At 73.7% G+C, this 456,058-nt stretch carries 411 protein-coding genes, 3 tRNA genes, 3 rRNA genes, 2 pseudogenes and 3 riboswitches (1 of these 422 running past the window's edge); of the genes and pseudogenes, 162 read left to right on the top strand and 257 right to left on the bottom strand.

The features are described 5' to 3' along the window. On the bottom strand, positions 1 to 211 hold the 5' end (the start) of the coding sequence (locus tag FGI33_RS03725) for a cation:dicarboxylate symporter family transporter (protein WP_119433741.1). The gene continues 1,175 nt to the left of window position 1, outside the view; 211 of the gene's 1,386 nt are visible here — the first part of the coding sequence; its start codon is at positions 209 to 211; the stop codon falls past the left edge of the window. Between the two features lie 141 nt (positions 212 to 352). Between FGI33_RS03725 and FGI33_RS03720 the strand changes: the two genes are divergently transcribed. From FGI33_RS03720 to FGI33_RS03700, 5 genes are all read left to right on the top strand, one after another. Next, complete coding sequence (locus FGI33_RS03720) at positions 353 to 2,104, top strand: sensor histidine kinase (RefSeq protein WP_237582292.1); 1,752 nt, start codon at positions 353 to 355, stop codon at positions 2,102 to 2,104. After that, on the top strand, positions 2,101 to 2,802 hold the full coding sequence (locus FGI33_RS03715) for a response regulator (RefSeq protein WP_237582291.1): 702 nt from the start codon (positions 2,101 to 2,103) through the stop codon (positions 2,800 to 2,802). The genes FGI33_RS03720 and FGI33_RS03715 overlap by 4 nt, the downstream gene beginning before the upstream one ends. A gap of 92 nt (positions 2,803 to 2,894) precedes the next feature. Then, positions 2,895 to 3,941, top strand: coding sequence for a M4 family metallopeptidase (locus tag FGI33_RS03710; protein ID WP_237582290.1), 1,047 nt, complete (start codon positions 2,895 to 2,897; stop codon positions 3,939 to 3,941). Between the two features lie 39 nt (positions 3,942 to 3,980). Beyond that, on the top strand, positions 3,981 to 4,214 hold the full coding sequence (locus FGI33_RS03705) for a hypothetical protein (RefSeq protein ID WP_174239723.1): 234 nt from the start codon (positions 3,981 to 3,983) through the stop codon (positions 4,212 to 4,214). Beyond that, positions 4,211 to 5,071, top strand: a complete 861-nt coding sequence (locus tag FGI33_RS03700; RefSeq protein ID WP_119434991.1) for a DUF3097 domain-containing protein — start codon at positions 4,211 to 4,213, stop codon at positions 5,069 to 5,071. Before FGI33_RS03705 ends, FGI33_RS03700 begins: the two co-directional genes overlap by 4 nt. Positions 5,072 to 5,095: 24 nt before the next feature. Here the strand turns inward: FGI33_RS03700 and FGI33_RS03695 are convergent, their stop codons facing one another. Next, positions 5,096 to 6,169: a LacI family DNA-binding transcriptional regulator gene (locus tag FGI33_RS03695; protein ID WP_119434990.1), complete on the bottom strand. Its 1,074-nt coding sequence runs from the start codon at positions 6,167 to 6,169 to the stop codon at positions 5,096 to 5,098. Positions 6,170 to 6,281: 112 nt separating this feature from the next. Between FGI33_RS03695 and FGI33_RS03690 the strand changes: the two genes are divergently transcribed. From FGI33_RS03690 to FGI33_RS03670, 5 genes are read left to right on the top strand one after another with little or no spacing between them, the layout of a single operon-like run. Further along, the gene (locus FGI33_RS03690; RefSeq protein WP_237582289.1) at positions 6,282 to 7,490 is read left to right on the top strand and encodes an extracellular solute-binding protein; all 1,209 of its coding nucleotides are present in this window, start codon (positions 6,282 to 6,284) and stop codon (positions 7,488 to 7,490) included. Further along, positions 7,487 to 8,440: an ABC transporter permease gene (locus tag FGI33_RS03685; RefSeq protein WP_237582288.1), complete on the top strand. Its 954-nt coding sequence runs from the start codon at positions 7,487 to 7,489 to the stop codon at positions 8,438 to 8,440. Before FGI33_RS03690 ends, FGI33_RS03685 begins: the two co-directional genes overlap by 4 nt. Beyond that, positions 8,440 to 9,255 carry an ABC transporter permease gene (locus tag FGI33_RS03680; RefSeq protein WP_119435321.1) on the top strand — a complete coding sequence of 272 codons (816 nt, stop codon included), beginning with the start codon at positions 8,440 to 8,442 and terminating at the stop codon, positions 9,253 to 9,255. Before FGI33_RS03685 ends, FGI33_RS03680 begins: the two co-directional genes overlap by 1 nt. A 7-nt stretch (positions 9,256 to 9,262) precedes the next feature. Next, positions 9,263 to 10,432 carry an ABC transporter ATP-binding protein gene (locus FGI33_RS03675; RefSeq protein WP_119435320.1) on the top strand — a complete coding sequence of 390 codons (1,170 nt, stop codon included), beginning with the start codon at positions 9,263 to 9,265 and terminating at the stop codon, positions 10,430 to 10,432. Beyond that, complete coding sequence (locus FGI33_RS03670) at positions 10,429 to 12,021, top strand: inositol monophosphatase family protein (protein ID WP_237582286.1); 1,593 nt, start codon at positions 10,429 to 10,431, stop codon at positions 12,019 to 12,021. Before FGI33_RS03675 ends, FGI33_RS03670 begins: the two co-directional genes overlap by 4 nt. Here FGI33_RS03670 and FGI33_RS03665 read toward each other — a convergent pair. Beyond that, a complete protein-coding gene (locus tag FGI33_RS03665; protein WP_237582285.1) occupies positions 12,018 to 12,971 on the bottom strand; it encodes an NUDIX domain-containing protein in 954 nt (317 codons plus the stop codon). The two genes, FGI33_RS03670 and FGI33_RS03665, sit on opposite strands and share 4 nt — an antisense overlap. A gap of 40 nt (positions 12,972 to 13,011) precedes the next feature. On the opposite strand from FGI33_RS03665, the gene FGI33_RS03660 reads away from it, so the two are divergent. Then, a complete protein-coding gene (locus FGI33_RS03660) occupies positions 13,012 to 13,491 on the top strand; it encodes a hypothetical protein (protein WP_119402999.1) in 480 nt (159 codons plus the stop codon). 40 nt (positions 13,492 to 13,531) lie between these two features. On the opposite strand, the gene FGI33_RS03655 is transcribed toward FGI33_RS03660, so the two are convergent. Next, positions 13,532 to 14,539 carry an NADP-dependent oxidoreductase gene (locus FGI33_RS03655; protein WP_237582284.1) on the bottom strand — a complete coding sequence of 336 codons (1,008 nt, stop codon included), beginning with the start codon at positions 14,537 to 14,539 and terminating at the stop codon, positions 13,532 to 13,534. 137 nt (positions 14,540 to 14,676) lie between these two features. Between FGI33_RS03655 and FGI33_RS03650 the strand changes: the two genes are divergently transcribed. Next, a complete protein-coding gene (locus FGI33_RS03650; protein WP_237582283.1) occupies positions 14,677 to 15,405 on the top strand; it encodes a Pr6Pr family membrane protein in 729 nt (242 codons plus the stop codon). 16 nt (positions 15,406 to 15,421) lie between these two features. On the opposite strand, the gene FGI33_RS03645 is transcribed toward FGI33_RS03650, so the two are convergent. After that, positions 15,422 to 16,933, bottom strand: a complete 1,512-nt coding sequence (locus tag FGI33_RS03645) for a flavin monoamine oxidase family protein (RefSeq protein WP_237582282.1) — start codon at positions 16,931 to 16,933, stop codon at positions 15,422 to 15,424. A gap of 43 nt (positions 16,934 to 16,976) precedes the next feature. Between FGI33_RS03645 and FGI33_RS03640 the strand changes: the two genes are divergently transcribed. Beyond that, positions 16,977 to 17,396, top strand: coding sequence for an RNA-binding S4 domain-containing protein (locus FGI33_RS03640; RefSeq protein ID WP_204586044.1), 420 nt, complete (start codon positions 16,977 to 16,979; stop codon positions 17,394 to 17,396). A gap of 21 nt (positions 17,397 to 17,417) precedes the next feature. Here the strand turns inward: FGI33_RS03640 and FGI33_RS03635 are convergent, their stop codons facing one another. Continuing rightward, complete coding sequence (locus tag FGI33_RS03635; protein ID WP_237582281.1) at positions 17,418 to 18,395, bottom strand: 3-methyladenine DNA glycosylase; 978 nt, start codon at positions 18,393 to 18,395, stop codon at positions 17,418 to 17,420. 92 nt (positions 18,396 to 18,487) lie between these two features. Here FGI33_RS03635 and FGI33_RS03630 point away from each other — a divergent pair, with 92 nt between their 5' ends. Both FGI33_RS03630 and FGI33_RS03625 read left to right on the top strand, forming a co-directional pair. Beyond that, positions 18,488 to 18,922, top strand: coding sequence for a hypothetical protein (locus FGI33_RS03630; RefSeq protein ID WP_119403303.1), 435 nt, complete (start codon positions 18,488 to 18,490; stop codon positions 18,920 to 18,922). A gap of 70 nt (positions 18,923 to 18,992) precedes the next feature. Next, positions 18,993 to 19,250, top strand: coding sequence for a hypothetical protein (locus FGI33_RS03625; RefSeq protein ID WP_237582280.1), 258 nt, complete (start codon positions 18,993 to 18,995; stop codon positions 19,248 to 19,250). Positions 19,251 to 19,327: 77 nt separating this feature from the next. Here the strand turns inward: FGI33_RS03625 and FGI33_RS03620 are convergent, their stop codons facing one another. From FGI33_RS03620 to FGI33_RS03610, 3 genes are all read right to left on the bottom strand, one after another. After that, positions 19,328 to 20,311: a J domain-containing protein gene (locus tag FGI33_RS03620; RefSeq protein WP_237582279.1), complete on the bottom strand. Its 984-nt coding sequence runs from the start codon at positions 20,309 to 20,311 to the stop codon at positions 19,328 to 19,330. After that, on the bottom strand, positions 20,308 to 21,972 hold the full coding sequence (locus FGI33_RS03615) for a stealth family protein (protein WP_119435332.1): 1,665 nt from the start codon (positions 21,970 to 21,972) through the stop codon (positions 20,308 to 20,310). The genes FGI33_RS03620 and FGI33_RS03615 overlap by 4 nt, the downstream gene beginning before the upstream one ends. A 131-nt stretch (positions 21,973 to 22,103) precedes the next feature. Next, a complete protein-coding gene (locus tag FGI33_RS03610; protein ID WP_237582278.1) occupies positions 22,104 to 22,826 on the bottom strand; it encodes a hypothetical protein in 723 nt (240 codons plus the stop codon). Positions 22,827 to 23,002: 176 nt separating this feature from the next. On the opposite strand from FGI33_RS03610, the gene FGI33_RS03605 reads away from it, so the two are divergent. Both FGI33_RS03605 and FGI33_RS03600 read left to right on the top strand, forming a co-directional pair. Then, complete coding sequence (locus tag FGI33_RS03605; protein ID WP_237582277.1) at positions 23,003 to 23,914, top strand: FAD binding domain-containing protein; 912 nt, start codon at positions 23,003 to 23,005, stop codon at positions 23,912 to 23,914. After that, positions 23,911 to 26,772 carry a molybdopterin-dependent oxidoreductase gene (locus FGI33_RS03600; RefSeq protein ID WP_119435057.1) on the top strand — a complete coding sequence of 954 codons (2,862 nt, stop codon included), beginning with the start codon at positions 23,911 to 23,913 and terminating at the stop codon, positions 26,770 to 26,772. The genes FGI33_RS03605 and FGI33_RS03600 overlap by 4 nt, the downstream gene beginning before the upstream one ends. A gap of 22 nt (positions 26,773 to 26,794) precedes the next feature. Here the strand turns inward: FGI33_RS03600 and FGI33_RS03595 are convergent, their stop codons facing one another. Then, a complete protein-coding gene (locus FGI33_RS03595; protein WP_237582276.1) occupies positions 26,795 to 28,078 on the bottom strand; it encodes an APC family permease in 1,284 nt (427 codons plus the stop codon). Continuing rightward, on the bottom strand, positions 28,075 to 29,181 hold the full coding sequence (locus FGI33_RS03590; protein ID WP_237582275.1) for an XdhC family protein: 1,107 nt from the start codon (positions 29,179 to 29,181) through the stop codon (positions 28,075 to 28,077). The genes FGI33_RS03595 and FGI33_RS03590 overlap by 4 nt, the downstream gene beginning before the upstream one ends. A gap of 189 nt (positions 29,182 to 29,370) precedes the next feature. On the opposite strand from FGI33_RS03590, the gene FGI33_RS03585 reads away from it, so the two are divergent. The 4 genes from FGI33_RS03585 (at position 29,371) to FGI33_RS03570 (ending at position 33,017) form a co-directional block, all read left to right on the top strand. After that, complete coding sequence (locus FGI33_RS03585; protein ID WP_119435570.1) at positions 29,371 to 30,003, top strand: hypothetical protein; 633 nt, start codon at positions 29,371 to 29,373, stop codon at positions 30,001 to 30,003. A gap of 101 nt (positions 30,004 to 30,104) precedes the next feature. Further along, positions 30,105 to 30,683 carry a hypothetical protein gene (locus FGI33_RS03580; protein ID WP_119435569.1) on the top strand — a complete coding sequence of 193 codons (579 nt, stop codon included), beginning with the start codon at positions 30,105 to 30,107 and terminating at the stop codon, positions 30,681 to 30,683. Between the two features lie 97 nt (positions 30,684 to 30,780). After that, positions 30,781 to 31,338 carry a hypothetical protein gene (locus FGI33_RS03575; RefSeq protein ID WP_237582274.1) on the top strand — a complete coding sequence of 186 codons (558 nt, stop codon included), beginning with the start codon at positions 30,781 to 30,783 and terminating at the stop codon, positions 31,336 to 31,338. Between the two features lie 224 nt (positions 31,339 to 31,562). Further along, positions 31,563 to 33,017 carry an amidohydrolase family protein gene (locus tag FGI33_RS03570; RefSeq protein WP_119435474.1) on the top strand — a complete coding sequence of 485 codons (1,455 nt, stop codon included), beginning with the start codon at positions 31,563 to 31,565 and terminating at the stop codon, positions 33,015 to 33,017. An 18-nt stretch (positions 33,018 to 33,035) separates the two neighbouring features. Here FGI33_RS03570 and FGI33_RS03565 read toward each other — a convergent pair whose 3' ends face one another. The 5 genes from FGI33_RS03565 to FGI33_RS03545 form a co-directional block, all read right to left on the bottom strand. Further along, the gene (locus tag FGI33_RS03565; RefSeq protein ID WP_119435475.1) at positions 33,036 to 33,725 is read right to left on the bottom strand and encodes a response regulator transcription factor; all 690 of its coding nucleotides are present in this window, start codon (positions 33,723 to 33,725) and stop codon (positions 33,036 to 33,038) included. Next, positions 33,722 to 35,206, bottom strand: a complete 1,485-nt coding sequence (locus FGI33_RS03560) for a sensor histidine kinase (protein ID WP_237582273.1) — start codon at positions 35,204 to 35,206, stop codon at positions 33,722 to 33,724. Before FGI33_RS03560 ends, FGI33_RS03565 begins: the two co-directional genes overlap by 4 nt. Before the next feature lie 100 nt (positions 35,207 to 35,306). Continuing rightward, on the bottom strand, positions 35,307 to 36,902 hold the full coding sequence (locus FGI33_RS03555) for an AAA family ATPase (RefSeq protein ID WP_237582272.1): 1,596 nt from the start codon (positions 36,900 to 36,902) through the stop codon (positions 35,307 to 35,309). A gap of 84 nt (positions 36,903 to 36,986) precedes the next feature. Continuing rightward, the gene (locus FGI33_RS03550) at positions 36,987 to 37,847 is read right to left on the bottom strand and encodes a phosphatase PAP2 family protein (RefSeq protein ID WP_237582271.1); all 861 of its coding nucleotides are present in this window, start codon (positions 37,845 to 37,847) and stop codon (positions 36,987 to 36,989) included. Then, complete coding sequence (locus tag FGI33_RS03545; RefSeq protein WP_119457458.1) at positions 37,844 to 38,212, bottom strand: hypothetical protein; 369 nt, start codon at positions 38,210 to 38,212, stop codon at positions 37,844 to 37,846. The genes FGI33_RS03550 and FGI33_RS03545 overlap by 4 nt, the downstream gene beginning before the upstream one ends. Positions 38,213 to 38,292: 80 nt before the next feature. On the opposite strand from FGI33_RS03545, the gene FGI33_RS03540 reads away from it, so the two are divergent. Beyond that, positions 38,293 to 38,931: a nucleotidyltransferase family protein gene (locus FGI33_RS03540; protein WP_237582270.1), complete on the top strand. Its 639-nt coding sequence runs from the start codon at positions 38,293 to 38,295 to the stop codon at positions 38,929 to 38,931. Between the two features lie 18 nt (positions 38,932 to 38,949). On the opposite strand, the gene FGI33_RS03535 is transcribed toward FGI33_RS03540, so the two are convergent. Together FGI33_RS03535 and FGI33_RS03530 are read right to left on the bottom strand one after the other, a co-directional pair. Then, positions 38,950 to 39,483, bottom strand: coding sequence for an iron-sulfur cluster assembly scaffold protein (locus FGI33_RS03535; RefSeq protein ID WP_237582269.1), 534 nt, complete (start codon positions 39,481 to 39,483; stop codon positions 38,950 to 38,952). Continuing rightward, positions 39,480 to 41,291, bottom strand: coding sequence for a gamma-glutamyltransferase family protein (locus tag FGI33_RS03530; RefSeq protein ID WP_420022555.1), 1,812 nt, complete (start codon positions 41,289 to 41,291; stop codon positions 39,480 to 39,482). Before FGI33_RS03530 ends, FGI33_RS03535 begins: the two co-directional genes overlap by 4 nt. A gap of 104 nt (positions 41,292 to 41,395) precedes the next feature. On the opposite strand from FGI33_RS03530, the gene FGI33_RS03525 reads away from it, so the two are divergent. The 5 genes from FGI33_RS03525 to FGI33_RS03505 all read left to right on the top strand — a co-directional run bounded on the left by FGI33_RS03525 (position 41,396) and on the right by FGI33_RS03505 (position 46,038). After that, a complete protein-coding gene (locus tag FGI33_RS03525; RefSeq protein ID WP_119435094.1) occupies positions 41,396 to 42,835 on the top strand; it encodes an MFS transporter in 1,440 nt (479 codons plus the stop codon). A gap of 95 nt (positions 42,836 to 42,930) precedes the next feature. Next, positions 42,931 to 43,959 carry an LLM class flavin-dependent oxidoreductase gene (locus tag FGI33_RS03520; protein ID WP_119435095.1) on the top strand — a complete coding sequence of 343 codons (1,029 nt, stop codon included), beginning with the start codon at positions 42,931 to 42,933 and terminating at the stop codon, positions 43,957 to 43,959. Positions 43,960 to 44,072: 113 nt separating this feature from the next. Further along, positions 44,073 to 44,888: an SGNH/GDSL hydrolase family protein gene (locus FGI33_RS03515; protein WP_119435096.1), complete on the top strand. Its 816-nt coding sequence runs from the start codon at positions 44,073 to 44,075 to the stop codon at positions 44,886 to 44,888. Next, entirely contained in the window at positions 44,885 to 45,586 is a 702-nt protein-coding gene (locus FGI33_RS03510; protein WP_237582268.1) for an NAD(P)H-hydrate epimerase, read from the top strand. The genes FGI33_RS03515 and FGI33_RS03510 overlap by 4 nt, the downstream gene beginning before the upstream one ends. Positions 45,587 to 45,741: 155 nt before the next feature. Further along, positions 45,742 to 46,038: a hypothetical protein gene (locus FGI33_RS03505; protein ID WP_119435597.1), complete on the top strand. Its 297-nt coding sequence runs from the start codon at positions 45,742 to 45,744 to the stop codon at positions 46,036 to 46,038. Between the two features lie 91 nt (positions 46,039 to 46,129). On the opposite strand, the gene FGI33_RS03500 is transcribed toward FGI33_RS03505, so the two are convergent. The 4 genes from FGI33_RS03500 to FGI33_RS03485 form a co-directional block, all read right to left on the bottom strand. Next, entirely contained in the window at positions 46,130 to 47,158 is a 1,029-nt protein-coding gene (locus FGI33_RS03500) for an NADPH:quinone reductase (RefSeq protein WP_237582267.1), read from the bottom strand. A gap of 41 nt (positions 47,159 to 47,199) precedes the next feature. Beyond that, positions 47,200 to 48,765 carry an amidohydrolase gene (locus tag FGI33_RS03495; RefSeq protein WP_237582266.1) on the bottom strand — a complete coding sequence of 522 codons (1,566 nt, stop codon included), beginning with the start codon at positions 48,763 to 48,765 and terminating at the stop codon, positions 47,200 to 47,202. Next, the gene (locus FGI33_RS03490) at positions 48,762 to 49,430 is read right to left on the bottom strand and encodes an FMN-binding negative transcriptional regulator (RefSeq protein ID WP_119403101.1); all 669 of its coding nucleotides are present in this window, start codon (positions 49,428 to 49,430) and stop codon (positions 48,762 to 48,764) included. Before FGI33_RS03490 ends, FGI33_RS03495 begins: the two co-directional genes overlap by 4 nt. A gap of 130 nt (positions 49,431 to 49,560) precedes the next feature. Further along, positions 49,561 to 51,276, bottom strand: a complete 1,716-nt coding sequence (locus tag FGI33_RS03485; protein ID WP_119435208.1) for an AMP-binding protein — start codon at positions 51,274 to 51,276, stop codon at positions 49,561 to 49,563. A 124-nt stretch (positions 51,277 to 51,400) separates the two neighbouring features. Here FGI33_RS03485 and FGI33_RS03480 point away from each other — a divergent pair, with 124 nt between their 5' ends. Beyond that, positions 51,401 to 52,237, top strand: a complete 837-nt coding sequence (locus tag FGI33_RS03480; protein ID WP_086520299.1) for an alpha/beta fold hydrolase — start codon at positions 51,401 to 51,403, stop codon at positions 52,235 to 52,237. 62 nt (positions 52,238 to 52,299) lie between these two features. On the opposite strand, the gene FGI33_RS03475 is transcribed toward FGI33_RS03480, so the two are convergent. Continuing rightward, entirely contained in the window at positions 52,300 to 52,647 is a 348-nt protein-coding gene (locus tag FGI33_RS03475; protein WP_119402753.1) for a LysR family transcriptional regulator, read from the bottom strand. Between the two features lie 116 nt (positions 52,648 to 52,763). On the opposite strand from FGI33_RS03475, the gene FGI33_RS03470 reads away from it, so the two are divergent. The 9 genes from FGI33_RS03470 (at position 52,764) to FGI33_RS03430 (ending at position 62,818) form a co-directional block, all read left to right on the top strand. Further along, on the top strand, positions 52,764 to 53,381 hold the full coding sequence (locus FGI33_RS03470; protein WP_237582265.1) for a (deoxy)nucleoside triphosphate pyrophosphohydrolase: 618 nt from the start codon (positions 52,764 to 52,766) through the stop codon (positions 53,379 to 53,381). Between the two features lie 145 nt (positions 53,382 to 53,526). Beyond that, positions 53,527 to 54,633, top strand: coding sequence for a 2-keto-3-deoxygluconate permease (locus tag FGI33_RS03465; RefSeq protein ID WP_119435457.1), 1,107 nt, complete (start codon positions 53,527 to 53,529; stop codon positions 54,631 to 54,633). Further along, on the top strand, positions 54,630 to 56,027 hold the full coding sequence (locus tag FGI33_RS03460; RefSeq protein WP_237582264.1) for a four-carbon acid sugar kinase family protein: 1,398 nt from the start codon (positions 54,630 to 54,632) through the stop codon (positions 56,025 to 56,027). Before FGI33_RS03465 ends, FGI33_RS03460 begins: the two co-directional genes overlap by 4 nt. Further along, positions 56,024 to 57,064 (top strand): 4-hydroxythreonine-4-phosphate dehydrogenase PdxA, encoded by a 1,041-nt coding sequence (gene pdxA, locus FGI33_RS03455; protein WP_119435029.1) that lies wholly within the window; start codon positions 56,024 to 56,026, stop codon positions 57,062 to 57,064. Before FGI33_RS03460 ends, pdxA begins: the two co-directional genes overlap by 4 nt. A gap of 21 nt (positions 57,065 to 57,085) precedes the next feature. Continuing rightward, positions 57,086 to 57,994 carry a GntR family transcriptional regulator gene (locus tag FGI33_RS03450; RefSeq protein WP_182623326.1) on the top strand — a complete coding sequence of 303 codons (909 nt, stop codon included), beginning with the start codon at positions 57,086 to 57,088 and terminating at the stop codon, positions 57,992 to 57,994. A 104-nt stretch (positions 57,995 to 58,098) separates the two neighbouring features. Next, positions 58,099 to 58,758 carry a VOC family protein gene (locus tag FGI33_RS03445; RefSeq protein ID WP_119435031.1) on the top strand — a complete coding sequence of 220 codons (660 nt, stop codon included), beginning with the start codon at positions 58,099 to 58,101 and terminating at the stop codon, positions 58,756 to 58,758. 156 nt (positions 58,759 to 58,914) lie between these two features. After that, positions 58,915 to 59,817, top strand: a complete 903-nt coding sequence (locus FGI33_RS03440; protein WP_119435032.1) for a dienelactone hydrolase family protein — start codon at positions 58,915 to 58,917, stop codon at positions 59,815 to 59,817. A 245-nt stretch (positions 59,818 to 60,062) separates the two neighbouring features. Further along, positions 60,063 to 61,490: a threonine/serine exporter family protein gene (locus FGI33_RS03435; RefSeq protein ID WP_237582263.1), complete on the top strand. Its 1,428-nt coding sequence runs from the start codon at positions 60,063 to 60,065 to the stop codon at positions 61,488 to 61,490. A gap of 92 nt (positions 61,491 to 61,582) precedes the next feature. Beyond that, positions 61,583 to 62,818 carry an amidohydrolase gene (locus tag FGI33_RS03430; RefSeq protein WP_119434495.1) on the top strand — a complete coding sequence of 412 codons (1,236 nt, stop codon included), beginning with the start codon at positions 61,583 to 61,585 and terminating at the stop codon, positions 62,816 to 62,818. A gap of 13 nt (positions 62,819 to 62,831) precedes the next feature. Here FGI33_RS03430 and FGI33_RS03425 read toward each other — a convergent pair whose 3' ends face one another. Next, positions 62,832 to 63,305 (bottom strand): DoxX family protein, encoded by a 474-nt coding sequence (locus FGI33_RS03425; protein ID WP_119434494.1) that lies wholly within the window; start codon positions 63,303 to 63,305, stop codon positions 62,832 to 62,834. 98 nt (positions 63,306 to 63,403) lie between these two features. Between FGI33_RS03425 and FGI33_RS03420 the strand changes: the two genes are divergently transcribed. Further along, the gene (locus FGI33_RS03420; RefSeq protein ID WP_119434493.1) at positions 63,404 to 63,952 is read left to right on the top strand and encodes a DinB family protein; all 549 of its coding nucleotides are present in this window, start codon (positions 63,404 to 63,406) and stop codon (positions 63,950 to 63,952) included. Positions 63,953 to 63,958: 6 nt separating this feature from the next. Here FGI33_RS03420 and FGI33_RS03415 read toward each other — a convergent pair whose 3' ends face one another. The 4 genes from FGI33_RS03415 to FGI33_RS03400 all read right to left on the bottom strand — a co-directional run bounded on the left by FGI33_RS03415 (position 63,959) and on the right by FGI33_RS03400 (position 69,003). Then, entirely contained in the window at positions 63,959 to 65,092 is a 1,134-nt protein-coding gene (locus FGI33_RS03415) for a hypothetical protein (RefSeq protein WP_119434492.1), read from the bottom strand. Then, entirely contained in the window at positions 65,089 to 66,249 is a 1,161-nt protein-coding gene (locus FGI33_RS03410) for a hypothetical protein (RefSeq protein WP_119434491.1), read from the bottom strand. Before FGI33_RS03410 ends, FGI33_RS03415 begins: the two co-directional genes overlap by 4 nt. A gap of 142 nt (positions 66,250 to 66,391) precedes the next feature. Continuing rightward, a complete protein-coding gene (locus tag FGI33_RS03405) occupies positions 66,392 to 67,636 on the bottom strand; it encodes an acyl-CoA dehydrogenase family protein (RefSeq protein WP_237582262.1) in 1,245 nt (414 codons plus the stop codon). Beyond that, a complete protein-coding gene (locus FGI33_RS03400; RefSeq protein ID WP_237582261.1) occupies positions 67,633 to 69,003 on the bottom strand; it encodes an LLM class flavin-dependent oxidoreductase in 1,371 nt (456 codons plus the stop codon). The genes FGI33_RS03405 and FGI33_RS03400 overlap by 4 nt, the downstream gene beginning before the upstream one ends. A gap of 209 nt (positions 69,004 to 69,212) precedes the next feature. Here FGI33_RS03400 and FGI33_RS03395 point away from each other — a divergent pair, with 209 nt between their 5' ends. Then, positions 69,213 to 70,673: an MFS transporter gene (locus FGI33_RS03395; protein ID WP_237582260.1), complete on the top strand. Its 1,461-nt coding sequence runs from the start codon at positions 69,213 to 69,215 to the stop codon at positions 70,671 to 70,673. Between the two features lie 83 nt (positions 70,674 to 70,756). On the opposite strand, the gene FGI33_RS03390 is transcribed toward FGI33_RS03395, so the two are convergent. The 8 genes from FGI33_RS03390 to FGI33_RS03355 are packed head-to-tail and all read right to left on the bottom strand — an operon-like array spanning position 70,757 to position 78,914. Beyond that, the gene (locus FGI33_RS03390) at positions 70,757 to 71,425 is read right to left on the bottom strand and encodes a VOC family protein (protein WP_237582259.1); all 669 of its coding nucleotides are present in this window, start codon (positions 71,423 to 71,425) and stop codon (positions 70,757 to 70,759) included. Continuing rightward, positions 71,422 to 72,054, bottom strand: coding sequence for an alkylhydroperoxidase domain protein (locus FGI33_RS03385; RefSeq protein ID WP_119435638.1), 633 nt, complete (start codon positions 72,052 to 72,054; stop codon positions 71,422 to 71,424). Before FGI33_RS03385 ends, FGI33_RS03390 begins: the two co-directional genes overlap by 4 nt. Continuing rightward, positions 72,051 to 72,707 (bottom strand): CMD domain protein, encoded by a 657-nt coding sequence (locus FGI33_RS03380; RefSeq protein WP_237582258.1) that lies wholly within the window; start codon positions 72,705 to 72,707, stop codon positions 72,051 to 72,053. The genes FGI33_RS03385 and FGI33_RS03380 overlap by 4 nt, the downstream gene beginning before the upstream one ends. Beyond that, a complete protein-coding gene (locus FGI33_RS03375) occupies positions 72,704 to 73,771 on the bottom strand; it encodes a putative FMN-dependent luciferase-like monooxygenase (RefSeq protein ID WP_237582257.1) in 1,068 nt (355 codons plus the stop codon). Before FGI33_RS03375 ends, FGI33_RS03380 begins: the two co-directional genes overlap by 4 nt. Beyond that, positions 73,768 to 75,441 carry a dipeptide ABC transporter ATP-binding protein gene (locus FGI33_RS03370; protein ID WP_237582256.1) on the bottom strand — a complete coding sequence of 558 codons (1,674 nt, stop codon included), beginning with the start codon at positions 75,439 to 75,441 and terminating at the stop codon, positions 73,768 to 73,770. Before FGI33_RS03370 ends, FGI33_RS03375 begins: the two co-directional genes overlap by 4 nt. Next, positions 75,438 to 76,286 (bottom strand): ABC transporter permease, encoded by an 849-nt coding sequence (locus tag FGI33_RS03365; RefSeq protein ID WP_012038645.1) that lies wholly within the window; start codon positions 76,284 to 76,286, stop codon positions 75,438 to 75,440. The genes FGI33_RS03370 and FGI33_RS03365 overlap by 4 nt, the downstream gene beginning before the upstream one ends. After that, on the bottom strand, positions 76,283 to 77,218 hold the full coding sequence (locus tag FGI33_RS03360) for an ABC transporter permease (protein ID WP_086520275.1): 936 nt from the start codon (positions 77,216 to 77,218) through the stop codon (positions 76,283 to 76,285). Before FGI33_RS03360 ends, FGI33_RS03365 begins: the two co-directional genes overlap by 4 nt. Before the next feature lie 43 nt (positions 77,219 to 77,261). Next, positions 77,262 to 78,914, bottom strand: a complete 1,653-nt coding sequence (locus tag FGI33_RS03355) for a TIGR04028 family ABC transporter substrate-binding protein (protein WP_119434586.1) — start codon at positions 78,912 to 78,914, stop codon at positions 77,262 to 77,264. Positions 78,915 to 79,128: 214 nt separating this feature from the next. Here FGI33_RS03355 and FGI33_RS03350 point away from each other — a divergent pair, with 214 nt between their 5' ends. Further along, entirely contained in the window at positions 79,129 to 79,620 is a 492-nt protein-coding gene (locus FGI33_RS03350) for a GNAT family N-acetyltransferase (protein WP_119434587.1), read from the top strand. Positions 79,621 to 79,660: 40 nt separating this feature from the next. Here FGI33_RS03350 and FGI33_RS03345 read toward each other — a convergent pair whose 3' ends face one another. After that, positions 79,661 to 80,974 (bottom strand): DUF2510 domain-containing protein, encoded by a 1,314-nt coding sequence (locus tag FGI33_RS03345; protein ID WP_237582255.1) that lies wholly within the window; start codon positions 80,972 to 80,974, stop codon positions 79,661 to 79,663. 129 nt (positions 80,975 to 81,103) lie between these two features. Further along, positions 81,104 to 81,535, bottom strand: coding sequence for a very short patch repair endonuclease (locus FGI33_RS03340; protein WP_237582253.1), 432 nt, complete (start codon positions 81,533 to 81,535; stop codon positions 81,104 to 81,106). Between the two features lie 107 nt (positions 81,536 to 81,642). On the opposite strand from FGI33_RS03340, the gene FGI33_RS03335 reads away from it, so the two are divergent. Then, entirely contained in the window at positions 81,643 to 82,620 is a 978-nt protein-coding gene (locus tag FGI33_RS03335; RefSeq protein ID WP_147359343.1) for a GIY-YIG nuclease family protein, read from the top strand. A 25-nt stretch (positions 82,621 to 82,645) separates the two neighbouring features. On the opposite strand, the gene FGI33_RS03330 is transcribed toward FGI33_RS03335, so the two are convergent. From FGI33_RS03330 to FGI33_RS03320, 3 genes are all read right to left on the bottom strand, one after another. After that, a complete protein-coding gene (locus tag FGI33_RS03330) occupies positions 82,646 to 83,554 on the bottom strand; it encodes an SRA domain-containing endonuclease (RefSeq protein WP_119434364.1) in 909 nt (302 codons plus the stop codon). Positions 83,555 to 83,797: 243 nt separating this feature from the next. Then, positions 83,798 to 83,871, bottom strand: a tRNA-Pro gene (locus FGI33_RS03325). Positions 83,872 to 83,943: 72 nt separating this feature from the next. Then, complete coding sequence (locus tag FGI33_RS03320; protein WP_119434365.1) at positions 83,944 to 84,480, bottom strand: hypothetical protein; 537 nt, start codon at positions 84,478 to 84,480, stop codon at positions 83,944 to 83,946. Positions 84,481 to 84,742: 262 nt separating this feature from the next. Here FGI33_RS03320 and FGI33_RS03315 point away from each other — a divergent pair, with 262 nt between their 5' ends. After that, positions 84,743 to 86,074, top strand: coding sequence for an acyl-CoA dehydrogenase family protein (locus FGI33_RS03315; RefSeq protein WP_220453063.1), 1,332 nt, complete (start codon positions 84,743 to 84,745; stop codon positions 86,072 to 86,074). Positions 86,075 to 86,156: 82 nt separating this feature from the next. On the opposite strand, the gene der is transcribed toward FGI33_RS03315, so the two are convergent. From der to tyrS, 20 genes are all read right to left on the bottom strand, one after another. Further along, the gene (der, locus tag FGI33_RS03310; RefSeq protein WP_119402574.1) at positions 86,157 to 87,665 is read right to left on the bottom strand and encodes a ribosome biogenesis GTPase Der; all 1,509 of its coding nucleotides are present in this window, start codon (positions 87,663 to 87,665) and stop codon (positions 86,157 to 86,159) included. Positions 87,666 to 87,704: 39 nt separating this feature from the next. Further along, positions 87,705 to 88,433, bottom strand: coding sequence for a (d)CMP kinase (cmk, locus tag FGI33_RS03305; protein ID WP_182623283.1), 729 nt, complete (start codon positions 88,431 to 88,433; stop codon positions 87,705 to 87,707). Next, positions 88,430 to 89,548 carry a prephenate dehydrogenase gene (locus FGI33_RS03300; RefSeq protein ID WP_119434366.1) on the bottom strand — a complete coding sequence of 373 codons (1,119 nt, stop codon included), beginning with the start codon at positions 89,546 to 89,548 and terminating at the stop codon, positions 88,430 to 88,432. The genes cmk and FGI33_RS03300 overlap by 4 nt, the downstream gene beginning before the upstream one ends. Next, positions 89,545 to 90,399 carry a pseudouridine synthase gene (locus FGI33_RS03295; protein WP_119435038.1) on the bottom strand — a complete coding sequence of 285 codons (855 nt, stop codon included), beginning with the start codon at positions 90,397 to 90,399 and terminating at the stop codon, positions 89,545 to 89,547. The genes FGI33_RS03300 and FGI33_RS03295 overlap by 4 nt, the downstream gene beginning before the upstream one ends. Further along, positions 90,383 to 91,000 (bottom strand): SMC-Scp complex subunit ScpB, encoded by a 618-nt coding sequence (scpB, locus tag FGI33_RS03290; protein ID WP_119435039.1) that lies wholly within the window; start codon positions 90,998 to 91,000, stop codon positions 90,383 to 90,385. Before scpB ends, FGI33_RS03295 begins: the two co-directional genes overlap by 17 nt. Continuing rightward, positions 90,990 to 91,862 carry a segregation and condensation protein A gene (locus FGI33_RS03285; RefSeq protein WP_119402703.1) on the bottom strand — a complete coding sequence of 291 codons (873 nt, stop codon included), beginning with the start codon at positions 91,860 to 91,862 and terminating at the stop codon, positions 90,990 to 90,992. The genes scpB and FGI33_RS03285 overlap by 11 nt, the downstream gene beginning before the upstream one ends. Continuing rightward, a complete protein-coding gene (locus FGI33_RS03280; protein WP_119435040.1) occupies positions 91,846 to 92,730 on the bottom strand; it encodes a ParA family protein in 885 nt (294 codons plus the stop codon). Before FGI33_RS03280 ends, FGI33_RS03285 begins: the two co-directional genes overlap by 17 nt. A 71-nt stretch (positions 92,731 to 92,801) precedes the next feature. Then, a complete protein-coding gene (locus FGI33_RS03275) occupies positions 92,802 to 93,788 on the bottom strand; it encodes a site-specific tyrosine recombinase XerD (protein ID WP_119435041.1) in 987 nt (328 codons plus the stop codon). Then, entirely contained in the window at positions 93,785 to 94,468 is a 684-nt protein-coding gene (locus FGI33_RS03270) for an NUDIX domain-containing protein (RefSeq protein WP_237582252.1), read from the bottom strand. The genes FGI33_RS03275 and FGI33_RS03270 overlap by 4 nt, the downstream gene beginning before the upstream one ends. After that, the gene (locus FGI33_RS03265; protein WP_182623359.1) at positions 94,465 to 96,159 is read right to left on the bottom strand and encodes a CTP synthase; all 1,695 of its coding nucleotides are present in this window, start codon (positions 96,157 to 96,159) and stop codon (positions 94,465 to 94,467) included. Before FGI33_RS03265 ends, FGI33_RS03270 begins: the two co-directional genes overlap by 4 nt. Positions 96,160 to 96,280: 121 nt before the next feature. Then, positions 96,281 to 97,996 carry a DNA repair protein RecN gene (recN, locus tag FGI33_RS03260; RefSeq protein WP_237582251.1) on the bottom strand — a complete coding sequence of 572 codons (1,716 nt, stop codon included), beginning with the start codon at positions 97,994 to 97,996 and terminating at the stop codon, positions 96,281 to 96,283. Next, on the bottom strand, positions 97,989 to 98,906 hold the full coding sequence (locus FGI33_RS03255) for an NAD kinase (RefSeq protein WP_390613197.1): 918 nt from the start codon (positions 98,904 to 98,906) through the stop codon (positions 97,989 to 97,991). The genes recN and FGI33_RS03255 overlap by 8 nt, the downstream gene beginning before the upstream one ends. 5 nt (positions 98,907 to 98,911) lie before the next feature. After that, a complete protein-coding gene (locus FGI33_RS03250; protein WP_237582250.1) occupies positions 98,912 to 99,796 on the bottom strand; it encodes a TlyA family RNA methyltransferase in 885 nt (294 codons plus the stop codon). Then, the gene (locus FGI33_RS03245; protein WP_182478399.1) at positions 99,789 to 99,962 is read right to left on the bottom strand and encodes a hypothetical protein; all 174 of its coding nucleotides are present in this window, start codon (positions 99,960 to 99,962) and stop codon (positions 99,789 to 99,791) included. Before FGI33_RS03245 ends, FGI33_RS03250 begins: the two co-directional genes overlap by 8 nt. A 9-nt stretch (positions 99,963 to 99,971) precedes the next feature. After that, complete coding sequence (locus FGI33_RS03240) at positions 99,972 to 101,012, bottom strand: HAD-IIA family hydrolase (RefSeq protein ID WP_119435128.1); 1,041 nt, start codon at positions 101,010 to 101,012, stop codon at positions 99,972 to 99,974. Then, positions 101,002 to 102,186 carry a tetratricopeptide repeat protein gene (locus FGI33_RS03235; protein WP_237582249.1) on the bottom strand — a complete coding sequence of 395 codons (1,185 nt, stop codon included), beginning with the start codon at positions 102,184 to 102,186 and terminating at the stop codon, positions 101,002 to 101,004. Before FGI33_RS03235 ends, FGI33_RS03240 begins: the two co-directional genes overlap by 11 nt. Before the next feature lie 1,209 nt (positions 102,187 to 103,395). Further along, positions 103,396 to 103,512, bottom strand: a 5S ribosomal RNA gene (gene rrf, locus FGI33_RS03230). Positions 103,513 to 103,630: 118 nt separating this feature from the next. After that, a 23S ribosomal RNA gene (locus FGI33_RS03225) occupies positions 103,631 to 106,750 on the bottom strand. 428 nt (positions 106,751 to 107,178) lie between these two features. Further along, positions 107,179 to 108,699: ribosomal RNA gene (locus FGI33_RS03220) — 16S ribosomal RNA — on the bottom strand. Together the 16S, 23S and 5S rRNA genes form the textbook arrangement of a ribosomal RNA operon. Before the next feature lie 556 nt (positions 108,700 to 109,255). Next, complete coding sequence (gene tyrS / locus FGI33_RS03215) at positions 109,256 to 110,584, bottom strand: tyrosine--tRNA ligase (protein WP_119435567.1); 1,329 nt, start codon at positions 110,582 to 110,584, stop codon at positions 109,256 to 109,258. A gap of 197 nt (positions 110,585 to 110,781) precedes the next feature. On the opposite strand from tyrS, the gene FGI33_RS03210 reads away from it, so the two are divergent. Together FGI33_RS03210 and FGI33_RS03205 are read left to right on the top strand one after the other, a co-directional pair. Beyond that, positions 110,782 to 111,459 carry a DNA-binding protein gene (locus FGI33_RS03210; protein ID WP_237582248.1) on the top strand — a complete coding sequence of 226 codons (678 nt, stop codon included), beginning with the start codon at positions 110,782 to 110,784 and terminating at the stop codon, positions 111,457 to 111,459. Continuing rightward, on the top strand, positions 111,456 to 112,055 hold the full coding sequence (locus FGI33_RS03205; RefSeq protein WP_237582247.1) for a hypothetical protein: 600 nt from the start codon (positions 111,456 to 111,458) through the stop codon (positions 112,053 to 112,055). The genes FGI33_RS03210 and FGI33_RS03205 overlap by 4 nt, the downstream gene beginning before the upstream one ends. An 18-nt stretch (positions 112,056 to 112,073) precedes the next feature. On the opposite strand, the gene FGI33_RS03200 is transcribed toward FGI33_RS03205, so the two are convergent. The 19 genes from FGI33_RS03200 to infC all read right to left on the bottom strand — a co-directional run bounded on the left by FGI33_RS03200 (position 112,074) and on the right by infC (position 130,595). Further along, complete coding sequence (locus tag FGI33_RS03200; RefSeq protein WP_237582246.1) at positions 112,074 to 112,688, bottom strand: DNA-3-methyladenine glycosylase; 615 nt, start codon at positions 112,686 to 112,688, stop codon at positions 112,074 to 112,076. A gap of 7 nt (positions 112,689 to 112,695) precedes the next feature. Further along, entirely contained in the window at positions 112,696 to 112,833 is a 138-nt protein-coding gene (locus tag FGI33_RS03195; protein ID WP_182478530.1) for a hypothetical protein, read from the bottom strand. Continuing rightward, positions 112,830 to 114,323, bottom strand: coding sequence for an argininosuccinate lyase (argH, locus tag FGI33_RS03190; RefSeq protein WP_237582245.1), 1,494 nt, complete (start codon positions 114,321 to 114,323; stop codon positions 112,830 to 112,832). Before argH ends, FGI33_RS03195 begins: the two co-directional genes overlap by 4 nt. Before the next feature lie 4 nt (positions 114,324 to 114,327). Next, positions 114,328 to 115,566 (bottom strand): argininosuccinate synthase, encoded by a 1,239-nt coding sequence (locus tag FGI33_RS03185; RefSeq protein WP_119402665.1) that lies wholly within the window; start codon positions 115,564 to 115,566, stop codon positions 114,328 to 114,330. 48 nt (positions 115,567 to 115,614) lie between these two features. Continuing rightward, positions 115,615 to 116,538 (bottom strand): ornithine carbamoyltransferase, encoded by a 924-nt coding sequence (gene argF, locus FGI33_RS03180; RefSeq protein WP_119435167.1) that lies wholly within the window; start codon positions 116,536 to 116,538, stop codon positions 115,615 to 115,617. Between the two features lie 139 nt (positions 116,539 to 116,677). Further along, positions 116,678 to 117,895, bottom strand: a complete 1,218-nt coding sequence (locus tag FGI33_RS03175) for an acetylornithine transaminase (protein WP_119435012.1) — start codon at positions 117,893 to 117,895, stop codon at positions 116,678 to 116,680. After that, positions 117,892 to 118,803, bottom strand: coding sequence for an acetylglutamate kinase (argB, locus tag FGI33_RS03170; protein WP_182478701.1), 912 nt, complete (start codon positions 118,801 to 118,803; stop codon positions 117,892 to 117,894). The genes FGI33_RS03175 and argB overlap by 4 nt, the downstream gene beginning before the upstream one ends. A 23-nt stretch (positions 118,804 to 118,826) precedes the next feature. Further along, complete coding sequence (argJ, locus tag FGI33_RS03165; protein WP_119435010.1) at positions 118,827 to 119,981, bottom strand: bifunctional glutamate N-acetyltransferase/amino-acid acetyltransferase ArgJ; 1,155 nt, start codon at positions 119,979 to 119,981, stop codon at positions 118,827 to 118,829. After that, the gene (gene argC, locus FGI33_RS03160) at positions 119,978 to 121,027 is read right to left on the bottom strand and encodes an N-acetyl-gamma-glutamyl-phosphate reductase (protein ID WP_119435009.1); all 1,050 of its coding nucleotides are present in this window, start codon (positions 121,025 to 121,027) and stop codon (positions 119,978 to 119,980) included. Before argC ends, argJ begins: the two co-directional genes overlap by 4 nt. 130 nt (positions 121,028 to 121,157) lie before the next feature. Next, on the bottom strand, positions 121,158 to 123,701 hold the full coding sequence (gene pheT, locus FGI33_RS03155) for a phenylalanine--tRNA ligase subunit beta (protein ID WP_237582244.1): 2,544 nt from the start codon (positions 123,699 to 123,701) through the stop codon (positions 121,158 to 121,160). Between the two features lie 2 nt (positions 123,702 to 123,703). Continuing rightward, positions 123,704 to 124,741, bottom strand: coding sequence for a phenylalanine--tRNA ligase subunit alpha (gene pheS, locus FGI33_RS03150; RefSeq protein WP_119435370.1), 1,038 nt, complete (start codon positions 124,739 to 124,741; stop codon positions 123,704 to 123,706). A gap of 153 nt (positions 124,742 to 124,894) precedes the next feature. Further along, complete coding sequence (locus FGI33_RS03145) at positions 124,895 to 125,719, bottom strand: amino acid ABC transporter permease (protein WP_119434298.1); 825 nt, start codon at positions 125,717 to 125,719, stop codon at positions 124,895 to 124,897. Next, the gene (locus FGI33_RS03140; RefSeq protein WP_119434297.1) at positions 125,716 to 126,363 is read right to left on the bottom strand and encodes an amino acid ABC transporter permease; all 648 of its coding nucleotides are present in this window, start codon (positions 126,361 to 126,363) and stop codon (positions 125,716 to 125,718) included. The genes FGI33_RS03145 and FGI33_RS03140 overlap by 4 nt, the downstream gene beginning before the upstream one ends. Before the next feature lie 119 nt (positions 126,364 to 126,482). Continuing rightward, positions 126,483 to 127,406, bottom strand: coding sequence for a glutamate ABC transporter substrate-binding protein (locus tag FGI33_RS03135; RefSeq protein ID WP_119434296.1), 924 nt, complete (start codon positions 127,404 to 127,406; stop codon positions 126,483 to 126,485). 163 nt (positions 127,407 to 127,569) lie between these two features. After that, the gene (locus tag FGI33_RS03130; RefSeq protein ID WP_012038694.1) at positions 127,570 to 128,358 is read right to left on the bottom strand and encodes an amino acid ABC transporter ATP-binding protein; all 789 of its coding nucleotides are present in this window, start codon (positions 128,356 to 128,358) and stop codon (positions 127,570 to 127,572) included. Positions 128,359 to 128,511: 153 nt separating this feature from the next. Then, positions 128,512 to 129,312 (bottom strand): TrmH family RNA methyltransferase, encoded by an 801-nt coding sequence (locus tag FGI33_RS03125; protein ID WP_119401815.1) that lies wholly within the window; start codon positions 129,310 to 129,312, stop codon positions 128,512 to 128,514. 63 nt (positions 129,313 to 129,375) lie between these two features. Beyond that, positions 129,376 to 129,768 (bottom strand): 50S ribosomal protein L20, encoded by a 393-nt coding sequence (gene rplT / locus FGI33_RS03120; RefSeq protein WP_012038696.1) that lies wholly within the window; start codon positions 129,766 to 129,768, stop codon positions 129,376 to 129,378. Between the two features lie 46 nt (positions 129,769 to 129,814). Beyond that, positions 129,815 to 130,009, bottom strand: a complete 195-nt coding sequence (gene rpmI, locus FGI33_RS03115) for a 50S ribosomal protein L35 (RefSeq protein ID WP_012038697.1) — start codon at positions 130,007 to 130,009, stop codon at positions 129,815 to 129,817. Continuing rightward, a complete protein-coding gene (gene infC, locus FGI33_RS03110; RefSeq protein WP_015490649.1) occupies positions 130,002 to 130,595 on the bottom strand; it encodes a translation initiation factor IF-3 in 594 nt (197 codons plus the stop codon). Before infC ends, rpmI begins: the two co-directional genes overlap by 8 nt. A gap of 377 nt (positions 130,596 to 130,972) precedes the next feature. On the opposite strand from infC, the gene FGI33_RS03105 reads away from it, so the two are divergent. Next, a complete protein-coding gene (locus FGI33_RS03105; protein ID WP_119434295.1) occupies positions 130,973 to 131,440 on the top strand; it encodes a DUF1844 domain-containing protein in 468 nt (155 codons plus the stop codon). A 59-nt stretch (positions 131,441 to 131,499) separates the two neighbouring features. On the opposite strand, the gene FGI33_RS03100 is transcribed toward FGI33_RS03105, so the two are convergent. From FGI33_RS03100 to FGI33_RS03080, 5 genes are all read right to left on the bottom strand, one after another. Continuing rightward, the gene (locus FGI33_RS03100) at positions 131,500 to 132,267 is read right to left on the bottom strand and encodes an SseB family protein (RefSeq protein ID WP_119434294.1); all 768 of its coding nucleotides are present in this window, start codon (positions 132,265 to 132,267) and stop codon (positions 131,500 to 131,502) included. Further along, on the bottom strand, positions 132,264 to 133,013 hold the full coding sequence (gene priA, locus FGI33_RS03095; RefSeq protein ID WP_119401812.1) for a bifunctional 1-(5-phosphoribosyl)-5-((5-phosphoribosylamino)methylideneamino)imidazole-4-carboxamide isomerase/phosphoribosylanthranilate isomerase PriA: 750 nt from the start codon (positions 133,011 to 133,013) through the stop codon (positions 132,264 to 132,266). The genes FGI33_RS03100 and priA overlap by 4 nt, the downstream gene beginning before the upstream one ends. A 64-nt stretch (positions 133,014 to 133,077) precedes the next feature. Beyond that, positions 133,078 to 133,719 (bottom strand): imidazole glycerol phosphate synthase subunit HisH, encoded by a 642-nt coding sequence (gene hisH / locus FGI33_RS03090; protein WP_119434293.1) that lies wholly within the window; start codon positions 133,717 to 133,719, stop codon positions 133,078 to 133,080. Then, on the bottom strand, positions 133,716 to 134,324 hold the full coding sequence (hisB, locus tag FGI33_RS03085) for an imidazoleglycerol-phosphate dehydratase HisB (RefSeq protein ID WP_086514564.1): 609 nt from the start codon (positions 134,322 to 134,324) through the stop codon (positions 133,716 to 133,718). The genes hisH and hisB overlap by 4 nt, the downstream gene beginning before the upstream one ends. 109 nt (positions 134,325 to 134,433) lie before the next feature. Then, a complete protein-coding gene (locus FGI33_RS03080) occupies positions 134,434 to 134,820 on the bottom strand; it encodes a LysM peptidoglycan-binding domain-containing protein (RefSeq protein ID WP_237582243.1) in 387 nt (128 codons plus the stop codon). A gap of 361 nt (positions 134,821 to 135,181) precedes the next feature. On the opposite strand from FGI33_RS03080, the gene lexA reads away from it, so the two are divergent. Next, positions 135,182 to 135,862 (top strand): transcriptional repressor LexA, encoded by a 681-nt coding sequence (gene lexA / locus FGI33_RS03075; RefSeq protein WP_086521970.1) that lies wholly within the window; start codon positions 135,182 to 135,184, stop codon positions 135,860 to 135,862. Between the two features lie 85 nt (positions 135,863 to 135,947). Here the strand turns inward: lexA and hflX are convergent, their stop codons facing one another. Beyond that, positions 135,948 to 137,513 (bottom strand): GTPase HflX, encoded by a 1,566-nt coding sequence (gene hflX / locus FGI33_RS03070; protein ID WP_119434784.1) that lies wholly within the window; start codon positions 137,511 to 137,513, stop codon positions 135,948 to 135,950. 40 nt (positions 137,514 to 137,553) lie between these two features. Here hflX and FGI33_RS03065 point away from each other — a divergent pair, with 40 nt between their 5' ends. Next, positions 137,554 to 138,171, top strand: coding sequence for a class I SAM-dependent methyltransferase (locus tag FGI33_RS03065; protein ID WP_119434785.1), 618 nt, complete (start codon positions 137,554 to 137,556; stop codon positions 138,169 to 138,171). A 47-nt stretch (positions 138,172 to 138,218) separates the two neighbouring features. Here the strand turns inward: FGI33_RS03065 and dapF are convergent, their stop codons facing one another. From dapF to dapA, 15 genes are all read right to left on the bottom strand, one after another. After that, the gene (dapF, locus tag FGI33_RS03060) at positions 138,219 to 139,097 is read right to left on the bottom strand and encodes a diaminopimelate epimerase (RefSeq protein ID WP_119434786.1); all 879 of its coding nucleotides are present in this window, start codon (positions 139,095 to 139,097) and stop codon (positions 138,219 to 138,221) included. Between the two features lie 9 nt (positions 139,098 to 139,106). After that, on the bottom strand, positions 139,107 to 140,030 hold the full coding sequence (gene miaA, locus FGI33_RS03055) for a tRNA (adenosine(37)-N6)-dimethylallyltransferase MiaA (protein WP_119434787.1): 924 nt from the start codon (positions 140,028 to 140,030) through the stop codon (positions 139,107 to 139,109). Then, positions 140,027 to 141,607, bottom strand: coding sequence for a tRNA (N6-isopentenyl adenosine(37)-C2)-methylthiotransferase MiaB (gene miaB / locus FGI33_RS03050; RefSeq protein ID WP_237582242.1), 1,581 nt, complete (start codon positions 141,605 to 141,607; stop codon positions 140,027 to 140,029). Before miaB ends, miaA begins: the two co-directional genes overlap by 4 nt. A gap of 50 nt (positions 141,608 to 141,657) precedes the next feature. Further along, positions 141,658 to 142,710 (bottom strand): regulatory protein RecX, encoded by a 1,053-nt coding sequence (locus FGI33_RS03045; RefSeq protein ID WP_237582241.1) that lies wholly within the window; start codon positions 142,708 to 142,710, stop codon positions 141,658 to 141,660. Between the two features lie 120 nt (positions 142,711 to 142,830). After that, the gene (recA, locus tag FGI33_RS03040) at positions 142,831 to 143,919 is read right to left on the bottom strand and encodes a recombinase RecA (protein WP_119434616.1); all 1,089 of its coding nucleotides are present in this window, start codon (positions 143,917 to 143,919) and stop codon (positions 142,831 to 142,833) included. Between the two features lie 267 nt (positions 143,920 to 144,186). Beyond that, a complete protein-coding gene (locus tag FGI33_RS03035; RefSeq protein ID WP_182623297.1) occupies positions 144,187 to 144,411 on the bottom strand; it encodes a DUF3046 domain-containing protein in 225 nt (74 codons plus the stop codon). 83 nt (positions 144,412 to 144,494) lie between these two features. Beyond that, on the bottom strand, positions 144,495 to 144,803 hold the full coding sequence (locus FGI33_RS03030; RefSeq protein ID WP_012298599.1) for a helix-turn-helix domain-containing protein: 309 nt from the start codon (positions 144,801 to 144,803) through the stop codon (positions 144,495 to 144,497). 139 nt (positions 144,804 to 144,942) lie between these two features. Continuing rightward, entirely contained in the window at positions 144,943 to 145,464 is a 522-nt protein-coding gene (locus FGI33_RS03025) for a CinA family protein (RefSeq protein ID WP_119434618.1), read from the bottom strand. After that, positions 145,461 to 146,090 carry a CDP-diacylglycerol--glycerol-3-phosphate 3-phosphatidyltransferase gene (gene pgsA, locus FGI33_RS03020; RefSeq protein WP_182623298.1) on the bottom strand — a complete coding sequence of 210 codons (630 nt, stop codon included), beginning with the start codon at positions 146,088 to 146,090 and terminating at the stop codon, positions 145,461 to 145,463. The genes FGI33_RS03025 and pgsA overlap by 4 nt, the downstream gene beginning before the upstream one ends. A gap of 2 nt (positions 146,091 to 146,092) precedes the next feature. Then, positions 146,093 to 148,948: an FtsK/SpoIIIE family DNA translocase gene (locus FGI33_RS03015; protein WP_237582240.1), complete on the bottom strand. Its 2,856-nt coding sequence runs from the start codon at positions 148,946 to 148,948 to the stop codon at positions 146,093 to 146,095. 77 nt (positions 148,949 to 149,025) lie between these two features. After that, positions 149,026 to 150,258, bottom strand: a complete 1,233-nt coding sequence (locus tag FGI33_RS03010) for an ABC transporter permease (RefSeq protein WP_119434214.1) — start codon at positions 150,256 to 150,258, stop codon at positions 149,026 to 149,028. Then, complete coding sequence (locus FGI33_RS03005; protein ID WP_119401338.1) at positions 150,255 to 150,962, bottom strand: ABC transporter ATP-binding protein; 708 nt, start codon at positions 150,960 to 150,962, stop codon at positions 150,255 to 150,257. Before FGI33_RS03005 ends, FGI33_RS03010 begins: the two co-directional genes overlap by 4 nt. Further along, positions 150,959 to 151,984 carry a permuted SH3 domain-containing protein gene (locus tag FGI33_RS03000; protein ID WP_119434215.1) on the bottom strand — a complete coding sequence of 342 codons (1,026 nt, stop codon included), beginning with the start codon at positions 151,982 to 151,984 and terminating at the stop codon, positions 150,959 to 150,961. Before FGI33_RS03000 ends, FGI33_RS03005 begins: the two co-directional genes overlap by 4 nt. Before the next feature lie 213 nt (positions 151,985 to 152,197). After that, the gene (locus tag FGI33_RS02995; RefSeq protein WP_119434216.1) at positions 152,198 to 153,874 is read right to left on the bottom strand and encodes a ribonuclease J; all 1,677 of its coding nucleotides are present in this window, start codon (positions 153,872 to 153,874) and stop codon (positions 152,198 to 152,200) included. A 58-nt stretch (positions 153,875 to 153,932) separates the two neighbouring features. Further along, on the bottom strand, positions 153,933 to 154,916 hold the full coding sequence (gene dapA, locus FGI33_RS02990; RefSeq protein ID WP_119401335.1) for a 4-hydroxy-tetrahydrodipicolinate synthase: 984 nt from the start codon (positions 154,914 to 154,916) through the stop codon (positions 153,933 to 153,935). Between the two features lie 132 nt (positions 154,917 to 155,048). Here dapA and FGI33_RS02985 point away from each other — a divergent pair, with 132 nt between their 5' ends. Further along, positions 155,049 to 156,299, top strand: a complete 1,251-nt coding sequence (locus tag FGI33_RS02985; protein WP_119434217.1) for a hypothetical protein — start codon at positions 155,049 to 155,051, stop codon at positions 156,297 to 156,299. 21 nt (positions 156,300 to 156,320) lie between these two features. On the opposite strand, the gene thyX is transcribed toward FGI33_RS02985, so the two are convergent. Then, positions 156,321 to 157,112, bottom strand: coding sequence for an FAD-dependent thymidylate synthase (thyX, locus tag FGI33_RS02980; RefSeq protein WP_119434218.1), 792 nt, complete (start codon positions 157,110 to 157,112; stop codon positions 156,321 to 156,323). Positions 157,113 to 157,208: 96 nt separating this feature from the next. Between thyX and FGI33_RS02975 the strand changes: the two genes are divergently transcribed. After that, complete coding sequence (locus FGI33_RS02975) at positions 157,209 to 158,129, top strand: TIGR01777 family oxidoreductase (protein ID WP_119434219.1); 921 nt, start codon at positions 157,209 to 157,211, stop codon at positions 158,127 to 158,129. Between the two features lie 29 nt (positions 158,130 to 158,158). Here FGI33_RS02975 and FGI33_RS02970 read toward each other — a convergent pair whose 3' ends face one another. From FGI33_RS02970 to FGI33_RS02940, 7 genes are all read right to left on the bottom strand, one after another. Next, positions 158,159 to 158,608, bottom strand: a complete 450-nt coding sequence (locus FGI33_RS02970) for a hypothetical protein (protein WP_119434220.1) — start codon at positions 158,606 to 158,608, stop codon at positions 158,159 to 158,161. Then, entirely contained in the window at positions 158,608 to 159,441 is an 834-nt protein-coding gene (gene dapB, locus FGI33_RS02965; RefSeq protein ID WP_237582238.1) for a 4-hydroxy-tetrahydrodipicolinate reductase, read from the bottom strand. The genes FGI33_RS02970 and dapB overlap by 1 nt, the downstream gene beginning before the upstream one ends. A gap of 58 nt (positions 159,442 to 159,499) precedes the next feature. Further along, positions 159,500 to 160,102 carry a histidine phosphatase family protein gene (locus tag FGI33_RS02960; RefSeq protein WP_119434029.1) on the bottom strand — a complete coding sequence of 201 codons (603 nt, stop codon included), beginning with the start codon at positions 160,100 to 160,102 and terminating at the stop codon, positions 159,500 to 159,502. An 8-nt stretch (positions 160,103 to 160,110) separates the two neighbouring features. Next, positions 160,111 to 161,463 (bottom strand): M16 family metallopeptidase, encoded by a 1,353-nt coding sequence (locus FGI33_RS02955; RefSeq protein ID WP_119434034.1) that lies wholly within the window; start codon positions 161,461 to 161,463, stop codon positions 160,111 to 160,113. A gap of 62 nt (positions 161,464 to 161,525) precedes the next feature. Beyond that, a complete protein-coding gene (locus tag FGI33_RS02950; protein WP_237582236.1) occupies positions 161,526 to 162,410 on the bottom strand; it encodes a hypothetical protein in 885 nt (294 codons plus the stop codon). Further along, positions 162,401 to 163,009: a hypothetical protein gene (locus tag FGI33_RS02945; protein ID WP_237582235.1), complete on the bottom strand. Its 609-nt coding sequence runs from the start codon at positions 163,007 to 163,009 to the stop codon at positions 162,401 to 162,403. Before FGI33_RS02945 ends, FGI33_RS02950 begins: the two co-directional genes overlap by 10 nt. A 124-nt stretch (positions 163,010 to 163,133) precedes the next feature. Beyond that, positions 163,134 to 164,270, bottom strand: coding sequence for an aldo/keto reductase (locus tag FGI33_RS02940; RefSeq protein WP_119434028.1), 1,137 nt, complete (start codon positions 164,268 to 164,270; stop codon positions 163,134 to 163,136). A 434-nt stretch (positions 164,271 to 164,704) separates the two neighbouring features. On the opposite strand from FGI33_RS02940, the gene FGI33_RS02935 reads away from it, so the two are divergent. Continuing rightward, positions 164,705 to 165,235, top strand: a complete 531-nt coding sequence (locus FGI33_RS02935; protein WP_119434027.1) for a YbhB/YbcL family Raf kinase inhibitor-like protein — start codon at positions 164,705 to 164,707, stop codon at positions 165,233 to 165,235. A gap of 22 nt (positions 165,236 to 165,257) precedes the next feature. Then, on the top strand, positions 165,258 to 165,626 hold the full coding sequence (locus FGI33_RS02930) for a hypothetical protein (protein WP_119434026.1): 369 nt from the start codon (positions 165,258 to 165,260) through the stop codon (positions 165,624 to 165,626). 73 nt (positions 165,627 to 165,699) lie between these two features. Here FGI33_RS02930 and FGI33_RS02925 read toward each other — a convergent pair whose 3' ends face one another. Next, positions 165,700 to 167,973 carry a polyribonucleotide nucleotidyltransferase gene (locus FGI33_RS02925; RefSeq protein ID WP_119434025.1) on the bottom strand — a complete coding sequence of 758 codons (2,274 nt, stop codon included), beginning with the start codon at positions 167,971 to 167,973 and terminating at the stop codon, positions 165,700 to 165,702. A 474-nt stretch (positions 167,974 to 168,447) separates the two neighbouring features. Beyond that, positions 168,448 to 168,717, bottom strand: a complete 270-nt coding sequence (rpsO, locus tag FGI33_RS02920; RefSeq protein ID WP_012038735.1) for a 30S ribosomal protein S15 — start codon at positions 168,715 to 168,717, stop codon at positions 168,448 to 168,450. 206 nt (positions 168,718 to 168,923) lie between these two features. On the opposite strand from rpsO, the gene FGI33_RS02915 reads away from it, so the two are divergent. Together FGI33_RS02915 and FGI33_RS02910 are read left to right on the top strand one after the other, a co-directional pair. After that, entirely contained in the window at positions 168,924 to 170,276 is a 1,353-nt protein-coding gene (locus FGI33_RS02915; RefSeq protein WP_237582234.1) for an MFS transporter, read from the top strand. After that, positions 170,273 to 171,034, top strand: a complete 762-nt coding sequence (locus tag FGI33_RS02910) for an HNH endonuclease family protein (RefSeq protein ID WP_237582233.1) — start codon at positions 170,273 to 170,275, stop codon at positions 171,032 to 171,034. The genes FGI33_RS02915 and FGI33_RS02910 overlap by 4 nt, the downstream gene beginning before the upstream one ends. 242 nt (positions 171,035 to 171,276) lie before the next feature. On the opposite strand, the gene FGI33_RS02905 is transcribed toward FGI33_RS02910, so the two are convergent. From FGI33_RS02905 to FGI33_RS02895, 3 genes are all read right to left on the bottom strand, one after another. After that, entirely contained in the window at positions 171,277 to 172,869 is a 1,593-nt protein-coding gene (locus FGI33_RS02905; RefSeq protein WP_237582232.1) for a DASS family sodium-coupled anion symporter, read from the bottom strand. A gap of 91 nt (positions 172,870 to 172,960) precedes the next feature. Then, a complete protein-coding gene (locus FGI33_RS02900) occupies positions 172,961 to 175,237 on the bottom strand; it encodes a HelD family protein (RefSeq protein ID WP_182478402.1) in 2,277 nt (758 codons plus the stop codon). A gap of 105 nt (positions 175,238 to 175,342) precedes the next feature. Next, entirely contained in the window at positions 175,343 to 175,831 is a 489-nt protein-coding gene (locus FGI33_RS02895) for a VanZ family protein (protein ID WP_119456464.1), read from the bottom strand. Positions 175,832 to 176,072: 241 nt separating this feature from the next. On the opposite strand from FGI33_RS02895, the gene FGI33_RS02890 reads away from it, so the two are divergent. Then, positions 176,073 to 177,320, top strand: coding sequence for a cobalamin-independent methionine synthase II family protein (locus FGI33_RS02890; RefSeq protein WP_119434788.1), 1,248 nt, complete (start codon positions 176,073 to 176,075; stop codon positions 177,318 to 177,320). 82 nt (positions 177,321 to 177,402) lie between these two features. On the opposite strand, the gene FGI33_RS02885 is transcribed toward FGI33_RS02890, so the two are convergent. Continuing rightward, positions 177,403 to 177,930: an adenine phosphoribosyltransferase gene (locus FGI33_RS02885; RefSeq protein WP_119434789.1), complete on the bottom strand. Its 528-nt coding sequence runs from the start codon at positions 177,928 to 177,930 to the stop codon at positions 177,403 to 177,405. A gap of 107 nt (positions 177,931 to 178,037) precedes the next feature. On the opposite strand from FGI33_RS02885, the gene FGI33_RS02880 reads away from it, so the two are divergent. Then, positions 178,038 to 178,769 (top strand): M50 family metallopeptidase, encoded by a 732-nt coding sequence (locus FGI33_RS02880; RefSeq protein ID WP_119434790.1) that lies wholly within the window; start codon positions 178,038 to 178,040, stop codon positions 178,767 to 178,769. Positions 178,770 to 178,848: 79 nt separating this feature from the next. On the opposite strand, the gene FGI33_RS02875 is transcribed toward FGI33_RS02880, so the two are convergent. The 5 genes from FGI33_RS02875 to FGI33_RS02855 all read right to left on the bottom strand — a co-directional run bounded on the left by FGI33_RS02875 (position 178,849) and on the right by FGI33_RS02855 (position 182,419). After that, positions 178,849 to 179,682 (bottom strand): aldo/keto reductase, encoded by an 834-nt coding sequence (locus FGI33_RS02875; RefSeq protein WP_119434791.1) that lies wholly within the window; start codon positions 179,680 to 179,682, stop codon positions 178,849 to 178,851. A 22-nt stretch (positions 179,683 to 179,704) separates the two neighbouring features. Continuing rightward, positions 179,705 to 180,307, bottom strand: a complete 603-nt coding sequence (locus tag FGI33_RS02870; RefSeq protein WP_119434792.1) for a signal peptidase II — start codon at positions 180,305 to 180,307, stop codon at positions 179,705 to 179,707. A gap of 9 nt (positions 180,308 to 180,316) precedes the next feature. Next, positions 180,317 to 180,844, bottom strand: a complete 528-nt coding sequence (locus FGI33_RS02865) for a hypothetical protein (RefSeq protein WP_237582231.1) — start codon at positions 180,842 to 180,844, stop codon at positions 180,317 to 180,319. 47 nt (positions 180,845 to 180,891) lie between these two features. Next, positions 180,892 to 181,458 (bottom strand): type 1 glutamine amidotransferase domain-containing protein, encoded by a 567-nt coding sequence (locus FGI33_RS02860; protein WP_119434938.1) that lies wholly within the window; start codon positions 181,456 to 181,458, stop codon positions 180,892 to 180,894. A gap of 82 nt (positions 181,459 to 181,540) precedes the next feature. After that, positions 181,541 to 182,419, bottom strand: a complete 879-nt coding sequence (locus FGI33_RS02855) for an SMP-30/gluconolactonase/LRE family protein (protein WP_119434937.1) — start codon at positions 182,417 to 182,419, stop codon at positions 181,541 to 181,543. 244 nt (positions 182,420 to 182,663) lie between these two features. On the opposite strand from FGI33_RS02855, the gene FGI33_RS02850 reads away from it, so the two are divergent. From FGI33_RS02850 to FGI33_RS02830, 5 genes are all read left to right on the top strand, one after another. After that, positions 182,664 to 183,224, top strand: coding sequence for a Dps family protein (locus FGI33_RS02850; protein ID WP_119434939.1), 561 nt, complete (start codon positions 182,664 to 182,666; stop codon positions 183,222 to 183,224). A gap of 121 nt (positions 183,225 to 183,345) precedes the next feature. Next, entirely contained in the window at positions 183,346 to 184,143 is a 798-nt protein-coding gene (locus FGI33_RS02845) for an SDR family NAD(P)-dependent oxidoreductase (RefSeq protein ID WP_119401877.1), read from the top strand. After that, positions 184,143 to 184,352: a hypervirulence associated TUDOR domain-containing protein gene (locus FGI33_RS02840; RefSeq protein ID WP_086526048.1), complete on the top strand. Its 210-nt coding sequence runs from the start codon at positions 184,143 to 184,145 to the stop codon at positions 184,350 to 184,352. Before FGI33_RS02845 ends, FGI33_RS02840 begins: the two co-directional genes overlap by 1 nt. 78 nt (positions 184,353 to 184,430) lie before the next feature. After that, entirely contained in the window at positions 184,431 to 185,672 is a 1,242-nt protein-coding gene (locus tag FGI33_RS02835) for a sensor histidine kinase (RefSeq protein WP_237582230.1), read from the top strand. Further along, positions 185,669 to 186,328 (top strand): response regulator, encoded by a 660-nt coding sequence (locus FGI33_RS02830; RefSeq protein WP_119435264.1) that lies wholly within the window; start codon positions 185,669 to 185,671, stop codon positions 186,326 to 186,328. The genes FGI33_RS02835 and FGI33_RS02830 overlap by 4 nt, the downstream gene beginning before the upstream one ends. A 40-nt stretch (positions 186,329 to 186,368) precedes the next feature. On the opposite strand, the gene FGI33_RS02825 is transcribed toward FGI33_RS02830, so the two are convergent. The 5 genes from FGI33_RS02825 to FGI33_RS02805 all read right to left on the bottom strand — a co-directional run bounded on the left by FGI33_RS02825 (position 186,369) and on the right by FGI33_RS02805 (position 191,670). Beyond that, entirely contained in the window at positions 186,369 to 187,748 is a 1,380-nt protein-coding gene (locus FGI33_RS02825) for a D-alanyl-D-alanine carboxypeptidase/D-alanyl-D-alanine-endopeptidase (RefSeq protein WP_119435265.1), read from the bottom strand. A 104-nt stretch (positions 187,749 to 187,852) separates the two neighbouring features. Beyond that, positions 187,853 to 188,464, bottom strand: a complete 612-nt coding sequence (locus FGI33_RS02820) for a recombinase family protein (RefSeq protein WP_119435266.1) — start codon at positions 188,462 to 188,464, stop codon at positions 187,853 to 187,855. Positions 188,465 to 188,565: 101 nt separating this feature from the next. Further along, complete coding sequence (locus tag FGI33_RS02815; RefSeq protein ID WP_119403276.1) at positions 188,566 to 188,844, bottom strand: DUF3072 domain-containing protein; 279 nt, start codon at positions 188,842 to 188,844, stop codon at positions 188,566 to 188,568. Positions 188,845 to 188,932: 88 nt separating this feature from the next. Beyond that, positions 188,933 to 190,138: a PrsW family intramembrane metalloprotease gene (locus FGI33_RS02810; RefSeq protein WP_204585928.1), complete on the bottom strand. Its 1,206-nt coding sequence runs from the start codon at positions 190,136 to 190,138 to the stop codon at positions 188,933 to 188,935. Between the two features lie 104 nt (positions 190,139 to 190,242). Continuing rightward, positions 190,243 to 191,670, bottom strand: a complete 1,428-nt coding sequence (locus FGI33_RS02805) for an FAD-binding oxidoreductase (RefSeq protein WP_237582229.1) — start codon at positions 191,668 to 191,670, stop codon at positions 190,243 to 190,245. Positions 191,671 to 191,728: 58 nt separating this feature from the next. Between FGI33_RS02805 and FGI33_RS02800 the strand changes: the two genes are divergently transcribed. Then, positions 191,729 to 192,679, top strand: coding sequence for a DNA-3-methyladenine glycosylase family protein (locus FGI33_RS02800; RefSeq protein WP_237582228.1), 951 nt, complete (start codon positions 191,729 to 191,731; stop codon positions 192,677 to 192,679). Between the two features lie 3 nt (positions 192,680 to 192,682). Here FGI33_RS02800 and ku read toward each other — a convergent pair whose 3' ends face one another. Then, positions 192,683 to 193,732: a non-homologous end joining protein Ku gene (gene ku / locus FGI33_RS02795; RefSeq protein WP_119435418.1), complete on the bottom strand. Its 1,050-nt coding sequence runs from the start codon at positions 193,730 to 193,732 to the stop codon at positions 192,683 to 192,685. A 36-nt stretch (positions 193,733 to 193,768) separates the two neighbouring features. Here ku and FGI33_RS02790 point away from each other — a divergent pair, with 36 nt between their 5' ends. The 4 genes from FGI33_RS02790 (at position 193,769) to FGI33_RS02775 (ending at position 198,512) form a co-directional block, all read left to right on the top strand. Continuing rightward, a complete protein-coding gene (locus FGI33_RS02790; RefSeq protein ID WP_237582227.1) occupies positions 193,769 to 196,288 on the top strand; it encodes an ATP-dependent DNA ligase in 2,520 nt (839 codons plus the stop codon). Between the two features lie 100 nt (positions 196,289 to 196,388). Then, positions 196,389 to 197,267, top strand: coding sequence for a fumarylacetoacetate hydrolase family protein (locus tag FGI33_RS02785; RefSeq protein ID WP_119433983.1), 879 nt, complete (start codon positions 196,389 to 196,391; stop codon positions 197,265 to 197,267). Between the two features lie 29 nt (positions 197,268 to 197,296). After that, entirely contained in the window at positions 197,297 to 197,434 is a 138-nt protein-coding gene (locus FGI33_RS02780) for a hypothetical protein (RefSeq protein ID WP_182623266.1), read from the top strand. A 43-nt stretch (positions 197,435 to 197,477) separates the two neighbouring features. Continuing rightward, positions 197,478 to 198,512 (top strand): hypothetical protein, encoded by a 1,035-nt coding sequence (locus FGI33_RS02775; RefSeq protein WP_119433984.1) that lies wholly within the window; start codon positions 197,478 to 197,480, stop codon positions 198,510 to 198,512. A gap of 73 nt (positions 198,513 to 198,585) precedes the next feature. On the opposite strand, the gene FGI33_RS02770 is transcribed toward FGI33_RS02775, so the two are convergent. Continuing rightward, on the bottom strand, positions 198,586 to 200,103 hold the full coding sequence (locus tag FGI33_RS02770; RefSeq protein ID WP_119433985.1) for an aspartate ammonia-lyase: 1,518 nt from the start codon (positions 200,101 to 200,103) through the stop codon (positions 198,586 to 198,588). Positions 200,104 to 200,208: 105 nt separating this feature from the next. Here FGI33_RS02770 and FGI33_RS02765 point away from each other — a divergent pair, with 105 nt between their 5' ends. Together FGI33_RS02765 and FGI33_RS02760 are read left to right on the top strand one after the other, a co-directional pair. Continuing rightward, on the top strand, positions 200,209 to 201,060 hold the full coding sequence (locus tag FGI33_RS02765; RefSeq protein ID WP_119433986.1) for a DUF429 domain-containing protein: 852 nt from the start codon (positions 200,209 to 200,211) through the stop codon (positions 201,058 to 201,060). Positions 201,061 to 201,107: 47 nt separating this feature from the next. Continuing rightward, positions 201,108 to 202,577 carry a hypothetical protein gene (locus FGI33_RS02760; RefSeq protein WP_119433987.1) on the top strand — a complete coding sequence of 490 codons (1,470 nt, stop codon included), beginning with the start codon at positions 201,108 to 201,110 and terminating at the stop codon, positions 202,575 to 202,577. Positions 202,578 to 202,637: 60 nt separating this feature from the next. Here the strand turns inward: FGI33_RS02760 and FGI33_RS02755 are convergent, their stop codons facing one another. Continuing rightward, entirely contained in the window at positions 202,638 to 203,384 is a 747-nt protein-coding gene (locus FGI33_RS02755; RefSeq protein ID WP_119433988.1) for a polyprenol monophosphomannose synthase, read from the bottom strand. A 230-nt stretch (positions 203,385 to 203,614) separates the two neighbouring features. On the opposite strand from FGI33_RS02755, the gene FGI33_RS02750 reads away from it, so the two are divergent. Then, positions 203,615 to 204,121 (top strand): GtrA family protein, encoded by a 507-nt coding sequence (locus FGI33_RS02750; RefSeq protein WP_119433989.1) that lies wholly within the window; start codon positions 203,615 to 203,617, stop codon positions 204,119 to 204,121. A gap of 27 nt (positions 204,122 to 204,148) precedes the next feature. Here the strand turns inward: FGI33_RS02750 and FGI33_RS02745 are convergent, their stop codons facing one another. From FGI33_RS02745 to FGI33_RS02720, 6 genes are all read right to left on the bottom strand, one after another. After that, a complete protein-coding gene (locus tag FGI33_RS02745; protein WP_119433990.1) occupies positions 204,149 to 205,426 on the bottom strand; it encodes an Nramp family divalent metal transporter in 1,278 nt (425 codons plus the stop codon). 97 nt (positions 205,427 to 205,523) lie between these two features. Then, on the bottom strand, positions 205,524 to 206,999 hold the full coding sequence (locus FGI33_RS02740; protein WP_119433991.1) for an NCS2 family permease: 1,476 nt from the start codon (positions 206,997 to 206,999) through the stop codon (positions 205,524 to 205,526). A gap of 126 nt (positions 207,000 to 207,125) precedes the next feature. Continuing rightward, a complete protein-coding gene (locus FGI33_RS02735; RefSeq protein WP_119401773.1) occupies positions 207,126 to 207,377 on the bottom strand; it encodes a hypothetical protein in 252 nt (83 codons plus the stop codon). After that, positions 207,374 to 208,555, bottom strand: a complete 1,182-nt coding sequence (locus tag FGI33_RS02730) for an inorganic phosphate transporter (protein ID WP_119433992.1) — start codon at positions 208,553 to 208,555, stop codon at positions 207,374 to 207,376. Before FGI33_RS02730 ends, FGI33_RS02735 begins: the two co-directional genes overlap by 4 nt. A 118-nt stretch (positions 208,556 to 208,673) precedes the next feature. Further along, positions 208,674 to 210,308, bottom strand: coding sequence for a carboxylesterase/lipase family protein (locus tag FGI33_RS02725; protein WP_237582226.1), 1,635 nt, complete (start codon positions 210,306 to 210,308; stop codon positions 208,674 to 208,676). Positions 210,309 to 210,331: 23 nt separating this feature from the next. Then, positions 210,332 to 211,915: a CYTH and CHAD domain-containing protein gene (locus FGI33_RS02720; protein WP_237582224.1), complete on the bottom strand. Its 1,584-nt coding sequence runs from the start codon at positions 211,913 to 211,915 to the stop codon at positions 210,332 to 210,334. A gap of 90 nt (positions 211,916 to 212,005) precedes the next feature. Between FGI33_RS02720 and FGI33_RS02715 the strand changes: the two genes are divergently transcribed. Next, a complete protein-coding gene (locus FGI33_RS02715; RefSeq protein WP_119435381.1) occupies positions 212,006 to 213,193 on the top strand; it encodes a YihY/virulence factor BrkB family protein in 1,188 nt (395 codons plus the stop codon). Here FGI33_RS02715 and FGI33_RS02710 read toward each other — a convergent pair. From FGI33_RS02710 to FGI33_RS02690, 5 genes are all read right to left on the bottom strand, one after another. Beyond that, positions 213,138 to 214,157, bottom strand: coding sequence for an NADP-dependent oxidoreductase (locus FGI33_RS02710; RefSeq protein ID WP_119435382.1), 1,020 nt, complete (start codon positions 214,155 to 214,157; stop codon positions 213,138 to 213,140). The two genes, FGI33_RS02715 and FGI33_RS02710, sit on opposite strands and share 56 nt — an antisense overlap. A gap of 177 nt (positions 214,158 to 214,334) precedes the next feature. Continuing rightward, entirely contained in the window at positions 214,335 to 215,285 is a 951-nt protein-coding gene (locus FGI33_RS02705; protein WP_237582222.1) for an NmrA family NAD(P)-binding protein, read from the bottom strand. Then, entirely contained in the window at positions 215,282 to 215,914 is a 633-nt protein-coding gene (locus FGI33_RS02700) for a MarR family winged helix-turn-helix transcriptional regulator (protein WP_237582221.1), read from the bottom strand. The genes FGI33_RS02705 and FGI33_RS02700 overlap by 4 nt, the downstream gene beginning before the upstream one ends. A gap of 72 nt (positions 215,915 to 215,986) precedes the next feature. Further along, complete coding sequence (locus FGI33_RS02695; protein WP_237582220.1) at positions 215,987 to 217,375, bottom strand: CoA transferase; 1,389 nt, start codon at positions 217,373 to 217,375, stop codon at positions 215,987 to 215,989. Positions 217,376 to 217,407: 32 nt separating this feature from the next. Continuing rightward, entirely contained in the window at positions 217,408 to 218,100 is a 693-nt protein-coding gene (locus FGI33_RS02690; protein ID WP_237582219.1) for an SDR family oxidoreductase, read from the bottom strand. Between the two features lie 128 nt (positions 218,101 to 218,228). Between FGI33_RS02690 and FGI33_RS02685 the strand changes: the two genes are divergently transcribed. After that, positions 218,229 to 218,579, top strand: coding sequence for a hypothetical protein (locus tag FGI33_RS02685; protein WP_119402940.1), 351 nt, complete (start codon positions 218,229 to 218,231; stop codon positions 218,577 to 218,579). Between the two features lie 122 nt (positions 218,580 to 218,701). After that, positions 218,702 to 219,160, top strand: coding sequence for an Hsp20/alpha crystallin family protein (locus FGI33_RS02680; protein WP_119434776.1), 459 nt, complete (start codon positions 218,702 to 218,704; stop codon positions 219,158 to 219,160). Between the two features lie 87 nt (positions 219,161 to 219,247). On the opposite strand, the gene FGI33_RS02675 is transcribed toward FGI33_RS02680, so the two are convergent. Genes FGI33_RS02675 through FGI33_RS02660 form a run of 4 tightly spaced genes read right to left on the bottom strand, consistent with a single transcriptional unit; the run spans position 219,248 to position 225,186 of the window. Then, complete coding sequence (locus FGI33_RS02675; RefSeq protein ID WP_119434775.1) at positions 219,248 to 219,700, bottom strand: hypothetical protein; 453 nt, start codon at positions 219,698 to 219,700, stop codon at positions 219,248 to 219,250. A 19-nt stretch (positions 219,701 to 219,719) separates the two neighbouring features. Then, the gene (locus tag FGI33_RS02670; protein ID WP_119434774.1) at positions 219,720 to 222,212 is read right to left on the bottom strand and encodes a GNAT family N-acetyltransferase; all 2,493 of its coding nucleotides are present in this window, start codon (positions 222,210 to 222,212) and stop codon (positions 219,720 to 219,722) included. Next, the gene (locus FGI33_RS02665) at positions 222,209 to 223,579 is read right to left on the bottom strand and encodes a lysine N(6)-hydroxylase/L-ornithine N(5)-oxygenase family protein (RefSeq protein WP_237582218.1); all 1,371 of its coding nucleotides are present in this window, start codon (positions 223,577 to 223,579) and stop codon (positions 222,209 to 222,211) included. The genes FGI33_RS02670 and FGI33_RS02665 overlap by 4 nt, the downstream gene beginning before the upstream one ends. Continuing rightward, positions 223,576 to 225,186, bottom strand: coding sequence for a pyridoxal phosphate-dependent decarboxylase family protein (locus FGI33_RS02660; RefSeq protein ID WP_237582217.1), 1,611 nt, complete (start codon positions 225,184 to 225,186; stop codon positions 223,576 to 223,578). The genes FGI33_RS02665 and FGI33_RS02660 overlap by 4 nt, the downstream gene beginning before the upstream one ends. Before the next feature lie 210 nt (positions 225,187 to 225,396). Between FGI33_RS02660 and FGI33_RS02655 the strand changes: the two genes are divergently transcribed. The 7 genes from FGI33_RS02655 (at position 225,397) to FGI33_RS02625 (ending at position 229,345) form a co-directional block, all read left to right on the top strand. Continuing rightward, the gene (locus FGI33_RS02655; protein ID WP_237582216.1) at positions 225,397 to 225,708 is read left to right on the top strand and encodes a hypothetical protein; all 312 of its coding nucleotides are present in this window, start codon (positions 225,397 to 225,399) and stop codon (positions 225,706 to 225,708) included. A gap of 1 nt (position 225,709) precedes the next feature. Continuing rightward, positions 225,710 to 225,862 (top strand): hypothetical protein, encoded by a 153-nt coding sequence (locus FGI33_RS02650; protein WP_182478750.1) that lies wholly within the window; start codon positions 225,710 to 225,712, stop codon positions 225,860 to 225,862. A 101-nt stretch (positions 225,863 to 225,963) separates the two neighbouring features. Beyond that, positions 225,964 to 226,248, top strand: coding sequence for a hypothetical protein (locus tag FGI33_RS02645; protein WP_119435535.1), 285 nt, complete (start codon positions 225,964 to 225,966; stop codon positions 226,246 to 226,248). Further along, on the top strand, positions 226,245 to 226,541 hold the full coding sequence (locus FGI33_RS02640; protein ID WP_119435536.1) for a hypothetical protein: 297 nt from the start codon (positions 226,245 to 226,247) through the stop codon (positions 226,539 to 226,541). The genes FGI33_RS02645 and FGI33_RS02640 overlap by 4 nt, the downstream gene beginning before the upstream one ends. 44 nt (positions 226,542 to 226,585) lie before the next feature. Further along, positions 226,586 to 227,482: a glucose 1-dehydrogenase gene (locus FGI33_RS02635; protein WP_053774879.1), complete on the top strand. Its 897-nt coding sequence runs from the start codon at positions 226,586 to 226,588 to the stop codon at positions 227,480 to 227,482. A gap of 142 nt (positions 227,483 to 227,624) precedes the next feature. Continuing rightward, entirely contained in the window at positions 227,625 to 228,356 is a 732-nt protein-coding gene (locus FGI33_RS02630; protein ID WP_237582215.1) for a hypothetical protein, read from the top strand. A gap of 107 nt (positions 228,357 to 228,463) precedes the next feature. Next, positions 228,464 to 229,345, top strand: coding sequence for a Rieske (2Fe-2S) protein (locus FGI33_RS02625; RefSeq protein WP_119435685.1), 882 nt, complete (start codon positions 228,464 to 228,466; stop codon positions 229,343 to 229,345). On the opposite strand, the gene FGI33_RS02620 is transcribed toward FGI33_RS02625, so the two are convergent. From FGI33_RS02620 to FGI33_RS02610, 3 genes are read right to left on the bottom strand one after another with little or no spacing between them, the layout of a single operon-like run. Next, positions 229,342 to 230,547 (bottom strand): MFS transporter, encoded by a 1,206-nt coding sequence (locus FGI33_RS02620; RefSeq protein WP_237582214.1) that lies wholly within the window; start codon positions 230,545 to 230,547, stop codon positions 229,342 to 229,344. The two genes, FGI33_RS02625 and FGI33_RS02620, sit on opposite strands and share 4 nt — an antisense overlap. 49 nt (positions 230,548 to 230,596) lie before the next feature. Further along, positions 230,597 to 232,057, bottom strand: a complete 1,461-nt coding sequence (locus tag FGI33_RS02615) for an SPFH domain-containing protein (RefSeq protein WP_119434399.1) — start codon at positions 232,055 to 232,057, stop codon at positions 230,597 to 230,599. A 31-nt stretch (positions 232,058 to 232,088) separates the two neighbouring features. Then, a complete protein-coding gene (locus FGI33_RS02610) occupies positions 232,089 to 232,577 on the bottom strand; it encodes an NfeD family protein (RefSeq protein ID WP_119434400.1) in 489 nt (162 codons plus the stop codon). Positions 232,578 to 232,759: 182 nt separating this feature from the next. Between FGI33_RS02610 and FGI33_RS02605 the strand changes: the two genes are divergently transcribed. The 11 genes from FGI33_RS02605 to thiD all read left to right on the top strand — a co-directional run bounded on the left by FGI33_RS02605 (position 232,760) and on the right by thiD (position 248,393). Continuing rightward, positions 232,760 to 233,020: a zinc ribbon domain-containing protein gene (locus tag FGI33_RS02605; protein WP_119434401.1), complete on the top strand. Its 261-nt coding sequence runs from the start codon at positions 232,760 to 232,762 to the stop codon at positions 233,018 to 233,020. A 120-nt stretch (positions 233,021 to 233,140) separates the two neighbouring features. Further along, complete coding sequence (locus FGI33_RS02600; protein ID WP_119434402.1) at positions 233,141 to 234,496, top strand: ABC transporter substrate-binding protein; 1,356 nt, start codon at positions 233,141 to 233,143, stop codon at positions 234,494 to 234,496. Then, positions 234,493 to 235,518, top strand: coding sequence for a carbohydrate ABC transporter permease (locus FGI33_RS02595; RefSeq protein WP_119434403.1), 1,026 nt, complete (start codon positions 234,493 to 234,495; stop codon positions 235,516 to 235,518). Before FGI33_RS02600 ends, FGI33_RS02595 begins: the two co-directional genes overlap by 4 nt. Next, positions 235,515 to 236,483 (top strand): carbohydrate ABC transporter permease, encoded by a 969-nt coding sequence (locus tag FGI33_RS02590; RefSeq protein ID WP_119434404.1) that lies wholly within the window; start codon positions 235,515 to 235,517, stop codon positions 236,481 to 236,483. The genes FGI33_RS02595 and FGI33_RS02590 overlap by 4 nt, the downstream gene beginning before the upstream one ends. 136 nt (positions 236,484 to 236,619) lie before the next feature. Continuing rightward, positions 236,620 to 239,673 carry a glycoside hydrolase family 2 TIM barrel-domain containing protein gene (locus tag FGI33_RS02585; protein ID WP_237582213.1) on the top strand — a complete coding sequence of 1,018 codons (3,054 nt, stop codon included), beginning with the start codon at positions 236,620 to 236,622 and terminating at the stop codon, positions 239,671 to 239,673. A gap of 133 nt (positions 239,674 to 239,806) precedes the next feature. Beyond that, positions 239,807 to 241,093, top strand: a complete 1,287-nt coding sequence (locus FGI33_RS02580; RefSeq protein WP_119434478.1) for a D-arabinono-1,4-lactone oxidase — start codon at positions 239,807 to 239,809, stop codon at positions 241,091 to 241,093. Positions 241,094 to 241,206: 113 nt separating this feature from the next. Continuing rightward, the gene (locus tag FGI33_RS02575) at positions 241,207 to 241,476 is read left to right on the top strand and encodes a mycoredoxin (RefSeq protein ID WP_012038801.1); all 270 of its coding nucleotides are present in this window, start codon (positions 241,207 to 241,209) and stop codon (positions 241,474 to 241,476) included. A gap of 3 nt (positions 241,477 to 241,479) precedes the next feature. Further along, a complete protein-coding gene (locus FGI33_RS02570) occupies positions 241,480 to 242,949 on the top strand; it encodes a maltokinase N-terminal cap-like domain-containing protein (protein ID WP_119434477.1) in 1,470 nt (489 codons plus the stop codon). Positions 242,950 to 242,999: 50 nt separating this feature from the next. Then, positions 243,000 to 245,165: a S9 family peptidase gene (locus tag FGI33_RS02565; protein ID WP_119434476.1), complete on the top strand. Its 2,166-nt coding sequence runs from the start codon at positions 243,000 to 243,002 to the stop codon at positions 245,163 to 245,165. A gap of 63 nt (positions 245,166 to 245,228) precedes the next feature. Continuing rightward, positions 245,229 to 245,320: riboswitch (TPP riboswitch) on the top strand. Beyond that, positions 245,311 to 246,144: a hydroxyethylthiazole kinase gene (gene thiM / locus FGI33_RS02560; protein ID WP_182623292.1), complete on the top strand. Its 834-nt coding sequence runs from the start codon at positions 245,311 to 245,313 to the stop codon at positions 246,142 to 246,144. (Overlaps the previous riboswitch by 10 nt.) Further along, complete coding sequence (gene thiD / locus FGI33_RS02555; RefSeq protein WP_237582212.1) at positions 246,141 to 248,393, top strand: bifunctional hydroxymethylpyrimidine kinase/phosphomethylpyrimidine kinase; 2,253 nt, start codon at positions 246,141 to 246,143, stop codon at positions 248,391 to 248,393. Before thiM ends, thiD begins: the two co-directional genes overlap by 4 nt. 24 nt (positions 248,394 to 248,417) lie before the next feature. On the opposite strand, the gene FGI33_RS02550 is transcribed toward thiD, so the two are convergent. Next, the gene (locus tag FGI33_RS02550; protein ID WP_119435462.1) at positions 248,418 to 248,762 is read right to left on the bottom strand and encodes a hypothetical protein; all 345 of its coding nucleotides are present in this window, start codon (positions 248,760 to 248,762) and stop codon (positions 248,418 to 248,420) included. Between the two features lie 239 nt (positions 248,763 to 249,001). Between FGI33_RS02550 and FGI33_RS02545 the strand changes: the two genes are divergently transcribed. From FGI33_RS02545 to FGI33_RS02535, 3 genes are all read left to right on the top strand, one after another. Then, a complete protein-coding gene (locus FGI33_RS02545; RefSeq protein WP_119435463.1) occupies positions 249,002 to 249,892 on the top strand; it encodes a cupin domain-containing protein in 891 nt (296 codons plus the stop codon). Between the two features lie 115 nt (positions 249,893 to 250,007). Continuing rightward, positions 250,008 to 251,387 (top strand): MFS transporter, encoded by a 1,380-nt coding sequence (locus FGI33_RS02540; protein WP_237582210.1) that lies wholly within the window; start codon positions 250,008 to 250,010, stop codon positions 251,385 to 251,387. Between the two features lie 40 nt (positions 251,388 to 251,427). Beyond that, positions 251,428 to 251,604, top strand: coding sequence for a hypothetical protein (locus FGI33_RS02535; RefSeq protein ID WP_182623337.1), 177 nt, complete (start codon positions 251,428 to 251,430; stop codon positions 251,602 to 251,604). A gap of 71 nt (positions 251,605 to 251,675) precedes the next feature. Here FGI33_RS02535 and FGI33_RS02530 read toward each other — a convergent pair whose 3' ends face one another. Continuing rightward, a complete protein-coding gene (locus FGI33_RS02530; RefSeq protein WP_119435150.1) occupies positions 251,676 to 253,811 on the bottom strand; it encodes a DEAD/DEAH box helicase in 2,136 nt (711 codons plus the stop codon). Between the two features lie 274 nt (positions 253,812 to 254,085). Here FGI33_RS02530 and FGI33_RS02525 point away from each other — a divergent pair, with 274 nt between their 5' ends. Further along, positions 254,086 to 255,234 (top strand): glutathione S-transferase family protein, encoded by a 1,149-nt coding sequence (locus tag FGI33_RS02525; protein ID WP_237582209.1) that lies wholly within the window; start codon positions 254,086 to 254,088, stop codon positions 255,232 to 255,234. Further along, entirely contained in the window at positions 255,234 to 256,025 is a 792-nt protein-coding gene (locus FGI33_RS02520) for an alpha/beta hydrolase (RefSeq protein ID WP_237582208.1), read from the top strand. Before FGI33_RS02525 ends, FGI33_RS02520 begins: the two co-directional genes overlap by 1 nt. Here FGI33_RS02520 and FGI33_RS02515 read toward each other — a convergent pair. Then, on the bottom strand, positions 255,988 to 256,362 hold the full coding sequence (locus FGI33_RS02515; protein WP_119435716.1) for a DUF6804 family protein: 375 nt from the start codon (positions 256,360 to 256,362) through the stop codon (positions 255,988 to 255,990). The genes FGI33_RS02520 and FGI33_RS02515 overlap by 38 nt on opposite strands. A 97-nt stretch (positions 256,363 to 256,459) precedes the next feature. On the opposite strand from FGI33_RS02515, the gene FGI33_RS02510 reads away from it, so the two are divergent. The 6 genes from FGI33_RS02510 (at position 256,460) to FGI33_RS02485 (ending at position 261,174) form a co-directional block, all read left to right on the top strand. Then, positions 256,460 to 257,731: a sensor histidine kinase gene (locus FGI33_RS02510; protein ID WP_237582207.1), complete on the top strand. Its 1,272-nt coding sequence runs from the start codon at positions 256,460 to 256,462 to the stop codon at positions 257,729 to 257,731. Next, a complete protein-coding gene (locus FGI33_RS02505) occupies positions 257,724 to 258,371 on the top strand; it encodes a response regulator (protein WP_119435588.1) in 648 nt (215 codons plus the stop codon). The genes FGI33_RS02510 and FGI33_RS02505 overlap by 8 nt, the downstream gene beginning before the upstream one ends. Continuing rightward, on the top strand, positions 258,368 to 259,306 hold the full coding sequence (locus FGI33_RS02500) for a hypothetical protein (protein WP_237582206.1): 939 nt from the start codon (positions 258,368 to 258,370) through the stop codon (positions 259,304 to 259,306). The genes FGI33_RS02505 and FGI33_RS02500 overlap by 4 nt, the downstream gene beginning before the upstream one ends. Before the next feature lie 120 nt (positions 259,307 to 259,426). Then, the gene (locus tag FGI33_RS02495; protein WP_119434679.1) at positions 259,427 to 259,939 is read left to right on the top strand and encodes a tetratricopeptide repeat protein; all 513 of its coding nucleotides are present in this window, start codon (positions 259,427 to 259,429) and stop codon (positions 259,937 to 259,939) included. Beyond that, positions 259,936 to 260,076, top strand: a complete 141-nt coding sequence (locus FGI33_RS02490; protein WP_182623304.1) for a hypothetical protein — start codon at positions 259,936 to 259,938, stop codon at positions 260,074 to 260,076. The genes FGI33_RS02495 and FGI33_RS02490 overlap by 4 nt, the downstream gene beginning before the upstream one ends. A gap of 57 nt (positions 260,077 to 260,133) precedes the next feature. Then, positions 260,134 to 261,174 carry a zinc-dependent alcohol dehydrogenase family protein gene (locus tag FGI33_RS02485; protein ID WP_119434678.1) on the top strand — a complete coding sequence of 347 codons (1,041 nt, stop codon included), beginning with the start codon at positions 260,134 to 260,136 and terminating at the stop codon, positions 261,172 to 261,174. Positions 261,175 to 261,189: 15 nt separating this feature from the next. Here the strand turns inward: FGI33_RS02485 and FGI33_RS02480 are convergent, their stop codons facing one another. Together FGI33_RS02480 and FGI33_RS02475 are read right to left on the bottom strand one after the other, a co-directional pair. Continuing rightward, positions 261,190 to 261,507, bottom strand: coding sequence for a putative quinol monooxygenase (locus FGI33_RS02480; RefSeq protein WP_119434677.1), 318 nt, complete (start codon positions 261,505 to 261,507; stop codon positions 261,190 to 261,192). A 62-nt stretch (positions 261,508 to 261,569) separates the two neighbouring features. Next, on the bottom strand, positions 261,570 to 263,324 hold the full coding sequence (locus FGI33_RS02475) for a pyruvate dehydrogenase (protein ID WP_119434676.1): 1,755 nt from the start codon (positions 263,322 to 263,324) through the stop codon (positions 261,570 to 261,572). A gap of 107 nt (positions 263,325 to 263,431) precedes the next feature. Here FGI33_RS02475 and FGI33_RS02470 point away from each other — a divergent pair, with 107 nt between their 5' ends. Further along, entirely contained in the window at positions 263,432 to 264,163 is a 732-nt protein-coding gene (locus tag FGI33_RS02470; protein WP_119434675.1) for a DUF1684 domain-containing protein, read from the top strand. Here FGI33_RS02470 and nagA read toward each other — a convergent pair. Both nagA and FGI33_RS02460 read right to left on the bottom strand, forming a co-directional pair. After that, positions 264,145 to 265,326 carry an N-acetylglucosamine-6-phosphate deacetylase gene (gene nagA / locus FGI33_RS02465; protein WP_237582205.1) on the bottom strand — a complete coding sequence of 394 codons (1,182 nt, stop codon included), beginning with the start codon at positions 265,324 to 265,326 and terminating at the stop codon, positions 264,145 to 264,147. The two genes, FGI33_RS02470 and nagA, sit on opposite strands and share 19 nt — an antisense overlap. Before the next feature lie 56 nt (positions 265,327 to 265,382). After that, the gene (locus FGI33_RS02460; RefSeq protein WP_119435222.1) at positions 265,383 to 266,345 is read right to left on the bottom strand and encodes an NADP-dependent oxidoreductase; all 963 of its coding nucleotides are present in this window, start codon (positions 266,343 to 266,345) and stop codon (positions 265,383 to 265,385) included. Between the two features lie 143 nt (positions 266,346 to 266,488). Here FGI33_RS02460 and FGI33_RS02455 point away from each other — a divergent pair, with 143 nt between their 5' ends. After that, positions 266,489 to 267,409 (top strand): LysR family transcriptional regulator, encoded by a 921-nt coding sequence (locus FGI33_RS02455; protein ID WP_119435221.1) that lies wholly within the window; start codon positions 266,489 to 266,491, stop codon positions 267,407 to 267,409. Here FGI33_RS02455 and FGI33_RS02450 read toward each other — a convergent pair. Beyond that, complete coding sequence (locus tag FGI33_RS02450; RefSeq protein ID WP_237582204.1) at positions 267,406 to 269,553, bottom strand: S9 family peptidase; 2,148 nt, start codon at positions 269,551 to 269,553, stop codon at positions 267,406 to 267,408. The two genes, FGI33_RS02455 and FGI33_RS02450, sit on opposite strands and share 4 nt — an antisense overlap. A gap of 138 nt (positions 269,554 to 269,691) precedes the next feature. Here FGI33_RS02450 and FGI33_RS02445 point away from each other — a divergent pair, with 138 nt between their 5' ends. Continuing rightward, complete coding sequence (locus tag FGI33_RS02445) at positions 269,692 to 270,588, top strand: TetR/AcrR family transcriptional regulator (protein WP_237582203.1); 897 nt, start codon at positions 269,692 to 269,694, stop codon at positions 270,586 to 270,588. Here FGI33_RS02445 and FGI33_RS02440 read toward each other — a convergent pair. The 4 genes from FGI33_RS02440 to FGI33_RS02425 all read right to left on the bottom strand — a co-directional run bounded on the left by FGI33_RS02440 (position 270,585) and on the right by FGI33_RS02425 (position 274,060). Continuing rightward, positions 270,585 to 271,184, bottom strand: coding sequence for a GDSL-type esterase/lipase family protein (locus FGI33_RS02440; RefSeq protein WP_237582202.1), 600 nt, complete (start codon positions 271,182 to 271,184; stop codon positions 270,585 to 270,587). The genes FGI33_RS02445 and FGI33_RS02440 overlap by 4 nt on opposite strands. Positions 271,185 to 271,252: 68 nt before the next feature. Beyond that, positions 271,253 to 271,702 (bottom strand): hypothetical protein, encoded by a 450-nt coding sequence (locus FGI33_RS02435; protein ID WP_119435318.1) that lies wholly within the window; start codon positions 271,700 to 271,702, stop codon positions 271,253 to 271,255. Beyond that, the gene (locus tag FGI33_RS02430; protein ID WP_119435319.1) at positions 271,699 to 273,225 is read right to left on the bottom strand and encodes an SDR family oxidoreductase; all 1,527 of its coding nucleotides are present in this window, start codon (positions 273,223 to 273,225) and stop codon (positions 271,699 to 271,701) included. The genes FGI33_RS02435 and FGI33_RS02430 overlap by 4 nt, the downstream gene beginning before the upstream one ends. A gap of 73 nt (positions 273,226 to 273,298) precedes the next feature. Next, complete coding sequence (locus FGI33_RS02425; RefSeq protein WP_237582201.1) at positions 273,299 to 274,060, bottom strand: SRPBCC family protein; 762 nt, start codon at positions 274,058 to 274,060, stop codon at positions 273,299 to 273,301. A gap of 174 nt (positions 274,061 to 274,234) precedes the next feature. Here FGI33_RS02425 and FGI33_RS02420 point away from each other — a divergent pair, with 174 nt between their 5' ends. Continuing rightward, positions 274,235 to 275,173 carry an ROK family protein gene (locus FGI33_RS02420; protein ID WP_119435558.1) on the top strand — a complete coding sequence of 313 codons (939 nt, stop codon included), beginning with the start codon at positions 274,235 to 274,237 and terminating at the stop codon, positions 275,171 to 275,173. An 18-nt stretch (positions 275,174 to 275,191) separates the two neighbouring features. On the opposite strand, the gene FGI33_RS02415 is transcribed toward FGI33_RS02420, so the two are convergent. Beyond that, the gene (locus tag FGI33_RS02415; RefSeq protein ID WP_237582200.1) at positions 275,192 to 276,454 is read right to left on the bottom strand and encodes an MFS transporter; all 1,263 of its coding nucleotides are present in this window, start codon (positions 276,452 to 276,454) and stop codon (positions 275,192 to 275,194) included. Positions 276,455 to 276,491: 37 nt separating this feature from the next. Between FGI33_RS02415 and FGI33_RS02410 the strand changes: the two genes are divergently transcribed. After that, a complete protein-coding gene (locus FGI33_RS02410) occupies positions 276,492 to 277,193 on the top strand; it encodes a maleylpyruvate isomerase family mycothiol-dependent enzyme (protein WP_119433919.1) in 702 nt (233 codons plus the stop codon). On the opposite strand, the gene FGI33_RS02405 is transcribed toward FGI33_RS02410, so the two are convergent. The 4 genes from FGI33_RS02405 to truB are packed head-to-tail and all read right to left on the bottom strand — an operon-like array spanning position 277,190 to position 279,948. Then, complete coding sequence (locus FGI33_RS02405) at positions 277,190 to 278,122, bottom strand: bifunctional riboflavin kinase/FAD synthetase (protein WP_119433920.1); 933 nt, start codon at positions 278,120 to 278,122, stop codon at positions 277,190 to 277,192. The genes FGI33_RS02410 and FGI33_RS02405 overlap by 4 nt on opposite strands. 2 nt (positions 278,123 to 278,124) lie before the next feature. Then, a complete protein-coding gene (locus tag FGI33_RS02400) occupies positions 278,125 to 278,586 on the bottom strand; it encodes a hypothetical protein (RefSeq protein WP_012038832.1) in 462 nt (153 codons plus the stop codon). Positions 278,587 to 278,623: 37 nt separating this feature from the next. Further along, the gene (locus FGI33_RS02395; protein WP_119433921.1) at positions 278,624 to 278,992 is read right to left on the bottom strand and encodes a hypothetical protein; all 369 of its coding nucleotides are present in this window, start codon (positions 278,990 to 278,992) and stop codon (positions 278,624 to 278,626) included. Further along, a complete protein-coding gene (gene truB / locus FGI33_RS02390) occupies positions 278,989 to 279,948 on the bottom strand; it encodes a tRNA pseudouridine(55) synthase TruB (protein ID WP_119433922.1) in 960 nt (319 codons plus the stop codon). The genes FGI33_RS02395 and truB overlap by 4 nt, the downstream gene beginning before the upstream one ends. A gap of 86 nt (positions 279,949 to 280,034) precedes the next feature. Here truB and FGI33_RS02385 point away from each other — a divergent pair, with 86 nt between their 5' ends. Beyond that, the gene (locus FGI33_RS02385; protein ID WP_119433923.1) at positions 280,035 to 281,030 is read left to right on the top strand and encodes a ketopantoate reductase family protein; all 996 of its coding nucleotides are present in this window, start codon (positions 280,035 to 280,037) and stop codon (positions 281,028 to 281,030) included. A 21-nt stretch (positions 281,031 to 281,051) separates the two neighbouring features. Here FGI33_RS02385 and FGI33_RS02380 read toward each other — a convergent pair whose 3' ends face one another. Next, the gene (locus FGI33_RS02380) at positions 281,052 to 281,618 is read right to left on the bottom strand and encodes a nucleoside/nucleotide kinase family protein (protein ID WP_119433924.1); all 567 of its coding nucleotides are present in this window, start codon (positions 281,616 to 281,618) and stop codon (positions 281,052 to 281,054) included. Between the two features lie 38 nt (positions 281,619 to 281,656). Between FGI33_RS02380 and FGI33_RS02375 the strand changes: the two genes are divergently transcribed. Then, entirely contained in the window at positions 281,657 to 282,535 is an 879-nt protein-coding gene (locus tag FGI33_RS02375) for an HhH-GPD family protein (protein WP_119433925.1), read from the top strand. Positions 282,536 to 282,578: 43 nt separating this feature from the next. Here the strand turns inward: FGI33_RS02375 and rbfA are convergent, their stop codons facing one another. The 10 genes from rbfA to FGI33_RS02325 all read right to left on the bottom strand — a co-directional run bounded on the left by rbfA (position 282,579) and on the right by FGI33_RS02325 (position 297,088). Next, entirely contained in the window at positions 282,579 to 283,094 is a 516-nt protein-coding gene (gene rbfA / locus FGI33_RS02370) for a 30S ribosome-binding factor RbfA (protein WP_119433926.1), read from the bottom strand. A 277-nt stretch (positions 283,095 to 283,371) separates the two neighbouring features. Beyond that, entirely contained in the window at positions 283,372 to 286,203 is a 2,832-nt protein-coding gene (gene infB, locus FGI33_RS02365) for a translation initiation factor IF-2 (RefSeq protein ID WP_237582199.1), read from the bottom strand. A gap of 96 nt (positions 286,204 to 286,299) precedes the next feature. Further along, complete coding sequence (locus FGI33_RS02360) at positions 286,300 to 286,593, bottom strand: YlxR family protein (protein WP_119435101.1); 294 nt, start codon at positions 286,591 to 286,593, stop codon at positions 286,300 to 286,302. Positions 286,594 to 286,643: 50 nt separating this feature from the next. Further along, positions 286,644 to 287,651, bottom strand: a complete 1,008-nt coding sequence (gene nusA, locus FGI33_RS02355; RefSeq protein WP_045528674.1) for a transcription termination factor NusA — start codon at positions 287,649 to 287,651, stop codon at positions 286,644 to 286,646. Between the two features lie 85 nt (positions 287,652 to 287,736). Beyond that, positions 287,737 to 289,509, bottom strand: coding sequence for a proline--tRNA ligase (locus FGI33_RS02350; RefSeq protein WP_119435100.1), 1,773 nt, complete (start codon positions 289,507 to 289,509; stop codon positions 287,737 to 287,739). 66 nt (positions 289,510 to 289,575) lie between these two features. Further along, positions 289,576 to 290,580, bottom strand: coding sequence for an NAD-dependent epimerase/dehydratase family protein (locus FGI33_RS02345; protein WP_237582198.1), 1,005 nt, complete (start codon positions 290,578 to 290,580; stop codon positions 289,576 to 289,578). Beyond that, complete coding sequence (locus tag FGI33_RS02340) at positions 290,577 to 293,285, bottom strand: alpha/beta fold hydrolase (protein ID WP_237582197.1); 2,709 nt, start codon at positions 293,283 to 293,285, stop codon at positions 290,577 to 290,579. Before FGI33_RS02340 ends, FGI33_RS02345 begins: the two co-directional genes overlap by 4 nt. Before the next feature lie 7 nt (positions 293,286 to 293,292). Next, positions 293,293 to 294,324, bottom strand: coding sequence for a 3-oxoacyl-ACP synthase III (locus FGI33_RS02335; RefSeq protein WP_119434690.1), 1,032 nt, complete (start codon positions 294,322 to 294,324; stop codon positions 293,293 to 293,295). Between the two features lie 107 nt (positions 294,325 to 294,431). Further along, positions 294,432 to 295,577: a flavodoxin-dependent (E)-4-hydroxy-3-methylbut-2-enyl-diphosphate synthase gene (ispG, locus tag FGI33_RS02330; RefSeq protein WP_172405931.1), complete on the bottom strand. Its 1,146-nt coding sequence runs from the start codon at positions 295,575 to 295,577 to the stop codon at positions 294,432 to 294,434. Positions 295,578 to 295,666: 89 nt separating this feature from the next. Continuing rightward, positions 295,667 to 297,088, bottom strand: coding sequence for a M50 family metallopeptidase (locus FGI33_RS02325; protein WP_182478718.1), 1,422 nt, complete (start codon positions 297,086 to 297,088; stop codon positions 295,667 to 295,669). Between the two features lie 134 nt (positions 297,089 to 297,222). On the opposite strand from FGI33_RS02325, the gene FGI33_RS02320 reads away from it, so the two are divergent. Both FGI33_RS02320 and FGI33_RS02315 read left to right on the top strand, forming a co-directional pair. Further along, a complete protein-coding gene (locus tag FGI33_RS02320) occupies positions 297,223 to 298,491 on the top strand; it encodes a serine/threonine-protein kinase (RefSeq protein WP_237582196.1) in 1,269 nt (422 codons plus the stop codon). After that, positions 298,488 to 299,123: an ABC transporter C-terminal domain-containing protein gene (locus FGI33_RS02315; protein WP_237582195.1), complete on the top strand. Its 636-nt coding sequence runs from the start codon at positions 298,488 to 298,490 to the stop codon at positions 299,121 to 299,123. The genes FGI33_RS02320 and FGI33_RS02315 overlap by 4 nt, the downstream gene beginning before the upstream one ends. A 211-nt stretch (positions 299,124 to 299,334) precedes the next feature. Here the strand turns inward: FGI33_RS02315 and FGI33_RS02310 are convergent, their stop codons facing one another. The 3 genes from FGI33_RS02310 to FGI33_RS02300 form a co-directional block, all read right to left on the bottom strand. Continuing rightward, entirely contained in the window at positions 299,335 to 300,417 is a 1,083-nt protein-coding gene (locus FGI33_RS02310; RefSeq protein ID WP_119434809.1) for a 1-deoxy-D-xylulose-5-phosphate reductoisomerase, read from the bottom strand. 8 nt (positions 300,418 to 300,425) lie between these two features. Further along, positions 300,426 to 301,430, bottom strand: coding sequence for an FKBP-type peptidyl-prolyl cis-trans isomerase (locus FGI33_RS02305; protein WP_237582194.1), 1,005 nt, complete (start codon positions 301,428 to 301,430; stop codon positions 300,426 to 300,428). A gap of 133 nt (positions 301,431 to 301,563) precedes the next feature. Continuing rightward, positions 301,564 to 302,049 (bottom strand): OsmC family protein, encoded by a 486-nt coding sequence (locus FGI33_RS02300; RefSeq protein ID WP_119434808.1) that lies wholly within the window; start codon positions 302,047 to 302,049, stop codon positions 301,564 to 301,566. Positions 302,050 to 302,120: 71 nt separating this feature from the next. On the opposite strand from FGI33_RS02300, the gene gabT reads away from it, so the two are divergent. Together gabT and FGI33_RS02290 are read left to right on the top strand one after the other, a co-directional pair. Beyond that, positions 302,121 to 303,536 carry a 4-aminobutyrate--2-oxoglutarate transaminase gene (gene gabT, locus FGI33_RS02295; RefSeq protein WP_119402276.1) on the top strand — a complete coding sequence of 472 codons (1,416 nt, stop codon included), beginning with the start codon at positions 302,121 to 302,123 and terminating at the stop codon, positions 303,534 to 303,536. Next, entirely contained in the window at positions 303,536 to 304,546 is a 1,011-nt protein-coding gene (locus FGI33_RS02290) for an asparaginase (RefSeq protein ID WP_119434807.1), read from the top strand. The genes gabT and FGI33_RS02290 overlap by 1 nt, the downstream gene beginning before the upstream one ends. Here the strand turns inward: FGI33_RS02290 and FGI33_RS02285 are convergent. From FGI33_RS02285 to FGI33_RS02240, 10 genes are all read right to left on the bottom strand, one after another. Further along, the gene (locus FGI33_RS02285) at positions 304,536 to 307,925 is read right to left on the bottom strand and encodes an FtsK/SpoIIIE domain-containing protein (RefSeq protein WP_237582193.1); all 3,390 of its coding nucleotides are present in this window, start codon (positions 307,923 to 307,925) and stop codon (positions 304,536 to 304,538) included. The two genes, FGI33_RS02290 and FGI33_RS02285, sit on opposite strands and share 11 nt — an antisense overlap. A gap of 90 nt (positions 307,926 to 308,015) precedes the next feature. After that, a complete protein-coding gene (locus FGI33_RS02280; protein ID WP_237582192.1) occupies positions 308,016 to 310,532 on the bottom strand; it encodes a transglutaminase-like domain-containing protein in 2,517 nt (838 codons plus the stop codon). Then, positions 310,529 to 312,043, bottom strand: a complete 1,515-nt coding sequence (locus FGI33_RS02275; RefSeq protein WP_237582191.1) for a DUF58 domain-containing protein — start codon at positions 312,041 to 312,043, stop codon at positions 310,529 to 310,531. Before FGI33_RS02275 ends, FGI33_RS02280 begins: the two co-directional genes overlap by 4 nt. Beyond that, the gene (locus FGI33_RS02270; RefSeq protein ID WP_237582190.1) at positions 312,040 to 313,083 is read right to left on the bottom strand and encodes an AAA family ATPase; all 1,044 of its coding nucleotides are present in this window, start codon (positions 313,081 to 313,083) and stop codon (positions 312,040 to 312,042) included. The genes FGI33_RS02275 and FGI33_RS02270 overlap by 4 nt, the downstream gene beginning before the upstream one ends. A 59-nt stretch (positions 313,084 to 313,142) precedes the next feature. After that, positions 313,143 to 319,166 (bottom strand): Ig-like domain-containing protein, encoded by a 6,024-nt coding sequence (locus tag FGI33_RS02265; RefSeq protein WP_237582189.1) that lies wholly within the window; start codon positions 319,164 to 319,166, stop codon positions 313,143 to 313,145. Further along, a complete protein-coding gene (locus FGI33_RS02260; protein ID WP_237582188.1) occupies positions 319,145 to 320,701 on the bottom strand; it encodes a serine/threonine-protein kinase in 1,557 nt (518 codons plus the stop codon). Before FGI33_RS02260 ends, FGI33_RS02265 begins: the two co-directional genes overlap by 22 nt. Positions 320,702 to 320,911: 210 nt before the next feature. Continuing rightward, entirely contained in the window at positions 320,912 to 322,219 is a 1,308-nt protein-coding gene (locus tag FGI33_RS02255; RefSeq protein ID WP_119433915.1) for a citrate synthase, read from the bottom strand. Between the two features lie 161 nt (positions 322,220 to 322,380). Continuing rightward, positions 322,381 to 323,505 (bottom strand): succinyldiaminopimelate transaminase, encoded by a 1,125-nt coding sequence (dapC, locus tag FGI33_RS02250; protein ID WP_119433916.1) that lies wholly within the window; start codon positions 323,503 to 323,505, stop codon positions 322,381 to 322,383. Between the two features lie 5 nt (positions 323,506 to 323,510). Beyond that, entirely contained in the window at positions 323,511 to 323,831 is a 321-nt protein-coding gene (gene fdxA / locus FGI33_RS02245) for a ferredoxin (RefSeq protein ID WP_086514133.1), read from the bottom strand. Positions 323,832 to 323,871: 40 nt separating this feature from the next. Next, positions 323,872 to 325,230 (bottom strand): PIG-L family deacetylase, encoded by a 1,359-nt coding sequence (locus tag FGI33_RS02240; protein ID WP_237582187.1) that lies wholly within the window; start codon positions 325,228 to 325,230, stop codon positions 323,872 to 323,874. A gap of 178 nt (positions 325,231 to 325,408) precedes the next feature. Here FGI33_RS02240 and efeU point away from each other — a divergent pair, with 178 nt between their 5' ends. The 3 genes from efeU to efeB all read left to right on the top strand — a co-directional run bounded on the left by efeU (position 325,409) and on the right by efeB (position 328,937). Beyond that, on the top strand, positions 325,409 to 326,317 hold the full coding sequence (gene efeU, locus FGI33_RS02235; protein WP_237582185.1) for an iron uptake transporter permease EfeU: 909 nt from the start codon (positions 325,409 to 325,411) through the stop codon (positions 326,315 to 326,317). Positions 326,318 to 326,394: 77 nt separating this feature from the next. After that, positions 326,395 to 327,606 (top strand): iron uptake system protein EfeO, encoded by a 1,212-nt coding sequence (gene efeO / locus FGI33_RS02230; RefSeq protein ID WP_119435661.1) that lies wholly within the window; start codon positions 326,395 to 326,397, stop codon positions 327,604 to 327,606. Further along, positions 327,606 to 328,937, top strand: coding sequence for an iron uptake transporter deferrochelatase/peroxidase subunit (gene efeB / locus FGI33_RS02225; protein WP_237582183.1), 1,332 nt, complete (start codon positions 327,606 to 327,608; stop codon positions 328,935 to 328,937). Before efeO ends, efeB begins: the two co-directional genes overlap by 1 nt. A 22-nt stretch (positions 328,938 to 328,959) precedes the next feature. Here the strand turns inward: efeB and FGI33_RS02220 are convergent, their stop codons facing one another. From FGI33_RS02220 to FGI33_RS02205, 4 genes are all read right to left on the bottom strand, one after another. Beyond that, positions 328,960 to 329,481, bottom strand: coding sequence for a hypothetical protein (locus FGI33_RS02220; RefSeq protein ID WP_119434725.1), 522 nt, complete (start codon positions 329,479 to 329,481; stop codon positions 328,960 to 328,962). 5 nt (positions 329,482 to 329,486) lie between these two features. After that, positions 329,487 to 331,394 carry a translational GTPase TypA gene (typA, locus tag FGI33_RS02215; protein ID WP_119402402.1) on the bottom strand — a complete coding sequence of 636 codons (1,908 nt, stop codon included), beginning with the start codon at positions 331,392 to 331,394 and terminating at the stop codon, positions 329,487 to 329,489. Positions 331,395 to 331,508: 114 nt separating this feature from the next. After that, positions 331,509 to 333,362, bottom strand: coding sequence for an ABC transporter family substrate-binding protein (locus FGI33_RS02210; protein WP_119434726.1), 1,854 nt, complete (start codon positions 333,360 to 333,362; stop codon positions 331,509 to 331,511). A 98-nt stretch (positions 333,363 to 333,460) separates the two neighbouring features. After that, positions 333,461 to 335,152, bottom strand: a complete 1,692-nt coding sequence (locus tag FGI33_RS02205) for an ABC transporter ATP-binding protein (protein WP_119403028.1) — start codon at positions 335,150 to 335,152, stop codon at positions 333,461 to 333,463. 71 nt (positions 335,153 to 335,223) lie between these two features. Between FGI33_RS02205 and FGI33_RS02200 the strand changes: the two genes are divergently transcribed. Beyond that, entirely contained in the window at positions 335,224 to 335,829 is a 606-nt protein-coding gene (locus FGI33_RS02200) for a PH domain-containing protein (protein ID WP_119435470.1), read from the top strand. 53 nt (positions 335,830 to 335,882) lie between these two features. Here the strand turns inward: FGI33_RS02200 and FGI33_RS02195 are convergent, their stop codons facing one another. The 3 genes and pseudogenes from FGI33_RS02195 to FGI33_RS02185 all read right to left on the bottom strand — a co-directional run bounded on the left by FGI33_RS02195 (position 335,883) and on the right by FGI33_RS02185 (position 340,615). Then, on the bottom strand, positions 335,883 to 337,076 hold the full coding sequence (locus FGI33_RS02195) for an ABC transporter permease (RefSeq protein WP_119433805.1): 1,194 nt from the start codon (positions 337,074 to 337,076) through the stop codon (positions 335,883 to 335,885). Positions 337,077 to 337,079: 3 nt separating this feature from the next. Beyond that, positions 337,080 to 338,595, bottom strand: a pseudogene (locus FGI33_RS02190) (ABC transporter permease). A 178-nt stretch (positions 338,596 to 338,773) separates the two neighbouring features. Beyond that, positions 338,774 to 340,615, bottom strand: a complete 1,842-nt coding sequence (locus tag FGI33_RS02185; RefSeq protein WP_119433807.1) for an ABC transporter family substrate-binding protein — start codon at positions 340,613 to 340,615, stop codon at positions 338,774 to 338,776. Positions 340,616 to 340,904: 289 nt separating this feature from the next. Here FGI33_RS02185 and FGI33_RS02180 point away from each other — a divergent pair, with 289 nt between their 5' ends. The 3 genes from FGI33_RS02180 (at position 340,905) to FGI33_RS02170 (ending at position 343,855) form a co-directional block, all read left to right on the top strand. Next, the gene (locus FGI33_RS02180) at positions 340,905 to 341,720 is read left to right on the top strand and encodes a CPBP family intramembrane glutamic endopeptidase (protein WP_119433808.1); all 816 of its coding nucleotides are present in this window, start codon (positions 340,905 to 340,907) and stop codon (positions 341,718 to 341,720) included. Positions 341,721 to 341,828: 108 nt separating this feature from the next. Beyond that, positions 341,829 to 342,236 (top strand): DUF485 domain-containing protein, encoded by a 408-nt coding sequence (locus FGI33_RS02175; RefSeq protein WP_119433809.1) that lies wholly within the window; start codon positions 341,829 to 341,831, stop codon positions 342,234 to 342,236. A gap of 20 nt (positions 342,237 to 342,256) precedes the next feature. Continuing rightward, positions 342,257 to 343,855, top strand: a complete 1,599-nt coding sequence (locus FGI33_RS02170; protein ID WP_119433818.1) for a solute symporter family protein — start codon at positions 342,257 to 342,259, stop codon at positions 343,853 to 343,855. A 111-nt stretch (positions 343,856 to 343,966) separates the two neighbouring features. On the opposite strand, the gene gcvP is transcribed toward FGI33_RS02170, so the two are convergent. The 4 genes from gcvP to FGI33_RS02150 form a co-directional block, all read right to left on the bottom strand. Next, a complete protein-coding gene (gcvP, locus tag FGI33_RS02165; protein WP_119433810.1) occupies positions 343,967 to 346,942 on the bottom strand; it encodes an aminomethyl-transferring glycine dehydrogenase in 2,976 nt (991 codons plus the stop codon). After that, entirely contained in the window at positions 346,939 to 347,310 is a 372-nt protein-coding gene (gcvH, locus tag FGI33_RS02160) for a glycine cleavage system protein GcvH (protein ID WP_119433811.1), read from the bottom strand. Before gcvH ends, gcvP begins: the two co-directional genes overlap by 4 nt. Beyond that, complete coding sequence (gene gcvT, locus FGI33_RS02155; protein WP_119433812.1) at positions 347,307 to 348,527, bottom strand: glycine cleavage system aminomethyltransferase GcvT; 1,221 nt, start codon at positions 348,525 to 348,527, stop codon at positions 347,307 to 347,309. Before gcvT ends, gcvH begins: the two co-directional genes overlap by 4 nt. Positions 348,528 to 348,570: 43 nt before the next feature. Beyond that, positions 348,571 to 348,664: riboswitch (glycine riboswitch) on the bottom strand. A gap of 1 nt (position 348,665) precedes the next feature. Continuing rightward, positions 348,666 to 348,752: riboswitch (glycine riboswitch) on the bottom strand. Between the two features lie 144 nt (positions 348,753 to 348,896). Further along, a complete protein-coding gene (locus FGI33_RS02150) occupies positions 348,897 to 349,352 on the bottom strand; it encodes an SseB family protein (RefSeq protein ID WP_104237184.1) in 456 nt (151 codons plus the stop codon). Positions 349,353 to 349,478: 126 nt separating this feature from the next. On the opposite strand from FGI33_RS02150, the gene FGI33_RS02145 reads away from it, so the two are divergent. Further along, a complete protein-coding gene (locus FGI33_RS02145; RefSeq protein WP_086521928.1) occupies positions 349,479 to 349,850 on the top strand; it encodes a BlaI/MecI/CopY family transcriptional regulator in 372 nt (123 codons plus the stop codon). A gap of 17 nt (positions 349,851 to 349,867) precedes the next feature. On the opposite strand, the gene FGI33_RS02140 is transcribed toward FGI33_RS02145, so the two are convergent. Continuing rightward, positions 349,868 to 350,638, bottom strand: a complete 771-nt coding sequence (locus FGI33_RS02140) for a copper resistance CopC family protein (protein WP_119433813.1) — start codon at positions 350,636 to 350,638, stop codon at positions 349,868 to 349,870. 156 nt (positions 350,639 to 350,794) lie between these two features. On the opposite strand from FGI33_RS02140, the gene phoA reads away from it, so the two are divergent. From phoA to FGI33_RS02120, 4 genes are all read left to right on the top strand, one after another. Then, the gene (gene phoA, locus FGI33_RS02135; protein ID WP_119433814.1) at positions 350,795 to 352,486 is read left to right on the top strand and encodes an alkaline phosphatase; all 1,692 of its coding nucleotides are present in this window, start codon (positions 350,795 to 350,797) and stop codon (positions 352,484 to 352,486) included. 120 nt (positions 352,487 to 352,606) lie between these two features. Further along, complete coding sequence (locus FGI33_RS02130; protein ID WP_182623254.1) at positions 352,607 to 353,914, top strand: aminotransferase class V-fold PLP-dependent enzyme; 1,308 nt, start codon at positions 352,607 to 352,609, stop codon at positions 353,912 to 353,914. Further along, positions 353,911 to 354,354, top strand: a complete 444-nt coding sequence (sufU, locus tag FGI33_RS02125) for a Fe-S cluster assembly sulfur transfer protein SufU (protein ID WP_119433815.1) — start codon at positions 353,911 to 353,913, stop codon at positions 354,352 to 354,354. Before FGI33_RS02130 ends, sufU begins: the two co-directional genes overlap by 4 nt. Before the next feature lie 79 nt (positions 354,355 to 354,433). Next, positions 354,434 to 354,832 (top strand): ChaB family protein, encoded by a 399-nt coding sequence (locus tag FGI33_RS02120; RefSeq protein ID WP_119433816.1) that lies wholly within the window; start codon positions 354,434 to 354,436, stop codon positions 354,830 to 354,832. 41 nt (positions 354,833 to 354,873) lie between these two features. On the opposite strand, the gene FGI33_RS02115 is transcribed toward FGI33_RS02120, so the two are convergent. After that, positions 354,874 to 357,723 carry a glycoside hydrolase family 43 protein gene (locus FGI33_RS02115; protein ID WP_119433817.1) on the bottom strand — a complete coding sequence of 950 codons (2,850 nt, stop codon included), beginning with the start codon at positions 357,721 to 357,723 and terminating at the stop codon, positions 354,874 to 354,876. Positions 357,724 to 357,881: 158 nt separating this feature from the next. Further along, positions 357,882 to 358,436, bottom strand: coding sequence for a GNAT family N-acetyltransferase (locus FGI33_RS02110; RefSeq protein WP_237582182.1), 555 nt, complete (start codon positions 358,434 to 358,436; stop codon positions 357,882 to 357,884). A gap of 48 nt (positions 358,437 to 358,484) precedes the next feature. Here FGI33_RS02110 and FGI33_RS02105 point away from each other — a divergent pair, with 48 nt between their 5' ends. Next, positions 358,485 to 359,588 carry a zinc-ribbon domain-containing protein gene (locus FGI33_RS02105; RefSeq protein WP_237582181.1) on the top strand — a complete coding sequence of 368 codons (1,104 nt, stop codon included), beginning with the start codon at positions 358,485 to 358,487 and terminating at the stop codon, positions 359,586 to 359,588. Positions 359,589 to 359,606: 18 nt separating this feature from the next. Here the strand turns inward: FGI33_RS02105 and FGI33_RS02100 are convergent, their stop codons facing one another. Then, positions 359,607 to 360,170 carry a GIY-YIG nuclease family protein gene (locus FGI33_RS02100; protein WP_237582180.1) on the bottom strand — a complete coding sequence of 188 codons (564 nt, stop codon included), beginning with the start codon at positions 360,168 to 360,170 and terminating at the stop codon, positions 359,607 to 359,609. A 60-nt stretch (positions 360,171 to 360,230) separates the two neighbouring features. Further along, entirely contained in the window at positions 360,231 to 360,635 is a 405-nt protein-coding gene (locus FGI33_RS02095; RefSeq protein WP_119403261.1) for a hypothetical protein, read from the bottom strand. A 214-nt stretch (positions 360,636 to 360,849) separates the two neighbouring features. On the opposite strand from FGI33_RS02095, the gene FGI33_RS02090 reads away from it, so the two are divergent. From FGI33_RS02090 to FGI33_RS02080, 3 genes are all read left to right on the top strand, one after another. After that, positions 360,850 to 361,272, top strand: a complete 423-nt coding sequence (locus FGI33_RS02090) for a MarR family transcriptional regulator (protein ID WP_119434100.1) — start codon at positions 360,850 to 360,852, stop codon at positions 361,270 to 361,272. A gap of 72 nt (positions 361,273 to 361,344) precedes the next feature. Further along, positions 361,345 to 362,811 carry an APC family permease gene (locus FGI33_RS02085; RefSeq protein WP_119434101.1) on the top strand — a complete coding sequence of 489 codons (1,467 nt, stop codon included), beginning with the start codon at positions 361,345 to 361,347 and terminating at the stop codon, positions 362,809 to 362,811. Positions 362,812 to 362,813: 2 nt separating this feature from the next. Next, positions 362,814 to 363,266, top strand: a complete 453-nt coding sequence (locus FGI33_RS02080; protein ID WP_119434102.1) for a universal stress protein — start codon at positions 362,814 to 362,816, stop codon at positions 363,264 to 363,266. 33 nt (positions 363,267 to 363,299) lie between these two features. On the opposite strand, the gene FGI33_RS02075 is transcribed toward FGI33_RS02080, so the two are convergent. Next, a complete protein-coding gene (locus FGI33_RS02075) occupies positions 363,300 to 363,737 on the bottom strand; it encodes a DUF2510 domain-containing protein (protein WP_119434103.1) in 438 nt (145 codons plus the stop codon). A 213-nt stretch (positions 363,738 to 363,950) separates the two neighbouring features. On the opposite strand from FGI33_RS02075, the gene FGI33_RS02070 reads away from it, so the two are divergent. The 5 genes from FGI33_RS02070 to FGI33_RS02050 all read left to right on the top strand — a co-directional run bounded on the left by FGI33_RS02070 (position 363,951) and on the right by FGI33_RS02050 (position 368,608). Then, the gene (locus FGI33_RS02070; RefSeq protein ID WP_119434104.1) at positions 363,951 to 365,360 is read left to right on the top strand and encodes an amino acid permease; all 1,410 of its coding nucleotides are present in this window, start codon (positions 363,951 to 363,953) and stop codon (positions 365,358 to 365,360) included. A gap of 50 nt (positions 365,361 to 365,410) precedes the next feature. Beyond that, positions 365,411 to 366,103 carry a histidine phosphatase family protein gene (locus tag FGI33_RS02065; protein WP_119434105.1) on the top strand — a complete coding sequence of 231 codons (693 nt, stop codon included), beginning with the start codon at positions 365,411 to 365,413 and terminating at the stop codon, positions 366,101 to 366,103. Positions 366,104 to 366,126: 23 nt separating this feature from the next. After that, on the top strand, positions 366,127 to 366,684 hold the full coding sequence (locus FGI33_RS02060; RefSeq protein ID WP_119434106.1) for a DUF3090 domain-containing protein: 558 nt from the start codon (positions 366,127 to 366,129) through the stop codon (positions 366,682 to 366,684). Then, positions 366,684 to 367,451, top strand: a complete 768-nt coding sequence (locus FGI33_RS02055) for an SCO1664 family protein (protein WP_119434107.1) — start codon at positions 366,684 to 366,686, stop codon at positions 367,449 to 367,451. Before FGI33_RS02060 ends, FGI33_RS02055 begins: the two co-directional genes overlap by 1 nt. A 266-nt stretch (positions 367,452 to 367,717) precedes the next feature. Continuing rightward, positions 367,718 to 368,608, top strand: a complete 891-nt coding sequence (locus FGI33_RS02050) for a hypothetical protein (protein WP_147359320.1) — start codon at positions 367,718 to 367,720, stop codon at positions 368,606 to 368,608. A 43-nt stretch (positions 368,609 to 368,651) separates the two neighbouring features. On the opposite strand, the gene FGI33_RS02045 is transcribed toward FGI33_RS02050, so the two are convergent. Together FGI33_RS02045 and ychF are read right to left on the bottom strand one after the other, a co-directional pair. Further along, entirely contained in the window at positions 368,652 to 370,640 is a 1,989-nt protein-coding gene (locus FGI33_RS02045; protein WP_147359321.1) for a hypothetical protein, read from the bottom strand. A 118-nt stretch (positions 370,641 to 370,758) separates the two neighbouring features. Beyond that, positions 370,759 to 371,832: a redox-regulated ATPase YchF gene (ychF, locus tag FGI33_RS02040; protein WP_119434109.1), complete on the bottom strand. Its 1,074-nt coding sequence runs from the start codon at positions 371,830 to 371,832 to the stop codon at positions 370,759 to 370,761. A gap of 98 nt (positions 371,833 to 371,930) precedes the next feature. Between ychF and FGI33_RS02035 the strand changes: the two genes are divergently transcribed. From FGI33_RS02035 to fbaA, 3 genes are all read left to right on the top strand, one after another. After that, positions 371,931 to 372,560, top strand: coding sequence for a 3'-5' exonuclease (locus tag FGI33_RS02035; RefSeq protein ID WP_237582179.1), 630 nt, complete (start codon positions 371,931 to 371,933; stop codon positions 372,558 to 372,560). A 66-nt stretch (positions 372,561 to 372,626) separates the two neighbouring features. After that, positions 372,627 to 374,006, top strand: coding sequence for a DNA recombination protein RmuC (locus tag FGI33_RS02030; RefSeq protein WP_237582178.1), 1,380 nt, complete (start codon positions 372,627 to 372,629; stop codon positions 374,004 to 374,006). Positions 374,007 to 374,111: 105 nt separating this feature from the next. Next, positions 374,112 to 375,137 carry a class II fructose-bisphosphate aldolase gene (gene fbaA / locus FGI33_RS02025; RefSeq protein ID WP_119433952.1) on the top strand — a complete coding sequence of 342 codons (1,026 nt, stop codon included), beginning with the start codon at positions 374,112 to 374,114 and terminating at the stop codon, positions 375,135 to 375,137. 88 nt (positions 375,138 to 375,225) lie between these two features. On the opposite strand, the gene FGI33_RS02020 is transcribed toward fbaA, so the two are convergent. Then, entirely contained in the window at positions 375,226 to 376,074 is an 849-nt protein-coding gene (locus FGI33_RS02020; protein ID WP_119433953.1) for a DUF6264 family protein, read from the bottom strand. Beyond that, positions 376,071 to 377,105, bottom strand: a complete 1,035-nt coding sequence (locus FGI33_RS02015; RefSeq protein WP_119433954.1) for a 4-hydroxy-3-methylbut-2-enyl diphosphate reductase — start codon at positions 377,103 to 377,105, stop codon at positions 376,071 to 376,073. The genes FGI33_RS02020 and FGI33_RS02015 overlap by 4 nt, the downstream gene beginning before the upstream one ends. A gap of 102 nt (positions 377,106 to 377,207) precedes the next feature. Here FGI33_RS02015 and xseA point away from each other — a divergent pair, with 102 nt between their 5' ends. From xseA to FGI33_RS01990, 5 genes are all read left to right on the top strand, one after another. Next, positions 377,208 to 378,524: an exodeoxyribonuclease VII large subunit gene (gene xseA, locus FGI33_RS02010; RefSeq protein WP_119433955.1), complete on the top strand. Its 1,317-nt coding sequence runs from the start codon at positions 377,208 to 377,210 to the stop codon at positions 378,522 to 378,524. Between the two features lie 10 nt (positions 378,525 to 378,534). Further along, the gene (locus FGI33_RS02005; RefSeq protein WP_015490867.1) at positions 378,535 to 378,780 is read left to right on the top strand and encodes an exodeoxyribonuclease VII small subunit; all 246 of its coding nucleotides are present in this window, start codon (positions 378,535 to 378,537) and stop codon (positions 378,778 to 378,780) included. Between the two features lie 2 nt (positions 378,781 to 378,782). Beyond that, positions 378,783 to 379,496 carry a DUF4245 domain-containing protein gene (locus FGI33_RS02000; RefSeq protein WP_119433956.1) on the top strand — a complete coding sequence of 238 codons (714 nt, stop codon included), beginning with the start codon at positions 378,783 to 378,785 and terminating at the stop codon, positions 379,494 to 379,496. After that, a complete protein-coding gene (locus tag FGI33_RS01995) occupies positions 379,493 to 380,140 on the top strand; it encodes a carbonic anhydrase (RefSeq protein ID WP_119401919.1) in 648 nt (215 codons plus the stop codon). The genes FGI33_RS02000 and FGI33_RS01995 overlap by 4 nt, the downstream gene beginning before the upstream one ends. An 83-nt stretch (positions 380,141 to 380,223) precedes the next feature. Next, entirely contained in the window at positions 380,224 to 381,651 is a 1,428-nt protein-coding gene (locus FGI33_RS01990; protein ID WP_119433957.1) for a class II fumarate hydratase, read from the top strand. A 90-nt stretch (positions 381,652 to 381,741) separates the two neighbouring features. Here the strand turns inward: FGI33_RS01990 and FGI33_RS01985 are convergent. Then, a pseudogene (locus FGI33_RS01985) lies at positions 381,742 to 383,076 on the bottom strand (PhoH family protein); the annotation flags it as partial. A gap of 223 nt (positions 383,077 to 383,299) precedes the next feature. Further along, positions 383,300 to 384,085 carry an isoprenyl transferase gene (locus FGI33_RS01980; protein ID WP_119433963.1) on the bottom strand — a complete coding sequence of 262 codons (786 nt, stop codon included), beginning with the start codon at positions 384,083 to 384,085 and terminating at the stop codon, positions 383,300 to 383,302. 82 nt (positions 384,086 to 384,167) lie between these two features. Here FGI33_RS01980 and trhA point away from each other — a divergent pair, with 82 nt between their 5' ends. Beyond that, positions 384,168 to 384,920, top strand: a complete 753-nt coding sequence (trhA, locus tag FGI33_RS01975; protein ID WP_119433958.1) for a PAQR family membrane homeostasis protein TrhA — start codon at positions 384,168 to 384,170, stop codon at positions 384,918 to 384,920. Positions 384,921 to 384,943: 23 nt separating this feature from the next. Here the strand turns inward: trhA and FGI33_RS01970 are convergent, their stop codons facing one another. The 5 genes from FGI33_RS01970 to mca form a co-directional block, all read right to left on the bottom strand. Beyond that, complete coding sequence (locus FGI33_RS01970) at positions 384,944 to 386,323, bottom strand: extracellular solute-binding protein (RefSeq protein ID WP_119433959.1); 1,380 nt, start codon at positions 386,321 to 386,323, stop codon at positions 384,944 to 384,946. Between the two features lie 78 nt (positions 386,324 to 386,401). Next, complete coding sequence (locus tag FGI33_RS01965) at positions 386,402 to 387,313, bottom strand: carbohydrate ABC transporter permease (protein ID WP_119433960.1); 912 nt, start codon at positions 387,311 to 387,313, stop codon at positions 386,402 to 386,404. Then, the gene (locus FGI33_RS01960; protein WP_420022554.1) at positions 387,310 to 388,293 is read right to left on the bottom strand and encodes a carbohydrate ABC transporter permease; all 984 of its coding nucleotides are present in this window, start codon (positions 388,291 to 388,293) and stop codon (positions 387,310 to 387,312) included. The genes FGI33_RS01965 and FGI33_RS01960 overlap by 4 nt, the downstream gene beginning before the upstream one ends. 175 nt (positions 388,294 to 388,468) lie before the next feature. Beyond that, positions 388,469 to 388,819, bottom strand: a complete 351-nt coding sequence (locus FGI33_RS01955) for a hypothetical protein (protein ID WP_119434574.1) — start codon at positions 388,817 to 388,819, stop codon at positions 388,469 to 388,471. Further along, positions 388,816 to 389,697, bottom strand: a complete 882-nt coding sequence (gene mca, locus FGI33_RS01950; protein WP_182623295.1) for a mycothiol conjugate amidase Mca — start codon at positions 389,695 to 389,697, stop codon at positions 388,816 to 388,818. Before mca ends, FGI33_RS01955 begins: the two co-directional genes overlap by 4 nt. 66 nt (positions 389,698 to 389,763) lie before the next feature. On the opposite strand from mca, the gene FGI33_RS01945 reads away from it, so the two are divergent. Further along, complete coding sequence (locus tag FGI33_RS01945) at positions 389,764 to 390,246, top strand: DUF4307 domain-containing protein (protein WP_119402809.1); 483 nt, start codon at positions 389,764 to 389,766, stop codon at positions 390,244 to 390,246. Between the two features lie 60 nt (positions 390,247 to 390,306). Further along, entirely contained in the window at positions 390,307 to 390,795 is a 489-nt protein-coding gene (gene greA / locus FGI33_RS01940) for a transcription elongation factor GreA (RefSeq protein WP_012299701.1), read from the top strand. A gap of 97 nt (positions 390,796 to 390,892) precedes the next feature. On the opposite strand, the gene ilvA is transcribed toward greA, so the two are convergent. After that, the gene (gene ilvA, locus FGI33_RS01935; protein ID WP_119434573.1) at positions 390,893 to 392,269 is read right to left on the bottom strand and encodes a threonine ammonia-lyase; all 1,377 of its coding nucleotides are present in this window, start codon (positions 392,267 to 392,269) and stop codon (positions 390,893 to 390,895) included. Further along, a complete protein-coding gene (locus FGI33_RS01930) occupies positions 392,266 to 393,501 on the bottom strand; it encodes an AI-2E family transporter (RefSeq protein ID WP_119434572.1) in 1,236 nt (411 codons plus the stop codon). Before FGI33_RS01930 ends, ilvA begins: the two co-directional genes overlap by 4 nt. Positions 393,502 to 393,587: 86 nt before the next feature. Here FGI33_RS01930 and FGI33_RS01925 point away from each other — a divergent pair, with 86 nt between their 5' ends. Beyond that, positions 393,588 to 394,859, top strand: a complete 1,272-nt coding sequence (locus FGI33_RS01925) for a winged helix-turn-helix domain-containing protein (RefSeq protein ID WP_237582177.1) — start codon at positions 393,588 to 393,590, stop codon at positions 394,857 to 394,859. A 10-nt stretch (positions 394,860 to 394,869) separates the two neighbouring features. Here the strand turns inward: FGI33_RS01925 and FGI33_RS01920 are convergent, their stop codons facing one another. Then, positions 394,870 to 395,436, bottom strand: a complete 567-nt coding sequence (locus FGI33_RS01920; RefSeq protein WP_043588635.1) for a LemA family protein — start codon at positions 395,434 to 395,436, stop codon at positions 394,870 to 394,872. Positions 395,437 to 395,544: 108 nt separating this feature from the next. Continuing rightward, positions 395,545 to 396,963, bottom strand: coding sequence for a glycoside hydrolase family 1 protein (locus tag FGI33_RS01915; protein ID WP_237582176.1), 1,419 nt, complete (start codon positions 396,961 to 396,963; stop codon positions 395,545 to 395,547). Positions 396,964 to 397,176: 213 nt separating this feature from the next. On the opposite strand from FGI33_RS01915, the gene FGI33_RS01910 reads away from it, so the two are divergent. Next, positions 397,177 to 399,480, top strand: a complete 2,304-nt coding sequence (locus FGI33_RS01910) for a hypothetical protein (RefSeq protein WP_237582175.1) — start codon at positions 397,177 to 397,179, stop codon at positions 399,478 to 399,480. A 132-nt stretch (positions 399,481 to 399,612) separates the two neighbouring features. Further along, positions 399,613 to 401,055, top strand: coding sequence for an amino acid permease (locus FGI33_RS01905; RefSeq protein ID WP_119434639.1), 1,443 nt, complete (start codon positions 399,613 to 399,615; stop codon positions 401,053 to 401,055). Between the two features lie 100 nt (positions 401,056 to 401,155). On the opposite strand, the gene FGI33_RS01900 is transcribed toward FGI33_RS01905, so the two are convergent. The 15 genes from FGI33_RS01900 to FGI33_RS01830 form a co-directional block, all read right to left on the bottom strand. Continuing rightward, positions 401,156 to 402,097, bottom strand: a complete 942-nt coding sequence (locus tag FGI33_RS01900; RefSeq protein ID WP_119434638.1) for a ferritin-like domain-containing protein — start codon at positions 402,095 to 402,097, stop codon at positions 401,156 to 401,158. Positions 402,098 to 402,281: 184 nt separating this feature from the next. After that, complete coding sequence (gene opgC / locus FGI33_RS01895) at positions 402,282 to 404,894, bottom strand: OpgC domain-containing protein (RefSeq protein WP_237582174.1); 2,613 nt, start codon at positions 404,892 to 404,894, stop codon at positions 402,282 to 402,284. Between the two features lie 14 nt (positions 404,895 to 404,908). Beyond that, positions 404,909 to 405,358: an ATP-binding protein gene (locus tag FGI33_RS01890; protein WP_237582173.1), complete on the bottom strand. Its 450-nt coding sequence runs from the start codon at positions 405,356 to 405,358 to the stop codon at positions 404,909 to 404,911. Then, the gene (locus FGI33_RS01885; protein ID WP_119402232.1) at positions 405,348 to 405,686 is read right to left on the bottom strand and encodes an STAS domain-containing protein; all 339 of its coding nucleotides are present in this window, start codon (positions 405,684 to 405,686) and stop codon (positions 405,348 to 405,350) included. The genes FGI33_RS01890 and FGI33_RS01885 overlap by 11 nt, the downstream gene beginning before the upstream one ends. After that, positions 405,683 to 407,674 (bottom strand): glycosyltransferase family 2 protein, encoded by a 1,992-nt coding sequence (locus FGI33_RS01880; RefSeq protein ID WP_119434629.1) that lies wholly within the window; start codon positions 407,672 to 407,674, stop codon positions 405,683 to 405,685. Before FGI33_RS01880 ends, FGI33_RS01885 begins: the two co-directional genes overlap by 4 nt. Further along, on the bottom strand, positions 407,671 to 408,867 hold the full coding sequence (locus tag FGI33_RS01875) for a PP2C family protein-serine/threonine phosphatase (RefSeq protein WP_119434630.1): 1,197 nt from the start codon (positions 408,865 to 408,867) through the stop codon (positions 407,671 to 407,673). Before FGI33_RS01875 ends, FGI33_RS01880 begins: the two co-directional genes overlap by 4 nt. Before the next feature lie 176 nt (positions 408,868 to 409,043). Next, positions 409,044 to 409,118, bottom strand: a tRNA-Leu gene (locus FGI33_RS01870). A gap of 114 nt (positions 409,119 to 409,232) precedes the next feature. Next, entirely contained in the window at positions 409,233 to 410,720 is a 1,488-nt protein-coding gene (locus tag FGI33_RS01865) for an NAD(P)/FAD-dependent oxidoreductase (protein ID WP_119402228.1), read from the bottom strand. Positions 410,721 to 410,757: 37 nt separating this feature from the next. Continuing rightward, positions 410,758 to 412,041: a S8 family peptidase gene (locus FGI33_RS01860; protein WP_237582172.1), complete on the bottom strand. Its 1,284-nt coding sequence runs from the start codon at positions 412,039 to 412,041 to the stop codon at positions 410,758 to 410,760. Then, entirely contained in the window at positions 412,038 to 412,553 is a 516-nt protein-coding gene (locus FGI33_RS01855; protein ID WP_237582171.1) for a DUF501 domain-containing protein, read from the bottom strand. Before FGI33_RS01855 ends, FGI33_RS01860 begins: the two co-directional genes overlap by 4 nt. Continuing rightward, positions 412,550 to 413,107 (bottom strand): FtsB family cell division protein, encoded by a 558-nt coding sequence (locus FGI33_RS01850; protein ID WP_119434644.1) that lies wholly within the window; start codon positions 413,105 to 413,107, stop codon positions 412,550 to 412,552. The genes FGI33_RS01855 and FGI33_RS01850 overlap by 4 nt, the downstream gene beginning before the upstream one ends. A gap of 82 nt (positions 413,108 to 413,189) precedes the next feature. Continuing rightward, positions 413,190 to 414,470 (bottom strand): phosphopyruvate hydratase, encoded by a 1,281-nt coding sequence (gene eno, locus FGI33_RS01845; protein WP_119434645.1) that lies wholly within the window; start codon positions 414,468 to 414,470, stop codon positions 413,190 to 413,192. A 115-nt stretch (positions 414,471 to 414,585) separates the two neighbouring features. Further along, positions 414,586 to 415,893 carry a histidine--tRNA ligase gene (gene hisS, locus FGI33_RS01840; protein WP_119434646.1) on the bottom strand — a complete coding sequence of 436 codons (1,308 nt, stop codon included), beginning with the start codon at positions 415,891 to 415,893 and terminating at the stop codon, positions 414,586 to 414,588. 12 nt (positions 415,894 to 415,905) lie between these two features. Further along, complete coding sequence (locus FGI33_RS01835) at positions 415,906 to 416,532, bottom strand: TetR/AcrR family transcriptional regulator (RefSeq protein ID WP_119434647.1); 627 nt, start codon at positions 416,530 to 416,532, stop codon at positions 415,906 to 415,908. Positions 416,533 to 416,687: 155 nt separating this feature from the next. Then, positions 416,688 to 417,473, bottom strand: a complete 786-nt coding sequence (locus FGI33_RS01830; protein ID WP_119434648.1) for a nucleoside triphosphate pyrophosphohydrolase — start codon at positions 417,471 to 417,473, stop codon at positions 416,688 to 416,690. Positions 417,474 to 417,579: 106 nt separating this feature from the next. On the opposite strand from FGI33_RS01830, the gene FGI33_RS01825 reads away from it, so the two are divergent. Continuing rightward, the gene (locus FGI33_RS01825; RefSeq protein ID WP_204585796.1) at positions 417,580 to 418,815 is read left to right on the top strand and encodes a Na+/H+ antiporter NhaA; all 1,236 of its coding nucleotides are present in this window, start codon (positions 417,580 to 417,582) and stop codon (positions 418,813 to 418,815) included. Between the two features lie 22 nt (positions 418,816 to 418,837). Here the strand turns inward: FGI33_RS01825 and mfd are convergent, their stop codons facing one another. The 4 genes from mfd to FGI33_RS01805 all read right to left on the bottom strand — a co-directional run bounded on the left by mfd (position 418,838) and on the right by FGI33_RS01805 (position 426,177). Beyond that, the gene (mfd, locus tag FGI33_RS01820; protein WP_119434521.1) at positions 418,838 to 422,470 is read right to left on the bottom strand and encodes a transcription-repair coupling factor; all 3,633 of its coding nucleotides are present in this window, start codon (positions 422,468 to 422,470) and stop codon (positions 418,838 to 418,840) included. Between the two features lie 88 nt (positions 422,471 to 422,558). Further along, positions 422,559 to 423,146 carry an aminoacyl-tRNA hydrolase gene (pth, locus tag FGI33_RS01815; RefSeq protein WP_119434520.1) on the bottom strand — a complete coding sequence of 196 codons (588 nt, stop codon included), beginning with the start codon at positions 423,144 to 423,146 and terminating at the stop codon, positions 422,559 to 422,561. 141 nt (positions 423,147 to 423,287) lie between these two features. Beyond that, positions 423,288 to 423,932, bottom strand: a complete 645-nt coding sequence (locus FGI33_RS01810; protein ID WP_119402234.1) for a 50S ribosomal protein L25/general stress protein Ctc — start codon at positions 423,930 to 423,932, stop codon at positions 423,288 to 423,290. A gap of 169 nt (positions 423,933 to 424,101) precedes the next feature. Next, entirely contained in the window at positions 424,102 to 426,177 is a 2,076-nt protein-coding gene (locus tag FGI33_RS01805) for a gluconokinase, GntK/IdnK-type (protein ID WP_237582170.1), read from the bottom strand. 83 nt (positions 426,178 to 426,260) lie between these two features. Between FGI33_RS01805 and gndA the strand changes: the two genes are divergently transcribed. Further along, on the top strand, positions 426,261 to 427,715 hold the full coding sequence (gndA, locus tag FGI33_RS01800) for an NADP-dependent phosphogluconate dehydrogenase (protein ID WP_119434444.1): 1,455 nt from the start codon (positions 426,261 to 426,263) through the stop codon (positions 427,713 to 427,715). Between the two features lie 69 nt (positions 427,716 to 427,784). Continuing rightward, entirely contained in the window at positions 427,785 to 428,159 is a 375-nt protein-coding gene (locus tag FGI33_RS01795; RefSeq protein ID WP_119434443.1) for a hypothetical protein, read from the top strand. Positions 428,160 to 428,204: 45 nt separating this feature from the next. Here the strand turns inward: FGI33_RS01795 and FGI33_RS01790 are convergent, their stop codons facing one another. The 4 genes from FGI33_RS01790 to FGI33_RS01775 all read right to left on the bottom strand — a co-directional run bounded on the left by FGI33_RS01790 (position 428,205) and on the right by FGI33_RS01775 (position 431,333). Next, positions 428,205 to 429,182, bottom strand: coding sequence for a ribose-phosphate diphosphokinase (locus FGI33_RS01790; RefSeq protein ID WP_119402267.1), 978 nt, complete (start codon positions 429,180 to 429,182; stop codon positions 428,205 to 428,207). 14 nt (positions 429,183 to 429,196) lie between these two features. Continuing rightward, a complete protein-coding gene (gene glmU, locus FGI33_RS01785; RefSeq protein ID WP_119434442.1) occupies positions 429,197 to 430,741 on the bottom strand; it encodes a bifunctional UDP-N-acetylglucosamine diphosphorylase/glucosamine-1-phosphate N-acetyltransferase GlmU in 1,545 nt (514 codons plus the stop codon). A 48-nt stretch (positions 430,742 to 430,789) separates the two neighbouring features. Beyond that, a tRNA-Gln gene (locus FGI33_RS01780) sits at positions 430,790 to 430,864 on the bottom strand. Positions 430,865 to 430,940: 76 nt separating this feature from the next. After that, positions 430,941 to 431,333 (bottom strand): hypothetical protein, encoded by a 393-nt coding sequence (locus FGI33_RS01775; protein ID WP_147359350.1) that lies wholly within the window; start codon positions 431,331 to 431,333, stop codon positions 430,941 to 430,943. Between the two features lie 52 nt (positions 431,334 to 431,385). On the opposite strand from FGI33_RS01775, the gene FGI33_RS01770 reads away from it, so the two are divergent. Then, entirely contained in the window at positions 431,386 to 431,889 is a 504-nt protein-coding gene (locus tag FGI33_RS01770) for a MarR family winged helix-turn-helix transcriptional regulator (protein ID WP_119402264.1), read from the top strand. 28 nt (positions 431,890 to 431,917) lie between these two features. Here the strand turns inward: FGI33_RS01770 and FGI33_RS01765 are convergent, their stop codons facing one another. Genes FGI33_RS01765 through FGI33_RS01755 form a run of 3 tightly spaced genes read right to left on the bottom strand, consistent with a single transcriptional unit; the run spans position 431,918 to position 434,110 of the window. Next, positions 431,918 to 432,274 (bottom strand): TraR/DksA family transcriptional regulator, encoded by a 357-nt coding sequence (locus FGI33_RS01765; protein ID WP_119434440.1) that lies wholly within the window; start codon positions 432,272 to 432,274, stop codon positions 431,918 to 431,920. A gap of 7 nt (positions 432,275 to 432,281) precedes the next feature. Next, positions 432,282 to 433,289: an LLM class flavin-dependent oxidoreductase gene (locus tag FGI33_RS01760; protein WP_119403242.1), complete on the bottom strand. Its 1,008-nt coding sequence runs from the start codon at positions 433,287 to 433,289 to the stop codon at positions 432,282 to 432,284. A 2-nt stretch (positions 433,290 to 433,291) separates the two neighbouring features. Further along, the gene (locus FGI33_RS01755; RefSeq protein WP_237582169.1) at positions 433,292 to 434,110 is read right to left on the bottom strand and encodes a LysE/ArgO family amino acid transporter; all 819 of its coding nucleotides are present in this window, start codon (positions 434,108 to 434,110) and stop codon (positions 433,292 to 433,294) included. A gap of 51 nt (positions 434,111 to 434,161) precedes the next feature. Between FGI33_RS01755 and FGI33_RS01750 the strand changes: the two genes are divergently transcribed. Next, the gene (locus FGI33_RS01750) at positions 434,162 to 435,058 is read left to right on the top strand and encodes a LysR family transcriptional regulator ArgP (protein ID WP_237582168.1); all 897 of its coding nucleotides are present in this window, start codon (positions 434,162 to 434,164) and stop codon (positions 435,056 to 435,058) included. 33 nt (positions 435,059 to 435,091) lie between these two features. On the opposite strand, the gene FGI33_RS01745 is transcribed toward FGI33_RS01750, so the two are convergent. The 3 genes from FGI33_RS01745 to FGI33_RS01735 are packed head-to-tail and all read right to left on the bottom strand — an operon-like array spanning position 435,092 to position 437,719. Beyond that, positions 435,092 to 435,751: a methionine ABC transporter permease gene (locus tag FGI33_RS01745; protein ID WP_119435130.1), complete on the bottom strand. Its 660-nt coding sequence runs from the start codon at positions 435,749 to 435,751 to the stop codon at positions 435,092 to 435,094. A gap of 1 nt (position 435,752) precedes the next feature. Further along, the gene (locus tag FGI33_RS01740) at positions 435,753 to 436,790 is read right to left on the bottom strand and encodes a methionine ABC transporter ATP-binding protein (protein WP_119435131.1); all 1,038 of its coding nucleotides are present in this window, start codon (positions 436,788 to 436,790) and stop codon (positions 435,753 to 435,755) included. Next, positions 436,787 to 437,719, bottom strand: a complete 933-nt coding sequence (locus FGI33_RS01735; RefSeq protein ID WP_119435132.1) for a MetQ/NlpA family ABC transporter substrate-binding protein — start codon at positions 437,717 to 437,719, stop codon at positions 436,787 to 436,789. Before FGI33_RS01735 ends, FGI33_RS01740 begins: the two co-directional genes overlap by 4 nt. A gap of 344 nt (positions 437,720 to 438,063) precedes the next feature. On the opposite strand from FGI33_RS01735, the gene FGI33_RS01730 reads away from it, so the two are divergent. Next, the gene (locus FGI33_RS01730) at positions 438,064 to 438,948 is read left to right on the top strand and encodes a hypothetical protein (protein WP_237582167.1); all 885 of its coding nucleotides are present in this window, start codon (positions 438,064 to 438,066) and stop codon (positions 438,946 to 438,948) included. A gap of 61 nt (positions 438,949 to 439,009) precedes the next feature. Beyond that, positions 439,010 to 439,864, top strand: a complete 855-nt coding sequence (locus tag FGI33_RS01725; protein ID WP_237582166.1) for a hypothetical protein — start codon at positions 439,010 to 439,012, stop codon at positions 439,862 to 439,864. 12 nt (positions 439,865 to 439,876) lie between these two features. Here FGI33_RS01725 and FGI33_RS01720 read toward each other — a convergent pair whose 3' ends face one another. Then, positions 439,877 to 441,694, bottom strand: coding sequence for an ABC-F family ATP-binding cassette domain-containing protein (locus FGI33_RS01720; protein ID WP_119402553.1), 1,818 nt, complete (start codon positions 441,692 to 441,694; stop codon positions 439,877 to 439,879). A gap of 148 nt (positions 441,695 to 441,842) precedes the next feature. Here FGI33_RS01720 and FGI33_RS01715 point away from each other — a divergent pair, with 148 nt between their 5' ends. Continuing rightward, on the top strand, positions 441,843 to 443,126 hold the full coding sequence (locus tag FGI33_RS01715) for an MFS transporter (protein ID WP_237582165.1): 1,284 nt from the start codon (positions 441,843 to 441,845) through the stop codon (positions 443,124 to 443,126). 143 nt (positions 443,127 to 443,269) lie between these two features. Then, the gene (locus FGI33_RS01710; protein ID WP_182478516.1) at positions 443,270 to 443,440 is read left to right on the top strand and encodes a hypothetical protein; all 171 of its coding nucleotides are present in this window, start codon (positions 443,270 to 443,272) and stop codon (positions 443,438 to 443,440) included. 25 nt (positions 443,441 to 443,465) lie between these two features. Here the strand turns inward: FGI33_RS01710 and FGI33_RS01705 are convergent, their stop codons facing one another. From FGI33_RS01705 to FGI33_RS01690, 4 genes are read right to left on the bottom strand one after another with little or no spacing between them, the layout of a single operon-like run. Next, positions 443,466 to 443,897, bottom strand: a complete 432-nt coding sequence (locus tag FGI33_RS01705) for a molybdenum cofactor biosynthesis protein MoaE (protein WP_053775041.1) — start codon at positions 443,895 to 443,897, stop codon at positions 443,466 to 443,468. Next, complete coding sequence (locus FGI33_RS01700) at positions 443,894 to 444,448, bottom strand: MogA/MoaB family molybdenum cofactor biosynthesis protein (RefSeq protein ID WP_119435608.1); 555 nt, start codon at positions 444,446 to 444,448, stop codon at positions 443,894 to 443,896. The genes FGI33_RS01705 and FGI33_RS01700 overlap by 4 nt, the downstream gene beginning before the upstream one ends. Then, positions 444,445 to 444,942, bottom strand: a complete 498-nt coding sequence (gene moaC, locus FGI33_RS01695; protein WP_119435609.1) for a cyclic pyranopterin monophosphate synthase MoaC — start codon at positions 444,940 to 444,942, stop codon at positions 444,445 to 444,447. The genes FGI33_RS01700 and moaC overlap by 4 nt, the downstream gene beginning before the upstream one ends. After that, positions 444,935 to 446,227, bottom strand: coding sequence for a molybdopterin molybdotransferase MoeA (locus FGI33_RS01690; protein ID WP_237582164.1), 1,293 nt, complete (start codon positions 446,225 to 446,227; stop codon positions 444,935 to 444,937). Before FGI33_RS01690 ends, moaC begins: the two co-directional genes overlap by 8 nt. A gap of 133 nt (positions 446,228 to 446,360) precedes the next feature. Between FGI33_RS01690 and FGI33_RS01685 the strand changes: the two genes are divergently transcribed. Further along, positions 446,361 to 446,585 (top strand): hypothetical protein, encoded by a 225-nt coding sequence (locus tag FGI33_RS01685; protein WP_237582163.1) that lies wholly within the window; start codon positions 446,361 to 446,363, stop codon positions 446,583 to 446,585. Positions 446,586 to 446,679: 94 nt separating this feature from the next. Then, entirely contained in the window at positions 446,680 to 447,453 is a 774-nt protein-coding gene (locus tag FGI33_RS01680) for an isocitrate lyase/PEP mutase family protein (RefSeq protein WP_119434627.1), read from the top strand. On the opposite strand, the gene FGI33_RS01675 is transcribed toward FGI33_RS01680, so the two are convergent. Continuing rightward, positions 447,408 to 448,064: a hypothetical protein gene (locus FGI33_RS01675; RefSeq protein WP_119434626.1), complete on the bottom strand. Its 657-nt coding sequence runs from the start codon at positions 448,062 to 448,064 to the stop codon at positions 447,408 to 447,410. The genes FGI33_RS01680 and FGI33_RS01675 overlap by 46 nt on opposite strands. 106 nt (positions 448,065 to 448,170) lie before the next feature. Here FGI33_RS01675 and FGI33_RS01670 point away from each other — a divergent pair, with 106 nt between their 5' ends. The 3 genes from FGI33_RS01670 (at position 448,171) to FGI33_RS01660 (ending at position 450,737) form a co-directional block, all read left to right on the top strand. Beyond that, the gene (locus FGI33_RS01670; RefSeq protein ID WP_119434625.1) at positions 448,171 to 449,073 is read left to right on the top strand and encodes an MTAP family purine nucleoside phosphorylase; all 903 of its coding nucleotides are present in this window, start codon (positions 448,171 to 448,173) and stop codon (positions 449,071 to 449,073) included. Further along, positions 449,070 to 450,134, top strand: coding sequence for an NAD-dependent epimerase/dehydratase family protein (locus FGI33_RS01665; protein ID WP_119434624.1), 1,065 nt, complete (start codon positions 449,070 to 449,072; stop codon positions 450,132 to 450,134). Before FGI33_RS01670 ends, FGI33_RS01665 begins: the two co-directional genes overlap by 4 nt. Positions 450,135 to 450,281: 147 nt before the next feature. Then, the gene (locus FGI33_RS01660) at positions 450,282 to 450,737 is read left to right on the top strand and encodes a hypothetical protein (RefSeq protein ID WP_119434623.1); all 456 of its coding nucleotides are present in this window, start codon (positions 450,282 to 450,284) and stop codon (positions 450,735 to 450,737) included. Between the two features lie 85 nt (positions 450,738 to 450,822). Here the strand turns inward: FGI33_RS01660 and FGI33_RS01655 are convergent, their stop codons facing one another. The 3 genes from FGI33_RS01655 to FGI33_RS01645 form a co-directional block, all read right to left on the bottom strand. Then, a complete protein-coding gene (locus tag FGI33_RS01655; RefSeq protein ID WP_119434622.1) occupies positions 450,823 to 451,611 on the bottom strand; it encodes an SDR family oxidoreductase in 789 nt (262 codons plus the stop codon). Between the two features lie 79 nt (positions 451,612 to 451,690). After that, on the bottom strand, positions 451,691 to 452,719 hold the full coding sequence (locus FGI33_RS01650; protein ID WP_237582162.1) for a CPBP family glutamic-type intramembrane protease: 1,029 nt from the start codon (positions 452,717 to 452,719) through the stop codon (positions 451,691 to 451,693). Between the two features lie 109 nt (positions 452,720 to 452,828). Beyond that, complete coding sequence (locus FGI33_RS01645; protein WP_119435770.1) at positions 452,829 to 453,293, bottom strand: Dabb family protein; 465 nt, start codon at positions 453,291 to 453,293, stop codon at positions 452,829 to 452,831. A 200-nt stretch (positions 453,294 to 453,493) separates the two neighbouring features. On the opposite strand from FGI33_RS01645, the gene FGI33_RS01640 reads away from it, so the two are divergent. Together FGI33_RS01640 and FGI33_RS01635 are read left to right on the top strand one after the other, a co-directional pair. Continuing rightward, a complete protein-coding gene (locus tag FGI33_RS01640) occupies positions 453,494 to 454,585 on the top strand; it encodes a hypothetical protein (RefSeq protein ID WP_237582161.1) in 1,092 nt (363 codons plus the stop codon). Beyond that, the gene (locus FGI33_RS01635; protein ID WP_237582160.1) at positions 454,582 to 455,730 is read left to right on the top strand and encodes a hypothetical protein; all 1,149 of its coding nucleotides are present in this window, start codon (positions 454,582 to 454,584) and stop codon (positions 455,728 to 455,730) included. Before FGI33_RS01640 ends, FGI33_RS01635 begins: the two co-directional genes overlap by 4 nt. The last annotated feature ends 328 nt before the right edge of the window (positions 455,731 to 456,058 follow it).

Below are 456,058 nucleotides of genomic sequence, written 5' to 3'. Positions count from 1 at the left end.
AGCCGACGCCGAGCACGATGGTGCAGAAGATGATGGGCGCGATCATCATCTTGATGAGCGCCACGAACGCGTCGCCGACGGGCTTGAGCGCGACGCCCGTCTCGGGGGCGACGAGGCCGACCGTGACGCCGAGGATCACCGCGACGATGACGGCGATGTAGAGGTAGTGCTGGCGGTCCAGGCGGCGGAGCGCGGCGATGGGGTGGGTCATGGGACGTCCTTGTCTCGTGAGCGGCGCCGGCGCACGGGTACACCAGGCGGTCCCCGCCAGGATGACCCACGCGCGGGGGCGCCCCGGCGTTGTGTTCATAATGTTCCTGCCGGGTGCCGGCCGCGGATGCGAGGGGGCAGCATGGCCGGAGGCGCGCTCGCCGACCCGTCCCGCCGCCCGCCGTCGGGACGCCGGGTGGGCCTCCCCCGCGGGATCGCGGCACGCCTCCTGGTCGTGCAGCTCGCGGTCCTGCTGCTGGTCGCGGTCGTCGCGACCGCCGCGCTCTGGGCCGACTCGCGGCAGCGCGCCGAGCAGGCCGCGGCGGACCGGAGCCTCGCCGTCGCGACGACCGTGGCCGACTCCCCGCGGGTGGCGGAGGGCCTCGCGTCCGCGGATCCCACGGGCGCCCTCCTCGACTACTCCCTCGACGTGACGCGCGACACCGGTGTCGACTTCGTCACGATCATGGACCGCGACACGGTGCGCGTGACGCACCCGGACCCCGACGAGATCGGCCGCAGGTACCTCGGCACGACGGGCCCCGCGCTGGCCGGGCGGTCGCTGACCGAGACCTTCACGGGGACGCTCGGGCCGAGCGTCCGCGCTGTCGTGCCCGTGCGCGACGCGGACGGCGGCATCGTCGGGCTGGTCGCCGCCGGCGTCACCGTCGACCGCGTGACCGAGGTGCTCGGCGCGCGCCTCCCGGGGCTCGTCGGCACGGTCGGGGCGCTCGCGCTCCTTCTCGCGGCCGGCGCCGTGCTCCTCAGCCGGTCGCTCGAGCGGACGACGTGGGGGCTCGGGCCCGAGGAGATGGCGCGCATGCTCGCCTACTACGAGTCGGTGCTGCACTCGGTCGGCGAGGGGATCGTGCTCGTCGACCGCGACCGGCGGCTCGTGCTCCACAACGACCAGGCGGCCGAGCTGCTCGACCTGGACCTGGATCCCGCCGCCGGTCCCGTCGAGGTGCGCGCGCTCGGCCTGCCGTCCGCGATCGAGCGGCTGCTCCTCGAGGGGACCACGGCCGACGAGGTCGTCCACCTGCCGAGCGGGCGCGTGCTCGTCGTGACGCAGCGACCGGCGCTGCCGACCGGCCGCACGGGGAGCGCCGCGCGGCTGGGGACGGTGACGACGCTGCGCGACCGCACCGAGATCCAGCGCCTGTCGGGTGAGCTCGCGACGCTGCGGACCCTCTCGGACGCCATGCGGGCGCAGACGCACGAGTTCGCGAACCGCCTGCACACGATCGTCTCGCTCATCGAGCTGGAGCGGCCGCGCGAGGCGCTCGCCCTCGCGGCCTCCGAGCTCGAGACCGACCGGCGCGCGTCGGAGGGCGGGCTCGCGGAAGAAGCGGATCCCGTCGTGCGGGCGCTCGTGCGCGGCAAGACGGCGCAGGCGGCCGAGCGCGGCGTGGAGCTGTCCGTGCGCGTGGCCGAGGGCACGGGCGATCCGGGCGTGCCCGCGACGGAGCTCGTGACGATCGTCGGGAACCTCGTCGACAACGCCATCGACGCGGCGGCCGACCCGTCCGTCGCGACGGCGCGCGGGGACGACCGCGGACGGGTGGAGCTGTCGCTGTCGCGGACGGAGTCGGGCGGGCTCGTCGTCGAGGTCGCGGACGACGGGCCGGGCGTGGATCCCGCGGTGCGGCCGCGCGTGCTGGAGTTCGGCGTCACGACCAAGGCGGGCGACGCCGGGCCGCGCGGCGTGGGCCTCGCGCTCGTGGCGCGCTCGGCCGCGCGGCTCGGCGGACGCGTCGAGGTGGGCGACGCGGACGCGCGGCTGGGCGGGGCGCGCGTGCGCGTCGTGCTGCCCGCGGATCCCGCCGCCCCGGGAGCCGACGCGGCCGATCTCCGTGACGAGGCCGGCGCCCGCGACGACGGGGTGCGCGCGTGATCCGCGTGCTGGTCGTGGACGACGACGCGCTGACCGCCGAGGCCCACGCCCTCTACGTGGGCCGGCTCGACGGCTTCGAGGTCGCGGGTGTCGCGCACACGGGCGGCGAGGCGCTGCGGCTGGTCGCCGAGGCGGGGCCCGACGGGATCGACCTGGTGCTGCTCGACATGACGCTGCCCGACATGCACGGCCTCGAGGTCTGCCGCCGACTGCGGGCCGCCGGACGCGCGACCGACGTCGTGGCCGTGACCGCGGTGCGGGACCAGGCCGTCGTCCGCAGCTCGGTGACCGCGGGCATCGTGCAGTACCTCATCAAGCCGTTCACGTTCGCGGCGTTCGCCGAGAAGATGGCGGCGTACGTCGGCTACCGCGACGGCCTCGGCGCGGGCGGCGGGAGCACCACGCAGCTGCAGGTCGACCGGGCGCTCGCCGCGCTCCGCTCCCCCGCGTCCGACGCCCGCCTCCCCAAGGGCATGTCGACGGAGACGCTCGACCTGGTGCGCGGCATCGCGCGGCGCGACGGGACCGCGGCCGCCGCCGACGGCGTGTCCGCGGCGGAGGTGTCGGGCGCGCTCGACGTGTCGCGCGTGACCGCGCGCCGATACCTCGAGTACCTCGCGGACGTCGGCCAGGTGGAGCGGGTGCCGCGCTACGGGACGCCCGGCCGGCCCGAGCTCGGGTACCGCTGGACGACCTGACGCACCGTACGCGACGGGACGCGGTCGCGCGACCCCGCGCCGGATCCGCCGCGACCCGTGACGATGTCGCCGCCCCGTGCGAGTCTCGGGTCATGAGACGCACCATCCTCCCGCCGTACCTGCTGACCCGCCTCGCCGAGGCCGACCCCGACCGCATGGCCGCCGCCCGCCAGGCCGCCCGCCGCGCCCTGCGCGACCAGGGGCCGCTCATCCACGACCGGCGCGGGCCGGGCGCCGCGCCGGACGCGTCGGCGCTCGCCGAGCGGGACCCGTCGGGGATCCACCGCACCATCTCGGACGCGGGGAACCGCGAGGAGCTCCCGGGCCGCACGGTGCGCGTCGAGGGCGCGCCCGACACCGGCGACGCCCAGGTCGACGAGGCCTACGCGGGGCTCGGCGCCACCTACTCCCTCTTCTCCGAGGTCTACGGCCGGGAGTCGCTCGACGACCGCGGCCTGCCGCTGCTCGCGACAGTCCACTACGGCGAGGAGTACGACAACGCGTTCTGGGACGGCACGCGCATGGTCTTCGGCGACGGCGACGGCGAGGTGTTCGCGCCGTTCACGCGCTCGCTCACGGTCATCGGCCACGAGCTGGCCCACGGCGTCACCGAGCTCACGCTCGGCCTCGTCTACCAGGGGCAGTCGGGCGCGCTCAACGAGTCCATCTCGGACGTGTTCGGCGTGCTCGTGGAGCAGCACGCGCTCGGGCAGACCGCCGACGAGGCGACCTGGCTCGTCGGCGCCGAGCTGTTCCTCGACCGGTCGACGGGCCTCGCGCTCCGCTCGATGCGCGCGCCCGGCACCGCCTACGACGACGACGTGCTCGGGAAGGACCCGCAGCCCGGGCACATGGACGACTACGTGGAGACCCAGGAGGACAACGGCGGCGTCCACATCAACTCCGGGATCCCGAACCGCGCGTTCTTCCTCGCGGCCACCGCGATCGGCGGCGAGGCCTGGGAGGGCGCGGGCCGCGTCTGGTACGACGTGATCGAGGCCGGTGCCGTGCGCGCCGACGCCGACTTCCCCGCCTTCGCCCGGGCCACCGTCGAGGCCGCGTCCGCGCGGTACGGTGAGGGCGCGTCCGAGGTCGCCGCGGTCCAGGCGGCGTGGGAGGGCGTCGGGATCGAGGTCTAAGTGGAGATCGCCGTGTCGCGCACGGGCGGGATGGCGGGCATGACCCGCACCTGGTCGGTGCGCGTGGACGACGCCGCGTCCGAGTGGGGCGAGCTCGTCGACGCCTGCCCCTGGGACGAGCCCGCCGTGCCCACGCCGGGCGCCGACCGCTTCGTCTACCTCGTGCGCGCGGGGGACCGCGAGGCGCGCCTCGGCGAGGCCGCGGTCGACGGCCCGTGGCGTCGGCTCGTCGACCGGGTGCGCGACGCGTCCCGTGAGAGCCTCGGAGGATGACGCCGCCTCCCTTCGACGAGGACCGCTACGGACAGGACGTGCTCGCCGCCGGCTGGCGCGGGCCCGCGAGGAAGGCCCCGCGGCCGCAGGACGCGACGCGCGACCTCGTGGTCGAGGAGCTGTCGACCGGGTTCTGCGGCGCGATCGTCCGCGTCGAGTCCGGCATGGTCGTGCTCGAGGACTTCCGGCGCAAGCAGCGCACGTTCCCGCTCGGCGGGTCGTTCCTCCTCGAGGGCGAGCCCGTCGCCCTCCGCGTGCCCCGGGCCGCGCCAGCCGGCCCGGCGCGGACGGCCTCCGGGTCGCTCGCCGTCGCCGATCGGCAGGCCCGCGTCGCCCTCCCCAGCCGGATCTTCGTGGAGGGCCGGCACGACGCCGAGCTCGTGGAGAAGGTGTGGGGCGAGGACCTCCGGATCGAGGGCGTCGTGGTCGAGTACCTCGAGGGCGTCGACCACCTCGACGAGGAGCTCAACCGCTTCCGCCCCGGGAAGGGGCGGCGCGTGGGCGTGCTCGTCGACCACCTCGTGACGGGATCGAAGGAGAGCCGGATCGCCGAGGCCGTCGCCCGTGGGCCGCACCGCGCGCACGCCCTCGTGGTCGGCCACCCCTACGTCGACGTCTGGCAGTCGGTGAAGCCCGCGCGCCTGGGTCTGCGCGAGTGGCCCGTGATCCCCCGGAACGTCGAGTGGAAGCACGGGATCTGCGCCGCGCTCGGCTGGCCCCACGACGAGCAGGCGGACATCGCGCGGGCGTGGCAGCGGATCCTCGGGCAGGTGCGCTCGTACCAGGACCTGGAGCCGGCGCTCCTCGGCCGCGTGGAGCAGCTCATCGACTTCGTGACGGATCCCGCGGGACGCTAGCGCGCAGGACCGCGGCGCGGCGCATCAGGCGGGCGCCGCCGCCGTGTCGCCGATGCGGACGTGCACCGGCAGCACGACGTCCGCCGGCGTCCGGCCCGCGAGCAGCTCGCCGACCATGCGCCCGGCGCGCACCCCGCGGTCGTGCAGCGGCTGCTCCACGGTGGTGAGCCGACGCTCGAGCCACGGCAGGTGCGCGCCGTCGAAGCCCGTGACCGTGAGGTCCTCCGGCACGCGCAGCCCGCGCTGGGCGGCGGCGCGGATGGCGCTCGCGGCGAGCATGTCGTTCTGGGCGAGGATCGCCGTGGGCCGCGACGGCAGGTCGAGCAGCACGCCCGCGGCGCGCTCCCCCGCCTCCAGGTCGCGCCCGCCCGCCTCCACGCGCACGGCGTCGGGGAAGACGCTCCACGCGGCGCGGAGGCGCTCCCGGATCGTGCGGTTGACGATCTCCTCGAGGTCGCGGCCGACGGGCAGCACGGGTCCGGGCGGGCCGTCCTCCTCGATCCGCGTGGTGCGCATCAGCACGGCGACGCGACGGTGGCCGAGCGCGCGCACGTGGCGGGCGAGCTCACCCATGCCGCGCGCGTCGTCGATGTCGACGACGGCGACGCCCTCCCCGTGCGGGCCCTCGACGCCGACCATGGGGATCCGGCGCGCGCGGAGGCCGGGCAGGAGCGCGTCCACCTCCTCGCCGCGCGTGAGGAACACCACGGCGTCGACGGGCATGCCGTCGAGCAGGGGCGCGGATCCGGCGCGCGGCTCCCGCCGGCCCGGCAGCAGCAGCTGGCCCACGTCCAGCTCGTCGAGCGCCTCGCTGAGGCCCGCCATGGTCGCGAGCGCGACCGGGTTCTGGAACGCCCGGCGGATGCTGCCCGCGACGACGACGCCCACGATGCCGGAGCGGCCGCTCTTCAGGGAGCGCGCCGTGGGGTCCGGCCCCGCGTAGCCGATGCTGGCCGCGGCGCGCAGGATCCGGGCGCGGGTGGCGGGCGTGATCGAGCCGGTGTTGCGGTACGCGAGCGAGGCGGTGGAGGTGGAGACGCCCGCGAGCGCGGCCACGTCGGCGAGGGTCACGGAGGTGCGCGGCGGGTTCCTCCTCATGCGCCTCACCCTATTCAGGCCGCGGCGGCCATCGGGCGCGTTCGTCGCCGGGGGGCCCGATCGCCACGTCCCGTTCACCGTCGGGCCACCGCCGCCCCGCACCATCGAAACGATGCGATCCGCATCGCTCCCCCAGCAGAAGGACACCCGACCCGTGATCCCCCGCCGTCATCTCCTCGCCCTCGCCGCCGCCGCGTCCGCCGCGGTCGCGCTCGCCGGCTGCGCTCCCACCACGAGCACCCAGGCCCAGGCCCAGAACCACGCCGTCACCGACGCCTCGGGCACCGCCCGCGTCTTCATCTCCGGCGACACCAACGTCCAGGCCCTCTGGGACGACGGGATCATCCCCGCGTTCGAGAAGGCCAACCCCGGCGCGTCCGTCACCACGACGCTCGACCTCCACGGCGAGCACGACGCGCAGACCATGGCCACGCTCACGAGCTCGGTACAGGGTGGATCCGACCCCGGCTACGACCTCATCGACGCGGGCTTCACCGCCGCGGCCGGCTCCGGCGGGCTCCTCGCCCCCGTCTCGGCCGACACCATCCCGAATCTCGCGACCGTGCCCGACTCGACGGTCAAGTCCGGCGGCGGCTTCGGGATCCCCTACCGCGCCTCCTCCGTGCTGCTCGCCTACGACTCCACGAAGGTGACCGATCCGCCGAGGACGCTGTCCGACCTGCTCTCCTGGATCCAGGCCAACCCCGGCGAGTTCGCCTACAACTCCCCCTCCACGGGCGGGTCCGGCGCGGCCTTCGTCACCACCGTCCTCGACACCCACGTCGACGACGCGACGCGCGAGAAGATGACGACCGGCTACGACCAGTCGCTCGAGGTCTCGTGGGACGCGGGCTTCGACGAGCTCAAGGGGCTCAACTCCGCCATGTACCAGGGCGGCGTCTACCCCAACGGCAACAACCAGGTGCTCGACCTGCTCGGCACGGGCGCCATCGAGATGGCCCCGGTCTGGAGCGACCAGGTCATCACCGCCCAGAAGTCGGGCACGCTGCCCGCGACCGTCAAGTACGCGCAGATCTCCGACCCGGCCTTCACCGGCAGCGCGTCCTTCCTCGGCATCCCGAAGACGGCCGAGCACGCGGACGTCGCGCAGGAGCTGGCCGACTACGTCCTCTCCTCCGAGGGCCAGGCCATCATCGCGAGCACCATCGCGGGCTACCCCGTGATCTCGCTCGACCAGGTGCCCGACGACCTCAGGTCGCAGTTCGCCTCGGCCGACCCGTCGACCCTCCGCCCCGGCTACTACAGCAAGATGGCGTCGGACATGTCGAACCTGTGGGACCAGAAGGTCCCCGGCCAGTGACGGCCGTCCGGACGGCGGCCCCCGCCGCCCGGGCCGCCCGAGCGCGGCGGGTCTCCCCGGAGACCCGCCGCGCCGGCGTCGGCCTGGCGCTCGCCCTCCCGCCCGCGCTCCTGCTCGCGGTGTTCGTCGGGATCCCCGTCGTCCTCGCCATCGGCTTCAGCCTCGGCAACACGGGCGGGCTCAACAGCACCATCGCCACGATCGGCCTCGGCACGCGCACCGCCACGAGCTGGTGGGGCACGCCCGACGCCTACGTCGACGTGTTCACCGACCCGCGGTTCCTCCGCGACCTCGGCGTCACCGTGCTCGTGACCGTGGTGTCCACCGCGATCGTCATCGCCCTGTCGCTCGCGATCGCGCTCAACCTGCGCCTCCGCGGCGGCCGGCTCGCGTCGCTCTTCGCCGGGCTCGCGATCGTGCCCCTGTTCATCCCCGTCGTCATCGCGTCGTGGGCGATCCTCACCTTCTACTCGGGCGACGGCTTCGTGCGCACGGTCTTCGCGCTCGTCGGCCTCGAGGGACCGACGTGGGGCTACACGACCGTCGCGGTGGTCATCGGATCCGTCTGGACGAGCCTCCCGTTCGCCACGCTCATGGCGACCTCCGGCGTGCAGGGCATCCCCGACGCCATGATCGAGGCCGCGCGCGACGCGGGCGCATCGACCTGGGCCATCGTCACGCGCGTGCTCGTGCCGCTCGCCGCGATCCCGCTCGTCATCGCGACGACCTTCACGGCGATCGGCGTGCTCGGCTCGTTCACCGTGCCGTACTTCACGGGACCGAACGCGCCCAGCATGCTCGGCGTCGACATCTCGAAGTACTTCACGGGCTTCAACCACCCGCAGCAGTCGATCGTGATGGCGGTCGTGGTCTTCGTGCTCGCCTCCGGCATCGCGTTCCTCTACGTGCGGGCCAACTTCCGCTCGGCGAAGAAGGAGGGCCGGGTCTGATGCGCGCGCTCCTCTCCGCCCGCGGCTGGATCCAGGCGGCCCTGTTCGCGGTCGTCGCGGTCTTCATCCTCGGCCCGCTGCTCTGGCTCGCGGCGCACGCGTTCGCGACGAGCTGGGACTACCCGAGCCTCGTCCCCGCCGGGCTCACGCTCGACTGGTGGCGCGTGGTGTTCGAGGACGCCGAGCTCGCCGCGGCCGTCCGCAACTCGCTGTACTTCGCGCCCATCACGGTGCTCGTCTCGGCGCTCGTCTGCCTGCCGGCCGCGTACGCGTTCTCCCGGTTCGAGTTCCCGGGCCGGCGGATCCTGCTGGTGGGCCTGTTCGCCACCAACGCGTTCCCCAAGATGGGGCTGTTCGTGTCGATGGCGTCGCTGTTCTACGGGCTCCACCTCATGAACACGATCACGGGCATCGTCATCGTGCAGCTCATCGGCACGGTCGTGTTCATGACCTGGATCCCGGCCGCCGCGTTCAGCGCCGTGCCCCGCTCCCTCGAGGAGGCCGCGCGCGACGCCGGCGCCGGGCGGGTGCGGACGTTCCTGCACGTCACCCTGCCGCTCGCGCTGCCGGGCATCCTCGTGGCCGTCCTCATGTCGTTCCTCGCCGCCTTCGACGAGGCGCAGGGCACGTACCTCGTGGGCGCGCCCGTCTACATGACGATGCCGACCGAGATGTACTCGCTCGTCCTCAACCACCCGAAGCAGGTCGCCGCCGTGTTCGCGATCCTCCTCTCCGTCCCCTCCGTCGCCCTCCTCCTGCTCGCCCGCCGCCACATCATGGGCGGGCGTCTGGCCGAGGGCTTCCAGATCCGTTAGGCCGGCCATGACCGCATCCGCACCCTCCCCCACGACCGTCGCTCCCTCGCGCGCCGACGACGACGGCACCGCGACGGCCGCGCCGTCCGGCCTCGTCGTCGCCGGCCTCTCCAAGGACCTCGGCGGCCGCACCATCGTCGACGACCTCCACCTCGACGTCGCGCGCGGCGAGCTCGTCGCGCTCCTCGGCCCGTCGGGCTGCGGCAAGACGACGACGCTCCGCATGATCGCGGGGTTCCTCGAGCCCGACCGCGGATCCGTGGTCATCGGCGGCCGCGACGTCACGGCCGCGGGACCCGACAAGCGGCCGAGCGCGATGGTGTTCCAGAACTACGCGCTCTGGCCGCACCTCACCGTCTACAAGAACGTGGCCTTCCCGCTCACGCTGCGGAAGCTGCCCAAGGACGAGGTGGCCCGCCGGGTCATGGCCGCGCTCGAGACCGTGAACCTCGCGCACCACGCGCACTCGCGGCCCGCGCACATCTCCGGCGGCGAGCAGCAGCGCGCCGCGCTCGCCCGCGCGATCGTGCAGGAGCCCGACCTGCTGCTCCTCGACGAGCCGCTGTCGAACCTCGACGCGAAGCTGCGCGTGAAGGTGCGGGAGGAGATCCGCGACATCCAGCAGCGCCTGGGGATCACGACCGTGATGGTCACGCACGACCAGGACGAGGCGCTCGCCATCTCCGACCGGGTCGCCGTGATGCACCAGGGCCGCATCGAGCAGGTGTCCGCCCCGACCGAGCTGTACGCCCGGCCGCGGACCCTCGTGGTCGCGTCGTTCATCGGCAGCATGAACCTGCTCCCCGCGCCGCGCCTGCAGGGCACGACGCCCGAGACGCTCACGGCCGGGGCGCCCGCGGCCTTCGTCCCGACCTCGGCCGACGCCGACGTCTGGGCGGTCCGCCCGGAGGACGTCGACTACGCGCCGCGCGGGTCCCGGCCCGCGTCCGACGCCACGTCCGTGGTCGTCCGACGGGTGCTGCCGCACGGCCACTTCCAGGAGCTCGTGCTCGACGCGGGCGGCGTGGAGGTGCGGGCCCTCGTCACCGGATCCGCGCCCGCGGTCGGCGAGGCCGGCACCGTGACGCTCCGCGGGGTGCGGCAGTACCGGGACGGGATCCTCGTGCCGGACGGCGCCGCCGCCCCCGCCGCCGCCTCGTCGGACTCCGCGCGATGACCGCCGCGACCGCGCACCGCGGCGACTCCTCCCGGCACCGCGAGAACACGCTCGCGGCCATCCGCTCGGCGGCCGAGGCCGGCGCGCGGACGGTCGAGGTCGACGTCCACGTCACGCGCGACGGCCAGGTCGTCCTCCTCCACGACGACACGCTCGCGCGCCTCTGGGGCGTGGACGCGCGGGTCGCGGACCTCGACCTCGCCGACGTGCGGGCGCTCGGCGGCGGCGACCTCCGGATCCCGCTCCTCGCCGACGCGCTCGAGCTCCTCTCGGGCACGGACGTCGAGCTCGTGATCGACATGGCGTCCGGGGCTCCCGCCGCGGCCGCCCACGCGGTCGTCGCCACCGCGCCGCGCACGCCGCGCGTCGCCTGGTGCGGGCACCTCGACGGCATGCGCGCGATCCGCGAGCTCGACCCGGACGCCGTGATCTGGCTGCCGTGGGCCGCCCCCCAGCCGCCGACCGCCGACGACCTCGCGGAGCTCCGGCCCGCGGTGGTCAACATGCCGCACCTCCTCGTCGGCCGCGCGCTCGTCGACGCCGTGCACGCGCGGGGCGCCGGCGTCACGTGCTGGACCGTGGACGAGCGCCCGCAGATGGAGTGGTTGGCGTCCATCGGAGTGGACGCGATCACCACGAACGACCTGCCGACGCTGCTCGACGTGCTCGCGCGCCGCGCCGAGGACCCCGTCGAGGCCGACGCGCGCGCGGCCGCCCCCGCCGCCGAGCGCGCCCGGGCGCGTGCCGCGGCGCGCGACCTCGCCGCGCGCGCCGTGCACCACGTGCGCTCGCACGCGGTCGGCGCGGTCACGACGAAGGCGAACCCCGCGGACCACGTGACGGAGATCGACCGGGCCGTCGAGCGCGACGTGCGCGCGGTCGTCGGCGCGCAGTTCCCGCACCACGTGCTCGTCGGCGAGGAGTACGGCGGCGAGGCCGTGCCGGGCCGCCCGTGCTGGTACCTCGATCCGGTCGACGGCACCGCGAACCTCGCGAACGGCGTGCCGTGGACGAGCTTCTCGCTCGCCCTCGTGGTCGACGGCGCGCCCGTGGTGGGCGTCGTGGCGGATCCCTGGCGCGGCACGGTCGTCGAGGCCGCCGCCGGCGAGGGCGCCTGGTCCGCCGGCGCGCGCCTCGACCTGACCGCCGAGCCGGGCGGCGTGCACGCGCCGGACGCGGATCCGCTCCGCGGCCGGATGGTGAGCACCGAGCTCGCGGGGCACGCGCCCTGGCCGGGCATGCTGCCGCTGCTCGACGCGCTCGCCGCGCGCTGGTGCACCACGCGGATCATGGGATCCGGCACCCTCACGGTCGCGGGCATCGCGCTCGGCCACGGCGCGGGCGCGGTCATCGGATCGTTCGGGCCGGTCGACCACCTCGCGGCGACGCTGATCGTGCGGGAGGCCGGCGGCGTGGTGCTCGACGCGGACGGCGAGGACACGCTGTTCCCGGCGTCGGGCGGCGTGCTCGCGGCCCGCGACCGGGCGACCGCCCTCGCCCTGCACGCGCTCTGGCGCGCGGGGATCGGCGAGGCGGCGTCTTCCGCGCTGCCGTCGCGTCGGGCCGCCGAGCCGGCTCCGGCCGCCTAGCCCGCGTCGCGGTCCGCGCGCGCGTCGAGCAGCGCGCGGACCCGACCGGGCCCGATGACCCGGGCGCCGAGCGCCTCGACCCGCGCCACGAGCCCGCGGTCCGCCGTGACGACGACGACCTCGCGGCCGCCGTCCCGGGCCGCGCCGACGACGCGCACGATCTCGCCGTCGCCGTCCGCCGCGGCCTCGACCACGGCGACGCCGGGCGCCCGGAGCGTCGGCGAGGCGGGATCGACGGGCGTCGCGGGCAGCGACGCGTCCCGCGCGTGCCCCTCCACGACGGCCACGACGTCCGGCCACCTGATGTCGCCCGGCAGGCCGAGGTCGGCGGCGGGGAGGCCGTCGCGCGCCAGGGCGTCGAGCTCGGCGAGGAGGCGGGAGGTGGATCCGGCGCGGTCGCGCCACCAGCCGTCCGGCCGGGAGCCGAGCAGGTTGGCCGTGTCGACGACCAGCGTGACCTCGCGCTCGAGCTCGGCGCGCAGCATGGGCCAGGCCCGGCCGAACCCCGGGTGCAGCTCGCGGCCGTCGACCTCCTCGACCGGCACCCAGCGCAGCTCGATGCTCTCGGCGTCCGCGACGCGCGGTTCGAACGGGCGGACGGTGCGCGCGGTGACGGTCGTGTAGCTCCAGAAGCCGAGGTCGAGCACGGTCGCGAGCACGGGCCGGATCCCCGCGGGCGGCACCCCCGCCTCCTCGGCCGCCTCGCGCGCCGCGCCGTCGACCGCGGACTCGCCCGCGTGCCGCGCGCCGCCGGGAAGGCCCCACGTGCCGCCGTGATGGCTCCACGCGACGCGGTGCTGGAGGAGGACGCCGCGATCCGGGTCGTGCACGAGCAGGCCCGCCGCGCCGAACGCGCCCCAGAAGCGCTGGCCGTCGGGGCCCTCGACCCACGCGTCCCCGCTGTCGCGATGCGCCCCGCGCGGGGGCTCGGGCGGGCGATCGGCGGTCATGGACTCACCATCTCACGGGCACCTTCGATAGCGTCGGGGCATGTCGTGCATCAGGTTCACCACCGCCGCGCAGCTCGAGGCCCTGCACCGGACCGCGCCCGCCGTCCTCACCGCGGAGCAGGCCGCCGCGCTGCATCCCGCGCCCGAGGTCACGCCCAGCAAGATCCGCCGGCTGCGGCTGCTCGCCGAGCACCGCGACCCCAAGGTGCGGGAGAGCGTGGCGAGCAGCCTGCACGCGCCCGAGGACGTGCAGCGCGCGCTCGCGCGCGACGCCGACGAGGGCGTGCGCGCCTGCCTCGCCCGGAACCCCCATGCACCCGCGGCCGTGCTCACGATGCTGGTGGGCGACACCTCGGAGCGCGTGCGCTCCTGGCTCGCCGTCAACGACGCGACGCCGCGCGCCGCCGTCGCGATGCTCGAGTGCGACGAGTCTCCCGCAGTGCGCGACCTGCTGCGCTGGCGCGAGGCGCACATCGAGGCGCCGGCCGAGCCGGAGCCCGCCGAGGTCGTCGCGCGCTGACCGCGTCGCGCCCCACCCGGCGGGCGTCACCCGGCCGGCGTCAGGCGCGGCCCTCCGCCACGTCGCGCGCCTTCGCCGTGCTGCGCCGGTCGCCCGGGTAGTGCACGGGGCGCATGCCGAGGACGATCTTGCCGCGCGCGTGCCGGCGCTCCAGATCGTCGAACGCGTCCTGCACCTCGGCCAGCGGGTAGAAGCCGGAGACGAGCACGTCGACCTCGCGCTTCGCGGCGAGGTCCGCGACGGTCGCGAGCGTGCGGGAGCGGTGCACGTCGTCCTCCTCCACGGGAGGGAGCACGGCTTCGAGCTCGAGCGCGCGGCGGTCGTCGCTCGAGCTGAAGCGCTTGCCCGCAACGCCCAGCTCCTCGGCCACGGGCTCGCCGCCGCCGAAGTTGTCGACGAAGCCCTGCACGCCGTTCGGGGCGGCCGCGCGGATCCGGTCGGCCAGGCCGTCGCCGTAGACCACCGGGGTGACCCCGATCTGGCGCAGGTAGTCGAAGTTGCGCTCGCCGCACGTGCCGATGACCCGGGCGCCGCGCCGCATGGCGAGCTGCGCCTCGATGCTGCCCACGCCGCCTGCCGCCGCGGTGACGACGAGCGTGTCGCCCTCGCCGACCGTGACCGCGTGCAGCACGTCGTGCGCGACGAGCCCCGCGAGGAAGAGGCCGCCCGCGACCTCCCACGGGAGCTGAGCGGGCTTCAGGACGACGTTGCCCGCGGGCACGACCACGTGCGTCGCGTGCGCGGCCATGACCGTGTGGCCGAGGACGTCCTGGCCCTTCTTGAAGCGGGTGACGCCCTCGCCGACCGCGGCGATGCATCCGGCGAAGTCGCTGCCCTGGCCGTTGGGGAAGGCGGTGGGCACCTCGTCGGGGAACCTGCCCTGCCGGATGTACGCCTCGATGTGGTTGATGCCCGCCGCGAAGACCTCGACGAGCACCTCGCCGGGGCCGGGCGACGGACGCGGGATGTCGACGACCTCGAGGACGTCGACGCCGCCGAAGGACCCGAACTGCACCTGCTGGCTGGTGGATCGCGATGAAGGGCTCATGCGCGTCATCCTGCCGCTCCCGACCGCGACGCGCGAGGGCACGGAGGCGTTCGTGAGACCTCGTTCGTAGACTGGACGCGACGGGGATGCCGGGAGTCGGCCGCGATCGGAGTGCTGTGCAGAGGATCCTCGGTGCCGTGCGCCTGGTCGCCGCGCTCGTCGTGGTCGTGGCGCTCGTCGCGGACTTCGACTACGTGCAGGGCTTCACGACCTTCGCGGCCGAGAACTGGTTCAGCTACTTCACGACGCAGAGCGGCATGGCCGGCGTGGTCGTGCTCGCGGCGTCCGGGCTGCACGCGCTGCGCGGGGGCGTCGAGCCGCCGCTCATGGCGGCCGTGCGCGCGGTGGTGCTCAGCTACGTCGTCGTCTCCGGCGTGGTCTTCGGCCTCATCGTGCTGGAGTCGAGCGCGCAGGCCTACTACGTCGAGGTGCCGTGGTCGAGCCGGCTGCTGCACTTCGTGATCCCCGCCTACGCGCTCCTCGACTGGACCCTCGCGCCCGGCCGCCCGCGCGTCACGTGGAAGGCCGTCGGCTGGGCGATGCTCTTCCCGGTCGGGTGGTGCGCGTTCACGGAGGTCCGCGGACCGCGCGTCGGCTGGTACCCGTACTTCTTCCTGGATCCCGCGCAGGTCGGCGTGCCGTTCGAGATCGCCGCGTGGCTGGCGCTGGTGGCGGGCGTGCTCGCGGGCGTGTCCGCGCTCGTCGTCGCGCTCAGCCGCGTGCGGCCGGCCGACCGCGCCGTGCACGGCGGGAGGCGCCGGGAGGGCGGGGAGTCGGGATCGGCGACGGTCCCGGCCGGGGACGCGCGCCCGTCCAGAGAGGCGTCGCCGTCCACGGCGCGCGAGACGGCGGCCGCCGAGCGCTGACGCACGGGGCTCCCGGCTAGGGCGTCGGCGTGATGCTCGGCGTCGAGGTGGCGCCGGGCTCGTCCGTGGCGGTCGGCTCCGGCGTCGCCAGGAGCGCCGGATCCGCGAACGGCGCGAGGCTGCGGAGCGCGGCCGACCGCAGCGCGTCGTCGTCCATCTCGGCCACCCGGTCCGCCGCGGCCGCGCCCACCTCGGCCATGAGCACGGGCTCGCCGGAGATCGGCATGAGGTTGTACCAGCGGGTGGAGCGGCCGTCCTCGTCGGTGGAGGTCCAGACCGTCGCCGTCGTCGACCAGAAGGGCTCGGCGAAGCGCAGCCAGATCCGGTCCGCGCGGCCGGGCCCGAGCGCGCGGATGGCGACGTCGTGCGAGGACGGCAGCGCCGGGTCGAACGCGATGGCGCCCTCCTGCAGCACGCCGAGCGGCACGGTGACCACCACGCGGTCGACCGAGAGCGACTCGCCGGATCCGAGCCGGATCCCCACCCGGCCGTTGCCGTACGCGACGCGGGTGACCGTGGACTCGCGCAGCACGTCGATGTCCTGGTCGGCCAGCAGGTGCTGCACGAGCCCCGCGAAGCCGCCCGTGACGGCGACGTTGCCGACGGGCGCCGGCTCGTCGAGGCCGCGCGCCCCCGAGAGCTCGTCGGGCGGCGCGCCGTGGGCGATCGCGACGTCGGTCGCGAGGAGCGCGGCGAGGCGGGCGGCGGGCGAGGAGGCGCCGCCCTCCGTGGAGAGCGCGTCGGCGCCGGTCTCGCGCAGGGCCGCGGCGAGGCTCACGGCGCCCGGCTGCGCGAGCGCCCAGGCGCGCGCGGCGGCGACGGCGTCGTATCCCGCGCTCGACGGATCCAGCACGGCGCCGTCCGGCCCCCGCTCCTCGCCGATGAGCGCGAGCCCGTAGCGCGCGATGCCGGCGGCCTCGATCGCGTCGCGCAGCAGGTGGTCGTCGTCGGCGGCGATCCAGAGGGCGCCGAGCTCCGCGGGGTGCGGCCAGCCCGTACCGCCGGCCGCGCGGATCCGGCCGCCGAGGTCCGCGCGCGCCTCGACGAGCACGACGTCGTGCCCGGCGTCGCGGAGGGCGCGGGCCGCCGCGGTGCCCGCTATGCCGGCGCCGACGACCGCGACGCGCTCGGATCCTGCGCCCGCGCGATCCACCTCGCCGGCCGCGCGGAGCCCCGACGCGTACGCGCCCGCGACCGTGCCGGGGCGTTCGGCGCTCGTGGCCTCGCCGGCGAAGAACACGCGGTCCTCGATCGGGAGCGCGAGCGCCTCGCGGTCGGCGGTGGTGGCGCCGGGTCGGAGGAAGCTGCCGGATCCGCGCGCGAACGGGTCGCCCGCCCAGTCGGAGCGCGCGAAGGCGACGGGCTCCGGGAGGCCGGCCGCGCCCACGGTGGGGGTGGGGGTCGGCGTGATCGAGGGCGTGGCCGTGGGGGTGGCTGGCGTCGGCGTCGTCCGCGTGCACGCCGCGAGCCCGAGGAGCGACAGCCCCGACACGGACGCGGTGAGGAGGGTGCGGCGGGAGATCGACATGCTCGGGCCAGCGTACCGGGGAGCCGTCGCCTAGGGTCGGAGCATGCCGACCGACGCCGCCCCGCCTCCCGCCGGCGCCGCGCAGGCCGCCGTCCGGGTCGACAGCTGGCTCTGGGCGGTGCGCGTCTACAAGACCCGGTCGCAGGCCACGGCCGCCTGCCGTGCCGGCCACGTCAAGGTCGGCGACGAGCGCGCGAAGGCGTCGCAGTCGGTGCGGCCCGGCGACGAGGTGCGCGTGCGCGTCGCGGGCGCCGAGCGGATCCTCGTGGTGCGCCGCACGCTCGTGAAGCGCGTGGGCCCGACGGTCGCCGCGGAGGCGATGACGGACCTCACTCCCCCGCCACCGCCGCGCGACGCCGCGCCCGCGACGGTCGTGCGGGACCGCGGCGCCGGGCGCCCGACGAAGCGCGACCGGCGCGAGATCGAGCGGCTGCGCGACCCGGACGGCGTCCGCGGGCGCTGACCGCCCCGAGCGGCGGGCCGGCTAGAGCCCGGCGGCGGCCGCGCGGCGGGCGTGCGCGAGCTCGGCGAGGATCCGCGCCCGCAGCGCGTTCGACCGCTCCGCGAACCCGCGCTGCTCGGCTGCGTAGCGCGCCTTGCCCGCGGGCTCCTCGATCCGCACGGCCTCCAGGCCGAGGCCGGACACGTCGTACGGGCTCGCGCGCATGTCGAGCGAGCGGATGTCGCGCGCCAGCGCGAACGCGTCGAGCAGCGTCTCGCCGGGCACGAGCGGGCCGAGCTTGGTCGCCCACTTGTAGACGTCCATGCCGGCGTGGAGGCAGCCGGGCTGCTCGAGGTCCGGCTGGGTCTCGCGCGTGGGGGCGAGCGCGTTGCGCGGCACGGCCTCCGGCGTGAAGAAGCGGAACGCGTCGATGTGCGTGCACGCCAGCTTGTGCGTCTCGACGACCTCGTCGGTCGCGGCGGATCCGAGGCGCAGCGGCAGCCGCTCGTGCCGCTGCTCGCCGGGTCCCACCTTGTAGACCATCGCCCACTCGTGCAGGCCGAAGCAGGAGAAGCGGCCGGGGCGCTCGGCCGTGCGGCCGAGGATGCGCTCGATGAAGGAGGCGGTGGATCCGCGCGCCTCGAGGTACGCGGACGCGTCGACCCGCACGCCGCCCGCCGCCCGATCCTCGTCCGCGACGTACCAGCGCCAGGCCGCGCGCTCGTCGCCCGCCGCGTCCGCGAGCACGACGCCCGCGCCCGGGTGCCACCGGCGGAGGAGCGAGGGCTTGTGCGGGTAGTAGGTGAAGAGGAAGTCGTCGACCTCGTGGGTGCGGCCGGCGAGGCGGCGCGCGCGGAAGCCCGCGGAGAAGGCGTCGGCGCGGTCGGCGTGGCGCGCGGCGCGGTCGCGCCAGGCGGCGGGATCGAGGACGGCGGGACCCAGGACCGCGCACGGGGCGCCCGCGTCCGCCACCGCCGGGACCCTCGTCGCGGCGGCGGCGAGGTCGGCGGCGGAGGTCATCCGACGAGGCTACCCGCGGGACCGGCCCGGGATCCGCCCGGGGGCGCGGAACGGGGGCTCGCCGTGGGACCCTGCCCGGATAGCATGAGCGCATGGATGACGACTCGCTTCTCACGCCTCCCGGCGTCGCCGGCTACACGATCACCGAGATCGTCGAGAGCGAGTCGGGCGGAGAGCCCCTCTTCATCTCGGCGATCCACCTCGACGGCGAGCACGTCGCCAACTGGATCTCCACCGACCTCGACGAGGACGACGGCATCGTCGCCGACCTCGACCACGCGTTCGGCGGCCCGGCCACCGACCGCATGTTCCGCCAGGCCGCGGCGATCTTCCCGGACGCCGTGCTGTCCGAGATCCTCCCCGAGCTCGTGAGCTTCCTCTGGGTCGTGGCCGACGTCGCCGGCGTCGCCGACGACCAGGACCTCGACTTCGAGGCAGCCATCCGCATCGTCGCCGCCGAGGGCGACCTCGACGCCCAGGACCGCGACCTGCTGGGCCGCCTCGACAGCCTGAAGCGCATCGACTGACCCTCGTCCGCCGCACGCCCGGAACCCCGCCCGCCCTGACGCGCGCGGGGCTCCGGCGTACGGTCGAGGCATGAGCGACTCCGACATCGATCCCCTGTCCACCGTCCAGGGCGCCCCCGGCGTCACGCAGTCCATGCCCGGCGAGGGCGACTCCGACGCGAGCGTCGGCGGCACCGTCCCGGACGGCGAGGGCATCCAGCACGTCGACGACGACGAGGCGCCCGGCGACGGCGGCCTCTCCAGCGGCGGCGACTCGCTCGGCACCGACGAGGACGCGGCCGACACCGGCGCGGGCTCGGCCGACGCGCCGACCGACCTGCCCGCCTGATCCGCCGCAGCGCCCGAGGGCCCGCCGCGATCCGTCGCGGCGGGCCCTCGTGCGTGCGACGGCCCGGTCAGCGCGGGTCAGCCCGCGGCGGGCCCGAGCAGCGTCAGCCGCTCGCGGAGGAGCGCCCGAACGGCGTAGGGATCCGCGACGCTGAGCCGGCCCTCCTCCGAGACGCCGTCGCGCAGCACGAGCGGCAGGACGGATCGGCGGACGACGAGCGCACCGCGGTTGCGTCCGCGCTCCACGCGCTCGACCGGTTGCGCGAGCGCGTCGTCCGGCACGACGACCACCGCGGCCGCGAAGCGCACGCCCGCCGACGCCGCGAGCGACCGGGCGGCGCCGACCAGCCAGGTGACGGGCGCGTCGCCCGGAGCGAGGGCGCCGTCGGGATCCGCCGCGACGGGCTGCAGCTCGCCGCGCACCAGCTGGACGTCCGTGCCCCAGTCCTCGGAGCTGAGCGCGAAGAGCCCGGCGGGCGCGAGCACGACGTGGTCGACCTTGCCGGCGCCGTCGAGGGGCCGCACGTCGTGGAAGATCGTGGCGCCCATGCCGAGCGACGCCGCGGCGCGCGCGGTGGCCTCCTCCGCGAGGGCCTTCGCGAGCAGCCAGCGGACGTCGCGCGGGGCACGCCGTACGAGCTCGGGCGACCAGGGGTCCACGCCGAGCTCGGCGCCCGGCGCCCGGCCCTGCCACGCGGCGACGCGGTCGAGGTAGTGGGCGCGGGCGAGCGCGCCCGCGATGCCGTGGACGGCCGCGCCGAGGCGGGTGCCGGATCCGGGCGCGGGCGCGTACCCGGCGTCGTCCGGCCCGAGCGGGTCGTCGTCGTCCGCGGCCGCCGAACGGCCCTGCCCGCGGTCGTACGCGGCCCGGTCGGCCGGATCCCCGACGAGCTCCCACGCGCGCTGGACGGCGTGGAACAGGTGCGCCTCGCCGCCCGTGTCCGGATGGGTCGCGCGGACGAGCCGGCGGTACGCGGCGCGGAGGGTCGCGGTGTCGGCCGCGGGATCCACGCCGAGCACCTCGTACGGCGTGCGGTCGGCGGGGCTCCCCGCGCGGCTCACTCGGCGGGAGGCACGGACGCGGCGGGGGCGGCCGCGTCGGCGACCTCCGCTTCCCACGGCGCCGGGATGCCGTAGTAGCGCTCGAGGAAGTCCTGCACGCGCTCCTGGCGCTCGTCGGCGGGCACCTCCGGGAAGGACCCGTCGTTGAGGCAGAAGAAGTCCTGCGAGCGGCGCTTCAGGAGGCCGGGCAGCAGGTCGAGCCCGGCGCGCGACGTGGTGTCGACGTAGGTGACCTTGGCGCTCTCCTGCTGCACGGCCCGCGCGGTCATCTGCGCGTAGTAGTGGTACAGCGAGTTGGTGACCGAGATGTCGGTGCTCGAGCGGAAGCGGCTGAGCTGCGTGCGGTGGAAGTCCTCCGCGAACTCCTGCTCGAGCTCCAGCAGGACGCTCTTGCGCAGCGGCGTGGCCGCGTGCTCGAGGTGGCGAGTGATGAGGCGGCCGAAGCGGTCCATGAGGAGGCGCCGGTTGACGCGCGCCGAGTTCTCGAACCCGCTGCGGTCGGAGTCGTTGTCGCCGAGGCCGATGCGCGTGGACGCCTCGATGAACTTCGTGATCCCGCCGGGCGAGAAGAACATGCCGGGCTGCACGGGGCGGCCGAAGAACATGTCGTCGTTCGAGTAGAGGAAGTGCTCGCTGAGGCCCGGGATGTGCTGCAGCTGCGACTCGACGGCCTGCGAGTTGTGCGTGGGCAGGGCGGCGGGATCCGTGAAGAACTCCTCGCTGCGCACGAACGTGACGGAGGGGTGGTCGGCCAGCCACGACGGCTTCGGGGAGTCGGTGACGATGAAGATCCGGCGCACCCACGGCGCGAAGAGGTACACGGAGCGGAGCGCGTACTTGAGCTCGTCGATCTGGCGGAAGCGGGCCTCGGAGTCGTCGCCCTCGCCGACCACGACGTCCTTCATGCGCTCGGCGCGGCGCTTCTGGAACTCGGGGTCGTTGCCGTCGACCCAGGAGAAGACCATGTCGATGTCGAACGTGATGTCGGACGCCTGCGCGTCGAACATGCCCCGGAGCGTCTTCCACTCGTGGCCGTACATCTCGACCGTGGCGGGCACGACCTCGGCGGCGGGCAGGATCTCGCGCGTGAGCGAGTTCTCGACCGGCCAGACGATGGTCTCGCCCTCGAAGCGGAAGAACTGCAGCTCGACCGCGGTGGAGGCGCCGTACGCCAGGAGGCCCACCGGCTCGATGCGCGGACGGTAGAGGCGGAAGATCCCGGCGTCGGGGTTGTCGGTGAGGCGGCCGTCGGCGACGAGCAGCGGCGGGCGGCGGCGGCCGTCGACGGTCTTCGCGTAGAGGGGCTCGTCGGCGCACGCGGCGACGAGGGCGCGCACCACGGTGTCGCGGTTCGCCACGTCGATGGCGATGACCGGGCGCTCGTCGTTGCCGCGGATCAACCAGAAGTCGATGCCGGTCGCGAGCAGGGCGTCGCGGATGAAGAGGAGGTCGGTCACGAGCGCCTGGTGCGGCGTGAGCGTGCGGTTGACGAGGGTCGCGAGGCCCTTGCGGACGAGGACGTCCGGGCGGTGGTGCGTGGTGGGCCACGTGGCGGGCGCGGGGGCGACCGCGTCGTCCTGGCGGGAGAACTCCTCCTCGCTGGTGGCGGGATCGACCGTCGGCTCGAGCGCTACGTTGAACTGCCGTGCGCTGCCCGCCATGGATCATCCCCTTGGTGCTTCTCGTGTGCCTGGTGCGTGCGCTCGACCCGACGGGTGGCGACGGATCATCATACCGAGCGCGGGTGCGGGCCCCCGGGCGGGGGCGCTCCGCGGACGGCGGCCTCCGCCCGTCAGCCCTCGACGTCGGCGGCCGGGAGGGCGTCGACCTCCCAGACCACGGGGGCCTCGAGGAACGGGTGGGTCGCGGGGTCCGGCGCCTGGAGGATCGTGCGCGGGACGTCGTGCCAGCGCAGCTCCGCGAGCTCCTGGCCGACGGGCACCGCGTAGACGACGCACTGCATCCGCTCCTCGACGTCGTGGCCGTCCTCGAGGCGCAGGTCGGGGACCTCGTAGGGGCACTCGGCGTCGTCGGAGATGCCGCCGAGCTGGCGCTGGATGATGTCGGCCTCGGTGCCGTCGGCGAGGAACGGCCGGAGGACCGGGCCGTTCTGCGGGCCGGCCTGGCCCTCGAGCCACCGGGTCTGGACGAAGGCGAAGTAGGGGGTGCGGTCGGCGAACTGCGCGCCGTCCTCGTAGCCGGACCAGTAGGTGGGCTGTCCCTCGGCGACGCCCAGCAGGGTCGTGGCGACCACGTCGTCCGTGGCGCCGGTCTCGTCGACGCTCGGCAGGGCGACCACCTCGCCGAGGGCGACGCGCTGGTCCGGGGTGACCGTGGGCGCGGCGGCGGGGTCGATCGTGACGGCCTCGAACGGCGGGGCGGGCGGGCCGTCGGGGCCGGCGGAGCAGCCCGCGAGGAGGAGCGACGCGGCGAGCGCGGATCCGGTCGCGAGCGCGGCGCGACCGCGGGATCGACGGCGGGGACGTGCGGCGTGGGCGGTGGTGCGGATGGTCATGGTCTCCCCGGGGTCTCCGTCCGAGCGTGGCAGCCGGGTCGTGACCGCGGCAAGTCGGGGGCGCGCCGGCGGGGGCGCGGCCCGGCGGATGCGAGGATCGCTGTCACACGCCCACGCACGACCGCGCTCCCCGAGGGGATCCGCGGCCGTCGACCGGGACGCCCGGGAGGAGACCCATGGACCAGCCGACCGTCCGCTCCGTCGTGCCCGCCCGGACGCGCGACGACCTCGCCGCCCTCGGGCCGACCGTGGCGGCGCTCGCGGGTGGATCCGGCATCTTCGCCGAGCCGCACCCGCACCTCACCGGGCTCGTCGACCTGCAGGCGCTCGGCTGGCCGTCGCTCGTGGCCACGGACGACGGTCTGGAGATCGCCGCGACGTGCACCATCGCCGAGGTCGCGGGGATCGCGCCGCGGGACGGCTGGGCGGCGCACCCCCTCTTCCTCCAGGCCTGCACGGCGCTGTTCGGGTCGACGAAGATCTGGCGGGTCGCGACGGCGGGCGGGAACGTCTGCTCGGCGCTGCCCGCGGGGCCGATGACCGCGCTCGCGGCCGCGCTCGACGCCGAGGCGCTGATCTGGCGGGCGGCGACGGCGGGTGAGCCCGCCCACGACGAGCGGATGCCCGTGGCGGAGCTCGTGACCGGCGACCGCACGACCGCGCTCCGGCCCGGCGACGTGCTGCGGTCGATCCACGTGCCGGCGTCGTCGCTGCGCGCCCGGACGGCGTTCCGCAAGATCGCGCTGTCGCCCATCGGGCGCTCCGGGTCCGTGGTGATCGGCCGGCTCGACGAGGGCGGCGCGTTCGCGCTCACCGTGACCGGCGCCACGCTCCGGCCCGAGCTGCTGCGCTACCCGGCGCTCCCCGCGGCCGAGGCGCTCGCGGACGACGTGCGGGCGATCGGATCCTGGTTCACCGACGCGCACGGGGCCGCCGACTGGCGCCGGGCCGTGAGCGCGCTGCTCGCGGAGGAGATCCGCGCGGAGCTGGCGGGCGACGCGGCGGGCTCCGGCGACGGACCGCCCTCCGGCGAGCGCGGCACCCCGCCGGGCGCCGCCGCCACGACGACGGCAGGAGCACGCCCGTGAGCATGACCGTGGACGGCCGCGAGATCCCGGGCGACCCCGCCCCCGGCCAGAGCCTGCGTACGTGGCTGCGCGCGCACGAGGTGTTCAGCGTGAAGAAGGGCTGCGACTCGGGCGACTGCGGCGCGTGCTCCGTGCTCCTCGACGGCGAGGCCGTGCACTCGTGCATCCTGCCGGCGTTCCGGGCGGAGGGCCGGGAGGTCACGACGGCGGCGGGGCTCGGGACCCCGGGCGACCTGCATCCAGTCCAGGAGCGGTTCGTCGAGGCGGCCGGCTTCCAGTGCGGGTTCTGCACGCCCGGCATGGTCGTCACGGCGGCGTCGCTCGGCGCGGACGACCTCGACGACCTGCCGCGCCTGATGAAGAGCAGCCTGTGCCGGTGCACCGGGTACCGGGCCATCGACGAGGCGATCCGCGGCGAGCACGGCGGACCGGATCACGCGCACGCCGAGGGCTGCGGCGGGGCGCGACCCGAGGGGCTCGGGCCGGTGCGGGCGACGGGATCCGCGACGGCCGAGGACGGCACTCGCGCCGCCGAGCGCGCCCAGACGGGCCGCGTCGGCACGTCGCTGCGCGCGCCCGCGAGCGAGCGCGTCGTCAGCGGCCTCGAGCCGTACACGCTCGACGTGGCGGTCCCCGGCCTCCTGCACGCGAGCCTGGTGCGGAGCCCGCACCCGCACGCGCGCATCCGCTCCATCGACACGTCGGCGGCCCTCGCGCTGCCGGGCGTGCACGCCGTGCTCACCCACCACGACTCCCCCGCCACCCTCTACTCGTCCGCCCGGCACGAGGACCGCTTCGACGACCCCGACGACAGCCGCGTCTTCGACGACGTGGTGCGGTTCCGCGGGCAGCGCGTGGCCGCGGTGATCGCCGACGACGTGGGGATCGCGGAGGCCGCCGTGCGGCTGGTTCGGGTCGACTACGAGGTGCTGCCCGCCGTCTTCGACCCGGAGGAGGCGCGGCGGCCGGGCGCGCCCCTGGTGCACGGCGACAAGGATCCCGCCGTCTCCCGCCTCGCCGACCCGCAGCGCAACGTCGTCGCGGAGATGCACGGCGAGCACGGCGACGTGGCGGCCGGGCTCGCGCGCGCCGACGCGGTCGTCTCGGGCACGTGGTCGACGCACCGCGTGGCGCACACGCACCTCGAGACGCACGCGACCGTCGGCTGGATGGAGGAGGGCCGCCTCGTCCTCCGCACCAGCTCGCAGGTGCCGTTCCTCGTGCAGCGCGAGATCTGCCGGCTGTTCGAGCTGGAGCCGGAGCGCGTGCGCGTCTTCACGGCGCGGGTCGGCGGCGGGTTCGGCGGCAAGCAGGAGATCCTCACCGAGGACGTCGTCACCCTCGCCGTGCTCGCCACCGGCCGCCCGGTGCAGCTGGAGTTCACCCGGTCCGACGAGTTCACGCTCTCGCCCGCGCGGCACCCGATGCGGGTGGGCGTCACGGCCGGCGCGACGGCCGACGGCGTGCTCACGGCGCTCGCCGTCGACGTGCTCAGCGACACGGGCGCGTACGGCAACCACGGGCCCGGCGTCATGTTCCACGGCTGCAACGAGTCCATCGCGCTCTACCGCTCGCCCGCCAAGCGCGTGGACGCGCAGAGCGTCTACACGAACAACCTGCCGTCGGGCGCGTTCCGCGGCTACGGCCTCGGGCAGGTGATCTTCGCGATCGAGTCCGCGCTCGACGAGCTGGCCCGGGAGCTCGGCATCTCGGGCTTCGAGATCCGGCGGCGGAACGCGGTCGTGCCCGGCGACCCGCTGATCATCACGCACGCCGAGGGACCGGACCTCGGCTTCGGCGGCAGCTACGGGCTCGACCAGTGCCTCGACCTCGCGGAGGCGGCGCTCCGCGACGGCGGCGGGGATCCGGTGCCGGACGGCGACCGCTGGCTCGTCGGCGAGGGCATGGCCGCCGCGATGATCGCGACCATGCCGCCGCGCGGGCACTTCGCCGACGTGACCGTCGCGATGGCGGCCGACGGCGTCGTCACGGTCTCGGTCGGCACGGCCGAGTTCGGCAACGGCACGACCACGGTGCACGCGCAGCTCGCCGCGACGGCGTTGGGGACGACGCCCGACCGGATCCGCATCCGCCAGTCCGACACCGACGTCACGCGCTACGACACGGGCGCGTTCGGCTCCGCGGGCACGGTCGTCGCGGGCAAGGCCGTGCACGGGGCCGCGACCGCGCTCGCCGGCCTGCTTCGGGAGGCGGCCGCCGCGCGCACGGGGATCGCCGCCGACGCGTTCGCGCTCACGCCGGACGCGCTCGTCGCGGACGAGGTCGAGGTGCCGATCGCCGAGCTCGTCGGCCCCGACGGGCTCTCCGCGGCGGCGCACGAGGACGGCGCGCTCCGCTCCCTCGCCTTCAACGTGCACGCGTTCCGCGTGGCGGTGGATCCGGCGACGGGCGAGATCCGCATCCTGCGCTCCGTGCAGGCCGTCGACGCGGGCACCGTGCTCAACCCGGCGCAGCTGCGCGGCCAGGTCGAGGGCGGCACCGCGCAGGCGCTCGGCACGGCCATGTTCGAGGAGGTCGTGCACGACGGCGAGGGGCGGATCCTCACGGACGTGCTGCGTAACTACCACATCCCCCAGCTCGCCGACCTGCCCGTGACCGAGGTGCTGTTCGCCGACACGCACGACGACAACGGGCCGCACGGTGCGAAGTCGATGAGCGAGGCGCCCTACAACCCGGTCGCGCCCGCGCTCGCCAACGCGGTGCGGGACGCCATCGGGATCCGGCCGCACGACCTGCCGATGTCGCGCGACCGCGTGTGGCGGCTCCTGCACGGCGGCGGTCCGCAGCCGCGCTTCGACAGCCCGACGACGCTCGGGGAGCGCGGGACGCGGGAGTAGCGGGGGCGGCGCCGCTCTGCGATCAGGCGGCGGCGCGGCGGCGACGGGCCAGCACGACCGCGCGCCCGACCACGCCGACCAGCAGCACGCCGGCTCCCACCGCGATGGACGCCCCGGGCAGCGTCGCCACGAGCACCAGGCAGCCGACGACGCCGAGGACCTGCAGCCACCGCGGGTAGCGCCGGTCCGCGCGCTCCTGCGTGAAGGCCGCGGCGTTGGCGACCACGTAGTACAGCAGCACGCCGAAGGACGAGAAGCCCACGACGCCGCGGAGGTCCACCGTGAGCACGAGCGCGACGACGACCACGGCCACCGCGATCTCGGCCCGCTGCGGCACCCGGTACCGCGGGTGCACGACGGCGAGCGACCGCGGCAGGTCGCCCTCGCGCGACATCGCGAGCGACGTGCGCCCGATGCCGGCGAGCAGCGCCAGGAGCGCGCCGAGGCACGCGGCCGCCGCACCGATCCCGACGACCGGGACGGCCCACGCCCAGCCCGCGTCGCGCACGACGTCGGCGAGCGGCGCGGTTGATCCGGCGAGCCGCGCCTCCCCGAGCACCCCGAGCAGCGTCACGGCGACGAGCGCGTAGACGACGAGCGCGCCGCCGAGCGCGAGGAGGATCGCGCGCGGGATGGTGCGGGCCGGATCCCGCACCTCCTCCCCCATGGTCGCGATGCGCGCGTACCCCGCGAAGGCGAAGAACAGGAGCCCGGCCGACTGGAGGACGCCGTACGGGGTGATGTCGACCACGCCCGCGACCGGCCCCGCGCCGGCGGTCGGCCCGCCCGCGACGAGGCCGGCGACCAGCACGAGGGCGATGACCGCGAGGACCACCGTGATGATCACGCGGGCGAGCCTCGCGGTGCGGGTCACGCCGAGGCAGCCGACCGTCGCGAGCGCGACGACGGCGAGCGCCGCCACCGGCCGCTGCCACGCCGCGGGCACGGCGTACGCGGCGAAGGTCAGGGCCATGGCCGCGCAGCTCGCGGTCTTGCCGATGACGAACGACCAGCCCGCGAGGAAGCCCGGCCACTCCCCCAGCCGTTCGCGGCCGTAGAGGTACGAGCCGCCGGACGACGGGTAGCGGGCGGCGAGCTGCGCCGACGCGGTGGCGTTGCAGAAGGCGACGACCGCCGCGATCGCGAGGCCGACGAGGAGGCCGCCGCCTGCCGCGCGGGCGGCGGCGGGCATGACCGCGAAGATCCCGGCGCCGATCATCGCGCCGAGGCCGAGCACGGTGGCGTCGAGGAGGCCGAGGCGCCGGGCGAGGCCGGGCTGCGCGGCGGCCGCGGGGACGGGGGTCATGCGGTCTCCCGGTGGATGGGGCCGGAGGTCGTCGTCAGCGGCGCGCCCGCGGACCCGGCGCGCGCGGCGAGCACCTCGGCGAGGATCGACACGGCCGTCTCCTGGGGCGTCGACGCGCCGATGTCGAGGCCGATGGGCGAGCGGAGGCGCGCGAGCTCGGCCTCCGTCACGCCCTCCTCCACGAGCAGCGCGCGGCGGCGCACGTCGGTGGCGCGGGATCCCATCGCCCCGACGAACGCGACCGGCAGTCGGAGCGCGGCGACCAGCAGCGGCACGTCGAAGCGGTCGTCGTGGGTGAGCACGCAGATCACGGTGCGGGCGTCGACCGCGGTGCGCGCGAGGTACTCGTCCGGCCACTGCGCGACCACCTCGTGCGCGGACGGGAAGCGGGCGCGGGTCGCGAAGGCCGGCCGGGCGTCGCAGACGGTCACCCGGTAGCCGAGCAGCGCGGCCGCGTCGGCGAGCGCGCCGGAGAAGTCGACGGCGCCGAACACGATCAGGCGGGGCGGCGGCGCGGCGACGAGGTGGAGGACGCGTAGTGGTCCGTCTGCGTAGTCGACCTCCGTGGTGCCCGAGCGTCCGGCGGCGAGGCGGGCGGCGAGCTCGGCGCGGATCCGCCGGGCGGCGTCGATGCCCACGGCCGCGTCGACCGCGGGGTCGGCCGCGCTCGTGATCCACGTGCCGACGGCCGGTCCCTCCAGCACGAGCGCGAGCGACGCGGCGCGGCCGGCGCGGGCGTCCTCGAGCGCGGCGCGCACGGCGTCGGACACGGGCGACCGCGCGTCGCCGGCGGGCGCGACCTCCACGACGACCACGCCGATCCGCCCGCCGCACGTGAGCCCGACCTGGAACGCGTCGTCGTCGCTGACGCCGAAGGACGTGAGCGCGGGCACCCCGTCGTCGAGCACGCCGGTCGCGACCTCGACGACCGCGCCCTCGACGCATCCGCCGGAGATGGATCCGATGACCCGGCCCCGGTCGTCGACCGCCATCGCGGTGCCCGCCGCGCGGGGCGCGCTGCCGAGCACGGCGGTGACGCACGCGACGGCGAGACGGCGGCCGTCGGCGAGGGCATCGAGCACCTCGGCGGCGATCTCGAGCACGGCACCTCCGGATGGGGAGCGCCGGCGAGCGGGCGCGGGACGGGCGGGCGGGTCGGGCGGCGACCGCTCGGATCGGGAGGGCACCGCCCGCCTCAAGCCTCGCACGGCCCCTGCGTAGGGTGGGACGCGGATGCCGGGGGGATCCTCCCGCGGCGACGCGCGCGCATCCGCCGCGCCCGAGGAGGCCGCATGACCCCGACCGCACCCGACCGCGGGCAGCCCCTGTTCCGGCGGGTCCGGCGGGCGTGGCACGACGCCCCGTCCGTCGCGCCGGCGCTCGCGTTCGCGGTCCTGGTCTTCGCCTGGCTGTGGGCGCTCGACCTCGACCGGCCGCCGGAGGGCACCGGCACGGTGATCCTGCGCGCCGTGGTCGCCCTCGTCGCCGGGGCCGCGATGGCGGGCGCACGACGGCTCACCCGTTCGCACCACCCCGGGTCGCCCAGCGACGTCGAGGTGTCGGAGGCCGCCGAGGACGGCGGGCTCCCGGCGGGAGCGGATCCGACCGCGTGGCAGGACGCGCTCGACCGGCGGCGTCGGCGGATCCGCCAGGAGGCGTGGGGCGTGCCGGTCGCGCTCGTGCTGGTCGTCGGCCTCGCCTTCCTCGCTCCGCACGCGAGCGAGGCCCTGCCCGTGGCGTACGTCGCCTTCCTCGCCCTGTTCGTCCCCTACGCCGCGTCGCAGATCGTGTCGCGACAGCGGCGTCGCGACAGCGTGGACGCCCTCCTCATCCCGCTGCAGGAGCGGGCGCGCGCGGAGGAGGAGCGCCGGGCCGGCTGGGCGCCGCCCTCCCCGCACGACCGCATTCCCCCGGCTGCTGGATAAGCTCGGCCCGCTGCCGCGCGCACCCGCCACCGACCGGCCGCCCGACCCATCCGAGGAGCGAGCATGACGACGACGACCCGCCGCACTTGGGGCACCCCCGCATGAAGGCCCTGTCCGACCGCTTCCAGCGGGCTCCCCTCGGGATCGTCTTCCTCGTCCTCTTCCTCATCGTCGTCGTCGTCCGCCTCCTGCTCGAGGCCGTCATGCTCGACGACGGGCTGTCGCTCGGCCGCACGATCGCGACCGTCATCGGCTCGCTGCTGTTCAGCGGTGTGCTGACGCTCGTCGTCGCCCGCCAGCGACGTCGCAGCGGCGGAGCCGACACGATGGCGGAAGTGACCACGTCCCTGAAGAGCCGGCGACTCCCGCTCGACGCCGACCCCGCCACGTGGATCCCCGCCCTCGAGTGGCGGCGCCGTCAGTTCCGGCGTTCGCTGTGGCTCATGCCCGTGCTCGTGGTCGTGCTGGTCGCGATGGGCATCGCGACCATCGTCTTCGTCCCCGAGTCGCCCGCCGGCTGGATCGTCCTGGGCGTCTTCCTCGTCCTCGGCGTCGTCAGCGTGCTGCAGGCCCGCCGCGCGATCCCCCGCATCGACGACCTGCTCCGGCAGCTGCACGAGCGCGACGGCGCACGCGGACCCGTCGACGCGGAGGCTCCCGCGCGCCCCGGCAGCGCCTGATCCGCGCCCGACCGTGACCGGCACCGCTCCCCCGCCGCACGGCCGGCTGCGGCGCGCCCGACGCCGGCTCGCGGACGCCCCAGCGATCGTGCCGGCGATGGGCATCGCCCTCGCCTACGCCGCGATCACGATCTACTCGCGCGTCGCGCTCGGAAACGAGGTTGACGCCGACCGGATCCTGGCGACGCTCACGGTCGGCGCGTTCGCGGGCGTCGTCCTCACGTTCGTCCTCTCCCGCCGGCGCCGCGGGGCCCCGTCCCGCATGCGCTGGGTCGCCGTCTCCGAGGCGATCGACGACGGCCGCCTCCCCGCGGACGCCGACGCCGACTCGTGGCGGTGGCTGCTGCTCCGTCGACGCGAGCTCCACGACCAGCTCGGCGGACCCTGGGCCGTGCTCGTCGCGGCGGTGCTCCTCGTCGGCACCGTCGCCGTGGGCGTGCTCGGCGGGCCGCCCTTCGCGTGGACGCTGCCCGCGGTGATGGCCGTGGCCGCCGCGGTCATGGCCGTCGTCCGGCGCCGGCGCGTCGCGCAGATCGACGCGCTCCTCCAGCCGCTGCTCGACCAGGATCGCGCCCCCGACGCTCCGACCGACGCGGGCGCGGGCGACGCCGGCCCGGGCCCGACCGCCGGACCGGGACGACGACCCCCGACCTGAGCGCGCCGGCGTCACCGCGCCGAGAAGGGTCACCGCTTCCTGAGCGCCGCCGCCGCGCGCGGCGTGTCGGAGCGGCGGGACCGCTCCGGGCCCGACCATCGACCGGGCGCCCGATCCCGCACGACGCGCAGCTCCCTGTCGCCGCGGGGTCACGTCCTCCGCGCGAGCGACGTCGGGCCCCGCCACCCAGCACCGCCGCGCATCAGCCGAGCGAACGGATCCGCATGACCGACCACCGGACCACCAGCACCCCCGCACCGCCCGCCACCGCCTCCCGCCGCGCCGTCCACCGCGGCCACGTCCTCCACATCACCGGATCCCCGCTCGTGCAGGACGCCCGCCGCCACCTCGTCTCGGTGCCCGACGGCGCGCTCGCGGTCGACGACGCCGGACGCATCGCCTGGGTCGGCCCGTTCCGCGAGCTCCCCGCCGCGTTCGCCGACGCCCCCGCGCACGGCGACGCGTCCGACTTCCTGATCCCCGGCTTCGTCGACGCGCACGTGCACTTCCCGCAGACTTACACGACGAGCGCGCACGGCGGCGGCCAGCTCCTCGAGTGGCTCGACTCGTGCGTGTTCCCGTCCGAGGCGCGGCTCGAGGACGAGGGCTTCGCGCGCATGATCGCGGCGGACTTCACGCGCCGCCGGATCATGGCGGGCACGACGAGCGCGCTCGTGTTCGGATCCGCGTTCCCGCACGCGCAGGACGCCCTGTTCGAGGCCTCCCGCGACGCGGGCCTCCGCCTCGTGAGCGGCCGCGGCATCCAGACGGTCGGCTCCGGCCCCGCCGCGCCGCTCCTCACCTCGGAGGAGGACGCGATCGCGCTGTCCTGCGCGGAGATCGACCGCTGGCACGCCGTCGACACGGGCGACGCGACCACCGCGACGCTCCAGGTCGCGATCGTCCCCCGGTTCAGCCTGTCGGTCACGCCGACGACGCTCCGCGGCCTCGGCGAGCTGTACGACGTGGCTCGCGGCAAGGGCGTCCACTTCCACTCGCACCTCAACGAGAACGACCGACCGGGCACGGGCGAGATCGCCGCGGTCCGGCAGGTGTTCGGCACGGACACCTACCTCGACACCTACGACGGGCTCTTCCTCCCCGGGTCGGAGCGGGGCGGATCCAGCCTCCTCGGCCGCCGCAGCGTCTTCGCCCACGCGGTGCACTGCCAGGACTCCGAGCTCGCGCGCCTCGCCGAGACCGGCAGCAGCATCGCGCACTGCCCGACGTCGCAGCAGTTCCTCGGCTCCGGCACGATGCCGTGGCGGCGCACGGTCGCGTCGGGCGTGAACGTGGCGATCGGATCCGACGTGGGCGCCGGCGACGAGTGGCTCGTCTCCCGTGTGCTCAACGACGCCTTCAAGGTGCACCTGTCGGAGCCTGGAGACGCGGGCGAGGAGATCGACGCGGCCGAGCTCCTGTTCACCGGCACGCTCGCCGGCGCCCGCGCGCTCGACATGGAGGACCGCTACGGCAACCTCGACGTCGGCAAGGACGCCGACTTCCTCACGATCACGCCGGACCTCTGGGAGCCGCTCGCCCTCACGCTCGCCCACGGGATCCGTGCGGACGACGCCGACCGCGCCACCGACCAGATCCTGTTCACCCTCCTGATGGGGCTGCGTGAGCCGGCGATCTCGGGCGTGCACGTGCAGGGGCGGCGGGTGTCGGCGGGCTGACGCCGTCCGCGACCCCGGTCACGAGCTCAGCAGCCGGTTCTCGTACGCGTGCACGACGATCTGCGCGCGGCTGCGGAGGTCGAGCTTCGCGAGGATGCTGCTGACGTGGGTCTTCACGGTCGTCTCGCTGATGGAGGCGGCCGCGGCGATCTCGGCGTTGCGCAGCCCCTTCGCGGCGAGCAGGAAGACCTCGCGCTCGCGTGGCGACAGGGCGGCGAGCGCGCGCTCGGGCTGCATCGCCGCGGAGGCGCGCGCGTGCGACGCCACGAGGTCCGTGAGCGGCATCGGGGCGGCGTCGCCCGCGTGCACCGCGCGGATCGTCTCGAGCAGCGTCTCGGGCGTCGCGTCCTTGGTGATGAAGGCGCTGGCGCCGTGCCGCATCGACTGGAACAGGGCCTCCTGCTGCTGGAACGTGGTGAGGATCACGACCCGCGGCCGCGAGTCCGGCGCGCCCTCGACCGCGTCCGGGTCGTCGCGGGTGATCCGGTGCGTCGCCTCGATCCCGCTCATCACCGGCATGCGGATGTCCATGAGCACGATGTCGGGCCGCGTGGACGTCACGAGGTCGACGGCCTCGCGCCCGTCGGTCGCGGAGCCGACGAGCTCGAGGTCGGGCTGCGACTCGATGAGCATGCGGATCCCGTAGATGAAGAGGCGCTGGTCGTCGACGATGACGAGGCGGATCCGGCGCGGCGGCTGGTCGGTCATGCCGCGTCCTCCGCCCGGTCGTCGCGCGGGCCGTCGTCGGCCGCGGCGTCCCCGTCCTCGCGCGCAGGGTCCGCCGCGGCCGCGGCCGCGGCCGCCTCCGCGTCCCGCTCGTCCGCGGCCCGCGCCTCCGCCGGACGCCGCCCGTCGCCCGGGTGCTCGCCGTACGTCGGCAGGAACGCCGTCACCAGGTAGCCGTCGGTCGCGTCGCCCTCCTCGGGATCCGTGCGCTCCGCCGTGAGCCACCCGCCCGCGAGCCGCGCCCGCTCCTGCATGCTGCCGACGCCGAAGCCGCCGCGCGATCGGGCCGGCGGCAGCGTGGAGGCCGGCTCCGGCTCGGGCTCGGATCCGCGGCTCCGCACCGTCAGCGCGAGGCCCGGCCCCTCCCAGACGAACGAGACGTCGACGGTCGGGGCCCCCCGCGTGTGCTTGAGCGCGTTCGTCAGGCTCTCCTGCACGATCCGGTAGACGCTGAGCTGCTGCGACGGCGTGAGCCCGCCGGGCCGCCCGGTCGTGCGGAGGTCGACGCGCATCCCGGTGGCCGCCATGCCCCGCACGAGCGCGGGCAGGTCGGCGAGGTTCGGCTGCGGCCGGTGCGCGTCGTCGGTCAGCTCCTCGATGAGGCCGCGCAGGTCGAGCAGCGCCGACCGGGCCGTCCCCGCGATCTCCCGCAACGCCTCCTCCGTGGTCTCCGGCCGGGTCTCGCGCAGGAACCGTGATCCGTCGGCCACGGCGACCACGACGGCGAGCGAGTGCGCCAGCACGTCGTGCACCTCCTGCGCGATGCCGCTGCGCTCCTGCGCGATCCGCAGCTCCACGCCCGCGACCTCGAGGTCCGCCTCGGCGCGCACGAGACGGGCACGGTCCGCCCGGGCGCGACGGGCCCGGTCCGCCATGGCGCGACGCGCCCGGTCCGTCGTGCCGCGACCGCCCAGCTGCAGCGAGACTCCCAGAGCCCAGGCACCGAGGTAGAAGACCGCGGCGACGCCCGCCAGCAGGAGCGCGAGGCCCACCGACACGGCGTCGCGCTCCGTCGCGGACGGCAGGCTCTGCCATGCGGTCTGGTATCCGGACGCCGACATCGCGAAGCCCAGGCACACCGCCTGGAACGCGCCGACCGCGAGGGCGGCGGCGCGCACGGTCGGGCCCGCGGTGCGCCCGATCGCGAACGCGACGACGAGCGCCGCCCCGGCGACCGGCCACGCGGACGGGTCCGGCGGCGCCACGAGGCCCAGCAGCGGTCCCAGGCCGGAGGCCCCGAGCATCTGCAGGGTGGGGAGGACGAGCACGATGACGAGCGCGGACCGCGGCGCCGACCGCGCCGTCGCGATCGCGACGCCGTACGCCGCCACCGTCACGGTGTACGCGAAGCCGTGCTCCTGCAGTGCGCCGCCGAGCCCGACCCAGAGGCAGAGGAGGACGTACGCCACGCCGGCGGCGGGCTCCAGCAGCGGCCGGAGGCGGGAGCGGTGTCGGGGGCGCATGCCCTCACGCTAGGGGTGGGTGCGCCCGGGATCCGAGGCCCGGCGCCCGTCTTCATCCGAAGGGACGAGGCAGGCGGTGCCCCCTCCCGTCCAGCGCCGCCTATCCCCGCTCGTCGCCCTCGTGCGCGGCGCGGTCCTCCGCGTCCCCCTCCACATGCTGCGCGAAGCCGTGCGGCCCGCCGTCGGGCTCCATGCCGAAGGAGGAGAAGGTCACCGAGCCCATCTCCCCCGCGGGCTCGTACGACCCGTCGAAGACCGCCCGGCGCGCGGTGACCACGTGGTAGCCCGCGCCGCCCTCCTCGTCCGGGTCGTAGGCGGGTCCGTCGTCCGGCCCGCCGCTGCCGAGGAGGCGCCGGGTGAGCGCCGTGCCCGCGGCGAGCAGCCCGTCGAGCGCCGCGGCCAGGTCGTCGTCGCCCGGTCGGCGGCCGTCGAGCGCCGCGCGGAGGACGGTGCGCCGCATGAGCTCCTTCGCGAAGGACCCGGTGGTCCCGTCCGCGGCGAGCGCGGCCGCGTCGAGCGCGTCGTCGGAGAGCGGCAGGCCGTCCGCGTACCTGCGGAACAGGCGCCTGCGCGCCTCCGTGCCGGGCAGCGGGATCTCCACGGCGAGATCCACCCGCCCCGGTCGCGTCGCGAGGGCGCGCTCCAGGGTCTCGACGCGGTTCGTGGTCATGACGAAGGCCACGTCCGCGTCGCTGTCGAGGCCGTCGAGCGCGTCCAGCACCTCGAACAGGAGCGGCTGCGGCGACGCGTTCCGCTGCATGGCGACGAGGTCGATGTCCTCCAGCACGACGATCGACGGCGCGAAGGTCCGCGCGATCTCCGCGGCCTGCGTGATGAACTGGATGCTCGACCCGGTGAGGACGACAGCCGTCACCCCAGGCGTGCGGGAGAGCAGGTGCCGCACCGTCAGCGTCTTGCCCGTTCCGGGGGGACCGTAGAGCAGCACTCCCCGCTTGAGGTGCTGTCCCGCGGCCCGGAGCGCGTCGCGGTGGTCGCCGATCCCGACCACGTGCTGCACGACCTCCTCGAGGACGCCCTCCTCCAGCACCACCGCGTCCTCCGGGACGTCCGGCCGGGCGACGAAGGACGCGCCCGCGGAGGCGCCGAACTGCGTGGCCTGGAAGGAGAGCACCTGCCCGCGGAGCACGCTGCGCTCGATCATCAGCGCGCGCAGGCGCTCGAGGAACGCGGTGACCGCGGCGGCGTCCGCCCCCATCACCTCGAGCTGCGCCTCCTCGCGCCCGAACTGCGGGGCGGCGCCGCGCTGCACGACGACCAGGGGCGAGCCCGCGTGCCGGAGCAGGCGGATGCCGAACTGCACGACCCGTCGTCGCTCGTCGGGACCCGTCGCGCGGTCGGCGTAGGAGACGGGTCCCGGTGCGTAGCGCATGTGCGGATTCGCGATCAGCTCCGACAGGGACGAGTGGAAGCGCTGCTCGCCGCCGGTGGATCCGATCAGGCTGCCGGGACCGGTCGCGGCCAGCTCGTCGAGCGCGATGTCCGCGTCGACGAGGCGGTGGGCCGGCACCTGCTCGACGACGATGGGCAGCGCGGCGGCGTCCTCGCCGAGGTGGGCGGAGAGGGCATCGCCCAGCGGCGTGCGCTCGCTGACGCCCTCGGCCGCGAGCGCGCTGACGCGGTCCAGGTAGGCGGCGACGGATCGCATCATCCGTCGGTCGAGCTCGTCCAACGGCATGGGGCACCTCGTCTCCGGCCGCCCGGTGCGACCAGTCCGAACGTACTGGGCCGGGTCAGCCGCGGGCGGGAGCGCCTGGCCCGCTCAGCGCCCCCGGGCCTCCGATGCCCTCCCCTCCGCGTGCCGCCCCTCCAGCAGCCGCAGCCGCACGCGGTGCGCGACGACGATGAGCGCGAGCCACACGAGCGCCAGCAGCCAGCCGGCGAGGACGTCGGTGAGCCAGTGGTGGCCGAGGTAGACGCGGCTGAGGCTCACGGACGCGGCGAACGCGACGGCGACGACGTAGGTGAGCACGCGCGTCGCCCGCCGCATCTGGCGCAGGACGAGCAGGTACGCGACGATCCCGGCGACCACGCTGGCGTTGAGCGTGTGGCCGGACGGGAACGACGGCGACGTCTCGTAGGGCGGCACGGCGTCGGCGCGCGGCGGGCGGTCGCGGCCGACGAGCTCCTTGCCGACCTCGGTCATGAGCAGGGATCCGGCGCCCGCGGTGAGCCCGAGCACGACCGGCACCCACTGGCGTCGGCGGATCGCGAGGACGACGATCACCGCGACGCCCACGATCGGCACGGCGTAGACGCCCGCGGCCTCGGTGAAGACGGTGACGGCGGTGTGGAGCCAGGGCGAGCGGACGTCCATGGCGAGGTGCAGCGCGGGCTCGTCGAGGAGGGCGACGCTGTCGTCGTCGATGACGGCGACGTAGAGGCCGGCGAAGAGGCTCGACGCGGCCGTGATGACGAGGAGGCCGAGGACCAGGAAGGCGGCGAAGGCGCCCGAGGGGCCGACGCGGGTCACGACGCCGGTCGCCGCGCGGGCGACGCGACCCGGCGGGCGGGTGCGCGGGCGGCGGGGCGGCAGGCGGTCGCCGGTGGAGGCGAGGCCGGTGGGCGCGGCGGATGCGGGACCCGCGTCGCGACGCGCGGATCCGGAGGCGGGCCGGGTCACCCGTGGACGAGGGCGGACGACGGGACGCGCTCGCGCTGGCGGACGGCGGCCGTGATGAGGCCGACGACGCCCGCGACGAGGCCCACGACGAAGGTGGCGACGCCGCCGAGGATGCCCATCAGGACGATGCCGAACGTGCTGACGCCCTCGTCGAGGTAGCCCGTTCCCGTCTGCGCCGACCAGGTGGCGAGGATCGCGAGGCCCAGGGCGAGGACGAGCGCGACGACCGTGCAGCCGACGACGTACCAGCCCCATCCGGCGCCGCGGGCCTTGGCGACGGCGAGGACGACGCCGACGAGGATCGCGAGCACGGGCACGCCGAGCGACAGGGTGAGGGCGAGCGCGGAGGCGGTGTCGGGATCCATGGATCGAGCGTAGGCCGCGCGGCTGGGCGGGGCGAGGGGGCCGGGGCGGAAGGTGGCGGGCGCGCTCCTAGCATGGTCGGATGGCGGGATCGCGGGACGCGGATGACGACGGGCGATCGGCCCGGCGGATCGCGGGCGTCGTCCTCGCCGCCGGCGCCGGCACCCGCTTCGGCGGCCCCAAGGCGCTCGCGACGCATCCCGACGGCACGCCCTGGCTCGCGACCGCGATCCGCGCTCTCGCCGACGCCGGCTGCTCCCCCGTGCTCGTCGCGCTCGGCGCGTCCGCCGACGAGGCGGAGGCGCTGCTCGGCACGCTTCCCGAGGCCGACCGTGCGCTCGTCGTGCGCGCCGACGACTGGGCCGACGGCATGTCCGCCTCCCTGCGCGCGGCGCTCCGCGCGGCCGCGGCGCTGGATCCGCCGCCGGTCGCCCTCGCCGTCGTGCCGGTCGACGTGCCCGACCTCGACGCCGCGACCGTCCGGCACGTGCTCGACGCGGCCGCCGTGGATGGGACCACGCTCCGCCAGGCCGTCTTCCACGGCCGCCCCGGCCACCCCGCCCTGCTCGGCCGCGACCACTGGCGGCCGCTCGCCGCCGAGGTGCGCGGGGACGCGGGCGCCCGCGCCTACCTGGCCGCGCGCGGCGCGTTCCTCGTCGAGACCGCCGACCTGAGCACGGGCGAGGACGTCGACCGGCGACCTCGACGCGGCGACGCCTGATCCGCCGCCGGACGAGCCTCAGCGCCCCAGCGCCTCCTCCAGCGCGTGCCAGGCGAGCAGCGCGCACGTGCCCCGCAGCGGGTAGCGGCCGGAGTCGGCGAGGGCGAACGCGTCGCCGAGGCGGTCCTCCGTGCCGGGCCGGAGCTCGTGGGAGCGGATCAGAGCGCGCAGCTCGACGACGAGCGCCGACGCCTCGGCGGCCGTCCGCCCCTCGACGAGCTCGGCGAGCATCGACGCGGACGCCTGCGAGACCGTGCAGCCGCGGCCGTGCCAGCGGACGGCGATCTGCTCGGCGGGATCCACGGCGGCACCCGCGGCGACGGCAGGGTGCGCCGGATCCACCGCGAGCACCCGGAGGTCGACCACGTCGCCGCACGTCGCGTTCCGCTGCTCGGAGGATCCGAGCACGACGCCGACCGCGGGCGTCGCGGCGTCGGGCTCCGCGACGAACCGGCCGGGCGCCGACGCGGCCCGCACCGCCGCGTCGCTCCCGACGCGACGGCGGGCGTGGTCGGCGATGAGCGCCGACGCGATCTGCCGGTCGAGCGTCATCGACCGACCGCGTACCCCTGCGCCCCGCGGGGGTTGGCCGCCGCTCCCAGCAGGCCCGTGGCCGGATCCCGCGTCACGGCCGAGAGCCGCCCCAGCGTCCAGTCGCCGACGACCTCCACCTCGTGCCCGCGGGCCTCGAGGTCGGCGATCACGTCGTCGCCCACCCGGCCCTCGACCACGAGGCCGCCGGGCGTCCAGGTGCGCGGCCAGAAGGATCCGGGGACGCTCGTCGTGTGGAACGTCGGCGCGTCCACGGCCTGCTGCGGGTCGAAGCCGCCCACGATCGTGCGCAGCAGGTAGGGCAGCTGCCACTGGTCCTGCTGGTCGCCCCCGGGTGAGCCGAGCGCCTCGACGGGCTCGCCGTCGCGCGTGATCAGCGTGGGCGTCAGCGTCGTGCGCGGCCGGCGCCCGGGCACGAGCGACGACGGGCCGCCGGGCTCGAGCCACGTCATCTGCAGGCGGGTGCCGAGGCAGAAGCCGAGCGACGGGATGAACGGCGACGACTGGAGCCAGCCGCCGGAGGGCGTCGCGGAGATCATGTTGCCCCACCGGTCGACGACGTCGAGGTGGCAGGTGTCGCCGCGGGTCTCGCCCGTGCGGGAGACGGTCGGCTCGCCCGTGCCGCCGGCGGACGCGGGCGCGTCGCCCTCGACCACGAGCGGCGGCAGGAACGGCTCCACGCCGTCGACGCGCCCGGGCCGCAGCTCGTGCGACGCCTCGTCGGTGATGAGCGCGCGCCGCTCGGCCGCGTACTCCGCGCTGAGCAGCACGTCGAGGGGCGCGCCGCCCGGCACCGCGTCGCCGTAGTAGGCCTCGCGGTCGGCGAGCGCGAGCTTCTGCGCCTCGATGATGCGGTGGATCCCGGCAGCGGTCGCCGGGTCGATCTCCTCGTCCGTGAACCCGTCGAGGATCGCGAGCGCTTGCAGCAGCGCCGGCCCCTGGCCCCAGGCGTCGGTCTTCCAGATGCGCAGGCCGCGGAACTCGATCGACACCGCGTCCTCCCACGAGGCGCGGGACCCGGCGAGGTCCTCGGCGGTGAGGAGGCCCGCGTGGTCGGCGCCCGTGGAGTGCCGGTGCGGATCCTGCACGCTCGCGACCATCTCCTCCGCGACGAAGCCCTCGGCCCAGACGGTGCGCGCGGCCTCGATGCGGTCCTCGCGCGTCGCGTCCGGTCCGGCTGAGGTCGACGCCTCGTCGAGGATCCGCTCCATGGCGGCCGCCCACGCCGGGTTGCTCACGAGCGCGTCGGCGTCGGGCACGCGGCCGTCCGGCATCCAGAACGCGGCGGACGCGGGCCAGTGGTCGCGGAACAGCTCCGCGACGCCGCCGATGGTGCGGGCCACGCGCTCGAGCATCGGATGCCCGTCCCGCGCGTACCCGATGGCGAACGCCCACACGTCGGCGAGCTCCCACGTGCCGTGGTCGCGCAGCAGCAGGAGCCACGCGTCGACGGCGGCGGGCACGGCCGCGGCGAGCGCGCCGGCGCCGGGCACGCGGTCGAGGCCCTCCGCCCGGAAGCGCTCGGGCGTCGCGGCGGCGGGTGCGGATCCCTGCCCCATGAGCAGCTTCGGCGCTGCCTCGCCCGCGACGTGCACGACGGCGGTCATGTCGCCGCCGGGCCCGTTGAGGTGCGGCTCGACGACGTGCAGCACGAAGGCGCTCGCGACCGCGGCGTCGAACGCGTTGCCGCCGCGCTCGAGCACCGCCTGGCCGGTGCCGGAGGCGAGCCAGTGCGTGGAGGCGCTCATGCCGAACGTGCCGCGGAGCGTGGGTCGGGTGGTGAATGCGTCGGGCGCGCGGAACGTCACAGAGGGGTCCTTCCGATGGGATGCCCCCAGTCGACCACACCCGTTCCGTCTCCGCGGGAATGCCACCGGCCCTGCGTCCGTTCACCGTTCGACCCGGGAGGCCCATGACTGACACCACTGGCGTCGGATTCCGATCCGAGCGCGGACCCATCCTCATCGCCCTGATGATGACGACGGGCCTCGTGGCCATCGACTCGACCATCCTCGCGACCGCCGTGCCGTCCATCGTGGACGACCTCGGCGGCTTCGCCTCGTTCCCGTGGCTGTTCTCCATCTACCTGCTCGCGCAGGCGGTGTCGGTGCCGCTCTACGCGAAGCTCGCCGACACCGTGGGCCGGAAGCCGATCATCCTCATCGGCATCGGCCTGTTCCTCGTCGGATCCGTGCTGTGCGGGTTCGCGTGGAGCATGCCGGCGCTCATCGCGGCCCGCGCGATCCAGGGCCTCGGCGCCGGGGCCGTGCAGCCCATGGCGATCACGATCGCGGGCGACATCTACACGGTCGCCGAGCGCGCCAAGACGCAGGGCTACCTCGCGAGCGTGTGGGCGGTCTCCAGCGTGGTCGGCCCGACCCTCGGCGGCGTGTTCTCCGAGTTCACGAGCTGGCGCTGGATCTTCTTCGTCAACGTGCCGCTGTGCCTCCTCGCCGGCTGGATGATCGTCCGCCGCTTCCACGAGTCCATCGAGCGCACGAAGCACCGCGTCGACTACGCGGGCGCCGCGCTCCTCACGGTCGGCCTCAGCCTCCTGATCCTCGCCGTGCTCGAGGGCGGCCAGGCGTGGGCGTGGGACTCCCTGCCGAGCATCGGCGCGTTCGCCGTCGGCGCCGTGCTGATCCTCGCGTTCCTGATGGTGGAGCGTCGCGCCGCCGAGCCCGTGCTCCCGCTCTGGGTGTTCTCCCGGCGCCTGCTGCTCACGACCACGCTGGTCTCGCTCGGCGTCGGCGCGATCCTCATCGGCCTCACCTCCTACGTGCCCACCTACCTCGAGGGCTCGCTCCGCGTCACGCCGCTCGTCTCCGGCCTCGCGCTCGCGGCGCTCACGATCGGCTGGCCCATCTCGGCGTCGCTCTCGGGCCGCCTGTACCTCCGGATCGGGTTCCGTCGCACGGTGCTCATCGGCATGGCGCTCACGATCGCGGGCACCGGATCCATCGCGCTGCTCGCCGGCACGCCGACGCTCGCCGGGATCGCCGCCGGCTGCTTCGTGGTGGGCCTGGGGCTCGGCCTCGTGGCGACCCCCAGCCTCATCGGCGCGCAGTCGAGCGTCGGCTGGGGCGAGCGCGGCGTCGTCACGGGCGCGAACCTCTTCGCCCGGTCGATCGGCAGCGCGGTGGGCGTCGCCGTGTTCGGGGCGATCGCCAACGCGATCTTCTCCGCCTCGGCCGGTGGCCAGCGCGATCCGGACGCCGTGATCGCCGCGTCCGGCGCCGTCTTCCTCGCGGTCGGCGTGTGCGCGCTCGCGACGGTCGTCGCGGGCCTGCTGATGCCGGAGTCGCGCGTCGAGGACACCGAGATCGCCCGCGCGGAGCCCGTCGTCGACTGACCCCCGCGCCGCCCGCCCGATTCGCGGGAATGCCGGCCCCGCCCCTACAGTTGACCCAGATGCATACGTTCGCATGGATAGGGAAGCAGGGCAGCATGGCGCAGGAGATCGAGCTCGGACTGGACACGTTCGGCGACGTCACGGTCGGACCGGACGGCCGGGAGCTGCCCTACGCCGAGGTGATCCGCAACGTCGTCGCCGAGGGCGTGCTGGCCGACCAGGTCGGCATCGACTTCATCGGCCTCGGCGAGCACCACCGCGACGACTACGCGATCTCCTCCCCCGAGGTCGCGCTCGCCGCCATCGCCGCGAAGACGGAGCGCATCCGCCTCGGATCCGCCGTCACCGTCCTCAGCTCCGACGACCCGGTGCGCGTCTTCCAGCGCTTCGCGACGCTCGACGCCGTCTCGGACGGCCGCGCGGAGGTCATCCTCGGCCGCGGTTCGTTCACGGAGTCGTTCCCGCTGTTCGGCTACGAGCTGAGCGACTACGAGCGCCTCTTCGAGGAGAAGCTCGGCCTCTTCGCCGAGCTCGTCAAGGAGACGCCCGTCACCTGGAGCGGCTCGACGCGCGCCGGCCTCACCGACCACGACGTGTTCCCGAAGACCGCGAAGGGCCTCACGACGTGGGTCGGCGTCGGCGGCAGCCCCGAGTCCGTCGTCCGCGCCGCGCGCCACGGGTTCCCCCTCATGCTCGCGATCATCGGCGGCGAGCCGCACCGCTTCGCGCCCTACGCCGACCTGTTCGCGCGCGCCCTCGACCAGCTCGAGCAGCCGCGCCTGCCCGTCGGGATCCACTCGCCCGGCTACGTCGGCGAGACCGACGCCGAGGCCCGCGAGGCTTTCTTCCCGGACTACCAGGTGATGCACGCCCGCATCGGCAAGGACCGCGGCTGGCCGCCGCTCGCGCGCGCCTCCTACGAGCAGGAGATCGAGCACGGCTCGCTGTACGTGGGATCCCCCGAGACCGTCGCCCGCAAGATCGCCGCGACGCTGAAGGCCGTGGGCGCCGACCGCTTCGACCTCAAGTACAGCGCGGGCCCGTTCTCGCACGAGCGGATGATGGGCGGGATCGAGCGCTACGGCACGATCGTCGCGCCCATGGTGCGCGACATCCTCGCCTGATCCGCCTTCTCGGGCGCCCCCGATGCCCTCCGCGGTGGAGGGGGCGCCCGCGCGCGGGATATCCTGCGATCGTCCCCATTCCGGGGGCGTCGCGACGGATGGGACGGACTGCGATGACCGGCGCACCGCCCTCCGACGACGACCCGGGTCGCGCCGATCCCGCGGACCCGCATGACGCGCCCGCGGCGCAGCACGCGCCGGGCTCCCGGGCCCTGTCCGCCGGACCGCTCGCGTCGCTCCGCTCGGCCACCATCGGGCGGCTCCAGTACCGCGTGCTCTACCGCGAGATGCGGCGCGCCACCTTCCCGCGCGACTCCCCCACGGGCTCGCTGCCGGGTCCGGATCCGTACGGCCTGGCCGTCGTGGGCGAGGGCACCGCGGTCGGCTACCAGACCGTGTCGCACGACCTCGGCGTCGCCGGTCAGGTCGCGCACAAGCTGGCGGTCCGCACCGGCCGCGGCGTCTTCTGGTCCGTGCAGTCCTTCCCCGACTTCACCGTGCGCTCCTGGCGCGCGGGCCTCGACGCGTTCCCCGCCTGGGCGAGCACCGACGTGGCCGTCCTCGCGCTCGGCATCGGCGACGCCATCCGGTACACGCCGACGCCGCTGTGGGAGTCGCTGCTCGACGCGTGCATCACGGGCATGCAGGATCGCATGCCCGAGGGCGCGCTCGTGCTCGTCACCGAGGTGCCGCCGCTGGAGATCTCGCCCGTCACGCCGTCGCTCATCGCGGGTCCCGTCGGGCGGCACGCCGACGCGCTGAACCGCAGCACCAGGAAGGTCGTCGCGCGCCACGACCGGGCCGACAGCGTGCCGTTCCCGGCCTGGCGGATCCCGGAGTTCACGGCGCCGAACCCCGAGGACACCCTCTACGGCCGCGTGTACCGGGCGTGGGCGGAGCTGCTGGTGGAGCGGATCGCGCGGCCGTGAGCGCGCCCGGACCCGGACCCGCCTCGCTCGCCGACGGCTACGCGGCCGCCGACATCCGCGCCGCCGAGGCCCCGCTGCTCGCGGCCGGGGCGCAGCTCATGCGGGTCGCGGCCGCGGGGCTCGCCCGCGAGTGCCGGACCCTCGCGCCCGTCGGTCCCGTGCTCGTGCTGGTCGGCGCCGGGAACAACGGCGGCGACGCGCTGCTGGCGGCGGCCGAGCTCGCCCGCGAGGGGCGCGAGGTCGGCGTGATCCGCACGGCGTCCCGGATCCACGAGGACGGTGCAGCTCGGGCCATCGCGGCCGGCGTGCCCATCACGTCGGCGGACGAGCTGGACGACGCGACCCTCGCGGACATCGCGCGCTCGTCGGCGCTCGTCGTGGACGGGATCCTCGGCATCGGCGCGACGGACGACCCGGCTCTCCGCGGCGAGGGCCGCAGGGTCGTCGCCGCGCTGCTGCCCGTCGTGACCGCGGAGGGCGGCCCCGCCGTGATCGCGTGCGACATCCCGAGCGGCGTCGGCTGCGACGACGGCCGGGTGCCGGATCCGACCGTGCTGCCCGCCGACGTCACGGTCACGTTCGGCGCGGGCAAGCCCGGGCTGATGCGCGGGGACGGCCGCGCGCTCGCGGGCCGCGTCGAGCTGGTCGACGTGGGACTCGACCTCTCCGGCGTCATCCCGCGCGTCCGCGCCTCCTGACGACGCGCCCGGGCCGACGCCTGTCCCCGATATCGCCGACTTCACCCGACGCTCCCGTCGCGGGAGGGTGGGGGCAGGCCATCCGGCCCGTCGAAGGGGGACGACACCATGCACGAGCACGCCATCACGCACCGCACCCGAGGCGGAGGGCCGGCATGACCGGCCCGCTCGCCCTCGCCATCGCCAACGCCGCCGTCATGGCGGCCGTCGCCCTCGCGGGGGCGCGCACCCCGCGGTGGATCCGCGGATCGTCGTGGCTGCTGCTCGCCGTCTCGCTCGCGGTGCTCGCGCTGCACCTCCTCGGCGACGCGTGGGACATCCCGACGAACCTGCTGGCGATCACGTTCCTGGTCTCGACCTGCCTCAACGCGAGCGCCCTCGCGCCGCTCGTGATGCAGCGGCTCCTCGCACGCCCGACGCGGACGCGGCGACGCGTGGCGGGCACCGACTAGCGCGCGGACCGGCCGCCGACCGGCGCCGGGCAGACGGATGGCCGCATCGCCCGAGGGCGGTGCGGCCATCCGTCGTCCGGGACCCTCGGGATCAGGCCGGGGTCACGTCGATCAGCACCTTGCCGGTCACGCCGTCCTCGACCGCCTGGTGGGCGTCGGCCGTGCGCTCGAGCGGGAACCGCGTGACGGGGAGGCCCGCCTCCTCGCCGACCGGCAGCGCGCCGTCGATGAGGGCGAGGTGGATGTCGGCGCGGGCGGCGTCGAGCGCCTCCTGGCCCACCGTGTAGAGCAGCAGGAACTGGTAGCGCAGGTTCTTCACGAAGCTGTCGACGACGGGCAGGGTGACGGTGTCGCCGCCGTTGTTCGCGTACACGGCGACCGACGCCCGGTTCTTGGCGACCGCCTGGTTGAGCTCCGCGTTCTGCGCCGGGGCGACCTCGACGATCAGGTCCACGCCGTCGGGCGCGATGGCCTGGATCTCCGCGGCCGCGTCGCCCGCCTTGTAGTCGACGACGTGCTGCGCGCCGGCGGCCGTCGCGAGGGCGGCCTTCTCGGGCGAGCTGACCGTGGTGATCACGGTCGCGCCGGCCCAGCGCGCGAGCTGGATGGCCGCGTGGCCGACCGCGCCCGCGCCGCCGGCGACGAGCACGTGCTTGCCGGCGAGGGCGCCGGGCGCGAGGCGCGACGGGCCGTCCTCGGAGACGGTGAGCGCGCGGTGCGCGGTGACCGCGGGGACGCCGAGGCTCGCGCCGAGGTCGAAGGACAGCCCGTCGGGCAGGGGCGCGACGCGGTCGACGGGGAGGACCGTCTTCTCCTGCGCGGTGCCGGTGGGGCGGCCGTGGGCGGCCAGCATGATCCAGACGCGGTCGCCGACGGCGAGGTCGGTGACGTCGGGGCCGACGGCGTCGATGATCCCCGCGCCGTCCTGGTTCGGGACGACCTCGGGGAACGGCAGCTCCTGTCCGGGCGCTCCTCCGTCGCGGGACTTCCAGTCGGTGGGGTTCACGCCCGAGACGACGACGCGGACGCGCACCTCGCCGGGACCGGGGGATGCCTCGTCGCGGTCGACGGGCTGCAGGACGTCGGGGGCACCCGTGCGGGTGTAGGTGATCGCTCTCATGCTGGGCCCAACGCCCGGCGACCGCGAGGTGTTCCTGTCGGTCAGCCGCCGAGCGTGTCGTGCGTGAGGCGGCCGCCGAGGAGCGTGGCGGACACCCGCATCGCGCGGAGGTCGTCGGCGGAGGTGGCGCCCGCGAGCGGATCCGCCTCCACGACCGCGAGGTCGGCCCGCTCCCCCGGCGCCACGCGAGTGCGGACGGACGCCTCGAGCGCGGCCGCCCGGTCGATGGCCTGCTCGGGGTGCCAGGGCTCCCGGCCGTCGCGCGACCGGCCGACGGCGGCGCTCATGGTGGCCCACGGATCCAGCGGCGCGACGGGCGCGTCGGAGCCGAGGGCGAGGCGCGTGCCCGCGGCGCGGAGGTCGGCGAGCGCGAAGGCGCGCGCGGTGCGCCCGGCCCAGTAGACGTCGGCGACGTCGCGGTCGTCCATGGCGTGCTCGGGCTGCACGCTCGCGACCACGCCGAGCGCGGCGAACCGCGCGACGTCCTCGTGCGTCAGCAGCTGGGCGTGCTCGATGGATCCGGCGAGCCCGTCGGCGTCGCGGTGCGCGCCGCCGAGCAGGTCGTCGAGGTGCGCGAACGCGTCGAGCGCGAAACGGTTCGCGTGGTCGCCGATCGCGTGGATCGCGGGCCGCAGCCCCTGGCGCGCGGCGCGCTCCATGAGGCCGCGCAGCTCCTCCGGCGGGACCGAGAGCTGGCCGCACGCGCCGCCGTGCGCGTCGCCGCCCTGGCCGTCGAGGTCGGGGTACGGGTCGAAGCAGTAGGCGGTGCGGGTGTTGAGGGATCCGTCGGTGACGACCTTCGCGGGTCCGACGCGGACGAGGCCGCCCGTGCCGTCGAGCACGTCGCCGGTCCGCAGGCCCTCGTCGCGCGCGCGGTCGAGGTGCTGCGGCCAGACGCCGAACTCGACCCGGAGCGCGTCGTGGCCGAGGGCGGCGAGGCGGCGCCAGCGGTCGGGGTTCCAGTCGATCTCGAGGTCGACGACGCCGACCACGCCGCGGCGGGCGGCCTCCCGGGCGACCTGCACGGCCTGCGCGTCGAGGGTCGACGCGTCGCCCTCCTCCACGCGGTACATGAAGTCGAAGCAGTCGTCCTCGCGCAGGAGGCCCGTGGGGTGGTCCCCGTAGCCGTGCGGCGCGAGCGCGGCCGAGCTCGCCCAGCAGCAGTGCAGGTCGCCCGAGACGAGGAGCACGGGGGTGTCGCCGGCGACGGCGTCGAGGAGGTCCTTGGTCGGGAGGTCGGGCCAGAGGCCGTCGCGGAAGCCGTAGCCGACGAGCGGCTCCGGGGCGCCGGAGCGCGTGACGGCGCCTGGTCCGCCGGACGCCGCGCGGGCCGCGAGCGCGTCGCGCACGAGGCCGACGGCCTCCGCCGCGGACGACGCCCGGGAGAGGTCGAGGCGGCGCGAGACCTTGGTCCACTGCGTGAAGTGCACGTGGTTGTCCCAGAGGCCGGGGATGACGAAGCGGCCGTCGAGCGCGCGGGTCTCGACGCCCTCTGCGTCCGCGGATCCCGCCGGCCCGACGGACGCGATGACGCCGTCGCGCACGAGCACGTCGACGGGCGCGTCGGATCCGGGCAGGCGTCCGCCCGCGAGGAGCAGGCCGCTCACGCGTCGGTCCCGGCGGATCCGCCCTCGGCCCGGGCTCCGGCACGCCGCATCTCCGCCGCGAGCGCCGGATTCGGGTACTCCGCACCGTGCTCGAGCTCGTGGAGCACGCGCTCGACGACGTGCGCGGGCTTGTTCTGGCTGAGCTTGGCCTTGGCGACGAAGCGCGTGGCGACGAGCCGGAGGCCGACGGTGCCGGCGCTGATCCGGGCGGCGTACGCGGCGTCGGCGGCCGTGCCCTCCATGCGACGGGGCTCCGGCATGCGGTCCTCGAAGCGGTCCACCAGCTGGCCGAGCACCCGGAGGTTCTCCTCGGGCGACAGGATCTCGACGCGGCAGGTCAGGTGCGCGCTGATGTGGTTCCAGGTGGGCACGGCGGGGTCGGCGTCGTACCAGCCGGGCGACACGTAGCCGTGCGGGCCCTGGACGATGACGAGCACCTCGCCGTCGGCGCCGTCGCGCTGGCCGAGCTCGTGGATCCGCTCGTCGGGGCGGCCCACGTGGGTGAGGAGCGTGAGGTCGTCGCGGTCGGGGTCCAGCAGCACCGGGTAGTGCGAGGCGACGAGCCCCGCCCCCGTGCCGCTGACGATCGTGGCCCACGGGTTCTCGCCCACGAGGCGGCGGATCTCGGCGACGTCCTCGAGCGCGAACGACGGGTTCTCCCTCACCGGGCGGCCCGCCGCGGCTCGAGGGCGGACGGGGACGCGAGGGGCATGACGGGATGCTACCGGCCGCCGGGCGCCGCTCCCGTCACCGGCGCCGGCGCCGGCCGGGCCGACCCGCGTCGCCGAAGCGCGGTCAGCGCGCCCGCAGCCCCGGGAACTGGTCGTCGCGCCACTCGCCCTCGAGGCGCTCGCCGGCGTCGGCCGCGGCCACCTCGCGCTGCCGCAGCTCGACCCGCCGGATCTTGCCCGACGCGGTCTTCGGCAGCTCGCCGAACTCCACGCGGCGCACGCGCATGAACGCGGGGCTCTTCTCGCGCGCGTGCTTGAGCACGGCGAGCGCGGTCTCCTCGTCGGGCTCCCACCCGGCGGCGAGGTGCACGTACGCCTTCGCGACGTTGAGGCGCACGTCGTCGGGCGCGCCCACGACCGCGGCCTCCGCGACCGCCGGGTGCTCGATGAGCACGCTCTCGACCTCGAACGGCGAGACCTTGTAGTCGGAGGACTTGAAGATGTCGTCGGTGCGGCCGATGAACGTGATGGTCCCGTCGGCGTCGCGGCGCGCGACGTCCCCCGTGTGGAAGAACCCGTCCCGCAGCGACTCGGCCGTGCGGGCCTCGTCGCCGAGGTACCCGGCCATGAGGTTCACGGGCCGGGTGGTGAGGTCGAGGCAGATCTCGCCCTCGTCGGCGGGGGCGCCCGTCACGGGATCCACGAGGACGAGGTCGACGCCCGGGAGCGCCGTGCCCATGGAGCCCGGCACGACGGGATCGCCGGGCGCGTTCGCGACGATGGCCGTGGTCTCCGTCTGGCCGTAGCCGTCGCGGATCGTGAGGCCCCACCACTCCTCGATGCGCGCGATGACCTCGGGGTTGAGCGGCTCGCCGGCGGACATGATCTCCCGCAGCCTCCCCGGCCGCTCGCGGATCCCGGCCTGGATGAGCATGCGCCAGACGGTCGGCGGCGCGCAGAACGTCGTGACCTCGGCGCGGTCGAGCTGCTCCACGAGCGCGTGCGCGTCGAAGCGCGCGTAGTCGTGCACGAAGACGGTGGCCTCCGCGATCCACGGCGCGAAGAAGCAGCTCCACGCGTGCTTGCCCCAGCCGGGCGAGCTGATGGCGAGGTGCACGTCGCCGGGCTGGAGCCCCAGCCAGTAGGCGGTCGTGAGGTGGCCGACCGGGTACGAGACGTGCGTGTGCACGACCATCTTCGGCTTGCTCGTGGTGCCGGACGTGAAGTAGACGAGCGCGGGATCCGTGGAGGCGACCTCGACGCCGACCTCGTCCGCGGGTGCGTCGTCCGCGTCGCGGTAGTCGGCCCAGCCCGCGGGCACGGACGTCCCGCTCGCGGCGCCGATCGCGATGCGCGCGTACTCCCCCGGCACGTCGTCGAAGACGGCCGTGTGCGCCAGGTCGGCGATGACGTGGCGCACGCCCGCGCGCTCCACGCGGTCCGTGAGGTCCGCGGATCCGAGCACGGTGGAGGTGGGCAGGATCACGGCGCCCGCCTTCATGATCGCGAGCATCGTCTCCCACAGCTCGACCCGGTTGCCGAGCATGAGCATCACGTGGTCGCCCTTCCGCACGCCGAGCCCCACGAGCCAGGTCGCGACGCGGTCGGAGCGCGTGGCCATCTCGTCGAAGGTGAGGCTGCGCTCGGATCCGTCGCCCGCCACGACGCGCAGCGCCACCCGGTCGTTCCCCCGCGCGATGCCGTCGAACCAGTCGACGGCCCAGTTGAAGGAGTCCCCGACGTCGGGCCAGCGGAAGCGCTCGACCGCGGATGTCCGGTCGGTGCGCATCTCCTGCAAGAGGTCACGGGCGGCGCGGTAGGAGGAGTTGGCTTCGGGCATGGGTCCATCCTGCTGCCCGCGGCACGCTGCCGGGTGCAGGGGATCCGGAGACCGCACCGATCGGCGCCGGGCTCCGAAGGCAATTGGTAGTGCACGAACTCATCAGTGAGGGAAGGACCGCAGCATGACCGAGATCACCGCCCACCACGGGCTCCTGAAGGACACGAACCTGCACGTCGACGACACCGGGGGCACGGGCCGCCCCGTCGTCCTCATCCACGGCTGGCCGCTCTCCGGGGAGTCCTGGAGCAAGCAGGTGCCCGCGTTCGAGGCCGCCGGCTACCGCGTCATCACGTACGACCGCCGCGGCTTCGGCCGCAGCGACAAGCCGCTCACGGGCTACGACTACGACACCTTCGCGTCGGACCTCGACGCGGTGCTCTCCGAGCTCGACCTCGTCGACGTCACGCTCGTCGGGTTCTCGATGGGCGGCGGCGAGATCGCCCGCTACATCGGCACCCGCGGCGAGGCGCGCCTGCACAGCGTCGTCTTCGCCTCCGCGGTGCCGCCGTACCTGGAGAAGACCGACGACAACCCGGACGGCCCGCTCACGAAGGACGCGGCCGCCGAGATGACCGCCGGCCTCACCAAGGACGAGGACTCCTTCTACGACGAGTTCACGACCGGCTTCTACTCCGCGAACGGCGTCCTCAAGGTCACCGAGGCGGAGCGCCAGGAGGCGATCGCGCTCGCGCACCAGTCGAAGAAGCACGCGGCGCTCGCGTCGATGGCCGCGTTCGCGACCACGGACTTCCGCGACGACCTCACCAAGGTCACGGTGCCGACGCTCGTCATCCACGGCGACAGCGACGCGACCGTGCCGTTCGAGGGATCCGGCGCGCGCACGCACCAGGCCATCGCCGGTTCGGAGCTGCACGTCGTGAAGGACGCCCCGCACGGCGTCACGGTCAGCCACCCCGAGGAGTGGAACCAGGCCGTGCTGGAGTTCCTCAAGAAGTAGCTCGCACCACCACCTGCGCAGGGGCGCTGATCCGATCCTCGGTCAGCGCCCCTGCGTGCGTCTCAGCGCCCCTGCGTGCGCTTGTAGGGCTTCGGCTGGCCCTTGACCACGGGCGCGCGGCCCTGGCCCTTGGAGGCCTTCGCCTTCCCGCCGGCCGGCGGCCTCGGCGCCTCGGGCGGGGTGGACGGCTTCGCCAGCTCCTCGACGGCCTCCTCGTAGGCGAGGCGGCCGGTCTTCGTGAGGCGCGTCTCGGTGCTCTGCGGGTCGAACACGGCCTTGCCGTAGTGCTCCTCGATCGCGCGGATGGAGGAGGCGAGCTTCGCGCGCGAGATGCCGAGCCGATCCGCCGCCTTCGGCAGGTGCAGCACCTCGGCCGCGACCACGAAGTGACGCTGGTGGCTGATCTTCACGGGTGGTGCCTCTCGTCGCGGCGGATGCCGGATGTCCCACGGTACAGGCCGGCTCGGGCGCGCCTGGGCGGGCCGGTAGCGTCGAGGCGGCGGACGGCGCCGACGGGAGGCACGGCATGGCGGGACTCGAGGTCGTGGCGGCGGTGCTGATCCGCGACGGGCGGGCCCTCGCCTGCCGCCGCGCGGCGCACAAGCCGGGCGCGGGCACGTGGGAGTTCCCGGGCGGCAAGGTCGAGCGGGGCGAGACCCCGGAGGCGGCGCTCGCGCGGGAGATCCACGAGGAGCTCGGCGTCGACGTGACCGTGGGCGCGCTGGTCGACCGCTCCGAGGTGCCCGTGGGCGATCGCGTGATCGACCTCGCCTGCTATCGCGCGGATCCCGTCGGCCCGCTCCCCACGTCGAGCACCGACCACGACGAGCTCCGCTGGGTGCCGCTCGCGGACCTCGGCGACCTCTCCTGGTCGGCGCCGGACCTGCCGGCGGTGCGTCGCCTGGTGCTCGCGGCCCGGCACCCGGACGCGGACTGGATCACCGACGTCGACGCGCCCGCCCCGGCGGCGGATCCCGAGCGCGACCGGCATGCCGCCCGGCTCGCGGAGGCGGCGGGGATGGCCGATGCGGCCGACGCGCTCCGGGTCGGCGTGCGGGAGGCCCACGCGGCGGGCCTCGACGAGCACCGCATCGCGGCCGCCGCGCGGCTCCCGCTCGCCGACGTGCGGGCGCTGCTGCGCTGACGTCCCCCGCCCCAACGTCCTCGTCCCGACGCGGCGGGCGTTGACGCGCGCCCGATGCGCGACCTAATGTAGGTACACCGTGTACGTACTCAGAGCCGAGGGTGCGCGCGGGCAGAGTCGCCCATCCGATCAGAGGAGATCCGCCATGGCATCCGACCCCTTACCCACGAGCCGCGTCCCGCTCTTCGACGGCATGAACCGCATCCCCGGCGGGCTCATGCTCATTCCGCTCATCCTCGGATCCGTCGTCGGCACCTTCGCCCCCGGCTTCCTCGACCTCGGGAACTTCACCACCGCGCTGTTCAAGGACAGCGCTCTCCCTCTCATCGGCATCCTGATCTTCGCCACCGGCATGCAGATCACCCTCCGCACGTCGGGCCCCGTGCTCGCGACCTCCGGCGTGCTGCTGCTGACGAAGTCGATCATCCCGGCGACGTGCGTCGTGGTGCTCGGCAACCTGGTCGGGCTCGACGGCCTGCTGGGGGTCTCGATCCTCGCGCTGCTCGTGAGCATGGACAACAGCAACGGCGGCATCTGGCTCGCGTTCACCGGCCGCTACGGCCGCGAGCGCGACCGCGGCGCGTACATCGCGAGCGCCGTCAACGACGGCCCGTTCTTCTCGCTGCTCTTCCTCGGCGCCGCCGGCCTCGCCGACATCCCCTACACGCTGCTGCTCGCGGCCGTCATCCCGCTCCTGCTCGGTGTCATCGTCGGGAACATGGACGCCAAGTGGACCGAGGTCATGCGGCCTATCCCCAACATGGTGATCCCGTTCTTCGCCTTCGCGCTCGGCACGGGGATCGACCTCGGCAACGTCGTCTCGGGCGGCCTGTCGGGCATCGTGGTCGGGGTGATCGCGACCGTCTTCACCGGCACTGTGGCCTACCTCGGCTACCGCTTCCTGCTGCGCCGCGGCAAGGAGTCGGGCCTCGGCATCGCCTCGGCCACGACGGCCGGCAACGCCATCGCGACCCCCGCCATCGTCGGCGCGGCCGACCCGTCCTTCGCGCCGTACGTCGAGGTCGCGACCGCCCAGGTCGCGTCCGCCGTGCTCGTCTCGGCCGTTCTCGCGCCTATCCTCGCCGCCTGGGTGCTCAAGCGCGAGGGCGGCATGCAGGCCATCGCCGACGACCGCGTCCGGGACGAGGAGCAGGCCGCGGCGGAGGCTGCGGCGACCGCGGCCGTCACGGACGCCTCGGGACCGGGGTCCGACGGACGGCACGGCTCCGGCCCGGGCGCGGGTGCCGCATGACGCCGGCCTCCCCCGCCCTCGCGGATCCCGCCGCTCCCGCCCGCGTTCCCGTCGGATCGGTGGTGCTCGTCGCCGACGACCTGACGGGCGGCGCGGACTCGGCGGTGCAGTTCGCCCGCGCCGGCTGGGCCGCGCGGCTCGCCCTCGGGGCGACCGTGGCACGGCACGGCGACGACGGGTCCGTCGTCGCGATCGTGACCGACGCCCGCGCCGCGACCCCCGACGAGGCCCGCGGCTCCACGCGAGCCGCCGTCGCCCGCGCCGTGGCGGACGGCGACGACCGCCTGTTCCTCAAGATCGACTCGACCATGCGCGGCACCGTCCAGGAGCAGGTCGAGGGCGCCCTCGCGGCCTGGTCGGCGCGCGAGCCGGACGCCGTGGCGGTCGTCTGCCCGGCGTACCCCGCGATGGGCCGCACCGTCGAGGGCGGGCTCCTGCTCGTCGACGGCGCGGGCGTCGAGACGACGTCGGTCGGCCGCGACCCCGTCACCCCCGTCACCACCAGCGCCCTCGCCGACCTCCTCCCGGGCAGCGCGCACGTCGACGCGGCGGCGGACGCAGCGGACCTCGCCGTCCGCATCGCGACCGCATCCGCGGGCGGCGTGCGCGTGGTCACCATCGATGCCGTGACCACCGCGGACCTGCGCTTCGTCGCCGAGGCGCTCGCCCTGCTCGGCTCGCGCGCGGTGCCCGTGGGATCCGCGGGGCTGGCGGCGGAGATGGCCCGCGTGTGGGGACCCGGGCTCGTGCCCGCGTCCGCGATCACGACCGGGCGCCACGCTCCCGCGGCCGCCGATCCCGACGCGGAGCCCGACCGACCCCGGCACGTCGTGGTCGTCGTCAGCTCCCTGCACGACGTGTCGCGGGCGCAGCACGCCGACCTCGTCCACGCCGCGGACACCGGTTCGCTCGGCGAGGACGTGCGCACGATCGCCCCGTCGCTCGACGACCTCGTCGGCCGGGGCGCGGACGAGATCCTCGCGGACGCGCAGGGCGACGGCCCCGCGCCGGCCGTGACCATCGTGCTCGCGCCGGAGCGCGCGGCCGTCCCCAGCTCGGACGCCCCCGGGTCGCCGACCACCGCGGAGCGCGTCGCGACGGGTCTCGCGCTCCTCGCCGAGGGCGTCATCGCCCGCCGCGAGGCGAGCGCGCTCGTGCTGATGGGCGGCGAGGGCGCGCGCGCCGTCCTGTCCCGGCAGGGCGCCGACGCGATCCGCGTCCGCGACGCCATCCGCGAGGGCATCCCCGTCGGCGTCATCGAGGGCGGGCGCCTGCACGGCCTGCCCGTCGTCACCAAGGCCGGCGGCTTCGGCTCGCCCTCCGCGCTCACGGACATCGTCCCCGAGCTCCTCGACCAGACCGCATCCACCCCCACGCAAGGAGAAGCACCATGACCCTCCCCCGCCTCGCCCTCACCCTCGGCGACGTCGCCGGCATCGGCCCCGAGATCACCGCCAAGACCCTGCTCGGCCACGACGACCTGCGCGAGAGGGCGATCCCCGTCGTCATCGGCGACGAGGCCGCCATGCGCCGCGGCGTCGAGGCCGTCGGCGGCGACCCGGAGAAGGTGCGCGTCATCGCGTCCGTCGCCGACGCGCGCAACGAGCCCGGCACCATCGAGCTGATCCAGACGGGCCCGTCGCTCGCCGACGTCCCGGTGGGCGAGCTCAGCGCGGCCGCGGGCGACGGCTCCTACCGGTTCGTCGTCGAGGCCTGCCGCCTGGCTCGCGCGGGCGAGGTCGACGGCATCGTCACCGCGCCGCTCAACAAGGCCGCCATGCACGCGGGCGGCCACAAGTGGCCCGGCCACACCGAGCTCCTCGCCCACGAGTTCGGCGTGGAGAACTTCTCGCTCGTGCTCTCGGCCGGCGAGCTGTTCTTCTTCCACCTGACGACCCACGTGTCGATGCGGCAGGCGATCGAGGACATCACGCCTCAGCGCACGGGCGACGTGCTCGACCTCGCCGGCGCCTTCGCCGCGTCGATGGGCACGCCGGACGAGCTCATCGGGCTCGCCGGACTCAACCCGCACGCGGGAGAGAACCGGCTCTTCGGCGACGAGGACGCCGACATCCTCGCGCCCGCCGTCGCGGCCGCGAAGGAGCGCGGCCTCAACGTCGTGGGTCCCGTGCCCGGCGACGCGCTGATCCCCGCCGCCGTCCGCGGGAAGTACAAGCTCGTGGTCGTCTGCTACCACGACCAGGGGCACGCGCCCTTCAAGGCCGTGTACGGCGACGACGGCGTGAACATCACCGTGGGCCTGCCCGTGGTGCGGGTGTCCGTCGATCACGGCACCGCGTTCGACATCGCCGGCCAGGGCATCGCCCGCGAGGCGAGCCTTGTACTGTCGGTGGAGCGCGCCGCGTCCCTCGCGCCCGGCTGGGAGCACGTCTGGCGCACTGCGCAGAAGATCGACGCCCCCGCCGCCTGACCCGTGACACCCGAGGAGACCGTGCCGAACCGGATCGACGACCTGGACCCCGGTGCGGTCTCCCCGGCGCACGCGGGGCCGCTGCACGCGCAGCTGACCGGCCTGCTGCGGTCGCCCATCGTCGACGGCGCCTGGCCGCCCGGATCCCAGCTCCCGACCGAGGCCGAGCTGCAGGAGCGCTTCGGGGTGTCCCGCTCGGTCGTCCGCCAGGCCCTCCACGCCCTGACAGCCGAGGGCCTCGTGCAGCGGGGACGCGGGCGCGGCAGCATCGTCGCGCCGCGCGGCGAGCTGCACCGCCTCGTGCAGCGCGTTTCCGGGCTCTCGACGCAGGTGCCGTCCGTCACCACGCGCGTGCTCGAGCTGGCCCCCGGACGCGACGCGGACGCGGAGCGCGCGCTCGGCGGATCCGAGGTCCACCTCCTCCGTCGCCTCCGGTCCGCGGGAGGCGAGGCGGTCGCGCTCATCCACACCTGGCTCCCCCGCGGCATCGCCGAGCGGCTGACCGCGGACGACCTCACCGACGCCTCGCTGCACGCCCTCCTCCGCTCCCGCCTCGGGATCCACGTCGCCGCCGGACGCCGGCAGGTGCGAGCGGTCGGCGCGTCCCCCGAGGTGGCCGCCGCCCTGCGCGTCGCCGAGGGCGCCCCCGTCCTGGTGCTCGAGGGCACGAGCACGGATGCGTCCGGCGATCCGATCGAGGTGTTCCGCACGTGGCACCGCGCCGACCGCTTCGTCTTCGACATCGACGTCCTGACGGGCGACGGCGAGCCGGGCATCCCCTCCACGCGGTCCGTCGCCTCCGCCGACGAGGGCGCCGAGTCGGCGGTGGCGTCGGCGTCGGCCACCTCCGCCCCGGCGGACCCCGACCTCGCCGCCCGGGCGCTGGCCCTGTCCAAGGAGCTGGCGGACCTGGCACGCCGCCTGCGCTGACGCCGGGTCGATCCGGACCGTCTGCGGCAGCACGGAAGCAGGATGAGACGGGCTGCCCGACGCTCGCTTGACCTCAAGGGGACTCGAGCTGTTCTGATCGGCGCATGATCATCCACGCCGTGACCCTGCCCGCCCGCGACACCGCCGAGGTCGCCGACGCCTACCGGGCGCTCGGCTTCCCGGTGCGCGCGACCGAGGAGGCGGTCGAGGTGGAGATCGGCCCGACGCGGCTCCGCTTCGCGCACGACCCCGGGTACCGCGGCGCGCACCACCTCGCGTTCACGATCCCGACGGGCGCCTTCGCGGACGCGCGGGCGTGGCTGGGCGAGCGGGCGGAGGTCATCGCGCCCGACGGCCGCGACGAGTTCGAGGGCCCCGGCACGTGGGACTCGCGCTCGATCTACTTCCGCGGGCCCGACGCCCAGGTGCTGGAGCTCATCGAGCGCCGTGCCCTCGCGCCCGATGGTCAGGCGACCGGGCCCTTCGACGCCTCCCGCGTCGTCGCCGTGAGCGAGGTGGGCGTCGTCGTCGACGACGTGCCGGCCGCGGTCGCGCTGCTCGGACGTGCCGGCCTCCGGCCCTACGGCGGCTTCGCGACGGACGGGTTCGCCGCGGTCGGCGACGTCGACGGGCTCGTGATCCTCGTGGCCCGCGACCGCGCGTGGGTCCCCGAGGGCGTCCAGGTCGCCGCGGACGTGCCGGTGGTCGTCGACGCGGGCCTCGGTCGGGAGGTCGCGCTGGGTCCCGGGAAGCGCCTCATCTGAGCGGATGCCCCTCGGGGGTCGGCGCGCGTCGATCATCCCCAGGGTCGCACGGCTGGGGACGCCCACGGGGCGGGATGCGCGGCAGACCGTAGCGTCCTCCCGCACCGGGGGCACGCGCCCCCGGATCCCCGTCCCCTGACCAGAGAGAGATGGCCCATGTCTGTCATGCCGTTCACGCTCCGCTCGCGTCCCGCGGCGGTCGCCGCGCTCGCCCTCGTCGCCACCCTCGCGATCCCCACCCCGGCCCAGGCGGCCACGCCCGTCCACCACCCGGCGCCGGCCCGCACCGCCGCCCACCACCACGCGCCCTTCGCGGTGCGCACCACGGTCGTCGCGAAGCCGGCCGTCTCGGGCTTCGGCGGCGGCGTGATCTACGCACCGCAGGACACCGGCAAGGCCGTCCTCGGCAGCGTCGTCATCACCCCGGGCTTCACGGACACGAACGCGGACGAGAAGGAGATGGCCGAGCTCGTCGCCTCGCAGGGCTTCGTCGCGTTCGCGATCGACACGCTCGACACGGGCGACCTCCCCGACCAGCGCGCCACCGAGATGCTCGCCGCGGCGGACTACCTCACGGGGAAGAGCGCGGTGCGGTCCGAGGTCTCCGCCGACGACGTCGCCCTCCTCGGCTACTCGATGGGCGGCGGCGGCACGATGCAGGCGGCGCAGTCCCGCCCGTCCATCAAGGCCGCGATCGGGCTCATGCCGTTCGACTTCCCGCCGGCGAGCGACCCGAACGCGCAGTACCCCTCGTACCCCGCGATGAAGACCCCGACCCTGGTCATCACGGGCCAGAAGGACGACGTCGCCGACCCGGCGGACTTCGGCAAGCCGGCCTACGACTCCATCCCGGCCGGCACGCCGAAGCAGTACCTGGAGCTGAAGGGCCTGGGTCACGCCGCGGGCGAGCACGTGCCGGTCGCCACGATCCGCGTCGCGGTGACGGCGTTCCTCGAGCGCTACCTCGAGGGCAACAGCGCCTACGCGAAGTTCATCTGCCCGGCGCCGAAGGTCGGCGGCCCCATCAGCGCGTCGACCAGCTCCTGCGGCAGGAGCTGATCCCGTCCCCGCACCCTCCGCGCGGCGTCCGACCCCCCGGTCGGGCGCCGCGCGCGTGTTCCCTCGGCGGCACCTAGGGTGGGAGCGATCCACCATCCGCCCCCGCCGACGCGGGCCGGCCACCGAACGGAGCGCTGATCGCGCTGAGCACCACCCCGCCGCCCGCCGACCCGCGGCGCCCCCGCCGGGATCCCGGAGCCGCGCGCCCGCCGCGCCAGCGCCGCCGGCGCGTCAACCCGCAGGAGATGCGCGACGTCCGCGCCCGGCTCCGCGGCACCATCTACGAGGGCACCGAGCCCGCGCACGGCCGCCTCGGCGACCTCTACTCGCCGCGCCAGATCGTCGACTTCTGCCTCGACCTCGGCGAGGTGATGCTCGCCTCCGGCGCCGACGTGCGCGCGGTCGAGATCGCCATCGTCGCCGTCAGCACGAAGTGGAACCTCGCGCCGCTGGAGCTCGACATCACGGGCACGGCCATCACGATCCAGTACGCGCCGCTCGAGGGCCCGCCGCTCGTGAAGCTGCGCGTCGTCACGGCCGAGGGCAGCGACCTGCACCGGCTCTCGCTCGTCTACCAGATCGTCGACGAGCTGCTGCACGACGACCGGGACATGACGAGCGCCGTCGATGGCCTCGTCGAGGTGCTGAAGTCGCCGCCGCGCTGGCCGGCGTGGATCACCGACGCGGCCATGGGCCTGTTCGGCGTCTCCGTCTCGCTGCAGGCCGGCGGCACGGTCGCGGGCGCCGTCGGCGCCTTCCTGCTCATGATCGGCGCGATGGTGCTCGGGCGGCAGCTGGCCCGGCGCGGCATCCCGCCGTTCTTCGTCGTGGCCGTGCAGTCCGCGATCGTCGCCGCCGTCGGCACGCTCGCGATCTGGTCGGGCGTGATGCCCGCCGGGAGCGCCGCCGCGATGGTCGCGGCCGTGGTGGTGCTGATCCTCCCCCACGTCACGATCGTCACGTGGGCGCAGGACGCCATCTCGGGCTTCCGGGCCATGGCGCTGTCGCGGGCGATGATCATCGTGCTCGTCGTCGCGGGCATCGCCGTCGGGATCCCGGGCGGGCTCGCGCTCACGGCCGGCGTCGACATCGAGGTGGATCCCACCGACATCACGCTGCGGGCCCTGCCGCTCTGGATGCTGCTCATCACCACGTTCTTCGCGGCCGGGGCCACCGGGATCACGCAGGGCGCCAACGCGCGCGTGATGCCGGTCGCCATCGGGGTGGCGCTCGTGGGGACGGTGTCGCTGTTCGTCCTCAAGGCGGTCGGGGTGCCGCTGCTCGCCGCGACGTTCCTCGTCGCGACGCTGCTCGGCGCGCTCGGCACCGTGGTCGCGGCGCGCCTGCGGGTGTCAGCCACGGCGATCGCGGTGCCGGCGTTCTGCGGATCCCTGCTGCCCTCGCTCGCGGTCGCGTCGGCGCTGCTCAACTCGATGGCGGGCACGGACGGCGCGACGGGCGCGTTCGTCGGCGCGATGGCGACGACGCTGGCTATCGGCGCGGGCCTCGTGCTCGGCAGCCTGCTCGCGACGCCGCAGGCGCGCCGCCACCTGCGCCGCCGGGCGAAGCGCGTGGTCGTGCAGTCGGTGCGGCTGGACACGACGCCCATCGGGATCATCCGCGACCCGGCGCTCCTCGAGCCGCCGGCCGGCGGCAGCCCGGACCGCGCCTGACCGCACCCGCGACGGGGGCGGCCGAGGGCCGGGCATAGCCTGGATCCACCTGTCCCCACGAGGGACGCCACCCACTCGCGAGGAGGATCCCCATGGACGTGCACCCCGGAGTCAGCCTGCTGGACGACGACGTGCGGGACGCGCACGAGCTGTTCCGCTCGCTGCACGCGCACCCCGAGCTCTCGATGCAGGAGCACGCGACCGCCGCGGCGATCGAGGCGTACCTGGAGGCGATCGGCGCCGAGACGAGCCGCTGCGGCGGCACCGGCGTGGTCGGGATCCTCCGCAACGGCGACGGCCCGGTCGTCGCGTTCCGCGCCGACACCGACGGCCTCCCGATCCTCGAGGAGACCGGCCTCGCGCACGCCAGCCGCGACACGGGGATCGACCCGTCGGGCAAGGAGGTGCCCACGATGCACGGCTGCGGCCACGACTTCCACGTCGCCGCCGCCCTCACCACCGCGCAGGCGCTCGCCGCGAACCGCGACGCGTGGGCCGGCACGATCGTCTTCGTCTTCCAGCCCGGCGAGGAGACCGGCGAGGGCGCCCGCGCGATGCTCGCCGACGGGCTCTGGGACCGCGCGCCGCGCCCCGAGGTGATCCTCGGCCAGCACGTCTTCCCGCTCCCCGTCGGCATGGTCGCCACGCGCGAGGGCGCGTTCATGAGCATGAGCGACTCGTGGAAGGTGACCGTCAAGGGCCGCGGCGCGCACGGCTCGCAGCCGCAGAACTCCATCGACCCGATCGTCGCCGCCAGCGCCATCGTCCTGCGCCTGCAGACCGTTGTCGCGCGCGAGCTGGATCCGCAGGCCGCCGCCGTCGTCACCGTCGGCACGTTCCAGGCGGGCACGAAGGAGAACATCATCCCCGAGCACGCGGTGCTCGGCCTCAGCATCCGGACCTTCGACACGGCCGTGCGCGAGCGCGTGCTGGCGTCGGTGCGGCGGATCATCCTGGCCGAGGCCGCCGCGAGCGGGGCGCCGGAGCCCGAGATCGAGGAGATCGTCTCGTTCCCGCTGAACCGCAACGACCCGGAGGCGACGCGCGGGATCGTGGCGGCGCTCACCGCGCAGCTCGGCGAGGACATGGTCAAGGAGTCGCCGCCCATCATGGGCAGCGAGGACTTCGGGATCCTCGGCGAGGCCATCGGCGTGCCGACCGTCTACTGGGCGTTCGGCGGCGTCGAGGCGTCCGCGTTCGGCGGCGAGACCCCGCCTCCCGGGAACCACACGCCGCAGTTCGCGCCCACGATGGAGGGCACGATCGAGACGGGCGTCAAGGCCGCGACGGCCGCCCTGCTCTCGCGCGTCGGCGTGGCGCGGGCCTAGGCCGGGATCCTCGCTAGCGGCGGGCGCGGCGGTTCCGCCAGGCGGACCACGCGCCCGTCGCCCAGAGGGCCCAGATCACGAGGAGAGGCTGGAAGACGAGGCGGATCGCGCGGGCCGCGTCGGTCTCCAGGCCGAACGCGGGCGTGCGGGTGACGAGCTGCGAGATGTTGCCGGGGAAGATCGCGACGAAGAAGGCCGCGACCACGAGGCCGACCCACACGCGCCAGCGCCCGAGGAGCACGAGCGACAAGCCGAGCACGATCTCCACGACGCCCGACGCGAGCACCACGAAGTCGGGATCCATCGGCAGCCACGCCGGCACCTGCGCCTGGAACGACTCCCGCGCGACGGTGAGGTGACCGGTGCCGGCGAGGATCAGCACGAGGCCGAGCAGGATCCGGCCGAGCGTGCGCGGGATCGAGCGGCGGCCGCCGTCCGGGGCGAGGCGCGGGTCGGCGGTCGGGCGGGACGCGGGGCTCGTGGTCATGCGCCCAGTCTGACGCGGGCCGATGGGCGTCCGGCCCACGCGGATCCCCGTGGTACCTGCTCTTCCCCAGGTGCCGGAACCGGTCCTAGGCTCCCGCCATGACCGACCTCCCCGACATGGCGACCGGCCAGGACACCGACGTCCTCGGCCCCGACGACCGCCCCCGCCCGCCGCGCGCCGACGAGCGCGCCTGCCTCACCGGCTTCCTCGCGCTGAACCGCGCCACCGTGATCCGCAAGGCCCGCGGCCTCTCCGACGCCGACGCCGCCCGCCGCGTGCTGCCGAGCCTCACGTCCATCGCGGGCGCCATCCGGCACCTCGCCGACGTCGAGCGCTCCTGGACCGTCGAGCTGATGGAGGCCGGCGACTACGACCGGCGCTTCGGCGGCGACGACGACCCGGACGGCGAGTGGCGCGTCACGGCGACCGACTCCCTCGCCGAGATCGTGGCCGACTACGAGCGGGCGTGCGCCGAGAGCGACGCCGTGATCGCTCGGCACGACCTCGACGACATCGCCGCCGCGGGCCCGCCCGACGAGATGCCGTCGCTGCGCTGGATCCTCGTGCACCTCATCGAGGAGACCGCGCGCCACGCGGGCCACGTCGACGTCGTGCGGGAGCTGGTCGACGGCGTCACGGGCGAGTGATCAGCGTCACCGGAGGACGAGCACGGCGATCCACATCGCGGCGAACAGCAGGAGCGGTACGCCCACGGCGATGACGCCGCCGAGCGTGGGCGTCATCCGCAGCCGGCGCACCGGCCGCGGCCGGGTGGCGCGGCCCGGATCCGGGAGGCCCACCGCCTCGAGCACCGCGTCGAGGGCGGTCGGCTCCTCGGGCCGCTCGATCGGGTCGGCCCGCCAGCGCTCCCACCGATCGACCTTCGCCACGAGCGCGGTCGTCGCCTCGATCACGTCGCGCCAGCGCTCGGGGTCGCGCGTCACGACGTCGTCGAACGAGGTGAGCAGCAGCCGGTCGCCGACGACCTCGACGTCGAGGCCGCGCACCCGGTCGATGAGCAGGGCGAGGATGTCGGGCGTGAAGAGGTAGAGGGCGTCGCGCTCGCTGCCGGCCGGGCAGTAGAGAGCGAAGTGGCGGTCGAAGTCGCCCTCGAGGGAGAGCCGCTGCTCGCGATCCGGGCGCGACATCATCGTCAGCGCGCGCCGGACGAGGCCGCGCCGCGCGATGACGCGGATGTGCGGCATCTCGTGCGCGAGCCGGACCATCGCGTACCCGCCGAAGCGCGGCGCTCCCTGGCGTCGACCGGCCGTGACGATCTCGTGGTTCCCGAACTCGACGCTGGGCGCCGCGGTCGGGCGCATTACGCGCGTGAGGTCGAAGTAGCGGCGCGCGGATCCGAACCGCCCGTCCGACATCGGCCCCGGCAGGTACGTCATGCCGTTCGCCTCCGCGAAGCGGACGAGCCGGTAGTGGGCGCGGTAGCCGCCGCGGCGCTCGCGCGAGCGGATCGCCCAGCTGCCGAAGACGACCAGCAGGATGGCGAAGATCGACGCGATCAGCGCCTGGAAGAGGACCTGCTCCCCCGCGTCCGGCGCGCCCTCCTGCAGCGTCTCCGCGATGATCCCGCCGAACGCCGCGAGCGCGATGACGCAGTCCCACGTGAGGAACAGCATGAGGAAGGTGCGCGCCTTCACCCCGATCCCCTCCGCCTCCGGGTGCGCGCGACGGAACTCCCGGCGGAACGCACGGAGGTCGCGGCGGCGCATCCGGTCGGTGAGCGGATCCGTGTCGAGCCGGGCCCGGGTGAGCGCGCGGGAGCGGCTCACGGCAGCGTCGTGATCAGGAAGCCGAGGCCGAAGAAGACCGCGGCGAGCGCGATCAGCAGGAGGAGACCCACGGTCGGCCGCATCCGGAGCCGGCGACCGGCGGCCGCGACCCCGCGCGACCGACGGGCACGACGGCGCATCCGTCCCGGCTCGGGCACGGCGAGCGCCTCGTCGGACGCCGTGAGCACGGAACGCTCCTCGCCCTCGAGCGACAGCAGCCGGTCGTCGCGCCAGCGCTCCCAGCGGTCGACCTTCGCCATGAGGGCGGCGGTCGCGTCGATCACGTCGCGCCAGCGGTCGGGATCCAGGGTCACGATGTCGGCGGGCGACCGGAGCAGCAGGCGACCGCCGCGGATCTCCACGTCGAAGCCGCGCACCCGGTCGACCAGCACGGCCATCACGTCGGGGGTGAAGAGGTAGAGGGCGTCGCGCTCGTAGCCGTCGGGGCAGTAGAGCGCGGCGTACCGGTCGAAGTCGCCCTCGAGCTCGAGGCGCTGCGAGCGGGCCACGTCGACGGTCGGCGTGAGCGCGCGGCGCAGGCGCGTGCGCTTCGAGATCACCTGGATGTGCGGCAGCTCGCGGCGCAGGCCGATCATCGCGTAGCCGCCGTACTGCGTGATGCCCGACGCCTTCGAGCCCTGGCTCAGCTCGTGGTTGCCGAACTCGACGGGGCGCGCGGTGCGGGGCCGCATGACGCGGGTCACGAACATGCGGCGCGCGGCGGATCCCAGGTGCCCGTCGGAGACCGGCCCGGGCGTGTAGCCGAGGCCGTTGACCCGCCCGAAGCGCGCGAGGCGGTAGTGGGCGCGGATCGTGCTGCGGCGCCGTCGGGTGCGGATGAGGCGCCAGGCGAAGAAGACGCCCGCGCCGAACATCGGGATCGCGAACACGGTCATGCCGAGGGCGTCGCCGCGGGTCTCGGGGTCGTCGGCGAAGATCGCGCCGAGGCCGCCGCCGAGCAGGAGGACCCCGCCGAGCGGGATGGCGAGCACGGCGAGGATGCCCATCGCGATGCGGCCGAGCACGAAGAGCGGCGAGACGAGCACGGGGAACCGTGCCGTGAACTCGCGGCGGAACCGACGGAGGTCGTCGCGGTCGATGCGCCCGGTCAGCGGCGTCGTATCCAGCTGCGGCCTGCTGGGCGCGTGCGTCGTCATGGATCCCCTCGTCCTCGCGGCGTCCCGGCCGCCCGTCCACCGTACCGAGGGCGTGGACGGCGACCGGTCGCGCGGCCGCCCCCAGGTCGGGCGGCACGGATCCCACGGGACCAGCGCGGGGCCCCGTCAGCGCGGGGCCCGGTCAGCGCGGGAAGGGCGTCGCGCCCACCTTCTCGTAGGCGGCCCACGCGTCGACCGGACCACGACCCGCGACCGCGTGCTCGCCGATCGCCCGGGCCTTGTAGATCGCCGGGTTGTGGCTCGCGACGACGCGGGCGTTGCGCCAGTGCCGGTCGAGGGCGCGCTCGCGGAACGTGGCGGACGCTCCCCCGACCTCGAACAGCAGCGTCGCGCCGGCGGGCACCTGGTCGACCGCGTGCACCTGCGCCTGGTAGACCGCGTTCTCGGCCGCGTCGAGCGTGGGCCGGTCGAGGGCCTCGCCTGCCGGGGCGGTCGCGACGGCGTCGTCGAGGCGTGACGCGGCCGCGAGGGTCGTGGCGCGCACGGCGAAGGCGGCCGTGGAGATCCGGCCGACGACGTCGAGCACCTGCGGGTCGTCCCGCGGGAGCGCGGCGTTCGCGTGGATGTAGGTGCGCGTGCGGCTCCGCACGTACGCGACCGCGTCGCGCTCCACCTCCTGCGCGATCCCCGCCAGCACGGCCACGAGGTACAGCTGGTAGAAGGCCTGGATGTGGCTGAGCGGCGCCTCGCGGTAGGCGGTGACGGTCGCCGGATCCACCTCCACGGCCTCGAAGGTCGTCGTGCCGCTCGCGGTGAGGGTCTGCCCGAAGGCGTCCCAGTCGTCGACCGCGGTGACGCCCGGCGCGTCGGTGGGGATCGCGAGGGTCACGCGCTCGACGCCGTCGGCGGCCTCGCGACCCGCGGCGAGGTAGATCCAGTCGGAGTAGAGCGTGCCGGTCGAGTAGTACTTGGTGCCGTCGAGGATCCAGCGGCCGTCGCGCTCCTGGAGCGTCGTGGAGATGTCGGCGAGCGTGTTGCCGGTCTGCTCGCTCGTGGCGTTGCCCACGAGGGCGCCCGACGCGATGCGGCGGATCCACTCCTCGCGCGCGGGCCCGGGTGACCGGCGCAGCACGAGCTCGACGTAGCCGAAGTGGCCGCGCAGCAGGTGCCCGACGTTCGCGTCGGCGGCCGACAGCTCGACCACGAGCTCGGTGAGCTGGGCGATCGTCGCGCCGCGACCGCCGTCGGCCACGGGCAGGCGGAGCGCGCCGAAGCGGGCCTCCTTGAGGAGCGCGACGGCGTCGAAGGCGAGCTGCCGGTCGCGCTCGCGGGCGACGGCGCCCTCCCGGATCCGGTCGAACAGCGGCAGGAGCTCGGCGCGCAGGTCGGCGGTCGAGGTCCACGCCGCGGCCGCCGCGCGCGTCACGAGAACGCGCCCCGGTACGCCGCCGCCGGGTGCGACTCCGGCAGCCGGTCGCGCCCGGTGAGCTTGTGCCGCAGCGTGCCCGGCTCGTACTCGCGCTGCTGCAGGCCGCGCTCCTGGAGCACGGGCGTGACGTGGTCGACGAAGTCCTCGTAGCTGCCGGGCAGGGTCCAGTTGATGACGTTGATCCCGTCGACGCCCGCCTCCTGCCAGCCCGCGAGCACGTCGGCGATCTGCTCGGGCGTGCCCACGACGCGGCCGCGCAGCTTCGCGGAGAGCCGGGCGAGGTCGGCGATGGTCGGCTCGCGGTCGGGCGACGCCTCGCGCAGCCAGTTGAGGTGGCTCTGCCCGGCCTGCGTCTCGACCTGGCTGAGCGGGGTCGCCGGATCCAGCTGCTCGCCCGTCTTCGGGTCGAACCCGAGGTTGGAGTGCAGGAGGAACCCGTCGGCGGAGAGGTACTCGTCGATCTCGGCCTCGTTGCGCTTCGCCTCCTCCTCCGTGCTGCCCGTGATGAAGGAGAGCCCGAGCCAGAACGAGAGGTCGTCCGCACGGCGGCCGGCGTCCACGGCGAGCGCCCGGGTGTCCTCGATGAGGGCGCGGGTCTTCTCGGGCGTCGACGACAGGATGAACTGCGCCTCCGCGTTGCGGGCGGCGAAGCGCCGGCCCACGGGCGACGATCCGGCCTGGAAGAGCACGGGCGTGCGCTGCGGCGACGGCGACGACAGGTGCGGGCCGGCGACCTTGTAGCGCGGGCCCTCGTGGTCGATGCGGTGGATCCTCGACGCGTCCGAGAACACCCCGCGCTCCTTGTCGCGCTGGAGCGCGTCGTCGTCCCACGAGCCCTCCCACAGCTTGTAGACGACGTCGAGGTACTCGTCGGCCCAGGCGTAGCGGGCGTCGTGGTCCTCGAGGCCGTCGTGGCCGAAGTTGCGGGCGGCGCCGTCGAGCGCGCTCGTCACGACGTTCCAGGCGATGCGGCCCTTCGTGATGTGGTCGAGCGTGGAGACCTTCCGCGCGAAGTCGAAGGGGTGCGCCTGGAGGACGGAGCTCGTGAACGCGAAGCCGAGATGCTCGGTGCTCACGGCGAGCGCGGAGATCAGCACGGACGGGTCGTTGCTCGGGAACTGGAGGCCCTCGCGCGCGTTCACGTCGTAGGCGCCTTCGCCCGGGCCGTAGAGGCCGACGACGTCGGCGAAGAACATGGCGTCGAAGCGGCCGCGCTCGAGGGTCTTCGCGAGATCCACCCAGAGCTGCACGTCGTCGAACTCGTGCTGCCGGGCGGACGGGTGCCGCCACAGGCCGTGCTGGATGTGGCTGGCGGTGTTCATCACGAACGCCGCGAAGCGGAGCGGGGGCCGGGCGTCGGGCATGGGGATCCTCTCGTCGGATCTCCACCCTCCCACTCGCTTCCCCACGCGCCGGAATCCGCGGCGGCCCGTGTGACGCGGGGTTACCGGCCCGCGTTACGCGGCGTGACCGCGGCCCTTCCCCGACCGGGGGATCACGGGGCACGGTGGGCGGCACCCGAGCGGATCCCCGCTCGCTCCCCCTGCACCGCAGCCGCACCGCTGGAGACCCCATGACCACCGCACCGCCCGCCGCATCCGCCGCGCCGCCCGCATCGCCCGCCGCGCCCGAGGCCCCCGCCGACGTGTCGCGCCGCCGACGCCGCGTGCTCACGGCGTCGTTCATCGGCACCACCGTCGAGTACTACGACTTCTACCTCTACGCCACGGCGTCCGCGCTCGTGTTCGGCAGCCAGTTCTTCCCGAACCAGACGCCCGCGGTCGGGCTGCTCTCGTCGTTCGCGGCGTACGGGGTCGGCTTCCTCGCGCGGCCCATCGGCGGGATCGTCGCCGGGCACCTGGGCGACCGGATCGGCCGCAAGCGCATGCTCGTCTACTCGCTCGTGCTGATGGGCATCGCGTCGACGCTCATCGGCGTCCTGCCGACGTACGCGACCATCGGCCTCGCGAGCGTCGTCGGCCTCGTGTTCCTGCGCCTCGTGCAGGGCATCGCGGCGGGCGCCGAGTGGGGCGGATCCGCGCTGCTCTCCGTCGAGCACGCCCCCGCCCACCGGCGCGGCCTCTTCGGCGCCTTCACGCAGATGGGATCCGCGGGCGGCATGCTCCTCGCCACCGGCGTCTTCACGGCGACGCGCTTCACGCTCGGCGAGGAGACGTTCCTCGCCTGGGGCTGGCGGCTGCCGTTCCTGCTGAGCGCCGTGCTCGTGGCGGTCGGCCTCGTCATCCGCCTCCGCGTGGAGGATGCCGCCGAGTTCCGCGACATCAAGGCGGCCGGGGAGGTGGAGCGCTTCCCGCTCGGCGTCGTGCTGCGGAGGCACCCGCGCGCCGTGCTCATCACCGCGGGCCTCCGCCTCGTGCAGCCCGCGCTCTACTCGATCCTCACCGTCTACACGCTCTCCTACCTCGCCGAGAAGCGCGGCGACTCGGGCAGCGCGCTCACGGCGGTGCTCATCGTGTCGGCGCTGAGCGTGCTCACCACTCCCCTCTGGGGCTGGATCTCCGACCGGGTCGGCCGCCGCCGCCTCACCATCGCGAGCGCCGCCGGCATCGGGATCCTCATCTGGCCGTTCTTCGCGTTCCTCGACTCCGGCCCGCTGCTGCTCCTGCCGCTCGTCTTCGCGCTCGGCATGAACGTCTTCCACGACTCGATCTACGGGCCGCAGGCCGCGTGGTTCGCCGAGCAGTTCCCGACGGGCGTCCGCTACAGCGGCGTCTCGCTCGGCTACCAGGTCGGCAGCATCTTCTCCGTCGGCCTCACCCCGCTGCTCGCGGTGCTGTTCCTGCAGTGGGGGAACGGATCGCCGTGGATCCTCTGCGCGTACATCGGGCTCTACGCGGTGCTGACGATCGCGGCGGCGCTCGCCGCGAAGGACCCGGCGCGCGAGGCGATCGCGGCCCGGCGGGCACAGGCGGCGTCGTCGTCGGACGCGGACGGTTCCGTGCACCCGGCGGTGGCCGTCGCAGGATCGGCTCCGGCGGGCGGCAGGGAGCGCGAGCGCGCGACGACCCGCTAGGGCTGAACGACACGAGGCGGTGGCCGGGAGCGATCCCGGCCACCGCCTCGTGTCGTGACGTCTCGCATCACGACGTGCGCCGGTCAGAGGTCGACCGGCGTCCCGTCCGCCGCGCGCACCCGCAGCGCGTAGCCGTCGCGCGGGCCTGCGGCGAGGTCCGCGAGCGATCCGGCCGGCAGGTCGAGGGCGGCGCGCGCGGCCTCCGTGGGCGCGGGATCCACCGCGGTCTGCGTGAACGCGAGCAGCTCGACGGCCGGGCCAATCGTCGTGCCCGGGTTCGGCGTGGATCCCCAGTCGATGAGGAACGGCACGTCCGGCCGGGCGCCGCGCGGGTGTGTGAGCCGCCACTCGAGGAGCGCGCCCGCGGGCGTGCGGCGGGACAGGTCGGCGACCGGGCCCGGATCCTCGCCGGCGTCGCGCCCCCGAGACGCGACGTCGGCGATGCCGGCCGGGTGGACCGCGTACGTGACGACGCGCGGCGCGGTCAGCTCCGCGATGCCGAAGCGCGTCGGCACGGCGCGGTCGACGCGCGCCGGATCCGGCCCGATGAGCTCGAGGTACCGCGGGCCGCGCACGCCGTCGACCGTGAACGCGACGAGCGCGTTGGCCGTGCCGGTGGGGTGGACGCCGCCGGGCTCCGCCTCGACGCCCGTGCGATCGGCGAACCACGCGACGAGCGCCGCGAGATCCGGCCCCGCGATGACGACGTGGTCGAGGAGCGTCGGGACGGCGGACCCGCCGACCCCGGTCACGCGCCCGCTCCGCGCCGGGAGGCGGGCACCTCGGGTTCGCCGAGGGACAGCATCAGCCGGTTCGCCCAGTTGAAGAACGCGGCGCCGTTGATCACGTCGACCACAGCCGCGTCGTCGAGGCCGGCCGCGCGGAGACGGACGACGTCGGCGGATCCGAACGCGAGCGCCGTCGCCGCGAGCGCCACCGATGCGGCGACCACGGCGTCCCACCGCTCGTCGCCGAGCAGCGCGCCCGTGCCCTGGTCGAGGAAGCGCTGCACGTCGTCGCCGCGGCCGGAGAATCGCGTGGCGGCGGCCGCGTGCACGGACGCGCAGAAGACGCAGCCGTTGGCGCGGGAGGTCGCGGCCGCGGCGAGCTCGCGCTCGGCCCGGCCGATCCCGCCGTCCGGGTTGTGGAAGATGTCGAGGTCGGTGAGCGTGCGGGCCTCGAGCGCGGCGGGATCCCGGGCCAGCAGCCGGAAGTACGGCATGCGCGCGCGGGCGGGCTCCACGAGGGCGGCGCGCTGCACGTCGTCGAGGTCGGCCTCGTCGACGGGCGCGAGCCACGGCACCCAGCCGAGGCCCTCCTGCGTGAAGGCGTCGGGCCGCGCGAGGTCGACGGGGTCGGTGACGGGATCGGCGGCGGTCATCGGGCGGCTCCTGCCGGGTCGGGGGTGGATGCGGTGCGGGCGGGATCCGCGGGCGCGGCGGCGGGCTCCGCGGCCAGGACGGCCAGCCCCCACGCAACGCGCAGCTGGAACGCGAGGAACGCGATCAGCTGCGAGAGGCTCACGATCTCATCGGGCGTCCACCCGGCGGCGCCGAGCGCGCGCAGGGCGTCCGGGCTCGACTCGCGCGGCCGGATCACCAGTAGGTGCGCGTGGGCGAGGGCGGCGGCGAGGCGGGGGCCGACGGCGTCGCGCGTGGCGGCGTCAGGGGTCCACGGATCCGTCGCGACGCTCTCGGCGGCGAGGCCCGGCTCGCGGTACGCGCCGGTCGGTCCCGCGGTGGCGCCGTCGCGCGCGGCCCGGTCGACGACCGGCGCGAGCGACGCGTCGGCGTCGCCGAGGAGGTCGGCGTAGAAGGCGGCGGCGCGGTCGGATCCGTGCAGCCGCGCCACGAAGGCCGCGACCGCGTAGCGCTCGGCGTACGTGAACGCGCCGGGTTCCGCGGGCTCGAGCAGCGCCTCGAAGCTGCGCTGCGCGTTCGCGCGGGCGTCGGGCCGGAGGTCGCGGATCCGGCTCAGGGGGTGGTCGGGGGCGAGGCCGGCCAGGAGGTCGACGACGTCGGCGGGGTGGGTCATGCAGCTCCTCCAGCGAGGGTCGGGGTGGATGCGGGCAGGTGGGCGGCGCGCAGCGACTCGGCGGCGCCGGTCGCGAGCCCGAGGCGGGGCGCGACCTCCGCGCCCAGCAGCTCGAGGCTCCGCAGCGTGAGCGCGTGCGTGGCGGGGATCGAGTGAACCTGGAACGAGACGTCGGTCGCCTGGTCGAGGGTGCGGTCGGCCGCGAGGCCGTCGGCGACCTCGTCGACCGTGCCCAGGTGCGTGTCGGTCACGCGGAGCACGGCGTCGAGGTCGAGCGCGTCGGCCCGCTCGCCGATGACGCTGCGGGCGAAGCGGCGGAGGGCGGGCTCGGCGAGCTCGCGCGCGGCGGCGCGGTCGGCGGGATCCACGACGAGCGCCGTCCGGGACGCGAGGATCCGCTGGGGCGCGCCGGCGGGCAGCGCCTCCCGGTACGCCTCGATGATCGGCAGCTGCAGCTCGTGCAGCGGCGCGTCGGGCGCGGTGTCGGGGCGCGGCTGGGTGCGGGAGAGCAGGAGGCCGTCGCCGCGGGATCCGATGCGCGCGCCGCCCGAGACGGAGAACGTGCCCTGCCAGATGCGCGCCGCGAGGCCGTCGGCCGGCGGGTAGATGCGCGACCCCGTGCCGCGCACCCCGCGTCCCTCGATTGCGTCGAGCAGCACCTGCAGGTGGTCCTGGAACAGCGCGTGGCGGTCGCCGGAGTCGCGCCCGAACGCCGGGAACGAGGCGGGCGTGCCGCCGGACGCGAGACCGAGCTGCACGCGGCCGCCGCTGAGGAGGTCGAGGACGGAGGCGTCCTCGGCGGCGCGCAGCGGATCCTCGAGCGGGAGCGTGAGCACGGCCGTGCCGAGCCCGATGCGGGTGGTGCGGGCCGCGGCCGCCGCGAGGAACACGAACGGCGACGGGAGCCCGCCGCCCTCCTCGCCGAAGTGGTGCTGCGCGAGCCACACCGAGGCGAAGCCGTGACGCTCGGCGTGCTGGATCTGCTCCAGCGCCGCCTCGTAGCGCTCGGCGGGCGTGCCCGCGTCGAGCACGCGGCCGAAGAAGCCGAGCCGGGCGCCGGTCACGCGCGGGCCCCCTCGTCGGTGCGCGCGGCGGGGGCGGCGCCGGCCCCGCGGATCCCGCGACCGGGGATCGCCCGGATCAGCTCCTGCGTGTACTCGTGCTGCGGGTCGTGGAACACGTCGTCCACCCGTCCTCCCTCGACCTGTCGGCCGCGCCGGAGCACGGAGACCGTGTCGGCGATCTGCCGCACGACCGCGAGGTCGTGCGAGATGAACACGTACGTGAGCCCGAGCTCGGACTGCAGCCGCGCGAGCAGCCGCAGCACCTGCGCCTGCACCGTCACGTCGAGCGCCGAGACGGCCTCGTCGAACACCACCAGCTCGGGCCGGAGGATGAGCGCGCGGGCGATCGCGACGCGCTGCCGCTGCCCGCCGGAGAGCTCCCGCGGGCGCCGGTCGGCGGTCTCGGGCGGCAGGTCGACGAGCCGCAGGTGCTCGGCGACCGCATCCCGGCGCGCGGCCGTGTCGCCCGCGCCCGCGCCGTCGCGGAAGTTGAGGAGCGGCTCGCGCACGATCTCCGCGACCGTCTGCCGCGGATCCAGCGACCCGAACGGGTTCTGGTGCACGAGCTGCGCCGTGCGCCGGAACCCACGCAGCCCCCGACCGCGGAGGCCGGCCACGTCGACGCCGCCGACGCGGACCTCGCCCGCCGTCGGCCGGTCGAAGCCCGCGATGACGCGCCCGGTCGTGGTCTTGCCGGAGCCCGACTCCCCCACGATCGCGTGCGTCGTGCCGCGCGGAACCCGGAAGGAGACGTCGTCGACGGCCACCAGCGGGGATGCGCCGCGGCGGCGGAACTCCCGGCGGAGGCCGGTGACCTCGACGAGCGGCGGCGCGGCGGGATCCACGACCGCGGGCGCGCGCTCCACCACCTGCCGGAACGACGGCGCGTCCGCGAGGAGCGCCCGCGTGTAGGCCGAGGCCGGCGACGCGAGCACGCGCGCGGCCGGTCCCGTCTCCTGCACGCGGCCGCGCTGCATCACGACGACCTCGTCGGCGCGCTCGGCGGCCACCGCCAGGTCGTGCGTGATCATCAGCAGGCCCGCGCCGGTCTCCTCCCGGAGCCGGTCGAGCAGGTCGAGCACGCGGCGCTGCACGGTCACGTCGAGGGCGCTCGTGGGCTCGTCGGCGATGATCAGCTCGGGCTCGAGCGCGATCGCCGCGGCGATGAGCACGCGCTGGCGCATGCCGCCGGACAGCTCGTGCGGGTACTGCCGGGCGCGCGTCTCCGGGTCGTCGATGCCGACGCGCGCGAGGAGGTCGAGCACGCGGGCGCGGTTCCGGCGTCGGTCGCGGGATCCGTGGATCCGCAGCCCCTCGGCGACGCTCGCGCCGATGGTGGCCACGGGGTCGAGCGAGCTCCCCGGATCCTGCGGCACGAGCCCGATGCGGCGGCCGCGGATGCCGCGCAGCCGCGACTCCCCGATGCCGACCAGCTCGGTGCCGCCGAGCGCGATGCCGCCGCCCGCGATGGTGCCGTTGCGGGCGAGGAGCCCGACCACGGCCTGCGCGACGGAGGACTTGCCGGATCCGGACTCGCCGACGAGCGCCGTGACGCGTCCCGCCGCGACCTCGAAGGAGACGCCGTCGACCGCGCGGCGGCTACCCGCCGCCGTCCGGTAGTCCACCTGCAGGTCGCGCACGGCGAGGAGCGGATGCGTGGGATCGGTCATGCGAGCTGCCCTCCGCGGATCGACTGGCTGATGCGGTTGGTCGCGAGCACGACGGCCACGACCACGGCGCCCGGGAGCACCGTGAGCCACCACGCGGTGGCAACGTAGTCGCGGCCCTCCGCGACGAGCAGGCCCCACTCGGGCGTGGGCGGCGGGGCGCCGTAGCCGAGGAAGCCGAGCGTGGAGATCTGCAGGATCGCGGATCCGAACTGCAGCGCGGCGAGCGCGATCACGGGCGTCAGCGAGTTCGGCAGCACGTGCCGGCGCAGCACCTGCACGAGGGTGCCGCCGGATCCGTACGCCGCCTCGACGTACTCGCTGATCCGCACGCGCACCACCTCCGCCCGCGACAGCCGGGCGAACACGGCGATGGACGTGACGCCCACCGCGATCGCGGCGTTCGTGGTGCCGAAGCCCAGCAGGATCACGATGCTCAAGCTGAGCAGCAGGCCCGGGATCGCGAGCAGCACGTCGACGAGCCGCATGAGCACGTCGTCGACGATGCCGCCGACCGTGCCCGCGACCACGCCGAGCAGCGTGCCGACGACGAGCCCGACGAGCACCGCGACGACCGCGCCGACGACGGACTGCGACGCCCCGAACACGACGCGCGTGTAGAGGTCACGGCCGGTGGAGTCGGTGCCGAACCAGTGCGCGGCGCTCGGCGCCTGCAGCGACGGCGCGACGGACGCGGTCGGGCTGCCGGACGCGAAGAGCCCGGGGACGAGCGCCCACAGCAGCATCACGAGCACGACGAGCACGGGGATCACGAGGCCGCCGGCGAGGCGCGCCCGGCTGCGGGGACGCGCGCGGGGCGCGTCGATGGTGGCGAGCGTGGCGCTCATCGCGCACCTCCTCTGCGCAGGCGCGCGTCGAGAACGGGGTAGAGCAGGTCGACCGCGAGGTTGATCACGACGTAGGCGACCGTGGAGAGCACGACGACCGCGAGCAGCACCGGGCTGTCGCGGCTCGCGACGGCCTGCACGGTGAGCTGGCCGACGCCCGCGCGGCCGAACACGGCCTCGGTGACGACCGCCCCGCCGACGAGCTCGCCGAACAGGAGCCCGGCCATCGTCAGCGTGGGCAGCAGCGCGTTCCGGCCGACGCCGTGCAGCAGCAGCCACGGGGTGCCGGCGCCGCGCGCCCGCACCACCTCGACGAACGGCATGGCCGAGACGTCGTCGATGCTGCGGATGAGCACCTGCGCGAGCGGCGCCGCGATCGGCACGGCGATGGTGAGCACGGGCAGGATCAGCGCCTCGCCGGGGCTCGCGCCGATGATCGGCACCAGCCCGAGCCGGAACGACAGCACCTGGATGAGGATGATCCCCACCCAGAACACGGGCAGCGAGACGAGCAGCGGCGGCAGGTCGCGGAAGACCCGGCGGATCCACCGGGCACCGCCGTACGTCGCGAGGAACGCGATCGGCACGGCCAGCACCACGGCGACCAGGAGGCCGAGCACCGCGAGCACGAGCGTCGACGGGATCGCCGTGGCGAGCAGCGTCGACACGGCCGCGCCGCTCTGCACCGAGTACCCGAGCTGCCCCTGCGCGAACGCGGCGGCGGACTCGCCGAGCCGCACGATGAGCGGGCGGTCGGCGCCGTACGACTCGCGGATCGCCGCGAGCTGCTCCGGCGAGAGGCCGAGCTCCGGGCTGCCGTAGCGGGCGAGCACCGCGTCGCCGGGGAGCGCCGCGAGCAGCACGTAGGCCACGACGTAGGCGAGGACGAGCACGACGACGGCCTGGCCGGCGCGGCGGAGGACGTAGCTCATCGCGGTCCCCCGACCGGCGCCGTGGGGAGAACGGCGCGCCGCATCAGCGGTCGAGCCAGACGCCCGCGAACACGGGGCGGCCGACCGACTCGGTGGCGAAGCCCTGCACGTCGCCGCGGAGTCCGTAGACCTGCGGCTCCTCGAACAGCGGCAGCACGTAGGCCTGGTCGGCGATGCGCTGCTGCGCCGCCTCCGACGCGGCCTGCCGGCCCTCCGTGGTGGGCTCCGAGGCGATGCGGGTGAGGAGCGCGTCCAGCTCCGGGTCGGCGATGCTGCCGTCCGCCGGGTTCCGGTTGAGCAGCACATTGCGGTTGCTAGAGGAGTACTGCGACTTGAGGACGTCGTAGTCCGAGCGGCCGACCATCGAGTGGTACGCCTCGAGCGCGTCCGGGTCCTGCGAGGCCTTCGTCTGCGCGGCCTGGTCGCCCGAGAACAGCTCCACCTTCACGCCGATCTCCGCGAGCTGCGACTGGATCAGCGTCACGACCTCCTTGGAGCGCGGCTGCGGGAGCGCCTCGTTCACGACGAGCTCCAGCTCGCGGCCGTCCTTCTCGCGGACGCCGTCGGATCCGGGGATCCAGCCGGCCTCGTCGAGGAGCGCGGCCGCCTTGTCGGCGTCGTGCGCGTAGTACGAGGAGGTGTCGACGTAGCCGAGAGCGCTCTTGGCGAGCACGCCGGTCGCGAGCGGGTAGCTGTCGCTGAAGAGGGTGTCGAGGATCGCCTGCCGGTCGACGCCCGCGATGATCGCCTGCCGCACGCGCACGTCCGCGAGCTGGGGCGTGCGGAAGCGGAGGTTGATGCCGTTGTCGACGCCGTTGGTCGCCGCGGCGACGAGCTGGAGGTCGCCCGTGCGGAACTGCGCCTCGTCGGGCGCCTCGATCTGCCGCGCGACGTCGGCCTGCCCGGCGACGACCGTCCCGACCCGCACGCTGTCCTCGGCGGCGACGATGAGGTCCACCCCGTCGACGAGCGGCCGGCCCTGGTGCTCGGCCGCGGGCGGCGCCCAGTCGTAGTCCTCGCGGGCGGCGAGCTGGATCTGCGTGCCCACCGACTCCCCGGACACCGTGAACGGCCCGCTCCCGATGACCGTCTCCGCCTGCCCGGGCCCGAACCCGTCGTCGGCCTTGGCGAGCGTGGAGTCGGAGACGAGCCCCGAGTTGATGGTCGAGGTGGCCTGCGCGAAGCCCGGCGAGGGCGCCGTGAAGTGGAACCTGACGGTGTCCGCGTCGACGACCTCGCCGCGGTCGTAGTTGTTGATCGCCTCGCTGACGGTGAGCGCGCGGTCGACGTCGCCCTTCCCGTAGAGGTCGAAGTTCGCGACGACGTTCTCCGCCGTGAGCGGCGTGCCGTCGGAGTAGGTGACGTCGGTGCGGATGTCGAACGTGTACTCGGTCGCGTCGGCGTTGACCTCGGGCAGCGCCGTCGCGATCCACGGCTCGAGCTCGAGCGTCTCCGGGTCCTGCCAGAGCAGCCGGTCGGTGATGTTGTTGACGACCGCGCCGTTCGGGTAGAAGCCCGCGGCCGGCGGGTAGAGCGTCGTCCAGGTCTGCGGCTCGAGGTAGGTGAGCGTGCCGCCGGCCTTCGGTTCGCCGCTCGCCGCTCGATCCCCTCCGCCGCCCGCGGAGCACCCGGCCATCAGACCGGTCGCCGCGACGAGGGCGGTGAGGGCGATGACGGGGCGGGGAGGACGAGGCATGGTTCTGCTCCTGCGTGTGCTGTGTGCGGATGGGGTGAGACGACTCCAACATGCATGCAGGCTCTTCGCAGGCCCGCGGAACACGCGGCGTAACGAGGTGCAACGCGGCGTCATACGAGGAATGCCACACGCGTGGTCGCCGTTGCGGCGCCGGCGTGACGCCTCGCCGCCGTCGACTCCGCTGCCGGTCGCCGGCTCCCCCTAGGGTCTCAGGATGACCGCGCACCCCACCGTCCGTCCCGCCGTGCCCGACGACGCCGACGGGATCGCCGAGGTCCACATCCGCACCTGGCGGGAGACGTACGCGCACCTGCTGCCGGCCTCGTACCTCGACGGCCTCGACGTCGCGACGCGCGCGGAGCAGTGGCTCGGCACGCTGACCTCCGCATCCACGGCGCCGCCGTACGTCGCGCTCGACGGCGACCGCATCGTCGGCTTCGCGCTCGCGGGACCCGCGCGCGACGAGGATCCGCCCCGCCCCTTACAGCTCTACGCGATCAACGTGGTCGCCTCCGCCCACGGCACCGGCGCGGGCCAGGCCCTGTTCGACGCGGCCGTCGGCGACTCCCCCGCCTACCTCTGGGCCGCCGACGACAACCCGCGCGCGGAGGCGTTCTACCGCCGGAACGGGTTCGCGCGGGATGGCGGCGTGGAGTCGCAGACGTTCCAGGGAGCCGAGATGGTCACGGTGCGGATGGTGCGGTGAGGGTGGGCGGGCGGCCGTCGTGGGGCCGCCCGGGAGTCGGTCACATCGTGTTCCAGTGGAAGTCGCCGCTCGCGTCGGCTCCCTTGCCACCGCAGCGGTAGCTCCGGCCGTTCTCGGCCTGGGCGACCTGGCCGACCTGCGACGGAGAGCAGTATGTCCCGGGGCCGATCAGCCCGGTCTGCTGCGCCGGCTCGGGAGCCGGAGCGGCCGGAGCAGGTGCGGGAGCAGGAGCGACCGGCGCCGGAGCGGGAGCCGCCGGCTGCTGGACGGGCGCGGGCGCGACCGTCGGCGCGACAGTGGGCTCGGGCGTCGGAGTCGGGGCGGGCGCCAGCAGCGTGAGCGTCACGGTGGATCCGGCATCGGTGCGTGATCCCGCGACCGGGCTCTGCGACTTGACCGTCATGCCGTCCGTGACGCTCGTCGCCTCACCCGACTCGAGGACGTACTGGACGACGTAGCCGGCCTCGCGGAGGAGCGCGCGGGCGTCCGTCGCGGACTTCGCGTTGACGTCCTCGACGACGTGGACCACGGGGGTCGGCGTGGCGGTGGGCGTCGGGCTCGCGGACGGGGTCGGGCTCGCGCTGGCGGAGATCGCCTCCGCCTGGCGCGGAGCGGGTGCGGATGCCGCGACCGGCACCGTGGCCCCGATGACGATGAGCACGGCCGCGCCCAGGGCGGCGACGCCGTTCCGTGAACGGGTCGTCAGGACGGGGATCCAGCTGCGACGGCCCGTGGCGTACGGGTAGAGAGCAGTGGCGATCCCGACGAGGCCGAGCGAGACGAACATGCCGCCGAAGCCGCCGAGGGCAGTGATGATCAGCACGGCCAGCGCCACGACGGACCCGATGACCCAGGTCGCCGCAGGGTGGCGGCTCGGGCGCGTGTCGGTGATCACGGAGGCAGGAGCCGCAGGAGCGACCGGCGCCGCGACGGCATGCTGTCGCGGCGGCACCGGCATCGCGACGGTCGCCGCCGCCGCGCGGGCGCTCTTGTCCCGCGCCGCCGCCTCGCGCTCCGCGGCCTTCGCCTGCATGGCCGCCTCGCGCTGCGCGAGCTTCGCGACGCGCTGCTGCTCGGCCTCTGCGGCACGCACTGCCTTCGCCTGCGCGGCTTCGGCGGCCCGCATCGCCTTGTCGTGCGCTGCCTCGGCGGCCTGCGCGTGACGTACGGCGTCGACCTGCTGCGACGCGACGACGGCGGCAGTCGCGGCCGAGCTCGGAGCGGGCGCCTGCACTGCGGCGGGCTGCACCATCGGCGCGACGTGCTGCGTCCACGCGGATCCGTCCCAGTAGCGGAGCTGCCCGGATCCGTCGGGGAACCAGCCGGCAGGGGCGGCGGAGGGGACGTCGGGCATGGAGCTCCTCGGGTGCGTGCCGCGGCGAAGGGGTAGGCGGCAGATGGTGCCGTCGAGTGATGACGCCTGAGGCTATGAGCGCGCTCCCCCGGCCGTAAGCCCTCGCATGGGGGTAAAAGGGGCGCGGGACTACTGGGATCCGCTGCCCCGACCGGCGTCGTACGGACCCCTCGCCGTGGACGCCGACGATCGCGCCCGCTCGACCGAAGCGATGATCCGTTCCGCCACCTCACCCGCCGGCTCGTGTTCCCAGAACCGCAGCACGGTCCACCCGAGGCGACGGAGGAGGGCAGACACCTCAGCGTCGCGCTCCACGTTCCGCGCGAGCTTCGGGATCCAGTAGTCGGCGTTCGCCTTCGGCATGTGCAGGTGCTCGCGGCAACTGTGCCAGAAGCACCCGTCGATGAAGACGGCGATCCGCTGCCGGGTGAAGGCGATGTCGGCACGGCTCCGCGACTCCTGCACCACGCGGTGGTCGACCCGGTAGCGCAGGCCACGGGCGTGGAGGATCTTTCGTACAGAGAGCTCAGGCCGCGTATCACGTCGCCTGTTGGATCGCATGATGCTGCGTGCTGCGTCAGACGAGGCCCAGGACATGACGGGATGGAAGCACGGACCTCCGACTCCTCGGCCCTGATGTCGCGATCGAGATTCCCTAGCCTGAGACCATGCCCGCACCGCGACACCCGCTGTCCTTCACGCGATACGACATGAGCGAGGGAGGATCTGCCGCCGCGCTCTTCGCCGACTCGACGAAGGTGTGCGGGATCTACGTCCTCGAATTCGAGGACGAGATGCGGTACGTGGGCCAGACACGTGACATCGTCGCGCGGTATGCCACCCATCGTCGCCGTCACGGGGACATCGTGGCCCTGAGCTTCGCTCCGTGTTCAGTCGCCGACCTCGACGAGAACGAGCGGAAGGAGATCCGAAGGCAAGAAGCGGCGCATGGTCTCCGCAATCTCAGTCTCACTGGCCGGCCCGCCGGAGAAGGAGACCTCGAAGTCACTGTCGACGAGGGGGAAAGCGTCCTCCTACCCTGGGACCGTGATCGACGCTTCCGCCTCCGCGACGAGGGCGAGATGACGATGCAGCGGAGATTCTGGGACCTGGCAGCGAGATCCGATTACGACGAGATGGCGGATGCCCTCGCGGCATACGTCGACGAGTGCATCCCGGACCCCTTCGGCACCCAGCGCGTCCTCTGGACGATCGTCGCGTCTCCGACGACTTCTCGAACCGCTGATGGTCGCAGGCTCTTCACCCTTTCCTGCGGTGGTCGCGAGACCCTCTTCGCCTGGGAGCAACTGACGGGGAGGGGCCGCCGACTCGATATCTGCTTGAACGTCGACGGAGATCAGGTGCGAGCGTCGAGTCCTTCCGCCGCTGTGCCTCAGCTCGGCGAGCTCGTCTTGATGAGACTGGAGACGGTGGCCTACGGGAACGAGATCGTCCACCGGAGCGTCACGCGTTCCTGGCCACAGCTGGCGCGCGTCCTAGCCCGCTCGCATGTCGCGGAGGGCGCCTACAGGCTCAACACGATGCTGATGCGTCGCCGCTCCTCGCCCTACCGCCGGCATCACAACCAGGCCTTCGCCGACGACATCCTCCGTCGAGCGGAGCTGCGCAGCCGCCCGACCTCGTGAGCATCCGGTGAGCGCGGGCTCGAGATCACACCAGCCGCTCGATGAACTTCCCACCGACCTCGGGCCAGATCGACCCGACGCCGTAGTCGTTCAGCAGCTCCTCGAGGTCCCGGGGAGGTTGCGAGGGGAGCAGCACGGCCTTCCTCGCGTGCGAGACGAAACGGGCGTAGTCGAGGATCTGTCCCAGCGCAGTACGGATGTCGTGCCGGGTCGCCGACGCTTTCGCCTCGATAAGCAGCTCCCGCGAAGGATCGTAGACGTCCGTGTACAGAGTCGCGCCGCCTGGACTCGGAATCCGATGGCGCTCCGCCAGCACGTGTCGGGTCGCGAGCAACCAACGGGCGTACCGGTGGACCAGCTGCGCTTCCGTTCGGAGATGCGTCTGGGACTCACGGTTCCTCTCCACCATGTACGCCGACACGTGACTCACCTCGAGCGGAAGTCGTTCGGTGAGGAGCGACGGTGAAGCGAGGTGCGCCAGTCGCGCCGCCTCAGTCACGCCGACGGGGCGGAGCCGGAAGATGAAGACGGATCGCATGAAGCCGTCGGCTCCAGGGGCATCGTCGACGAGGAAGGGATCGTCCTCCGGGAGTTCGAATTCACCGACGTACTTGACCTCAGGACTCTCGCCCTGCTTCTCGAACAGTCGGAGGGCCCTGCCCTCGTCGTGATGATCCCGCACGGCCCTGTTGCCGCTGGTCATCACCTGAGCGCCTCTTGGCCCTTCGCCCGTGTAGTGGAACGTTCCGTCCGGGTGCCAGCCGTCGAAAACGTCATATCCGCTCGAGCGCCCTCCGGGACCGGTGAACAAGAGGACGTTGCGCGTCTTCGCGCTGGGTTCCATCCCACCTTGTCGCCCGCCGCCGTACTCCGCGTGGATCTGACGTCGCCTCCGAACGTCCCCGACCGGTATGGCCCATTCCTGCTGATCCACGTGCTCTCGCTCTCGTCACGAAAGCCTGGCACTCGATAGGTATTCAAGGATGCACCCCGACCGGGTCACAGGAGGTCGGCCAGAAGAGTCCCGGACACGAGGATCGGCCTGCCTCATACGGGCGGTCCCTCGGACGCGGCGGGTGACTCACGCCTTCCACGGAGACGCCCTGGGAAGGACACGATCAGCCCGGATATGACGAATGCCCCGGCCGGACCCAAAGGTCCTTCCGAGGCATGTCCGTCGGGCTGACAGGATTTGAACCTGCGACCCCTTGACCCCCAGTCAAGTGCGCTACCAAGCTGCGCCACAGCCCGCTACCCATCGCTGGGCAACTCGTAGAGCCTACCGCATCAGCGGCACTGCTCCGGCACGTCGGGCAGCCCAGATCAGGCCGGAGTGCCGCCCGTCGAGTGCGCCGCGGACGAACCCGGCGCCGAGCCGTCAGCCCGCCCCGGCTTCGGGAACGCGTCCCGCATGTGGTCGCTCCGCAGGATGTCGGCCACCCCGATGAGCAGCAGCGAGAACACGATCTGCTCGACGACCATCCAGAGCGGGTAGAGGCCCGGGATCGCGGCGATCACCAGGGTCACGATGGGGAAGATCTGGCTGAACAGGCGCAGGCGCGAGTACGCCCACCAGTAGCCGGCCGAGGCGCGCCAGGCGAAGTAGTAGAGCGTGATGGTCATCGCGAGCACCACGAACGAGCGGAACCAGACGGCGGGGGCGATCGCGATGCCGTCGGCGGCGAGGGTCAGGGCGATGGCCACGGCGGTCGCGCCGACGGCGGTCTCGGCGATGAGGATCCACCGGATCCAGCGGAACGCTCGCGCCGTCCACGGGTGGTCGCGCATGTCCTCGGCGATGACGTGGCCCGCCTGGCGCCCGGCGGCGATCCGATCGAGACGGCTGAGCAGCTGGTCCACCGGTGCGATCCTCCGTGTCTCGTGAGCGGGCGTCGGATGCGCCCGGATCAGGGTACGACGTGACGCCGCGAGCCGCCCGCGAACCCGCGAGGGGACGCCAGACGGACAGGCTCCGCTCCCCCGCATGACACCCCGTGACGCCCCGCGTCGTCACACCCCGCAACCCCGCGTCACAACCGTCGCGACCGAATCAGACCCGCCCCTACCGTGGCCCCACCGCGAGGCGCGGCACCGGTCGCGCCCCTTCACGAGAGGACAGGACATGACCCTGATCGACCGCGAGCCCCGACCCGCATCCGGCTCCCCCACGCCCGCCCACGGCACCGCGAACACGACCGCGAACGCCGACCGCCCGCGCCCCGCGCCCCTCGGCGACGCGCCCGTCGACCGCTGGAAGGGCGCCCCGCGTCCCACGACGCCCGCCTCATGGATCGCCCGCGCCCGCGAGGTCGCCGACATCCTCGCCGTCGACCAGGTCGAGCGCGACCGCGCCGGCGCCAGCCCGCACCAGGAGGTGGCGCTCCTCAAGCACGCCGGCCTCGTCACGCTGCTCGGCCCGGCCGAGCACGGCGGCGGCGGGCAGACGTGGGACACCGCGTACAAGGTGATCCGCGCGGTCGCCCGCGGCGACGGGTCCATCGGCCAGCTCCTCGGCTACCACTACCTCTGGGCGTGGGCGGCGCGGCTCGTCGGCACGGACAGGCAAATCGCGGCCGTCGAGGAGCTCGCCACCACCGGGAACCTCCTCTTCGGCGGCGCCGTGAACCCGCGCGACTCCGACCTCGTCATCCGCGAGGACGGCGACGACCTGATCTTCTCCGGCCGGAAGTCCTTCTCGACGGGTGGGGTCGTCTCCGACCTCACGGTGCTCGAGGGCGTGATCGAGGGCACCGACACCCACGTGTTCGCGATCGTGCCGACGGACCAGCCGGGCATCGTCTTCGGCCACGACTGGGACAGCCTCGGGCAGCGGCTCACGGAGTCGGGCTCGGTGGAGATCCGCGACGTGCGGGTGCCGTGGACGGATGCCGCCGGCTTCGTCGACAAGGTGTTCCAGCCGCTCGTCTACGGCACGCTCAACGTGCCCGCGATCCAGCTGGTGTTCGCGAACTTCTACCAGGGGATCGCCGAGGGCGCGCTCGAGACGGCCGCCGCGTACACGCGCAGCACCACGCGCGCCTGGCCGTACGGCGGCGACGACAAGGAACGCGCGACCGACGAGTGGTACGTGCTCGAGGGCTACGGGCAGCTGCAGTCGAAGCTCTGGGCGTCGGAGGCGCTGCTGGATCGCGTGGGCGCCGAGATCAGCGCCGTGCTGCACGCGCCGCGCGAGAGGCTCACGGAGCGGAAGCGCGGCGAGATCGCCGTGCGGGTGGCGGCGGCCAAGGCGCGCATCGTCGAGGACGGGCTCGAGGTCGGCACGCGCGTGTTCGAGCTGACGGGTGCGCGCGCCACGGCCTCGACGGTCGGGCTCGACGTCTTCTGGCGGAACCTCCGCACGCACAGCCTCCACGACCCGATCGCCTACAAGCGCCGCGAGGTCGGCCGGCACGTGCTCCTCGGCGAGATCCCGGAGCCGACCTGGTACACGTGATCCGCGCCCGCGAGACGACGGACGGCGCCGTCCCCGAGAAGGGATCGACGCCGTCCGTCGTGCTGCGAGCAGGAAGGGAGCGCTAGCGCTTCCGCTTCTCCCGCACGCGCATGTTGACGATGATCGGGCTGCCCTCGAAGCCGTAGATCTCGCGCAGGCGACGCTGGATGTACCGGCGGTACTGCGGGTCGAGGTACCCGGTCGTGAAGAGCACGAATGTCGGCGGCCGGCTCGAGGCCTGCGTGCCGAACAGGATGCGCGGCTGCTTGCCGCCGCGCACGGGGTGCGGGTGCGCCGCGGTGAGCTCCGCGAGGAAGGCGTTGAACTTGCCCGTCGCGATGCGGGTGTCCCACGACTCGAGCGCCGTCTCGAGCGCCGGCACGAGCTTCTCCATGTGGCGGCCGGTGCGCGCCGAGATGTTGACGCGCGGCGCCCACGACACGTGCGCGAGGTCGGTCTCGATCTCGCGCTCGAGGTAGCGGCGGCGCTCGTCGTCGAGGAGGTCCCACTTGTTGAACGCCAGCACGAGCGCGCGGCCCGACTCGAGCACCAGCTCGATGATGCGGATGTCCTGCTCGCTGATGACCTCGGAGACGTCGATCATGACGACCGCCACCTCCGCCTTCTCCAGCGCCGCGCTCGTGCGGAGCGACGCGTAGAAGTCGGCGCCCTGGGCGAGGTGCATGCGGCGGCGGATGCCGGCGGTGTCGACGAAGCGCCACACCTTGCCGGCGATCTCGACCTGCTCGTCGACCGGGTCGCGCGTGGTGCCGGCGAGCTCGTTGACGACCACGCGCTCCTCGCCCGCGGCCTTGTTGAGCAGGCTCGACTTGCCGACGTTCGGGCGGCCGAGGATGGCGACGCGGCGGGGTCCGCCGACCTCCTCCTTGGCGACCTTGGAGACGAGCGGCAGGGTCTTCAGCACGAGGTCGAGCAGGTCGGCCACGCCGCGGCCGTGCAGCGCGGAGACGGGGTGCGGCTCGCCGAGGCCGAGCGACCACAACGAGGCGGCGTTCGGCTCCTGGCGCGCGTCGTCGACCTTGTTGGCCGCGAGGATCACCGTCTTCTTGGTCTTGCGGAGCAGGCGGACGACGTGCTCGTCCGTGCTCGTGGCGCCCACGTTGGCGTCGACGACGAAGAGCACGGCGTCGGCGAGGTCCATCGCGATCTCGGCCTGCATGGCCACGGACGCGTTGATGCCCTTCGCGTCGGGCTCCCAGCCGCCGGTGTCGACGAGCGTGAACCAGCGGCCCGCGTACTCGGCCTTGTAGGAGACGCGGTCGCGCGTGACGCCGGGGGTGTCCTCGACGACGGCCTCGCGGCGGCCGAGGATGCGGTTGATGAGCGCCGACTTGCCGACGTTCGGGCGGCCGACGACCGCGAGCACGGGCAGCGCCGGCAGGTACGTGACCTGGTCGGGGTCGTCGGTGGCGGACTCGAGGACCTCGAGGTCCTCGTCGTCCAGCTCGTAGTCCTCGAGCCCGGCGCGGAGCGTCTGCGCGCGCTGGGCGGCGAGCTCCTCGTCGATGCTCGACAGGCGCTCGGACAGCGCGCTGTCGAGCTCGGGGAAGTCGTCGTCGTGATCAGCCATGTTGTCCTCTGGCGTGTCGGCCCGTCGCCGGGCCGCGCCTCAATCTGTCCGTGCGTGAACGAGATCGACCACCGCCTGGACGGTCTGGTCGAAGTCGATGTCCGTGGAGTCGATGGTGGTCACACCATCTGCGGCGTTCATGAAATCGACGACCTGCGAGTCGGCCCGATCCCGGGAGGCGAGTGATTCGCCAACCGCGGCTGCCGACTGGGTCGACGTCTCCGCGGAACGCCTGCTCATCCTAGCTTCCGGGGAGGCCGTCAGCAGAATGCGGACCTGGGCGTCGGGCGCGACGACCGTCGTGATGTCGCGGCCCTCGACCACGATGCCGGGCTTGTCGCTCGACGCCATGAGCGAGCGGAAGAGCTCCACCATGTAGTGCCGCACCTCGGGGACGCGGGCCACGCGGCTCACGACGGCGGAGACGCGGGGCTCGCGGATCGCCTCCGTGACGTCGGTGCCGCGGACGCTCACGCGCGTCTCCTCGGGGTCGATCGCGATGTCGTAGTCGAAGCCCTCGATGAGGCTCGTGACAGTGGCGGGATCCTCGGTGTCGACGCCGCTCTCCAGCGCGAACCAGCTGAGCGCTCGGTAGGCGGCGCCCGTGTCCTGGTAGTCGAAGCCGAGAGCGCGCGCGGCGGCGCGGCTCACGCTCGACTTGCCGCTGCCGGCGGGGCCGTCGACGGCGACGACCGTGCGATTGAGGGTGGCGTCCACGAGGAGGGCGTCCTCCAGCGGGTCGGGTGCGTTCACAGCGTCTCCGGTCATCCGGCGATCCTCCAGTCACGTTCTTCCAGCCGCGCGACCAGGCGGTCGCGGGCCTCGGGCAGCACGGCGATCTCGACGAGACCCACCTGCGCGCCCTGCGAGTGCTCGAGGCGCAGGTCCTCGATGTTGACGTCGGCGGCGCCCACGTCGTCGATCAGCGCGGCCAGCTGGCCGGGGCGGTCGTCGATCATCACGGTCACGGCGGCGAAGCGGCGGTCCTGCCCGTGCTTGCCGGGGATGCGCGCGACGCCCGCGTTGCCCGCGTGGATCCGCTCGGCCACCCGGAGCCTGGCCCCCTGCGCGTCGACGTCGTCGAGCGCGTCGATCACGTCGTCGAGGTCGGTGCGGAGCGCCTTCAGGATCGGCACGACGCGCGAGGCGTTGGCGCCGAGGATCTGCACCCACAGCGCCGCGTCGCTCGACGCGATGCGCGTGGTGTCGCGGAGCCCCTGCCCGGAGAGGCCGAGGGCGCTCGCGTCACCGTCGGCCAGCCGCGACGCCAGGAGGCTCGCGACGACCTGCGGCACGTGCGAGACGAGCGCCACCGAGGCGTCGTGCTCCTCGGCCGTCATCTCGATGGGCACGGCGCCGAGGTCGAGGATCAGCTGCTCGACGGGCGCGCCCGCGGCGTACGTGATGCCGTCGTGGCCCGCGATGACCCAGGGCCGGCCGAGGAAGAGGTCGCCCGTCGCGGAGACGGGGCCGCCGCGCTCGCGCCCGGCGAGCGGGTGGGAGCCGAGGTAGCGGGACAGGTCGGCGCCCATCGCCGCGAGCTCGGCGAGCGGCGCGGCCTTCACGCTCGCGACGTCCGTGACGAGGGCCTCGGGATGCGCGGCCAGCTCGGCGGCGACCACGCGCGCCGTCACGTCGGGCGGCACGCAGACGACGACCAGCGACGGCCGGTCCGGCACCGCGCCGATGTCGGCGATGCGGCCGGCGCCCATGTCCGCGGCGAGGCGGAGCGTCGTCGGCGACGCGTCGGCCAGCACCACGTCGACGCCGCGCGCGCGGAGCCCGAGCGCGATGCTCGTGCCGAGGAGGCCCGTGCCGACGATGCGGACGGTCCCCTGCACGCGCGTGTCGGCGGCGGCGGCCGCGCCCGCGGCCTCGCTCACTCGCCGTCCTCGCGGTCCACGTCCCCCTGCGCCTCGGCGGCGGCGCCGGCACCCTGCGGGGTCGCGGGTCCGGCCTGCGCGCGGGCCTCGCGCGAGATCGTGAGGAGCTGGCCGAGCTCGTCGGAGGTGAGGTCGCGCACGCGGCCGACCCCGAGAGATCCGAGGTGCAGCGGCCCGAACTGGCGGCGCACGAGCTCCTCCACCGGGTGGCCGACCTCGTCGAGCATGCGGCGCACGATGCGGTTGCGGCCCGAGTGCAGCGTGATCTCCACGAGCGTCTGGTCGCCGCCGCCCGAGAGGATGCGCGCGCGATCCGCCTGGATGGGCCCGTCCTCGAGGTCCACGCCCTGCGTGAGGCGCTGGATCGTCTGCGGCGTGACGCGGCCCGTGACCTTCGCGATGTACGTCTTCAGCACGCCGAAGGACGGGTGCGCGAGCACGTGCGCGAGGTCGCCGTCGTTGGTGAGGATCAGCAGGCCGCTCGTCTCCGCGTCGAGGCGGCCGACGTTGAACAGGCGCTCCTCGAACTCCTCCGTGAACTCGCGGAGGTCGGGCCGGCCGCGCTCGTCGCGCAGCGAGGAGTAGATGCCGACCGGCTTGTTGAGCATGAGGTAGCGCTTGGAGGTGTCGAGCTGCACGGCCCGGTCGTCGACCGCGACCTCGTCGACGTCGGGGTCGATCCGGCGGCCGGGCTCGGTGACGACCTCGCCGTTCACGGTGACGCGGCCCGCGGCGATCATGTCCTCGCAGACGCGGCGGCTGGCGACGCCGGCGGCGGCCATCACCTTCTGCAGGCGGATGCCCTGCACCGGCTCATCCGGGTTCCAGGCATGGTCAGAGGAGGGGGTCATGGAAGCCTTCCGCCCCGTCGGGGAGCAACGGGGAGATCGGGGGGAGCTCGTCGAGCGAGTTGATGCCGAGCTGCGTGAGCAGGTGGTCTGTCGTACCGTAATGGATCGCGCCGGTCTCGCCGTCGGTGAAGGCCTCGGTCACGAGGCCCCGCGCGAGCAGCGTGCGCACCACCGAGTCGACGTTCACGGCGCGGATCGCGGCGACCTGGCTGCGGCTGATCGGCTGCTTGTACGCGATGACGGCGAGCGTCTCGAGGGCCGCCTGCGAGAGGCGCGTGGGGTTCTGCGTGAGCACGTGGTCGCGGATCACGGTGTCGTACTCGGGCCGCACGTACACGCGCCAGCCGCCGCCGACCTCGCGCAGCTCGAAGCCGCGGCGCACTCCCCCGGTCCTCCCGTCGAAGTCGTCGACGAGCCGCTGGATCGCGCGGCGCACCTCGCGCACGGGTGTCGAGGTCGCCGTCGCGAGGGTCGTCACGCTCTGCGGCTCGTCGGCGACCATGAGCAGCGCCTCGAGCGCGCGGTCGAGGTCGAGCGGGGCATCGGCGTCGGCGGGCTCCGCGGCAGTGCCGTCGGCGGGATCCCCGGGCTCAGCCGTCATAGCCGGCCCCCAGACTCGCGAGCGCGTCGTCGGTCCAGCTCTCGGCGGTCCACGTGAGCGTGAGCTCGCCGAGCGCCTCCGGCTGGTCGAACTCGATGGCGGCGACGCGGTACAGCTCGAGCACGGCGAGGAAGCGCGCGATCACGACGCCCGTGACCCCCGCGTCCGCGACGAGCTCCCGGAACGTGACCGGCGCGCCGCCCCGCAGCCGCGCGACGACGACGGCCGCCTGCTCGCGGATGCTCACGAGGGGCGCGTGCAGGTGGTCGAGCCCCACGGTAGGGATCTCGCGCGGCGCGAGCGCGAGGAGGGCGATGGCCGCGAGGTCGGCGGGCGACGTGGTCCACACGAGCTCGGGCACCTGCGCGCGGAACCGCTCTTCGAGCGGCACGTCGCGGAAGGCGCGGCCGGACTCCGCGGCCAGCCGCTCCTGGAACCAGCTGGCCGCCTGCTTGAACGCGCGGTACTGCAGCAGCCGGGCGAAGAGCAGGTCGCGCGCCTCGAGCAGCGCCACGTCCTCGGCGTCCACGAGCTCGCCCTGCGGCAGGAGCCCCACGAGCTTGAGGTCGAGCAGCGTCGCCGCGACCACGAGGAACGAGCTCGCCTCGTCGAGGTCCTCGGGACCGTCGAGCCCGCGGATGTGCGCGATGAACTCGTTGGTCACGAGGCTGAGGCTCACCTCGGTGATGTCCATCTCGTGGCTGCCGATGAGCGAGAGCAGCAGGTCGAACGGGCCCTCGAAGTTGCCGATGCTGACGCGGAAGGCGCGCTCCGGATCCGCCCGGACCGCGGCGGCGTCCGCGTCGACGTCGGCGGCGAGCTCGCGCTCGGCCAGGGGTGCGCCCCTACGCGACGGCGCCACGCGCGATGAGCTCCCGCGCCACCTTGCGGTACGCGAGCGCGGCCGGGTGCTCGGGCGCGAACTGGATGATGGGCTTGCCCGCCACCGACGCGTCCGGGAACTTCACGGTGCGGCCGATCACGGTCTCGAGCACGCTGTCGTCGAACGCCTCGACCACGCGCTGGAGCACCTCGCGGGAGTGCAGCGTGCGGGAGTCGTACATGGTCGCGAGGATCCCGTCGAGCGCGAGCCCCGGGTTCAGCCGGTCCTTGACCTTGTCGATCGTCTCCACGAGGAGCGCGACGCCGCGGAGCGCGAAGAACTCGCACTCGAGCGGGATGAGCACGCCGTGGCTCGCGGTGAGCGCGTTGACGGTGAGGAGGCCGAGCGACGGCTGGCAGTCGATGAGGATCACGTCGTAGTCGGCGCTCACCTTGCGCAGCACGCTCGCGAGGATCTGCTCGCGCGCCACCTCGTTGACGAGGTGCACCTCCGCGGCCGACAGGTCGATGTTCGCCGGGATGACGTCGAGGCCCTCGAAGCCCGTGGTCTGGATGGCCTCGCGCGGGTCCTTCACGGTGCCGAGCAGCAGGTCGTAGATGGTGACGGCGTCGTGCGTCTGCACGCCGAGGCCCGCGGAGAGCGCGCCCTGCGGGTCGAAGTCGACGGCCAGCACGCGGCGGCCGTAGCTCGCGAGCGAGGCGCCCAGGTTGATGGCGGTGGTCGTCTTGCCGACGCCGCCCTTCTGGTTGCAGAGGGAGATGATCTTGGCCGGTCCGTGGCCCGCGAGCGGCTCGGGATCGGCGAACTCGCGCAGCTCCCGACCGGTGGGTCCGAGCACGGGGACGTCCATTCCCGGGAGCTCGGTCACATCTGGGTTGCGCGTCACGTGGATCTCTCTCTGCCGCTCGTCCGACGCGGGTTCCCGCCGGATCCTGCGAGTCTACCGGGGAGGGTCGCTCACGCCCGGCGGGCACGCGGGTGCGCGGTCGTGTAGACGTCGCGCAGGGTGTCGACGGTCACGCGCGTGTAGATCTGCGTGGTCGCCACCGACGAGTGGCCGAGCAGCTCCTGCACCACGCGCACGTCGGCGCCGCCCGCGATGAGGTGCGTCGCGAACGAGTGCCGGAACGTGTGCGGCGAGATCTCCTCCGAGACGCCGGCGCGCTCGGCGGTCGCCTTGATCACGAGCCACGCGTTCTGCCGCGAGAGCGCGTGGCCGCGGAGCCCCAGGAAGAGCGCGGGCGTCGCGGTGCCGCGCGCGGCGAGGATCGGGCGGACGCGCACGAGGTACGCGTCGACGGCGCGCCGGGCGAAGGATCCCACGGGCACGATCCGCTGCTTGCCGCCCTTGCCGAGCACCCGCACGAGCTCGTCGGCGGCGCCGTCGGGGCCGAGCACGTCGTCGACCGTGAGCGCCGTGATCTCGCTGACGCGCGCGCCCGTCGCGTACAGCAGCTCGAGCAGGGCCTTGTCGCGCACGCGGAGCGGCTCGTCGCCGTCGGTCGCGTCGAGGATCCGACCCATCGTCTCGATGGACACGGCCTTCGGCAGGCGGCTCGGCAGCTTGGGCGGCTTCGCGTCGGCGGACACGTCGACCTCGACGACGCCCTCCTCCAGGAGGAACCGGTGGAAGCTCCGCACGCTCGAGAGCATGCGCGCGAGCGACGACGCCGTGAGGCCGCCGCCGTCGGGGGCGCGGACGCGCTGCGCGAAGCCCGTGACGTGCGCCGGGGTCGCGCCGGCCGGATCCACGACGCCCTCGGCCGCGAGGTGCGCCGTGTAGCGCGCGAGGTCGCGGCGGTAGGCCTGGATCGTGTTGCGGGACAGGCCGCGCTCCACCTCGACGTGCCGGAGCCAGCGGTCGACGGCGCGCCGCAGCGCGACCGGGACCTCCGGGGCGGCGTCGGGCGCCGCTCCCCCGGGTCCGTCGGCCGCGTCGGTCACGAGGCCGACGCGCCCCCGCCGTCGCCGTCGCCGTCGCGCAGCTTCGGGTGGCGCGGCCACGGGGCGTCGGCGGGTCCGAGCGTCGACCAGCCGCGCGCGCGGGCGACGTGCGCCTGCAGCACCGCGATCACGGTCGACGGGTTCTGGATCCGCCGCTCGAGCACCGCGGTGACGACCTCGTCGAGGTCGACCCAGCGCACCTCGATGTCGGCCTCCTCGTCCGTGCGCGCGAACGCCTCCGCCGTGGGGGTCAGCCCGCGGGCGAGGTAGACGCGGATCGCCTCGTCACTGCCGCCGGGCGTCGTGTAGTACTCCGCCAGCACGCTCCACTCGGCGGCGACCAGGTCGGCCTCCTCCGCGAGCTCGCGCTGCACGGCCGTGAGCGGCGGCTCGTCGGTGATGTCGAGGAGCCCGGCCGGGATCTCCCACTCGCGCATGCGCACCGGGTGCCGGTACTGCTTGATGAGGAGCACGCGGTCCCGGTCGTCGATCGCGAGCACCGCGACGGCGCCCGTGTGGTCGACGAACTCGCGCGTGATCTCGCCGTCGCCGTACGCGAAGGTCTCGCGCCGGATGTCCCAGATCTTGCCCTGGAAGACCCGCTCGCTCGACGTCACCTCGTACGCGACGGCGTCGTCGTGCAGGCCGTCCGCCGGGGATCCCGCGACGGCGTCGGTCACGCCACCGCCTCGGCGTCGTCCTCGACGAACAGCGTGCTGGCCGCCTGGCGGTCGAGCGCGGCGCGGATCAGGCCGGCGAACAGCGGGTGCGCGCGGTTCGGGCGCGACCGGAGCTCCGGGTGCGCCTGCGTGCCGATGTAGAACGGGTGCACCTCGCGCGGCAGCTCCACGTACTCGACGAGCGTGCCGTCGGGCGAGGTGCCCGAGAACACGAGGCCGGCGTCCTGGATCCGGTCGCGGTACTGGTTGTTGACCTCGTAGCGGTGGCGGTGGCGCTCGTGCGAGACGGGCGCGCCGTACAGCTCGGCCGCGAGCGAGCCGGGCGCGAGCGCCGCCTCGTAGAGGCCGAGGCGCATGGTGCCGCCCAGGTCGCCGCCCGCGATGATGTCGACCTGCTCGGCCATGGTCGCGATGACGGGGAACGCGCTCTCCGGGTCGAACTCGCTGGAGGAGGCGCCCGGGAGGTCCGCCTCGTTGCGCGCGTACTCGATGACCATGCACTGGAGGCCGAGGCACAGGCCGAGCACGGGGATCATGTTGTCGCGCGCGAACTTCAGCGCGCCGAGCTTGCCCTCGATGCCGCGGATGCCGAAGCCGCCCGGCACGCACAGCGCGTCGAGGTCGCCCAGCCTCTTCGCGGCGCCCTCGGGCGTCTCGCACTCGTCGGACGCGACCCAGCGCAGCTTCACGCGCGCCGAGTGGGCGAACCCGCCGGCCCGCAGCGCCTCGGTGACCGAGAGGTACGCGTCGGGCAGGTCGATGTACTTGCCGACGAGGCCGACCGTGACCTCGTGCTTCGGGTCGTGCACGGCGTCGAGCAGGTCGCTCCAGCCGGACCAGTCCACGGCGTCCGCGGCCGGCAGCCCGAGGTGGTCGATGATGTAGCTGTCGAGGCCCTGCCCGTGCAGCATCTCGGGGATGTCGTAGATGCTCGGCACGTCGACCGCGTTCACGACGGCCTGCTCGTCCACGTCGCACATGAGCGCGATCTTCTTCTTGTTCGAGTCGGAGACGGGCCGGTCGCTGCGCAGCACGAGCGCGTCCGGCTGGATCCCGATGGAGCGCAGCGCCGCCACGGAGTGCTGCGTCGGCTTGGTCTTCTGCTCGCCGGACGCGCCCATGTACGGCACGAGCGAGACGTGCACGAAGAAGACGTTGTTGCGCCCGAGCTCGTGACGCACCTGGCGCGCCGCCTCGATGAAGGGCTGGCTCTCGATGTCGCCGACCGTGCCGCCGATCTCGGTGATGATCACGTCGGGCTGCGGCTCGTCGGAGGACTGCAGGCGCATGCGGCGCTTGATCTCGTCGGTGATGTGCGGGATGACCTGGACGGTGTCGCCGAGGTACTCGCCGCGGCGCTCCTTCGCGATGACCTCCGAGTAGATCTGGCCGGTGGTCACGTTGGCCGCCTGGTCAAGCTCGATGTCGAGGAAGCGCTCGTAGTGCCCGATGTCGAGGTCGGTCTCCGCGCCGTCGTCGGTCACGAAGACCTCGCCGTGCTGGAAGGGGTTCATGGTGCCCGGATCCACGTTGAGGTAGGGATCGAGCTTCTGCATGACGACGCGCACGCCGCGCGCCGTGAGGAGGTTGCCCAGGCTGGCTGCCGTGAGGCCCTTGCCGAGCGAAGAGACGACGCCGCCGGTCACGAAGATGTGCCTGGTCGTCTTCGCCGCGCCTGTCGTGCTGGTGATGCTGTCCGTCGAGCTCGGGTCCGTGTCCGCTGAATTGATGTCCGCCACGGGCTTCCATCCTACGCGGGAATCGGGACGCCGCGACAGCCACGGCGCGCCGCGTCGGCCGCGGGCGGTCCGCTCAGCGCAGGGAGGCGGCCGTCTCCACGAGCTCGCGCGCGTGCGCCAGTCCGCTCTCGCTGTCCGGCAGGCCGGAGAGCAGGCGCGCCATCTCCTGGATCCGCGCGTCGCCCTCGAGCTGCGTGACGCTGGAGGCCGTGACCTGCCCGTCGCCGCCCTTGACGACGCGCAGGTGGTTGGTCGAGAAGGCAGCCACCTGCGCGAGGTGCGTGACGACGATGACCTGGGCGCGCTCGGCGAGCCGCGCCAGCCGCCGACCGATCTCGATCGCCGCCGCGCCGCCGACGCCCGCGTCGACCTCGTCGAACACGAACGTGGGCACGGGGTCGTCGCCGGCCACCACGACCTCGATGGCGAGCATGACGCGCGACAGCTCGCCGCCGGACGCGCCGCGGCCGAGCGGTCGGGCCTCGGCTCCCGCGTGCGGGCGCAGCAGGATCTCGACGCGGTCGGCACCGGAGAGCGCGGGCTCCTCGCGGGGGGACACGCGCACGTCGAGCGACGCGTCGGCCATGGCGAGGGCGCCGAGCTCCGTCGTGACGGCCGCGGCGAGCCGCGCGCCGGCCTCCTCGCGGACGGCCGTGACGCGCGCGGCCAGCTCGCCGACGAGCCGCTCGTCGCGCTCCACCTCGACGCGCAGCAGGTCGATGCGGTCGGTGTCGCCGTCGAGCTCGAGGAGACGCGCGCTGCCGGTGTCGAGGAACGCGAGCGCGTCCTCCACCGTGGGGCCGTGCGCGCGCGTGAGGGCGGCGAGCTCGGCGCGGCGGTCCTGCAGCGTCTCCAGCTCCCGGGCGCCGTCGGCGTCGAGCCCCGCGAGGTAGCCGGAGAGCTGCACGGCGATCTCCGCCACGAGGATCCGCGCGCTGTCGAGCGACTCGATGATCTCGGCGAGGCCCGGGTCGTGCGCGGCGACGCGGTCGAGGCGGCGGTGCGCGGTGTCGAGAACGGACGCGGCGTCGGCCATCTCGCCGGACGCGTCCTCCGACGACATGAGCTCGTGGGCGGCGGACGCGGCGGCGCGCAGGTCCTCCAGGTTCGTGAGGCGGTCGATGCGCTCGCGCAGCTCCTCGTCCTCGCCGGGCTGGGGCGCGACGGCCTCGATCGCGTCGATCGCCGTGCGCAGCTCCTCGGCCTCGCGCGTGCGGGCGTCCTGCTCGGTGACGAGGCGGTCGAGCTCGGCGTGCGCGGCCTGCCAGCGGCGGAACACCTCCTGGTACTCGCCGAGCACGGGCGCGAGCGCGGATCCGGCGAACCGGTCGAGCGCCTGCCGCTGGGCGGTGGACGACCGCAGCCGCATCTGGTCGGACTGGCCGTGCACCACGACGAGCTGCTCGCCGATCTCCGTCAGCAGCGCCGCGGGGGCGCCGCGGCCTCCGACGGACGCGCGGCTGCGCCCCTCGGACGAGAGCTGACGCGTGACGATGAGCTCGCCGCGCGTGCCGTCGCCGAACGGGTCGACGTCTCCCCCGGCGTCGCGCACGCGCTCCGGGACGGGCCCGTCGGCCGCGATGATCCAGCGCCCCTCGACGACGGCGCGCTCGCTCCCCTGCCGCACGGCCCCCGAGTCGGCGCGCGCGCCGAGCAGCAGGCCGAGCGCGGTGACGACCATGGTCTTGCCCGCGCCGGTCTCGCCGGTGACGGCCGTGAAGCCGGGCCCGAGCGGCAGCGTGGCCTGGCCGATCACCCCGAGGTCGCGGATGGTGATCTCCTCAATCACGGTCGACCGGCCCCCTCCAGCCGGTGACCGGCAGCTCGAACTTGTTCACGAGGCGGTCGGTGAACGGCGACTGCTTGAGGCGCGCGAGGCGCACGGGGATGGCGGAGCGCCGGGTCTCCACGCGCGCGCCGGGCGGCATGTCGCGCGTGCGGCGGCCGTCGCACCAGAGCACGCCGGATCCGGAGGTGCGGCTGAGCACCTCGACGGCGACCGTGGACTCCGGCCCCACGACGAGCGAGCGGGCGAACAGCGTGTGCGGGCTGAGCGGCACCACGAGCATGGCCTCGAGGCTCGGCCACACGATGGGGCCGCCGGCCGAGAACGCGTACGCGGTGGATCCCGTGGGCGTCGACACGACCATGCCGTCGCAGCCGTATGACGCGAGCGGCCGCCCGTCGATCTCGACGACGACCTCGAGCATCCGCTCGCGGCTGGCCTTCTCGACGGTCGCCTCGTTGAGCGCCCAGGTGCGGTAGACGATGTCGGCGCCGACCTTGAGCGTGACGTCGAGCGTCATGCGCTCCTCGACCGTGTAGTCGCGGTCGAGCACGCGACGCACGGTGGCCGTGAGGTCCTCGCGCTCGCTCTCGGCGAGGAAGCCGACGTGCCCGAGGTTGACGCCCAGCAGCGGCACCGAGGTGCCGCGCACGAGCTCCGCCGAGCGGAGGATGGTGCCGTCGCCGCCGAGGACGATGACGATCTCGAGGTCCGCCGTCTGCACGTCCTCGCCCAGCACGGCCACGCCGTCCATCTCGGGCGCGTAGGGCAGGATGTCGGCCTTCTCGTCGGCCGTGAGCACGAGGTGCACGTCGGCCTCGGCCAGCTGCGCGCACACGCTGAGCGCCGCGTCGATGGAGTCGCGCCGTCCCGTGTGGGACACGACCAGGATGTGCCTCGCGGGTCCAGCCACTTCGCTCACGCTCCTGTGATCTCGTTCGACGTCGATCTCCATTGTGTCGGATTGCTCCCCGCACGACCGCTGAACCAGGCGAGGTACTCGTGGTTCCCGGCCCCGCCGACGATCGGGGAGGAGACGAGGCCGGCCGTGCCGAGCCCGAGATCCCACGCGGCCCACAGCACGCGCATGACGGCGTCGTCGCGGAGACCGGGGTCGTGGACGATGCCCTCGCGGATCCCCGTGCGGCCCACCTCGAACTGCGGCTTGATCAGCAGCACGACGTCGGCGCCGTCCGCGGCGGTGCGCGCGATGGCGGGCAGCACGAGCCCGAGCGAGATGAAGGAGAGGTCGCCGACCACGAGCGCCGGACGCTCCCCCGCGAGATCCGCGGGCGTCACGCCGGCGAGCGACTCCGGCGTCAGGTCGCGCACGTTGAACCCCTCGACCACGTCGACGCGCGGATCATCGCGGATGAGCGGATCCAGCTGCCCGTGCCCCACGTCGAGCGCGACGACGCGCCGGGCGCCCCGCTCGAGCAGCACCTGCGTGAACCCGCCGGTGGACGCGCCGACGTCGAGGGCCAGCCGCCCGGCGACCTCGACCCCGGGGAAGGCGTCCAGCGCGCCGATGAGCTTGTGGGCGCCGCGGCTGACGTAGGCGTCGGTCCCCGCGACCTCGACGATCGATCCGGGCATCACCCGGAAGGACGCCTTCACGACGCCGCGCCCGTCGACCGTGACGAGGCCGTCCGCGATGAGCCGGGCCGCGTGCGTGCGCGAGCGCGCGAGGCCGAGCGCGGGCAGCGCGGCGTCGAGCCGCTGGTCGCCGCCGACAGCCTCGCCGGGAGCGGGTTCGGTGCCCCGCTCGGTGGTGGACGCGGATCCGTCGCCGGCGTCAGCCACGCGTCGCGGCCCCGTCCCCGCCCTCGAGCCGCGCGCGCAGCTCGTCGTGCAGCAGCGCGAAGGCGGCCGCGCGGTCGCCGAGCGGCTGCTCCTCGATGAGCTGCAGCCGGGGGACCAGCTCCTCGGCGACGTCGCGGTCGTCGCGGTCGTCCGGCTCGTCGCTCACGCCGTCACGCTACGCCCGGCCCGCGCCGGCGGCACCGGCCGCGACGTAGAGGGACTCCTGCACGTCGAGCCCGTAGATCGGCCGGCCCGAGTTCCAGATGACGGCGCAGGCGGCACGGAGCGTGTCGATGGTGGACCCGCCGTCCTTCACGACCTCGACGCGGTCGCCCGCGATGCGCACGGACGACTTGCCGACCGTCGCCACGCGACCCTCCTGCGAGAACCGCGTCTCGGGGTAGGGCTCGTGCAGCTGCCCGAGGTGCTCGAGGATGAAGGTCGGCCGCTGGTCCTCCTCGGCGGCGAGGAGCTGCTTCGCCCGGTCGATGCCGGTGAGCACGTGGACGGACGCCATCCCGGCGCGCGTGGCGCCGAGGATGTCGGTGTCGAGGCGGTCGCCGAGGAACACGGGCCGCTGGGCGCCGAAGCGCTCGCGCGCCACGTCGAAGATCGGCGTCTCCGGCTTGCCCGCGACGACGGGCAGGCGCCCGACCGCCGTGTGCACCGCGGAGACGAGCGTGCCGTTGCCGGGCGCGATGCCGCGTGCGACGGGGATGGTCCAGTCGGTGTTGGTCGCGACCCACACCACGTCCGGGTCGGCCAGCGCGAACGCCGCCTCGGCGAGCTGGCTCCAGCCCACCTCGGGCGCGAAGCCCTGCACGACGGCCGCCGGGTGGTCGTCGGTGGAGCGCGTGACGACGTATCCGGCCTTCTCGAGCTCGTGCACGAGGCCGTCGCCGCCGACCACCAGCACGGTGGATCCCGCGGGCACCCGGTCCGCGAGGAGACGCAGGGCCGCCTGCGGCGACGTGACGACGTCCTCGGGCGCGACCGCCAGCCCGAGCGAGCTCAGGTGCTCGGCCACCGACGCGTCCGTGCGCGAGGCGTTGTTGGTGATGTAGCCCAGCCGGATCCCGTCGCCGGCCGCGCGGTTCAGCGCGTCGACCGCGTGCGGGATGCTGTCGGGCCCGGCGTACACGACGCCGTCGAGGTCCGCGAGGATCACGTCCACGCCGTCGAGGGGCGCGGTGCCCTTGGCTGCCCTAGCGAACATCGCGGTCGTCCTCCTCGGCGGCGTCGGCACGGGCGTCGGCGGGCGCTGCGTCGGCGCCTGCCGCGTCATCGGCGCGGTCACGCGCATCGGCGTCGAGCTCGTCGTCGACGTCGATCGCGATGTCCACGCTGTCCCCGTCCTCGCTCGGCGGGGCGGGCATGTCGGTGGGCTCGGCGGATCCGTCATCGTCGGAGTCGTCCGTGTCGCCGTCGGCGTCGGCGTCGGCGTCAGCGTCAGCGTCAGCGTCAGCGTCAGCGTCAGCGTCAGCGTCAGCGTCAGCGTCAGCGTCAGCGTCAGCGTCAGCGTCAGCGTCAGCGTCAGCCGCGTGCTCGTCGGAGTCGCCCGCGTCCTCGACCTCCACGACCACGTCGGAGTCGTCGGCCTGATCGGCGACGGCATCGGCCCCGGCCTCCGCGCGGTCCTCCGCGGTCAGGTCGTCGGTCTCCTGCGTGCCGTGGCGCTCGTCGTGCGGGTGCTCGACCTCGAGCTCCTCCTCCACCACCTCGACCATGTCGTCCCAGCCCTCGTCCGGATCCGCGAACGCCGCCTCGGCCGTGTCGGCCCGCTGACGCCAGGCATCGGCCTCGTCGGACCGTCCCAGCTCCTCGAGCACCTCGGCGTAGGCGTGGAACAGGTCGGCGCTGTAGGAGTAGGCCACGTCGCGGTTCAGCTGCGCGATCGACAGCTCGTCGAGAGCGGCCTCCGTCTGGCCGAGGTCGAGCCGCGCACCGGACATGGCGATCGCGAGCGCGACCTGCTCCGCCGCCGGCAGCGTCTCCTTCGGCACGGAGCGCCCGAGCTCGAGCGCCTTGTCCGGGCGCCCCTGCCCGCGCTCGCTGTCGACCATGAGGGCCAGCTGGTCGTTCTTGCCGGAGATGCGCCGGTAGGTGCGCAGCTCACGGAGGGCGAGCGCGTAGTCGCCGACCGCGTACGCCGTGATGGCCAGGGACTCCCGGACCACCGCTATGCGACCGGCTCGACGCGCCGCCGAGGTGGCGTGCCGGTGCGCGAGCTCCGGATCCTCCTCGATGAGCCGGGCCGCCATCACCAGGTGCTGCGCGACGCCCTCGGCGTTGTCCTTGCTCAGGGTCTTCAGCTCGTTGCGGGCGATCCGGTCGAGGTCGCCGGGCTTCACGTCCTCGGGGATCTCCGGGTCCTCGTGACGCGGACGCACGGAACGCAGCTCGCGCGATCGCAGCTGCTCCTCCGTCAGAGTCTCCTCGTAGCGGGGCGCGTCCCGGTCGTTGCGCGCCGGTCGCCCGTCGCGCGTCCACAGCTTGTCGCCGTCGCGCGGCGGACGGGCGCCGCTCCGGCCGGCGTCACGTCCGCCGGCGTCGCGTCCGCCGTCCTTCGACCAGGGCTTCCGCTCGCCGTCCCGCGGCGCCCGCGACGCGGGAGCCCCGTCACGCGACCACGGCTTGCGCTCGCCGTCGCGCTGCGGGCGGGCACCCGCGCCACCGTCCTTGGACCACGGTGTGCGCTCCCCGTCCCGAGCAGGACGCGGGGCACCTCCCCCGCCATCACGCGACCACGGCTTGCGCTCACCGTCACGCTGAGGACGAGCCGCGCCACTGCCGCCGTCCTTCGACCAGGGCTTCCGCTCACCATCGCGCTGGGGACGAGGGGCCCCGCTGCCGCCGTCCTTCGACCAGGGCTTGCGCTCACCGTCACGCTGCGGACGAGCCGCGCCGCCGCCTCCGTCCTTCGACCACGGCTTGCGCTCGCCGTCACGAGCAGGACGAGCGGACCCGGCGCCACCGTCGCGGGACCAGGGCTTGCGCTCACCATCGCGCTGGGGGCGGGATGCCGCGCCGCCGTCCGTGGACCAGGGCTTCCGGTCCCCATCTCGAGCGGGGCGATCACCACCCGACGCGCGACCTCCATCTCGGGGACCACGGGGCGCACCGGACGAGCCGCGCTCGTACGGCGGCTTGGCACCATCGCGTCCGCGCGGAGAGTGGGACGATCCGCGGTCCTGGCCCTCGGGCCGGCTGTCTCGATCGGATGAGTCGCTCACTGTGCTCCTGTCGGCCGCGAGGGCCAGATGATGTCTGTGGTGTTGTGGGTGGTGCCGAAGTCAGGTCCCAGGCTAACCGGTGCCACGAGCCGCGGGCACGGATTGGATCCGTGCCCGCGGGTCCCGTGGCTGATGCCTGGTGCCTGGTGCCCCGTGCCCGGTCTCCCCGACCGGGTGGCCCGTGCCGGGTGACGCGTGCCGAGGGCAGGGTCTCCCATGCCCACGCGATCGCCCATCTATGGTCGGCGTTCGAGATCCGCCCGGGCAGACCTGATGGCGTGATGGCTTCTCGCTCGTTCCGGGCGTTAACGCAGAAAGGCCCGCCGCACGATGTGCGACGGGCCTCCCCGATCATTCTCAAGTTAAGTCCGGCGGTGTCCTACTCTCCCACAGGGTCCCCCCTGCAGTACCATCGGCGCTGAGAGTCTTAGCTTCCGGGTTCGGAATGTAACCGGGCGTTTCCCTCTCGCTATGGCCGCCGAAACATCCCATACACACCCCACAAGGGGCATGAAATCTGTGATGAATCGACCAGTCAAGCTGGTTATTCAATTGATACCCGACCGTATATCGGGAACCACATAGTGGACGCAAGCAAAATGTTTTCAAGATATCGGCTTATTAGTACAGGTCAGCTCCACGAGTCTTTAGTCCTCGCTTCCACATCCTGCCTATCAACCCGGTAGTCTAGCCGGGAGCCTTCACCCTAAAAGGGATGGAAATCTCATCTCGAAGCCGGCTTCCCGCTTAGATGCTTTCAGCGGTTATCCGTTCCGAACGTAGCTAATCAGCGGTGCTCCTGGCGGAACAACTGACACACCAGAGGTTCGTCCATCCCGGTCCTCTCGTACTAGGGATAGATCTTCTCAAATTTCCTACGCGCGCAGCGGATAGGGACCGAACTGTCTCACGACGTTCTAAACCCAGCTCGCGTACCGCTTTAATGGGCGAACAGCCCAACCCTTGGGACCTACTCCAGCCCCAGGATGCGACGAGCCGACATCGAGGTGCCAAACCATGCCGTCGATATGGACTCTTGGGCAAGATCAGCCTGTTATCCCCGAGGTACCTTTTATCCGTTGAGCGACAGCGCTTCCACAAGCCACTGCCGGATCACTAGTCCCGACTTTCGTCCCTGCTCGACTTGTCAGTCTCACAGTCAAGCTCCCTTGTGCACTTACACTCGACACCTGATTACCAACCAGGTTGAGGGAACCTTTGGGCGCCTCCGTTACTCTTTAGGAGGCAACCGCCCCAGTTAAACTACCCACCAGGCACTGTCCCTGAACCGGATTACGGTTCGAAGTTAGATATCCAGAGTGACCAGAGTGGTATTTCAACAATGACTCCACCCGAACTAGCGTCCGAGCTTCACAGTCTCCCACCTATCCTACACAAGCCACACCGAACACCAATACCAAGCTGTAGTAAAGGTCACGGGGTCTTTCCGTCCTGCTGCGCGTAACGAGCATCTTTACTCGTAGTGCAATTTCGCCGAGTTCGCGGTTGAGACAGCTGGGAAGTCGTTACGCCATTCGTGCAGGTCGGAACTTACCCGACAAGGAATTTCGCTACCTTAGGATGGTTATAGTTACCACCGCCGTTTACTGGGGCTTAAATTCTCAGCTTCGCCCTTGCGGACTAACCGTTCCTCTTAACCTTCCAGCACCGGGCAGGCGTCAGTCCGTATACATCGTCTTGCGACTTAGCACGGACCTGTGTTTTTAGTAAACAGTCGCTTCCCACTGGTCTCTGCGGCCTTCAAACGCTTCAGGAGTAAATCCCTACACGCCTCAGGCCCCCCTTCTCCCGAAGTTACGGGGGCATTTTGCCGAGTTCCTTAACCACGATTCTCTCGATCTCCTTAGTATTCTCTACCTGACCACCTGAGTCGGTTTGGGGTACGGGCGATTGGAACCTCGCGTCGATGCTTTTCTCGGCAGCATAGGATCACTGATTTCGTCCGTGAGGACTACCCATCGGGTCTCAGGCTACATAGAAGACGGATTTGCCTATCTTCTGCCCTACATCCTTAGACCGGGACAACCATCGCCCGGCTCAGCTACCTTCCTGCGTCACACCTGTTAATACGCTAAACGCCCCAGCGTAGGGTCGTGTGCTAGGCCAAGACCGTCACCCCGAAGGGATCGAATCAAGGATTCAGACACTTAGCATTACTGGATTGTCTTGGGCGGTTCTTCATCGGTACGGGAATATCAACCCGTTGTCCATCGACTACGCCTGTCGGCCTCGCCTTAGGTCCCGACTTACCCAGGGCGGATTAGCCTGGCCCTGGAACCCTTGGTCTTTCGGAGGACGGGTTTCTCACCCGTCTTTCGCTACTCATGCCTGCATTCTCACTCGTGTGGCCTCCACGGCTGGTTCACACCGCCGCTTCGCTGGCCACACGACGCTCTCCTACCCATCCATACGGCTGGACCACGAAGGCCTGCCTATAATATAAATGCCACAACTTCGGTGGCGTGCTTGAGCCCCGTTACATTGTCGGCGCGGAATCACTTGACCAGTGAGCTATTACGCACTCTTTCAAGGGTGGCTGCTTCTAAGCCAACCTCCTGGTTGTCTATGCAACTCCACATCCTTTCCCACTTAGCACGCGCTTAGGGACCTTAGATGGTGGTCTGGGTTGTTTCCCTCTCGACGATGAAGCTTATCCCCCACCGTCTCACTGCTGCGCTCTCACTTACCGGCATTCGGAGTTTGGCTGAAGTCAGTAACCTTTTGGGGCCCATCGTCCATCCAGTAGCTCTACCTCCGGCAAGAAACACGCAACGCTGCACCTAAATGCATTTCGGAGAGAACCAGCTATCACGAAGTTTGATTGGCCTTTCACCCCTATCCACAGCTCATCCCCTCCATTTTCAACTGAAGTGGGTTCGGTCCTCCACGACGTCTTACCGTCGCTTCAACCTGGCCATGGATAGATCACTTCGCTTCGGGTCTAGAACATGCGACTCATACGCCCTATTAAGACTCGCTTTCGCTACGGCTGCCCCTCACGGGTTAACCTCGCCACATATCACTAACTCGCAGGCTCATTCTTCAAAAGGCACGCTGTCACACCAACAAGGGTGCTCCAACGGTTTGTAAGCAAACGGTTTCAGGTACTATTTCACTCCCCTCCCGGGGTACTTTTCACCTTTCCCTCACGGTACTTGTCCGCTATCGGTCATCTGGGAGTATTTAGGCTTATCAGGTGGTCCTGACAGATTCACACGGGATTTCTCGGGCCCCGTGCTACTTGGGATACTCTCCGGACAGGCGACGACATTTCGACTACGGGGTTCGCACCCTCTATGACTGGCCTTTCAAGACCATTCGTCTATATCGCGCTCATTGCCCTCACAGCTCGGTAGAACTGTACGGAAAGTCCCACAACCCCGACCATGCAACTCCTACCGGATATCACACATGATCGGTTTGGCCTCTTCCGGTTTCGCTCGCCACTACTAACGGAATCGCTTTTGCTTTCTCTTCCTGTGGGTACTGAGATGTTTCACTTCCCCACGTTCCCTCTACCCGCCCTATATATTCAGGCGGGAGTCACCAGGTCACCCAAAGGGCCTGGCGGGGTTTCCCCATTCGGAGATCCTCGGATCAAAGCTCTATTATCAGCTCCCCGAGGCTTATCGCAGATTTATACGTCCTTCTTCGGCTCCAGATGCCAAGGCATCCACCGTTTGCTCTTAGAATCTTGAAATCACATGAGATTGAATCGTTTCGCCTCCCCCTAGAGGAGACAGAATTGACCAATGATCTATAAATAGATCTTTGTGATCCACCGGAAAACCGGTGAATCTAAGATGCTCGCGTCCACTGTGTAGTTCTCAATATACGGGCGGTACCCCACCACCATCCACAACAGGACGACGGAAAGGGTCCGACAAGAAACCAGACACACCCAAAAGGTGCGGCCCGGTCCCTCAGGACCCAACAGCGTGCAACATGCCCTCGACACACCGAACCACGTTCCCACCCCACAGGGAGGCGTACTAGCAGCCCGACACATCAGCCGGCATCAATGTCAATGTTCCACCCATGAGCGCCACCGCCAGGACATACGCCTGACGCGTGACTTGGCACCCTTGATCTCCCTGTATACAGAGGAGAGGTGCACATGCTCCTTAGAAAGGAGGTGATCCAGCCGCACCTTCCGGTACGGCTACCTTGTTACGACTTAGTCCTAATCACCGATCCCACCTTCGACAGCTCCTCCCTTGCGGTTAGGCCACTGGCTTCGGGTGTTACCGACTTTCATGACTTGACGGGCGGTGTGTACAAGGCCCGGGAACGTATTCACCGCAGCGTTGCTGATCTGCGATTACTAGCGACTCCGACTTCATGAGGTCGAGTTGCAGACCTCAATCCGAACTGAGACCGGCTTTTTGGGATTCGCTCCACCTTACGGTATCGCAGCCCTTTGTACCGGCCATTGTAGCATGCGTGAAGCCCAAGACATAAGGGGCATGATGATTTGACGTCATCCCCACCTTCCTCCGAGTTGACCCCGGCAGTCTCCTATGAGTTCCCACCATTACGTGCTGGCAACATAGAACGAGGGTTGCGCTCGTTGCGGGACTTAACCCAACATCTCACGACACGAGCTGACGACAACCATGCACCACCTGTATACCGACCTTGCGGGGCACACATCTCTGCATGTTTCCGGTATATGTCAAGCCTTGGTAAGGTTCTTCGCGTTGCATCGAATTAATCCGCATGCTCCGCCGCTTGTGCGGGCCCCCGTCAATTCCTTTGAGTTTTAGCCTTGCGGCCGTACTCCCCAGGCGGGGAACTTAATGCGTTAGCTGCGACACGGAGACCGTGGAATGGTCCCCACATCTAGTTCCCAACGTTTACGGCATGGACTACCAGGGTATCTAATCCTGTTCGCTCCCCATGCTTTCGCTCCTCAGCGTCAGTTACGGCCCAGAGATCTGCCTTCGCCATCGGTGTTCCTCCTGATATCTGCGCATTCCACCGCTACACCAGGAATTCCAATCTCCCCTACCGCACTCTAGTCTGCCCGTACCCACTGCAGACCCGAGGTTGAGCCTCGGGATTTCACAGCAGACGCGACAAACCGCCTACGAGCTCTTTACGCCCAATAATTCCGGACAACGCTTGCACCCTACGTATTACCGCGGCTGCTGGCACGTAGTTAGCCGGTGCTTTTTCTGCAGGTACCGTCACTTTCGCTTCTTCCCTACTAAAAGAGGTTTACAACCCGAAGGCCGTCATCCCTCACGCGGCGTTGCTGCATCAGGCTTGCGCCCATTGTGCAATATTCCCCACTGCTGCCTCCCGTAGGAGTCTGGGCCGTGTCTCAGTCCCAGTGTGGCCGGTCACCCTCTCAGGCCGGCTACCCGTCGTAGGCTTGGTGAGCCATTACCTCACCAACAACCTGATAGGCCGCGAGTCCATCCCCAACCGAAATTCTTTCCACGACCAGACCATGCGGCCAGTCGTCATATCCGGTATTAGCTACCATTTCTAGCAGTTATCCCAGAGTCGGGGGCAGGTTACTCACGTGTTACTCACCCGTTCGCCACTGATCCGCCAGAGCAAGCTCTGACATCACCGTTCGACTTGCATGTGTTAAGCACGCCGCCAGCGTTCGTCCTGAGCCAGGATCAAACTCTCCATAAATGCTTAAACGCACGACCACCCGAAAGCAGCCGGCACATCTAAAGCCGGACGTGAACGGGAATCGAACACGAACCAGCAAGTTTGAAACCGACAGAACAAATCATTACTGACTTGCTTGTTTGTTTAAATGTATTCCAAAGGAATCCGAAACGAGCATCCGAAGGACACCCGCAACGGGTATTTGGCATTTGACATTGTGCACGCTGTTGAGTTCTCAAGGAACGGACGCTCCCGACACCGACCATCACAGCCAGCCATCGGAGCTCACACTCCACCGCTCCCCGTGGGAGTGATCCAGACCAGAAGGCCCAGCACTCACGTCGGAAGCAGAATCAGACCCTAGCTCAGTTGATGGTAAACACGCAACCCGTAAGCCGCGGCAACTTCTGTTTCACCAGGATCATCACCCGCCAGAACAGCTCCGGAAGCTTTTCGCTTCCCGCCCGTTCCGGCGACAAGAGGAGACATTACGCGGACCACCCCACCCCCGCAAAACAACCCGCATCCCGGGCGTGTCGCGACAGTCTCCGAAGAGAAGGCCGGATCAGCGGGTGATTCAGGCGACGGTGACGCCTGCGAGCGTCTTCTTGCCACGACGGATCACGGCGAAACGGCCGTGCAGGAGGTCGTCCACGACGGCGGACGCATCGCCCACGGCGACGTTGTTGACATACACCCCGCCCTGGGTGATGGCGCGCCTGGCCTCGCCCGCGCTCGAGACCAGACCGGTGTCGATCAGGGCCTGGATCACGGTGGTGCCGACGGGGATGTCGGCCGACGGCAGCTCCCCGAGCGCGGCCCGGAGGGTCGGCTCGTCGAGCGCGCTCAGCTCGCCCTGCCCGAACAGCGCCTGCGCCGCGGCGATCGCGGACTCGGTCGCGTGCTCCCCATGGACCAGGGTCGTCACCTCCCACGCGAGCGCGCGCTGCGCCTCGCGCCGGAACGGCTCGGACTCCACGGCGCGCGCGAGCTCCTCGATGCGCGTCCGGTCCAGGAACGTGAAGATGCGCAGGCGGTGGATCACGTCGGCGTCGTCGGTGTTGAGCCAGAACTGGTAGAAGGCGTAGGGGCTCGTGAGCTCGGGGTCGAGCCACACCGCGTTGCCCTCGCTCTTGCCGAACTTGGTGCCGTCCGAGTTGGTGATGAGGGGCGTGCCGATGGCGTGCGCGGTCGCCCGCTCGCTGCGGCGGATCAGGTCGGTGCCGCTGGTGAGGTTGCCCCACTGGTCGCTGCCGCCGGTCTGCAGCACGCACCCGTACGTGCGGTGCAGCTCCCGGAAGTCGAGGCCCTGCAGGATCTGGTAGCTGAACTCGGTGTAGCTGATGCCCTCGTCGGAGTTCAGGCGCGCGCTCACCGCGTCCTTCTTGAGCATGGTGCCCACCCGGAAGTGCTTGCCCACCTCCCGCAGGAAGTCGATGGCGCTCATGGGCGCCGTCCAGTCCAGGTTGTTGACGATGCGCACGGCGTTGTCGCCGTCGGGGCTGAGGAACGCGGACACCTGCGCCTGCAGGCGCCCCACCCACTCCGCCACGACCTCCGGGGTGTTGAGGGTGCGCTCGGCCGTGGGCCGGGGATCGCCGATGAGGCCGGTCGAGCCGCCTACGAGCCCGAGCGGACGGTGCCCCGCCAGCTGGAGCCGCCGCATGAGCAGCAGCTGCACGAGGTTGCCGAGGTGCAGGCTCGGCGCGGTGGGGTCGAATCCGCAGTAGTAGGTGATGGGCGGTCCGGACAGCAGCTCCTTCAGGGTGTCCTGGTCCGTGGACACGTGCACGTACCCGCGCCAGACGATCTCCTCCCACACGTCCGGGAAGGACGGGTCGTTCTGCTGGGAGGAGAGGAGGTCGAGATCGGCGTTCGTCACCCGATCACGGTACCAGCGGGGCATCCCCGGGACGGCGGGGCACGGCGGGGGCGACGACACCGGATGACGCGGCCGACGACGACCCGCTGTCGGTGGTCGCGGCGATGCTCGGGAGAGCGGGGCAGGGCGGGTCGGGATCAACCCTCAGGCTTGATCTCGGAAGATCAGGTGCATAGCCTTGATGTGCCTGCATCAATCGCTGGGCCTTGAGGGGGATCCGCATGTTCGTCATCACCGCCGACCAGAAGGCGAGCCGGAGCGACGTCGACCGCGCGGGGACGGGGCGGGACGACCTCGCGGCACGCTACGAGGGGCGCCTGGTGCTCCCGGTCGACCGCACGTCCGGCGACGAGGTGCAGGCGCTCGTCGCCGACGCCGCCACCGCGCTCGACATGGTCCTCGTGCTCACGCGCGCCGGGCACTGGAGCGTCGGGCTCGGCATCGGGGCGGTCCGGACCCCGCTCCCCCGCGCGACCCGCGAGGCCACGGGCCCGGCGTTCATCGCCGCCCGCGACGCCGTCACCGCGGCCAAGCGCAGCGCGACGCGGTTCGCCCTCGCGACGGATCCGCCGACCGCGCGCCCCGGGGACGATCCCGCCCCGCGGATGCCGGGCGCCGCGGAGGTCGAGGCGCTCCTCACGCTGCTGCTGCTCGCCCGTGACCGCCGCACCCCGCAGGGCTGGGACGTCGTCGACCGCATGGCCGGCGGCCGGACGCAGCGCGAGGTGGCCGCCGAGCTCGGGATCACCCCGCAGGCGGTGAGCACGCGCCTGCGCACGAGCGGGTGGCGCGCCGAGCGCGCCGCGATCCCCGGGCTCGAGGCGCTGCTGGCGCACCTCGACGCGGGAGCGGCGGCAGCCGCGGGACCGCGCACCACGCGCGGCGGGCGCAGCTCGTGATCCCCGTCGGCACCACCGCGGAGGTCGCGGCCTGGGTCGCGCTGTGCGTGCTCCTCACCGCGGCCCTCGTGCTCGCGCTGCTCGCCGTGCGCTCGCCCCGCACGGGCACGGTCGCCGGGGCCGCGGGGACCCTCGCCGCCGCGGTGGCGGTCGGGCTCGCGCTCGACGGCGTCGCGTCGCCGCTCGTCGTCGGCTACCTCGGGCTCGTCGCCGTCGTGCTCGCCGTCGTCGGAGGCGGATCCGCGTCGACGGTCGTGCTGGCCCTCGCGACCCGCGGCTCGGTGCCGCCGGGAGCGTACGGCGGGATCCTGGTCGCGCCGCGCGGGCACGAGGACGACCCGTCCGCCCTGCGCCGCCCCACCCGCGAGGTGCTGCGCGGCGGCGCCACCATCGGGATGCTCGAGCGACTGGCGGTCGTGGCCGTGATCCTCGCCGGCTACCCCGAGGCGCTCGCCGTCGTGATCGCCATCAAGGGCGTCGGCCGGTTCTCCGAGCTCGGCGAGGCGGCCGAGGCGCGGGAGCGCTTCATCATCGGGACGCTCGTGAGCTGGCTGTGGGCCGCCACGTGCGCCGCGGTCGTGCTCGTCGTCCGCTAGCGGGCGGCACCGGACAGCTCAGCGGCGGACGCGCGGGACGTGCGCGCGGTACGGCGAGACGGTCGGATCCCCGGGCACCCAGAACCGCCACGGGAACAGCTCGCCGGATCCCCCGGGTCCGGACACCCCGACGCGCGGGCCGGACGCCGGCAGCGCGAGCCGCGCGTCCGGCAGGGCGAGCGCGTACGGCGCCGCGTCGAGCGGCGCGCCGTCGTCCGAGAGCGGGATGCCGAGCGCCACCGCGAGGCGGGCGGGCCCGCGCGCCAGGTCGCGGTCGCGGACGGCCGCGCCCCGACGGCTCCGCGCGAGGTCGATCCCCTCGACGATCTCGCCGGCTCGCAGCAGCACGCCGGCGCTCGTCCCCTCGGGACCGCAGACGACGTTCGCGCACGTGTGCATGCCGTACGTGAAGTACGCGTAGAGACGGCCGGGCGGCCCGAACATGGTGGCGTTGCGGGCGCGGCGACCGCGGAACGCGTGCGATCCGGGATCCTCGCCCACCCCGCGGTAGGCCTCCACCTCGGTGAGGCGCACGGAGACGCGGCCCTCCTCCGAGTCGCGCGACAGGATCGCGCCGAGGAGCGCGGGCGCCACCTCGACCGCGTCGCGCGCGAAGAAGGCCGCGTCGATCACGCGGGGGTCAGATCAGCTCGCCGTTGAGGCTCGCGACGACCACCACGAACACCAGCACGGCGACGGCCACGCCGATGACGAGGGGCAGGAGCCAGCGGTTCCGGGGCTCGGGGCGCTCGGGACGCCGGCCGTTCGAGAGCGTCACGCCGACGCCTCCCCCGACGCCGATGCCGCTGCCGCCGCGCGGCGCTCGGCCGCCGCATCGGCCCGCGCGCGCAGCTCGGCCACGCGGCGCACCAGCTCGGCGCGCTGCTCGTCGACCCGGACGCGGGCGGTGCCGCCCACGCCGTCACGGCTGGCGACGGAGCCCTCGATGCTGAGCACCTCGCGGACCTCCGGCACCAGGTGCGGCGAGACGGCGCGCAGGTCGTCGTCGCTCAGATCCTCGAGGCCGACGCCCCGGGACTCGGCGGCCTTCACGAGCTCGCCCGTGATCTCGTGCGCGTCGCGGAAGGCCACGCGGTGCTTGACGAGCCACTCGGCCACGTCGGTCGCGAGCGAGAAGCCCTGCGGCGCGAGCTCCGCCATGCGCCCGGTGTCGAAGCGGAGGGTCGCGATCATCCCGGTGAACGCCGGCAGCAGCACCTCGAGGGTCTGCACCGAGTCGAACACGGGCTCCTTGTCCTCCTGCAGGTCGCGGTTGTACGCGAGCGGGAGGCCCTTGAGGGTCGCGAGCAGGCCGGACAGGTTGCCGATGAGGCGACCCGACTTGCCGCGCGCGAGCTCGGCGATGTCGGGGTTCTTCTTCTGCGGCATGATCGACGACCCGGTCGAGTACGAGTCGCTCAGCGTGACGAACCCGAACTCGCGCGTGTTCCAGAGGATGATCTCCTCGCTCAGCCGCGACAGGTCGATGCCCACCTGCGCGAGCACGAACGCGAACTCGGCCACGACGTCGCGGGCGGCCGTGCCGTCGATGGAGTTCTCGGAGCTGCGCGCGAAGCCGAGGTCGCGGGCGACCGCGCCGGCGTCGAGGCCGAGGGTCGATCCCGCGAGGGCGCCGGATCCGTACGGCGAGACGTCGGCGCGCGCGTCCCAGTCGGCGAGCCGCTCGAGGTCGCGGACCAGCGGCCAGCAGTGCGCGAGCAGGTGGTGCGCGAGGAGCACGGGCTGCGCGTGCTGCAGGTGCGTGCGGCCCGGCATGATCGCGCCGCCCGACGCCTCGGCCTGCGCGGCCAGCGCGTCCACGAGCTGCACGAGCATCGCGTGGATGACCGCCGCGTGGTCGCGCATGTACATGCGGACGAGCGTGGCGATCTGGTCGTTGCGGCTGCGGCCCGCCCGGAGCTTGCCGCCGAGCTCGGCGCCCGCGATGTCCATGAGGCCGCGCTCGAGGGCGCCGTGCACGTCCTCGTCGGCCTCGGACGCCACGAGCGCGCCCGAGCGCACGCGGTCCTCCAGGGTGTCGAGCGCCTGCAGCATGGCCTGCCGCTCGGCGTCCGACAGGTAGCCCGCGGACGCGAGGGCACGGGCGTGCGCCCGGGATCCCGCGATGTCGTAGGGCGCCAGCTGCCAATCGAAGTGCGTCGAGCGGCTGAGCGCCACGAGCTCCGGCGACGGGCCGCCGGCGAAGCGGCCGCCCCAGAGGGCGCCCGCCTCGCCTGCGCGGGAGGACGGATCCGTGCTCTCGGTCATGCGGCTACTCCGCGGCGGGCGCGGGGTCGGCCGCCAGCGCGGCCTGCTCGACCGCGAGGTCGCGGCGCGCCGAGATCTTGCTCGGCAGCGACCACAGCTCGATGAAGCCCTTGGACAGCGACTGGTCGAACGTGTCGCCCGTGTCGTAGGTGGCGAGGTCGAAGTCGTACAGGCTCGACTCGCTGCGGCGGCCGGTGACGACCGCGCGGCCGCCGCGGAGCGTCATGCGGATGTCGCCGGACACGTGGCGCTGCGAGTCCTCGATGAAGGCGTCGAGCGAGCGCTTGAGGCCGGAGAACCAGAGCCCGTCGTAGACGAGGTTCGCCCAGTCCTTCTCGACGCCGCGCTTGTAGCGGCCGAGGTCGCGCTCGATCGTGAGGCTCTCGAGCTCCTCGTGCGCCTCGATGAGCGTCATGGCGGCGGGGGCCTCGTACACCTCGCGGCTCTTGATGCCGACGAGGCGGTCCTCGACGACGTCGATGCGGCCGATGCCGTGCGCGCCCGCCGCGGCGTTCAGCTCCTGGACGATGCGCAGCGGCGAGTAGCGCACGCCGTCGATCGCGACGGGCACGCCCGCCTCGAACGTGATGGTGACCTCGGTGGGGTCGCGCAGCACGTCGGGGTCCTGCGTGTACTCGTAGAGGTCCTCGATGGGGCCGTTCCACGGGTCCTCGAGGAAGCCGGTCTCGACCGCGCGGCCCCAGACGTTCTTGTCGATCGAGTACGGGCTCTTCTTGCTCTGCTCGATGGGGAGGTCGTGCTCGTTCGCGTAGACGATGGCCTTGTCGCGCGTGAGCGCGAGGTCGCGGACGGGCGCGATGGAGGTGAGGTCGGGCGCGAGCGCGGCGACGGCGGCCTCGAAGCGGACCTGGTCGTTGCCCTTGCCGGTGCAGCCGTGCGCGACGCTGTTCGCGCCGAGCTCGTGGGCGACGCGCGCGAGGTGCTTGGCGATCAGCGGGCGGCTGAGGCCCGAGACCAGCGGGTAGCGCTTCTGGTAGAGCGCGTTGGCCTTGAGCGCGGGGACGATGTAGTCGTCCGCGAACTCGTCCTTGGCATCCACCACGACGGCCTCGACCGCGCCGCAGTCGAGCGCGCGCTGCCGGATGACCTCCATGTCCTCGCCGCCCTGGCCGACGTCGACGGCGAGGGCCACGACCTCCTTGCCGGTCGCGTCCTTGAGCCAGCCGATGCCGACCGAGGTGTCGAGTCCGCCGGAATATGCCAGTACCACGCGTTCGGCCATGCCGTTCTCCGTTTCGTTGCTGAGGTGTCTCGGGGTGTGGGGGCTGCGTCAGGACTGGCGCAGGAGCCAGACGAGCAGCGCCTTCTGGGCGTGCAGGCGGTTCTCCGCCTCGTCCCAGACCACCGACTGCGGGCCGTCGATGACCTCGGCGGCCACCTCGTACTCGCGGTCGGCGGGAAGGCAGTGCAGGAAGATCGCGTCGTCGACCGCGTGCGCCATGAGCTCGGTCGTGACCTGGTAGGCGCCGAGCTCGGCCAGGCGCTGGGCCTTCTCCTCCTCGCGGCCCATCGACACCCAGGTGTCGGTGATGACGACGTCGGCGCCGGTGACGGCCTCGACGGGATCGGCGAGGATCCGGACCGAGCCGCCCGTGGTCGCGGCGATGCGCTCGGCGTCGGCCGCGACGTCCGCGGCGGGCACGTAGCCGGCGGGGGCGGCGATGCGCACGTGCATGCCGGCGGTGACGCCGCCGAGGAGGTAGGAGTGCGCCATGTTGCTCGCGCCGTCGCCCAGGAAGACGAGGGTCTGGCCGGCGAGGTCGCCGCGGTGCTCGCGGATGGTGAGCAGGTCGGCGAGGATCTGGCACGGGTGGAAGTCGTCCGACAGGGCGTTGACGACGGGGATTGTTGTGCCCGCGGCCATCTCCTCGAGGCCAGCCTGGCCGTAGGTGCGCCAGACGATGGCCGCGACCTGGCGCTCGAGGACGCGCGCGGTGTCGCTCGCGGTCTCCTTGCCGCCGAGCTGGCTGTTGGCGGTGCTGATGATGAGCGGGACGCCGCCGAGGTCCGCGATGCCGACGGCGAAGGAGACGCGCGTGCGGGTCGAGGACTTGTCGAAGATCACGGCGACCGTCTGCGGGCCGGCGAGCGGGCGCTCGGACCAGCGCTCGCGCTTGAGCTGCACCGCCAGGTCGAGCACCTCGGCCTGCTCGGCCGGGCTCAGGTCGTCGTCGCGCAGGAAGTGGCGGGTCATCGCATCGCTCGCTCTCGGGGGACTCGGGGTCAGACAAGCCTAGGGGACGTGCGGGGGCGGATCCGTCGGGCGGCGGCCCCGCGCGGGGGCGCCGCCCGACGCCGGGGACGGGAGCGCGATCGGCCCCCGCTCCCCCGGCTCAGCGCAGGTGCGCCAGGGCGCGCCCGAACCGCTCGCGGAAGTCGCGCACCTCCGCGTCGCCGACTATGAGCGGCGGCGCGATGCGGAGGCTGCGGGCGTTGGGCGCGTTGATGATGAGGCCCTCGCCGAGCGCGGCGGCCGCGATGCGCCCGGCGTCCTCGTGGTGGAGGCCCACGCCGATGAGGAGGCCGCGGCCGCGCACCTCGGCGACGAGCGGGGAGTCGAGGCCCGTGATGGCGGCGCGGATCTCCTCGCCGCGGCGGGCCGCGTTCTCCACGAGCCCGGCCTCCTCGATCTCGGCGAGGACCGCGTTCCCCGCGGCGGTGGCGAGCGGGTTGCCGCCGAAGGTGGACCCGTGCTGGCCCTTCTGCAGGAGGTCGGCCGCGGCGTCGAACGCCACGAGCGCGCCGATCGGCACGCCGCCCGCGATGCCCTTCGCGATCGTGACCGCGTCGGGCCGCACGCCCTCGTGCTCGTACGCGAACCAGCGGCCGGTGCGCCCGACGCCGGTCTGGATCTCGTCGAGGATGAGCAGCGCCCCGTGCTCGCGCGTGAGCTCGCGCGCGCGGCGGAGGAAGCCCGCGGGCAGGTCGACCACGCCGGCCTCGCCCTGGATCGGCTCCAGGATGAGCGCCTGGACGGTGTCGTCGATCGCCGCCTCGAGCGCCTCGAGGGTCGGCGCGATGTGCTCGACGCCGCCGGGGAGCGGGAGGAAGGGCGCCTGGAGCGCGGGCTGCCCGGTGAGCGCGAGAGCGCCCATCGTGCGGCCGTGGAAGGAGCCCTGGAGGGTGATGACGCGCGTGCGATGCGCGGATCCGTTGCGGCGCGCGAGCTTGAACGCGGCCTCGTTCGCCTCGGCGCCCGAGTTGCCGAAGTACACGCGGCCGGTGTCGCCCGCGCCGGTGATGCGGCGGAGGCGCTCGGCGAGCGCGATCTGCGGCGGCGTGGCGAAGTAGTTGGACACGTGCGCGAGCGTGGACACCTGCTCGGTGACCGCGCGGATGAGCGCCGGGTGCGCGTGCCCGAGAGAGTTGACGGCGATGCCGGCGAGGAAGTCGAGGTACTCGCGGCCCGTCGAGTCCCACACGCGGCAGCCCTCGCCGCGCACCAGCATGGCGAGCGGGGGCGGCGACGAGCGCATCATCGCGGCCTGGAAGCGGTCGGACCACTCGCTCTCGGTCTGGGTGGTGCGGCGCTCTGGCTGGGTCGTGGTCATGCGGGCACGACCTCCGTTCCGATTCCGTTCGTGGTGAAGATCTCGAGGAGCATCGAGTGCGGGATGCGGCCGTCGATGATGGCGGCTTTGGGCACTCCCCCGTCGACGGCCTCGAGGCACGCCGCCATCTTGGGGATCATGCCCGACTCGAGCGAGGGCAGGAGCGCGCGGAGCTCGTCGGCGCGGATGTCGGAGACGAGGGATCCGCGGTCGGGCCAGTCGCGGTAGAGGCCCGCGACGTCGGTGAGGATGACGAGCTTCTCGGCGCCGAGGGCCACGGCGAGCGCGGCGGCCGCGGCGTCCGCGTTGACGTTGAGCGAGACGGCGGGGTCGGACTCGTCGGGCGCGATGGAGGACACGACCGGGATGCGGCCGGCGTCGAGCTGCGCGAGCACGGCCGTGGGATCCACCGCCACGACGTCGCCCACGAGGCCGAGGTCGACCTCGACGCCGTCGACGACCGCGCCGCGGCGGCGGCCCGTGAAGAGCCCGGCGTCCTCGCCCGAGACGGCGGCGGCGAGCGGGCCGTGGGCGTTGATGCCGCGCACGACGTCGCGGCTGACCTGCCCGGTGAGCACCATGCGGACGACCTCGAGCACCTCGGGCGTGGTGACGCGGTATCCCCCGCGGAACTCGCTCTCGATGCCGAGGCGCGTGAGCATCGCGCTGATCTGCGGACCGCCGCCGTGCACGACGACGGGTCGGAGCCCGGCGTAGCGGAGGTACACGACGTCCTCGGCGAAGGTGCGCGTGAGCTCCTCGTCGACCATGGCGTTGCCGCCGAACTTCACGACCACGATGCGGTCGTGGAAGCGCTGCAGCCACGACAGCGACTCGATGAGCGTCGCGGCCTTCGACTCGGCCTGCGCCTGGTCGCGGTCGGCGGCGTCCTGCGTGATGGCGGTCACGTCCGTCCCGTCTGCGCCGCCCATCAGCTGGCGTACGCGCTGTTCTCGTGCACGTAGTCGTGCGTGAGGTCGTTGGTGAGGATGGTCGCCGTCGCGTCGCCCGCGTGCAGGTCGATGAGGACGTGCACGGCGCGCGGGTGCAGGTCGACCAGGTCGCGGCTCTCGTGCGGCTCGCCCGCGCGGCACACCTCGACGCCGTTGATGGCGACGTCGATGCCGTAGGGGTCGAACGCCGCGCCGGTCGTGCCGACGGCCGCGAGCACGCGGCCCCAGTTGGGGTCGTTGCCGAAGACGGCGGCCTTGAAGAGGTTGCTGCGGGCGACCGCGCGGCCCACCTCGACGGCGTCGTCGTCGGACGCCGCGTGCACGACCTCGATGGCGATGTCGTGCGACGCGCCCTCGGCGTCGGCCTGCAGCTGCTCGGCGAGGTCGGCGCACACCGCCGTGAGCGCGGCCTGGAACGCGTCCGCGTCGGGCACCACGCCCGAGGCCCCGGAGGCCAGGAGCGTGACCTGGTCGTTGGTCGACATGCAGCCGTCCGAGTCGAGACGGTCGAACGTCACGCGCGTGGCCTCGCGGAGCGCGGCGTCGAGCGCCGCGGCGTCGAGGTCGGCGTCGGTGGTGATCACGACGAGCATGGTGGCGAGGCCCGGCGCGAGCATGCCCGCGCCCTTGGCCATGCCGCCGACGGTCCAGCCGGCGTCGGACGCGCGGACCGACTGCTTGGGCTTCGTGTCGGTGGTCATGATGGCGCGGGCCGCGTCGTCGCCGCCCGTCTCGGAGAGCGCGACGGAGACGCGTGCGACCCCGTCCTCCAGCTTCTCGAGCGGGAGCTGCTCGCCGATGAGGCCCGTGCTGCAGACGAGCACGTCGCCGCTCGAGACGTCGAGCGCGCGGCCGACCGCCTCGGCGGTGGCGTGCGTGACCTGGAAGCCGCGGGACCCGGTGTAGCAGTTGGCCCCGCCGGAGTTGAGGACCACGGCGCTGACCCGGCCGTCGCCGATGACCTGGCGCGACCAGAGGATGGGGTTCGCCTGGCAGCGGTTGCTCGTGAAGACCGCGGCGGCCGCCTGCGACGGGCCGGTGTTGCGGACGAGGGCGACGTCGAGCGCGCCCGTGGACTTGAGGCCGGCGGCGACCCCTCCGGCGACGAAGCCGCGTGCGGCGGTGACGCTCACGGGGCCACCCCGTTCACCGGGAGGCCGAGATGCTCGGGGAGGCCGAGCGCGATGTTGGCCGACTGGATCGCCGCGCCCGCCGTGCCCTTGACCAGGTTGTCGATGGCCGTGACCGTGACGACGCGGCCCGCGGCCTCGTCGACCGCGAGGCCCACGAGCGCGGTGTTGGACCCCGTGACGTCGGACACGTTCGGGAACGACCCCTCCGGCAGCAGGTGCACGAACGGCTCGTCGGCGTAGGCGAGCTCCCATGCGGCGCGCACGTCGTGGGCGGAGAAGCCGGGGGCGAGGCGCGCGGTGGCCGTGGCGAGGATCCCCCGGGCCATCGGCACGAGCACGGGCGTGAACGAGACGCTGACGTGCCCGCCGCCGGCCGTCTCGAGGTTCTGCCGGATCTCCGGCGTGTGGCGGTGGGTGCCCCCGACCGCGTAGGCGCTCGCGGATCCGAGGATCTCGCTGGCCAGCAGGTTCGTGCGGAGCGAGCGGCCCGCGCCGGACGGACCGACCGCGAGCACGGCGACGATGTCCTCCGGCTCGATGACGCCCGCGCGGATGCCGGGCTGGAGCCCGAGCGTGATGGCGGTGACGTTGCAGCCGGGCACCGCGATGCGCTTCACGCCCGACAGGCGCGTGCGCTGGGTGCCGCCCTCCTCCGCGTGCAGCAGCTCGGGCAGGCCGTACGGCCAGGCGCCCGCGAAGTCGTCCCCGTAGAACGCGTCCCACGCGGCCTCGTCGACGAGCCGGTGGTCGGCGCCGCAGTCGACCACGAGGGTCTGGTCGTCGAGCTCGGCCGTGATGGCGCCCGACTTGCCGTGCGGCAGCGCGAGGAAGACCACGTCGTGGCCGGCCAGCCGCTCGGCCGTCGTCTCGACGAAGGTCCGGTCGGCGTACGAGGTGAGGTGCGGGTGCACCTGACGCAGACGCTCGCCCGCGTTCTGGAAGGCGGTGAGCGTCTGGACCTCGAGGCGCGGGTGGTCGGCGAGCAGGCGGAGGAGCTCTCCGCCCGCGTAGCCGCTGGCACCCGCCACGGCGACTGAGAATGACATGGATCAAATCTAGTGCCGGTGCGGGAGGGGTCCCGCCGGGCCGCGGGCCGGGACGACGGCGCGGGCGGGCGCCTCCCGAGGGGAGGAGCCCGCCCGCGCGGAGGCCGGTGCGGGGCGCTCGGCCCCGCGCCTACTCCCGGAGCGCCGCGCCGAAGCGCTCGGCCGCGAGCCGCACGGATCCGTCGCGGGCCTCGCTCGCCTCGGCCGCGGTGAGGGTGCGGTCGGGCGCGCGGAAGCGGAGCGCGAACGTGAGCGAGCGGGTGCCGTCCTGGACGCCGGGACCGCGGTAGTCGTCCACGAGCCGGGCGGACTCGAGCAGGTCGCCCGCGCCCTCGACCACCGTGCGGAGCAGCTCCCCCGCCGGGACCTCGAGCGGCACGACCAGGCTGAGGTCCTGCGTCGCGACCGGCATCGAGGTGAGCGTGCGCACCTCGACCGCGCCGCCCGCGAGCCCCACGAGCCGGTCGAGGTCGACCTCGGCGAGCGCCACGCGCTCGGGCAGGTCGAGCTCGGCGGCGAGCGCGGGCAGCAGCTCTCCGGCGAAGCCCACGATGACGGGGCCGTCGGCGGTCACCGCCTCGACGGCGGCCGTGCGGCCCGGGTGCAGGGCGATGTGGGCGCCCTGCTCGAAGCGGATCTCCACGCCGACCGCGTGCGCGAGCTGCCGCACGGCGTCGAGCGCGTCGACGAGGCCGGCGCGCTGCGCGGGGGTGCCCGGCTGCTTCGGCACGGCGTCGCCGAGGATCAGCACGCCGACGTGGCGCGGCTGCGGCGGGATGCCGGCGTCGAGCGCCCGCAGCGTGTCCGCGTCCGGGCGCGCGGCGCCCGGCGGCATCTCGGGCGAGCCGTACGCGACCCCCGCCGACGGCAGGAAGACGGTGCCGGTCTCGAAGAGCGCGAGGTCGGTGGATCCGCGCGACAGGTTGCGACGCGCGATGTCGACGAGCCCCGGCAGCAGCGAGCGGCGGAGGTACGGGAACGCGACGTCGAGCGGGTTCGCGAGGCGCACGGCGGGCGCGTCCTCGCGGTCGGCCGCGCCGAAGCGCGCGTTCTGCGCCTCCGAGGAGAACGGCGACCCCATGACCTCGGTGAGCCCGCCCGCGGCGAGCGCGATCGAGGCCTGGCGGCGGAGGCGCTGCGCGGCCGTGAGCCCGCGGCCCGGGGGCGCGACGGGCAGCACGGCGGGGATCCGGTCGTAGCCGACGATGCGCGCCACCTCCTCCACGAGGTCCGCGCGGTCGCGCAGGTCGGGACGCCAGGTCGGCGGGGTGACGACGATGACGCCGTCGCGCTCGTCGAGCGCGCAGCCCACGTCGACGAGCGCGTGGCGCACCTCGTCCTCGGTGTAGTCGACGCCGACGAGCGACGCCGGGTAGCCGAGGGGCAGCTCGATGGCCGCGCGCGGCGCGGTCGTGTCGAGGAGGGACCCGAGGCCCTCCGCGTGGCCGCCGGCGAGCTCCTCGAGGAGCTGCACGGCGCGCGCCGCCGCGGCCGGGGCGACCCGGGGATCCACCCCGCGTTCGAATCGCTTGGACGCCTCGCTCGGCAGCTTGTGCCGGCGGGCCGTGCGCGCGATCGACACGGGGTCGAAGCCGGCCGCCTCGATCAGCACGCGGCTGGTGCCCGCGCCGATCTCGGTGGCCGCGCCGCCCATGACGCCCGCGAGCCCGACCGGGCCGGAGTCGTCGGCGATGACGAGGTCCTCGACGTGGAGCGCGCGCTCGCGCCCGTCGAGCGTGACGAGCGTCTCGCCCTCGGCAGCGCGGCGGACGACGATGCCGCCCCGCAGCCGGTCGAGGTCGTAGCCGTGCAGGGGCTGGCCGAGCTCGAGCATCACGTAGTTGGTGATGTCGACCACGAGCGAGATGGAGCGGACGCCCGCGAGCGTGAGGCGCGACACCATCCACGGCGGCGTGGGCCGGGACACGTCGAGGCCGGAGACCACGCGCGTGACGAACACGTCCGCGCCGGCGCGGCCGCGGATCGGGGCGGCGTCGTCGACGCGCACCTCCACCCCCTGGACGGGCGCGTCGGCCGCGAGCAGCGCGAGCGCGTCCGCGGGGTCGGTGAAGGAGGCGCCCGTCGCGTGCGCGTACTCGCGGGCGATGCCGCGGATCGAGAACGCGTAGCCGCGGTCGGGCGTGACGTTGACCTCCACCGCGCGGTCGTCGAGGTGCAGGAGCGCGAGCGCGTCCGTGCCGACCTCGGGGTCGAGCCCGAGCGAGGAGAGGACGAGGATCCCGTCGTGCTCCTCCCCCAGGCCGAGCTCCCGCGACGACGCGATCATGCCGTCGGACACGTGCCCGTACGTCTTCCGCGCGGAGATGGGGAACGGGCCGGGGAGCACCGCGCCGGGCAGGCTCACCACGACCTTGTCGCCGACGGCGAAGTTGTGCGCGCCGCAGACGATGCCGCGGACGTCCCCGCCGCCGTCGGCCGCCGTGGCGCCCTCGGGCGCGACGCGGACGGAGCACCAGTTGATGGTCTTGCCGTTGGTCTGCGGCTCGGGGCTCGCCTCGAGCACCTGCCCGACGACGACGGGGCCGGAGATCGAGAACGCGTGCACGTCCTCCTCCTCGAGGCCCACCTTCACGAGGGAGGCGTGGACGTCCTCGGGGGTGACCCCCGCGGGGAGCTCGACGTGCTCGCCGAGCCAGCTGATCGGGATCCTCACGACTACACCACCATCCCGAACTGCGCGCCGAATCGGATGTCGCCCTCGACGATGTCGCGCATGTCGGAGAGGTCGTTGCGGAACATGAGGGTGCGCTCGGTGCCCATGCCGAACGCGAAGCCCTGGTACTCGTCGGGGTCGATGCCCGCGGAGCGCAGCACGTTCGGGTTCACCATGCCGCAGCCGCCCCACTCGATCCAGCGGGGTCCGCCCGCTGCGGCCGGGTGCCAGACGTCCATCTCGGCGCTCGGCTCGGTGAAGGGGAAGTAGTTCGGGCGCAGGCGGATGCGCGCGTCCTCGCCGAACATCGAGCGCGCGAAGTGCTCGAGCGTGCCGCGGAGGTGCGCCATGGTGAGGCCGCGGTCGATGGCGATGCCCTCGATCTGGCGGAACGCGGGCGTGTGCGTCGCGTCGAGCTCGTCGCTGCGGAAGGTGCGGCCCTGCGCGATCGTGTAGACGGGCAGCTCGTCGGCGAGCAGCGTGCGGATCTGCACGGGCGAGGTGTGCGTGCGGAGCACCAGGTGCGCGTCGGTCGGATCCACGTAGAAGGAGTCCTGCATGGCGCGCGCCGGGTGGTCGGGCGGGAAGTTGAGCGCGTCGAAGTTGAACCACTCGCTCTCGAGCTCGGGGCCCTCGTTCACCTGCCACCCCATCCCGACGAAGATGTCGGCGATGCGCTCCTCGAGCATGGTGAGCGGGTGGCGCGCGCCCGCACGCCGGCGGCTCGGCAGCGCGGTGACGTCGACGGCCTCGGCCACGAGGCGCGCGGCGGCCTCCTGCTCCTGGATCTCCGCCTCGCGCGCCTGGAACGCCTGCGTGACGCGGGCGCGCGACTGGCCGACGAGCTTGCCGGCGTCCTTGCGCTGTTCGGGCGGCAGCGAGCGGAGCGATCCGTTCAGCCGGGCGAGCGGCGACGCCTCGCCGATGTGGGCGGAGCGGGCCTCGGCGAGCGACGCGGAGTCGGTGGTCGCGGCGAGCGCGGCCATCGCGTGCTCCACGGCGGCGCCGACGGTCTCCTCGGAGATCTGGGGTTCGGACATGAGGCCCGAGTCTACCGATCGGGGGTGCCGCTCCCGGCCCGCGCGGGGCCCGCGCGCGACGCCGATCCGGGTCGCGGCCCACGCGCGAGGGGCCCGCCGCGACGTGCGCGACGGGCCCGGGGTCGGACGCCGCGACCGGCGCCGGCGCTGCGGCTACGCCCCCTGGGACGTCCCGGCCGCGACGGTCTTCGCCACGCGCGGCCCGCGCTTCCGCGCGAGGCGCCGGGCGATGGTCGACACCGTCAGGTTGAGCACGAGGTACATGCCCACCATCACGACGAAGATCGGCAGCGAGTTGTCGCGGCTCGTGGCCTCGAGGATCAGCTCGCCCTGCTTGGTGAGGCCGACGAGGCTGACGATGGTGCCGAGCGCGGTGTCCTTGATGAGCACCACGAGCTGGGCGACGATGATCGGCAGCATCGTGCGGAACGCCTGCGGGAACTCCACGAGCAGGCGGTTCTGCAGCGGCCGGAGCCCGATCGCCAGTCCCGCCTCGCGCTGGCCGCGCGGCAGGCCGAGGATCCCGGAGCGCAGGGCCTCGCCGATGATCGCGCCGTTGTAGAGCGCGAGCGCCGTGACGACCGACCAGTACGGCCCGATGGGGAAGATCAGGTAGATGAACAGCATCATCAGCAGCACGGGCATGCCGCGGAAGAACTCGAGCACGACGGTGACGGCGTAGCGGATCACGCGGTGCTCGCTCATCCGGAGGAGCGCGAGCACCATGCCGAGCAGGATCGCGAGCACGGCGGCGACCGCGGCCGACTGCAGCACGACCCACAGGCCGTTGAGCAGCAGGCCCCAGACGAGCGGGTCGTTGAGCACGAGCCAGATGTCGGGGCTGAACTGCCCGGCCTGCTGCAGCTTCACGGCGGCGAAGGCGAGCACCGCCACGACGATGACGCCCGTGACGACGGAGAGGATGCGGGAGCGACGGCGGGCCTTCGGGCCGGGCACGTCGTAGAGGACCTGGCTCATCGGGAGACCGCCACTCGCTTCTCGAGGTGGTCCGCCAGCTGGCCGAGCGGGACCGTGATGATGAGGTAGAAGAACGCGACGCCCACGAACACCCAGACGACGGCGTTCCCGTTGGCGTTCGCGACGTCCCGACCCACGTTGAAGAGCTCGTAGATGAAGTACGCGCCCGCGATCGACGTGTTCTTGGTGAGCGCGATGACGACGTTGATCAGCGGCGGCACGACCGTGCGGAGCGCCTGCGGCAGGATCACGTGCCCGAGCGTCTGCGAGAACGTGAGCCCGATGCTGCGCGCGGCCTCGGCCTGGCCGACGGGCACGCTGTTGATGCCGGAGCGGATCGCCTCGGCGAAGAACGGCGCCGTGTAGAGCGTGAGCGCGAGCACCGCGGCCGTCATGAACGGGAGGGCGCCGGAGATCGAGGTGATCACGACGCTGAAGAACGTGAAGACGAGCAGCAGCGGCGTGTTCCGCAGGAGCTCGACGTAGACGGTGGAGGTGGCCCGCAGGCTCGCGACCGGGGAGATCCGCATCGCGGCGATCAGGATGCCCAGCGGGAGGGCGAACAGCACCGTGGTGAGGAGGAGGCGCAGCGTGCCGCCGAACCCCCGCAGGAACACGTCGAGATTGTCGAGGATCACATCCACGGCGCACCTCCTATCGTCTGCACCCGGCGCGGCCGGGCGATGGTCGGATCCGGGCTCGTCGCGCCCGGACAGGGGACGGGTCCCGCGCGCGCCTCGGCGCACGCGGGACCCGGGTGGGACTAGTAGCGGTCGATCGCCGGGGGCTCCGGCGTGTCGATGACCGTGCCGGCCGTCGCCTCGAACAGGCGCGCCCAGGTGCCGTCGTCGTAGGCCTCCTGCAGCGTGTCGTTGATGAACGTGCGGAACGCCTCGTCGTCCTTGGCGATGCCGATGCCGTAGGGCTCCTCGGTGAAGGTCTCGCCGTCGCCGGCGAGCTTGAACTCGCCCTCGTTCTGCGCGATGAAGCCGGAGAGGATCACGTTGTCGGTCGTGACCGCGGAGACCTGGCCGTTGCGCAGCGGGTCGAGGCACTTGCTGTAGACGTCGGTGGGCACGACGATCGCGCCGTACGTGTCGGCGATGTTCGCGGCGGGGGTGGATCCGGCGACGGAGCAGACCTGCTTGCCGCGGACGTCCTCGGGCGTGTTGATCGTGGTGTCGTCCGCGAGGACCATGAGCGCCTGGCCGGCGACGTAGTACGGGCCCGCGAAGTCCACGACCTCCTTGCGCTTGTCGTTGATCGTGTAGGTCGCGACGACCGCGTCGACCGAGCCGTTCTGGATGAAGGGCTCGCGGTTGGCGGACACCGTCTCCGTGAACGTGATGCCGTCGAAGGGGATGCCCATCTTGCTGGCGACGAGCGCGGCGATCGCGACGTCGAAGCCCGCGGGCTTGCCGTCGAGGCCCGCGAGGCCGAACAGCGGCTGGTCGAACTTCGTGCCGACCTTCATCTCGCCGGCCGCGGCCAGGCGCGCCATCGTGGTGCCCTCGTCGAAGGTCGGGTCCTCGGCGAGCTCGAGCTTGTAGGGGCCGTCGCCGTTCTCGGGGGCGTTCGTGCCGGCATCGATCCCGCTGTTCGACGCGCTGCCCGCGGCGCCGCAGCCCGTGAGGGCGACGACGACGATCGCGGCGGCCGCGGCGATGGTCAGTTTCCTGTTCTTCATGGTTCCCGTTTCTCTGCTGGTGAGGTGGATGACGGAGGCGATGGGGATCGCTCGTGGTGCGTGGTGCGTGGTGCGTGTCGTGCCGGTGGTGCGGCGCCCGGACGCGCCTGCCTCGGCGGCGTCCGGATGCGGCGGGCGGGAGGGCGCGTGCCCTCCGCGCGCGTCAGTGGGCGAGGATCTTCGAGAGGAAGTCCTTCGCGCGGGGGCTCTGCGGGTCGTCGAAGAACGCCTGCGGGGTGGTGTCCTCCTCGATGGCGCCGTCGGCCATGAAGATCACGCGGTCCGCGGCCTTGCGGGCGAAGCCCATCTCGTGGGTGACGACCATCATCGTCATTCCGTCCTTCGCGAGGCCGACCATGACGTCGAGGACCTCGGTGATCATCTCGGGGTCGAGCGCCGAGGTCGGCTCGTCGAGGAGGATCAGCTTCGGGTCCATCGCCAGCGCGCGCGCGATCGCGACGCGCTGCTGCTGGCCGCCGGAGAGCTGGGCCGGCATCTTCTGCGCCTGGTTGGCGACGCCGACGCGGTCGAGGAGCTCCATCGCCCGCTTCTCCGCCTCGGCCTTGCCCTGCTTGCGCACCTTGATCGGCCCGAGGGTCACGTTCTCGAGCACGGTCTTGTGCGCGAAGAGGTTGAAGGACTGGAACACCATGCCGACGTCGGCGCGGAGGCGCGCGAGCTCGGCGCCCTCGGACGGGAGGTCCTGGCCGTCGATCGTGATGGTGCCGTCGTCGATGGTCTCGAGCCGGTTGATCGCGCGGCACAGCGTCGACTTGCCGGACCCGCTCGGGCCGATGACGACGACGACCTCGCCGCGGTTCACCGTGGTCGAGATGTCCTTGAGGACGTGCAGGTCCCCGAAGTGCTTGTTGACGTGGGATACGACGACCAGGGGCTCGCCGACCGCTGCTGCGGCGGGCGAGGCGGGGTCCGCCGTCGGGCTCTGCTCCATGCGAACACCATATCCATGACGGTGTTTCGTCCGCGTTTCCGCGGGGCATCGTCACCCCATCGTGACGCGGGGGCCGCGTTTCGGCCGGTCAGGGCGGGTGCGGGTCCGGCCGCGACCGCCGAGCGGGCGTCAGGTGTCGGTGGGTCCGCCGGGTCAGGCGCGCTGCGCGAACGCCGACTCGTAGAGGCAGACGGACGCGGCCGTCGCGAGGTTCATCGACTCGGCCTGGCCGTAGATCGGCACGACGACGGCACGGTCGGCGAGGGCGAGGTGCTCGTCCTGGAGGCCGCGGGCCTCGTTGCCGAACAGCCACGCGGTGGGCGCGGCGAGGCCGCCCGACGTGCGCTCCGCGAGGAGGTCGTCGCCCTTCACGTCCGCGGCGAGCACCTGCAGCCCGGCCGCCTTCACGCGCTCGAGCACGGCATCGAGCTCGGGCATGATCGCGACCGGCAGGTGGAAGAGCGAGCCCGTCGTCGCGCGCACGACCTTGGGGTTGTACAGGTCGACGGAGCGGCCCGTGAGGATCACCGCGTCGGCGCCCGCGGCGTCGGCCGCTCGGATGATGGTGCCCGCGTTGCCGGGGTCGCGCACCTCCTCGAGGATCGCGATGAGGCGGGGCTCGTCGCCGAGGATCTGCTTGAGCGAGGTCGGGAACTGCCGGCACACGCCGACGACGCCCTGCGGGGTGACGGTGTCGGCCATGGACGCGATCACGTCCTCGGTGACGAACTCCACCTCGACGTCCGACTCGCGGACGGCGCGCGCCAGGTCGGGGTAGCGGTCGAGGGCCGTCGGCGTCGCGAACAGCTCCAGCACGAGGTCGGGCCGGAAGGCGAGCGCCTCGGAGACGGCCTGCGGTCCCTCGAGGAGGAAGAGGCCCGTGTCGGCGCGCGCGTCCCGCTTCGCGAGCTTGGCGACGCCACGGACACGCGGGGAGCGGGGGTTGTCGAGCATGGCCCCAACACTAACGGCGCGCCCCCGGTCGGGGACGCGCCGTCGGCGGTGGGGCGGGATGCGCTACGCGTTCGCCGCGACCTTGGGGGCCGAGGTGTTCGCGGGCAGGGCGGCCTTGGCCGTCTGCACGAGCGACGCGAAGGTGGCGGGCTCGTGGACCGCGAGCTCCGCGAGGATGCGGCGGTCGACCTGCACGCCGGCGAGCGAGAGGCCCTGGATCAGGCGGTTGTACGTGAGACCGTTCGCACGGGCCGCGGCGTTGATGCGCTGGATCCAGAGGCGGCGGAACTCGCCCTTCTTGGCGCGGCGGTCGCGGTACGCGTAGACGAGGGAGTGGGTGACCTGCTCCTTGGCCTTGCGGTACAGGCGCGAGCGCTGCCCGCGGTAGCCGGCGGCGCGCTCGAGGATGACCCGACGCTTCTTGTGGGCGTTGACGGCCCTCTTGACTCTTGCCATTTCAGTGATTCCTATTCGAGTTCAGGTGTCGCGGACGACGAGGGGCCTAGCGGCCGAGGAGCTTCTTGGCGACCTTCATGTCGGCCTTGGCCAGCGGCTGGTCCTGGTTGAGTCGCGCCTTGCGCCCGGAGGACTTGACCTCGAGGTTGTGCCGCATGCCCGCCTGCTGCTTCATGATCTTGCCGGTGCCGGTGACCTTGAAACGCTTCTTGGCACCCGAGTGGGTCTTCTGCTTAGGCATTGTTCTCTTCTCTCGCTTCTCGAGCGCTCGCCTTGGTGGCGTCGCGCTTCGCGTTGGCCTCGGCCTTGGCCTCGGACTTGTTCTTGTGCGGTCCGATGACCATGACCATGTTGCGGCCGTCGATCGTGGGGGTGGACTCGACGCTGCCGAACTCGGCGACGTCCTCCGCGAACATCTTGAGCAGTCGCACGCCCTGGTCCGGACGCGACTGCTCGCGCCCGCGGAACAGGATCATGGCCTTGACCTTGTCGCCGTCCTGCAGGAAGCCCTCGGCGCGCTTGCGCTTGGTCTCGTAGTCGTGCTTGTCGATCTTCAGGCGGAAGCGCACCTCCTTGAGGATGGTGTTCGCCTGGTTGCGACGCGCTTCCTTGGCCTTCTGCGCGGCCTCGTACTTGAACTTGCCGTAGTCCATGATCTTCGCCACGGGGGGCTTGGAATTGGGCGCGACCTCGACGAGGTCGAGGTCGGCTTCCTGCGCGAGCCGGAGTGCGACGTCGATGGATACGACGCCGACCTGCTCGCCTGCTGGGCCAACGAGGCGAACCTCGGGAACTCGGATTCGATCGTTGGTACGGGGATCGCTGATGGACTGCTCCTATTCGTGTCTTCGGGTGGCCCGGCGGCTCTCGGGGAGCCGCTCGGATTCGAGACGAGGAGGGTTCTTCACCAGGGTGCGACGGATCCGTCGTACTCGGCAACACGCCCTTTCCCCGCGTGTGCGGGGCTCCCGTCGTGCGGTCCCGGTGAGGGGCCCTTCGGACGGGGGAGCGAAATCGACCCGGTAACCTATGGAGGCGGTCAAGCGCGGGTGGGAGATCAATCCTCTTTCGAACCGGGGCTGTGACAGCCCCGGAGCCGTCGATCAGCATAGCAGACGCCGACCCCGCCCCGGAAGGGCGGGCCACGACGGGCTCCCGCCGCCTCCGCCGCCATCCGGCACCGCCACCCAGCCCGAGGACAGACATGACCGACCAGACCCAGCCCGACCCCGCGTCCGCAGGACCGGCCGACTCCCACGTGCACCGCTTCGAGGAGCCCGCCGCGACCGGCGCCGGCGCCGGCGCCGGCGCCGCGGGTGTCGCCGACGACGACACGGCGGACTTCGTCGCCGACCAGTACGCGCGCGACATCGCGGAGGTCTCCGCCGTCGAGGTCATCACGACGACGGCCGTCCACCTCATGAGCGCCGCCGCCGTGAAGTGCGGGCTCGCCGACGACCCCGCCACGCAGACCGACCTCGCCGAGGCGCGGAAGCTCATCATCTCGCTCGCGGGCCTCGTCACCGCCGCGTCGCCGGAGCTCGGCGACCAGCACGCGCGCAGCCTGCGCGACGGACTCCGGTCCCTGCAGCTCGCCTTCCGAGAGGCCTCGCCCTACCCCGACGCCGTCGGCAAGGGACCGGGCGAGAAGTACACCGGGCCGGTCTCCTAGAGCACCGGCCTCGCACGTCGCGCCCGGCGCCGCCTCGGCGGTGGAGCGCGGCTCGTGCCTCAGCGGGCCGAGGTGATCCGGAGACCCATGCTGTCGACCCGGTCCGCGAGCACCGCGCTCCGGGACCACTCCCCCTGCAGCCGAGCGAGCAACGCGTCGAGCGCCGGGCGGTCGAGGCCGTCGACGAGCTCCAGCTCGATCGTCAGCTCCGGGCCCTCGAGGCGCGCGCGCGGATCGCCCGGCGCGGTGCTCAGCGCCACGACCGCCGGCTCCTCGACGACGCTCGCCTCCAGCGCCGCGACGACCTCGGGATCCTCGGGGCTCGGGATCCACGGCAGCGACCGCGCGACCGCCCAGACGGCGGGCCGGCGCAGCACGAACTCGGTGTCCGACATCGGGTCGACGACCACGAGGTCGGTCTCCTCGCTCGCGGCGGCCAGCGCCACGCGGACGGCGTCGGCGGGCACCGGCCGGGCCTTCGCGTTCCACCTGCCCATCGCGGCGACGGACGTGAAGACCGGCATCACGGTGCGCCCGTCGGGTCCGGCCACCGTGATGATCGACAGCTCGGCGCTCTTGTCGGCCTTCAGCCCGTGGGCTCCCTCGCCCTCCTCGCCGAGGCGCGCCACGAGCGGGATCAGCAGGCGCGCGTCGCGGAGCGCGTCCACCACCACGGCTGGGCCGACCTCACCGCGACCGTGGCGTGCGAGCGCGTCGGCGAGGGCGGGCGGCGCGGAGCCGTCGTCGTCCGGGAAGGGCGTGGGCTCGAACGACCGGCCGGCCCAGGGCGTCCCGGCCGAGTCGGCGTGCGGAGCGGATCCGGTCATCGATCCCCGGCGACGTCGAGCGCCTCGCCGAGCGTGAAGGCGCCGGCGTACAGGGCCTTGCCGACGATGGCCCCCTCGAGGCCGAGCGGGACGAGCTCGCGGAGCGCCTGGATGTCGTCGAGGCTCGACACCCCGCCGGAGGCGACGACCGGGCGCTCGGTGCGCTCGAGGACGTCGCGGAGGAGCTGGAGGTTCGGGCCCTGGAGCGTGCCGTCCTTGGTGACGTCGGTGACGACGTAGCGCGCGCATCCGGCGTCCTCGAGCCGCTCGAGCACCTCCCAGATGTCGCCGCCGTCCTGGGTCCAGCCGCGCGCAGAGAGCGTGCGCCCCCGGACGTCGAGCCCGACCGCCACGGCCTCGCCGTGCTGCGCGATGACGCTGGCGGCCCACTCGGGGTTCTCCAGCGCAGCCGTGCCCAGGTTGATGCGCGTCGCGCCGCTCTCCAGCGCCACGTCGAGCGACCGGTCGTCGCGGATGCCGCCGGACAGCTCGATCTGCACGCCGTCGATGGCGCGGATCACGCGGGAGATGACCGACAGGTTGTCGCCCCGGCCGAACGCGGCGTCGAGGTCGACGAGGTGCAGCCACTCGGCGCCCTGCTCGGCCCAGTCCCGGGCCGCGTCGACGGGATCGCCGTAGCCGGTCTCGGTGCCGGCCGCGCCCTGCGTGAGGCGGACGGCCTGGCCGCCCGCCACGTCGACGGCGGGCAGGAGGGTCAGGCGGGGGGTGCTGGTGAACTCGCTCATGGGGCCTTCCATCGTTCGGGCGTTCGGGCGGGGCCGTCGGCGACGGCGGATGCGGATGCGGGCGTCAGGCGGCGCGGAGGGTGCCGAGCCAGTTCGCGAGCAGCCGGATCCCGGCCGCCCCCGACTTCTCGGGGTGGAACTGCGTGGCGGTGAGGGGGCCGTTCTCGACCGCGGCGACGAAGCGCTCGCCGTGCGTCGCCCACGTCACGCGGGGCGCCGGCAGCGGCGGGAGCGGGTCGATGCCCCACGTGCGCGCGGCGTAGGAGTGCACGAAGTAGAAGCGCTCGTCCTCGAGGCCCGCGAACAGCGCGGACCCCTCGGGCACCTCGACGGTGTTCCAGCCCATGTGCGGCAGCACGTCCGACTCGATGCGGTCGACCGTGCCCGGCCACTCCCCCAGGCCCGCGACGTCGACGTCGCGCTCGACGCCGCGGTCGAACATGACCTGCATGCCCACGCAGATGCCGAGCACCGGGCGGCCGCCGGCGAGGCGGCGGTCGACGACGCGGTCGCCGCCGGCCGCCCGCAACGCGGTCATGACGGCCGAGAACGCGCCGACGCCGGGGACGAGGAGCCCGTCGGCCTCGTGCGCCCGCTTCGGGTCGCCCGTCAGCTCGACGTCCGCGCCGGCCAGCTCGAGCGCCTTGACCGCGGAGTGGACGTTGCCGCTCCCGTAGTCGAGGACGACGACGGAGGGCCGCGTCACAGCGCGCCCTTGGTGGACGGGATGCCGGAGACGCGCGGGTCGAGCTCCTTGGCGAGGCGGAACGCGCGCGCGAAGGACTTGAACTCCGCCTCGGCGATGTGGTGCGGGTCGCGCCCGCCGAGCACGGTGACGTGCACGGTCAGGCCGGCGTGGAAGGTGATGGCCTCGAAGACGTGGCGGACCATGGATCCGGTGAAGTGACCGCCGATGAGGTGCATCTCGAAGCCGGCGGGCTCGCCCGAGTGCACGAGGAACGGACGGCCGGAGATGTCGACGACCGACTGCACCAGGGCCTCGTCGAGCGGGACGAGCGCGTCGCCGAAGCGGGCGATGCCGGACTTGTCGCCGAGCGCCTCGCGGATGGCCTGCCCGAGCACGATCCCCACGTCCTCCACGGTGTGGTGCACGTCGATGTGCGTGTCGCCCGTGGCGGTGACCTTCAGGTCGGTGAGCGAGTGCTTCGCGAACGCGGTGAGCATGTGATCGTAGAACGGGACCGAGGTGCTGATCTCGGAGGCACCGGTGCCGTCGAGGTCGAGCTGGAGGTCGATGCGGGACTCGCTGGTCTGCCGCGTGACGTGCGCGGTGCGCGCGAGGGTGCTCATGGGTCCCATGCTACCGATCGCATCCCGTCGTACCGCCGCGCTCCCGGCCGCCACCGGGAGCGACGACGGACCCCGTGCGCGCTCGCCGCGCAGACGCGGCGGCGCGGGTTCAGTGGGCGTACTGGGCGGGGACGGCGAGCTGCTGGCCGGCCGCGACATCCGACGAGGGGAGGCGGTTGAGGTCGACGACCGACGCGATGACGTCGCGCGGGTCGGCCGACGGCGCGATCTCCTCGGCGAGGTCCCAGAGGGACTCGCCGCTCGACACGGTGACGTACTCGAACGCGGTGCCCGACGCGTCCTTCGACGCGACGGCCGCGCCGCCGTTGAGGGCGACGAGCCCGGCGCCGAGCGCGAGCGGGGTCGCGACGAGCGCGGTGAGGACGACGCGGCCCCGGCGCGTGATGCGCAGGCGCGTGCGGGGCGCGACGGCGGCCTCCGCGACGGGTGCGACGGCGGAGGCGGTGGTTCCGGGGGTGGTGGCTGCGGTGTTCATGGTGACCTCTCGTGCGAGACGGTGGGGCGTCGGCGCGACGCGCTCGGCGGTGCAGTGCGGTACGGCATGCGATGCGGGTCGGGCAGCTCGCACCCGGCTCTCGGCCGGGAGAGCCGGGTGCGAAGCTGTGTTCCGAACATACATTCGAAACCAGCCCTCCGCAAGCCCTCATCGCCTCGATCCGGCCCCCAGGCGCGCGACACGCTCGAACAGGTGTTTGTACGAGGTGCCCCGGCTGGATACAGTTTCGAGTGCCTGGTGTCCATTCCACCGGGCACCACCGACATCGCCCCCGCGAGGGCGTCGGCCCGCCGGGTCGACCGCCCCGCGGCGGCGTCGGCGACGAGAGGCGGGCCGTGGCATGACGGACGAGCGAGCGGCGGGAGGCGGCGCGACGAGGCGCCGCAAGAGCCTCAGCGACAAGCAGATCTCGATCCTGGAGTTCATCCAGCGCACCATCGCCGGCCAGGGCTACCCGCCGAGCATGCGCGAGATCGGCGACGCCGTGGGCCTCGCGTCGCTCTCGAGCGTCACCCACCAGCTCAACCAGCTCGAGCTCTCCGGCTACCTCCGTCGCGACCCGAACCGGCCGCGCGCCCTCGAGGTGCTCATCGACCTGCCGGGCACCGGCGCCGCGGAGAGCGGAGAGCCGTCGACGCCCGTGGGCGACGCCGCCATGGTGCCCATGGTCGGCCGCATCGCCGCCGGCATCCCCATCACCGCGGAGCAGATGGTCGAGGAGGTCTTCCCCCTCCCCCGCCAGCTCGTCGGCAAGGGCGACCTCTTCATGCTCCGCGTCGTCGGCGACTCCATGATCGACGCGGCGATCTGCGACGGCGACTGGGTGGTCGTCCGCCAGCAGAAGACCGCGGAGAACGGCGACATCGTCGCCGCCATGCTCGACGACGAGGCGACGGTCAAGGTGTTCCGCCAGCGCGACGGCCACACGTGGCTGCTCCCCCGCAACAGCGCCTTCGAGCCGATCCTCGGCGACTTCGCCGAGGTCGTCGGCAAGGTCGTGGCGGTCATGCGCTCGGTCTGATCCCCGCGCACGACGCACGAGAGCGGCCGGTCCCCCAGTGGGCCGGCCGCTCTCGTGCGCGCGGTGCGCGGTGGTGCGGCGCGGATCAGACCGCGGGGACCACCGAGTACGCCTGGACCTGCGCCTGCTGCTCGGCCGTCACGAGCGCGCGCACGCGCGTGCCCTCCTCGACGTACGCGGTCTCGAGGACCTTCGCCCCGTCGTGGAGCATCGCGACGATCTCGCCGTGCTCGAAGGGCACCAGGAGGTCGACCTCGATGGTCGGCTGCGGGAGCAGCTCCGCGATGCGGCGACGCAGCTCCTCGACGCCCTCGCCCGTGCGGGCCGACACGAAGACGCCCTGCGGGGCGAGGCCGCGCAGGACCACGCGGTCGCCGTCCGAGGCGAGGTCGCTCTTGTTGAACACGACGATCTCCGGGATGGACGAGGCGTCCACCTCCGCGATGACCTCGTGCACGGTCGCGAGCTGCGCCGCGGGATCCGGGTGCGAGGCGTCGACGACGTGCACGAGCACGTCGGAGTCGGCGAGCTCCTCCAGCGTCGAGCGGAACGCCTCGACCAGCTGGTGCGGCAGGTTCCGCACGAAGCCGACGGTGTCGGCCAGCGTGTAGAGCTGGCCCTGATCCGTCTCCGTCTTTCGCACGGTCGCGTCGAGCGTCGCGAACAGCGCGTTCTCGACGAGCACGCCCGCCTTCGTCACCCGATTGAGCAGCGACGACTTCCCGGCGTTGGTGTAGCCGACGATCGCGACCGAGGGCACCGAGTGCCGGTCGCGGTTGGCGCGCTTGGTGTCGCGGGCGGGCTTCATCGCGGCGATCTGCTTGCGGAGGCGCGCCATGCGCGTGTTGATGCGCCGGCGGTCGAGCTCGATCTTCGTCTCACCGGGTCCGCGCGATCCCATGCCCGCGCCCGCGCCGCCGACCTGGCCACCCGCCTGGCGCGACATCGAGTCGCCCCATCCGCGGAGGCGCGGGAGGAGGTACTGCAGCTGGGCGAGCTCGACCTGCGCCTTGCCCTCGCGGCTCTTGGCGTGCTGGCTGAAGATGTCGAGGATCACGGCGGTGCGGTCGATGACCTTCACCTTCACCACGTCCTCGAGCGCGCGCCGCTGGCTCGGGGCGAGCTCGGTGTCGGCGATGACGGTGTCTGCGCCGACCGCCGCGACCAGCGCGCGCAGCTCCTCGGCCTTGCCGCGGCCGAAGTAGGTGCTCGGATCCGGCGTGGGGCGGCGCTGCAGCAGGCCGTCGAGGACGACCGCGCCCGCGGTCTCCGCGAGGGCCGCGAGCTCGCGCATGCTGTTCTCGGCGTCGTCGACGGACCCCTGCGAGTACACGCCGATGAGCACGACGTTCTCGAGTCGCAGCTGCCGGTACTCGACCTCGGTGACGTCCTCGAGCTCGGTGGAGAGGCCGGGGACGCGGCGCAGCGCCTGCCGGTCGGCGCGCTCGCTCTGGTCGCCGTCCGAGCCCTGCTCGGTGTCGGGGGCCGCGGACAGCGCCTGCGCGCCGGACCCGCGGAAGAGGGCGTAGCCGGCGGACCGGTCATCCGCCCGGGCGAGGACGCGCGCGACGACGTCGTCCCGGTCGGTGTTCTCGGTGGACGTCGTCGTCGTGTCCGCGGGCTCGTGGTCGTGCTCGTCGTGCGTGATCATGTGCTCCCATCGTAGCGTCGGCGTCCGGTATCGTCCCGGTATGGCCGACGCGCACTACTTCTCCTCGTCGCCGGCCGGACCCCTGCGCACCCGCACGATCACGGTCGAGCTGGGCGGACGGACGGTCGACGTCGAGACCGCCGGCGGTGTCTTCAGCCCCGAGCACGTCGACCAGGGCACCCTGGTGCTGCTGCGCAACGTCCCCGCGCCCCCTGCCGAGGGGCATCTGCTGGACGTGGGCTGCGGCTGGGGTCCCGTGGCGCTCGATCTCGCGATGCGATCGCCGTCGGCCACCGTGTGGGCGGTCGACGTGAACGAGCGGGCGCTCGAGCTGACGCGGGCGAACGCCCGGTCCCTCGGTCTCGAGAACCTCAACGCCGTGCTGCCCGAGGATGTTCCCGCCGGCCTCCCCTTCGCCACCGTGTGGTCGAACCCGCCGATCCGCGTCGGCAAGGAGGCGCTGCACGGGATCCTGCTCGACTGGATGCCCCGCCTCGCGCCGGACGCGGACGCCTGGCTCGTCGTGCAGCGCAACCTCGGATCCGACTCGCTGCAGCGCTGGCTGGTCGACTCCCTGCCCGCGGGCCTCGAGACGACGCGCGCGGCGTCCGACAAGGGCTTCCGGGTCCTCCGCGTGCACCGCGGCGCGGACTCCTAGGCCATCCTCCGCCGCCGGTCGCCGCGTCCCGGGGTGGGACGAGCGGATCAGGCCAGCGCCACGACCCCGTCGAACACCAGCTCAGCGGGACCCGAGAGGCCGACGTGCTCGCCGTCCTCGGTCGGGAACATCCGCACGCCGAGCACGCCGCCCGGGACCTGCACGCGCCACTGGTGCGGTGCGGCAGCACCCGCCCAGTGCCGCGTCGCGAGGGCCGCGGCCGCGGCGCCCGTGCCGCAGCTCAGCGTCTCGCCGCTGCCGCGCTCGTGGACGCGCATGGTGATGTGGCCCACGCCGTCCACGACGAGCGGATCCGCGGGCACCACGAGCTCGACGTTCGCGCCGTCGGCGGGCTCCGGATCCAGCTGCGGGACGAAGGCGAGGTCCGCCTCAGCGAGCTCGTCCTCGCTCGACAGCGCGACCACCACGTGCGGGTTGCCCACGTCGATGCCGAGGCCCGGACGCGCGACCTGCAGGTCCTTGGCGCGCACGAGCGGCTCGCCGCCCGCCAGCGCCCAGCGGCCGAGGTCGACCTGGAAGCCGGATCCGCTGCGCTGCACGTCCCGGACGCCGGCGCGGGTGCCGATCGGGATCGTGCGGCCAGGGGGCAGCTCGATGAGCCCGTTCTCGATGAGGAAGAGGGTGAAGACGCGGATGCCGTTCCCGCACATCTCGGCGGGGCTGCCGTCGACGTTGCGGTAGTCCATGAACCACTCGGCGTCCGGGTCTTCGTCGAGGGCCGCGCGGCCCTCGGGGATGCGGCTGGAGAGCACCGCGCGGATCGTGCCGTCGGCGCCGATGCCGAAGTGGCGGTCGCAGAGCGCCTGCACCTGGGTGTCGGTCAGGTCGATCTCGCCCGCGGGATCCGCGAACAGCACGAAGTCGTTGCCCGTGCCCTGGCCCTTGGTGAACTGCAGGTCTGCCATCCCGCCAGCCTACGGGCGCGTCGCCGGAAGAGCGTCGAGCGCGTGCTCGAGCAGGCGGTCGTCGCGGGCGTCGAGCCGGACGGCGTCCGCGTAGCGGCCGAACCACGAGACCTGGCGTCGCGCGTACCGTCGGGTGAGCGCGCGGGTCTCCTCCACCGCCTGCTCCTCGGTCAGCTCCCCCGCGAGCTGCCTGGCCGCCTGCGCGTAGCCGATGGCACGGGAGGCGGTGACGCCGTCGGCGAGCCCGGCGGGCAACAGCCCCGCGACCTCGTCCACGAGCCCGTCCTCCCACATGCCGGACACGCGGGCGTCGAGCCGCGGCACGAGCTCCTCGCGCGGCAGCGTGAGCGCCAGGATCCGCGCGGGATGCCACGGCTGCGGCTCGGCGGACGCGCGCTCCGGCTGCGGGCCCGCCATCTCGACGACCTCCAGCGCCCGCACGAGGCGCCTCCCGTTCTGCGCGCCGATCCGCTCGGCCGCGACCGGATCGAGGTCGCGGAGGCGCCGGTGCAGCATGCCCGGGCCGGTCGCCGCGAGCTCCTGCTCGAGGCGCTGCCGGATCTCGGGATCGGTCCCGGGGAAGTCGTAGTCGAAGAGCACCGACGAGACGTAGAGGCCGGATCCGCCGACGAGGACCGGGACCGCCCCGCGCTCGAGGATCCCGCTGATCACCCCGCGCGCCTCCTCCTGGTAGGCGGCGACGGTCGCCTCCGCGGTCACGTCGAGGACGTCGAGCATGTGGTGCGGCACGCCGCGCCGCTCGGCCTCGGGCAGCTTCGCCGTGCCGATGTCCATGCCCCGGTAGAGCTGCATGGCGTCCGCGTTGACGATCTCCGCCGCGCGGCCCTCGGACCGCAGCCGGTCCGCGATGTCGAGGGACAGGGCGGACTTGCCGGTGCCGGTGGCGCCGACGACCGCGACGATCGGGGTCACGCGCGGTGTCGCGGGTGCGCGGATCCGTCGCCGGCCGCCGTGGGCACGCGGAGCGAGGGCAGCCCGAGCGAGACGCGCGGCGCCCCGCCGGCGCTTGATCCCGCGCCCGCCTGCGGCGTCGGCACGCCGCAGGAGTCGGCCTGCGCGCGCTCCCACGCGTCGCCGGCGCGGGTGCGGCGGATGCGCAGCGGAGCGCCGTCCGCCGAGTCCGCGATGAGGTGGAACGGCGCCGCGCGGGTGATCTCGACCTCGACCGCGTCGCCGGGGCGCGGCTCGCCGCTTCCCTCCGGGACGTCGAGGTGGACGAGGCGGCCGTCCTGCGCACGCCCGGTGACCCGGCGGGTGTCGCCGTCCTTCCGGCCCTCGTGCGCGCTCACCAGCACCTCGACCGTGCGGCCGACCACGCGCTGGTTCTCTTCGTGGCTGATGCGCTCCTGCAGCGCGGTGAGGCGCCCGTACCGCTCCTTCACGACGTCGGCGGGCACCTGCTCCTCCATCGTCGCGGCGGGAGTCCCCGGGCGGATGGAGTACTGGAACGTGAACGCGGACGAGAAGCGGGCCGCCTCGACGACGCGGAGGGTCTCTCGGAAGTCCTCCTCCGTCTCGCCGGGGAACCCGACGATGATGTCGGTCGTGATGGCCGCGTCGGGGATGCGCGTGCGCACCCGGTCGAGGATCCCGAGGAAGCGCTCGGACCGGTAGGAGCGGCGCATGGCCTTGAGGATCCGGTCGGATCCCGACTGCAGCGGCATGTGCAGCTGCGGCATGACCGCCGGCGTCTCGGCCATCGCGTCGATGACGTCGTCCGTGAAGGCGGCCGGGTGGGGGCTCGTGAAGCGGATGCGCTCCAGCCCCTCGATGGCGCCGGCGGCCCGCAGCAGCTTCCCGAACGCCTGCCGGTCGCCGAACTCGACGCCGTAGGAGTTGACGTTCTGGCCGAGCAGCGTGACCTCGACCGCGCCGTCGTCGACGAGGGCCTGGATCTCGGCGAGGATGTCCCCCGGCCGTCGGTCCTTCTCCTTGCCGCGGAGGGCCGGCACGATGCAGAACGTGCAGGTGTTGTTGCAGCCGACGGAGATGGACACCCATCCGCTCGCGATCTCGTCGCGCTTGGTGGGCAGCGTGGACGGGAAGGTCTCGAGGCTCTCGAGGATCTCGAGCTGCGCCTCGCCGTTGTGCCGTGCGCGCTCGAGCAGCGTCGGCAGCGCGCCCATGTTGTGCGTGCCGAAGACGACGTCGACCCATGGCGCCCTCTCGAGGACGGTCGCGCGGTCCTTCTGCGCGAGGCACCCGCCGACGGCGATCTGCATGCCCTCGTGCCGGCGCTTGACCCCGGCGAGGTGCCCGAGGTTGCCGTAGAGCTTGTTGTCCGCGTTCTCGCGGACCGCGCACGTGTTGATGACGACGATGTCCGCCTCGGCGCCCTCGGCCGAGACGTACCCGGCGGCCTCGAGCGAGCCAGTGAGCCGCTCCGAGTCGTGGACGTTCATCTGGCAGCCGTAGGTGCGGACCTCGTACGTCCGGGGCCGGTCGGCTGCGGGCGGGGCGACGCGGACGTGCTCGGCGACGGTGCTCATGATGAATCGATCCTACGTGCGGGGACGCCTCGCGCCACCCGGCCGTCCGCTCAGCGGAAGCGCACGCGGGACGAGCCGCGCCGGGTGGCGAGCGCCGCCTTGGCCGCGTCGCGCACGAGGCCGCCCCCGTAGCCGCGACGCATGAGGAAGGACGTGAGACGGCGCTCGGCCGTCTCGTCGTCGTAGGACGAGAGCTGCCCCACCCGCTTCATGGCGACCTCGGTGGCGCGTGCGAGCTCGTCGTCCGGCTGCTCGGCCATGGCCTCCTCGATGACGAGCGGGTCGAGCTTGCGGCGGCGCATCTCCATCTCGACCGACCGACGGCCGAGCCCCTTGCGATCCAGGTGCGTGTGCAGGATCTGCTCCGCCAGCGCGGCCTCGTCGATGTACTGCAGGGACACGTAGCGGGCGAGCGTCTCCTCCGCGATGTCCGGGTCGATCTCCGCGCCGTCGAGCACCTCGCGGGCCTCGGCGAGGGAGAGCCCGCGACCGCGCAGCCGGTTGGCGAGGACGTTGTCCGCCCGCCGCCGCTGGCGCTCGGGCGTGCGCTCGGCGGCGCGCTCCTCCTCGGCCTCCGCCTCGCGGCGCTCGTCCTCGACGCGGTCCTCCTCGAGGCGGATCATGTCCTGCCGGTACGCCTCGTCCTGCTCCGCCTTGGCGCGCGCGAGCTCGGCACGCTCCTGCTCGGCGCGCCATGCGGCCGGGGTCGAGTCGTCCGCGGTGTCGGCCTCGGCCGGTGCCGTCTCCGGGAACGCGCCGACCACGTCGCCGGACGCTCGCGCCGCTGCCTGGGCCTCGGCCTCCGCGAGGACGCGCCGCGCCTCCGCGATGCGCTCCTGCGCGGCGAGGGCACGGCCCGCCTCCGACTCGTCCACCGCCGCGCCGATCGTGACGATGCCGTCCACCTCCGTGACCGACCGGCCTCGCGCGGGGTGCGTCGGCTCGACCCGGCGCGCGGGCGGCTCCTCGACGGGCGCCGGGGGCTCGACGAGCGGACGAGCCGCTGCACGACGCGAACGCCGGTCGGCGAGGGAGGCGACGGGGGCGATCTCGTCGGGCCCGGGGCCCGTGCCCTGCTCGCCCTCGGAGGGGAATCTGACCATGGTGCTTCCGTCCTCAGGAGGCCCGTCGGCGGATCACGCGCTGCGTGGCCCGCCGACGGGTCCGGTGTCGTGCGGGGGCGGGGTGCGTCGTGGGACGCACCCCGCCGAGTGGGCGCCGGGTCAGGCGCTCTTGCGTGCGGACGCCTTGGGCGCCGCCGCGGCGACGGGAGCCGGGGCGGCCTCGGCCGCAGCGGCCGCGTCGGCGTTCGGGTCCTTCACCAGGCCGAGCTTGACCTTGATCTTCTGCTCGATCTCGGCGGCGATCTCCGGGTTGTTCAGGAGGTGCTTGCGCGAGTTCTCCTTGCCCTGGCCGAGCTGGTCGCCGTCGTAGGTGTACCAGGCGCCCGACTTGCGGACGATCTCGTGCTCGACGCCGAAGTCGATGAGGCTGCCCTCGCGGGAGATGCCGGTGCCGTAGAGGATGTCGAACTCCGCCTGCTTGAAGGGCGGCGCCATCTTGTTCTTGACGACCTTGACGCGCGTGCGGTTGCCGACCGCGTCGGTGCCGTCCTTCAGCGTCTCGATGCGGCGGATGTCGAGGCGGACCGACGCGTAGAACTTCAGCGCCTTGCCACCCGCGGTGGTCTCCGGGCTGCCGAAGAACACGCCGATCTTCTCGCGCAGCTGGTTGATGAAGATCATGGTGGTCTGCGTCTGGTTGAGCCCGCCGGTGAGCTTGCGGAGCGCCTGCGACATGAGGCGCGCCTGGAGTCCCACGTGGGAGTCGCCCATCTCGCCCTCGATCTCCGCGCGCGGCACGAGGGCGGCGACGGAGTCGATGACGACGAGGTCGATGGATCCGGAGCGCACGAGCATGTCGGCGATCTCGAGGGCCTGCTCGCCCGTGTCGGGCTGGGAGACGAGGAGCGCGTCGATGTCGACGCCGAGCTTCTTCGCGTACTCCGGGTCGAGCGCGTGCTCCGCGTCGATGAAGGCCGCGATGCCGCCGGCGCGCTGCGCGTTGGCGATGGCGTGCAGCGTCAGCGTGGTCTTTCCCGAGGACTCCGGGCCGTAGATCTCGACGATGCGGCCACGCGGGAGCCCGCCGATGCCGAGGGCCACGTCCAGCGCGACGGACCCGGTGGGGATGACGGCGACGGGCGCGCGCTCGTCGCTGCCCAGTCGCATGACCGAGCCCTTGCCGAACTGCCGGTCGATCTGCGCGAGCGCGGTCTCGAGGGACTTCTCGCGGTCTGCCGATGATGCCATGGGGTGCTCCTCGTGTCGAAGGTGGGTTGCCTGCAGGCTGTCGCTCCGCTCCCGCTGGCCGCGGGGTCCGGTGCCGACAAGGCGACGGGTGATCTCCGCGAGGTGCACGTTATGCGGCGCCGCCGACATCGCTGCCGGAGGGGCCGGACCTGTGCAGTCCGCGCTTCGAATCGCTCCTGTGGGGAGACTACGCGCGTTCGAAGGGATATTCGAACGACGCGCCGCGTGTCGTCAGCGGATCCGGAGCGCGTCGGGGGACGGAGGGCGTCAGACGCGCGGCTCGGGGACCCCGGCGCCGTTCCAGCGCGAGCGCGGCACGTCCTGGGCGCGGCAGAGGGCGAGCCAGACGTCGCGGGCGGGCGTGCCGTCCTTGAGCGCCTGCGCGGACGTGCGCCCGCCGAGCTCGCCGAGCACGAGGTCCGCGACGAGCACCGGCCCGTAGCCGGCGCCGAACTCGTCGGAGACGGCCCGCTGGAACTCGCTCAATCGCATGCCGACCACGCTACCCGCTGCCGCCTGGACGACGACGCCCCGCCCGTCGCGAGGACGGGCGGGGCGGGAGGTCGTGGGGAGGGTCAGCGCGCGACGAGGTCGCTGTCGAATCCGGCGACGAGGTCGTCCGGGATGGTGTCGGGGATGGGGTTGAGGCCCTCGATGACGGCGAGGCGGTCGCCGACCTCGCGCATGATGACGGAGATGGGGGTGTCGAGCGCGTCGGCGACGGACGCGAGGATCTCGCTCGACGCCTCCTTCTGGCCCCGCTCGACCTCGCTGAGGTAGCCGAGCGCGACGCTGGCCTTGCTGGCGACCTGGCGGAGCGTGCGCCCCTTCTGCAGGCGGAAGTCCCGAAGGACGTCGCCGATCTCCTGACGGACTAGAACCACGGGAGCCTCCTCGTTGCGCCTGGTGCCTGATCGAACCGGAGGTCCGGGGCTGATGGGTGAGCATCTGGCCGAGGACTCAGGCTAAGCAGGGGCACTGGGCGTTGCTTGTGAACGTGATTACGACAACGCGGGAGCCGCATCAGATGTTCCCGGCGGGCTCGAGCGCCTCGACGAGGGCCGCGAGCGCCGCGTGGACGACGCCCGCGCGGACCGCCTGGCGGTCCCCGTCGAGGTGCAGCGCGATGGCGCGCGAGTCGCCGTCGATGGACAGGCCGACGAAGGCCGTGCCGGGTCGCTGCCCGTCCTGCGGGTCCGGACCCGCGGCTCCCGTCGTGGAGACGCCGACGTCCGCGGGGCGCCCGTCGATCGCGCACGCCTGGCGCACGCCGCGCGCCATCTGCCGGGCGACGTCGGGGTGGACGGCGCCGTGGACCGCCAGGATCGAGGACTCGACCCCGAGGATCGTGCGCTTGAGGGCCGTGTCGTAGGAGACGATGCCGCCGAGGAGCGCCCGCGAGGCGCCGGGCACGCCGACGAGGGCCGCGGTGAGCAGGCCGCCCGTCAGGGACTCCGCGACGGCGATGCGTCGGCCGCTCACCACGAGGGCGGCGATGACGCGCTCGGCGAGCCGCTCGTCGGTGACCTCGTGGTCGGGGCTCACGAGGCGCGCCCCGCCCGCAGCGCCTGGCGCATGTAGTCGAGGCCGGAGAGCACGGTGAGGACGAACGCGATCGACATGAGGACCGTGTTCACGACGTGCATGCCGTCGCCCACCACGTCCCACAGCGGGAGCAGCGCCACGCTGATGGCGACCGCCTGCGCCACGGTCTTCAGCTTGCCCCCGCGGGAGGCCGCGACGACGCGGTCGCGGAGCACGGCGAACCGGTAGGCCGTGATGCCGAGCTCGCGCACGAGGATCACGATCGTCACCCACCACGGCAGCTCGCCGAGCACCGACAGCATGACGAGCGCGGCGCCGGTGAGCACCTTGTCGGCGATGGGGTCGAGGAGCTTGCCGAGGTCGGTCACGAGGTTGCGACTGCGGGCGATGTGCCCGTCGACCCCGTCGGTCGCGATCGCGAGGACGAAGAGCGCCGCGGCCGCGTAGCGGAGCGGGCCGTCGGCGCCGTCGTCCGCCACGAGCAGGACGACGAAGACGGGGGCGAGCAGGATCCGCACGATCGTCAGGACGTTGGCGACGTTCCAGGGGCTCGCCGGGGAGTCGCCCGCGCGCCAGACGCGCGCCGCCCCGGTGCCAGTCGCGCCCGATGCGCTCCGCTCGGCCACGGTCAGTCCCTCCCCGTGAGGCCCCAGGCGTCGTCGTCGCCCTCGGCCTCCACCTGCTCGTACGCGTCCAGGTCCTTGTGCAGCGGATCCGACGGGTAGCGGTTCCCGTCGTCCGGCTCGGCGGCGGCCGGAGCGGCAGCAGCAGGCGCGGCGGCCGCGGGCGCCGCGGCCGGCGTCTCCCCGCGCAGCGTCGCGAGCACGCCGGGGAGCTGCTCGGCGGAGACGAGCACGTCGCGGGCCTTGGACCCTTCGGAGGGGCCCACGATCTCGCGCGCCTCGAGCAGGTCCATGAGCCGGCCGGCCTTGGCGAAGCCGACGCGCAGCTTCCGCTGGAGCATCGACGTGGATCCGAACTGCGTGCTGACGACGAGCTCCGCGGCCGCGAGCAGCACCTCGAGGTCGTCGCCGATGTCCGCGTCGATCTCCTTCTTCTCGGCGGCCACCGCGACGTCCTGCCGGTAGTCGGGACGCGCCTGGCGCGTCACGTGCTCGACGACCTTCGCGATCTCGGCCTCCTGCACCCACGCGCCCTGCACGCGGACGGCCTTGTTCGCGCCCATGGGGAGGAAGAGGCCGTCGCCCTGGCCGATGAGCTTGTCGGCGCCGGGCTGGTCGAGGATCACGCGGGAGTCGGTCATGCTCGACACCGCGAACGCGAGGCGCGACGGCACGTTGGCCTTGATGAGGCCGGTGACGACGTCGACCGACGGACGCTGCGTCGCGAGGACCAGGTGGATGCCGGCGGCGCGCGCCAGCTGCGTGATGCGGACGATCGAGTCCTCGACGTCGCGCGGCGCGACCATCATGAGGTCGGCGAGCTCGTCGACTACGACGAGGAGGTAGGGGTACGGGCGGAGCGTCCGCTCGCTGCCCTCGGGGAGCACGATGGACCCGCTCGTGACGGCCTTGTTGAAGTCGTCGATGTGGCGGAAGCCGAAGCTGGCGAGGTCGTCGTACCTCATGTCCATCTCCTTCACCACCCACTGCAGCGCCTCGGCCGCCTTCTTCGGGTTGGTGATGATCGGCGTGATGAGGTGCGGGACGCCCGCGTAGATGGTGAGCTCGACGCGCTTCGGGTCGATGAGCACCATGCGGACGTCGCTCGGCTTCGCGCGCATGAGGAGCGACGTGATCATGGAGTTGACGAAGCTCGACTTGCCGGAGCCCGTGGATCCCGCGACCAGGAGGTGGGGCATCTTCGCGAGGTTGGCGATGACGTAGCCGCCCTCGACGTCCTTGCCCACGCCGATGGTCATCGGGTGGGCGCTGTTGGTCGCGGCCGACGAGCGGAGCACGTCGCCGAGGGAGACGATCTCGCGGTCGGTGTTCGGGATCTCCACGCCGATGGCGCTGCGGCCGGGGATGGGCGAGAGGATGCGGACCTCGTTGGAGGCGACCGCGTAGCTGATGTTCTTCGCGAGCGCCGTGACGCGCTCCACCTTGACGCCGGGCGCGAGCTCCAGCTCGTAGCGCGTGACCGTCGGGCCGCGCGAGAAGCCGGTGACCGTGGCGTCGACCTGGAAGTTGGTGAGCACCTCGGTGAGCGCGCGCACCACCTCGTCGTTGACGGACGAGCGCGACTTGGCGGGCGTGCCGGGCGAGAGGGTGCTCGCCGCCGGCAGGCGGTACGGCGCCTGCGGGGCGTCCGACTCCCCGGAGACGACCGCCGCGTCGGAGCCGTCGTCCTCGAAGCCGGGGAGGACCGCGGGCTCGTCGTCGTCGCGGATGCCGGTGGGGTGCACGGGGACCGAGGGCAGGATCGCGGTGGCCGTGGCGTCGACGGGCGGGTCGAGGTCGATGCGGCGGGTCGCGGCCTCGTCGCCCGCGAAGGCGCCGGGCTCGGGGCGGGTCGCGTCGGGATCCACCGTGCGGTCGATGACGGTCGTGGGCGCCTCGGCGGCGGCGCGGCCGGTCGTGTCGTCGCGGTCGTCCCGGGCGTCGGAGCCGGCGTGCGGCGCGAGGACCGGGCTGTCGAACGCGGGGGCGTCCTCGCGCTGGCTGCGGTTGCGGCGCCACCACGGGAGGCTGTCGGTGTCGACCGGGCCGTCGTCGTCCAGCCCCTCGAGCTCCACCTGCTCGGTGGCCTGCGCCTTCCGGGCGGCGCGCTCGGCGGCACGCTGCTCCTCGTCGACGGGCGGCGCGCCGAAGAGGTAGGAGTACAGCTCGCGCAGGCGCATGCCGACGCGGTTCGGCGGCGTGCGGGTGATGATGAAGAGGGAGAGCAGGAGCAGGATCCCCGCCACGATCCCCGCGCCGACGGGCGTGATGAGGAGCGCGAGCGGGGCCGCGAGCACCCAGCCGAGGACGCCGCCGGCGCGGGCCAGCGCGAGCATGCCGTCGCGCGGATCCGGCGCGCCGTTGAACAGGTGGCAGAGCGCGGCGATGGAGACGAGGAACAGCGTCACGCCCACGCCGATGCGGCCGTTGTCGCTGACCGACGAGGGGTGGCGGAAGAGCCAGAGCGCGAGCAGCACCATGACGATGGGCAGCGCGAACGCCACCCGGCCGAAGAGGCCGCCGAACGTGTACGCGTCGAAGGCCATGGCCACGTCGTTGAGCGGGTTGAACCACTCGACGACGACGCCGGCGATCGCGAGCACCACGAGGAGGAAGGGGATGCCGTCGCGACGCTCCTCCTTCGCGAGCTTCTCCGGGCCGAGCGCGCGGAACAATGCGCCGGTGGCGTGGGCGAGGCCCATCCACGCGGCGACGAGCGGCCCCCGGCGCTCCGCCTGGACGGGGTAGGCGACGGTCTGCTGCTTCGTCTCGGCGGCACGCCCCTTGCGCGGGGGCGTGGCGCGCGGCGCGCCCGAGGAGGTCTTCCCGGCGCGGCTGGTCGACCTGGTGCTCGTAGCCATGCGACCCACGTTATCCCGCGCCGCCGTCGCGGGCGGTCCGCCGGGCCGGGCGGGACGCTCCCCGCCCGGCCCCGGCATCAGTACCGGATCGCGTCGATGACCGACACGCGCACCGCGACGAGGGCCGGCAGCAGGCCCGCGATCGCCCCGACGGCGAGCGAGGCGCCGAGCCCGAGGAGCGCCGCCGAGAGCGGGAACGGCGGGAACTCGGTGACGCCCGAGGCGACGAACGAGAGGATCCACGGGTTCTTGACGATCGCCACCGCGGCCATGACGCCGACGACGCCCGCGGCGACCGTGGCCACGATGCTCTCCATCATCACGGCGAAGAACACCCGGCCCGCGCTCGCGCCGAAGCTGCGCCGCACGCCGATCTCGCGGATCCGCTGCTTCACCGTCACGAGCGAGATGTTCACGAGGCCGAGCGCGCCGAGCAGGAGCACGAGGCCGGCCACTCCCCCGACGAGGATCTTGAGCGACAGCAGCGGGTCGTAGTCGTACGTGCCGTAGTCGTTCCGGCTCACGTTGGCCTGCACGCCGTCGGGAGCGGACGCCGCGACGTCCGACTGGATGACCGCGGTGAGCCCGTCCGACTCCGCCTCGGGCACCCACAGCTCCATCTGCGGCTGCATGGCGGTGAGCGCCTCCTGGCCGAGGACGCGCTCGGCGGTGGAGGACAGGACGAACATCGACGGCCCCTCCTCCGCGTACTGGTCCGGGACGGCGCCGACGATCACGGCCGTGCTGTCGCCCTGATCCCCCTGCAGCACGACCGTGGGGTGCGTCGCGACCTCGGGCGAGCCGATGCTCGCGAGGAACGCGCGGTTCACGACGAGGGCGGGGGCGAGGAGGTCGGCGTCGCGGTCGGCGAACCAGCGCCCCTCGGTCACGTCGACGCGGCGCATCTGGCCGTAGTCGGGATCCACCACGGTCGCGTAGACCTGCACGGTGCCGCCGGGGAGCTCCACGCGCAGCGGCGCGGATCCGATGACGGTCGACCACGTGATGCCGTACCGGTCGGCGATGTCGGCGAGGAGCGCGCGCTGGTCCTCGTACGGCATGCCGGTGCCGGTCTCGGAGTACATCGAGACGGACAGCGACGCGGGACGCCCCGACTGCCGCTCCATCTGCTCGGTCTGGGACTGCTGCACGACCGCGCCGAGGCCGACGACGGAGGTGATGGCGGCGACGGCGACCGCGACGCCGATGAGGGAGAGGAGGACGCGCGTGCGATGGATCCGCAGCTCCGCCCAGGCCTCGACGACCGCGCCGACGAGGCCGGTGCCCGTGCGGGCGAGCCAGCCGCTCACGCGAGCACCTCCCGGGTGAGGGCCTCGGCCGGCGCGAGCACGCCCGCCTCCAGACGGTGGTGCCGGTCGGCGCGCGCGGCGACCGTCGGGTCGTGCGTGATGGTGACGAGCGCCGCGCCGGACGCGTGCGCGACCTCGGCGAGGAGGGTCATGACGGTCGCGCCGGTCTCGATGTCGAGGGCGCCGGTCGGCTCGTCGGCGAGGATCAGCCTCGGCGAGCGCACGAGCGCCCGGGCGATCGCGACGCGCTGCTGCTCGCCGCCGGACATGGTCTCCGGCATGGAGTCGACCCGGTGGCCGAGGCCGACCCGCTCGAGCATGTCGGCCGCGATCGACGCTCGGCGCCAGAACGTCCGGCCGGTCGAGTAGAGCAGCGGCGTCATCACGTTCTCGCGGGCCGTGCGGCCCTGCAGGAGGTTGAACTGCTGGAAGATGAAGCCGATGTCGCCGCCGCGGGCCCGGTCCCGCCGGGATCCCGAGACGCGCGCCATGGGCACGTCGTCGAGGTGGACCTCGCCCGTGGTCGGGGTGTCGAGCAGGCCGAGGATGTTGAGCAGCGTCGACTTGCCGGATCCGGAGCGGCCCACGATCGAGACGTGGTCGCCCACGGACACGTCGAGGTCGACGCCGTGCAGGATCGTCAGCGGCTCGTCGTCCGGCCGCGGCACCGTGCGCGTCACCTGCTCGAGGCGGATGAGGCTCATCCGCCGTACCCGCCCTGCATCAGCATCGCGTCGTCCTCGGGGGCGGGCGCCCCGGGCACGAACTCGAGCACCATGTCGCCCTCGGCGAGGCCCGACGTGATCTGCACGACCTTCCCGTCGCTGATCCCGAGGCCGACCGCGCGCTCCTCCGGCTCGCCGCCGTCGGAGGCGATCCACACGTTGCCCGTGTCGGCGAGGCCCTCGACGGCGGTGGTCGGGAGCGTCAGGACGTCGGGCGCCTCGCCCGCGGGGATCGTGATGTCGGCCGCGAGACCCGGGAAGACGCGCGTCCCGGCGGGGACGGCGCAGGAGACGGTGGCGCCGGTGGAGGCCGACTCGGTGCCGCCGGTGGATCCGGCGCCGGTGCCGCCCGTCGCGCCCGCGCCCTCGCCGGAGGACGCCGCCTGCTGCCCGATGCGCAGGTCGGAGCACTCGAAGGGCGCGGGGCCCGAGGTGATGGCGACCGTGGCGGCCGTCGGCTGCGTGACGAGCCGGTACTGCTCCTCGGCGGTCAGCGCGGCCGTCGCGCGGAAGGTGGGCGGCGCGATGCGGCCGACCGCGTCGCCCACGGCGACCTCCTGGCCGACCAGCACGCCGAGCTCCGCGAGCGACCCCGCGGCGGAGGCGATGACCGTCTCGGTGACGACCTTGGGCTTCGGCTGCGTGACCGTCCCGTCCGCCGCGACCACCGGATCCACCGGCGTCTCCTGGCGGATGACGAGGATCGGGTCGCCCGCCTGGAGCGTGGCGCCCTGCCCCGCGACGATCTTCGAGACCTTCCCCTGCAGCGTCGCCTTGACGGCCACGTCGGGATCCGGCTGGATGCTGCCCTTCACCGTCACGTCGTTGACCACGGTCGCGATGGACGCGGGCACCTGCGACACGACGACCGAGCCGGTCGGCACCTCCGCGGTCTCCTCCGTCGTGGTGCCGAAGAACGCCATGCGCACGAGCGCCACGGCGATCGCGGCGAGCACGACGAGCCTCGTGATCGGGAGGATCCATCTCCGCCAGACGCCCATGGCCGCTCCTTCCCCGGCGGTCCCCAGCGGCCCGTCCGGTCGCCTCCGACGCTAGGGGCGGCGGCGCGCGCGGCGCTTCGTCCACGGGGATGACATGCCCACCCCCGTCCGGGGGTCTCGCGGACGAGCGCGGACGGCACGCGCGACGGAGGGGGCGGGGTCTCCCCCGCCCCCTCCGGACGCGCTGCGCGCCGGCACCCGCCGGCCGACGGCCTAGGCCTCGATGACCACCGGGATGATCATCGGGCGGCGGCGGTGCGACGAGTTGACCCATCGGCCGACCGTGCGGCGCACGACCTGGGAGTACGCGTGCGTGTCGCGCGTGCCGTTGGCCGCGGCCTCCGCGAGCGCCTTGACGACGAGCGGCTTGACGCTGTCGAACACCTTGCTGTCCTCGGCGAAGCCGCGCGCCTCGATCTCCGGGCCGACGATGACCTTGCCGGTCTGCGGCTCGACGACCGCGAAGATCGTGACGAAGCCCTCCTCGGAGAGGATGCGGCGGTCCTTGAGGTCGGCGTCGGTGATCTCGCCCACGGTCGACCCGTCGACGTACACGTAGCCGACGTCGAGCTGGCCCGTGACGCGCACGTGCCCGTCCTTCATGTCGAGGACGGTGCCGTCCTCCGCGAGGAACGTGTTGCGCTCCGGCACGCCGGTCTGGATCGCCAGCTGCTGGTTCGCGACCAGGTGGCGGTACTCGCCGTGCACCGGCAGGACGTTGCGCGGCTTGAGGATGTTGTAGCAGTAGAGCAGCTCGCCCGCGGCCGCGTGGCCCGAGACGTGGACCTTCGCGTTGGCCTTGTGCACCACGTTCGCGCCGAGCTTCGTGAGCCCGTTGATCACGCGGTAGACGGCGTTCTCGTTGCCCGGGATGAGGCTCGACGCGAGGATGACGGTGTCGTCCTGCCCGATCTCGATCTGGTGCTCGAGGTTGGCCATCCGGCTGAGCACCGCCATCGGCTCGCCCTGCGAGCCCGTGCTCATGTAGACGATCTCGTGGTCCGGCAGGTTGACGGCCTTCTTGGAGTCGATGAGGACCCCGTCCGGCACCTTGAGGTAGCCGAGGTCGGCCGCGATGGTCATGTTGCGGATCATGGAGCGGCCGATGAACGCGACGCGGCGGCCGTTCGCGTGCGCCGCGTCGAGCACCTGCTGCACGCGGTGCACGTGGCTGGAGAAGCTCGCGACGATGACGCGGCGCGGCGCCTTCGAGATGACGGCCTCGAGCACCGGGCCGATCGAGCGCTCGGTGGGCGTGAAGCCGGGCACGTCGGCGTTGGTGGAGTCCGACATGAAGAGGTCGATGCCGGCCTCGCCGAGGCGCGCGAAGGCGCGGAGGTCGGTGATCCGGTCGTCGAGCGGCAGCTGGTCCATCTTGAAGTCGCCGGTGTGCAGCACGCGGCCGGCCTCGGTCGTGATGGCGACGGCCAGCGCGTCCGGGATGGAGTGGTTGACGGCGACGAACTCGAGCTCGAACGGCCCGAGGCGCTCGCGGTCGCCCTCCTTCACCTGGAACGTGTACGGCGTGATCCGGTGCTCCTTGAGCTTCGCCTCGATGAGGGCGAGCGTGAGGCCGGAGCCGATCAGCGGGATGTCCCGCTTGAGCTTGAGGAGGTACGGCACCGCGCCGATGTGGTCCTCGTGGCCGTGCGTGAGCACGACGCCGACGACGTCGTCCAGGCGGTCCGCGATGGAGGAGAAGTCGGGGAGGATCAGGTCGACGCCCGGCTGGTGCTCCTCGGGGAAGAGCACGCCGCAGTCGACGACGAGGATCTTGCCGTCGATCTCGAACGTGGTCATGTTGCGGCCGATCTCGCCGAGGCCGCCGATGGGCGTGATGCGCAGCGTGCCGGGCTTGAGCTCGGGCGGGTCGTAGACGCCGTGGGGCATGGGACTCCTCTGATGACGGTGCGGCCGATGCGGCCGGCGGGGATGCTCGGGGCGCGCGTCAGCGCGTGGTGCCGGCGACCTGGGGCAGCGCTCCGCCTGCGGCGGCGTTGCGGTCGGGGCGGAAGTTGCGGAAGTCGACGCCGGGGACGTCGCGGACGAGGTCGATCTCGTCCTCGATCTGGGCGGCCTCCCACTCCTCCGGCCCCACGAGGGGCAGGCGGACGCGGGGGCTGCCGATGCGGCCGAGGCCGTGGAGGATGTACTTCGCCGCGACCGTGCCGGGCACGTGGGTCATGACCGCGCGGACGAGCGGCTCGAGCTGCTGGTGCGCGTGCGTCGCGGCGGCCAGGTCGCCCGCGTTCACGGCGTCGACCATGGTGCGGTACGGGGTCGCGGTGATGTTGGCGGTGACGCCGATGAGGCCGGTGCCGCCGATCGCGAGGGTCGGCAGCGCGTTCGCGTCGTCGCCCGCGAAGTACATGAGGCCGGTCTGGTTGAGCACGCGGCTGGCCTGCGCGAGGTCGCCCTTGGCGTCCTTCACGGCGAGGATGTTCGGGTGCTTCGCGGCGCGGAGGATCGTCTCGTACTGGATGGGGATGCCCGTGCGGCCGGGGATGTCGTAGAGGATGACCGGGAGGTCGGTCGCGTCCGCGATCATGCGGAAGTGCGTGAGGACGCCGGCCTGCGTGGGCTTGTTGTAGTACGGCGTGACGATCATGTTGCCGTCGGCGCCGGCCTTCTCGCTCTGGCGGGCGAGCTGCATGGCGTGCGCGGTCTCGTTGGATCCGCCGCCCGTGATGATCTTCGCCCGGCCGGCGCTCACGGAGCGGCCGACCTCGACGAGCTTGATCTTCTCCGGGTCGGTCAGCGTGCTGGTCTCGCCCGTGGTGCCCGTGACGACGATGCCGTCCGCGCCGGCGACGATGACGTCGTCCATGTGCTTCTCGACGCCCGCCCAGTCGACCTCGCCATCGGCGGTGAACGGGGTGACGAGCGCCACCAGGACCTGGCCGAACGGGTTCTCTGTGGACACGCGCTCCATCGTAACGGGCGGACCGCCGCCGGGCGGGGGGATCGCGCGTCCGGACGCCCCCGTACGGGGGGATGCGCGACGGCGGGATCGCGAGCAGCCTTCGCACGGGACGACGACGTCCCGGAAGAGGCAGGTCCCGCCATGATCCCCTCGGCACGGAGCCGGCCCTCGCCGCTCCTGGCCCTCACCCTGGCGCTCGCCGTCGGGGCATCCCTCGCCGGCGCCGCGCCGGCCACGGCGGCGTCAGGTGCGCCGCTCCCCTTCGCCCCAGCCGTCGCCGGAGCGCAGCTGCCCGCTCCCGACGTGGTCGCGGGCGGCGAGGTGACCGACGTCCCCGCGATCGAGGTCCACGTCTCCCTGGACGTGGGCGGGCTCGACCTGCGGTCGCCCCGCTTCGAGTACCTGCTCGACGGCGCGGGGTCCTGGCGGACGGCGTACGCGGGTCCGCTCGACTCGGCGGTGATCCGCGTCGCCGCTCCCGCCGGCCCGCACGCGATCGCCTTCCGCGCCGCGGGCGTCGTCGACGGCACGCCCGTCGTCGGCGCGGCCTCGGCGCCCGTCGCCGTGCGCTCGCTCGGCCACCCCACCCCGTACTCCCCCGTCGTCACGGTCGACGGCCCGCGCATCACCGTCTCGTGGGACGTGCGCGCCGCGCTCGCCGGCTGGCCGGAGGAGCGTTCGGTGGCCTGGGCGTTCGACTCCGGGGTCGAGACCGTCGCGGACGCCGTCGGCTCGACGACGATCGAGCCCGGCTACGACCGGACCGTGCAGCTGAGCTTCCGCTTCGGCGGGAACGTCGACATCGCCCGCTACGTGCTCCTCGGGATCACCACGGCGAGCGCTCCCGGATCCGTCGCCCTGACCTCCGCGCCCATCCCGGCCATCCTCGGCCACGCCGCCATCGGCACGACGCTGACGGTCCGGACCGGCGTCTGGCGCCCCGCGCCGGTGACGCTCACCTACCGCTGGGAGCGCGACGGCGTGCCGATCCCCGGGGAGACCGGCCCCGCGTACCGGGTGGGCCCGGAGGACGCGGGCACGCGGATCACCGTGGTCGTGCGCGGTTCCGCCGCCGGCCGGATCTCGGTCGAGCGCACGTCCGCCGCGACGCCCCGCGTCGGACCCTGGGCGCTGACCCCGGGCTCGCCGGTCGTCGGCGGCATCGCCGCGGTCGGCCGCGAGCTGACGGCGAGGCCGGGCTCCTGGCGTCCCGCGCCGGTGACCCTCTCCTACCGCTGGCTGCGCGACGGCGCGACGATCCCCGGTGCCATCGGCGACCGCTACACGGTCGCGGTCGGCGACCGGGGGCACGTGATCGCGGTCGCCGTCACGGGGGCGAAGCCGCTCTACCCGGATGCGGTGCGCGTGAGCGCCGGCCGGCGGATCGGCTGAGCGGCGGCGCCGCCCCGCGGGCTACGGGGCGACGCGGCCGTTCTTCTGGAAGGCCGCGTGCGTCAGGGGCATGAGCCGCTCGAACTCGGTCTCCATCTTCTCGGCGCACATCTCGATCTCCCGCTGCGGGAAGCTCGGGAACGTCGAGTCCTCGTGCTTCGTGCGCAGCGACAGGAAGTTCATGAGCGCACGCGCGTTGAGCGTGACGTACATGGACGAGTAGATGTTGAGCGGGAGCACGATGCGGGCGACCTCGCGGGCCACGCCCTGCTCGAGCATCCGCTGGTAGGACGCGTACGCCTCGGCGGACGTGCGTCGGGTCTCCTCCTGCACGAGCGCGGTCTGCTCAGGGCTGCCCGCGTGGAACTCGTAGGCGCCGGGCTTGCCGACCTGCACGAGGTTGCGCTCGGGGCCGGGGACGTAGAACACCGCGTCGAGCTCCTTGTAGCGGCCCGACTCCTCGTTGTAGGAGGCCATGCGGTGGCGCATGAACTCGCGGAACACGAAGATCGGCGCCTGCACGTAGAAGGTCATCGAGTTGTGCTCGAATGGCGAGCCGTGGCGGTCGCGCATGAGGTAGTTGATGAGGCCGCGGTCGCGCTTGACCCGCTTCTCCTCCGCCTCCGTGTCGACGTCGCCCTCGAGCGCGCGGTCCTGGTCGTCGGGCTCGTCGAGCGCGCGCTCGAGCGTCTTCTCGCCGGCGGTGGAGACGCGGGCGGCGAAGATCACGTCGGAGTCGTGGGCGCTCGAGCGGACGAGCTCCACGGTCATGTCGGAGCGGAAGGCGATGTCGTCGTGGGGCACGACCGTCACTGTACGCGACGCCCGTCGGGTGGCCGCGCCGGCCTCCTCCCGGCCGGCGCGCGGGGCCGCGTCCTAGGCTGAGCGGCACCGACGAAGGGCTCGACCATGTCCGACAGCACCGCATCCCCCGCTCCGCTCACCGTCCTCATCTCGGGCGCCGGGGGCACGATCGGCACCGAGCTGCAGGCGCAGCTGCACGCCGCCGGCCATCACGTGCGGACGCTCGTGCGCCACGCGCCGTCGTCGCCCGACGAGCACGAGTGGCAGCCCGCCGAGGGCCGGCTGGATCCCGCGGTGCTCGACGGCGTCGACGCCGTCGTCAACCTCTCGGGCGCCTCCATCAGCCGCCTGCCCTGGACGAAGCCGTACCAGGAGGAGATCCGCTCGTCGCGCGTGCAGGCGACCCGCACGATCGTCGGCGCCATCGCGGCGGCGGCGGACCCGCCCCGGGCGCTGCTGAACGGATCCGCCGTGGGCTTCTACGGCGACCGCCCGGCCGAGCGCCTCACCGAGGACTCGCCGCGCGGGACGGGGTTCCTCGCCGAGGTCGTGGAGGCGTGGGAGGCCGAGGCGTTCCAGGCGTCGTCCGACGTGCGCGTCGTGACCCTGCGCACCGGCCTGGTGCTCGCGCAGGCGGGCGCCCTCGCGCCGCTGCGGCTCCTCACGAACCTCGGGCTCGCCGGGAAGCTCGGCACCGGAGGCCAGGTCTGGCCGTGGATCTCCCTCCGCGACGAGGCCGCCGCCATCGTGCACCTGCTGACGTCGTCCGTCTCAGGACCTGTGAACCTGACCGGCCCCGAGCCCGTCATGGCCGACCGGCTCATGCGCCACCTCGCGAAGCGCATGCACCGGCCGTACCTGGTGCCGGCGCCCGAGTTCCTCATCCGCCTCGCGCTGCAGGAGGCCGGGCAGGAGCTGCTGCTCTCCAGCCAGCCGGCGCGGCCCGAGAAGCTGCTCGCCGACGGGTTCGCGTTCCGCGACCCCACGGTCGAGCTCGCCATCGACCGGCTGCTCGCGAAGGGCTGAGCGGCCAGCTGCCGGGCGAGAAGGGTCGCTCAGGCGGCAGGCTCGGCGCCCTGCAGCGCGATCGCGCGGCGGATCGCCCCGCGCGCACGACGCCGGTCCCCGCTCGCGTCGTACGCGAGGCCGAGGCGGAACCACGCGCGCCAGCTCGCGGGATCCTGCTCCACCTCAGCCTGGTAGCCGGGGAAGGACGCATCCGCGGCCTCGCGCACCGGGCGTCCGCTCGCGCGCGTCGGCAGGTCGTCGACGGGGAGCCCGCCCTCCTCGTCGAGGATCCGCGCGAGGCGTGCGCTGCGCACGCCGAACCACAGTTCGCGCACCAGCGCCCACGCACCGACGAGCGACAGGATCAGGAGCCCGACGCTCACCGCGATGCCGACGGGCTCGCCCGAGAGCACGAAGAGCACAGCTCGTTGGCCCAGGAGGACGAGGTAGAGCAGCATGAGCGCGCTCATCAGGCCGACGCCGATGCGCGTGCCCATCAGGCGCTCGTGACGGTGGCGGCCTGGCCGCTCGGCCCGCCGTCGTCCACCGGGCCGGAGGCCGCGCCGGCGGCGGCGGCCTGCGTCGCGCGCTCGCGCGAGCCGTCGAGGTCGATGAGGCGGTCGAGCCCGACCACCACGCCGCGCGCGGTGCGGGCGGCGCGGAGGGCGAGGAGGATCCCGGCCTCGTAGGCGCTCGGCGCGAGCGTGTCGTGGCTGATGGTGAGCACCTCGCCGTTGCCGCCGAACACGACGTCCTGCTTCGCGACGACGCCCTGCATCCGCAGGCTGTGCACGGGGATGCTCGCGACCTGCTGGCCGCGCGCCCGCTGGTCCGTGTGCGGCGCCTGCACCGGACCGCGGGTGCCGCGCGCCTGCGACATGAGCTCCGCCGTGCGGACGGCCGTGCCGGAGGGCGAGTCGATCTTCGACGCTCCGTGCGCCTCCACGATCTCGATGGAGTCGTAGAACCGGGCCGCCATCTGCGCGAACGAGGTCGCGAGCACGCTGCCGACGGAGAAGTTGGGGATGATGACGACGCCGACGGCGAGGTCGCCCGTGATCCGGCGCTCGAGCTCGGTGATGCGCTCGCCCGTCCAGCCGCTCGTGCCCACGAGCACGTTCATGCCGTGCGCGACCGCGTACTCGACGACGCCCTGGCTGACCGCCGGGAGCGTCACGTCGACCGCGATGTCCGCGCCGAGCATGTCCGACAGCTCGCCCTTCGAGTCGAGGCTCGCGACGAGCTCGAACTCGGCGCTCGCCTCGACGATCTGCGAGATCAGCTGGCCCATGCGTCCCGTTGCGCCGACGACGGCGACCGTGGTTGTCATCCCGCCAGCGTACCGGCGCGCTCCCCCGTCGACGCTGGGCGGCGGGATCGACGGACCGCTAGTAGGGCTGCTGCTCCGGGAGGCCCGTGCGCAGCTCGACCGGGAGGTGGCCGAGGTCGTTGTGCACCACGAGGACGGGCGGCTTCGCCGAGCGCACGCGGATGATGGTGAGGCCGCAGTTCGCCTGGTTGATGCCCATCCAGCGCCACTCGGGCGCGTCGAACACGTGCCGAACGAACCAGGCGATGACGAAGTTGTGGGTGATGAGGAGGTCGTGCCGGTCGCCGCGCGCGGGCGCGAGGAACTCGCTGACCGCGTCGGCCATCTGGGCGCTGCCCGCGTCGATCTCCTCCTCGGTGACGCCGCCGAAGAACGACTCGAAGGCGTGCGGCATGTCCGGCACGGGACCCGACGGGATGCAGTCGAACAGCAGCGACGACGGCTCGGGCTCGATCGCCGGCATGCGCTCGGCCATGATGGCCGCCGTCTCCTCGGCGCGGGCGAGCGGCGAGTGGCGCACGGACGTGAACGGCACGCCGCTCAGCCGGTCGGCGATGCAGTGGGCCTGGCGCTTGCCGCGTCCGGACAGCGGTCCGTCCGGCAGGCCGTGCTCGGCGTCCTGCTGCTCGCCGTGGCGCACGAGGTAGATGTAGTGGGACACGGTTCCTCCTAGAGGAGCGAGGGGGTCGCGAGCAGCGGGGCGAACGCGTCGGCGCCGACGGTGCCCACCGCGGCGATCGACAGCGGTCGGGAGATGAGGTCGGCCGCGAGGGCGCGGACGTCCTCGGCGGTGACGCGGGAGAGGCGGGAGAGCGTCTCGTCGAGGTCGACGTATTCGCCGGTCGTGATCTCCGACCGCCCGAGCCGCGACATGCGGGTGTCCGAGTCCTCGAGCGCGAGGGCGGACTGGCCGGAGAGCTGGCCGAACGCGCGCGACAGCTCCTCCTCCGTGACGTGCTCCTCGGCGAGCTTCCGGAACTCCTCGACCATGAGGCGCGACACTTGCTCGGTCTTCGCGGCCGTGCATCCGGCGTAGAGGCCGAAGACGCCCGCGTCCGAGTAGGAGGCGCCGAAGGAGTAGACGGAGTAGGCGAGGCCGCGCTTCTCGCGCACCTCCTGGAACAGGCGCGAGGACATGCCGCCGCCGAGCACCGAGTTGAGCATCGCGAGGGCGGGCCGGCGGTCGTCGGACGCCGCGAGGCCGGGCACGCCGAGCAGGATGTTCGTCTGCTCGATGGGGCGGTCGACGACGACGAGGTCGCTGCCGCGGGTGATGACGGGAGTGGCGCCGGTCCGACGCGCGACCGGGGCCGCCCGGACGGAGAGGTCCCAGCCGGCGCGCTCGAGCCCGGCGGTGACCCGCGCGACGAGGGCGTCGTGATCCACGGCGCCCGCGGCCGTGATGACGAGGTCCTGCGGGCGGTAGTTGCGGCGGTAGTGCGCGACGACGGCGTCCCGCTCCGCGGCCTCGATGTCCGCGGGGCTGCCGCCGATGGGCCGGCCGAGCGGGTGATCGCCCAGCACGGCCTCGAAGAAGCGCTCGCTCACGACGTCGCCCGGGTCGTCGTCCGCCATGGCGAGCTCCTCGAGGATGACCCCGCGCTCGGTCTCGAACTCCTCGGCGTCGATGAGGCTGGAGGTGACCATGTCGGCCAAGACGTCGACCGCCATGCCGAGGTCGCGGTCCTGCACCTTGGCGTAGTAGCAGGTGTACTCCTTGGCGGTGACGGCGTTGTGCTCGCCGCCGACCGCGTCGAAGGAGACGGCGATGTCGAGGGCCGTGCGCGAGGGCGTGCCCTTGAAGAGCAGGTGCTCGAGGAAGTGCGTGGAGCCGAGGTCGCCGGGCTGCTCGTCGCGGGAGCCGACCGCGACCCACATGCCGATGGTGGCGCTGCGGCTGCCGGGCACGTCCTCGCTGAGGATCCGCACGCCGGAGGGGAGGACCGAGCGCCGGACGCGGGCGCCCGCCGACTGCACGGTGAGCTCGGGGAGGTCGAGGGGGAGTTCTACGGCGCGGGACATCAGCGTCACCCTACGCCACGGGTCCTGCGGCGAGCCGGGGGCGGACGGCGGCGCCAGGGAGGTCACGGGCACCCGGGTCCGGCGTGCCGCTCCCCGCACGCACCGGCGACCAGCACCGTCGAGCCCTGCAAGACGTGGATCGTCACGGGCCCGATCTGCACCGGGAGCGTGCCCGGGATCTGCTGCCACCCGCCCCCGTCGAACCGGTACGACGGCGAATAGGAGATCGTCAACGTCACCTGCCGATCGCCGATGCTGGAGTACACGTGGCTCGTGTCCGTCGCCGTGAAGTCCTGCTGCCCCAGCTCGCGCCACGACGCGCCTGGACCCACGACCGTCGTCGACGTGCCGTCGCCGTGATCCCAGACGAACGACACCGGCACGAACCGCACCTGCGCCGGACGCCCCAGCAGCTGCCCATCCACCACCTGCGGTGCCGCGTCCGTGAAGAGGTTCACCGGCGCACCCACGATCGCCCACCCGTTCGGCTGCGACCGGATCGACGCATCCCGCGGCACGAACTGCGCCACATCCGCCAAGGTCACCGCGGGAGCTGCGGGCACGGCCGGTGCTGGATCCGCGGGCTTCGTCGGCGCCTTCGCGGGCGGCAGGAACGCATGCTGCCCATCCAGGCACGTCCCCTTACCGGGCACGCACGGCGCATCGACGTCCGCGGCGAGACGATCGAGACGCGGCACCACCGGCATCGACGGACGATCGGAGGACGGCGCTTGTTCACCAGATCCCTGGATGCTGTGCTTCTGGCTGTCCGTCGCGCCGACCCGCACCTCGACGGATCCGCCCGAGATCGCACCTGACGTGCAGTCGCCTCTCTTGCCCACGTCGAACTGACAATCGTCTCCGGCCGCCTGCGCCCCTTGAGAGGAGAGACCTAAGATGACAGACGAGAGCAGGACAGCCGCCAGTGCGATTCGACCTACCCGCATGCGTGCACGTCTTCATTTCGCACGATGTCGCTGAGGCGCCAATTGCCGTCGCCGCCCTTGACCGCCTTCGCCTGCAATGACAGGCGTGGATCGCGCTCTGGCGTGACATCCGCCCCCTGCGCGTCGCGAATACGGGTACCGCTCACGTCGAGGCAGAACTGCGCCGTCATGTACTGCGCGCCTTCTTTGTCCATGCCTCGATCGGTGACGCTGAAGCCCGAGATCGTGTCCAGCCCGTCTACTTTCTCTCCGGAATCGCGAGACGCCTTCACGGATCGCCTCTCGCTCTCGAGGACACTCCCGGTGAGCAGTGGAGTGAGATCGGAATCAGTGACGAAGTTCGCATCCAACGCGTCGTACCGATTCACCACGTCGCGGAACGCCGCATCGTCCTGCTGCTCCTGCGTCAGCGACGGGGCCGGAGCCGGCGTGGGCGCCGGGGCCGATGCCGCGGTGCACCCGGCGAGGAGCAGGCTCGTGGCGAGGACGGCCGCCGATGCCGCCGCTCCCCCGGGTGGTCGCAGCCGGATGCGTGGTCGCAGCGGAATGCGCGGTCGCTCGTGCAAGGTCGTCTCCCCCGGGCCGTTCGGATCACCCACGCGGAAGGCGGCGCGCAGGCGCCGGACGTCGCGGGTCCCGGAAAGGTAGCGGCGGGGACGCGGGCGCCACCGACGGACTCCACATGACGGGAGAGGGATCACGGGCACGGAGCCCGGGGGACGACTACTCGGACGCGCGGTCGAGCCGGGCCACGTCGTGACGCGAGAGCTGCACGTGGGCCGCCTGCACGAGGTCGTGCACCTGCTCCGGGCGGCTCGCGCTCGCGACCGGAGCGACGACGCCGGGCTTGGCCAGGAGCCAGGCCAGCGCGATCGTCGCCACGCTCGTCGCGTGCTGGTCGGCGATCTCGTCCAGGGCGGAGAGGACGCGGAGCCCGCGTCGGGTCAGGTACTTCGCCGCCCGTGCCCCGCGGGCGCCCTCGCGCACCGAGTCGCGCGTGCGGTACTTGCCCGTGAGGAAGCCGTTCGCGAGCGCGAAGTAGGGCATCACCGCGAGCTGCTGCCCGCGCACGACGTCGAGGTACGCCGACTCGTAGGGCGCGCGGTTGACGAGGTTGTAGTGCGTCTGCAGGGCGACGAACCGCGGCGCGTCGTACAGGCCGCCCATGATCCGCGCGTGCAGCAGCCGCTCGGCGGCGTAGTTCGACGCCGCCAGGTGCCGGACCTTGCCCGACGCGATGAGGCGACCCGCGGCGGCGAGGCTCTCCTCGAGCGGCACGTCGAGGTCGTCCCAGTGGAAGTAGAGGAGGTCGATGAAGTCGGTGCCGAGCCGCGACAGGCTGGCGTCGACGGCGCGCTCGATGCGGGATCCGCCGAGGCCGGGGAAGTCCTCGCTCTTGCCGATCTTGGTGGCGACGACCATGGAGTCGCGGTTGCGGCGCTCGCGCATCCACGAGCCGATCATGTGCTCGCTGCGGCCGCTCGCGTAGGAGTCGGCGGTGTCGATGAAGTTGCCGCCCGCCTCCTGGTAGCGGTCGAGGATCGCGGACGTGTCCTCCGGGCCGGCCGTCCAGCCGAAGACGTTGCCGCCGAGCGCGAGCGGGAAGACGCGGAGGTCGGTGTCGCCGATGGCCCGGCGACGGGCGGGCTGCGGGATGCTGCTGCCGGTTCGCAGGCCGGGCTCGGCAGCGGCCTCGAGGACGAGGGCGCCGGCCGCCTGGACGGTGGCCTCGACGATCGTCGCCGGCTGCGCCGCGGTGTCGGTCCGACGCGTGCGACGCGGGACGAACGATCCGCCCCGACGACGGCGGGGCTCCGATGCGGGTGCGACGTCCGAGGCGGTGGGAGGGGTCGTCGTCACGTCCTCAGCGTACCGCCCAGCAGGCGAAAGGTTTGCGTACCAAGGGATCCGCCGCGCCGTCGTTCGTCCCCGGGACATCGGCCGTGCGGCGACCATGGATCGGCGTGAGGCCGAGGCAGCGGCGGAGACGGCGGCGACGCCGGAAGGGGTGCCGTGGATCCCCCGACCCCGGCACCCCTCGGCGGTCTGCATCCCCCGATGCGTCCCCCGGAAGCGGGCGATCCCGTGGACCTGCCCGCACCGCCCACGCTAACCAGGCCCCGGCGTCGGCACCCAGCCCCTCTTCGGGGGCCCCGCGCGCGGCATCCGCGGCCGGATCGGTGACAGGAGCGTCGGCGGGAGCGACGACAGGAGCGAAGGTGCGGCCGCTTCCCGGCCGCATCCCGGCCCGTCGTGCGAGGCTGGGGAGGTCAGCACCACCGAGAGGAATACCCGTGCCCAACGACCCGCTGCACCGCCTGCCGGATGCCGCCCCCTTCCACCTCACCAGCCCCGACTTCGCCGACGGGGCACCGCTGCCCCAGTCGGCGCGCGGTGCCGCGCAGGGTGGCGAGGACCGCTCCCCCGCCCTCACGTGGACGGGCGCGCCCGCCGCGACCCGCAGCTACGTGCTCACCGCGTACGACCCCGACGCCCCCACGGGCAGCGGCTTCTGGCACTGGGCGGTGCGCGGGATCCCCGCCTCCACCACGGCGCTCCCCGCCGGCGCGGGCGACCCGGATGCGGGCCTCCTTCCGGAGGGCGCCGTCACCCTCCACAACGAGGCGCGCGAGACGCGGTTCGCCGGGGCGACGCCGCCCGCGGGCCACGGCACGCACCGGTACTTCTTCATCGTCACCGCGCTCGACGTCGACTCGCTGGACATCCCGGAGGGCGCCACGCCGGCGATCCTCGGCTTCCTGATGCTCCCGCACGTGATCGGGCGCGCCCAGCTCGTGGGCACCGCGATCACCGTCGCGGACTGAGCGACCGGATCGAGGCGACGACGTGACCCACGAGGGCGACCGGACGACGTCGGGCGCGGGCGATGACGCCCCCGCCCCACGTCGGCGGCTCACGCTGCTCCTCACGGTCGTCGCGGCCGTCCTCGTGATCGCCGGGGTCGTCGCGGCGATCGCGCTGTCGCAGGGCGGAGCCGAGCCGGTGACGCCCGTGCAGACGAGCGGCGAGCCCGGGCCGACTACACCGGACGTCACGCCGTCGTCGTCGACCCCCGGGCCGACGCCGACGCCGACGGACGAGCCGGCGCCGACGCCCGCGCCGAGCCCGTCCGCGGATCCGACCCCGACGCCGTCGCTGTCGGCACCGCCGGCGCAGGACGTGCCGTACCCGACGGATCCGGACGACGGCAAGTAGTAGCCCGCATACGACGGATGCCCGCCCCACCGAGGTGGGACGGGCATCCGTGTCGTGCGGGTGCGGAGAGGGACTAACCCTCCGCGGGCGCCTCGGAGCCGTGGCTGGCGGCGTCGCGGCCCTCCTGATCGGCGGCCTCCTCCAGCACGGGAGCGAGCGACAGCTTGCCGCGGTCGTCGATCTTGGTGATCTCCACCAGGATCTTCTGGCCGACCCCGAGCACGTCCTCGACGTTCTCGACCCGCTTGCCGCCGGCGAGCTTGCGGACCTCGCTGATGTGAAGCAGGCCGTCCTTGCCGGGGAGCAGCGAGACGAACGCGCCGAACGTCGCGATCTTGACGACGGTGCCGAGGAAGGACTCGCCGACCTCGGGGTTCGTCGGGTTCGCGATGGCGTTGACCTGCGCACGCGCGGCCTCCGCCGACGGGCCGTCGACGGCACCGATGTAGACGGTGCCGTCCTCCTCGATGGAGATGTCGGCGCCGGTCTCGTCCTGGATGGCGTTGATCGTCTTGCCCTTCGGGCCGATCAGCTCGCCGATCTTGTCGACGGGGATGTTGACCGAGATCACGCGGGGCGCGGTCGGGGCCATCTCGTCGGGGGCGTCGATGGCCTGGTTCAGCACGCCGAGGATGGCCGTGCGGGCCTCCTTCGCCTGCTTGAGCGCGCCGTCGAGGACCGAGGTCGGGATGCCGTCGAGCTTCGTGTCCAGCTGGATGGCCGTGACGAACTCCGACGTGCCGGCGACCTTGAAGTCCATGTCGCCGAGCGCGTCCTCCGCACCGAGGATGTCGGTGAGGGCCGCGTAGCGGACCTGGCCGTCGACGGTGTCGGAGACGAGGCCCATGGCGATGCCGGCGACGGGCGCGCGCAGCGGCACACCCGCGTTCAGCAGCGACAGGGTCGAGGCGCAGACGGAGCCCATCGAGGTGGAGCCGTTGGACCCGAGGGCCTCGGACACCTGGCGGATCGCGTAGGGGAAGTCCTCGCGGCTCGGCAGCACCGGCACGAGGGCGCGCTCGGCGAGGAAGCCGTGCCCGATCTCGCGACGCTTCGGCGACCCGACGCGACCGGTCTCACCGGTGGAGTAGGGCGGGAAGTTGTAGTGGTGCAGGTAGCGCTTCTTCGTGACGGGGCTCAGCGAGTCGATCTGCTGCTCCATCTTGAGCATGTTCAGCGTGGTGACGCCCAGGATCTGGGTCTCGCCGCGCTGGAAGATGGCCGACCCGTGGACGCGCGGGATGACCTGCACCTCGGCGTCGAGCGGGCGGATGTCCGCGAGGCCGCGGCCGTCCATGCGGATGCCGTCGCGGAGGATGCGGCCGCGGACGACCGTCTTCGTGACGGACTTGTACGCCGCGGAGAACTCGGTGAGCGCCGATGCGGGCAGCTCGCCGGCCTCGACCTTGGCGGCCACGGCCTCCTTGGTGCGGGTCTTGAGCGCGTCGTCGGCGTCCTGGCGCTCGATCTTGTCGGCGGTCTGGTAGACGGTGCCGAGCTCGTCGAGGGCGAGCGCGCTGACGGCGTCGTATGTCTCCTGCGCGTACGGCAGGAAGACGGGGTAGTCGACCGTGGGCTTCGCGGCCTGCTGCGCGAGCGAGGCCTGCGCGGCGACGAGCTGCTGGATGAACGGCTTCGCGGCCTCGAGGCCCTGCGCGACGATGGCCTCGTCGGGCTTCGTGGCGCCGCCCTGGATGAGGTCCCAGGCACCCTCGGTGGCCTCGGCCTCGACCATCATGATCGCGACGTCCTCGTTGCCCTCGGAGTCGGTGACGACGCGGCCGGCGACGGTGATGTCGAAGACGGCCTCCTTGAGCTGCGAGTGCTTGGGGAAGACGACCCACTGGTCGCCGATGAGCGCGAGGCGCACACCCGCGATGGGGCCGGAGAACGGGATGCCCGAGAGCATGCTCGAGGCGCTCGCCGCGTTGATGGCGAGGCTGTCGTAGAACTCGTCCGGCGCGATGCTGAGGACGGTGATGACGACCTGGACCTCGTTGCGGAGGCCGGTGATGAACGACGGGCGCAGCGGCCGGTCGATGAGGCGGCAGACGAGGATCGCCTCGGTGGAGGGGCGGCCCTCGCGGCGGAAGAACGAGCCGGGGATCTTGCCCGCGGCGTAGCTGCGCTCCTCGACGTCGATGGTCAGGGGGAAGAAGTCGAAGTTGTCCTTCGGGTGCTTGCCCACCGAGGTGGCGGACAGCAGCATGGTGTCCTCGTCGAGGTACGCGGCGACCGCGCCCTGCGCCTGCTGCGCGAGGCGGCCGGCCTCGAACCGGACCGTGCGCGTTCCGTACTTGCCGTTGTCGAGGACTGCCTCGGCGAACTTGATCTCTGGACCTTCCATTGAGGTCTCTCTCCTTCGTGTTGCGCCTCTCGGCGACGCCCGTCGGGCGCTCGTCCTGCATCCCGTGTGGATGCGGACCTCCTGCGACAGAGGAGGAGCGGGCGAGGCGACACGTCGGCGCCCGCCTGATGCGGATCCCGGGTGCACGTGCGCGGCTGGTTCCGCTCCTCGGCCGGTGGCCGACGGCGGCGGGCGCATGTCTGGCCATCAGTGGGAATGCTCCGAGCGACTCGGAATACCACCACCAACGACCAGCTCCTGCCGGCCAGCTCCATCTGTCGTGATCGCATCGTGACGCTGGGCGTCCGCTGGATCACTTCGGCCATGGTAGCACCCGGCCCCTCGCGGGCCCCGGAGGGCGGGCCTGGCCGGGTGTCGGGCGGACGGCGCGCGCCTTAACGGAGACGAGCCGCCACCCCGGAGGGCGACGGCTCGTCGGTTCGTCGTGATGCGATCAGCGACGCGTGGTGCGTGTCAGCGGCGGATGCCCAGGCGCGCGATCAGGGCGCGGTAGCGCTCGATGTCGACGTTGGACAGGTAGCCGAGGAGACGACGACGCTGGCCGACCAGGAGGAGCAGGCCACGACGCGTGTGGTGGTCGTGCTTGTGCTCCTTGAGGTGCTCGGTGAGGCCCGTGATCCGCTTGGTGAGGAGCGCGATCTGCACCTCGGGGGATCCGGTGTCACCGGGGTGGGTCGCGTACTCGTCGATGATCGCCTTCTTGACGTCTGCTTCCAGAGCCATGTGATGATCCCCTCTCGTGTTCGTTGCGCGGCGCCCGTCACAGGATGTGCGAGCTCTCTTGATCCGCGGCCGTCCAGACGGCAACCGCACGAGCATACCAGAGGGGCAGGGGCCGACCGGCGGGCGGGCGAGCGCCTCGCGCGGGGGCGGCGTCGGTGATCTCGGCTAGCGTGGAAAACCACCCTACAGAGACGACGCAGCGACACGTGAGCACCCCGCCCGAGACCTCCCCCATCCCGATCCCCGACGAGCGGCAGGTGCGCGGCAGCCACTTCGTCGACCTGTCCCCGCTGAAGGAGAGCCCGGCGTTCGCGCGGCTCTGGGCCGGCAACGCGATCGCCGGCATCGGCAGCCAGATGACCGTGGTGGCGATCGGGCTGCACGTGTACAAGCTGACGGGATCCACCGGATCGGTCGCGCTCGTGGGCGTGCTGTCGCTCCTGCCGATGATCGTCGCGGGCCTCTACGGCGGGATGCTCGCCGACGCGTTCGACCGGCGGAAGGTCGCGCTCATCGCGTCCTGCGTCGCGTGGGGATCGACGATCCTCCTGGCGGCGCTCGCGTGGACGCACGCGGAGACCGTGTGGTCGCTCTACGCGCTGAGCATCCTCAACGCGGTCGCGGCGACGGTGATCGGGACGAGCCGGCAGGCGATCCTCCCCCGCATCCTGCCGCCGCACCTGCTGCCCGCGGCCAGCGCGCTCGGCGGGATCAGCCTCGGCGTCATGGTCACGGTCGGGCCGGCGCTCGCGGGCGTGCTCGTCGCGTCCGTCGGGTTCCAGTGGACCTACACGGTCGACGCGGTGCTCTTCCTCGCGGCGTTCACGGGCGTGCTCGCGCTCCCGCGGATCGCGCCCGAGGGCGAGGTGCAGCGGCCGGGGCTGGCGTCCATCAGGTACGGGCTCGGGTTCCTGCGGACGGCCCCGAACATCCGCATGTCCTTCATCGTCGACATCATCGCCATGACCTTCGGGCAGCCGCGCGTGCTGTTCCCCGCGGTCGGCGCGGTCGTGCTCGGCGGCGGGCCCGTGACCGTCGGGATCCTCACGGCGGCCGGCGCCGTCGGCAGCCTGGTGAGCAGCGTGCTGAGCGGATCCGTCGGCCGGGTCACGCGCCACGGCCGGGCGATCCGCCTCGCCATCGTCGCGTACGGCCTCTCGACGGCGGGCTTCGGCCTCGTGCTGCTCCTCGCGTCGGAGCCGGGCGTGCTGCACGGCATCGGGTCGCGGATCGAGGACGCCAGCATCCCCGGGATCGTCGCCGCCTCCGTGCTGCTCGCCCTCACGGGCGCGGCCGACAACATCTCCTCGATCTTCCGCAACACGATGCTGCAGACCGCGGTGCCCGACAACATGCGCGGGCGGCTGCAGGGCATCTTCATCGTCGTGGTCACCGGGGGGCCGCGGCTCGGCGACGCGTACATCGGCATCGTGACGCTGTTCGCCGCACTGTGGGTGCCGTCGCTCGTGGGCGGGCTGCTCATCGCCGTGGTGGTGTGGATCCTCATCCGGTCGCTGCCGTCGTTCGAGCGCTACGACTCGCGGAACCCGACCCCGTGACGCGCCGGCGACGTCGTCGGACGCCCGTGCTCGTGACGCTGGCGGCGCTCGTGCTCGTGATCGTGGCGGGCCTCGTGCAGTGGCGCGGGGATCCCGGGGCCGGCTCGGGCGCGACCGGCGGCGGCACGTCGGGGCTCGGCGCGGAGCCGGGCTCGAGCGGATCCGCGCGCCTCGCCCTCGACGGGCTCGAGGTGCGGACGGAGGAGCGCGTGCCGGGCTACGACCGCGAGTCCTTCGCCTGGCGCACCGACGTCGACCGCAACGGCTGCGACACCCGAAACGACGTGCTGCGGCGCGACCTCGTCGACGTGGGGATCCGCGGCGGCACGGACGGCTGCGTCGTGCAGGCGGGCGTGCTGGAGGACCCGTACTCGGGAGCGCGCGTGTCCTTCGACCGGTCGCGGGATCCCGAGGCGGTGCAGATCGACCACGTCGTGTCGCTGTCCGACGCGTGGTCGGCGGGCGCGTGGCGCTGGGACGCGGACTACCGCGCCGCGTTCGCGAACGACCCGCTGGAGCTGGTCGCCGCGTCGGCGGCGGAGAACGGCGCGAAGTCGGACGCGACGGCCGACGCGTGGCTGCCCGAGGATCCCGCCGACGCGTGCGCGCTCGTGGCCCGGCAGGTCGCGATCAAGGTGCGCACCGAGCTGAGCGTGACGCAGCCCGAGCACGACGCGATGGCGCGCGTGCTCGACGGGTGCGGGGACGCCCCGCTCCTCACCTCCGACGACGTGGGCTGGCCGGCGCCCGCGCGCTGACCGGATCCCCGTCCGCGCCCAGGCAGCCGTCACCTTCGCGCCCCAACCGATCGCGCGCCCGGTCCGAAGACACTGCAATGCGCCGGACCACCAGAGACGCGATGCACCACGGGTCCGGATGTCATGGGGAGAGCGGTCGCACGGACGGCGCCCGGAGAGGGGTCTCGGCGCCGGGACCACGACCGCAGGGCCGGCCCGTCATCGGGTCGGCCCATCTCCCTGCCCCCCCCGGGGCCCGGACGTCAGGCGAGCAGGCCGAGCACGCTCATCCACGCGGTCCCGACGACGCCCCAGATCACGATGAGCACGACGGCCATCGCGAAGCCGACGCGGAACCACTCCTTCGTCGTGACGTAGCCGGATCCGAAGACCACGCCCGACGGCCCCGACGCGTAGTGCGAGATGCCGCCGAAGAGGTTGCCGACGAAGCCGAGCACGAGCGCGGCGAACAGCGGCGGCGTGCCGGTCGCGACCGCGGCGCCGAGGAAGACCGCGTACATCGCGACGATGTGGGCCGTGTTCGACGCGAACAGGTAGTGCGAGAAGAAGTACACGAGCGCGAGGACCGCGAACGCCCACGGCCAGGGCAGGCCGCCGACGGATCCGGAGACCGCGCCGCCCACGAGGTCGATGACGCCGAGCGCGTCGAGCTGGTCGGCCATGCCGACGAGCACCGCGAAGAAGATGAGCGTCGACCACGCCGACGCGTTCGCGGCGAGGTGCGACCACCTGAGGACGCCCGTGACGAGCAGCACCGCGATGCCGCCGAAGGCCGCCGCGGTGGCGGGGATGCCGAGCAGGGATCCGCCGCACCAGAGCACGAGCAGCAGGACGAAGGTCGCGGCCATGATCCGCTCGTGGCCGGAGAGAGGCCCGAGGCCGCGGAGCTCCGCCTTCGCGTGGGCCGGCGCCTCGGGGGTGCGGGTGAGCGTGGGCGGGTAGACGCGCGCCATCGCCCACGGCACGACGACCAGGCTGAGGAGGCCGGGCACGAGCGCGGCGAGCGCCCAGCCGCCCCAGGTGATCTCGATGCCGAGGTCCGCCGCGGCCTTCTGCGCGACCGGGTTGCCGGCCATGGCCGTGACGAACATGGCGGAGGTGACGGTGTTGACCTGCACGCTCGTGAGCGCGAGGTAGGAGCCGAGGCGGCGGCGCGACGCGTCGGAGTCGGGGGTGGATCCCTGCACCCGGCTGAGCGACGCGACGATCGGGTACACCACGCCGCCCGCCCGCGCGGTGTTCGACGGCGTCGCCGGGGCGAGGACGAGGTCGGTGAGCGCCATGCCGTACGCGAGGCCGAGGCTCGATCCGCCCAGCCGCGCCACGAACGCGAGCGCGATGCGGCGGCCGAGGCCCGTGACGAGGAAGCCGTCGGCGATGAAGAACGACGCGACGATGAGCCAGATGGTGGGGTTCGCGAAGCCGACCAGGGCCTCGCCGTCCGTGGTCATGGTGCCGGTGAGCATCGCGACCGCGAGGCCCGTCAGCGCGACGGGCGCGGTGGGCAGCGGCTGGAGGATGAGCGCGAGGACGGTGCCGACGAAGATGCCGGCCATGTGCATGCCGCGCGGGTCGACGCCGGCGGGCGGCGGGACGAGCGCGATGCCGACCGCGACGGCCACGATGACGACGACCTGGATGGCGCGCGAGCGGCGGGCGCGGCGGGCGCGGCGGGCGGCGGCCTCGGCGGCGGGCGCAGCCGGCGCGTCCGGTGCGACCGACGCGACCCCGTCAGGCGCCGGATCCGCCTCGTCCCGCAGCCCTCCCCCGGGGCCCGGATCCGTCCCGGTGCCGGATGCGGACGAAGGACCGGAGGATGCGGGAAGAGGCGTCATGACCGGCCCATCCTCCGCGCGCGCGGCGCCCGGTGCCACTTGTCTTCATAGTGTTCACGCGGGGGCAGGGCGGCGGACGGCGTGGGTCCGATCAGGCGGCGAAGCCCGTGGACGTGACGATGTGCAGGCGCTGCGTGGGCCGGGTCATCGCGACGTACAGCCCGGCGGCGCCGCGCGAGGTGTGCGCGAGGATCTCGTCCGGCTCCGCGATGACGACGACGTCGAACTCCAGGCCCTTGGCCTCCTGCGAGCCGAGCACGGCGATGGGCCGCCCGAGCCCGCCGACGCCGATGCCGACCGCGGATCCGAACCGCTCCGCGAGCGCGCGGTGCAGCACCTCGACGCGGTCGTCGCGCGCGATGACCGCGAGCGTGCCCGTGTCGCCGCCCTCGCGCTCCTCGTCGACCACGTCGACGACGGCGGACACGACCTCGTCGGCGTCCACCTCGACCGTGTCGATCGGGTGCTCGCCCTCGCGGACGGCGCGCGAGCGGGTGACCGGGAGGCCGTGCGCGATGGCCATGCGCTCGGCGGCCTCGGCGATCCGGGCGGGCGTGCGGTAGTTGACCGTGAGCTCCTCGAGGCGCCACTCGCGCCCGAGCACCGGGCCGAGGGCGTCCTGCCAGCTCGTGACGCCGACGGCGGAGCTCGCCTGCGCGACGTCGCCCACGATCGTGAACGAGCGCAGCGGGCAGCGGCGGAGGAGCACGCGCCACTGCATGGGGCTGAGCTCCTGCGCCTCGTCGACGACGATGTGGCCGTAGGTCCAGGTGCGGTCGGACGCGGCGCGCTCGGCGGTCGTGCGGCGCGCGGCCTGCTCCGCGAATCCCTCGGCGAGGCGCTCGGCCGTGACCATGCCGCCGACGCCCATGTTCTCGATGGCCTGCTCGGCGTTCTCGATGTCGCGCAGGCGCTGCTGCTCGCGCTCGCGCGCGCTCGCGTCGGCCTGCGCGCTGAACTCGCCGAGGAGCTCGGCGGCCTCGTCGAGGAGCGGCACGTCGGCGATCGTGAAGGGCGCGTCGCGGTCGCGGCGGAGGAGCGCGCGCTTCTCGGGGCTCCAGCGCGGGGTGAGCGAGGCGAGCCAGTTCGGGCGCGCGTAGAGGTCCTGGATCAGCTTCTCGGGGGTGAGCGGCAGCCACGCCGTGTTGAGCGCGACCTTCACGTCGTACGAGGTGCGGAGGTCCTCGCGGAGCATCGCGAGGTCGCTGTCGTCGAGGGCGCTGCCGTTGCGGCGCATCTGCGACGCGAGGACCTGCGCGAGGGATCCGAGGGCCGCCTTGTTGAAGACGACGCGCGCCTCGTTGTGCGGCTTCCGGCTGTCCTGCGCCCGGCGGAGCGCGCCGGCCACGAGCGACGGCTCGAGCACGATGCGCTCGCCGTTGACGTCGAGGGTCACGGGCTCGGTGGGGACGACCTGGCGGGAGCGGACGGCGCGCTGCAGGAGGCCGGCCATCTCGGATCCGCCCTTGACGGCCGCGACCTCGGGCGCGTCCTCGCCGGCCGCGTCGATGCCCGGGTAGAGCTGGCCGACGCTCGCGAGCACCACGCCCGTCTCGCCGAGGGACGGCAGCACGGCCTCGATGTACTGGAGGAAGGAGCGGCTGGGGCCGACGACGAGGACGCCCGAGGACGCGAGGCGGTCGCGGTGCGAGTACAGGAGGTAGGCGGCGCGGTGCAGCGCGACCGCGGTCTTGCCGGTGCCCGGCCCGCCCTGCACGACGAGCACGCCGCGGAGGTCGGAGCGGATGATGCGGTCCTGCTCGGCCTGGATGGTGGCGACGATGTCGTTCATCCGGCCGGTGCGGCCCGCGGCGAGCGCGGCGAGCAGCGCGCCCTCGCCCTGGAGGCTGGTGCGGCCCTCGTCGAGCAGCGTGGGGTCGAAGACCTCGTCCTCGACGTGCACGACCTCGCGGCCGCGCGTGGTGAGGTGGCGGCGGGCGCGGGCGCCGAGCGGGGTGGCGGCGGTGGCCTGGTAGAACGCGCTCGCCTGCGGCACGCGCCAGTCGAGGAGCAGCGGCTGGAGGTCGTCGTCGCGGAGGCCGATGCGACCGATGTACCGGTAGACCGGATCGCCGTCGCCGGCGGTCCGCGCGGGCGCGCCGTCGCGCGGCTCGTCCTCCGGCAGGTGCCCGTCCTCGAACTCGAGGCGCCCGAAGACCAGGCGCTCGTCGACCTCGCGGAGCGCCTGCAGCCGGTCCTCGTAGATGCGGGCGAACGCGTCGCGCTCGGACCGGTTCTGGTGGGTGCCGCCCGTGGGGCTGTCGCGCACCGCCGTCAGCTGATCCCGGGTCTCCGCCCGCACCGCGTCGAGTCGCCCGTAGAGGCGGGAGACGTACGCCCGCTCGCGATCCAGCTCCGTACCGGTCACCTGCACACCCCTTGGAATTCCGGCGTCAATCCTATCGAGCCGAGGGGGCGTCGCCTGACCGCGGGCGAGGCTCCCGGCGCCGCCCGCTCGGCGCCCGCGCGGGGATCAGCGGCGCGTGCCGACCAGGCGCTGCGGGGCCGCGGGCGCGGGCTGCGGGCGCCGGCGGAGCGCGCGACGGCGGGCGTTCTCGGAGCGGGCCGTGAGGATCAGGACGAGCACCACGCCGAGCAGCGCGCCCAGGCCGTTGTGCAGGAGGTCGCGGACGTCGGAGACGCGCGTGGGCAGGAACATCTGCGCGGTCTCGATCAGCGCCGAGAGGCCGACGCCGATCGCGATGGCGAGCCACCAGCGCGACCGGCCGAGCAGCAGCACGAGGAACATGCCCACGGGCAGGAACATCGCGACGTTCGCGGCGCCCTCCACGAAGGAGTACGTGATCCACGCGGTGCCGTCGTGCCGGTGCAGGGCACGCAGCGCGCGGAAGAGGAAGCCGTCGATGCGGCGGTCGTAGGGCTCCGGCGACAGCGTGATCCACGCGACCAGGCCGAGGTACAGGGCCGTGGCGGTTCCGAGGACGGGGTGGCGGAGGAGCATCCGTCCATCATCCGGGCATCCCCCTGGGTGCCGGATCCGCCGGAGGTGCCGGTTCCGTGACGCCCTGTTGCGGCCGACCCGTCCTCGGGGATGACCCGGTGGGACCATGTGCGTGCAGCGCACCCCGCGAAGCCTCGCGTCCCCCGCATCCGCGGCCGGACACCGCCTGCGATCAGTTCCCGCTCGCCGCGGGCGGTCGTGCCAGGCCGCCCGACGGCACGAGAGACCCGCGGAGGTCCCCATGCTCGACAGCACCGATTCGATCCAGACGTCCCACGCCGGCAGCCTGCCGCGGACGGACGCGCTCATCGCCGCCAACGCGGCGCGCGCCGAGGCACGGAAGGCCGTCCTCGCGGGCGGCGACGCGTCGACCGCCCCCGCCGACGACGGCCTCGACGCCGTGCTCGCCGACGCGGTCGACGGCCTCGTCGCCCGCCAGCGCGAGGTCGGGATCACGGTCCCCGGCGACGGCGAGTACGGCAAGGCCATGTCGAGCGCGATCGACTACGGCGCCTGGTGGTCGTACTCGTTCCAGCGGCTCAGCGGGCTCGAGCTCGTGCCCGGCGGCCCGTTCTCCTCGGAGCCCGTCCGCAGCTCGCCGGGTCACGTGCGGCTGACGACCTTCCCCGACCGCCGCGACTGGACGACCTTCGCGGACGCCTACCGGGATCCGTCGAGCGGCATCACGGTCGGCGACGCCCCCATCGAGTTCCCGAGCGCCACCGGGCCCGTCTCCTACACGGGGCACGCGGCGATCCAGGCCGACATCGCGCACCTGAAGGCCGGGCTCGCCGCGAACGGGTACGAGGAGGGCTTCCTCACGTCCCTCTCCCCCGGCAGCGCCTCCCGCATCGGCAACCTGCACTACGCGACCGAGGAGGAGTTCATCTGGGCGTGCGCGGACGCGATGCGCGAGGAGTACGTCGCGATCATCGACGCCGGGCTCGTGCTGCAGATCGACGACCCGTCCATCGCGGAGAACTGGGACCAGATCAACCCGGAGCCGAGCGTGGAGGACTACGTGGCGTTCACGCGGATCCGCGTCGAGGCGCTCAACCACGCGCTGCGCGGGCTGCCGCAGGAGCGGATCCGCTTCCACCTCTGTTGGGGCTCGTGGCACGGACCGCACACGACCGACATCGAGTTCCGGCACATCGTGCGGACGATGCTCGACATCGACGCGGGCGCGTACTCGTTCGAGGGCGCCAACGCGCGGCACGAGCACGAGTGGCGCGTGTGGGAGGACGTGGAGCTGCCCGACGGGAAGCTCATCGTCCCGGGCGTGGTCGGGCACGCGACCAACGTGGTCGAGCACCCGGAGCTCGTGGCCGACCGGATCGAGCGCTACGCGCGGCTCGTGGGGCGGGAGCGCGTGATCGCGTCGACCGACTGCGGGCTCGGCGGGCGGATCCACCCGCAGATCGCGTGGGCGAAGCTCGAGAGCCTGGCGCAGGGCGCGGAGATCGCGACCCGCCGGCTCTGGCGCTGACGGGCGCGCGGGTCCCGACAGGCTCGCTCGCGAGGAGGGCCGGACGCGGGATGCGTCCGGCCCTCCTCGTCGTGGCCGTGGGTCAGAGCGAGAGGATCGCGTGCACGTCGTGGCCGGCGAGGCGCGCGCGTCCGCCGAGGTCCGCCAGCTCGAGCACCACGCCGACGCCCGCCACCTCGTAGCCGGCGCGCTCCAGCAGGCGGGCGGCCGCCTCGAGGGTGCCGCCGGTGGCGAGGACGTCGTCGAGGAGCAGCACGCGGGATCCGGGCGCCAGCTGTCCCGGGTGCAGCTCGATGGCCGCCTCGCCGTACTCGAGCGCGTACGTCTCGCGGAGCACCTCGCCCGGCAGCTTCCCGGCCTTGCGGACCGCGAGCGTGCCGACGCCGGACGCGTAGGCGGCGGCCGCGGCGAGCAGGAAGCCGCGCGCCTCGACGCCCGCGACGGCGTCGACGGGTCCGCACGCGGCCACGAGGTCGTCGACCACGGCACGGAGCGCCGTGCCGTCGGCGAGCACGGGGGTCAGGTCGCGGAAAAGGATCCCCGGCTGCGGGAAGTCGGGGACGGTGAGCAGCAGGGAGCGGACGAGGTCGGATGCGGGGGTCTCGGGCACCCGACAACGGTAGTCGGTGGCCGGGCGGCGGCGGTCCGTCAGGCGGATGTGGTGGGCTGGGCGCTCCCCGCCCGACGCCCGCGTCCCCCGCCGACCCGAGGAGCCCCATGGACCCCGTCGAGATCGTCCGCGACGTCGTCGCGCGCGCGACCGCCGTCGAGGCGTCGCTGGAGACGGGACCCGCGCTCGTCGCCGTCGCGCTCGCCGCGGTCCTCGTGCTGGTGCCCGCCGCATGGCGGCTCACGCGGCACGCGGTGACGATCGTGCACGAGGGCGGGCACGGGCTCGCGGCGACGCTGAGCGGGCGACGGCTCGCGGGGATCCGGCTGCACTCCGACACCTCGGGCCTCACCGTGAGCGTCGGCCGGCCGCGCGGGCCCGGCATGGTCGTCACGCTGCTGGCCGGCTACCCGGCTCCCGCGCTCGCGGGTCTCGGGGCCGCGTGGCTCGCCGGATCCGGGCGCTCGGCCGCCGTCCTCTGGCTCTGGCTGCTGCTGCTCGCGCTCGTCGTGATCCAGGTGCGCAACTGGTTCGGGCTGTGGTCGTGCCTCGTCGCGGGGGTCGTGGTGGGCGTCGTCGCGGGCGCCGCGCCGATCGTGGTGCAGGGCGTCGCGGCGCACGCGCTCGCGCTGTTCCTGCTGCTCGGCGCGCTCCGGGCGACCCTCGAGCTGCAGCGGTCGCGCTCCCGACGCGGCGGCGGCGCGTCCGACGCCGACCAGCTCGGGCGGCTCACGCATCTGCCGGGGATCCTGTGGGTCGGCGTGCTCGTGGTCGTCGCGGCCGCTTGCCTCGTGGGCGGCGTCGTCCTGCTCGGGATCCCGGCGCTGCTCGGCCGCTGACCCGACCCGACCGACCCCGGACGCGACGCGGCCGCCGCGCCCCGGGTGGGACGCGACGGCCGTGGGTGGTCGGAGAGCGCTACATCTCCTCGTGCGTGTCCGGGTCGCCGTCCCAGAGGCGCGACTGCGGGCCGGAGCCGATCGCGCGCACCTCCTCCTCGGTGAGCTCGAAGCCGAAGACGTCGAGGTTCTGGCGCTGGCGCTCGGGATCCGTGGAGCGCGGGATCGGCAGCGCGCCCGACTGGACGTGCCAGCGCAGCACGGCCTGGGTCGGCGTGACGCCGTGCGCCTCGGCGGCAGCCACCACGTTCTCGTCCTGCATGAGCTGCTCGCGGGTGCCGAGCGGCGACCAGCTCTCCGTCACGATGCCGTGCTCGGCGTGGAAGGCGCGGAGATCCGCCTGCGCGAACGTCGGGTGCAGCTCCACCTGGTTGACGACGGGCAGCACGCCCGTCTCGTCCCGCAGGCGCGTGAGGTGCGCGGGCGTGAAGTTCGAGACGCCGATGGAGCGGACGAGGCCGCGCTCCTTCAGCTCGATGAACGCGCGCCAGCTGTCGACGTACCTGTCGACGCTCGGGTTCGGCCAGTGGATGAGGTAGAGGTCCACGTAGTCGACGCCGAGCGACGCGCGCGACTCCTCGAAGGACGCGATCGTCTCGTCGTAGCCGTGGTGGCGGCCGGGCAGCTTGGTGGTGAGGAAGAGCTCCTCGCGCGGGACGCCGGAGCGGCGCATCCCGTCGCCCACCGCGGCCTCGTTGCCGTAGTTGAGGGCCGTGTCGAGCAGGCGGTAGCCGGCGCCGATCGCGCCGGACACGAGCTCGGCGCCCGCGTCGTCGTCGAGCCCGTAGGTGCCGAGGCCGATGGCGGGGATGCGGTTCCCGTCGGACAGTTCCAGTGTGGGGATCGTGGTCATCCCCTCACGCTACGCCGGGGCGTCAGGCGCGGTCGGCGGGCGCGGATCCGGCGCCGGCGGGCGAGTCGGCGTCTGCGTCGTCCGCCTCGGCGTCCTTCGCGTCGACCGTGTGGTCGCGCCCGAACACGGTCGTGAGCGCCCACGCGATCATGCCGCAGACGGTGAGGATGTCGGCCACGTTGAAGACCGCGAACCACTCGACGGCGATGAAGTCGACGACGTGGCCCGACAGCGGCCCGTCCTCCGCGCGCGTGATGCGGTCGAAGAGGTTGCCGAGCGCGCCCGCGAGCACGGCCGAGAGGAGCAGCACCTGCAGCAGCGACGCGCGGTGGCGGATCTGCCAGCCGACCCAGACGGCGAGGCCGAGCGCGAGCGCCATGATCCCGACGGTGAGCAGCGGCCCCACCTCGGCGCCCATGCCGAAGGAGACGCCCGGGTTGTAGACGAGGGCGAAGCGCGCGGTCGGGAACAGCGGGATGGTCTCGCCGCCGCCGAGGGCATCCACCGCCCAGCGCTTGCTGAGCTGGTCGAGGACGAACCCGACGACCACCACGACGACCGCGAGCGCCACGACGACGGGGCGGGAGGTGCGGGAACGGCGTGCGGCGGCGGGTGCGGTGGTCACGCGACGAGCCTAGGCGGTGGTCGCGGCCGGATCCTGCGGGTCGTCCGCGACGGCAGGCGCGAGCGGAGCGGTCGCCGCCCGGTCGCGGATCCGCGTGGCCGCCTCCCGCGGGAACGTGCTGCGGACGAGGTGGCGCGTGCCGTCGGCCGCCTCGATCGCGACCGCGGGCCCGGCGTCGAGCAGGATCGCCGCACCGCCGCCCGGGAGGGACCGCACGCCGATGCCGCCGACGGTCCGCGGGCGGAGGTGGTCGACGACCGTGCAGTCCGCGATGGCGGAGTACGGGATCCGGATGCGCCTCACCGGCACGAGCGCCACCTCGACCTCGTCCGGGTCGAGCGTGATGCGGATCCGCAGCGCGCCGACCACCGCACCCGCCACCACGAGCAGCACGGCCAGGACGATGCCGAGCGCGCCGCCCCCGGTGGCGACGAGGACCACGAGGCCCGCCGCCGCGATCGCGAGCCCGGCGAGGCGGACGGCGCGCGGGGCGGGCGTGGTCTGGCGGAAGCGCGCATCGGGTGAGGGCGTGGTCACGCCCTCACCCTAGGTGCGCGGCCGTCCGCGCGGGTGGGCCCGACGGGTCAGGCGTGCTGCTCGTCGTGCTCGCCCTCGGCGATCTCCTCGATCAGCTTCGCGTTGAACGCGGGCAGGTCGTCCGGGTTGCGGCTGGTGACGAAGCCGCTGTCGACCACGACCTCCTCGTAGACCCACTCGGCGCCCGCGTTGCGGAGGTCGGTGGCGAGGGTCGGGAACGACGTCATGCGGCGGCCGTCGACCACGCCGGCCTCGATGAGGATCCACGGCGCGTGGCAGATCGCCGCGACGGGCTTGCCCGCGGTGAAGAAGGCCTTGGCGAAGGCCACCGAGTCGGCGTCGACGCGGATGTCGTCCGCGTTCACGACGCCGCCGGGCAGCACGAGGCCGTCGTAGTCGGCCGCGTCGGCGTCCTTCACCTGGACGTCGACGTCGAACGTGTCGGCCTTGTCGATGTGGTCGAGGCCCTGGACGGTGTCCGACTTCGGGGACACCAGGACGGGCGTGCCGCCCGCCTCCTGCACGGCCTTCCACGGCTCGGTCAGCTCGACCTGCTCGAAGCCGTCCGTCAGCAGGAAGGCCACCTTGCGGCCCTGGATGCTCTCTCCGGTCATGTGCGTTCCTCCTCGTGAGAGTGTCGCCGCCCGGTCGGACGGCGCTGTCGACGCTACGCCCGGCCGCCGGGCCCCGACCGCGTCAGGTGCGGAAGACGGACACCGGGCGGCCGGACACCGCGGTGTCGATCGCGAAGACGCCGCCGGAGAGCGGGTGCTCCTCGAGCTGCTCCTCGGTGAGGTTCTCGCGCGCCGTGCCGATGACGAGGGTGCGCAGGTCCGGTCCCGCGAACGCCACCGAGGTGACGTTCGGCGCCGGGATCTCGATCTCGAGGTCCTTCGTGCCGTCGGGCGCCCAGCGGATCACCTTGCCCGCGCCGTAGATCCCGTTCCACGCGTAGCCGTCGACGTAGAGGGTGAGGCCGTCGCTCATCTCGCCGTGGATCCAGTGCTCGAGCTCCCCGAGCTCGCCGTCGGCGGAGTAGGGCGCCCGGTACACGGTCTGCTGCCCGGTGTCGGCGAGCACCATGGTGCGGCCGCCGTCGGTCCACTCGAAGCCGTTGGTGACCGCGAAGCCGCCGAGGAGCGTGCGCAGCTCGCCGGACCCGTCGACCGAGTAGACGGCCGCGTCGGGCTCGCCGTCGGTGACGTCCATGGAGCCGATGACGAAGCGGCCGCGGGGATCGCACTTGCCCTCGTTGAGCCGGATGCCCCCGTGCGCGTGCTCGACCCGGGCGAGCTCGCGCGTGATCCGGCCCTCCCGGTCGACGAGCACGATGCGGTCGCCGAGGCCCGCGACGTAGCCGCCGTCGTCGGCCGGCTGGAAGGAGGCGAGCGGCGGCGGCAGCTCGAGCACGGTGTCGTCGGATCCGTCGACCGCGCCTGCCCATGGGCTCCGGTGCAGCGTGCCCGCGGTGATGTCGTTCCACATGACGTCGCCCGCGGCATCCCACCACAGGCTCTCGACGAGGATCGCGCGGGCGTCGCGCAGGACGCGGAGGTCGGAGGTGAGGACGGTCATGGATCCAGCCAAGCACCGGGAGGGCCGGCCCGTCCGCTGGGCGAAGCGCGGGCGCTCCACCCTGGGCGCGGACTGTGAGCGCCCTCACCGTTCGTGCGCCGAGGAACCGGCGGGCGTACCGTCGAGGAGAGGCCGGATGACGTGCGCGAGCGCGCCCGGCCAGCGGGGCCGGATCCCACCGGACGACGCCCCGCGCGGATCGGGAACCCCCGACCCCACGAACGAACAGAACGAGGAGTCGCACATGACCACGACCGTCGAACGCCCCACCAGCGCATCCGAGAAGGCCACCCAGCCCGAGGGCTCCAAGCCCACCAAGCGCCAGAACGCCGAGCGCGGCTTCAAGGCCAGCGAGCAGCTGCACGAGAACATGCAGAAGGTGCTCGTCGACCTCATCGAGCTGCACATCCAGGGCAAGCAGGCGCACTGGAACGTCGTCGGCAAGAACTTCCGCGACCTCCACCTCCAGCTCGACGAGATCATCGACTCGGCGCGCGAGTTCAGCGACGACCTGGCCGAGCGCATGCGCGCCCTGCACGCCACGCCGGACGGCCGCAGCGACACCGTCGCCGAGACCACGACGCTCCCCGAGTACCCGCAGGGCGAGGTGGACACGGCCGAGACCGTCGACCTCATCACCCAGCGCCTCGAGGCCGCCGTGCACACCATGCGCGAGGTGCACGACGACGTCGACGAGGAGGACCCGACCACCGCGGATCTCCTCCACGGCTTCATCACCGCGCTCGAGCAGTACGCGTGGATGGTCTCCGCGGAGAACCGCCGCGTCGGCTCGGCCGCCGAGTAGCGCGAGCAGCACGCACATCACGACCCGAGGGCCGCGCCGCCAGGTGCGGCCCTCGTCGTGTCCAGGAGGGCACGGCAGACCGCACCACGACGCCCCTCGCGGGGCAGACGAGGAGACCGAGATGGATCTCGGCATCACAGGCAAGACCGCGCTCATCACGGGAGCCGACTCGGGGATCGGGTGGGAGACCGCCCGCATCCTCCTCGCCGAGGGCGCGACCGTCGTCCTCAGCGACCAGGACCAGGGATCGCTCGACGAGGCCGCCGCGAAGCTCGACGGCGGCGACCGCGTGCACGCGTTCGCGGCCGACGTGACGAGCGTCGAGTCGCTCGCCGCGCTGCACGACAAGGTGCAGGAGGCCGTCGGCGACATCGACATCCTCGTGCAGTCCGCGGGCATCACCGGCGCGCAGGGCCTCTTCCACGAGATCGACGACGAGGGCTGGACGAACACCATCGAGGTCGACCTCATGGGCCCCGTGCGGCTCGTGAAGCGGTTCCTCCCGTCGCTCCGGAAGGGCGGCTGGGGCCGGATCGTGTTCCTCGCCTCCGAGGACGCCGTGCAGCCGTACGACGACGAGCTCCCCTACTGCGCCGCGAAGGCCGGGATCCTCGCGCTGTCGAAGGGCCTCTCGCGCAGCTACGCGAAGGAGGGCCTGCTCGTGAACGCGGTCTCGCCCGCCTTCATCCACACGCCCATGACCGACGCGATGATGGAGAAGCGCGCCGACCAGCTGGGCACCTCGAAGGACGACGCGATCGAGTCCTTCCTCGACGAGGAGCGCCCGTACATGGAGCTCAAGCGCCGCGGCGAGCCCGCCGAGGTCGCCAACGTGGTCGCGTTCCTCTGCTCCGACCTCGCGTCGTTCGTGAACGGATCCAACTACCGCGTCGACTCCGGATCGGTGGCGACGATCTGATGGCCGAGCTGGAGAAGGGCGACCACGTCACCTGGAACACGCCGCAGGGCGAGACCCACGGGAAGGTCGTCGAGGAGAAGACGAAGGACTTCCAGCACGACGGGCAGCACTTCACGGCGTCGTCCGACGAGCCCGCGTACATCGTGGAGAGCGACAAGTCCGGCAAGACCGCGGCCCACAAGGGATCCGCGCTGACGAAGAAGAAGTAGGGCCCTCCCTCGCGGGTACCGGCGACCGGTACCCGCGAGGGGCGACCCGCCCCCGGGCCCGCGCCTAGGCTGTGGCCGATGGACACCGGGACCGCCGCCGCGACGCGCTCGACGTCGTCACCCCGTCGCCGCACCGGTGCCGAGGTCGCGATCGACGCGGTCGCCGGACTCCTGATCGCCGGCCTCGCCGTGGTCCCGCCCGTGGACGTGCAGGAGGCGAGCCTCCTCGTCGCCGCGCTGGCGTTCGCCGCCATCATCGTGCGCTCCGTCCTCCCGGGCACCGCGCTCGTCCTCGCGTGGGCGATGGCGCTGGCGCAGTGGCAGCTGGGCGAGCGGCCCGGCTTCGCCGACGTCGCGCTCCTCCTCGTGCTCTACTCGACGGCGCGACGCGGATCCCGCATCACCGCCGTGCTCGGCGCCGCGTCCGCCCTCGTCGGCGGCTCGGTGGCCACCGTCTACCTCCTGCAGACGGGCGCGCGCTTCTCCGTCTTCACGCAGCCCGGCGGCCCGGGCGGCGTGATCTTCGCGGCGGCGCCCGTCCTCGCCCTGCTCCTCGCGTGGCTGACCGGCCTCGTGGCGCGCGCGATCCGCGCCCGCAGCTCCGAGTCGCGCCTGCGCGTCCAGGCGGAGGACACCGCCGTCAAGGCCGTCGACCTCGCGCAGGCCGAGACGCTGCGCGCGAGCATGGCGCGCGACGTGCACGACATCGTCGGGCACTCGCTCGCGGTGATCATCGCCCAGGCCGACTCGGTGCAGTTCCTCGACGACGAGGAGCGGATCCGCGGCGTCTCCGCCACCATCGCCGACACCGCCCGCCGCTCGCTCGCGGAGGTGCGCGAGGTGCTGAGCGGCACCAGCCCGGCCGAGGCCGACGACGGGCCCGAGGACCTCGACGCGGTCGTCGCGCAGGTGCGGGCGGCCGGCGTCGACCTCGCGCACGACGTGCGCGGCAGCCGCCGGCCCGTGGATCCCGCGCGCCAGGTGGTCATCCGCCGCGTCGCGCAGGAGATGACGACCAACGCGATGCGGCACGGCGCCCCGGGCGGGCGGATCCGCCTCCGCGAGACCTGGCGCGCCGCCGACGTCGTGCTCGAGGTCGAGAACCCGGTCGCCCGGCGCGGCGACCTGCCCGAGCCCGGCGCCCACACCGGCCTCGAGTCCCTGCGCGTCGGCACGGGGGTCGAGGGCATGCGCGCCCGGCTCGCGGCCGTCGGCGGCGACCTCGAGGCCGAGGCCGTCGACGACCTGTTCACCGCGCGCGCCCGCATCCCCCTGCCGGCCGCGCATCCCATCCCCCTCGTGCCGGGAGGCCGCCCGTGATCCGCATCGTGCTCGTCGACGACCAGGAGCTGTTCCGCGGCGGCGTGCGCGTCGCCCTCGACGCCCAGCCCGACCTCGAGGTCGTCGGCGAGGCCGGCGACGGGCGGGAGGGCCTCGCCGTGATCGACGAGGTGCGGCCCGACGTCGTGCTCCTCGACATGCGCATGCCCGTGATGGACGGCCTCGAGACCGTGCGGGCGCTCTTCGACGGGAGCCGGACCGATCCGCCGCGCGTCATCGTGCTGACGACGTTCGCGCTCGACCGCGCCTCGGCCACGGCGATCCGCGGCGGGGCCAGCGGCTTCCTGCTCAAGGACGCGACGCCCGCGTTCCTCGCCGCGGCGATCCGCGCCGTGCACGCCGGCAGCGCCGTCCTCGCGCCGGACGAGCTCACGCAGCTGTTCACCTCGGACGCGACCGCGGCCCCCGCTCCCCCGGCGCCGCCCGCGTTCCGCTCGCTGAGCGCGCGCGAGAAGGACGTCTTCGGGCACGTGGCGCGCGGGCTGTCGAACGCGGAGGTCGCGGCGCTCGAGTTCGTGAGCGAGTCGACCGTGAAGACGCACGTGAGCAGCATCCTCGCGAAGCTCGCGCTGCGGGACCGCGTGCAGCTCGTCGTGTACGCGCACGACCACCGGCTCGTGGAGCGCGCCGGGTAGCAGCCTCCGGCCGCCCGTGCGTCGTCGTCCCGCCCGCGGATCAGCCGCCGAGCGCGCCGCCGCAGCGGTGCAGCCCGGTCGCGAGGGCGTCGATCTCCGCGCGGGCGGACTCCGCGGGGACGGACGGATCCACGTCCTCCGCCCAGATCGTGAAGGCCACCTCGGTGCCGTCCTCCGCGTCGGCGATGCCGGTGAGGCCGTGCATCCGCTCGAGCGTGCCCGTCTTGCCGCGGATCCGACCGGCGGCGGCGTCGGCCTCGCCCGTGAAGCGGCCACCCTCGGCCAGCGTGCCGGTGCGCCCGGCGACGGCGAGCCCGGCGTCGACGATGGCGAGGTCGCCGCGGTGCTCGGCGATCCGCACCATGAGCCGCGTGAGGAGCGCGGCCGGCACCCGGTTCGCGTCCGACAGGCCGGAGCCGTCGACCAGCACGATCCCGTCGGTCGGCAGGTCGAGGCCGGCGAGGGCGGCGGGCGTGCCGCGCTGGATGTCCGCGGCGGCGCTGCCCGCGCCCGTCTCGATCGCGACGAGCCGCGCGAGGGTCTCCGCGAGCGTGTCGTCGGAGTGCGTGAGCATGTAGCCGACGAGGTCGCGGACGGGCGCGGACTCCACGGTGCCGAGCACGGCGGATCCGGGCGCCGCGGTCACGAGCGGGCCGTCGGCCGCCACGTCGTCGCCGAGGAGCGCCGCGAAGGCGTCGGCCGCGCGCGCGACGGCCGCCTCGCCGCGGCGCGAGTAGGGCTCGGCGGGGTCGTCGCGGTCGCCGTCGACCATGAGCGCCGTGATGTTGGACATGGATCCGCCGCGCCGCGCCTCGAGCGGCCACTCCGGCAGCCACGCGGGCCCGGTGAACAGGCTGCTGTCGACCTGGAGGCGGCGGATGGGGACGCCCGCGAGGTCGGGGTCCTGGCGGCGGGCCTCGAGCACCTGGCGCGCGAGGTCGTCGAGGTGCGGGGCGTCGGGGTAGACGCCGTCGGTGCCGGATGCCAGGCGGCTGAGCGTGGCATCGCCGCCGCCGACGAGGACGACCGTGTCGGCGCGCGCGCCCTGCACGACGCGCGTGGCGATGCGGCGGTCCGGGCCGAGCGCCTCGACGGCGGCCGCGGCGGTGAGGACCTTCATGGTGCTGGCGGTGGCGGCGGGCTCGTCGCCGCGCACGTCGAGGACCGCGACCCCCGCGTCGCCGTCGACCTCCGCCGCGGAGAGGTGCAGCGTTCCGGTCGACCAGCCGGCCGTGAGCGCGTCGACGGTGCACGAGGCGGAATCCGCCGACGCGCCGCCGACGGGCGACGGGAGGATCCCGGTGAGGAGGCCCACGCCGACCACCGCGGTCGCGACGACGCCCGCGAGCACGGCGTCGCGGCGACGGGCGACGCGCGACCGCCGGCGGGTCGGGGTGCGGGCGGGACGGGATCCGGTCATGTCCTCAGGCTAGGAAATGCGCCCGGCGGCCGCCTCCGTCGCGGGTGCCGGCCGCTCCCCCTGCCGGACGATCCGGGGGCGCGCGGTACGCCGCGTCACCGCGATCAGCGCAGCATGCCGCCCTGGCGGCCCGACTCGGCCCAGGCCAGCGCGCGCGAGACGACGCGCTCGCTCACGTCGAGCACGCGCGCGATCTCCGCGGTGTCGCGGCCCTTCGAGCGCTCCTCGACGGCGATCATGAGCTTCCGCCGCGTGATGCCCTTGGGCAGCGACGGCGGCGCGGACGCGGCGGGCGCCTCCGCGGTCTCCGGGGCGGCGGTCTCCTCGGCGCGGCGACGGCGGCGCTTCTCCGCCTGCGTCGTGGCCTCGACCGTGGCGAGGGCGAGCGTGGCCGCGAACAGCCCGCGGCCGGCCTCGGTGCCGGCCTCCAGTCCGTCGCGGATGGCCCGGAAGGCGATGCCGCGCGCCTCGAGCCCGTTGAGGATCCGCACCACGTCGGCGACGCCGGGCCCCAGCCGGTCGAGGCTCACGACGAGCAGCTCGTCGTTCTCGCGCAGGTAGTCGAGCGCGTCCTGCAGGCCGGGTCGCGGGGCCTTGGGGCCGCCGGCGACGTCGACGAAGATCCGCTCGCAGCCGGCCGCGTCGAGCGCGTCGACCTGGTCCTGGTACGGCTCCTCGGAGCGCGCGACGCGGACGTACCCGACGAGCGTGGTCATGCGTCCTCCCTCATGCGATGCCTCCCCCTGCGTGCGCCCCCGCGTCACGCGACGACGGACGGGCGCCGATCCGGCGCCCGTCCGTCGCGTTCATGCTCCGATCAGCTCGCGTCGTCCGACTGCGGCGACGCGGTCTCCTTCTTCTCCTGCAGGCGCTCGATCTGCTCGCTCGCCTCCGCCTTGTTGAGGTCGGCGGGGATCTCCTCGCCTGCCTGCGTGGCGAGCGAGTCGAGGTAGCTGCGCTGCGCGCCCGTCATCGGCTCGTCGCCCGTGACCCACGTGCTCGGGTCCTTCTCGGCGCTCTGCGGCGGCGTGGGGGTGGAGGAGCCGAGCATCTCCTTCTCGTCGCCGCCGGTGGTGTCCTGGTTCGCATCGCTCATGGTCGTGCCTCCTCGTGTGGTGCCTCCGACGCTACTCGCGACCGGCGACACCGGACGGGGCGCCGGGGGCGCCCGCGACGCTGGGCGGCTAGCGTCGCCCGCCGCGCAGGAGCGCCGCGCGGTGCTCGGTCACGGCGCGCAGCAGGCGCCGCTCGTCGTCGAGGTGGCCGGCCTCCGAGCGGCCGGACGCGGCGGGCCGCTCCGACAGCATCCGCTGGCGCGCGAACGCGAGCCGCGTGGCGTCGCGCGTGAACAGCCCCATCGCCCGTCCGACCTCGCCGCCGCGCGTGCGCGCCCACAGCCGGGCCCGGCGACGCCCCTGCCACGTGCTCAGCATCTCGACCTCGGCGGGCGTGAACCAGCCGACGGCGGCGTACTCGCGGAGCCGGCGGCGCGTGAGGTGGATCTCGTAGCGGCGCAGGAGGATCACGACCGTCACGAGGAACGCGAAGATCGGCACCTGGAGCAGCACGTAGAAGGAGAGGAAGTCGCCCGTGATGGTGACGCCCGTGTTCCAGAGGGCGTGCAGCACGATGGCGCCGACGAGGCCGATCGCGCCGAACCCGAGGGCGGCCCCCGGCCCGCGGCGCGCGCCGTAGCCGATCGCGATGCCGGTGATCATGGTGAAGGTCACGTGCGCGAACGGCGAGAAGAGGCCGCGCAGCACGAACGTGCCGACGAGCGTGCCCGTCGTGCCCGAGACGAGCGGTCCGCCGAAGTAGACGATGTTCTCCGTGAACGCGAAGCCCGCCGCGATGGTGGCGCCGTAGACGACGCCGTCGACCGGCCCGTCGAAGTGGCGGCGCGCGACCCAGAAGACGAGGAGCAGCCCGATCGCCTTCGCGGACTCCTCGACCACGGGTGCCTGGACCGCGAGCTGCAGGAACTCCGTGTACCGCGTGGGCACCCCGATCGCGAGGCGCGCGTACTGCGCGACGAGGTCGAACAGCAGCGCGATGGCGACCGACGCGGCGGCGCCCCACAGCAGCGCGAACAGCAGGGCCAGGCGCGGCTCGGGCTCCCACCGGTCCACCCAGCGGATGGCGAGGAGCACGCCGGCGAGCGGGATGAGGGCGAGGAGCGCGCAGATCGCGACGGCCTGGATCCCGAGGCTGAGCACGAGGTACGCCGCGACGACCAGGCCGACGAGCAGCAGGACGGCGACGCCGACGACGCCGAGCACGGCCGACGTCGTGATGCGCGACGACGCGTGCGGCGTCGGGAGCTCCATGGACGGGGGCGGCGAGGCCGGCGAGGGACGGTGGACGGTCACGGGGATGGACGGGTCGGTCACGACGGCCCTCTCTTCGGCGGATCGGCCTCGCCAGCCTACTGGCGGGGTCGGCGGCCGTCAGGGGCGCCGTCGCACGCGGACACGGTGGGCGCGACGCCGGCCGGTCAGGCCGCCTTGCCGGGGTTGAGGATGCCCCGCGGATCGAAGACGCGACGGATGCCGGCGGCGAGTCCCATGACGTCCTCGCCCAGCTCGTCGGCGAGCCAGCGCCGCTTGAGCAGGCCCACGCCGTGCTCGCCCGTGAGCGTGCCGCCGAGGTCGACGGCCGCGCGGAAGAGGAGGTCCGCCGCGCGCCAGACGTCGTCGGGGATGCCCGTCGCGTCGCCGTCGGGCGTGGTCGGGTCCTCGGGGATGCAGAAGTTCGGGTGTAGGTTGCCGTCGCCCGCGTGCGCGACCGTGGGGATCGCGAGGCCCGTCTCGCGCTCGATTTCCCGGATCCGCGCGAGCATGTCGGCGAGCCGGGACCGCGGCACGGCGACGTCCTCGATGAGGACGCGGCCGCGCGCGGCGAGCGCGGGGTGGAAGGCGCGGCGGATCGCGAGGAGGCGCTCGCCCTCGTCGGCGTCGTCGGTCACGTCGGCCGTGCCGCCGCCCGCGACCACCACCTCGACGACGCGCGCGGCCTCCGCGGCGGCGTCCGGGCCGTCGCAGCGGACGAGGAGGTGGGCGGATCCGCGCGTGGAGTGGTCGGTGCCGAGGAACGCGTCGATGGCCTCGAGCGCGCCGGCGTCGAGGAGCTCCATCGCGGCCGGCCGGATGCGCGCGGCCGTGATGGCGGAGGACGCGGCCGCCGCCGAGGTGGAGTCGGGGAAGAAGGCGGCGACCGTCGAGGGCGTCGCGGTCGGCAGCGGGCGGAGGCGCACGGTCGCGCGGACGATGACGCCGAGCGTGCCCTCGGATCCGATCATGAGCGCGGTGAGGTCGTAGCCCGTGACGCCCTTGACCGTGCGGTGGCCCGTGTCGATGACGCGGCCGTCGGCGAGCACGACCGTGAGCGCGAGGACGGCCTCGCGGGTCACGCCGTACTTGGCGCACAGGAGCCCGCCCGCGTTGGTGGCGATGTTGCCGCCGATGGTGGAGATGGCCTTGCTCGCGGGATCCGGCGAGTACCAGAGGCCGAGGGGCGCGAGCGCGGCGTTGAGGTCGTCGTTGAGGACGCCGGGCTCGACGACCGCGAGCTCGTCGGCCTCGCTGACCTCGAGGATCCGGTCCATGCCCCGCACCGACAGCACGATCTCGCCCGCGGTCGCCGTGGCGCCGCCCGCGAGGCCCGTGCCGGCGCCGCGCGTGACGACGGGCGTGCCGGTGGCGTGCGCGATGCGGAGCGTCGCGACGACGTGCGCCACCTCGGTCGCGCGCACGACGGCGATCGGATCCGCGGGGCTGCGGTAGCCGGACCGGTCGCTGCGCGCGTCCTCGAGGGAGGCCGGGTCGGTCGCGACGACGTCGCCGAGGGCCGCGACGAGCTCCGCGCGGACGGCGTCGGCGGTGGCGGGCGTCGGAGGGGTGCGGATCACGTCGTCGTCGATCATGCGATCCACTGTAGGTCGCGCGACCGCCGCGGTCGGGGGCGTCGGGCAGGCTGGTCGCATGGACTCCCCCGGCGCCGCCGCGCACGTCGACCGCACGGTGCTCGAGGTCCCCGCGCCCTTCGACGGCGGCGGCGTGATCCGCTTCCTCTCCTGGCACGCCGTCACGGGCGCGGAGGAGGGCGACGCCACGACGTTCACGCAGTCGGCGCGGCTCGCGCACGGCGCGGGGACGGTGACCGTGCGGCTGCTCGACGCGGACGCGGACGTGCAGGACCACGCGCCGGACGCGTCCACCCGCGTCGAGGTCACCACGCGCGTCGAGCACGCCGCCGACGCCGCCGAGCTCCTCGCCGGCACGCGCCGCCTCCTCGGCCTCGATGTCGACGCCGACCGCATCGACGCCGACCTCGCCCGCGACCCCGCGCTCGCGGCCGCCGTGCGCGCGACCCCCGGCCTGCGGATCCCCGGCACGCTGGATCCGCGCTCGACCCTCTTCCGCACCATCGTCGGCCAGCAGATCTCCGTCGCCAGCGCCCGCGCCACCCACGGCCGCATGACCGCCGACCTCGGCGAGGACCTGCCCGCGTCCGTCGCGCACGGATCCGTCACGCGGCTCATGCCCTCGGCCGCCCGGATCGCGCGCGACGGCGCCGAGCTGCTGCGCGGGCCCGCCCGGCGCACGGCCACGCTGATCCGCCTCGCCGAGGCGCTCGAGGCCGGCGAGCTCGTGATCGCGCACGGCATGCCGCGCGCGGAGCTCCGGGCCGCGCTCGTCGCGTTCCACGGCGTCGGCCCCTGGACCGCCGACTACGTCGCGATGCGCGCGCTCGGCGAGCCGGACATCCTGCTCTCCGGCGACCTCATCGTCCGCCGCGGCGCGGCCGCGCTCGGGCTCCCCGACGAGGCCCGCGCGCTCGACGCGCGCGCCGCCGCGTGGTCGCCGTGGCGCTCCTACGCGACGCTGCACCTCTGGCGCGTCATGACCGACGGGATGCCGGCCGCGGGCTGACGCCTAGGCGCTCTTCCTCTCGGCTGCCGGATCCTTCGCGGCGCCGCCCTTCTTCGTGGTGGCCTTCTTCGCGCTCGCCTTCTTCGTCGTCGACTTCTTCGCGCTCGCCTTCTTCTCGGTCGTCGACTCCGCGCTCGAGGACTTCGCCGTCGACTTCTTCGCGGCGCCCTTCGTCGCGGTGCTCCCCTCGGCCCCGCTCGCCTTCTCCTTGGCGGCCGTCCTCTTCGCCGGCGCCGCCTTCCCCGTCGCCCCGGATGCCCCGCCCCGGCTCCGCTCGATGCTCCGCTTCAGCGCGTCCATGAGGTCGAGCACCTCGCCGCCCGCGTCCTCCTCGTCGTCGTCGCCCTCGCCGAAGGTCGCGTCGGTGTCGAGCGAGTCGCCCTGCGCGAGCTTCGCGTCGATGAGGGTCTTGAGCTGCTCCTGGTACTCGTCGCCGAACTTCGACGGGTCGAAGTCCTCCGCGAACCCCTCGACGAGCTGCGCCGACATCTTCAGCTCCCGCGGTGACACCTTGGGCGCGGCGTCGAGCGACGGGAAGTCGGCCTCGCGCACCTCGTCGTCCCAGAGCAGCGTCTGCAGCATGAGCACGTCGCCGCGCACGCGGAGCGCCGCGAGCCGGGTGCGCTGGCGGAGGGTCACGTGGACGATCGCGGTGCGGTCCGTCTCCTGGAGCGTCCGGCGCAGCAGCGCGTACGACTTGGGGCTCGAGGAGTCGGGCTCGAGGAAGTAGCTGCGGTCGAGCATCACGGGGTCGACCTGGTCGCTCGGCACGAACTCGACGACGTCGATCTCGCGGCTCTTCTCCTCGGGGAGGCTCGAGAGGTCCTCCTCGGTGATCACCACGGTGCGGTCGCCGTCGTCGAACGCCTTGTCTATGTGGGCGTAGTCGACGACCTTGCCGCACACCTCGCAGCGGCGCTGGTAGCGGATCCGCCCGCCGTCGGCGTCGTGGACCTGGTGCAGCGGCACGTCGTGGTCCTGCGTCGCGCTGTAGACCTTCACGGGCACGTTGACGAGGCCGAAGGTGACGGCGCCCTTCCAGATGGCTCTCATGGACCAAGTGAACACCGGCGGGGCCATGCTGGAGCGATGGCGGGGGCGAAGCAGCAGGTCGAGGTCGACGGGCACCGGATCGCGCTCACGAACCTCGACAAGGTGCTGTACCCGACGACCGGGACGACCAAGGGCGACGTCATCGCCTACTACGCCGCCATCGCGCCGCACATGCTGCCCCACCTCCGCGACCGGCCCGTCACCCGCAAGCGCTGGGTCGACGGCGTCGGCACCGACGAGCAGCCGGGGAAGATGTTCTTCCAGAAGGACCTCGACGCGCACACGCCCGAGTGGGTGCAGCGGCGGGCGATCCAGCACAGGGACCACGCGAACGACTACCCCCTCGTCGGCGACGTGGCGACGCTCACGTGGCTCGGGCAGATCGCGGCGCTCGAGCTGCACGTGCCGCAGTGGCGCTTCGGCCGCACGGGCGACGTGCGCCGCCCCGACCGGCTCGTGCTGGACCTCGATCCCGGCCCGGGCGCCGGCCTCCCCGAGTGCGTCGAGGTCGCGAAGGCGGCCCGGGCGATCCTCCGCGACATGGGCCTCGGGCCGTACCCGGTGACGAGCGGATCCAAGGGCATCCACCTCTACGCCGCCCTCGACGGCAGCCACGATGCGGACGCGATCTCCGAGGTCGCCCACGAGCTCGCCCGCGCGCTCGAGGCCGACCACCCGGACCTCGTCGTGAGCGACATGCGGAAGGCGCTGCGGCAGGGAAAGGTGCTCGTCGACTGGAGCCAGAACAACCCCAACAAGACCACGGTCGCGCCGTACTCGCTGCGCGGGCGCTCCCGGCCGACGGTCGCGGTGCCGCGGACGTGGCGCGAGCTCGCGTCGCCGACCCTCCGGCACCTGGAGCTGGACGAGGTCATCGCGCGGATGCGGAGGCGCGAGGATCCGCTCGCCCCCGTCGAGCAGGGCCACCGCGAGAGCCTCCAGCCGACCCGTGAGCGGCTCGCGGGCTTCGCGCGGAAGGAGCCGTCCGACGACGCGGACGCCGCCGACGACCGGCTCGCGACCTACCGCTCCAAGCGCGACGCCGCGAAGACGAGCGAGCCCGTGCCGGCGGAGTCGCCCGCGCCGTCCGATGGCCGCTCCTTCGTGATCCAGGAGCACCACGCCCGCGCGCTGCACTGGGACTTCCGGCTGGAGCACGACGGCGTGCTCGTCAGCTGGGCCCTCCCCAAGGGCGTGCCCACCGAGCACGGCACGAACCACCTCGCGGTGCAGACGGAGGACCACCCGCTCGAGTACGGGTCCTTCGAGGGCACGATCCCGGTGGGCGAGTACGGCGGCGGCGAGGTCGCCATCTGGGACGCGGGCACCTTCGAGCTGGAGAAGTGGCGCGACGGGAAGGAGGTCATCGCGACGCTGCACGGGCGGGGCGAGGGCACCGGCATCGACGGGCCGCGACGGTACGCGCTCATCCACACGGGCGGGCACGGGAAGGCCGACGCGAACTGGCTGATCCACCTGATGGAGCCCGCGGACGCGCCCGCGACAGCGCACGCGAAGCCGGCGCGCCCGGCGTCGCTCGAGAAGGCGGGCGGCCGCACGCGCGTCGGCGCCCGCCGCCGCGGCGGCGCCGCATCCGCCCCCGCGCCCATGCTCGCGACCGCCGCGACCGGCGCCGGCCTCGACCCCGACGAGGAGTGGGCCGTCGAGATGAAGTGGGACGGCTGTCGCGCGATCGCCGTCGTCGCGGACGGCCGCGCGACCATCACGAGCCGCAACGGCGTCGACCTCACGCCCGCCTTCCCCGAGCTCGCCGAGCTACCCGACCAGCTCGCCGTCGACGCCGCGGTGCTCGACGGCGAGATCGTGGTCCTCGGATCCGGCGGCCGCCCCGACTTCGGCCTCCTGCAGACGCGCCTCGGCCTGACGGGCGAGAAGGACGTCGCGCGCGCCCGCAAGGCCGCGCCCGTGCACCTCATGCTCTTCGACGCGCTGGCCATCGGCGACCGCGTGCTCGTCGACGAGCCGTACCGGGAGCGTCGCGCCGCCCTCCTCGACGCCGTGCGGTCGCCGGGCCGCGGCCGGATCCAGGTCCCGCCCGCCTTCGACGGCGACCTCGACGGGGCGCTCGCCACCAGCCGGGAGCTCGGCCTCGAGGGCGTCGTCGCCAAGCGCGTCGACGCGCCCTACGAGTCGGGGCGGCGGTCGAGCGCCTGGATCAAGGTCAAGCACCACCGCGCGCAGGAGGTCGTGGTCGGCGGCTGGCGGCCCGGATCCGGCAGCCGGGCATCCGGCATCGGCTCGCTGCTCGTCGGCGTCCCCGGTCCCGACGGCCTGGAGTACGCGGGCCGCGTCGGCACGGGCTTCACCGAGCGCGACCTCGACGACGCCCTCCGCCGGTTCCGCCCGCTCGCGCGGAAGACGAGCCCGTTCGCCGACGTGCCGGCGGCGGACGCCCGCGACGCGCACTGGATCACGCCCCGACTCGTCGGCGAGGTCGAGTTCGCCGAGTGGACCTCGACCGGACGCCTCCGCCAGGCGTCGTGGCGCGGCTGGCGGCACGACAAGTCGCCCGACGAGGTCGTCCGCGAGGGCTGACCCGCGCCCTTCGCGGCCCCGGGCGCAGGTGAGGCGGACCTTCCCATGCACGTTATGACCGCAACCGCGGCCGACCGCGCCCGCCCGATACGCTCGTGGCATGAAGTTCGCCCACCTGCTCGCCGACGACGGCGTGACCCCCCGACTGGCCGCCATCGTCTCCGAGGGCGAGGCGCTCTTCCTCGACGAGGTGCTCGACGACTCCCCGCGCGACCTGCAGGACCTCATCGAGCGCGGCGACGACGAGATGGCCCGCGTCCGCGCCACCGTCGAGCGCGCCGTCGCGACCCGCACGAGCACCACGCCGGTCGACGGCCTCACGCACGCCTCCGCGATCCTCCGCCCGCCGGCCGTCTACGCCGTGGGCCTCAACTACTCCGCGCACGCCGAGGAGCTCAACATCACGAGCGCCTCCGCGCCCACCGTCTTCGCGCTCTGGCCGAACTCGCTCTCGGGCCACGAGGGCACCACGAGCTGGCCGCGCTCGCTCAGCGAGGAGGTCGACTACGAGGTCGAGCTCGGCGTCGTCATCGGCAAGGCCGCCCGCGACGTGTCCGTCGAGGACGCGCTCGACCACGTCTTCGGCTACACGGTCGTCAACGACATCACGGCCCGCAACCTGCAGTTCTCGGAGCAGCAGTGGAGCCGCTGCAAGAGCTTCGACGGCTTCTCCCCCACGGGTCCCGTCGTCGTCACGCGCGACGAGGTGCCGGATCCGCAGGACCTCCGCATCACGACGGTCCTCGACGGCGAGACGGTGCAGGACGGCCGCACGAGCGGCATGGTCCGCACGGTCGCGCGCCTCGTCTCCTACCTCTCCACGTCGTCCACGCTGCAGCCCGGCACGCTCATCTCCACGGGCACGACCAGCGGCGCCGGCTACTCGCGCGACCCGCAGATCTTCCTCAAGGACGGCAGCACCGTCACGGTCTCCGTCGAGGGCATCGGCTCGCTCACGACGCACACGCGCATCCTCTGACGGCAGGGCCCGCGCGTAGGCTCGATCGCATGACCGACCAGCAGCAGGATCCGATCCACGACCACTCCATCCCCGAGGACGCCGACCTGTCGGCGCCCGACGCGGTGGATCCCGAGACGGACGAGCTGCACGACGCGACCGGCCGGCAGGGCGAGGACGACGCGTAGCCTCTCCCGGCCGACGCACGCCCGCCGCGTCTAGGCTCGACGCATGATCAACCGCCTCCTCTTCCTCGCCGGCATCGGCACCGGATACATCCTCGGCGCACGCGCCGGGCGCAAGCGCTACGAGGGGATCGCGCGCACCTCGCGCTCCGTGTGGTCGAGCGAGCCCGTCCAGCGCGGCGTCCGCCAGGCGCAGACCGTGCTCGACGAGAAGGGCCCGGTCGTCGTCGAGCGCACGGTCGAGACCGCCCGCGAGGTCGCGGACTTCGTCGGCCACGCCGTCCAGGGCGCCGCCGTCGCGGTCGGCCGCACCGCGCACACGGTGGGCGAGCGCATCGGCACCACCACGCAGGACGTCGCGGGCCGCGTCGGCAGCACCACGCAGGACATCGCGGGCCGGGTCGGCGACACCGCCAAGGACCTCGGCACCCGCACGGCGGACCAGACCAAGCACGTCGTCGACCGCGTCGGCCAGCAGGCCACCGAGGTCGGGCACCGCGTCGCGGAGACCGCCGAGGACGTCCGCGGCCGCGTCGTCGAGACCGCCGAGGAGGCGCGCACGCGCGTCCAGGCCACGGCCGAGGACCTGCGCGAGCGCGGCGAGGAGGCCGGCCGCCGTGCCGTCTTCACCGCGGCCGAGGCGCGCGACGAGGCCCTCGCCTCCTTCGACGACGAGGACGAGACCGGTCCCGTGGCGATCCCCCAGGACGGCGCCGCCCGCGCGGGCGAGCAGGACGCGTCCGCCGACGGCACCGACGACGACGCGGACGAGGACCTCGACACCCTCGGCCCCGACGACCTCGGCGAGCCGACCGACGCCGACGAGGCGCCCGCCGCCGCGACGCCCGCTCCCGCGCCGGCTCCTGCTCCCGCGAAGCCCGGGTCCGCCGCGAAGTCCGGATCCGCCGCGAAGAAGTCCGCGCCGAAGACGAAGACGACCCCGAAGCCGGCCGACGCGCCGCACGTGCCGACCCCGGGCGACATCGCCGGATCCGTGCACCGCGAGGAGCCCGCGCACCCCGCCCCCTCCGACGACGCGACCGGCACCACCCCGGCCCGCACATCCGGCGACGAGGCCTGACCCGCACCACCCCGCACGCGACAGCGCGCCGCAGCCCTCGGGCCGCGGCGCGCTGTCCTCGTCAGGGGGCGGGTCAGTCGGACTGACCGCCCTCCTCGGCCGCGTGGGCCGCGAGCATCTCCGGCGTGATCACGGACATCGCCGCCGTCACGGGCTCGAGCCCCGAGAGCCGGTCGGGCGCGAGGATCTTCTCCACCTGCGTCCGCGTCATGAGCCCCGCCTCCACGACGAGGTCCGGGATCGACGCGCTCGTCATCAGCGCCGTCTTCGCGAGGCTGGAGGACGCGGCGTAGCCGATGTACGGCGTGAGCGCCGTGACGACCCCGACCGACGACTCCACCTGGGCCGCGAGCCGCTCGGTGTTCGCCGTGATCCCGTCGATGCAGTTCACCCGCAGGGTCTTCGCCGCGTTCCGCAGCCAGCTGAGGGACTGCAGCAGCGAGTGCGCGATGACCGGCTCGAACGCGTTGAGCTGCAGCTGCCCGCCCTCGGCCGCCATCGTCACCGTGACGTCGGCGCCCGCGATGGAGAACGCGACCTGGTTGACGACCTCGGGGATCACCGGGTTGACCTTGCCCGGCATGATGCTCGACCCCGCCTGGCGCGGCGGCAGGTTGATCTCGCCGAGCCCCGCCTGCGGCCCCGACGACAGCAGCCGCAGGTCGTTGCAGATCTTCGAGAGCTTGATGGCGCCGCGCTTGAGCGTCGAGGAGAGCGTCATGAAGACGCCCGCGTCGCTCGTCGCCTCGATGAGATCGCTCGCGGTCACGAGCGTGTAGCCCGTGATGGCGCTGAGGTGCCCGCGCACGGCGGCCGCGTAGTTCGGATCCGCCGTGATGCCCGTGCCGATCGCCGTCGCGCCGAGGTTGATCTCCGACAGCAGCGGCACGAGCTCGCCGAGCCGCGCGTGGTCCTCGCCGAGCGTCGTGGCGAAGCCGTGGAACTCCTGGCCGAGCGTCATGGGCACGGCGTCCTGCAGCTGGGTGCGACCGACCTTGAGCACCTGCGAGAACTGCGCGCCCTTCGCGAGGAAGGAGCGGCGCAGCAGGTCGAGCTCGTCGAGCGTCTGCAGCAGCGAGTGGATGAGGGCGACCTTGAGCGCGGTCGGGTACGTGTCGTTCGTCGACTGGCTGCGGTTCACGTCGTCGAGCGGGTGCATGTGCCTGTAGTCGCCGAGCGCGTGGCCGGCCCTCTCGAGGGCGCGGTTCGCGATGACCTCGTTGGTGTTCATGTTGGTGCTCGTCCCGGCGCCGCCCTGGATCACGCCGACCACGAACTGGTCGTGCAGCTCACCGGCGATGATCTCCGAGCAGACCTCGTCGATCTGCTTCGCCTTCCGCGCGTCCAGCACCCCGATCTGCACGTTGGCGCGGGCCGCGGCCTGCTTCACCTGCGCGAGCGCCACGACGAACTCCGGGTAGACGCTCAGCGGCCGCAGGCTGATGGGGAAGTTCTCGAGCGCGCGCGCCGTGTGGATCCCCCAGTACGCGTCGGCGGGGACGTCCATGCTCCCCAGGCTGTCGGTCTCGGTCCGGACGGGGTGGCCCTCCGGCGTCGGGATGCGGTCGTCGTTCGGGCTGGCAGGGGTCATGTGGAGGCTCCATCGTCTCGTCGCTCGTGGCATGAGGGTCCCTCGACCCTACTAGCGGCCCCGGGCCCGGCCGAGGCCGCCCGAGCCCGCGGATAGGCTCGTCCGATGCGCCGCTTCCTCGGGATCGACCTCGCCTGGGCGGAGGGCACGGCGGCCCGCCCGGCGCGCGAGACGGGGCTCTCGTGCATCGACGCCTCGGGCCGCGTGCTCGACCTCTCGACGGCCCGCGGGATCGACGAGGTCGCCGCATGGGTCGCCCGCTGGGAGGGCCCCGGCGCGGTCGCCGCGGTCGACGGCCCGCTCGTCGTCGCGAACGCCACGGGCAGCCGCCTCGCGGAGAAGGAGGTGGCGTCCCGCTACGGACGCCTCGGGATCTCCGCCTACCCGTCGAACACGGGGCTGCCCGCGCAGGGCGCCGTCGCCCTGCGGCGGCGGCTCGAGGACGCGGGCTGGGAGTACGACGACGGATCCGGCGCCCCGCGCGACGCCGACGCCCGCACGATGCTCGAGTGCTACCCGTACACGACGCTCGTCGGCGCGCCCGAGCTCGGGTTCGACGCGATGAAGCCGCGGTACAAGCGCCTCGCGCCGCTCCTCGCGACGGCGGAGCGCCGGCCCCATCGCGCGGCCGAGTTCCGCGTGGTGCTCGACGCGGTCGCGGGGCTGGCGCACGCGGATCCGCCGCTCGACGTCACGACGCACCCCCGCGCGGCCGCGCTCGTCGCCGACGGCCCCGCGATCGTGGAGCGGCAGCACAAGCACCTCGAGGACCTGCTCGACGGCCTGATCTGCGCGTGGACCGCCGCGTACTGGGCCCGGCACGGGCGCGCGCGCTCGCAGGTGCTGGGCGCGACGGATCCGGTGGTCGACGAGCGCGGGCGACGCGGCACGATCATCGCGCCGGCCCGGCCTCACCAGCGCGATCCCGGGGACCCGCTCTTCGCGCCCGGGGGCTGAGCGCGGCCCGGCCCGGCCGCACGGAACCGGTGTGGGAGTATCGGGGGATGACAGTCGGCCGCGTCCTCCCTGTCCACGACGAGACCCGGGAGGACGCCGGGCCCGCCGCGCGCCGGAGGATCGGCCTCGACGCCGTCGCCTGCGTCGTCCTCTACGCGCTGGTCGCCGTCGTGTACCTGCTCGTCGTCCGCTCCGCGGACGTCCAGCAGATGCTGACCGGAGAGGAGGCGACCGTCACCTTCGTCGACCCCGTCGCCCTCGAGCAGAGGTTCCAGTACACGCACTACTCCACCAACTTCGGCGGCCACGTCTTCTTCTGGCTGGCGTCGCTCCTCGACCCGTCGTTCGACCTCTTCTACGGCCGCGCGGCGAAGGCCATCGCCCTCGCCCTCGCGGCGCCCCTGGTCTACCTCACGCTCCGCCGGCGGCTCGGCACCGCGCGCGTCCCCGCCGTCGTCGGCGCCCTCACCGGCGCGCTCCTGCCGGGTGTCGTCTCCTTCTCCTGGGTCGGAATCGAGACCGGGCTCGACTCCGTGCTCGGCCTCGCCGGCCTCCTCGTCGCCACGACGGCGCGGCGCTGGTGGTGGCTCGCTCCCGTGCTCGCCGGCCTCGCGGTCTCGTCGTACGGCGGCGGGATCCCGTGGGCCGCGGCCATCGGCGCGGTCGCGCTCGCGCGCCTCGTCGTGTCGCTGCGGCGCCGGGAGTTCGTGCCGGCCGCGCTGCTGGTGGTCGCCGGTCTCGCCGGCATCGGCGTGATCGTCTTCCCTCTCCTCTGGTGGGGCGGCGGCGTCGTCCTCTCCGGCGGGGGAACGCTCGGCCTGGCGGGCGCGCGCGGCGCGCTCGCGGGGCTGGCACGGGAGCTCGCGGTGGCGGGCGACTCCTACTACTACTTCACGTCGCAGGCGGCCCTCGGGTCGACGGCCCTCGCCGTCGTCGTGCTCGTCGCCACGGTCGTGATGATCGTGCGCCGCCCGGGCAGCTGGCCGTGGCTCCTCGTGGTGGTCGTCACGCTCGCGCTCTACGCCGTCTCCGGCGGCGTGCTCGGCGTGCGCCGCGCGGTGAGCATCCCGCTCGTCGGCGCCATCGCCATCGGGTACCTCGTCGACCGCATCCGCGCCCGAGCCCGGGACCGCTCGCGCATCCTGGCCGCGGTGTCCGTCGCGGTCGCCGCGGTGGCCCTGATCGCCCCGCTCGCGGTCCAGGTGCAGCAGAACCGGGTCGCCCTGTCCTCGGGCGAGGAGGCGCTCCCCCGCGACTTCGTGTTCCCGGGCGCCGAGGGCGAGACCATGCCGCAGACGCTCGACCGCCTCGCCGATCGCATCCGCGAGGACCCGGCGGCGATGGACCGGATCGCGACCGAGTTCGAGGCGGAGCGCGCGTTCTCGATGATCCTGCTGCTCGACGAGCGGGGCGCGATCGCGCCGACGCCGCTCACCGGCCGGATCGTCGAGGACTACTACTTCGTGGGGCCGCGCTGCGACCTCGTCTGCGGAGAGCGCGTCGACGGCCGACCCTGACGCGTGGCCTGGCCGAGGCGCGGGCTCCGCATCGGGCGGGACGGCCGCCCGCCCGCCCGGTCAGTCCTTGCGCAGGCCGAAGCGCAGCTGGACCACGAGCAGCAGGCTCGTCTTCAGCGTGTCGCTCGGGATCTTCGACTCGCCCTCGGTCCGGTCCATGAAGACGATGGGCACCTCCACCACCTTCTTCGCGTGCCGCAGCGCGCGGAACTTCATGTTGATCTGGAAGCCGTAGCCCGTGGTGGTGATGGTGGTCGGCGTGACGCGACGCAGGAGCCCGCCCTCGTAGAGGTTGAAGCCGCCCGTGTAGTCGGTGATGCGCGAGCCGAGGAATAAGCGCGTGTAGAGGTTGCCGCCCACGCTGAGGAAGCGGCGCTTGAGATCCCAGTCGGGGGTCTTGCCGCCCGGGATGTAGCGCGACGCGACCACGAGGTCGGCGCCGCCGCGCACGGCGCGCAGCATGTCGGTGACGTAGGCGGGGTCGTGGGAGAGGTCGGCGTCCATCTGGAGGATGTAGGCGGGCGGCTCGGCCGACGTGAGCAGGCGATCGAACGCCCAGATGTACGCGGCGCCCAGGCCGTCCTTCTCCGCGCGCGTCTCCACGCGCACGTGGAAGTTCCCCGTCTCCACCGTGGGCGCGAGGGAGCGCGCCAGGTCAGCGGTGCCGTCGGGCGATGAGTCGTCGACGATCATCGCGGTGACGTCGAAGTCGGTGTTCGTCGCCGCCATCTCCGCCAGCCGCGGGAGCAGCTCCCCGATGTTGCGAGCTTCCTCGTAGGTCGGGATGACGATCGTGAGACTGCTCATGCTGGTGTGTTCCGTCTTCGAGTCGGGGGTGGGAGGGCTCTGGACCCGGGCAATTCTAGCCAGCGGGCGGGTCCGCGACCGCGCGGCCGGCGGCGGGTCCGCGGACCGGCGGTCGACGTGCCACGGAGGCCCGTTACCCGTCTGTTACGATCTCTGAGGCTCGGCGCTCGGACGTCGTGCGCGACGGCGGGAGACGCGCCGCTTGCCGGCCCGAGTCCGAGAGGGGCTGGATGAAGAAGCTGCTCGCCGACCAGAGGGTCCGCTTCATCATCGCCGGTCTGCTCAACACCGGGCTGGACTTCGTCCTCCTGAACTGCCTGATCCTCCTGGCCGGCTTCCCGACCCTCGCCGCGAACATCGTGTCCGTCACGGTCGGCATCACCATCTCCTACTTCCTGAACCACTTCTTCGTGTTCCGGTACCAGCGCCCGGTGTCGCTCAAGCGGTTCCTCGAGTTCTTCGCCGTCACCGGCTTCAGCTCGCTGCTGCTGCAGAGCGGCGTCATCTGGCTGTTCGAGGTCATGTTCGACACGACCTTCGGCCGCAGCCTCCTCGTCGTGGGCACCACGGCCGAGAAGGAGTTCATCGCCATCAACGTGGCGAAGGCCACCGCCGTCCTCCTCGGCCTCGTGTGGAACTTCACGATGTACAAGCTCGTGGTCTTCAAGCAGCCCGCCGACGCGGCGGACACGGCGATCGATCCCACCGCCGCCGAGGCGACGCGCTCCTCCAACTGACCCCCGGCCGGCCGGCCGAGGCCGTCCTCAGAGCAGCTTGCCGATCTCCGTCACGAGCTGCTGCACGCCGAGCACCACGAACAGCAGCGCCGAGAGGCCCATCACCGTGTTGCTGAGCGGCCGGTTCCGCCACGCGCGCGGCGTGCGGTCCGTGTTGAGCAGCACGAGCAGCGTGATCGCGAGGAACGGCATGAACAGCGCGCCCAGCACGCCGTACGCGATGATCAGGCCGATCGGCTGGTCGAGGAACAGCAGGCCGATGGGCGGGATCGTCAGCCAGAGGATGAACGCCCGGTAGTAGCTGCCGCCGAGGCGACGGCGCGGGTCCTCGACGTCGAGGCCGCGGATCGTGCCGAGGAAGTCGGCGAACATGAGCGAGACGCCGTTCCACACGCCGAGGATCGACGAGAACGACGTCGCGAAGAACCCGATCAGGAAGAACCAGGTCATGAAGGCGCCGTAGCGCTCCCCCAGCACGTCGGCGAGCTGCACGAGGCCACCCTCGCCGTCGGCCAGCGCGATGTCGGCGGAGTACAGGAGCTCCGCGCCGACCACGAGCATCGAGAGCACGAAGACGCCGCTCATGACGTAGGCGACGGAGTTGTCGATGCGCATGACCTTCATCCAGCCGGGCGCCACCCAGCCCTTCTCGCGCAGCCAGTAGCCGTAGGCCGCGAGCGTGATGGTGCCGCCGACGCCGCCCGCGATGCTGAGCGCGACGACGAGGCCGCCCTCGGGGATCGTGGGCACGAGGCCGGTGAGGAGCGCGGGCACGTTCGGCACGGTGACGATCGCGGCGCCCACCACGGTCACGAACATGAGGCCCACGAACACCGCGATGATCCGCTCGAAGGCGGAGTAGCGCCCGAACCAGACCACGACGGCGCCCACGAGCCCGCACGCGATGGCGAAGACCTTGAGGTCGACACCCGGGAACAGCGCGGCGAGCGGGAGCGCCGAGGAGCTCATGGCGGCGGCGCCGTAGACGAGGCCCCAGATGAGGATGTACGGGCCGAAGTACCACGTCGTCCAGCGGCCGACGGTGCGCCAGCCCTCGAAGATGGTCCTGCCCGTCGCGAGCGAGTACCGGCCGGCGCCCTCCACCAGGAAGATCTTGATGATCACGCCGAGGACCGCGGCCCAGAGCAGGGCGTAGCCGAAGCGAGATCCGGCCACCAGCGTCGCCACGAGGTCGCCCGCGCCGATGCCGGTCGCCGCGACGACGAGGCCGGGCCCGACGATGCGCCAGCGCTTCGCGGACTCCTGGGGTTCGCGGACGTCGCCGCGCGTGTCGAGGTCGGTCATGAGCGGGCTCCCGTGCGTCGTCGGATGGGGGTCCCGTCCCACCTTACGCAGGGCTGAGGGCGTCGCGCCGGCCCGCTCGCCGACGCGACGCCGCGCGTCAGACGCCCAGCAGCTGCTCGATGGGCCCGCGCGCGAAGAAGATCAGGAACCCCGCGGAGACGACCCAGAGCAGCGGCGAGACCTCGCGGATGCGGCCCGAGAACGAGCGCACGAGCACCCAGGAGAGGAAGCCGACGCCGATGCCGTTGGCGATCGAGTACGTGAGCGGCATGACGAGCACGGTGAGGAACACGGGGAGCGCGACCGAGAAGTCCGTCCACACGATGTCGCGGATCTGCGACGCCATGAGCGTGCCGACGATCACCAGCGCGGCCGCCGCGACCTCGAGCGGCACGACCTGCGTGAGCGGCGTGAAGAACATCGCGAGGAGGAACAGCACGCCCGTGACGAGCGACGCGAGGCCCGTGCGGGCGCCCTCGCCGATGCCGGAGGCCGACTCGATGAAGACCGTGTTCGACGAGCTCGACGTGGCGCCGCCCGCGACCGCGCCGAAGCCCTCGACGACCAGCGCGCCCTTGAGGCGGGGGAAGTCGCCGCGCTCGTCGGAGAGGTCCGCCGCCTTGGCGAGTCCCGTCATGGTGCCCATGGCGTCGAAGAAGTTCGTGAAGACCAGCGTGAAGACGAGCATGAGGGCGGAGATGATGCCGATGCGGCCGAACGCGCCGAAGTCGAACGCGCCGACGAGGCCGAGGTCGGGCAGGGAGACCGGGGTCGCGGGCAGCACGGGCGCGTTGAGGTTCCAGCCGGTGGCGCCCGAGGTGTTCGACGGGCCGATGCGGAAGACCTGCTCCACGACGATGGCGATGAGCGTGGTCGCGACGATGCCGATGAGGAGCGCGCCGGGCACGCGGCGGGCCATGAGCACGCCCATGATCACGAGGCCGAGGATGAACACGACGGTCGGCAGCGACGCGATCGAGCCGTCGATCCCGAGCGCGAGCGGCGAGGCCGGCACGCCCGTGCCGCGCACGAAGCCGGAGTCGACGAAGCCGATGAACGCGATGAAGAGGCCGATGCCCACCGTGATGGCGGTCTTGAGCTCGCGCGGGACGGCCCGGAAGATCAGGGTGCGCAGGCCCGTGGTGGCGAGCAGCACGATCACGAGGCCGTTGATGACCACGAGGCCCATCGCCTCCGGCCAGGTGACCTCGCCGACGACGCTGACCGCGAGGAACGAGTTGATGCCGAGGCCCGCCGCGAACGCGAACGGGAGGCGCGCGACGAGTCCGAACAGGATCGTCATGACGCCCGCGGTGAGGGCCGTCGCGGCGCCCACCTGCGTGGCCTGCAGCCAGTTGCCCTCGACGTCGAGCGTGGCCGCGTCGGCGCTGAAGCCGCCGAGGATCAGCGGGTTGAGCACGACGATGTACGCCATGGTCACGAACGTGAGGACGCCGCCGCGGATCTCGCGCGCGTAGGTCGAGCCGCGCTTCGTGATCTCGAAGAACCGGTCGAGCGCGCCGCGCCCTCCGCGGGTCTCGGGAGCAGGGGACGACGTGCGCGCTTCGGTCATGGGCTTCTTCCGCGAGGGGTCGGGTCGGACGACGGGAGGGGGAGGAGCCGACGACCTTGTCGGGACGGGATCGAGCCTAGGGGCGGACGCGCGGCCGGGACCAGCCCGGATCCGCGCGGCCCGGGGTCAGGAGTGCAGGGCCGGGATGATGAGGTACACGCCGTAGAGCACGGCGAGGCCGCTGAGGGCGAAGCAGACGTAGCCGCCCACGGTCGCGGCCTGCGGGCGGATGCCCGTCACCGAGACCTTGTCGCCCTCGTCGTCGTACTCGGTGCCCACGGCCAGCAGCCGCACGCCGAGCGAGAAGAGGCACACCACCACGACGGCGCCCACGAGGGCCGCCACGGCGACGACGAGGAACGCGCTCCAGTCGATCATGCGGCCTCCCTGGCCTTCCGGGCGGCCTTGGTGGCCTTGCGTCCGCGCACCGCGAATCCGGCGGCGTCGACCTCGACGATGGCGTTGCTCGCGTGCACGGCGTTCCGGCGCGAGCGCCAGAAGATCCACACGATGACGGCGACGCCCACGACCGCGTCGATGACGAAGCCGACCGTGCCGGTGCTCGCGATGAGCGCGGCGACCGCGCCCACGATGGCGGCCGAGGGCAGCGTCAGCAGCCAGCCGAGCGCGATCTTGCCGACCGTGTTCCAGCGGACGGACGCGCCGCGGCGGCCGAGGCCCGAGCCGATGACGGATCCTGACGCGACCTGCGTGGTCGAGAGCGCGAAGCCGAGGTGGCTGGACGCGAGGATGGTGGCCGCGGTGGACGCCTCGGCGCTGAAGCCCTGCGCGGGCTTGACCTCGGTGAGGCCGGATCCCATCGTGCGGATGATGCGCCAGCCGCCCATGTAGGTGCCGAGCGCGATGGCGACGGCGCACACCGCGATGACCCAGAACTCCGGGCCGGAGCCCGCCGCCTGGAAGCCGCCCGCGATGAGCGTGAGCGTGATGATGCCCATGGTCTTCTGCGCGTCATTGGTGCCGTGCGCGAGGGCCACGAGAGATGACGTGAAGATCTGTCCGTAGCGGAAGCCGCCGCGCTCGTTCGGACCGCTCGAGCGGCGCGTGATCGAGTACGCGAGCTTGGTGGTCGTGTACGCGATGAGGCCGGCGATGACGGGGGCGAGCAGCGCAGGCAGGATCACCTTCGACAGCACGACGCCGAAGTCCACCGAGCCGAGGCCAGCGCCCACGACGGCCGCGCCGATGAGGCCGCCGAACAGCGCGTGGCTCGAGCTCGACGGAAGGCCGCGGAGCCAGGTCACGAGGTTCCAGACGATGGCGCCCATCAGCCCGGCGAAGATCATGGCGGGCGTGATCTGCACGCCGCCGTCCCCCTCGCGGATGATGCCGCCGGAGACGGTCTTCGCGACCTCGGTGCTGAGGAACGCGCCCACGAGGTTGAGGACCGCGGCGATGGCGACGGCCACCCGCGGCTTCAGCGCACCCGTCGCGATGGGGGTGGCCATCGCGTTCGCCGTGTCGTGGAAGCCGTTGGTGAAGTCGAAGAACAGCGCCAGGGCGATGACCAGGACGACGATGAGGGTGAGATCCACTACCGGATCCCTCGAGCGGATGTCACAGTCGTCGATCCTAACGGCCTGCACACGGCCAGCTCGAACGGGCGTCCGGCGGATGTCGGTCGGATGAACATCTCGCGCCGGGCGCCGGGCGTCAGATGTGCGGGACGAAGTCGCGCCACGCGACGCGGCGCTCGGCGTGCGGGTCGTGCTCGACGCGGTCGACCACGTCGAAGACGAGGGTCGCGCGCTCCCCCGACGCCGCCGAGGAGGACGGGCCGGCGCCCGGCGCCTCGTCGTCGCCGCCCACGTAGGGCGGCCAGGACTCGTCGACGCTGCCGTCCTGCGCGAAGCGGAGCCAGGCGATGCGCATGCGCTCGCCCGCCGCGACGAACGCGCGCCGGCCGCCGAGGAGGGTCATGCCGCGGCCGAGCATCGAGTCCATCCGGTCGAAGAGCGCGAACAGCTCCAGGCCGTGCGTGGCGTCGAGGCCCATGAGGCGCACGAGCCGCGGCGCGATGTCGAAGCGGTAGAAGTGCACCGGCGCGTAGCGGGCGTGGCGCTCGGCCACCTTGATCGACGGGAACCAGAAGGCGTAGTCGCCGCCGAAGTCGAGCGCGGCCCGGCGCTTCGGGAGGCCGGGATACAGGGCCGCCAGCTCCGCGCGGTGCCCCTCGTCCGTCTTCGCGAAGACCGCGTCGATGCGCGGCGGCGTGGTCGCGAGGATGTCCAGGCGGCCGGTGAACAGGGATCCCTCGCGCTCGTTCGTGCCGATGATGAGCGGCACGCGCGCCGCCCGGCCGTGCTTGAACGCGTCGAGCGGGCGCTCCGGCAGCACGTCGCCGTCGATGACGGGGCTGAACGTGATGGTGCCCGGCTCCTGGTCGGGCGTCCGCACCATGAGCTCGTTCGCGGCGGCCGCGAGCGTGGACGAGCTCGCGGAGGTGAGGAGGCGCACGGCCTCGGCGTCGTCGGGCGCGCGGCCCGCCCGGTCGGCCAGCAGGCCGACGAACTCCTCGGCCCAGCGGGCGGTCTGCTCGGCCGGGTAGACGGCGTTCGTCGGCGAGCTCTGCGCGATGGCCCGGGCGAACAGCCCGTGCGCGGCGGGCACGGCCATGAGGGTCGTGACGGCGTTGCCGCCCGCGGACTCGCCGAACACCGTGACGTTGTCGGGATCCCCGCCGAACGCGCGGATGTTGTCGCGGACCCACCGGAGCGCCTGCACCTGGTCGCGGAGGCCGAGGTTCGACTCGATGGGGCGCTCGGGGCGGGAGTAGCGGCTGAAGTCGAGGTAGCCGAGCGCGCCGAGCCGGTAGTTGAAGCTCACGTAGACGATGCCGCCCTGGCGGACGAGGCCCTCGCCCTGCACGGGGTTCTCGCGCGAGGATCCGACGACGTAGGCGCCGCCGTGGATGAAGACCATGACGGGGCGCAGCTGCGACTCGCGGTTCACGCGCGCGGCGTCGGGGCTGAGGCCGGACGGCGCGATGACGTTGACGGTGAGGCAGTCCTCCCCCATCGGCGTACCCTGCGGCGCGCCCATGAACGCGCCCGCGCTGACCTGCGGGGCGACCTTGCCGAAGTGCTGCGCGAAGCGCGCGCCCTCCCAGCCGACGACGGGCTGCGGGGCCCGGAAGCGCAGGTCGCCGCGGGGCGGGGCCGCGAAGGGGATGCCGCGCCAGGCCTCGATCCCCCGCTCGCGCACGCCGCGGACGGTGCCGCCCGTGACCCGCACGTCGAGCTCCGACGGGTCGTACGCCGGGGTGGGCTGCTCGGCGTCGGGGGTCACCCGGTCGAGTTTACGGTCCGCCCTCACGCTCCCGGGACGGCGGTCGCGAGCAGGCGCTCCAGCGCGCGCTCGGCCCGCCAGAGCGCGGACTCGGTGCGCAGCCGCTCGGCCTCGTGCAGCACGCCGAGCGCGAAGGCGTCCTCGCCGCGGGCCGCGAGGCGCCTCGCCTCCTCGCGGAGGATGCGCTGCATGGCGAGGCCGTCGCGGTGCTCGCCGAGCTCGTCGTGCACCTCCTCGGCGGCGGTGGCGAGCCGCATCGTCTTCCGGCCGAGGACCGCGACGGTGCGCCCGCTGACCTCCTCCGCCGCGTAGCGCAGGCGCTTGGCGGCCTTGCGGACCTCGTGCAGCGCCTCGGTGCGCGCGGCCTCGCCGACCGCCTCCTGCGCGACCGCGGCCCGGCGGCCGACCCGCTCGGCGTCGCGGCGGAGGGCGGCGTGCAGGGCTGGGCCCGCGGGGGCGCTCGCGTCGTGGGCGAGCGGCGGATCCGCGACCAGCCGGTCGAGGTCGTCGAGCAGGGCGAGGTAGCGCGCGGACGAGAGCGCGCGGATCACGCGCTCGCGGGCGCGGCCGTACCGCTCGTCGAGGACGCCGTGCAGGGCGTCGCCCACGCGGTCGGGCACGGTCTCCGTGTCGTGCTCCACGACGGACCAGACGACGCGGTCGCGCAGGACCTCCATGTCGCGCGCCTCGCCGAGCACGGTGCCGAGCGCGGTGAGCTCGGCGCGGACGGGCGCGGTGGTGGCCGGGTCGATGACGTCCTGGTGGGTGCGGAGGGCGCTGCGGAGGCGGCGGACGGCGACGCGCATCCGGTGCACGGCGTCGTGCTCGTCGGCGCGCACGTGCGGGTCGGCGGCGACGAGGTCGCGGACGCCGCGGGCGAGGACCGCGCGGGCGACGTCGGAGGCGGAACTCTCCTTGGTGAGCGCGGCGGGATCCGGCAGCGCGGGTCCCGCGGGCGCCTCGCGGCCGAGGGCGTCGGCGCCGAGCGCGCGGGCGAGCTTGGAGGCGCTGTCGGACGGGCGGGCGCCGGCGTCGAGGACGTGGCGCTCGATCCGGTCGAGGAGCGCGGTGCGCTGCTTCCGCTTCGCGGGCGCGTCGGGCAGCAGCTCGACCTCCCACTCGTGCCAGGCGCGCACGGTGCCGCCGCGGACGTCGGATCCGGTGACGCGGTCGTCCGCGAACTCGGCGACCGCGCGGCAATCCGCGTCGTGCAGCGTGACGGTCGTGCGGACGGTCTCGAGGCGCGCGAGCGGCGTGAGCTCGCGGCCGCGCACGTGCACCGCGACCTGGTCGAGCACGGGGCCCGGGATCGCGCCGTCGCCGTCGTCCCCGTCCTGCAGCGGCCAGCCGAGCTCGGTGCGGCCCTCGCCGCCGTCGGCCGGGAGCTTCACGTGCCAGCCCGAGTCGTGCCCGCCCTCGCGGCGGCGGAGGATCATGCGGCGGTCGGCGAGCGCGTGGTCCGCGGTGTCGAGGTAGACGGCCACGAGGGTCACGGGCTCCGCGGCCCGCGCCTCGGCGATCCCCTCGACGCCGGCGAAGCCCGGGACGGGCACCCCGTCGGGGACGTCGTACTTGCGCTCGATCTCGACGGAGGATGTGTGCACCATCCCCCCTGTGTAGCGCACCCGGCCGGACGCGGCCAGCCGCCGACCGCCCGGCGGGCGCCGTGGTCGCGCGCGTGGGTCAGACTGGCGGACATGCCCCACCGCCCGCGCCGCGCCGAGAACGACGACGCCCCGACGCAGGCCGCGCTCGACGAGGCCGCCCTCCACCGGCGCCAGCGCATCGGCCGCGAGCTCGGCTGGTACGCGTGCCGCCGCGCGGTCTACGGCTTCATGAAGCACCGCGGCATCGACATGGCCGCGAGCCTCACCTTCTACTCCACGCTCTCGCTCGTGCCCGCCGCGGTCGCGGTGCTCAGCCTCATCGGCGTCGTCGGCGACACGCGCGCGGGCGTCGAGGGCGTGCTCGGCGTGCTCACCGCGGTGCTGGGCGACTCGGCGGTCGACGTGATCCGGGATCCCGTCGAGCAGCTCGCCGACGGGCCGCGCTCGGGCGTCGCCTTCACGGTCAGCTTCCTCGGCGCGCTCTGGACCTCGGCGGCCTACGTCACCGCCTTCGGCCGCGCGATGAACCGCGTGCAGGAGACCGAGGAGGGCCGGCCGCTCGTGAAGTACCGGGCGCTGATGCTCGGGGTGACGATCGCGCTGCTCGTCGTCAGCGTCGTGATGGTGGGCATGCTGCTGCTCACCGACGACGGCGCCCGCGCGCTCGGGCAGCAGCTGGGCCTCGGCGACACGACGCTCGTGGTGTGGGCCGTGATCAAGTGGCCGCTGCTCGTGGTCCTGCTGACGGGGATCATCGGCGTGCTGTACGCCGCGACGCCCAACCTGCGCCGTCGCCGCGTGGACCTGCTCACCTGGGGCAGCCTCGTCGCGATCGTCGCGTGGGCGCTCGGCACCGCCGGCTTCGTCGCGTACGTGACGCACGTGGCCACCTACGAGTCGACCTACGGGGTGCTCGGCGCGGTGATCGTGCTGCTGCTGTGGCTCTACATCGGGAACCTGTCGCTCGTGCTGGGCGGCGAGCTGGACGTGGAGATCATCCGGGCCCGGCAGCTGCAGGCGGGGATCCCGGCCGAGCACGCGCTGCGCCTGCCGGTGCGGGACACGACGCGCGCCGACCGCCTCGCCCGGCGCCGCGCCCTCCTCGAGGACGAGGGGCGGCGCCTGCGCGAGGCGCGCTCGGGACGGGACGCGACGGCCGCCGAGGAGCGCCGGGCGGATGCGCCGGCGACGCTCCCCGAGGACGACGCGCGGGAGGTGCGGGTCAGGCGGAGGCGCTGGTCCGCACGACCATCTTCCCGACGTTCTCGCCGCGCATGAGGCCGGTGAAGGCCTCGAACGCGCGGTCGATGCCGTCGATCACGGTCTCGTCGGCCGTGATGCGGCCCTCGGCGAGCCACGGGCCCATCTTCGACGCGAACTCGGGCGCGAGGTCCTGGTGGTTGCCGAGGGTGAAGCCGCGGAGCGTGAGCCCGCGCGTCACGATGCGGCCCGTGTTGCGGATCGCGACCTCCTCGCCCGTGGAGTTGTAGGTCGAGATCGACCCGCAGTTGGCGACGCGGCCGAAGTCCTTGAGGGCGCCGAGCGCGGCCGAGAGGTGGTCGCCGCCGACGTTGTCGAAGTAGAGGTCGATGCCGTCGGGCGCGGCCTCCGCGAGCTTCGCCTCGAGGTCGCCGCCGTGGTAGTCGAACGCGGCGTCGAAGCCGAGGTGCGACGTGAGGCGCTCGACCTTCTCCGCGGACCCGGCGCTGCCGACGACGCGCGAGGCGCCGAGCAGGCGGGCGATCTGGCCGACCATGGAGCCGACCGCGCCGGCCGCGCCGGACACGAAGACGACGTCGCCCTCCTGGATGGAGGCGATGCGGGTGAGGCCGACGTAGGCGGTGAGGCCCGTGAGGCCGAGCACGCCGAGGTGGGCGGACGACGCCACGCCGGGCACCTCGGGCAGGGGGCGGAAGCCGGCGGCCGGGCCCTGGGCGACGTCGCGCCAGCCGAGCGAGTGGCTGACGAGCGTGCCGACCGCGAGGTCGTCGGAGCGGGACTCGACGACGCGGCCGACCGCGGATCCGGTCATGGCCTCGTCCAGCTGGAAGGGGGGCACGTAGGACGGGACGTCGTTCATGCGGCCGCGCATGTAGGGGTCGACGGAGATGAACTCGTTCTCGACGCGGACCTCGCCGTCGGACAGGTCGGGCAGGTCGACCTCGACGCGGCGGACGTCGTCGGGGGTGGGCTCGCCGGTGGGGCGCTTCGCCAGCTGCCACTGGATGCTGCGTGCAGACATGGGTCTCCTTCGTTCTCGGGTGCGGGCGGTCGGACGGCCGGCCCGCGGCGCTCGTGGCGCGGCCCCACCCTTCCACCGCCCGCTGGACGCCGCACCCAGCGAGGCGTGGCCTCGTGACGCGACGCCCGGGCGCGTCGTCGCGGCGGCCGGCCCGCCTGGCGCGCGCACCGCGCGCGGCTAGGCGGCGGTCGTCGCCCCACGGCTCGCCACGTGCGCCTCGAGCACGTCGCGCACGCCGGTCCAGGTGTGCGCGCCGAACCGCTCGCGGTCCACGTGGAGCAGCTCCGCCTCGCCGCTGTACATGCTCACGAGGTACTGCATCCCCTGCCAGGCCGGGAACGTCTCCTGCTCGTCGCGGCCGATGCGGCGCATGGCCTTGCTCGCCGTCCCGAGGACGCCCGTGGTGCCCGCCCACTGCAGGCCGAACGCGGTGCCCGTGATCTCGGTCATGATCCGCGCGAGGTCCCTCGCGGTGACCCGGTCCCCCGCCACCTCGACCACGCGCGGCGCGTCGTCGTCGAGCGCCACGAGCGCCGTCACGCGGGCCGTGTCGTCCTTGGTCGTGAAGTCGAGCACCTGGTCGGCGGACGACCAGTACAGGACGCGGCGCCGGTCGAACAGGACGATGGGCGCCTGCCCGGTGAGCATGTCGGCGAAGGCGCCGTTGAGCACCGAGGTGGCGCGGATGGGCGCCGCGTCGAGGTCGGCCGCGAACTCGCGCCGCAGCTCGAAGTTGCGGTTGCTGCCGGGCGTGACCCGGCGGTAGTCGGCGGAGTAGTCCGAGGGGATGAAGCGCGGCACGCCGGCCGCGACCGCGGCTGCCAGGAGCGCGCGCTGCGCCCCGACGATCACGGCGCGGGCGCCGCTCACGGCGGAGACGACGACGCGCGCGCCGGCGACCGCGCGGATCAGCGCGGCCCGGTCGGTGTAGGCGGCCTCGACGACCTCGACGCGCGGGTCGTCGCCCCACGCCTCGGTGGCCGCGGCGCTGCCGGGCCGGGTGAGGACGCGGACGCGCGCGCCGGCGGCGAGCAGCTCGCGGACGATGCGGCGGCCGAGGTCGCCGGTGGCGCCGGCGACCACGACGGGGCCGGACGGGGATGCGGATGCGGGGTTCGAGGTGCTCATGCGGGGTCTCCATCTGGGGTGGTGCTGCGCGCCGAGCGGCGCGAGCGGTGGGGGGCGGCGACGGGCTGCTCGAGGCGCGCGGCGTCGGTGTCGGGCTCGCCTCGGTCGGCAGGACCGGCGTCGGCCGCGGCGGCGGCGTCGCCGATGCCGACGGCGACGCGGGCGAGGAGGCGGCGGAGCGCGATGCGCTCCTCGGGGTCGAGGGCGCCCATCAGGCCGTCCTCCACCTCGCCGAGCGCGACGCGCGCCGTCGCCAGCAGGGCGCGCCCGGCGGCGGTCGGGACGACCTGGCGGATCCGGCGATCCCGCGGATGCGGCTGCCGCTCGACGTGCCCGCCCTCGGCGAGCGCGTCGATCACGTAGGTCATCTGCGTCTTGTCGATGCCGAGCCGCTGCGCGAGCGCGAGCTGCGACGACGGCTCCTCCGTGGTGATCGCGACGAGCACCTGGTACCCGCGCGGTCCGCCCGGGACGTCCGCCACGGCGCCCTGCGCCGTGCGCACGAACCCCTGGTACACGGCCTGGATGGACCAGCCGAACTGCGTCTCGATGCCGCCGGAGCCCCAGTCGATGCCGGCGGCGTCCACGTCGGCGCGGTCCGGGTCGTGGGTCGCGGCGGATGGGCTCATGCAGAGATCATATCTAGACGAGATCGTCTTCTGTCAAGATCATATCCCGACGCGGTGACCGCGACCGCTGGGTCAGCGCCAGGTCGGCGCGTCCCCGCCGAGCGCGGTGGCGATCCACGCCGGGGAGAGCGACGCGGGGCCCACGCGCAGGGGCGACGCCGTCATGCGGGCGTCGCCGAGCGGGGTCGTCACGCGCCGTGGGGGCTCGCCATCCGCGTCCTCGATCGCGCTCGCCGCGTCCGGCGACGGGGAGCGCGGGAGGGCCAGCAGGGCGTGCGCCGTGCGGGCGAGCGAGAGCCGCCAGGCGGATCCGCGCCCGGTTCCGGCCCGCCGCGCCAGCCCCGCGACGGCGCAGGCGGCGGCGAGGTACCCCGTGCTCCAGTCGAGCGCCTGCACGGGCAGCGGCACGGGCCGGTCGCCACCCGCCGCGACCATCCCCGCGTGCGCGATCCCGGACGCGCTCTGCAGGATCGAGTCGAAGCCGCGTCGCCCCGCCCACGGTCCGGTCCACCCGTACGCGTCGACGGCCACGTCGACCAGGCCCGGGCGGATCCGCTCCCTCTCCTCCCGCGGGAACCCGAGCGCGTCGAGGGCGCCGGGACGGTAGCCGTGCACGAGCACGTCCGCGCCGGCCAGCAGCTCGGCGAGGCGGGCGCGCCCGTCCGGGGTCCGGGCGTCGAGCCGCGCGGTCCGCTTCCCGGCCATCACGAGCGGCAGCACGGCGGGCTCGTCCCAGCCCGGCGGATCCACGCGCAGCACGTCCGCGCCGAGGGCGGCGAGCGCCTGCGTGCACGCCGGGCCGGCGATGACGCGCGTGAGGTCGAGCACGCGGATCCCCGCGAGCGGCGCCTCCGCGGTGGGCCGCCAGCCCGCCGTGCCTGTGTCCCGGCCGCCGTCCTCCCGCGCGACCAGCGGCTCGGCGGCGACCGCCCGGCCGGCGTCCGTCGCCGCCCACTCGCCTGCGCTCCGGAGAGCCGCCGCGACGCCGCCCGCCGCGACGACCGCGTCCTCGAGGGCGATCGCGTCCCACCCGGCGATCGCCCGGGTCAGCGCCGCGGCGTCGGCGTCGGGCGCGCAGCCGGTGACGGCGAGCAGCGCGGCGCGGTGGCGTGGCGCGTTGGCGTGCGTGCGGATCCACGAGCCGTCGCGCGTGGGGAACGAGCCGGAGAGCGGATCCCACGGCGACGGCAGCGCCCACCCGACCGGCGTCACGTGCTGCCCGCACCACGTCTCGGCGCGACCGCGGTGGACGACGACCTCGCTGGCGCCCGGCAGCCCGACGGCCTCGTCGAGCGCGACCACCGCGCCGCCGAGCAGCCCGAGCGCGGACACGGCGAGATCCGTGACGGGCAGCGCAGATCGGAGGGCGCCGCGGCCCACGACGCGCGTCGGGGCGGTAGCGCCCAGCACGGCGGCCGCGGCCGCGAGCCCGGAGGCGTCGTCGGGTGCCGGGGTCGTCATGCCCGCACGCTACGCCGGCGGCCGGGCGCGGATCAGCCCCCGAACGGGCGCAGCGACACCGACTCGAGCGTGCCGTCGCGGGTCTGGTCGACCACGAGGCGCACGGCGCGAGCGACCGACGCGGGCTCCAGGTAGCGCGTCTCGTCGTACTCGCCGCCCTCCTTGGCGCGGAGCTCGCGCTGCATGTCGGTGGCGACGCGGCCCGGGTGCACGCTCGAGACGCGCACGCCGTGCGGGCGCTCCTCCTCGCGGAGGGCGTCGCCGAGCGCACGGAGGGCGAACTTGGATCCCGCGTAGACGCCGCCCGTGGGATTCGCCGTGAAGCCGGATCCGGAGTTGACGAGCACGACCTGCCCCTTCGCCGCCCGGAGCGCGGGCAGGAGGACGCGCGTCACCTCGGCGACCGCGAAGACGTTGATCTCGAAGACCCGCCGCCACTCGTCGACGGGCGTCTCCGCCACCGCGTCGCCGCCGATCACGCCGGCGGAGTGCACGAGCACGTCGAGGCGGTCGAGCTCGGGGACGAGGTCGGCGAGGCCGCCCGCGGCGAGGTCGGCGGCCCAGCCGACGGCGGCCGGCAGCGTGGCGGCGAGCGCGTCGACGGCGTCGCGGTCGCGGCCGTGCACGATCACGCGGTGGGTGCGGCCGAGGTCCTCGGCGACGGCACGGCCGATGCCGCGGGTCGCTCCGGTGACGAGGGCGACGGGGCGGGCGTGGTCGGTCATGGATCCTCCTGGGTCGCGGTCCTCCAGGCTACCGACGGCATCCGGCCACCCGTCCGGCGCGCTCCGGGGCATGACGTAGCGTGAAGGGGTCCGCCGCCCGGCGGCCCGCCGCCCGAGAGGATCCGCCCGTGCACGCCCGCTTCCCCGCCAGCCTCGAGGTGCTGCGCCAGGAGGCCCGCGACGAGCTGGACGCCGTGATCGAGCACCGCTGCCGGAACGGCGACGACCCGTGGGAGGTGATCCCGCAGCTGCCGACCGTGGACGAGCACGTCGTCGCGACGCTCCGGCAGGACGCGCTCGAGGCCGACGGGATGGCGGAGGAGCTGGCCCGCGTGCGCCACCCGTCGACCGCGCCGGGCGTCGTCGCGCGCTTCGAGTACCGGCTGCTGCGCGGCATCGCGCTGGAGCACCCCGACCTCTCGCGCGCGGTCTGGACCCTCATCGGGCGCATGGAGCGCGACCTCCGTCGCCGCTCTTGAAGAGGTGGTCAGCGGTGCATTCGCCCTCGGCGAACGGCTTGGCACTCGCCTGGGTCGAGTGCTAATCTCGGCGTAGTTGAGCCGAGGGGGCTCAACCCCGGAGATCATCAGAGGAGTCGAGCATGAACATGACCTTCGATCCGTTCCGCGAGCTGGACCGCGCCATGGGAGCGCTGGCCGAGACCCGCCAGGCGAACCGCCCGATGCCCATCGACCTGCACCGCGAGGGCGACACCTACGTGCTGGCCGCCGACCTCCCGGGCATCGACCCGGGCTCGGTCGACATCGACGTGGACGGCCAGCTGCTCACCATCCGCGCCGAGCGCACCCTCGCCGGCGACCGGGACGTCCGGTGGCTGACCCGCGAGCGCGTCGCCGGCACGTTCCTCCGCCAGCTCACGCTCGGCCAGGGCATCGACACCGAGCGCATCTCGGCGCACTACGCCAACGGCGTGCTGAGCGTCACCATCCCCGTGAGCGAGCGGGCGAAGCCGCGGAAGATCCAGGTCACGTCCGACGAGCCGCAGGGCCAGGAGGGCCGCACGCTGACGGTGGAGCAGGGCGCGCCCGTCGCGAGCTGATCCACCCGGGCGCCGACGAGGTGCCGCCACGACGAGGAGCCGTCGTCCGCGAGAGCGGGCGGCGGCTCCTCGTCCGTCCGGACCGCGTCAGTCGGCGAGCGGCTCGACGGCGCCGGGCACGACCAGCCGCCAGACATCGTGCCGGCCCTCCTCCGGACGCAGGTACAGGCGGTACCGCCCGTCCTCGGCGAGCGGATCCGCGCCGTCGTAGGTCACGGGCTCGCCCGCCGTCGTGCAGTCGACGGACGGGGAGATGACGTCGATCGTGCCGTCAGGCCGCTCCCCCGTGATCACGGGCGTCGGGCTCGTCTCGTGGACGACGTAGACGCCCGTGATGTCCACCGTGCGTCCGCCCGTGATGACGTCAGCCTCCACGATCAGCGTGGCCCCGTCGTCCCAGTCTTCCGGGCCGGAGGTCAGGATCCAGTCCCGGCACATGCCGCTGCCGCCGCCGGTCGTGCAGGCGGCGAGCACCCCGACGGCGAGAGCCGCGAGGACCGCGACGGTCACGCGCCGGCCGGACCCGCCCATCCCCGTCATGCCGCCAGCCTGCTGGACGTCAGGCGCCGTGGCGAGGCCGCAGCCCGGAATGGGGCGCGAGCGGGTTCCGCAGCGATCCGTGGATCTGCATCACGGGCGCCTGCAGGTCGACCATGCGCCGGTTGTCGCGCAGCTGGAGCCGGTTGAGGCACGAGCGGTCGAACGACGGCGCGAAGAGGTCGAAGCGGGCGAAGCGTTCCGCGAGCTCCGGGTGGGCGCGCTCGTGGTCGGCGAGCGCCTCCGCGGCCACGCGCCAGAGGCCGTCGGGGCCGAGGTCGTCGCGGTCCTCGAGGAGCGCCGCGGCGAAGCGGAGGAAGCCGTCCATCACGTCGGTGAAGACCGTGAGGGTGCGCTCGGCCTCGGGGATCTCCATCCGGATCCGCCGCACGTCCTCCGGCAGCTCGCGCTCCGTGTCGAAGAGGGCGACCTCCTCGGCGATGTCCTTCATCAGCACGCGCACGACGACGTGGTCGCGCAGCACGAGGATGACGTTCTCGCCGTGCGGCATGAACGCGAGGTCGTGCGCGAGGAGCGCGTGCGCGAGCGGCACGAGGTAGGCGTCGAGCCAGCGGCGGAGCCACGCGGCCGCGCCGATCCCGGACGCGTCGATGAGCGCGCCGATGACGGTGTCGCCGTGGGCGTCGACGTGCAGCAGGCTCGTCATGCTCATCAGCCGCTCGCCCTCCGCGAGGCCGGGCACGGGCGACTCGCGCCAGAGCGCGGACAGCATCTTCCCGTGGGCGTGGCCGGGCGGCAGCGCGGACTCGACCCGCTCGTCGCGCACGCCGACCGCGGCGACCTCGCGGAGGATCCCGAAGCCGAGGCGCGCGAACTCCTCGTCGCCCGTGACGAGCGCGTGGACCCAGTCGTTGATCGCCGGGGTCACCGCCATGTACGCCGGCGAGAGGCCGCGCGTGAAGCCCATGTTGAGGATCGACAGCGACGTCTTCACGTAGCAGCGCTCGGGGGTCGTGCGGTTGGCCCACGTGCGGATGGACTGCTGCGCGCCGTACTCGTCGTCGCCCGTGCCGAGGAGCACGATGTCGCGCCGGGCGACGAGGCCCGCGAAGGTCACGGTGACGACGTTCTCCCACTGCCACGGGTGCACGGGCACGAGCACGCGCCCCGCGGGGTCGATGCAGAGCTCCCGCATGCGGGCCCGGAAGCGGGTGCGGGCGGATGCGCCGAGCTCGGCGTCGAGGAACGCCTCGCGGTCGAGGCCGTCGATCGCGGTGAAGCGGGCGAGGCGCTCGTGCACGGCGAGCCAGAGGATCCGCACGTCCTGGGCCGCCTCGGGCGCGTACCTGTCGTGGTCGTCGAGGTCGAAGCCGATGCGGCCGTTGGTCGCGACGAAGCACGGGTGGCCCTCGTCCATCGTCGACTCGACCTCCGCGTACGACGCGGTGAGGAGCCCGCGCGCGTCCGGCACGTCGCGGAGGCGCGAGAAGGCGGCGGCCGAGAGCGTGCTCTGGATCTCGTCGAGGTAGACGGGCAGCACCTCGTCGGTGATCCCGAGGCGGTCGCGGAGGTCGAGCACGAGGTCGGTCGCGTCGAGCTCGGCGGGCGCGCCGTCGACGGTGCGGCGGATGCTCGCCTCGTCGACGTCCCAGTGGTCGAGCTCGAGGATCCTGGCCCGGTACGCGTAGGCGCTCCGGCCGTCGGCGCTCGCGACCCGGTAGTCCGCCCAGGCGCGCGGGTCGTGCGGGCGGCGGGGCTCGCCGGGCGCGCACTCCGGCTCCACGCGCTCGGGCGCGATGAGCAGCTCGTGCGCGAACTCGGCGAGCGCCTTGCGCACGAGGTGGCGGGTGGCGGCGGCCCAGACGTCGGGTCGGAGGTGCGCGGCGGGGTGGACGCGCGGGTCGGGCTCGGCCGCCGGGAGGGCGGGCGTCGCGGGATCCGTCGCGCGGTCGTGGGTGAGGGTCATGGGGTGTCCGTCCGTCGGAGGGGTGTGCGGGAGGAGCGCGTCGTCGCGCGCGACGACGCTGAGGAGCGCGTGCTTCGCGCCGAGGTCGACGACCCGGAGCGGCCGGAAGCCGACGAGCTCGTTGAGGCGCTGGATCCGGGTGTTCCGGACGTCGGGCTCGACGACGAGGCGCCGCACGGCCGGATCCCGGAGGAGGTGCGCCACGACGTGCCGCATGACCGCGGTCGTGAACCCGGGCAGCGGGTCGCCGGCCGGCGGCGCGACGAGCAGGTGCATGCCGCGGTCGCCGGGGAGCGGATCCAGGTGCGCGCCGACGGGGTCGTCCGCCGGGTCGTAGGCCTCGACGAGGAATGCGGGGGCGCCGTCGTGGAGGCCGATCCAGGCCTCCCGCCGCGGATCCGCCTTGATGGACCGGTACTCGGCCCGGACCTCGTCGAGGGTCGCGTGCTCCATCTGCCAGAAGCCGGCGCGGGTCGCCGTGACCCAGGCGTGCACGAGCGCGGCGTCGGCGTCCGGGTCGAGCGGGCGCAGGTCGAGCCCATAGGCAGGGAACTCGGCGGCGGGCGCCTCGACGGCGGGCGCGCTCACGCGAGCACCCCCGATCCGGCCGCGGGCACGTCGTCGGGCAGCCCGAACTCCTGGAACGCGATCCGCTCCTCGACGGCGTGGTGCTCGTGGCCGGTGATCGCGCGCAGGATCCGCGAGTTGCGGTGCGCGGTCATGCCGAGGTCGGGCGCGACGAAGCCGTGCGTGTGCACCTCCGCGTTCTGCACGAAGAGCGTGCCGGCGTCGTCGACCGTGTGCTCCCGCGCCACGTCGAGACGGCCGCGCGCGTCGCGGCGCACGCGGTCGCCGAGCCCGTCGAGGATCCGCGGGGCCGACGCGTCGTAGCCGCTCGCCATGATCACCGCGCCCGTGGGCCAGTCGCGCTCGGCGCCCGTCTCCGCGTGCCGCAGCCCGAGGACCGCGCCGCCGTCGGGCGTCGCGCGCGCCGACACCACCTCCGCGTTGGTGAGCAGCCGCGTCGGCACGCCGGACCCCGCGTCGCCGCCTGCCGCGAGCCGCCCCTCCGCCCGCAGCGCGTCGAACGCGAGCCGCTTCCGGTACAGCGCCTGGAAGATGTCGTCGATCAGCTCCGAGTCGATGCCCTTGTACAGGTTCCGCTGCTCGCGCAGCAGCGCCTCGCGTGCGTCCGCGGGGAGGCCGAAGAAGTGGTCGCTGTACTCGGGGCTCGTCATCTCGAGCGTCAGGCGCGTGTACTCGAGCGGGAAGAACCGCGGCGAGCGCGTGATCCAGTCGAGCCGGTAGCCGCGGGAGTCCACGTCCTCGAGGAGGTCGCGGTATATCTCGGCCGCGCTCTGCCCGCTGCCGACCACCGTGATGGCGTCCCGCTCCTGCAGCGCGTCCTTGGCGCCGAGGTAGCCGGAGCTGTGCACGACGCCCGGCAGGTCGCGGACGGCCGCGGGCAGCCACGGCGGCGTGCCGACGCCGACCACGAGGGCCCGGCCGAGGTGCACGTGCGCGACGCCCGCCGCGTCGACCGACTCGACGACGTACGCGCCACGGGCCTCGTCGAACGAGACCGCCCGCACGTCGCGGTCGAGCTCGATCCCCCGCGCGCGCTCCGCCGCCCACCGGCAGTACGCGACGTACTCGCTGCGCAGCACGAAGAAGTCCTCGCGGATGTAGAAGGAGTACAGCCGCCCGATGTCCTTGAGGTACGCGAGGAACGAGAAGCGCGAGGTCGGATCCGCGAGCGTCACGAGGTCGGCGAGGAACGGCGTCTGCAGGTGCGCGGTCGGCAGCATCATGCCGGGGTGCCAGTCGAAGCGCGGCTTCCGCTCGAGCACGACGAGGTCGAGGTCGAGCGGGTCCGCGAGGCAGGCGAGCCCGAGGTTCGCGGGGCCGAGGCCGATGGCGACGACGTCGTGGACGCGGTCGGCGGCGGCGCTCATCGGCCGGCCTCCGCGACGGCGACGACGGCCGCGGCGGGCGCGCCGGCAGCCGCGTCGCCCAGCCCGGCGTCGAGCGCGTCGCCCGCCGCCACCACCATCCCGAGGATCTCCGCGATGTGCGCGTCCGTCGTGGCCGGGTTGAGCAGCGTGAGCTTGAGGTGCGCGCGCCCGCCGACGCGCGTCGCGGCGACCATCGCCCGACCGGAGTCCTGGATCGCCTGGCGGATGCCGCGGTTCACGGCGTCCGAGCGGGCTCCCGCGTCGGGCCCCGCGGATCCCTCCCGCTCCCCCGCCGGCACGTACCGGAACACGAGCGCGCTGATCTCGGGCCGCACCACCACCTCGAGCGCCGGATCCCGCCACAGCGCCGACCACGTGCGGTCGGCGAGCGCGATCACGTCGTCGAGCATCCGCCCCACCCCGTCGGCGCCCACCGTCCGCAGCGTGAGCCAGAGCTTCAGCGCGTCGAAGCGCCGCGTGGTCTGCAGCGACTTGTCGACCTGGTTCGGGATCTCCTCGTGCGCGCGATCCGCGGGGTTGAGGTAGTCGGCGTGCAGAGTCGCGTGCCGGAGCGTGCGGCCGTCGCGCACGAGGAGCGCGCTGGAGCTCACGGGCTGGAAGAAGGTCTTGTGGTAGTCGACGGTCACGGAGTCGGCGCGCTCGATGCCGTCGAGCAGGTGCCGGTGCCGGAGCGACGTCAGGAGCCCGCCGCCGTAGGCGGCGTCGACGTGCAGCCAGATTCCCTCGCGCCGGCAGACGTTGCCGATCGCGGGCAGCGGGTCGACGCTGCCGAAGTCGGTGGTGCCGGCGGTCGCGACGACGGCGATGGGCAGGAGGCCGGCGGCGTAGCAGCGCGCCAGCTCGCGCTCGAGGGCGTCGACCCGCATCCGCTTGGCGTCGTCGCTCGGCACGCGCACGACCGCGTCGGGGGCGAGGCCGAGGATCCGGGCGCTCTTCTCCACGCTGAAGTGGCCGACGTCGCTGACGAGGATCCGCATCCGCTGCCGGTCGGCCATCGACAGCCCGTGCACGGCCGCCGCCTCGTCGCGGGCGACGAGGAGCGCCTGCAGGTTCGACTGGCTGCCGCCGCTCGTGAAGACGCCGTCCGCGTCGTCGCCGAGGCCGGCGCGGCCCGATGTCCAGTCGATGAGCGCGCGCTCGATGAGGGTCGCGCCCGCGCTCTGGTCCCAGGTGTCCATCGACGTGTTGACGCTCGAGAGGATGAGCTCCCCCGCGATCGCCGGGATGAGGATCGGGCAGTTCAGGTGCGCGACGTAGGACGGGTCGTGGAACCAGACGGCGTCGCGGAGGTACAGGTCGTCGAGCTCGTCGAGCGCGTCGTCGAGGCCGCCGAGCGGGCGGTCGAGGTCGAGCCCGGCGAAGGATCCGCGGAGGCGCTCGGGCGTGATCCCCGTGAACGGGCCGTCGGCGCGGCGGGCGGCGGCGCGCACGTGGGCGGCGGCGGCGCGGAGGGCGGCGTCCCAGCCGGGGAGGGAGCGGTCGGAGAAGAGCTCGGCGGCGGGATCCGCGTCGGCCGCGAGCGGGTCGGCGCGGGGGTCGGCGAGCGTCGGATCGGAGGGGCGGGAGGCGTGCGGGGAGAGGGTCATGGGTCCTTCGTCGGTTCGATGGGGAGCCGTGTCCGGGTCACGAGCACCAGCGTTGGTTAGGCAAGGCTCACCTAATATGGAGGCGCTCGGACGGGAACGCAACCCGGCCGACGAGGACTCGCGGGGAACCTCCGCGAGGCGCTGTCGCGACCCCGTTTCGGGGGCGCGGGCACGGAGGTCACGTCGTCGTCCCGCTCGTAGGGTGGGGGCATGAGCGACGCAGACGACCCCACCGACGGCATCCGCACCGGGCGCGGCCCCGGCGATCCCGACGGGCTGGTGACCGTGGACGACGTGGTCGGCGACGGCGACTCCCCCGCCGGAGTCGGTGACGCGGTCCGCGAACCGGACGGCACCGGCTACGGGCACGCGGAGGAGGACACCCTGGAGGTCGAGGACGCGGATCCCGCGACCGCCGACTACCCCGAGGTCCCCGACAACCGGGCCGTCACCGCCGCCGACTCGCACATGAGCGCGCCGGCCGACGACGCGTCCGGCCACGTCGACCCCGAGGGCCGCTGACGTGACGGATCCCGCAGGAGGCGCCCCGCGTCACCCGCTCGCCGAGCCAGCTCCCATCGACGCCGACTCGGTCGCCGAGCGCGCGGAGGCCGCGGAGGAGGACGCCCGCGAGGACGCGCCCGACCCGTTCGGCGAGGGCCCCGACGACCAGTGATCCGCTCCCGGCGCGCGGCGACGACGCGTTCCGGACACGACACATGAGCGTTGCCTGAGCGCCACCACACAGCTCTCGGGGCCGAGCGTAGCGTCGAACGCATGGACACCGACGACCCGCGCCTCCAGCCCGCGGACACCTCAGACACCCGGCAGGACAAGGACTTCATCTCGCAGAGCGAGGACGACACGCAGGTGAAGCAGAGCGAGCAGATCGTCGAGACCGAGGGCGTCTCCGACGACGTCCCCGCCGCCGCGGACGACGTGCAGGTGCTCCCCGGCTCGGGCGGACCCGACGACGTCGGTGAGATCGACGTGGATCCCGACGAGCTCAACCTCAGCGGCGACTCGATCCCCGGCCACCCCAAGCCCGAGGCGGGTGAGTGACCGTGACCGATGCCACCTCCGCCACCCCCGCTGACGACTCCACCGGCGACGACACCGCCCTCGACACCGAGGCCCTCGCGAACGACACCGTCGTGAACGACGCGGTCGCCGGCGAGACCGTCCTCCCGGACACCGACGAGCCCGTCGAGGAGCCCGACGACGACGCCGTCATGGGCGCCGACGCCGAGCCCACCGCCGACGTCCTGGGCGTCGACGGCGAGGCCGAGCCCGTCCTCGCCGACAACGAGCTCGCCGGCCAGGACATCGACCTGGACGACACCCCGCCCAGCTGATCCATCCCCCCTTCCCGCACGCAGACCACAGCACCAGGAGACACATGAGCACCGACCAGTACACGTTCCAGGACCCGACGAAGATGTACGCGGACATCCAGCCCAGCGCGCAGCAGCAGGACGGCCCCGGCCTCGACTCCGCGCTCGACGACACCGCGGACCGCGGCGAGAAGACGTACCGCGGATCGAACCGCCTCGAGGGACGCAAGGCCCTCGTCACCGGCGCCGACTCCGGCATCGGCGCGGCCGTCGCCATCGCCTACGCCCGCGAGGGCGCGGACGTCGCGCTCTCCTACCTCCCCGAGGAGGAGGAGGACGCGAAGAAGGTCGTCGCCCTCATCGAGGAGGCCGGTCGCAAGGCCGTCGCCATCCCCGGCGACATCGCCACGGCGGAGTTCAGCCGCGAGCTCGTCGCGAAGGCGGTCGAGGGCCTCGGCGGCCTCGACATCGTCGTCAACAACGCGGGCAAGCAGCAGAACGTCGACGCGCTCGAGGACATCTCGGACGAGGAGTTCGACCTGACCTTCAAGACCAACGTCTACGCGATGTTCTGGATCACGAAGGCCGCGCTGCCGCACCTCAAGCCCGGCTCGTCGATCATCAACACGTCGTCGATCCAGGCCTACGCGCCGTCGCCGAACCTCGTGCACTACGCGACGACCAAGGCCTCGATCAACGCGTTCTCGAAGGGGCTCGCCGGCCAGCTGGCGCCCAAGGGCATCCGCGTGAACGTCGTCGCGCCCGGCCCGATCTGGACCCCGCTGCAGACCGCGGGCGGCCAGCCCGAGGACGCGCTGCCCGAGTTCGGCGAGCAAACCCCGCTCGGCCGCGCCGGCCAGCCCGCCGAGCTCGCGCCCGCCTACGTGTTCCTCGCCTCGAACGAGTCGAGCTACGTCATCGGCGAGACGCTCAACGTCAACGGCGGCATGCCGACGCCGTAGCGGACCGCGCCCCGGCGCATCGCACCACCGCACCGCGCGACGCCCGGGTCGACCCGCAGGTCGGCCCGGGCACCGTCGCGTCCGGCCCGCGCGTCGTCGCGGCCGCCGGGACGCGTCCCGCGGACCGGCCTAGGGTCGGGAGATGACCGCCCTCCCCGCCCGCGCCGCCGGATCCGCGCTCGCGGGGATCGTCGCCGCCGTCCGCCTCCTGCAGCACCCGCGACCTCTCCACCCGCACGGTGTCGCCCTCACGGGGACGCTGACGCCCGTCGCCGGTCGCGTGCCGTCCGGGCTCGCATGGCTCGACGGGCTCGACGCGCCGCTCGCGGTCGACGCGCGCCTCTCGCGCTCCGTGGGGCTGCCGGCGGCGCTGCCCGACGTGCTCGGGATCGCGCTGCGGATCCCGGACGGCGGCGGCACGACCGTCGACGTGGTGCTCGCGTCCACCGGGCTCTCCCCGGCGGGCCGCTTCCTGCTCGCACCGCGCCGATCGATCTCGGGCGCGGCCCTGTCGACGCTCATGCCGTACCGCGGATCCGCCGGGCCGGTGCTGCTGGGCCTCGTCGCCGACCGGGAGCCGCGCCTCCCCGGATCCCCCGCCGACCTCGGCCGGTCGCTCGCCGAGCGGCCCCTGCGCCTGCGGCTCCTGCACGCGACGCCGCGCGGATCCTGGCACGTCGCCGCCCGCATCGAGCTGACGCACGACGCCGCGGGGCCGCTCGACACCGCCGCGCGCGCCGATCCCGTGCTCGCCGCCCCGCCGGGCGACACCACCTACGCCTGGACCCGCCGCCTCCGTGCCCCGGGCTACCGGATCGCCCGCGCGGGCCGCCCGGTCGCCTCGCGGCACGTCGCGCGCGATCCCGACGCCTGACGGGCGCCCGCGCCCACGTCGCCGACCGTGCCCTTGTCACTGCTCGCGGTCGGGCGTTGCCTGGAGTCAGCGCGCCGACGGCGGCGCCGGAATCGGCAGGAGACCCCATGAGGGAGCTGAAGCTCGTCGCGTCCATCACGCGGATCGAGGACGCGCAGGTGCTGGATCCGGTCGTCGACAAGGTGAAGGGCGTCGTCACGGCGCTGCTCAAGCCACGCGCGCTGGCCGACCTGCTGCACGGCGTGCCGTTCGGCCACCCGCTGCACCCGGTCGCCGTCCTGGTCCCGACCGGTGCCTGGCTCTCCTCCGCGGTCCTCGACCTCCTGCCCGGCAACGAGGAGGCCAGTCGTGCCCTCGTGGGCGTCGGGATCCTCAGCGCGGCGCCCTCCATCGTCTCCGGCTACGCCGACTGGTCGCAGCTGCACGAGCAGCAGATGCGCGTCGGCATCGTGCACTCGGCCGCGAACGCGCTCGCGACGGGCCTCTACGGCCTCTCCTGGATCCAGCGCGCCCGCGGCAAGCACACCAGCGGCAAGGTCCTCGGCCTCGCCGGCCTCGGCCTCGTCTCCGCGGGCGGGTTCCTCGGCGGCCACCTCGCCTACCGCCAGGCGGCGGGCGCCAACCACGCCGAGGACGTGCCGCACCGCTTCCCCGCGGGCTGGCAGGAGCTCGGCCACCTCGACGAGCTGCCCGACGGTCGCCTGGCATCGCGCGACGTCGCGGGCCTGCCTCTCCTCGTGCGCCGCAACGGCATGACGGTCGACGCCCTGGGCGACGTGTGCAGCCACCTCTCCGCGCCGCTCCACGAGGGCGAGCTCGGCACCGACCCGAAGACGGGCGAGGCGTGCGTCACGTGCCCGTGGCACGACAGCGTGTTCAGCCTGAAGACCGGCGCCGTGATCCACGGCCCGGCGACCGCGCCGCAGCCGCGCTTCGAGACGCGCGTCACGGGCGGGCTCGTGGAGGTGCGGCTGCCGAACGCGGGCTAGGCCGTGGGATCCCGGTCGACGGATCCGCGCAGCGTCACCACCGCGAGCACCGCGCACCCCGCGAAGACGACCGCACCCGCGACGGTCGGCAGCGCGATGCCGGACGTCGCGAGCACGCCGCCCAGCGCGGATCCCGCCGCGAGGCCGAGCAGGCTGACCACCCGGCCCGCCGCGCCCACGCGCCCGAGCAGCTCCGCGGGCACGAGCCGCTGCCGGAGCGACGTCGCGCAGATGCTCCAGACCACGGCGTGCAGGATGTAGAGCGCGAGCAGGATCCCGGCGACGATCGGGTCCCGCGTCACGGCGAGGCCCGCGAGGCTGGCGGCGCCCAGCGCGAGGGCCGCCGTGATGGTCCCGCGGGAGCCGAGGCGGGCGCGGAGCGGCGCGGCGATCGCGGATCCGGCCAGGCCGCCGAGCGCGCTGGCCGCGAGCAGCACGCCGTAGCCGGCCGCATCCAGCCCGAGCCGGTCGCGCGCGAACAGCACGAGCACGGAGAACGGCAGCATGTAGCCGACGCTGGCCAGCCCGCCGATGAGCGCGAGGGATCCGACGACGCGGTGCCCGGCGAGCCAGCGGACGCCCGCGGCGGCCTCGCGGAAGACGGACGGGCGCCGCCCCGGGAGGGAAGCCGCCGGATCCACCCGCCGCGGCAGCGCGAGCGCCACCGCACCGGCCGCGACCCACAGCCCGCCGGTCGCGTACACGGGCACGGCGGCGGCCAGCGCGAACAGGATCCCGCCGAGCGGCGGCCCGACGAACTCGTCCGCGACGAGCTGCGTGCCCGTGATGCGCGCATTCGCCCGGTCGAGCCGGTCCCGCGGCACGATCGACGGCAGCACGGCGACGGCTGCCCCGTCGGCGGCGCTCTCGAGCACGCCGACCACGGCCATCACCGCGTAGAGCACCGCGAGCGACGCGATGCCGGACTGGATCGACACCGCGAGCCCCAGCACGGCGACGCCGCGGAGCGCGTTCGCGACGACGATCAGCGTCGGCCGGTCGAGCCGGTCGACGTACACGCCCACCGGCAGCGCGACCAGCAGCCGCACGAGCGCGTACGTGGTCGCGAGACCGGCGACGCCGCGCGGGTCGTCGGTGAGGCCCGCCGCGACGAGCGGCATGGTGACGAAGACGAGCCCGTCCGCGAGGTTGGAGAGCGCGTTCGCGCCCCACAGCGCCCGGAACGGGCTCGGGGATCTCACGCCGTGCTCCCCGGGGCGGAGGGCGCCCCGGGGAGCCGCGGCACCGGGATCAGATCCCGGCGCCCTCGGACGCGGCCGTCGCGGGGCCCACGTCCGTGGCGGTCGCGCCGGACGCGGTCCCACCGGCGGACGCCCCCGCGGCGGTCGAGCCCAGGAAGGAGCTCAGCGCCGTGGCGACGTCGATGCCCGTGGTGTCCTTGAGCAGCTTCGGCAGCGTCGCCATGTTCTCGGCCACCGAGCGGTTGAGCGCGTTCGCGCCGTCCGCCGAGATGATCGTCATGTTGTCGACGTTGGCGAGCGGCGCCGCCATCTCGCGCGCGATCTCCGGCATCGACGCGATGATGCGCGCCTGCAGCGCCTCGCGCGACAGCTTGTTCTGCGCCTCGGCGAGCGCGGCGGCCGCCTCGGCCTCCGCCTGGCCGCGGGCCTGGATCGCGTCGGCGTTCGCCTTCCCGAGCGCGGTGATGGACGCGGCCTCGTTCACGGCCGCGGTCTTCGCCGCCTCGGCGTTCTGCGTGCGCTGGTAGACCTCCACGTCGACCTTCGCCTTCTCGGCGTCGCGGGCCGCCTGCGCGTCCTGGACGGTGGCGTACTTGCGCGCCTCGGCGGGGAGCTCGACGTCGATGCGCAGGCGCTCCTTCGAGACCTCGGCCTGCGCGGCCACGGCGGTGCGCTCCTGGTCGGCGACCAGGCGGTCCTGCTCGGCCTTGGCGAGCTCGCCCGCCGCGTACGCGGTGGCGTTGGCGCGGTCGGTGTCGGCCTTGATGGCCGCGCGACGCAGGTCGAGCTCGAGCTGGCGCTCGGCGGTCTGCTGGTCGTTCTCGATCGCGGCGAGCGCGGAGATCCGCTTGTTCTCGGCCTCCGCGACCTCGGCGACCTGACGAGCGCGCGCGGCGTTCGAGCGGGCCCGGTCGTCGAGGTACGAGCTGCCGGGCGTCGTGATCTCGCGGACGTTGAGCGTCTCGATCTGGAGGCCGAGCTCCGCGAGGTCGTTCTTGGTCTGGTTCACGGCCTCCTGCGCCACGACCGAGAAGCTCTTGACGAGCTCGTCGACGGGACGGTCGCCGATGAGGCCGCGGATCGCGCCCTCGAGCGACTGCCGCACGATCTCCGGCAGGGCGTCCTGCTGGAGGAGGTAGCGCTGCACGGCGCGGCGCACGCCGTCCTCGGTGCCCGTCACCTTGAAGTTGACGGTCGCGACGACCGCGGTGTTGATGAAGTTCGCGTCGCGCGCCTCGGCCGTGACGCTCGTCTGGTACTGCTCCAGGGAGAGCGTGAAGCCCTCCTGGAAGATCGGCCAGATGAAGGTCCGGCCGCCGATGATGACCTTCTGCGGGCTGGAGAAGCCGGCGCCGCCCTCGCTCCGCTCGGCGTTGCGGCCGACGATGACGAGCGCCTGGTTCGGCGGGACGCGGCGGACGCGGGAGGCGATGAACGCCACCAGCGCCACCAGGATGACGATGACGACGATGACGGCGATGGCTGTCGTGCCGCCGGATATCAGGTCCACGGGATGGTTCCTCTCGTTGGGACGGGTGCTGCTAGGTGGTGGGGGCGCCGTCGGCGTCGGGCTCCACGTGCACGCGGAACCCGTCCTCCGAGACGACGCGGATGCGGGTGCCGACGGCGAGCGGGGCCTCGCTCATGGCGAGCCGCCGCTCCAGCTCGCGGATGTGCTCGAGCCGCACCTCGCCGCCCGTGGGCGAGGTGGGCGACGTGACGACGCCGACCATCCCGACGGGCGAGTACGAGCCGCCGCTCTCCTGCTTCGCGACGAAGCGGACGGTGAGCTGCACGACCACGAGCGCCACGAGCGCGAGGGCGACGGCGATCGCGATGGCCCCGCCGGATCCGATGCCGGCCTGGTCCGCGAGCACGCCGCCGACGCCGTAGATGGCGAGGGCCGCGCCGAGCGCGACGCCGGACACGAGCCCGTCGCCGCCGCCGATGGCGTCGAGCAGGTCGCCGAGCACGATGCTGGAGAGGAGGAGCAGGAGGCCGACGGCCCCCACGATCACGAAGACGATCACGCGGATCCCCCCGGGCAGGCCGTCGCCGTGGTGACGTGCGCGCCGACGTGGTGCGGGGTCATGGGGGCCGATCTGCTGGATGCGTGTCCCTCGAACGTACCGGGTGATCCGCCCAGCGTCGCCTCCTCGTCCGGGGGCCGCCCCACGGCCTATGCTCCGCGTGCCGCGCGTAGCCTCGGGAGGTGATCCTCCTGTTCGGCACCCGTGCCCGCGACGCGCTCGTCGTCATCGTGACCTTCGCGTGCCTCCGCTGCGGCGTGACGGGCGCCCAGCGCGTGCTCCACCGCACCCTCCGCTTCACGGTCTTCTTCGTGCCGCTCATCCCGCTGCGCTCGACCTACCGCGTGGTCTGCCCGCACTGCGGACTCGAGACGCGCCTCACGAAGGACCAGGCGATGCACGCCCTCGAGTGGGCCGTGCGGAACCGGGGCGCCCGGCGCTGAGCCGGCTCCCGTGGGTCTCCCAGGAATCCCGACCAGGGGTTAGGAATAAGTTTCGTCGCGCGCTTAGAGTGATCGTGGGCTCCGGCCCATCTGCCATCAACGACGACGGGAGGGGATGCGATGACGCATTCGATCAGCAGGAGACAGGCACTGGGGGTGGGGGCCGCCGCCGCGGGCACGCTGGCCCTCGCGTCGTGCTCGGCGCCGGGCGGGAGGCTGGTCAACTCGGATCCGGTCATCCCGGCGGCCGCGGCCGGCGAGAAGGTCACGCTCACGTACTGGGCGTGGCTGAAGGACCTGCAGAAGGTCGCGGACGTCTGGAACGCGCAGAACCCCGACATCCAGGTCGAGGCCGTCTGGATCCCCGGCGGCAACGCGGGCGGCTACCAGAAGATGTACTCGGCCATCACGGCAGGCGGCGGCCCCGACATCGGGCAGGTCGAGCTCCGGCAGCTGCCCGAGTTCCTCCTCGCCAACGGGCTCGTCGACCTCACCCGCTACGGCGTGGAAGAGTACCGCGACAAGTACGACGAGGCGCTGTGGAAGCAGGTCAGCTTCCAGGACGGCGTGTTCGGGATCCCGCAGGACTCCGGCCCCATGGCCTTCTACTACCAGCCCGCGCTCCTCGACCAGGTGGGCGGCCAGCCGCCCGCGACGTGGGACGACTGGGCGGCGATCAGCGCCGAGGTCCGCAAGACCGGTGCCGGCAACTACCTCGACTGCTTCCCCGTCTCCGACGCCAGCGTCTTCACCTCGTACGCGACGCAGGCCGGCGCGAACTGGTTCAAGGTCGACGGCGAGCGCTGGGTGGTCGACATGGTCGACGACCGCACCATGGAGGTCGCCGCGTTCTTCGACAAGGCCATCGACGACGACGTGGTCAACACGAGCTTCACGGCGTACTCGCCGCCCTGGTACGCGGCGGCCGCCGACGCGAAGATCTTCGGCTGCACGAGCGCGAGCTGGGGCGACGCCCTCATCCAGTCGGTCTCCGGCGGCGAGGGCAAGTGGCGCGTCGCGCCCATGCAGACGTGGTCGTTCGACGGGGCGTACGGATCCAGCTACCTCGGCGGATCCACCGCGGCCGTGCTCGCGAACAGCAAGCACCCCGTGGAGGCGCTCAAGTTCATGACCTGGATGACGACCTCGCCCGAGGGCATCGACGCGATGATCCAGAACTCCGGCATCGGCTGGTCGCCGTCTCCCGACTACATCGGCGCGCCCCGGGAGCAGCCGAGCGAGTTCTTCAGCGGCCAGAGCTACAACGAGGAGGTCTTCGTCCCCGCGGCGAAGGAGCAGAACCTCGACTGGACCTGGTGCCCGCTCACGCAGTTCACGCTCAACACCCTGCAGGACGAGTTCCGCCGCAAGCTCACGAGCGGCCAGACCCTCGTCGAGTCCCTTCCCCTCGCGCAGGAGGCCGTGATCGAGGCCTTCCGCAACAAGGGCCTGCGCGTCGAGGCGGCATCCGCATGAGCGTCGACACGCGTCCGACGGGCCAGCACCGCGGCGAGCGCGCCGCGACCCGCCCCGCCCGCGGGGAGCGCTCCGGCGTCCGCAGGGGGCAGCTGAACAGGTCGCAGACGATCGCGCCGTGGGTCATGCTCGCGCCGTTCCTCGCGGTCTTCCTGCTGACCTTCGTCCTCCCGATCATCTACGCGGTGTTCCAGTCGTTCACGACCGTGCGGCGGGAGGGCCTGTTCGGCGAGCAGGGCGTCACCACCGTGTTCGCCGGGTTCGAGAACTACGCGCTCGCGCTCGCGAACGACGCCTTCACGGCGTCCATCGGCCGGGTGCTGCTGTTCGGCGTCGTGCAGGTGCCGGTGATGATCATCCTCTGCACGATCCTCGCGCTCCTGCTCGAGTCGGCGTCGGCCAAGTGGCCGCAGTTCTTCCGGGCGGCGTACTTCATGCCGTACGGCGTGCCGGGCGTCATCGCGACGATCCTCTGGGGCTTCCTCTACATCCCCGGCCTGTCGCCCATCATCGACATCGGCGAGATGTTCGGGATCCAGCTCGACTTCCTGGGCGCCGGCACCGTGCTGTGGTCCATCGCGAACATCGTGACCTGGACCTACACGGGCTACAACATGCTCATCATCATCGCCCAGCTGAAGTCGATCCCCGGGGACGTCTACGAGGCCGCCCGCATCGACGGCGCGGGCGCGTGGCGCACGGCGTTCTCGATCCAGCTGCCGCTGATCCGGCCGGCGCTCGTGCTCGCGACCGTGTTCTCGATCATCGGGACGCTGCAGCTGTTCGCGGAGCCGCAGGTGCTCGCCACCTCGGCCCCCGCGATCGACTCGCAGTACACGCCGAACCTGTCGGCGTACACCACGGCGTTCGCGTACAACGACTACGGCGTCGCCGCGGCCCAGGCGGTCATCATCGCCCTCGCCGCGTTCGTCCTGTCGTTCGTCTTCCTCGCGATCACCAACAGGAAGCCCAAGGAGGAGCGGGAAGCCGCCGCAGCGAGGAAGAAGGGGGCGCGCGCATGACCGCCACAGAGGTCCGACCGACCACCGCCGAGTCCGCCGCGGACAAGGCGGAGCAGAAGCGCGCCGCGCAGGCCGCCGAGGCGAAGGTGAGCCGGCCGTCCAAGGCCGGGAGCACGCCGGGAGCGGGCACGAAGCCCGCCACCCGGATCATCGTCACGGCGATCCTCGCGATCGTCGCGCTCTACTTCCTCGTCCCCGTCTACTACATCGTGGTCGCCGCCACGAAGACGACGGCCGACCTGTTCAGCACCAACGGGTTCCTGTTCGCGAACATGAACCTCTGGCAGAACCTCACGATGGTGTTCACCTACAACGACGGCATCTTCGTGCGCTGGTTCCTGAACTCGGTGCTCTACGCCGGGGTGGGCGCGCTCATCGCGACGTACTTCGCGGCCGCCGGCGGGTACGCGCTCGCCAAGTACAGGTTCCGGGGATCGAACATCGTGTTCGGCACCATCCTCGGCGGCGTGCTCGTGCCCGGGACGGCGACCGCCCTGCCGCTGTTCCTGCTGTTCAGCACCATGGGGATCGCGAACACGTACTGGTCGGTGCTCATCCCGTCGCTCGTCTCGCCGTTCGGCCTGTTCCTGTGCCGGATCTACGCGCAGGCGTCGGTGGAGGACGCGGTGATCGAGTCGGGCCGGATCGACGGGGCGAGCGAGCTGCGCATCTTCCACACGCTCGCGCTGCGCTCCATGACGCCCGCGCTCGTGACGGTGTTCCTCTTCCAGCTCGTCGGCATCTGGAACAACTACTTCCTGCCGCTGATCATGCTGGCCGACGACAAGCTGTACCCGATCACGCTCGGCCTCAACAACTGGCGGAGCCAGGTCGACCGGCTGCCCGAGTTCTACCAGCTGACGACGGGCGGCGTGCTCGTCTCGATCATCCCGCTCATCGCGGCGATGATCGTGCTGCAGAAGTTCTGGCGGGGCGGCCTGACGGATGGAGCCGTCAAGGGCTGATCACTCCCCGCGATCGATCGCGGACGGCCGGGCGGGGCGACCTGCCCGGCCGTCCGCGCATTCGGCGCGTCGCCCCCCGACCCACGATGATGGGATCGCGGCACGTCGCCGCACCCGCCCACGCGCAAGGAAGCACATGACGCACGCCCTCCCCTACTTCGAGGACTTCGCCCCCACCTCGGGCGCCTCCCGCCGCCCCCGGTCCTGCCTGCACTCGGATGCCCCCCGCATCGTGCTCAACGGCGACTGGCGGTTCCGTCTCTCCCCCACCCCCCGCGGCCTCTCCGACGAGATGGCCGACCCGGCGTTCGACGACTCCGGCTGGGACGAGATCCCCGTGCCGAGCCACTGGGTGCTCGGCCAGGACGGCCGCTTCGGCCTCCCCGCCTACACGAACGTGCAGTACCCGTTCCCCGTCGAGCCGCCCTTCGTGCCGGACGAGAACCCCACGGGCGACTACCGCGTCGAGATCGACGTTCCGACCGACTGGCAGTCGCTCGAGCGCGTCGTGCTCCGCTTCGAGGGCGTCGAGTCGGCGTTCAAGGTGTGGCTGAACGGCGACGAGGTCGGCACCGCCATGGGGTCCCGCCTCTCGCACGAGTTCGACGTCACGGCGTCGCTCCGCCCCGGGTCCAACGTGCTCGCCGTGCGCGTGCACCAGTGGTCGATCGCCAGCTACCTCGAGGACCAGGACCAGTGGTGGATGCCCGGCATCTTCCGCGACGTCACCCTCCTCGGCCGCCCCGAGGGCGGCATCGACGACGCGTGGACCCGCGCCGAGTACGACCACGAGACCGGCGCCGGCACGGTGCACGTCGAGGTCGACGCCGAGCCGAGCGCGTTCCCCGTCACGTTCGAGGTGGATGGCCTCGGCATCCACGTCACGTGGGACACGCCGGCCGACATCGCGCCCGTGCACGTGGACCGCGTCGAGCCGTGGAGCGCCGAGAGCCCCACGCAGTACCAGGGCTTCCTCCGCACCAACGTCGAGGCGCTCTCCATCCGCCTCGGCTTCCGCACCGTGCGCATCGAGGGCGACCGGTTCCTCGTCAACGGCCGCCGCGTGGTCTTCCACGGCGTCAACCGGCACGAGGCCCACCCCGAGCGCGGCCGCGTCTTCGACGAGGAGCACGCGCGCGCCGACATGCTGCTCATGAAGCAGCACAACGTCAACGCGATCCGCACCAGCCACTACCCGCCGCACCCCCGCGTGCTGGACCTCGCCGACGAGCTCGGCTTCTGGGTCATCGACGAGTGCGACCTCGAGACGCACGGCTTCGAGTTCGGCGGCTGGGTCGGCAACCCGAGCGACGACCCGCGCTTCGCCGACGCCTACCTCGACCGCATCGAGCGCACGATCGAGCGCGACAAGAACCACCCCTCCATCGTCATGTGGTCGCTCGGCAACGAGTCGGGCACCGGACGCAACCTCGCCGCCATGTCGGCGTGGGTCCACCGCCGCGACCCGGGCCGCCCCGTGCACTACGAGGGCGACTACACGGGCGAGTACACCGACGTCTACTCGCGCATGTACTCGAACCTGCAGGAGACGGAGTCCATCGGCAGCGACGTGATCCCGGGCGACCTCCTCGGCTGCACGCCCGGCGAGGGCATGCGCCAGCGCACCAAGCCCTTCATCCTGTGCGAGTACGTGCACGCCATGGGCAACGGCCCCGGCCAGATCGGCGAGTACGAGGACCTCGTGCTCCGCTACCCGCGCCTGCACGGCGGCTTCGTGTGGGAGTGGCGCGACCACGGCATCCTCACCGAGACGGCGGACGGCGAGGCCTTCTACGCCTACGGCGGCGACTTCGGCGAGGTCGTGCACGACGCGAACTTCGTGATGGACGGCATGGTCCTGCCCGACGACACCCCCACGCCCGGCCTCGCCGAGTACAAGGCCGTCGTGCAGCCCGCCGCGTTCGCGCTCGAGCGCGACGGCGGATCCGCGTCCCTCGTGGTCGAGAACCGCTACCACTCGATCTCCACTGCGCACGCGAGCCTCGTCTGGGTGCTCGCGGTCGACGGCGACGACGTGGCGACCGGCGTCCTCGACGCCGAGGCCGTGGCGGCCGGCGGCACCGCGCGGATCCCGCTGCCCGCCGACGCGCTCGACGCGGGCGGGATCGCGACCGACGGCGCCGAGGTCTGGCTGACGGTGCAGGCGATCCTCCGCGACGACGCGCCGTGGGCCGAGGCCGGCCACGTGATCGCCGTGCAGCAGTTCGACCTCACGCCCGCGCCCCGTCCGGCCGTGCCCGCGCGCTGGGTCGACGCCGACGAGGACGCGCTCCCCGACGCGGGCGCCGCGCGCCTCACCCTCGGCGACGGCGAGTTCGACCTCGCCACCGGGCGCCTCGTGCGCCTCGGCTCGCTCGAGGTCGACGGCCCGCGCCTGGAGCTGTGGCGTGCCCCCACCGACAACGACCGCAGCGACAGCAGCGGCTCCTACGAGCTCGCGGATCCGCGCCTCACCTTCGGCAAGGGCGTGCCCGGGCCGTCGAGCGAGGCGCGCTGGCGCGGGGCGGGCCTCGACCGGCTCACCCACCGGGTCCGCTCGGTGAAGGTCGGCTCCGGCTCGCTCACGGTCGTCGTGCGCACGAGCGCGGCGCAGTCCTTCGACTCGGTCGACACGACCTACTGCTGGACCGAGGGCGCCGACGGCGACCTGGGCCTGCGCGTCGACATCGTGCCGAGCGCCGGGTGGGCCATCACGTGGCCGCGCGTCGGGATCCGCTTCGACCTGCCCGCGAGCGTCACCAACGCGGAGTGGTTCGGCACCGGGCCCTTCGAGTCGTACCCCGACTCGCGGCGCGCGGCGCTCGTCGGCCGGTTCTCGTCGCTCGTCGACGACCTGGGCGCCGTGTACTCGATGCCCCAGGAGACCGGCCACCGCAGCGACCTGCGCGAGCTCGAGCTCGGCACGTTCGACGGCGAGGGCGGCATCGTGATCCAGGCCCGGCCCGACACCGCGGGCCGCCGCCCCGGCTTCACGGCCTCGCGGCACACGCCGCAGGAGCTGGACCGCGCGGCGCACCCGCACGAGCTGCCCGCCAGCGAGGCGGTGCACCTCTACATCGACGCCGCGCAGCACGGGCTCGGCTCGCGCGCGTGCGGCCTCGACGTGCTGCCCGAGCACCAGCTCTGGCCGTCGGCGCGCACGCTGGAGCTGACGATCCGGAGCCGCTGAGGGATCGGCGGCGGGCTCCACCGGCCCGCCGCCGCATCCCCCGCGGATCCACCGCACGACACCGCTCGCCCTCCGGCCGGAGGGCGAGCAAGCTGGAGACGACGGCGTCCGATGGCGGGCGCGAGGAGGACGCATGACCGACACCATCGAGCAGGGCACCGCGGGCACCAACTGGGCCGGCAACTACGCGTACAAGGCCGGCGAGGTCCGCACGCCGACGAGCGTCGAGGAGCTGCGGGGCATCGTCCGCGACGCGACGCGCATCCGCGTGCTGGGATCCCGCCACTCGTTCAACGACATCGCCGACTCGGAGGTGCTGGTCTCGCTCGCCGAGCTGCCGGCCGACCTCGTGATCGACCGCGACGCCAGCACCGCCACCTTCTCCGCGGGACTCCCCTACGGCAAGCTCGCCGAGCTCCTCGGCGAGGAGGGCCTCGCGATCCACAACCTCGCGTCGCTGCCGCACATCTCGGTCGGCGGCGCCATCGCGACGGCGACCCACGGGTCCGGCATCGGCAACGGCAACCTCGGCACCGCCGTCGCGGCCCTCGAGCTGATCACCGCCGACGGCGAGACCGTCACGTACCGCCGCGGGGACGACGACTTCGACGGCGTCGTGGTGGGCCTCGGCGCGCTCGGCGTCGTCACGCGCGTGACCCTCGACGTCGAGCCCGCGTACCTCGTGCGCCAGCGCGTCTTCGAGGGCCTCTCGTGGGACGCGTTCGACGAGAACCTCGAGGACGTCTTCGGCGGCGCGTACAGCGTCAGCGTCTTCACGCGCTTCGGCGAGGCCACCGACCAGGTGTGGCTGAAGAGCCGCGTGCAGCTCGACGTCGACGGCCAGCCCGAGGACGAGGTCGTCGTGGCCGACTACTTCGGGGCGCCCGCCGCCACCGAGGAGCGCCACCCGATCCTCGGGATCGACCCCGTCAACAGCACGTCGCAGCTCGGCGTCGTCGGCCTCTGGTCCGATCGCCTCTCGCACTTCAAGATGGGCTTCACGCCGAGCGACGGCGAGGAGATCCAGTCGGAGTTCCACGTGCCGCTCGACCGCGCCGTCGAGGCCGTGCAGGCGCTCCGCGCCATGGGCGACCGGATCCGCCCGATCCTCCTCGTGTGCGAGTTGCGCGCCGTCGCCGAGGACCGGCTCTGGCTGAGCCCCCAGTTCGGGCAGACGACCATCGGCCTGCACTTCACGTGGAAGCGCGACCAGGAGGCCGTCGAGGCGCTGCTCGTCGAGCTCGAGGCGGCCATCCGGCCGTTCGGCGCCCGGCCGCACTGGGGCAAGGTCTTCACCGCCGAGGCGGCGGACATCACCCCGCTCTACCCGCGATCGGGCGACTTCCTCGCCCTCGCCGAGCGCCTCGACCCCGCGGGGAAGTTCCGCAACGCCTGGTTCGAGCGCTCGCTGCTCGGCTGATCGGCATCCGCCCCTGACCGGGACCGCACCCGGTGATCCGCGACGCGCCGAGCACGCGCTGGCGCGCCGCGGATCCCGGGTCGGTGGCGAGAACGGCGCGTAGGGTGAGCAGCATGGCGCCCGAGACCTCCTCCTACGTACCCGCCCCCGGGCGGATCACGATGTTCTCCACCACCTGGTGCGGCTACTGCCGCCGGCTGAAGGCCCAGCTCGATCGAGCGGGCATCGGCTACGACGAGGTCGACATCGAGCAGGTGCCCGGCACGGCGGAGCTCGTCGAGGCCATCAACGGCGGCAACCAGACCGTCCCGACCGTGCTGTTCCCCGACGGCTCGTCCGCCACCAACCCGTCGCTCGCCGACGTGACCGCGAAGGTGGCCTGAGCCATGCAGCACCACGACCTCAGCGTCATCCCCGACTTCCTCGCCGCATGGATGCGCGAGCAGCGCTGGTTCGCCTCGAAGGGCACCGAGCCGCGCCTCGAGCGCATCGGCGGCTGGAGCTTCAGCGACGAGGGCTGGTTCGCCCGCATCGAGACGCACCTGATCATCGACCACGGCAGCGCGAAGCCCGTCCTGTACCAGGTGCCGCTCACCTACCGGCAGGCGCCGCTGGAGGAGCTGAAGCCCTTCCACATCGGCACCACGGTCGAGGACGACGGCGTCGAGCTGCACGTCTACGACGGCCCGCACGACCCCGCGTACGCGTGGGCGCTCATCCGCACGATCCTCGACGACCGCGACGCCGACGTCGACGAGACCTCGCTCGGCGCGACCGCGCGCGGGCAGCGCCAGCCGGGTGTGGAGATCGCGACGGTCGTCGGATCCCACGTGCTCTCAGGCGAGCAGTCGAACACGTCGATCATCTACGACATGGTCTCGGCCGACGGCCACGCCGTGAACCCGATGATCGTCAAGGTGTTCCGCGCCCTGCACCACGGCGAGAACCCCGACGTCGTGCTCCAGTCCGCCATCGCGGGCGCCGGATCCCGTCTCGTGCCGCAGACCATGGGCAGCGTGCTCGCCGAGTGGAGCGACTCCGGCCGCGAGGAGGGGCGCGCCGTCGGGCACGTCGCCTTCGCGCAGGAGTTCCTGCCCGGCGTGACCGACGCCTGGCGCGTCGCCCTCCGCGCCGCCGAGGCCGACGCCGACTTCCAGGCCGAGGCCCGCGCGCTCGGCGAGGCCACCGCCGACGTCCACGCGACGCTCGCCGCCGCGCTCCCCACCGTCGAGGCGACGCCCGACGTGATCGAGGGGATCATGGTCAGCTTCCGCCGCCGCCACGCGACGGCCGAGCGCGAGGTCCCCGAGATCGCGGCCTTCCACGACGCCATCGCGAGCGTGTACGACGCCGCCGAGAAGGGCGAGTGGCCGAAGCTGCAGCGCATCCACGGCGACTACCACCTCGGCCAGGTGCTCTCGGTGCCGAACCGCGGCTGGGTCCTCCTCGACTTCGAGGGCGAGCCGCTCCGGCCGATGCACGAGCGCTCGCTCCCCGACGTCACGCTCCGCGACGTCGCCGGTATGCTCCGCTCGTTCGACTACGTCGCCGGCTCCTACGCGCTCGCGCACCCCGGCAAGTCGGCCGCGACGTGGGCGTCCGCCGCCCGCCGCGCGTTCGTCGACGGCTACATCGCGCGCTCGGGCACCGATCTCCGCGCCAACCGGGCCCTGCTCGACGCGTTCGAGATCGACAAGGCCGTGTACGAGGCGATCTACGAGGTCCGCAACCGACCCGGCTGGCTGTCGATCCCGCTGCAGGCCGTCGCGCGCCTCGCCACCCGCTCGAGCACGCTCGGCGCGGCGACCACGCCGGGCGCGACCGGCCCGCGCGAAGCCGGGCCGATCACCTCCTGATCCCCGGGGACGGCCGGGGCCCGGTCGTCCCCCGTCGGTAGGCTGGCGGGATGACCGACCCCGCCGTCCCGGCCGTCTCCTCCCCCGCATCCGACTCCCCCTCCACCCCGCCTGTCGCGGAGCAGCGACCGATCGAGCGCACCTTCCACGGCGACATGTTCGTGGACCGCTACGAGTGGCTGCGCGACAAGGACGACGCGCGGGTCATCGCGCACCTCGAGGCCGAGAACGCCTACACCGAGGGGAAGACGGCCCATCTGGAGCCGCTGCGCGAGCGGATCTTCACGGAGATCAAGGACCGCACGCAGGAGACCGACCTCTCCGTCCCCGTCCGCGAGGGCGACTGGTGGTACTACGCCCGCACCGTCGAGGGGTCGCAGTACGCGATCCGCTGCCGCCGTCCCGTCGCCGGTCCCGACGACTGGACCCCGCCCGCCGTCGAGCCCGCCGCCGACGGCGCCGCGATCCCCGGCGAGCAGGTGCTCCTCGACTCCAACGCCGAAGCGGACGGCCACGAGTTCTTCTCGCTCGGCGCGTTCGAGGTGAGCCCCGACGGGTCGCTGCTCGCGTACTCGACCGACGTCGAGGGCGACGAGCGGTTCACGCTCCGGATCCGCGACCTCGCGACGGGCGAGGACCTCGCCGACGAGATCCCCGGCACCAGCCACGGCGCCACCTTCTCGGCCCACGGCGACCACCTCTTCTACGTGACGGTCGACGACGCCTGGCGCCCCGACACCGTGTGGCGCCACCGCGTCGGGACGCCCGCGTCCCAGGACGTGAAGGTGTTCACCGAGCCCGACGAGAGCTACTTCGTCGGCTTCGGCATGACCCGCAGCCGCCAGTACCTCACCGTGTACGTCGGCTCGAAGATCACGACCGAGGTGCTGCTGCTCGACGCCGGGGATCCCACGGGCGAGTTCCGCTCCGTGTGGCCGCGCCGCCACGGCGTGGAGTACGACGTCGACCACGCGGTCATCGACGGGAGCGACCGGCTCCTCATCCTGCACAACGACGGCGCCACGAACTTCGAGCTCGTCGACGTGCCGGCCGACGACCCGACCTCCGCGACCGACCGCCAGGTCGTCATCCCCCACGACGACGAGGTGCGCCTCGAGGACGCCAGCGCCTTCGCCGACCACCTCGTCGTCTCGTACCGCCGCGAGGGCCTGACCCGCGTCGGCGTGATCCCCTTCGACCGCGTCCTCGACGGCGAGCAGCTGCACGAGATCGCGTTCGACGAGCCGATCTACACGGTCGGCACGGCGAGCAACCCCGAGTTCGCGCAGCCCACCGTGCGCCTCGGCTACACGAGCCTCGCGACCCCGGCGACCACCTTCGACTACGTGCTCGCGACGCGGGAGCTGCGCCTCCTCAAGCAGCAGCCCGTGCGAGGCGGATACGACCCCGACGACTACGTGCAGACCCGCGAGTGGGCGACCGCGGAGGACGGCACGGAGATCCCGCTCTCGGTCGTCTACAAGCGCGGCCTCGTGCACCCGGGCACGCCCGCGCCGCTCCTGCTGTACGGCTACGGCTCGTACGAGACGAGCATCGACCCGTCGTTCTCCATCGCCCGGCTGTCGCTGCTCGACCGGGGCATGGCGTTCGTCATCGCGCACGTGCGCGGCGGCGGCGAGATGGGCCGGCGCTGGTACGACGAGGGCAAGACGCTCACCAAGCGCAACACGTTCACCGACTTCGTGGCGGCGGCCGACCACCTCATCGCCCGCGGGTGGACGAGCCCGGAGGAGCTCGTCGCCGAGGGCCGCAGCGCCGGCGGCCTGCTGATGGGCGCGGTCGCGAACATCGCGCCCGACCGCTTCGCCGGGATCCTCGCGGGCGTGCCGTTCGTCGACGCCCTCACGAGCATCCTAGACCCGTCGCTGCCGCTCACCGTGATCGAGTGGGACGAGTGGGGCGACCCGCTGCACGACCCCGAGGTCTACGCCTACATGAAGTCGTACACGCCCTACGAGAACGTGCGCGAGGGCGTCCAGTACCCGCGGATCCTCGCGGTCACGAGCCTCAACGACACGCGCGTGCTCTACGTCGAGCCCGCCAAGTGGACGGCCCGCCTCCGCGAGGTCGGGGCGCCCGTGCTGCTGCGCACCGAGATGCAGGCTGGCCACGGCGGCAAGTCGGGTCGCTACGACGCGTGGCGCGAGCGCGCCTTCGACTACGCGTGGGTGCTGGACGTGGCGGGGCTCGCCTAGCGCGCCACGACGGCACCGCCGCCGGCCGTCCTGGCAGGTGCGACGCGTCTGGCCCTAGGGTGGATCCCTGACACGGGGTGCCCACGAGGGCTGAGATGAGACCCGTCGCACCTGATCCGGTTCGCACCGGCGGAGGGATGTCATCATGAGCGCTGCGCGCCCATCGGCCCACGAGATCACCGGGGCGGAGGCCGGACCGTCGTCGGCCGACCTCCTCCGCCTGCTGCGGGAGCGCGCTCCGCTCGTGCAGTGCATCACCAACGCGGTCGTCACCGGCTTCACCGCGAACGTCCTCCTCGCGCTGGGCGCCGCGCCCGCGATGACGGACGTGCCGACCGAGGCGGGGCCGTTCGCGCGGATCGCGTCGGGCCTGCTCGTCAACCTCGGCACGCCGCACGCGGAGCAGCGGAAGGCGGCGGTCGAGGCCGCGCACGCGGCGCGGGAGGCGGGCACGCCGTGGGTGCTGGATCCCGTCGCGGTCGGCGCCCTGCCGGTGCGGACGCGGCTCGCCCACGAGCTCGTGGCGCTGTCGCCGACGATCGTGCGCGGCAACGCGTCGGAGGTCATCGCGCTGGCGACCGGCGGCGCGGGCGGGCGCGGCGTCGACGCGACCGACGAGGTGGAGGCGGCGCTCGACGCCGCGACCCTGCTGGCGGGGACGTACGGCACGGTGGTCGCGGTGTCCGGGCCGGTCGACCACATCACCGACGGGACGCGGATCGTGCGCGTGGCCACGGGCGATGCCCTGCTCACGAAGGTGACGGGCGGCGGCTGCGCGCTCGGCGCGGTGATGGCGGCGTTCGCGTCGCTGGACCCGGATCCGCTGCGGGCCGCCGTCGCCGCGACGAGCGTCTACACGATCGCGGCCGAGATCGCCGCGGAGGGGGCGCGCGGACCCGGCTCGTTCGCGGTCGCGCTGCTCGACGCGCTCGACGCCGTCACGCCCGAGCTCGTCGCCCGCCGCGAGCGCCTCGCGTGAGCGGCCTCGACCTCTCCGTCTACCTCGTCACCGACCCCGCGCTGTGCGGGGCGCGCGGCGTGCCCGCGGTCGTCGCCGCGGCGGTCGCTGGCGGGGCGACGGCCGTGCAGATCCGCGACAAGCACGCGAGCGCGGCCGAGCTGCTGGCGACGGTCGTCGCGGCGGCGGGTGCCACCGACGCGCATGCCTCCGCGCATCCCGGCGCCCCGCGGCCGCTGCTGCTCGTCGACGACCGCGTCGACGTCGTCCTCGCGGCGCTCGCCCGCGGCGTGCGCGTGGACGGCGTGCACGTCGGCCAGTCCGACGTCCCCGCCGACCTGGTGCGGCGGATGCTCGACGCCGCGAGCCCCGACCGCCGCCTCGTCGTCGGCCTCACCGCGAACACGCCCGCGCACGTCGAGGCGGTGCGGCGGCTCCCCGCGGGCACGGTCGACTACCTCGGAGTCGGCGTGATCCGCCCCACGAGCACCAAGCCCGACCACCCGGCGCCGCTCGGGCACGACGGGTTCGGGATCATCGCGGGGCTCTCCCCCGTGCCATGCGTCGCGATCGGCGGGGTGGACGTGCGCGACGTCGAGCCCATCGCGGCGGCGGGCGGCGCGGGGACGGCCGTCGTGTCGGCGGTGTGCGCGGAGGAGGATCCCGAGGCGGCGGCGCGCGAGCTCGCGGACGCGTGGGCGCGGGCGCGCTCCGCCGCGGTCGGCGACGCGACGGAGGACGAGATCGACGTCACCGCATCGCCCGAGGACCCCGCGATCCCGCGCCGCGCGGTCCCCCGCGTCCTCAGCATCGCGGGCACGGATCCCACGGGCGGCGCCGGCATCCAGGCCGACCTCAAGTCCATCGCCGCGAACGGCGGCTACGGCATGGCGGTCGTCACGGCGCTCGTCGCGCAGAACACGAGGGGCGTGCGCGAGATCCACGTGCCGCCCGTCGCGTTCCTGCGCGCGCAGCTCGACGCGGTCTCCGACGACGTCGCGATCGACGCCGTGAAGGTCGGCATGCTCGGATCCGCCGCCGTGGTCGACGAGGTCGCCGACTGGCTGCGCGCGGTGCGCCCGCCGGTCGTGGTGCTGGATCCGGTCATGGTCGCGCAGTCCGGCGACGCGCTCCTCGACGCCGACGCGACCGAGGCGCTCCGCCGCCTGCTGCCGCTCGCGGACGTCGTCACCCCGAACCTGCCCGAGCTCGCCGCGCTCCTCGGCGAGCGCGAGGCCGACGGCTGGGACGCCGCGCTCGCGCAGGGGCGGACGCTCGCCGCGCGGCCCGGCGTCCGCGTGATCGTGAAGGGCGGGCACCTGCGCGAGGACGACTGCCCGGACGCGCTCGTGACGCCGGGCGCGGACGGCGCGCAAGCCGCGGTGCACGTCGTCGACGGCCCGCGCGTCGCGACGACCAGCACGCACGGCACCGGCTGCTCCCTCTCCAGCGCGCTCGCGACGCTGCAGCCACGCCGCGGCGACTGGCTCGCCGCCCTCACGGAGGCGAAGGCCTGGCTCACCGGATCGCTCGCGCACGCGGAGGACCTCGAGGTCGGATCCGGCGCCGGCCCGCTCGACCACCTGCGCGCCCTGTGGGACGCCGCCGGCACGCACGCCGGGCCGGTCTCGGCGGAGATGTGGGCGGGATCGGCCGACCTCCGCCGCGAGATCGACGACCTCCCCTTCGTCCGCCGCCTCGGCGACGGCACCCTGCCGGAGGCGTGGTTCTCGCACTACCTCGCGCAGGACGCGATCTACCTCCGGGCCTACTCGCGGGTGCTCGCGCGGGCGAGCCAGCTCGCGCCGACGCCGGACGCGCAGGTCGCGTGGGCGCGCTCGGCTGCGGATGCGATCGCGGCGGAGTCGGCGCTGCACGAGGAGTGGCTGTCCCGGCATCCCGCGCCCGCGGTCGCCGGCCGGGTGACGCGCGCCTACGTGGACCACCTGCTCGCGCACGCGGCCGGCAGCGACTACGCGGTACTCGTCGCGGCGCTGCTGCCGTGCTTCACGATCTACGCGGACGTGGGCACCCGGCTCCGGGCGGCGGGATCCGCGGCGGCGGCCGCGGGCGACGCGCACCCGTACGCGGCGTGGCTGGCGACGTACGCGGATCCGGCGTTCGCCGCCGCCACGCGGCGCGCGTGCGAGCTGGTGGACGAGGCGGCGGTGATCGCGGGTCCGAGCCGGCGCGCGGCGATGCTCGAGGCATCGCTCGTCTCCGCTGCCTACGAGCGCGACTTCTTCCGCGCCCCGGAGGCGCTCGGCTGAGCCGCGCCGGCTGCCGGACCCGGGTCAGTCGAGCTGCGCCAGGCGCTGCAGCAGCAGGTCGCTCGTCTCGGCGAGCGTGCTCGACGCCCAGAGCAGCGCGACGATCGTGAGCGCGACCATCGTCCCGGCCGGGGCGCGCTTCACCAGGCGGTCGACCAGCAGCACCAGCACCGACGCGACCGCGACGACGGTCCCGGCGACCGAGGCGAACGCCATCCGCACGTAGGCGGTCGCGTCGGGCGACGTCCAGCTGTCCGCGGCTAGGGCGATCGCCGCGGGCACCAGGACCAGGCCGCACAGGAGGATCAGGGGCGCCGGCAGGAGACGCCCCCGCACGGGCGGACGGGCGTCGACATCGGGCGCGGTCATGGGGCCGAGCGTAGGGACATCGTCACGGCCGCACCAGCGATCGGCACGGACGGGGGCGCAGCTGAGTCCGCGGGGCGATCCCGTCCGCGCGTCGCGCGGAGGACGACCGCACCTGGGGACGCCCCGGCCCGCTCCCCGCGGCACCCGCGGGAGGATGCCCGTGCCCCGACGCGACCACCGCGCCGGGGCTCCCCGTTCCACGACCCGGGCACCCGCGTGCCCGACAGAGAGGACTCCGCATGCGCGTCCAGGCCGAGACCCCCGCCATCACCATGCCCGCCGACCAGGTCACGGGCGACGCCCGCCTCCGCTGGCTCTCCACCCCGCAGTCGCCCGAGCAGCGCGCGGTCGTCGCCGCCGTCGCCTTCGCCGCGGGCGCGCGCACCGTCTGGCACTCGCACGTCCTCGGCCAGACGCTGCACGTGACCTCCGGCATCGCCCGCGTGGGCACGCGCGGCGGCGAGGTGGTCGAGGTCGGGCCCGGCGGATCCGCGTACATCGCGGCCGGCGAGGAGCACTGGCACGGCGCCACGGCCCACGCGCCGATGGAGCACATCGCGGTGCTGGAGGACGGCGACGACCCCGTGGACGCGACCACCTGGGGCGCGCACGTGACCGACGAGGAGTTCCTGCGGCCCGCCGTCCCCGCGTCCGTCGCCGCGCCCGTCGCCACCCCGGCGGCGTCGCTCCCCGTGCCGCTCGGCGCGCCCGTGCTCGTGCACGCGCTCCGCTACACGGCGATGTACGGCGAGAAGCCGTTCGACGAGGCGCTGCTCGTGTACCTCGACAACGGTGCCTACAAGATCCTCTCGCCCGGCGAGGAGCACTTCGGCAGCTACGTCTCGGCGTCCGGGACGGGCGTCGCGCCGCGGCACGTCGCGTTCCTGTCCTGGCCGTCGGACGACTGGCACCGCAACGTCGCCAGCCACACGCTCACCTTCTCGGAGGACACGGGCGCCTTCATCCAGTCGCTCGTGCTCCCGGGCGACGCGGTGCCGCGCGCGCAACACGGCTTCGCCGAGGTGGTCCCGGATCCCGGGCTCGTCGACATGACGGCGTCGTGGGACGCGCTGCGGGTGACGCACGCGGCGGCGTTCGATCGCCTGGCGGAGCGCGTCCGGCGGCTCTGACGTCACGGGGCGGGCCGCGGCCCGCCCCGGCGCTACGCTCGACCCACCGCGACCGCCTCCTCCCTCCCCGCGAGGCGCGCGACCCGAGCCGAGCGCCCTCCCGGAGGCCAGGACCATGACCACGACCGCATCGCCGCGCACGCGCGCCCAGCGCCTCGACGCCCTCCCCTGGACCCGCGCGCACTCCCGCATCCTCGGCGGCAGCGGCGTCGGCTGGGCGCTCGACGCCATGGACGTCGGGCTCATCTCGTTCGTCATCGCCCAGCTCGCCGTGGTGTGGGAGGCGGACGCCGGGCAGCTCGGCCTCGTCGCCTCCGCCGGGTTCCTCGGGATGGCGATCGGCGCGAGCGTCGGCGGCCTGGTCGCCGACCGGATCGGCCGCCGTCAGGTGTTCGCGCTCACGCTGCTCGTCTACGGCGTGGCCACGGGCGTGTCGGCGCTCGCGATGTCGGTGGGCGCGCTCATCGCGCTGCGCTTCGTCGTGGGCCTCGGGCTCGGCGCCGAGCTGCCCGTCGCGTCGACGCTCGTGAGCGAGTTCTCCCCCGCCCGGATCCGGGGACGCGTCATCGTGATCCTCGAGTCGTCGTGGGCCGTCGGCTGGACCGCCGCGGCGCTCATCGGCTACCTCGTGATCCCCGCGAGCGACGACGGCTGGCGCTGGGCGCTCGCGCTCGGCGCCGTGCCCGCGGTGTGGGCGATCGTCGTGCGGCTGCGCCTGCCGGAGTCGGTGCGGTTCCTCGAGGCGAAGGGCCGGCACCGCGAGGCGGAGCGCGTGGTGCGCGACCTCGAGGTGGCGGCGGGGGCGGATCCGGCGACGGACGCTCCTGCGGCCGAGACGACGGCCGAGGCCCGGGCCGCGGACGCCGCCTCCGGCACCGCGACCGACGCCGATGCTGACGCCGCGCCCCGCGAGCGCCTCTTCGGCGCGCGCCTCCGCCGCCGCACGCTGTCCCTCTGGATCGTGTGGTTCTGCGTCAACTTCGCCTACTACGGCGCCTTCATCTGGCTGCCGACGCTGCTCGTCGCGCAGGGCTTCTCGCTCGTGCGGTCGTTCGAGTACACGCTGCTCATCACGCTCGCGCAGCTGCCCGGCTACGCGGTCTCGGCCTGGCTCGTGGAGCGCTGGGGCCGGCGGGTGACGCTCGCGGTCTTCCTCGCGGGATCCGCCGTGTCGGCCGGCCTCTTCGGCACCGCCGACTCGGTCACGACGATCCTCGTGTTCGGCGCCCTCATGTCGTTCTCGAACCTCGGCGCGTGGGGCGCGCTCTACGCCGTGACCCCGGAGCTGTACCCGACCCGGGTGCGCGCCACGGGCGCCGGCAGCGCGGCGGGCTTCGGGCGCCTCGCCTCGATCGTCGCGCCGCTGTGCGTGCCGCCGCTCCTCGCGCTCGGCGGCGTCGCGCTGCCGTTCGGCGTCTTCGCGACCGTCTTCGCGCTGGCCGCCGCCGCCGCGCTCACGCTGCCGGACCTCCGCGGCGCGGCCCTCGAGGACTGAGCGGGCGGTACGCTCGCCTGGACCCACCCGAGGAGCTGCCGTGATCCCCATGATCCTGATCTACGTGGTCATGGCGGCCGTCGTGGTCCTCATCGCCTTCGCCGTGATCGGCACCTCCCGCTCGAACCCCACCCAGGACGCGCAGGACGCCGTCGCCCGCGAGCGCCGCGCCGCCCGCACGGCCGAGCGCGCCCGCCGGAAGGCCGAGCGCGACTAGCGCCTCCCCCGACGCACGACGCCCCCGCGACCAGCAGGTCGCGGGGGCGTCGTCGTGGAGCGGGACACGGATCAGCCCGCCGCCAGCGCCTCCTCGAGGAGGTGCGACAGGGCGTCGAGCTGCACGGACGTGGATCCGGCCTCGTCGAAGTCCTCGCCGTCGAGCGCGCGCGCCGCGAGGCCCGCCTTGCTGTCGATGAGCTCCGCGATCTTCGCGTCGATCGTCTGCGCCGCGATGATCCGCCACGCGGTGACGGGCTCCTCCTGGCCGATGCGGTGCACGCGGTCGATGGCCTGCGTCTGCTCCGCGCTCGTCCAGCTGAGCTCGGCGAGCACCACGTTCGACGCGGCCTGCAGGTTGAGGCCGACGCCCGCCGCGGTGAGCGAGCAGACCACGACCTTGACGTCGGGGTCGTTCTGGAAGGCGTCGATCGCGTGCTGGCGCGCCGCCGGGGTCTGGTCGCCGCGGATCGAGACGCTCTTCAGCTCCCGCTTCGCGAACGTGGCCTCGGCCTGGTCCATCACGTCGACGTGCTTCGCGAAGAACACGACCTTGCCCACCGAGCGGGCGAGCTGGGCGGCGTAGTCGGCCGCGAGCACGGCCTTGGCCTGGCCGATGCGGCGGACCATGGTGAACACGTTCTCGCCGGTCTTCTGCGCCTTGGCCTCGTCGAGCTCGGACTGCGCCACGAGCCGCACGAGGCTCGCGCGCTCCGAGGCCGGTCCGTCGATGACGTCCGCGACGGTGGTGCCGCGGGCGCCGACGAGCGCCGTGAAGCGCTTGACGAGGCGGGCCGCGAGCTCGCGCTCGGCCTGGCGGATGGAGCGGCCCAGGTCGTCGTCGAGCTCGACCGGGAGGTCCGCGATGCGCTTGGACGGCAGGTCGGTCGCCACGTCGATCTTGCGGCGCCGCACGATGCCGAGGTCGATGACCGCGCGCCGGGCCTCGGCGAAGAAGCCGGGGTCGGCGGGCGTGAGGCCCGCCTCCTCCAGCTCGCCCATGAGCACCGACGTGGGCTTGTCGCCGTCGATCCAGCCGAGGAACTGCCAGATGGCGCGGAAGTCGTCGATGTCGTTGATGAGCGGCGTGCCCGTCAGCGCCATGAGCAGCGGCGCGGACTGGCGCTGGCGGATGCTCTCCGCGAGCGCGAGCACGAACTTCGAGCGCTGCGACTGCAGGTTCTTGATGAAGTGCGCCTCGTCGACGACCATGCCCCGGAAGCCGAGCGTGCGCAGCCAGCCGATGTGGCGGTCGAGCACCTCGTAGTTGACGATGACGACGTCGGCGAAGGCGTCGAGCCCCGCGCCGTCGCCGTGGATCACGGTGGCGCGGCGGTGCGGCGTCCACCGCTCGACCTCGCGCTTCCAGTTCATCTTCACGACGTTCGGGACGACGACGAGCAGCGGGTACGCGTCGGCGACGGACGCGGCGAGCAGCGCCTGCGCGGTCTTGCCGAGGCCGGGCTCGTCGGCGAGCAGGAACTCGCGGTGGCCGAGGCGCACGCTCTCGAGGAAGCGCGCCTGGTGGCGCATGAGCTCGAGGCCGTGCGGGGAGAGGCGGTCGATGCGGGGGCTCTCGGGCAGGTCCATGCTCGCGATGCCGCCGCCGGCGCCGTACTCGAACGACTTGAACAGCGGGCCGAGCAGCTCCCAGTTCGCCAGCAGGCGGGTGGGCGGCGCGGCGGGCGCGGGCCGGTCGAGGTCGGGCTCGAGGAACGGGTTCGCGAGCACGCGGGCCTTGACCGACGGCGGCACGACCTGGCGCTCGTGCAGCTTGGCGAGGGCGGGATCCTCGGGCTCGGGCTCCGGCTCCTCCTCCACGACCATCTCCACGCCGCCGTCGAACAGCATGTGCTTGCGCATGGCGCGGGCGGTCTCCGAGAGCTTGGCGTCGGGATCCAGCAGCGGCAGCACCGAGGTGTCGCGCGCGGCCGTGCGGGCCAGGATGCTCGCGATGCCGTCGAGGCGCTTCAGCGTCTCGGCGCGCTCGGGGTCGCTGAGCGGGGTGGCCGGGTCCTTCGCGTGCGTGCGCTCCTCGCGCATCAGCACCGCGATGACCTGGAACTTCGTGCGGTTGACGGGCTTGAGCTTGCCGCGCTGGGCGGCCTGCTCGATCTCGCGCACGGCGCGCGCGAGCACGGGGATGAGCCCCTCGTTGTCGATCGTGCGCGTGCGGGCGGAGGACCGCCGCTGGCCGGTGCGAGCCATGCAACTCCTTGTTCACTGCCGGGGCCAGGCGCTGCCTGCGCTCCCGGATCGGAAGGACTTCTCGCCCGTCGCGCACGGTGACGCGTGCGGTCGGACGGTGGCGAGGGGACCGGCCTCAAGCAACCGGGGTTCCGGGTCGGGGGTGGGATCTGGGTCCGCCGCCTGCGCCCGGCCGCCTCGGGGAGGACGGGCACAGGGAGGAGTTTACGGCACGCGGGAGCCGCTCCGCGCCCGCGGCCGGTCGGGCGCGGCGACCCCGGCCTAGGGTGGACGCATGACGGATCAGGCGACACCCGCAGGCAGCAACGAGGCGGGCGCTCCCGGCCGCTACGTCGAGGAGGGGGAGTTCACCCGCGACACGAACTACATCGAGGACCGGATCCTCCGCGACGGCTCCCAGGGCTGGCCCGTCGAGGCCGGCCGCTACCGCCTCGTCGCGGCGCGCGCGTGCCCGTGGGCGAACCGCTCGGTGATCGTGCGGCGCCTGCTCGGCCTCGAGGACGCGATCTCGCTCGGCCTCCCCGGCCCCACGCACGACGCCCGCAGCTGGACCTTCGACCTCGACCCCGACGGCCGCGACCCGGTGCTCGGCACCGAGCGCCTGCAGGAGTCGTTCTTCGCGCGCTTCCCCGATTACCCGCGCGGGATCACGGTGCCGGCGCTCGTCGACATCCCCTCCGGCCAGGTCGTCACGAACGACTACCCCCAGATCACGCTCGACCTCTCCACCGAGTGGACCGAGCACCACCGCGAGGGCGCGCCGGACCTCTATCCGGTCGCGCTGCGGGCCGAGATCGACGAGGTCGCCGACCTCGTCTTCCGCGACGTGAACAACGGCGTGTACCGCTGCGGCTTCGCGGGATCCCAGGAGGCGTACGAGAAGGCCTACGACCGGCTCTTCGGCCGCCTCGATTGGCTGAGCGACCGCCTCTCCACGCAGCGCTACCTCGTCGGAGACACGATCACCGAGGCCGACGTCCGCCTGTTCACGACGCTCGCGCGCTTCGACGCCGTCTACCACGGCCACTTCAAGTGCAACCGGCAGAAGCTCGACGAGATGCCCGTGCTGTGGGCGTACGCGCGCGACCTCTTCCAGACCCCCGGGTTCGGCGACACCATCGACTTCGTGCAGATCAAGCAGCACTACTACCTGACGCACACCGACATCAACCCGACCCGCGTCGTGCCCGTCGGCCCCGAGACCTGGGGCTGGCTCGAGCCGCACGGGCGCGAGGATCTCGGTGGCCGCCCGTTCGGCGACGGCACCCCTCCCGGCCCCGTCCGCGAGGGCGAGCGCGTGCCCGACGGCCACGGCGCGGTGCCGCGCGGCGGACGCGAGACGCGCCCGTCCGAGGCGCGCGCCTCGGTCTCCGGGACGCCCGTGCCCGGATCGGCCGACGCCGCACCCGCGGACCGCGCCTGATGGCGTCGCGCACCGAGGCCGCCCGCGTCACGCCGCGGCGCCGGCTGCTCGGCCTGGCGATCCGGCACGTCCCCGCGGTCGCGCGGTCCATGCGCGGCACGCCCGCGGCGGGCACGCGCGTCGTCCGGCGCTCCCCCGGCGAGCAGGGCCTCCCCCTGGACATCGCCGTGTGGACACCGCCCGGCCACGACCGCTCGGCGACCGGATCCCCCGTGCTCGTCGTCCTCGCCCGGCACGACGGCGACTGGCTGCCGTCCACGCTCGCGAAGGACCTCCGCGCGGTGGTCGTGACGATGGCGCCCGACGACGACGCGCAGGCGCTCCGCGGCCTCTCGTGGATCGCGTCGCACGCGGCCGGCTGGAACGGCACGCCGGAGCGGCTCGGGATCCTCGGCGACGGGCCGGGCGCCGACCGCGCGCTGCGGATCACCGCGCTCGCCCGCGACGGCGACGGACCCGCCGTGCTGCGCCTCGTGCTCGTCAGCCCGTCCGGCGAGGTGCCGAGCGCCGGATCCGCCGACCGCCAGGGCCACGGCCGCGACCGGCTGCCCGACATGCTCGTGCACGTGGGCGCCGCGGATCCCCGCATCGACCACGTCGCGGAGGGCGTCACGGCGCTGAAGGCGGCCGGCGCGAAGACCCGGCTCGTGCGGATCCCCCGCGCCGACCAGGGCTGGCTCGCCTACCCGGCGGCCGACCCGGCGCTCGCCCGCCGGTCGCTCGACGAGATCGTCGCCTACCTGCGGCGCGGGCTCACCGAGGAGCGCGCGTTCGGGGTCGGCCCGGCGTAGGGGCGTCCTCGACGGGCACCTTCACGAGGATGCCCGCGGCGATGAAGACGATCGCGGCCACGTACTGCAGCGACTGCCACGTGACGGCCTCGACGGGGATCACGGCGACGGGGTTCCACATCACGGCGACGGCCGCGAGCAGCGCGGCGCTCCACCAGCTGCGGGCGCGCACCGAGAACACGATCATGATGAGCGCGAGGATCGCGACCGCGAACCGCACGACCGTGAAGAGGTCGCCGTCGATCACCGCGAATCCGGCCAGCAGCACGATGGCGCCGAGGAGCCCGGGCGCGAGCGACGGACGGGTGAAGGCGGGGGCGTCGGGGGTGCGGGTCACCTCGACAGTCTGCCAGCGCGCGCCGGGACCTCCCCCGCGAGGATGAGGTTCACGGTCGGCGGGCCGCGCGGGCGCGGGCCGCTCCTAGCCTGAGGCCATGACCTCCTCCCGCATGATCGCCCACGCGATCGCCCCGCTCGGCGGCGTCGTGTTCGCCGGCCTCTGGGTCCTCGCCGAGGCGGGCCGCGCCGACCTCGCGGGCGCCGCCACCCTCGCCGTGGCGCTCGGGGCGGCCATCGCCCTGGGCGTCTGGCTCCCGGCCGCGTCGCTCGCCATCGTCGTCGTGATCCCGGTGCTGCAGCTCGTGGGCCTCGCCCCGGCCGCCGAGTCGACCACGTGGCCGATGCACGCGGCCATCGGCGTCGTCGTCCTGCTGATCGCCGCCACGGGCGCGCGGCGGACGCGGCTCGCGGCCCTGCCCGTCGGCATCCTCGCCGCCGGGGCCGCCGCCCTCCACGTCACGATGCCGACCGGCGCCGTGCGGACGCGCCTCCTCGACTGGACGGACATGCTCGCCATGGGCGGCGCCCGGCCCGTCGGCGACGCGGTCGTCGTGCTGCTCCTCGCGGCCGTCGGCGCGGTCGTCCTCGCCTGGGCGCTCGGGTTCGCCGTCGGCGCCGCGCTGCGCCTCCGCCGGCTGGGCGCGGTGCTCGTGGAGGCGGAAGGCCGCCTGGCAGAGACCGACCTCGAGCTGCGGCTCGGGATCGAGCGCGCCCGCATCTCCCGCGACGTGCACGACTCGGTGGCGCACGCGCTCACCATCGTCGTGGCGCAGTCGGAGGGCGCGACGGCCATGTCCGCGCGGCGGCCGGAGATCGTGGCTGGCGCCCTCATCGCGATATCCGGCGTGGCACGCGACGCGCTGACGGACGTGCGCGGCCTGATCGAGCGCATCACCGAGGCCGGCGACGAGCTGCTGTCCCTCGCCGACCTGCCCGCCCTCGTCGATCGGATGCGCGACGTCGGCATGGGGATCGCCCTCGACGAGCTCGGCGAGCGCCGGCCCCTGCGGCCCGCGCACCAGCTCGCCGTCTACCGCATCGTGCAGGAGAGCCTGACGAACGCGCTCAAGCACGGCGGTGCGGAAGCCACCGCCGCCGTCGTGCTCGACTGGCGCGGTCCCGGGCTCGCGCTCCTGGTGCGCTCGTCGGGTCGGACCCCGCTCGTGCAGGCCGGCTCCCTGACGGGGTCGGGCGCGGGGATCCCCGGGATGCGCGAGCGCGCCCGCATCGCCGGCGGCTGGCTCACCGCCGAGCCCGACGCGGACGGCGAGTTCGTCGTCACCGCCTTCCTGCCCCTCGACGGCGCGGCCTCCCCGGCCGAGCCCGCCGCCGCCGCCGACGCTGACGCGATCGCGATCCGTGGCTGAGCGCGTGCGCGTGGCCGTGGTCGACGACCAGCCGCTCTTCGCCGAGGGGCTCCGCATGCAGATCGACGCCACCGACGACCTCGTCTGCGTCGGCATCGCCGGGGACGGCCGCACGGGGCTCGAGCTGGTGCGGCGCGAGTCGCCCGACGTGGTGCTGATGGACCTCCGCATGCCCGTGCTCGACGGCCTCGCCGCGACCGCCGCCATGCGCGACGGCGGCGACGAGGCGCCCCGCGTGGTCGTGCTCACCACCATGCGCGAGGACCAGGCCGTGCGCGCCGCCGCCCGGGCCGGCGCCGCCGCGTTCCTCACCAAGGACGCCCGACCCGAGGTCCTGCTCGCCACCGTGCGCGCGGCCGCTGCCGGCGGCGTGACGGGCGACATCGACGACCTCCTGCGCGACTTCGGATCCCCGGCGCCGCGCCCCGACCTCGACGTGCTCGCCACGCTGACGCCCCGGGAGCGCGAGACGTTCCTGCTCGTCGCGCGCGGGCTCACCAACACCCAGATCGCCGAGGCGTCCTTCGTCCAGGCGTCCACCGTCAAGACGCACGTGCAGGCGGTGCTCGCGAAGCTCGGGCTCCGCAGCCGCCTGCAGGTCGTCGTCTTCGCCCATGAGAGAGGACTGGTGCGGTCATGAGCGCATCCCCCATCCGCGCGTCCGCGGCACGTCTGGCCCGCCGGATCCGCACGCCCCGCGGCGTCGTCGCCGTCGTGGTCGCGGCCGGGCTCGTCGGCGTCGCCGTCGTGAACGCGCCGGTGCCGCGCACCGAGCCCGTCGCGGACCTCCCCGCGCGGGACGCCGCGGCCTGGACCATGCCGCTCGACGCGGCCGCGGGCGTCTCGATGGACGCCGTCGGCGTGGCCGAGGACATCCGCCTGCGGCCGTGCCTCGCTGAGCAGGGCATCGCGGACGAGGCGCCCGCGCTCGATCCGGTGGTGCTCCTCGCCCCGGAGTCGCACGCGGACGGGCGCCTCATCGCGCCGCCGCTCGACGCCGCGCGCGCCGCCGCGTACGGCCACGATCCGATGGTGGATCCCGCGCGCGCCGCGCTCCGCGAGTGGCGGATGGCGCACAACGACGGCACCGCGCGGGGTCGTGCGCTCGACGTCTGCCTCCCCGGCGTCCGCTCGGGCGTCTGGGCCAACGCCTCGACGAACCAGGGCATCCAGATGCGTGCGCTCGAGCTGCGGGCCGACGCCCGGGAGCGCGCCGTCCTCGACCCCGCGGTCGTCACGGCGGCCGGCGCCTGGCGCGACTGCCTCGTGGACTCCTCCGCGGACGCGCTCCGCGACCGGGGACGCGCGCTGCCCGCGGATCCGATGGCGCTGCTCGAGCCGGGCGATGATGCGCCCGCGGCGGACACCGGTCTCGCCCGGGCCGACGCGTCCTGCCAGGCGTCGTCGGGATACCGCGCCGCCCTGTACGACGCGCAGTGGCGCGAGGAGTCGCTCGTCACCGAGGCCGACGCCGCCATGCTCTCCTCCGCGCGGGCCCGCCAGGTGGTCGCGACGACCGCCGCGGTGCGCGAGGTGCTGCTCGGGGCTGGCGACGGCGCGGACGACCGCGGCTGACCCGGATGGCTCCGGGCGGACCGGGGCGGCGCCCGCGCCGAGCCGGATCCGCCCGCGCGCCGCCTACCCGTGGAACACTGGCGGCCGTTGCCCCGCCCGCCGCGAACGCCAGGAGCCACCGTGCCCGAGACCCTCGACGCTCAGCTCGACCGCATCGTCGCCGCGCGCGACCGCGACGACATGGGCCCGACCATCGCGGCCCTCCTCCCCCTGCTCGAGCGGCACCCCGACGACGCCCGCGTGCTCTACGAGGTCGGCGGCGCGTACGACACCGCGGGCGAGGAGGCGACCGCCCTCGACCTCTACGAGCGCGCGGAGGCGGCGGGGCTCGCGGGCGACATCCTGCGCCGCTGCCACCTCCAGCACGGGAGCACGCTGAGGAACCTCGGCCGTGTCGAGGAGTCGCTCGCGCTGTTCGCACGGGCGCGCGCCGAGTTCCCGGGATCGTCGTCCCTCGCCGTGTTCGAGGCCCTGACCCTGCACGCGGCCTCTCGGCCCGACGCCGCGCTCGCGAGCGCGCTGCGGATCGTGGCGGATCACGTCCCCGACGAGGAGCTGCAGCGCTACCTCCCCGCGATCCGCGGCAACGCCGGGTACCTCGACTCGCTCGACGTGCCCGCGGAGACCCCGTGACCGCACGCGCCTCGGGCCCCGGGGAGGACGGGCCCGCGTCCGAAGCCGTGGACGCCGACCCGTTCGTCGCGGATCCGTCCCGCGTCGGCTGGGTCGTGAGCACCTGGACGCACGACGACTCGCCCGCGTCGGGATGACCCCGGCGCTCGGATAGCGTGGACGAGCCCGACCTGCCCCGACCCCGAGGAGCCCCCATGCGCGCCGTCGTCTACGAGAGGTTCGGGGAGACGCCCGTCGTCCGCGAGCTGCCGGATCCCGTCCCGTCCCCCGCCGGCGTCGTCGTCCGCGTCGAGGCCACGGGCGTCTGCCGCAGCGACGCGCACGGCTGGCTCGGCCACGACGACGGCATCGAGCTCCCGCAGGTGCCGGGCCACGAGCTGGTCGGGCGGATCCACCAGGTCGGCCCCGAGGTCACGCGCTTCCAGGTGGGCGACCGCGTCACCGTCCCGTTCGTGTGCGCCTGCGGCCGCTGCGCCGAGTGCCGCGCGGGCAACGGCCAGGTGTGCCGCGACCAGACGCAGCCGGGCTTCACGCACTGGGGATCCTTCGCCGAGCTCGTCGCGCTGCACGACGCCGACGTGAACCTCATCCCCGTCCCCGACGACCTCGACGCCGGCGCCGCCGCGCTCCTCGGCTGCCGCTTCGCGACGGCCTTCCGCGGGCTCGTGCACCGGGCCCGGATCCAGCGCGGCGAGCGCCTCCTCGTCATCGGCTGCGGCGGCGTGGGCCTCAGCACGGTGATGATCGGCGTCGCGGTCGGCGCGGAGGTCATCGCGGTCGACGTCGACCCGGCCGCCCTCGCGCGCGCGTCGGAGCTCGGGGCCGAGTACACGATCGACTCGTCCGACCTCTCGGAGCTCGACGTCCTCGACGCGATCCACGCGGTCTCGCCGGACGGCGTGCAGGTGTCGGTGGAGGCGCTCGGCCGCGAGTCCACGCTCCGGATCAGCCTGCTCGCGCTCGCGCCGACCGGCCGGCAGGTGCAGATCGGCCTCTTCGCGAGCGAGCCGTCGGTGCCCGTGCCGTTCGTCATCAGCCAGGAGCTGAGCCTGCACGGCAGCCACGGCATGCCCGCGCACGACTACGCCGAGCTCATGGCCATGGTCGCGTCGGGCGCGCTCCGCCCGGAGCTGCTCATCGAGCACCGCATCCCGCTCGACGAGGCCCCGGCCGCGCTCGAGGCGCTGGCGTCGGGCGACCGCTCGAAGGGGATCACGCTGGTCGAGGTCGGCTGAGCGGAGCGCGGATCGCTACAGCGCGCCCTGCAGCTCCGAGCCGGCCGGGATCGGCACCAGCCGCGTGACGACGGCGGGTCCCGTGATGAGGCCCGCGAGCGAGGCGCCCATGCGGGCGACGGCCTCGCCCGCGCCGTGCGCGTCGAGCTCCGCGACGGACGACCACTTCTCGAGCATCACGATGGTGCCGTCGGGGGCGTCGTGGATCGCGTAGACCTCGCAGCCCTCCTCCTCGTGCACCTCGGCGATGCCGCGGGACAGGGCGGCGACCGCCTCGTCGTGCTTGCCCTCGACGGGCGTGAAGACGGCGGTGACGACGACGGGCTGGGACATGGGTTCTCCTCGGTTCGGGGTGGGACGGTTCGGGGTGGGACGGGACGCGTGCGCGGGATCGCTCACGGGCGCGGGATGTTCCGCAGGTTCGAGCGGGCGAGCTTCACGGCCTCGCCGACGCCGCCGTTCATCACGATCTTCGACATCGAGAGCGCGAAGCCCTTCACCTGCGCGGCCGTGATCTCCGGCGGGATCGAGAGCGCCATCGGGTCGGTCACGAGGTCGACGAGCGCGGGCCCGTCGTGCGCGAACGCGGCCTCGAGCGCGCCGCGGATGTCGGCCGGGTCCTCGACGCGCTGGGAGTGGATCCCGAGCGCGGCCGCCACCGCGGCGTAGTCGACCATGGGCACGTCGACCCCGAAGTCCGGGATCCCGTCGACGAGCATCTCGACCTTCACCAGTCCCAGCGTCGAGTTGTTGAACACGACGACCTTCACGGGCAGCTTGTAGGCGGCCACGGTCACGAGCTCGCCCATGAGCATGGCCAGGCCGCCGTCGCCCGAGACCGACACGACCTGCCGCTCCGGGTACGCGACCTGGGCGCCGATCGCCATCGGCAGCGCGTTCGCCATCGACCCGTGCACGAGCGACCCGATCATCCGCCGGCGTCCGTTCGGGGTGAGGTACCGCGCGGTCCACACGTTGCACATGCCGGTGTCGCTCGTGAAGACGGTGTCGTCGCCCGCGACCTCGTCGAGGATGCTGGCCGCGTACTCCGGGTGGATCGGCCGCAGCTTCTCCGCCTTCGTCGTGTACGCGCCGACGACCTGCTCCACCTTCTTGTCCTGCTCCTTCAGCAGCTTCTCCAGGAAGCGCCGGTCGGTCTTCCGCTCGACGAGCGGCAGCACCGCGCGGATGGTGGAGAGCGCGTCGCCGTGGATCGCGATGTCGACGTCGGTGCGGCGGCCGAGGCGCTCGGGCGCGATGTCGATCTGCGCGGTCCGCACCTCCTTGCCGGGCAGGAACTGGTCGTAGGGGAAGTCGGTGCCGATGAGGATCAGCAGGTCGGCACCCGAGATCCCGGCGGCCGCGGCGCCGTAGCCGATGAGGCCGGTCATGCCGACGTCGAAGGGGTTGTCCTGCTGGATCACGTCCTTGCCGCGCAGCGAGTGGCCGACCGGCGCCGCGATCCTGTCGGCCAGCTCCATGAGCTCGGCGTGCGCGGATCCCGCGCCGCGGCCCGCGAAGATCGCGACGCTCTTCGCGTCGTCGATGGCCGCGGCGAGCGCGCGCACGTCCTCCTCGGCGGGCACGATCGCGGGGCGCCGCGGCAGCGAGAACGCGGGCGCCTCGCCCTCGGCCTCGAACTCGGCCACGTCGCCCGGCAGCGTGATGACGCTGACGCCGCCGAGGGCGAGCGAGTGCCGCATCGCCTGGTCGACGACGCGGGGCGCCTGGACGGCGGTCGAGATCATCTCCGTGTAGTGCGAGCACTCGACGAAGAGGCGGTCGGGGTGCGTCTCCTGGAAGTAGCCGGAGCCGATCTGGTTCGTGGTGATGTGGCTCGCGATCGCGAGGACGGGCGCGCCGGAGCGGTGCGCGTCGTAGAGCCCGTTGATGAGGTGGAGGTGGCCGGGGCCGCAGGATCCGGCGCACACCGCGAGCTTGCCGGTGAGCTGCGCCTCGGCGGAGGCGGCGAACGCGCCGGCCTCCTCGTGCCGCACGTGGATCCAGTCGATGCCGCCCTTGCGGCTGCCGCCCGTGCGCCGCACCGCGTCGACGACCGGGTTGAGGCTGTCGCCGACGACCCCGTAGATGCGGCTCACCCCCGCCTCGATGAGCTGGGCGATGAGCTGGTCGGCGACCGTGCGAGCCATGTTGCGTCCTTCCGTCGGTGCCTCCAGTCAATACCCGCCGCCTCCGCGCGGGCTCCGCGCGGCGCGCGCTCCGGGAATGCGATCGCGCCCGGCGCGTTGACCCTCAGGTGACCGACACGACGACCGATCCCGCCCGCTCCGCCGCCGCCGACCCCGACGCCCTCGCCGCCTACGACTCCTGGCACCGGGCGCGCCTCGCCGCCGTGACGAGCCCGTTCGGCAGCCTCGCGCTGATCCAGACGACCTGGCTCGAGCCCGGCCGGGAGGTCAGCGACCTCGAGGCGCTCGACGGCCAGCCGGACACCGTGCAGCTGACGCGCATCGAGCGCATCTCGCTCGACACGGGCGAGCCCGAGCACGGCTACCGGCTGTGGGACTCGGCGTCACCGAAGAACCAGGCGTTCGAGGACATCGAGGTCTACCCGTACGCGCCCGAGTGGATCCTCGAGGGCCGCTTCGAGCGCGTCGACGACGACCGCGTCATCCCCTTCGAGCACATCGCCGACGCCGGCCGCACGCGCGAGCTGCCCGTGCCCGGCGACATCGTCGTGGAGATCGAGGGCGAGGAGGTGCGCCTCAGCGCGTTCGCCGACGGCGACCGCCTGCAGCTCGTCTTCGCCGACGCGACCACCGGCCGCGAGAGCTACGCCCCCAGCCGCTTCCTCTTCCTCCCCCGCCCCGACGGCGACGGACCCGTGACGCTCGACTTCACGCGCGCCGTCGTCCCGCCCTGCGGCTTCTCCGACTGGATGAACTGCCCGCTCCCGCCCGCCGGCAACCGCCTCGCCGCGGCCGTGCGCGCCGGCGAGCGCCGCGTGGTCTACCGCGACGAGGCCTGAGGCGCGGTCGGCACCTCGACGCCCGCGGCCCAGACGCGGGCGACCTCGAGGCCGGGCGTGAGCGCCACGACGTCCGCGACGGATCCCGCGCGCAGCAGGCCGTACCGGTCCTGGAGGCCGAGCGCCCGCGCCGGCACCGCGGTGAGCGCCGCGACCGCGTCCGGCAGGGCGAGGCCCACCTCGCGCACCGCGATCCGCAGCGCGCGATCCTGCGTGAGCGTCGATCCCGCGATCGTGTCGGTGCCCGCGAGCCGCGCGATGCCGTCCCGCACGTCCGCCTCGAGCGAGCCCAGCCGGTAGCGGCCGTCCGCGGATCCGGTCGCCGCCATCGCGTCCGTGACGAGCGCGACGCGGCCGGGCGCCGCGCCGAGCAGCAGGCCCGCGACGGAGGGCGCCACGTGCACCCCGTCGAGGATCAGCTCGAGCGTCACGCGCTCGTCGGCGACGGCCGCCATGATCGGGCCGGGCTCCCGGTGGTGGATCCCGGGCATGGCGTTGAACGCGTGCGTCAGCACGGTCGCGCCCGCGTCGAAGGCGGCCCGCGCCACGTCGCCCGAGCACGTGGTGTGCCCGACGGCCGCGACCACGCCGGCCGCGACCAGCCGGCGGATCGCGTCGAGGGCGCCGTCGAGCTCCGGGGCGATGGTGACCTGCCGTAGCGCGCCCTCCCCCGCCTCGAGCAGTGCCTCGATGCGCGCGGGCGTCGGATCCACCAGGTGCTCGTGCGCGTGCGCCCCCGCCGCGTGCGGCGACAGGAACGGGCCCTCCAGGTGCGCGCCGAGGACGGTGGCGTCGGCTGCCATCGCCTCGCGGATCGCGCCGAGCGAGCGCACGAGGTCGGGCACCGGGTTCGCGACGAGGCTCAGCACGGAGCGCGTGGTGCCGTGCCGCCGGTGCAGCGCGACGGCCGCGCGGATCCCGTCGGCCCCGTCGTCGTGGGATCCGCCCGCGCCGCCGTGCACGTGCAGGTCGAGGGAGCCGGGCACGAGCGTCGCGTCCCCGAGGTCGACGGTGCGGCCCGCGGGCGGGGCGTCGCGCCCGCTCCCGACCGCCGCGATCGCGTCGCCGTCGAGGTGGATCCACGCGTCGGCGGTCGTGCCCCGCGCGTCGACGGCCCGTGCCGCGCGGAGGAGGGTGGTCACGGTCTCGTCGCGCGCGGGCATGCCGCCATCATCCCGCACGCCCGCGTCGGGCCGCCGAGGCACCGCGACCCGCGGGATCAGGGCAGCAGCACGACCTTGCCGGGCGCGTGGCTCCTGCGGGTGAAGCGGTGCGCCTCCGCGGCATCGGCGAGGGCGAAGGTCCCCGCGATCCGGACCCGGAGGCGTCCGGCGCCCGCGTGGTCGACGAGCGCCTGGCGCACGGACGCGCGGTACTCGGTGCCCGCGTCCTGTCCGGGGCCGTAGCCGAGGAGGCGGATGCCGGCCTCCGCGCGCCGGTCGGATCCCGTGATCGACGCGATCCGCCCGCGGTCCGCGACGAGGGCGACCGACACGTCGAGCGCCTCGTCCGTGCCGACCGTGTCGACGGCCGCGTCGATCCCCTGCGGTGCCGCCGCGCGGATCCGGTCGGCCAGCCCCGTGCCGTGGGCGACGGGGATCGCGCCGAGGTCGCGCAGCACGTCGTGGTTGCGCTCCGACGCGGTCGCGACGACCGTGGCGCCCTGGATCCGCGCGAGCTGCACGGCCATGAGCCCCACCCCGCCGGATCCGCCGTGGACGAGCACGGTGTCGCCGGCCCCCGCGCCCACCGCGTGCAGGGCGTGCGCCGCCGTGGTCCCGGCCAGCATCAGGCCGGCGGCCTCCTCCTCGCCGAGCGCCGCCGGGCGACGGACGAGCGAGGACGGCGGCGCGACCACGTGGTCGGCGTACGCCGCGGTGACCGGGTAGACGACGACGTCCTCGCCGACGACCACGTCGCTCACGTCCGCGCCGACCTCGACGACCACGCCGGCGCACTCGAGGCCGAGCGTCGGCATCTCCTCGGTGAGGCCGGCCTCCTCGCGCTGGTCGTCGTCGACCTCGTGGAAGTCGCCGCCGTAGAGCTTCCAGTCGATGGGGTTGACGCCCGCCGCGCGGACGCGGACGACGACCTCCCCGGCTCCCGCCCGGGGCGTGGGGACGTCGACGACGGCGAGGACCTCGGGTCCTCCGTGCTGGCGGGGTCGGATGGCTCGGGACATGACGGGCTCCTTCTCGGGGGCGGCCCGTCCGTCGCATCCGGGTGGATGCGCTGCGGGCCTCGGCCAGTCTCGGGTCGCGCCGTCCGTGCGTCCAGTGCAATGCTGGTAAGCGTGCATTGCATCGCACGCAACCAGGAGGATCCATGGCCCAGCTCGACCTGAACCTGCTCCGCGTGCTCGACGCCCTGGTCGCGACGAGCAGCGTGACCGAGGCCGCGTCCCGCCTCGCCCTCTCCCCGCCCGCCGCCAGCCGCGCGCTCGGCCGCCTGCGCGTGAGCATGGGCGACGAGATCCTGGTGCGCGCCGGCCGCGGCATGGTGCCCACGCCGTTCGCGCTCCGGGTCGCCGCGTCGGTCCGCGCCCTCCTCGACGAGGCGGACGGCCTCACCCGCACCGGCGAGGACGACCCGTCCACCTGGAACCGCGCCTTCACCATCCGCATGAACGAGTCGCTGATCCCCGTGCTCGCGCCCGCCCTGACCGAGCGCGCGGTGGCCGAGGCGCCCGGCGTCCTGCTGCGGTTCGTCCCGCAGGAGTCCAAGGACGCCGAGGCCCTGCGCGACGGGTCGCTCGACCTCGACGTGGGGATGCGCGTGGCCTCGCCGCCCGACGTGCTCGCCGCGCCGCTCGTCACCGACCGCTTCGTCGCGGTCGTCGGCGCCCGCACGACGCTCGGCCGGAAGGCGACGCTCACGCTCGACGACCTCGTCGCCCACCCGCACGTCTCGGCGTCGCGGCGCGGACGCGCGCGCGGTCCCGTCGACGACGCCCTCGAGGCCACGGGGCGCACGCGACGCGTGGTCGCGGTCGCGCCCACCTACGCGGTGGCGGCCCTCATGGTGGTGGGCAGCGGATCCGTCTGCCTGCTCCCCGAGCTCATGACCGAGCGCCTGATCGACGGCGGCGTGCCGCTCCGCGCGCACCGGCTGCCGTTCGACCTGCCGGAGGTGCAGGTCGACCAGCGCTGGCACCGCCGCGCGGACGCGGATCCCGCCTCCCGGTGGCTCCGCCGCGCGCTCGACGCCGTGGCGGTCGACGTCGCGGCCGCGCGCCGCCGCCGCTAGCCGAGCACCTCGGGCCGCACCCAGTCCTTCCCGTGCACGTGCTGGTCGAGGAACGCGAGCACCGTCCGGTACCAGACCACCGATTGCTGGGGCTTGAGGATCCAGTGGTTCTCGTCCGGGAAGATCAGGAACCGGTGCGGCGTGGTGCCGTCGTCGGCCGCGTGGTGCTCCGCGAGCTCCGACCAGAGGCGCAGGCTCTCGCCCACGGGCACGCGGTAGTCGCGGTCGCCGTGGATCACGAGCATGGGCGTCACGATGTCGCGCACGGAGTGGTGCGGCGAGTTCCGGTCGAGGCCCTCCGCCGAGAAGATGCTCTGCCAGTACTGCGACGAGTCGGTGGTGGGGCCGAACTGGTCGAGCGCCCAGAGGCTCGCGTGGCTGACGATCGCGCGGAAGCGGTCGGTGTGGCCCGCGACCCAGTTCGCCATGTAGCCGCCGAACGAGCCGCCCATCGCGGCCGTGCGCGTCTGGTCGATGTCGTCGCGCGCCTCGACGGCGTCGGTGATCGACATGAGGTCGGTGAAGGGCGCCTCGCCCCACGCGTCCCAGCCGCGCGCGATGAAGTCGAGGCCGTAGCCGGTGCTCAGCGCGGGATCCGGGAGCAGCACCGCGTAGCCGCGCGCCACCATCACCTGCGGCGTCCAGCGCCAGCTCCACGCGTTCCAGCTGTTGAGCGGGCCGCCGTGGATCCACAGCAGCAGCGGCGCGGGCGCCTCGGCCGACGCGCCCTCCGGCAGCAGGAGCCAGCCGCGCACGCGCGCGCCGTCGGCGGCGGTCGTCTCGACCTCCGTCATGGTGCCGGTCGTCGCCGGCACGGGGGCGGGCGTCGCGAGCGCGGTGACGGATCCGTCGGCCGCGGACACGCGCACGGGGTGCGCGGGCGCCATCCACGAGGAGCGGAGCGCGAGCACGTCGCCGGTCTCGCGGTCGACCTGCACGTCGGTGTAGGAGTGGTCGTCCGTCGTGAGCTGCGTGACGGAGTCGTCGAGGCCGATGCGGAAGACGGGTCCGCGTCCGTCCTGGTCGGCCGTGACGACGAGCGCCTGCGAGTCCGCGTCGAACCGCAGGGACGAGGGCCAGCGGTCCCAGCCGGCGGCGAGGCGGCGGGCGCCGGATCCGTCGAGCGCCGACACCCAGATCTCCTGCTGCGTGGGCGCGGCGGGCGTGGCGCGGTCGGTGCGGATGCACGCGAGCAGCGCGCCGTCGGGGCTGATCACGGGCGACTCGACGTCGGCGCCCGGCACGTCGAGCAGCGTGGTCCGCTCCCCGGTCGCGACGTCGATCGACACGAGCGCCTGGCGGTCGCCGCGGCGCTCCTTCACGCCGACCGCGACGACGAGCGTGCGGCCGTCCGGCGAGAGCGCGGCGGCCGCGTGGTCGAGGCTGCGTCCCGGGCGCGGGGTGAGGTCGCGCGGGCGCGGCAGGGAGGTCGGGTACGGCTGCGCGGGGGCGGCGGGGGCCGCGGCCGCGGATCCGCCGTCCTCGGTCGCGGCCTCGGCCTCGGCGGCGAGCGCGGTCGCCGCGTCCGCCGTGGTGGGCCGCGCGGGCTCCTCCACGAGCGCGTCGGCGAGGTCGAGCGCGAACAGGTGCGGCTCGTCGGGGCCGAGGTCGTGGTCCCAGTACCGGACGGGGTAGGTCTCGTGCAGGATCGCGTTGACCTTGAGGTCCGATCGCGTCGTGCGCGCCACGGCGTCGGCCTCGAGCGAGGCGGATCCGGGCAGCAGCGGCGCCTGCAGGATCACCGTGGCGGCGTCGCGGGCGACGGCCGCGATGCCGTCCACGCCGCCGGCCAGCCGGGTCAGGGCGCGGGCCTCGCCGGCGGCGGCCGGGAGGATCCACAGCTGCGCCGCTTCCTTCCCGTCGGCGTCGTCGGCGTCGGGCCGGGAGGACACGAAGAGGAGGTCGCCGGTCGCGGTGAAGGCCGCGCCCGCCTCGCTCTTCGCCGAGCGGGTGAGGCGCTGCGGCACGCCGCCGCCGGCCGCGGGCACGACCCAGAGGGCGTGGCGGTAGCCGGTCCGCGCGGCGTCGAGGGTCGTGACGGTGAGCACCGCGCGGCGTCCGTCGGGCGAGAGCGCGAGGCCGCCGAGGCGCGGGATGGCGATGAAGTCGTCGAGCTCGGAGAAGGGGGTGGGGGTGACGGGCATGCTCCCACGCTAGCCGCGGCGCGCGACCGGCGTCGTCCGACCGAGCCTCCGCGACCGGCATCCCGCCCCGTCGCGCGCCGCCGGTCTCGGGATCCTTTGGGCCCAAATCCCTGGCGCCGTCACGGTAGGATCGACGCCATGGAGCGGCGAGCCGGTCGGGTCGGGAGGCCCGCGCGCGTCTCGCGGCGGCTGATCGCGGAGGCGGCCCTCGAGGTCGGCCTCAGCACGCTCACCCTCACCTCGCTCGCGAACCGCCTGGGCGTCGACCACTCGACGCTGTACCGGCACGTCGCCAGCCGCGACGACATCGTCCTCCTCGCCTGCGACACGGCCATCGCGCGCATGGACTGGCCCGAGGTCCCCGACTCCCCCGCGGCCGTGCTCGAGTCGCCGGACGACACCTCGTGGCGCACGTACCTCGAGCAGGCCGTCGAGCGCGTCTGGGACATGTACGACCGGCACCCGGGCCTCGCGAGCGCGATCCACCACCTCGACACGGCCCCCGACCAGGTCGTCCTGCGCTTCACCGGGGCGATCCGGGACCTCACCCGCATGGGCTTCGCGGAGGCGGAGGCCGTGCTGGTCCTCGACACCGTGCTCGACATCGGGGTCGAGTCCTACGTCGGCTGGGAGCGCGTGCTGGCCGCGGGGGGCGGCGCGGCCGACCGACCCGCGTCGTCGTCGCCCATCGTCGACGCCACGCTGCCGGCCGCCATGGGACGCGGGCTGCTCGCGCTGGCCGCCGACGGGATCGCGGTCGACCACGCGGCCGTGGCCGACGCCGCGGCGCCCCATGCATCCCGGCGCGGAGGCCCCGCGCACTCGTCGGGCGCCCCGGACGCGCTGCACGCGCGTGAGGAGGAGGCCCAGCGCGACGCCCTGGGCACGATGGACCGCGTCACGGCCCGGTTCTCGGGCGAGGTGGCGACGGGATCCGCCGCCACGCCGCGCGACTGGTGGCGGCGCAAGCTCGGCGTGATCCTCGCGGGCGTGGGCGCGCTGCGCTCCGCCGGACCCGACGCGGCCGACCGCTAGGAGCCGGCCGGATCCCCGGCGTCAGCGTCGGCCGCGTCGTCGGCGCCGTCGTGCGCCGCGAGAACGGGCGCGAGCACCGCGCGCACGGCGGCCGCCCCGTCGTCGGTGAGGTGCAGCCGGTCGTCCGTGAGCGTGGGATCGAGCTCGCCGTCGCCGAAGCCGAGGGCGGGCCACAGGTCGACGTGCTCGGCCCGGACCGCCGGCGCGTACTGGCGGATGTGCACGTTGACGACGCGGATCCGCTCGGCGTGCTCGCGCCCGCGCGGCGGCACCGACAGCACCACGAGCCGGGCCGTCGGCAGGTCGCGCCGGAGGTGCGCGAGGATCGTCTCCAGCCCCCGCACGGTCTCCTCGGGACCGCGGCGCGCGGCTCCCAGGTCGTGCGTGCCGCAGGAGACCACGACCGTCGACGGCTCGGCGGCCACCGCCTCCGGCAGGAGCGCGAGCACGTCGTCGGTGGTCTGGCCGGCCCGGCCGAGGTCCACGATCCGCGGCTCCCCGCCGTCTCCGTCGGGACCGGGGACGATGCCGCCCCAGCCGCCGTCCCCCGTGAGGCTGTCGCCCAGCAGGACGGTCGTGCGTTCGCGCGGTGCCATGGATCCGCCTCTCGTCGTGCCCATCATGGTCCCCGCGCCCGCGGAAGTCACCGGGTCGACGCCCGGCCTCAGCCGTGCTGTCGACGCGCCACCCGGCGCCACCAGCGGCGCCGGCGCGGCGAGAGCACGAGGACGGCGACCGCGACGAGGAGCGGGAGGGACAGGATCACTGCGACGAGCGCGCCCGCCTGCCCGGGGTTCAGGGGGATGCCGAGGACGTCGATGGTGACGCGCGAGGCGGCGCCGTCGGTGAGGTCGGTGATTCGACGGTCCCCGGCCGCGTCCACCGGCACCGGCTTCCACGCCTCGGACGCCGCGGGGTCGGGCGTGCTCGTGGCCGCGGGCGCCTTCGAGGCGGCGGGCGGGTCGCCCGCGATGATCGCGAGGTCGGCGCGCGCCTGCACGGGCGCGGACACGCTCATCGTGACGGCGGTCGCGAGACCGGCCGACGCGAGCGCGATCCCCACGAGGGTCAGGAGGATCAGGCCGACGCGCGGGGCCCTGATCCCGCGGCTCACCGTGCGGCCCCCTCGAGGGGACGCCCGGCCTCGCGGCGCTTCGTCGCGGCGAGCGCCTTCGCGGTGATGCGCGTGGCCATCGACGTGAAGATCACGCCGTGGAAGGGCAGGATCGAGAACCAGTACAGCCGGCCGGCGAGGCCGGAGGGGAAGAAGATCGCGCGCTGCCGGTAGTCGCTGCCGCCGCCCTCGCGAGGCGTGGAGCTGAGCTCGAGCCAGGCCTCGCCCGGCACCTTCATCTCGGCGCGCAGCCGCAAGGAGGATCCGCGCTCGATGTGCTCGACGCGCCAGAAGTCGAGCGCGTCGCCGGTCTGCAGGGTCGTCGCGCTGCGACGGCCGCGCCGGAGGCCCACGCCGCCGACGAGCTTGTCCATGTACCCGCGCGCCGCCCAGGCGACGGGCAGCGAGTACCAGCCGTTGTCGCCGCCGATCGACTCGATCACGGCCCAGAGGTCCTCGGGCGCCGCGTCGGTCGAGCGCTCCTTGAGGTCGAGGTAGACGGTGTGGCCCGACCAGTCGGGATCGCTCGGCAGGAGGTCGCTGGGCGCGCCGACGACGGCGGAGTCCTTCCAGCTGGTCTCCACGACGCCGTCGCGCATCTTGCCGAGCGCGAGGCGCACGGAGCGGCGATAGCCGGTGAGGCCGCCATCGGGGTCGGGGATGTAGGTGGAGATGTCGTGCTCGCCCATCACGCAGTCGTACTGGAGCGACTCGATGATCGGCACGGCGAGCGTGCGCGGGATCGGCGTGACGACGTTGACCCAGTGCGCGGCGAGGCGCGGCGCGAAGACCGGGATGGAGGCGATGGGCCGCTGCGGGAGGCCGGCCTCGACCGCGTAGCCGTTCATCATCTGGCCGTAGCGGAGCACGTCCGGCCCGCCGATGTCGAAGGTGCGGTTGAGGTCGTCCGGCAGGTCGGCCGCGGCGACGAGGTAGTAGAGGACGTCGCGGATCGCGATGGGCTGGATGAAGTTGCGCACCCAGCCGGGCGCGGGCATGAAGGGCAGCACCTCGGTGAGGTGGCGGATCATCTCGAACGACGTGGAGCCGGATCCGATGACCACGCCCGCCTGCAGCGCGATGGTCGGCACGCCGCTCGCGAGGAGCACGTCGCCGACGGCCTTGCGGCTCGCGAGGTGCTTCGAGAGCTGCGGGGTGTCGGGGTGCAGGCCGCCGAGGTAGACGATGCGCCCGACGCCCGCGGCCTTCGCGGCGCGGGCGACGTGCTCCGCGGAGGCGCGCTCCGACGTCGCGAAGTCGCCCTTGGACCCCATGCCGTGCACGAGGTAGTACAGGACGTCCACGCCGTCGACCGCGGGCACGAGGGTGGCCGCGTCGGCGAGGTCGCCCTGCACCACCTCCACGTCCTCGCGCCACGGGACGTCGGTGAGGCGGCGCGGATCCCGCACGAGGACGCGCACCCGGAAGCCGGCCTCGAGGAGGCGCGGCACGAGCCGACCGCCGATGTAGCCCGTCGCTCCGGTCACGAGGGCGAGACGGGAGGCGGCGCTCGGCGATGTCATTCCCTCACGCTAGGCAATCAGCCTGGCAAGCGGCTCCCAGGAGCCGGGACGCGTGGTGGACGCCGCCCGCGGATCAGCCCTCGGCGGACTCGAGCTCGGCGAGGTACCGGCGCCAGGTCGCGCCGTGCTCGGCCTCGCACGTCGACCAGTCGACCGGGCGGCCGTGGACGAGGTCCTCGAGCAGGTCGAGGTGCAGGCGCCAGCTGGCCTTGATGACGTTCGCGATGCCCGCCGGCATGAAGCCGGAGACGGTGACCCCGAGCTCCGTCTGCCGGTCGCGCGGGCCGCCGGGCACCTCCTGGAGGCGCAGGAGGAAGCGCGCCGTGACCTCGCTCTCGTGCACGAACGTGTAGTCGATCGCCCGCCCCTCCTCGAAGCGCGTGACCGTGCCGCCGGACGCGGAGGCGAGGCTGCGGTCGGGCACCGTCATCCACTCGAACCAGAAGTCGCCGCCGTCCTCCTGCTCGATGGACGCCTCGGCCAGCCAGCCGGAGACCATGTCGGGGTCGGAGACCGCGTCCCACACGATGAGCGCGGGCAGGTCGATGAGCCGGCGGAAGACGAACTCGTACGGGAGGAAGACGGTGGACTCGCGGGCCTCGGAGAGGACGGAACCGGGCAGGGCGGGGAAGCGCGCGCGGTCCTCCGCGCGGTCGTCGTCGAGGCCGGCGGAGGCGGGCATGCCCTCGTCGAGCTCGCGCGAGGCGAGGCGCGCCTCGGCGGCGTCGGTGTGCTCGAGGGCGGGGGCGCCGCCGCGGCGGGCAGGGGTCGCGCTCTCGGCGCGCGGGTCGGACGCCTCGCGCGGGGCCTGTCCGGGGGTGTGATCGGGATCCACGTGCCGAGCCTAGGCGGGGCCGCGGATCCGGTCCGCGAATTCCACACAGGTGTCAGGGCATGGTGCGCGCGGCGTCACGCGGACGGCGGGCCGCGCGTCTCGCGAGCGGCAGCGCGGCCGCCCGTATCCTGGACGCCGGTCGACGGGCGGATCCGGGACCGGGACAGGACGAAGATGCCTCGCACGCTCGCGCTCGCCGTCGACTTCGGCGGCACCAAGGTCGAGTCCGCGCTCGTGGACGACGCGGGCCGCGTGCTCGAGGGCAGCCGCTTCCGCGGCCCCACGGGTCCCGAGCGCTCCGCCGACGAGCTGCTCGACGCCGTCCTCGGGGTCGCCCGCCGGGCCCTCGCCACCCTGCCCGACGACGCCGAGCTCGTCGGCACCGGGCTCGCGGCGGCGGGTCCCGTCGACGTGCCGCACGGCCTCGTCTCGCCGCTCAACGTCCCCGCCTGGCGCGACTACCCGCTGCGCGACCGCCTCGCCGAGCTCACGCCCGACGTGCCCACCACCCTGCAGATGGACGGCCTCGCGATCACGCTCGCCGAGCACTGGGTCGGCGCCGGCCGCGGCCACGACCACGTGATGGGCATGATCGTCTCCACGGGGATCGGCGGCGGCCTCGTGCTCGGCGGCCGCACCGCCGCGGGCTCGACGGGCAACGCCGGCCACATCGGCCACGTCGAGGTCACCGGATTCGACGACCCGTGCACCTGCGGCGGCCGGGGCTGCGTCGAGGCCATCGCGTCGGGACCGAAGAGCGTCGCGTGGGCGCGCGCCCAGGGCTGGACGGGATCCACGGGCGAGGACCTGGCGGCCGGCTACCGGGCGGGCGACGAGATCGCGGTCGCGGCCGTGCGGAGGGCGGGCCTCGCGATCGGCCGCGCCATCGCGTCGGCCAGCTCGCTGGTGGACCTCGACGTCGTCGCGATCGGCGGCGGCTTCAGCCGCGTCACACCCGACCTGTTCGACATGATCCGCGAGCCCATCGCCCTCCGCGAGCAGTTCGGCTTCGTCACCAAGACGCGCGTCGTCCCGTCCGGCCTCTCCTCCGACGGCCCGATCATCGGCGCCGGCGCGCTCGTGCACCGCCGGGAGATGGTCCCCAGCTCCTGAGCCGGCGGCCCGAGCCGGTCAGCGCTCGCGCACGGCCTCGCGGGGCGCGCGGTCCCAGGTGTCCTCGAGCATGCGCGGCTTCGCGAGGTAGAAGCCCGACGCGGACGCCACCGCGACCATGGCGAACAGCATGAGCAGCGGCGCGGTCCAGCCGCCGGTCGCCTCGTGCAGCACGCCGAACAGCAGAGGGCCGATCGCGCCGATCGAGTAGCCGATGCCCTGCACGAAGCCGCTGAGCGCGACCACTCCCCCGTGCGTGCGGGTGCGGAGGTTGATGAGCACGAAGACGAGCGGGAACAGCAGCGGCCCGAGCCCGGCTGCGGCGACCCAGACGAGCGGCGCCGCGGCGGGCGCGACCAGCAGGCCGACGTAGCCGACGACGAAGAAGAGGACGCCGAGCTGGATCAGGATGCCGACGTTGCGCATCCGGGCGGCGAGCAGCGGCATGATGATCGCCGTCGGGAGCCCCATGAAGCCGAAGACCGCGAGCAGCACGCCCGACTCCACCGCCGTCTGCCCCGCGGTGTCCTGCAGGAGCGCGGGCAGCCAGGCGAACATCGCGTAGGCGTTGAACGACGAGGCGGCCTGGATCCCCACGAGCGCCCACGCCACCGGCGAGCGGAAGACGCGGCCGGTGACGGCGGCGGGCGCCTCCTCCACCTGGTCGAGCGCGGCGGCGGCCTCCCGCTCCCGGCGGGTGTCGCGGCGGTGCTGGACGAGCAGCGCGACCCACGGCACGAGCGCGACGACCGCGACGGCGGCCCAGGCGCCGATCGCGACGCGCCAGCCCGCGCTGTCGGCGAGGGGCGCGGCGACGAGCGAGGGGACGCCCGTGCTGATCGACAGCATGACGGTGGTGAGCGAGGTGAGCGGCCCGATCCGGCCGGGGAAGTACTTCTTCACGAGCGGCGGGAGGAGCACGTTGCCGAGGCCCATGCCCGCGAGCGAGAGGACCGTGCCGACGCCGAAGACGACCACGGCGTCGGATCCGGCGCGCAGCAGGTGCCCGACGACCATGGCCACGAGGCCCACCACCACGGTGAGCTCGAGGCCGAGGCGGCGCGAGATCGCGGGCGCGAGCAGGCCGAACAGCGCGAAGCAGACGGGCGGCAGCGCGCCGAGGACGCCGATCGAGACGGAGTCGAGCGGCACGTCGCGGCCGATCTCGTCGACGATCGGCGAGAACACGGCGACGGCCGTGCGGAGGTTGAGGGCGACCAGCACGATGCCGACCAGGGCGAGGAGCGCGCCCGCACGGGGAGCTGCGGGAGTCGTCGTCACCACCAGATTCTACGGCGGCCGGAATAGGCTCTCGGCCATGAGCGAGATCTCCCGGCACCTGCCCCTCAGCCAGCGCCCGTCCGAGCCCGAGGCGAAGGTCACCGGCGTCTGGAGCGCGGAGATCGCCGACGTGCTCGACCGCACCGCCGACCTCCTCGCGTCCCTCGACGCCGACGGCTGGGAGGCGGCCAGCATGTGCGAGGGCTGGTCCGTGCGCGACGTCGCCGGCCACATCGTCTGGCGGGTCGGCGCGAGCAACGCCGCCATGGTGCGCACGGCCGTGGGATCCCTGCGACGCCGTCCGCACCTCAACCCCATGCACGTGATGGACGACCTCAGCGCCGACGAGGCCGCCCGCTCCCCCGAGGAGCTGGTCGCCCGGATCCGCGCCATCGCCGCCGACAAGCGCGCCGGGAAGGGGCGCAAGCGCCTGCCGGAGCTGCTCGAGGTCGTCGTGCACGGGTTCGACATCGCGCACGCGCTGAAGGCCGACCTCGAGCTCGACCACCGGTCGACGGGTGCCGTCGCCGTCGCGCGCGCCGCGATCGCGCCCGCGCAGGTCCGCGGGGTGCTGCGGGCACGCACGCTGCGCGCGTCCGACGCCGGCTGGAGCGTGGGTCACGGCCCGGCGATCGAGGCGACCGCGTCGACGCTGATCATGTACCTCTTCGGCCGCACGCCCCGGCCCGAGGGCGACGCGGCGGCATCGCCGGAGGACGGGACCGCTGCCGGCGCCTAGGAGCCGAGCACGGCCCGGGTGCGGACCACGTCGTCGGTCATCTGCGCGATGAGCGGCTCGCGGCCCTCGTAGGCGACCATGCCGCGGATCCGGGAGACGAACACGACCTCCACCTCGTAGTCGTAGAGGTCGAGCGTCTCGTCGAGCACGAACGCCTCGACGACGCGCGGCCGGACGCCCGCGAACGTCGGGTTGGTGCCGACCGAGATGGCCGACGGGTAGGTGCGGTCGCCGTCGCGGAGCCAGCCCGCGTAGACGCCGTCGGCGGGGATGAGGCCCTCGGCCTCGGGCGACAGGTTCGCGGTGGGGAAGCCGAGCTCGCGGCCGCGCTTCTCGCCGTGCACGACGAGGCCGCGGACGGCGGGGGCGCGGCCGAGCAGCTCGGCGGCGGCCTCGACGTCGCCGCGGTCCATGAGGTCGCGGATCCAGGTGGACGAGACCTTGCGGCTGCCGTCGGGCATGACGTCGCCGACGACGACCGTGCGGAAGCCGTGGCTCTCGCCGAGGCGCGTGAGCGTGGCGGCGTCGCCCGCGCCCTGCGCGCCGAAGCGGAAGTCCTCGCCCACGAGCACGACGCGGGCGCGGAGGGCGTCGACCAGCACCGTGCGGACGAACTCCTCCGGGCTCAGCCGCTGGAGGCGCTCGTCGAACGGGAGCATGAGGGTCGCGTCGACGCCGAGCTCGGCGAGCAGCTCGATCTTCTGCCGGTTGCTCACGAGGCTCTGCGGCCGCGCGGCCGGAGCGAGCAGCGCGGCGGGGTGGCGGTCGAAGGTGACCACGGCGGACGCGAGGCCCTCGTCGGCCGCGATGCCGAGGAGGCGCCGGATCACCGCGCGGTGGCCCGCGTGGACGCCGTCGAACTTGCCGATGGTGACGGCGCTCGGCCCGAAGCCGCCCGGCACCTCGGCCGGGTCGTGGACGACGAGCACGGTCAGCGGTCCCCGCGCACGGGGCGCTCGTCGACGGCGCTCACGCGCGAGCGGCCGCCGCGGCGGAGCCACAGCAGGCCGAGCACGGGCAGCACGAGCGGGATGAACACGTAGCCGTAGCCGTAGACCGACCACACGCTGTCGTGCGGGAAGAGCTGGGAGTCGACGAGGCTCAGCGTGCCGACGACGAGGACGCCCACGAGCTCGAACGCGATCGTGGCGAACGCGATCCGGTACCAGCGGCGCGCGGCCTCCGGGGTGCGCGCCGGGGCGACCAGCGCGACGGTCGCGACGATGTAGACCACGGCGGCGAGCGCGGAGAGCGCGTAGGCGACGGGCGCCTCGTCGAACTTCGTGAGGATCTGCGTGACCGAGCGGCCCGTCGCGGCGAGGGCCAGCAGCCCGTAGAAGAAGACCAGGACCCGTCCGAGACCGGTCATGCGCGAGGTACGGGAGTCAGTCATGGCACCTGCGATTATCCCCTACCCGAGGGAGAGGCGGTCACGCGGACTGGACGTTCCAGATGACGTCCATCCGGTAGACCATGATCGCGATGGCGAGGCACGACGCCCCCAGGATGATCGTGCTCCACCTGGTGCGCTCGACCAGCGCCCAGAAGACGGCGAGCGGCGGGATCACGAGGCCGCTCAGCAGGTAGGCGTAGTACTCGACGAGGTTGCCCGACGGCGGGTTGCCGACCGCGGGCGCGACGATCGCGATCACGAGCTGCACCACGAGCAGCACCTCGACGAGCGCGGTCGGGAGCACCGTCAGGTCGCTCGGCTTCCGCCCGATCGCGCCGACGACGAGGCAGAGCACGCCCGCGACGACGGCGACGGCGATCTGCGCGACCGTGAACCAGCCGATCACGAGGCGCCCGCCTCGTCGGCCGGGAAGTTGACGATGGACGTGCCCGTGCGGCCGCGGAAGCCGACCAGCCCCACGAGCCGGCCGTCGGGCGCGACCGCGGCGAGCGGATCCTCGGTGGGCGCCTCGTCGGGCGTCGTGAGCTTCTTGCCGTGCCCGAGGTCGACGGCCTCCTGGTCGGTGAGGTGCAGCACGTCGAAGAGGCGCGCGGCCGCGTCCGCCGGCGGGATGAGGCGGTCGGCGACCACCAGGTCGTCGATGGCGACGGCGTCGTCGACGTGGAACGGGCCGACGCGCGTGCGGCGGAGCGCGGTGAGGTGGCCGCCGACGCCGAGCTCGCGGCCGAGGTCCCGCGCGAGCGCCCGCACGTAGGTGCCGGAGGAGCACGTGATGCGGACGTCGAGGTCGAGCTGCGCGCCGTCCTCCTCGCCCTCCTCCGCCTCGACCGCGTCGAAGCGCAGCACGTCGAACGCCGAGACGGTGACCTCGCGCGCGGCGAGCTCGACCTCCTCGCCGGCGCGGACGCGGGCGTACGCGCGCTTGCCGTCGACCTTGATGGCGCTCACGGCGCTCGGCACCTGCGAGATGGTGCCGCGGAGGCCGGCGATGGCGCGCTCCACGTCGGCGACGGCGAGGTCGCGGATCCGCCCGGGCTCGGCGCGCGAGACGACCTCGCCCTCGCGGTCGTCCGTGGTCGTGGCGCGGCCGAGGCGGATCGTCGCGAGGTACTCCTTGTCGAGGCCGACGAGGTACGTGAGCAGGCGCGTGGAGCTGTTGACGCCGAGGATCATGAGGCCGGTCGCCATCGGGTCGAGCGTGCCCGCGTGCCCGACCTTGCGGGTGCCGGCGAGGCGGCGCGTGCGGGCGACGAGGTCGTGGCTCGTCCACTCCCCGCGCTTGTCGATGAGGAGCAGGCCGCTCGCGGTGGAGGGCGCGGCGCGGGGGGTCGGGGTTTCCATGGCCCCACCATCATGCCGTGCCCGGGCCGCCGCCCGGCTCCCTCGGAGACGTCCGGCCTAGGATCGAGGGCGTCGGAGGAGGACGCGTGCGGATCGGTGTCTTGGGTGCGGGCGCGGTCGGCGGCACCATCGCGGCGCTCCTCGAGCGCGCCGGTCACGACGTCGACGTCACCGCGCGCGGGCCGCACCTCCGGGCGATCCAGGACCGCGGCCTCCGCCTCTCCGGCGGCTACGGCGACCACGTCGCGCGCGTCGCGGCGGCCGAGCGGCTGGGCCGTCCGCCCGAGCTCGCGATCGTCGCCACCAAGATCGCCGACGCCCGCGACGCCATGACCGAGAACGCGGGCTGGCTCCGCGGGATCCCGGTGCTCGTCGTGCAGAACGGGCTCTCAGCGATCACGATGGGCGTCGAGTGCCTGCCGCGCTCGCAGGTCATCGGCGGGCTCGCGCTCGTCGCGGCGTCGCTCAGCGAGCCCGGGCTCGTCACGGTCACGACGCCCGCGGGCATCCAGATCGGCACCGCGGACGGCCCGGCCGGCGCCGACGTCGCCCTCGTGCGCGAGGTGCTGGATCCCGTCATGCCCGTCACGGTCGCCGCCGACTTCCGCGGCGCCCAGTGGACGAAGCTCGTCATCAACGGGATCAACGCGGTGCCGGCCATCACCGGCCTCAGCGTGCAGGCGGTCATCGCCGAGCCCGTGCTGCGGCGGATCGTCACGCGCACCATGCAGGAGACCGTGCGCACGGGCCTCGCGCGCGGCGTGACGTTCGGGCCGCTCGGCGGCCTCACCCACCGTCGCCTGCGGCTGTTCGCGTCGCTGCCGCTCCCCCTCGCCGAGCGCCTGCCGGTCTCGCTCGCCCGGAACATGGGGCAGGTGCCGAACCCCGGGTCGACGCTGCAGAGCATCCGCCGCAACCGCCTGACCGAGGTGGACCACCTCAACGGCGCGGTCTCCGCGCTCGCTCCGGGGGCGGGCCAGGACGCGCGCGTCAACGCCGCGCTGGTGCAGCTCGTGCACGGCGTGGAGACCAGCGGGCGGCACATCTCGCCCGCGGAGCTCGCGCGGCTCGTCCCGCGCTGAGCGCCTGGCGGCCGGGAGCCTTCAGCAGCTGTCGGCGAAGACGCGGCGCGGGAGCTCGGGGTCGGTGACGTCGACGATCATGCTCGCCGCCCGGCGCGGGTTGACCTGGCGGATGTAGCGCGCGTGCGCCTCCTGCTCCGCGGCTCCGGCGTCGCCGCCCGAGGTCGCGAGCGGCTCGTCGGGCAGCAGCAGGTAGACGACGCCGTTCCACAGGCCGCGGAGCTCCGGGGTCTGCAGGGCGTCGCCCGCGACGATCAGCACGGCGTCGGCGGGGGCATCCGTCACGACGTCGCCGTCCGGCCGCAGCGAGAAGTCGCCGTCGGCCTTCCGGAACGGCCGGACGAGCGCGTCGCGGAGGGCGTCCGGGGCGGGAGCGCCGCCGTCGGGCGCGAAGTCGGCCGCTGAGGCGACGTACGCCCCGCGGCCGTCCGCGCGCAGCACGTCGGCGAGGTCGTGCGCGAACGCGTTCGGGTCCGCGAGCGGTCCGCCGTCGACCGCGAGGAAGGCGCGTCCGCGGCCGTAGTTGTGCAGGAACTCGTCGGCGAGCGAGGACAGGACCTCGGCGCGGGAGGCGCGGTACAGGGGCATGCGCCGAGCCTAGGCTCATCGTCTCGTACGCTGGCCGGATGCCGGAGACCGCCATCGCCCCCCGGATCACCGCGTGGTTCCGGGAGAACGCCCGCGACCTGCCCTGGCGGCGCGAGGGGTTCGGATCCTGGGGCATCCTCGTCAGCGAGTTCATGCTGCAGCAGACGCCCGTGGTGCGCGTGATCCCGCGGCTCGAGGAGTGGCTCGCGCGCTGGCCCGTGCCCGCGGCGCTCGCCTCGACGCCCGCGAGCGAGGCCGTCCGCGCCTGGGGCCGCCTCGGCTACCCGCGTCGGGCGCTGGCCCTGCACGCGTGCGCGGTCGCGATCGTCGAGCGGCACGGCGGCGAGGTCCCCGAGGACGTCGACGCCCTGCTCGACCTGCCCGGCGTCGGCCCGTACACGGCGCGCGCGGTCGCGGCGTTCGCGTTCGGCCACCGGCACCCGGTCGTCGACGTCAACGTGCGGCGAGTGCTCGCGCGCGCGGTCGCCGGCCAGGGCGATCCCGGCCCCGCGCGCACGAAGGCCGACCTGGCCGCGATGGAGGCGCAGCTACCCGACGACGTGGCCGAGGCGCGCCTGTTCAACGCCGGCGCGATGGAGCTCGGCGCCGTCGTCTGCACGGCCCGCGCGCCGCGCTGCGACGAGTGCCCGGTGCGCGACCTGTGCGCGTGGCGCGCGGCGGGGTACCCGGCCTACGACGGGCCGGCGCGCGTCGTGCAGAAGCGGTACGAGGGATCCGACCGCCAGGTGCGCGGCCTCCTGCTCGCCGAGCTGCGGTCGAGCCACTCCCCCGTGAGCGCGGCCGATCTCGCGACCGCGTGGCCGGAGCCCGTGCAGCGCGGGCGTGCGCTCGACGGGCTGATCGCCGACGGGCTCGCGGTGCGGCAGCCCGACGGGACGTACGCCCTGCCCAGCTGACGGGCGGCGGTCGACCGGTGCGGGCGCCCGCCGACCGGGTGGATCAGTGCGCGGGCTCGTACCCGGGCGCCGAGCGGTCGACGTCGTCGTCCGGCTCGTCGTCCTCGTCCTCGTCCTCGTCCTCGTCGTCCTCCCCGATCACGCGGGGCTTGACGTACGGGTCCTCGTCGCCCGCGTACACGCCGGCCTTGGCCTGGGCCTGCACGTCCGCGTCGCGGCGGCGGGCCTCCTCGAGGAGGGCGTCGATCGCGGCCGCGTTCTCCGGGACGCCGTCGAGGATGAACTCGAGCGACGGCGTGAGGCGCGCGGTGATGTTCTTGCCCACCTCGCTGCGGAGCATGCCGGTGGCGGACTTGAGGGCGGCGGCCGTGTCGGCGCGCTCCTCGTCGGTGCCGTAGACCGTGTAGAAGATGCTGGCGTGCTGCAGGTCGCCCGTGACGCGGACGTCGGTGACGGTCACGAATCCGAGGCGCGGGTCCTTGATCCCCCGGTCGAGCTTGCGCGCGACGATCTCCTTGATGCGGTCGGCCATCTTCCTGGCCCTCGCGTGATCGACCATGGTCGACGTCCTTCCGTGACGGATGCGGCCGGGCGAGCCCCGGCATCGTGCTCGTGCCCCGCGGGTGGCGGGTGCGACCGGACGCGAGCGCCCGGGTCGTGCTGGTGACCCGCGTGTTGCGGGTACGGCCGGACGCGAGCGCCCGGATCGTGCTGGTGCCCCGCGCGTTGCGGGTGCCGCCGGACGCGAGCGCCCGGATCGTGCTGGTGCCCCGCGGGTGGCGGGACGGGGAGGGCCCCGCTCCCCTGGTGGGGAGCGGGGCCCGGATCGGCCGGGGTCAGACCCGCGGCTTCTCCTTCATCTCGATCGTCTCAATCTCGTCGCCGATCTGGATGTCGTTGAACTTGCCGAGGCCGATGCCCGCCTCGAAGTCCGTGCGGACCTCGGACACGTCGTCCTTGAACCGGCGCAGCGACTCGATGGCCAGGTTGTCGCCCACCACCACGCCGTCGCGGATGACCCGCGCCTTGGCGTTCCTGGTGATGGTGCCCGAGCGGACGATGACACCCGCGATGTTGCCGAACTTGGAGGAGCGGAACACCTCGCGGATCTCGGCGACGCCGGACTGGACCTCCTCGAACTCGGGCTTGAGCATGCCCTTGAGGCTCGACTCGATCTCCTCGAGCGCCGAGTAGATGACGCTGTAGAAGCGGATGTCGACACCCTCACGGGCCGCGCGGGCGCGGGCCTTCGGGTCGGGGCGGACGTTGAACCCGATGATGATCGCGTTGTCGATCGTCGCCAGGTTGACGTCGCTCTCGGTGACCGCTCCGACGCCGCGGTGGATGATCCGCAGCTGCACGGAGTCGTCCACCTCGATCTTCATGAGCGACTCCTCCAGCGCCTCGACGGCACCGGACACGTCGCCCTTGATGATGAGGTTGAGCGACTCGACCTTGCCCTCCTCCAGCGCACGCGTGAAGTCCTCGAGGCTGATGCGCTTGCGGGCCTTGGCCAGCTGCGCGTTGCGCTCGACGGCCTCGCGCTTCTCGGCGATCTGACGGGCGGTGCGGTCCTCCTCGGTGACGAGGAAGGTGTCGCCCGCGCCGGGGACCGACGAGAGGCCCTGGACCTGGACGGGCCGCGAGGGGTAGGCCTCGTGGACCGCGTCGCCGTTCTCGTCCATCATCGCCCGGACGCGGCCGTAGGCCGTGCCCGCCACGATGGCGTCGCCCACGCGGAGCGTGCCCGACTGGATGAGGACGGTCGCGACCGCGCCGCGGCCCTTGTCGAGGCGCGCCTCGATGGCCACGCCGCGCGCGTCCTTGTTCGGGTTGCTGCGCAGGTCGAGCCCGGCGTCGGCGGTGAGCAGGACGGCCTCGAGGAGGTCCTCCACGCCCTTGCCGGTGAGCGCCGAGACGTCGACGAACATGACGTCTCCGCCGTACTCCTCGGCGACCAGGCCGTACTCGGTGAGCTGCTGGCGCACCTTGGCGGGGTTGGCCCCCTCCTTGTCGACCTTGTTGACCGCGACCACGATCGGCACGTTCGCCGCCTGGGCGTGGTTCAGGGCCTCCACCGTCTGCGGCATGATGCCGTCGTCGGCCGCGACCACGAGGATCGCGATGTCGGTGACCTGCGCACCACGGGCGCGCATGGCGGTGAACGCCTCGTGGCCCGGGGTGTCGATGAAGGTGATGGCGCGCTCGTAGCCCTCGTGCGGCGCCCAGACCTGGTACGCGCCGATGTGCTGCGTGATGCCGCCCGCTTCGCCCTCGATGACGTTGGCGTTGCGGATGGCGTCGAGCAGGCGCGTCTTGCCGTGGTCGACGTGGCCCATGACGGTGACGACGGGCGGCCGGATCTCCAGCACGTCGTCGTCCTCGTCCTCGAGCTCCTGGTCGAGGTCGATGTCGAAGCCCTCGAGCAGCTCGCGGTCCTCGTCCTCCGGGGAGACGACCTGGATCTTGTAGCCGAGCTCCGTGCCGAGCACCTCGAAGGTGGCCTCGTCGAGCGACTCGGTCGCCGTGGCCATCTCACCGAGGTGGAACAGCACGGTCACCAGGTTGCCGGGGCTCGCGTCGATCTTGTCGGCGAAGTCCGAGATGGACGCGCCGCGACGCAGGCGGACGACGGTGTTGCCGTCGCCGCGGGGGACGCTGACGCCACCCAGCGACGGGGCCTCGCGCAGCTCGAACTCGGCCCTCTTCGTCCGCTTCGACTTGCGCGACTTGCTCTTGCCGCCACCGCGACCGAAGGCACCCGCGGTGCCGCCGCCGGGGCCGCGACCACGGCCGCCGCCACCGGGACGACCGGCGAAGCCGCCGGCCGGACGCTGGAAGCCGCCGGCCGCGGGGGCGCCGGGGCGTCCCGCTCCGCCGGGTGCGCCGCCGGGGCGACCCGCACCCGCGGGACGCTGGCCGAAGCCGGCCGGGCGCGCGCCCTGGCCGACGCCGCCGGGACGCGGGGCGCCGGGGCGGGGGGATCCGGGACGGGGAGCGGCCGGACGGGGGCCTGCGGCTCCCGCAGCGGGGCGCTGGCCCATGCCCTGGTTGCTCGCGAACGGGTTGTTGCCCGGGCGGGGCTTGGTGCCCATGCCCTGGTTGCTCGCGAAGGGGTTGTTGCCGGGGCGCGGGGCCGCCGGACGCGGGATCCCGGGACGCGGGATGCCGTTGGAGGGCGCCGGGGTGCTGCCGGCGTCCGGGCGCGGTGCGCTCGGGGTCGCGGCGGCCGGGGCCTCGGGGGTGGTGGACGCGGCGGACTTCTCGGCCTGCGCCTTCTCGTCCGCGGCGGCCTTGCGGCTCGCCTCGGCCTGCGCCTGGCGCTCCGCGACGGTCAGCGGGGCTGCCGGCGCGGGGACGTCGGACGCCTCGGGGGCCTCGGGTGCCGGAGCCGTGGGCTGCGGGCCGGGGGTGGGACGGCCGCCGGGCTTCGGGGCCGACGAACGGGCTCCGGGGCGCGGGGCGGACGACGGCGTCGCGGCGGGAGCCGTGGCCTGTCCGGTGACGCCGGCTGCCTCGAGGGCCGCCTTGAGCTTGCGGGCCACGGGGGGCTCGATGCTCGACGACGGTCCCTTGACGAACTCGCCCATCTCCTTGAGCTTGGCGAGTGCGGTCTTGCTGTCGACGCCGATCTCGGCGGCGATCTCGTGTACGCGTGGTTTTGCCACTGTTCTCCTGTCTGGGGGTCCTCTCCCAGGCAGGAGGGGACCGCTAGTGCTGGACGGATCTCATTTCGAGCCGCTCATTAGTTGTCCATGTGCCGTTCAGCCTGTTCTCTCGGATGCTCGCGCGCTCGGCTGGGCCGCGAGCCGCTCTCGTAGTCCCCCAAGAGCTGCGGGGTCGAGCGCCGCGTCGCTCCGCAGGGCCCGCCCGAAGGCACGCCGCGCGATCGCTCTGTCGATGCACTCGATGGTCGGATGGATCCACGCGCCCCTGCCGGCCATCACCGCGCGCTCGTCGAGGACGAGGGAGCTGGTGGGGTGATCGGCGACGATCCGCTGGAGAGCGGACCTCGGGGCACGCCGACGACAGCCGACGCACGTTCTTACCGGCTCCATACTACCCCCTCCGTCCGGCGGGGAGGAGGCCGGGTCCCGACGACGGGCGCTCAGTCGTCGCCCTCGAGGATCGAGTCGGGCTGGATGTCGATCTTCGCGCCCGTGAGCTTGGCGGCGAGGCGGGCGTTCTGGCCCTCCTTGCCGATGGCGAGCGACAGCTGGTAGTCGGGCACGAGCGCGCGGACGGCCTTGGTCGCCTGGTCGATGACGAACGAGCTCGTGACCCGGGCGGGCGAGAGCGCGTTGCCGACGAAGACGGGCAGCGACTCCGAGTAGTCGACGATGTCGATCTTCTCGTCGTTGAGCTCCGCCGTGACCGCGCGGACGCGCTGCCCCAGCTCGCCGATGCAGGCGCCCTTGGCGTTGATGCCGGGCTCGGTCGCGCGCACCGCGATCTTGGTGCGGTGGCCGGCCTCGCGGGCGAGCGACACGATCTCGACGAGGCCCTGCGCGATCTCCGGCACCTCGAGCGCGAAGAGCTTGCGGACGAGCGACGGGTGCGTGCGCGAGACCGTGATCTGCGGGCCCTTGGCGCCGCGCGAGACGCTCGTGACGTAGACCCGCAGGCGGGAGCCGTGCACGTACTTCTCGCCGGGCACCTGCTCCTCGGGCGGCAGGATCGCCTCGATGGTGCCGAGGTCGACGTGGATCATGCGCGGGTTCGGGCCCTGCTGGATGACGCCCGCGACGATGTCGCCCTCGCGGCCCTTGAACTCGCCGAGGATGCGGTCGTCGCCGATGTCGCGCAGGCGCTGGTTGATGACCTGCTTGGCGGCGAAGGCGGCGATGCGGCCGAAGTCGCTCGGGCTGTCCTCGGACTCGCCGATGACGAGGCCGTCCTCGTCGAGCTCGGGGACGTGCACGGAGACGTGGCCGGACTTCCGGTCCAGGTGCACGCGGGCCGGGGGCACGCCGTCGGCGACGGGCTTGGCGTCGGCCTGGTCGGTGTGCTTGAGGTAGGCGGTGAGGATGGCCTGCTCGATGATCGAGACGAGCTCCTCGAATGGGATCTCGCGCTCGCGCTCCATCAGGCGCAAGACGCTCAGGTCGATGTCCACGGTGCGACTCCTCTATTCGGTTGGAAACACTCGAGGCTACCCGACCGGGAGGGGTCGGGCAGCCTCGAGGGGACGTGCGGTCGGATCAGCGGCCGGCGGTGAGGGCGCCCACGACGTCCGCGAGCGCGACCGGGGTGCGCTCGTTCGTGCGGCGGTCCCAGAGCTCGGCCATGCCGTCGACCGCGCCGCGGCCGACGATGACGATGGTCGGCACGCCGATGAGCTCGGCGTCGCCGAACTTCACGCCGGGCGACACCTTGGGGCGGTCGTCGAAGAGCACGTCGAGGCCGGCGGCGTCGAGCGCGTCGACGAGCTCCTCGCTCGCCGTCCTGACGGCCTCGTCCTTGCCGGTCATCACGACGTGCACGTCGAACGGGCTGATCGAGGCGGGCCACAGGAGCCCGCGACCGTCCTGCGTGGCCTCGGCGACGAGCGCGAGGTTGCGCGTGATGCCGATGCCGTACGAGCCCATCGTGACGGTGACGAGCTTGCCGTTCTCGTCGAGCACCTTGAGGCCGAGGGCCTCCGCGTACTTGCGGCCGAGCTCGAAGACGTGGCCGATCTCGGTGCCGCGTCCCGCGGTGATGGGGCCGGAGCCGTCGGGCGCGGGGTCGCCGTCGCGGACGTCCGCGGCCTCGACCACGCCGTCGGGCGTGAAGTCGCGGCCGGCGACCAGCGACAGGACGTGCTTCCCGGCGACGTTGGCGCCCGTGATCCACGAGGTGCCGTCGACGACGCGGGGGTCGACCACGTAGCGCACCTTCGTGCTCGACGTGGATCCGAGGACGGGGCCCTCGGCCGACCACGGGCCGATGTAGCCCTTCACGAGGCCGGGCTGCTTGGCGAGGTCCGCCTCGGTGGCGGGCTCCACCTCGGCGGGGAAGAAGGCCACCTCGGCGCGCTTGAGGTCGATGTCGCGGTCGCCGGGGATCCCGACGACGACGAGCTCGCGCGTGCCGTCGAGGTGCGTCAGCGCGAGCACGATGTTCTTGAGCGTGTCGGCGGCGGTCCACGCGCGGCCGTCCTCGCGGGGCTCCTGCGCGTTCGCCAGGTCGACGAGGGTCGCGATGGTCGGGGTGTCGGGCGAGTCGAAGACGCGCGCCTCGGGCTGGCCCTCGATGGGGATCGCCTCGGGCACGAGCGTCGTGAACGCCTCGACGTTCGCCGCGTAGCCGCCGGGGCTGCGCACGAACGTGTCCTCGCCGATGGGCGTGGGGTGCAGGAACTCCTCGCTCTTGGATCCGCCCATGGCGCCCGCGTCGGCGGCGACGATGACGTACTCGAGGCCGAGGCGCTGGAAGATCCGCTCGTAGGCGTCGCGCTGGGCCTGGTAGCTGACGGACAGGGCCTCGTCGGTGACGTCGAACGAGTAGGCGTCCTTCATCGTGAACTCGCGGCCGCGGAGGATGCCGGCGCGGGGACGGGCCTCGTCGCGGTACTTGTCCTGGATCTGGTAGATCGACAGGGGCAGGTCCTTGTAGCTCGAGTAGAGGTCCTTCACGAGCAGCGCGAAGAACTCCTCGTGCGTGGGGGCGAGCACCATGGGCGCGCGCTTGCGGTCCTCGAGGCGGAACATCCCGGGGCCGTACTCGTCGTAGCGGCCGGTGGCCTGGTACGGCTCGGCGGGCAGGAGCGCGGGGAAGTGGACCTCCTGGGCGCCGATGCGCTCCATCTCCTCGCGGACGATGGCCTCGACCTTGTTCTTGACGCGGAGGCCGAGCGGCAGCCAGGCGAAGATGCCGGGGGCCTGGCGGCGGATGTACCCGGCGCGCACGAGGAGGCGGTGGCTGGCCACCTCGGCGTCGACGGGGTCTTCCCGGAGGGTGCGGACGAAGAGCTTGGAGAGGCGTGTGGACACCCGACACAGCCTAGCGATCCGGCCGCCTCGGGCCGCGCCCGGGAGGCGACCGGGACGCGTCCCGGGTCAGCGCCCGGCGGCGGCGTACGAGAGGCGCAGGCGCTCGAAGCCCTCGTCGAGGGAGACGGCCGGGGTCCAGCCGAGGGCCAGGCGGGTCTCGCGCTGGTCGAACCAGTGCGCCGTGGAGAGCTGCTCGGCGAGGAAGCGGGTCATGGGCGGCTCGTCGGATCCGGGGCGCACGGCCCAGACGCGCTCCACCGCTCCCCCGGCGGCGCGGGCGAGGGCGGCGGGCACGCGGATCCGGGGCGCGGGGACGCCGGCTGCGCGGCACATGCCCGCGAGGAGCTCCGCGACGGGACGCGGCTCGCCGTTGGTGACGACGTACGCGCGGCCGTGCGCGGTGTCGGCGGCGTCGAGCGCTGCGACGATCGCGTCGGCGGCGTTGTCGCGGTAGACGGTGTCGATGAGGGCGGCGCCGTGGCCGAGGAGCGGGAGGCGGCCGCGGGCAGCGCGGTCGACGATGCGGGCGACGAGCTGCGTGTCGCCCGGGCCCCAGACGAGGTGCGGGCGGACGGCGAGGACGCGCATCGCCGGGTCGTCGGCGGCCAGCGCGATGAGCTCGCCCTCGGCCTTGGTGCGGGCGTAGTCGCCGCGGGCGCGGACGGGATCCGCGGGGCCGGCGCCGTCCCCCACGATGGAGAGGCCGGTGTGCGCGACGGACGGCGAGGAGACGTGGACGAACCGCGTCACGCCCGCCGCGCGCGCCGCCTCGAGGAGCGAGCGCGTGCCCTCGACGTTGACGGCGCGGAAGTCGGCGGGGTCCCCCGCGAGCGAGACCTTGGCGGCGAGGTGCACGACGGCGTCGACGCCCGCGACCGCGCGCGCGACGGCGACGGGATCCGCGACGCTGCCGCGGAGGTCGACGACCGCTCCCGGCACGGGGGCGGCGCCGCTTCCCGCGAGGCCCGAGGGCTGGCGCTGGAACGCGCGGACCGCGTGCCCCGCCGCTGCGAGGCGCTCGGCGACGGCGCGGCCGAGCATGCCGCTGGCGCCGGTGACGAGGACGATCACGGCGCCGTGACCCGGCCGCCCGCGAGGATCCCCGCGGCCCAGCGCCCGAGGCGCGCGCGGTCGACCTTGGAGTTGTGGCGGACGTCCGTGGGCAGCACGGGGACGACGATCACGGCGGCGACCGGGTCGCCCACCGCGGCGCGCACGGCGGCGGCGAGGTGCGGGTCCGCGAGCCCGACCCGGCGCGCGGCCGGCACGGTCTCGACGACGAGCACGAGCTGCTGCACTCCCGCGGGCCCGACGCCCACGGCGGCCGCGCGGCCGACGCCCGGCGCGGACTCGGCGCGCTGCTCGGGGCCGACCGGCGTGAGCACGCCGTCGGCCGCCGTGATCACGTGCGGCAGGCGGCCCTCGACCCAGAGCGCGCCCGTGGCGTCGAGGTGGCCGACGTCGCCCGTGCGGTGGCGGCGGATCCCGTCGGACGAATCGCGGCGGGCCGCGCGGTCGGTGACGTGCAGGCGGTCGTAGCGGTCGTGCACGTGGGGCGCGGCGACGACGATCTCGCCCGTGACGCCGGGCGCGGACGTGAGCGCGCCCGTCGCGGCGCCGTCGGCGTCGAGCGGGCTGATGCGGATCGCGACGGGGTCGACGGGCGCGCCGACGCAGACGCCGGCGTCTCCGCGGAGGGCGGCCGCGCGGATCCCGTCGAGCGTGACGTCGGTGAGCAGCAGCCCCTCGGTCATGCCGTACGGCGTGTGCACCTCGGCCGCGGGGACGAGCGCGGCGGCGCGCGTGAGGAGCGCCTCCGAGAGCGGGGCGCCGGCGGAGAGCAGCGAGCGGACGCGGCCGAGCGCCGCGCGGTCGTCAGCCGTGAGCGCGTCCGCGGTCGCGACGACGTTCGCGAGCGCGGCGGGCGATGCGAAGACGACCGTCGCGTCGGCCGCGCGGGCCGCGGCGGCGAGGGCGGACGCGGTGAGGTCGCGCGGGCGGGTCACGTCCATGTCGGGGGTGACGCTCGTGGCGCCGAGCGCGGGGCCGAGCAGCGCGAACGGCGCGAAGCCCGCGACGAGGCCGGTGCCGACGCCCACGTCGAAGCGGGAGCCGAGGGTGTCGCGGAGCGCGGCCAGCTGGCGGTGCGTGTAGACGACGCCCTTGGCGGGACCCGTGGATCCCGAGGTGAAGAGGATCGCGGCGTCGTCGTCCGCGGCGGGCTCGGGCGGCAGGGCCTGCGCCCGGCCGTCGCGGGCGATCTCCGGCAGGCTCGCGGCGACGCCGAGCGCGCGGGCGACGGGCGGCGCGAGCGTGGTGACGGAGACCCGCTCCCCCGGCCAGCCGAGGGCGCGCGCGAGGGCGAGGCCGGCGGGGATGCCGACGACCATGTCGGGGCGGGATCCCACGACCGCGCGTCCGAGCCCCTTCACGCCGAGCCCCGCGTCGGCGACCACGACGATCGCGCCGATGCGGAGGCACGCGTAGAGGAGCGCGGTGAGGTCGGCGCCCGGCGGCACGAGGAGCGAGACGCGGTCGCCCGCGCGGAGACCGCGGGCGTGGAGGCCGGCCGCGATCTCGCGGACGCGGCGCGACAGCAGGCGCCAGGAGACGGTGCGCGGTCCCCCGCCGCCCCGCGGCGCCATCTCGACGAGGACGGGGGCGTCGCCGTCGCGCAGCTCCTCGAGCAGGGCGCCGAGCGGGCGGACGGGCGCGGCGTCGGCGGGCGCGGCGTCGGCGGGCGCGGCGTCGGCGGCCGGAGCCGGAGCCGGACGGGCGGCGGGCGCCGATCCGGGCGCGACCCGGTCCGCGAGCCAGTCGAGCGCGGCCGAGGCGTAGTCGTGGTCCTCGGCGACGAGGTGGCCGGCGCCCTCCACGCGGTGGACGTCGGCGTGCGGCAGGCGCTCGAGGAGGTCGGAGAGGTAGACGTCGGAGAAGATCGGGTCGCGCGGACCCCAGACGAACAGGGCGGGCAGGTCGAGGTCGCGGAGGCCCTCGGCGATGGTGGTGAGGGTCGCGTGGCTGGGGTGCGCGGGGCCGATCGGGATGTCGGCGACGAAGCCGCGGATCCCGCCCCGGCGGGACGCCCCGCGGTACGGCGCGGCGAACGCTCGGCGCACGGCCGGGTCGAGGGGCGGGTGCGCGAGCGCGAGCGTGGTGGCGAGGAAGCCCGGCGTGCCGCGCGTGGCGGCGTCGTGGATCCCCGTGGCGAGCGCCAGGCGCAGCGGCCACGGGATGGGCACGCCCTCCTCCTGGTGCACGGCCGTGTTGAGCGCCATGACCCCGGCGAGCACGTCGCGGTTGCGGAGCGCCCAGCCGAGGCTGACGACGCCGCCCCAGTCGTGGCCGAGCGTGACGACGGGCGCCGTGGCGCCGGATCCCGTGAGCCCCAGCTCGTCGGTGAGCGCCTGCAGGTCGTCGAGCCGCGTCGGCAGCGTGCGCGCCTCGCCCGTGCGCTCGGAGAAGCCCATGTCGAGCTGGTCGACGGCGACCACGCGCCAGGCCGGCCGCGATGGATCCCGCTCGGCGCGCGCCAGCGACTCCGCCGCGATGCGCCGCCAGAGGTACGACCAGGTCGGGTTGCCGTGCACGCACAGGATCGTGCCGGCGACGGGCGCGCCCGTGGCCGCCAGCCGCTCCCCCGTGTCGAGCAGGTGCCAGCCGTGCCCGCCCGCGCGCACGACGCGCGACCAGGCGGGGTCGAGCCCGGGCAGCGGCTGCCCGTCGTCGCCGGGCAGGGGGACGGTCGCCGGGGCGACCGCGGCCGATGCGCTCACGCCGCGGCTACCAGAGGATCTCGGTCATGGCCGTGTTGAGGCCGGAGCCCACGCCCATGCAGAGCACGCGGTCGCCGCGGCTGAGGCTGTCGGCCTGGTCGGCGAGCGTGATGGGGATGCTCGCGGGACCGACGTTGCCGTAGCGCGGGTACGTCAGCGGCACGCGCGACTTGTCGAGCTTGGCGGCCTTGACGATGGCGTTGGTGTGCACGTCCGAGACCTGGTGGAGGATGTAGCGGTCCATGTCGGACCACTCCCAGTCGTCCTGCGCGGCTTCCTTCCACGCGTCGACGACGAGCTCCATGCCGCCGCGGAGCAGCTCCTTGGTGTCGGTGAACATGCCGTCCACGTCGCCGATGCAGAGCTCGTGGTGCTGGGTGGCCGCGCGCGTGACGCCGCCGAGGATCCGGTGCCCCTCGGGGTGGTCGCTCGTGCGCCCGAGGACGGCCGCCGCGGCGCCCGCGCCGAGCGTGAGGCTGGGGAACTCGCTGAGGAAGTCGGCGCGCGTGGTCTCCGGGCGGAGCAGGCGCGCGACCGTGTTGTGGCGGATCTCGCCGGCGTCCTCGCCGTCGACGATCATCGCGTAGTCGATCTGGCCCGAGTCGATGAGGTGGCCCGCGAGCGTCATGGCGTTGACGAACCCGAGGCACGCGTTGGCGATGTCGAAGTTGAGGGCGGACGACGGCAGCCCGAGCCCGTGGTGGATGCTGACGGCGACGCTCGGCTCGAGGTGCGCGCGCGTGACCGACGTGTTGATGAGCAGCCCGATCTGCGACGGCTCGACGCCGGCCTGCGCGAGCGCCTTGCGTCCGGCCGCGGTCGCGGCCGCGTCGAAGGACATCGACGCGTCCCAGTTGCGGCGCTCGAGCACGCCCGCGACGCGCTGCAGGAGGCCCGTGGGGAGGCGCAGGCGCGCGAGCACCGGCTTCAGGCGGTCGTCGATCTCCACCGAGGTCACGGTGTGCGGGGCGAGGACGCTGGCGAGCCCCAGCAGGGAGGTGTTCCGATGCCGGAAAGTGGCGTTACCGTTCAACAGCATCCTCAGTTCGTGGGGCGGTCCGCCGGGCGGACGACTAGCAGAGCCTACGCGCAGGCGGTGCGCGCGGACGCGCCGCCGCCTGCGGGGGCGGTGGTGTGGGGGTGGGGCTAGACGAGGATCTCGGGGCTGCCGATGGATCCCGCGGGCATCTCCGCCGCGAGGCGGTTGGCCTCCTCGATGAGCGTCTGGACGATCTCGGCCTCGGGCACGGTCTTGATGACCTCGCCCTTGACGAAGATCTGCCCTCGGCCGTTGCCGGACGCGACGCCGAGCTCGGCCTCGCGGGCCTCGCCCGGTCCGTTGACGACGCAGCCCATGACGGCGACGCGCAGCGGCACGTTGACGTGCTTGAGGCCCTCGGTGACCTGCTCGGCGAGCGAGTAGACGTCGACCTGGGCGCGGCCGCAGCTCGGGCAGGAGACGATCTCGAGCTTGCGCTCGCGGAGGTTGAGCGACTGCAGGATCTGCAGGCCCACCTTCACCTCCTCGGCCGGCGGCGCGGAGAGGGAGACGCGGATGGTGTCGCCGATGCCCTCCGAGAGCAGGATCCCGAACGCGGTCGCGCTCTTGATCGTGCCCTGGAAGGCCGGTCCGGCCTCGGTGACGCCGAGGTGCAGGGGCCAGTCGCCGCGCTCGGCGAGCAGGCGGTAGGCCTTCACCATGATGACGGGGTCGTTGTGCTTGACCGAGATCTTGAAGTCGTGGAAGTCGTGCTCCTCGAAGAGGCTGGCCTCCCACACGGCGGACTCGACGAGCGCCTCGGGCGTGGCCTTGCCGTACTTCTGCAGCAGGCTCGGGTGCAGGGATCCGGCGTTGACGCCGATGCGGATCGAGGTGCCCGCGGCCTTGGCGGCCTTCGCGATGGCGCCGACCTGGTCGTCGAACTTGCGGATGTTGCCGGGGTTCACCCGCACCGCGCCGACGCCGGCGTCGATGGCCGTGAAGACGTAGCGGGGCTGGAAGTGGATGTCCGCGATGATCGGGATCTGGCTCTTCTTGGCCAGGATGTGCAGCACGTCCGCGTCGTCCTGGTGCGGCACGGCCACGCGCACGATGTCGCAGCCGGTGGCCGTGAGCTCGGCGATCTGCTGGAGCGTCGCGTTGATGTTGGTCGTCTGCGTGGTCGTCATCGACTGGACGCTGACCTGGGCGTTCCCGCCCACCTTCACCTTGCCGACGCTGATCTGACGGGTCTTGCGGCGGGGCGCGAGGACCTCAGGGACCTTCGGCATTCCGAGATTGACTGCTGGCACGGGAAGAGCCTACGTCCGATTCCTGCGCGCCCGGTGCGTCGGGGGCGCGGGCGGCGTCGGGCGCGGGTGACGTCGGGCGCCGGGCGACGTCAGGTCAGCCGGACGGGGTTCACCAGGTCGGCGAAGATCAGCAGCGCGCTCATGGCCCCGAACACGATCACGACCACGAACGTCAGCGGCATGAGCTTCGCGACGTCGACGGGTCCCGGATCGCGCCGGCCGAAGGCCTTCGCGAGGAAGCGGCGGACGCCCTCCACGATCGCGCCGAGCACGTGCCCGCCGTCGAGGGGCAGGAGCGGCAGCAGGTTGATCATGCCGAGCGCCACGTTGAGCGACGCGACGAGGCCGATCATGGCCGAGGCGCGCGAGGCGACGGGCGTCTCGTCGAGGCTCGCGATCTCGCCCGCGACGCGGCCGACGCCCACGACGCTCATGGGGCCGTTCGGATCGCGCTCGCCGCCGCCGAACGCGGCGCGGCCGACGTCGACCAGGCGCTGCGGGAGGTTGAGGATGAGGTTGCCGACCGCGGCCATGTTCTCGCCGGTCGTGGCGAAGGCGGCCGAGAGAGGCTGCTGCTGCACGGCCTGCGTGGGGCTGAAGCCGATGAGTCCGACCTCGCGCGTGACCGGGTCCCCCTGCTCGTCGACCTCGGGGGCTCCGCGCTGGCCGATGACGGCCTGCTGCGTGAGCACGGGCGTGATGGCGAGCGTCTGGCGGGCGCCGTCGCGCTCCACGACGACGTCGAGCTCCTTGCCGGCGGACACCTGGACCGTGCCCGTGACCTGGTCCCACGCGGTGATCGGCGTGCCGTCGATGCTGACGATCGTGTCGCCGGGCTGGAGGCCGGCCGCCGCTCCCGGGGCCTCGGGGGCGCCGGCGGGGCATGTGGCGGCATCGGCCGACGCGGTGGATCCGGCGGGCACGATGCACGCGTTCACCTGGCCGACCGTGGTGGTGGGCGTCGTGACGCCGAAGCCGCAGAGCACGATCGCGAACAGCACGATCGCCAGGAGGAAGTTCATCGCCGGGCCGCCCAGCATGATCACCATGCGCTTCAGGACGGGCAGCTTGTAGAAGGCGCGGTCCTCCTCGTCGCCCACGCTCTCGGCGCTCGCCTGACGGGCGTCCTGCACGAGGAGGTCGAAGAAGCCGCGGCCGGCGCGGTCGTCGGCGTCGGGGGCTGTCGGGGACGCAGCGTCGGCGCCACGGCGGGCGTCGGGCCCGACGAGCTGCGCGATCCCGGTGCTGCTCGTACCGGCGCGCGAGCTCTGCGGCGGGAACATGCCGATCATGGAGATGTAGCCGCCCAGCGGGATGGCCTTCACGCCGTACTCGGTCTCGCCCTTGCGGCGGCTGAAGATCGTCGGCCCGAAGCCGATCATGTACTGCGTGACGCGCACGCCGAAGGCCTTCGCGGGCACCAGGTGCCCGACCTCGTGGAGGCCGATGGACACGGCGACGCCGACCACGATGATGAGCACCCCGAGGATGTAGAGGAAGACGCCGTCCATGGTGGGAGAGGCTACCTCCCGCACCCTGGGCGGACGCCGCCGTGGTGCGGATCCGCAGGCCGTGCGGCCGCGGCCGTCGGGCTGCGCGCAGGGGCCCCGGGCTAGTCTGGGAGTCCGTGAGGAGAGGTGCGCCCATGCCCGGAGAACGGCCCGACGGACTCGCCGGCACGCTGCTGGCCGGTCGCTACCGCATCAGCGGGCTGCTCGGACGCGGCGGCATGGCCACCGTGCACCGCGCCACCGACGAGACGCTCGGCCGCGAGGTGGCCGTCAAGGTCTTCGCGACCGACTCCGCGGACCCGGCCGAGGTGGAGCGCCAGGAGGGCGAGGTGCGCATGCTCGCGGGCCTCAGCCATCCGGGGCTCGTGACGCTCTTCGACGTGGGCGACGACGTCGTCGCCGACCGCGTGCTCGCCTTCATCGTGATGGAGATCGTCGACGGCACCACGCTCGCCGACCGGATGAAGGAGGGGCCGCTGCCCGGCCCCGAGGTGGCGCGCATCGGCGGCATCCTCGCGGACGCGCTCGGCTACATCCACCGCCGCGGCGTCGTGCACCGCGACGTCAAGCCCGCCAACGTGCTGCTCGCCCGTCCCGAGGAGGACGACGAGCCGGCCGTCGCGAAACTCACCGACTTCGGCATCGCGCGCCTCGTGGACGGCACGCGCCTCACGTCGACCGGATCCATCGTCGGCACCGTCAGCTACCTGAGCCCCGAGCAGGCGCTCGGCGAGGAGGTGGGCGCGCCGACCGACGTGTACGCGCTCGGCCTCGTGCTCCTCGAGTGCCTCACCGGCCGCCGCACCTTCCCGGGCACGGCCGCCGAGTCGACCATGGCGCGCGTGGTGCGCGACCCGGAGATCCCCGCCCGGCTCGGCGCCTCCTGGGTGGACCTCCTCTCCCGCATGACCCGGCGGGATCCCGCGACCCGGCCCACGGCGCGCGAGGTGGCGGCGGAGCTGCGCACCGGGCGCGCGCCCGAGTCGGCGGTGGACGCGCCGACCGCGACGTCGACGCGCGTGATGCCGGCGGCGGAGGCCGCCGCGTTCGGCGCCGGGGCCGGGGCCGGTGCGGCCGCCGCCGCCGCCGTGCCGTCCGCTGATCGGGATGCCCGGACCGAGCGGTTCGCCGCCGCCGCGTCGGCGCCGTCCGCCGCGTACCGCGACGATCCGACCGCGAGGACCGCCCCGGCCGCCGGCCGCGCGGACCGCACGCCCGCGAAGCGCCGCGGCAGCCGGGCCCTCAGCATCGCCGTCGTGTCCGTGCTGATCGCCGCGGCCGCCGTGGTCGGCGTCGTGACCGTGCAGGCGATGTCGGACCGCGACACGTCCTACCCGACCGTCCCCGGTCCCCTCGGCGCCAGCCTCGAGGAGCTGCAGAAGAGCGTGGAGGACGCCCCGTGATCCGCACATCGACCCGCCCCGTCCCCGGCTCGACGGGCGTCGCCTCCCCCGGATGGCGCTCGCTCCGCGGTCGCGCCGCCGTCGGCCTCGCGGCCGCGACCACGGCCGTCCTCCTGCTCGCCGGATGCGCGGGATCGTCGACGCCCGAGGACCGCGCCCTCGACGACCTGCAGCAGCGGACGCTCTCCGTGACCCGGTCGTCCGCGGACGGGGACTACGAGAAGGCGCTCGCGCAGCTCGAGGAGCTGCGGGCGGCCGTCGAGGCCGACCTCGCCGACGGATCCATCGACCAGGCGCGGCACGACGAGGTCATCGCGCGCATCGACGCGGTGCGCGCGCAGCTCGAGGCGGCTCGCGACGCGGCGGAGACCACGCCGACGCCGTCGACCTCGCCGTCGACGAGCCCGTCGCCGTCGCCGTCCCCCTCGCGGACGCCGTCCCCCTCCCCCACCCCGAGCCCGACCCGCACGACGACGCCGTCCCCCTCGGCGACCCCGAGCCCGACGCCGGAGGAGGACGACGCACCCGTCGCCCCGGGCGGCGGGGACGCCGGGCCCGGGAACGCCGGGAACGGGAACGGGAACGGGAACGGCAAGGGGAACGGCGGACCCGGCAAGCCCGGGAACGGCTGACGCAGGGACGGCTGACGCGGGGACGGCAGAGCCAGGTCCCGTCGCGGCTGAGCCGCGCTCCGCATGCGGCACCGGAGGCCCAGCCGGGCTCCGCTCGCGGCCAGCCGCGGCCCGACCGGGACCCGCACGTCATCCCGCGGTGCGGGCGGTGCCGGCGAGCCGCGGTGACGGCGGCGACGCCGCGCGGGACGCGGCGCTCAGGCGGGACGGGTCAGATCCCGAGCACCCGGTCGGCCTCGGCGCGCGCCCAGCGCTCCGCCTCGGCGAGCGACTCCCGCGTGAGCGGGCCGGACGCCGGCTCGTGGGCGTCGACGACGCGGCGGATGGTGTCGACGATGTCGAGGAAGCCCGCGCGACCGGCGTGGAACGCCTGGACGGCCTGCTCGTTCGCCGCGTTGTAGACCGCCGGGTACGTGGATCCGGCCGCGCCGACCTGCTTGGCCAGCAGCACCGCCGGGAAGGCCTCGTCGTCGAGCGGCTCGAAGGTCCACGTGGCGGCGCGGGTCCAGTCGATGGGGACGCCGACGTCGTGCATGCGGTGCGGCCAGTTGAGGCCGAGGGCGATGGGGAGGCGCATGTCCGGCGGGGACGCCTGCGCGAGCGTCGAGCCGTCGATGAACTCGACCATGGAGTGCACGAGCGACTGCGGGTGCACGACCACGTCGATCCGCTCGTAGGGCACGTCGAACAGCAGGTGCGCCTCGATGACCTCGAGGCCCTTGTTGACGAGCGTGGACGAGTTCGTCGTGATGACGAGGCCCATGTCCCACGTGGGGTGCGCGAGCGCCTCGCGCGGGGTCACGTGCTCGAGCTCGGCGCGCGTGCGGCCGCGGAACGGACCGCCGGACGCCGTGACGACGAGGCGCCTGACCTCCTCTGCCGTTCCGCCGCGCAGCGCCTGCGCGATGGCGGAGTGCTCCGAGTCGACCGGCACGAGCTGGCCGGGCGCCGCGAGCGAGCGCACCAGCTCGCCGCCCACGATGAGCGACTCCTTGTTGGCGAGGGCGAGGGTGCGGCCCTCCTCCAGCGCGGCGAGCGTGGGGCCGAGCCCGACGGATCCCGTGATGCCGTTGAGCACCACGTCGGCGTCCACGGAGCGGATGAGCTGCTCCGCCTCGTCCGCGCCGAGGGCCGTGTGCTCGACGCCCGCCACGCGCGCCTGCTCGGCGAGCGCCTCGCGCTTGCTGCCCGCGCCGAGCCCCACCACCTCGAAGAGCTCCGGGTGCCGGGCGACGACCTCGAGGGCCTGCACGCCGATGGAGCCGGTGGATCCGAGGATGATGACGCGGCGCACGGCTGCTCCTACTGGCCGGCGGCGGGCTGGGTGCCGAGGATGTCGACGACGAACACGATGGTGTCGGTGCCGCCGATGTCCTCGCCGGAACCGGCGTCGCCGTAGCCGTCGGCGGGCGGGATGATCGCGATGACCTGCGAGCCGACCTTCTGCCCGACGAGAGCCTTGGTGAACCCCGGGATGACCTGCGAGGTGACGAACGTGGCGCTCTGGCCGCGCTCCCAGCTCGAGTCGAAGACCTTCTTGGTGTTCCAGTTGATGCCCGTGTACTGCACGGTGACGCTCGCGCCGTCCGTGACCTCCGCGCCGTCGCCGACCTTGAGGTTCGCGATCTTCGTCTCCGTCGGCGGATCGGCGTCCGGGATGGTGATGGTGGGCGCGCCGTCGTCCGCGAGCGTCACGGCCGGGAAGCCCTCGGGGGCGGGCTGGTCGACGCCGTCGGCGCGGGTGGCGGCCTGGCTCAGCACGTCGACGACGATCACGATGGGGTCGTCGGCGCCGAGGCCGAGCGTCGTGGCCTGCTCGGCGGCGAAGCCGTCGGCGGCGGGGACGACCGCGACGATGCGCGATCCGACCGTCGTGCACTCGACCGCGCGGACGACGCCGGGGACGAGCGCGCCGTCGTTCATCGTGGCGGGCAGCGGCGAGTCGGCGTTGTAGGCGAGCTGCGAGATGGCCTCGCCGGTCGTCCCGTTGTAGGCGGCGAGCGCGATGTTCGCCGTGGCGCCGGCCGCGATCTCCGCGCCGTCGCCCTGGGTGACCACCGTGCGCTCGGTCGTGTCGACCGTGAGCGGCGCGTCGACGGTGACCTCGGGGGCCGTGCCGAAGTCGCCGGAGACCTTCACCGACTTCGAGGCGTCGCCCGACGGGGTGTCGATGCAGGACGCCCCCGCGGTGCGCGCGCCGGCCGTCGGGCTCGCGGACGGATCCGCGTCCGGCGTGCCGCTGCCGGAGCAGGCGGACAGCGCCAGGATGGCCGCCGCGGCCAGGGTGAGGGGGATGCGTCGCTTCACGTGAGTCGCTTTCATCGGCGCGCCGGACGCACCAGGTATGTGGGAGGGACGCGCCCAGTCTGCCCGACCCGGCCGGGGACCGCCTGACAGGGCGCGGACCGGGCGCCCGGTCTGGCGCCAGGTCGGGCGTCGGTCAGGCGCTCGCGTCGGCGGCGAGCACGGTGCGCGGCTCGTGGTGCACGGGGAAGGCCACGCTGGACGCGATGAAGCACCGCGCGGAGGCGCCCTGGTGCAGCGACGTCGCGAGCTCGACGTGCGCGGGATCCCGCACGGTGACGACGGGCCGCAGCGTGACCTCCACGAAGTGCCCGCCGCCGTCGTCCGTCTGCCGCATGGTGCCGGTGGGCTCGTCGCTGTAGCCCACGACCACGACGCCCGCCATGGCGGCCGCGTGCAGGTAGCTGAGCAGGTGGCACTGCGCGAGCGCGGAGATGAGGGTCTCCTCGGGGTTCCAGCGGTCGACGTCGCCGCGGAAGGGGCGGTCGGCGGATCCGAGGAGGTCGGGCTTGCCGGCGGCGCGCACGACGTGGTCGCGGCCGTAGGAGCGGTAGTCGGACGTGCCGGATCCGCGGTCGCCCGTCCACTCGAGGGACAGGGCGTACCGGTGCTCGATCTGCATGGGATCACGCTAGCGAACGGGGCCGCGGCCCTCCTGGCCGCGGGCGTCCGCCCGGGTAAACTCGCCGGATCATGACAGACACCCTGGACTCCGCCCTCGTCGGCACTCCTGCCGGCTCCGCCTCCGACTCCCCCGCCGCGTCCGCCCGCGACGCGCGCCCGCAGGTGCCGCAGGAGCGACGCATCGTGACGGAGATCCCGGGCCCGCTCTCGCGCGAGCTGCACGAGCGCCGGAAGCGCGTGGTGCCGCCCGGCGTCTCCTCCCTCCTCCCCGTGTACGTCTCCCGCGCGCACGGCGCGATCGTCGAGGACGTGGACGGCAACCGCTTCATCGACCTGGGCGCCGGCATCGGCGTGACCACCGTCGGCCACACGCGCCAGGAGGTCGTGGACGCCGCGACCGCGCAGCTCGGCGACGTGATCCACACGCTCTTCACGGTGACGCCGTACGAGGAGTACGTGCGCGTGGCGGAGCTGCTCGCGGAGCACACGCCCGGCACGCACGAGAAGCGCACCGTGCTCGTGAACTCCGGCGCGGAGGCCGTGGAGAACGGCGTGAAGATCGCGCGCAAGCACACGGGCCGCCGCGCGGTGGCGGTGCTCGACCACGGCTACCACGGCCGCACGAACCTCACGATGGCGATGAACTACAAGGCGTCGCCCTACGGCACGGGCTTCGGCCCCTTCGCCGGCGACGTCTACCACGCGCCGAGCTCGTACCCGTATCACGACGGCCTCTCGGGCGCCGAGGCCGCGGCCCGCACCATCTCGTACCTCGAGAAGCGCATCGGCGCGACCGACCTCGCGTGCGTCGTCGCGGAGCCCATCCAGGGGGAGGGCGGCTTCATGGTGCCGGCCGACGGGTTCCTGCCCGCGCTGCAGGAGTGGTGCACGGCGAACGGCGTCGTCTTCATCGCGGACGAGATCCAGTCGGGCCTCGCGCGCACCGGCCGCTTCTTCGCGAGCGAGCACCTCGGCCTCGTGCCCGACCTCGTGCTCACGGCCAAGGGCATCGCGGGCGGCCTCCCGCTCGCGGGCGTGACCGGCCGCGCCGAGATCATGGACTCCGCGCTCCCCGGCGGGCTCGGCGGCACGTTCGGCGGCAACCCCGTCGCCGCGGCCGCCGCCGTGGCCGTGTTCGAGGCCATCGAGACGCACGGCCTGCTCGACGAGGCCACGCGCATCGGCGACCACCTGCACCGCGCGCTCACGGAGCTGCAGCGGGAGCACGACATCATCGGCGACGTGCGCGGCATCGGCGCCATGATCGCGATCGAGCTCGTGCAGCCGGGCACGGGGTCCACCACGAAGGAGCCGAACGCGGACGCGGTCGCGGCCATCGCGGCCCACTGCCACGCGCACGGGGTGATCATCCTCACCGCCGGCACGTACGGCAACGTGCTGCGCTTCCTGCCGAGCCTCGCGATCTCCGAGGAGCTGCTCGACGACGCCCTCGGCGTGATCGCCGACGCGTTCCGGGCGCTCTGATGGGGGCGTCCGTCGAGACCATCCCCGTCCAGGGCGCCGTGGAGCTCGCGGTCCTCGACCGCAGCGGCTTCGTGGAGTCGCGCCACATCGGCGCGGCCGTCGTGCTGTCGGGCGAGGGCGAGGAGCTGCGCGCGGTCGGCGACGTCGCGAGCCCCGTCTTCCCGCGCTCGAGCATGAAGCCGTTCCAGGCCCTCGCCGTGCTGGCGAGCGGCGCGGAGCTCACCGAGGAGGAGCACGTGCTCGCCACGGCCAGCCACGCGGCGACCGCCCGGCACGTGGAGGTGGTGCGCGGGATCCTCGCGAAGGCCGGGCTCGACGAGTCCGCGCTGCGCTGCCCCGCCGACTGGCCGCTCGACCGGGCCGCGCGCGACGAGCTCGTGCGCGCCGGGATCCCCGCCTCCCCCGTGTACATGAACTGCTCCGGCAAGCACGCCGCGATGCTGCTCGCCTGCACGACCAACGGCTGGTCGACCGAGGACTACCTGCACCCGGACCACCCCTTGCAGGTGCGGATCCGCGACGTGGTCGAGCGCTTCACGGGCGAGCGGATCGCCACCACCGGCATCGACGGGTGCGGCGCCCCCGTGCACGCGATGTCGCTCACGGCGCTGGCCCGCGGGATCCACCGCATCGCGACCTCCGCGCCCGGCTCGCCGTTCGCGCTGTACCGGCACGCCGCCGCGCTGACCGCGGCGGTGCGCGCCCAGGGCTGGGCGATCGACGGACCCGGCCGCGCGAACACCGTCGTGATCGAGCGGCTCGGCCTGTTCGCCAAGGGCGGGGCCGAGGGGATCATGATCATGACCGCCCCCGACGGCACGACCGTGGCCTCGAAGACGCTCGACGGGAGCCTCAGGGCCTCCACCATCGTGGCGCTCGAGCTGCTGGCCGAGGCGGGCGCGATCACGCGGGACGACGTGGAGCGCGTGCGCCCCGAGCTCGACCTCACGGTGCTCGGGGGCGGCGTGCCCGTCGGCGAGATCCGGGTGTCGCCGGCGCTCATCGGCTGATCCCGGCGGGCTGCGCCGGGCGGGACGCGGCCGCGGGCGTCGGTGCCGGTGCGCGTGCCGGTGCCGGTCGCCCCGGCCCCGGCTCCGGCTCCGAATCCGGCTCCGGGGCGACAGGTGACGCGGGCGCGACCGGCGGCCACGAGCAGCGACGCACGTCGCCGTCGGGGGTGACGCGCCAGGCCCGGCCGGGGATCGGCGCGAGGGGCGGCGGCACCGCGCGGACGCGGAGCAGCGTGCGCACGTCACGCGGGGTGCAGCCCTCCAGGACGACGTCGCCGGTGCGACGGAGGTCGGCGAGGAGCGGGCCGCGCACCAGCCAGGAGTCGGGATCCCCGACCACGACCCGGATGCGCGTCGCGCGCATCCCGCCGTCGTGCGCGGCGGCGCGGGTCCCGACGGCGTCGGCGACGGCGCCGGGGAACGGCTGATCCGTCGACCATCCCGGGGGGATCCGGGCGACCTCGACGGCGTCGGCCCCCGCCTGCACGAGGCGCGCGACGGCGGCGACGGGCGACGGGGTGACGAGCGCGTGGACGGCGTCCGCGGCGAGGACCGCGCGGGGCGCGGGGCGCGCGCGCACCGGAGGACGGGCCGCCCCGGCGGGCCGCGACGGCGACGTCGGCAGCTCGGGCGGCGTGGCCACCTGGATCCGCTCGCCGCGCCACTCGCCCGCGCCGGGCGTCGCCCGGGAGTCGAAGAGGCGGCTCTCGCCGCCGGCCAGCACGTGCTCCTGCCGCATCGGCAGCGCGAGGATCACGGGCGGACCCGCCGCGGCCGCCACGCCCTGGAGCGGCCCGCCCGCGCGTCGAGCCGCGGCGGCGAGCGCCACCCCGGCATGCGGCCCCTCCCGGACGACCGCGGCCAGCCCCTCGAGCAGGGCGGCCTGGTGCTCGGCCTCGAGGCGGGAGACGGCGACGTCGAGGTCGTCGGCCAGCACGAGGAGCGGATCGCGCGGGGCGCGCGGGTCGCGGATGCGGGCGACGACGGCGGCGATCGCGTCCCAGCAGCCCTCCGCGTCCGCCGGCACCTGCAGCACCGCGACGCCGGCGGCGTCGGCCGACGCGCGGATGGTGCGCAGGCACGTGCTGCGGCCGGATCCCGGGCCGCCGACGACGAGCAGGTGCCCGTCCGTCGCCGGGCACCACGCGGCGGTCGCCCGCCGCTGCTCCGGGGGCAGGTCGACGAGGGCGAACGGGACGACGGGTGCGCCGGCGGCGGTCGTGGATCGGGGTCGCAGGAGCGGCGGGTGCGCGGCGAGGGCGGCGAGCGGGACGGAGGCGGGCAGCGGATCCAGCCACGGACGCCGGACCGGGGCCGACGTGGCGTGGGCCGCGGCGATGCACGCGAGGTCGTCCGACGTCGTGACCGCCACCTGGAACGGGCGCGCCGGCGCGCCGTGCGCCCCGACGAGGCACCGGCCCACGGGCGCGTCGGCGAGACCGGCCGCCTCGACGGTGCCGAAGAGCGCCCGGCTGTCGGCCTCGTTGTTGACGCGGAGCGAGAGCCGGAGGTCGCAGTTGGCGAGCACCGCGTCGCGCACGACGCCCGCGGGCCGCTGCGTGCAGAGCACGAGGTGCATGCCGAGCGACCTGCCCCGGGCGGCGATGTCGGCGACGACCTCGTGCAGGCCGTCCTGGTCGGCGAGGAGGGCGGCCAGCTCGTCGACGACGATGACGAGGCGCGGCAGGACGCCCGCTGCGGCGGGGTCGTCGACGTCGCGGGCGCCGGCGTCGCGGAGGATGCGCTCCCGGTGCCGGACCTCCGCGCGCAGGCTCTCCAGCGCGCGCTGCGCGCCCTGGCCGTCGAGGTCGGTGACGAGGCCCACGGCGTGCGGCAGGACGAGCAGCGGATCGAAGGCCGCGCCGCCCTTGAAGTCGACGAGGAGAACCGTGACCTCCTCCGGCGGATGCGCTGCGGCGAGCGCCGCCATCCACGTGACGAGGAGCTCGCTCTTGCCGCTGCCCGTGGTGCCCGCGACGACCGCGTGGGGGCCGTCCGCGACGAGGTCGACGGCGACCGGGCCGCCGTGCCCGATGCCGACGACCGCGGCCAGGGTGCCCGGCCGGTGCGCGGATCCACAGCCGGCGGGCAGCTCCGCGAAGGGCACGCGCGCCGGGAGCGGGGTCCGCGCGGCCGCGAGCCCGCGTCGGCGGGCGACGTCGGCGAGCTCGTCGGCGAGGCGCTCCACCTCCGTGCGCGACACGAGGTCGGGCCGCACGAGGCCGGTGCGGGTGAGGCGCGGCGCCGGGATCCCGTCGCCGTCGCCCTCGGGTGGGAGGCCGGATGCCGCCGGTTCAATGGAGGGCGCGGGGGCGAGGGCGTCGGCGGAGGCAGGGACGGCGTCGGCCGCGAGGATCCGCGCCGTGCCCGGGGTCCGGACGTCGAGCACCGTGCGGCACGCGGCCGGGAGCGACTCGACCCGCGTCGCCGCGGCGAGCACGACCTCCCGCGCGCCGAGCGCCAGGCGGATGACCGAGGACCCCGGCTCCCCCGGTGGGCCGCCCGCCGAGGCCGGGTCGGGCGCGACGGTCCGCTCCTCGCGGAGCCCCTCGGATGCGTGCGGGAGCCGCTCGAGCCAGTCCCAGTCGGGCCCGACCGGGCGGGAGAGGATGCGGAGGTCGTCGGGCGGGAGGGCGTGCACGAGCTGGACGACGACGCCCCGGAGCACGGGCGCGACCAGGGCGGGGGCCCCGCGCAGCCCGAGGCCGCCCGCGGCGGGGACGAGGACGGGGGCGTCGGGGATCCAGCGGACGAGATCCGCCCACCGCGCGGGGCCGTGGGCCGAGACGTGGCCGTCCGGCGAGGCAGCGCCCGGCCCCGCCGTCGAGGAGCGGGCACGCGCCGCGGCACGCGGGGTCCGGGGCAGCCGGGCGCTCCGCCCCAGCACGCCGCGGACAGCCCCGGTCCCGTCCCGGTCGTCGGCGCCCGGCACGCGCGCGTCCGGATCGCCCCGCCAGACGAGACCGCTCGGCACGTCGCCCGTGCCGAGCGCGAGGGGGAGCGCGCCGTCGCCGCCCGGGTCCGACCGCCAGAGGAGCGCGGGGTTGGCGCTGCCGTCGAGGATCTCGCGCGCGGACGGCGCCCGCGTGCGGAGGGCGACGCGGGCGGCCGCGATGCGCGCCCGCACCTCGGCGTGCAGGCGCGCGACGGCGGCGCGGGACTCGCGCTCGACGCGGCGGGCCGAGCGGCGGCCGGAGATGCGCTGGTCGGCCACGCCCGCGACGGCGACGACGGGCCCCAGCGCCGCGAACAGCAGCGCGTACGGCGAGCGCGTGACCGCCCAGACGGCGACGCTGACCACCAGGGGCGCCGCGACGCCGATCACGGGGAACGGGGGCGGCGGCGCGGGCGCCGGCGTCGGGGGCGGGGAGATGTCCACCGGGCGAGGACACCAGGTGCGCGATGACGCCACGGCGAGGTGGCACCGCCTCGTGGACGCAGCACGCGGAGGACCCCTGGGGAGGAGCCGTCAGCGACGCGGAGGACGCGGCTCGGGACGGGTGACCGACGCCCGGGCGGCCGACCCGCGTGCCCGCCGCAGCGACGCGAGCGACACCATCGCCCGGAGCCGCTGCCGACGGGTCCGCCCGGCGTCCATGCGCGCGGCCAGCTCGTCGACGCGGCGCCAGGCGGCGTCGGCGAGCGGATCCGGCACGTCGCCCGGCGCGAACGCCGACTCGTCGGCCACGTCCGCGAGCCCCCGCGCGCCGCCGACGCCCACGAGCCGCGCCACCTCGCGTCGAGTCGCGGCGACGGGCGGCATGAGCCCGCGATCGAGCGCGCCGTCGCGGAACTCGTCCCACGCGCCGCCGACCCGGTCGCGCGCGGCGGCCGCCCCGCGGCGTCGCCGGCGCCGCCGGACCTTCGCGCCCACCACGGCGAGGAAGGGAGATGCCGCGAGCCCGAGCCCGAGCAGCGACCAGCCGGCCACGCGCGCGGCGGCGAGCACGGCCTGGAGCGCGGGATCCACCTCCGGTCGGTCGTCGCGTCCCGCGTCCGGCGGCGTGCGGTCCTCGGGCTCGGCCTGCTCCTCGACGGGCGGCGGCAGCACGGTCTGCGGGCGGGCGACCTCGGTGGGCTCGTCGGGCAGCGCGTCGGGCACGTCGCGGGCGGGCGGGTTCGGATCCACCGCGACCCAGCCGGAGGAGGCCGTGTCGACCTCGATCCAGGCCGTGACGTCCGATCCCGTGATCGGCACCGGCCCGCCCGCCGCATCGCGCACGGCGGCCTCGCCGGGCGCGAAGCCCATGACGACGCGGACGGGGAAGCCGAGGTCGTCGGCCATGAGCGCGGCCGCGACCGCGTACTGCTCCGCGTCGCCCAGCATGGGGCGCGTCGTGAGGAGGTCGGCGATCCGCTCGGCGGAGTGGCCCGACCGGCTGAAGGGCGCGTCGCCGACGCCGTGGCTGACGTAGCCGTCGGCGCGGAGGGCGGAGATCGCGGCGACGAGCTGCGCGCCGGGCGACGCGGAGGTGCCGGCGCCCGCGTCGGCGCCGCCCGCGGTCGCGCCGTCGGGGGCGGCGGTGGAGGCCTCCACGCGCGCCGCGACCTCGTCGGGGACGCCCGTGGGGCGCGGGGCCACGGCGTCGCCGGGCCGCTCGTCGGCGAGCGCATCCAGCGGCGGGGTGGACGCGACGACGGCCTCGATCTCGTACGCGTCGCCCGCGGTCAGGCCGCCGATCACGGCGCCGGTGGCGGTCGCGTCGTCGTAGTAGAAGGAGTCGGCGAGGCGCCCGCCGTCGTCGCCCGCGAACGCGATGCGCTCGAGGCGGCCCGCGCCCGGCAGCCACACGCCGCGGTAGGCGCCCACGACGACGTCGAGCGTGACGTCGTCGCCGACGACGCCCGTCTGGTCGAGGCGGTACGGCACGCGCGCGAAGGTGCCGGACGCCTGGCCGGTGCGCGACGCGTCGACGCTGCCGCGCGCGCCGCCGACGCCGTAGACCACGCCGTCGTAGGTGTCGAGCGCGGCCAGGCGCACCCGGCCGCCGGCGGGGAGGCCGGCGACGGTCAGCAGCGTGTCGTCCGCCGTCGGCGCCTTCCAGTAGGTGCGGAAGGACGAGAGCGGGCTGGCCTGCTCGCGTGGGTCGAACGGCTGCTCCACGGTCGACCGCAGGCCGGTGCGGGACGCGTCGGGCGGGGCCGCGCCCGTGGCGGCGACGCCGGCGACGAGGGCGGCGGCGAGCACGACGACCGCGGAGGCGCCGGCGCGCGTGCCCGAGCGGCGTCGGTCGGACGCGGACTCCACGGGGATCCCCGCCTGCCGGCCGAGGCGACGGACCGCGCGGTGGCGGCGGCGCCAGCGGCAGCGCGCGATCCACAGCAGGGCGGCCGCGAGCCAGGCCAGCGCGACCGGCACGAGGAGGCCCGAGGCGTCGGGCGCGTCCGGGCCCTGGCTGCGGTCGGGGCCGAGGGCGGCCGCGACGACGAGGATCACGAGGGAGGGGATCACCGCGAGCTCGGGCCGCCGGGTGCGCAGCGCCACGGAGACGCCGATCACGGAGCCGAGCAGCACGAGCGCGAACGCCGGCACGAGGAGCGCCTGGTAGTCGCCGACCGGGAGCGCGATGGTCACGAGCCGCACGAACCCCAGGGACGCGCCCTCGACGAGCTCGCCGAGGCCCGCGAGCGTGGGTCGCCAGCCGTCGACCGCGCCGGTGGGAACCGCGAGCGGCACGCCGAGCGCGAGGAAGGCCACGAGGATCGCGCCCGCGACCACCGCGCTCCCCCAGCGGAACCGCGCGCCGGCGACCGCGACGAGCGCGCCGACGACGAGCGTGACGCCCGCCATCCGCACGAAGGACGCGTCGCGGTAGACCGGCCAGAAGGCGGCGGCGGCCAGGCCGGTGAGGAGCGCGATCGCGACGACGGGGACGAGGGTGCGGCCGGGGTCGCGGGATCCGGCGGGGACGCGGGGGCGGGCGGCGGCGCGTCCGGGAGCCGCGCGGCGGGCGACGCGGGCGTCGGCGGATCCCCGCGCGCTCACGTCGCGCTCCGCTGCAGGGCGCCGCGCAGGTCCTCGAGGTAGCCGATCGTGAGGACCGACAGGTCGCCGAGGCGGCGGAGGCCGGGCTCGACCTCGGGGTCGCAGACGACGGCGACCACCTGCACGCCGGGCGGGAAGCCGACGGCGGCCGCGCGGATCGCGGCGGGAGATGCCCCCGTGCCGCAGACGAGGAACACGACCGAGACGCCCGCGACCTCGTCGGCGGCGGCCCGGGCCAGCTCGACGAGCGACGCCGCGCGGTCGGAGGCCCCGATCTCGGAGAGGTCGTCGAGGAGGCGGTCGCGCGTGACAGTCGCGAGGCGGCGGAGGCGCGCGGAGCGGGATCCCGGCCCGCCCGAGCGCGCGGCGGTGCGGGCGAGGCCGGGCAGCGTGGGCACGGTCGGCAGGCGGCGGGCCCGGGCGCGGCCGGCGGCGCGGTCGGCGCTCGCGACGACCTGCACGGTGCGGGCGTCGACGATGGCGCGCGCGCCCAGGGATCCGACGACGCTCACCGCCAGCTCGAACTCGGCGTCGGCGGTGGATCCGGCGAGCGCGCCCGCCGCGGATCCGGCCGCCACCGTGGTGCCGCCCGCGGGGACGGCCCCGGCGCCGCCCGCCGCCCCCGCCGCGTCCGGGCCGGGATCCCCGTCCCCGTAGTCCCCCGCGTGCAGCGACAGCGCGACCATGATGTGGCTCCGCCGGGTCTCCTCGAACCGCCGCACCATGTGCACGCCGGTCTTCGCGGTCGAGCGCCAATGGATGTGCCGCACCGGGTCGCCGGGCACGTACTCGCGGAGCGACTGGAAGGACACGTCGCTGTCGGTGAGGTCGCGCGTGGCGCGGCCCTCGAGGTCGCGGACGAAGCCCGTGCTCGTGCTTGGCATCGCGAGCGTGCGCGGGTGCACGAGCAGCCTCGTCGCTGCGGCCTCGGCGGACTCGCGGCGCACCAGCCCGATCGGGTCGCCGCGGACGATGCGCGCGGGCCCCAAGGCGATCACGCCGCGGCGCGAGGTCGGCACGACGAACACGTCCTCGTGGGTGTGGCCGTGCGCGAGGGAGGGCACGTGGACCTCGGCGAGCCCGGATCCGACCGGCACCTCCACCGTGAGCCCCACGGCCCGGCGGCGCAGCGGGTTGCGGACGGCGACGGTCGCGGGCGCGCGCTCCCCCGCCACCACGCGGTCGCGCGGCAGGCGCAGGGACACCTCGACGCCCGACGACCCGACGAGGTGCAGCAGCGCGATGGCCCATAGGGCGGCGCCCGTCCACGCGACCGCGACGAGCTCGCGCCAGCCGAGCGCGTAGCCGACGGCGCCCGCCACGACCGCGGCCAGCGCGACGACGCGGCCGAGCGGCGTGACGACCGCGACGAGGCGCGCGAGCGCGCTGCGGGGCGGGACGGCCTCGGACGACGGCGCGGCGCCGGGCTCGGGGACGGGGGCGACGGCAGCGGGCATGACGGCGGCGGGATCCGGGTCGGCGGCCGCGCCGCGCGTCCCGACCGCGCTCATCCGCCCGGCCGCGCGCCGGCGGCGTGCGCGCCCGCGGCCCGCGCGCCCGCGCCCGCGTCGGTCCCCGGCGCCCCCGCGTGGCCGTCGCGCGGCGGCGCGGTGTCGATCAGGATCTGGGACAGCACGCTCGTGGGCGTGACGCCGTCGAACTCGGCCTCGGGATCCAGCAGCAGGCGGTGCGCGAGCACGGGCTCGGCGAGCGCCTTCACGTCGTCGGGCACCACGTAGTGCCGGCCGTCTGCGGCGGCCCACGTGCGGGACGCGCGCACGAGCGCGAGGGCGCCGCGCACGCTCGCGCCCAGCCGCACCTCGGGCGCGGTGCGGGTCGCGTCGACGAGGCGCACCACGTAGTCGGCGACCGCGGGATCCACGTGCACGGTCCCCGCGCGCTCCTGCAGCGCCCGCACGGCGGCGGCCGACGCGACGGGCGCGAGCGTCACGTCGTGCGCGCTGACGGACGCGCCCTGCAGGATCCGCAGCATCGACTCGTGGTCGGGGTACCCGATGGACGTGCGCAGCAGGAACCGGTCGAGCTGCGCCTCGGGCAGCGCGTAGGTGCCGGCCTGCTCGATGGGGTTCTGGGTGGCGATGACCATGAACGGGTGCCCCACGTCATACGGCGTGCCGTCGACCGTGACGCGGCCCTCCTCCATCACCTCGAGGAGCGCCGACTGGGTCTTCGGGCTCGCGCGGTTGATCTCGTCGGCCAGCACGATGCTCGCGAAGACCGGCCCGCGGTGGAACTCGAAGTCGCCCGTGCGCTGGTCGTAGACGCTGACGCCCGTGATGTCGCCGGGCAGCACGTCGGGCGTGAACTGCACGCGGCTGTGCGTGCCGTCGACGGTCTGCGCCATGGCGCGCGCCAGCGAGGTCTTGCCGGTGCCGGGCACGTCCTCGAGCAGCAGGTGCCCGCCCGTGACCATGGCCGTGAAGGCGAGGCGCACGACGTGCGACTTCCCGAGCAGCACGCCCTCGACGTTGCGCACCAGCCGCGCGAACTCCTCCTGGAAGGCGCGGGCCTCGTCTGCGGTCATCGTCATGGGGTGCGTGCCTCTCGGGTGCGGCATCAGATCCGGCGTCGGGGCCGCGGGAACGGCCGTCATCCGCGGTGGGCGTACGTGTACAGCGTGCCCGAGTTCGCGGTGACCCGCACCTCGAGGATCCGCTCGCCGCCCGCCGGGACCGCGCAGGATCCGGCCGCGCCCGAGGACGCGTCGGTCCACGCTCCCTGGCCGCCGCAGCGCCACTCGCTGCGCGCGTAGCCGCCGTCCGCCGCGACGCGCCCGCGACCCGCGGCCGGGGGCATGGAGGTCCACGAGAAGGTCGTGACGCCCGCGTCGTCGGTCGCCGAGCGCACGTCGCCCGCGCGCGCGTCGACGGCGGTGCCGGCGGAGACGGGATCCGACCAGCCGCTCGAGCGCTGGCGCCCGTCGCCCGAGTCCTCGAGGACGCGCACCTGGATCGTCGCTCCGACGCCCGTGCGCGGCAGCGTGAGCGCCTGGCCGACGCCGATCGGCACGCCGTCGCCCTGCCCGTCGACCCGGTACAGCAGCAGCGCCGACGCGGACGGGTCGCCCGGCCGGTAGCGGGCGTCGGCGAGGACCGCGCGGAAGACGCCGTCGGCCGAGCGGTCGGGGCTCGGCAGGTCGACCCGGACGACGGGCGTCGACGGCGCCGTGCGCGGGGTCAGCTGGCCGGCCTCGACGACCGTGCAGCCCTGGCTGTTGGCGGCGAGCACCGCGAAGGCGACGGGCTCGTCGATGGCGAGTCCCGTGAAGACGTGGCTGGTGGCCCCGCCCACGTCGACCGCGGGGCCGTGCTCGGCGGCCCACGGTGCGACGCCCTCGGTGGCGACGGAGCAGCCGGGCGCGGATCCGGGCGCGTACGCGGCGACGAGGTAGCGGATCCCGTCGACGCCCTGGCCTTGGAACGCCGGCCACGACACGGTGACGCTCGTCTCGTCGACCCCGTACGCGGTCGCGGTCGGCGCGCCGGTCGCGGTCGGGGCGCCGCGCGGCGTGCCGGTCGCGGTGGCGGCGAGCCAGGCGGAGGCGTCCTGCACCTGGGCGCTGTTGCGCGCGGCCACCGAGACGGCGACGGGCACCTCGGCGACGAGCGACGGATCCCGCACCTCGACGCTCGTGGCGTCGGACGCGACCTGCCGCGAGATGCCGCCCACGCCCACGACGTACTGCGTGACCGGGCTGGAGGACGACGGCACGGCGGACGGCTGCCACGAGACGCGCAGCCCGTCGACGAGCGGCTCGACGGTGAGGCCCGCCGGGGCGGCCGGGAGCACGTCCGACCACAGGCCCGAGATCGACACGGGGTCCGAGGTGCCCACGCCGTTGACGGCGGAGACCTCGACCTGCACGGAGCTCCCGGGGCCGTTGCCGGGCGTCGGCACGGTGCACGTCGTCGACGGGCAGGTGACGGTCGCGGTCGCCGTGCCGCCGCGGAGCACGCGCACCTGGTAGCCCGTGATGGCGGATCCGTTGAAGACGCCCGGCTCGAACGTGACCGTGAGCGACCGGTCCGCAAAGCCGGATGCTCGGAGGGCCGAGACGGGCCCCGGGCGGTCCTGCACGTGGATCACGACGGTGCCGAACGCGGCCCGCCCCGCGTCGCCCGTGGCGTCGCGCACCTCGTACTGCACGCGCACGTCGCCGGGCACGGCGTCGGCGGACGCGCTCACGGCGAGCGTGGCGCGGTCGGCCGACGGGGTGACGGTGACGCCCGCGGGGAGGCTCGCGCCGTCGGCGCCGCGGATGGAGGCGACCGTCAGCGGCGTGCCCGGGAAGGGGTTGCCGGCCTGGTCGTTGGCGAGCACGTCGATGGAGGTGGAGGATCCGCGCGTCACGGACCCCTCGTCGGTCGCGGGCTGCGCGAGCGGGCGCGTCGACGGGACGACGCGGAGGTCGACGCGGCCCGCGCGGCCCGTCTGCGTCGCGTCGCGGACGCTCACCGGGAACGACGCGGCGGTGCCCGTGGCCACGCCCTCGTCGGCGGAGATGCGGAGCGTGCCGCCGTCCACCGAGGCGCGGAAACCGGCGGCGACGGATCCCTCCAGCGCGAACGCGAGCTGCCCGCGGTCGTCCTGGTACGGGTAGGTGGTGAGGCGGCCGAGGTCCACGTCCTTGGACTGCCCGGGCTCGAGGTAGATGACCGCGCCCGTGAACACGGGCGGCTGGTTCTCGGTGGGCGTGACGGTGATGGGGAGCACGAGCGCGGCCGTGCGCCCGCCGTCGCCGGATCCGTCGGTCACCGTGAACGAGATCGCCGCCGGCCCGAAGTACCCCGGCTCGCTCCGGTACGCGATCGTGTCCTCGTCGACGAGCTCCACGGGCCCGTCGGCGTGCGTCGCGGAGAGCGAGTTCGGGTCGGCGATGCGCACGGCCCGGCCGCCCGCCGCGACCACCTGCTCGTCGAGCTCGACCACGAGCCGCTCGCCGCTCGGCACGGTCGGCCGCGGCTGGCCCACGCGCAGCTGCGGGAGCGTGTCCTCGAAGCCGGGGACCCAGATGAAGGCCGTCGCGGAGATCGACGGGTCGTCCGGCTGCGCCACCGTGAACGGGACGATGCGGCGCTCGTCGCCGACCTCGACGCGGATCCGGCCGTCGGGCGTCACGCGCGCCACGTCGTCGTAGCCCGCGCCGACGGCGAGCACGAGCGCCGAGACGTCGCCCTCCGCGGAGAAGACGTTCCGCATCACGTCCACGTCGACGCTCGACCGGTCGAGCACGTCCGAGAGCTGGAGCACCGTGTCGCGCGCGACGGGCCGCGTGGGCGGCGCGGCGGGATCGACGATCACCGTGAGGAACGCCTCGTCGCTGCCGCCGCGCGCGTTGCGCACGCCGTAGACGAAGCCGTAGCGGCCCGCCTGCTCGGGCGCGACGACGCGCACCGTGTCGCCGTCGAGGCCCGCGACGAGGCCCTCGGCCTGCGGCTGCACCGAGACGAGCGAGAGCGCGCCGCCGTCGGGATCCGTGTCGTTGGCGAGCACCTGCACGCGGAGCACGCGGCCGGGGCGGACGGTCACGGTGTCGGCGGTCGCGACCGGGTTCCTGGCGCCCTCGACGCGCGTGCTGATGCCCACGCGGATCGTGCCGGTCGCCCGCGCGCCGAGCCCGTCGACCACGGCGTACGCGAACGCGTCGGTGCCGGTGGAGTAGTCGCCCGCCTGGTAGTCGATCCAGTCCGGCCCGACCTCGGTGACCTGGCCCTTCTCGGGCCCGGTGTCCTGCCCGAGGAGCCGCACCGAGTCGCCGTCGGGGTCGATGCCGGTGAGCGGCACGGGGATCCGCACGGTCTCCCCCGCGAGCACGCGCGCCGTGAGCGGGCGCGGCACGGGCGCCGTGTTGGTCGCCACGTCGGCCTCGCGCACGGAGACGGTGAGGGTCGCGGTCGCCCACTGGCCGTCGGGCGCGAGGGCGCGGTAGACGGCGGTGTAGTCGCCCGTGCGGTCGGGCGCGAGGTAGCGGAGGCGCTCCTCGCTCGCGAAGAGGAGGCCGGCGCCCTCGGGGAGTGGATCCACCAGCACCGGGTCGAGGCGCAGCTGGTCGCCGTCGGGCTGCTCGTCGTTGGCGAGCACGGGGATGTCCACCGCGTCGCCCACGCGCACGGCCACGCGGTCATCGGTCGCCACGGGCGGCTGGCGCACGGCGGGCTCGGGCACCTCGATCACGGTGATCACGCCGGTCGCCTCGGCCACGCCGTTGCTCACGCGGTACGCGACGTCGACGGGCCCGTCGAGCGGCCGCGTCAGGCTGATCCGCACGAGCCGCTGGCCGACCACCTCCGCGCGCACGCCCGTCGCCTCGTCGGGCGCGACCGCGTCCGTGATCACGAGCACGCCGCCCGCGGGGTCGAAGTCGGTCTGGAGCACGTCCACGTCCTGGGCCTGGAGCGCGCGCACGAACACGGTGTGCGGCACGGTCACGGGCCGGCCGTCCGACGCGGGCGCGCCGCGCACCTCGACGCGCACGACGCCCGTGGCGCTCGTCCGCCCGTCGGTCACGGTGTACTCGAGCAGGTGCGTGCCCGCCTGGCCGCCCTGGAGGCGGAAGGTGCCGGCCTCGAGGTCGGGCGTGATCTGCACGCCCGCACGCGCGGGCACGGCCGCCAGCCGGATCGCGCCGCTCCCGCCGCGCGCGTGCGTCAGCGGCTCCACGGTGATCTCGCGCCCGATCGACGCCTGCACGACGAAGCCCTCGGCGACGAGCGGCACGTCCCCGGCGCGGCGGACCGTGACGACGAGCTCGCCCGACCCCTCCTCGCGGCCGTCCGACACCTGCAGCGCGACGGTCCGCGTGTCCCCGCCGGCACCGGCGTCCGTGTAGACGACCCGCCCCTCGGGCTTCCAGCTGACGGCGTCGGGCGCGGCGACGCTCGCGCGCGTGAGGTACATCGGATCCCCGTCGGGGTCGTACCAGCCGCCCAGCACGTCGGTCTGCAGCCGGTCGCCCTCCGCGACCGTCCCCGTCGCGGGGCGCGCCTGCACGGGCGCCGCGTTCTCGTCGGGGGCGCGCACGTCGACGCGCACGTCGGCCGTGGCGCTGCCGCCGCGCCCGTCGCTCACGACGTAGGAGAAGCGCACCGTCCCGGTCGCGCCCGCGGCGAGCGCGAGCTGGAGGCCCTGGCCCTCGTCCACGATGTCGACCGCCCCGACCTCCGCGTCGACGGGCGTGGCCGAGTCGATCACGAGCACGTCGCCGTTCGGGTCGTGGTCGTTGAGGAGCACGGGCAGCGCGGTGGTGCGGCCGGGGCGCGCGCCGAGGGCGTCGTCGACCGCGACGGGCGGCTGCTGCACGCGGTCGGTCTCGGGCGGGGTGTCGGCGGTGTTCTGCTCGACGACGGTGTCGGAGCGATCGCGGTCGATGAGGTCCGACCAGTTGTCGATGAGGCCGGCGTCGCGCTGCACGGCCCACGCGGTGCCGCCGCGCGTGTCGTTGAGCACGACGCGCGTGCCGTCGACGAGGAAGCGCAGGGAGGCCTGCGGGGGCATGGACCCGAGGCCGCCCGTGGATCCCGCCGCCGTACGGCGCGCGTCCTGGTCGCGCCCGCCCGGGAGGGCCGCGGGCGCGAGGCACCGCTGCCAGCCGGATCCGTCGGTCCAGCCCGCGTACTCGCAGCCGGCCACGCGGACGGGACGCGCGGGATCCCCGCGCACGGCCCCGACCACGTCGACGGGGTCGCCGCCCGCGACGGGCACCTCGACGAGCCCGCCGGAGTGCGCGACCAGCACGTCGCCCCCGTCCGACGAGGCGCGCTGCAGGGCGACACGCGCGTCGGCGGCGACGGATCCGGCGAGGTCGACCGTGCGCCCGTCGACGAGGAGGGCGCGCGCGTCGGCGTCGTAGAGGGCCCAGTGGCCGTCGACGGACGTGAGGGAGAGGCGCTGGCCGGCGGGGCGCCCGGGATCCCCCGCCTGCACGGTCTCGCCGGCGAGCGCGGCGGCGGGGTCGGCGGCCGCGTCGGCCGTCTCCTCCACGGGGGCGCCGACGGGCCCGACGTCCACGGTCGCCCGGACCGTGTCGTCGGTGGCGGCCTCGATGCGCGACAGCGTGCCCGTGGCGGCCGAGTAGACGAGGAGCGTGCCGTCCTCGTCCATCGACGCGACGGCGTCGGCGCCGAGGATGAGCGTGGGCGCGCTCGCGGCGTCGAACGCGGAGAGGCCCGCGACGGGCACGAGCCACAGCTGGCCCGTGGCCGGCACGAGGATCGCGGCACGGGATCCCGCGAGCATGACCTCCGCGCCCGCCGGCAGCGGCGTGGTGTCGACCACCTGGCTCGTCGCGTCGTCGACCACGTCGAGGCGCGAGCTGCCGCGGTCGGCGAGCAGCACGGTGGATCCCGCCTGCAGCACGTCGATGTCCTCGCTGCGCGAGTCCACGACGCTGTCGAGCTCGAGCACGGCCGTGTTGGCGCGGCCGATCGCCTGCTGCCCGGAGTTGACGACCCACACGGATCCGTCGTCGAGGTCGACGCGCTGCGCCTGGTAGCCGTCCGAGACCAGCGCGAAGCCCGTGAGGAGCGCGAGCACGACGGCGCCTCCCGTGACCGTCGTCGCGGCCTGGCGGTGGCGGCGGATCCACTCGCGGATCATCGCGGGAGCTCCGCGCACTTCTCGGTCGACGCGGCGCCGGCGATGCCGTCGCGCGTGACGGTGACCCGGATGCAGGCGCGGTCGTCGGTGCCCGCCGCCTCGGACGCGCCCGCCGTGACCCGGAACGTCGTGTCGCGCTGCGTGCTCGGCAGCCCGCCGTCGCGCACCACCTGGTACGCGTCGCCGGCGCCGAGCCCGGGGTCGCTCCAGGAGAAGACCACGCCGTCCGCGGCGGTGGAGGCCTGGATCTCGCCGACCACCGGGATCTCCCGCGCCGCGGTGCCGCCGCCCAGCCCGCCGAGCAGCACGCCGACGGCCACGCTGGCGACGATCGCGCCGGCCGCCGCCGCGGCGATCGCCACGCGGTGCCGGGCGAGGAACGCGCGGCGGCCGGGGACGGCGGGCCGCGCGGGGGTCGAGGCGCCGACGGGCCCGGATCCGGACCGGCCGAGGGACGTGGACGCGGATCCCGCGCGCACCGGATCGGACGCGGTCGCGGGCGCACCGGGACGCGGGGCGCCCGCCGCCGCGCGCGAGGCCGCCGGCGCCGCCTTCCGCCGCGCGCGCCGGATGCCGCCCGCGCCGCCCGACCCGGTCGTCCCGGGATCCACCTGCGCGATGCCGCGCACGCGCGTCGGGTCGTCGTCCTCGTCGACGCCCGCCGCCACCGCGGACGCCCACTCCTCGCTCGCGACCTCGAGCGGCGTCTGCGCGAGCCGCAGCTCCGCCTCCACCGCCTGCAGCTCGCGCACGAAGGCGAGCGCCGACTCCGGCCGGGCCTCCGGCTGCCGCGACATGGCTCGGCGGAGCACCAGCTCGAGGCGCTCGGGCACGTCTGCGCGCCCGGTCGGCAGCGGCCGGGCCCTCTGGATCCTGGCCACGAGGTCCGCGGGCGCGTTCTGCCCGCCCGGCACCTCGAAGGGGCTCCGCCCGGCGAGCAGCGAGTACACGGTCGCGGCGAGCGACCACACCTCGCTCCTGACGGTCCCCGGGCTCTCGTCGGCCAGCACCTCGGGCGCCGACCACGGGATGGAGAGTCCCACGGCGTCGGTCGCGGCGGCGTCCTCGAGCGTGGAGGCGATGCCGAAGTCGCTGAGGACGGGGTGCCCGAACGCGGTCGTGAGGATGTTCGCGGGCTTGATGTCGCGGTGCAGCACGCCCGCGCGGTGGGCGGTCTCCACGGCGCTCGCGATGCGGATCCCCACGCGCAGCACCTCCGCGACGCCGAGCGGCTCGCGCCGGTACCGGTCGCTGAGGCTCGACGAGCACAGCTCCATCACGAGGTACGGGCGGCCGTCGGCGGCGACGGACGCCTGGTGCACGGTGAGCACGGACGGGTGCGCGCTCAGCTGCGCCATGAGGTCGGCCTCGGCGCGGAACATCGCGCGCAGCCGGTCGGTCACGATCTCGGCCAGCATCACCTTCACGGCGACCTGGCGGCGCGGCATGTCCTGCTCGTAGAGGAACACGTCGGCGAAGCCGCCGGAACCGAGGACCGTCACGTACGTGAACCCCGGCAGCACCGGCGGGGAGGACGGCAGGCGTCTGGCCATGGCCCCCTCTTCGGGTCGGGACCGACGGCAGGGGCTGTTGCGGGCGGCGGGTGGATCTCAGCTGTGATCGAGTCTAGGTCGCCGATCCGCGCGGGTACACGGGTCGACGGCCTCCTGGCGCCCCCTCTTCGGGAGCGCTCGTGACGGCGGCGCGACCGCCGCGTGACGAGCCCCGGAGGGTCGTCGCGCGGCGGCCGGGCCGGCGCCCGGTCAGTCGCGCGGCGGCAGGTCGCGCGCGGGCTGGCCGATGTAGAGCTGCTGCGGACGGCCGATCTTGGTGGCCTGGTCCTCGTTCATCTCGCGCCAGTGCGCGATCCAGCCGGGCAGGCGCCCGATGGTGAACAGCGCCGTGAACATGCGCGTGGGGAAGCCCATCGCCTTGTAGATGACGCCCGTGTAGAAGTCCACGTTCGGGTAGAGCTTCCGCTCGATGAAGTAGTCGTCCGCGAGGGCGACGGCCTCGAGCTCCTTGGCGATGTCGAGCAGCGGGTCCTGGATCCCGAGGGCCTCCAGCACCTCGTCGGCGCTCTCCTTCACCAGGCGTGCGCGCGGGTCGAAGTTCTTGTAGACGCGGTGCCCGAAGCCCATGAGGCGGACGCCGTCCTCCTTGTTCTTCACGCGCTCGACGTAGCGGTCGACGCCCTCGCCGGAGTCGCGGATGCGGCCGAGCATGGAGAGCACGGCCTCGTTCGCGCCGCCGTGCAGCGGGCCGAACAGCGCGCCGATGCCGGCGGAGACGGAGGAGAACATGTTCGCCTCGGTGGATCCGACGAGCCGCACGGTCGACGTCGACGCGTTCTGCTCGTGGTCCTCGTGCAGGATCAGCAGGCGCTCCAGCGCGCGGCTGACCACCGGGTCGACCTCGTAGGGCTCGGCGTTGTTGCCGAAGTTCAGGCGGAGGAAGTTGTCGACGAAGCCGAGCGAGTTGTCCGGGTAGAGGAACGCCTGGCCGAGGCTCTTCTTGTGCGCGTACGCCGCGATGACCGGCAGCTTCGCCAGCAGGCGCAGCGTCGAGATCTCGACCTGCTCGGGATCGTGGACGCTCAGCGAGTCCTCGTAGTAGGTGGAGAGCGCGGAGACGGCGCTCGACAGCACCGACATGGGGTGCGCGTTGGTGGGCAGGGCGCGGAACAGGCCCTTGAAGTCCTCGTGGAGCAGCGTGTGGCGGCGGATGTCCTCCTCGAACCCGCCCAGCTGGTCGCTCGTGGGCAGCTCGCCGTGGATGAGGAGCCAGGCCACCTCGAGGTAGCTCGACTGGCGCGCGAGCTGCTCGATCGGGTAGCCGCGGTAGCGGAGGATCCCCTGCTCGCCGTCGATGTAGGTGATGGCCGAGCGCGTCGACGCGGTGTTGACGAAGCCGTTGTCGAGCGTCGTGAGGCCCGTCCTCTTCGTGAGCGCCGAGATGTCGATGCTGGACGCGCCGTCGACCGCGGGGAGGATGGGGAACTCCACCCGACCTCCCGGGTACGTCAGCGTCGCCGTGGGCTTCTCGTCCGCCTGCTGCCCGCCATCGGTCACGGCGCCTCCTCGAGTCTGGGGTGGATGGCCCGGGGGGATGCGCGCCGCAGGGCGCTCGTGGCGCCGTCGCGGCGTCGGGATCCGAGCCGACTACAGCCTAAAGGGCCGACCGGGACACTGTCGCCTCCGCCAGCATCCGGCCGGATCCGTTGGAGGTCGTGCTACGCGGCGGGCGACGCGGTGGAGCCTGCGCGGAGGCGCGCGGCCGCCTGCGCGATCCGCTCGTCCGTCGCCGTGAGCGAGAGGCGCACGTGCGCGGGCGACGCGTCGCCGTAGAAGGGGCCGGGTCCCGCGAGGATCCCGAGGTCGGCGAGCTGCGCGATGCCCTCCCAGGCGTCGCGGCCGCGGGTCGCCCAGAGGTAGAGGCCGGCCTCGCTGCGGTCGATGCGCCAGCCGGCATCCTCGAGCGCCGGCCGCAGCACGTCGCGGCGGGCGCGGTAGAGCTCGCGCTGGGCGCGCACGTGCTCGTCGTCGCCGAGCGCCACGGTCATGGCGTGCTGGAGCGGCGCGGGAGGGAGGAGGCCCGCGTGCTTGCGGACGCGGATCAGCCGGGCGATGAGCTCCCGGTCGCCCGCGACGAGCGCGGCCCGGTAGCCCGCGAGGTTCGACTGCTTGCTGAGCGAGTACAGCGCGAGGACGCCGGAGTGGTCGTCGCCGACGACGCGCGCGTCGAGGATGGAGGGGGTCGGGCCGTCGGCCCACTCCCCCTCCCAGCCGAGCTCGGCGTAGCACTCGTCGCTCGCGATGACGGCGCCGAGCTCCCTGGCGCGGGCCACGGCGGCGCGCAGCTCGTCGACGCCGAGCACGCGGCCGTCCGGGTTGCCGGGCGAGTTGAGCCAGACGAGGCGCGTGGACGCGGGCCAGTCGGCCGGATCGTCGGCGGGGACGGAATCCGCTCCCGCGAGGGCCGCGCCGATCGCGTACGTCGGGTAGGAGACGGTCGGGTGCACGACCGCGTCGCCCTCCCCGAGCCCCAGCATGAACGGCAGCCAGGCCACCATCTCCTTGGACCCGATGGTCGGCAGCACCTGGTCGGCGCCGAGCGTGGCGTTCCGGCGCCGCGCGTGCCAGTCGACCATCGCCTGCCGGAGCTCGGGCGTGCCGACCGTGGTGGGGTACGCGTGCGCGTCGGTCGCCCAGGCGAGCGCGTCGCGGATGAGCGGCGGCGTGGGATCCACGGGCGAGCCGATGCTGAGGTCGACGAGGCCGTCGGGGTGCCGGCGCGCGCGCTCGGCGTACGGGCCCATCAGGTCCCAGGGGTAGTCGGGGAGCTCGCCGAGGGCCACGCGCGTCAGCCGTTCTGGGGCGGGAGCGCGGCGATGACGGGGTGGTCGCCCGCGGTGACGCCGACCTTGGTCGCGCCGCCCGGGGATCCCATCTCGGCGAAGAACTCGACGTTGGCCGTGTAGTAGTCCGACCACTTCTCGGGCAGGTCGTCCTCGTAGTAGATGGCCTCGACCGGGCAGACGGGCTCGCAGGCGCCGCAGTCCACGCACTCGTCCGGGTGGATGTAGAGCGACCGCTCGCCCTCGTAGATGCAGTCCACCGGGCACTCGTCGATGCAGGCGCGGTCCTTGACGTCGACACAGGGCAGGGCGATGACGTAGGTCACTTCGGGTGGGTCCTTCCGGGAGCGGTGCGGCCCGACGAGTCTACGCGGGCCGCGAGCCGGTCCCGGCCGGGGCCGGGGCGCCCGATCCCGCGGCGCCGGCGGCATCCGGGCGGTCGGCGGCGGCGGGCGCGCGCGTCGAGAAGCGGGGCCAGACGACGACGGCCGCGACGAGGATCGCGGGGGCGACGGCCCACACCTGGCTCATCCAGCCGGCGGGGAAGAGGACCGATCCGCTCGGCCCGCGCGTGCCGAGCACGGCGACGGCCGCGACCACGCCGAGCCCGAGGCAGAGCGCGTGCAGGCGGTCGACGAGCAGCAGGCGGAAGGCGACCAGCAGGCACGCGAGCGTCGCGAGCGCGAGCACGAGGCCGACCGGCAGCTCGACCCCGCCCACCGGGAGCGTGGCGCGGTGCGCCGCCGTGCCGACCGTGCCCACCAGCAGGCCGAGCACGAGCGACGCGACCGCGGTGCCGACGCGCTGCGCGCCGCGCGGGGGCCGCGGGGTGCCGTCGTCCGCCGCGGCGCCGGCGGGCCGGTGCAGCCGGAACCGCTCGACGGGCGCGATGGGCGCGCCGACGCCGTGCGAGAGCGCGAACTGGTCGCCGTCGACGACGGTCTGCGTGCGGTGCGCGGCGACGGCGCGGATCTTGGCGTCGAGCACCTCGGTCGCGTCGACGGCCAGGTCGACCGCGTCGTCCGGCAGCACGAGCGTGCCGGCCGGATCCGCGTCGGGCGCGGGGAACCGGCCGCGCGCGGCGACGAGCTCGTGCGCCTGCCTCGCCGACGACGCGGTCGTGGTGACGAGGTACGCGGGGATCCCCGCCTCCTCGGCGGCCCAGGTCGCGATGACGTGGGTGCGCACGTGGTCGGGGTGGCCGTATCCGCCGTGGTCGTCGTAGGTGACGACGGTCGTGGCGTCGACGTCGGCGATGACCGCGAGCACGTCGCGCGCCTCGTCGGCCTCGTCGCCCGCGCACAGCGAGTCGGGATCCAGCGGGCGGAGCGCCACGGGCGCGCCGTCGTCGCCCCACTCCATGCCCGAGTCGACGTAGCGCCGGGGCTCGAGGCCCTCCCAGCGCGCGCCGGCGTCGCCGAGGAAGCGGTGGTCGGTGACGCCGAGGGCGGCCATCGCGGCGGCGAGCTCCGTCTCGCGGTGGTCGGCGAGCGCGCGGAGGTCGCCCTCGAGGTGGCGGAGCTCCGCGGGGATCACCTCGCCCCGCTCCCCGCGCGTGCAGGTGAGCACCGTGACGGGCACGCCGTCGCGGACGAGCTTCGCGATGGTGCCGCCCGTGACGATGCTCTCGTCGTCGGGGTGGGCGTGCACGAAGAGGACGTGCTCGCGCTCGGGGCGCGGGGTGCGGGCAGCCCGATCGGGGCGTCGGGACGTGCCGGGGATCATCGGGCGATCCTATCCGCGCGCCGGCGGCCGGTCGCTGGGCGTCGCGCCGGGGAGGGCGACTGGACGCACCGCGGCCCGCGCGCTACTGTGCACGAGGTAAGGCAAGCCTCACCTACATTTCCCCATCAGAAGCAATGGCACGCGGCCCGCCGCGTCCGCAGCCCGGAGAGGCCCACGCGTGTTCGCGAACTACCTGATCGGCCTGCGCGAGGGCCTCGAGGCCGCGCTGGTCGTCACGATCCTCATCGCCTACGTCGTCAAGATCGGCCGCCGCGACGTGCTCGGCCGGCTCTGGCTCGGCGTCGGGCTCGCGGTCCTCCTCGCCCTGTCCGTCGGCGCGATCCTCACCTACGGCGCGTACGGCCTCACGTTCGAGGCGCAGGAGGCCATCGGCGGATCCCTCTCCATCGTCGCGACGGGCCTCGTCACCTGGATGGTGTTCTGGATGCTCCGCACCGCGAAGGACATGCGCTCCGAGCTGCAGGGCGCCGTCGACCGCGCCATCGCGGGCGCCGCCTGGGGCCTCGTCGCCGTCGCGTTCCTCGCCGTCGGCCGCGAGGGGATCGAGACGGCCCTGTTCCTCTGGTCGGCCGTGCAGGCCACGGGCGCCACCACCATGCCGCTCGTGGGCGCCGGCCTCGGGCTCCTCACCGCGGTCGCGCTCGGCTGGCTCGTCTACCGCGGGGTGCTCCGCATCGACCTCGCGCGCTTCTTCACCTGGACCGGCGCGCTCCTCATCGTCGTGGCCGGCGGCGTGCTCGCGTACGGGGTGCACGACCTGCAGGAGGCCGGGATCCTCCCCGGCCTCGGCGCGCTCGCGTTCGACGTCTCGGGCGCCGTCCCGCCCGGATCCTGGTACGGCACCCTCCTCAAGGGCACCGTCAACTTCTCCCCCGCCACCACCTGGCTCGAGGCGATCACGTGGGTGGCGTACGTCGTGCCGACGCTCGCGACCTACCTGACGCTCGCGCGCCGCGGTCGGCGGGCGCGTCCGGCGGGGGCGTCCGCCGCTCCCGCCGCCGCCGCCCCGGCCGCTCCCGCCGTCGGCGACGCGGCCCGCGTGCCCGACGCGACCGCCGCCCGCTGACCCGGCGCACCGCCGCCCCTCCGTCTCCCCCGCTCCGTCCACCGCCCGGCACCGCCGGCCCGCTCCCCCGAGGTCCCATGAAGCGCTCGACCCTCCCCGCCGCCGCCCTGCTCGCCGGCGCCGCCCTCGCCCTGTCGGGCTGCGTCGCGAACGCCCCGACCGGATCCGCCGGCGACGGCGCCGCCTCGGCCGACTCCGGCGTCACCCAGCTCACGGTCGACAGCTCCGCCGACGCGTGCGCCGTCTCCGCCGCGACCGCCCCCAGCGGCACGGTCTCGTTCCACGTCACGAACTCCACCGACCAGGTGACCGAGTTCTACCTGCTCGCGGACGACGGCCTGCGCATCGTCGGCGAGGTCGAGAACGTGAGCCCCGGGATCGAGCGCGACCTCGTGCTGACCGCCCAGCCCGGCGACTACTTCACCGTCTGCAAGCCCGGCATGGTCGGCGACGGCGTGGGACGTGCGCCCTTCACCGTCACGGGCGACCAGGTCGCGCTCGCGGGCGACGCGGAGCAGCAGGGCCAGGACGCGGCCGCCGCCTACCTCGCCTACGTCAAGGACCAGATCGGCCGCCTCCTGCCCGCCACGCAGGAGTTCGCCGACGCGTACCTCGCGGGCGACGACGACAGGGCGCGCTCGCTGTACCCCACGGCGCGCGCGTACTACGAGCGCGTCGAGCCCGTCGCGGAGTCGTTCGGCGACCTCGACCCGGAGATCGACTTCCGCGAGGCCGACGTCGAGCCCGGCACCGAGTGGACCGGGTGGCACCGCATCGAGAAGGACCTCTGGCAGCCCTCGCCCGACGCGAACGGCGGCGAGGTCTACGCGCCGCTCGGCCAGGCGGACCGCGCGCACTTCGCCCAGGAGCTCACCGCCGACACGCAGCGGCTCTACGACGCGGTGCACGCCGACGGCTTCTCGGTCGACATCTCCACGGTCTCCAACGGCGCGGTCGGGCTGATGGACGAGGTCGCGTCCGGCAAGATCACCGGCGAGGAGGAGATCTGGTCGCACACCGACCTCTGGGACTTCCAGGCGAACCTCGAGGGCGCGCGCGTCGCGTACGCGGGCGTCCGCGACATCGTCGCGCCGAAGGACCCGCAGCTCGTCGCCACGCTCGACGCCCAGTTCGCGTCGCTGGAGACGGACCTCGCCGCGTACGGATCCCTCGACCAGGGCTTCACGACCTACGACCGCCTCACCACGGACCAGGTCAAGGGCCTCGCGGACGGCGTGAACGCGCTGGCCGAGCCGCTGTCGAAGCTCACCGGGGCGCTCGTCGGCTGATGACGGACCACGCGACCACCACGCCCGACGGCACGGCGGCAGCCGACGCTCCCGCGGCGCCCGCGGGCATCTCCCGCCGCGGGATCCTCGGCCTCCTCGGCGCGGGCGCGCTCGGCGGCGGCCTGGTCGGCTCCGCGGGCGGGGTGATGGCCGACCGCGCCTTCGCGGGCGCCCGGCAGGCCGCGGGCGGCGCGACCTACGCGTTCCACGGGGCGCACCAGGCGGGGATCACCACGCCCGCACAGGACCGCCTGCACTTCGCCGCCTTCGACGTCGCCGACATCGACCGCGCGGGCCTCGTCTCGCTCCTCCAGGACTGGAGCGCCGCGGCCGCGCGCATGACGGCCGGCGGATCCGCGGGCGCGCTCGGCGCCGTCGACGGCCCGTACGACTCCCCGCCCGACGACACGGGCGAGGCGCTCGACCTGCCGCCCGCCGGCCTCACCATCACGTTCGGCCTCGGCCCGTCGCTGTTCACGACCGCCGACGGCGTCGACCGCTTCGGCATCGCCGACCGCCGGCCCGCCGCGCTCGTCGACCTGCCGCGCTTCCCGGGCGAGGCGCTCGTCGCGCAGGCGACGGGCGGCGACCTCTGCATCCAGGCGTGCAGCGACGACCCGCAGGTGGCCGTGCACGCGATCCGCAACCTGTCGCGCATCGCGTTCGGCCGCGCCTCCATCCGGTGGTCGCAGCTCGGCTTCGGCCGCACGTCGTCGACGAGCCGCGCGCAGGTCACGCCGCGGAACCTCTTCGGCTTCAAGGACGGCACCGCGAACGTGAAGTCCGAGGACACGCGCCAGGTCGAGGACCACGTGTGGGCCGACGCGGGATCCTCGCCCGCCGAGGCGTGGATGCAGGGCGGCTCCTACCTGGTCGCCCGACGCATCCGCATGACGATCGAGACCTGGGACCGCTCGTCGCTCCGCGAGCAGGAGCGCGTTGTCGGCCGCACGAAGGGGTCCGGCGCGCCCCTCAGCGGGGGCCAGGAGCACACGGCTCCCGACTTCTCCGCCACCGGCCGCGGCGGCGCCCCGCTCATCGACCCCGCGTCGCACGTGCGCCTCGCGCACCCGGACGCGAACGACGGCGCGGTGCTCCTGCGCCGCGGCTACAACTTCGTCGACGGCAACGACGACCTCGGCCGGCTCAACGCGGGCCTGTTCTTCCTGGCCTTCCAGCGGGATCCTCGGACGCAGTTCATCCCCATCCAGCGGAGCCTCGCCCGCGACGCCATGAACGAGTACCTGCGGCACGTGGGCAGCGGGATCTGGGCCGTGCCGCCGGGCGCATCGCGCGACGGGTACGTCGGGGAGACGCTCTTCGCGTCCTGATCGGGCACGTGCGGCGGCGCGCTCAGCCTGCGGGCAGCACCACGTACGTGGCGACCGGGGATCCGAGATCCGCCGACACCGTGACGATGACCGAGTACGCGTCCGTCGCGAACCGCCCGTAGCCGCTCTGGGCGTCGCTCGTGACCTCGCTCGACGCGTAGCCGGCGGCCTCGAGCCGCGCCCGCGCGTCCGCGAACCCGCCCTCGACGTCCGGCACGGCGACCTGCGCCACCCAGCCGGCGCCCTCCGGGGCGGCTCCCCCGCCGAGCAGCTCCCCCTCGGCGAACGGCACGGCGTCCGAGGGGAACGTGTCGGGGACGCGGCCGTCCGTGGAGACCTGCACCTTGCCGAGCGTGTCGCCGATGACGTCCTCGACGCTGTGGCGCACCTGCTTCGCGCCCTCGTGGGCGGCGTCGCGGACGACGTCGCCCACCTGGCTGCACCCGGTGAGACCGAGGCCGGATCCGAGGGCGGAGACGAGGACGAGCCCGGCCGCCAGCCCCCTCCTGCGGAGGGACCGGGCGGACGGGCTCGTCGGGGTCATGCTCGCTACGCGTTCTGCTTCTTCAGTCGCGACGTCTTGCGCTGTCGGGCGTTCGCGTCGAGCTCGACCTTGCGGATCCGCACGAACTCGGGCGTGACCTCCACGCACTCGTCCTCGCGGGCGAACTCGAGGCACTCCTCGAGCGTGAGCCGCCGCGAGGGCGTCATGCGCTCGAAGGAGTCGGAGGTGGACTGACGCATGTTGGTCAGCTGCTTCTCCTTGGTGATGTTCACGTCCATGTCGTCGGCGCGCGAGTTCTCGCCCACGACCATGCCCTCGTAGACCTCCTGGGTCGGCTCCACGAAGAACGACATGCGCTCCTGCAGGGCCACCATGGCGAACGGGGTGGCGACGCCGGCGCGGTCGGCGACGATCGAGCCGTTGACGCGGGTCGTGATCTCGCCCGCCCACTGCTCGTAGCCGTGCGACACGGCGTTGGCGATGCCGGCGCCGCGCGTGATCGTGAGGAACTCGGTGCGGAAGCCGATGAGGCCGCGCGACGGGACGACGAACTCCATGCGGACCCAGCCGGTGCCGTGGTTGCTCATGCCCTCCATGCGGCCCTTGCGGGCGGCGAGGAGCTGCGTGATCGCGCCGAGGTACTCCTCGGGCGAGTCGATGGTGAGGTGCTCGTAGGGCTCGTGCACCTTGCCGTCGACCTGCTTGACGACCACCTGCGGCTTGCCGACGGTGAGCTCGAAGCCCTCACGGCGCATCTGCTCCACGAGGATCGCCAGCGCGAGCTCGCCGCGGCCCTGGATCTCCCAGGCGTCCGGGCGGCCGATGTCGACCAGCTTGATGGACACGTTTCCGATGAGCTCGCGGTCGAGGCGGTCCTTGACCATGCGGGCGGTGAGCTTGTGGCCCTTGACCTTGCCGATGAGCGGGCTGGTGTTGGTGCCGATGGTCATCGAGATGGCCGGGTCGTCCACCGTGATGGTGGGCAGCGGCCGGACGTCCTCCGGGTCGGCGAGGGTCTCGCCGATGGTGATGTCCTCGATGCCGGCGACGGCGACGATGTCGCCGGGGCCCGCGGACTCGGTCGGGAAGCGGTCGAGCGCCTTCGTGATGAGGAGCTCGGTGATCTTCACGTTCTTGACGGTGCCGTCGTGCTTGACCCAGGCGACCTGCTGGCCCTTCTTGATCGTGCCGTTGAAGACGCGGAGGAGGGCGAGGCGGCCGAGGAAGGGCGACGCGTCGAGGTTGGTGACGTGGGCCTGCAGCGGGTGCTGGTCGTCGTAGGTGGGCGCCGGGACGTGGTCGAGGATCGCCTTGAAGAGGGGCTCGAGGTCGTCGTTGTCGGGCAGCTCGCCGTTGTCGGGCTTGTTGTCGCTCGCGGCGCCGTTGCGGCCGGACGCGTAGACGACGGGCACGTCGAGGATCGCGTCGAGGTCGAGGTCCGGGTGCTCGTCCGACATGTCGGAGGCGAGGCCGAGGAGCAGGTCCTGGCTCTCGGCCACGACCTCGTCGATGCGCGCGTCGGGGCGGTCGGTCTTGTTGACCAGGAGGATCACGGGGAGCTTCGCCTCGAGCGCCTTGCGGAGCACGAAGCGCGTCTGGGGCAGCGGGCCCTCGGACGCGTCGACGAGGAGCACGACGCCGTCGACCATGGACAGGCCGCGCTCGACCTCGCCGCCGAAGTCGGCGTGGCCCGGGGTGTCGATCACGTTGATGACGATGGGCGTGCCGTCGGCGTGCTTCCCGTTGTAGAGCACCGCGGTGTTCTTCGCGAGGATCGTGATGCCCTTCTCGCGCTCGAGGTCGTTCGAGTCCATCATCCGGTCCTCGCCCTCGAAGTGGGCGTCGAACGAGTTCGTCTGCTTGAGCATGGCGTCGACCAGGGTCGTCTTGCCGTGGTCCACGTGGGCCACGATGGCCACATTGCGGAGGTCGTTGCGCGCGACTAGCGCCATAGTGCTGTCCTTCAGTGGAGAGGGTGCCGGCCTTGTCATCAAGGGAGGAGGGCGAAGAGCCGCCGTCTGCTATTCCCAGCGACCTACAGCCTACCGTGCCGATGCAAGCCGGGCTCAGGGAGCGTCGGGAGAGAGGGTCCAGCGCCAGGCGTCGTCGAGGATCCCGGCCTGGTGCGGCGACACCTGCACGCCGCCGACGGCGTCCCGAGCGGCCGCGAGCGCGGGCAGCTGGTAGAGCGGCAGGCCGGCGCGGTCGCCGTACATGCGACGGTCGAGGCGCAGGAGCAGCTCGGTGCGCGCGTCCTCGTCCTCGGTGCGGCTGAGCGACGCGAACAGGGACGCGACGTCGGGGTCGGCGGTGGACTGGCCGTCGCGCGCATCGGCCCGCGCCTCGTGCGCGGCGCGGATGCCGGCGACGGACGGGTACGCGTCCTCCGAGGAGAGGAGCGCGACGTCGTAGGCGCCCGGCTGGTCGAGCACGCTCTCCCACTGCGGGGTCGAGCAGTCCGTGACGACGAAGCCGGCCTTCTCGGCGGAGTCGCGGATGGCCTCGAACGCGGCCACCCGGCGCGGGTCGGCGGGGTCGAAGAGCACGCACACCTCGGGGGCCGTGCGGCCGACCGACGCGAGCAGCTGCCGCGCCTCGTCCAGGTCCACGTCGCCGAAGCGGCTGGACCCGTTGGCGCGCACCTGGTCGGCGTACCCCTCCACCCCGGGCGCGAGCACGAAGGAGTCGCGCGTGGTGGCGTCGGGATCCGCCGGCAGCGCGGCCTCCCGCACGATGGCGTCGCGCGGCACGGTGGAGAGGAAGGCGGTGCGGACTGCGACGTCCGACATGGCGGCGTCGCGCGCGCCGAGGGTCTGGAGGTCGAGCCGCTCCCACGACGCGGAGGACCCGCGCACGACCTGCACGCCGTCGATCACGGACAGCGCGTCGGACACCTCGGCGTCGGCCTCGGGCGCGATGACGTCGACCTCGCCCGCCTGGAGGGCGGCGACGGCGGCGTCCGGGTCCTCGATCGTCGACACGACGATGCGCTCGACCGACGGCCGGTGCAGCCCCGTGTAGAAGCGGTTGGCGCGCAGCGTGATGGAGGTGCCGGGGTCGATCGACTCGATGGCGTACGGGCCGGAGCCCACGGCGCGATCCGGGTGCGCGGCGATCTCGGCCACGCCGAACCCGCGGTTCCACGCGTCGGAGATGGGCGAGAGGAGGTCGGGCTCGCGATCCTGCACGGCGTCCACGAGGGTCTGCTTCGCGCGCCCCGGGCTCGACATGTCGAGCGCGAGCTGCACCACGGTGTGCGCGGGCAGACCGACCTCGAACGCGAGGCGCCAGTCCGGCGTGTACTCGTCGAAGACCATCGTGATGGACCGGCCGCCGTCGCCGATCTCGGGCGTGCGCGTGACGTGGGTCAGCGTCTCGTCGGCGGCCGCGTCGAAGTAGACGGTCTGCTCCGGGAGCGGGCCCGTGTAGCCGCCCGTCGTCTCGTCGACGTACCCGGCCGGGTCGTACCCGGGGGTGTCCAGCGCGCCGGATCCGGCGGCCCAGGCGAGCAGGAGGTCGGCCGCGTCGACGGGCTCGCCGTCGGACCAGCGGACGCCCTCCGCGACCGTGTACTCCACGGTGAAGGGGTCGCGCGAGACGACCCTCGCGGATCCGTAGCCCGGGTCCGCGGCGACGGTGCCGTCGGCGGCGACCTCGGAGAACCGCGAGTTCGTGGCGTGCACGATCTCCTCGTTGCCCGCGCTGCCGCCCGTGCGCGACGCCGCGTTGTAGGAGGTGAACGACGTGGGGACAGCAGCGCGGATCACCGTGTCGGCGACCATGCCGGTGGTCGGCGAGCAGGCGGCGAGGCCGGCGACGAGCGCCAGCGCGACGACGGCGGATGCGCCGCGGACGGCCCGGCGGATCCCTCGCGGGCGCCCGGCTCGTACGGCCCCGGGGCCTCGCGTGTCGCTGTCCATCGCCGTCGATCCTACGCGAGCGGCACGACGAGGCCCGCCGCCCGCGCGCCCCCGCGAGGGGGTGCTGCGGACGGCGGGCCGGGACGTGCGGGTGCGGGTCAGGCCGCGGGCGGCTGCTGGTCGCGCAGCGCCTCGCGGAGCTGGCGGCGCTCCTGCTGCTGGTCGGGATCCGGCAGCGGCACCGCGGCGATGAGCTTCTGCGTGTACGGGTGCTGCGGGTTCCGGAGGATCGACTCGGTCGGCCCCTGCTCCACGATCTTGCCGTGGTTCATCACGACGATGCGGTCGGCGAGCAGGTCGACCACCGCCAGGTCGTGGCTCACGAACAGGCACGCGAACTGGAGCTCCTTCTGGATCTCCTGCAGCAGCGCGAGCACGCGGGCCTGCACCGACACGTCGAGCGCGGAGGTGGGCTCGTCGGCGACGAGCACCTTGGGCCGGAGCGCGAGCGCGCGAGCGATGCCGACGCGCTGGCGCTGCCCGCCGGAGAGCTCGTTCGGGTAGCGGTTGCGGAAGCTCCGCGGCAGCTCCACCTGCTCGAGGAGCTCCTCGACCCGGTCGCTCTGCTGCTTCTTCGAGAACTGCCCCGAGAGCTCGAGCGGCTCGCCGATGCTCTGGCCGATGGGCCAGCGCGGGTTGAGCGAGGAGCCCGGGTCCTGGAAGACGATGCCGATCTCGCGGCGCACGGCCCGGAGGTCCTTCTGCGAGATGCCGGTCATGCGGCGCCCGGCGACCGTGAGCTCCCCGCCCGCGACGGGCAGGAGGCCCACCGCGGCGCGCGCGATGGTGGTCTTGCCGGATCCCGACTCGCCCACGACGCCGACGACCTCGCCGGGGTGGATGTCGAAGGACGCGCCCGAGACCGCCCGGAACGCCGGCACGCGGCCGAGCTTCGGGTAGTCGATGTCCACCTCCTTGAGGGAGATGGCGGGCTCGGTGGTGCGCTCGGCGATCTCGACGTGCGTCGCCTCGCCCGTGCCGAGGTGCGGCACCGACGCGAGCAGCTGCTTCGTGTACGGGTCCTTCGGCGACTGGAAGATCTCGCGCACGGAACCGCGCTCGACGATGCGGCCGCTCTTCATCACGATGACGTTGGTCGCGAGGTCGGCCACCACGCCCATGTCGTGCGTGATGATCACGATCGCGCTGTTGAGGCGCTGGTGGAGCTTGCGGAGCAGGTCGAGGATCTCGGCCTGGATCGTCACGTCGAGCGCCGTCGTGGGCTCGTCCGCGATGAGCATGTCGGGGTCGCACGACAGCGACTGGGCGATCATCGCGCGCTGGCGCTGGCCGCCGGACAGCTGGTGCGGGTAGGAGTCGAACGCCTTCTCGGGATCCGGCATCTCGACGAGCTTCAGCAGCTCGAGCGCGCGCACCTTGGCGACCGACGGGATGATCGAGTTGTGGACGCGCAGGGCCTCCACGATCTGGAAGCCCACCGTGTAGACGGGGTTGAGCGCCGTCATGGGCTCCTGGAAGATCACGGCGATGTCGTTGCCGCGCGCCTTCCGCAGGGTCGCCTGGTCGGCGCCGACCATCTCGACGCCCTTGAGCTTCGCGCTGCCCTGGACCCGGCCGTTCTTCGGCAGGAGGCCGAGGAGCGACATGGAGCTGACCGACTTGCCGGAGCCGGACTCGCCGACGATCGCGAGCACCTCGCCGGGGTTGACCTTGTAGTCGATGTCGACGGCCGCGGGGATCCACTCGTCGCCGACCCAGAAGTCGACGCCGAGGCCGGAGACCTCGAGGATGGGGACGATCGGGTCCGCCCCGTTCGCGTGAGCGCTCATGCTGCGGCCTCCTGGCTGCTGGAAGTGGGGGTGTCGAGGGGCGCCCATGCGGGCCGTGGGACGATGTGGCCATGGATCAGCCCGTCGTCATCCGCCCGTCGTTCGGACGCCTGCTGACCGTGATCGTCTCGGCGATCGCGGTCCTGGTGCTCGTGAGCACCGTGGTCGGAGGTCGGGCCGACCTCCTGCCGACGGCGGTGTGGGGCCCGGTGATGCTGGCCTACGCGTCGTGGCTCGTCTTCTGGCACCCGCGGGTGCGCATCGCGACCGAGGGCGTCGAGATCCGCAACGTCCTCCGCACGCACGACATCTCGTGGCCCGCCATCCGCGACGTCGACACCAAGTGGGCCCTGAGCATCACGACCGCGCACGAGCGCGTCACGGCGTGGGCCGCTCCCGCGCCCGGCCGGCACTCGAACGCCTACATCACCACGAAGGAGGAGCGGACGCAGCCGTACCTCAGCGCCATGATGCAGGACGCGCGTCGCGGCGACCTCCCGCGCACCGACTCCGGCGACGCGGCCACGGTGATCCGCCTGCGCCTGGCCGACCTCCGCGAGGCGGGCCACCTGGGCGGCCCGGTCGAGGAGGAGGCCCCGCGCGTGCGCACGCACTGGGCGGAGATCGGCGTGCTCGCGGCGCTCGTCGCCGCGACGGTGCTGACCGGCCTGCTCTGAGACCCGGCCGGCGGCCCGTCCGCGGGTGAGCGGACGGACCGTCACGGCGACCGTCACCGGCCGTCCGCGCCGTCGGGCGCCTGGCCCTCGGCGGGACCGTCGGCCTGGGCGTCCGGTCGGGCGGATCCGACGGGCGGCGGGACCCGCACGCCCTCGGCACCGGATCCGACCTTCGGACCCTGCTCGCGGCGGGTGCGGCCGGTGAGCATCGCGAACATCTGCTTGTAGGGACCCTGTCCGCCCGGCATGCGCCTCTGGCGCGGGTCGAACGCGTCGCGCAGGCCGTCGCCGATGAAGTTGATCGACAGCGCGATGATGATGATGAACAGGCCAGGGAACCAGAACAGCCACGGTCGGGTCGCGAAGGCGCCCTGGTACTCGTTGATGATCTGGCCGAGCGACACGTCGGGCTTGACGATGCCGAACCCCAGGAAGGACAGCGCCGCCTCGAGCAGGATCGCCGCGCTCATCAGCAGGGTCGTGGAGACGATGACGACGCCGATGGCGTTCGGCAGGATGTGCCGGAACACGATGCGGCTGTTCGAGGCGCCCGCCACCCGCGCGGCGTCGACGAACTCGCGCTCGCGGAGGCTGAGGAACTCGCCGCGCACGAGGCGGGCGAGCGACGGCCAGCCGATGAGCCCCAGGACGATGCCGAGGACCACCGCGCCGAGGCCGCCGAAGGTCCGACCGAGGACGGCAGCGATGACGATTACGGGGATCACGATGATGAGGTCGGTGAAGCGCATGAGCAGCGAGTCGACGCGGCCGCGGAAGAAGCCCGAGAGGGCGCCGATCACGATGCCGAGGAACGCGGCGATGATGCCGTAGAGCACCATCACGACGATCGACTGCTGCGTGCCGCGCATGACGCGGGCGAAGATGTCGCGACCGATCTCGTCCTGGCCGAACGGGTGCGCGCCGAACTGGAAGGGCAGCACCCACGTGGGGTTGCCGCCGTTGACGATGGGCGACGCGTTCTCGTAGCCCCACATCCACCAACCGGGGATGCGGAGGCCGAAGAACTGGATGCCCACGGACGAGTACACGAGGATCGCCATCAGCAGGAGCACCACGAGCGCGGTCATCGCGCCCTTGTGGCGGAGGAACCGGCGGCGGACGACGGTGCCCTGGCTGAGGCCCTCGACCTCCCGCTGCTCGATCGTCAGCTCGGAGTTGGCGCCGCCCTCGGGGAGGTGCGGGTCGTTGTGGGGGTCGTTGGGGTTCCCCATCAGCGAATTGGTCATGTGTCAGCTCACCCGGATTCGAGGATCGAGGACCGAGTACAGGATGTCGGCCAGCATGTTGAAGATGACGGTCAGGATGCTGGTGATCAGGATGAATCCCATCAGCGGGTTGAGGTCGGTCTTGGTGAGGGCGTCCTGGAAGACGGAGCCCATGCCCTTCCAGGCGAAGATCGTCTCCGTGATCACGGCGCCGCCGATGAGCCCGCCCACGTCGAACGCGATGACGGTGGCGACGGGGATCATCGCGTTGCGGAACGCGTGGCGCATGATCACGGTGCGCTCGGTGAGGCCCTTGGCCCGCGCCGTGCGCACGTAGTCCTGGTTCATCACCTCGAGGAGGCTCGCCCGCGAGTAGCGGGAGTAGCTCGCCACGGAGATGAGGAGGATCGCGATGGTCGGCAGCAGGAGGTGCGTGTAGCTGTCGAGCATGCCCTGCCAGATCGAGCCGTTCAGGCCGGGCGTGACGGCGCCGACGGTGGCGATGGGGCGACCGCGCGTGTTGGTCACGTAGTCGGGCCACACCTGCATGACGCGGTCGACGATGATCAGCAGCGCGACGAGGCCTCCCGTGATGCCGGCGCCGCGGGCGACGATCGGCTTGTCGTTCTGGCCGACGACGTACCCGATGACCACGCCGACGAGGACGAAGGCGACGATGAGGACGATCGTGATCCACCAGGGGGCGGAGACGGTGAGCAGGTACTGCAGCGGGTACCAGAGGGCCGCACCGAGGACCGCCATCGCGAGCGCCGAGTAGAACGCCCGGCGGTTGCGCAGCCCCGTCGACAGCGAGGTGATGAGCACCGCGATCAGGGCGCCGAGGGCTCCGATGAGCACGATGCCGAGACCGGGTCGCGAGAACCAGTCCGTCACGAGCAGGTACACGAGCACCGCCGCGGTGATGACCGTCGCGGAGCCGAACACGATGAGGCGCGGCTTCGGGTCGCCGCCGATGATGCTCATCCAGACGAAGCCCGACACGAGCGACAGGACCACGATCAGGACCGGCGGTATCGAGGGGTTCACGAGGAAGTCGTTGAAGCCGATGGCGACGTACTGCTTGAGGAGCACGGCGACGAAGAAGATCGGCAGGGAGAAGAAGAGGAACGACGCGAAGGTGACCGTGTAGTCGTAGCCGCTGTACTGGCGGAGCGCGGTCGTCATGCCGATCGAGACGCCGATGAGCCGTGGCGATCGTCACCAGCTGGATCGTCTGGCCGGCCGCGTTGGCGATGAGGTCGTTGACCTCGCGGCCGTCGATGGCCCGGCCGAGGTCGATCTGGCCGATGAAGACCTTGAACACGCCGCCGAGCCAGAGGAAGTAGCGCAGCGGCGACGGGACGTCGAGGTCGAGCAGGTCGACCCGGGCGGCGATGAGCGCGTCGCGGTTCGGCGACGGGCTCTCCCGCAGATCGCCGAGGGGATCACCCGAGTTGGCGGCCAGGTTGTAGATGATGAAGCTGGCGCCCAGGAGGACGAAGAACGACGCGACGAGGCGTCTCAAGACGAAGGTAAGCACAGGGCGACGACGTCCCTTTCTGTGTTCGGCCAGGGCTCGTGACCCGACCCGACGAGAGCATACGCGGCCGGATCCGCGGATCACGAATCGGCAACGGACATGGAGAGGGTGCCGAGGCCAGGAGGCCTCGGCACCCTCGCACCCTCCCGTTCAGGGGACGGCGCTCACTGCTGTCGTGCTACTGCGCGGACGTGTCCGACGGTGCCCACTCCCAGAAGTTCCAGAAGTAGGTCGGGGACAGGAACGCCGGCTTGACGCCCGAGACCGTGTCGCTCCAGGCGGTGAGGCCCGGGAACTGGAAGATCGGGGTGGTCCAGCCCTGCTGCTGGATGAGGGTCTCGGCCTGGATGAGCAGATCGCGCTGCTTGTCCGTGTCGGTCTCCGTGTCCAGCTGCTTGAAGAGGTCGTCGACCTCGGGGTCCGACCAGCCGTAGTAGTTGTTGATGCCGCCGGTCTGGTAGTTCGGGCCGGACTCGCCGACCGCGAGGCTCGTGGACTGCCATCCGAAGAGGGCGATGTCGTACGAGTCCGTCTTGCTGGAGAGGTCGGCGCCCCACGTCGCGCTGTTCACGTCGATGAGGTTGAAGCCGGCCTGGGCGGCCGACTGGCGCATGAGCTCGAACTCCTGCTGGCGACGGGTGTTGCCCTGGCCGTACAGTACGCGGGCGTCGATCGTGCCGGTGACGCCGGCCTGGGCGAGGTCCGCCTTGGCGCCCTCGATGTCGACGGCCTGGTCCTTGTAGCCGTTCTCCTCGACCGAGGCCTCGTAGTTCGGCGTGCCGGGCACGAAGACGTTCGAGTTGCGGAGCTCCGCGTCCTCCTGGAGGGGCTTGATCAGCTTGTCGAGGATCTCCTCGCGCGGCAGCGTCTTGAAGAACGCCTGGCGGACGAGCTTGGCCTTCTCGGCGTCTCCGCCGTACTTCGACGCGTCGAACGGGCCGCCGTTGGTGACCTGGAGGTCGACGTGCTCGTACGTGCCCTCGGCCTGGCCCTTGTACTCGATGCCGCTGAGTCCCTGGACCTGCTGGAGGAGGTCGGCCGTGGGCTGACCGGACGCGATCTGGACCTCGCCGTTGGAGAGGGCCTGGATCTGCGCCTGCGGGTCCGCGATGAAGCGGACGGTGATCTTCTCGTACTTCGGCTTCTTGCTGCCGCTGTACTCGGGGTTCGCCGTCAGGGTGATGTACTGGTCGGCCTTGAGGTCCGAGATGACGTACTGGCCGTCGGCGAGCACCTTCTGGGACTCGGTCGGCATGTCCGAGTAGCGGTAGCCGTCGTTCCAGATCTTGGAGACCGGGGCGAGGACGCTGGCGTCCTTGTCCTGGATGGCCGTGATGAGCTTCTTCTTCGCGTCCTCGGGCGAGAGGTTCTCGTCGGGGAAGGCGAGCTGCGTCGTGCCGTGCGCGGAGACGCCGACGCCGTTGCCGGTCGCGACCTCCCAGTCGACGTAGGGCTGGTCGTACGTGTACGTGAGGCTGCGTCCGTCGTCGCCGATCTCGGGCGTCTTCGTGACGAGGCCGAGGCGGGTGTCCGCGACGGCGCCCGAGTTGAAGAAGACCTGGTCGTCGCCGGTGGAGACGGTGCCGTCCTCGTTGGTGGTCACGTCGTCGCCCGTGGCGGTGTTGACGTTCGTCGTGTTCGCGGCCCAGTTGAGCAGCATGTCGGCGGCGTCGACGGGCGTGCCGTCGTTCCACTTGACGCCCTCGTTGATCGTGAACTTCACCACGAGCGGGTCGTCGGAGACCTTCTCGTAGGTGCCGAAGTCGGTGTCCTTGACGAGCGACGGGCCGTCGTCGTAGTAGTTGAAGGACCGGTTCGTCAGGTAGACGATGTTGGCGTTGGCGGTCGCGTTGCCCGTGGCCGACAGGTTGTTGTACTCGAGGAACGGGTCGTTCCAGGCCACGGTGATCTCAGTGCCGTCGATGACCTCGGACTCCTGGGCGGGCGCAGAGCAGCCGCTGAGGACGAGGGCACCGGAGACGATTGCGACACCAGCCGCTGCGAGGCGTCTGATTTTCAAGGTTCCTCCTGTGCATGGGAATGGCGCGGACCCACCGTGCGTGCGGTCGACCGCGCAGATAAGAATGACCCTAGGTACGGCTGGGAGTCTTTGCAAAAACTGGGCCCAAACGTTACATACCGGTAACTCGGACGCGCGGATCCGCGCGTCGCGGTCCGGATCCGTGCGTCTCGACGGGCGGGATCGCGCGTTCCCACCGCCCTCGGCGACGGATCGCGTCGTCAGCGCCCTCACCGGCCACGTCCGGTCCGCGGGCGGCGGATCGGCGTCGCGCGCCTAGGATCGGCCCGTGCCCGACGCTCCCGCCCTCCCCCGCGCCGCCCGACCCCCGCTCCGGCGAGCGCTCCGGACGCGGCTGCGGTGGGAGATCGCGATCGTCCTCGGCCTCTCCCTCGGGGCGAGCGCCGTGTACTCGGTGCTGCGGATCGTCGACCTGTCGACCCGCCCGGAGGCGCTCGGCTCGCAGAGCGCCACGATCAACCGGAGCCTGAACGACCGGCAGGTGTTCGACCTGCTGTACCAGCTGCTCGACGTCGCCACCGCCCTGGTACCCGTCGCCCTCGTGCTCTTCCTGCTGTGGCAGCCGGGGCGGAGCGCCTTCCGGCGGATCGGCCTCGACCTCGCGCGTCCCGGGCGCGACGTCGCCGCCGGGTTCGGGCTCGCGGCGCTGATCGGCGTGCCCGGCCTCGGCCTCTACCTCGCGGGCCGCGCCCTCGGGATCACCGTGGACGTGGTGCCGACCGCGCTCGACTCCTACTGGTGGACGGTGCCGGTGCTCGTCCTCGTGGCGCTCCGCGCGGCGCTGCAGGAGGAGGTGATCGTGGTCGGGTACCTCTTCACCCGGCTGCGGGAGCTCGGCTGGGGGCACGGGCGGCTGGGCGCGTGGAGCGTCATCCTGTCGGCGGCCGTGCTGCGCGGGAGCTACCACCTCTACCAGGGCTACGGGCCCTTCCTCGGGAACGTCGCGATGGGGGTCGTGTTCGGCTGGTGCTACGTGCGCTTCGGCCGCACGGCGCCGCTCGTGGTGGCCCACCTGATCCTCGACGTCGTCAGCTTCGTGGGCTACCCGGTCGCGCTGGCGCTCGCGCCGGGGCTCTTCGGCTGACCGGCGCCCGCGCGGCGACCGGGGGCGCTGCCCTGGCGGATCACCCGTGCCTGTGCCTAACCTGGGAATGCCGCACGACGAGGTGCGGCCGTATCTCGAGGAGATCTCATGGGCGACGCCGCTCATCCGTCCGGGGACCCCCGGCCGGCCGTCGACTACCTGGAGGTCGAGGACTCGGCCCGGTTCCGGGAGCTGAAGCGCGCGCACCGCAGCTTCGTCTTCCCGCTCGCCGTGGCGTTCCTCGTCTGGTACTTCGCGTTCGTGCTGCTGTCCGACTACGCGCACGACTTCATGTCCACGCCCGTCATCGGGAACGTGAACCTCGGGATCCTGCTCGGTCTCGGGCAGTTCGTCACGACGTTCGCGATCACCACCTGGTACGTGAGCCGGGCGAACTCCCGCTTCGATCCGATCTCCGCGGAGATCCGCGCGGACCTGGAGGAGCGGGAGCGCGTCGCGCTCGAGGGGCCGCGCGGATCGACGCCGCCGACCCGCCGGAAGGGCGGCCGACGGTGACCGCGCCGACCGTCGTCGTGATGGCGACGACGCCCGCGACCGACACGGGCGACCCCGTCCTCAACATCTCGATCTTCGGGGCGTTCGTGGTCATCACCCTCGTGATCGTGTTCCGCGCCAGCCGGAACAACTCGACCGCCGCCGACTACTACGCGGCCGGACGCTCCTTCACCGGCCCCCAGAACGGCACCGCGATCGCGGGCGACTACCTCTCGGCGGCGTCGTTCCTCGGGATCGTGGGGGCCATCGCGATCAACGGGTACGACGGGTTCCTCTACTCGATCGGGTTCCTGGTCGCGTGGCTCGTGGCGCTGCTGCTCGTGGCGGAGCTCATGCGCAACACGGGCAAGTTCACGATGGCCGACGTGCTGAGCTTCCGGCTCAAGCAGCGGCCCGTGCGTCTCGCCGCGGCGACCACGACGCTCGCGGTCTGCTTCTTCTACCTGCTCGCGCAGATGGCGGGCGCGGGCGGGCTCGTCTCGCTGCTGCTCGGGATCGACGACCGGCTCGGGCAGTCGCTCGTGATCGCGGTGGTGGGCGCGCTGATGATCGTCTACGTGCTCGTCGGCGGGATGAAGGGCACGACCTGGGTGCAGATCATCAAGGCGTGCCTGCTCATCGCGGGCGCCGCCGTCATGACCGTGTGGGTGCTGGCGATCCACGGGTTCGACGTGTCCGAGCTGCTCGGCGCCGCGGCGGCCGCGACCGACAAGCCCGTGCTCGAGCCCGGCAACCAGTACGGACTCACCGGGATCACGAAGCTCGACTTCCTGTCGCTCGCGCTCGCGCTGGTGCTCGGCACGGCGGGCCTCCCCCACGTGCTCATGCGCTTCTACACGGTGCCGACCGCGAAGGAGGCGCGTCGCAGCGTCGTCTGGGCGATCTGGCTCATCGGGATCTTCTACCTCTTCACCCTGGTGCTCGGCTACGGCGCGGGCGCGCTGCTCGGGAGCGAGCGGATCCTCGCTGCACCGGGCGGCGTGAACTCCGCGGCGCCGCTCCTGGCGCTCGAGCTGGGCGGGCCGATCCTGCTGGGCATCATCGCGGCGGTCGCGTTCGCGACGATCCTGGCGGTGGTCGCCGGCCTCACCATCACGGCGGCGGCGTCCTTCGCGCACGACGTGTACGGCAGCGTCATCAAGAAGGGGCAGGTCTCGGCGAACGGCGAGGTGCGGGTCGCGCGGATCACGGTGGTCGTGATCGGCATCGTCTCGATCGTCGCGGGCATCGGCGCGAACGGGCAGAACGTGGCGTTCCTCGTGGCGCTCGCGTTCGCGGTGGCCGCGAGCGCGAACCTGCCGACCATCCTCTACTCCCTCTACTGGCGGCGCTTCTCCACGCGGGGCGCGGTGCTCAGCATGTACGGCGGGCTCGGGACGGCGCTCGTGCTGATCGCGTTCTCGCCCGTCGTGTCGGGCGCGGAGACGTCGATGATCCCGGGGGCCGACTTCTCGTGGTTCCCGCTGAGCAACCCCGGGATCGTGTCGATCCCCGTCGGGTTCCTGCTCGGCTGGATCGGGACGGTGACGTCGTCGCGCAAGGAGGACCCGCTCGTCGCGGCCGAGATGGACGTCCGGTCGCTCACCGGGCACGGCGCGGAGAAGGCGACGGAGCACTAGCGGGCCGCGTCCCGGCCGGAGACGCCGCGAGGGCGGCGGGACCCGTGGGTCCCGCCGCCCTCGTCGGTGCGCGCGTGCGTGCGTCGTGCGTGCCGGATCGATCGCGTCGGATCAGGCGAAGGCCTCCGGCGGCGGGCAGGCGCAGAACAGGTTGCGGTCGCCGTACGCCTGGTCGATGCGGCGCACGGGCGGCCAGTACTTGTCGCGCACCAGCGTGGAGACCGGGTAGACGGCGCGCTCGCGCGTGTACGCGTGCGTCCACTCCCCCGCGATGACCGACTCGGCCGTGTGCGGGGCGTTCCTGAGCGGGTTGTCGTCCGCCGGCCACTCGCCCGCGGCGACGGAGTCGGCCTCCTGCTTGATGCCGATCATCGCCGCGATGAAGCGCTCGACCTCGGCGAGGTCCTCGCTCTCCGTCGGCTCGACCATGAGCGTGCCCGGGACCGGGAAGCTCATGGTGGGCGCGTGGAAGCCGTAGTCGACGAGGCGCTTGGCCACGTCGTCCACCGTGATCCCGGTCGCGGCCGTCAGCGGGCGCAGGTCGAGGATGCACTCGTGCGCGACGAGGCCGTCCTCGCCCGCGTAGAGGACGGGGTAGTGGTCGCGGAGGCGCGCGGCGATGTAGTTCGCCGAGAGGACCGCCGCGCCGGTGGCCTGCTTCAGGCCCTCGGCGCCCATCATGCGGACGTAGGCCCAGCTGATCGGCAGGATGCTCGGGGATCCGTACGGCGCGGCCGACACCGGGGCGCCGCCGTGCTCGATGGTGGACACGACGCCGTCCTGCACGAGCGCGTGGACGTTGCGCTGCGCCTGCGGGTGGCCGGGCAGGAAGGGCGCGAGGTGCGCCTTCGCCGCGACCGGGCCGACGCCGGGTCCGCCGCCGCCGTGCGGGATGCAGAACGTCTTGTGCAGGTTGAGGTGCGAGACGTCGCCGCCGAAGTCGCCGAAGCGGGCGAAGCCGAGCAGCGCGTTGAGGTTCGCGCCGTCGACGTAGACCTGGCCGCCGGCCTCGTGCACGGCGTCGCAGATCGCGCCGACCTCGTGCTCGTAGACGCCGTGGGTGGAGGGGTACGTGATCATCAGCCCGGCGAGCTCGGCGCGGTGGGCCGCGATCTTCGCGCGCAGGTCGTCGAGGTCGACGTTCCCGAGGTCGTCGCACGCGACGACCACGACGCGCATGCCGGCGAGCACGGCGCTGGCCGCGTTCGTGCCGTGGGCGCTCTGCGGGATGAGGCAGACCGTGCGCGCGTCGTCGCCGTTCGCGAGGTGGTAGCCGCGGATCGCGAGCAGGCCCGCGAGCTCGCCCTGGCTGCCGGCGTTCGGCTGGAGGCTCACGGTGTCGTAGCCCGTGACGTCGGCGAGCCAGGTCTCCAGCTGGAGGACCAGCTCCAGGTAGCCCTCGACGTCGTCAGCGGGAGCGAAGGGGTGGATGGCCTGGAACTCGGGCCAGGTCACCGCCTCCATCTCGGTGGCGGCGTTGAGCTTCATGGTGCAGGAGCCGAGCGGGATCATGCCGCGGTCGAGCGCGTAGTCCTTGTCGGAGAGGCGCTTGAGGTAGCGCATCATGCCCGTCTCGGAGCGGTGCGTGGAGAAGACGGCGTGCGTGAGGTACTCGCTCGTGCGGATCGAGCCCGAAGGGATCGACGACAGGTCGCCTGCCGCGCCCTCGTCCTCCGCCAGCTCGGCGCCGAACGCGCGCGCGACGACGGCGAGGTCCTCGGGGCGCGTGGCCTCGTCGACGCTGAAGCCGAGGGTGTCGGCGTCCACGCGGAGCAGGTTGACCCCGCCCTCCGCGGCGGCGGCGAGGATCTCGTCGGCGCGGCCGGGCACGGAGACGCGCACGGTGTCGAAGAACGCGGCGTGGATCGGCTCGACGCCGACCGTCGCCAGCGAGCGGACGAGGCGGCGGGCGCCCCGGTTCGCCTGGCGCGCGATCACGCGGAGGCCCTTCGGCCCGTGGTAGACCGCGTACATCGAGGCCATGACGGCGAGGAGGACCTGCGCCGTGCAGATGTTGCTGGTGGCCTTCTCGCGGCGGATGTGCTGCTCCCGCGTCTGCAGGGAGAGGCGGTAGGCGGGGTGGCCGGCCGCGTCCTGGCTGACGCCGACGAGGCGGCCGGGCATCTGGCGCTCGAGGCCGGCGCGCACGGCGAGGTAGCCCGCGTGCGGACCGCCGAAGCCCATGGGCACGCCGAAGCGCTGCGACGTGCCGACCGCGATGTCCGCGCCGAGCTCGCCGGGCGAGGTGATCACCGTGAGGGCGAGCAGGTCGGCGGCGACGACCGCGAGGCCGCCCGCCTCGTGCACGCGGGCGATGACGGCGCTCGGGTCCCACACGCGGCCGGAGGCGCCGGGGTACTGGATGAAGGCGCCGAACGCGTCGGGCAGCTCGGCGGGATCCACCGTCGCGAGGTCGTGCGCGACCAGCTCGATGCCGAGCGCGGCGGCGCGGCTGTCGAGGAGCGCGCGCGTCTGCGGCAGGGCGTCGGCGTCGATGAGGAAGACGGGCGTCTTGGCCTTCGAGGCGCGGCGCGCGAGCAGCATGCCCTCGACGACGGCCGTGGCCTCGTCGAGCATGGACGCGTTCGCGGTGGCGAGGCCCGAGAGCTCCGCGACCATCGTCTGGAAGTTGATGAGCGCCTCGAGGCGGCCCTGCGAGATCTCCGGCTGGTACGGCGTGTAGGCCGTGTACCAGCTCGGGTTCTCGAGCACGTTGCGGGTGATCACGGCGGGCGTGATCGTGTCGTGGTAGCCGAGGCCGATCATCGAGGTGCGCACGCGGTTGCGGCCCGCGATGCGGCGGAGCTCGGCGAGGGCGTCGCGCTCGGTCGCCGCCTCGGGCAGCACGGAGTCGCCGTCGGTGCGGAAGCGGTCGACCTGGATCGTCTCGGGCACGGCCTTCGCGAGGAGGGACGGGATCGAGTCGTGGCCGAGGACGCCGAGCATGGTGGCGCGGGCCTCGGAGTCGATGCCGATGTGGCGGGCGCCGAACGCGCCGGGCGCGAAGGCCGAGGACTCCTCGGCGACGTCGGGCGCGGCGGACGGAGCGGGGGTGGCCGGGCGGGTGCCGGCGTCGACGGCGGTCACTCGCCCACCAGCGCGACGTACTCGTCGTGGCTGAGGAGCGCGGGGAGCGCCTCGAAGCGCACCTTCACGAGCCAGCCGGCGCCGAAGGGGTCGCTGTTGACGAGGTCGGGCGAGGCCACGACGTCGTCGTTGACCTCGGTGACCGTGCCGTCGATGGGCGCGAACAGCTCGCCGACCGACTTGGTCGACTCGATCTCGCCGACGACCTCGCCGCCGGAGAGCTCGTCGCCCACGGCGGGCAGCTCGACGAAGACGACGTCGCCGAGCTTGTCGGCGGCGTAGGCCGTGATGCCGACGGTCGCGACGTCGCCGTCGACCTGCACCCACTCGTGCTCGGCGGTGTACTGGAGGCTGGTCTGGTCGGTCATGCGGTGGCCTTTCGCGAGTAGAAGGGGAGGGTCACGACGGTGGCGGGCACGCGCGTGCCGCGGACGTCGACGGCGAGGCGCGTGCCGGGGGCGGCGAGCGAGGGATCCACGTACGCCATGGCGACGGGGTGGCCGAGCGTGGGCGACAGGGCGCCGCTCGTGACGGTGCCGACGGGCGCGACGGCGCCCTCGGTCGCGTCCATGACGGCCTCGAGGCCGGCGGCGGAGTCGCCCGCGGCCTCCTCGGCGTAGACGGGGTAGTCGGCGCGGGGCGCGCGGCGGCCCTCGGTGACGAGCCCGACGAGCACGCGGGCGACGGGATCCGGGCCCCTCTCCACGGCGGCGCGCCCGCGGAAGTCGCCCTCCTTGGCGAGCGCGACCACCTTGCCGAGGCCGGCCTGCACGGGCAGCGTGTGGAGGCCGAGCTCGTGGCCGTAGAGCGGCATGCCCGCCTCGAGGCGGAGCGTGTCGCGGCAGGCGAGGCCGGTGTCCAGGAGACCGAGCGGCGTGCCGGCCGCGACGAGCGCCTCCCACAGGGCGACGGCGTCCTCGGTCGCGACGTACAGCTCGTAGCCGTCCTCGCCCGTGTAGCCGGTGCGGGCGACGAGGACGTCCTGGCCGGCGAAGCGCGCGGCCGTGGCGCGGTAGTAGCGGAGCGCCTCGAGCGGCGTCTCGGTCTCGAGCCCGGCGGTGGTCTCGAGGATCGCGCGGGACACCGGGCCCTGGACGGCGATGAGCGCGACGTCGTCGCTCGCGTCGTCGACCTCCACGTCGTCGCGGCCCGCGGCCGCCTCGGTGAGGACGGCGAGCACGGGGTCGTGGTTGCCGGCGTTGGCGACGACCAGGAAGGACTCCTCGCCGGTGCGGTAGACGATGAGGTCGTCGACGATGCCGCCCGAGGGATCCAGCAGCAGCGTGTACTTCGCCTGCCACTCGGCGATGGCGGACAGCTCGCCGGCGAGGACGGAGTCGAGGAACGCGGCGGCTCCCTCCCCCTCGACGGCGATCTCGGCCATGTGCGAGATGTCGAAGATGCCGGCGGCCTCGCGCACGGCGCGGTGCTCGGCGAGGTCGCTCGTGTAGCGCACCGGCATGAGCCAGCCGGCGAAGTCGGTGAAGGAGGCGCCGGCCGCCTCGTGCACGGCGTGCAAAGGGGATCGGCGGGGCGGGGCCGCGGCCGCCGCGGCGGGCGCGGTGTCGGCGGGTGCGTCGGTCATGGAGTCCTCCGGTCTTCCCCGGCTCGGACGCCGGATGCGGGACTCCCCCTCTGTCATGGGCCTGAGAGCTTCGCGCCGTCCGAGGACGGTGCTTTCACCGTGGGCGAGCCGTGCGGGACGGCTGCTTTTCAGAGTGGCCAGTGCATCGCGGTACGTGGACCTGAGAGATTGGCGGGGAGGCTTGCTCCTTCGGTGCTCCCGGAGGAGCTCTCCCGCGATGCGTGCGCGGCCGTGTTACGCGTCCCAGCATATCGAGCGGGACGTTTCCGCCGTGTGACGATTCCCGGCCGATCCCCTCCGCCGGACGCGACGACGCCGCCGCGTCCGGGAGGACGCGGCGGCGTCGGGTGGTCGGGTCGACCCGCGGGATCAGATCGCGTCGGGCGAGGGCGCGGCGGGGGCCTGCGGCGCGCCGTCCTCGTCCTGGTCGATGACGCGGCGCACGTCGTCGGCGAGCTGCGCGACGCCCTCGGGCATCATCTCGAAGCCGTCGGTGGTGCCGACGTTGATGACGAGGCCGGTGCCCTCGGGGATCGCCTGGACGAGCTCGGCGGCGGGGATCGTGGCGACGTGGTCGGCGACGCTCGTCACCTTCTCGTCGATCCGGTCCTCGTGCGTGAACGCGGCGAGCATGGGCACGCCGTCGCGGTCGAAGAGGACGGGCTGCAGCTGGTCGGTCTCGGGAGTGAGGGGCGTGGCGGTGGGCACCACGACCGTCGTGTTGATGAACTCCGTGAGGACGGCGGTCATGTCGGACTCGCCCGCCTGGCCGCGCGCGATGGCCTGCTCGAGGGGGGTGGGCTCTCGGTCCTGTGAATCGGTCATGCCCCCATCGTGCCCGATCCGGCGGGGCGGCGGCTGATCGCGGCGGCCGGGCCGGGCGTCGTCGCGGCAGCGCGCGGAGTTAGGATCGTCTCTTCCACCCGCCATCCGTCCCGAGGGGAGACGCCCGTGTCGATCGGACGCCAGCGCCCCCGGGGCGAGCTCGAGGCCGCCATCATGGACGCCCTGTGGGACGCCGACGAGCCGCTGACGGCCAAGGACGTCGTCGCCCGCATCGCGGATCCGCGCCCCGCGCTCACGACCGTGCTCACGGTGCTGGACCGGCTCGGCCAGAAGGGCCTCGTCACGCGCTCGGACGAGGCGCGCGCGCTCACGTTCGCGCCCGCCCGGTCCCGCACCGACCACGCGGCGTCGCTCATGTCGGGCGCGCTCGCGGCCACGAAGGACCGCGAGGCCGCGCTGCTGCGCTTCGCCGGCACGCTCGACGGGGACGACCTCACGGCCCTCCGCCGGGCGCTCGGCGGGGACGACCGGGCCTAGGCCCGTCCCGTCCGGCGCTAGCGCGGGTCGTCGGCGCCGTCGTGCGGTCCGCCGACGCTCTCGCCGTCCTCGCCCGGGAACCGGCGCGACGACCGGCGCACCACGCCGACCACCACGAGCACGGCGGCTCCGAGGATCACGAGGCCGATGAGCAGGAAGACCCAGACGGGCGTGGACTCGGCCGTCTCGGCCAGCGGCACCGACGCGCCGGACTGCGCGTCCGAGGTGGGCGCGGGCGCCGCGGACTCCGTGCCCTGCGTGGTCATGGTGCCCTCGGGCTCGGGCGTCGCGGTGGCCGCGCTGCCCGCCCAGGCGTCGCCGCAGGCGGGGGCCGCGAGGATCGCCGGGGCGCCCGTCGTGTCGCCCGTCGGCGCGTAGGTGAAGGAGTAGGTGCCGTCGATGGGGTGGCTGTCGCTCGAGACCGCGCGCCAGGTGACCTGGTAGGTGCCGGCCGTGCCAAGCGCGATGCGGGTGGTGGCCGTGGATCCGTCGACCGCGATGCAGCCGTCCTCGTGGAAGGAGCCGTCCGAGGCGTTGACCACCTGGATCGCGAAGCCCGACGCCTGCGCGTCCAGCGCGAGGAGCTCCTCGCTGAAGTCGAGCGCGATGGTGCCGGGCTCGTCCGTGACGGTGGCGTCGGCGGCGGGGGTGGATCCCACGAGCCGGTCGTGCGCGGACGCGGCGCCCGCCGGGATGAGCGCGCCCCCGAGCACCAGCGCGGCGGCGCCCACGGCGAGCGCGGCGCGACGGAGGAGGGACGGGGTGCGGGGGTGGTGCGGAGACGCCATGGGTCCATCATCCCCTGCGCCCGGGAGCCGGAGAAGTTGACCCGACGCAACGATGTTCGCCTCCCGGTCACCTCCGGTCCTCCTCGCGACCCGTATTTCAGCGGAACCTGAAATGCACCCTCACCAGGGGCCATCACCGAGGAGACCCGCACCCCCATGACAACCACCCCCTCCCGGACGCGTCGCCGCGTCCTCCCGATCGCCGCGGCCGCCGTCGCCGCGACGATCCTCCTGCCGGCCGGCGCGTTCGCCGCCGGCATGGCGCTGTCGCAGAACGGCGGCGCCCAGCGCCTCGCCGGTGACCAGACCGCCCAGATCCGCTCCGAGATCAAGAACGCGTCCGCGAAGAACGTCATCCTCCTCATCGGCGATGGCATGGGCGACTCCGAGATCACCATCGCCCGGGACTACGCCTACGGCGCCGCCGGCCGCCTGCCGGGCCTCGACGCCCCGCCCCTGACCGGCCAGTACACGACGTACTCGCTCGAGCGCAGCGGCGAGCGCAAGGGCAAGCCGGACTACGTGCCCGACTCCGCCGCGACCGGCAGCGGCTGGGCGACCGGCACGAAGACCTACGACGGCGCGATCAGCGTCGACATCGACGGGAAGCCGCAGGCGACCCTCACCGAGATCGCGAAGGCTAACGGCCTGCGCACCGGCGACGTCAGCACCGCCGAGATCCAGGACGCCACCCCGGCGGTCCAGGTCGCGCACGTCGACAGCCGCTCCTGCTACGGGCCCGACTCCGCCTCGTGCGGCGACGACGCGCTCGCGGCCGGCGGCCTCGGATCCATCAGCGAGCAGCTGCTCGACACGCGCCCCGACGTCACGTTCGGCGGCGGATCCGCGAGCTTCACCCAGACCGCCAAGGCCGGGCGCTACGAGGGCCAGACCCTGTTCGCCCAGGCCGACCAGCGCGGCTACCAGGTCGTCCAGGACGCCGCCGGCCTCGCCGGCGTGACGACCGCCGACCAGACCGCGCCCGTGCTCGGGCTGTTCACCCCCGGCAACTTCCCGACGCGCTTCGCGCCCACCCCCGCGACCGTCGGCGGCGCCGACCTCGCGCCGGTGACCTGCACCGACAACCCGGAGCGCCTCGGCAGCGACCTCTCGCTCCGCACGCTGACGGACAAGGCGATCACGCTGCTCGACACGAAGAAGGCCGGCAAGGGCTTCTTCCTCCAGGTCGAGGGCGCCAGCATCGACAAGCAGGACCACGCCGCGAACCCCTGCGGCCAGATCGGCGAGACGCTCGACTTCGACGAGGCCGTCCAGTCCGCCATGGCGTTCGCGAAGAAGGACGGCAACACGCTCGTCATCGTCACGGCCGACCACGCGCACTCCAGCCAGATCGTGGACAACACCCCGCCCACCTCGCTCAGCGCCGCCGTGCGCACGCTCGAGGGCGGCGTGATGAAGCTGTCCTACGGCACCGCGGGCCTCGGCGGCTCGCAGCAGCACACGGGCACGCAGGTCCGCGTCGCGGCCTACGGCCCGGGTGCGGCGAACGTCGTCGGCCTCACCGACCAGACCGACACCTTCTTCACGATGGCGAACGCGCTGAAGCTCGACCGCGGCACGGCAGCGCTCAGCAAGGGCGCGTCGGTCGTCGCGAGCGACTACCGGCCCGACCGGGGCGAGGAGATCGCCGTCACGGGCAACCGCTTCGCCGGCGACCGCCAGGTGACCCTCACGACCTCCGCCGGGGACCTCGTCGGCACCTACGACGTCGTCGACGGCAAGGTCGTCATCCCGTTCACGGCCCCGGCCACGAGCGGACCGCTCACCCTCACCCTGACCGGGGTGCAGACGGGCAAGGTCGTCACCGCCAAGGTGACCGTCCGCTAGCACGGAGCTCCGCCACGGGCGCCCCCTCGACCACGGTCGCGGGGGCGCCCTCCGCGTCTCCGGGCGTCGCCTGCCGGCGCCCGTGTTGCGCCGGGGGCCGCGGCACGATGGACTCGGAGCATGCACACCGCCCCCCAGGACGCCCCCGGCGACGGCACGGCGCGATCCGCCGGCCTGACCGCCGACGAGATCGACCGGATCCGCCGCGACTTCCCCCTCCTCGGCTCCGAGGTGAACGGCCACCCGCTCGTCTACCTCGACTCGGCCGCCACCTCCCAGAAGCCGCGCCAGGTGCTGGACGCGGAACGCGCGTACCTGGAGCACCGCAACGCGGCCGTCCACCGCGGCGCGCACACGCTCGCGGCCCTCGCGACCGAGGAGTTCGAGGAGGCGCGGGAGAAGGTCGCGCGCTTCGTGGGCGTCGACGCGGGCGAGATCGTGTGGACCTCCAACGCCACCGAGGGGCTGAACCTCGTCGCGTACGGGCTCGGGAGCGCCGCCGCGCCCGCGTCCATCCGCGTGCGGGAGGGCGACGAGATCGTCGTCACCGAGTCGGAGCACCACGCGAACCTCATCCCGTGGCAGCAGCTCGCGCTCCGCACGGGCGCCCGGCTGCGCTTCATCCCGGTCGACGACGCGGGCGCGCTGCGGCTCGAGACGCTGGGCGACGTGATCACGGAGCGCACGCGCGTCGTCGCGCTCGCGCACGTCTCCAACGTGCTGGGCGGGGTCGCGCCGCTCGGACCCGTCGTCGCGCGGGCGCGGGAGGTGGGCGCCCTCGTCGTGCTCGACGCCTGCCAGTCCGTGCCGCACCTGCCCGTCGACCTCCGCGCGCTGGACGTCGACCTCGCGGTCTTCTCCGGGCACAAGATGCTCGCGCCGACGGGGATCGGGGTGCTCTACGGGCGCCGCCGGGTGCTCGAGGCGCTGCCGCCGTTCCTCACAGGCGGGTCGATGATCACGACCGTGACGATGGAGGCGGCGGAGTTCCTGCCGCCGCCGCAGCGCTTCGAGGCCGGCACGCAGCGCATCTCGCAGGTCGTGGCGCTGGGCGCCGCGGTCGACTACCTCGAGGCGGTCGGCATGGACCGGATCGCGGAGCACGGCCGACGCATCGGGGAGCGGCTCGTGACGGGTCTCTCCGGGATCACGGGCGTGCGCGTGCTCGGCCCGGGCGCCGACGGCCACCGCGTCGGGCTCGCGGCGTTCGACCTCGCGGGCGTGCACGCGCACGACGTGGGGCAGATCCTCGACGACCGCGGCATCGCCGTGCGCGTCGGCCACCACTGCGCGCAGCCGCTGCACCGGCGGCTCGGCCTCACGGCGTCCACCCGCGCGAGCGGGACCCTGCACACGACCGACGCCGAGGTCGACCTGCTGCTGCAGGGCGTCGAGGACGCGGCCGCCTTCTTCGGGGCCGGCCGATGAGCGCCCCGGGCGCCGGCGGGAGCGGGCTCTACCAGGAGCTGATCCTCGACCACTCGCGCACGCCCGAGGGCCAGGGCGATCCCACGGGCTGGCCGCTGCACGCGCACCAGGTGAACCCGACGTGCGGGGACGAGATCACCCTCGGGGTCCGCGTCGAGGACGGCCGTGTCGTCGAGATCGCGTGGACGGGACACGGCTGCGCGATCTCGCAGGCGTCGGCCTCGATGCTGGTCGGCGTGCTCGACGGCGTAGACCTCGACACCGTGCACGCGCGCGCCGCCGCGTTCCGCGAGGTGATGCGGAGCCGCGGCGCGTCCCACCTCGACCCGGAGGAGTTCGGCGACGCCGTCGCGCTCGACGGGGTCTCCCGGTACGTCGGCCGCGTCAAGTGCGCGATGCTGCCGTGGACGACGCTCGAGGAGGCGCTCCGGGCGGGCTGACCCGGCCGTCCCCGCGCGGGGCGGGCAGAGTGGGGAGACGGGCCGCGCGAGGCGGCCGCCCGCGACACGAGGAGGATCCGTGGCCCCCGACGACGACGACATGCCGAGCACCATCCGCCGCTCGCCCGAGCACGCGCAGGCCACGTGGTCGGCGGCGCACGCGGCGGCCGAGGGGCAGTACGGATCCGGCGAGCGCGCCGAGCGCACCGCCTACGCCGCGCTCAAGCACGGCTTCGAGAAGGTCGGCGACCACTGGGAACCGAAGGACGAAAAGGGCCCGTCCGACGCGGGCGCCGAGGACCGCGGCGCGGGCACGGCCGGCGGGGTCGACGCCAACGCGTCGAAGGCGCACCTGATGGAGGTCGCGCGCCGCCTCGACGTCAGCGGCCGCAGCCGGATGACGAAGGACGAGCTGGTGGAGGGGATCCGGAAGGCGAACGACCGCGAGACCCGCCGGGCGCGCGAGCGCGAGGGCTGAGGCGGGGCGCCCGTCCGCGCGCGGACGGGCGCCCCACAGGGTCAGCCGATCATCGTGCCGCCGCGCACGTCGTCGAGCACGGTGAGGAGCGCGCCCTGCGTCCAGACGCCGATGCGCCCGGTCGCGTCGTGGAAGCGCGCCGCGTCGGCGGCGGAGAGCTCCGTCGTGCCGACGAGGTCGTCGCCGAGCTGGATCTCCACCGTGTCGTCCGCCGTGTACCGCGCGGTGAGCACGTCGCCCGCGAGCAGTCGCACCGGGATCGCCGGGTAGGCCGTGCGGGTGCCGTCGGTCGCGATGGCGGTCGTCGTGATCGCCTTCGTCCGTGCGTCGTAGGCCACGGTGATCGCGCCGCGGTCGACCGTGCGGGCCGACTGCGCCTTGAGCACGAGGCCCACGGACCGCGCGGTGCGCGCCACCTTGGTCAGCGTCACGGACGCCTCCTGCGTGGCGCCGAGCACCTCGGGTCGCAGCAGCGCGCCGCCCTGGTACGGGCGGAGCGTGCCGGCCGCGAGGCGGTAGGCGGTGGCGGCGGTGTCGCCGGTCCAGGATCCGCCGACCGCGGAGCCGCGGCGCCCGAAGTCGTCGAGCACGGCGGCCTGCACCCGGAAGGTGCGCGTGATCGACTCGGCGGGCGCGAACTCGTCGTCCCCGGCCTGCGTGGCGGTGATCGTGCAGACGCCCGCGGAGGTCGGCGACAGCCGCGTCCCCGTGACCGTGCACGCGCCGGACGCCTGGAACGACACGGGCAGGCCCGAGGTCGCGGTGGCCGTCAGCGCGATCGCGTCGCCGCCCGCGGTCGCGCCGGTCGGCGCGGTGAACGCGATCGTCTGCGCGGCGAGCGCGGCCGGGCCGCCGGACACCATCAGGAAGCTGACCTGGATGTCCGGGCCCGCCGCCTTCGCGATCTCCACCCTGAGCACCCCGTCCGCCCCGACGGTCGCGGTGTACGCGCTCGACGAGTCGGCGCCGAACGGCCGGGCCGTCTCCACGACCTGCCCGTTGAGCGTGATGCGCGCGGCGCGGCTGGCCGTGGTCCACGGGTCCGAGAACCCGAGGTCCACGCGGTGCTCGCCCGGCGTGAGCCCGCCGAAGGAGTACGTCAGCGTCGCGCCGGACTTCGCCCAGCGCAGCGTCGAGTACAGGTCGCCGGTGGCGTCGCCCTTCACGTCGCTGGATCCGGTCCAGCCCCAGGTGGCGCCCGTCGCGGGATCCGCGCCGAGCGGCTGCTCCGGGACCGAGCCGAGGAGCGGCCCGTCGGCGGCGGAGGCGGCGACGATCGCCGTCCAGTCGGCCGTGGCCCAGCCGCCCGCGTCGACCGCGTACTCGAGGTCACGCGGGACGACGACGACGCGGCGGACGAGCGTGCGCCCGTCGTCGAGGGTGCCGCGGAGCTGCACGGGTCCGGCGCCGGCGAGCGCCGCGGCGTCCCAGGTGATCCCGGTGGTCGTGGTCGTGCCACCGGTGGTCACCTCGACCTCGGTCGGCAGCGCGGACGCGTCGTCGGCGCGCACGGTCGCGGGGATCGCGGTCGTGACCTCCCACGGCGCGTACGCCGGGATGTCGCGGACGCTCCACGTGCCCGGGTTCGCGAGGGTCATGGATCCGCCCTCCCCGAAGGACAGCGGCAGCCAGATGTAGGGCGCGTTCGCGAGGTCGTCCGGGGTCCACCGGTCGCCCATGTAGGCGAAGCGGCCGTTCGCCGGGTCGATCGGGATCACGGAGGTGCTCTGCGAGCCGAAGGTCGTGCCGGCGCCGTCGCCCTGCGCGGGGTTGCCGCGGTCGGTCCAGGTGCCGAGGATGTCGGTCGCGGTCGCGTAGGAGGCCGGGTTCGGGTTCCAGCCCGTCGCGCCCGAGGTGATCAGGTAGTAGGTGCCGTGCGACTTGAAGAGCACGGGCGCCTCGCGGTGCGCGCCGACGTAGGGGCGCGTGAAGTCGACGCCCTTGACGGCGTCGGCGGGACCCGTGGCGAGCGCGGTGTAGTCGGCGTCGAGCTTCGAGATGTAGAGGGAGTAGTTCTCCTCGCTCGAGTAGACGATGTACGCGGTCCCGTCGTCGTCGACGAAGAGGTTCATGTCGCGCGCCATGCCCTTGCTCTCGGGCTGGTAGTCGGGCTCCCCGGGCGGCGCCTCGTGGAGGCGGTGGTCGCGGATGTAGCGGAACGGGCCGGTCGGCGAGTCGGCGACGGCGACGCCCGCGGTGGCCTTCGCGTACTGCGCGTCGCTCGTGGCGGTGGGTCCGTCGGTGTGGATCCACATCACCCACTGGCCGGTCGCCGCGTTGTGGATCACCTTCGGGCGCTCGAGGATCGCGGCGGGGCGCGTGGATCCGGCGGCGGGCACGGTGCCGAGGTCCTCGTAGACGGCGGCGCGCGCGTCGGCGTCGAGGTCGCCGTAGAGGCCGGCGAAGTAGGGGTCGGCGTCGAACTGGTCGGGCGACGACATGGCACGGAGGGCGAGGCCCTCGTCGGTCCAGGCCTCGAGGTCGCGCGAGGAGTAGACGTGCACGCCGGGGCTCGAGGCGTAGCCGTTGGAGCGGTCCTCGCCGTACCAGTAGTAGATCGTGTCGCCGGCCTCGTCGACGGACGGGACGATCTGGCCGCCGTGGGCCTGGATCACCTTCCCGGCCGTGTCGAGGCGGGCCTCACCGGGCGTGAAGGTGGCGTCCTCTACGGCCGCGGGGGCCGGCGGGGTCGCGGCGGCGGGAGCGGCCGCGCGGGCGGCGGCGGGCGCCGGAGCGGGCGTCGCGGCGTGCGCCGGCAGGCCCGTGAGGGACAGAGCGGTGGCGAGCCCCGCGGTGACGGCGAGCGCCCGGATGCCCCTCCTCCTCGCGGGGCTCGGGGCCTCGCCCGCGGCGGGCGTCCCGCGTCCGGGTGCGGATGGTTGCGTGATCATCGTCGATCGTCCTCCAGGTGCGCGATGCGGATCCGGACGCCCCGCATCGTCGCGGTGCCCCCTCGCATCGCCTCCCACGCTAGCCCCGGAGGCCGGTGCCATGTCACATGGGTCCGCGGTGGACCATGCACGATCGACCTCGCGCGCCGTCCTCCGGGTCAGGGCAGGTCGACCCGGAACAGCTCGCAGTCCGCGTCGTAGTAGGCGCGCGTGCGGCCGAGGGGACGCATCCCGATGCGGCGGCACACGGCCTGCGACGGCGCGTTCGCCGGGTTCGTGACCGCGAGAACGCGCGCGAGCCCGCCCTCGGCCGCGTGCGCGAGCACCCGCCGGGCGGCCTCCGTCGCGACGCCGCGACCCCACGCGTCCGGGTGCAGGTGCCAGCCGATCTCCGTCTCGCCCTCCGCCGGCGCGTCGCGCGGGGCGGGGTCGTCGCCGGCGAGCGGCGCGGCCGACGCGGGCAGCTCCTTGAGCAGGAGCGTGCCGAGCAGGGCCCCGCCGTCGCGATCCTCGATCGCCCAGATCCCGCGCACCGGGTGGTCGAGCGCGGCGTAGCGGGCGGCGCGCGCGGCGGCCTGCGCGGGATCCGCCTGCGTCGCGCCGGAGCCGATCCACCGCATCACCTCGGGCCGCGCGTGCAGGTCGAGGAGGAAGGGCGAGTCGGCGTCCGTGAAGCGGCGGAGGAGCAGGCGGTCGGTCGCGAGGTCGGGCATCGCCCCAGGCTAGGGCGCGACGTCGGTGGTCGCCCCTAGCGTGACGGCATGCCCGAGCCGGTGGATGCGTGGTGGGCGCGGCGCCGCTGGTCGCGCGGCCTCGACGTGCCATACCCGGTGGGCACCTACCGGGAGGCGTGGGCGTCGTTCCCCGTGCTCATCCGGCAGTACCACCCCGACCTGAACCGCGGCATCACGCTCACGCAGGTGCCGCCCGCGGCCGACGTCCTCCTCACGTGGCAGTGCGACGTCGGGCACGTCTTCGTCGCGACGCCCGAGGAGCAGCGGCGGCGGCCGGGCCGCGAGCGCCGCCGCTCGTCGTGGTGCCCGGACTGCGCGGAGGCCGCGGCGCCGCGCACGCCCGTGCTGCCGATGGCGGACCAGGTGCGCTGGCCGGGGGCGTCGCCGCTCGTGGCGGGGCCGGTGGCGGGCGTGTCCGGGTCCGATGCGGCGGGCGGATCCCCGTCCTCGGCCGTCGGGTCCGGGTCCGCGCCCGCGCGTCCGCGGCGGGGCGCGCGCGACGGCCGGCCCGCGGTCGGCGGCACGACCCGCGAGCGGCGCGGGAAGGACGGCACCCCGAGCACGGCGGGCCCGGCCGAGCGACGCGCCTCCTCGGCCGCGGCTGCGGCCGCCACGCCCGCCCGCCGCCGCCGCTCCCCCGCCGTCTGCGGGAAGACGCCCGACCTCCCCGTCGGCGAGCCGTTCGCGAGCGCGTGCGCGCCGCCGCCCGCGTCCGCCGTCGAGGAGCGCCTGCGGCAGGAGCTCGCCGCCCGCCTCGATCACACGCCCGGCCTCACCGCGGTGCGGCTCGCGCGCCCGTTCTTCGAGCACCTCGAGGCGTGGCCCGACATCCTGCTGCCCGAGCTGCGGGTCGCGATCGAGTACGACAGCACCGGCCGCCACGGCCTCGAGCACGTCGGCCGCCGCGAGGAGGCCGACCGGCGCAAGGACCGGGCGTTGCGGTCCGCCGGGTGGGAGGTCATCCGCATCCGCACGGGCAAGCTGCCGCCCCTCGGGCCCTACGACCTGTGCGTCTCGGGGCTCACCCGCGGCACGGTGGACCTGCTCCTCGACCGGCTCCGCGAGATCCGCGGCCCGTTCCTGGTGGACGCCTACCTGCGGGAGGCGCCGCCGTCGGCCGCGGCCGGGTGAGCCGCGCGACCGCCCGCCTCAGCTGACCCGCGACGCCAGCGCCTCGCTCCGCCAGCGGGCGAGCAGCTCCCACGGATCCGGCTGCCCCGCCGCGAGCGCGGCCACGTGCGCCCGCAGCTCGGCGTCGAGTTCGAACCACTCGGTGCGGGCGAAGCGCTGCCGCGCGAACTCGGCGTGCCGGGCCCGCTCGATCGCCCGCCCGCCGCGCTCGAAGGCCAGCAGCTCGTCGTGCCGCAGCGTGCCGAGCCGCTGCCGCGGGTTGGCGCTCGTGCCGATCTTCATCCGGTCGCCGAAGCGGATGTAGTAGACGACGTCGACCCGCGGCGGCGCTAGCTCGCCGTCCGGGTGCTCGCCGTGCCGCCACTCGCACACGGCGCACAGCCAGCCCGACGGGTAGCGCACGCCGAGGCGGGATCCGCATGCCGGGCACGGCGACGGCAGCACGTCCTCGACGCCGTGCGCCCGCTCCGCCCACGCGGCGGCGGCCACGAGGTGCGCCGCGCACAGCGGCACGGGCGCGCCGGGCTCGACCACGGCGGCGCAGCCCTCGGCGCGGCACGGGGCGGATCCGGTCGACGTCATGCCCCCGACGCTAGGCGCGCGCGCCGACACCGGGGCCCGCGAGAGCCGGACGGGACCCGCTCAGCGCGCCGCGCGCACCACCACGGGCGCCTCGTCCTCGAGGCCGCGGCGGAGCTCCACCGACGTCCACGGCACGGGCGCGTCGGCGAAGATCGGCTCGAGGACCTCCCACATGATGCGGCGGTCGTGGCCCACGAAGTAGACGTCGTAGGAGTCCTCGCCGAACTCGTTGCCGTCGATCCAGCCGGCCTCGAGCAGCTGAAGAGCGTCGTCGCCCGCGATCTCCGTGGCGGCCAGCGACTCGAAGGCCTCGTACGCGGAGGCCGCCTCGCCCGCCTCGAAGCGGAGCACCACCCAGTCGTCGGGTGCGTCCTCGCGGGTCCAGGGCCGCGCGACCGCGACGATCGCCATGGTGAGACCGGTGATGATGCCGGTGAGGAGGAGCGCGCGGATCCGGGGCGTCATGCCCGCGCCCGTCCGGCGTCATCTGCTGCGCTCATGCGGCCTCCCCGTCCCGGCCGCCGCCGAGGAGGGCGCGCACCTGCCCCCAGTATCCCCGGATGCCCGTCCACATGACGGGTCCCCCGGGAGCCTGGACCGGGAACGGTCCTGATGGGTAGCTTTCCCCCGACGAACGGGAGGTCCGCCCGCTCGCCCCACCGCGACGCAGAGGAGCGCCGTGTCCGAACCGAGCACGCACGAGGAGCTGATCGCCGCGATGGCGACCGTCTTCGACCTCATGGACGCCGCCACGCTGGACGCCTGGCACGGGCTCACCGGCCTGCAGATCCAGCTGCTGCGCGTCGTCGCGACCGGCATGCGCGTCGACCGGGCGTCGCTCTCCACCTGGACCCGCACCTCGCGCGCCGCCCTCGTGCCGAGCCTCGCGGGTCTGCTGCAGCGCGGCGTCCTCGCGGAGGAGACGGACGGCGAGGGCCGGTATCTCGTCGTGGGCCCCGCGGGCCGGCGGCTCCTCGACGCCGTGCTGCGCGCCCGCACCGCGTGGATGCGCGAGGCCGGCGCCGCCGCACGGCCGCCCGTCGACGAGGCCGAGCTGCGGCACGCGATCGACACCATGCGGCGCGTCGCCGACGGCGCCTGAGCCGGACGGATCGGGCGGCCGCGCGCGACATCGCCCCTCGACCTCTCGCGGCCGCGTCCCTAGTGTGGGGAAATGGCGAACCCGATCGAGGCCCAGGCCCCTCCGCGATCCGAGCTGAAGCGCTCCATCACGGTCAAGCAGCTGTACTTCTACGTGGTCGGCGACGTCCTCGGATCCGGCATCTACGTGCTCGTCGGCCTGGTCGCCGCGGCCGTCGGCGGCGCGTTCTGGATGGCGTTCCTGGTGGGCGTCTCCATCGCGACCATCACGGGCCTCGCCTACGCGGAGCTCGTCACCAAGTACCCGCAGGCCGCCGGCGCCTCGCTCTACATCAACAAGGCGTTCCGCAGCCCGGTGCTCACGTTCTTCATCACCATCTGCATGCTCAGCGCCAACATGGCGGCCGTCGGATCCCTCGCGGCCGGCTTCGTGCGCTACCTCGCCGACCTGATCGGCCTCCCCGAGTCCGCGATCTGGGCGACCACCGGCATCGCGGTCGCGTTCGTGGCGGTCATCACGCTCATCAACCTCATCGGCATCAGCGAGTCCGTCATCGCCAACGTGGTCATGACCTTCGTGGAGATCAGCGGCCTGATCATCGTCGTCGCCATCGGCGTGATCGCGCTCGTCGAGGGCGTCGGCGACCCCGCCGTGCTGCTGCAGTTCCAGGTCGAGGGCGGCGCCGGATCCGCGGTGCTGGCCGTGCTCGCCGGCGTCTCGCTCGCGTTCTTCGCCATGACCGGGTTCGAGAACGCCGCGAACGTGGCCGAGGAGACCATCGACCCGTCGCGCGCGTTCCCCCGCGCCCTCATCGGCGGCATGATGACCGCCGGCGTCGTCTACGTGCTCGTCTCGATGGCCGCGGCCCTCGCCGTGCCGATCGACGACCTCGCCGGCAACACGCTCCTCGAGGTCGTGCGCGCCGACCTGTTCTTCATCCCCGCGGCGATCATGCTCGTCATCTTCGCCGTGATCGCGATGGTCGCCATCAGCAACACGGCGCTCGTGACCGTGGTGGCCCAGTCGCGGATCCTCTTCGGCATGGCCCGCGAGAACGTCGTGCCCGCGATCTTCGCGAAGGTGCACCCGGCCCGCCGCAGCCCCTACGTGGCGCTGCTCTTCGGCGGCGCCGTGGTGGCGGCGCTCCTCATCATCGGCGCGGCGATCCGCTCCAGCCAGGCCGGCATCCCCGAGGACGAGCGGCTCGACATCGTCGACCGCCTCGCCACCATCACCGTCGTGTTCCTCCTCTTCATCTACGCGCTCGTGATCGTCGCGTGCCTGAAGCTGCGCGGCCACGACGAGACCGACGACACGTACCGCGCGAACACGCCGCTGCTCATCGTCGGGATCCTCGGCAACGTCGCCGTGCTCGTCTACACGCTCGTCGATGACCCCGGGGCGCTGTTCTGGGTCGGCGGCCTGCTCGCGCTGGGGCTGGTGCTCTACCTGGCGCAGCGGACGTTCGGCGCGAAGAAGCCGGACCTCGAGGCCGCGGCGGGCGTCGCCGCGGCAGGCCCCACGGACAGGGAGGTCTGACCGTGCACGTCATCGTCACCACCGACGGATCCCAGGCGTCGCTCGTCGGCGCCCGCCAGTTCCAGCGGATCGCCGACGGCCGCGAGATCACGGAGGTCACGGTGCTCGCGGTCGTGAGCCCCTACGCGGCGGCCCCCTTCGCGAACGAGCTCGGCCCGCATCACCCGCACGCGCAGACGGAGCTGAGCTACCGGAAGGACGCGGCGATCGCGGTCGACGTGGTCGCGGCGGTCTTCGACGGCTGGGGCCCGACGATCCACCGCGACGTGCGCAGCGGCTCCCCGGCCACCGAGATCATCCGCGCCGCCGAGGAGCTCCACGCCGACCTGATCTCCATGGCCGCCGGCAGCCGGGGCCTCACCGCGACGATCCTGCTGGGCAGCACCGCCAGTCGTGTGCAGCACTCGGCGCCGTGCCCGGTGCTGATCTGCCGGCCGGTGCGCGGGCGGGCGTAGCGCGCGAGCCCGCCGAGGGCGCCCGCCGGGACCTCAGTCGAGGGCCTCGAACACCATCGTCGCCTGGATGCGGTCGCCGCCGCCGAGTCCCTTGCTGCCCGACACGGCCGTCGAGATGGTGTGCAGGCGGTAGCCGCGTGCCGCCTGGGCGTTGATCGCGTCCTCCAGCTCCGTGAGGTTGCCGGATCCGGTGCCCCACAGCTTCTCCTTGAGGATGGTCTGCACCACCACGTAGGTCTTCCCGCGCGTGCGCGAGGCCGCGGACGCAGCCGCAGCTGGGGCGGCGGCGGCCGGGATGGACGCGGCCGGGATCGAGGCGGCCGGAGCAGAGGCCACGGGAGCGGAAGCGGCCGAGGCCCCGTACCCCGGGGGCGGCGGAGGCTGCACGGTCTCCGTCCAGCGGGTGCCGTCCCACCAGCGCATGGTCCCCGACCCGTCGTCGTACCACCCGGCCTGCGCCTCAGCTGCCATCGTCTCGCCTCTCCTCGTGAGCTCCTGCGCCCATCGTGCTCCGTCGGGTCCCGGCCGCCCCGCCCGACCCGTCCGAATGTAAAGCCCATGTGAACACTTCCCGGTCGCGCCCGTCCCGTGCGTATCGTGCTCAGCACCTCCCGGCCCGACGCGTCGCCGGTCGAGCGGGAGGATCCCCCGCCCGCGAACGCCGAACCGCTCGGAGGCATCCACATGGCATCCGCACCCCAGCTGCGCAAGAGCCTCACGCAGAGGCAGCTCACCATGATCGCGATCGGCGGCGTCATCGGCGCCGGACTGTTCGTGGGGTCCGGGGTGGTGATCAACGGCGCGGGTCCCGGCGCGTTCCTCACGTACGCGATCTCCGGCGTGCTGATCATCCTGGTGATGCGCATGCTCGGCGAGATGGCGACCGCGAACCCCAGCACCGGGTCGTTCGCCGACTACGCCCGGCACGCCCTCGGCGGCTGGGCCGGCTTCTCGATGGGCTGGCTGTACTGGTACTTCTGGGTCATCGTCGTGGGCTTCGAGGCGGTCGCCGGCGCGAAGGCGCTCACCTACTGGTTCGACGCGCCGCTCTGGCTCCTCTCCCTCGGCCTCATGGCGCTGATGACCGCCACCAACCTCATCTCCGTCGGCGCGTTCGGCGAGTTCGAGTACTGGTTCGCGGGGATCAAGGTCGCCGCGATCATCCTGTTCCTCGGCCTCGGCAGCCTCTACGTGCTGGGCATCTGGCCAGGCCGCTCGCTCGACTTCTCCAACCTCGTCGCCAACGGCGGCTTCTTCCCCAACGGCGTCGGGGCGATCTTCTCCTCGGTCGTCGTCGTGATCTTCTCCATGGTCGGCGCGGAGATCGCCACCATCGCGGCCGCCGAGTCCAAGGACCCCGCGAAGGCCATCCGGAAGTCGACCAACTCCGTGATCCTCCGCATCTCCCTCTTCTTCGTCGGCTCGCTCTTCCTCCTCGCCGTGATCCTCCCCTGGGACTCCACGGAGCTCGGCGCCTCCCCGTTCGTGAGCGCGTTCGACCGCATGGGGATCCCGTTCGCGGGCGACGTGATGAACGCGGTCGTCCTCACCGCCGTGCTCTCGTGCCTCAACTCCGGCCTCTACACGGCGAGCCGCATGCTGTTCGTGCTCGCGGCGCGGAAGGAGGCACCGGCGAGGCTGGTGGAGGTGACCGAGCGCGGAGTCCCGCGCGCGGCGATCCTGCTCTCGTCCGTCGTCGGCTTCCTCTGCGTCATCGCGGCGGCCGTCTCCCCCGACACCGTCTTCCTGTTCCTGCTCAACTCCTCGGGCGCGATCATCCTGTTCGTCTACCTGCTGATCGCGATCTCGGAGATCGTCCTCCGCCGCCGCAGCGGATCCGCCGGGCTCCCGGTGAAGATGTGGCTGTTCCCGGGCCTCTCGATCGTCACGGTCGTCGGGATCCTCGCCGTGCTCGCGCAGATGGCGCTGGATCCCGAGATCCGCCCGCAGCTCGTGCTGAGCCTGGTCGCATGGGCGGTCGTGCTGGCGCTCTACGTGGTGACGAAGGCGCGGGGCGGGTCCGTGGATCCGGCGGAGACCGCCGATGCGGAGGAGGCCAGCGCGCCCGCCATGCCGGTGCCCGACACCCGGTGAGCTCGCCGGCCGACCGGTGACCGCCGCGCCCGGCTGATTAGGCTGGCGGCATGGCGACAGTGATCCTCGTGCGGCACGGACGCACCACAGCGAACGCGACCGGGATCCTGGCGGGGCGCACCCCCGGCGTCGACCTCGACGACACCGGACGCGACCAGGCCGACCGCGCCGGCGACCGGCTCGCCGCCGTCCCGCTCGCGGCCGTCGTCTCCAGCCCGCTGCAGCGCTGCTGGGAGACCGCGCAGCGGATCCTCGAGCGGCAGCAGGGCACGCCGCCCCAGCCCGTCGACCCCGAGCTCACCGAGTGCGACTACGGGGTCTGGCAGGGCCGGCCGCTCAGCGAGCTCGCCACCGAGGACCTCTGGAAGACCGTCCAGGCGCACCCGTCCGCGGTTGTCTTCCCCGGCGGCGAGTCCATGGCCGGGATGCAGGCGCGCGCCGTCGCCGCCATCCGCCGCCACGACGCCGCAATCGAGGCGGAGCACGGGCCCGGCGCCGTCTGGGTCGCGGTGAGCCACGGCGACATCATCAAGTCGATCCTCGCCGACGCCTACGGCATGCACCTCGACCTGTTCCAGCGCATCGACGTCGGCCCCGCGTCCCTCTCGATCGTCCGCTACGGCCCGGGCCGCCCCACCGTGCACGCGACGAACACCGACGCGGGCGACCTCTCGTGGCTGGCGACGAGCGCCGTGGCCGGCGATGCGCCGGTCGGCGGCGGCGCCGGGCACAGCACGCCGTGATCGCACGCGCCTAGAGTGGACGCATGCCCACACGAGCCCTCGAATTCGACTGGCCCGACCGGGCCGTGGTCGGCACCATCGGCCTCCCGGGCGCGCGCACGTTCTACTTCCAGGTGCGCTCCGGACCGCAGCTGGTGACCATCGCCCTCGAGAAGCAGCAGTCCGCTCTGCTCGCCGAGAAGATCGACGAGATCCTCGACCAGCTCGTCACCGTCGAGGGCAACCCCTTCAGCATCCCCGCGAGCACGCCCCCGGAGCTCGTCGACAACGACCCGCTCGAGGAGGTCGACGAGCGCTGGCGCACCGGCGCCATGGGCCTCGGCTGGGATCCGACGACGGCCCAGGTCGTCATCGAGGCGTACCCGCTCGCGGAGGACGACGACAGCGATGACTTCGACCTCCCGAGCGTCGACGACGACGTGGACGACACCGAGATGCTCGTGGTGCGCATGCCCGTCGGCGCCGCCCGCGCGTTCGCCAAGCGCACCCACGAGGTCGTGGGCGCCGGCCGCCCGATCTGCGCGATCTGCGGCTACCCCATCGACCCCGACGGGCACGAGCACACCTTCCCCGACGAATGATGTCGGCGACGGACCCGCTGGACGGCGAGCTGATCGTCACCGGCCGCATCCGCACCGCGTCCAACGCGACCTTCCTCGGGACGATCGGCGACGTGACCGTCGTCTACAAGCCGATCCGCGGTGAGAACCCGCTCTGGGACTTCCCCGACGCGGTTCTCGCGCACCGCGAGGTCGCTGCCTACCTCGTCTCCGAGGCGCTCGGCTGGGGCATCGTGCCGCGCACGTGGCTCCGCGACGGGCCCGCGGGCGAGGGCATGGTGCAGCTCTGGCAGGAGGAGGATCCGGACCAGGACGCCGTCGACCTGGTCCCCGCTGCCGAGATCCCCGAGGCCGGCTACCGCACGGTCCTGGGCGGCGAGGACGAGGAGGGCAACACGGTCGCCCTCATCCACGAGGACACGCCGGCGCTGCGCCGCATGGCGGTCTTCGACGTCATCGTCAACAACGCCGACCGCAAGGGCTTCCACGTGCTCGCCACGCCGGACGGCCACCGCTTCGGCGTCGACCACGGCCTCACCTTCCACGAGGACCACAAGCTCCGCACGGTGCTGTGGGGGTGGGTCGGGGATCCGCTCACGGCGGAGGAGCTCGAGGGCGTGGATCGGGTGCTCGCGGGGCTGGATGGGGAGCTGGGGCGGGAGTTGGCGGGGCTGCTCACCGCGGAGGAGGTCGCGGCGCTGGCGGAGCGGTGCACGCGCCTGCACCTGGAGGCACGGTTCCCGGCGCCGGCCGGTCAGCAGTCCGCGGTGCCTTGGCCGCTCTTTTGAGAGCCGCCCCGGCATCGCCGTCGGGACACGGCGCTATGCCCGGCATGGCACCTTACTCGACGGGTATGTCAATTGTGGCGACAAGTAGCCCTTACCGGCTTATGCGCCTCCCCAGCGCTCTCTACCCCCAAAGGGGGCATTGACGCGAAGTAGTGACCAAGTAGATTTGGGTCTGTGTTGATGGTCTAATTTGGTAAGACGGCGGCCTTTATTCGCCCTAGGGTCCTTTAAAGCCGCAGATGTTCGTTCAAGTCGAGCCAACACACATGCAAAACGACGTACTCAAATTGATCAACACACCCGCACAGACGGCGTTTAAGAAGAGCGCAGGGCAGAACAATCACTTCTTAATTACCATTCTAGTTGGCCTCGATGCCGTTAAAGTCGGTTCGGCAACGCTAAACGAAGAATTCAGCACCGTCTGGAACCCGCGAGATCACGCTCGGTCGGCGGCGCGAAGCCGCGAGTACGCGCTGGTGACATCCCTTGCTTGGATTGTAGATCTGGTCGACGCGTATCGAAAGCGCACTTTGCAAGTTGACGCGCTGTTTACTGCGCTCGAGGTTGCTGTCATTAACAACCTCGACGGCGGGCGCGAAAAACTAACGGCAGTTACTGACCGCTTGAGGCTTGACAAAGACGACCCCGAGCTAAATCTCGTCCTTTTTGGGCTAAATTGGCGTAACGCCACCGTACACTCAGGCGGGCCGCTTCGCATTCGTAGCCAAACTAGAACCAACCTCGAGAAACACGCAAACGACATTGCGTCACTCCACAGAGGACTGGACATTGTTAGAGCAATTAATTCTTTTGAAGCGGGTCTCTCACCTAGCTTTAAAGAGGTCGCCAGCATCATCGCGGCCGCACATCGGCTTATTGGCATTATCGACAACGCCATAGTGACAATGGTCAACACCGAGGAGTACACGGAGAAACTTCTCGGCTCCTACTTCAAGTCCCGCTTTAGTCTCAACAATCAAGTGTATAACCAATTTTGGCCCGGCAGTGTGCACAAATCACGATCAAGGCTTGAGACTTTTCTACTACAGTCTGGGTTCGGCCGAGCGCCCGATGGCCAGACTCTCTCACGCACGTACCTCGAAGAGCTGTGCGCCCTTTCTGCACGCGATGCGCACTATAGGTTCTCACCACCCTAATTTAAAGAGCACTTGGGCGGAGAGCAACTCGCCTTATCGTAACTCAACTTGTACGCCCTACTACTACACCCAGCGAGATCAAACGTCGGGCGGTGGTGGCCGGAGACTCACGCAATTCGTAACCGGCTTTACTAGCGGCAATCGCCCCTACGAACGGCATGGTGAGGAAATCGAGAATCTCTTGCAATTCGGACGTGTCGGGCTTTGGGGCAATCTGATCTCTTACCGCGCGATACAAGCTGACAATATCTAGAGAAGAGCCTAAAACTGGATCGTTCTCTTCAGTTTCGCGTACAAAGCAATCTACAACCAGGTTCAGCAATCGGCTTCGCCTGTCCAGGGCGGCCCACTTCGCCTGCAACACATCCCAGCCCTGTTCAACGTCGAACAGCATCACCAAATCCTCCGGGCCCAGTGGAGAAGTTTCGTGATGGCGCAGGACTTCTTCCAGCTGACTCACGGAGATCAGCACCACTTTATTGTCTTTTGCCCACTGTTCGAGGCGCCCCGGCTGGAATGCCGGCCCAATGACGGCTGCCAGAGTCGCCCCATGCTTTACCTTGTGCTCATGAAGAGCTTGAAAATTGATGGCATTTTCTCCGACCATCCCGGATCCTGCCGTCTTCGCGTCGATTATGGCCGTTCCATAAGTAATAGAACCGACTCCGACATGCACGATGACGTCAGTGTTTCCCGGACCACCTAGATGCACTGACCGCTGACCTAGAAACGTGAACGCATCAGCAATTAAAGATTCGAAGCGCTGAGAGTTCTGGGATGCGGTGGAGGCAGAAATTAATTCCGAAGTGAGTGAGCTTGCCGTCCGCCGTTCCACGCTTTCCGCATCCCGGGACGCCCCCTCTGTCAACTCGCGCTCACCCGAGCCACTAGGAGCCATCAGGGGAAGCTCTTCCCCCAAAGCCGCGCCCAGCTTTGTAAGCCGGTACTGTGCGTAGCCCGTTTCTGTTACTGCCCCGCACGCTCGTAATATGCGTAGGATTGTGGCCACTGTCGACGTGTTGGCCACTTGTAGTCCGTAAGCCGACACGGCCTTTTCGTGCAACTGCGGCACTCTGTTAATTGAGTCTACATGGGAGAGAAGCTCGCCAACAAAACGAATGTTGATATGTAATATCCGTACGAGGTCTACATCGTGAGTAGATTCGATCCATTCTCGAGCTGCAGCGGTTGCCGAGAACATCGACTTGCCAATGGGCTCGTAAAGACCCATTGCGCGCAAAGTCGTAAGCGCCGAGCTAGCAGAGCTTGCTTTTATACTGAACACATCTGCGCAGTAAATATCAAAGTCTTTTTGAGATATAGATGGGATTCCCGCTGATGTCAACGACCGTAAACTGTCAATGACCGACTGCCCATCTACGCTCGGCACATAGGCCACGACGTGCTTTCGCTTGTCTTGCTGCGTTGAGTCCGCCCGTAGCGCACTGAGCAGACTGGAAATTTCTGCCGGCTGAACTGGAAGCACGACGTCAACAGTATCGTTGGATTGCGCCCACGCGGCGGCTTGTTGCTCGATTGCAATGCCGTCGAGTAGATCACGACCTGACTGCGAGAGCCGATATGAGTTTGAGCCGGTCTCTTCAATAAGCTCTAATATGCGCAACCATGTGATACGTCGACGTACCGAATCAGCACTTCGCCAGCCGAGCTTATATTTCTCATTAGCTGCATTTGTAAGGTCACTGACAGAGCGAGGCGCCACTTCAAGTTCAGCCAGGAGCTCGCCAACGAAACGAACGTGTCGGTGAAAAATCAGCGCAAGGTAGTCTGGACGGCCGTTCAGTAGCCACTCGCGCGCGTAGGGGGTGACTTGGATTGCGCCGGTGGTCGCTCTTGTCATTAAATGAGCGGCGCCCAATTGCGAGGCGTAGTCTTTTGCCGTAAGGCGGCGACTTGAGCCAGGGGTATTGAAGACGAACTCGGGGTCAATGCCAGAACCTTCCGCGACCTGCGTCAGAACACCGCGAAGCAACTCCAACCAGCCGTTAGCTGCTCCCGGCAGGCTAGGCATGCTCGAACTTCGCTGTCGCCACGGAAGTGGGTTCAGGGTCTCATCACCTTCATTGGCCATGCGTAGAACCTACGCGATGGTTGGCAGCTCCTGAGCCCGTTAACTGCTCAATCCAAGATCAGTTGTTGAACCGGAACTCCACCACGTCGCCGTCCTGCATGACGTACTCCTTGCCCTCGATGCGGGCCTTGCCCTTGGCGCGCGCCTCGGCGATGCTGCCGGTCTCGACCAGGTCGTCGTAGGAGATGACCTCGGCCTTGATGAATCCCTTCTCGAAGTCGGTGTGGATCACGCCGGCCGCCTGCGGGGCCTTCCAGCCACGGCCGATGGTCCAGGCCCGCGTCTCCTTGGGGCCCGCCGTCAGGTAAGTCTGGAGGCCGAGGGTCTCGAAGCCGATGCGGGCGAGCTGGTCGAGGCCGGACTCCTCCTGGCCGGTGCTCGCGAGCATCTCGGCGGCATCCTCGGGGTCGAGCTCGATGAGCTCCGACTCGATCTTCGCGTCGAGGAACACGGCCTGCGCGGGCGCCACGAGGGCGGCCAGCTCGGCCAGCTTGGTCGTGTCGCCGAGCACCTGCTCGTCGACGTTGAACACGTAGATGAAGGGCTTGGCGGTCAGCAGGCCCAGCTCGCGGACGGGCTCGAGGTCGATCTTCGACGCCGACAGCGGCTTGCCCGAGTCGAGCCACTCGCGCGCGGCCTTCGCGGTCTCGAGCACGACGGGCTCGATGCGCTTCGTCTTCAGCTCCTTCTCGTAGCGCGGCTCGGCGCGCTCGAGGGTCTGCAGGTCGGCGAGGATCAGCTCGGTGTTGATGGTCTCCATGTCGCTCGCGGCGTCGACGCGGCCGTCGACGTGCACGACGTCCTCGTCCTCGAAGCCGCGGACGACCTGCGCGATGGCGTCGGCCTCGCGGATGTTGGCGAGGAACTGGTTGCCGAGGCCCTCGCCCTCGCTCGCGCCGCGGACGATGCCCGCGATGTCGACGAAGGAGACGGGGGCGGGGAGGATCCGCTCGGAGCCGAAGAGGCCGGCGAGCACCTCGAGGCGCGGGTCCGGCAGGTTCACCACGCCCACGTTCGGCTCGATCGTCGCAAACGGGTAGTTCGCGGCGAGCACCTGGTTCTTGGTCAGGGCGTTGAAGAGCGTCGACTTGCCGACGTTGGGGAGACCGACGATCGCGATAGTGAGAGCCACGGGAGTCCATCGTACGGGGCCCTCCGGCTCCTCCCCCGCCCGCGGTCGGCTGGGCTGTCCCGGGATCCGGCGTCGGTCGTGCGTGGAACACTCGAACCATGCCGTTGGACTTCACCGCGATCGACTTCGAGACCGCCAACAACTCGTCGGCGAGCGCGTGCTCGGTGGGTCTCGTGAAGGTCCGGGACGGCGTCGTGGTCGAGACCGCGTCCTGGCTCATCCGGCCGCCCGCGGGGCACGACACCTTCTCGGTCTGGAACACGCGGATCCACGGCATCGTCGAAGACGACGTCATCGACGCCGACGGCTGGGCCGACCAGCTGCCGCGCCTGATGGCCTTCGCGGGCGACGACCACCTCGTGGCCCACAACGCGCGCTTCGACATGGGCGTGATCCAGGGCGCGTGCAAGGCCACCGCGCTCATCCCGCCGCCGTACTCCTACCTCTGCAGCCTCCAGGTCGCGCGCCGCACCTACGCGCTCGACTCGTACCGGCTGCCGGTCGCCGCGCGGGCCGCGGGCTTCGAGGACTTCTCGCACCACGAGGCGCTGGCGGACGCCCGCGCGTGCGCCGCCATCGTCGTGCACGCGGCCTCCCGGCACGGCGCCGCGTCGATCGCGGGGCTGGCGGAGGCGGCCGGCGTCGGCCTCGGCCGCATCGGCGCGCCGCGTACGCAGACCGTCACGCAGGCCTCCGCGGCCGCGACGCCGCCCATCGACTGGGCCTGATCCCCCGCTCGCCCACCCGCCGACCCGCGTCCCGGCCGTGTCGGGGGCCGCTGGCACACTGCACGCATGGATCCCGTCATCGCCCTGCTCGTCGGCCTCGTCATCGGCCTGGCCGTGGGCGCGGTGGTCGGGCTCGCCGTGTCGCGCGCCCGCTCGGGCGTGGACGCACCGGGCAGCGCGGGCGAGGCCGCGCGGCTCGCCGCCGCCGAGGCCACGGTCCAGGCGCTGCGCGAGCAGCTGGATCGCACGGAGCGGCTCGCCGAGGAGCAGGTCGCGCAGACCACCGCGCAGTTCGCCGAGCGCGCCCAGACGCAGGATGCGCTGCACCGCGAGCGGCTCGACGCGCAGGAGTCCCACCTCCGCGAGCAGATCGGCCAGCAGGAGGACCGCATCGCGGAGCTGCAGACGAGGCTGCGCGAGATCCAGCGCGCCGAGGTCGCCCGCACGGAGGAGGACGGCCGCGTGCTCACCGCGCTCAGCCCCGTCGCCGAGAGCCTCAAGCAGGTGCAGGCGAAGGTGCACGAGCTGGAGGAGCAGCGCCGGCAGCAGCACGGCGAGCTGAGCGAGCAGCTGCGGAGCGCCACCGAGGCGGAGGAGCGGCTGCGCGCCACGGCCGAGACGCTCGCGTCAGCGCTCCGCTCCAACAGCACGCGCGGCGTGTGGGGCGAGACGCAGCTGCGCAGCGTCGTCGAGGCGGCGGGCCTCATCCACCGCGTCGACTTCGACGTGCAATCGTCCGTCTCCACGGCGCAGGGCATCGGCCGGCCCGACATGGTCGTGCACCTGCCCGGCGGCAAGAACATCGCGGTGGACGCGAAGGCGCCCTTCACCGCGTACCTCGAGGCGAGCGCCATCCCCGCTTCCGCGACCGGGCCCGAGGGTGCGCGGCGCGACCACCTCATGAGGCAGCACGTGCAGGCCGTGCGCGACCACATCACGGCGCTCGGCAGCCGCGCCTACTGGGAGGGGCTCGACGCGAGCCCGGAGATGGTCATCGCGTTCATCCCGAGCGAGTCGCTGGTGTCGTCGGCGCTGGAGGCGGATCCGAGCATCATGGAGTTCGCGTTCTCCCGCCGGGTCGCGCTCTCCTCGCCCGTCACGCTGTGGTCGGTGCTCAAGACCGTCGCGTTCAGCTGGCAGCAGGAGGTGCTCACGGAGGACGCGAAGCAGCTCTTCGACCTCAGCCGCGAGCTGCACGCGCGCCTCGCCACGAGCGGCGAGCACATCGCCAAGCTCGGCCGCTCGCTCACAGGAGCGGTGGGCGACTACAACCGGGTGGTCGGATCCCTGGAGCGCCAGGTCCTCCCCACCGCCCGCCGCCTCACCCGGCTCGACGAGTCCAAGGTCATCGGCACGCTCGAGCCGCTCGAGGCCACCACCCGGCAGCTCACCGCGGACGAGTTCACGCGCCCGCCCGCCCCGGTCGCGGACACCCCCGCTGGGTAGAGTGGCGAGCACGCGGGGCCCGGCCGGGGGACGTGATCCCACCGGCCGACGAGGACCCGCGACAGCCGCACGGCGTCGCCGTGGATCCGCCGAAGGAGATGCACCATGCCCGTAGCAACCCCCGAGCAGTACGCCGAGATGCTGGATCGCGCCAAGGCCGGCGGATTCGCCTACCCGGCGGTCAACGTCTCCTCGTCGCAGACCATCAACGCGGTCCTTCAGGGCCTCACCGACGCCGGATCCGACGGCATCATCCAGGTCACCACGGGCGGCGCCGACTACTTCTCCGGCCACACCGTGAAGAACCGCGCGGCCGGCGCGCTCGCGTTCGCGCGCTTCGCCACCGAGGTGGCCAAGAACTACCCGATCACCGTCGCGCTGCACACCGACCACTGCCCGAAGGACGCCCTCGACGGCTTCGTCATCCCCATGATCGAGGCCAGCGAGGAGGAGGTCCGCGCGGGCCGCAACCCCATCTTCCAGTCGCACATGTGGGACGGCTCGGCCATCCCGCTCAACGAGAACCTCGACATCGCGACGGACCTGCTCCCCCGCATGAAGGCGATCAACGCGATCCTCGAGGTCGAGATCGGCGTCGTCGGCGGCGAGGAGGACGGCGTCAGCCACGACACCGGCTCGCACCTGTACACGACCCTCGAGGACGCGATCTCCACGGTCGAGGCCCTCGGCCTCGGCGACGAGGGCCGCTACATGGCCGCGCTCACCTTCGGCAACGTGCACGGCGTGTACAAGCCCGGCGGCGTGCAGCTGCGCCCGGCGCTGCTCAAGGAGATCCAGGACGGCATCCAGTCGAAGTACGGCACCGGCGAGAAGCCCTTCGACCTCGTCTTCCACGGCGGATCCGGCTCCTCCGACGACGAGATCGCCCAGGCCGTGCGCAACGGCGTCGTGAAGATGAACATCGACACCGACACGCAGTACGCGTTCAGCCGCTCCATCGCCGACTCGGTGCTCCGCAACTACGACGGCTTCCTCAAGGTCGACGGCGAGGTCGGCGACAAGAAGACGTACGACCCCCGCGCCTGGGGCAAGACGGCGGAGTCCGCCATGGCCGCCCGCGTCGTCGAGGCCACGCGCCAGCTCGGCTCGCACGGCAAGTCGCAGAGCTAGCGGGACGCAGCCGCGCGCACGGCTGCGCAGACGACGGCGGGGCCGGTCCACCAGGACCGGCCCCGCCGTCGTCTGCGCGGAAGGCGCGTCAGGAGCCGGAGTACCCCGGCATCTGCTGGACGAACGACGGGTCGCCCATCACCAACGTGGCCAGGAGGATCACGCCGATGAGCGCCGCGAGCGCCGCACCGGCGATCGGCACCCAGAACGCGATGCGTCGGCGCTTCACGAGCTCGAGCGCGATCCAGGCGGTCAGCACGAACACGATCACGTTGACGAAGTTGAGCGCGATGCCGACCACCGGCGTCTGCGGGGTGGCGGTGTACTCCCCGAAGCCGAAGAGCGCGAACGACTGGTTCAGCGATCGCGCGAGGTCGGCGTTGGAGGAGATGCTGCCGACGACGTTGAAGAGCCCCGCGGCGAGCAGGCCGACCGTGATGGCCGCGTCGAAGCGTCGGGGCGCGCGGCGCCGCTCCTGCCCCGCGAGGTAGGCGGGACGCTCGGGACGCGTGCCCGGGGTGGCGCCGTCGGAGGATGCGGGACCCGGGGCGGGCGGGGAGGTCGGCGCACCGCGCGTGCCCCGGCGCTCGGCGGAGGCGGCCTTCTCCGAGTCGCGACGGCCGTCCGCGGCGGCCCTCTCCGCCTCGCGGCGCTCGGCGAGCTGACGCTCCCGCGCCGCCTTGCGCTCCTCGGCCATCTGCTCGGCGAGCGTCTGCGGCGCGGCGGCCTTGCCGGCCTTCCTCCCGCCGCGACCGGCGGACGCCGGGGCGTCCCGCTCGGCCTGGGCGCGGCGGTACTCAGCCGCCTCGGCGACGATCCGCGCGTCCGCCTCGGACAGCTCCGACGATCCGCCGGCGTCCGACGAGGACGGCGACGCGTACTCGCCGTACCGGGGTGCCGGGCGACCGGGACGGCGCGGGCCGTCGTCGTCGCTCACGCGCGGGTGCGCCCGCCGATGGCGCGGGAGTCCGTGTTGCCGGACTGGTCCTTGCGCAGCTCCTTGGGGAGGGAGAAGACGAGGTCCTCCTCGGCCGTGACGACCGCGGTGACGTCGCCGTAGCCGGCGTCGGCCAGGTCGTCGAGCAGCTCCTGCACGAGGACCTCGGGGACGGACGCGCCGCTCGTGACGCCGACGGTGTTCACGCCGTCGAGCCACTCCTGCTTGACCTCGGACGCGTAGTCGACGCGGTAGGACGCCTTGGCGCCGTACTCGAGCGCGACCTCGACGAGGCGGACGGAGTTCGAGCTGTTCGCGGATCCGATGACGATCACGAGGTCGGCGTCGACGGCGACCTTCTTGATGGCGACCTGGCGGTTCTGCGTGGCGTAGCAGATGTCGTCGCTCGGCGGGTCCTGCAGGTTGGGGAAGCGGGCGCGGAGTCGGCGGACCGTCTCCATCGTCTCGTCGACCGAGAGCGTGGTCTGCGAGAGCCAGACGAGGTTGTCGGGGTCCTTGACCTCGATGACGTCGGCGTGCTCCGGGGAGTTGACGACGATGGTCTGCTCGGGCGCCTCGCCCGCGGTGCCCTCGACCTCCTCGTGGCCCTCGTGGCCGATGAGGAGGATCTGCATGTCGGCCTTGGCGAAGCGCACGGCCTCGCGGTGCACCTTGGTGACGAGGGGGCAGGTCGCATCGATGGCCTGGAGCCTGCGGTCGGCCGCGCCCTGGACGACGGCCGGCGAGACGCCGTGCGCGCTGAAGACGACGTGGGCGCCCTCGGGGACCTCGTCGACCTCCTCCACGAACACCGCGCCCATGCGCTCGAGCGTCGAGACGACGTGCACGTTGTGGACGATCTGCTTCCGCACGTAGACGGGGGCGCCGTAGCGCTCGAGCGCCTTCTCGACCGCCACGACGGCGCGGTCGACGCCGGCGCAGTAGCCGCGGGGAGCGGCGAGCAGGACCTTCTTGGGTCCGGCCACCGGGTTATCCTTGAGCCTGTTGCGGACGCCGGGCATCCGCGGCATCGACAGGCTGACGACGGGTGCTCCCACGAGTCGCTGGTCAGTGGTCGCTGTAGTCACAGTCCCGAGTCTAAGCGCCCGTGCTGGGCGACGAGTGGGGGAGCCATGAGCGAGACGCGCACCGTGTCCATGCCGGCGGCGGATGCCCCGACGGTCGACGCGCCCTGGCCGGTCTCCGTCCTCTCCGGGAAGATCAAGGGCTGGATCGACCGGCTCGGCACCGCGTGGGTCGAGGGCGAGATCACCCAGTGGGGCGGATCCGGCGGCAACGTCTACGGGAAGCTCAAGGACCTCGACGTCGACGCCACCGTCAGCTTCACCGTCTGGTCGTCCGTACGGGCGAAGATCCCCGCGGACCTCGGCCAGGGCGCCCGCGTCGTCGCGCTCGTGAAGCCGAACTACTGGGTCAAGGGCGGCACGCTCACGATGCAGGTGCTGGAGATGCGCCACGTCGGCCTCGGCGACCTGCTCGAGCGGCTCGAGCGGCTGCGCCAGACGCTGCGCGCCGAGGGCCTGTTCGACGCCGACCGCAAGCGCCGCCTGCCGTTCCTCCCCGGCTGCGTCGGCCTCATCACGGGCAAGGACTCGGACGCCGAGAAGGACGTCCTCCGCAACGCGCAGCTGCGCTGGCCGAGCGTGCGGTTCCGCGTCGTGCACACCGCGGTGCAGGGCGACCGGGCCGCCGGCGAGGTCACGCGCGCCATCGGGGTGCTCGACGAGGATCCCGAGGTCGACGTCATCGTCATCGCGCGCGGCGGCGGAGACTTCCAGAACCTGCTCGTCTTCAGCGACGAGGGGCTGGTGCGCACGGCGGCCGCGTGCCGCACGCCGCTCGTCAGCGCGATCGGCCACGAGGCCGACCGGCCGCTGCTCGACGACGTCGCCGACCTCCGTGCATCCACCCCCACCGACGCCGCGAAGCGCGTCGTGCCGGACGTCTCCGAGGAGCTGTCGCGCGTGCAGCAGGCCCGCGCCCGCATCGGCATGCGCCTCACGTCGCAGGTGCGCGGGGAGATCGACCGCATCGAGCAGCTCCGGTCGCGGCCGGTCCTCACGAGCACCTCCTGGATCGTCGACTCGCGCGCCGAGGAGCTCGGCCGCTACATCGCGCGATCCGCGGAGCTCGCCGGCCGCGTCGTCGAGCGCGGGATGCAGCAGACGAGCGAGCTGTCCCGGCAGCTCCGCACGCTCTCCCCGCAGCACGTGCTCGACCGCGGCTACGCCATCGTGCAGACGGCCGACGGATCCGCCCTCCGGACCCCGGCCGACGCCCCCGACGGCACCGGCCTCGTGCTGCGGCTCGCCGCCGGCGCGCTCGGCGCCACCTCCACCGGCCCCACCGACGACATCCCGTCGTCGGCCGCGCGGCTGCCCGCCTCCCCCGCCCGGGACGCCCGGCCGGCGTCCGGCGCCGAAAGCTAGGATCTCCCCCATGCCCACCAGCCCCGCCGACACCGGCGCACGCCTGCCCGACGTCTCCGAGCTCAGCTACGAGGAGGCGCGCGACGCCCTGGTGCGCGTCGTCAACGACCTCGAGCAGGGCGCGTCCACGCTCGAGGAGTCGATCGCCCTGTGGGAGCGTGGCGAGGCCCTCGCGGCCCGCTGCGAGGAGTGGCTGCTCGGCGCCAAGGCGCGGCTCGACGCCGCCCGCACGACCGCCGCGTCCGACGCCGGCTGACCGTGGCCAAGCCCCGCACCCCGAACGTCGTCGCCGAGCTCGGCCGGCCCGAGACGCCCGAGGAGACCGCCGCTCGCAAGGCCGCCGACTCCCGCCGCCACCGCGCCAAGCAGACGTTCCGCAACCTGCTCTACTCGCTCCTCGTCACGGTCGCGACCGTCGCGGTGATCGTCGCGCTCGTCCCCCGCTCGAACACCACGATCCTGCCCGACGTCGACTACGGCGCCGCGGCCGCCGAGGCGCAGGGCGGCTTCCCGCAGACGCTCGTGGTGCCCGACCTGCCGACCGCCTGGAAGAGCAACGACGCGGAGATCCGCCCGGCCGGCCGCGACGGCGTGGCCGTCTGGTACATCGGCCTCATCACGCCGAGCAACCGCTACATCGGGATCTCGCAGGGCATCGACGCGAACCCCACCTGGCTCGACGAGACCCTGCAGTCGGCCCCCGAGGTGAGCTCCGAGGAGATCGGCGGCCTCGAGTGGACCCTGTACGACAACTCGCAGGCGGACGACCCGGGCAACGTGGTCCTCGCGGCGAGCGCCGTCGACGGCGACAGCACCTACGCGATCTACGGCACCGCCGACGCGAACGAGCTCCGCACCGCCATCGACGCGGTCGCCGCGGCGCGCACCGCCCCGGCGGGCACGACGTCGACGCCGGCGCCCGCCGACGGCACCACCAGCACCACCGCACCCGGAGAGGGGATCGAGGGATGACCGACCAGGACGAGCCCGTGCAGAGGCCCGCGGACGTGTGGGCCGAGATGGTCGAGGGCAACGCGCGCTTCGTCGCCGGCACCCCCGAGCACCCGCGCCAGGACGTGGAGCGCCGCGCGGCGCTCGCCCACGTGCAGCGCCCGGTCGCCGCGCTGTTCGGCTGCAGCGACTCGCGCCTCGCGGCCGAGATCATCTTCGACAAGGGCCTCGGCGACCTCTTCGTGATCCGAAACGCCGGCCAGATCATCTCCGACTCCGTGCTCGGCAGCCTCGAGTACGCCGTCGCCGTGCTGGGCGTGCCGCTCATCGTGGTGCTCGGCCACGACGAGTGCGGCGCGGTGCGCGCCGCCATCGAGAGCGCCGCGCCCGACGCGGAGGCCCTGCCGCCGCACATCGCGAACCTCATCGCCCCCATCGCGCCCGCCGTCCGCCGCGTCGCGGGCGACCACGTCGTGCCCAGCGAGGTCGACGCCGGCGAGGTCGGCCGCCAGCACCTGCGCGGCACCGTGACCCGCATGTTGGAGGCATCCGAGATGATCTCCGACCGGGTCGCGGCCGGTAGCCTGGCCATCGTCGGCGCCAACTACAAGCTCCTCGAGGGCACCGCGGTGCCCGACGTCATCGTGGGCGACATCCCTCGCTAGAGGAGCTGTCCGCGCTGACCCGCACACCCCAGGACCCACCAGGCCATGGGCGCATCACCCGTCCCGAAGGAGAGAGAAACAGCGTGGTCGACACTTCCCCCGGATCCGACAGCAGCTCAGCGGACGACTTCCGCATCGAGCACGACACGATGGGCGAGGTGCGGGTCCCCCGGACCGCGCTGTACGCCGCCCAGACGCAGCGCGCCGTCGAGAACTTCCCCATCTCCGGCCGCGGCCTCGAGCCCGCGCAGATCCAGGCGCTCGCCCGCATCAAGCGCGCCGCCGCGATCGTGAACGGCGAGATGGGCATCATCGACGACGATGTGTCCGCCGCCATCGTGTCCGCCGCCGACGAGGTCGCGGGCGGATCCCACCACGAGCACTTCCCCATCGACGTGTACCAGACGGGCTCCGGCACGAGCTCGAACATGAACATGAACGAGGTCCTCGCGGCGCTCGCGACCGCGTCGCTCGGCAAGCCCGTGCACCCGAACGACCACGTCAACGCGTCGCAGTCGTCGAACGACGTCTTCCCCACCTCGGTGCACGTCGCCGTCACGGGCGCGCTCCTCGCCGAGCTGATCCCCGCGCTCGAGCACCTCGCGGAGTCGCTCGAGACGAAGGCCGAGGACTGGAAGGGGCTCGTCAAGGCGGGCCGCACGCACCTCATGGACGCGACCCCGGTCACGTTCGGCCAGGAGTTCGCCGGCTACGCGCGCCAGATCCGCCTCGGCATCGAGCGCGTGCGCACGGCGCTCCCCCGCGTCGCGGAGGTCCCGCTCGGCGGCACGGCCACCGGCACGGGCATCAACACCCCGGTCGGCTTCCCGCAGAAGGTGATCCGCGTGCTCGCGGACGACACGGGACTCCCCGTCACCGAGGCGCTCGACCACTTCGAGGCCCAGGGCGCGCGCGACGGCCTCGTCGACGCGTCCGGCGCGCTGCGCACCCTCGCGGTCAGCCTCACCAAGATCTGCAACGACATCCGCTGGATGGGCTCGGGCCCGAACACGGGCCTCGGCGAGCTGCACATCCCCGACCTGCAGCCCGGGTCGTCGATCATGCCCGGCAAGGTGAATCCGGTCATCCCCGAGGCCGTGCTCATGGTGTGCGCGCGCGTCATCGGCAACGACGCCACCGTCGCGTGGGCGGGCGCCTCGGGCCTGTTCGAGCTCAACGTCGCGATCCCCGTCATGGGCTCGTCGCTGCTCGAGTCGATCCGCATCCTCGCATCGTCCACGCGCCTGCTCGCCGACAAGACCGTCGACGGCCTGCGCGTCAACGAGGAGCACGCGCGGGCTCTCGCGGAGTCGTCGCCGTCGATCGTGACGCCGCTGAACCGCATCATCGGCTACGAGGCCGCGGCGAAGATCGCCAAGCACTCGGTCGCGCAGAAGATGACCGTGCGCGAGGCGGTGGTCGACCTCGGCTACGTCGAGCGCGGCGAGATCACCGAGGAGCAGCTCGACCAGGGCCTCGACGTGCTGCGGATGACGGCGCCCGGCCTGTAGCCGCCGCTCCGCACCGACGCCGACGGGCGCCGGTCCCCGCGGGGACCGGCGCCCGTCGTCATGCGCCCGGCGGATGGATCGCACGGGGTCGCCGTCGAGCAGCCCCGTGACGAGCGCCGCGATCGCGCTGCGCTCCGAGCGCGTGAGCGTGATGTGCCCGAACAGCTCGTGGCCCTTGAGCGTCTCGATGACGCTCGCGACGCCGTCGTGGCGGCCGACGCGGAGGTTGTCGCGCTGCGCGACGTCGTGCGTGAGCACCACGCGCGAGTTCTGCCCGATGCGGCTGAGCACCGTGAGCAGCACGTTGCGCTCCAGCGACTGCGCCTCGTCGACGATCACGAACGCGTCGTGCAGCGAGCGCCCGCGGATGTGGGTGAGCGGCAGCACCTCGAGGATCCCCCGCTCCACCACCTCGTCCATGACGTTCTGCGAGACCACGGAGCCGAGGGTGTCGAACACGGCCTGCGCCCACGGGTTCATCTTCTCGGCGGCGTCACCCGGCAGGTAGCCGAGCTCCTGGCCGCCCACCGCGTACAGCGGCCGGAACACCATGATCTTGCGGTGCTGCTGCTTCTCCAGCACCGCCTCGAGCGCGGCGCAGAGGGCGAGCGCCGACTTGCCGGTGCCGGCGCTGCCGCCGAGGGAGACGATCCCCACCTCGCGGTCGAGGAGCAGGTCGATCGCGAGCCGCTGCTCCGCCGAGCGGCCCTTGAGGCCGAAGACCTCGCGGTCGCCGCGCACCAGGTGCACCGTGCCGCGGCGGACGACGCGGCCGAGGGCGGATCCCCGGTCGGAGTGCAGCACGACGCCCGTGTTGACGGGCAGGTCCTGCACGACGCGCGTCTGCAGCGTCTCGCCGTCGTAGAGGTCGGCCATCTGCTCGCTGGAGAGCGTGACGTCGGCCATGCCGGTCCAGCCGCTGTCGACGGCGAGCTCGGCGCGGTACTCCTCCGCCTGGAGGCCGATGGACGCGGCCTTCACGCGCAGCGGCATGTCCTTCGAGACGACCGTGACCGCGAGGCCCTCGGTCGACAGGTTGAGCGCGACCGCGAGGATCCGGGAGTCGTTGTCGCCCAGCTGCAGCCCGTTCGGGAGGGCCGACATGCTCGAGTGGTTCAGCTCGACCCGCAGCGTGCCGCCGGCCTCGCCCACCTCGATCGGGAAGTCGAGCCGCTCGTGCTCCTCGCGGAGCTGGTCGAGGTGGCGGAGGGCCTGGCGCGCGAAGTAGCCGATCTCCGGGTCGTTGCGCTTCGCCTCGAGCTCGGTGATGACGATGACCGGGATCACCACCGCGTGCTCGGCGAAGCGGAAGAGCGCACGCGGGTCGGACAGGAGGACGGAGGTGTCGAGCACGTACGTGCGCTCGGCCTGCGGCGTCCCCTCCCCCCGGCTCGCGCGTCGTGCGGTGCTGCTCTGGCTGTCCATCGGGGCCACGGGCCACTCCATCCCCGAGCGGTCGCGCTCGGATCCTGACGGCGATCGGGCCACGGTGGCGAGAAGAGATCCTGCGGCCCTCTCGATCGGGCGCCATGCCCGATGAGTGGAACCTACGTCGCGCACCGCCGTGCTGACCAGAGCGACGCGGGTCCGGATGTGTCGTGGACATTAACTCTTCCTCGACCCGCGCCCGACGGCGCCCGGAGACGCGTCAGGAGCCGAAGCGCCGCTGCCGCGAGGAGTAGTCGCGGAGCGCGCGCAGGAAGTCGACCTCGCGGAGGTCGGGACCCAGCGCCTCCATGAAGTAGAGCTCGCTGTGCGCCGACTGCCACAGCATGAAGTCGCTGATGCGCTGCTCGCCCGAGGTGCGGATCACGAGGTCCGGATCCGGCTGGCCGCTCGTGTAGAGGTGCTCGCCGATGAGGTCGGGGGTGAGCAGGGCCGCGAGGTCCTCGAGGGTGCCGCCCGCGAGGTGGTGCTGCTGCACGATGCTGCGCATGGCGTCGGCGATCTCGGTGCGCCCGCCGTAGCCGACCGCGAGGTTGATGTGCAGCCCCGGGTTGTCCTTCGAGCGCTCCTCCGAGGCGTCGAGCCGGGCGATGAGCTCGGGCGGCAGGCCGGCGTCGGATCCCACGTGCTTCACGCGCCAGTCGCGGTGCCGCGAGAGGTCCTCCGCGAGCTCGCCGATGATGTCGATGAGCGCGGTGAGCTCGGCGCTGCCGCGGCCCGTGAGGTTGTCGGTGGAGAGGAGGTAGAGCGTCGTGACCTTGACGTCGAGGTCGTCGCACCACTCGAGGAACTCGAGGAACTTGGCCGCTCCCGCGCGGTGCCCGTGGGCCGCGGACTCGAGCCCGAGCTGGCGGGCCCAGCGGCGGTTGCCGTCGAGGATCATCGCGATGTGGTGCGGCAGCGCGTCGCGGTCGAGGCCGCGGCGGAGGCGCTTCTGGTACGCCCGGTAGAGCAGACCGCGCCACGGTCGGATCGGCTTCTCTCGCACGGAGGCCACGCTATCCCACCTGCCCGTGAGCCCGGATCGCCCGCCCGGCTGACGTCGTCATCGGCTGTCCTACACTCGCAGGATGACGCCCGCCGCCCCGTCCCCCGGCCCGCTCGGCACCCCGGATGGCGCGTCGCCGGAGGACGACCACGTCGCCCACCTCCCGCTCGTCGAGGACGCGCAGGACGTCGGCCCGGAGCCGAAGCCCACCTGGCGCGGCTGGCTGCACGCGGGCATGACCCCGGTGGCGCTCGTGCTCGGGATCGTGCTCATCGCGGTCGCCGACGGGACCGCCGCGCGCATCGCGTGCGCCGTGTTCGTGGCGTCGTCGCTGCTGCTCTTCGGCGTCTCGGCCGTGTACCACCGGTTCGACTGGTCGCCGCGGGCGAAGATCCTCCTCAAGCGGATGGACCACGCCAACATCTTCCTGCTCATCGCGGGCTCGTACACGCCCATCACGGTGCTGGCGCTGCCGCACGGGAAGTCGGTGCTGCTGCTCTGGCTGGTGTGGTCGGGCGCGGTGCTCGGGGTGCTCTTCCGGGTGCTCTGGATCGGCGCCCCGCGCTGGCTCTACGTGCTGCTGTACCTCGTGCTCGGCTACGCGTCGCTCGTGTTCATCGTCGACTTCTTCCGCGCCGACGCGGCCATGATGACGCTCATCCTCGCGGGCGGCCTCGCCTACACGGTCGGCGCGGTCGCGTACGCGCTGAAGCGGCCGAACCCCTGGCCCGGCCGCTTCGGCTTCCACGAGATCTTCCACGCCTTCACGCTGGTGGCGTTCCTCTGCCACTGGACGGGGATCCTGCTGGTGGCGACGCACCCGCCCGTCGTCTGACCGGGCGGGCGCGTCGGCGCCCGCTACAGGTAGGGCTGCACGTTCTCCGTGTAGGCGGACGTGAGCTGCGTCGCGGCGGCGGGGAACACCTGGGCCGGGTCGGCGTCCTGAGTGAGGATCTGCGACCACGGCTGCTGCAGGTACGTGTCGCCGTTCGGGATCAGCGTGCGCGCCCAGTCCTGCGAGCGCACGTGCTCGAGGCTGTCGTACACGGTCCGGAACGCGGGGTTCGACGCCCAGAAGCCCGTGAGGTCGGACGACTCGCCCGCGGAGGTGCGCACGGGCGCGTACCCGGTCTTCTTCGCGAACGCGACCTGCTGGTCGACCTCCGTGACGTGCTTGATGAACATGGCCGCTGCGAGCTGCTGCTCCTTGGTCTTGCTGCCGACGACCGCGAGGCCGGTGCCGCCCGTGGGGACGAACTGGCCCTGGGGGCCGCCCGGCAGCACGCCCGTGCCGATGGGGAACTTGGCGCTCGCGGTGACGATGCCGACCGCGCCCGCCGAGGCGATGGTGCAGGGCGCGAGCCCGCCCGCGAAGTCGACAGCGGTGTCGCCGCTGGCCGCCGCCACGTTCGCGATCTTGGAGTCGAAGACGAGGCCCTGCGCGTAGCGGGCCGCCTCGAGCGTCTCGGGCTGGTCGAGCTCCAGGTCCCAGCCGTCGGAGTACCGGCCGCCGCGGCCCCAGAGCACGTTGCTCATCGCCCACGTGCCGATGGATCCCTGCGGCAGGCGGACGGCGGGGTTGCCGCCGGTGGCCTGCATGATCGCGGGCGCCCACTCCTCGAGCTCGGCCCAGGTGTCGGGCGCGCGGTCGGGCAGGCCGGCCTTCTGCCAGATCGACTTGTCGTAGTAGAAGATCGGCGTCGAGCGGGCGTACGGCACCGCGTAGCGGGCGCCCTCGTAGAGGTAGTCGTCGAGGAAGACCTCGTTGAAGTCGTCGAGCTCGAAGCCGAGGTGCGCCATGAGGCCGTCCATGGCGATCGACTGCTTGTTGACCATGTAGCGGAACCACCAGGTGTCGCTCGCGTTCACCATGTCGGGCATGCTGTCGGTGCCCGCGGCCGCCTGCAGCTTCTGCGCGATCTCGTCGTAGCTCGCGCCGCCGGTCACCACGTTGACGGTGATGCCGGTCTTCGCGAGGAAGTCGGATGCGAACTGCGCCTCGAGGTCGGAGGTCTGGCCGGGGTGCGTGGTCCACCAGGTGATGTCCGTGGCGGGCTGGATCCCGTCCCAGTCGGTGTCGGGGGCGGCCGTCGCCTGCGCGTCGGCGCCGACGGACGGACCGGAGCAGGCGGCGAGCATCGCCGTGCCGCCGAGGACGGCGCCGAGCTTCAGCACGCCGCGGCGGTCGAACGGGCGGGCGGCGAAGCCGCCGAGGGCCGAGCGGGGATCGATGGGCATGGTTCTCCTGGGGTTCGGGATGCGGGTCGAGCGGGGAGGGGGTGAGGCGGGAGGGGGTGTGCGGGGAGGGGACGTGCGTCAGCCGGTCACGGCGCCGGCGGTGAGGCCGCCGACGATGCGCCGCTGGAAGACGAGGAAGATCGCGAGCACCGGGATCGTGACGATGACGGTGCCGGCCATGAGCACGCCCCAGTTGGTGATGCCCGTGGTGTCCTGGAGCAGGGTGAGCCCGACGGGCAGCGTCATCATGCGCGGGTCGGTGGTGACGAGGAGCGGCCAGAGGTAGTCGTTCCACTCGCCGACGATGGAGACCAGGGCGACCGCGGCGATCGTGGGGCCCGACATGGGGATCACGAACGACCACAGGCGACGGAGGTGCCCGGCGCCGTCCATGGCCGCGGCCTCGAGCACGGAGCCCGGCAGCGTGAGGAAGTGCTGGCGGAAGAGGAACGTGCCGTACGCGCTCGCGACGCCGGGGAGGATGAGGCCCGGGTAGGTGTTGATCCAGCCGAGGCCCGCGATGACCTGGTAGTTCGGGATCATCACGATCTGCTGCGGCACGAGGAGCGCGAGGATCACGACGCCGAACCAGACGTTCTTGAACGGCACGCGGATGAAGACGAGCGCGTACGCGGTCATCAGGCCGAGCAGCACCTTGAGGCCCGAGCCCGCGATCGTCTTGATGAGGCTGTTGGTCGCGAGCGTGGAGAACGAGACCGTGTCGGACGCGGTCGCGTAGTTCGTCGGCGCGAAGGACGACGGCAGGAGCTGGAGCGGCAGCGAGTAGATCTCGCCGAAGTCCTTGAAGCTCGTGAGCACCATCCAGACGAGCGGCAGGAGCATGACGAGCACGGCGAGGGCGAGCGCGAGGTACGTGCCGGCGAGCGACGGGCGCCCGGATCCCGACGCGGACGGGCGGAGGCCGCGGCGCGGGCGGCGCGATCCCGCGGGGACGGCCGCGGGCTCCGGGCGGGCGAGGGTCGTGGTCACGAGTAGTGCACCTTCCGCTGGACGACGACGAGCTGGACGAGCGTGACGACGAGCAGGACGAGGAACAGGATCGTGGCGACGGCGGACGAGTAGCCGGCCCGGCCGGCCACGAAGCCCTCGTGGTAGATCTGGTACATCATCGTGGTGGTCCCCTGCAGCGGCCCGCCCTTGGTCATGGCGCTGATGAGGTCGAAGGTCTGCAGCGAGCTGAGCAGCGTGGTCACGCTGAGGAAGAACGTGGTCGGGCTGAGCAGCGGCAGCACCACGCGGAGGAACGTGCGGATGCGGCCGGCGCCGTCGAGGGCCGCCGCGTCGAGCAGGTCCTTCGGCACGGCCTGGAGGCCCGCGAGGTAGATGAGGGCGCAGTAGCCGAGGTCACGCCACACCTGCACGGTGGTGACCATCGCCAGGGCGGCGCCCGGGTCGCTGTACCAGTCGGGCGACGGGAGCCCGACGAGCTGGAGGCCCGCGGAGATCAGGCCGAAGTTCGGGTCGAAGACGTAGAGCCAGAGGAAGCCGACGGCGACGCCGGAGAGCACGTACGGCGCGACGATGATGGTGCGGACCGGACCGCGCAGCCGGATCCGGCGGTTGAGCAGCACGGCCACGCCGAGCCCCAGCGCCATCGAGCCCACCACCGTGACGCCGGTGAAGATCACCGTGACCGAGACGACGGTGGGGGTCTGCGGATCCTGGAACCACGCGACGTAGTTGGCGAGGCCGACCTCGCGGGCCACCGAGGAGCCGATGTTCCACTGCAGCGTCGAGTAGTAGAAGGACTCGAGGAGCGGCTTGTACGTGAAGACCGCGAGCAGCAGCACGTTCGGGCCGACGAAGGCGAGGAACAGCAGGCCGTCGCGCACGCGCGGGCCGCGGCGGCGGCGAGGTCGCGGGGCGGCGGGGCGCGCGGCATCGGTCGGGCGGGGCGCGCCGGTCGGGGGCGGCGCGGCCGCCCGGGCGGGCGCGGTGGTGTGCGTCACGTCGGTGGTCCTCCTCGCACCCGGATCGGGAACGTTCCCGGATGCCCGGCGAGCTTCGCGAGCGAGGGTGAACGGACCGCTTCCATCGCGTGGCGCGAGGGTGGACGAGCGACGGCCAACGCCCCCTGTACGGGGGACGTCGGCCGTCGGGTGGCGCGCGCGGAGGCGCCGCGGATCAGGTGCGGGGAGGACCTGCCTGGCCGTCGGGCGTCGCCGGGTCGTCGGCGTCCGGATCCGCGGGCGGCGACGTGCGCGCACCGCGCTCGGGCGCCGTCCCTCGCGCGAGGTCGGCCTCGAGCTTCTCCGCCTCCAGCCGGCCCCGGATCTCCTCGCGGTAGCGCGTGCGGCGGATCCGGCGGGTCATGTCGACCATGAGCAGCAGCACCGCGATGGCCACGAAGAAGATCGCGATGAAGCCGACGGGGCCGGGCGAGACGGTGTCCGGGTCGAACTCCGCGGTGGGCGTGGGGCTCGGCGTCGTGGTGACGGCGGTCGCGAGACGGAGGACGAGGTCGGCGCCGCTCACGCGCGGGCCGCCTGCTCCTCGTCGACGATCCCGGCGAAGAGGTCGTGCTCCTCGTCCGGGGCGTCGACGCGCGACTCCACGAGCTGGAAGTCCTCGAACGGCCACGCCCGCTGCTGCAGGTCGCGCGGCCAGCGGAAGAAGGTGCTGTCGGGCGCCACCTGGCTCGCGTGGGAGAGGAGCGCGCGGTCGCGGGCCTCGAAGTGGTCGGCGACGTGCACGTGCGTGGTGGCGAGGTCGGGGCGGTCGCCCATCCAGCCGAGCATCTCGTCGACGGCCGCGAGCATCTCCGGGGCGGCGTCGGAGGCGACCAGGTGCTCGCGCACGGCGCGGATCTTGGCGCCGTTGAAGATCCGGTCGAAGTAGAGCTTGGAGATCTCCCACGGCTCGCCCGCGTCGGGGTACGAGCCCACGACGCCGGACTCGCGCCACGCCTCCATCGCGATCACGTGCGCCTGGATGTGGTCGGGGTGCGGGTAGCCGCCGTTCTCGTCGTACGCCACGAGCACGTGCGGGCGGAACCGGCGCACCAGGCGGATGAGCGGCTCGGCCGACACCTCCACCGGGATGCTCGCGAACGACGCGGGCGGCAGGGAGCCGTCCTCGCGCGCCATGCCCGAGTCGACGTAGCCGAGCCAGCGGTGCTGCACGCCCATGACGGCCTGCGCGCGCGCCATCTCGATGCGGCGGAGCCCCGGCAGGTCGCGCTCGGCCATCGCGCGCTCGGCGAGGCCCTCGTTGAGGATGTCGCCCGCCTCGCCGCCGGTGCAGCTGACGACCATGATCTCGGCGCCCTGGTGCGTGTAGTGGGTGTACGTCGCCGCGCCCTTGCTGGACTCGTCGTCGGGGTGGGCGTGCACGGCCATGAGGCGCAGGGTCACGGGGCTCCAAGGGTGGGGAAGGTAGTCTGGATCCCCAGAGTACAAGGTGCGTGTGAGGAGATCGCCGTGACGACCGAGTCCCGCTCCCCCGCCCCCGCCGGGCCGCACGCGGACGACGACGAGACCGTCGAGCACCGCGTCGCCGCGCCCCGTTCGACGCCCGCGCTCGACGAGCGGTACGGCCGCACGCGACCCGCGCGCATCCGACAGCGCTGGCTCTACGGCACGGCCGGCGGCCTCGTCGCGCTGGTGTTCGGCGCGTGGGTGCTGTGGGCCGGGCTCGACCAGGCGTCGGGATCCATCGACGCCACCGACCGCGCCTTCGACATCGTCGACGACCGCACCATCGACGTCACCTTCTCCGTCGTCATGCCCGCCGGCACGGAGGCCTTCTGCGCGGTGCAGGCGCAGGACGAGCAGCGGTCGATCGTCGGCTGGAAGGTCGTCGAGCTGCCCGCCCAGGACGGCTTCGAGCGGATGGAGACGGTGCGCCTCCGCACGACCGGTCCCGCGGTGACCGGCTTGATCCACAGCTGCTGGCCCGCCTAGAGTGGGGGATTCGCCTCGACGGTTCCGTCGGGGCGTCCGTGCGAGTGCAAGGAGTCCATCGTGGCGCAGGAGCAGGCAGTCACCTGGCTGACCCAGGAGGCGTTCGACCGCCTCAGCAGGGAGCTCGACACCCTCAGCGTGCAGGGCCGCGAGGAGATCGCGAAGAAGATCGAGATCGCCCGCGAGGAGGGCGACCTCAAGGAGAACGGCGGCTACCACGCCGCCAAGGAGGAGCAGGGCAAGATCGAGGCGCGCATCCGCCAGCTCACGCAGCTGCTGCGGACGGCCGAGGTCGGCGACGCCCCCGAGAGCCACGGCGTCGTGGAGCCCGGCACGGTCGTCACCGCGCTCATCGCCGGCGACGAGACGAAGTTCCTGCTCGGCAACCGCGAGATCGCGGGCGACAGCGACCTCGACGTCTACAGCGAGCAGTCGCCGCTCGGCGCCGCCATCATCGGCTGGGAGGTCGGGCAGAAGGGCGCGTACACCGCGCCCAACGGCCGCGAGATCCCCGTCGAGATCCAGGCCGTGGAGAACTACACGCCGTAGCGCGCGACGTCATCACGACGGGAGAGGGGACGCGGACCGCATGGTCCGCGTCCCCTCTCTCGTGAGCGCGCCGCGCCGCGCCGCGGGGCGCCGGCCGTCAGTCGCGCTGGAGGCGCGGGTCGTACCCGGCGTCGCGGAGCCGCTGCACGACCTCGCCGGTGTGCTCGGGTCCGCGCGTCTCCACGCTCACCTCGAGCTCGACCTCGCTGATCTGCAGCCCGCGACCGTGGCGCGTGTGCAGCACCTCGACGACGTTCGCGTTCGCCTCGGAGATGATCTGCGACGTGCGCGCGAGCTGGCCCGGGCGGTCGGGCAGCATGATCCGCAGCTTCACGTAGCGGTCGCTCGCGGCGAGGCCGCGGCTGATGACGCGCTCCATCATGAGCGGGTCGATGTTGCCGCCCGAGAGGATCACGACCGTGCGGCCGGCGTCCTCCACGAGCCCCGCGAGGATCGCCGCGACGCCCACGGCGCCCGCGGGCTCGACCACGAGCTTCGCGCGCTCGAGCAGGAGCAGCAGGGCGCGCGCGGTGTCGTCGTCCTCGACCGTGACGATCTCGTCGACGCTGTCCCGGATGATGTCGAAGTTGAGCAGGCCCGGCTTCGCCACCGCGATGCCGTCGGCGATCGTCGGCGTGATCTCGATCTCGGTCGCGCGACCCGCGGCCAGGGACGGCGGGTAGGCGGCGGCGTTGCGCGCCTGCACGCCGATGACGCGGATCGTGCGGCCCTCCTCGGCGGCGCGCAGCTTGAGCGCGGTCGCGACGCCGGAGATGAGCCCTCCGCCGCCGATCGGCACGACGACCGTCTCGACGTCGGGCGTCTGGTCGAGGATCTCGAGGCCGAGCGTGGCCTGGCCCGTGATGACGTCCTCGTGGTCGAACGGCGGGATGAGCACGGCGCCGGTCTGCGCGGCGAACTCGGCGGCGGCCAGCAGCGGTTCGGCGACCGTGTGCCCGCGCAGGATGACCTCGGCGCCGTACTGGCGCGTGGCCTGCAGCTTCGGGAGCGCGACGCCGACGGGCATGAAGATCGTGGCCCGGATCCCCAGCTCGCGCGCCGCGAACGCGACGCCCTGCGCGTGGTTGCCGGCCGACGCCGCGACGACGCCGCGCGCCTTCTCCTCGTCGGTGAGGCGCGAGATCCGGTTGTAGGCGCCGCGGATCTTGTACGAGCCGGTGCGCTGCAGGTTCTCGCACTTGAGGTGCACGGGGCTGCCGAGGATCTCCGCGAGGAACCGCGACGACTCCATGGGCGTGACCTCGGCGACGCGGCTGACCACCGCGCGGGCCGCCTCGATGCGCGCGAGCGTGGGAGCGGATCCGCGGGGCAGCTCCCCGGCGAGCGCCGCGGCGTCCTCCCCCAGCTGCGACGGATCGAGCTCGTCGCCGACGGCGCGCAGGTGCGGCAGTTCGGCGTGCGGCGCGGCGGCGGCCTCTTCGGCGGGGGTCCGGGCGGGGGCGGCGTCGGTCATCGGGTGGGCTTCCTCGGGTTCGGGCGGCGGGTGGCGTGCGCGGCGTCGGCGGGGACCGCGGGCGGCGGCGGCTCGGGCTGCCCCCGCCACGCACCGCTGGCGACGTGCTTGACCATGGAGTTGAGGGTGGCGACGAGCGGCACGGCGAAGAACGTCCCTGCGATGCCGCCGACCATGCCGCCGGCCGCGACCGAGAGGACGACCGCGAGCGGGTGCACCTTGACGACCGAGCCCATGATCAGCGGCTGGAGGACGTGGCCCTCCACCTGCTGCACGATGAGGACGATGGCGATCATGATCAGCGCCTGCGTCAGCCCGTTGTAGACGAGGGCGACGAAGACGGCGAGCGTTCCCGTGACGACCGCGCCGACGATCGGGATGAACGAGCCGAGGAACACCAGCACGCCGATGGGGATCGCGAGCGGCACCCCGATGATCGCGGCGCCCCCGGCGATGCCGACCGCGTCGATGAGTGCGACGAGCACCTGCACCTTCACGAAGTTCTGGAGCGTGCTCCATCCGGCCCGGCCCGCGCCGTCGACCGCGGGACGCGCGAGCCGCGGGAAGAGCCGCACGACCCAGCGCCACATGCCCGCGCCGTCGATGAGGATGAAGAGGGTCGAGAACAGCACGAGCAGCACGCCCGTGAGCACGTGGCCGAGCGACGACGTGACGGAGAGGGCGCCGCTGAGGAGCGCGCCCGCGTCGCGCTGCACGGCGTCGACCGCCTGGGAGTACGCGTCGTTGAGCTGCTGCTCGGACAGCTGGAGCGGCCCGTCGGTGAGGAAGCCGCGGAGGTCGGCGTAGCGCGTGAGCGTCTGCGCGCGGAGGGAGTCGTACTGCCCGATGATCTGCGTCGTCACGAGGTAGACGAGGGCGGCGACCGCGACGATCACGCCGATCTCGGAGATCGCGACGGCGAGCCACTTGGGCACGTGGTGGCGCTGCATCCAGTTCGAGATCGGGACGAGCAGGGCCGCGAGCACGATGGCCAGGAAGAGCGGGATGACCACGTACTCCAGCTGGATCACCAGCCACGCGACGACCCCGAGCACGCCGAGGATGAGGAGCAGCCGCCAGGCCCACGCGCCCGCGATGACCATGCCGGGCGGCACGGTCTCGGCGACGGTGCGCGCGACGGGCGGGGCGGAGTCGACGTCGGGCTCCGCGGGCCGCTCGGCCGCGCGGGCGGCCGCCGCGGCGCGCGCACGGGATCGCTGGCCGAAGATCATGCTGGGAGTCTAGGACGGGGCTCCCGTGCGGCCGCTCCCCGCCGGGCCGGTGCCGCCCGGTCGGGGGTCGCCGCTAGCGTCGCAGCATGGCCGACTCCGTCTCCCCCGCCCTCGCCCGACGCGTGGCCCTCGCGGCGCAGGGGCTGGGCCGGCCGCATCCGGGTGCCGCGGGCACCCGTCGCCTCGCCGCGGAGATCCGCCGGCTGGGCCTGCTGCAGATCGACTCCGTCAACGTCTTCGAGCGCAGCCACCACCTGCCCGTGCTCGCCCGCGTCGGGCCCTACGACCGCGCGGCGCTCGACCGGATGCTGTTCGGCGGGGGCGGCGCGTACACCGAGTACTGGGCGCACCAGGCCGCCGTGCTGCCCGTCGAGGACCTGCCGCTGTTCGGTTGGCGGATGGCCGCGGAGCGCGCCCGGCGCACGCGACCCGGCTCCTGGGCGCTCGAGCACGCGCCGCTGATCGCCGAGGTGCGGGCCGAGCTCGCCCGCACGGGACCGGTCCCCGCGAGCGCGATCGAGCACGAGTCGAACGTCCGCACGGGACCGTGGTGGGGCTGGTCGGACGTGAAGCGCGCCCTGGAGGCGATGTTCGCGTGGGGCGAGATCGCGAGCGCCGGGCGGCGCGGCTTCGAGCGCGTCTACGGGCTCGCGGAGGACGTGCTGCCGGCCGCCGCCCTCGACCGCGAGGTGCCGGAGGAGGACGCCGTGCGGGAGCTCGTGCGCCGCGCCGCGATCGCGCACGGCATCGGCACCGCCGCCGACCTCGGCGACTACCACCGGCTGTCCCGCGCCGCGACCGACCGCGCCCTCCGCGACCTCGCCGACACGGGCGAGGTGCTGCCCGTCACCGTGCCCGGCTGGGAGGGGCGCGGGAAGCCGCTGCCCGTGTGGCTGCACCGGGACGCGCGGCTGCCCCGACGGATCCGCGGCGAGGCCCTGCTCTCCCCCTTCGACCCCGTCGTGTGGTTCCGCGAGCGGGCGCTGCGCCTCTTCGACCTGCACTACCGGATCGAGATCTACACGCCGGCGGCGCAGCGCGTGCACGGCTACTACGTGCTGCCGGTGCTGGTGGACGACGAGATCGTCGCCCGCGTCGACCTCAAGAGCGATCGGCAGGCGGGCGTGCTGCGCGTGCAGGCGTCGTGGATCGAGGGTCGGCACGATCCCGCGACGGTCGCCGAGCGCATCGCGCCGCTGCTCGAGCGGGCCGCGGCCTGGCAGGGGCTGGATCGCGTGGGCGTCGTCGACCGCGGCACGCTCGCGCCGGCGCTGCGGGCGCACCTGCCGGCCGTCGCGGCCGGCGCCCCCGTCGACGTCGACGACGACGCTGCCGCCGCCGCGGATCCGGCCGGGTGACGCGCCGCCGCTAGAACTGCACGCGGGGCGGCTCGGCGATGGACGCGAGGCTCGAGACCTCGTAGAAGTCCCGCTCGCCGAAGCCCAGCCCGCGCACGAAGAGCGTGTTCGGGAACTGCGTGATCTTGGTGTTGAGCTCGCGCACGCCGCCGTTGTAGAACCGGCGCGACGCCTGGATCCGGTCCTCGGTGTCCACCAGCTCGCCCTGCAGCTGCAGGAACGTCTGGCTCGTCTGCAGCTGCGGGTACGCCTCGGCGACCGCGAAGAGCGACTTCATCGCGCCCTGCAGGTGCTCCTCGGCGGTGCTCGCCTCGGCGGGGCTCGCGGCGCTGATCGTCTCGGTGCGCGCGGAGGCCACCTTCTCGAAAACCTTCTGCTCGTGGTTCGCGTAGCCCTTGACCGACTCGATGATGGTCGGCAGCAGGTCCGCGCGCCTCTTCAGCTGCACCGTGATGTCGCTCCACGCCTCGTCCACCCGGACGTTCAGCGTGACGAGGGCGTTGTACGTGGCCCAGAGGTAGATGCCGACGAGAACTGCCAGGAGCACGACGACTCCGAGCGCGATCCACAATTCCATGCTGTGGATCCTACGCGCGGGTCCGGGGAGGTCCCGGGGTGCACGGGGCCCGCGCACCCGTTCTGGGGGCGTCGACGGCGCCGCGCGTCCGGCTCAGCCGCGTCCGCGTCAGCCGCGCTCGCGCAGGGTGTCGCGGAGGAAGCGGTACGAGGAGCGGGGCGTCCGGTCGGCGGTGCGCGGATCCACGTGCACGAGGCCGCGCGGATGCGCGCGTCCCGCCTCCCACTCGAAGCCGTCGAGCAGGCTGCCGGCGATGACGGCCTCGAGCCGCACGCCCTCCGCCGGGCCGCCCGGCGCGACGGCGGCGAGCGCCTGCACGAGGTGGTCGGAGATCGCGTGGGCGCGGCGCGGGTCCCGACGGGAGCCGTCGCGGTCGTCGACCTGCTCGGGGTGCGCGGCGTCGAGGTCCGAGAGCACCACGGGCGGCAGGGCGTCGCCGTAGCGCGCGCGGAGGTCGGCCAGCACGACGGGCACGAGGTCGGGCGCGACGGGGTGGCCGTCGAGGGAGGCGGGGTGGTCGGTCCAGGGCAGCTCGGCGAACGGGATCGCGGTGGATCCCGCGACGAGGCGCGGCACGGCGGCGACGCGGATCGGGTCGGCGAGGGCGACGCCGTAGTGGTCGAGCGGCTGGCCGATCGAGCGGAGGTCGGCCGGATCCACGCGCCCGAGCCGCTCGAAGGCCTCGGCGTGCGGGCCGGCGAGGTCCGGGTAGCGGCCGAGGAGGACGGCGTCGGCGAAGAGGTCCTGGTGCAGGGCGCGCGCCACGACGGCGGCGGCGCGGTCGTCGTCATCGCCGGAGGCGGCCTCGACCACGCGGTGGGCGTTCACGATGCCGACCCGGGCGGTGGAGCTCGCGCCGCGGATGGCCTCGACCGCCCGGCCGTGCGCGAGCAGCTGGTGGTGGACGGTGGGGAGCGCGTCGAGCCCGAGGCGGGATCCCGGCGCGTGCGTGCCCGTGACGTGCCCGGCCATCGTGGTGAGCGCGGGCGTCCGGAGCGTCACCCAGTCGGGCACGCGGTCGGCGAGCGCCTCGGCGGCGAGGTACGCGAGGTCGCCGAAGCGCAGCGCGGTGTCGCGGTGGAGCCAGCCGCCGCGGTCCTGCAGCTCGACGGGCAGGTCGTGGTCGTGCAGGGCCGCGCGCGGGCGGATCCCGGCGGCCAGCAGCCCGTCGACGAGCTCGTCGTAGAACGCGATGCCCTCGCGGCGCAGTCCCCCGCGCGCCTCCGGCTGGATCCTCGACCACGAGATCGAGAAGGAGAGGACGTCGACGCCGAGCTCGGCCGCGAGCGCGACGTCCTCCGCGCTCCGGGAGATGTGCTCCGCGCCGCGCTCGGGGTCGCTGCCGTCCGCCACGGCGCCGGGTCGGCGGGCGAACGCGTCCCACACCGACTCGGTGCGGCCGCCCTCGTGTGCGCGGCCCTCGACCTTCGTCGCGCTCGTGCTCACCCCGACGCGCGGGCCGTCCGCGAGGAGACCCGCCAGCTCGGTCGGCGTCGGGCGGTCGGGGGCGGCGTCGCGAGGGGTCACCTGAGCAGTATCGGGCACGGGGAGGGCGCCGCCTCGCACCGCCGAGGCGCACGGGCCGGCGCCGTCGGGTGGCGCCGACGCGGGAGCCGCACCGACGACGCACACCCCGCGTCCCGCGGTCGGGCACGCGCCGCACAGGTTCGCGTACCACTTCCGTCACGGTCGGTGCGGGCGGTTGACACGCTCCGACGCACCCGCCTGAATGGAGGCACGGTGCAGGTTCAGGCGACGAACGAGGGTCGTCCGTCCACGGGGGGTGGAGCGGGCGGTGTCCGGCGATCCCGCAAGCGGCTCGTCCGTGCGGCCTCGATCCTCCTCCTGCTCGCCGCGCTCACGGCCGGCGGCACGGCCGCCGCCTCCGCCGCCACGCAGACCCCGACCCCCACGCCGAGCCCGATCCCCTCCGGCGCTCCGGCGCCCGGTCCCACGGTCGAGACGCCCGCCTTCTCCACGGACGGCGCCGTCGCGGTCACCGGCACGCGGCCCACGGGCGCCGACGTGCAGGTCACCATCGCGAGCGTGCCCGCCGCCGTCACGCTCCCCACCTCCACCACCTGGCGCGCGACCGCCACCGGCGTCCCGGACGGGCAGAGCGCCGTGCGCGTCACCGCCGGCGGGCAGGAGGCCACCGCCACCGCGTCCGTTCTGCGGGCGCCCGGCGTCAACAGCTTCTCCGTCGTGACCACCGGGCTCGTCAGCGGCACGGGCTACCCGGGCGCGATCGTCGATGCGCGCTCGGGATCCGCCGCCTGCCGCGCCACCGTCGGCTCCTCGAGCACGTGGGCGTGCCTCCTCGCGCCGCCGCCGCCGTCGGGGACCGGCGTCCCCGTCACCGCGACCCAGTCGACGTCGTGGAGCACGGGCACGCCCGCCATCGGACGCGGCACGGGCAGCTTCGACACGACGGCGCCGGGCGCCGCGATCATCACCGCGCCCGCGGCCGGCGCGACGGTCGACACCACGGGCATGACGATCTCCGGCACCGCCGACGAGGACGGCGACGTCGTGCGCGCCTACCTGACGGGCTATGGCGACGCGGCCTGCCAGGCGCAGGTCGCCGGCGGCAGCTGGTCGTGCACGACCGGGACGCTCCCGCCCGGGCCCCTCGGGATCACGGCGACGGTCACGGATCCGCTCGGCAACATCAGCACGCTCGCGTCCGAGGTGGGCATCACGGTCGCGCAGCCCGCCTCGTCGCCCACCCCGGGCACGACCACCCCGCCCGCGAGCGCGACGCCCGATGCCACCAGCTCGCCCGAGGGCACGCAGGCGGCGCCCGCGCCCGGATCCGGTTCCAGCGGCGGCGAGGGCGGCGGATCCACCGGGACCGCCCCCGGACCCGACGGCGCACCCGGCTCCGGATCCGCGCCCGCCGCCCCCGCCCCCGCCCCCGGCACCTGGAACGCGCCCACGCGCTTCGGCACCTCGCTCCAGCCGCTGCCCGCGGCGTTCACGGACGGCCGCGGCCTCCTCCCCCTCCTGCTCGCGCTCGGCGCGGTGCTCCTCGTGACCCTCCCGGCCCTCCTCCTCCGCGGCGCCCTCGTCGCGCGCTTCGGCGGCCGCCACCGCGCGGCGGAGGACGTGACGCCGCTGCGGATCGTCCCGCGCGGCGACGCCGGCGCCCTCACCACGCGGGCCGCGGCGGCCGCGTTCACCGACTCGACCGCGACGACGGGCCAGCTGCGCATCGTGCCCGGCCGGCTCGACTCCGCTCCCATCCCCGTGCCCGCGCGTCGCGAGCCCGAGCCGACGCTCCTCGGCGCCCGCCCCGCGCGCGAGCCCGGCCGCGCCGGCCGTTGGGGCGCCGCCGCGGCAGCCCTCGCCCTCGCCGCCGCGCTGGCCGCGCTGTCGCTGCCCGTGGGATCCGACCCCAACGCCGTCCGCCTCTTCCTCGCGGCCCTCGTGGGACTCGCCGTCGTGAACGGCGTCGGCGTGGTCGCGGTCGCCTCGGTGGCCGGCCGCGTCGGCGCCGGACCCGCACGCGTGCGCGCCGTGCCCGCCCTGCTCGTCCTCTCGGCGACCGCGGTGCTCGTGTCGCGGTCCTTCGGGCTGGCCCCGCCCATCGTGATCGGCCAGGTGCTCGGCCTCGTCGCCGACGACCGCGACGACGCGTCGCGGGCCCGCCTCGCGCTCGTGCAGTCGGGGTCGCTCGCGACGCTCGGCCTCGTGGCCTGGATCCTCTACGGCCTCGTCCCCGCGACCGGCGGCATGTGGCCGCAGCTGGCGAACGAGCTCCTCAGCGTCGTCACCCTGGCCGCGCTCAGCTCCGCCGCCCTCGCGCTCGCCCCGGTCTCCCTGGTCCTCGGACGCTCGCTGCTCCTGCGCTCCCTGCCGCTGTGGGCCGTCGTCAGCGTCGCCGTGCTCACGCTGGCCTTCGCCGCCGTGGCCACGACCGCGAGCGGCGTGCCGGCCGGCGTCTGGATCACGGCGCTCGTCGTCGCCGCGGCCTTCGCGGCCGTGAGCGTCGCCGTGTGGCTCTGGATCCGCGTGGTCGAGCCCTCGCTGCAGCGCCTCTAGCAGCCGTCCCCCGCCGCTGTCCCGCTGCCGCGCCGCATCTGGTGCGGATGGTCGGCCGAGGCCACACTGGGGGCGTCGCCGGCTCCGGCGGCCTCGATCAGGCCCGCGCGGCCCCGACGGCAGGAGTCCTGCATGAGCACATCGAGCACGTCCCTCTGGGCGGCGCTCACGCGGCGGAAGCCCGTGGAGACGATCGAGGCGGAGCCCGGCGCGGCGACGGAGGAGGGCGGCCTCACCCGCTCGCTCGGCCTGTGGCAGCTCACCGCGATCGGCGTGGGCGGCATCATCGGCACGGGCATCTTCACGCTCGCGGGCACCGTCGCCAACCAGACGGCCGGCCCCGCGGTCCTCATCTCGTTCCTCATCGCCGGCATCGCGAGCGCCGCGGCGGCCCTCTCGTACGCGGAGTTCGCGGGCATGATCCCGAAGGCCGGATCCGCGTACACCTACGGCTACGCGGCGCTCGGCGAGATCGTCGGCTGGTTCATCGGGTGGGACCTGCTGCTCGAGTACACCGCCATCGTCGGCGTGGTCGCGATCGGCGTCTCCGGCTACGCGGGCTTCCTCCTCGACCAGCTCGGCGTCGACCTCCCGGCCTGGATGCTCGGCGCGGCCGGCACCGGCGACGGCCACGTGGTCGACCTCTTCGCCGTGATCCTCTGCCTCGGCACCGCGTTCGTCCTCACCCGCGGCATGAAGAGCGTCGGCCGCTTCGAGCTCTACCTCGTGGGCCTCAAGGTCACGCTCGTGCTCGTGATCGTCGTCATCGGCTTCACGCAGATCACCGGCGCCAACTACCAGCCCTACTTCCCGTTCGGCGCGGCCGGCGTCTTCACGGGCGCCGCCACCGTGTTCTTCGCGGTCTTCGGCTACGACGCCATGAGCACCGCGGCCGAGGAGTCGAAGGACGCGACCAAGCACATGCCGAAGGCGATCCTGCTGTCGCTCGCGATCGCGATGGTGCTCTACGTGCTCGCGACCATCGTCCTCACGGGCATGCAGAAGTACTCGGACATCAACCCGGAGAGCGGCTTCGCGACCGCGTTCGAGTCGGTGGGCCTGCCCGCGGTGGCGAACGTGGTGGCGGTCGGCGCGATCGTCAGCGTCGTCACCGTGATGCTCACGTTCATGCTCGGGGCGTCGCGCGTGTGGTTCTCGATGAGCCGCGACGGCCTGCTGCCGAAGTGGTTCGCGGTCACCGACCGGAAGCGCAACGTGCCGACGCGCGTGACGTGGATCATCGGCATCGGCTCGGCGCTGTTCGCGGGCTTCCTGCCCATCACCGTGGTGGCGGAGCTCACGAACATCGGGATCCTGCTGGCCTTCGTGGTGGTGTGCGCGGCCGTGATCGTGCTGCGCTACAAGCGGCCCGAGATCCCCCGGGCGTTCCGCCTGCCGGCCATGCCCGTGGTGCCCATCATCGGCATCGGCTTCTCGCTGTGGCTCGTCTCGTCGCTCCCGTGGGAGACGTGGGTGCGGTTCGCGGTGTGGCTCGTCATCGGCCTCGTGATCTACCTCACGTACTCGCGCCGCAACTCGGTGCTCGCCGCCGACAGCCCGCGCAACCGCGGCTGACGACCGCCGGCCCGGCCGCCCGCGGATCCGCCCGCACGACGACAGGGGCGCCGCCCACCTCGCGAGGTGGGCGGCGCCCCTGCTGCGTCGTACCTGCGGGCTAGTTCGCGCCGCTGGTGTTGATGCCGCCGTTGACGCCGTTGGGGTAGAACCCGCCCTTCGTCACGGCCTTGTTGTTCAGGTACACGATGTTGAGGACCTGACCGGTGGTGCGGCTGAACGCGATGCCGTTCGCGTCGGTCGGCACAAGGTTGGCGCCGCCCGAGATCGTGATGCCCTGGTCGAGGTCCGTGGACCCGTCGAGGGAGTCGCGCGCGTTGGAGATCGCGTTGGTCGGGGCCGCGAGGCCCTTCGCGAACAGCGACGTGCGGATGATGCCCGCGTGGTACGCCTCGACCGCGAGGATGCCGGCGGCCGCCTCGAGGTAGGTCTTGTTCGTGATGAGCGGGGCCGCGCCCTTGTAGGCGGTGACTCCGACGTCCTCGAACACGAAGGACGCGAGCAGGAAGTTCTCGTCGCTCGCGAACGCGTCGAACTTCTCGCCCGGCTTGATGAGGCCGGCCGCCGTGGCCGCCGCGGAGAACGCGTCGTCCAGGTTGATCGCGGGACGCGCGACCTTCGCCGAGCCGAGCGCGGAGCGCAGGAACTTGACGTGCGCCTTCTCGTCCTGGGCGATCTCGCGGGCGTACTCGCGGATGGCGCGGTCCTTGAACTGCACCTGGCGGCCGCCGGTGACGCCACCGGGCGTGCCGACGCCGGAGATGTCGTTCGGGACGAGGCCCGCGCCGGTGGAGGCACGCAGGTAGAACTCCGCCTCGAGGTACTCGAGGTTGAGCGCGAAGTTGAGGACGGCGAGGTCGGTCGCCTGCCCGGAGTCGGCCTCGGCCTGGGCGTCGGCCGCCTGGGCTCCGGTCGCGGGGATGAGGGCCGCGGCGCCGACGCCGAGACCCGCGATGCCCGCCGCGCTGAAGAAGCGACGACGGTCGAGGGGCGACTGCGCGCTCCTGTCGATGGCCTGGGTGATGAACTTCTTGTCGAACATGGATGAGCTCCCTTGATCGTCGCGTCCGTATCCCAGATACCGAGCGCGTGGTGGTTCGAACGCTAAACGGGTGACAGGCATCCGGATAGGGGCGCGATGCACTGTTTCGCCGGATGTCACGAACCCTTCGGAACGCGGCTCCCCGCGGATTGGCCCGATCGGTCGCGGATCTCGGGAACGCTGATCAGGTCGGGATCACCTTGAAGAGCACCTTGCGCGTCACCATGAACCAGATCGCCGCCAGCACCAGGGTGTGGACCACTGCCCCCTGCCAGGGATTGGCCCTGTCGAGGAACGGCAGGCTGCCGACGATCAGCACGAAGAAGACGTGGACGATGAAGACGTAGAGGCTCGCGGACCCGAGCGGCGTGTAGAACCAGCCGAACGCGCGGTCCACGGGCTTCCACACCCGGGTGAGGAACGTGTACGCGACCACGAGCATCAGCGCGAGGTCGATGAGGCGTCCGGGCTGCAGGAACGTGCGCTGGTACATCGACTCGTACAGCGACGAGTAGAGGCCGTCGGGCACGCCCGGCAGCTGCACGCCGTAGGTGTGCCCGGCCCAGAGCACGGCGAGCGAGCCGACGTACGCCACCAGCCCGATCGTCACGAGCACGCGGCCGACCCGGCCGGTGAGGGCGCGCGTGATCTGCTTCCGGTAGTAGCCGATGACCATGCCGTTGAGGAACGCGACCTGCCAGGTGAGCAGCGGGAACACGTCCTCGAACATCGACGGCAGCACGCGGATGTCGAACTGCGCGTTGAGCACGTACGCGGTCCAGCTGGCGATGAGCACGACCCACCACATGCGGCGGCGGAGCAGCCACACGATCGCGGGGACGAGGAGGGTCAGCACCACGAACAGGCCCATGATGTTGAACACCCACGGCCCCATGCGGAGCAGCAGCAGGTCGCGGATCGCGTACCAGGGCGGCGGGTAGTCGAGCAGGCGCGCGCCGTTCGGGTAGAGGTCGTAGACCTGCCCGGTGGTGGTCTTGCCGTCGGCGCCCGTGCCGCGGTCGGTGAACGTGGTGATCACGTCGGTGTCCAGGAACGGCACGAACGTGAGCGCGAAGACGATGACGACCACCGCGATCGCCACGACGTACTGCTTGAACGCGCGCCGGAGGATGGAGATGAGGGCCTTCATCTCGCCGAACCTCTTGACCGCCAGCGGGTAGACCATGCCGAGCACGAGGCCGGACAGCAGCACGAACATCTCGGCGCCCGTGATGGCGCCGATCGCGTTGATGGTCACGTACGAGTACGGGCTCGCGACCTCGATGTGGGTGATGACCACGGCGACGATGGTCCAGCCGCGGAAGAGGTCGAGGCGGCGGTCGCGGGGGCTGTTCTCGTCGGGGTAGCGCCAGCCGGGCTTGAGGCGGCCGATGAGCCCGGAGATCACGAAGAGGAGCAGGAGCACGACCGCGCAGAGCACGATCCACCCCATCTGCTCGTCCTCGGGGGATCCCGGGTCGCGGTACTGCGCGGTGGCGACGTTGGCGCGCTCCTGGTCGAAGACCTGCGTGACGGGGCCGAGCGTCGCGGTCGCCGGATCCAGGTGCGTGAGGAGCGCGGACGCGACCGTGGTGTCGCCCGTGGCCCGCCAGTCGATGACGGCGCCCTTGGCCTCGGCCTCGGTGCGCTGGAGCTCGCGCCAGACGACCATGCCGATGCCGGGGTGGGCCGACCGGATGTCGGCCGAGAGCACCTGGTCCCACCACGCGCTCTTGATGTCGATCTCGCTCGCGCCGTCGGTGCGGGCCGGGTCGTAGAGGGCGCCCGTCTCGATCACGGCCGGCTTGCCGGTGCCCTCGATCCACTCGGCGGCGAAGTCGCGCCCCGCGCCGGCCTGGTCGGAGTAGCCGTACTGGCCCGCCAGCTCACGGGAGAACTTGCCCTCCTCGGGCACGACGTTCTCGCCGAACTCCTGCTGCGGGATCACCTCGGTGCCGAGGTAGTCCTCGGTGGGCTGGCCGACGGTGAAGTCCTGCTCCGCGCCGAAGTGGGACGCGGACAGGCCCACCCAGTCGACGGCGTCGTCGCCCGGGTAGTACGGCCGGTACGCGTCGTCGTCCACGTCGACGCGGCCGTTGCCGTCGGTGTCGAGCTCCGCGATGGAGCGGGTGGCGGATCCCTGGGTGAGGCCGTCGGCGGATCCGAACGGGTAGCCGGCCGCGTACGCGGGTGACCACACGGTGACGGCGCCCGCGTCGGACGCGTGCACGGCGTCGGCGACCTGGCGGAACGCGGCGATGTACGCGGTCGGCTGCTGGCCCCAGGGGGTCCACGAGCCGTTCATCTCGGGCGCGAACCGGACGAGCGCGCGGGAGTCGTAGCGCTCGCGGAGCGCCTCGAGCCGGCCCGTGAGCGCGGTCGCGTCGGCCGCGGTCAGGTCGGCCAGCGGCTTCGTCGGCTCGAGCGTGAGGAAGAGGAGCGACCCCTGCTGCGCGGCCTGCTGCGCGAACTGGTCGAGGTAGGTGACGTCGTCGGATCCGAGGGGGTAGCGCACCGACTGCCCGAGCACCGCGGGGGTCGCCCCGAGGCGGTCCGCGTAGCTCTGCGCGTCGTCGGCGGTCCAGTCGAGGATGCCGCCGAACCAGGGCGCGGCGGGCGCCTCGGTGAGGTCGACCTCGTCGGCGGGCGCCGCGGGAGCGGCGGCCCGGGGTGCGGACGGCGCGGCCGGGGCGGCGAGCGCCGCGGTCGCCGGGACCACCGCGATCGCGAGCGCCACCATGGCCGCGGCCCAGCCGCCGATCCGTCCCCGCGTGCGCCCGCCCCCGCGTGCCCGCATCCCCCCGCCGCGCATCAGCCGCGGAGCCTGACCAGCCGCCAGCGGTTGCTTCCGTCGGTGCGCTCGTAGGTGAGGTCGTCGAGGGCCGCCTGCGCGAGCGCCAGCCCGCGGCCGCTCTCGCTGAGGTCGTCGGGCATGGACACCTGGGTGAGGTCGACGACGGCGGGCTGGCCGTCGTCCTCGAACAGCGCGACGATGCGGTCGTGCTGGCAGATCACGGTCATGGTGAAGGTCACGGGGTACCCCGCGCGCTCCCCCACGGCGACGCCGTGCTCGACCACGTTGCCCGCGATCTCCACCACGGCCGTCTCGAAGAGCATCCGCTCCATGTCGCTGACGTCGAACGCCTGGTCCCACACCGCCGCGATCACCGCGTGCACGGCGGAGAGGCTCTCCTCCACGGCCGGGAGCGTGACGTTGGCCCGCACCGGCGGCGCGTGGTGCGTCATGCCCTCATCGGTCACGGAACACGCCCTCGGGCGACTCGTGCACCGTGAGGACGCGGTTGAGGTTGGTGAGCTCCAGGACGGCCTTCACCTGCGCGTTCGGGCGCGCGAGGCGCAGGTCGCCGCCCGCCTGCCGGGCGCGCTTGAGGCCCGAGACGAGGGCGCCGAGGCCGGAGGAGTCCATGAAGTCCGTGCTGCCGAGGTCCACGACGACGAACGGCCGTCCGCCGTCGATGACCTCGGTGATGACGGTCGTCAGCTGGCGGGCGGACACCATGTTCAGCCGACCCGTCGGGGTGACGACGCTCACGTTCGTGCCCTGCTCGTCCACTGCGATGTCGATCATGCGTCCTCCTTGGCCGGCGTGAAGCCCCGATAGCGGGCCGCACGGATGATGATGCTGAAGATCGCCAGGTCGAAGACGACCCAGGCGAGGTTGGTGAACGTGCCGAGCGGCGTCGCCTGCCCGACCGCGAGGCGCAGCAGGCCGATCGCCGACGCCACGATGAGCGCGCCGATCACGTAGAGCTGGGGCTTCACGAGGTCCCACCGCGGCTTGCCGCTCTCCGCGCGGACCTTCGGGGTCACGGCGAAGTCGAGGGGCTTGCGGAAGAACACGTTGGCGACGGCCGTGGTGACCGAGGAGATCCAGACGGGGAAGAGCGCCAGCGAGTACTGCTGGCCGCGCCAGGTGCGCTTGCCGCGTCCGACGACCGCGAAGAGGAGCTGGTTCACGACGAGGAACGGGATGAGCCGGCTGAAGAAGTCCGTCGACAGCGCCTGCACCGGCAGCACCCCGAAGACGAGGTAGATGATCGGCGCGGCCACGTAGACGACGGCCGTGAAGCCGGAGAAGTAGCTCCACATGGTGGCGAAGTACATGAGGCGCTGCGGGATCGAGAGCGCCTTCTGCAGCAGCGGGTTCTCGCGGAAGAACACCTGGATCGTGCCCTGCGCCCAGCGGAGCCGCTGCGTGAGCATGGTCGGCAGGTCCTCGGGCGCCAGGCCGTAGGCGAGCGTCTCGTCGTGGTACGCGCTCTTCCAGCCGAGGCCGTGCAGGCGCATGCAGGTCGCCATGTCCTCGGTGACCGAGATGGTGGCCAGCGGCATGATCGACTGCGCGTCGTCGTCGCGGTGCACGTCGATGTCCCGCACGATCGCGCGCACGGCGTCGAGCGCCCCGAGCGGCGACCAGTCGCGCTGCGCGAGGCGCGTCATGGCGCTCTCGTCGACGAGCGAGACCGCGTCGCGCTCCGCGGAGTGGCGGCCCGCGAGCGCGGCGATCTCGGCGAGGTCGGCGTTCAGCGCGGCCATGTCGTCCTGCACCATGCGCGCCGCGATGGAGTCGACGCGCTTCTGGAAGCGGTAGGTCACGTCGGCCAGCGCCTGGCCGCGGCGCAGCTCGGCGCGGGCACGGCGCACGTCGTAGGCGACGTCGTCGAGCGCCTTCCGCAGCTCCAGCTGGTCGGGCTCGAGCTCCTCGCGCGCCTTGTCGAGCACGTCGCCCGCCGTGCGCAGTGCGCGGAAGACGCTGATCTCGATGTCCGTCACGTAGCGCGAGACGCCGAGGAGCATGAGGGCCTCGCGGCGGAGGATCGCGTTGGAGCCGCAGAAGAACGCCGCGTTCCACCCGTCCTTGCCCTGCTGGATGGGGCCGTAGAACAGCGGCGCCTGGCTGCCGAGCACGTCCTCGTCCGGCACGTTCACGAACACCTGCGGCGTCTGCACGAGCGCCATGCGCCGGTCGTCGAAGTAGCCGAGCGTCCTGTCGAGGATCTCGGGCACGGGCACCTGGTCGGCGTCGAGGATGAGCATGAACTCGCCCTCGGTCGTCAGCAGCGCGTTGTTGAGGTTGCCGGCCTTGGCGTGGCGGGCGCGGCCCGACCAGTCGGCCGAGCGGGTGATCCAGCCGATGCCCTCCGCCTCGGCGAGGTCGCGGAGCTCGGTGCGGTTGCCGTCGTCGAGCACCCACGTCTTGTGCGGGTAGGTGATGCGCTGGGCGGCGCGCGCGGTCTCCATGACGAGGTCGAGCGGCTCGTTGTAGGTCGCGATGAACACGTCGACCGTGAGGCCCGGCTGCGGTGCCGGGGGCTTCGGTCGGTCGCGCGCCCGCCACATCGTGAGCCCGAAGAGGAGCGAGTCGATGAGGCTGTAGGTCTCCGCGAGCACGAGCGGGATCGCGATCCAGAGCGCCTCGGGGTTCACCGAGAACAGCAGGCGCCAGACGATGTAGTTGAGCCCGAGGATCGCCGTGACCACCGCGAGCAGGCGGATGAGCGCGAAGCGCAGCGGCGACCGTCCCGTGGTCGGCGCGCGATGCGTCGAGCGGCTCACGCGCGGCTCACGGCGAGGACGCTCACGTCGTCGAGCGGCGTGCCGGCCGAGGCCAGGATGCGGACCCGCTCCACGAGCGCGTGCACGCCGCCGGACTCCGTCACCAGGCGGCCGATGAGCGCGAACGCGGGCTCGCTGCCGCCGAACATGTCGAAGAGGCCGTCGCTGAAGGTGACGAAGGTGTCGCCGTGCCCGAGCACCGTGTGCCGCTCCTCCCAGCGGTGGTCGGGGTCGATCCCGACGGGCAGGTCGCTCGTGTCGAGGTGCGTGACGCGGCCGTCGGGGTGGACGACGATGGTCAGCCCGTGCCCCGCGTCGGCGTAGCGGAGGAGCCCCGACGCCTGGTCGAGGTGCCCGTGCTGGAGCGTGACGAACGCGCCCGTGCGGTCGAGGTCGGCCTCGAGCGAGCGCGCCGCGTCGGTGACCATGAGGCCCGTGTCCTCGAGGACGCCCGCGCCGTAGCGGTCGGCGGTGCTCGCGATGCCGCGGAGCACGGCGCGGACCGTGGCGGTGAGGATCGCAGCGCCCGTGCCCTTCCCCATCACGTCGGCGATGGAGAAGCGGAGGCCGGACGGGGTGCGCTCGTAGTCGTAGAAGTCGCCGCCCACGACCTGGGCGGGCACGCACACGGCGGCGACGTCGTATCCGGGGATCTCGACCTCGGCGGCGGGCAGCAGGGCGGACTGCACCGCCTGGGCGCGGTCCATCTCGGCGCTCGCGATGAGCTCGCGCTGCGCCCACTCGGCCAGCTCGGCGAAGAGCGCGAGCTGACCGGCGTCGAGGCCGCGCGGCTCGACGTCGTACAGGCAGAAGGTGCCGATGACCAGTCCCTCGGCGTCGCGCAGCGGGTGCCCCGCGTAGAAGCGGATGTGCGGCTCGCCCGCCACGGTGGGCAGGTGGCGGAAGACGGGGTGCGCCTGCGCGTCCTCGACGACGAGCACGCGCTCCTCGCGGACGGTGGTGTCGCAGAAGACGCTGCTGATCGGCGTCTCGGACAGCTCGGCGCCGGCGCAGGAGGCGAACCACATGCGGTCGTGGTCGGCGAGGCCGATGGTCGACAGCGGCACGGCGAAGGCCGTGCGGGCGAGACGGGTGACGCGGTCGAAGCGCTCCTCGGGCGGGCCGTCGAGCAGCCCAAGGGCCTCCACGGCGCGCTGCGCCGCGGTCGACCGCGCGTCCTCGATCAGAGTCATCCCCGCCCCCTCGCCGACGTGGACCCCCGTCCACGGCACCCCAAAACCTAGGGTGTGTTCAGCTTACGTGGCCGGATCGATAGGGGACGTACTAAGTGGCGCTGCCCGGATGACCTCGGTGGTCGTCCCAGTGGTCACGGACGGGGCAGGCGATGGGCCGAGCGCGTCGACGCGAGTGCCCCCGCAGGGACTCGAACCCTGACCTGTAGCGATTTTAAGTCGCCCGTCTCTGCCAATTGGACTACGGGGGCGCGGCGCCGGAGCGCTCCCGACAGCCTACGGTCGCCGTGCGGATCCGGTGGCGCCGGGCATGACGACGGCCCGCAGGCTCAAGCCTGCGGGCCGTCGTCGGTGGTGCGGGTGGATCAGGCCGAGGGCTTCTCGTCCGTGGTCTCGGCGCTGGGCGCGGAGCTGTAGCTGCCCGCGAGCGCCGGGGACTTCTCGCCCTCGGCGGGCGCGTCGGCCTTGTCGTCGGCGGCCTTCTTGGCGGGCGCCTCCTCCTTCTTGACGGGAGCGGCCGGAGCGGCGTCCGCGGCGGGACGCGGGCGCGACGCGAACGTCTCGAACGCGGTGCGCGGGGTCTCGCGTGCCTCGAGAGAGACGATGTCGCGGCCCCAGACCAGGTTGTTCACCCAGCCGGTGACGACGCGCGCCTTGCGCTCGAAGGACGGGATCGCGAGGCCGTGGTAGCCGCGGTGCATGACCCAGGCGGGGAAGCCGGTGATGCCGAGCTTCCCGGACTGGAACGCGCCCTGGTAGAGGCCGAGGCCCGCGACGGCGCCGAGGTTCTTGTGGAAGTAGTCGGTGATGCCCTCGCCGCGGAGGCTCGCGGTGATGTTCTTCGCCATGAGCTTGCCCTGGCGGACGGCGTGCTGCGCGTTGGGCACGCAGAAGCCGCCGACGCCGCCGCCCGTGAGGTCGGGGGTGGCCGCCACGTCGCCGGCGCCCCAGGCGTCCGCCACGATGCCGTCGTCGCCCTCGACGCGACCGTCGGCGCGCACGCGCAGGCGCCCGCGCTCCTCGATCGGGAGGTCGGTGTTCTTGAGCATGGGGCTGGCCATGACGCCCGCGGTCCAGACGATGACGTCGGACTCGAACGACTCGCCGGTCGACAGCTCGACGACGCCGCCGACGGCGGACTTGAGCTGCGTGTCGAGGTGCACGAGCGCGCCGCGCTCGGCGAGGTTCTTGAGCACCCAGTGGCTGGTCTCGAGCGACACCTCGGGCATGATCCGGCCCATCGCCTCGATGAGGTGGAAGTGCGTGTCCTCGAAGTCGATCTCGGGGTACTTCTTCACGAGGTCGGTCGCGATGCTGCGCATCTCGGCGAAGACCTCGATGCCGGCGAAGCCGCCGCCGACCACCACGAAGGTGAGGAGGCGGTCGCGCTCGGGCCCGGCGGGCAGCGTGGCCGCGCGGTCGAAGTTGGCGAAGATGCGGTCGCGGATGGCGACGGCCTCCTCGATCGTCTTCAGGCCGATGGCCTCGTCCGCGACGCCCGGGATCGGGAACGTGCGCGAGACGCTGCCCGCGGTGACGACGATGATGTCGTACGCGAACTCGTACGGCTCGCCCACGGGCGGCGTGATGGTCGCGGTCTTGGACGCGTGGTCGATGCCGGTGACCTTCGCCGTCACGACGTTGGTGGTGCGGAGGTGGCGTCGCTGCGAGACGACCGCGTGGCGGGGCTCGATGGATCCGGAGACCACCTCGGGCAGGAACGGCTGGTACGTCATGTACGGCAGCGGGTCGACCATGGTGACCTCGGCCTCGCCGGATCGGAGGTGCGACTCGAGCTTCCATGCCGTGTAGAAACCGGCGTAGCCGCCGCCGACGATCAGGATTTTGGGCACGATGGATGACTCCCTGCAGGTTGTGGTCGAAATCAGGCTACCCCCTACGGAGCAGCCGTCTGAAATGCCGCCACGCGACGACCGCCATGGCGGCCGCGAGCGCCGCGAAGACGGAGAGGACGAGGGCGGGGATCCCCACCTCGCGGAGCTCGCCCGCGGTCGGCAGCGCGTCGGCCCCGGGATCGGCGGTGGGGGCGTCGGCGGGCACAGCGGGCGCGGCGTCCGGGGTGGCCGACGCGGTCGGATCCGGCGTCGCGGCCGGCGCACGGCGGTACAGGCGCACCCACTCCTCGAGGTCGCCCAGGGGCTTGCCGCTCGCGGGCGCGACGTCGTCCGTCACGGCGGCGGCGGCATCGACGAGACCGCGGCCGTAGATCTCGGGCTGGCCCTTCTGCCTCGCCGTGGCGAGCACGCGCTCCACCACGTCGTCGGCCTTCAGCTCCGGATGCGCGGCGCGCACGAGCGCGACGACGCCGGAGACGAGGGGCGCCGCGCCGCTCGTGCCGCTCCACTGCACGTAGCGGCCGCCGGGCTCGACGCCGACGAGCTGCTCGCTCGGCGCGGCGACCGCGATGGTGATGCCCTGCGACGACGCGTCGAAGCTCGCGGCCCCCGCGCGGTCGACGCCCGCGACCGCGAGCACGCCGGGGATCGTGGCGGGCGCGCCCACCTCGGTGGTGCCGCTCCCCCGGTTGCCCGCGGCCGCGACGACCACCACGTCGTGCTCGTAGGCGTAGAGGAAGGCGCGGTCCCAGCTCTCGGGCCAGTCGAGCGAGTTGCGGGTGAGGGACATGTTGATGACGCTCGCGCCGTTGTCGACGGCCCAGCGGACGGCGTCGGCGATCTGCGCGTCCTCGTCGCGCGCGCCGGACGTCGGACCGCCGAGCGCGACAGAGACGCTGAGGAGGCTCGCGGCCGGGGCGACGCCGATGACGCCGGATCCCGTGCCGGTGCCGCGTCCCGCGAGGAGCGACGCGACCATGGTGCCGTGCTCGCTCGAGGCGCCGACGGGCGTGGTGCCGTCCGCGGATCCGACACCCGAGACGTCGGTGCCGCCCACCACCGCGCCGCGCAGGTCGGCGACGGACGCGTCGACGCCCGTGTCGATGACGGCGACCTTCACGCCCTCGCCGCGCGTGGTCTGCCAGGCCTGCTCGACGCCGTAGTCGGCGAGCCAGTACTGGCGCTCGCGGACGGGATCCGCCTGGACGGGCGTCGCCGCGGTCAGCACGGCGGCCAGCGCGAGGGTCCCGGCGGCGGCCGCCCGCGCGAGGCGGCGGCCCGGCCGGGTCGACGCGCGGGCGCCGGGCGCGGGGGTCATGCCGCGTCGGGGTCGGCGCACTCGCAGACGTCCGGCGACCACGCGGCCCGGGCCAGCGCGATGTCGCCGATGGGGTTCACGCCGGGACCCGCGGCGAGCGCGTGGCCCGCGAGGGCGTGCAGGCACTTCACGCGCACGGGCATCCCGCCCGCGGAGACGCCGGTGAGCTCGGGCACCACGAGGATCGACTCGCGGTCGGCGAGGTAGGACGCGTGGGCGGCGGCGTACGCGTCGCGCAGCGCCTCGTCCTCCGCGAGGTCGTCCTGCAGCTCGGCCATCACGTGCTCGGCCTCGAGGTGCGAGATGGCGGCGGTGGCCGCGGGGTGGCACAGGTAGTAGAGCGTGGGGAACGGCGTGCCGTCGCCGAGGCGCGGCGCCGTGCTCACCACGGTGGGGTTGCCGCAGACGCAGCGGGCGGCGATGCCGACCACGTCGCGCGCGGGGCGGCCGAGCTGGGCGGAGACGATGCGGACGTCGCGCTCGGAGGGCGGGTCGAAGGGGGGTCGGGTCACTGGTCGCCTCCCTGGACGGATCCCTGGAGCTGGTCGGGCGGGGTGTCGCTGAGGGCGCTCGTGAGCGCGGATCCGAGCAGGGCCTGCACCCAGTCCTGCTTCGTCTCCTGCAGGTCGGCGCTGATGGGCGCGCCGTCGGGCGTCGTGGTGTCGTCGCCGGAGGAGGCGGGCAGCCCGCGGACGAGGTAGCTCGTCTCGCCAGGCATCACGTAGAAGAGGCGGTCGCGGACCTGCGCCTTGAGGAACGCCGGGTCGTCGTAGCGGGCGCGCTGGTCCTGGAGCTGGGCGATGGTGCCCTTCTGGGCGTCCACCGCGCTCTGCAGGCTGCTGAGCTGCTGCCGCTGCTCGAGGTAGATGCGCAGGCCCGGGGCGAGCACCACGACCGTGAGGACGAGGAGCACGAGCACCATCACGGAGAAGCCGGAGAAGCGCATGCTGCGGAGCCAGTTGCCCGCGGGGGCGTCGCCGTCGGGCAGCGCCACCGGGACGCGCTCGGTGCGGGGACGCGGCGCGCGGCGGGCGCGGAGGGTGTCGAGGCCGGGGAAGCGGGCCATCGGTCCTCCTTCGTGTGCGGATCGGTCGTGCGGGTGGACGGCGGTCCGCCCGCGCCGTGGTGGCGCGGGCGGACCGGCCGGATCAGGCCTGGAAGCGCGGGAAGGCGCTGCGGCCGGCGTAGACCGCGGCGGCGCCGAGGTCCTGCTCGATGCGGAGGAGCTGGTTGTACTTCGCGACGCGCTCGCTGCGGGCGGGGGCGCCGGTCTTGATCTGGCCCGCGTCCACCGCGACCGCGAGGTCGGCGATGGTCGTGTCCTCGGTCTCGCCCGAGCGGTGCGACAGCACGGTGGTGTAGCCGCTGCGCTGCGCGAGGCTGACCGCGTCGAGCGTCTCGGTGAGCGTGCCGATCTGGTTGACCTTCACGAGGATCGAGTTGGCGACGCCGCGCGTGATGCCGTCGGCGAGGCGCTTCGGGTTGGTGACGAAGAGGTCGTCGCCGACGATCTGCACCTTCGCGCCGAGCTCGGCCGTGAAGTGGTCGTAGCCGGCCCAGTCGTCCTCGTCCAGCGGGTCCTCGATGGTGATGAGGGGGTAGGACGCGACGAGGTCCGCGAAGTACGCCGTGAGGTGCGCGGCGTCGACCTTCTGGCCCTCGAACGTGTAGGCGCCGTCGGAGTAGAACTCGCTGGAGGCGACGTCGAGGCCGAGCGCGATCTGCTTGCCGGCGGTGAAGCCCGCGGCGTCGATGGCCTCCATGAGGAGGTCGAGCGCGGCGCGGTTGCTGTCGAGGTTCGGCGCGAAGCCGCCCTCGTCGCCGAGGCCGGTGGACAGGCCCTTCTTCTTCAGCAGGCTCTTGAGCGCGTGGTACGTCTCGACGCCCCAGCGCAGGCCCTCGGAGAAGGTGGACGCGCCGACGGGCAGGAGCATGAACTCCTGGATGTCGACGTTGGTGTCCGCGTGCGAGCCGCCGTTGATGACGTTGAGCATGGGGACCGGCAGCGTGTGCGCGTTCGGGCCGCCGAGGTAGCGGTAGAGGGGCAGCTCGGCCGAGTCGGCCGCCGCCTTCGCGACCGCGAGGGAGACGCCGAGCAGCGCGTTGGCGCCGAGGCGGGACTTGTTCTCGGTGCCGTCGAGCTCGATCATCGTGGCGTCGATGATGCGCTGGTCCGCGGCGTCGAGGTCCTGGATGGCCGGGCCGATCTCGTCGACGACGGCGGCGACGGCCTTCTGGACGCCCTTGCCCAGGTAGCGGCCCGCGTCGCTGTCGCGCAGCTCGTACGCCTCGAACGCGCCGGTGGATGCGCCGGACGGGACGGCCGCGCGCGTGAACGTGCCGTCCTCGAGGAGCACCTCGACCTCGACGGTCGGGTTGCCCCGGGAGTCGAGGATCTCGCGTGCGTTGACTGCTTCGATGGCTGCCACGGAATGGTCTCCTTGCGTTGCGGTGGGGGGTGGGAAGTCGGATCCATCCTAGCCGCGGGGCCCTTCCGGGCCGGGGGCGGCGGGGCCTGCGCGCAGGTGTCGCGCAGGTGGCGGATCAGCCGCGCGGGCCGCCGTCGAGCGGGCGCTCCTGGAGGGACGCGGCGCCGGACGTGTCGGCGTCGACGGCCGCGAACGTGCGGAAGCCCTGCCGCTTGAGCGCCTCGAGGAGCGGCGCGACGTTCTTCGGGCGCGGCTCCAGGCGCACGCGCCGGCCCGAGGCGACGAGCTCGGCCTTGAGGCGCGCGAGCACCTGGACCGGGGTCCGCCTGTCGTGCACGAGGGCGATGGCGTCGGTGTCCTCCGCCTCGGGCAGCACCGCCAGGTCGACGATCCGCTCGAAGCCGATCGAGAAGCCGGCCGCCGGCACGTCCTGGCCGAGGAAGCGGCCGATCATGCCGTCGTAGCGGCCGCCGCCGCCGACCGAGCTGCCGGACGCGGGGTGCGCGATCTCGAAGATCGTGCCCGTGTAGTAGCCCATGCCGCGCACGAGCGTCGGGTCGAAGCGGAGCGTGACGCCGTCGGGCAGGCCGACGAGCGCGTCCGCCAGGGTCTCGAGGTCGGCCACCGCGTCGGGGTCGACGCCCGCGGGGAGGATCCCGGTGATGGCCTCGGCCGTGAGCGGCACGCCGCCGTCGGCGAGCGCGGGCTCGATGCGCTCGAGGATCCCGCCGAGCACGGCCGCCGCGTCCGCGCCGCCCTCGGCGAGCTCCGCCACGACGCCCGCCGCGCCGATCTTGTCGAGCTTGTCGATGCTGATGAGCGCCTGCGCCTGGCGGTCGGGCGCGAAGCCGCAGAAGTCGAGGATCCCCGCGAGGATGCGCCGGTCGTTCACGCGGATGGTGCAGCCGGTGAGGCCGAGGGCCGCCAGCGTCGCCGCGGTGGCGGAGATCAGCTCGACCTCGGCCAGCTGGCCGGCCTCGCCGATGATGTCGATGTCGCACTGCATGAACTGGCGGTAGCGGCCCTTCTGCGGTCGCTCGGCGCGCCAGACGGGGGCGGCCTGGATCGCCCGGAAGACGCCCGGCAGCTCCGCGCGGTGCGACGCGTAGAAGCGCGCGAGCGGCACCGTGAGGTCGAAGCGCAGCCCGAGGTCGGAGAGCGCGAGGACGTCGCCGGCGTCGGCGGCCGCGTGCAGGTCGTCGCCGGAGAGGCCGCGCTTCAGCACCGAGTAGGCGAGCTTCTCGTTGTCGCCGCCGAGGCCCGCGTGCAGCCGGCCGGACTCCTCGACCACGGGGGTCTCGATCTCGTCGAAGCCGTGCGCGCGGTAGGTGCGGCGGATGATCGCGAGCGCCTGCTCGCGGCGGGCCTTCTCGGCGGGCAGGAAGTCGCGCATGCCGCGGGGCGGCGTGATCTGCTGGGGCATCCCCCGATTCTGTCAGGCGGCGGGCCGCGTCCCCGGCGGCCCCGCCTCCTCCCCCGGGTCGAGCCACGGCTCGATGCGCGGCGTGAACGCGTCGATGAGCGCCTCGAAGCCGCGCATGGCCCGGTCGCGGTCGCCCGAGATCACGAAGTCGAACTGCAGGCCGTAGGAGCCGGCCTGCAGGAGGTCGGCCGTGTCGACGGCGACGTCCTCGGGGACGCCGTGGGCGAGCATCCACTCGAGGCCGAAGCGGCGCCACGCGGAGACGCTCGCGATGGCGTGCGGCCGGACGACGCCGTCGCGCGTGCGGAGGAGCGCGGCCTCGAACTCGAGGCGCTGGAAGTCGCGGTTCACGTCCGTCAGGCGCCAGCTCCAGGCCCGGGTCGCCCACTCGCGCAGCTCGTCGGGCCGGATCGCGCCGGGGTCGCCCTCCACCATCTCCGCCTGGCGGTGGTCGATGGCGTCCATCGCGGCCTCGAGCAGCCGCTCCTTGGAACCGAAGTGGTAGACGAGCACGAAGGTGCTCTCGCCGAGCGCGTCGGCGAGCCCGCGGAAGGTCACGGACTGGAGCGGGTGCGCACGGAGGTGGTCGAGGATGTGGGCCAGCAGGTCCTGGCGGCGATGCGGATCCGGGGCTGCCACGACCTCACCATAACAAGCGTGATGGACAGGTGGCGAAGGCCGTTACCGTGTGATCGCCCAGATCTGTCCGCCGTCTCCTTCGGGTGGAGACGACGGACGTGGCGGCCCGGGATCGGGTAAATCCCGGGTGGCGCCCCCGCGGGCCGGAGACCGCCTCAGGCGGTCCGGCCCGCGACGGGGGACGCGTCGTCGCCCTCGTCGTCGTCCAGGCCCGCTCCGGGGGCCGACTCCGCCGCAGGGATCTCCGCCGCAGGGATCTCCGTCGCCTGGATCTCCGCGGTCAGCGAGCGCAGCGTCGTCCGGAGCGCGCGCTCCGCGTCGAGCCCCCGCGACCTGGCGGAGACCACGACCGCGAGGAGCAGCCGACCGAGGTCGTCCTCGTCGTCGACGGGGATGGCGGCCGGCGCGTCCGCCTCCAGCAGGCCGACGCGCTCCGCCCGGCCGAGCAGCTTGTCGGCGAGCGCGAGGGACGGCATGCCCATCGGGATCCCGTCGACGACGCTCGTGCGCGCCGACTTCTCGCGGTCCTTGGCGGCGCCCCAGACGCGCAGGACCTCCTCGACGGTGTCGGCGCGCTCGTCGCCGAAGACGTGCGGGTGGCGGCGCACCATCTTCTCGGTGGCGGTGCGGGCGACGTCGGCGAGGTCGAACCCCTCGCCCTCGGTGCGCGCGATGTCGGCGTGGAAGACGACCTGGAGGAGCACGTCGGCGAGCTCCTCGCGCATGCCGGGCACGTCGTCGGTCTCGATGGCCTCGACGAGCTCGTGGCTCTCCTCGAGGAGGTACGGCACGAGGGTCCGGTGCGTCATCCCGCGGTTCCAGACGCAGCCGTCGGGAGCCCGGAGGACGGCCATCGCGGCGGCGAGCTCCGCGACGGCGGCGGACGCGCCCTCGGATCCCGACGTGGCGGCGGATGCGGACGGGGACGCGGGCTCGCTCATCCCGCCATCCTCGCACCGGGCCCCCGGTAGGCTGATGGTCGGTGTGCCGGGAAGTCTGGTCGGCGGCGGGTGACCGTCTCCCCATCCCCCGACCCCGGAAGGCCCCATGACCTCCCTCATCCGCTCCGAGCGCGTCGCCGCCGGGCTCCTGCTCCTCGCGGCCGTCGTCGGCCTCGTCGTCGCGAACACGCCCGCCGGACCCGGCCTGATCGCGTGGGCCGACGGGCACCTCGCCCTCCCCGCGATCGGCGTCGACCTGTCGCTCCGGCACTGGGTCAGCGACGGCCTGCTCGTCGTCTTCTTCTTCATCGTCGCGGTCGAGCTCAAGCACGAGTTCCTGGCCGGCGGGCTGAACAGCGTCTCGCGCGCGCTCGTGCCCGCCATCGCCGCGGTCGGCGGCGTCGTGGTGCCCGCGGGCGTCTACCTCGCGATCACGGCGGGTAGCGGCCTCGAGCGCGGCTGGCCCGTGCCGACCGCGACCGACATCGCCTTCGCGCTGGGCGTCCTCGCGGTGTTCGGCCGCGGGCTGCCCGCGGCCGTCCGCGTGTTCCTCCTGGCGCTCGCGGTGCTCGACGACCTCATCGCCATCGGGATCATCGCGGTCTTCTTCACGACCGACCTCGACCTGGGCGCGCTCGCCCTCGCGGTCGCGGGCGTCGTCCTCTTCGCGGTGGTCGGCCGGCTGGGCGTCGGGCGCGCGGGCGCCGCGCGGGTCGCCGTGGTCGCGCTGCTGGTGCTCATCGCGCTGGTGACCTGGTGGGCGACGCTCTCGTCGGGGATCCACGCGACCATCGCCGGCGTCGCGCTCGGCTTCGCGCTCCCCCGCCTCTCCGGCCTCCGCGCCGCGCACGCGCTCGAGCCCGCCTCCAACGGGATCGTCCTGCCGCTGTTCGCGTTCTCGGCCGCGCTCGTCGCGATCCCCGCGATCGGCCTCGCGGAGCTCGCGCCCGCCTTCTGGGGCATCGCGCTCGCGCTGCCGCTCGGCAAGCTCGTCGGGATCACCGCCGGCGGGCTGCTCGGGGCGTGGGTCGCGCGGCGCCGCGGATCCGCCGGGGGGCTCGCCGTGCCCGACCTCGTGACCGTGTCCCTCCTCGGCGGCATCGGCTTCACGGTGTCGCTGCTGATGAGCGAGCTCGCGTTCGCGGGCCTCGACGAGGTGCGCGACGAGGGCACGCTCGCGGTGCTGCTCGGATCCGGCGTGGCCATCGTCGCCGCCGCCGTGACGCTCTCGATCCGGAGCCGCCGCGCCCGCCGCGACGGCTCCTCCGCGGACGACGGCGACGACGACGCGACGCGCGACGACTTCCCCGCGCACGCGGACGGCGAACCGGCCCGCGCCTAGGCGCCGACCGGCCCGTCGTCGGTCACGCCTTGGGCGCGGACTCCTTCGCGGCCGGCGCCGGCTCGACCGTGAACACGGCGTCGAGCAGCTGGCGCACCCAGTCCACCAGCTCGGCGTCGGGCAGCGGCTCGCCGTCGCGCTTGGGCAGCGGCACCGTCACGGCGTTGGTCTGCGCGAACAGGCGGCTGCCCGGGTACATGCGCTGCAGGCGCACCTGCTTGCTGTCCGCGAGGTCCGCCGGCGCGATGCGCAGGTTCGGCCCCATCGCGACCACCTCGCTGAGCCCCGCGCGCTGGGCGACGCGACGCAGGCGCGAGACCCGCACCAGGTTGTCGACCTCGACGGGCGGCTCGCCGTAGCGGTCGGACAGCTCCTCGATGACCCGGTCGATCTGGTCGTCGGTGGCCGTGGGCGAGGCCGCCGTGGAGAGCTTCTGGTAGGCCTCGAGGCGCAGCCGCTCGCTGTCGACGTACTCCTCGGGGATGTGCGCGTCGACCGGCAGCTCGAGCCGCAGCTCGGTCTGGCCCTCGGCGACGTCGCCGCGGAAGGTCGACACGGCCTCGCCGATCATGCGGAGGTACAGGTCGAAGCCGACGCCCTGGATGTGGCCGGACTGCTCGCCGCCCAGGAGGTTGCCCGCGCCGCGGATCTCGAGGTCCTTGAGCGCGACCTGCATGCCGGATCCCAGCTCGTTGTTCGCCGCGATGGTGGACAGGCGGTCGTGCGCCGTCTCGGACAGCGGCTTGTCGGCGTCGTAGAGGAAGTACGCGTACGCGCGCTCCCGCCCGCGGCCGACGCGGCCGCGCAGCTGGTGCAGCTGGCTGAGCCCGTACTTGTCGGCCCGGTCGATGATCAGCGTGTTCGCGTTCGCGATGTCGAGGCCGGTCTCGATGATCGTGGTCGACACGAGCACGTCGAACTTCCGCTCCCAGAAGTCGACGATGACCTGCTCCAGCATCGCCTCGCTCATCTTGCCGTGGGCGACCGCGACGCGAGCCTCGGGCACGAGCTCCGCCAGCTCCGACGCGACCCGGTTGATGCTCGACACGCGGTTGTGCACGAAGAACACCTGGCCCTCGCGCAGCAGCTCGCGGCGGATGGCCGCGGCGATCTGCTTCTCGCTGTTCGGGCCCACGAACGTGAGGATGGGGTGCCGGTCCTCCGGCGGCGTCGCGAGCGTCGACATCTCGCGGATGCCCGTGACCGCCATCTCGAGCGTGCGCGGGATCGGCGTGGCCGACATCGCCAGGATGTCGACGTTGGCCTTGAGCTTCTTCAGGGCGTCCTTGTGCTCCACGCCGAACCGCTGCTCCTCGTCGATGATGACGAGCCCCACGTCCTTGAACGCGATGCTGCCCGTGAGCAGGCGGTGGGTGCCGATGACCACGTCGACCGAGCCGTCCTCGAGGCCCTTGACGGTCTCGCGCGACTCCTTGTCGGTCTGGAAGCGGCTGAGCTGCCGCAGGTGCACGGGGAAGCCGGCGAAGCGCTCGGAGAAGGTCTCGAAGTGCTGCTTCACGAGCAGCGTCGTGGGTACGAGCATCACGACCTGCTTGCCGTCCTGCACGGCCTTGAACGCGGCGCGCACGGCGATCTCGGTCTTGCCGAACCCGACGTCGCCCGAGACCAGGCGGTCCATGGGGATGGGGCTCTCCATGTCGCGCTTGACCTCGTCGATGACGGTGAGCTGGTCGGGCGTCTCCATGAAGGGGAACGCCTCCTCGAGCTCGCGCTGCCACGGGGTGTCCGGCGGGAAGGAGTGGCCGCGCGACGCCATGCGCGCGGAGTAGAGCTTCACGAGCTCGACCGCGATGTCGCGGACCGCCCGGCGCGCCTTGCCCTTGGCGGCGGCCCAGTCGCTGCCGCCCATCTTGCTGAGGGCGGGCTCCTCCCCGCCGACGTAGCGGCTGAGGAGGTCGAGCTGGTCGGTGGGCACGAAGAGCTTGTCGCCGGGGTAGCCGCGCTTGGAGGGCGCGTACTCGATGACGAGGTACTCGCGCCGGGTCTTCACGGCGTTGCGGCCGCCGGAGGAGACCTCGCGCTGCGTGAGCTCCACGAATCGGCCGATGCCGTGCGTGGTGTGCACGACGTGGTCGCCGGGCTTGAGCTGCAGCGGATCCACCACGTTCTTGCGCCGGGTGGCGAGCTTCTTGACCTGGCGGCTGTCGTAGCCGGCGGCGCGGCCGTAGAACTCGCTCTCGGTGAGGAGCGCGAGCTTGACCTCGGGCATCTCGAAGCCCGCGTCGATGGCGGAGCGCAGCAGGTAGGCGATGCCGGGCTCGGGCTCCGCCGGGAACTCCTCGACCACGCGCGCCGGAACGCCCGCCTCGCGCAGCACGGTGTCGGCGCGCTCGACGAGGCCGGATCCCTGGGCCACGACGCCCACGCTCCACCCGGCGGCGAGGCGCTCGCGCACGTGCTCGATGGCGCCGTCGGCGTTGCCCGCGAAGCTCGGCACGGGATCCGCCTGGATGCGCACGGTCATGACCTCGTCGATCCCCAGGTCCTCCGGCAGCACGTCGGTGGCCTGGAAGCCCGAGAGGGTCCACCAGCGGCGCGGGCCGCGGGCGTCGCGCAGGCGGCCGAGGGAGAGGAAGTCGCCGGACGCGAGGTCGATGGGCGCCTGCGCGCCCGCGGTCGCGGCGTTCCACGCGGCGTCGAGGAACTCGCGGTTCGTGTCGGCGAGGCTCTGGGCGCGCGTGGAGACGCGCTCGGGCGAGACCACCGCGATGGCCGCGTCGACCGGCAGGTAGTGCGTGACAGGGACGAGCCTGTCGACGAGCGCGGGGGCCAGCGACTCCATGCCCTCCACCGGGATGCCCTCGGCGATCTTCGCGAGCATCTGCTGCAGGTTCGGGAACTCGTGCTGCATCTCGCGGGCGCGCTGGCGCACGGGCGCGCTCAGGAGCAGCTCGCGGCTCGGCGGCAGCTCGACCGAGTCGACGGTCTCCTCCAGGGAGCGCTGGTCGGCGACGGCGAACGGCCGCATCTGGTCGACCTCGTCGCCGAAGAACTCGACGCGCACGGGGTGGTCTGACACGGGCGGGAAGACGTCGAGGATGCCGCCGCGCACCGCGAACTCGCCGCGGCGCGTGACCATGTCGACGCGCGAGTACGCGAGGTCGACGAGCCGCACGGCGAGCTCGGACAGGTCGTGGCCGCGGCTGCCGGTGGCGAGCCGCACGGGCGCCAGCTCGGTGAGGTTGTCGGCCACGGGCTGGAGGGCCGCGCGCACCGAGGCGACGATGACGAGCGGGCGCACCTCGGCGGCCGGCACCTCGCGGGCGCCCTGGCCGAGCGCGGCGTGCCACGCCTCCATGCGGCGGAGCGCGTGGATCCGCTTGCCCACGATCTCGGCGCTCGGGCTGAGGCGCTCGTGCGGCAGCGTCTCCCAGGCCGGGAACTCGAGGATCTCGGCGTCCGGCAGCACCGCGGCGAGGCTGCGGCGCATGCCCTCGGACTCGCGGCCGGTCGCGGTGACGACGAGCAGGCACCCCGGGATGCCGCGCTGGATGCGCTGGCGCAGGAGCCCCGCGAGCAGCGGCCCCTGGAGCCCCTCGGTGAGGGAGAAGTCGGCGTCGCGGGAGGCCGATGCGAGGGCGTCGTCGAACGTGGAGGCGCGCGAGAGCGCCGGGATCAAGCCCTGGAGGATCACCAGATGATCGTACGCGCCGCCACCGACAGGGCCGGCGTCGTCCGCCGAGGGCGGACGCATCGGGTGCGTGCCGCGGCGGGCCGGCGGATCAGGACGCGGCGGTGTGGAACCGCAGCTGCGCGGCGATGAGGCCGTCGGCGGCGATCATCTCGACGGCGTCGGCCGCGTCCTCCAGCACGTTGGGCAGCACCTGCCGCTCGGTGGAGGAGAACGGCTTGAGCACGAAGTCGGCGGCGTCCTGGCGGCCGGGCGGGCGGCCGATGCCGATGCGCACGCGCATGAAGTCGCCCGTGCCCGCGGAGGAGATGATGTCGCGGATGCCGTTGTGGCCGCCGTGCCCGCCGCCCTGCTTGAGCTTCATCGCGTCGAACGGGATGTCGAGCTCGTCGTGCGCCACCACGAGCTGCGCGGGCTCGAGCGAGAAGTACTTGAGGAGGTTGGCGACCGGCCCGCCGGACAGGTTCATGAACGAGTTCGGCTTCGCGAGGATGAGCTTCGGCCCGCCGGGGACCGCGCGCCCCTCCGCGACCTGCGCGTTGGCGCGGTGCGAGCGGAAGGAGGCGCGCATCCGGTCCGCGAGCACGTCGAGCGCCATCTGGCCGACGTTGTGCCGCGTGCCCGCGTACTGCGGGCCGGGGTTGCCGAGGCCGACCACGAGCAGGGTCCGGTCGTCCACGTGCGCTCTCCTCCTGGTCGTCGCATCCTCGGGGCGGATGCGCGGAGCCCGCCGGCCGCTGCCGGTGTCCCGGACGGCGGCCGACGGGCTCCGTGGTGCTGTCGTGCTGGTCGTGCGCGCGGCCGGGGCCGCGGGATGTCGCTACTTGTCGTCGCCGGACTGGTCGCCGGTGGCGCCCTCGTCGGTGACGTCGACGTCGCCGTCGCCCTCGGCCACGACGTCCTCGTCGACCGCGTCGGTCGTGAGGTCGAGCTGCGGCACGGAGACGGCGAGAACGAGCGTCTCGGGGTCGGTGACCAGCGTGGCGCCGGCGGGGAGGTCGACCTGGCCGGCCGTGACCTGCGTGCCCTCCTCGAAGCCCTCGATGGAGACGACGAAGCGCTCGGGGATGTGCGTGGCCTCGACCTCGACCGTGATCGACGTGTACTCGAGGCTGTGGATCGTGCCGGGGTAGGACTCGCCCTCGACGTGGATCGGGACCTCGACCTCGACGCGCTCGCCCTGGCGGACGACGATGAGGTCGACGTGCTCGATGATCTGGCGCACGGGGTCCTTCTGGACGTCCTTCACGAGGGCCAGCTGCGGCGTGCCCTCGATGTCGAGCGTGATGATCTGGTTCGCCTTGCGGATGATGAGCATGAGCTCGTGGCCCGGCAGCGTGACGTGCTGCGGGTCGGTGCCGTGGCCGTAGATGACCGCGGGGATCTTGCCGACCGCGCGGATCTTGCGGGCCGCGCCCTTGCCGAACTGCGTGCGCAGCTCCGCGGTGAGGTTGTTGTCAACCATGGTGTCGCTCCAATTGCGGCCCGTGAGGGCTCGCGTCGTGTGCCTGTGTCTGCTCGAACGCTTGCGCGTGAGGAATGAGGTGCGAGCCCCGTCCACCGCGTCGATAACGGACCGCCGCCGCGCTCGCGCGCGGCCCCTGCGATCCCTCGCCGAAGTTCAACCCCCGATGCTACCGGACGGAGGGCTCCCCGGTCGACGCGTCCCCGGCGGCCACGGGCGACGGCGATCCCGGCGCGGGCGGCGTGGACTGGCCGACGCGGAGGCGCAGGCCGTCGTGCACGCCGTCGACGACGTCCTCGAACGCGACCGGCGTGCCGAGCGTCGCCGACACGTAGACGCTCACCACGGTCGCGAGCGAGAGGAAGGCGTCGTCGACCGTGACCCCGGCCGGGCGACCGGTGCGCAGCGCGTCGGCGATGTCGTCGTACTGCCGGTAATGGCCCTCGAGGTAGGTGTTGTCGAGGCGCGGCGAGCGCGGCAGGTCGGCCGCGTGGATCTCCAGCTCGGCGTCGTTGCGCACGTCCGCCTGGGCGGGCACGCCCGACTCGGGCGCCGCGTGGAAGTAGGTGAGGGATCCGGCCTCGATGACCGCGGATCCGCGCGTGCCCTGCACCTGCACGCGGGTGTCGAGGCCCGGGTACCCGGCGGTGGTCGCCTGCAGGGTGGCGAGGGCGCCGGAGGCGAAGCGGATCACGGCGACCGCGACGTCCTCGACCTCGATGCCGTCGTGCGCGAGCAGCGCGGTCTGCGCGTAGACCTCGACCGGGCGGCCGAGGTAGGAGACGAGCAGGTCGAGCGTGTGGACGCCCTGGTTCATGAGCGCGCCGCCGCCGTCGAGGTCCCACGTGCCGCGCCAGTGGCCGGAGTCGTAGAAGCCCTGGCTGCGCCACCAAGGCGCGCTGGCGACCGCGGTGGTGAGGCGGCCGAGGCGGCCGGATCGCACGGCGCGGTCGACGATCACGCTCGACGGGTTGAAGCGGTGCTGGCTGATGACGGTCGAGAGGATCCCGCGCCCGGCGGCCTCGCGCGCGAGCTCGGCGATGCGGCGGCCGCGCGCCAGGTCGACGTCGAGGGGCTTCTCGATGACGACGTGGAGGCCGGCGGCGAGCGCCTCCTCGGCCAGGCCGATGTGCAGGCCGCTCGGGGTGCAGATGACGACGAGCTCGGCGGCGTCGGCGCGGATCATGTCGCCGAGGTGCGCGAAGACGCGCGGCCGCTCGGCGCGCAGCTCGTCGACGACCACGTCGGCGAGCTCGTCGGCCGTGGCCGCCGTGACGTCGACGAGCGCGGCGACGCGGAACTCCGGGTGCTCGGCGAGGACGCGGGCGTGGTGCGTGCCGATGACGCCGCAGCCGACGATGGCGACGCGGATGGGCTCGTGGACGGCGGCCGCGGGGGCGCCGTCGCCGGTGGCGGCGGCCGGTGCCGCGTCGGCGGCGCGGACCGCGGCGGACGGCTCGGAGGCGGGAGCGGCGTCCGCCGGCACGTCTGCCGCATGGCGCGGAGCGTCGGCGGAGTCGGCGGCGGACGGGTCGACGCCAGCGCGCGGCACGTCCGCGTCGGTCCGGGCCTCCCGGACCAGCGCGGGCACGTCCGCGTCGGGCACCGCGGCGGCGGGCTCCGTCGCGGTGGCGGGCGCGTCGTCGACCCGCCCGGGCGACGCCGTGCATCCGCCGGGCAGCAGCTCGCGGACGGCCGCGTCGGCGAGCGCGACCGGATCGTCGGTGATGTCGAGCGTGATGCCCCGCTCGTCGTCCCCGAGCGGCTCGAGCGTCCGCAGCTGCGACGCGAGGAGGCTCGACGGCATGAAGTGGCCCTCGCGGGATCCGAGGCGCTCGGCCAGCAGCTCGTGGTCGCCGGCGAGGTGCACGAAGACGGCCTCGGGCGCGGCGGCGCGGAGGATGTCGCGGTAGGAGCGCTTCAGCGCGCTGCACGCGACGACGGGTCCGCCCTCGGGGCGGCCGGCGAGCGCGAGGCCCACCCGCTCGAGCCAGGGGCGGCGGTCGTCGTCGTCGAGCGCGTGGCCCTCGGCCATCTTGCGGCGGTTGGTCTCGGGGTGGAGGTCGTCCCCGTCGATGAAGGGGACGCCCGCGTCCTGCGCGAGGATCTCGCCGACGGTCGACTTGCCGGATCCGGAGACCCCCATCACGATCACGGGCGGGAACGGGCGGACGGCGTCGATGCGGATCACTCCCTGCGGTTCGGTGAGGAACTCCTCGCGCGCCGTGTGGGTGCGCCCATCCATCCTACGAGACCCTCCCCGGGAGCCGGCCGACGCCCGGGAGGCCGGGCGTAGCCTGAGGACGACTGTCGACAAGGAGGCATCAGATGTCAGATGACCAGCAGGCCACGGCGAACATCGGGGTGGTGGGGCTCGCGGTGATGGGGTCCAACCTCGCCCGCAACCTCGCCAGCCGCGAGGGCAACACGGTCGCGGTGTACAACCGCACCACCCAGAAGACCACCGACCTCGTCGAGGAGCACCCCGAGGCGGGCTTCGTCGCCGCCACCACGATCGAGGAGTTCGCCGCCTCGCTGCAGCGCCCCCGCACGGCGATCATCATGGTCAAGGCCGGACGCGGGACGGACGCCGTCATCGAGCAGCTCACCGAGGCGTTCGAGGAGGGCGACATCATCGTCGACGGCGGCAACGCGCTGTTCACCGACACGATCCGCCGCGAGAAGGAGGTCCGCGCGAAGGGCCTCCACTTCGTCGGCGCCGGCATCTCCGGCGGCGAGGAGGGCGCGCTCAAGGGCCCGAGCATCATGCCCGGCGGCACGGCCGAGGCGTACGAGACGCTCGGCCCCATCCTCGAGTCGATCGCCGCGGTCGCGGAGGGCAAGCCCTGCGTGACCCACATCGGCACCGACGGCGCCGGCCACTTCGTGAAGATGATCCACAACGGCATCGAGTACGCCGACATGCAGCTCATCGCGGAGTCGTTCGACCTGCTGCGCCGCGTCGGCGGCCACGAGCCCGACGCCATCGCCGACGTGTTCGAGGAGTGGAACGGGGGCGACCTCGAGTCGTACCTCATCGAGATCACCGCGGAGGTGCTCCGCCAGAAGGACGCCGCGACCGGGAAGCCGCTCGTCGACGTCATCGTCGACCAGGCGGGATCCAAGGGCACGGGCGTCTGGACCGTCCAGAACTCGGTGGGCCTCGGAGTGCCGGTGGGCGGGATCGCGGAGGCCGTGTTCGCGCGCGCCGTGTCGTCGAAGCCCGAGCAGCGGAAGGCCGTGCAGGCGACGATCACGAGCCGTCCGGAGATCCAGCCCGCGGGCGACACCTTCGAGGACGACGTCCGCGCCGCGCTCTACGCGAGCAAGGTCGTCGCGTACGCGCAGGGCTTCGACGCGATCATCGCGGGCGCCAAGGAGTACGGCTGGGACATCGACAAGGGCAAGGTCGCGGAGATCTGGCGCGGCGGCTGCATCATCCGCGCCCAGTTCCTCAACCGCATCGTCGAGGCGTACGAGAAGGACTCCGGCCTCGCGACGCTGCTCGAGGACCCGTACTTCGCCAAGGCCGTCGCCGACGGCGAGCAGGCGTGGCGCCGGGTCGTCTCGGTCGCCGCGCTGTCGGGGATCCCGGTGCCCGGCTTCGCGTCGGCGCTGAGCTACTACGACTCGCTCGCCTCCGAGCGCCTGCCCGCCGCCCTCGTGCAGGGCCAGCGCGACTTCTTCGGCGCGCACACGTACCACCGCACCGACAAGGAGGGCACCTTCCACACGCTGTGGTCCGGCGACCGCTCCGAGGTCGAGGCGGAGGACACGCACTAGCGTCCACCGACCGTCGCCGACGCCCCGCCGCCCATCCCGGGCGGCGGGGCGTCTGCCACACTGGGGCGGATGGACGAGGACGAGCACCCGGAGCTCGCGGGCTACGAGCCGCACCGCCCGCGGAGCCTGCGCAGCAGGCGCACGCTGCTCGTGATGCGCGTGGTCGTCGTGGTCGGGATCGTCAGCCTGCTGCTGCCGGGCGTCGTCACCATGGTGCGCGTCGGCGCGAGCACGGCCGACATGGCCTGCGCCGACTTCGTGGCGTACGAGCGGCCCGACTCCCCCTCCTACGAGGTGCGGTTCCAGCTGTTCGGACCCGGCGTCGTCGGCTACGAGTGCTACACGAAGTACGCCTTCGGCGGCGACGAGCACATCGTGTCGCTCGGCCCCATCCCCTCGGGGCGGGTCGCGCGCGAGGTCGTCGAGCGGAACTCGCGGGACTGACGCCCGAGCCGCCCGCGTGGGCGACCCGGGCGGCGGCGCGTCGGCCTAGGCCGCGCCGTCGAACATGCTCGTGACGGATCCGTCGTCGAAGACCTCGTGGATCGCGCGCGCCAGCAGCGGCGCGATGGGCAGCACCGTGAGCTTGTCCCAGCGCTTCTCGTCGGGGATGGGCAGCGTGTCCGTGACCACGACCGAGTCGATGTGCGGGCTGTCCAGGATCTGCGTGGCCGGGTCCGAGAAGACCGCGTGCGTCGCCGCGACCACGACGCCCGTGGCGCCGTTCTTCTTCAGCGCCTCGGCGGCCGAGACGATGGTGCGGCCGGTGTCGATGAGGTCGTCCACCAGGAGGCACACGCGGCCGGAGACGTCGCCGACGATCTCGTGCACGGTGACCTGGTTGTGCACCTTCGGATCGCGGCGCTTGTGGATGATGGCGAGCGGCGCCCCGAGCTTGTCGCTCCAGATGTCGGCGACGCGCACGCGGCCCATGTCGGGCGAGACGACCGTGAGGGTCTTGGAGTCGAGCACCGAGCGCATGTGCTCGAGGAGCACGGGCATCGCGAAGAGGTGGTCGACGGGGCCGTCGAAGAAGCCCTGGATCTGCGCGGCGTGCAGGTCGACCGACATGATGCGGTCGGCGCCGGCGGCCTTGAAGAGGTCGGCGACGAGGCGGGCGGAGATCGGCTCGCGGCCGCGGCCCTTCTTGTCCTGGCGGGCGTACGGGTAGAACGGCGCGACGACGGTGATGCGCTTCGCGGACGCGCGCTTGAGGGCGTCGACCATGATGAGCTGCTCCATGAGCCACTCGTTGATCGGCGCCGTGTGCGACTGGATGACGAACGCGTCGCTGCCGCGGACGCTCTCGTCGTAGCGGATGTAGAGCTCGCCGTTGGCGAAGGTCCGCGCGTCCGTGTGCACGAGGCTCGTCTCGAGCTCCTCGGCGATCTGCTCGGCGAGCTCCGGATGGGCTCGCCCGGTGACGAGCACGAGCCGCTTCTCACCAGCAGTCTTGATTGCGGACACGGGACTCCGTTTCGTCAGTGCTGCTCGGTGTTCGGGGCGCCGGACGCGTCGTCCGTGGGCCCGTCGGCTGCCTCGACGGCGGCCCGGGCCTCAGGGGTGCCCGGTCGCTTGGCCTCGGTCCAGCCGACCATGTTGCGTTGCGGCGCCACCGAGATGCCGAGTGCGCCGGGCGGGACGTCCTTGCGGATGACGGCACCGGCACCCGTGTAGGAGCCGGTACCGATCCTAACGGGTGCCACGAAGACGTTCCGCGAGCCCACGTGGACGTGGTCGCCCACCTCCGTGCGGTGCTTGGAGACGCCGTCGTAGTTCGCGAAGATCGCGCCGGCGCCGATGTTGGTGTGCTCGCCGATGGTCGCGTCGCCCACGTAGCTGAGGTGCGGGACCTTCGTCGACGCGCCGATCTCGACGTTCTTCGTCTCGACGTAGGCGCCGATCTTGCCGTCCTCGCCGAGGCGCGTGCCCGGGCGCAGGTAGGAGAACGGGCCGACCGTCGCGCGCGCGCCGATGACGGCCAGCTCCGCGTCGGTGCGGCGGACCACGGCGTCCTCGCCGACCTCGGTGTCGCGGAGGGTCGTGTCCGGGCCGACCGTCGCGCCGGCGGCGACCGTGGAGGCGCCGAGGATCTGGGTGCCCGGGAGGACCGTGACGTCGGCGGCGAGCGTGGACTTGACGTCGATCCAGGTGGTGCGCGGATCCTGGATCGTCACGCCCGCGAGCTGCCAGCGGCGGATGATGCGCGCGTTGAGCTCGGTGGCCGCGGCCGTGAGCTGGACGCGGTCGTTGATGCCCGCGACGAGCCAGCTGTCGCGCACCGGGAGGCCCTCGATGGCGCCGCCCGCGCGGCGGATCACGTCGGCCGCGTCGGTGAGGTACTTCTCGCGCTGCGCGTTGTCGGTGCCGATGGCGCCGAGGGTCTGGCGGAGCGCCTCGGCGTCGAAGACGTAGACGCCCGCGTTGACCTCGTCGATGCGGAGCTGCTCGCCGGTCGCGTCCTTCTGCTCGACGATGGCCTCGAACGCGCCGTCCTGGCCACGGATGATGCGGCCGTTGCCGGTCGGGTCGTCGAGTCGGGCGGTGAGGAGGGTGAGGTCGTTGCGCGCCTGGCGGTGCGCGGAGACGAGCGACCGGAGGGTCGCGGCGTCGAGCAGGGGCACGTCGCCCGAGAGCACGACGACCTGGCCGGTGAAGCCCTCGGGCAGGGCCGTGATGCCCGCCTCGACCGCGCGGCCGGTGCCGGGGATCTCGTCCTGGTCGACCACGAGGGCCTGCGGCGACAGCGCGCGCACGACCTCGACCACCTGGTCGCGGTCGTGGCGCACGACCGTGACGATGTGGCGCGCGCCGAGCTCCTCCGCGGTCGCGAGCACGTGGCCGACGAGCGGCAGGCCGGCGAGCGGGTGCAGGACCTTGGGGAGGCGCGAGCGCATGCGGGTGCCCTGGCCCGCGGCGAGGATCACGACCGCGATGGAGGGGCTGCGCGGCTCGCCGTCGACGTCGAGCTCGCCCGTCACGATGGGGATCTCGCGGGTCGTCGGCGTGCTGTCTGACTCGGTCATGGCGGTCTCCCTGGTCCTCTTCCGTCTGTCCGGCGCGGCCGGCGGGTGTGGCTCCGCCCCCAGGATTCGAACCTGGACCTCACAGCTCCAAAGGCTGAAGTGCTGCCGTTACACCAAGGCGGACCGCTCACGGCCCGGCCGTGCGCAGGACGAGTCTGCCAGAGGTGCCCGGCGGCGGAGACCGGGACGCGGCGGGCGGTCAGGCGTCGCGACCTCGGCGCCGGCGGAGGTCGCCGCGGATCCGGAGCAGGAGGAACAGCGCGCCGGAGACCGCGATGCCGGCGGCCCCGCCGATGATCACGCGCGCGTCGAACGCGCCGTGCTGGAAGGGCCACACCTGGCTGAGGAGGGCGGCGATCCCGAGCAGGCCCGGGGTCAGCACCATCGCCACCCACGCCTCCTGCCTCGGGAGCATCTGCTCGGTCCCGCGGCGGCGGTCGCGGATCGCGGTGCCGATGACGCCCACCCACAGCGGCGCCGCAAGACCGAGGTTCGCGACCGGGACGAGGAGGAGCGCGACGAGGAGGGACACGGCCAGGGCGCCCACGTACCACCACGGCATGACGGAGCGGATGGAGGGGAGGTCGGCCATGCGCATCACGCTAGCGACCGGGCGGAGGCGCCCGGACCGGCATGATGGGGGGATGCCCAGCCGCGACGAGGTCGACCGCATCGTCGACGCGTGGCGGCGTGAACGGCCCGACCTCGACTTCTCCCCGCTCGAGGTGCTGTCGCGCGTCGGGCGCCTGTCTCGCCTGCTGGAGCGGGCGCGGCGCTCGGCGTTCCAGGAGTCGGAGCTCGAGTCGTGGGAGTTCGACGTGCTGTCGGCGCTCCGGCGGGCGGGCGATCCCTACCAGCTCAGCCCCAAGGCCCTCCTGCAGCAGACGCTCGTCTCGTCGGGCACCATGACGAACCGCATCGACCGGCTCGTGGCGCGTGGCCTCGTGGAGCGCCGGACGGATCCGCACGACGGCCGCGGGATCCTCGTGGTCATGTCGGACGCGGGGCGCACGCGCGTCGACACCGCGATCACCCGGCTCGTCGCCGAGGAGGCCGAGCTCCTCGACACGATGCCGGGCGCCGACCGCGACGTGCTGGCGGGGCTGCTGCGGCAGCTGATCCTCGACCTCGACGACGACGGGGCCTGACCCGCGCGATCCGGACCGGCGGTCCGCCTCAGGCGTGCGCGACGCAGCGGCGCGCGGCCGGGCGGATCTCGAGCCGGCCCGCCGGGATGGCCTCGCCGCACACCTCGCAGCGCCCGTAGGTCCCCGCGTCGAGGCGCGCGACCGCGGCGTCGACGTCGGCGAGGCGCACGCGCGCCTCGCGGATCATCGCGTCGGACTGCGAGCGCTCGAACGCGAGGGTCGCGCCCTCGGGGTCGTGCTCGTCGTCGGAGTTGGCGTCCTGCCTGGCCTCCACGATCGCCGCCACGTCGCGGTCGAGCCCGCGGATGAGCGCGAGCGTGTCGGCCCGCAGCGCGGCGAGGGCCGCGCGCGGGTCCGCGGGAGCGGCCGCGGAGTCGTCGGCCACGGACCCGCTACGCGGCGACGAGCGCGTGCGCGTCCGCCATCAGCTCGACGGAGCGGAGGCGCTCGGGCGTCCGCTGCGACGCGTGGCCGACGATGACCTCGTCGACGCCCGCCTGCTCCGCGAACCGGTTCGCGTAGTCGGATACCTCGGCGCCGGTGCCGACGGCCGTGTAGGTCATCATGCTGGCGACGTGCGCGCCGACGGGGGCCTCGAGGAGCCGGTCGAGCTCGTCGTCGGTGAAGGTCTGCGTGGCCGGGATCTGGCCGCTCTGGCGCAGCAGCATCATGAGCCGGGCGCGGCGGACGTCGGCGAACTGGCGCTCGGCGTCGGCGCGGTCGTCGGCCGCGATGGCGTTGATGCCGGCGATCGCGTAGGGCGCGTCGAGCTGCTCCGACGGGCGGAAGTCGCGGCGGTAGATCGCGATGGCGTCGAGCAGCATGTCGGGCGCGAAGTGCGACGCGAAGGCGAACGGCAGGCCGAGCGCCGCGGCGAGCTGGGCGCCGAAGGTCGAGGAGCCGAGGATGTAGAGGGGCACGCGCGTGCCGGCGCCCGGCGTCGCGGAGACCCCGGGGACCTGGCTCTCGCCGGCGAGGAAGCCCTGCAGCTCGACGACGTCCTCGGGGAAGCGGTCGGACGATCCGGGATCGCGGCGGAGCGCCCGGAACGTGGCCTGGTCGCTGCCGGGGGCGCGGCCGAGGCCGAGGTCGATGCGGCCCGGGTGCAGCGTCTCGAGCGTGCCGAACTGCTCCGCGATGGTGAGCGGCGAGTGGTTCGGCAGCATGACGCCGCCGGAGCCGAGCCGGATGGTGGACGTCTGGCTCGCCACGTGGGCGATGAGCACGCTCGTCGCGCTGGAGGCGATGGACGCCATGTTGTGGTGCTCCGCGTACCAGACGCGCCGGTAGCCGCTGCGCTCCGCCTGCTGGGCGAGGGCGACGGAGGCCTGGAAGCTGTCGCGGGCGGTCTCCCCGGGGGCGATGGGGGCGAGGTCGAGGATGGAGAGCGGGACGGTCATGCTCATCCCAACAGCGCGGGTGCCCCGACTGTTCCGAGCCCGTCCGGGGCGGGGGCGTCGTCCGGCGTCGCGTCCCCGCGGGCGGCATCGGCACGACGTCGGCGCGCGACCGACCACGCGGCCACGGCGCCGGCGAGGGCCGCGCAGATCGCGGTGGCGACGGCCATCCGCGTCCCCTCCCCCAGCCCGGCCGGCACGAGCGGCAGCAGGATCTGCACGGCGAGCACGAGCATCACGGCGGCGATCACGGTGTCGAGCACGCGCCAGGCGGCCGGGCGCGCGAGCACGGGCGCGAAGACCCGGGCGGCGGTCGCGAGGAGCGTGAACCAGACGCAGCTCGCGACCATCGCGCCGAGGCCGAACGCCCAGCGGCCGTCGCCGTGGCCGGCCGCGACGGATCCGACGAGGAGGACGGTGTCGAGGTAGACATGCGGGTTCAGCCAGGTGAGCGCGAGGCACGCGGCGACGACGGCGCCGAGCGCGCGCGGCGCGGACGCGGCGACCGCGAGGCCCCGCGGCGCGACGGCCCGGAGCAGCGAGAGCGCCGCGTAGCCGGCGAGGAAGCAGGCGCCGAGGATGCGGATGACGACGATCGCGACGGGCGCCGCCTCGATGAGCGCGCCGACGCCGCTGACGCCCAAGGCGATGAGGATCACGTCGGAGACCGCGCAGATCAGCACCACGACGAGCACGTGCTCGCGCCGCGTGCCCTGCCGGAGGATGAAGGCGTTCTGCGCACCGATCGCGGCGATGAGCGAGAAGCCGAGGCCGAAGCCGGAGAGCGCGTGCGCGAGCGGGTGCATGGCCTCCACGCTAGGCACCGGGCGCGCATCAGACCAGCTCATGTTCCTGCGGCACCATTAGCATCGCTGATGATGGACATCCGCACCGAGCACCTGCGCACCCTGGCCGCCGTCATCGACGCGGGCACGCTCGACGCGGCCGCCCGCGCGCTTCGGCTCACGCCCTCCGCGGTGAGCCAGCGGATCACGGCGCTCGAGCGCAGCGCCGGCCGCGTGCTCCTCCGCCGCACCCGCCCCGCGACCACCACCGAGGCGGGCGACGCCGTGCTGCGGCACGCGCGCCAGGTGCTCCTGCTCGAGCGCGACCTCGACGGGCTGCTCGGCGTGGGCGAGGGCGAGGCGCCGCGCGCGGGGACGGCGGCCGTGCCCGTGGTCGTGAACGGCGACTCGCTCGCGTCGTGGCTGCTGCCCGCGTTCGCGGCGCTGGCGGCCGAGACCGGCCAGGCGGTGGAGGTGCTGCGCGAGGACGAGCACCACTCCCTCGACCTGCTGCGCGACGGATCCGCGATGGCCGCGGTCACGAGCGTGAAGGACCCCGTGCAGGGCTGCACCTCGGAGCGGCTCGGGCGGATGCGGTACCGCGCGCTCGCGACGCCCGCCTACGTCGCCGCGCACCTGCCCGACGGGCCCACGCCGAGCGCGCTGGCGGTCGCGCCGCTCGTGATGTTCGACCGCAAGGACGCCATGCAGGACCGCTGGCTGCGCGGCCGGCGCGCGCCCGCAGGCCAGCCGCGCCACTACGTGCCGTCGTCCGCGGAGTTCGTCACGGCGGTCACGCTCGGCATGGGCTGGGGCATGCTGCCCGACCTGCAGAGCGAGGAGCTCGTCGCGTCGGGCGCGCTCGCGCCGCTGGACGCGGGATCCCACGTGGACGTGGCCCTGCACTGGCAGCGCTGGAGCGTCGACTCCCCCGTGCTCGCCGACCTCACCCGGCACGTGCGCGCCGCGGCCGCCTCGCTGAGGTAGCGGGGCGGCCGCGGCGGGTGGCGCGCGGGACGGTCAGCGCCGGAGCGCCGCCCGGGCCATCCGGTTGCCGATGAGCTGCACCACCTGCACGAGCACGATGATGATGAGCACCGCCGCCCACGTGACGACAGGCTCGAACTGCCGGTAGCCGTAGACGATCGCGAAGTTGCCCAGGCCGCCGCCGCCGATCGCGCCCGCGACCGCGGTCATGTCGACGATGCCCACGAAGACGAACGTGTAGCCGAGGATCAGCGGGCCGAGCGCCTCCGGGATCAGCAGCGTGAAGATGATCCGCACCGGGCTCGCGCCCACGGAGCGGGCCGCCTCGATCACGCCCGGCTGCACCGTGAGCAGGTTCTGCTCGACGATGCGGCTGATCGCGAAGGACGCCCCGAGCGACAGCGTGAAGATGACCGCGGACTGCCCGATGCCGCTGCCGGTGACCACGCGCGCGAGCGGCTGCACGGCGAAGAGGAAGATCACGAACGGGATCGGCCGGAAGGTGTTGACGACCACGTTGAGGACCGCGAACACGGATCTGCTCGGGAGCAGGCTGCCGGCGCGCGTCAGGTAGAGGCCGAGGCCCATCACGAGGCCGCCGAGTCCGCCGAACAGGAGCGTGAGCAGCACCATCACGAGCGTCTCGACCGTCGACTGGCCGAGGAGCGGGAGGAGCGGGGTCAGCGCGTCCATCTCAGACCACCTCCGTCACGGTGACGCCGGCGCGGTCGGCCGCGAGCACCTCGTCGATGCGCGCGGGGTCGCCCCCGAGCGCGAGGGTCAGGTTGCCGAACGTGCGGCCCTGGATGTCGGTGATGCCGCCGTGCACGACCTCGAACGCGATGCCCGCGGCGGCGAGCGCCTGGAACACCTCGGCCTGCGTGGCGCCGCCGTCCGCGAAGGACAGCGTGACGAGGCGCCCCGGGTGCCGTCGGCGGAGGCGCTGGACCTCCTCGGCCTCGGGCACGCCCGCGACCACGGTCGACACGAAGCGGCGCGCGGCGTCGCTCGTGGGCCGGGAGAACACGTCGAAGACCTCGCCCTGCTCGATGACGCGGCCGGAGTCCATGACGGCCACGCGGTGGGCGATGGACTTGATGACCTCCATCTCGTGCGTGATGACGACGATGGTCACGCCGAGCTCCTCGTTGACCCGGCGGAGGAGCGCGAGGACCTCGCTCGTGGTCTCCGGATCCAGCGCGCTCGTGGCCTCGTCGGCCAGGAGGATCGCGGGGCTCGTCGCGAGCGCGCGGGCGATGCCGACGCGCTGCTTCTGACCGCCGGACAGCTCGTCGGGCCGCGCGTGCGCCTCGTCGGCGAGGCCGACGAAGTGGAGCAGGTCGCTGATCCGGCGCTGCTGCTGGTCCTTCGGCATGCCGGCGACCGTGAGCGGGTACGCGACGTTGCCCCAGACGGTCTTCGACGTGAAGAGGTTGAACTGCTGGAACACCATGCCGATGCCGAGCCGCAGCTTGCGCAGCTCGCGCTCGGGCAGGCCCTGGATCTCCCGGCCGTCGACCGAGACGGTGCCGGCGGTCGGCCGCTCGAGCGCGTTCACGAGCCGCACGAGCGTGCTCTTCCCGGCGCCCGAGTAGCCGATGATCCCGAAGACCTCGCCGCGGCGGATGTCGAGGTCGACGTCGGCGAGGGCCTCGAGGGCCCGCTCGCCCTTCGCGCGCGGCGGGTACCGCTTGCCGACGCCCCGCAGGGAGACGTGCGGGGCGTCCGTCATCGAGCCGCCTTCTTCTCGGCGACGGCCTTCTCGGTGGTGGTGAGGAGGCTCTGCAGCTCGTCCTCGGGCGTCTGCAGCGGGATGGCGGTGCCGCCCGAGTTCTCGACGACCGCGTCGACCACGGCGGGGGTGTCCCGGAAGATCTGCGCGAGCTTGAGGTACGTCTCGTCCTGCGCGTCGTCGGCGCGGGCCGCGAAGACGTTGACGTAGGCGAGGGAGTTCGGGTCGCTCGGGTCGTCCTGCGCGATGGCGTCGTCGGCGGTGAGGCCGGCGTCGGTCACGAAGTCGTTGTTGATGATGACGGCGTCGGCGTCCGGCAGCGACGTGGCGGTGAGCGCGGCGTCGACCGTGGTGACGGTGACCTTCGACGCGGCCTGGTCGACGTCGTCGAGCGTGGAGACGCTGGATCCGCCGCCCTTGAGGGTCACGAGGCCGGCGTTCTGGAGCACGAGGAGGCTGCGGGCCAGGTTCGACTCGTCGTTGGGGACGACGACGGTGCCGCCCTCGGGGATCTCGTCGACCGACGCGTGCTTCTGCGAGTAGAGCGCCAGCGGGTAGATCGCGGTGGCGCCGATGGGCTCGAGGTCGTCGCCCGTGCCCTCGTTGTACTGCGCGAGGTAGACGAGGTGCTGGAACTGGTTGAGGTCGATCTCGCCCTCGCTGAGCGCCGGGTTCACCTGCGGGTACTCGGTGAAGTCGACGATCTGCACGTCGATGCCCTCCTCCTTCGCGGCCTCGACGAAGAGGGGCCACTGCGGGTCGCTCGCGCCGACGACGCCGATGCGCACGGCCTTGCCGCCGCCCGCGAAGGCGCCGACGGCGAAGAGGACGGCCGCGACGATCGCGAGGACGACGACGACCGCGCCGATGATGAGGCCGAGGCGGTTCCTCCGCTTCGGGGCGTCGATCAGGGGTGCCTGGGTGGTCATGGGGGTCCTCTCGGTGGTGCGGGCGCCGGTGCTGTCCGGTGGTGCGGGTGCTCGTGCGGTGGTGCGGCTGCGGGACGCGGGATGCCGGCGTACGACGCGCGGGTGCGCGCGCCGACGCGGTCGAGCGGACGCACCGGGGCGTCCGGACGGGATGTCTCCGGGAGGCGCGCGCGGACGGCGTCCTCGCCTGCGATGCGGTGCGGGACGCCGACGACGGCCGGTGGCCGCGTCCCTGCAGCACCTCGACGGTAGGCGGCGGGGCGGGGGCGTGTCGAACCGGGCCGTAACACGGGGACACCCCGCACCGGCCGCGGGATGTGGCAGGGTCGGCCTCGGAGGTGCCCATGCACGAGGACGACGACGACGCCGTCTCCGCGCTCCCGGTCGAGGAGCTGCGACGGCGCGTGTACGCGCAGGGGGCCGACGAGAGCGACGAGCGGTGGATCCGCGCGGCCGGCGAGCTCGCCCGCCGCGAGCGCGCGTCCCGGCCCGCCGCGGCCGACGCCGTCCGCGGATCCGACGACGACGACCGGACGGACGCGGCGGCCGGTGCGACGGACGACGCGACCCGGGAGGACGAGGACCCGGCCGCCCCGGGCGATGCCGACGGCTCCGCCGCCCAGCCCCGCGCACCCCGCCGCGTGCTCGTCGGGATCGCCGTCGCCGCGCTCGCGGTGGGACTCGTCGCCGGCGCCGCCGTCAGCGTCGCGCTCGGCACCGGATCCCCCGCCACGACCGCCGCCGACGGCACACCGAGCCCGAGCGGCGACGCGCCGTCGGCCGCCGCGGGATCCACGCCCGCCGCCGCCGCGAGCCCCGACGGCCCCGCGCTCCTCGGCCCCGACTCGACCTCCGACCAGCGCAGCCGCCCGGTCGGCGCCATCTTCGACGCCCCGCAGGAGGACGCGGACCGCCCGCCGAAGGCCGTGCGCGCCGACGTCGACGCCTCCTCCGTCCGCGTGGTGCAGACGAGCGTCGGGCTCTACGCGGCCCGCTCGGTGACAGGCGACCTGTGCCTCCTGGTGTTCCCGAGCGGCGGGGCCGGCGTGGTCACGTGCGCGTCGCCCGACCGCGTCGCGTCCGACGGGCTGCGGATCGCGTGGACCACGGAGTTCCCGTCGCGCAACCGCGACGGCTCGACGGGCATGATCACGGGCGACGTCGAGGCCACCTGGTCGGGCGACGACCTCATCACGCTCACGACGCCCGACCGCATCCTCGCGTACTAGAGGGGCCCCGACGGACCGCGGCGGGCATGTGGGAGGGTCGTCGCGGGGAAGGGGCACCACCATGGACGCACGCGCACCGAGGCCGGACGACGACCTCGCCGCCCTGCCGCTCGACGCGCTGCGCCAGCGCGTCTACGCGCAGGGGGCCGACGAGACGGACCAGCGGTGGATCGACGCGGCCGCCGAGCTGACCCGCCGCGAGCGCGCGTCGGGACCCGCCTCCCGCGCCGTCGACGCGGACGCGGACGCGCAGGACGCCCAGGACCACGGGTCCGCGCCGGCCGATCCCCCCGCGCGCTCCCGCCGCCCGCTCGCCTGGGCCGGCGGCGCCCTCGTCGTCGGGCTGCTCGCGGGCGCGGGCGTCGCCGTCGGCCTCGGCGGATCGGCGGCGCCGTCCGCCGACTCGACGGCCACGGCGACGGCGACCCCGTCCGCCACGGCGACCGACGAGGCCGCGCCGGCGCCGGATCCCGCGGACGTGCGCTCGCTGCTCGGCACCGACATCAGCCGCACCTCGGCGCCCCTCGCGGTCGACGGGATCCTCGCCGCCCCGCAGCAGGAGGCGGACACCCCGCCGCGCTCGCCGGGCGGCGACATCGACCTCACCTCCATCCGCGGCGTGCAGACGAGCGTCGGCCTCTACGTGGCGCGCACGATCTCCGGCGACGCATGCGTGCTCGTGTACCCGTGGACGGGATCCTCGCCCGCGGAGGGGAACAGCCCCGGCTCCGGCGTCGCGTCGTGCGCCCCGCCCGCCCAGCTCGCCGTCTCGGGCCTCGAGGTCACCTGGATCGCGGACGTGCCGGCGCGCGCGTTCGACGGCAGCGTGCGGATGGCCGGCGGCGGGCTCAGCGTCGTCTGGGCCCCCGACGGGACGCTGACGCTGAGCTCGCCGGACGTCCTGCTCGCCTACTGACCTACCACGGGATCAGCCCTCGAGCAGCTCGCTGAGCTCCATCCAGCGCGACTCGAGCGCCTCGACGTCGGCCTCGATCGCGCGCACGCCCTCGTTCAGCTTGCCCAGCCCGTCGTAGTCGTTCGGGTCGTGCTCCGCCATGGCGTCGAGCGCCTGGCGGCGGCGTGTGTCCGCCTTCTCGAGCTTGCGCGTGATGCTCGCCAGCTCCTTCTGCGCGTTCCGCAGCTCGGCGCCCTGGAGCTGCGAGCCGCCGGATCCGCCGAGCGTCGCGGTGGCCTGGCCGCCGACCTCGTCGGGCCGGGCGACGGTCGCCTTCTCGGCGTTGCCGGGCTGCGCGCGGAGCTTCAAGTACTGCTCCACGCCGCCGGGGAGGTGGCGGAGGTTGCCGTTCATGACCGCGTACTGCTGGTCGGTGACCCGCTCGATGAGGTACCGGTCGTGGCTCACGACGAGCAGCGTGCCGGGGAACGAGTCGAGGAGGTCCTCCATGGCGGCGAGCATGTCGGTGTCGAGGTCGTTGGTGGGCTCGTCGAGGATGAGCACGTTCGGCTCGTCGAGCACGATGAGGAGGAGCTGGAGGCGGCGCTTCTGGCCGCCCGAGAGGTCCTTGACGGGCGTCGACAGCTGGGCGCTCGTGAAGCCGAGGCGCTCGAGGAGCTGGCCGGGCGTCATCTCCTTGCCGCCCGCGACGTACGTGGTGCGCTGGCGGCCGATGACGGTCGAGACGCGGTCGTCCAGCACGTCCTTGAGCTCGTCGAGCTGCTGCGTGAGCACCGCGACCTTGATGGTCTTGCCGCGCTTGACCCTGCCGGTGGTGGGCTGGAGGGATCCGGCGACGAGCGACAGGAGCGTGGACTTGCCCGCGCCGTTGACGCCGAGGATGCCCGTGCGCTCGCCGGGCGCGATGCGCCACTCGACGTCCTTGAGGATCTGCTTCTCGCCGTAGCTCACGGACACGTCGAGGAGGTCGACGACGTCCTTGCCGAGCCGCTGCATCGCCATCGACGCGAGCGAGACCGTGTCGCGCGCGGGCGGCTCGTCGGCGATGAGGGCGTTGGCCGCCTCGATCCGGAACTTCGGCTTGGCCGTGCGCGCGGGGGCCCCGCGGCGCAGCCACGCGAGCTCCTTCTTCATGAGGTTCTGGCGCTTCGCCTCGGAGACGGCGGCGCTGCGGTCGCGCTCGACGCGCTGGAGGATGTACGCCGCGTAGCCGCCCTCGAACGGCTCGATGAGCCGGTCGTGGACCTCCCACGTGGCGTTCGCGACCTCGTCGAGGAACCACCGGTCGTGGGTCACGACGATGAGGCCGCCCGAGTTCGGCGCCCAGCGGCGGCGGAGGTGGCCGGCGAGCCAGGCGATGCCCTCGACGTCGAGGTGGTTGGTGGGCTCGTCGAGGAAGAGGATGTCGTGGTCGCCGATGAGGAGCTTCGCGAGCGCGACGCGGCGGCGCTGGCCGCCCGAGAGGTTCGCGACGTCGGCGTCCCACGGCACGTCGGAGGCGAGGCCGTCGATCACGTCGCGGACGAGCGGGTTGCCCGCCCACTCGTGCTCGTCGATGCCGCCGACGATGGCCTCGCCGACGGTCTGGCCGTCGGGCAGGGTGTCGCTCTGGTCGAGGACGCCGATCGTGATCCCGCGGCGGCGGGTGACGCGGCCGGAGTCCGGTTCCAGGCGTCCGGCGAGGAGGGAGAGGAGGGTCGACTTGCCGTCGCCGTTGCGTCCGACGATGCCGATGCGGTCGCCCTCGTTCACCCCGATGGTCACGTCGTCGAAGATCACGCGCGTCGGGAACTCGAGGTGGAGCGCTTCGGCTCCCAGCAGATGGGCCACCGCACGAGCCTAGGTGACCCCCGCCCGGGGAATTCCCGCGAGCCGCCCGCCGTTGGCCCCCATCGTGACCCGCGAGGGCCGCGCGCTCGACGGGGAGCAGCCCGCCCGGCGCCTGCGCCCGGGGATCCGCCCACCGCGAGGAGCGCCCATGACGACCAGCCGCACCGACACCGCATCGATCCCCGCCGCCGTCTCGCCCGACGCGGCGCCCGCGCGCCGCGAGTCGGCCGCCGGCCTCCTGGTCTACGCGCTGACGCTGCTCGTGCTCGTCGCGTCGGGCGCCGCGCCCTCGCCCCTCTACCCCGTGTACCAGGAGGAGTGGGCGCTGCCGCCCGTGGTCCTCACGATCGTGTTCGCCGTCTACGTGGCCGGCCTCCTCGCGACGCTGCTCACGGCCGGCCGCCTCTCCGACCACATCGGCCGCCGCCCCGTGATCCTCGGCGCCCTCGCCGTCTCCACCGCGGCGATGCTCGTGTTCGCCTTCGCGCACGACGGCCTCGCGCTCGTGGTCGCCCGCATCCTCCAGGGCCTCGCGATCGGCCTCGCCACCGGTGCCCTCGGCGCCGGCATGATCGACCACCAGCCCACCCGCCGCTCCGGCCTCGCCGCGTTCCTCAACGGCGTCGTGCCGCCCGCGGCGCTCACGGTGGGCGCGCTCGGCAGCGGCTTCCTCGTGGCCTACGGCCCCGCGCCCGAGGAGACGGTCTTCGTCGTGCTCGCCGCGCTCATGGTGGCCGCGGGCGTGGCCGTCGCGTTCGTGCCCGAGCGCCAGCCGCGGCGGGCGGGCGCGTTCCGCTCGCTCGTGCCGTCGGTCGCGGTGCCGCGCGCCGCCCGCTCCGTGTTCACCGCCGTCGTCGGCGGCATGATCGCCAGCTGGGCGCTCGGCGGCATGTTCCTGGCCTTCATCGGATCCGTGCTCGGCACCACTTTCGGCCTGCACAGCGCCGCGCTCACGGGCGCCGCGATCGCCCTCTTCACCGGCACGGGCGCCATCACCGGCATCGTGATCCGCACGCGCGACGCCCGCCGCAGCCTCATCGTCGGCGTCGTCGCGCTCGTGCTCGGGCCGGTCGGCCTCGTCGCGGCGATCTGGACGGCCTCGCTCCCGCTCTTCGCGGTCGCGGCGGTGATCGGCGGCGTCGGCTTCGGCGCCGGGTTCCAGGCGGGCCTCCGGCTCGTGCTCGCGGAGGCGCCCGTCGACCAGCGCGCCAGCCTCCTCTCTTCCGTCTACGTCGCGAGCTACCTCGCCTTCGGGGTGCCGAGCATCGTCGCGGGCGTCTTCGTGGAGGCGGACGGGCTGCCGATCGTGCTCGCCGTCTACGGCGCCTTCGTCGCGGCGAGCGCACTGGTCGCGCTCGTGCTGCAGCTCACCGGGCGACGCACGCGCCGGGCCGAGCGGATCGCCGACGCCATGGACGCCGCGGGGAGCTGAGCCCCCCGCCCGGCCGGCCCCGCGGTGTCCCCGCCGGGTCGCCGGCCGGGGGTAGCATCGGGGCGCCGCGCGGGGGATCCAGGTGCCCGGGCGCGCCCCTCCCCCGGCGCCGTGCCGGCGGGTCCCGAACGGAAGGTCACCCCATGGCGTTCATCGTCGTCCTGCTCGTCCTCTGGCTGATCCTCACGGTGGTCGGCTTCGCCATCAAGGGCCTCGTCTGGCTCGGGATCATCGGCATCATCCTGGTCCTCGGCACGATCGTCCTCGGCAGCCTGCGCCGCCGCTACAACGCCGCGAAGACCCCCAAGGCGTAGCCCCGGTCGGTCGCCTCGGATCGGGTCACCCGAGCGAGGCGACCCACTCGCTCGTGCCGTCGTCGAAGGCCTGCTGCTTCCAGATCGGGACGCGCTGCTTGACCTCGTCCACGAGCAGGCCGCACGCGGCGAACGCGTCGGCCCGGTGCGCGGAGGAGACGGCGCACGTGAGCGCGACGTCGCCGATCCCGAGCCGCCCGATGCGGTGCTCGACCGCGATCCGCACGTCCGGGTAGCGCGCCGACACGTCGAGCGCGACCTGCCGGATCGCCTGACGGGCGGCCGGGTGCGCGGAGTAGTCGAGCCAGAGGACGCCCTTGCCGTCGTCGTGGTCGCGGACGACGCCCTCGAAGGTGACGACGGCTCCCGCGTCGTCGGCGCGCACGGCGTCGGCGCAGTCCTCGACGCGGATCGCGCCGCCCGCGATGCGCGCGAAGAGCACGCGGTCGGCGGTCACGACGTCGCTCCGGCCGCGTCGTCGGCGCCAGGGACCGCGGTGTCCGCGGCCGGATCCGTGGCGGGGTGCACGGCGCCGCGGGCCTGCTCGAGGACGTGGTCGAGGATCCGGTCGAGCGCCCCGAGGCCGTCGCGCACGCCGCCCGGCGAGCCCGGCAGGTTCATGACGAACGCGCCGCCGGCGAGTCCCGCGTGCCCGCGCGTGAGCACGGCGGTGGGCGTATGGGCGACGCCCGTGCGGCGGGCCTCCTCCATGATCCCGGGGATCTTGAGGTCGAGCAGCGGCGCCGTCGCCTCGGGCGTGCGATCGGTGGGGGTGATGCCCGTGCCGCCCGTGGTGAGGATGACGCGCGCGCCGCCCGCGACGGCCTCGGCGAGCGCCGCGGCGACCCCGGGCCCGTCGGCGCGGACGACCGGCGCGCCCACCTCGAAGCCGCGCTCGGCGAGCCAGGCGACGATGACGGGACCCGTGCGGTCCTCGTACTCCCCCGCCGCGGCGCGCGTGGAGGCGACGATCACGACGGCGCGGCCGCGGGGATCCGCCGCGCTCACGGGCGGGCCCAGTCGCCGGACTTGCCGCCCTGCTTCTCGCGCACGAGCACGTCGGTGATCACGGCCCGCGCGTCCACCGCCTTGACCATGTCGTAGAGCGTGAGCGCCGCGACCGACGCCGCGGTGAGCGCCTCCATCTCGACGCCCGTGACGCCCGTCGTGCTCACGGACGCGACGACGGTGAGCCGGTCGTCGGCGCCCGCGATGTCGATCTCGATGCGGCCGATCGGCAGCGGGTGGCACAGCGGGATGAGGCTCGACGTCTGCTTCGCCGCCATGATCCCCGCGATGCGCGCCGTGCCGACGGCCTCGCCTTTGGGGAGGTCGCCCGCGATCACGGACGCCACCACCTCGGGCCGCGTGACGAGCACCGCCTGCGCGACGGCGCGGCGCTTCGTGACGGCCTTGTCGGTGACGTCGACCATGTGCGCGGATCCGTCCTGCCGCAGGTGGGTGAGGGACGGCGCGGCGGCGCTCGGGGCGGGATCAGTCATCGATGCTCCAGACGGTGGCGGGGTCGCCGGCCTCGAGCCGGTCGAGACCTGCGGGGATGTGGACGAGGTGGGTGGCGGTCGCGTACGCGTGCAGGAGGTGGGATCCGGGGCCCCCGACCGCGACGACCCGGCCGTCGGCGCCGAGGCGCCCGCGCCGCACCTGGTGCTTGCCGGCAGGCGAGTCGAGGGGCGCGGCGAGCGGCGCCTCGCAGGACGGGCGGTCGGGACGCGGGTGCCCGGCGAGCGCGCGCAGCACCGGCCGGAGGAACAGCTCGAACGAGACCAGGGCGCTCACGGGGTTGCCGGGGAAGGCGACCACGGGGATCCGCGCGCCGCCGACCTCCGCCGTCCCGAGCCCCTGCGGCCCGCCCGGCTGCACGGCGACGGAGACGAACTCGACGCCGCCGGTGAGCACGTCGCGCACGACCTCGTACGCGCCGGCGCTGACGCCGCCCGTGGTGAGGAGGAGGTCGATGCCGGGGGCGGCGTCGCGGATCGCGTCGCGCACGCGGTCGGCGTCGTCGGAGGCGACCCGCAGCGTCCGGACCTCCGCCCCGGCGGCCGCGAGCGCGGCGGCGAGCGCGACGGAGTTGGCGTCGTGGATCTGCCCGGGCGCCAGCTCCTCACCGGGCCCGCGCAGCTCCAGGCCGGTCGAGAGGAGGAGGACGACCGGTCGGCGGCGCACAGCGACGGTCGCGATGCCGGCCGAGGCGAGCACGCCCCAGTGGGCGGGGAGGAGGCGCCTGCCCGCGGCGACGAGCACGGCGCCCGCGGCGAGGTCGCTGCCCTGCGCGCGGACGAAGGCGCCCGGATCCACGGGGGCGGCGAAGGAGACGGTCGCGTCGGTCGCGTCCTCGTCGACGAAGCGGTCGGGGATCGCGGCCTCGATGGGCACGATCGCGTCGGCGCCGGGCGGGACGGGGGCGCCGGTCATGCAGGGCGCCGCGGTGCCGGGAGCGAGGGGCGCGGGGGCGACGCCCGCGGGGATCCGCGCGGCGATGCGGAGGACGGCCGGATCCGCGTCGCTCGCGCCCGCGAGGTCGGCCGCGCGCACCGCGTAGCCGTCCATCTGCGAGTTGCGGAACGGCGGCAGGTCGAGCGGGCTCGTGACGTCGCCGGCGAGCACGCGGTCGGCGTAGCGGTGCGGATCCGCGGCGAGCGCCTCCGCGGAGACGGGCAGCTCCTCCGCGGGGAGGTCGGCGAGCGGGGCGAGGAGCGCGGACACGGCCGCGCGGTGCTCGTCGACCGTGCGTCGTCGTCGGTCCGCGGGGCGGTCGGGGGTCATCACCCCATCATCCCCGACGCGGCCGCGTCCTCTCCCGTCGCCGCCGGATCCCGATGCGCGGTCGTCCTCCCTCGCCGTCCGCGCCCCGGACACGGGCCTTGCCGTCGCGGTCCGGGCGCGGGACCCTGAGCGCATGGATCCGCACGAGCGCCGCGCCGCCGTCCGCCGCCGCGTGGTCGCCGCGATCGGCGCCGTGCTGCTCTCCGCCGCGCTCGCGCTGGGCGTCGCCGGGGTGGTCGTCTACACGGGCGGATCCGACCTCGGCCTGCTCGTGCTCGTCGCGGCCCTCGCGCTGCTCACGGCGGGCGCGGGCCTGGTCGTCTCCGCCGTGCGATCCGCCGCGGACCGCCCGCGCTGACCCCTCGCTCCTCCCCAGGGCGCGGGACCGGATCCGTGTCCGCGTCCCGAAGCCGCCCCTGCCGCGCGGCGCCCGGCCGTCCTAGGGTCGGAGGATGACCATCGCCGCCCGCGGGCAGACCCTCGTCGACCTCCACACCGCACCCGAGCTCCTGAGGGTGGTGAACGTGTGGGACGCCATCACGGCCGCCGCCATCGGCGCGCTCCCCGAGACCAAGGCGCTCGCCACCGCGAGCCACTCCATCGCCGCCACCTTCGGCTACGAGGACGGCGAGAGGATCCCGCTCGACCTCCACCTCGACATGATCGGCCGCATCGTCGCCGCCGTCGAGCAGCCCGTCTCCGCCGACCTCGAGTCGGGCTACGGGGACGCGGGCGAGACGATCCGCCGCGCCATCGGCGTGGGCGTCGTCGGCGCGAACCTGGAGGACGGCATGCGCCCCCTCGACGACTCGATCCGCGCGGTCGAGGCCGCCGTCGCAGCCGCGCAGGCCGAGGGCGTGCCGTTCGCGCTCAACGCCCGCACCGACGCGTACGTGCTGGGCGGCGACCGCGACCGGTCCGACATCCTGGCCGACGCCGTCGAGCGCACGCGCGCCTACATGGCCGCCGGCGCCACGAGCGTCTTCGTGCCCGGCCCGCTCACGGAGGACGAGGTGCGCACCCTCGTCGACGCCGTCGGCCCGCAGCGCCTCACCGTCATCGGCATCCCCGGATCCCTCTCCCCCGCGCGCTTCGAGGAGCTCGGCGTCGGCCGCATCTCCTACGGCCCGTGGACCCAGCGCGTCGCGCTCACGGCCCTGCAGGACACGGCGAAGGACCTCTACGCGGGCGGCGTGCTGCCCGAGGGGACGCGGCCGCTCAACTGAGCGGATCCCGCGCCTCGGGTCGACCGGAGCAGCAGGGCGGCGCACAGCACCAGCGCGCCGCTCTGCACCGCGGCCGACATCAGGTACGGCATCGCGCAGGCGGCCCCGACGAGCGCCGCGCCCGCGACCCCGAGGGCGCGGATCCGCATCACCCGGCCGCGCGCCCGAGCGGCGACGACCTGCGCCACCGCGGCCGTCCCGAAGAGCGCGACCGGCAGGATGGCGAGCCCCGGGCGTCGTGCGACGACCTCGGCGAGGTCGCCATGCTCGCACAGGAGCAGGACGAGCGCGGCCGTCACCCCGAGCGGCACGGGGGCGAGCGCGGCCGCGTGCCGGCCCAGCGCATCGGCCTGGATGCGTCGGGCGCCGCGCGCGATGCGCGCGGTCGTCGCCGCCGCGAGGAACGTGACCACGGCCGTCACCCCGAGCCCCGGCAGCAGAAGCGAGAGGCCGTCCACCTCGAACCCGGTGGACGAGGCCCGGATCCGCGCGGCGAGCATCACGCTCCCGCCCGCCGTGACGACGCCCGCGAGGCCCAGCACCACGAGGACGGTCACGAGGCGCCCCACCGGGACGGCGGTCCGGTCGGGCGGCGCGTCGGCGGTGCTCATCGCCCCAGTCCAGCACGCGGACGACGCCCGGGCATCCGCCGCGGGTCGCGTCCTGCGCGCACCCACCGTGCCCCTGATTGACTGGGTCGACGACCCGAGGAGTCCCATGACCGACACCACCGCACCCGCATCCGCCCCGCGCGCCGACATCGGCGTCATCGGCGGATCCGGCCTCTACGCCCTGCTCGACCCCGCGACGAGCACGTCGCACCGCATCGAGACGCCGTTCGGCCCGACCTCGAGCGAGGTCGCCGTCGGCGAGCTGGCGGGCCGCCGCGTCGCGTTCCTCACCCGGCACGGCGCCGACCACTCGGTCGCGCCGCACCTCATCGACTACCGCGCGAACATCTGGGCGCTGGCGTCGCTCGGGGTCTCCGCCATCGTGTCGTCGTCCGCGGTCGGCGGCGTCTCGCCGGACTACCCGCCGGGATCGCTCGTGCTCACCGACCAGCTCCTCGACCGCACGTGGGGCCGGCCCGACACGTTCTTCGACCAGGGCGTCGTGCAGCACCTGTCGGCCGCGGATCCCTTCGACCCCGAGCTGCACGCCCTCGCGGCCGCCGCGCTCGTCGAGCTCGAGGGCGGCGACAAGGCGGATCCCGCGGGGCCGCTGCGCACGTCGGGCACCGTCGTCGTGATCCAGGGCCCGCGCTTCTCCACCCGCGCCGAGTCGCTCTGGTTCCGCCAGGCGGGCGCGCACATCGTGAACATGACGCAGTACCCCGAGGTGGTGCTCGCGTCGGAGCTGAACATCGGCACGGTCAACCTGTCGTTCGTCACCGACGCGGACGCGGGCCTCGCGCCGCTGCCCGGCGAGCAGGGCGACGCCGTCACGGCCGACCTCGTGTTCACGCGCCTGAGGGAGGCGCAGCCGCGCATCGTGCGGGCCATCGAGGCGGTCGTCCGGGCGATCCCCGACGACTACCGCGGACGCCCGCTCATCGACGCGGACGCGGTCGCGTCCGTGCTCGCCCGGCCCGTCACCGGCGCGACCGGCGCGCGCTCGTGAGCGACGGGATCCTCCTCGTCACGGGAGGCGCCGGCTTCATCGGCGGCGCGATCGTGCAGGCCGCGCTCGAGGAGGGCCGGCGCGTGCGCGTGCTCGACTCGCTGCGCGCCGACGTGCACGGCGGCGAGCCGGAGGTCGACCCGCGCGTCGAGCTCGTGCGCGGCGACGTCACGGATCCCGACGCCGTCGCCGGCGCCCTCGACGGCGTCGACCTCGTGTGCCACCAGGCCGCGAAGGTCGGCCTCGGCGTCGACTTCCTCGACGCGCCCGACTACGTGACGACGAACGACGGCGGCACCGCGATCCTCCTGGCCGGGATGACCCGCGCGGGCATCGACCGGCTCGTGCTCGCGAGCTCGATGGTCGTCTACGGCGAGGGTGCCTACGCGGGCGCCGACGGCCCGGTGCGCCCGCCCGCGCGCCGCGTCGCCGACCTCGACGCCGGGATGTTCGATCCCCTCGATCCCGCGACGGGCGAGCCGCTCGTCCCCACGCTCATCGGCGAGGACGTGCCGCTGGATCCGCGCAACGTCTACGCCACCACCAAGCTCGCGCAGGAGAACCTCGCGAGCTCGTGGACCCGCGCCACCGGCGGTCGTGCGGCCGCGCTCCGGTACCACAACGTCTACGGCCCCGGCATGCCGCAGAACACGCCCTACGCGGGCGTCGCGTCGCTGTTCCGCTCCGCCCTCGCGCGCGGCGAGGCGCCGCGCGTGTTCGAGGACGGCCGGCAACGCCGCGACTTCGTGCACGTGCGCGACGTCGCCGGCGCGAACCTCGCCGCGCTCGCCTGGACCGGGACCCACGAGGCCGGGTCGTTCCGCGCCTTCAACGTCGGCAGCGGCACCGTGCACACCATCGGCGAGATGGCGGAGGCGCTCGCGCGGGAGGCCGGCGGATCCGCGCCCGTCACCACGGGCGAGTACCGGCTCGGCGACGTCCGGCACATCACGGCGTCGTCCGAGCGCCTGCGCACGGAGCTCGGCTGGGAGCCGCGCATGACCTTCGAGGAGGGCATGCGCGAGTTCGCGACGGCGCCGCTGCGGAGCGCGGTGGTCTGACTCGGCCGCGCGCGGATCCGGCGACGACCGGATCCGCCCCGCCTCGCGCCCGGCTCCCCCGCGAGTCGTACCCGGGTGCCGCTCGGGCGGGGATCGCGGCACCTGCGGCCGACGAGATCCGCGCGGCCCGCGCACGAGACTGGGGGCATGACCTCCGCATCGCCTCGCAGCGTGAGCCGCCGATTCGGCATCGCCCTCGTCGCCGTCGCCGGCGCCGCATCGTTCGCCCTCGCGGGCTGCTCGGGCATCACCGACGACATCGCCGACATCTACGCCATCACCTACGAGGTGACGACCTCAGGACCCGCCGACGGCGGCCTGGCCGACGTGTCGTACGCCGAGGCCTCGCACCGCGGGCGCCCGTCGATCGTGAAGGAGGTCGGCCAGGCGTCGCTCGCGCCCGGCGACGACTCGGCGAGCTCCATCTGGTCGGTCGAGTCGGTCGTCACCGCGGAGGACTGGGCCTTCGTGCAGGCCACCCCGGTCGACGGCGAGGTGCTGACCTGCCGGATCCTCGTCGACGGCGTCACGGAGATCGCCACCTCCACCGCGGCCGCCGGCCAGCCGGTCACCTGCCAGGTCCCGACCGCGCCGTTCGGCTGAGCGCGCCAGGCGCGGGGAGTGCCGAGACCGCGCCGACCGCGGGGATCGCGCCGACCGCCCTCGCGGCCGGCGCGATCCGTACCGCTCAGTACTTGGCGGACTGCCCGCCGTCGATCGGCAGCACGGCCGCGTTCACGTACGCCGCGTCGTCCGAGAGCAGGAACGCGACGACCGACGCGATCTCGTCCGCCTCGCCGTAGCGCTTCGTCGGGTTGCCCTGGATGAACTCCTCGGCGGCGCCGCGCGGGTCGTCGGCGCTGATCTGCTTCATCGACTCCTCGACCATGGGGGTCCAGATGGCGCCGGGCGCGATCGCGTTGATCCGGATGCCGAACTGGCCGTACTCGACGGCCGAGTTGCGCGTGAGGCCGACGACGCCGTGCTTGGCGGCCGCGTAGCCGGACTGGTTGCCGACGCCGCGGATCCCGCCGACGCTCGCCGTGTTGACGACCATGCCGGAGCCCTGCGCGCGCATGACGGCGAGCACCTTCTCGAGGCCGAGGAACACGCCGCGGAGGTTGATCGCGACGACCTTGTCGAACTCGCTCGCCGTGAAGTCCTCGGTGAGGTTCTGGCGGCCCTCGATGCCCGCGTTGTTGAAGAACCCGTCGATGCGGGCGAAGCGCTCGACGGTCCGGTCGACGTACGCGGCGACGTCGGACTCCTGGGACACGTCGGCGATGACGGTGAGGATCTCGGTGTCGGGCGAGCCGGAGCGGACGGCCTCGACGGTCGCGGCGAGGCCCTTCTCGGAGATGTCGACGAGCGCGAGCCGCGCGCCCTCGGCGGCGAGGCGGACGGCGGCGGCGCGGCCGAGGCCGGATCCTCCGCCGGTGATGAGGACGACCTTGTCGGTGAAGCGGGTGGTGGTCATGGGGTCTCCTGACGAGTCGGGGACGGCGGCCCGCGTCTCGTGGGCGGAGCCACTGATCCATGCGATCGCATGAACATCCCTACCGTAGGTCGGTTTCCTGGACGCGCGCTCCGTGCGCCGGCCGCAGCTCGGTCTGCCGCCGCTCCATCCGCTTCCGCACCGCGACGAAGACGAGCCCGGCCAGCACGATGTGCACGAGCACCAGCGCGATCGCGTCGGGCTCGACGAACGCCACGTCCCAGCCCGACGACGCCCAGCCCATGCCGCCCAGCAGCGCGCGGGTCACCGTGAGCTGCGTCCAGTGGAACGCCATCGCGACGAGGAGCGCGCCCTCCATCGGGATCCGCCGCGCGGCGACGAGCGCGAGGCCGAACAGGACGAGCTGGAGCACGTAGGCGATCGCGTCGCTGCCCTCGGGTATCGGCGTGAAGGCGCCGGTGTCGGATCCCGCGACGGTCCGGACGATCCAGCGGCCGGACTCGATGACGAGGCCGATCGCTGGGAAGAGGGCGGTGGTCACGACCGTGGCGACGACGAGCCCGGTGCCGTCGCGGAGGTTCGTCCACATGTAGCCGCGGAGGGCGAGCTCCTCCGGGATCGCCTCGTAGAGCGCGAGGACGACGCCGTTCAGGAGGAGGAACCCGGCGAAGGCGGCGAGGTCGAAGCCGTCGACGCGGATCCAGCCGAGGAGACCGGCCGGGACCCACACGACCGCGCCCGTCACCGCGCCCACCCCGACGCCCAGCGCGATCGGCCGGCCGATCCGCCGCGACAGGCCGAGGCCGGCGAGGCTCCGCCGGTCGAGCCGCCTCCGCAGCAGGACGACGGCGGGCACGACGAGCGCGGACATCAGCACGGCCTGCAGCACGACCTTCGGGAGCAGGCCGCCCCCGGTCGCCTCCGTCACCGCCTCCGCGATGCCGATGGCGAGGCCGAGCCCCGCGCCGAGCGCGATCCAGGCGAGGAGCGCGACCGCGACGGCGCGGATCCACGGCTGGGGGCGACGCGTCTGCGGGCCGAGGCGCGGATCCGCGGGGACGACGGCCGCGTCGTCGCGGTCGGCGGACGCGGAGCGGGCAGCGGAGGAGGGGCGGGCGGATGCGGGCACGGGACTCGTCTCGTCGGCGGGCGGTGTCGGGGACCTCCCGGCCATGCTGGCCGCCGGATCCCCGGCGCGCGACCCCGACGGGGGTGCGGCCCGCATCTGGGGCGCGGGATCAGGCCGCGGGCGCCCCCGCCGTCCCGCCCGCCGACGTCCCCTGCTCCGTGAAGTCGAACACCAGCACCCCCTGCGGATCCGGCGCGAGCAGCGGCCCCACGAAGGCCTTGAAGGCGGCGTGCTGCGCGTCGATGCGGGACGGATCCGCGATCAGCGGCTCGCCGAGGTACAGGTTGCGGTCGCCCTCCGAGGAGAAGGTCAGCACGAAGCCGAGCTCGAAGCCGCGGCCGACGCCCTCGGGGCTGGACTGCCGTCCGGCGTGCAGCGAGCGGATGTAGGGGCCCGTGCCGTCCGGGTGCGGCGAGTCGGCGAGCGCCCGGAAGCGGCGCTCCACCTCGTCGCGGTCGGCGGGCGTCGCGTCGTCCCGGAGCCGGAAGAGCACGACGTGGTGGACGAGCCCGGGGACGTGGTCGCGGGCGGTGAGCTGGGCGTCGGTGAGGGCGGGGCGGTCGTCGTTGGTCATGTCCGGATCCTGGCCCGATCCGGCCGCGACGGCGCGGTCAGGAGGCGGGCGATCCGGCGGTGGCGCCCGCGCATCCGGCTCGCGCGGCCGCCGGGCCGTGACCCGGACGGGGCCTCGCCGTGGCGGATCCGCCGTCGTAGCCTGAGCGGTACCCGCCCATCGCCCGGCCGCGGCGCCCGGGACCGCGACGAGGAGGCCGCATGACCGACCCGCTCGACGCCCCCGACGTCGCGCTCGCCCGGCGCCTCCGCGACGACCCCGAGGCCGCGCGGCGCCTGGAGGAGCTCCGGCGCTCCGCGTACGGGCGCGACGGATCCACCGCCCCGCTCGTGGAGGTCCCCGCCGCCCTCCGCGCGCGCACCGGCTACGAGGAGGCCGAGCTCCCGGCGCCGCTCGTGGCTCTCCTCGCGGACGAGGCGCGGCTCGTCGACGAGGGCGCGACCCTGCTGGCGGCCGAGCGGCCCGTGGTCGCGACGGCGGACGCGGCGGTGCCCTCGGACGACGCCGACGACGAGACGACGGACGCCCCCTTCCCCGCGGCCTCGCGTCGCCGGGTGCTCCGGCGGGGTCCGCTCGCCGGGCTCGTCGCCGGCGTCCTCGTGCTCGCGGGCCTCGGCGTCGCCTCCGCGGCGGGCGCCTTCGACGCCGGCCGCACCACCGCGTCGCCCCCGACCTCCGAGGACGTCGGCTCCGCGGTGACCTCGACCGCCACCCCGCGCGGGCAGGCGATGGGCACGCCCGACGGCCGACGCGGGTCCGCCGTCCCCGACTTCACCGCGGATCCGCCCGTCCGGGTCCCGCCGACCGACGCGGAGGTGGCCGACGACCTGCGGGTGCGCGCCGACCAGGCGTGGGAATACGTGCTCGAGCAGCAGCCCGCCGCGGTGCGTCCCGACGTGGGCACCGAGCGCGTGATCGACGATGAGGAGGACTACGCCGAGCAGCAGGTGGCCTGCCTGCGCGACGCGGGCGTCTCCGCGTACATGATGGGGCAGGACGGCTTCAGCATCACGGACGGGGATCCGGTCGCCGTCTACACCTGCGCGGTCCGCTTCCCGCTGCGCGACGTCGGCGCGCGCACCGATGCCGAGCTCGCCTACATCCACGACTACTACCTCGCCTTCCTCATCCCCTGCTACGCGGCGGAGGGGAGGCCGTACGTCGGCGAGATCCCCGCCGTCGACGACTTCATCGCCGAGGTGCGCGCCGAGCGCCCCTGGACGCCGTTCCCCGACGCCATGGACGAGCGGCTGGCCGCCGCGTGCCCGGTGCTCCCGGCGGCCTACCGGTGACGGAGCCCGTCACCCCCGCCGACGCCCTCCGCCGCCGCCTGCGGGACGACCCGGACGCCGCACGCGCCCTCGCCGCCCTCCGCCGTGCGGCCTACGGGCGCGCGCTCGACGACGCGCCGCCGGTGGACGTGCCCGAGGAGGTCCGGCGCGCATCCGGGATCGAGGCCGACGCGCTCCCCGCCCCGCTCGTCGCGCTGCTGGTCGAGGAGCACCGCCTCGCGGGCGAGGGGCGCGAGCTGCTCGCGGCCGAGGCGCGAGCCGCCGAGGCACGGGCGGCCGCCGGCCCGACGGACGCGGTCGCCGCGGCGCGAGCAGCCGCAGACCCGGCGGACGCGGTCAGCGCGTCGCGGGAGGCCGACGGCACCCGCGTCCCGCCCGGGGAGCCCGCGACGGCCGACGCCCGCGGCCCGCTCCTGCCGCGCCGCCCCCGGATCCTCCGCCCTGGCCCGATCACCGCGCTCCTGGCGGGCGCGCTGCTCGTCGTCGGGCTGGGCATGGCGTTCACCTCCGGCCTCCTCACCGACGACGACAGCTGGCGCTCCCAGGAGCCGACGTCGACGCCGGGCCCGCCGAGCACACCGGATCCCCGCGTCGGGATGCCGGTGCCCGCGTTCACGGCGGAGCCGCCGGCTGCGATGCACGCGGACCTCACCGACGTGCAGACCGTCGCGGCCCTGCGGGAGAGCGCGGACGGCGAGTGGCAGCGGGTCCTCCAGGAGCGGCCGGACGCGGTGCGCCCCGACGTGCCGGTCGAGCGGATCCTCGCGGGCGAGGAGTGGGTGCGGCAGCAGGCAGCGTGCCTCGGCGAGTCGGGCGTGCGCGTGCAGGTGATCGGGACGGGCGACGACGTGCGGCTCGGCACCGACTCCGCGGATCCGGTCGTGCGGTACGTCTGCCAGGTCCGCTTCCCCGTCGCGCCGCAGGGTCCGCTCACGGACGCCGCGCTCGGCTGGCTGCACGACTACTACGTCGACTTCCTCATCCCCTGCTATGCCTCCGCGGGCGAGCCGTACGAAGGCGAGGTCCCGGACCGCGACGCGTTCATCGCGGACATCCGCGCAGGCGGGGCGTTGCTGCCCATGTCGCCCGAGACCGTAGCGTCGTTGGAGTCCCGCTGCCCGAGCGTGCCCGCAGGCTTCCGCTGACCCGCCGCCGCGCCTCCTGAGGACGCTTCTCAGCACGGTTAGGGTGGACGCCGTGCGCGCCCCCCTCGGACCCCGGCCCCGCGCCACCGGTCCGCGATGACGGATCGGCACAGCCCCTTCGGCCCGGACGACGACGGCGCCTCGCCCTTCGACCGGCCCGCGCGCCCGCCGCGGCCTCGCCGGGAGCGGGCCCGGGCCCGGCGCGCGGAGCACGACGCGGAGGGATCCGCGCCCGCGACCGCCCCCGCCACGACGACCGCGACCCTCACCGCATCGCCCCCGCCGGCCGCGGCCGACCACGGCCACCCGCACGACCACGGCACCCCGC

Origin of the sequence: Clavibacter phaseoli (assembly GCF_021922925.1) — a bacterium.
Classification (GTDB): domain Bacteria; phylum Actinomycetota; class Actinomycetes; order Actinomycetales; family Microbacteriaceae; genus Clavibacter; species Clavibacter phaseoli.
Note: the sequence above shows the minus strand (reverse complement) of the source record. Positions and strands in the feature narration are given on the sequence as shown.

Coding starts and splice junctions, on each gene's coding strand:
- FGI33_RS03695 (WP_119434990.1), bottom strand. CDS start 6,169: ATGAGGAGGAACCCGCCGCGCACCTCCGTGACCCTCGCCGACGTGGCC.
- moaC (WP_119435609.1), bottom strand. CDS start 444,942: ATGACTGATCCCGCCCCGAGCGCCGCCGCGCCGTCCCTCACCCACCTG.
- FGI33_RS01830 (WP_119434648.1), bottom strand. CDS start 417,473: ATGAGCGAGCCCGCGTCCCCGTCCGCATCCGCCGCCACGTCGGGATCC.
- truB (WP_119433922.1), bottom strand. CDS start 279,948: ATGGAAACCCCGACCCCCCGCGCCGCGCCCTCCACCGCGAGCGGCCTG.
- FGI33_RS02790 (WP_237582227.1), top strand. CDS start 193,769: ATGGCGGGGGCGAAGCAGCAGGTCGAGGTCGACGGGCACCGGATCGCG.
- FGI33_RS02760 (WP_119433987.1), top strand. CDS start 201,108: ATGACAGTCGGCCGCGTCCTCCCTGTCCACGACGAGACCCGGGAGGAC.
- FGI33_RS03675 (WP_119435320.1), top strand. CDS start 9,263: ATGACCGCATCCGCACCCTCCCCCACGACCGTCGCTCCCTCGCGCGCC.
- FGI33_RS02175 (WP_119433809.1), top strand. CDS start 341,829: ATGGGCGACGCCGCTCATCCGTCCGGGGACCCCCGGCCGGCCGTCGAC.
- FGI33_RS02335 (WP_119434690.1), bottom strand. CDS start 294,324: ATGCTGTTGAACGGTAACGCCACTTTCCGGCATCGGAACACCTCCCTG.
- FGI33_RS02290 (WP_119434807.1), top strand. CDS start 303,536: ATGGGGGCGTCCGTCGAGACCATCCCCGTCCAGGGCGCCGTGGAGCTC.
- FGI33_RS03420 (WP_119434493.1), top strand. CDS start 63,404: ATGACCGACCTCCCCGACATGGCGACCGGCCAGGACACCGACGTCCTC.
- FGI33_RS03535 (WP_237582269.1), bottom strand. CDS start 39,483: ATGACGCTCGACCGGCAGATCGCGTCGGCGCTCATCGCCGACCACGCC.
- FGI33_RS03655 (WP_237582284.1), bottom strand. CDS start 14,539: ATGAGCCCTTCATCGCGATCCACCAGCCAGCAGGTGCAGTTCGGGTCC.
- recA (WP_119434616.1), bottom strand. CDS start 143,919: ATGGCATCATCGGCAGACCGCGAGAAGTCCCTCGAGACCGCGCTCGCG.
- FGI33_RS01905 (WP_119434639.1), top strand. CDS start 399,613: ATGAGCACATCGAGCACGTCCCTCTGGGCGGCGCTCACGCGGCGGAAG.
- FGI33_RS02240 (WP_237582187.1), bottom strand. CDS start 325,230: ATGATCCCCGGCACGTCCCGACGCCCCGATCGGGCTGCCCGCACCCCG.
- FGI33_RS01770 (WP_119402264.1), top strand. CDS start 431,386: ATGCCCAGCCGCGACGAGGTCGACCGCATCGTCGACGCGTGGCGGCGT.
- FGI33_RS03440 (WP_119435032.1), top strand. CDS start 58,915: ATGTCTGTCATGCCGTTCACGCTCCGCTCGCGTCCCGCGGCGGTCGCC.
- priA (WP_119401812.1), bottom strand. CDS start 133,013: ATGAGCGAGTTCACCAGCACCCCCCGCCTGACCCTCCTGCCCGCCGTC.
- FGI33_RS03485 (WP_119435208.1), bottom strand. CDS start 51,276: ATGCCCGAAGCCAACTCCTCCTACCGCGCCGCCCGTGACCTCTTGCAG.
- rplT (WP_012038696.1), bottom strand. CDS start 129,768: ATGGCAAGAGTCAAGAGGGCCGTCAACGCCCACAAGAAGCGTCGGGTC.
- FGI33_RS02550 (WP_119435462.1), bottom strand. CDS start 248,762: ATGACCGCGCCCGATGTCGACGCCCGTCCGCCCGTGCGGGGGCGTCTC.
- FGI33_RS01685 (WP_237582163.1), top strand. CDS start 446,361: ATGGATCCGCACGAGCGCCGCGCCGCCGTCCGCCGCCGCGTGGTCGCC.
- FGI33_RS01760 (WP_119403242.1), bottom strand. CDS start 433,289: ATGACCGTCCCGCTCTCCATCCTCGACCTCGCCCCCATCGCCCCCGGG.
- FGI33_RS02485 (WP_119434678.1), top strand. CDS start 260,134: ATGCGCGCCGTCGTCTACGAGAGGTTCGGGGAGACGCCCGTCGTCCGC.
- FGI33_RS03335 (WP_147359343.1), top strand. CDS start 81,643: ATGCCCGCACCGCGACACCCGCTGTCCTTCACGCGATACGACATGAGC.
- glmU (WP_119434442.1), bottom strand. CDS start 430,741: ATGACCGAGTCAGACAGCACGCCGACGACCCGCGAGATCCCCATCGTG.
- FGI33_RS02530 (WP_119435150.1), bottom strand. CDS start 253,811: ATGGCTCGCACCGGCCAGCGGCGGTCCTCCGCCCGCACGCGCACGATC.
- FGI33_RS02045 (WP_147359321.1), bottom strand. CDS start 370,640: ATGCCTAGCCTGCCGGGAGCAGCTAACGGCTGGTTGGAGTTGCTTCGC.
- FGI33_RS02480 (WP_119434677.1), bottom strand. CDS start 261,507: ATGTCCCAGCCCGTCGTCGTCACCGCCGTCTTCACGCCCGTCGAGGGC.
- FGI33_RS02850 (WP_119434939.1), top strand. CDS start 182,664: ATGACCACGACCGTCGAACGCCCCACCAGCGCATCCGAGAAGGCCACC.
- FGI33_RS02360 (WP_119435101.1), bottom strand. CDS start 286,593: ATGGAGCCGGTAAGAACGTGCGTCGGCTGTCGTCGGCGTGCCCCGAGG.
- FGI33_RS03000 (WP_119434215.1), bottom strand. CDS start 151,984: ATGGGCGTCTGGCGGAGATGGATCCTCCCGATCACGAGGCTCGTCGTG.
- FGI33_RS02805 (WP_237582229.1), bottom strand. CDS start 191,670: ATGATCGACGACGACGTGATCCGCACCCCTCCGACGCCCGCCACCGCC.
- FGI33_RS02110 (WP_237582182.1), bottom strand. CDS start 358,436: ATGCCCGACCTCGCGACCGACCGCCTGCTCCTCCGCCGCTTCACGGAC.
- FGI33_RS02070 (WP_119434104.1), top strand. CDS start 363,951: ATGGCATCCGCACCCCAGCTGCGCAAGAGCCTCACGCAGAGGCAGCTC.
- FGI33_RS03080 (WP_237582243.1), bottom strand. CDS start 134,820: ATGAACACCGCAGCCACCACCCCCGGAACCACCGCCTCCGCCGTCGCA.
- FGI33_RS01740 (WP_119435131.1), bottom strand. CDS start 436,790: ATGACGGACGCCCCGCACGTCTCCCTGCGGGGCGTCGGCAAGCGGTAC.
- ku (WP_119435418.1), bottom strand. CDS start 193,732: ATGAGAGCCATCTGGAAGGGCGCCGTCACCTTCGGCCTCGTCAACGTG.
- FGI33_RS03350 (WP_119434587.1), top strand. CDS start 79,129: ATGACCGCGCACCCCACCGTCCGTCCCGCCGTGCCCGACGACGCCGAC.
- FGI33_RS02575 (WP_012038801.1), top strand. CDS start 241,207: ATGGCGCCCGAGACCTCCTCCTACGTACCCGCCCCCGGGCGGATCACG.
- FGI33_RS01825 (WP_204585796.1), top strand. CDS start 417,580: ATGACCTCCCTCATCCGCTCCGAGCGCGTCGCCGCCGGGCTCCTGCTC.
- cmk (WP_182623283.1), bottom strand. CDS start 88,433: ATGACCGGAGACGCTGTGAACGCACCCGACCCGCTGGAGGACGCCCTC.
- FGI33_RS01775 (WP_147359350.1), bottom strand. CDS start 431,333: ATGGCCGACCTCCCCTCCATCCGCTCCGTCATGCCGTGGTGGTACGTG.
- FGI33_RS02825 (WP_119435265.1), bottom strand. CDS start 187,748: ATGACCGGATCCCGTCCCGCCCGCACCCCGACCCGCCGGCGGTCGCGC.
- FGI33_RS03665 (WP_237582285.1), bottom strand. CDS start 12,971: ATGACCGCCGATCGCCCGCCCGAGCCCCCGCGCGGGGCGCATCGCGAC.
- FGI33_RS02130 (WP_182623254.1), top strand. CDS start 352,607: ATGCACACCGCCCCCCAGGACGCCCCCGGCGACGGCACGGCGCGATCC.
- FGI33_RS02855 (WP_119434937.1), bottom strand. CDS start 182,419: ATGACCGTCCTCACCTCCGACCTCCGCGTCCTGCGCGACGCCCGCGCG.
- FGI33_RS03355 (WP_119434586.1), bottom strand. CDS start 78,914: ATGCCTCGTCCTCCCCGCCCCGTCATCGCCCTCACCGCCCTCGTCGCG.
- FGI33_RS03005 (WP_119401338.1), bottom strand. CDS start 150,962: ATGAGCCTCATCCGCCTCGAGCAGGTGACGCGCACGGTGCCGCGGCCG.
- FGI33_RS02445 (WP_237582203.1), top strand. CDS start 269,692: ATGGAGCGGCGAGCCGGTCGGGTCGGGAGGCCCGCGCGCGTCTCGCGG.
- phoA (WP_119433814.1), top strand. CDS start 350,795: ATGACAACCACCCCCTCCCGGACGCGTCGCCGCGTCCTCCCGATCGCC.
- FGI33_RS03295 (WP_119435038.1), bottom strand. CDS start 90,399: ATGACCCCCTCCTCTGACCATGCCTGGAACCCGGATGAGCCGGTGCAG.
- FGI33_RS02800 (WP_237582228.1), top strand. CDS start 191,729: ATGGACTCCCCCGGCGCCGCCGCGCACGTCGACCGCACGGTGCTCGAG.
- gcvH (WP_119433811.1), bottom strand. CDS start 347,310: ATGACCGACCAGACCAGCCTCCAGTACACCGCCGAGCACGAGTGGGTG.
- FGI33_RS02075 (WP_119434103.1), bottom strand. CDS start 363,737: ATGGCAGCTGAGGCGCAGGCCGGGTGGTACGACGACGGGTCGGGGACC.
- FGI33_RS03585 (WP_119435570.1), top strand. CDS start 29,371: ATGACCCCGACCGCACCCGACCGCGGGCAGCCCCTGTTCCGGCGGGTC.
- FGI33_RS03705 (WP_174239723.1), top strand. CDS start 3,981: ATGACCCGCACCTGGTCGGTGCGCGTGGACGACGCCGCGTCCGAGTGG.
- rpsO (WP_012038735.1), bottom strand. CDS start 168,717: ATGGCTCTGGAAGCAGACGTCAAGAAGGCGATCATCGACGAGTACGCG.
- FGI33_RS02860 (WP_119434938.1), bottom strand. CDS start 181,458: ATGACCGGAGAGAGCATCCAGGGCCGCAAGGTGGCCTTCCTGCTGACG.
- FGI33_RS02220 (WP_119434725.1), bottom strand. CDS start 329,481: ATGACCCCGACGAGCCCGTCCGCCCGGTCCCTCCGCAGGAGGGGGCTG.
- FGI33_RS02905 (WP_237582232.1), bottom strand. CDS start 172,869: ATGACGCCTCTTCCCGCATCCTCCGGTCCTTCGTCCGCATCCGGCACC.
- FGI33_RS03395 (WP_237582260.1), top strand. CDS start 69,213: ATGACCACCGCACCGCCCGCCGCATCCGCCGCGCCGCCCGCATCGCCC.
- FGI33_RS03370 (WP_237582256.1), bottom strand. CDS start 75,441: ATGACCGATCCCACGCATCCGCTCCTCGCCGTGCGCGACCTGCAGGTG.
- FGI33_RS03645 (WP_237582282.1), bottom strand. CDS start 16,933: ATGTCGATCTCCCGCCGCACCCTCCTCACCGCGTCCGTGTCGGGGCTG.
- FGI33_RS02475 (WP_119434676.1), bottom strand. CDS start 263,324: ATGGCTCGCACGGTCGCCGACCAGCTCATCGCCCAGCTCATCGAGGCG.
- FGI33_RS02300 (WP_119434808.1), bottom strand. CDS start 302,049: ATGCAGATCGAGCACCGGTACGCCCTGTCCCTCGAGTGGACGGGCGAC.
- FGI33_RS03240 (WP_119435128.1), bottom strand. CDS start 101,012: ATGTTCGCTAGGGCAGCCAAGGGCACCGCGCCCCTCGACGGCGTGGAC.
- FGI33_RS03100 (WP_119434294.1), bottom strand. CDS start 132,267: ATGACCGGATCCGCTCCGCACGCCGACTCGGCCGGGACGCCCTGGGCC.
- FGI33_RS02735 (WP_119401773.1), bottom strand. CDS start 207,377: ATGATCGACTGGAGCGCGTTCCTCGTCGTCGCCGTGGCGGCCCTCGTG.
- FGI33_RS03605 (WP_237582277.1), top strand. CDS start 23,003: ATGGACCAGCCGACCGTCCGCTCCGTCGTGCCCGCCCGGACGCGCGAC.
- hflX (WP_119434784.1), bottom strand. CDS start 137,513: ATGATCACGCACGACGAGCACGACCACGAGCCCGCGGACACGACGACG.
- FGI33_RS02700 (WP_237582221.1), bottom strand. CDS start 215,914: ATGAGCCCATCCGCCGCGACCCACGACCCGGACCGCGCCGACGTGGAC.
- FGI33_RS01745 (WP_119435130.1), bottom strand. CDS start 435,751: ATGGACGCGCTGACCCCGCTCCTCCCGCTCCTCGGCCAGTCGACGGTC.
- FGI33_RS01640 (WP_237582161.1), top strand. CDS start 453,494: ATGACCGACCCGCTCGACGCCCCCGACGTCGCGCTCGCCCGGCGCCTC.
- FGI33_RS02520 (WP_237582208.1), top strand. CDS start 255,234: ATGGCGTCGCGCACCGAGGCCGCCCGCGTCACGCCGCGGCGCCGGCTG.
- FGI33_RS02095 (WP_119403261.1), bottom strand. CDS start 360,635: ATGACGCCCCGGATCCGCGCGCTCCTCCTCACCGGCATCATCACCGGT.
- hisB (WP_086514564.1), bottom strand. CDS start 134,324: ATGAGCACCCTCGCGCGCACCGCGCACGTCACGCGGCAGACCAGCGAG.
- FGI33_RS03545 (WP_119457458.1), bottom strand. CDS start 38,212: ATGGATCCCGACACCGCCTCCGCGCTCGCCCTCACCCTGTCGCTCGGC.
- FGI33_RS01675 (WP_119434626.1), bottom strand. CDS start 448,064: ATGAGCACCGCCGACGCGCCGCCCGACCGGACCGCCGTCCCGGTGGGG.
- lexA (WP_086521970.1), top strand. CDS start 135,182: ATGACGGACGAGCGAGCGGCGGGAGGCGGCGCGACGAGGCGCCGCAAG.
- FGI33_RS02570 (WP_119434477.1), top strand. CDS start 241,480: ATGCAGCACCACGACCTCAGCGTCATCCCCGACTTCCTCGCCGCATGG.
- FGI33_RS02785 (WP_119433983.1), top strand. CDS start 196,389: ATGAAGTTCGCCCACCTGCTCGCCGACGACGGCGTGACCCCCCGACTG.
- FGI33_RS03035 (WP_182623297.1), bottom strand. CDS start 144,411: ATGCGATTGAGCGAGTTCCAGCGGGCCGTCTCCGACGAGTTCGGCGCC.
- FGI33_RS02540 (WP_237582210.1), top strand. CDS start 250,008: ATGACCACGACCGCATCGCCGCGCACGCGCGCCCAGCGCCTCGACGCC.
- FGI33_RS03555 (WP_237582272.1), bottom strand. CDS start 36,902: ATGCCGTTGGACGAGCTCGACCGACGGATGATGCGATCCGTCGCCGCC.
- FGI33_RS02880 (WP_119434790.1), top strand. CDS start 178,038: ATGGACCCCGTCGAGATCGTCCGCGACGTCGTCGCGCGCGCGACCGCC.
- FGI33_RS01795 (WP_119434443.1), top strand. CDS start 427,785: ATGGACGAGGACGAGCACCCGGAGCTCGCGGGCTACGAGCCGCACCGC.
- FGI33_RS02890 (WP_119434788.1), top strand. CDS start 176,073: ATGCTCGACAGCACCGATTCGATCCAGACGTCCCACGCCGGCAGCCTG.
- FGI33_RS03640 (WP_204586044.1), top strand. CDS start 16,977: ATGCCGACCGACGCCGCCCCGCCTCCCGCCGGCGCCGCGCAGGCCGCC.
- FGI33_RS02140 (WP_119433813.1), bottom strand. CDS start 350,638: ATGGCGTCTCCGCACCACCCCCGCACCCCGTCCCTCCTCCGTCGCGCC.
- FGI33_RS02210 (WP_119434726.1), bottom strand. CDS start 333,362: ATGGACAGCGACACGCGAGGCCCCGGGGCCGTACGAGCCGGGCGCCCG.
- FGI33_RS02270 (WP_237582190.1), bottom strand. CDS start 313,083: ATGACGATGACCGCAGACGAGGCCCGCGCCTTCCAGGAGGAGTTCGCG.
- FGI33_RS02260 (WP_237582188.1), bottom strand. CDS start 320,701: ATGGCCAGACGCCTGCCGTCCTCCCCGCCGGTGCTGCCGGGGTTCACG.
- FGI33_RS03520 (WP_119435095.1), top strand. CDS start 42,931: ATGGCGCAGGAGATCGAGCTCGGACTGGACACGTTCGGCGACGTCACG.
- FGI33_RS02060 (WP_119434106.1), top strand. CDS start 366,127: ATGCCCACACGAGCCCTCGAATTCGACTGGCCCGACCGGGCCGTGGTC.
- FGI33_RS03525 (WP_119435094.1), top strand. CDS start 41,396: ATGACTGACACCACTGGCGTCGGATTCCGATCCGAGCGCGGACCCATC.
- FGI33_RS01900 (WP_119434638.1), bottom strand. CDS start 402,097: ATGTTCGACAAGAAGTTCATCACCCAGGCCATCGACAGGAGCGCGCAG.
- FGI33_RS02015 (WP_119433954.1), bottom strand. CDS start 377,105: ATGCCGCGGATGCCCGGCGTCCGCAACAGGCTCAAGGATAACCCGGTG.
- FGI33_RS03625 (WP_237582280.1), top strand. CDS start 18,993: ATGAGCGACTCCGACATCGATCCCCTGTCCACCGTCCAGGGCGCCCCC.
- FGI33_RS03505 (WP_119435597.1), top strand. CDS start 45,742: ATGACCGGCCCGCTCGCCCTCGCCATCGCCAACGCCGCCGTCATGGCG.
- FGI33_RS03065 (WP_119434785.1), top strand. CDS start 137,554: ATGGCCGACGCGCACTACTTCTCCTCGTCGCCGGCCGGACCCCTGCGC.
- FGI33_RS01660 (WP_119434623.1), top strand. CDS start 450,282: ATGACCTCCGCATCGCCTCGCAGCGTGAGCCGCCGATTCGGCATCGCC.
- efeO (WP_119435661.1), top strand. CDS start 326,395: ATGAAGCGCTCGACCCTCCCCGCCGCCGCCCTGCTCGCCGGCGCCGCC.
- FGI33_RS03560 (WP_237582273.1), bottom strand. CDS start 35,206: ATGCGCCCCCGACACCGCTCCCGCCTCCGGCCGCTGCTGGAGCCCGCC.
- FGI33_RS03630 (WP_119403303.1), top strand. CDS start 18,488: ATGGATGACGACTCGCTTCTCACGCCTCCCGGCGTCGCCGGCTACACG.
- FGI33_RS03680 (WP_119435321.1), top strand. CDS start 8,440: ATGCGCGCGCTCCTCTCCGCCCGCGGCTGGATCCAGGCGGCCCTGTTC.
- FGI33_RS03635 (WP_237582281.1), bottom strand. CDS start 18,395: ATGACCTCCGCCGCCGACCTCGCCGCCGCCGCGACGAGGGTCCCGGCG.
- FGI33_RS03125 (WP_119401815.1), bottom strand. CDS start 129,312: ATGCTCGACAACCCCCGCTCCCCGCGTGTCCGTGGCGTCGCCAAGCTC.
- FGI33_RS02635 (WP_053774879.1), top strand. CDS start 226,586: ATGAGCACCGACCAGTACACGTTCCAGGACCCGACGAAGATGTACGCG.
- FGI33_RS02115 (WP_119433817.1), bottom strand. CDS start 357,723: ATGATCACGCAACCATCCGCACCCGGACGCGGGACGCCCGCCGCGGGC.
- FGI33_RS02705 (WP_237582222.1), bottom strand. CDS start 215,285: ATGAGCACCTCGAACCCCGCATCCGCATCCCCGTCCGGCCCCGTCGTG.
- FGI33_RS02455 (WP_119435221.1), top strand. CDS start 266,489: ATGGCCCAGCTCGACCTGAACCTGCTCCGCGTGCTCGACGCCCTGGTC.
- FGI33_RS02375 (WP_119433925.1), top strand. CDS start 281,657: ATGCCGGAGACCGCCATCGCCCCCCGGATCACCGCGTGGTTCCGGGAG.
- FGI33_RS02380 (WP_119433924.1), bottom strand. CDS start 281,618: ATGCCCCTGTACCGCGCCTCCCGCGCCGAGGTCCTGTCCTCGCTCGCC.
- FGI33_RS03445 (WP_119435031.1), top strand. CDS start 58,099: ATGATCATCCACGCCGTGACCCTGCCCGCCCGCGACACCGCCGAGGTC.
- FGI33_RS02815 (WP_119403276.1), bottom strand. CDS start 188,844: ATGAGCGATGCGAACCAGGACACCACCGGCGGCGACGAGAAGGAGATG.
- FGI33_RS03365 (WP_012038645.1), bottom strand. CDS start 76,286: ATGAGCGCCACGCTCGCCACCATCGACGCGCCCCGCGCGCGTCCCCGC.
- FGI33_RS03610 (WP_237582278.1), bottom strand. CDS start 22,826: ATGACCATCCGCACCACCGCCCACGCCGCACGTCCCCGCCGTCGATCC.
- FGI33_RS03210 (WP_237582248.1), top strand. CDS start 110,782: ATGTTCGTCATCACCGCCGACCAGAAGGCGAGCCGGAGCGACGTCGAC.
- xseA (WP_119433955.1), top strand. CDS start 377,208: ATGAGCGAGACGCGCACCGTGTCCATGCCGGCGGCGGATGCCCCGACG.
- FGI33_RS03710 (WP_237582290.1), top strand. CDS start 2,895: ATGAGACGCACCATCCTCCCGCCGTACCTGCTGACCCGCCTCGCCGAG.
- thiM (WP_182623292.1), top strand. CDS start 245,311: ATGAGCGCTGCGCGCCCATCGGCCCACGAGATCACCGGGGCGGAGGCC.
- FGI33_RS02585 (WP_237582213.1), top strand. CDS start 236,620: ATGACGCACGCCCTCCCCTACTTCGAGGACTTCGCCCCCACCTCGGGC.
- FGI33_RS03360 (WP_086520275.1), bottom strand. CDS start 77,218: ATGAGCTACGTCCTCCGCCGCGCCGGCCAGGCCGTCGTCGTGCTCGTC.
- FGI33_RS02035 (WP_237582179.1), top strand. CDS start 371,931: ATGCCGTTGGACTTCACCGCGATCGACTTCGAGACCGCCAACAACTCG.
- FGI33_RS03575 (WP_237582274.1), top strand. CDS start 30,781: ATGGGCATCGCCCTCGCCTACGCCGCGATCACGATCTACTCGCGCGTC.
- FGI33_RS03570 (WP_119435474.1), top strand. CDS start 31,563: ATGACCGACCACCGGACCACCAGCACCCCCGCACCGCCCGCCACCGCC.
- FGI33_RS01860 (WP_237582172.1), bottom strand. CDS start 412,041: ATGACCCCCGCGCCCGGCGCCCGCGCGTCGACCCGGCCGGGCCGCCGC.
- FGI33_RS02065 (WP_119434105.1), top strand. CDS start 365,411: ATGGCGACAGTGATCCTCGTGCGGCACGGACGCACCACAGCGAACGCG.
- FGI33_RS02440 (WP_237582202.1), bottom strand. CDS start 271,184: ATGGCACCGCGCGAACGCACGACCGTCCTGCTGGGCGACAGCCTCACG.
- FGI33_RS02745 (WP_119433990.1), bottom strand. CDS start 205,426: ATGACCGACCTCGACACGCGCGGCGACGTCCGCGAACCCCAGGAGTCC.
- pheS (WP_119435370.1), bottom strand. CDS start 124,741: ATGTCCGAACCCCAGATCTCCGAGGAGACCGTCGGCGCCGCCGTGGAG.
- FGI33_RS03430 (WP_119434495.1), top strand. CDS start 61,583: ATGGACGTGCACCCCGGAGTCAGCCTGCTGGACGACGACGTGCGGGAC.
- FGI33_RS01670 (WP_119434625.1), top strand. CDS start 448,171: ATGACCGACACCACCGCACCCGCATCCGCCCCGCGCGCCGACATCGGC.
- FGI33_RS03460 (WP_237582264.1), top strand. CDS start 54,630: ATGACGCCGGCCTCCCCCGCCCTCGCGGATCCCGCCGCTCCCGCCCGC.
- gabT (WP_119402276.1), top strand. CDS start 302,121: ATGACAGACACCCTGGACTCCGCCCTCGTCGGCACTCCTGCCGGCTCC.
- FGI33_RS02975 (WP_119434219.1), top strand. CDS start 157,209: ATGTCCGACAGCACCGCATCCCCCGCTCCGCTCACCGTCCTCATCTCG.
- FGI33_RS02710 (WP_119435382.1), bottom strand. CDS start 214,157: ATGTCTGCACGCAGCATCCAGTGGCAGCTGGCGAAGCGCCCCACCGGC.
- FGI33_RS03615 (WP_119435332.1), bottom strand. CDS start 21,972: ATGGCGGGCAGCGCACGGCAGTTCAACGTAGCGCTCGAGCCGACGGTC.
- efeB (WP_237582183.1), top strand. CDS start 327,606: ATGACGGACCACGCGACCACCACGCCCGACGGCACGGCGGCAGCCGAC.
- FGI33_RS02955 (WP_119434034.1), bottom strand. CDS start 161,463: ATGTCCCGCGCCGTAGAACTCCCCCTCGACCTCCCCGAGCTCACCGTG.
- FGI33_RS01750 (WP_237582168.1), top strand. CDS start 434,162: ATGATGGACATCCGCACCGAGCACCTGCGCACCCTGGCCGCCGTCATC.
- FGI33_RS03135 (WP_119434296.1), bottom strand. CDS start 127,406: ATGAAGAACAGGAAACTGACCATCGCCGCGGCCGCCGCGATCGTCGTC.
- FGI33_RS03380 (WP_237582258.1), bottom strand. CDS start 72,707: ATGACCCACCCCGCCGACGTCGTCGACCTCCTGGCCGGCCTCGCCCCC.
- FGI33_RS02105 (WP_237582181.1), top strand. CDS start 358,485: ATGCCCGAGCCGGTGGATGCGTGGTGGGCGCGGCGCCGCTGGTCGCGC.
- FGI33_RS03130 (WP_012038694.1), bottom strand. CDS start 128,358: ATGGAGCAGAGCCCGACGGCGGACCCCGCCTCGCCCGCCGCAGCAGCG.
- FGI33_RS02085 (WP_119434101.1), top strand. CDS start 361,345: ATGGCGAACCCGATCGAGGCCCAGGCCCCTCCGCGATCCGAGCTGAAG.
- FGI33_RS03515 (WP_119435096.1), top strand. CDS start 44,073: ATGACCGGCGCACCGCCCTCCGACGACGACCCGGGTCGCGCCGATCCC.
- FGI33_RS02525 (WP_237582209.1), top strand. CDS start 254,086: ATGACGGATCAGGCGACACCCGCAGGCAGCAACGAGGCGGGCGCTCCC.
- FGI33_RS02950 (WP_237582236.1), bottom strand. CDS start 162,410: ATGCGGGTAGGTCGAATCGCACTGGCGGCTGTCCTGCTCTCGTCTGTC.
- FGI33_RS02195 (WP_119433805.1), bottom strand. CDS start 337,076: ATGACCAATTCGCTGATGGGGAACCCCAACGACCCCCACAACGACCCG.
- ilvA (WP_119434573.1), bottom strand. CDS start 392,269: ATGACCGACGCCGCCCCCGCCCGGACCCCCGCCGAAGAGGCCGCCGCC.
- FGI33_RS01680 (WP_119434627.1), top strand. CDS start 446,680: ATGACCATCGCCGCCCGCGGGCAGACCCTCGTCGACCTCCACACCGCA.
- FGI33_RS02150 (WP_104237184.1), bottom strand. CDS start 349,352: ATGACCGATTCACAGGACCGAGAGCCCACCCCCCTCGAGCAGGCCATC.
- FGI33_RS02845 (WP_119401877.1), top strand. CDS start 183,346: ATGGATCTCGGCATCACAGGCAAGACCGCGCTCATCACGGGAGCCGAC.
- FGI33_RS02510 (WP_237582207.1), top strand. CDS start 256,460: ATGACCTCCTCCCGCATGATCGCCCACGCGATCGCCCCGCTCGGCGGC.
- FGI33_RS02450 (WP_237582204.1), bottom strand. CDS start 269,553: ATGCCCGTCACCCCCACCCCCTTCTCCGAGCTCGACGACTTCATCGCC.
- FGI33_RS02410 (WP_119433919.1), top strand. CDS start 276,492: ATGAGCGAGATCTCCCGGCACCTGCCCCTCAGCCAGCGCCCGTCCGAG.
- FGI33_RS03565 (WP_119435475.1), bottom strand. CDS start 33,725: ATGACCGACCAGCCGCCGCGCCGGATCCGCCTCGTCATCGTCGACGAC.
- FGI33_RS02820 (WP_119435266.1), bottom strand. CDS start 188,464: ATGACCACGCTCGTCGGGTACGTCCGCGTCGCGCGCTCCGAGGAGCCG.
- FGI33_RS01690 (WP_237582164.1), bottom strand. CDS start 446,227: ATGACCCCCGACCGCCCCGCGGACCGACGACGACGCACGGTCGACGAG.
- rpmI (WP_012038697.1), bottom strand. CDS start 130,009: ATGCCTAAGCAGAAGACCCACTCGGGTGCCAAGAAGCGTTTCAAGGTC.
- FGI33_RS01710 (WP_182478516.1), top strand. CDS start 443,270: ATGGCGTTCATCGTCGTCCTGCTCGTCCTCTGGCTGATCCTCACGGTG.
- FGI33_RS02715 (WP_119435381.1), top strand. CDS start 212,006: ATGCCCCACCGCCCGCGCCGCGCCGAGAACGACGACGCCCCGACGCAG.
- FGI33_RS02050 (WP_147359320.1), top strand. CDS start 367,718: ATGCAAAACGACGTACTCAAATTGATCAACACACCCGCACAGACGGCG.
- FGI33_RS02590 (WP_119434404.1), top strand. CDS start 235,515: ATGACCGCCACAGAGGTCCGACCGACCACCGCCGAGTCCGCCGCGGAC.
- FGI33_RS01735 (WP_119435132.1), bottom strand. CDS start 437,719: ATGACCACCCAGGCACCCCTGATCGACGCCCCGAAGCGGAGGAACCGC.
- FGI33_RS02200 (WP_119435470.1), top strand. CDS start 335,224: ATGGATCAGCCCGTCGTCATCCGCCCGTCGTTCGGACGCCTGCTGACC.
- tyrS (WP_119435567.1), bottom strand. CDS start 110,584: ATGCCCCGCTGGTACCGTGATCGGGTGACGAACGCCGATCTCGACCTC.
- dapF (WP_119434786.1), bottom strand. CDS start 139,097: ATGGCAGACCTGCAGTTCACCAAGGGCCAGGGCACGGGCAACGACTTC.
- FGI33_RS03435 (WP_237582263.1), top strand. CDS start 60,063: ATGCGCGACGTCCGCGCCCGGCTCCGCGGCACCATCTACGAGGGCACC.
- FGI33_RS03345 (WP_237582255.1), bottom strand. CDS start 80,974: ATGCCCGACGTCCCCTCCGCCGCCCCTGCCGGCTGGTTCCCCGACGGA.
- FGI33_RS01925 (WP_237582177.1), top strand. CDS start 393,588: ATGGCCGACTCCGTCTCCCCCGCCCTCGCCCGACGCGTGGCCCTCGCG.
- FGI33_RS03480 (WP_086520299.1), top strand. CDS start 51,401: ATGACCGAGATCACCGCCCACCACGGGCTCCTGAAGGACACGAACCTG.
- FGI33_RS02655 (WP_237582216.1), top strand. CDS start 225,397: ATGAGCGACGCAGACGACCCCACCGACGGCATCCGCACCGGGCGCGGC.
- FGI33_RS01850 (WP_119434644.1), bottom strand. CDS start 413,107: ATGGCCCGCTTCCCCGGCCTCGACACCCTCCGCGCCCGCCGCGCGCCG.
- FGI33_RS02055 (WP_119434107.1), top strand. CDS start 366,684: ATGTCGGCGACGGACCCGCTGGACGGCGAGCTGATCGTCACCGGCCGC.
- pdxA (WP_119435029.1), top strand. CDS start 56,024: ATGACCCTCCCCCGCCTCGCCCTCACCCTCGGCGACGTCGCCGGCATC.
- FGI33_RS03580 (WP_119435569.1), top strand. CDS start 30,105: ATGAAGGCCCTGTCCGACCGCTTCCAGCGGGCTCCCCTCGGGATCGTC.
- fbaA (WP_119433952.1), top strand. CDS start 374,112: ATGCCCGTAGCAACCCCCGAGCAGTACGCCGAGATGCTGGATCGCGCC.
- FGI33_RS03595 (WP_237582276.1), bottom strand. CDS start 28,078: ATGACCCCCGTCCCCGCGGCCGCCGCGCAGCCCGGCCTCGCCCGGCGC.
- gndA (WP_119434444.1), top strand. CDS start 426,261: ATGTCAGATGACCAGCAGGCCACGGCGAACATCGGGGTGGTGGGGCTC.
- FGI33_RS02780 (WP_182623266.1), top strand. CDS start 197,297: ATGACCGACCAGCAGCAGGATCCGATCCACGACCACTCCATCCCCGAG.
- FGI33_RS02005 (WP_015490867.1), top strand. CDS start 378,535: ATGCCCACCAGCCCCGCCGACACCGGCGCACGCCTGCCCGACGTCTCC.
- FGI33_RS02775 (WP_119433984.1), top strand. CDS start 197,478: ATGATCAACCGCCTCCTCTTCCTCGCCGGCATCGGCACCGGATACATC.
- FGI33_RS01920 (WP_043588635.1), bottom strand. CDS start 395,436: ATGGAATTGTGGATCGCGCTCGGAGTCGTCGTGCTCCTGGCAGTTCTC.
- FGI33_RS02275 (WP_237582191.1), bottom strand. CDS start 312,043: ATGAGCGCGGTCGGGACGCGCGGCGCGGCCGCCGACCCGGATCCCGCC.
- FGI33_RS02595 (WP_119434403.1), top strand. CDS start 234,493: ATGAGCGTCGACACGCGTCCGACGGGCCAGCACCGCGGCGAGCGCGCC.
- FGI33_RS01655 (WP_119434622.1), bottom strand. CDS start 451,611: ATGACCACCACCCGCTTCACCGACAAGGTCGTCCTCATCACCGGCGGA.
- FGI33_RS02770 (WP_119433985.1), bottom strand. CDS start 200,103: ATGACCCCTGCCAGCCCGAACGACGACCGCATCCCGACGCCGGAGGGC.
- FGI33_RS03185 (WP_119402665.1), bottom strand. CDS start 115,566: ATGGCCGAACGCGTGGTACTGGCATATTCCGGCGGACTCGACACCTCG.
- FGI33_RS03400 (WP_237582261.1), bottom strand. CDS start 69,003: ATGCCCGACGCCCGGCCCCCGCTCCGCTTCGCGGCGTTCGTGATGAAC.
- FGI33_RS02170 (WP_119433818.1), top strand. CDS start 342,257: ATGGCGACGACGCCCGCGACCGACACGGGCGACCCCGTCCTCAACATC.
- FGI33_RS03500 (WP_237582267.1), bottom strand. CDS start 47,158: ATGAGAGCGATCACCTACACCCGCACGGGTGCCCCCGACGTCCTGCAG.
- typA (WP_119402402.1), bottom strand. CDS start 331,394: ATGGCGCTAGTCGCGCGCAACGACCTCCGCAATGTGGCCATCGTGGCC.
- FGI33_RS01730 (WP_237582167.1), top strand. CDS start 438,064: ATGCACGAGGACGACGACGACGCCGTCTCCGCGCTCCCGGTCGAGGAG.
- FGI33_RS03045 (WP_237582241.1), bottom strand. CDS start 142,710: ATGGTCAGATTCCCCTCCGAGGGCGAGCAGGGCACGGGCCCCGGGCCC.
- FGI33_RS02625 (WP_119435685.1), top strand. CDS start 228,464: ATGAGGGAGCTGAAGCTCGTCGCGTCCATCACGCGGATCGAGGACGCG.
- FGI33_RS02660 (WP_237582217.1), bottom strand. CDS start 225,186: ATGACCCTCTCCCCGCACGCCTCCCGCCCCTCCGATCCGACGCTCGCC.
- FGI33_RS03660 (WP_119402999.1), top strand. CDS start 13,012: ATGTCGTGCATCAGGTTCACCACCGCCGCGCAGCTCGAGGCCCTGCAC.
- FGI33_RS03410 (WP_119434491.1), bottom strand. CDS start 66,249: ATGACGACGCACGCGCCCAGCAGGCCGCAGCTGGATACGACGCCGCTG.
- FGI33_RS02325 (WP_182478718.1), bottom strand. CDS start 297,088: ATGGACGGCGTCTTCCTCTACATCCTCGGGGTGCTCATCATCGTGGTC.
- FGI33_RS02875 (WP_119434791.1), bottom strand. CDS start 179,682: ATGACCACGATCCCCACACTGGAACTGTCCGACGGGAACCGCATCCCC.
- FGI33_RS02895 (WP_119456464.1), bottom strand. CDS start 175,831: ATGCTCCTCCGCCACCCCGTCCTCGGAACCGCCACGGCCCTGTACCTC.
- FGI33_RS02665 (WP_237582218.1), bottom strand. CDS start 223,579: ATGAGCGCCGCCGCCGACCGCGTCCACGACGTCGTCGCCATCGGCCTC.
- gcvT (WP_119433812.1), bottom strand. CDS start 348,527: ATGACCGACGCACCCGCCGACACCGCGCCCGCCGCGGCGGCCGCGGCC.
- rbfA (WP_119433926.1), bottom strand. CDS start 283,094: ATGGTCGATCACGCGAGGGCCAGGAAGATGGCCGACCGCATCAAGGAG.
- FGI33_RS03690 (WP_237582289.1), top strand. CDS start 6,282: ATGCGATCCGCATCGCTCCCCCAGCAGAAGGACACCCGACCCGTGATC.
- trhA (WP_119433958.1), top strand. CDS start 384,168: ATGACGCCCGCCGCCCCGTCCCCCGGCCCGCTCGGCACCCCGGATGGC.
- argH (WP_237582245.1), bottom strand. CDS start 114,323: ATGACCGAGAGCACGGATCCGTCCTCCCGCGCAGGCGAGGCGGGCGCC.
- argF (WP_119435167.1), bottom strand. CDS start 116,538: ATGACCCGCCACTTCCTGCGCGACGACGACCTGAGCCCGGCCGAGCAG.
- FGI33_RS03540 (WP_237582270.1), top strand. CDS start 38,293: ATGGCGGGATCGCGGGACGCGGATGACGACGGGCGATCGGCCCGGCGG.
- sufU (WP_119433815.1), top strand. CDS start 353,911: ATGAGCGCCCCGGGCGCCGGCGGGAGCGGGCTCTACCAGGAGCTGATC.
- FGI33_RS02690 (WP_237582219.1), bottom strand. CDS start 218,100: ATGACCGACCACGCCCGCCCCGTCGCCCTCGTCACCGGAGCGACCCGC.
- opgC (WP_237582174.1), bottom strand. CDS start 404,894: ATGCGGGCACGCGGGGGCGGGCGCACGCGGGGACGGATCGGCGGCTGG.
- FGI33_RS01810 (WP_119402234.1), bottom strand. CDS start 423,932: ATGGTTGACAACAACCTCACCGCGGAGCTGCGCACGCAGTTCGGCAAG.
- FGI33_RS03175 (WP_119435012.1), bottom strand. CDS start 117,895: ATGACCACGACCCAGCCAGAGCGCCGCACCACCCAGACCGAGAGCGAG.
- FGI33_RS02100 (WP_237582180.1), bottom strand. CDS start 360,170: ATGACGTCGACCGGATCCGCCCCGTGCCGCGCCGAGGGCTGCGCCGCC.
- FGI33_RS02675 (WP_119434775.1), bottom strand. CDS start 219,700: ATGACGGGGATGGGCGGGTCCGGCCGGCGCGTGACCGTCGCGGTCCTC.
- FGI33_RS01715 (WP_237582165.1), top strand. CDS start 441,843: ATGACGACCAGCCGCACCGACACCGCATCGATCCCCGCCGCCGTCTCG.
- FGI33_RS02600 (WP_119434402.1), top strand. CDS start 233,141: ATGACGCATTCGATCAGCAGGAGACAGGCACTGGGGGTGGGGGCCGCC.
- FGI33_RS03465 (WP_119435457.1), top strand. CDS start 53,527: ATGGCATCCGACCCCTTACCCACGAGCCGCGTCCCGCTCTTCGACGGC.
- FGI33_RS02720 (WP_237582224.1), bottom strand. CDS start 211,915: ATGGTGCACACATCCTCCGTCGAGATCGAGCGCAAGTACGACGTCCCC.
- FGI33_RS01805 (WP_237582170.1), bottom strand. CDS start 426,177: ATGGATGGGCGCACCCACACGGCGCGCGAGGAGTTCCTCACCGAACCG.
- FGI33_RS02750 (WP_119433989.1), top strand. CDS start 203,615: ATGAAGAAGCTGCTCGCCGACCAGAGGGTCCGCTTCATCATCGCCGGT.
- scpB (WP_119435039.1), bottom strand. CDS start 91,000: ATGACGGCTGAGCCCGGGGATCCCGCCGACGGCACTGCCGCGGAGCCC.
- FGI33_RS02500 (WP_237582206.1), top strand. CDS start 258,368: ATGAGCGCATCCCCCATCCGCGCGTCCGCGGCACGTCTGGCCCGCCGG.
- FGI33_RS02205 (WP_119403028.1), bottom strand. CDS start 335,152: ATGAGCGCTCACGCGAACGGGGCGGACCCGATCGTCCCCATCCTCGAG.
- FGI33_RS01875 (WP_119434630.1), bottom strand. CDS start 408,867: ATGACTCTGATCGAGGACGCGCGGTCGACCGCGGCGCAGCGCGCCGTG.
- FGI33_RS03015 (WP_237582240.1), bottom strand. CDS start 148,948: ATGGCTACGAGCACCAGGTCGACCAGCCGCGCCGGGAAGACCTCCTCG.
- FGI33_RS03720 (WP_237582292.1), top strand. CDS start 353: ATGGCCGGAGGCGCGCTCGCCGACCCGTCCCGCCGCCCGCCGTCGGGA.
- FGI33_RS03425 (WP_119434494.1), bottom strand. CDS start 63,305: ATGACCACGAGCCCCGCGTCCCGCCCGACCGCCGACCCGCGCCTCGCC.
- FGI33_RS01885 (WP_119402232.1), bottom strand. CDS start 405,686: ATGATCGACATCGCAGTGGACGAGCAGGGCACGAACGTGAGCGTCGTC.
- FGI33_RS01645 (WP_119435770.1), bottom strand. CDS start 453,293: ATGACCAACGACGACCGCCCCGCCCTCACCGACGCCCAGCTCACCGCC.
- FGI33_RS01930 (WP_119434572.1), bottom strand. CDS start 393,501: ATGATCTTCGGCCAGCGATCCCGTGCGCGCGCCGCGGCGGCCGCCCGC.
- FGI33_RS02765 (WP_119433986.1), top strand. CDS start 200,209: ATGCGCCGCTTCCTCGGGATCGACCTCGCCTGGGCGGAGGGCACGGCG.
- FGI33_RS02420 (WP_119435558.1), top strand. CDS start 274,235: ATGCCTCGCACGCTCGCGCTCGCCGTCGACTTCGGCGGCACCAAGGTC.
- FGI33_RS02970 (WP_119434220.1), bottom strand. CDS start 158,608: ATGGGCACGCGCATCGGCGTCGGCCTGATGAGCGCGCTCATGCTGCTC.
- dapB (WP_237582238.1), bottom strand. CDS start 159,441: ATGACAACCACGGTCGCCGTCGTCGGCGCAACGGGACGCATGGGCCAG.
- FGI33_RS03315 (WP_220453063.1), top strand. CDS start 84,743: ATGACCCTGATCGACCGCGAGCCCCGACCCGCATCCGGCTCCCCCACG.
- FGI33_RS02430 (WP_119435319.1), bottom strand. CDS start 273,225: ATGACATCGCCGAGCGCCGCCTCCCGTCTCGCCCTCGTGACCGGAGCG.
- FGI33_RS03670 (WP_237582286.1), top strand. CDS start 10,429: ATGACCGCCGCGACCGCGCACCGCGGCGACTCCTCCCGGCACCGCGAG.
- FGI33_RS02995 (WP_119434216.1), bottom strand. CDS start 153,874: ATGCCCCACGGCGTCTACGACCCGCCCGAGCTCAAGCCCGGCACGCTG.
- FGI33_RS02695 (WP_237582220.1), bottom strand. CDS start 217,375: ATGACGACCCCGGCACCCGACGACGCCTCCGGGCTCGCGGCCGCGGCC.
- FGI33_RS02740 (WP_119433991.1), bottom strand. CDS start 206,999: ATGACCGAAGCGCGCACGTCGTCCCCTGCTCCCGAGACCCGCGGAGGG.
- FGI33_RS02835 (WP_237582230.1), top strand. CDS start 184,431: ATGGACACCGGGACCGCCGCCGCGACGCGCTCGACGTCGTCACCCCGT.
- FGI33_RS01725 (WP_237582166.1), top strand. CDS start 439,010: ATGGACGCACGCGCACCGAGGCCGGACGACGACCTCGCCGCCCTGCCG.
- FGI33_RS02320 (WP_237582196.1), top strand. CDS start 297,223: ATGCCCGGAGAACGGCCCGACGGACTCGCCGGCACGCTGCTGGCCGGT.
- hisS (WP_119434646.1), bottom strand. CDS start 415,893: ATGCCCCAGCAGATCACGCCGCCCCGCGGCATGCGCGACTTCCTGCCC.
- FGI33_RS02925 (WP_119434025.1), bottom strand. CDS start 167,973: ATGGAAGGTCCAGAGATCAAGTTCGCCGAGGCAGTCCTCGACAACGGC.
- FGI33_RS02755 (WP_119433988.1), bottom strand. CDS start 203,384: ATGAGCAGTCTCACGATCGTCATCCCGACCTACGAGGAAGCTCGCAAC.
- FGI33_RS03385 (WP_119435638.1), bottom strand. CDS start 72,054: ATGACCGCCGCCGATCCCGTCACCGACCCCGTCGACCTCGCGCGGCCC.
- der (WP_119402574.1), bottom strand. CDS start 87,665: ATGGCTGATCACGACGACGACTTCCCCGAGCTCGACAGCGCGCTGTCC.
- FGI33_RS02580 (WP_119434478.1), top strand. CDS start 239,807: ATGACCGACACCATCGAGCAGGGCACCGCGGGCACCAACTGGGCCGGC.
- FGI33_RS03145 (WP_119434298.1), bottom strand. CDS start 125,719: ATGAGCCAGGTCCTCTACGACGTGCCCGGCCCGAAGGCCCGCCGTCGC.
- FGI33_RS02565 (WP_119434476.1), top strand. CDS start 243,000: ATGACCGACCCCGCCGTCCCGGCCGTCTCCTCCCCCGCATCCGACTCC.
- FGI33_RS02645 (WP_119435535.1), top strand. CDS start 225,964: ATGGACACCGACGACCCGCGCCTCCAGCCCGCGGACACCTCAGACACC.
- FGI33_RS02545 (WP_119435463.1), top strand. CDS start 249,002: ATGCGCGTCCAGGCCGAGACCCCCGCCATCACCATGCCCGCCGACCAG.
- FGI33_RS01970 (WP_119433959.1), bottom strand. CDS start 386,323: ATGCCCATCGATCCCCGCTCGGCCCTCGGCGGCTTCGCCGCCCGCCCG.
- FGI33_RS02680 (WP_119434776.1), top strand. CDS start 218,702: ATGAACATGACCTTCGATCCGTTCCGCGAGCTGGACCGCGCCATGGGA.
- FGI33_RS03105 (WP_119434295.1), top strand. CDS start 130,973: ATGACCGACCAGACCCAGCCCGACCCCGCGTCCGCAGGACCGGCCGAC.
- FGI33_RS03700 (WP_119434991.1), top strand. CDS start 4,211: ATGACGCCGCCTCCCTTCGACGAGGACCGCTACGGACAGGACGTGCTC.
- FGI33_RS02840 (WP_086526048.1), top strand. CDS start 184,143: ATGGCCGAGCTGGAGAAGGGCGACCACGTCACCTGGAACACGCCGCAG.
- FGI33_RS03340 (WP_237582253.1), bottom strand. CDS start 81,535: ATGCGATCCAACAGGCGACGTGATACGCGGCCTGAGCTCTCTGTACGA.
- FGI33_RS02030 (WP_237582178.1), top strand. CDS start 372,627: ATGGATCCCGTCATCGCCCTGCTCGTCGGCCTCGTCATCGGCCTGGCC.
- argC (WP_119435009.1), bottom strand. CDS start 121,027: ATGTCATTCTCAGTCGCCGTGGCGGGTGCCAGCGGCTACGCGGGCGGA.
- FGI33_RS02400 (WP_012038832.1), bottom strand. CDS start 278,586: ATGACTGACTCCCGTACCTCGCGCATGACCGGTCTCGGACGGGTCCTG.
- FGI33_RS03470 (WP_237582265.1), top strand. CDS start 52,764: ATGGCGGGACTCGAGGTCGTGGCGGCGGTGCTGATCCGCGACGGGCGG.
- FGI33_RS02630 (WP_237582215.1), top strand. CDS start 227,625: ATGACCGCCCTCCCCGCCCGCGCCGCCGGATCCGCGCTCGCGGGGATC.
- dapA (WP_119401335.1), bottom strand. CDS start 154,916: ATGGAGCGCGTGTCCACAGAGAACCCGTTCGGCCAGGTCCTGGTGGCG.
- FGI33_RS02460 (WP_119435222.1), bottom strand. CDS start 266,345: ATGTCCCGAGCCATCCGACCCCGCCAGCACGGAGGACCCGAGGTCCTC.
- miaB (WP_237582242.1), bottom strand. CDS start 141,607: ATGAGCACCGTCGCCGAGCACGTCCGCGTCGCCCCGCCCGCAGCCGAC.
- FGI33_RS01995 (WP_119401919.1), top strand. CDS start 379,493: ATGACCGACCAGGACGAGCCCGTGCAGAGGCCCGCGGACGTGTGGGCC.
- FGI33_RS02985 (WP_119434217.1), top strand. CDS start 155,049: ATGATCCCCTCGGCACGGAGCCGGCCCTCGCCGCTCCTGGCCCTCACC.
- nagA (WP_237582205.1), bottom strand. CDS start 265,326: ATGCCCGCGCGCGACGAGACCGTGACCACCCTCCTCCGCGCGGCACGG.